Source organism: Paenibacillus thalictri (genome assembly GCF_004307995.1).
Classification (GTDB): domain Bacteria; phylum Bacillota; class Bacilli; order Paenibacillales; family NBRC-103111; genus Paenibacillus_AF; species Paenibacillus_AF thalictri.
In genome coordinates this window covers 57,672-389,996 of record NZ_SIRE01000006.1, presented here as the reverse complement: position 1 = coordinate 389,996, position 332,325 = coordinate 57,672, and the positions used below count along the sequence as shown (strand labels likewise).

The window sequence follows — 332,325 nt, the reverse complement described above, 5'->3', positions numbered from 1 at the left end:
ACCTGTGGGATGCGCAGCTGGCTGAGAAAATTACCGTAAAAGACCAATTTGCCGACGAATTTGTCGCAGAAAGCGCACCTGGAGCGAAAAACGAAGAAGGCAAATTGACCGACAACATGTTGGTAAGAGACAACGGCGCGGGCTACAACGACAACAATATCTTGAAACTGAGCTTCTACATCTCGGATATTGAAGGAACCAACCCGAAAGCCGTAACGATCAACGCCGATACAGGCAAAATTCAATACACCGGCGCTCAAGGTGACGTAACCAGCTTCAAAGTGAACGTCGTCGCACCAAGCGGAGTGATCTCCACATTTGACGTCAACGTAAAATAATGAGACATGATAGCGGGCGTAAGTAGCAGCTCGAACCCGCAGCACTGCGCGGCCCCGGTCAATTCGACCGGGGCTGTTTTTTATACCCTGCAGGAAACAATCGCAAAGAAAAGGACTAGCCAATAACAAAGGTTCCCCTGCGAGAAACAAACGTCAATAAAAAGGATCGGCTAAGTAGCCAAGGTTACACACAGTATTCATTAACCTAACTAAAGCACTTGATACGATGAGAGCCGAACTGAATAGGTGTGGATTCGGCCAATTCGACGGCACGTGCTATGCCGGGGCCTTCCTGCAAACACAACTGCTGGATGTCAAAGCGGTGCATTTTATCTTAAGGTTTTGCTACAGGTTTTTTTTACTGGGGTACATCTGCCGCGCGGGTCGCTGAACTACATCAGCAATCGAGATGCAAAAGTTCGACGACCCCGGCGCACAGCGCCAGTGGGGTTCATACTTTAAGTTGCAACTGAGCACGACAGCAGAGCCAAGGAATGAGCCTGGGGTGGAAAAGCGAAGCGGCCGCGTTTAAAATCATGGCCCGACCCTCTTCCAATTTCAATTCAAGGGCCATGATTTTAATTGGCGGTTGGAACCCCAGGCTCATTCCCACCCAACGCGCCTTAAGTCCCTCGAACCGCTTTATTTCAATCGCATAAACTGATGGCGGTCGCGTGAGAACGGCTGGCCCCCTACCGTTACAATAACCGGATTAAATGCGAATATACTGCCGATAAAATGATCGGAAACGCCTGATTTTTCTCTTACATATACAGTACAATGGGATAAGAAGGCCTGTTCGAATTGGCGGTCGGTGCTGAGCTTCGCAAAAGCCATAAGTTCACCTCGACGTTAATGTGCCCTGCAAGATGTTATTATTAATCGTTAGAAAAAGCCGGGATGAGGAACACTGATAACAGCGGAAGGAGGGATCAAACAATGGTGAAGCTTTATATCACCGAATTGTGGAAGCACTTTACAAAAGATGAAGCGTTAGGCATGGCGGCGCAATGTGCCTACTATTTTTTGTTCTCGATGTTTCCTTTTCTGTTGTTTGCGGTAAGTTTGCTGGGATATATGCCGTTTACGTCCAAAGACATATTGGAGCTGATCGAAGGGTACATACCGCTGGGCGCGGCAACCGGCATCGAGGCGCTGCTGCAAAATTTGCTTGATGTAAAAAGGGGGGGAGCCTTATCGTTCGGACTTATCTTTTCTCTTATCAGCGCCAGCGCCGCGATGGATGCCATTGTGCTGGCCATTAACAAGGCATACGGCCTCCCTAAACGCAAAAGCTTTATCCATTCACGATTTTTGGCGGTCCTGCTGACGGGCAGTATGCTGATCGTGATCATTTCGGCGCTGCTGCTCAGCGTGTTCGGGCGATTTATCGGCGATTGGATGCATGGGCATATTCACTTGCCGATGTATCAGGTCGAGCTTTGGAATGCGCTGAGATGGATTATTAATTTTATTATTTTGTTTCTGGTATTCACCGGATTGTATTACATAGCGCCGAATACATGCCTAAACTGCAAGGATGTTCTGGTAGGGGCTTTAATTGCCGCTCTGGGCTGGCAGCTCGTATCGTGGGGATTCTCCTATTACGTGAACAATTGGACGAACTACAGCGCTACTTACGGCAGTCTGGGAGGGGTCATCGTGCTGCTGACGTGGTTCTACTTGTGTGCGCTGATTATTATTGTAGGCGGAGAAATCAATGCAACGACCTATTTATTCAAAAAAAAGGGCCAGTAACACCCGTGCCAGAGAAAAACATTATTAAAATTGCATGCGGCATGGTATTGTTGTAGTAGGAGGTGATCGGATGAATTATATCGTTCTCGATCTGGAATTCAACGGACGAAAGCATTACGACATTTATCCGATGGAAATTATCGAAATCGGTGCGGTGAAACTGAATGAGCGTCACGAAGTAGTCGATACTTTCCAAAGTTATATTAAACCAAATTATCCCGTCAATCATTTTGCCCTGCAATTTTGCGGCATTTCCAAGGAACAGCTGCTGAAAAGCCCGGGTTTTACCGAAGTGATCGGCAAATTTATCGCATTCTGCGGGGATTCATACAAGCTGCTCGCATGGGGCGGCAGCGACTTCTTTAATTTATTCGTCGATTGCAAGGTTAACGAAATTGATCACGAATGGCTCGTGAATCTGCTCGATGTCACCCAGTTTTTTGAGGGCGGCTTGCAAAAAGCGCTGGAAGAACACCAGCTTGAACCGATCGGCCAGCACCATTCCGCTTTGGATGATGCGCTTAACGCGGCGCAGCTGCTGAAGCTGAAGCCGGAGATTTTCTCGTCGGAGCAGTACTTCAAACGCAATGTGTTCAAAATCTGCACAGGCGGCATTAAAAAATGGATCATACTTTGTCTGGACCAGGCTTTGGCCAAAGAAACGCTGTTAACATGGGAACAGTTTGCGTCTCTCGATCGGACCAAAACGTACTTTTCGGTCATGAAGCTGACGCCGGCGGAAATCAAAATGACGGAGTCGCTTTTCTATAAATTTCAAAAAATGAAGTTTGGCAGGAAACTGAAAAAGCTGCAGCCCGCTTGAGTTTAAGGGGCTGCAGCTTTTTTTTAACTATAGAGAGCGGAGCTGTTGAGTTATTTAAAGTCCCAGAAATGAAGAGCAATTTCAAAGCTTTGTAATGTTTTTGCAAAAATTCATTGTTTTTTGGCGAAATTTAAAGGTTTTCAAGGGCGGAATTTTCTGTTATTATTTCGTTTATGAATATTTTGTATGCGAAACATTAAATCCTAAAAGATTCGGAGGGATCTGGTATCACATAACTCAGGAGGGGTGCAACCTACATTATGATGGATTTTTATTATTTTGAAAAGTTGGAGCGAATGCAGCGGCGAATTCACCGTAAATTCTTATCCGAGTGGAATGCGATAAGTCCGATGAAGTTGACCATTCATCAAGCCATCGTGCTTCAGACGCTGGCCCGCGGAGGGCTGCACACGGTGACGGAATTGGCTGATATCGTCTGTATTTCCTGTGGAGGCCTTACGATCCTGTGCGATAAGCTTGAGGAGAAAGGGCTTGTTGTCCGGGTTCGCGACGAAACAGACCGCAGGCTGGTCAATATGCAGATTACGGACCAGGGCAGAAAACTCGTTCAGTCCATTGTGGGCTTAAAAGGAGAATTGGTGGAGAGGATGCTGGACGGCCTGTCTACACAGGACATGAGCACTCTTGATTCAATTTATACAAAGGTGCTGCGAAATTTAGGAGAACAGAACGGTCAAGCTTGACCTTTTTTTATTTTCTTTGTTTCGTGTGCGAAATACTATGGGGATGAGGAGAAATCATGAAGCGTAAAGCAGTATTATATGCCATTATCGCCGTTATCGTTGTGGCTGGCATAGGAATTGGCAGTTATTTTTGGTATCAAAGCACCAGTTATGTAAGCAGCGAGGACTCTCGTCTGGCAGGCGATATATATAAGGTGATGCCGCGGATTACAGGCAAAGTGACCTCGTTGCAGGTTGCTGAAGGCGATCACGTCTTGGCGGATCAGATCGTTGGCCAACAGGACAGCAACAACTTGACCACCAGCAATCTGGATCAGGCGGCGCTCCGCTCCCCCATTGAAGGTACTGTCATCAAAACGCTGGTTCGGGAAGGCGAAGTCGCTTCTCCGGGTCAAACCGTAGCTATGGTAGTTGACAACAGTCATTTGTACGTATCGGCGAATATCGAAGAAACGGAAATTCATCGGATCAAGGTTGGACAGATAGTTGATTTTACCGTCGATACGTTCTCCGGAGCTAAGCTGACCGGCAAAGTCACGGAGGTAAGCCAAGCGACAGCTTCGACTTTCTCGCTGCTGCCTGCGACCAATACAAGCGGCAACTTTACAAAGGTGACCCAACGGATACCGATCAAAATTTCCATTGACGATCAGCAAGGTCTCAATTTATCGCCGGGAATGAGCACCGTGATCAAAATACACGTAAAAGGTTAAGGAGAGAGAGTCAATCATGTCAAACAAAAAAAGCAAGTTATGGATCCCGGCGGTATTGATGCTTTCCCTCACCTCCATCGTTTCGGGCTGCGCAAGCGGAACAAGTAATGCAACAGGAGCGGCAGATGTTCCGGTGAAAGTGATCAAGCTCGGACAAATCGCAGATTCGGGGCTTAGCGGTAAGATCAATCCCGATCAAGAGGTTAAAATTACAAGCAAAATTTCCGGCAAAGTAGCCGGTATCCAAGTTGATGAAGGCGCCAAGGTGAAAAAAGGAGACGTGCTGCTGACGCTGGAAACCGACGACTTGATTCAGCAAGCGAAGCAAGCCGAATCGGCCTTGACTTCTGCCAAAGCCAAGCTCGCCGACACGCAAGCGGGGGCGCGGCCCCAAGAGCTGCAAGCGGCGGAAAGCGCGGTAAACGCAGCGCAAGGCGCTTATGAGCAGGCTGGGGCATCGGTCGAGCAGGCGAATGCCGCCTTTAATCTGGCGACCAGCACGTATAACCGGCTTAGAAATAATTACGACAGCAATGCATCTGTATCCAAGGAAGATTTGGACCGCGGCACGCTGGATTATGAAAAAGCAAGAACGGCCGTAGGCCAAGCGGAAGCGGCGCAAAAAGCGGCGGCCGCCCAAGTGGAAGCAGCGAAATCGAAACTTGATTTAACGCGTGCAGGAGCAACGGACAACACGATTGTCGCTTTGCAAGCTGAAGTTGACCGTTTGACCGCAGCCTTGGAGCTGTCAAATAACGCATTAAACAACGCAACGATTTCTTCGCCGACCGACGGGATTGTCGTCAAACGCAGCATTCAACCGGGTGAGCTTGCGCAAGCGGGAGTCGCTTTGTTCTCTGTTGTGAATATGAATCAGGTGCAAATTGAACTCAGCGTCGCCGACAGCCAAATCGGCAGCGTGAAGACGGGAACGCCGGTTGATGTCAAAGTGCCAAACGTGCCGGGCAAATCCTTCGCCGGCAACATCACTTATGTGAGCCCGGTTTCCAATGCCAACAGCAACACGTTCCCGGTTAAAGTGACGGTGGACAATAAAGACGGCCTGCTGTTTGCCGGTATGGTAGCTCAGGTATATACGAAAGAAACGGTCCAAGGCAAACTTGAAGTGCCGCAATCGGCGCTCATTAAGAAAGACGACAAGCAATTCGTGGTCCAGGTTGACAACGGTACGGCCCACCTGATCGAAGTGAAGACAACTGAGAAAAACAAAGATTGGGTCTATGTGGAGCCTAACGCGAGTTTGAAAACCGGCCAGCAAATCGCAGTAAATCCAAACAGCGGCATTACCGACGGCACCAAGTTGAAGACGGAATAGGAGGGGACGGAATATGACCGATTCCTCCGCTTTACAAGATAAATCGAATTCCAACAGCGGCATGTGGCTGGGGCTGATCGGAATTGTGCTGGGGACATTCGTAGCGGTGCTGAACAGCAGCTTGATGAACGTTGCACTGCCGAAATTCGTTGCCGTATTCGGCTCCGATGTCACTACGATGCAGTGGGTCATCACCGGTTATTCGCTTGCGAATGCGGTGGTCATCCCGATGAGCGGATTTTTAAGCGCAAGGTTTGGCAGTAAAAACGTATTTTTGTTTTCCGTAGCCGGGTTTACTCTCGGATCCGTCATATGCGGTTTGGCATGGAGCACTTCGTCCATGATCATTTTCCGGATTTTGCAAGGACTTGCAGGCGGATTTATTATGCCCGTCGGAATGCAGATTATTTATGCGACGTTTCCGCGGGAAAAAGTCGGTACGGCTATCGGTTTATGGGGCGTTGCGGCGATGGTTGCGCCGGCGCTTGGACCGACATTCGGCGGTTACATGATTCAATACTACAGCTGGAGATGGCTGTTTTATATCAACATTCCGATCGGCATATTGGCGATTATTATCGGCAAGATATTGCTCAAGAGTTCGCCTCAGCAGGTCGGGCGGAAGTTCGATACGGCAGGCGCGATATTATCCGTATTATTCTTCGGCAGTTTGCTGCTGGCGCTCACTAAAGGGCAAGCCGAAGGCTGGACTTCGCTTTTCATCGTCAGTCTACTCTTTGTTGCCTTCGCCAGCTTGCTGCTGCTGATCTGGGTAGAGACAACGGTGCCTGAACCGATGCTGGATTTGAAAATTTTTAAAAACCCGATATTTTCTCTGAGCGTTGCAGCATCCAGCCTTGTTATGATGGGGATGATGGGCGCCACGTTTCTGACGCCGCTGTATTTGCAGAATATCCAATCGTTGACAGCGATGCAGACAGGGCTTGTCATGATGCCGCAATCGATAGTGATGGCGCTGATGATGCCGATCAGCGGCAAGCTGGCAGACCGCTTCGGCATTCCGGCGATGGGTTCCATCGGGCTCGCGATATTGGGTATCATGACGGTAGAACTCCACCATCTGACGGTGGATACGCCGCATTTATGGCTGGAAGTTGTCCTGTCCATCCGGTCTATCGGCATCGGCTTATGTATGATGCCGCTGACGACGGCCGGCATGATGGCGTTAAAACCGCAGCAAATCGGGAATGCTTCGCCGCTTTCCAACGTGTTCCGGCAGGTTGCCGGATCGCTGGGCATTGCGATTTTTACGGCGCTGATGAATGGCCGGACCACCCAGCATTATTCGCATATCAACGATAGCGTTACGGTGGATTCCGTGGCCGCTTCGAGTTTCATCTCTTCGATGACGGGAGCCGTATATTCCTGGATGGTCGATACGGCGACGTCTCAAGGAACGGCGATGTCGTATTTGGCCGGAATCATTTCGCGTGAGGCGAGTACCCGGGCGATAGCGGACACGTTTTTCATATCGGCGATTCCGGCGTTTTTATGTATTCCATTCGTATTTTTCTTTCCGCGGAAGAAAAAAGCGCCGCCTGCTGCGGCCAAAGAAGGAGCGCCGCAAGCAGCTGGAGCATCTGACGCAGAGGCTGCGGTATCCAAGGAACAAAAGATTGATAATCCGACGCTAGTAAAAGCGTAATTAACCGTTTGGATCTATAACACAACTTAAGAATCGACATCATTTGTATCGGCGTGCCGGGGGAGTTTCTCCATATAGGGCTTTACACGACCCTCTGGGAGCGGAGCTTCTCCCGCGGCGGCGCCGCCAAACAAGCTTTCCACCGGTATTGCAGCGGAATGCTGATCCAACAGGAAAGACTTAAGGAGGATTAACCCATGAAAGTTCGTTTGAATCAAGTATTGTCTTCGGTCGCCATCGCTTCGTCCTTGCTGCTTAGCGCTTCGCCGCTGGTTATGCCTGCTAGTTCCGCGCTGGCCGCAAGCGATACGAAATCCTATGCGATTACAAATATTACGCAAGCGCAAATCAAAAGCGTCTTGCAGGAAAAAACAGCGACCGGCTGGAGAATCGGCTCCGTGTTTCAACTGACGAATACATCGGGTAGCATCGTGCGGATTCCGGACTTCGAGCTGCGCGCCAAAGCGGCCGACGGCACGGTCTTTACACTCCAGCCGAGCTCGTCCAACGCCAAATCGATTTCGCCGCAAAGCAGCGTTGATTTGAGCTATATGGTCGAAGCGGATGTGAAAGCGGACATTCAGCTGACCGATCTGTTATGGGTCGATGTTGATCTTGCCGTTTACCCTAAGAAAGAAACGGTTCTGGCGGACGCTCCGGTTTCCGGCCTCGTGTGGAAAGGCGGCGACGCTGTAATTGCCGATACGGCGCTGAAAAACTGGGGCGACGCCTTTACGCTTCCGCTGCTCCATTCTTCGCTTACGTATTCGGCGGTCAGCATGACAACGCAATATGACGGGCAATCTCCGGTATATGTATTGCAGATCAAGGCCGAGAATCCGGGCGGCTACACGGAAACCGTACCGGATTTCACAATCAGCGCCAAAACGGCAACGCAAGCTTTTATCGGTAAACGGCTGGAGACGGCGGCGGTTAGCTTAAATCCCGGCGAGCAGCAATATATTCATATCGCGATTAAAACCGATCCCGGCACACAGCCTTCGGCATTTTATGTGCTGACTCCGCAGACGTTCGCCAAAGCCGGTCAAGCCCAGCCGTTGACTTATTACACCGGGGAAGTCGGCTTCCACTTGCCGGCAGCCGGTGCTGTCGCCGAAGCGCTGCCGGCTTACACATTGGGCAGCCCGATTACTTTCGACTCCATCAGCAAAGCGGTAAGCCCGCAGCTGACGTCTTCGCTGTTAGGTATCGAATGGTTCGAGAATGAAGGCCAAAGCTACAAAACGGCGATTGCCAAGCTCAAATATACGAATTCCAGCGAAAGTCCGGTACCGGTGCCTCAGCTCGGCGCTGATCTGGTATCCGCTAATGGCGTTACGTTTAACGGCGGTATCACTTCAACCGCGGTGAAGGACGTGCTTCCGGGCGTGGGCTCCGTTGTAACCTATGCGTTTGCGGTACCAAACGATGAGGTGGATACGCAGCAGTTTACGTTGCGTTTGCTGGAGCAGCAGGATCAGGCGGGATTCAAGTCGCCGATCGCCCAGCTTCCGGTCGGCGTTGCGGCAGCGGCTCAACCGGAAACAAACGATTTGTTATTGTATCCGTATGAAGTGAAGATGAGTTCTTGGTCGCTGTCGATGTTCGTGAACTCCAATGCAACGACCCAAGGATACAACTACACCTTCCGCTTGAAGACGGATCTGGATATTACAACAACCGATCAAGTGATCACCGATCCGAACAATCCGAAGCTGCTGATCGAAATCATCGACGACAACGGCGTCCGTCAAGGCTCCAAGTCGTTGGCACTGACAGGCGACGGCCGGATTGTCAGCGGTACGCAGACAATCAATTTCACCAACTTGAGCGTGGACCAGCTGCAATCGCACCTGACGCTCAAAATCTATGAAACTCAAACAACGCCACTGGGCGACGCCAAACGTCTGCTGACAGTGCTCAAACAATAATTTTTGACATAATCTGATACGCGGCCGGATTCATACTTGGCTCACAAGCTATTTTTATGATATATTTTTGACACAAGCTAACGATACTCGCTTTCACACTCGAAAGCCGCCCAGGGAGGTTAGCCGGTGAACCGGTCGCTGCAGATTAGCCAGTCAATACAAACGTTATACAGGTCATACAGTTTAATTACGGAACGGCTGTTCTTTAATGAGTACAAGCTGACCAAACCGCAAATGTCGGTCATCGGTCAAATCTATAAAGCTCCTAAAACGATCGGTCAAATATCGGAGGCGCTGCAGCTGTCCTACAGCACTGTCTCCGGTATCATCGACCGGCTGGAGCGCGATGAATGGATTAAGCGTGTCAGAGACCAGTCCGACCGTCGTGTGATTTGGATTGAGAAGACCGAGAAGCTCTCCCAAATTCGTACTACGCTATCATTTTTTCAAGAAAACTTTTTTAACTCAGTGCTGGAAGGTTTGGACGATGAGGAGCTGGATAAGATCATCCGGTCCCTGAACTTGCTTAACTCACAGCTGGAGAAAAAGGCAGGAGAACGCGTTTAATCTGCCGAATAACAGTATCGCTTAAGCGATGGGGAATGGTGATAACTTATGATCGGCCGTGTCCGATTATTTATGCAGCTCGTCAAGTTTGAACATACGATTTTTGCGCTTCCTTATGCCTATTTGGGAACGGTATTGGCCGGGTTTTCAACAACCGGTGCGGTACCGTCCTTTCGCGTTTTTCTGTGGGTAACGCTAGCGATGGTCGGCGCCCGAAGCGCGGCAATGGCGCTCAACCGGGTCATCGACCAGAAGTTCGATGCCTTAAATCCGCGAACCGCCAACAGGGAAATCCCCAAAGGCATTATCAGCAGCCGGGACGCCGTTATGTTTATTGTGTTATCGCTGCTGCTGCTGGGAGTATCCGCTTGGATGCTCAACACGCTGTGCTTGGTGCTGCTTCCGGTGGCCGTCATCTTTCTGGTCGGCTATTCGTACACCAAGCGGTATACATGGTTATGCCATTTGATCCTTGGCATCACCGATGCACTCGCTCCTCTCGGCGGATGGATTGCCGTAACCGGACGGTTTGACGCTGCAGGCATTATTTTAGCGGCGGCGGTTGGCTTGTGGATTGCAGGATTCGACATTATTTACGCATGCCAGGATGTTGAAATCGACCGGCGTCTTGGGCTGCATTCGGTGCCGGCAAGATTCGGCGTGAAACGTGCGCTGATGATTTCCAAAGTGCTGCACATCGTTACCGTCCTTTTATTTCTCAGTCTGCCCTTATTTGTTCATCTTGGTATTTGGTATGTGCTTGGGACGGCGATTGTAGCGGTACTGCTGATTGTGGAGCATCGTCTGATTTCGCCTCACGATATGACGCGCATTAATGTGGCATTTTTTACGGTAAACAGCTACATCGCTTCCGTCGCTTTTGTATTCACGTGCCTGGACGTTGTGCTGCAGCTTTATACACGGTAACTTTTTACCTCGCCTTCAGCTTATTTTAATCCTGCTTTCATGAACGGGGAATAAGATCGGCAATGGAGGAGGATGGAGAAATGAACCATAAATCATGGATGGGGGCTGCTGCAATCGCTCTGTTGCTCTTAAGCGGCTGCGGCGAAAAACAGGCTGCTCCCAGCAGCGCAAACGCAAGTGCCGGGAGTTCGCAAGGACAAGCTCAAACACAGCAAAACGAAGGCCAGAAGGGCTCTGCGGCTGCGGAACAAGGCAAAGGCGAGCGTCCGGTTATGAACGAGAAGGAACGTCAGCAGTTCATGACCTTCCAATCGCTGCTGATGATGGACAAGCAGCAGAACCTGGCGATTACCAAAGAGGAAGCAACGTCCATGCTGCCGATCGTGCAAGACAGCATCGCCAAAAAAGAGCTCAGCGACGATCAGTCCGCCAAGCTGACAGGACTGCTGAACGCGGATCAGAAAAAGTTTCTGGACGACAACGCGTCCCGCATGCAGAACCGCGGACGCGGAGGCAGCGGAGCAGGCGAAGGCGGATCCAACGGCAACGGCAAGCCGCCAGCCGGCCAACAAGGCGGCAGTGCGGGGGCGGACAAATCCGCCGGCCAGAATAATAACCAAACCGACCATTCTCGTGCAGACAGACCGCAACGTCCGGCCGGAGGACAGCCCGGAAGCGGACAAGGACAAGGCGGACCCGGGGGCGGCGGCTTCAAAAGCCCCGGGGATCAATTGGTTGAGCTGCTTCAGAACAAAATCAAATCCTAACATCATTAGCTGTGATGAACGCGAAAAGGCTACCCTGATCTGATCGGGGTAGCCTTTGTTGTGGAATCTGGAAGGTATGAGCTGAAGAGTCAGTCATGAAATTTTTTGTGATACCTGCTGGTGTTCCGTGATGAGAAACCGTATGTACTGGATCGTTGTGTCTTTGGCTTTCTTAGCGTCTTCATAGCTGTCGAACGCATAGACGACCTTGTGAGTGGCGCCATACTTCTGCAGTTCGTCCATGTTCATGCCAAGCGCTGAATAGTTGTAAAATAGCTCTAACCGCGATAATTCTTCCACATGGTTCACAAAGATGTCTTTGGTGAAAAAGGATCCCTGATCGAGCACCTCAAACGCTAAGCAATAGCCTCTTGGTGTGACTTTAACGGTGGCTTCGATTTCCATCGTTTTGTAGCTTTCGGCTTGTGCAGGTATGCGCTGCTTGCTAAGTATTTTTTTGATAGTGTTCAACAACATCCGCTTGTCCCCCTTTAGCTTGGCTTAAATAAAACGAAGAAATCTCGCAATCTACCGGCCCGGGTCGTCCTATTAAAAATATGCATAATTAAATAGTACCCAATATTTGGCCATAACTCAATATAAAATTTTTTTAGATTCTTTAAAAAGGAGCCTTCGGCTTATGCGGGCAGCTGTATAAATCTTTAGTTTGCCGTTAATCCCAATATAGAGTACAATAAATGAAACGTTATAGTTGGCAAACGGACATAAAATGTCGCTATAAAACCCACAATTAATTTGGGAATCGCAAAATGCTGAAGGTTAGGTGAAGACGGATGGAAATCAATTCAACGAAAAAAACGGAGTCTTTGGCCGGGAATGACCGGAAAAAAGAAATTATAAGTTTGCTGGAGGACTTGGGCGTCGTCCGCGTGGCGGATATGAGCAAACGTTTTGGGGTAACCGAAGAAACGATCCGGCGTGATTTGGAGCGTCTTGAGAACGAAGGGCTGCTGCTGAGGACGCACGGAGGCGCTGTACTGAACCGCAAGGAAGGGCCGGAGCTTCCGATACTGCAGCGGGAAATGGTTCAGCTTGACGAAAAAAGACGGATCGGCGAATATGCGGCTGCGATGATTAAAGACGGCGAAGTGATCGCCATGGATGCCAGTACGACTTGCCTGCAAATGGCCAAGCTGCTGCCAAACAAAGAAATTACCGTTATTACCTATTCGCTTGCCATTGCTTATGAGCTGGTCAAAAAAACAAACATCCAAATCTTTTTGATCGGCGGATATTTGGACCGGCATTCGTTAGGCAATACCGGCACCCCGGCTGAGAAAATGATGGAAGGGTACCATGTCGACCGGTTTTTCTTTTCCTGCCAAGGATTTGATGTGCAGCGCGGGGTTAGTGAGCCTTACGAGGCCCACGTCCAATTGAAAAAATGCATCGCGGATATTGCCGACCAGCTTGTTTTGCTCGCGGATAATAGCAAGTTTCAAAGAAAATCGCTGGTCCGGTTAATGGCAATGGAGCGGATCAATACGCTGGTAACGGACAAACTATTGCCCTCCGATGAATTGCAGGAAATGGAATCGCACGGCATACATGTTGTGATTGCCGGTTAATAGATAAAGCGAGAGAAGGGGATCAGCTCAAAGCTGGTTCTTTTTTTGTTTTTTTGTAAAACAAAAAAAATATGTTGAAAACAAATATACATGGGTGTATACTCCTAACTATAAGTCCGAAACAAATATTTATACTTTTGAATAAAACATTTATTGTTTTGATTCAAACATGAGGAGGTGGAGAATGCCATATATAGGGCCTTCATTAATGTGCGCCGATCTAGGGCGCTTGAGTGAATCCGTTCAAGTATTGGATCAGGGCGGGGTCGATTATTTCCATTTTGATATTATGGACGGCAGGTTTGTACCGAATTTTAGTATGGGATCCGATATGCTGAAATCGCTGCGTTGCTGTTCGAGCAAACCTTTTGACGTACATTTGATGGTTGAGGAACCGGAGAGGTATATCGACGTATTTGCCAGTGCCGGCGCCGACATGATTTCGATTCACGCCGAGTCCCGGGTTCATCTGCAGAGGGCGCTGCAGGCCATTCGCGAACGGAATTTGAAAGCGGGCATCGCTTTGAACCCGTCCACGCCGCTATGCCATTTGGATTATGTCATGGATACGCTTGATTATGTTTGTGTCATGACGGTAAATCCCGGATTTGCCGGGCAGAAGTTCATTCCCAGCACATTGCAGAAAATAGCGGATTTGAAAGCAAAGATCGACGCCTCAGGATTGGATATTTCCATTCAAGTGGATGGCAATATCAGTTTTGAAACGATTCCGCTTGTTGTCGGCAAAGGAGCGTCCATGCTGGTGTGCGGCACGTCAAGTTTATTTCTTCCGGAGATGAATTTGGAGCTGGCCGCCGCGAGTTTGAAAAAATACTGCGACGATCAGCTTATCTGACTGATCGTTGGAAAGGGCGTTTTAATTGACGATTGCGGTGGTAGGAAGCATCAACATGGATATCGTCGCATTTGCGGATCAATACCCGAATCGGGGAGATACGGTGTTTGGCAAGGAGCTTCTTTTTTCGCCGGGAGGCAAAGGAGCGAACCAAGCGGCCGCATGCGCCAAATTGGGCAAGGAAGCTGTTATGATCGGCTGTGTTGGCGGCGATCCGTTCGGCGATCGTGTACTGGATGCGCTAAAGCTGAGCGGGGTCGATGTTCACGCGGTCCGCAGGTCCGCATCGGCGTCCACCGGCACGGTGCTTGTCACGTTGGACGGCTCCGCAGAAAATACGATGCTGGTCGTTAAAGGGGCCAACGAAGAGTTAAGCGACGGGGATATCGACGCATGCGGCGATGTGCTGCGAAGCAGCGAAGCGCTTCTGGTGCAGATGGAAGTGCCGGCAACAGCGGTTGTGCGCGCGATGGTCATTGCGCGTGAATGTGGAATACCGGTCATACTGGACCCGGCGCCCGTTCAAGGCATTGTGCCGGAAATGCTGCGTTATGCCGACATTGTTGTGCCCAACCGCCAGGAAACCGCTCATATAACCGGAATCAGCGTCACGGACGTGCCATCCGCGCTTGCAGCGGCCAGGTGGATGGAAGAAAAGGCCGGAGTGAGCCGGTCGGTCATCAAAATGGCGGAAAACGGGTCGCTGGTGTATGCACATGGCGAGTGGGAGCATGTTGCTGCTGTCCCTGTTCAGCCGGTCGACACGGTTGCGGCAGGAGATTGTTTTGCCGGAGCGCTGGCTTGCGCGCTTGCAGATGGACAAAGCCTTCCCGGCGCTGCGCGGTTTGCAGCCATTGTAAGCGCTTTAAAGGTGACGCGGCGAGGAGCCCAGTCGGGCATTCCGACTTTGGCGGAAGTGAGACAGTTTTGCGCCATGCGCGGTTTGAGGCACGAATATGTAGAGATAAAGGGGGGACGGGGATGAATCAAGCTGCGATGAAGGCGGCAGTGTTGGAAAAACCGCTATCTATCGAGGTCAAGCAGGTGGGCATGCCGGTACTAGGGCCGTATGATGCGCTTGTCAAAGTGTACTGCATCGGCATATGCGGGTCGGACATTCATTATTACGAACATGGAAAAATCGGCAGATATGTGGTGGACAAACCGATAATTTTGGGACATGAGCTTGCAGGGGAAGTCGTTCAGATCGGCGATCAAGTCCGCAACGTCGCTGTAGGCGACCGGGTGGCGGTTGAACCCGGCGTCACATGCGGACGCTGCACATATTGCAAGTCGGGACGGTATAATCTGTGTCCTGATGTAGTGTTTATGGCTACGCCCCCGGATGACGGAGCTTGGGCGGAATACGTATCCGTCCGCAGCCACTTTTTGTTCAAACTGCCTGACGGCATGAGTTATGAGGAAGGGGCGCTGCTGGAGCCGCTGTCGGTGGGTTTTCACGCGATGAACAGAGGCAAGGTGGGACCTTCCGACCGTCTGCTGATCGTGGGTCTCGGACCGATTGGTTTAATGGCGATTCAAGCGGCCAAGCTGTTTGGCGTCACCGAGATCTACGCCTCCGACGTTGTGCCGTTCAGACGGGAGTACGGACTGAAGCTGGGAGCGACCGCGGTGCTGAATCCGCTCGAAGGCGACTTTGCCAAGCAGCTTGCCCGGCTGACAGGGGGAGCCGGCATCGACGTCATCATCGAATCGTCGGGGAACGGCCGGGCGATAGAAGATACGGTCCGCTTGGTGAACCGCGGCGGCCGCATTGTGTATATCGGGCTGCCGACCGCGGAGCGCATCCCGATGGATATGAATTTGCTGATCGATTCGGAGCTCGACGTGTACGGCGTGTTCCGGTATGCCAATACGTATCCCGCAGCTATACAAGCGTTAAAAGGCAGCGGTATTGACCTGCGACAATCGATCACACACCGGTTCTCCCTCGACGATATCAAGATGGCCGTTGAACTGGCAAGAACGCAGAAAGATACAAGCGTGAAAATGATGATTTATCCCGACCCGCAGCAGCTGAATAACGGCGGCAACAGCTAGAGCTGTTGCTGCGCATGGAGAGTGAATGTTTTGGCATCCATAGAGTTCGTACAAGTGACGAAATCGTTCGACAAACATGATGTAATTAAAAATCTCGATTTAACAATAGAAGACGGAAAGTTCACCGTGCTTGTAGGCCCGTCCGGGTGCGGCAAAACGACGCTGCTGCGGATGATTGCAGGCATCGACCCGCAAACCTCGGGTTCCGTGCTGATCGGCGGCAAGGATGTGACGCGAATTCCTCCGGGCGAACGCGGGGTTGCCATGGTATTTCAAAACTATGCCATCTATCCTACGATGTCGGTTCGCGAAAACATCGAATTCGGATTAAAAAACAACAAGGTGGACAAAGCGGAACGAACCCGGCTGGTGGAAAGCATCAGCGAAACGGTAGGCCTCGGCGGTTACTTGGACCGTAAGCCATCGACCTTGTCGGGCGGACAAAGGCAACGTGTCGCTTTGGCCCGGGCTATGGTGAAGAAACCTTCGGTATTTCTGATGGACGAACCGCTTTCCAATCTGGATGCCAAACTCAGAGCCCAGATGCGGATCGAGCTGATCGAGCTGCACAAAAAGCTGGGTACCACCTTCGTGTTTGTTACCCACGATCAGGTGGAGGCCATGTCCATGGCGGACACGATTGTACTAATGAACCAAGGGCGGATTCAGCAGGAGGCAGCTCCGGAGGTCATCTACCGCAAGCCAAGCAACATGTTTACGGCGCAGTTTATCGGCGTGCCGCCAATGAATGTGGGGGACCTCATGAAAGACGGAGCAAGATTCGGCTTCCGGCCGGAGCATGCCATATTGTCACAGGAGCCCGGCGGCTTGCATTATTCCGTCCGCGGTACAATCGCCACAAGGGAGATGCTGGGCTCCGAAACGCTGTACCAGGTGAAGACCAGCGGCGGCCAATCGTCTTATATGGTCAAAAGCGTTCAGGATCTGTTCCGTGTCGATCAGGAAGTGTACTTGGGCGTTGACGCCGCCAAGCTGATCTTTTTTGACGCGGAAGGGCGGCGCATCGATGACAATCACGAAAACGTCCGGCATTATCTGGAGGCGTTGAGAGGTCACTCGTATGGGTAAGAAAACGTTGTGGACATGGCTCCGTCCGTATCTGCTCACATTGCCTGCTACCGTCGGCATCGGTTTGTTTGTCGTATACCCTGTGGTGTATTTGGTTTACTTAAGTTTGTTTAAATACAACCTGCTGAACAAAGCAAAAAGCAAATTTGTCGGGTTTGACAACTTCATACAAATTTTTTCCCGAGGGGATTTTTACCAAGCGCTGACGAACACCGTCATTTATACAATCGGCGTTGTCGCGTTAACGATGCTGTTGTCCTTGCTGATGGCGCTTTGGCTGAGCAAGCGGACCCGGTTTAACGCGCTTGTACAGGCGGGCATCTTTACGCCCCACATCATCTCGATCGTATCGATTGCGCTTGTCTGGATGTGGCTGATGGAACCGAGCCACGGTTTGTTGAATTATTTGTTCAAAGCGGTAGGGCTCCCGCCGTCTCCATGGCTGCAAAGCTCAAAAACGGCGCTGTTATCGGTCATCATCGTATCCGTATGGCACGGTATCGGTTATTACACGCTGATTATCGTAGCCGCGCTGCAGAGCATACCGCCTACGATCTACGAAGCCGCAGCGCTTGATAATGCAAGCCGGTTCAAAGTATTCTGGAAGATTACGATTCCGCTCATATCGCCGCAGCTGTTTTTTATCCTGATTATTATGACGATCGGCTCCTTTAAGGTGTTTGATACCGTACAGGTCATGACCGGCGGCGGGCCAAACAACGCCACAACAACGCTTGTTTATTACATCTACGAGTACCGCACTTCCAACATCGGCTTTTCGGCTGCAAGCGGCGTTGTGCTGATGGCGATTATCGGGATCCTGACGTTTGTTTACTTCCGGGTGCTGTCGAAAAAGGTGCATTATCAATAAAGGCTTATAAACTCAAGGAAAGAGGAGTCCCTACTTGAAGACTTATGATGTAAGCGCTATGAAATCGGCATTGGATATGCTGCTGAAGACGGCGGTGCTGCTGATCTTTATCGTCCCGTTTCTATGGATGATTTCAACTTCGCTTCAGACATTCGAAGAAACGATGAGATTTCCGCCCACGCTTTTTCCGGCATGGCCGCAATGGTCCAATTTTGCCGACGCGATGAAATCGGGACCGTTTCTGACGTACGGGAAAAATTCCGTCATTATTACCGTCTCCATCATTATGATTCAGATGCTTGTGATGATTCCGGCGTCTTACGCTTTCGCCAAATATAAATACGCCGGAAAAAATGTGCAGTTCGGTCTGGTGCTGCTGGCATTTATGATCCCCGGTCAAATTACGTTTATCCCCGTTTATTTAATGATGGCCGACTGGGGGCTCGGCAAGACGCTGCTGCCGCAAATTATTCCTTTTATGACCAACGCCTTCGGCATCTTCCTGCTGCGGCAATATTTTATGCAAATTACGGAAGAGATTATCGAAGCGGCCCGGCTGGACAATGCAAGCGAGTTTAAAATCGTCTGGAGCATCATGCTTCCCATGTCCAAATCGGCGCTGGCGACAATTGCGCTTTTCAGCTTCGTTAGCCACTGGAACGATTATTTCTGGCCGCTTATTATGACCGATTCGGCTTCCGTAAGGCCGCTGACGATCGGGATCTCCATGCTGCGTATGACCGAAGGGATCAGCAACTGGAGCATCATTATGGCCGGCAACGTCGTGCTTGTCGTTCCTATTCTTATCGTTTATTTGTTCTGCTCCAAGCAAATCGTCAAAGCGTTTGTTTATTCGGGGATTAAATAATACAGCCGTTTGGTCCCCTCAAATAATAACAATCACAAAGGGAGGCAACACATTTATGAACAAAAAAGGATCTATCATCATGGCGGTTTCCATGATGGCGAGTTTGCTGGCAGGCTGCGGAGGTTCACAGCAGGCGGCTACCGATACGCCATCCAAATCTTCCCCGGCATCAACGCCGGCTCCGGCGGCATCGACTTCCACTGCGAAAGCCCCGGCTTCCGGCGGCAAAGTGACCATCGATTATTGGCACTCCATGGGTGGCAAAAACGGGGAATACATCGATGCGATGATCAAGCGTTTTAACGATACTCACCCGAATATTGAAGTTGTCGGCACCTTCCAAGGCGGTTACGAAGATGTGGTAACCAAGCTGCAGCAATCCATCGCCGCCGGTACGGCCCCGGACGTCAGCATGCTGGAGCGCTCCTTTGTGCAGCTGTTTGCGGACGCCGACGTTTTGGAAGACCTGACCCCTTACATGAAAAAATCCAACCTAAGCACCGACGATTTTGTTGCCGGTCTGATGGGACACTCGACATTTGATAAAAAACTGGTCACGCTGCCGTTTAACCGCTCCACCCCGATCATGCACGTCAACAAGACGCTGCTGGACGAGAAAGGGCTGAAAGTACCGACCAATTGGGATGAGCTGAAGCAAGTCGCCAATGCGCTGGTCGTTAAAGAAAACGGCGAATACAAACGCCAAGGCTTGACGATGCCGTTTGACGATTGGTACCTGATCGCGATGATGACGCAATCCAAGGGCAAGTTTTTCAACGATGAAGGTACGTCAATCGGATTTTACGACAATGGCGTAGGCGCGAAAGTGTTCAGCTTCTTGAAGGATCTGCAAAATTCCGGAGCGTTGTATTATCCTCCCGTTAAAGACTCCGGCACGATTGCCGACCAATTGTTTATCGACGGCAAGGTCGGCATTTTGTTTGAATCCACCGGCATTATCGGGAAAGTGGGTCAAAGCGTGAAGTTTAATTATGTCACCTCGTACCTGCCGAAAAACGATGTATACGCCAATCCGACCGGCGGGGCCAACGTAACGATGCTTGCTTCCTCCAAGAAGAAAGACGCGGCTTGGGAATTCATGTATTGGCTGATGACCGATCCGAAAGGCGGCCAGCAATTTATAATTGATTCCGGTTATTTGCCATTTACGAAAAAGATGGTCGATTCTCCGGAAATGAAAGAGTTGTACGCCAAAGAGCCGAACCGCAAAGTCGCATACGATCAACTGCAGTATGCTGTCGATACGAACAAACACTTGGCATGGACGCCGATTGTCCAGGAATTCCGCAAAGGCATGCAGGCGATTATGTACGATAACAAGGACATTCAGTCGACGCTGACGACCTTCAAGAAAGAAGCCGACCGTTTGATGAGCGGCAAATAATGATGAAATCTTATCAAGGAGGGAGCGCCCGATGAGCGGAAGATGGCCGCGCCGGCTTGTACTTTTCGTACTCGTGATCGTATTGCTGCCGCTGCTCGCGTCTTGCGGCGCTCCGGCGCCTGATTCGAAAGCCCAGAGGTTTGTGTTGTCCGAACCGGCGGAAGATTTGCTGTTGGGCAAGGCGCTGTATAACCGGACGATCCATCAATCGTTTGCTTTTGACAACACGCACAAACAGATTTATTTCACGCAAGTTACGGCGGGAGGGCTGCAGCTTCCGGGCGAGAAAAGCCCGGTTGACTCGGCCGACCGGGCGGCGCATGGCGATTTGACGTTAACGAAGCTGGATTCGTCGGGAAACATATTGGGGTACATGTATTTGAAAGGTTTTGGCCATGGAGTAGGGTTCGGAGTGGAGCCTGCCGGCGATGACGCTTATATGTGGACAGAGACGGACTCCAACGCCAGTTACGGCACTCAGCTCGCCCGGTTTAAGTTTGAACATGAAAAAGTATTGACGGCAAGCTCGCCAGAGCTGGAGAAACATCAACTGATCGAAGGTTCCGACCGTACGACGCTGAACATTGATTCCGCCCACAACATACTGACGATGCGTTACCGCAAGGACGGCGTGTTCCAGTTCAGCACGTTTGATCTTGAAGAAGTAAAGAAAAAGCAGTATAAACCTATAGCCACAGTGCGGCAGCCGACGATGGGTACGGTGCAAGGGTTCGCGTCCTACGGGAATACGTTGTATTTGCTGGAGGGCGATTCGTATGAGAATAAAGCATCCAAACCTCCTGTCGGAAATACGTACATTGCCGCCGTGGATTGGGGAAGCGGGAAAACGGCCGACAAGCAGCTGATTACGGCAGGGGCGGACTTGTCATTCAGGGAACCGGAGGGCCTTGGCATTCGAGTTCCCGATATCAAGCAGCCATATAAAGCCGAACTGGTTGTCGGATTCGCATCGGGTGAAACCGGGGCAAGAATGGCCAATTTATTCGCGCTGAGAAAGCTGCTGCCGGTTCACAATGAGTCGGATAAGGGAGATTAGCCATGATAGAACGTTTGAAAGACCACCGGTCGATGCTTTTGGTCGGGCATAGGGGATATAAATCCGCATATCCGGAAAACACGCTGCTCGCCTTTCAGAAGTCGCTGGAGATGGGGATCGATGTGCTGGAGTTCGATCTTCGTTTTTCCAAGGATAAAACGATTGTTGTCATCCACGACGAAACGCTGGACCGCACGACCAGCGGCACAGGCCGGGTGAGCGATTATACGCTGGAGGAGCTTAAGGGACTGGATGCCGGGGGATGGCTCGGCAAATCGTTCGAAGGCCTCAAGATCCCAACCTTGCAGGAGCTCTGCGAGCTGCTAACGGCATATCCCGGCACTTTGCTGAATGTGGAAATCAAGCCAGACGAACATGCGCGTGAGGTTGCGGATGCGGCTATCGCGATGTTGGCGGACTACGATTTTCTGGGCCGCTGTATCTTTACCAGCTTCGATGCGGATATTGTCGCTTATATTCACGATGCGTATCAGCTAAAAACACAAGGGTTCCCCGGGGAGCTGATGTCCCATTTCGTAGAAGGCGCGGGCGGCACGTATTCGAAAATGTGGTCGGTCGGAATCAGCATGAAACTGCTGACTCCCGCATTGGCAGGGCAATTTCAGGAGATGGGCCTTGTGGTCGGCTGCTATTGTACGGATGACGCCAAGACGGTCTATTATGCGCTTGGCTGCGGCGTGCACTTGCTGACCTGCAACGATCCGCTTCCGGCGATGGACATCCGGCGGCATGCGCAAACAGGTAACTAACTAGACGCTGATGTCCGCGAAATCATTCGCGGAATTTGCAGGACAGAAGGGACAGAGAAAGATGAAGGCTTGGCCGCTTTATGGAATCGGAGATATTCGTTTGGAGACAAGAGTACGGCCGCTTGCCGGTCCGGGTGAGGTGCTGCTTAAGGTTCGGGCTTGCGGCATCTGCGGCTCCGATATTCCGCGTGTTTTTACCAAGGGCACCTATACGTTTCCGACGGTGCCGGGCCATGAATTTTCCGGCGAAATTACAGCCGTGGGCCAAGGCGTCGACGAATCGCTGATTGGCAGGGGGGCGGCGGTATTTCCGCTGCTTCCGTGCCGCAATTGCACGGCGTGCGAAGTCGGCCAATATGCGCAATGCCAGCATTACAGCTATATGGGCTCGCGCTGCGACGGGGCATTTGCCGAATACATTGCGGTGCCGTTATGGAACGTGCTGCTGATGCCCGAAGGTGTAACCTACGAAGAAGCGGCGATGACGGAACCTGCGGCTGTTGCCGTACATGCGCTTCGCCAGGCCGGAGTTGGCATCGGCGATACCGTGCTGATCTATGGAGCGGGGCCGATCGGCCTAATGCTGGCGCAATGGGCCGGTATATGGGGAGCGGGCCGCGTTATGTTAGTTGATCTCGACGAGCAGAAGCTGAATTTTGCGCGCGGGCTTGGCATTGCAGAAGTTTTTAACGCAGCGGCCGGCGATGTGACTGCATGGGTGCGAGAGCGGACTGAAGGACGCGGCGCCGATGTAACGGTAGAAGGCGCGGGCAGTCCGGCTTCTTTCGAGAATGCGATGCATACGACCCGTACTTTCGGCAAAATCGTGCTGATGGGCAATCCGGCCGGCGACATGACGTTGTCGCAAAAGGGATATTGGGAAATTCTCCGCAAAAGCTTAACGATCATCGGCACATGGAATTCTTATTATGCAAATACGCCGCTGAATGAATGGCGGCTTGTGCTTGATTGTATCTCGTCCGGCAAGCTGCGGCTCATGCCGCTCATTACGCATCGCGTTTCAATAGAAGGGATTGGCGATGCGTTAAGAATGCTTCGGGACCGCAGCGAACATGTCATTAAAGCGATGTATGTAAGCAACTGATCACTTAAACATCAAGCTCTCCGGGGGTATCGGTCGTAAGAGGAGTGTTTACATGAGAGCTGTTCATTTTGGCGCAGGCAACATTGGGAGGGGATTCATCGGACTGTTGTTATCCCGTTCGGGTTACCAAATTTGTTTTGTTGACGTCAACGACAACGTAGTGTCCCTGCTTCGGCAAAGGGGAAGGTATAACGTTTCGTTGGCTATTGAGACTCACGATATATTGGAAGTTAGCGGTGTTTCGGCCGTGAGCGGTCATGATACCGAGCAGATTATTTCGATGATCGAAAAAGCGGATCTGGTCACGACAGCCGTTGGAGTCAGCTTGCTGGAACAAATCGCGGACGTGCTCGCGCAAGGTATTGCCGCCAAGGGACGCAGCGCGCCAGGCCCGCTGCAGGTGATCGCCTGCGAAAATGCGATTAACGCCAGTTCCCGCTTGAAGCGGCATGTGTATGAGCGATTAAGCGAAGAAGAACGCATGCAAGCGGATCAATTTGTGTATTTTGCCGATACGGCCGTAGACCGGATCGTACCGATACAACATCATGCCGATCCGCTGGAGGTGACTGTCGAGCCTTTTTACGAGTGGGTGATCGACCGGTCGGGCAAGCCGCCGGGGATTGCCGAAATTAAAGGCGCCGATTATGTCGACCATCTGGACCGCTATATCGAACGTAAATTGTTTACTGTCAATACGGGACATTGCAGCGCCGCCTATTTCGGTTATTTAAGCGGTTATGCCACCATTCATGAGGCGATGGCCGATCCGCTCATTGCGGCCCAAGTAAGGCAGGTGCTGAATGAAACGGGCGCGCTGCTTGTGAAAAAGTACGGCTTAAGCAGGGCGGAGCATGAGCATTACATCGAAAAAATCATGAAACGATTTCACAATCCCTACTTGTCCGATGGGATAATGAGAGTAAGCCGGTCTCCGCTGCGCAAGCTTTCCCCTGAGGATCGACTGGTTCGGCCCGCTCTCCAGGCTTTTGATTTGGGCATTAAACCCCACCATTTAGCGAAAGCGATGGCGGCGGCGCTTATGTTCGATGATCAGCACGACGCGGAAGCAATCGAGCTGCAGAAGCTGATCCAATCCAAGGGAATTCGCGAGGCTGTCGCTCAAATTACCGGAATTGCCGTCGGTCATCCTGTTCATAGTCTCATCATTAGGCATTATGAAGCAATGACAAAATCAGTTTAGGCGATTCCCTTTCTCCATGTCACTCTGCTTATCTTGGCAGTTCTTTGGCGGGGCTTATATAGCAACATTTTTAAAGAAAAAGGAGCTGGCATTGTGAAAATTAGAGGTGTTGCACACCGGGGGTATCCGGTAAAACTTCCGGAGAACACGTTATCGTCATACCAAGCCGCCTGCGACATGAACTATACGCATCTGGAATTGGACGTTCATTTAAGCAAGGACGGTATTCCGGTACTTATGCACGATTATTCGGTGGAACGGATGACGGACGGCAAAGGTATGATTCGTGATCTTACCCTTGAAGAGCTCAAGCGGCTGCGCGTCAAAGATACTGAAGAAATTCCGACTTTGGAGGAAGCGTTAAACCTGCTGAAGGGCAAAATTTCCATTCTGGTCGAGCTCAAGCAAGCAGGGGATCTTTATCCCGGGCTGGAGGAAAAAACACTGGAAGTTATCCGTAAAACGGGTACTGTGGAGCAATCGAGAATGATCGGGTTTGACCATTTTTCGGTCGCCAGAATGCGGGAGCTCGATAAAAACATTCGTCTGGGCATGATTTGCAGCGGCAGCATGCCTTATGTGTTCCCGTTTATGAAAGAAATCGACTGCGACTTTCTGGGCGTGCAACTTCGTTTCTTGACGCCGGAGTACGAAAACATGATTGAAGAGCGCGGCATTATATCCGGACCTTGGCCGGTCGACACCCTGGCGGACATGGAGCTTATCGCTGCGAAGTATCCGAATGCGTTGATTACGACCAATGAATTGGGGCGCTGGGCGGACTTTTACCACAGCCATCCCGAACTGCACACCGACTAGGAGCAAATACATGCGAAAACGCTGCTCCCCGAATACTTCCCGAGGACGTGGCCGCTGTAAAAGTTGCGGAGGGAGCGAAATCATGCTGGAGAAGCGCCAGCGTTCGCTTTTGTCCCCGAATTTCACCTGCCGCAAGCAGGTAAATTCAAAGAAATCCGGGGACAATTGGTGATCGTAAGCATGATTCGCTCATGCAGCGTTCACTTTTTCAGCGGCCACCCCGAGGACAAGACTCTTTTTTCGGTTGAAGCAGCCAAAACCGCTTGATGATGGTATCATGTGGTTAGGCGGTCGTTTTCGGATACCTGAACATGCAGCGATCAAGCGAATACACCCCGGCAGACGCTTTCCGAAGCGCCGGCTGGAACGAGAATCAGTTGGTCTTTGACCTGCCTTAAACTTGGATCGACGGGAGAGTAGCGCATGTACCAAATCGATGATTATTTAAACCAGTTGTATCCGGCAGACAAGCCGAAGCTTTCATGGAACGCAGACGGATCTTCCGATTGGCAGGAGTGGCGCCATCAGCTTAAGGCCCGCTTCATTGAAGCGCTGGGCGGATTTCCGTCCGAACGCGCAGCTTTGGAACCCGCGCTGCTGGAACGAGTCGAGCTTGACGGCTATATCAGGGAGCGGATAGAGATAACGACGTATCCCGGTTTAAGAATGCCGGCTTACGTGCTGATCCCGAGTGGTTCCCCCGGACCTTTCCCGGTTGCCGTGGCAAGTCACGGTCACGGGTACGGCAGCCGCGAGGTGGTAGGGCTGAAGCCGGATGGCAGCGATCTTGCGGGAGAGCCGAATCTTCATAAAAATATGGCAGTGGAGCTTGTTGAGCGAGGTTTTCTGGTCATTGCGCCGGAGTTGATCGGTTTTGGCGACCGCAGGCTTGCGGAGGATATCGAAAAGGGACCAAATGAAAATTCATGCTTCCGCCTTGCGGCGGCTTTGTTAATGAGAGGCCGCACATTGGGCGGGCATCGCGTGTATGAGACGATGCGGGCCATCGATTATATTCTCGGAAGGGATGAAGCGCAAGCGGGACGGCTTGGCATGATGGGGTTGTCCGGCGGCGGGCTGGTAGCCGGATTTACGGCGGCATTGGACGAACGGATCGGCGCGACGGTTGTAAGCGGATACACCAATACGTTTAAAGACAGCATTTTGGCGATGAGCCACTGTATCGACAACTATATTCCGGGGATTCTGGAATGGGCGGAAATGCCTGATCTGATCGGGCTGATCGCCCCCCGGCCGCTTCTGGTCGAAGCCGGGAGCAGCGATCCGATCTTCCCGATCCATGGCACTTTGGACGCCATTGCCCAGCTTGAGCGGATTTACCGCGGAAGCGGAGCGGAAAGCGCAGTGGAGCATGATATTTTTGAAGGCAAACATGAGGTTTCCGGCCGACGGTCGTTTGATTGGTTGAAGGAGCGCGTTTAATTCGCGCTCCCGGCCTTCTTCCATTGTTCTCTGACGAATGCGGCTGAGGTGGCGATATGTCTTTCTTCAAGCCCTTCCAGCGATACGTCGATAAACGGTTTATGTTTTTTGAGCAAACTCATGAATAATGGATAGTTTAATATGCCCTGTCCGATGACCGGGGCGTATTTTTTTTGCCCGTTTGGATCCATCACGATGTCCTTGGCATGGATGAGCGCTGTCTTGTGTCCAAGTCTGCTGAACGCATCGATCATGACTTCATCTTGCCGCTCGATGTTGTATCCTTCCAGCAAATTGACGGGGTCGATGACGACGCCGATGTTGGAGGAAGGCACCTCTGCGAGCAAGCGGACCATGCCGTCGGTATCGTGGATGACAAGTGAGGTTGCCGGTTCTATGGCAAGCATAACGCCCCATTTTTCGGCTTCCTCGGCCAGTTCTTCCACCGTCTCGCGCAGCAGGTTCCAGGCTACCTGCTGGTAGCCGTCGGGGTTTTGCTCCTGATACGTCGTCAGCTTTCCGGTTTCCGTGGCTACCATGGAAGCGCCGAAATCGCGGGCATAACGCAGATGCTCCTTGAACCTGTCGATTTCGTACCTTCTGGCGGCTTGATCGGGATTAATCGGATTGATGTAGCAGCCAAGCACTGCAATGCGCACCCCACGGCGGTCAAACGATTCGGCGACGTAGTTCGCCAGTCCCGGGCTGAGCTGGCCGAGACCGGATTCGACATCGGCGAGCGCTTTGGCCAGCGCCAGCTGAACGGAATTGAAGCCCCCCGCACCGATTTTAACGGCCAATTCTTCCAGCGGAAGTTTCCCGTAGCAATGGGCTAAGATGCCAAGATTCATCGATATATCTCCTCTTTCTCCATGAGTTGTGAAATAAGCGGTTTATTCCCAAGGGAATGTCGTTGTCAAGTAATCGGCGAATTTTTTGCTGCCTTCTCTGCGGCTGCGCCGCATTTCGGCACGATGCAGAGCGGTTTCGTTTAACCTTTTTTCCTCTTCGGTTTCGGGAATGGCGTGAGGGACCGTTACAGGTTTCTTATTTTCATCCAATGCGACAAAAGTTAAAAAGGAAGTGGCGGCGATTTTCCGTTCCCCGGTTTTCAAATCTTCCGTAATGACTTTAACGAATACCTCCATGGAGCTTTTTCCGGTCCAGGTGACAAAAGATTCGAGACAGACCGAATCGGTCGGGCGAATCGGAAACAAAAAGTCGACCGAGTCGGTCGAAGCGGTAACAACCGATCTGCGGCAATGCTTCGAGGCCGATATTGAAGCGATGTCGTCGATATACGCCATCAGCTTGCCGCCAAACAGCGTATTGTGGTTGTTGACGTCGGTTGGGAATACGCGGGCCGTTTTGTAGCAGCGGGATAGTTTAATTGGACTTTGTTCCATTGGTGTGATGCCCCTTTTCGTAAAATAATCTCTGTGTGCAGCGATGGCGGAAAGAATGGTTAACGATCCCGATCCTGATCCCGATTCACGTCGGCATCGGCGTCTTGAATTTTCCGCTTCAGCTCGAAATAAGCTTCCTTGAGCCAAGGATGAACGACCTTAAGCCGGTCGCGCTGCTCCCACATGTACTCCAGATAAGAGAAAGCCCCATGCTCAAGAGAGATGTCGAGCGCTTGCGTCAAACGGGTAATATACGGCGGTGTTCCCGCCTGGTCCCATTCGATTTTATCGGCCACAAATACGATCATGTCCAGCCGCGAAGCGGATGCCTTCAGTGTCGTATGGCAGCCGATTGCGCTTAAGACGGAGCGGCTGCTTACTCCGAACAAAACGGACGCCATCGTCTCCGAAATTTTCTGATGCACGATCAGCGGGAACGCTTCTTCTTCGGGCAGCACATCCAGCGCTAGCTCTCTGGCTACCCGGATGCGCTCCGGGATGGGTACAACGGCGCTAATGTCATGCAAATAACCGGCATCCGCCGCATCAAGCGGATCCACTCCGCCAAAACGCGAGGCCAGCTGAGCCGCAACAACGGCTACCCGGACGCTGTGCTCGGCCGTTCGCGGACAGTGATGCAGCTTGAGAAACTGCTGCACATCCTGGGCCATATTCCCGCTCGGGCGGAAACGAGCGATCATTTCGGAAAGTACCGGATGAACCATAGAGGACCTCGTTTCTTTTTTGAATTGGGAGATCCCTGCATAGGAATGTTCTATGATATAATGCCATCATACCGGAAAAAGGGGGAGTTTTCCACCTGCCACCCGTCCTGATGCAATTGCCACGCATCTCCATAAAAAGCAAGAAGGAAATACGGATGCGGGCGTTGAACATCTAAATTATCTAAAATAAAACTTCTTTAAATATAAGTTTCGGGCAACACGGCAGCAGGAACGCAATTCACGCAGGCGGTGGAAGACATGACGGATTGGACGCAACGTGTTTCACAGTGGTACAGCAATTTCAAGATCAAGCAGAAGCTGTTTTTGCTGATGGTGTTTATCATGACGGTTGGCTTCTCGATTACGTATGCGGCGCTGCAATATGCATATTCGATCTATGACAAGGAGTTGTACGAAAAATCGTCGCAAGTGCTTAACCTTTCCTCAACCGGCATTGAGAATGAGCTGAAAAAAATCGAAGGCTTGTCTTATACCATCATGACCGACACCGGCATTCAAAGCTGGCTGCCCATCGTTAATGAAGAATCTTCCAGCTACGAAAAATTGAAAGCGCGTACCGACCTCGAAAGCAGGCTTGTGCAATACGCCGGATCCGAAAAATATGTTTATAGTATCAAAATAACCGATTTAAGAGGAAATCAATACCTCGCAGGGCTAAATACTCCCATTTCCCTCGACAAGCAAACCGAATTTATGAATGCTGCGGACGAAGGGCAAGGCAGTATCCGGTGGATGTATCCGGATGCCGATGACCGTGCCTTGACCGTTGTACGGCAAATCCGTTCTTATTACAATCTCACGCTGAACAAACTCGGCACGATCACGATCCGGATAAAGCTCAACAGCATCATTGACGATGTTTCTACCGGAAACGAGCTGAAAAACGGCGAGCTGCTGATCGCGCAGGATCGCAAAATTATTTATCCGCAAGAAGGCAATATCCCCACCCTTCCAACGAAAATTACCGGAAAATACGGCTACGATATCGAGCAGCTGAACGGCAAGCAATATTTCTTTTCGCACATTTTTTCAGGTTATACCGAGTGGACCTACTACAGCCTCATTCCGTTTGACAAAATTTTTGAACAGATTATATGGATGAAGCAGGTGCTGCTGGCTGCTTTTATTTTCGGCTTATTGTTTGTTGTCGTGCTTTCCATGCGGTTCGCGCGGCGCATTACGATGCCGATTGAAGATCTGATCGGCAAGATGAAGCAGGTGCAGAAAGGCGAATTCCATCTTGCGGAGACGGATTGGGGGAGTAACGCGCCAATCTCCCTGCCGATGGATGAAGTAGGGCAGCTGCATAGAACCTTTCGCGTGATGATCCAGCGTATTGAAGAACTGATCACTGAAAATTACGCCAAGCAGCTCATAATCAAGGAGACGGAATTTAAGGCATTGCAGGCGCAAATCAACCCCCATTTTATGTACAATACGCTCGAATCGATTAACTGGCTCGCGAAAGTAAACGGCCAGCCGCAAATTTCCAATATGGTGGAGGCGCTTGGCTTTCTGCTGCGAAGTTCGGTCCGGTTTGAGGAACCTCTACTGACGGTCGGTGAAGAATTGGAAATCGCCGCTCATTATATGACCATTCAAAATTATCGTTTCGAGGAACGGCTCGAATTCCAGATGAACGTTCCAGAATGGCTCTACGATTGTAAAATTCCTAAGCTGACCGTCCAACCCATATTGGAAAATGCCATTCAGCATGCATTGGAGCAGATGATCCGCTTATGCCGCATCACCGTGTCGGCCGTCGAGCAGCAAGGGGTGCTGCTGCTGACCGTGAAGGACAACGGACCCGGCATTCAGCCGGAGCTGCTGGATAAGATCAGCCGCGGCGAAGTTGTCACGCAAGGCAGAGGTATAGGACTTAAAAATATTCAGGAACGCATCCGGCTTTCCTTTGGGGATGCCTATGGCGTTGAAATCGACAGCGCTCCGGGTCAGGGCACAACGGTGACCGTCCGGCTGCCATATGAAATGAGGGATCGACATGTTAAAAGTGCTGCTCGTGGATGATGAACGGATTATTGTTGACGGCATCTCGCGGATCGTCGACTGGGCTTCGGCGGGAACGATGCTTGCAGGCACGGCCCGCAACGGTGAAGAAGCGTATGACCGTATATTGCAGGATCCGCCGGACATCGTGCTGAGCGACATCCGGATGCCCGGAATGGATGGGCTTGCGCTTGTCGCCAAAACAAGGGAGAGCCATCCGCATATCCGTTTTATTCTGATGTCCGGATTCAGTGAATTTGAATATGCAAGATCGGCTATGCAGCATGGCGTCAAACATTATTTGCTGAAGCCGTGCAATGAGAACAAAATTGTCGAAGCGCTGCGGGAACTGGCCGAGGAGTTGGATCAGACGAAGCGAAAAGAGCAGTTCGTTAGTCATCTTCGGGACGGAATGAATAAGGTGCTGCCGCATGTCAAGGAACAGTTTCTGAAGGAGTTTGTCACGAATAAAACGTACGGCTCCACGGACTGGGAATATTACCGCAAATTGTTCTGCCTTCCTTGGGAACGGCAAAAAATCAGACTTATCCTGTTTCAATTGGAGAAAAGCTTCGAATTCGAGCATATGTTTGCCGTGAAAAATATTGCCGAAGAATTGTTAGGCAGCTCCGTGCTCAGCACAACGGTCGGCAAGCACGTATTGATCGTGCTGGAGGACTGGGAACGGCCGGAAGAGCTGCACGAGCGGATCGCCGGGATCCGCAGAACGTTTTTGGAATATTACAAGGTCGATATTACGGCTGCTTTAAGCGAAGCCGACGAGATGGTTCAAGCCAGAAGTTTATACAAGCAGACGTTGGAATGCCTGAAGCACCGGTTTTATTTGGGCGAGGGAAGCCTCATTACCCAGCGTGATTTGCCGTCCGGTTATTTGTGGGAACCCAAGGAGTTCACATTCGACGAGGAATGCCTTATTTTGCATATGAAAAGCGGCTGCTGGGAAGAAGCGGAGAAGTGGATCGGGCAATTTTTCAAGCAGCTGGCGGCATTGCGTTCGGACATTCACACCGTGAAATCGTATGTGATCCAGCTGTTTATGTCGATCGTCCGCCTCAGCGAGCCTAGCGGCATGAATCGCAATATGGGCAAACTGGTTGAGCTCACTGAAATGGAAACATTGTCGTCGATCGAGTCGTTTTTCTGTTCCGTCGCTGAGGACATTACCCGCCGCATATATGAGAACAATGTCAGTAAACATTCGGCGATCGTCCGCAAGATGGAGGCTATTGTCACGGAGCAGCTCGGCAATTCCGAGCTTTCTTTGAACTGGGTTGCGCGGCAGATGCTTTATATGAACGCGGACTATTTGGGAAAGCTGTTTCGTAAAGAAACCGGCGAGAAGTTTTCGAACTACGTGATGAGAGAACGGGTCGCCAAAGCGACCAAATTGATTTCGCAAAATAACGATGTAAAAATATTCGAGCTCGCGGAGCAGCTCGGTTTTGGCGATAACCCCCAATATTTCAGCCAGGTGTTTAAGAGATATGCAGGCTGTACGCCTTCCGAATTTATGAAATTGCCGTCGTAACTCGGTTTTTTGAACAATGATGTCGGATATTTGGATTCATTATGACAGCGGTTTCAGAGATAATGTGGAGGAAGCGCAATATCTTAACGTATAGGGGGAAGGTAAAATTTGAAAAAGACACTCACATCTATACTATCGTTGGCACTGGTTCTTACGGCCGCAGGTTGCGGCGGCAATCAGCCTGCAGCGACTCCGGCAGCGGGAGACGGCAAAGCGGCGGCACCAGCAGCGCCTGCGGCAAGCGGGGACGCAAAAAAAGAAGCAAGCAAAGATCCGGTCAAACTCCGCGTTGCATGGTGGGGCGGGCAAGCGCGTCATGACTACACATTAAAAGTCATCGATATGTACATGAAGCTGCATCCGAACGTCAAGATAGAAACCGAATATTCGAGCTTTGACGACTATTGGAAAAAGCTTGCTCCGCAAGCTGCGGCTAACCAACTGCCTGACGTTATTCAGATGGACTACGCTTATATCACACAATATGCCGACAGGAACCAGCTTGTCGACCTGAACCCCTATACGAAAAACGGCCTGCTCGACATGAGTTCGGTCAGCAAAGACATTATTGACGTCGGCTCCATCAACGGCAAATATTATGCCGTAACGCTGGGAGTTAACGCGCTTGGTTCATTTGTCGATATGGACATGATGAAGAAAGCCGGAGTCGATTACAACAAAACCGGAGCGACTTGGGACGATTTGGAGTCTTACGCGCAAAAGCTGAAAAGCACAGGGAAGCTGCTTTCCCAAGGGTACGCCTACGACGTATATTTCAACTACTTCTTGAGAACCAACGGTCAATCGCTGTTTAAAGCTGATGGCACGGCGCTTGGTTATACCGACGACAAGCTGTTTGTCGATTATTTTAAGCGCTACCAAAAATGGTATGAAGCGGGTTACGTTCTTCCGCTGGACAAAGCGGCCCAGAAGAAAGGGGTACCTGAGGACGACGAGTTAGCATTTGGCAATTCGGCGACCGTTCAAGCTTGGTCCAACCAGTTCCTGGCACACGGCATGGCAGCCAAACGTCCGCTTGAGCTTGTTCCGCCACCTGGACCAAACATCAACAAAGGGTTGTTCATGAAGCCTAGCCAATATTTCTCGGTAACTTCCAATTCCAAACTGAAAGACGAAGCGGTTAAATTCATCGACTATTTCACCAACGACATCGAAGCGAACAAAATTATCAAAGGCGAGCGTGGCGTGCCGATTTCCTCCAAAGTGAAAGAAGCGCTCAAGCCGTTGCTGTCGCCGGAAGAAGCGAAGATCTTCGATTATGTCGCATGGGCCGAAAAGAACAGCAGCCCGAACGATCCTCCCGATCCTGTCGGCGCTTCGGAAGTAAGAACCGTGCTGCTCAAAGACTTGGGCGACCAAATTTTGTACAAAAAGATTTCCATCGAAGATGCGGCGGCTAAGTTCAGAAAAGACGCCAATGCGGTATTGGCTAAAAACAAAAAGTAAAAAAGCCTAAAGACGCCGGACCAGGTATCCGTATGGAACCTGGTCCGATTTATAGCCGCATGATGCAATATATGAGTCGCAGCTTGCGACTACAAAACATGAGGAGTGGGGGCCATGAAGCTGGGAAAGCTGAGAGATAACGATAATATGGTCGGTTACATTTTCACCTCCCCATTTATCATCGGATTTCTCGTATTTACTTTATATCCAATTATTTCATCCTTTTATTATTCCTTTACTCATTACGATCTGCTCAGTTCTCCCCGCTGGATAGGGTTTGAGAACTATGAAAAGATGTTTACGAATGACGATAAATTGATGAAATCGTTCCGAGTGACGTTCACTTACGTATTTGCCAGCGTACCGCTGCGGCTAGCTTTTGCGTTAGGTGTTGCCATGCTGCTGAAGGCAGCTGTCAGCGGTATCGGCATATACCGTTCCGCTTATTATATGCCTTCTCTGATCGGCGGCAGCGTGGCGGTGTCCGTCATGTGGACGCAGGTGTTTGGCGACAAGGGACTGTTCAACTCCGTGCTTGGGCTGATCGGCATCAAAACGGACATATCGTGGATCGGCAACCCGGATTCCGCCATCTGGACCTTAGTTGCTTTGTCGGTCTGGCAGTTCGGTTCTTCGATGCTCATTTTCCTCGCCGGACTAAAAAATATCCCGCAGTCGTATTACGAGGCGGCTAGTGTGGACGGTGCCCGCGGGTACCAGCGATTTTTCAGAATTACGCTGCCGCTGCTCAGCCCAATCATCTTATTTAATCTGATCATGCAGACGATATCCGCATTTATGGCATTTACGCCTGCATATATCATCTCCAAGGGACAAGGCGGCCCGCTCGACAATACGCTGCTGTATTCGCTTTATTTGTATCAGAAGGCGTTTTTGCTTTACGATATGGGCTACGCTGCGGCGATGGCCTGGATTATGCTGATCATTATCGGGCTTTTGACGTGGCTTATTTTTAAATCTTCCACTTTATGGGTGCATTACGAAGCGAAAGGGGAATGACGCATGCGAATCGGGAATGTCAAACTTAATCAATATGTCTACCACATTGTCGTCAGCGCTTTGGCTATCGTCATGCTTTACCCTATTCTATGGCTCGCCGCCAGCTCGCTTAAACCCAATAGCGAAATATTTATTAAGGCTTACAGCTTAATCCCCGGCGAAGTGCAATGGAGTAATTACGCCACAGGCTGGAAAGGATTCGGCAGCAACACGTTTGCTACTTTTTTTGCCAACTCGCTTTTTATTGTTGTGCTTTCAACGATTGGCGCAGTCGTGTCTTCGGCGCTAGTCGCGTACGGCTTCGCGCGGATTCCGTTCAAAGGAAAAAACATCTGGTTTACTTGTGCCATGGGGACCATGATGCTGCCGCATGACGTGACCGTCATCCCTCAGTACGTTATGTTTGCCAAACTCGAATGGCTGGGATCGTTTAAACCGATTATCGTTCCGAACTACTTCGGCACTCCGTTTTTTATATTCCTCATTATGCAGTTTATCCGGACAATCCCGCAGGAATTGGACGAGGCGGCTAAAATGGACGGTTGCAGCAGATTCGGCATATTTTTCCGCGTTGTCGTGCCGTTGATTGTGCCGGCTTTGATGACTTCGGCGATTTTCTCTTTCTATTGGCGCTGGGACGACTTCATCAATCCGCTGTTATATCTGAACAGACCGGAGCTGTACCCGGTTTCGCTGGCCTTAAAGCTGTTCCTTGACGGCGAAGCGGTCAACAACTGGGGCGGGATGTTTGCGATGTCGACGCTGTCGCTTGTGCCGATTTGTGTGGTGTTTTTCATTTTCCAAAGATTCATCGTGGAAGGCATCAGCACAAGCGGGTTGAAGGGGTAGGAGTCTGTGGGGCGGAGAAAAATCGTGAATATTTATTCATGCTGCGGTTATTACGGAAAAGGGATGGCACTCCACCGCTCGTGAAAACCGTGTTTATTTTGAATTTACCTTGCGGTAAAAACACGGTTTTCAAGGCGGACGCAAGCTTTCCGTACCATTCCCTTACCCTTCATAACCGAATGAATAAATATTCACAAAATGGATCCGCCCTACAGACTAGTAAAGGAACTATAAAATAGGTAAGTGCTGTTCGTTCGGCTCCGTTCGCGTTATAATGGGGGATGAAACGGAGGAGAACCCATTGAACGGAGTACATTTTGTAGCAGGGACACCAAACGCATACATCCAAGAACCCGGCTTATTGCGGACAGCGGGGGAATGGATCGCGCGTTACGGGAAACGGATTTTTATTGTAACCGGTACGAAATCGTGGAATCAGGCAGGAGAAGCTTTGAGCCAAAGTCTGGATGAGGCGGAAGTGGCCTACGAGGTAGCTCCTTATCGTGGAGAGTGTTCTTATGCGGAAGTCGCCAGACTGCAAGAGCTTGTTGGGCCTGGAGTGGAATTGATCGTTGGCGTTGGCGCCGGCAAGGTTATCGATACCGCCAAAAAATTAAGCAACGATATGAACATTCCGCTGGTCACGATACCGACACTGGCGGCGCAATGCGCTGCGGTGACGAATTTGTCGGTGATGTACACCGACGAAGGCGTATATGTCGATTTTCCGGTGTTTTACAGAAATTCGCTGCTGACGCTGGTTGATACGGAGCTGCTCGCTGCTGCGCCGGTCCGTTATCTCGTGGCCGGGATAGGCGATACGATCGCCAAGTGGTATGAGGCGACCGCTTCGGCAACGGGCAAACCGCATAATTTACCGACCATCGGCGGATTGCAAGCAGCGAAACTTTGTTTCGACACGTTAATTGCTCACAGCAAACAAGCGGTTGCAGACGCCCGCGAAGGCAAAGCGAGCGATGCGCTGGCACAAGTCATCGACGCCGTCATTTTGTTCAGCGGTATTGTCGGCGGGCTTGGCGAAGACAACTGCCGGTCGGCGGCGGCCCATGCGGTGCATAACGGTTTAACCGCGATTCCCGATACGCATCATGCTTATCATGGCGAGAAGGTCGCATACGGGATCCTTGTCCAGCTTGCGCTGGAGAATCGTCCAACAGCCGAAATTGCCGAGCTGCTCGATTTCTATAAAGAAATCGGCCTGCCGCTCAAACTGCGGGAGCTTGGCATCGAACGGGAGTTGACTCCGCAAGATTGGGACAACATGGCCAAGGTGGCTTTGTCCCCGGATGGGACAATGGGCAATATGCCGTTTGCAGTTACCGAGGAATCGGTTATTGAAGCGATTCGGCGTGTAGAGCTGTGGTAAGGAAAGCGGGGCCTAACGAAGCTGTAAATCATAAGGAGGACATATCGGATGAATTATCGTGATCTTGGAAAATCGGGCATTCAGGTTTCAGCACTGACTTTTGGCTGCTGGGAGCTTGGCGGCGGCCCGTGGGAATTTACGAGCGATGAAAACAATAAGCAGGTGCTGCGCGCCGCTTTTGATATGGGCATAACGACGTTTGATACGGCGGAAGGGTATGGCAACGGCCATTCCGAGGAAATCGTCGGGGCTGCTCTTGAAGGGATCCGCAAAGATTGCGTGATCTCAACCAAAGTCAGCCGCGCGAATCTGGCTCCCGCCGATGTGAGAAAATCTGCGGAAGCAAGTTTGCAGCGGCTCAAAACCGATTATATCGATATTTATTACATACATTGGCCAAGCTTTGAGGTGCCGGTGGCCGATACGTTAGCCGAGTTCAACAAGTTGAAAGAGGAAGGTTTGATCCGCGCCATCGGCGTGTCGAATTTCTCGATCGAGCAGTTGCGGGAAGCATCGCAGATCGCCCAAATCGACATCATCCAGCCCGAATTCAGCCTGCTGCACCGCGGCATTGAGCAAGAAGTGCTGCCTTACTGCCGGGACAACGGCATCGGCATCATGAGTTACAGCTCGATTGCCAAAGGCATTCTGACCGGCGCCTTCCATTTTGGCGACAAGCACATTGAGGAAAACGATTTCCGCCGCACCCGCCGGTTGTTCCTGCCGGAACATATCGAAGCGGAAAAAGCGCTGCTGGAGAAACTGAAAGAAATTGCCGACGCCAAGGGAGCGGCGATTTCCCAAATCGCCATCAGCTGGCTGCTGCACCGCGAAGGCTTGACTACCGCAATTGTCGGAACGCAAAGTGTCAAACATTTGCAAGAAAACGCCGATTCGGTGGGGATCAGCTTATCCGCGGACGAGCTGCAGGCTTTAAATGAAGTCAGCGGCCAAGTGCTCGCTATTATTGATGCACAGGCGTAAAACGGATATTTATTTAACCGAACATGGATGCTGGATTTACAAGGGGTGGCCTAAAAGGCCATCCTTTTTGCATTGCCAACATGTATGGTTTGCCTGCCCCGGCATGGTATACTCTGTTCATATGTTAAAGGGAAAGGAAGGCCCTTCATGAATCGAAATCTTTTATATATCGAAGACGATCCGGACATCGGCAAATGGCTGCAAGGCGATTTGAGCGATCGCGGTTACCAAGTCGTATGGCTGACATCCGGCGATCGGGCCGGCGAACATATGCCCCATACCGACCTTGTACTGATGGATGTCATGCTGCCGGGACTCGACGGATTTACGGTTGGGCAGCGGATGAAGAAGGAATATCCGCATGTCCCGATTTTGATGTTGTCCGCAAGGGCCTCGATAGAGGACAAGCTGCACGGGCTGCATTTCGCCGACGATTACGTGACCAAGCCGTTCCATCCCGATGAGCTGGCGGCACGGATTGAAGTACTGCTGAGGCGCGCTGAAAAATCGACTTCGGCGGTTGTTCAACTGCGCCATTTGCAGGTGTTTCCGGAAGAAAACCGGATGATTGATACGCGTAACGATGAAGAAATCATTTTAACGGGCAAGCAGTTTCAAATTTTCTCGTATTTGCTGCGCCACTCGAATCAAATTTTAACGAAAGAACAGATATTCGAAGCGGTGTGGGGCGAGCCCTACATCGAAGGCGATAAAACGCTTATGGTGCATATCCGCCATCTTCGTGAAAAAATCGAAAGCGATCCGGGAAATCCGGAAATTATCGAAACGATCCGCGGTATCGGATACCGGGTGAAGCCATGATATTCGGAAGGAAAATGAAATTCCGGACAGAAATGAAATTCCGTCATTCATTGCTGGCCAAATATTTATTGATTATTGTGATTGCGGTCATGATATGGCCGATCATTATGGTCTCTTCATTGGCCGTTTATTCTGTGCCCAGGATGTTTACCGGCATCCCAACCGAAAACAACATTTACGCAAATAGCGGCACGATCCAAACCATGTGGCATAATGAAGCGGAGAAGCTAAACGGAGCCGATGCAGAAACGATCGACAAGCAGCTCAAGTCGTTAAAGCAGCGTTATCCGCTGGCGTCGATGTTTTGGGTGGATGGAACCGGCGCAACAAAGCTGATGCTCCCCGAGCAGACGGCTTTGCCGCGGCAATGGACGGCAGCAGACAGCATTCAATTTATGAAAGCCAGCACCGACGGCGACCCGTTTACGGTGGTCGCTTTTATCGGCGAAAAGCCGGAGCAAGGGTTTATGACCATTCAAGTGGCCCGTTCGCTTATGAAGCCGGTCCGCTTCGAGCAATCGGACAGCCGGATTCTGATCGCCATTATTTTAAGCATTTTGGCCTTTTTTCTTTTTGCATCTTGGATGTTTTTTTATAAAATCCGCAAGCGGCTTGTGCATTTGCAGGAAGCGATGACGGAGACGGACGATACCGGCATTCCGGAGGCGGTTTCCGTGCATAAACAAGATGAGATCGGCCAATTGGAGCGGGCTTTTAATCATATGATCGATGAATTGACAAGCGGCAGACAACGGGAGAAAGAAGAAGAACATTTGCGCAAGCAGCTGATCGCCAATTTGTCGCACGACATCCGCACGCCGCTGACTACAATCCGCGGACACGCTTATTCTTTGCATAAAGAACCGTTAACGGACAAAGGCAAAGCTTCGCTTGAATTGATCGATCTGAAAATTGACGATTTGGCGCGCCTGATCGAAAATTTGATGTCGTATACGCTTTTGTCGGCGGGGAAATATCCATTGGAGCTGAAAGAAACGGATGTCATCCGGCTGCTGCGCACTTCCGTCGCTTCATGGTATCCCGTATTTGAGAAAGAAGGCATCGCGGCGGATGTGAGCTTGCCGGATCATGCCGTATATTGGCAGGTCGATCCGCAGTGGTTCTCGCGAATATTGGATAATATTTTTCAGAATATCGTCCGGCACGCCAAAACCGGGCGTTACGTGGGTGTTCGTATAGAGCAAGCGGAGGAGGGGAGCGCTGTTGTGATTCAAGACAAAGGACCGGGTATCGAGTCGCAATCTGCCGACAAAGGAGCCGGTATCGGCTTGTCGATCGTCTCGTTAATGGCACGGGAAATGAACCTGAATTGGGAGATTGTCAGTACGGTTCACGGCACCAGCATGTATATTTCCCCGAAAATCTTAAACAAAATTTAAACAAAACGCTCCTTTCTTTTTAACCTGCGGCCGCTACGATATATAGCGGGGTGATCAAAGATGAGCGAATACGTAGTTCAAACTTATCAATTGTCCAAACATTACCGCTCCCGCATAGCGGTGGACAAAGTGAATCTGGAAATCGGCAGAGGCGATATTTACGGTTTTCTGGGGCCCAACGGCGCCGGCAAAACAACGACGATCCGCATGCTGCTCGGATTAATCAAGCCGACCAAAGGATCGATCAGCATATTCGGAAAAGATTTGCAGAAAGAAAAGCTGGCGATTTTGCGCAAGGTGGGCTCGCTGGTCGAATATCCGTCGTATTACGGCCATTTGACGGCTTATGAAAATTTGGAGGCGATCCGCTGCATTCTCGGCGTGCCGAAATCGCGGATTGACGAGGTGCTTGGCATAGTCCGTCTGAGCAAAGAAGCGAAACGTCCGGTCAAAGGGTATTCGCTTGGCATGAAGCAGCGGCTGGGCATAGCGGCCGCGCTGCTGGGCAATCCGGAGCTGCTTGTGCTGGACGAGCCGACGAACGGACTGGATCCTTCCGGAATACTGGAAATCCGTGAGCTGATTAAGGAAATGCCGAAGCAGCACGGCATTACGGTGATGGTATCCAGCCATTTGCTCAGCGAGGTGGAACAAATGGCGACCAAAGTCGGTGTCATCCGCGACGGGGCGCTGGTGTTCCAAGCGCCGATCGAAACGCTCCGGCAGCGGTCCAACAGTAAAATTCGCCTCATTGTGTCTTCGCCCGACAATGCGCTGCAAACCGTACTGTCGATGGGGTGCCGCGCGGAACTTCGCGATGCTGAGCTGCTGCTAGATCATGTTTCCGATGATATCGTCTCCGATGTCGTGGAGCAGCTGGTTTATGCCCGTCATGCCATCTATCGCGTTGAAGAGGTGAAAAAATCACTCGAGGACATTTTCATCGAAATGGTGGGAGAGGGGACAAGCTTATGATCACACGTTTGCTGTCCGCCGATTTGCTGAAAATGCGCCGGAAGGCGATATGGTTTCTGATCTTTCTTGGACCCGTCGGTATCATAACGCTGGAAGCCGTCAATTTTGGCCTGCGTTACGATTATTTGACAGGGCGGTACGCTAACGATCTATGGCGCGGTTTGACCGGCGAGATTCAATTTCTTGTTCCGATCACGCTGCTGCTCGGGATAACGATTGTAGCCTCCATGATTGCCAATATTGAGCATCAGACCCATGCGTGGAAGCAATTGCTGGCGCTGCCGATTTCTCGGGCCGACGTATTTTTTGCCAAATTTGCGCTGTGTGTCATGCTGCTCTGCGTGTCATGTTTGCTGCTTGCGGTTGGTACGATCGGATTAGGAATTGCGCTGCGGTTTGGCGCGGATTTTTCGCTGTCCGGCATTTTGCAAATGAGTTTTTATCCGTTTATAGCCGCTTTGCCTATCGTGGCGCTGCAAATTTGGTTGTCGGTCACGATGAGGAATCAAGCCGTTCCGTTAACCTTCGGTATTGTCGGCGCGGTGTTCTCTCCGTTTTCCATGATGCTGCCGGACTGGCTGTTGTGGAAATGGCCTTTGTTAGCCGGCGGAGCCCTCCAGCCGGAACATTCGGTTTATGCCGGCGCAGCTGCCGGAGCTGTGATATTGGCCGTCGGCATCGTCCATTTCACAAGAAAGGATGTGGACTAACATGCGGACCTTTGCTAATGTCGTACGCTCCGAGTGGCTCAAGATGCGCAAATCGAACATTTGGCTGCTTGTTTTTGTCAGCCCGGTGCTTTCGGCTTTGGCGGGACTTGGCCAGACGTTAAACGAAACGCATGCATGGGAGCAGTTGCTCGCGTCTATGGCCGTACTGCACGCCATATTGTTTCTGCCTTTGCTGACAGGTGTCTTCGCCGCATTTGTATGCCGGTACGAGCACGCCGGAGGCGGCTGGAAGCAGTTGTTGTCGCTGCCGATGTCCCGCACGACGCTTTATGCGGCGAAGTTTGCGGTTGTGGTTGCGATCCTGGCGCTTACGCAGTTATTATTCCTTGCTTTCTTGCTGGCGGTCGGGTATGCAAGGGGCATTCACGAGGCCGTGCCGTGGGTTGTTTTATGGAAAAGCGTGCTGGGGGGATGGATTGCATCGCTGCCTTTGGCCGCTCTGCAATTGTTCGTTTCCGTTGCTTGGGCCAGCTTTGCAGCGCCGCTTGCGTTGAATGTCGTCCTCACGGTTCCGAACATGCTGATCGTGAACTCGTCCGACTACGGGCCTTATTATCCTTGGGCCCAACCGGTGTTGTCGATGATTCCGGCGGCGTCAAAAAACTTCGGCGCGTTTAACGTCTCATTCGAAACGCTGCTGTTTATTATAACCGGCAGTTTTGTGCTTTTTGCAGCCGCCGGCTTGACCTATTTTCAGCGGAAGGAAATATAGGCAGCGATCACCCGTCCATCAGTGGTCATAAGCTGGTGGCGGGTTTCGTTTTGTGCAAAAATGACTGTTTTGCAGTAAAATGTGTCTGAAACCGCTTCAAAGTTTGACCAAATTGTTAATTTTCAGAAAATTTAATCAATTATATTGACTGGCCTATGGTTCGTGTAATAATATTCCATTAGCACCTCCATCAACCTTATAGAGAGATTATAAAAAAGGAGCGGGTAGGAATGGAAGTTACTGCGAACAGCTGCAATGAGGAGTACAACGTATTCATCAAGATGACGCCTTATGAGTTAAATGCCAAGCAAAAACAATACTACGCAGAACTGCACACCCTGCAAAAAGAATTGGATCTCTTGTTGGATGAGTTAAGAGCAGCCGCCAACTTCGGGCAAACATCCGGCTCCGCTTCATTATCCTGCGCATCGTAATCGAACGGCAATGAACATTTGTATCCCGCCCGCCGCCTTATACGTATTCACCTCATCACGTCCATTCAGATGAAATCCTCTTACCAAGCGACACGCATCCGATGTAAACAAAAGGAGCGCTTCCCCGTTACAAGCGAGGCCACTGAAAAAAGTGAACGCTGCATGAGCGAATCATGCTTCCGATCGCCAATTGTCCCCGAATTTCTTGAATGTACCTGCTTGCGGCAGGTGAAATTCGGGGACAAAAGCGAACGCTGGCGCTTCTCCAGCATGATTTCGCTCACTTAAGCTGCTTTTTCAATGGCCCCGTTACAAGCAGGGAGGGCTCCTTTGTTTCTCGATACAACTACGGTTTGCTTAGTACCTTAATACGGACCGGTTTGGATTCGGCCAATACCGTTTCTTTCTCATCGATCACTTTCACTTGTACATCCAGGCTTCCCGGTGAAGCGTACGTCTCCTTAGGCAAAACGACCGTTAATGCGGATTCGCTCTGCCACGTCGTTGGCTGCGGCTTGCCGTCGATCAATACGGTACTGCCGAGTCCAAAAGGTCCGCCTCTCACGATCAGAGTGGAACGGCCCGCATCCGTGCGAAACGAATCGCCGGCGGTAATTTCCTTCGGTTCGTAATCGTTCAAGGCAGGGTCGCCGTACCCCATGGCGATCGACCGCGGACTTTGGTCCGTCAACTCGCCGGCCAGCATCGCCTGCTGCCGCTGTTCGTATTCCTGTAGGTCGGCTTCCTGGATGTGAAACTTCTCGTAGTATTCCTTGGGCGGAATAACGGGAATTTTACGCGATAAATCGTACAAATAATTCGTATAGTCGGTCCCCTGAAGCCCGGCCAAATGGAGAACGTAAGGGCTGAGAAACGAAGGACTGATATTCAAGTCATCACGAGGTTTACCGGCAAAATTGTTCCAGACGATCACCGGTGTACGATGAATTTTGGTCAGGAAATCGGGATCGCTTTCCCCGCTGATGTATTTGGCATCGACATAAACCATGTAGTCGTCTTCGAGAAAAGGCAGATGATCGCCGAAAAAGACGATGACGGTTGGCTCCCCGGACTGGCTGTAATGGCTGACAAGCTGTTCGAGCATCCGGTCGGCGTCGCTGATTCCTTGCGCGTATGTTTCCAGCAGACCGGCGTCGACACGGGGCAGATCTCCTTTGACATCAATCGTATTGTGTTTGAATTTACCGGGCCAGAAATGATAGTGGTTTTCCATCGTATTGGCGTAAATAAAATCGGGACCGTCCGTTTTCTGAGTTTCTTCGATGATCCGTTTGGCGACAGCCCGGTCGGCCAAATAAGGTCCTTCATATTCATTCGGATTAAAAAACTCCATGCTGATAAATCGCGAGAAGCCAAACCGCTGATACGTCTCGCGGCTGTTTGCGAACCAATTGTGGAACGGGCTGATCGCTTTGGCGGTGTAGCCTTGTCCGGACAAAATGCTTGCCAGCGAATCGATATTTGTTTTGACATGCTGCTCGTATGCCACGGTATCCGTCGACAAGAAGCGGACCGAGTTGCCTGTGAGCACCTCAAATTCGACATTGGCGGTGACCCCGCCGAATTGGGGAGAAAACAGCCACCCGCTTGAATATTGCCCAGCCAGCGCATGGAAAAAAGGAATCGGGTCGCGGCTGAACTTGACATTCTCCATTACGGTAGGATCCCAGAACGCTTCGCTGAGCACAACGATAATGTTTGGCTTTTTTTGCAACTGCTCGCCGGAAAGCTGGGAAACGGGGGTGAGCACGATCTTCCGGTTACCGCTTTCATAAAACGAAGAAGTGACGGATAACAGCAGAAGGGCCACTGCAAATAGGCCGCCTAGACGGAAAACGGTTATTCTCGTTCTTGCGTTGATCTTGGAGATTAACTTGAGGCTCATGATTTTCAGGCGATTTAAAATGGACATTCAGAAGCTCCTCGACATCGGTTAGACAAGACGTCCATATTATATCATGTACATGAATGAAAGCGATATATGACGAATAGAAAAGTCGAAAACTGACGTGCGAAAGCCCTCCATCTCCGCTGTGGAAGCGAAAATGGAGGGCTTGTACATGAAATTATTTATACATATAATTACAGCGCACTGCCGCCGAACACAAACCGGTATTCCCAGTGCTTCCCGGCTATCGAATCGATTTTCACACCACCCGACTCCTTGGAGTAGGTATGCAATATTTGTCCGTTGCCCAAATAGATGCCGCAATGGGAGATCGTCTGCTTCGATTTGTTGATGCCGGTATAGTTGGATGCGGCCGTTCCTTTATAATCCATAAAAAACATGATATCGCCGGGTTTCAAGTCCCGCCAGTTTGTTGTTGTGTTGCCCTTCCCTTTTACATAATCGGCTTGGGTGCGCGAGCTGGACGGAAGGGTTATACCCAGCGCATCTTTAAATGCCTGGCGCACAAAATCCGAGCAATCGAATGTTTTGGTGTTGGAACGGTCGGATCCATACTCGTATGGAGTGCCTAAATATTTCTTGCCCGCGGCGATGACTTTGGCTGCCGCGCTGGATGTGGTGCCTGAGCCCGAATTTCCGGAAGAGCCTGATCCGCCGGAGGAGCTGCCTCCTACGGTTATGTATTGCGACTGAGAGCTGACGTAACCGACGGTTCCGTCCGAAGCCTTCACTTTATACCAATAATTGTTGACTTTCTCGAGAATCTGTACTTTTTCCCCGCCTTTTAGATAGCGTATGACAGAGGAGCCGGTATCTGGTTGTGTGCGGAAACTGACGCTGTTGACGATGGTGCCGGTTGACCCGCTGGAAGAGCTTGATCCGCCGGAAGAAGAGCTGCCGCTGACGCTTATGTATTGCGCCTGGGAACTAACGTAGCCGGAAGCTCCGTCGGAAGCTTTTACTTTATACCAATAGCTGTTGACTTGTTCGAGAATTTGCACGGTTTCGCCGGCTTTCAAATAACGCATGACCGAAGAACCGGTATTTGGCTGGGTACGGAAGCTGACGCTGCTGACGATTTTGCCGGTTGAAGCAGCGTTCGCCGTTTGCGCTCCTCCTTGCAGAATTCCAAACGCTAGAGCAGGCAATAAAAGCATAGCTGTCCACTTTTTGTTCATTCTGGTACCTCCATGGGTGTATTGGATTTTTTGTTACTAGTTAACAATAACATGCAACTATGTAAACTTTAAAGTGTAATTATTACCAAATAGACTAGCGTATCTTTCCACCACATACACTTCGCAGGAAATTGGTGAAATTAATGGGGTCAAGTTTCCGGTAAATGTATCCAACTGGGGAGACGGCCCGCATGAAAAAAATGGTTGCCGATCCAATCGGCATATAATATAGTTAAATGTATAAAGATGCTATATTATCAAATAGAGTTTTATAGTATAGAACAAATTTCAGGAGTTTTTTATGCCGATCATTCAATCCGTGGAACGGGCTTTGCAAATACTCGATTTGTTTGACGAACAAAACAGCGAGCTGAAAATAACCGATATCAGCAAAAGAATGAATTTGCACAAAAGCACGGTTCATTCTTTGTTGAAAACGCTGCAGGTTCAGCGTTATATCGAACAGGATGGCGCGTCCGGCAAATACAGGCTGGGCATGAAGTTGTTTGAACGCGGCAATTTGCTGCTCCAGTCGATGGACATTCGCGGTATCGCCCGCAAATATTTGCTCGATTTGGCGGCAAATACCGGGCAAACGGCCAACTTGGTCCTGCTGGACGGTCAAGCCGGGGTTTACATCGATAAAGTGGAAGGACCGCGGGCGGCTATTCGTTATTCCCGCATAGGCCGGCGCATTCCGCTTCATTGCAGTGCCGTCGGCAAAGCGATGGCGGCTTTCATGGGGGAGGCCGAGTTGAAGGAGCTGCTGGCAGGTTACATCTATGAAAAGCAGACCGCCAAAACGATCGGCAGCGAGGTTGAATTCGTGCAGGAGCTTGCAGCCGTCCGGGCTGCCGGCGTAGCGATCGATCATGAGGAGAATGAACCCGGCGTGCGTTGCGCCGCCGTACCGCTGTACAATTATGAAGGGCGGGTTACCGCTGCGCTTAGCATTTCCACATTAACCTCCAGCGTAGATGAAGCGGAGCTGGATTCGTGCATTGCGCTGCTCAGGCAGGCGGCTGCCGACATATCCGCTCAGATGGGCTACAGGGCAAGGTAGCCGAACCCCTGCATCTGCTATACGAGTGCGATTCCCGTGTTTGAAATCGTTTTTAAAGAGCTTCTTACCGCATCGTTGTCACTTCTTCATGGAATCGAAGCTCTTCAACATATTAAGGAGGAATCATCGATGAGAATTATTCGTTTCGCAGGAGAAAGCGGACAGGCGACACTTGCCGCCGTTACGGATGAAGGCGTGGTGTATGCGCTTCCGCAGCAGCATTTTATGGAGTTGGTCACATTGGCCGACGAGCAGGGAACAGAACCGCTGGCGCTCGTGAGACAAACCATAGAGCAATCAAGTCCGCTCGCGGCAAAACTGGAGGAACTGGAGCTGCTTGTGCCGATTGAGGCCCCTGAAGTATGGGCGGCGGGAGTGACTTACGAGCGCAGCCGCGAAGCGCGCAATTATGAAGCCACCGGCGGCAAGCTCGATATCACGACGTTTTACGATAAAGTGTACGACGCCGAACGTCCGGAAATCTTCTTCAAGTCGACAGCGGCGCGTACCGTCGGACCTGAACAGCCGGTGCAGCTGCGCAGCGATTCGCAGTGGCAAATCCCCGAGCCGGAGCTGGGGCTTGTGCTGACAAGATCGGGCCGCATCGTCGGATACACGATTGGCAACGACATGAGCTGCCGCGACATTGAAGGCGAGAACCCGCTTTATTTGCCGCAAGCCAAAATGTGGCGCAATTCCTGTGCGATCGGCCCGGCGATCCGGCTTGCGGAAACTGTCGAAGATCCGTATCAGTTTCAGCTGGCATGCCGTATATTCCGCGGCGGCGTACTTGCTGTGGAGGGCACGGCTTCGACAGGACAACTCAAGCGCAGATTCGATGAGCTGGTATCGTTCTTGTGCCGCGATAATGTTTTGTTTGACGGCACCGTTTTGCTAACGGGAACGTGTATCGTGCCGCCTAACGAGTTCACATTGGCGGATGGGGACCGGATCGAAATCTCCATCTCCGATATCGGGGTTCTGGTGAATCCGGTGCGCGGGGGAGCGACGGCGGAGCATTCGGCTTAAAGCTTCGCGAGCGCTATAATGGGCTTAATGCCGTATGCCGCGGCAAAGATTATAATGGTGTTTCGGCAAGTATTTTTATGCGGAGATCAACAAATTTAAGCGGTATCATTTATTTTGAGGGAGGCCCGATTACATATGAGTACAACGGCAGAACCGAAGTTATGTTTAAACTATATCAACGGCGAATGGAGCGCATCGGCCACCGGACGCACTGAACCAAGCTTGAATCCGGCTAACCGCGGGGATATCGTCGGTTATGTGCAGCTATCGGACATCTCCGACTTGAATAGTGCCGTTGCTGCGGCGAAAGCGGCGGCTCCGGCCTGGAGAAAGCTGTCGGGTGCGGCAAGAGGCGATATTTTATTCAAAATCGCCAACGCAATCGAAGCGCGGCTTGACGATATCGCCAGCACAATGACCCGCGAGATGGGCAAGACATTCCCCGAAGCGAAGGGGGAGACAGCCCGCGGCGTCGCCATTCTGCGTTATTACGCGGGAGAAGGCATGCGCAAAATCGGCGATGTCATTCCGTCGAGCGACAGCGAAGCGCTGATGTTTTCGACCCGCGTTCCGCTGGGTGTGGTCGGCGTCATTACGCCGTGGAATTTTCCTGTAGCGATTCCGATTTGGAAAATGGCTCCCGCGCTTATTTATGGCAATACGGTTGTGTTTAAATCAGCTCAAGAAACGGCCGTCACCGCAGCCAAAATCGTGGAATGCATGCACGAGGCCGGTTTGCCGCGCGGCGTGGTCAATTACGTGATGGGCCGCGGTTCCGTGATTGGACAGGGGATCATCGATCATCCGGACACTAATGGCATCACATTTACCGGTTCGGATACGGTCGGCAAGCAGGTAGGACTTGGCGCGCTGCAGCGCGGGGCCAAATACCAGCTGGAAATGGGCGGCAAAAATCCTGTAATCGTTGCCGACGACGCCGATCTCGATTTGGCGGTGGAAGCGACGATCAGCGGCGCGTTCCGCTCGACCGGACAGAAATGCACGGCCACCAGCCGGGTCATTGTTCAGGCGGGGGTTTACGAAGCTTTTAAAGAAAAGCTGGTCGCCAAAACAAAGGCGATTTCGGTCGGAGACGGCCTTGCGGCCGGTATCTGGATGGGACCGTGCGCCAGCGAATCGCAGCTGAACACGGTGTTGTCGTATATTGATAAAGGCGTTGAAGAAGGGGCTAGCCTGCTGCTTGGAGGCAAACGGCTAACCGAAGGCGGTTTGGAAGCCGGATTTTACGTGGAGCCGACGATTTTTGAAGGCGTCAGCCGGGAAATGACGATTGCGCAAGAGGAAATTTTCGGTCCTGTCATTGGGCTGATGAAGGTGGATACGGTCGAGGAAGCACTGGATGTCGCTAACGATGTGAAGTTTGGTCTAAGCGCCTCAATTTTCACCCGCAACATCGGGCGCATGCTCGAGTTTATCCGCGAAATGGATGCGGGTCTCGTCAGAATTAATGCGGAATCGGCCGGAGTGGAGCTGCAGGCTCCGTTTGGCGGGATGAAAATGTCCAGCTCGCATTCGCGGGAGCAAGGGCAGGCTGCGATCGAATTTTTCACGTCGATTAAAACCGTGTTTGTGAAGCCCTGAGAGGTAAAAAGAGGAAATTCACGTTTCCGATTGCATGGTGCGGTTTGGAAAGTGTGACAATAAACGCCGGAAGAAAGATTACGGCAAGCAAAGCAGATGAGGGACGTGACTCGAGCGCGATCCTGTAAGAAAATATGAAAGAACGTATCACGCAAAAGAAGAGGGCGGCAACCGCTCTCTTCTTTTGTCGGTGGCAAGCGGCCGATAGACGGCGGCAAGCAGGAAACGATACGGATATGCCGAAATGTAATGATGACGGTCTGCCGAATGGCCTGAACCAGCGGATTGCTACTGGAACTACTACGAGAGCAAGGGACGCGGCGGCTATAGGCGGCATACGATAACTCCTGAGGGAGTGATGCTTATGCACCGCATTATCGTAGATCTGACGGACCGGAAACTGCACCTGCTTAACGACAATACCGTCATCCACACGTTTCCCGTGGCCATCGGGCGAATCGCGCTGCAGACCCCGCACGGGGAATTTGTTATTATGAACAAGGTGCCGAATCCGGGCGGCCCGTTCGGAGCTTATTGGATGGGTTTGTCAAAGCCTCATTACGGCATTCATGGGACAAACGACCCTTCTTCAATCGGGAAAATGGTGTCTCACGGGTGTATCCGGATGTTCAACGAACAGGTCGTTTATTTGGCCAGCCAGGTGTCCATCGGCACGAGGGTTACAATTAGATCGTAATCGACCAGAGTAAAAATCATAATCAACCAGTGACAAGTTAACCCATATCACCATCTTACGCACAAGCCGATGCTTCCGATGCCAGTTTTTGCTGGCGCAAAAACTTTTAGGAGTGACAGCAATGAACGCAATCGACAAAAAAATCAAGGAATGGACGGAATACCGGCCTGATTTGACGGCGCAGCCGGATCTAGGCGTATTTTGGGAAGAGAAGCTGCAGCATTTTAAACAAAAACCGCTGAACGTGGTCCGAGAACGGGTGGAGACGCCGTTTCCGCTGATGGAAACTTATCGTCTGACTTACGAAGGTTTTGACGATACGCCCATTCATGGTTGGTATTTGCTTCCCCCCGGCAAACGGGAACAAGTGCCGTGCGTAGTGTTGTTTCACGGCTATACGGGCGGCAAAGGGTTCCCTGAGAAATATGCCCAATGGCTGCTGGCGGGTATCGCCGTGCTTGCTGTCGATGTGAGGGGACAGAGCGGAGAAACGGGAAACCGGCTTGCCCAGTCGCATGGCATGTCGAAAGGCTGGATGACGCAAAATATTTTGGACAAACACAGCTGTTATTATATGGCGATCACGGTGGACGCGTTAAAGGCGGTTGAAGCCGCAGCGGCCCAACCGGAGGTGGACCAAGCCAAAATCGCCGTCGTCGGCGCAAGCCAAGGCGGCGGGTTGTCTTTGATCGCATCGGCGCTTGGCGGGACTCATTCGCTTGCGGTGGCCGATATTCCGAACATGTGCCATATGGATTTGGGCATATTTAATTCGGTCAGCTCGCTGAAAGAAGCTGCCGATTACGTGAGGCAGTTCCCCGAGCACCTGGAGCCGGTGCTGGAGACGCTGAGCTATTTTGATATGCTGAATTTGGCTGATCGCATCCGCATCCCCGTGCTTGTATCGGTAGGTCTAAAAGATCCTGTCTGCATGCCGGAAACGGTGTTTGCCGCTTACAACCGGATCGAATCCGAGAAACTGCTGTATACATACCCGTTCCATGGCCATGAAACGGGCGGCAGACAAAACCGCAGAATGTTCGAATTTATCCGCGGGCATTGGGCGTTGTAAAAAGGAGCTACAGCAGCTGGCGCAGCACGGAATCGACCTTGTCGATGTGCTGGGCCATCAGCTGCGCGGCCTGCGCTTCATCCTGCCGTTTAATCGCGGCGAAAATCGCCGTATGTTCTGCCAGCAGCCGCTGCGCAGAAGCCCGCTCGCCAAAAAACCACAGCCGCCGCGATTCCTTCATGCTGTCCTGCAGCCTTTGATGCAGCGATTCCATCGTCTGCAGCAGCAAGGAGTTACGGGCGCAGCGGGCGATTTGCAGGTGGAAGGCGATATCCGCCTGTTCCCCCAATGCTTCGTCTCCGATAGTTTCGGACATCGTACGCAGTATTCGCTCCAGCTCCTCCACGTCATCATCCGTTCTTCTTGCGGCGGCCAGCGATGCGCAGCCGGTTTCGATAAACTTCCGCATTTCCAGCACTTCACGGAAAGGTTCGCTTTGGTATAAATCCGCCGCGGACGATCTCTCTTTCGGCAGCTCCTTGCTGACGTAGGTTCCGCCGCCTTGCTGAATATCAAGCCATCCCATCGCTTTAAGCCCGCTTAACGCTTCGCGGATCGTCGATCTGCCCACGCCGAAACTGGCGGCAAGGTCTACCACGGAAGACAGCTTTGTTCCCGGCGGCAGCTCGCCGCTTTCTATTCTTGACTTGATTTGCTCCAAAACGATCTCCGACCCTTTCTTCGGCCGGACTTGCTCAAAATTCATGCCGTCAACCCCCTATACAATAATTTAATGATAACGTATAATCGGTGTAAAGTCATCAGATGACCTGATGAAATTTTGAAAAAGTTTTACATATCATGGAGGTGCGGTATGTTAACGGAAGTTACTGTGGGGCAGCTTCGCAAAATTGTAGGCGAAGCGAATTTTCGCAACGATCCGGAGTCGCTTATAGCGCATTCATATGATGCTACGCCGATGGTGCAAGCGCTGCCGGACGGTGTGATCTATCCGTCGTCGGCCGAGCAGGTGTCGGCAATTTTACGCTTATGCAACGAGCAGCGCATTCCGGTGATCGGCCGGGGGGCGGGCAGCAATTTGTGCGGCGGCACGGTGGCCGTTGAAGGCGGCATCATCATGGTGATGAACCGGATGAACAAGCTGATCGAGATCGATCAGAGCAATTTGACGGCCACCGTTCAGCCCGGCTTAAATACGAAAGAGCTGCATATGGCAGTGGAGGCGCTGGGCCTTTTTTATCCCCCTGATCCGGGTTCGATGGTGGTATCTACGATCGGCGGCAATATTATGGAAAATGCCGGTGGCCTGCGCGGCTTGAAATACGGCACAACCAAAGATTATGTCATCGGGCTGGAAGCGGTGCTGCCTTCAGGCGAGATCATCCGCACCGGCGGCAAGCTGTATAAAGACGTGGCGGGTTACGATCTAACAAAGCTGCTTGTCGGTTCGGAAGGTACGCTGGCTATCGTGACGGAAGCGATTCTGAAGCTGCTGCCTGCGCCTAAGTACAAAAAGACGATGCTGGCGATGTACAAAGACATCAATCAAGCGGCGCGCACCGTGTCGCAAATCGTGGGCAACCGGATCATTCCGTCCACGCTGGAGTTTTTGGACAACCCGACGATTCGGGTCGTGGAGGATTTTAACAAAATCGGGCTGCCGCTCGACATGGACGCGATTTTGCTGATCGAACAGGACGGCGGCGATGAAACAGTCGTTGCGAACGACATCGAGCAAATTATCCGCATTTGTTATGAAGAAGGGGCAGCCGAAGTGAAGGTGGCGCAGAACGCGCAAGAGGCCGATAAGCTGATGTTGGCCCGCCGCAGCGCCTTGTCGACACTCGCGCGGATCCGTCCGACAACGATTCTGGAGGATGCCACCGTGCCGCGTTCGCGGATTGCCGACATGGTCACGGAAATTAACCGGATCGCAAAAAAATACAATCTCGAAATCTGTACGTTTGGTCATGCTGGAGACGGCAATTTGCATCCGACATGTCCGACGGACGCCCGTAACGAAGATGAGATCCATCGCGTCGAAGAAGCGTTTGCGGAAATATTCGATGCTGCGATTCAACTGGGCGGGACGATTACCGGCGAACACGGAGTGGGCTTAGTCAAAGCGCCGTATTTGGAATGGAAGGTCGGTACTGCGGGTATTGAGCTGATGAAATCGGTGAAAAGGGCATTTGACCCTAATGGCATCATGAATCCCGGCAAAATGTTTGCCAAGCAATCCCGGAAAAGAGTGGTGGTACAGCGATGAGTTCACAACAGCAAACGATGCCAAAACAGGAGGTGTCCGGCGATTCCCGGCTGCTTGCCGAGCGGATGAAGCTGACGCTGAATTACGACGAGTTGACCAACTGCATGCGTTGCGGCTTTTGTCAGCCGGCCTGCCCCACGTTTAAGGAAACCGGACTGGAAGCGGCTTCGCCGCGCGGGCGGATTGCTTTGATGAAGGCGGTTGTTGACGGTTATATGGCGCCGGATCAGAAGTTCAAAGATCAGATGGATCTTTGTCTCGGCTGTCGCGCTTGCGAGCCGGTATGTCCGTCCGACGTCAAATACGGCCATCTGCTGGAGCAGACGCGGGACGCGATCGAAGAGCATACGGAGCATAGAGCGTGGATCAATGCATCGCGTTCGCTTGCTTTTAAACACTTGTTCCCGCACCCGAAACGGATGCGGATGCTCGGACTTGGCTTGAAGGTATACCAAAAAAGCGGCTTGCGTGCCGCAGTCCGCGGCTTAGGTGTGATGAAGCTGTTTCCGAAACATATGGAGCAGATGGAGCGCATCTTGCCTGATGCTTCGTCGCAAGGCGTCGTGCAGCAGCTTGGCCGCACGATCGTTCCAGCGGTCGGCGAGAAGATTGCCCGTGTCGGCATGTTCCGCGGCTGCATCATGGACGTGTTGTTTACGGAAACAAATGTGAATACGGTGAAGCTGCTGTCCGAATGCGGATTTGAAGTGGTCATTCCGGACAATCAGACGTGCTGCGGAGCGCTTCATGCGCACAGTGGCGAGACCGGACAAGCGAAAGAGCTGGCTAAAGCGAACATTCGCGCATTCCGCGAAGCGGGAGTCGATTACATCATCTCCAATGCAGGGGGCTGCGGCGCGCTGCTGGTCGAATACGACCATCTGCTGCACGACGATGAAACATGGGCTCAGGATGCGGCATGGTTTGCGCAGCGGGTGAAGGATATTAGCCAGATCATTTTGGAAAAAGGGCGCATACCGAAATTCGACGCGTCGGCGGAGCGGAGTCAGGGCACGGCTTTCGCGGAAGGCAGCGGATCAGCCGGAATGAATGGTGTTTCTCAAACGGCCGACAGCTCCGAACTCGTATTCACCTACCAGGATTCGTGCCATTTGCGCAACGTCATGCGTTCAGCGAACGCGCCGCGCAATTTGATGAGCCGGGTTGAACATGCGAAGTTTGTCGAGCTGAAGCAGTCCGACCGCTGCTGCGGATCGGCCGGCATTTATAATTTGATTCAAGCGGAGATGTCGGGGCAAATATTGGACCACAAGATGGAGCATGTGAAAGATACGCAAGCTTCGTATTTGCTGACCAGCAATCCAGGCTGCCTGCTGCAAATGAAGCTTGGCATCGAAAAAGAGCAAATGTCGGGACAGATGCAGGCCGTACACATTGTCGACTTCTTATATGAGCGGATCGCCAAGAAATAATACCAGGCGCCTTTTTTCAGGAATGCCTTACAGCTAATCTCTCCCAAAAATACTGCATCTCCATTTGTCGGCTAACGTCTGACAAGGGGATGCAGTTTTGTTTTTGTATAGTGGCTTTGCCGGATAGCCGCCGCCTATTGGCTTTGTATTTATGCCTGCTTCAAGCTTTGAAAATAAGTGCGATTGTGTAGAATCCGGCTGTCGCTTGGGATAAAAGCCGCTGCCAGTTCGTTGTAACGATTTGCCGTTTCGTTGTCGCCAATTCGGCTGTAGCAGACACAGAGCTGAATAAGGGGCAGCCACGTCCAGCAGGCATGCTGGATCAAAGCTTGGGGATTATCCGGCTTGCTTAGCGAGACGGCTGTTTTATACCAATATATGGCTCCCGGATAATCGTTTTCCATCATATGATAATATCCCAATCTGCAACAATTTTCCGCACGGGGCAGCGTGTAAGCGAAGGATTGCAGCGCTTTGGTTTTGGCCTCGAATATTCTCCCGAGCTTCTCCAAACAATCGCCTGCACGACCGCAGGCATTAATTCTGTCTTCGATCCACCCGTCTGCCCGATTCAGAAACTCCTCGTATTTATGCAATGACCGCTCCCAGAGCTCATGGTCGAACAGCTCGTTTGCATAATAGTACAAATCTCTTGTGGAAAAGTGCAGGTTCTCCTTTTCTTTTTGCTCGTAAACATGGAGATTTCGCGAAGATTGCGTATGTTTCCGGTCATGCGTAACGGCAATATCGGCGTATTCGATTTTTCCGTAAACCTGCAAATATTCATGAATAAAGCCGATCCAGCGAAATCCGTTGGATCGCTTCACCAGCCTGTTTCTGCGCAAGCTGGAGCTTACGTTGCCCGCTTCGTCGAAGGACAAATTGTAATGCATCGAAACGGCGTCGGTATCCCATACCAAAGCTTGCTTTAGAGCACGAAGTTTGACGGCATCCTGTTCCAATAATACGTCGTCGGCATCAAGCCATAAAATATACTCCTGTGTTGCCTGTGCAAAAGCATAATTGCGTGCGGCGGAAAAATCGTCGATCCATATGAAATCGTAGATGCAGTCGGTAAAACGGCTGGCAATTTCTTTGGTGCGGTCTGTAGAGCCGGTATCCACGATGACAATTTCATCGGCGATTCCTTGGACGCTTGAAAGGCAGCGCTCCAACGTATTTTCTTCGTTTTTAACGATCATGCAGAGACTTATCGTAATCGGTTTTTTCCAGGAGCTGAGCTCCCCGGATAAATCTAAACCCCATTTCTCAAAAGCTATCGCCCGGTTCCTAGTAAGCTGCTGACCATACGATGACAGATTGTCGGCATATTCGCCGAATTTCCGTTCGTAACGAACAAAGCAGTTTTCAGCCGCATAAAGCTCGAGACCTTCTTGTAATGCACGGTAGCACAAATCATCGTCTTCGTAAGTTTCCTTCTCAAATCTTTCGTCAAAGCCGCCCAAACGGTCAAAAGCTTCCTTCCGGATCATAATGAGATGGCTTAAGAGCCGCGGCACGCGCTTAAAACGGCCTTTGGTCATGCTCAAGCTGCTGGTGTAATAATGCACAACCTTCGGATTTTCCGTCATTAACGGATAATTTTGCGCGCCGCTGACGGAGTTGCTGACCGGCCCTACCATAGCCGCCTGCTTGTGCTGCTCAAAGCATTCGTTTAATTTGCTGAGCCAACCTTCGCTCACATACATATATTCGCGCATCAGTACAATGTGAGATGAGACGGCGGCAGCTGCCCCGAGATTGTATGCGGCAGCAACACCGGCTCCTTTTTTGGAGTGAACAATGCTGACATCCTTTTGCTGAGCCAACCATTGTTCGATTAACGGGGAAGATTCCTCAAACACTACAATAAGCCGGTATGGATCCTGGGTAGAAAGTCTTATATTTACGATGCATTCCTGAAGCGCTTCAATGTGCTGCGCAAATAATACGATATCCGTCATCGGAACAATCTCCATTCTGTATTGTAAAATCGAGAAGTTTGCAAGTAATCCGCAATTTCCCCCAAAGTATCAGTCGATTGATAATCCTATTGAACTAATCTTATCAAATATTTTGGGAAACTAATAGAACATCATTATGTGAATTATTATACAAAACGTCAAATTTAATCATTTTTTATATTTCATGCGACTAAATTTGTGATATTATTTTACACTGTAGTAAAGTTGCTGGTTCTTAAGGGGGATGAAGAGGGCTCTGAACAATGTGGACATGGAGCCGCTGCTTGGGAGGAATTAGGTCTTAAGTCTTATGATTCATGGCGATGTTATCTTTCTCTATCAATAATTTTTAGGAGGCATGAAATGCGATATCAAATCAAAAAATCGTCAGCAGCCATGGCACTGCTCGTCTCATTATCCCCGGCAACGCAAATCGCCTCGGCGGCGACACCCGACTTCAAAGATACCGATACAGCCCCTTGGGCTACGAAGTACATAACCAAATTGGCGCTGCTTGATATTATCGCCGGCGACAATGCGGGCATGTTTAATCCGCAAAGCGACGTGACTAAGCAAGAAACGGTGCTTATGCTTATCCGCCTATTGGGACTGGAAAAAGAAGCGGCTCAAGAAACTTCGGCAAATCCGGCATTAACAGCCGATGATTGGGCCAAATCCGCCGTTTCCTTGGCGATGAAAAAAGGTCTGCTTACCGTTCAAGATGAGTCGTCATCTTCCGGTATTTGGGGACAGCAGCCTGCCAGCAGAGAGTGGGCAACTAAGGTTATTATCCGTGCAATTGGTCGTCAGGCCGATGCGGAACGACTCGCAGGTAACACCGGGGTATTTAAAGATACTTCGGATATTACGCCTTCTCTGCGGGGATATGTCAATGCAGCGGCAAGCTTGAAGATCGTTGAAGGTTTTGCGGATAACAATTTTAAACCGAAGGATTTAATTACCCGGGCTCAGATGGCCGCGGTTTTAAGCAACGCGTTGCCTTACATTAGCAGCGGAAATACGGACACTTCCGTAAAGCTGTCCAATACGGTTATGAACGGCATTTTGTCCGCATTTGACAAGAATAGCGTGACTGTAACCGCAGGCGCCGATTCTCAAAAATTTGTACTTATTGCAAGCACTCAATATTACGATAAAAATTCGGCCCAACCTCAGAACTTCGACGCGCTTAAAGTAGGTCAACTTGTTTCCGTGGTGCATAAAGATGGCTTTGCTTACTTGATCGAACTGCCGGGCACTGCTGCAACCCAACCGCAAACCCAACCGCCTGCCGGGGTACAAGGCGAATCGACGTCAGTCGGACCAGCAGGTCCGCAAGGCCCGGCGGGACCAGCCGGAGCTCAAGGCGAAAAGGGCGAGAAGGGTGAAAAAGGAGACAAAGGGGATACCGGGCCGTCAGGACCGTCGGGATCCGGCGGTTCCATGGGGATTCAAGGTCCGGTCGGTCCGCAGGGTGAACCGGGAGTGACAGGTGCAACCGGAGCGACAGGAGCTGCGGGGGCCAATGGAGCAGTAGGTGCCACAGGAGCACAGGGTCTGCAAGGGATACAAGGTGTAACTGGAGCGACAGGTGTAGCTGGCCCGACTGGGGCAACGGGTATCACGGGAGCCACTGGTGCAACAGGAGCGGCAGGTGTCACCGGCCCTACGGGAGCCACTGGTGCCACCGGAGCGGACGGAGTAACTGGCCCAACCGGAGCGACAGGTGCCACCGGCCCTACTGGCGCAACCGGAGCCACGGGAGATATCGGTCCGACAGGCCCAACAGGTGCCACCGGAGCGACAGGGGATATCGGTCCAACTGGCCCAACAGGTGCCACCGGAGCGACAGGTGCAACCGGAGCCACGGGAGCTACTGGTGCCACCGGAGCCGGAGCGATTATTCCGTTTGCTTCCGGTTCTCCCATAACTATTTCAACAATAGCTGGCGGTTTGACTGGCAGTGTGGGCTTAATTGGATTCGGCAATAATAATGGCACCGATTCTGTCACCATATCGGGCGGGACTATTGACCTAAACAATGCATCCGGTAAACCGATATATTATGCTTTTACTGTTCCACGCAGTGGGACGATCACATCAGTTGCAGCATTCTTTAGCAATACTACTGCGTTGTCATTGGTAGGATCCACGATCACATTGACGGCACAATTATTTAGTGTTAGTTCAGGGGTTAGTAATAATAGTTTTACTGCGATTCCTGGCGCAATTGTAACGTTAGCTCCTCCATTTACAGGCGTACTGAGTATTGGTACGGTAACCAGCGGTTTAACTACAGGCTTGAGCATTCCCGTTACTGCAGGAGATCGCCTGCTTATGGTGTTTTCCGCAACTGCTACTGGATTATCTTTGGTCAATTCGCTAGCAGGTAATGCAAGCGCAGGTGTCAGTATCGACTAAATATTGTCTAGCGGAAAGGAGGATTGGCGCAATTGCGTAGACAAAATAAAGCGCTGTGGCTTTGCAGTACTGTAATGCTGCTGATGAACTCGTCTTTCGGTTACGGTGCGGATAGCTTGACCAGCAGTGAAAGTCAAGGCGGGATATCTACATACAATGCCCATATTTCGCATCTTTCGACCTCTTACGCTGCCAATGTGACTTCTTCGGTTTACGGAACGTCGCAATCGTACGATTCAATTTCTTCCGCTACCTACGGAACTGCGAATGAAGTGCCGGCAGTTTTCTTCGCGCCGCCTGTTCAACCGCAGATAAATCCTGCGGCGGTAACGACGGTAACGTATTCTACGTATAGCGGCCGCATCAGCATGGGGACGGATCGCAGCCTGTTTATTGACGGAGCAGGCGCTGTATGGTCCTGGGGCGGCAAAGCGGGTGACAAAGAAGCTTCCGTTCCGAAGCAGGTATATAGCCTTGAAACGGCATCTGCCATCGTGACCGGCAGCCATAACTTATTGCTTAGCCAAAGCGGAAACGTATGGGCTTGGGGAAGCAATCATTACGGGCAGCTTGGCGACGGCACGTCAGAAAATCGCAAGGAGCCCGTTCAAGTTCCCGCTTTGAGCGGCATTGCCGCCATTGCGGCAGGAGCGTCACATTCACTAGCATTAAAGCAAGACGGAACGGTCTGGTCCTGGGGGTTCAGCGCGTTCGGAGATAAGAGTTTCCGCGGAGACAAACGACCGTCCAAGCCAGGTCAGATTGCAGGTTTGCAAAACATTGCGGCGATTACTGCGGCGGCAAAACATAACTTGGCTCTTAGCAAAGACGGAAGTGTATGGTCTTGGGGGGAAAACGACAAAGGACAGCTTGGGGACGGGACCAAGACGCCGAGCGCAGCTCCGGTTAAGTTGAGCACCATTCATGGTGCCAAAGCGATATCTGCCGGGACTGACCACAGCCTGGCACTGCTGAACGATGGAACGGTCTGGTCTTGGGGACAGAACAGCATGGGGCAACTCGGCGACGGAACCAATGTGGAACGTCTTGCACCCGTTCAGGTTAAGGGACTTGCTGATGTGGTTGCCATCTCGGCAGGTGCTTATTACAGTTTGGCACTTAAGAGCGACGGGACCGTCTGGTCTTGGGGCTCCGACAGCTACGGACAGCTTGGAAACGAGCTTAAGCAGCACCGGAACGAGCCGGTACAGGTCACCGGTCTGAAAGCAAGCCAGATTGCCGCTGGAACTTATGCCAGCATCGCGCTGGGCATGGATGGAACCATCTATGCATGGGGGACCAACATGTATGGCCAATTGGGAAGCGAAGGTCAAGCGATCGAGCTGACTCCCAAGCCGGTGAAGGGAATTTCTGCTTCTCAGAAGTAAAAAAGGATTCATTATTATGTACAAACAGCCTCATTTGCCCTTAAAGCAAGTGAGGCTGCTTTTTATGAAAATTAGATTATGACGCAACTGGTTCAAATGGGTCAGCGGCACGTATAACATGACAACTTGCCATTTGTTTTTGGGGATGTATTTTTACTTCATTGCCTGCTACAATAAGCATGTCGCATTGGGCCAAGCAATTTAAAACATACGTAAATAGTTTCAACTAATCAACCGGAGGCATCATGTCCATCATAGCTATCTTTATTTTTATCGTAACCTTAACCTTCGTCATTTGGCAGCCGAAAGGACTTGGGATCGGCTGGTCCGCTTGTGGCGGCGCGGTTTTGGCGCTTACTTTTGGCGTGGTCAGCTTGGCCGATGTCGGTGCGGTAACCGGCATTGTCTGGAACGCAACGCTCGCGTTTGTCGGCATCATTCTCATATCGCTGATGCTGGATGAAATCGGCATGTTCGAATGGGCCGCGCTGCACGTGGCAAGGTTTGCCAAAGGAAACGGCAGGCTGATGTTTATTTATGCGGTCGTGCTTGGGGCGGTCGTTTCGGGGTTGTTTGCGAACGACGGGGCGGCGCTCATATTGACGCCGATTGTGCTTGCTATGGTGAGGGCGCTAAAGTTCGAGCAAAAAATGATCATGCCGTTTATTATGGCCGGCGGCTTTATTGCGGATACGACTTCGCTGCCGTTTGTCATCAGCAATCTGGTTAATATCGTCTCGGCGGACTATTTCGGCATCGGTTTTGCACAATATGCCAGCCGGATGATCATCCCCAACTTGTTTTCTTTGGCGGCGAGCCTGCTTGTATTGTATTGGTTTTATCGAAAAAGCATCCCGCGGTTGTACGAAATCGGCGATGTCAAAAAGCCGTCCGAGGCGATCAAGGACTGGAAGCTCTTTAAACTATCGTGGGTGATTTTGGCGATATTGATGATCGCTTATTTTACGAGTCCGCTTATTCATATTCCCGTATCGGTTGTAGCCGGAGCCGCGGCGATTATGCTTATTGCCGCCGCCCGGCGCAGTAAAAGTGTCGAGACAAACCGCGTGATCCAGGAAGCCCCTTGGTCGATTGTCATTTTTTCCATTGGGATGTACGTAGTGGTGTACGGGCTGAGGAACGCCGGATTGACCGATCTGTTGGGGCGAGTCATTCAAGCGGTGGCGGATCAAGGTTTGTTCGCTGCGTCCGTTGGCATGGGCTTTATCGCAGCAATCCTCTCTTCGGTAATGAACAATTTGCCGACCGTGATGATTGGTGCGCTGGCGGTTCAGGGAACCGATACGCAAGGCGTTATTCGGGAAGCTTTAATTTACGCCAATGTGATCGGGTGCGATTTGGGACCGAAAATTACGCCGATCGGTTCGCTGGCCACGCTGCTTTGGCTGCACGTACTTTCACGCAAAGGAGTGAAAATTACGTGGGGCGGCTACTTCAAAGCGGGAATTATGTTGACCGTGCCGACTTTATTTATTACCCTTGCCGGGTTGTATATTTGGCTTGAGTGGATCCGCACATCGGGGATGAATGTGTGGTTGTCGATGGGCATCATCACTGTCATTGTTGCTTGTGGGGGATGCCTATACAAACTGCTTCGCTATTCAATCGGCAATAAACGGAAACGGCAGGAGAGCATAGGAAGATATTCCCGTTAATAGCATTCCAAAGCTTATCCGCAGCACGCCGCATAAATGAAAAAACAGCCTCGCTTGCAGACCCAAGTCGTGCCTTTATGGCAGCGATTTGTTGAACCGCAAGTCGAGGCTTTTTTATACAAGGTGAGGATAGTTCTTTCCCGGCAGCTACTTCAGATTTTCCGGATTCAGCGCTTCCAGCTCGGGTATGACAAACCGCCCGTCCTTGCGGATCAGCCGGTCGTCAAAATAAATTTCGCCGCCGCCGTATTCCGGACGCTGAATGAGCACCATATCCCAGTGAATGCCGGAGACGTTGCCGTTGTACGCTTCGTCGTAGGCTTGGCCCGGCGTGAAGTGAATGGAGCCGTCGATTTTCTCGTCGAACAAAATATCCTTCATCGGTTCGCGGATAAAAGGATTAACCCCGATGGCGAATTCGCCGATATGTCTCGCGCCTTCGTCGGTGTCGAAAATTTTGTTAATGCGTTCCGTGTCGTTGGAGGTCGCTTCAATGATTTTGCCCTGTTCAAAACGCAACATCACATTTTCGAATACAAATCCGTTATAAGGGCTTGGCGTATTGTAGGAGATCACGCCGTTAACGCTGTCGCGCACAGGGGCGGTGTATACTTCCCCGTCCGGCAAATTCATTTCGCCGGCGCATTTGATGGCGGGAATGTCTTTGATCGAAAAGCTGAGATCCGTTCCCGGCGCAATCAAGCGCACTTTATCGGTTTTATTCATCAATTCGACCAGCGCATCCATGGCGCTGCTCATTTTCGAATAGTCCATTGTGCAGACGTCAAAATATAGTTTCTCAAATGCGTCCGTGCTCATGGACGCAAGCTGGGACATCGAAGGGCTAGGGTAACGCAGCACGACCCATTTGGTCTTTTTGACGCGGATGGAAGAGTGCACCTTATGATTGTACATCGTATTGTACATCCGCTGCTTCTCGTCCGGCACATCGGACAGCTCGTATATGTTATTGCCGCCGCGCACGCCGATATACGCCTGCATGTTCGTCATTTGGACCGCGTCAAACTCGGCCCATGTTTTGATTTGCTCTTCGGTGGAGTTCATCAGCAGCTCGCGGGTCACCTGATGGTCCCGCAGGTTGACGTAAGGCCGTCCACCGGCGTTATGTACTTTTTGCACGATGGCGCGAACTAACGCATTATCGATGCCAAATGCTTCGATAAGCACGTTTTCGCCCGGCTGCACCCTCGTTGAGTAATTCACCAATACATCGGCCAGACGTTCAAGTCGTGGATCTAACATAAGCAATCACCCTTTGTCGTTTATTCTCTTCTATTATATTCAACTTTTCCAAAGAATCCTAATTTGTTATTTCACCGAAATGGCTTCGATCAGAAGTTTTTGTTTAAATCTCAGAATTTATAAGTTTTGAGCGGAGCTCAAGAATTCTGAGATTGCAACAAAAACTTCCGCTAAGACACGAATGTACTTCATCGAAATGGCTTCGATCAGAAGTTTTTGTTATAATCAATCAAATTGCGGCCGTTTGTATAGGGTTAGGGGGAACATGCATTGGAATTGGAGTCTTTGTACCGGGATTACCGGAAGCCGCTGTTTGCCGTCGCGTATCGCATGCTTGGTTCGGCCAGCGATGCGGAGGATATTGTCCAGGATGTATTTGCCGGGTTGCCCGCCAAACCGGATTCCCAAGCGGTGGAAAGCTGGAGAGCGTACCTCATGAAAGCGGTGACGAACCGCTGCATTAATGTATTGCATTCATCGGCGAAAAAAAGAACGGAATATATCGGCCCATGGCTGCCGGAACCGTTGTACGACGGCGCTGACGCAGATCCGGCAAACTCGGCGATCCGTCACGAGTCCGTATCTTATGCATTTCTTGTCATGCTGGAAAAGCTGACACCGCCGGAACGCGCCGTGTTTGTGCTGCGGGAAGCGCTGTCGTATGAATATGCGGATATCGCCGATATTTTAGATAAAACGGAAACAAGCTGCCGCCAATTATTCAGCCGGGCTAAACGGAAGCTGCCTATGGGCGAATCGGACACGCTTCCGGAGTCAACCGTGTCATCGCAGCTTGCGGATACGTTTATGTCGGCGGTGAAGACCGGCCGGTTTGACGCATTCGTCAAATTGCTGGCCGAAGACGCAACGCTGGTATCCGATGGCGGGGGCAAAGTGCGCGCTGCGTTCCGGCCTATCTTGGGCAGCGAGCGGATCGCTGCTTTCTTCCAAGGCATCGAAGGCAAAGGAGCGCTTCAAGGCACGCTGCATAAACTTGTCGTGAACGGACAAATGGGGCTGCTCCTCCTGCGCGATGGCGAGCCGGTTAAGCTGATGTTGTTTGCATTTAACAGCGAGCATCATATTTCCGATGTATATATCATTTTGAATCCTGAAAAATTAATCAAGTTCACGTCACAAATCGGGGCACTCGATTGTCTTGATTAGTGAAAGATAAATTTTCAGGAGGAGAGATCCATATGAAAGTAAGAATCAATCATCAGAAAGCGAATCCCGAAGTATACCGCACAATGCTAAAGCTTGAACAATTTATCAAAAGCAGCGGATTGGATCCGGTTTTATACGAGCTGATTAAAATTCGCGCTTCACAAATCAACGGTTGCGCTTTTTGCTTGGATATGCATACGACCGATCTGCGGAAAATGGGGGAATCGGAACGGAGAATCAATCTGATATCCGTTTGGAGAGAAACGACATTTTTCACCGACAAGGAAAAAGCGGCGCTGGAGTTGACCGAAGCGGTGACGCTGATTTCGCAAGGCGGCGTTACCGACGCTCTGTACGATAAAGTGCGCAGCCATTATGACGAATCCGAATATGCCACGCTGATTATGGCGATCAACACGATCAACAACTGGAACCGGATTGCGATTTCAACCGGGATGTTCCCGGGCTGCTTCGACCAGGAATAAGCCGGCTGAAGCGGGGCTGAGTTTGGCCGGCGGTAGTGGTGCGGCGGCTCGGCGGTTAGCAAACAAGATCATATTATAGCAAAACAGGGCTGACCATTAGCTAATATGCTCAACCAAACAGTAACAGGTTTTTATAATCACCTGTCTACCGTAAGGGGAGCAGATCAAGCTATGGGCAGCCCTTTGTTTATGCGGGTTTATCCAAGCACAACGCGGTCGTCGGCCAATTTGCCGCCGCTGATTTTTTCGAATTCGCCAAGCAGCTCGGCAATCGTCAGGTCTTGTTTACGTTCTTCATTGACGTCTAGAATGATACGGCCTTTATCCATCATAATCAGGCGGTTGCCCAGCCGGATCGCTTGTTCCATGTTATGCGTCACCATCAAGGTAGTTAGCTTCATCTCGCGAACAATTTCCTCGGTAAGCCGGGTAATCAGCTCCGCCCGGGCAGGGTCAAGCGCTGCCGTATGCTCATCGAGCAGCAAGATTTGCGGTTTCGTAAACGTAGCCATAAGCAAGCTCAAAGCTTGCCGTTCACCCCCGGACAGAAAGCCGACCTTGGCCCGCAACCTATTCTCCAGGCCGATGCCCAGCCGCTGCAGCTGTTGATGAAAAAAGGAACGTTTGCCCACTGTCACTCCGAACCCTAAGCCGCGCCGTTTGCCGCGGGAGAACGCCATCGCCAAGTTTTCCTCGATTGTCATGCGGGGAGCGGTGCCGGCCATCGGGTCTTGAAATACCCGTCCGACCCAGCGGCTTCGCGTATGTTCGGACAGATGTTGAATCGGCTGCCCGTCAATTTTCACTTCGCCGGCATCCGGTGTCATAACCCCGGAGATGATGTTCATCAGCGTCGATTTGCCGGCGCCGTTGCTGCCGATCACGGTAATAAAGTCCCCGGGATTCAGCTTCAGATCGATGTTCACCAAAGCGATTTTCTCATCCGAGGTACCGGGATTAAACAGCTTGGATACTTTGGATAACTCCAGCATCAGCGCTCACCTCCGGTTTTTGGTTGCTTGATGAGGCCGATCAGCTCGGCGGAACGTTTCTTGGCCTGCGCTTTTTGTTTCCAATTGCGCCTCAACGACGGCAGCACCAAAGCGATGATGACGATGACGGCGGTAATCAATTTTAAGTCCGAGGTTTTCAGCCATTCCACTTGCAGCGCCAAAGCAACAACGATACGGTATACGATGGAACCCAGAACGGCGGCTAATGTGGCCCAAAATACGGTCCTTGCCCCGAATATCGCTTCGCCGATGATGACCGAGGCGAGGCCGATCACAATCATTCCGATGCCCATGGAAATATCGGCAAAGCCGGACTGCTGGGCGATAAGCCCGCCGGATAAAGCAACAAGCCCGTTGGACAAGCTGACGCCGAGAATCGTTGTTGTGTCCGTGTTGGCGCCAAGGCTGCGGATCATTCGCGCGTTATCGCCCGTAGCCCGCAGAGCAAGCCCCAGCTCGGTATGAAAAAACGCGTCAAGCAGCAGCTTAACGACAATCACAACAACAAACATAAGGGCAAACGGCGGAACGGTAGAAAAAACGGTGTCCGTGCCAAGCAGTGAAATGTTCGGTTTGCCCATGATCCGCATATTGATCGAATAAAGCGCGATCATCATCAAGATGCCGGATAACAAGCCGTTAATCCGGCCTTTTGTATGCAGCAGTCCGGTGCACGCTCCCGCAGCGAGACCGCCGAGAAAAGAGCAGAGGCAGGCAAGCAGCGGAGAATAGCCGTTTGAGATCAAAATCGCGGAGATGGCGCCGCCGGTTGTAAAGCTGCCGTCCACCGTCAGATCGGGAAAATCGAGAATCCGGAACGTAATATAAACGCCTAACGCCATTAGGGCATACAACAAGCCCAGCTCAACAGCGCCGTATAATGAATCAAGCATAATAGGTCCTCCTCAGAAAAAAAGAGTGAACGAAAGTGGCGTTCACTCTTTAAAGTAAGTGTTCCAAAAGCCGGCTTTTCAGCACCGAGAAGGTTACTGGATGATGTTCTTTTCTTTATCTTTGACGATTGCTTTCATCGCTTCCGTCACTTCAATGCCTTGATCTTTAGCGGCCTTCATATTAAGAATGAGATCCAGCTTGTCGGGAACGGTCACTTTCATATCCGCAGGTTTTTTGCCGTTTTTCAAAATATCTACAGCCATTTGACCGACTTGATAGCCGTGATCGTAATATTTGAACCCGAAAGTGGCAAATGCGCCTTTTTCAACGGTATCCCGGTCGCTTGAAAAGAAAGGAATATGCTTATCTTTTGCAATTTGCAGCAAAGTATCCACGCCGCTGACGACGGTGTTGTCTAGCGTGATGTACAATGCATCGACACGGCCGATCAACGATTGTCCGGCCTGCTTAACTTCCGAGGTGTTAGTTACCGGAGCTTTAATCAGCTTGATCCCGTGCTTAGCGAGCGCATCTTCGGCAATTTTGCCCATCACGACGGCATTCGGTTCGCCTTCGTTGATCACAAGCCCGACATTTTTCACTTTTGGGAAATTACTGGATATAAAATCCATCAGCTTGGTGATCGCTTCAGGGTTCGTATCGGAAGCGCCGGACACATTGCCGCCGGGCTTGTCCAAATTGCTTACGACTTTGGCGGAGAGCGGGTCGGTTACAGCTGCGAACAAAACGGGCGTTTTTTTCACTTGCTGCACAACCGCTTGAGCCGATGGGGTAGCGATCGCATAAATCAAATCGTTATCCGAAGATGCGAACTTCTGGGCAATCGATAAGTTGTTCGTTTGATCGCCTTGGGCGTTGTTGTAGTCGATTTTCAGATTTGTGCCTTCCGTGATCCCCGCGTCTTTCAGAGCGGCGATGAATCCTTGGCGGGTTGCGTCCAGCGATGGGTGCTCAACGATCTGCGAGATCCCGATTTTGTACATTTTTTGTTCCGTTTTTGCGGGCTGTGATGCGTCTGCGCCTTGCTTATCCGTGCTGTCAGCGCTGTTTTTTTGTCCGCAGCCGACAGCGGTAAGCAGAATTGCCGCCAATACAAACGATGTAATTGCTTTCCGTTTCAAGATGATGACCCCTCTCAGATGTTAGGTTTTGCCGCGCCGGCATGTCTCCGCTTTAAACAGTAAAAGTGTTAAAGCCGGAGGGCATACGGAAGGCAGCGCCAAAATGAATTAACCATAGTTTAATATTAAGCCGGCTTGACGTCAACATGTTCGATTTGCAGAAAAATTTGGAAATCTCATATTTACAGTTTTATTTCCGGTAACGGTACACCCGCTCAGGCCGCCCGACAACCCCGTAAGACAAGTCCGCAAACACGCTGCCGAGGCTGACTAAGTGCTCCAAATAGCGGCGCCCTGTCGAACGGCTTACCCCGATCAGCTTGGCTGCCTGTTCGGCGGTCATTCCGGCCGGGGTTGTGGAGATAGCTTGCACGACTTTGTCGAGCGTTAATTTATCGATGCCCTTTGGTAGGTAATTAGTGGAAAATGATTCCTTTTTTTCGCTTCCCGAAAGAAGGCGGTCGATGTCATCTTGACTGATATGGCCGCTTTCCCGTTCCAACCGATGAAGCTCGCGATGAAAATCGACGTAACGCAGCAGCGTTTCCTGCAGACGGTTGAAAACAAGCGGTTTGATAATATAATCAAACGCCCCGCCTCTCACGGCAGCCCGCACGACATCGATTTCTTTGGCCGCCGTAATCATGATGACATCGATTTTACGGTATTGACGGCGGATATATTGCAGCAGCTCCAAACCGCTAGTGTCCGGAAAGTAGACGTCGAGCAGCACAAGATCCGGTTCGAGCAGCTCCAGCTGTTCCTTCGCTTGGCTTTCATCGGTGGCGATGCCGACTACTTTAAATCCATCGACTTTCTCCACAAAACGCCGGTTGATTTCGGCGATTTTCGGGTCGTCTTCCACGATGAACACTTCAATTGTCTCCGTGTGCTGAACCGCGTTCACTCTAATACCTCCTATCAGACCGAGTTTTTCTTTGGAATCGCCGCGGTGAAGATCGTTCCGCCGCCGGGATTTTTCTGGAACGTAATGTAACCTCCAAGCTTGCGGGCCGCATGCTGAACAAGGGAAAGCCCGATGCCGCGCCGTTCGCCTTCTTTTGTGGAGAAACCCTTCTCAAAGACGATGCCGCCGATTTCTTCGGGAATGCCAATCCCGTTATCTTCGCATTCGATAATCAAATCTTCACCAAGGTCAGTCAAAAAAAGTTTGACATGGCGGTTTGTTTTATCGGCTACGGCGAGATTCGCTTCCAGCGCATTATCGATGAAATTGCCGATGATGGTAACCAGCAGGTTGCGGTCAATATGCTCCGGTATGTCGCGAAACGAGCTTTCGCGATCGATTTCAAGCCCGATTTTCAGCTCCTGGGAGCGATTGTATTTGCCGATCAGCAAACCGCCGATCATCGGATCGGGCACTTCGCGCATCAGAAAATGAATCAGATTCTGATGTACGTCCGACTCGCGTGAGATTAAATCGACCGCTTCCTGATACGATTCCAATTGGATCAGGCCGGAGATCACATACAGCTTGTTGGAGTATTCATGGGTTTGGGCACGCAACGCGTCGGCAAACCGCTTCACTTGCGACAATTCCTCAGCCAGCCGGTACAGCTCGGATTTGCTGCGGAAACTGGACACCGCCCCCGTTACCTGACCGTCCCAATTCATCATCGGCACACGGTTCACAATCACTTCATGATCGCCAATAAGCATTTCGCGGTCGAATTCGGCATTGCCTGTGCGCACGACTTCGTGCATCCGGGTATTGGGGATGACATCTTCGATGGGCTTGCCGGCAATATCCGCATGCTCCGGCAGTCCCAACAGCTGCAATGCGTAGCGATTGGCCTGCGTAACGGTACCGCTGCGGTCAACGGCGATGATCCCTTCGCGTATGGATTCGAGAATAGCTTGTTTCTCGGTGTATAACGATCCGATTTCCTGCGGCTCAAGCCCGTGCAAGGATTTGCGCACATTGCGGGCGATCAGAATGGCGCCGCCGACGCCGACGGCCAGCACCGCAAAGGTGATCAGTTCAATCTCCGCTTGATAGTTGTCGGTAAAATTGTCGATGTCCTCCGTCAGAAAGCCGACGGATACGATGCCGATGACCGAGCCGTTATCGTCAAAAACAGGAGCTTTGCCGCGCAATGACGGCCCTAAAGAGCCGATGGCGCTGGAGATGATCGATTTTCCTTCAAGCACGGGGCCGTTATCCCCGCCGACCATCTCTTTACCGATGCGGTCGGGCAGTGGATGGGAATAACGAATGCCTTCCCTGTTGCCGACAACGATATATTCGGCGTCGATTTTTTCGCGGACCGTTTCGGCGATCGGCTGAATCGCCGCTGAAGGGTCGGCGTCGTGAAACGCTTTCCTGATCTCCGGCATGGAGGCCACCGTTTCGGCCACTTTTAGCGCGCGTGTACCGATCTGCTCCTCCAGCGCGGAAGTGACCACATAATAGAAAATGCCCCCTAGGCTGACAATAACAAGCGCCAACAGCGAACAGATGATGAGAATCAGCTTGGTCTGCAATCGCATAACCTTGATCGGTCCCTCGCTTTTTTTTCTAGTATTGTATCACAGGAAATTATTATGCGGGCATGAAATGAAGCGTTTGCGCCGTAAACAAAATGAACAAAATGTCCGCAATGGTTTTAATACGACTAATTTCGTTAAACTTCCTCTAAACAAGGCGGCGGTGATATATTGAAAACGCTTCAAAGAAAGCGCAAACAAATATAGCTTCGTTCGCTTAAGCGGATTGTAAACATTTAGGGGAGGGTTCACATTGATTAAACAAATGTTGGAAAAATCGTGGAAAGTAGCTTCCATCATCGTACTTGCGGCAAGCCTTGCGGCATGCGGCAGCGGAGGAGGCGCCAAGCAAGCGGCAACCGGTGCGGATAAAGGCAAGGATACGGCGGCGCCAGCGGCAAGCAGCTCCAAATATCCGGAGAAACCGCTTGGCATCGTGGCTCCGTCCGGAGCAGGCGGCGGCTGGGACATGACGGCCAGAACGATCGCTAAAGTGCTGGGCGAAACGAAAATCTATGAAAAGCCGGTCAGCGTGGAAAATAAACCGGGCGGCGGCGGCACGGTGTTTATGGCCGAATACGCAACGAAGGATGTAAAAGACAATTATAAGTTGTTCGTCAGCTCGCCGCCGATCCTGATTAACAATATCAAAAAAGAAGGCAACACGCCTTACGGCTTCAAGGATACGACACCGCTGGCCCAATTGACTAAAGACTACGGCGCGATTGCAGTGGCCGCGAATTCCAAATATAACGATTTGAAATCGCTGCTCGCCGATATGAAAGCGGATCCAACCAAACTGACCGTAGCCGGCGGCTCCGCACCGGGCTCGATGGACCACGTGGTGGCGATTTTACCCGCCTTTAAGTACGGCATCGACCCGAAAAAAATCAAATACGTCTCCTACGACGGCGGCGGAGAAGCCGTTACAGCGTTGCTCGGAGGCAACGCGGATGTGCTTGGTACGGATGCATCTTCGCTTGACCAATATGTAAAAGCCGGCAAAATTAAAATTTTGGCCGTTGCCGCTCCGCAGCGCCTCGGCGGCAGTCTGAAGGATGTGCCAACGATGAAAGAGCAGGGCGTGGATGCCGAATTCCTGATCTGGCGCGGAATTTTCGGACCCAAAGAGATGAGTGCTGACGCCAAGAAATATTGGGACGATGCGCTGAAGAAGATGGTCGAATCCGATCAATGGAAGAAGGAAGTCCAAGCGAACAACTGGGAAACCGACTATAAGAAGTCGGACGATTTCAAGACCTATTTGACGCAGCAGGAAACGCAAATCAAAGATATTATGACCGCGCTTGGCATGCAGAAGTAAACAGGAACGAATCCAGGGGAGAAGAGAACATCTTCTCCCCGGTGCTTTAAAAGGAGAAGAGACATATGAACAGAACGTTTGACCGTTACGCCGGTATCGTCTTCCTTGCCGTAGGCACCGCGTTTATGATCGGCAGCCGGACGATATCGACAAGCGCTTACGGCAGCAATGTCGGAGCTAACATCTTCCCGATGATTTTGGGCGGTTTGCTTGCATTGCTCAGCCTACGCCTGATTTATGAAACGTTTCGTGCTCAAAAGACGGAAACAAAAAAGCAAAATCTCGATTATAAGCGGTTTGGGATCATTTTCGCCGCGGCTGTGCTTTACGCTTATTTTTTGGAGGAAATCGGCTTTGTCATTTCGACCTTTTTGTTTTTGCTGATCGGCTTTCAGACGATGCAAAAAGGCAAGCTGCTTACATCTATCGTCATTTCAGGCGCTTTTTCATACGGGGTGTATTATCTTTACGTCAATGTGCTGGACGGTTCGCTTCCCGGCTTTCCGGCTTGGCTTGGTTTAGGAGGTTAATACGATGAGCACAATTGATTATTTGCTTCACGGTTTATCTACGGCTATGCAGTGGCACAATGTGCTGTTCGTTTTTTTCGGCGTGCTGATCGGCACGGTTGTCGGCGTATTGCCGGGCATCGGGCCGATGAGCGGCGTGGCGCTGCTGATCCCGATCACGGCGACGATGACGGCGGGGCTTGGTCCGGAGGAAGCGGCGACAAGCTCGATCATTTTGCTTGCAGGCGTGTACTATGGTGCAATGTACGGAGGTTCCACGACTTCCATATTATTAAATACGCCGGGGGAATCTTCCTCCGTAGTTACCACGTTGGACGGCTATCAGATGGCCAAGCAGGGGCGTGCGGGAGCGGCGCTGGCGATTTCGGCGATTGGTTCGTTTGCGGCGGGTATCGTCGCTTTGCTCGGATTGATCTTTTTGGCCCAGCCTTTGTCCGCAGTGGCGATTAAATTCGGCCCGGCCGAATATTTTTCGTTAATGGTGCTTGGCCTGCTTGCGATCAGCGGTCTTGCGGGTAAATCGATGATCAAAGCGCTGATGATGACCGCGTTTGGCCTGCTGCTCGCTACGATTGGCATCGATAATGTATCCGGCGTATCGCGATTTACGTTCGACATTCCTGAGCTGTATCAAGGATTGGAATTTCTGACCGTCGCAGTAGGCACATTTGCCGTCGGCGAAGTGTTCAAGACGATACTGGAGCGGGAAGGTAACGACGGAGAGCTGGCGAAAATCAACCGCATTATGCCGACCAAAAAAGATTTGAAAGACAGCGCGGCGCCGATCGCCCGCGGTTCGGTTCTCGGTTTTTTCATCGGTCTGCTGCCCGGCGCGGGGGCCATCCTGGCTTCATTTTTCGCCTATATCGTGGAGAAAAAGCTAAGCAAAAATCCCGATAAATTCGGCAAAGGCGCGATCGAAGGCGTCGCTTCTCCGGAGTCGGCCAACAATGCCGCTGCCGGCGGCGCGATGATTCCGCTGCTGACGCTGGGCATCCCGTCTTCGGGTACAACGGCGATTATGATGGGCGCATTTATTATGTACAACGTGCAGCCGGGTCCTTTGCTGTTCTCGGATCATCCGCAGCTGGCTTGGGGTGTAATCGCCAGTATGTTTGTCGGCAACCTGATGCTGCTCATCCTGAACATGCCGCTGGTTAAAGTGTTTGCTAAAGTGATTGAAACGCCGACCAAATATTTGATTCCGCTCATTATCGTATTTTCCGTATTTGGCGTGTATGCGGTGCAGTACTCTACATTTGATCTGCTGCTTATTATGGGCTGCGGTTTGGCCGGCTATTTCCTGTCCAAAAACGACTTCCCGCTGGCGCCGCTGGTGCTGGGTCTGATCCTCGGACCGATGATGGAAAACAACATGCGCCGCGCACTGACGATCTCCAACGGCGACTTTGCGATTTTTGTACAGAAACCGGTTTCGTTAGTATTTCTCATTATCGGCTTGCTTTGGATTGTAATTCCGCTTATCTTAAAACTGAAAGGCAAAAAAGTGCTGGTAAACGAAGAAGGTTGACCGGATCAGCCCTGTGCAGCGCATGACCGTTGAGCGGTGCGTGCGTGCCGGGGCATTTTGCGTTTTTATCGTCTGGTTTCTATTTAGATAGCACGATTAGTAGCACGATTCGGAGGGACATCCGTCACCATGAATGTATTTATCCTCATTGTCGTTAATGTGATTGTGCCCGTCTTCACATTGATCGGAGCAGGCATTTTTCTGCAAAGAAAGTTCAAGCTCGACATGAATACGTTGTCCAAGCTGAACGCTTTTTTTCTGATGCCGGCTGTCAGTTTCCTCAATATATATGACAGCAAAATCGGCGGCATGCTGCTGTACATCCTCGGTTTTTTACTGCTGCAAAGCTCGGCGTTGATCGCCTTCAGCACGGTCGCCTCCAAGCTGGCCAAATTGGACAAGTCCACTTCATCGACGTTTAAAAACAGCGTTGTGCTGATTAATTCGGGAAACTTCGGATTGCCGGTCAGCCAGCTTGTCTTTCCGAACAATCCGCTTGGCGCTTCGGTTCAGGTGGTCGTCATGATCTACCAGAACCTGCTGACCAATACGTACGGACTGATCAATGCGGTGGCGGGCGGTAGCAGCGGGCTGAAGGAAGCGGTCCGCGAGCTGCTGAAAAATCCGGTGTTTTATGCCTTTCTTGCCGGACTGCTGCTTAATTTGCTGAAGGTACCGATGCCGGCTTTCTTAAGAAACCCTATCGAAAACACGTCAAACGCCTTCTTGGCGATCGCACTGCTTACCTTGGGAGCTCAAAGTGCCTATTTAAAAATCCGCGCCGTCTCGGCGCCGCTTCTGCTCAGCCTCGCCGGACGGCTGATCGTCTCGCCTGTGCTCGCTTATGCGGTCATTACGGTTATGGGTCTGGAAGGCACGGTTGCCCAAGCATTGTTTATCGCCAGCTCGTTCCCGACTTCACGCAACAGCGCGATATTTGCGCTGGAATACGGCAATCAGCCGGAATATGCGGCGCAAGCCGTGCTGCTCTCCACCTTGCTCAGCAGCGCGACGGTAGCTGCCGTCGTCTATTTGTCGAACATCTTATTTTGAGGGAATATGGGATACATTTCAGAGAAAATCGTCATTGATTCCTCCCTGACGCTGAAGTACACTTATGACAAGTGTGAAGCCTGCGGTTTTTGCCGCTGTTGCAAGTACTTTGCTTAAGGATAAACGCTTGGCGCTACTAACGGATGAACTGCAAATTGTGCGAATGTACAGGACGGGAGGCAACATATGAAAGCGTATATCGTCGCATTGGACCAAGGCACGACCAGCTGCCGGGCCATTGTGTTCGACAAGACCGGCAATATTGTGAAGATGGCGCAGAGGGAGTTTACGCAATTTTTCCCTCAGCCGGGATGGGTGGAGCACGACGCGGAAGAGATTTGGACCGTTCAGCTGGAGGTGCTCCGGCAGGCAACCGAAGGTATTGCCGCAGAAGCAATTGCAGCCATCGGTATCACGAATCAGCGGGAGACGACGGTTGTATGGGACCGCACTACGGGCAAACCGCTGCACCGCGCTATCGTTTGGCAATGCCGCAGATCCAGCTCGATCTGCGAGGAACTAAAGACCGGAGGTTTCGAGGAAACCGTGCGCAGCAAAACGGGACTTGTGCTTGATCCTTATTTCTCCGGCACCAAGCTGAAGTGGCTGCTATGCGAGCATCCGTCGATCCGCGAAAAGGCGGAGCGGGGCGAAGCGTTGTTTGGCACGATCGACAGCTGGCTGATTTGGAATTTAACCGGCGGGGCCGTTCACGCAACGGATATATCCAATGCGTCGCGGACGATGCTGTACAACATACATACGCTGGACTGGGACGACGACATTTTGGCCGAATTCGGCATTCCGCGCGCCATGCTGCCTGAAGTGAAGCCGTGCAGCGGCATTTTTGGTCATACGTCGCTGCTTGGCGGAGACGAAGCGGGCATTCCGATCGCCGGCAGCGCCGGAGACCAGCAGGCCGCTTTATTCGGCCAAGGCTGCTTCCGCGAAGGGATGGCCAAAAACACGTACGGCACCGGCTGTTTTATTTTGAAAAATACGGGCGGCAAACCGGTAGCTTCGCAAAAAGGCCTGCTCACCACGATCGCCTGGCAGGTGGGGGACGAGGTTACTTATGCGCTGGAAGGCAGCGTGTTTATCGCCGGTGCGGTCATTCAGTGGCTGCGCGACGGGCTTGGCTTGATCTCGCATGCGGGGGAGACCGAAGCGATCGCTTCGTCGGTGGAAGATACCGGCGGCGTCTACTTTGTCCCGGCATTCAGCGGACTGGGCACCCCGTATTGGGATCCGAACGCGCGTGGCCTCATCTCAGGTTTGACGCGGGCGACAAGAAAAGAGCACATCGTGCGCGCGGCGCTGGAAGCGATTGCTTACCAAAGCCAGGAGGTGCTGCAGGTGATGGAAGAAGAGTCGGGCATTCATCTGCCGGAACTTCGCGTCGACGGAGGCGCCGTCAAAAACGGCTTCCTGATGCAGTTCCAGGCCGACTTGCTGGGCGTTAACGTGACAAGGCCAAAAGTCAACGAAACGACGGCGCTGGGCGCGGCGTTTCTTGCCGGGTTGTCGGTCGGCTTTTGGAGCGGGCAAGAAGAAATTGAGCGGCTGTGGGAGCTTGATCAAACATTCGTACCTGAGCAAGACGAGCAGTTCCGGGAGCAAAAGTACGCGGGGTGGCAAAAAGCGGTTCATTTGCAGCTGTAACCCGTAAGCAGGGAAGAAGGTCCGTGCTGTGAAGCTGAAAACGTATGCGCTGCTGTTGACGTGTGTCCTGTTTTGGGGCAGCAATTTCGTCTTTGGCACGATACTGGTACAACAATTTTCGCCGATGGCCTTATCTGCGGTCAGATTATCGTTTACCGCCTTATTTTTTATCGTTGTTATGTTGTTCACCCGCAGATGGCCGACGCTGAAAATGCGCGACCTGCTGCTGTTTTTGCCGCTTGGCTTGATTGGTACGGTCGTCAACCAAACCGCCTTTTTTAACGGTATGCAGACGACCGACGCGACAACGGCGGCGCTTGTAATGTCGCTGGCTCCGATTACGACGGCGTATTTGGCCCGCTGGCTGCTGAAGGAGCCGCTGTCGAAGCCGATGATTACCGGTTCGGTCGCCGCGCTGGCCGGCGTTTTCCTGGTCGTGGGGCGCGGAGGAGGGTTCAGCCTCAGCTTAAGCTTAGGTGAGATCATGATTTTTATCGCCATGCTGTCGTTTGCGGTGTCGGTCATCCTTGTCCGCAAGCTGACGGAACGAATGGAGCCGCTGGCCATTACGATACACGCCTCCTGGATCGGAGCCGTGCTGCAGGTCCCTTGCGCGCTGCTGCTCGAACCGTCCATCCGGCTGAGCCATTCCGTCTGGATGTGGCTGCTTGCGGTGGGCAGCGCGCTAGGCAGCCAAGTGATCGCCACGCTCATTTGGAACCGCCAGCTCAAAGAGATCGGCGCCGGCAAATCGGCGGTGTTTCTCAACCTGCAGCCGTTTGTTGCGATGCTGGTCGGCTTCATATTGCTTGGTACCAAGGTGACCTTGGGCCAGCTTGGCGGTTCGCTGCTTATTATCGGCGGCGTGCTGATCGCTTCCGAGGTGCTGGTGAAAAAAGAACCGCCGCTGCCTGTTCCGAAACGGGGCAGCGATTTAAACGCATAACTTTAGGCGCATTAACGTCAACAGCCTGCCGTTCCATGTGAACGGCGGGTTTTTTGTCGTTAACGGACATGCTGTACAGCCGCTTTCTTTGCAATTCGCCACTTTGTTTATAATTTGCCGCAGCCTGCCGCTAATAATCGCCATAAGCTTTCGTACTTGCTGTTTACCCTTTGCCGGAAAAGGGTGAGAATGAGCCTCAACACCAATAGAAAGGATGTGAAGGCTCGTGAAAGCTTCTTCTCAAGCGGCCCGGCCCGCTGCGGCATCAAAGCCCGGAGGATTGTACAGAAGCATCGCCGCCATGCGCCGAAACGGCTGGCTGCTGTCCATGACGCTGCCCGGGGTATTGATATTGTTTTGCTTTGCTTATTTGCCGATGTTCGGCATCATCATCGCTTTCAAAGATTACAAGTTTGACAAAGGGATTGTCGGAAGCGAATGGGTCGGACTAAAAAATTTCAAGTATTTGTTCTCCTCGGAGGATGCCTGGCGAATTACGTTTAACACATTGTTTCTTAATGCGATGTTTATCGTGTTTGGTTTGATCGCCGCAGTAGGTATCGCTTTGCTGATGAACGAGGTAAAAGTCCGCTGGCTGAACAAGCTGTTTCAATCGGCGCTGTTTTTTCCGTATTTGCTGTCATGGGTCGTTATGGGCTATCTCGTATTTGCGCTGCTGAAAATGGAAAACGGGCTTGTCAACAGCGCGCTTGCCGCAGTCGGATTAGAGCCGGTACAGTGGTATGTGGACGCCGCCAAATGGCCTGCGCTGCTTGTGCTTATCATGTTGTGGAAGACGGCGGGGTATTACTCCGTCATCTATTTGGCGGGTATGCTGGGAATCAGCCAGGAGTATTACGAGGCGGCCAAAATCGACGGCGCCTCCAAATGGCAGCAAATCATCCATATTACGCTTCCGCTGCTTGTTCCGATTATGACGATCATGACGCTGCTGCAAATCGGCCGGATCTTTTATGCCGATTTCGGCTTGTTTTTTAACGTCACCCGTGATACGGGACTGCTGTACAGCACAACGGACGTAATCGATACGTACGTATTCCGTATGCTGCGAACGGTCGGCGATGTCGGAATGGCGTCCGCAGCCGGGTTTTATCAGGCGGTTGTCGGCTTTATTCTTGTGCTGCTCGCAAATTTAATCGTCCGCAAAATCGATAAAAACAATGCGTTGTTTTAAAACAGGAAAGGAGAGGCACCATGCACAACGGAAGATTAGATGTCCGGCGCCGCAGCAGCGGCGCAATGCTGTATGCCGTATTAACCTTGCTTTGTCTTGTCGTTTTGCTGCCGATTGCGGTGCTGGTATCGGCATCATTTTCCAGCGAAAATGCGCTTGTCCAACATGGCTATTCGTTACTTCCGCAGCAGTTTACAACGGCCGCTTACGGCTACATCCTGAGCAATCCGCGGCAAATTCTGGCTTCGTACGGAGTGACCGTTTTTGTGACGATGGTCGGTACGCCGGCCAGTCTGCTGATTACGGCGCTGCTCGCTTATCCGCTGTCGCGCAAAGATTTCTTTTATAACCGCCAACTGAGCTTTTACGTTTTTTTTACGATGCTGTTCAATGGGGGGCTTGTGCCATGGTATATTGTAGTTACCCAAATATTCCATTTGAAGGATACGTTATGGGTGCTGATCGTGCTGCACTTGGTGACTCCATGGTATGTGCTGCTGATGCGCACTTTTTTCTCCGCGCTGCCGCATGAAATCGTCGAATCCGCCAAAATCGACGGGGTGGGCGAATACCGACTGTTTCTGCAAATTATACTGCCGCTTTCGGCTCCCGTATTGGCGACCGTAGGTTTGTTCAGCGCTTTGATGTTTTGGAACGATTGGTGGCTGGGCCTGCTGTATATCGAAGACCGGGATCTGATCCCGCTGCAGTATTTGCTGTACACGACCGTAAAAAATATCGAGGTGCTTGACTCGCTGCCAACCTCAACCGGAACGGCCATTCCGTCCGAATCCGCCAGAATGGCGATGGCCGTCATCGCGATCGGACCGATCGCTTTGCTGTATGCTTTTTTCCAAAAATATTTTGTAAGGGGCCTTACTGTTGGAGCGATTAAAGGTTAGGGTGGCGAAAATGAGCCTGATTCCATTCATTTCCGTACCAAGGAGCATGCTTGCCAGGATGGTGTTGTCTTTTACGATCGTCCTGGTCGTGCTTTTATTTGCGTTGTCTTCCATCTTGTATGTGAGCTTCGAGAATATCCAGACCAAGACGGTTACGGAAAACAATGCGAAGATTTTATCTCAGATCAGCTACAGTGCGAATTATTTAAACGATAACGCGAGAAATTTTACGTTTTCCGTGTTCGGCGATGCGGTGACGACCCAGTTGATGTATCAAAATCGGATCGATTATATGGACTTGATCGCTCAAGCGGGACGCCTTCGGGATTTGGCGCAAAAAAACGCCTCCGTTCACACTTTATACGTATACAACAAACGATTGGGGCAATATTTCTCCACGACGGATGCGCCGCTAAATGACGAAAGCAGCTTTTTCGATCAGGAAATGAACGCGATTATTGTGCAGGCATCCGGAGAACCGCGAAGTTTTTCGCCGATTCCGCGCTTGATCAAGCTGAATCCAAACGACCCGAATTCGGCCTCTACAAAGGTATATACATACAGTTTATACGATTTTTCTTCGGAAAAAGGCGGTGTCGAAGGCGCCGTCATCGTGAATATGAAGATCGAATATTTGCAGAACATCATCAACTCCCTCAAGCTTAAAAATAACATGTTTGAAGGCGAAATTGTCATCATCGACCGGGATGGAAAGGTGATGAACGATTCCGAATCGCATCCGTTTCTTTCTAATCTAAGCGATCAGCCTTTTGTAAACCGGGTGCTGCGGGCGCAAGGCGATTCGGGGTATTTTCTGGATACGGACACGGGCCGGGACATGCTCGTTTCGTACGTCTATTCGGATATATTAGGCTGGAAGTTTATTCAGGTGCTGCCTTATGAATTAATTACAAACCAGTTTCAACAAATGAAACAAATCACGATTGGGGTCTGCACTGCTGTGCTGCTGCTGGGTTTGCTTATTTCTTTGCTGGTGTCCCGCCGTCTGTATTCTCCGATTCGCAGCTTGGTCAGAAGGGTCGCCATAATGACGGATGCTCCGGCATCCCGCGAACGGCGCATCGACGAAGTCCGTTTGCTGACGCAAGCGTTTGACGAGACGTTCGATAAAGCGAAGCTGCTGGACCAGACGAAACGCGACATGCTGAGAATCCGCAAAAACGATGCGCTCGCGGGTCTGCTTTCCAGCGAATTTAACGGGTTCGAGCCGCTTTGTGCGCTATTTGGCAAATACGATATTCCTCTCAACCCGCGCCGCAGCGTTGTACTTATCACCTTGCTGATCGACCGCCGGGCCCGTTTCGCCGCTGCTTATTCGGTACAGGATCAGGCGTTGTTCACCTATGCCGTCATCAACGCGGCTCGAGAGCTTTTCGCAGAAATTGGCGATAGCGATGCCGTTGAATTGGAAAACAACCGGATCGTATTTCTTGTGCAGTTGAAGGACCAAGCGCTGGACGAGTTTAAGCACAACATTGTTTCCGTGATCGAACATATTCAGATGTGGTCGCAAATGCACCTTAGTCTTTCATTATCCGCTTCCTTTGGTTATATAGCTCAAGATTTTTCCGAGCTGAAGCAGCTTTACCGGGAGTCGGTCAACTTGTCCAAATACCGGCTTATTTATGGCCATAATTCCGTGGTTACCCCCGATATGTTGAAAGATCAGTCAACGGATCCGTTTAAGCTGTCCAAGCAGTTTGAGAAAAACTTGCATGATGCGTTGTTTAACGGAAAGCTGGAGGATGCCCGCACGGTGTATGAAGAGACGCTGTCGGGCATTGCCGGTTATTCTTATGATTCGGTCATGTCGGCGATGCTGTACGTGACTTCCAGCATGTATAACATGCTGAACATCGTGGAAGGAAACAGCTTGAACAAATTTAACGTTGACTTCAATTCGTTTATGCAGCATGTGACAAACGCGGAGACGATCGATGAAATCAACGAGCTTTTTTACGATTTGTTCACCCGCATTGCGGGCGTCGTTCACGACCGCAAGCATAAACGGACCAACGTGGTCACCGGCACCATCGTCAAATTGATCGAAGCCAATTACCGGGACAGTTCGCTTTGTCTGGAAAGCATCGCAAGTACGATCAATATGTCGAAGGTATATGCAGGCAAGTTGTTCCGGGAGGAGTTCGGGAAGTCTGTGGCCGATTACATCACGGAGCTGCGCATTGCCAAGGCGATCGAGCTGCTTGACGAGGGATCCAAGCATTTCAGCGACATTGTGGACGAGATTGGCATCGAGAATAAAAATTACTTCTACAAGCAATTTAAAGCCAAGGTTGGCGTTTCTTTAAGCGAATATAAGCTGAAATACGTCAATGACAGTGCCGAACCGCAAAGCAAATAAGGACAATCAACTACTTTTTATGAAAATCGTTCAATTTTACCGTGCAGCAACTTATATTATTGGCCACTTTTCATCGTATTTGCTGTTTTTCTCCTCCGAAATCGGGTGCCATACTTGATTTGCTGCGGGAGACCTGCAGACGAATCTGATTGAGCCAGGGAGGTTACTTATCATGAAGGCTGCAAAACGGAAGCTGCCCGTTTGGTTTGGCATTCCGCTGTTATTGGCGGTTGCCGCCAGCGGATGTACCGGGGGCAATACGGGTGATGGGAGCAAAGCTGTGGAAAAACCGCAGGATAAACCGAAGGAAACGGCGGCTAAGGCGCCGGAGGCCGGATCCGGAGCGGGTGGCACCGATGCGTCAAAGCTGCCGCCGGTGGAGCTGACTTATTATTATCAGGGGGCGCCGCAGAAAGATCTTAAGCTTGTGGAAGAAGCGATGAACAAAATCTTGAAAGCCAAAATCAATACGACAATCAAGCTGAACCAAATCGACCTCGGCAGCTTTGAGCAGAAAATGAACGTGATGACGGCGGCCGGAGATCCGTACGATCTGGTATTCACTTCTACATGGAGCAACAATTATTTTCAGAACGTAGCAAAGGGCGCTTACCTGCCATTGGACGAATTGCTCGACAAATATGCGCCGACGCTGAAAAAGACGGTACCTGCCAAAATGTGGGATGCGGCACGAGTCAACGGCAAAATCTACGGAGCGCTCAATTACCAGATCGTAGCTATGCCGTATGGCGTGAACATCCGCAAAGATTTGGCTGAAAAATATCATTTTGACGTTGATAAAACAACGAAATATGAAGATTTGGAACCATTATTGGATCAGGTCGTTAAAAACGAAAAGGGGATATATCCGGTCAAATTTTATACGAAGTGGGACCATTTTAATGTAGCCGCTCCTTATTTCGGTATGGATACGATCGGAGAAGACTCCTCGCCGGGCTGGTATTATTTAAACGATCCGAAAATCAAGGTCGTCAACCAGTATGAAACCCCGGAGTATAAGCAATTCAGCGAGCTGATGCGCAAATGGTATCTCAAAGGTTATTTCCGCAAAGACGCTGCCTCGGTGACAGATGTCACGGCGGAAATCAAAGCAGGCAAATATGCTGCGCAAATCGCCAAGCCGACAGGGCCTGGATCGGATACGGTGGATATTCTCCGTTTCGGCTTTGACGGAATTCTCAAATCGTACAGCAAACCGCTGGTTACGACGTCACGCACGCTGGCTACGCTGACCGCGATCAGTAAAACGTCCAAAAATCCGGAGCGGGCCATGATGTTCCTGGAGCTGATCAACACGGACAAAGAGCTGTACAATTTGATCGCCCATGGCATTGAAGGCAAACATTACGTATTTACGGATAAAGAAAAAGGTGTCATCGGTTTGCCGCCGGGAGCAACGCCGGAATCGATCGGTTATGCGCCGGGCACGGATTGGATGTACGGCAATCAGTTCAACAGCTATTACATTGATAAGCGAGACGTCGGCAACTGGGAGAAAACGATCAAACTTAATAACGAAGCGGATACGGCACCACTGCTTGGATTCAGCTTTAACCCCGAAACGGTTAAAACCGAACTCGCACAAACCGGTTCGGTCATTCAACAGTATCATTTTGCGCTGATTTCGGGTACGATCGACCCTGCGACAGGGCTGCCGGAGTTTCTCGATAAACTGAAGAAGGCGGGAGTAGATAAAATTATCGCCGAGAAGCAAAAGCAGGTTGACGAGTGGGTAAAAACGAAGAAATAGCAGAGGGCAGGAAATTGGCTTCACCCAAGCCAAAGTAATACGAGCCTTGCGAAAATGTAATGTGATGGCAAATCGTCTGTTCCAAATAGAAAAATGAAGCTGCTGCAAAGAGTTGTTCCCCCGTTGTTATCATGTAACCATCATGGGGGCTTCTTCTTCGGAGCAGCTTCTTTAGTTGTTTTCCGGCAAACGTACATCTGCATATGGAGATAAGGCGCAACCCGTTCACACTCCGCTACGACTTCAGCTTCCCGAAGAAATTCCCGGCAGCAAGCGTGGATGCGCCAAGCACGGTCGAACGGCTGTCCAGCGCCGAAAACTGCACCTCCAGCGGTTTGCGCGGATAAGGGAGCAGCCGCTGCTCCATCGTTTGCCGGATCGGCTCGTCCAGCCATTCGGCTGCAGCCGTAAGCCGTCCGCCGATGATGATCAGCTCGGGATTAAAGCTGTTGACGATGTTGACGAGCCCGATGCCGAGATGACGGCCAAGCTGCGCGAACAAGCCGGATATTTCGGCGCTGCCGATCTGAGCCGCTTCCTGCAGCAGGCTGTCCACATCGGCAGCGCTCCGGCCCAGACTGCTTTTCGCCGACTCAAGCAGCGCTTGCTCCGAGGCGTACAACTCCCAACAGCCGTAATTGCCGCAGCGGCATTGCGGCCCGTTCAGATCAATCGATTGATGGCCGATTTCACCGGAGAAGCCGGTTGCGCCCCGGTACAACTCGTCTTTTATAATGATCCCGGTGCCGATCCCGCTGCCCAAGCTGACATAGATCAGGTGGGCGGCGTCTTGGCCCGCTCCGTAACGTTTCTCGCCAACCGCACCGGCGTTTGCTTCGTTTTCAATGACGACAGGGATGCCGAACTCTTTCTCGATCTCCTGCTGGAGCGGCACATTTTCCCAGCCCAGATTCGGCGCAAACAACACGTTGCCGTGGTCGTCGCTGATGCCGGGAATGCCGATCCCGATGCCAACGACGCCGTACGGGCTTGCCGGCGCCTGCCGGAGCAGCTCGCGGATACAAGCTTTGACGTCCTCCAGGACGGAGGCGACGGAAGCATTGGCATGCGTCATGTTGTGCTCGCAGGCGGCTTCGCCATCCAGATCGGTAAGCAAGGCGTGAATGTAATTCACACCGAGATCGATTCCGATCACAAATCCCGCTTTGGCATGAAACAGCAGCATTACCGGCTTGCGGCCGCCGCTGGATTCCCCCGTGCCAATCTCGTATACCATGTGGCTGTCGATCCATTCGCTGACCAGGGTGGACACTGTCGCTTTAGTCAGGCCGGTCTTGCTTGCGATGGTCGCACGCGAGACGGGCGCATGCTGCTGGATATATTCAAGAACAATCGCTTTGTTCATTCGTTTAACAAGATTCAAATCGCCGGTTTTCTTCATAAAGGCCCCCATGTAAACACTATTTCATGATTGTATCATGAACGAATTTATTTTTGCACATTTAGTTAGTTTAATCAATTTACAAAGTCGTTAGTTGATGTTATGATAAATTTGGAAACGCTGCAATCGATACACAGCAAGGATTCATTTATTATTTTCGGAGGGGATTTATTATGGCATATTTTGGTCAAGTTTCGAAAATCGCGTATGAGGGCAGACAGTCCGACAATCCGCTGGCCTACAAATTTTACAATCCGGAGCAAGTGATCTTGGGCAAAACGATGAGGGAGCATCTGCGGTTTGCCGTCGCTTATTGGCACTCCTTTACCGGCAACGGCTCCGACCCGTTCGGCAGCGGTACGGCGGTACGCGGCTGGGATCGTTTCTCCGGCATGGATTTGGCTAAAGCCCGCGTGGAAGCATGTTTTGAGCTGCTGAACGTGCTGGATGTAGATTATTTCTGTTTCCATGACCGGGATATCGCTCCGGAAGGAGACACACTTCAAGAAACAAATAAAAACTTGGACGTCATCGTTGCGGAAATTAAAGAAAACATGAAATCGAGCGGGAAAAAGCTGCTTTGGAATACGGCCAACATGTTTACGAACCCAAGGTTTGTGCATGGCGCGGCTACGACCAGCAATGCGGACGTGTTCGCTTATGCGGCGGCTCAAGTGAAGAAGGCGCTAGAACACGGCAAGGAGCTTGGCGCGGAAAACTACGTGTTCTGGGGCGGCCGCGAAGGTTACGAGACGCTGCTGAATACCGACCTGGGGCTGGAGCTCGACAATCTGGCCAGATTTATGCACTTGGCGGTTGCTTATGCCAAAGAAATCGGCTTTGACGCCCAGTTCCTGATTGAACCGAAGCCTAAGGAGCCTTCCAAGCATCAATACGACTTCGATGCGGCGACAACGCTGTCGTTCCTGCGCCAATATGATCTGCTGCCGCATTTTAAGCTGAACTTGGAAGCGAACCATGCTACGCTGGCGGGACATACGTTCGAGCATGAACTGCGTGTGGCGCGTGTCAGCGGCGCTCTGGGTTCGATTGACGCCAACCAGGGAGATTTGCTGCTTGGCTGGGATACCGATGAATTCCCGACCGACTTGTACTCGACAACTTTGGCGATGTACGAAATTTTGCTTAACGAAGGTGGTATCGGACGGGGCGGTGTCAATTTTGATGCTAAAGTGCGCCGCGGTTCGTTTGAACCGATCGACGTAGTGTATTCGCATATCGCCGGGATCGACAGCTTTGCCCGCGGACTTCAAGTGGCAGCCAAGCTGATCGAAGACCGCGTATTGGAAAACGTCGTAGCCGACCGTTACGCTTCCTTCCAATCCGGCATCGGCGCGGATATCGTTTCCGGCAAAGCGGATTTCCGCTCGCTTGAGGCTTATGCGCTGCAAAACAACCCGATTCAGAACAAATCGGGACGTCTTGAACTGATCAAAAGCACGATCAATCAATATTTGCTTAACGCATAATCCGCTTGAAAAAGCAAAAAGACGGTGTCCATTCGCGGCACCGTTTTTTTGTTTGGCAAACAAAATATTTTTCAGCGTGGCATTCGCCGCAGGAAAATCCGGGAAAACAGAGAATAACTGTAATTGTACGCACCCTAATATAAAGAAGGATTGCCTTTATGAGTTTAAAAACAAAGTTATATCTCGGATCAGGCGTTGTGATTCTTCTTATGTCCGTGTTGTGCTGGTTTGTGCTGCAAATCCAATCCGTGCTGCAGCATAATATGAATGGGATCGTGGACAGATACGAGAAAGCCAGGCTTGCGGATACCAGCCGCTTTGAAATTAGCGAGATGGAGCGCAGGCTCTCATTAATGCTGCTGAACAAAGACAGCACGCAAATGCAAAAAGCGTTGGGGAAAATTCAAACGAACAAGGATAATGCCGTCGATGCGCTGAAAACGCTGGAAAACAAACAGTTGGACCCGATCGTAAAGGATCGCCTGCAGCAAGTTTATTTGGCTTTGGAAACCCATGACGAAATGGAGAGCCAGATTACGGCCGCGTTTGCGGCAAACAAGATGCCTGAAGCGACAAAGCTGCTGGAGCAGGATGTCAAACATATTAACGAATTGTTGTATCCGGCGATTGAACAAATGAGCAAATATCAGGACGATGAAATCGCTACGGCATCGGAAGAATCGACCAGGTTGAAACGGATCGCTTTGTGGACCGGTGTATTGCTTACTTTGTTTACCGTTCTGATGAGCATCAGTATTACATTTTGGATGACTCGCACCATCACACGCCGGTTAGGCCGCATGGTGCGCGTGATGAACGATATTTCCGACGGCCCTTATCAAGATTTGCCGCGTGTGGAGACGGAGGCTAGCGATGAATTGGGGCTTATGGCGGCATCGCTTAACCATATGTCGACGGCTTTGGAGGAACATGCCCTGCGGGAGCAGCAGTATCAGAAAGAGATGGAGGATGAAAGCTGGCTGCAGAGCAACTCGGCCGAGATTATGAATTTGCTGAGGGGCATACACGATGTCTCTGAGCTTGCCCAAGTTTTTATCTCGCATACGGCCAAAGCGATCGGATCTCCGTATGCCGTCTTTTATATTAAACAAAGTGAAAAGGACAGCGCGATCTTCGAAAGAGCCGGAGCTTATGCTTACGCCGGGTCTGCACTCGGCAAAAAAGCGTTCCGTGTAGGCGAAGGGCTTGTCGGCCAATGCGCTATGTCCGGCGAAGCCATCTCGTTGTCGCACGTACCTGAGAAATATGCCCCCGTTCAATCGGGACTGGGCCAAGCTCCGCCCTCTTATGTGCTGTTAATTCCGGTTTTGTATCACGGAACGGTCACCGCAGTGCTCGAATTTGCCGGTTTCACGGAAATTGGAGAGCTGGAGCGGAAATTGATCTCCGAGGTAACCGAACTGCTTGGGGTTGTCATCGACAGCGTGCAAAGCCATGTGCGAATTGAGCGCCTCTTATTTGAAGCGCATCAGCATCAGTCGGAACTTCAGTCGCAGGCGGAGGAACTGCAGAGCCAAGCCGAGGAATTGCTGCTTCAGCAGGAGGAATTACGCACCTCCAACGAGCAGTTGGAGAAGCAGCATAAGCAGTCCCAGCTCAGAGCCGACGAGCTGGAGCTGATTCGGGCGGAGCTGGAGCAGAAAGCACGCGAAGTGGAGATGGCCTCCGGCTATAAATCCGAATTTTTGGCCAATATGTCCCATGAGCTGCGGACACCGCTGAACAGCCTGCTTATTTTGGCCCAACTGCTGCTGGAAAATAAAGAGGGCACGCTGCTGCCCAAACAGCTTGAATTCGTCCGCACGATCCACCAGTCGGGCCATGAGCTGCTCCACTTAATTAACGATATTTTGGATATTTCCAAGGTTGAATCGGGCAAGATGGCGGTGGTGCCCGAGGAGTGTGTGTTAGAGGAACTAGTGGAAGGGCTGGAGAAGCGATTCCGGCCTATCGTGCAAAAGAAAGGGCTTGAATTTAACCTCAGTATCGATTCCGATGTGCCCAGAACGCTGTTTACGGACGGGCAGCGGCTGCAGCAAATTGTAACGAATTTGCTGTCCAACGCCGCCAAGTTCACGGAATACGGCGAAGTCAGGCTTGATATTTACATGCCCGGGGAAGAAGAGCGGAAGCGTGTCCGCAATGCCGGACAGGCCTCTTCCGTGGCAGCTTTTGCCGTTTCCGACACGGGGATCGGGATTTCAACGGAAAAACATCGGCTTATTTTCGAAGCGTTTCAGCAAGCTGACGGCTCCACCAGCCGCAGTTACGGCGGCACGGGACTGGGGCTTTCCATCAGCCGTCAGCTCGCCCAATTGCTGGGCGGCTCGATTTATGTGGACAGCGAACAGGGCAAAGGAAGCCGCTTTACATTATTCGTACCTGTAGCTCTCGAATCAAGCGGCAAGGAGAAAGATGGCGTGGTGCCGCTCGCGGCGCCGGCGGCAGCTGCGCCTAACGTTGCGAACGAAGCCGGACCTGTTGCGGCTCTGGCGGAGGCGGTGTCCGGATCGCGGGAAGCGGCTCCGGGACTTGAGCAGGCGCCAAGCGCAATGCCCGTTTCGGCGATAGGCGAATCTCTTCTGGACGGCAAACGCGTGCTGATTGTCGATGATGATATGAGAAATGTATTCGCCCTGACGACTGCGCTGGAAAGCCATGGAATGAAAGTCGCGTTTGCCGAGAACGGCGGAGATGCGATTGAACTGCTATGCAAAGGAGAGCCTGTTGACATTGTGTTGATGGATATTATGATGCCTAAGATCGACGGTTATGAGGCGATGCGGGCGATCCGGCGGATGCCGGAGCGGGCCGAGCTGCCGATTATTGCGCTGACCGCTAAAGCGATGAAGCAGGACCGCGAACGCTGCCTCGAAGCCGGGGCGTCCGACTATATCGGCAAACCTGTACAATTAAACCAATTGCTTTCACTTATCCGTGTTTGGCTCTATAGGTAGGTGACCACATGAGCCCTGATGTATTTGAACGTTCCGTCAAGGAGACTGCTCGCGAAGATGTTGAAGATATTGAGATCAAGCTGCTTCTGGAAGGCATATATCGAGCGTATGGATACGATTTCCGTGATTACTCCATGTCCACGATTCGCAGGCGTATTTGGCATAGGGTGAGGCTCGAGGGCATGTCCAGCATCACGGCATTGCTGGAGCGGGTGCTTCATCAGCCGTTGATGATGGAACGATTGTTTAGAGATTTCACGATTCATGTGACCGAGATGTTTCGTGATCCTTCATTTTTTTTGTCGCTGCGTCAAAATGTCATCCCTTGGCTGAAAACGCTGCCTTTTATTCGAATTTGGCACGCCGGCTGCTCGACCGGCGAAGAACCTTTCTCTATGGCCATCTTGCTGCATGAGGAAGGATTGCTTGATAAAGCGCGCATATATGCCACCGATCTCAACGACGCGTTGCTGAAACAAGCAATGACCGGGACCTATCCGCTCAACCGGATGAAGATGTATACACGAAATTATTTGCATGCCGGCGGCAATCGGCCGTTTTCGGAATATTACGCGGCGGAAGATAACAAGGCGCGATTCCATTCTTTTTTATCCGAGCATATCGTCTTCGCCCAACATAACCTTGCGACCGATCATTCTTTTAACGAATTTCACGTCATTATTTGCAGAAATGTACTGATCTATTTTAATAGGGACCTGCAGACCCGCGTCCATAAGCTGTTTTATGAAAGCCTGGGGCAGGGCGGCATATTGGGTCTTGGCAACAGGGAGACGATCTCATTTACTGTTTGCGAAAGCAGCTACAGCGGAATGGATGCTGCCGAAAGGCTGTACCGTAAAGTAAAATAATCCCGCTAGCATCCTATTCAGGTAAGGAATGAACATTTTATGGATGAAGCTCATGTACGTATTTTATTAGTGGATGACCGGCCGGAAAATATTATGGCGATGTCTTCGCTGCTCGAATCTCCCGATTATCTCGTCGTTACCGCAAGTTCAGGGAAAGAAGCGCTGCGCTGCGTTCTGAAGGATGACTTTGCATTGATTTTGCTTGATGTGCAAATGCCTGAGATGAACGGGTTTGAAACCGCCCGTTTAATTAAATCCAGGGACAAATCGAAGCATATCCCGATTATCTTTATTACAGCGCTCAGCCAAGCGAAGGAAAACGTCATTCAAGGTTATGAAACCGGTGCCATCGATTTTATTTTTAAGCCGTTTCATGCGGAAGCATTAAGGCATAAGGTCGAGGCGTTCGTCAATTTCTACCGTCATCAAAGAACATTAAACGAACAAAACGAGCTAATCAAAATAAGGAGCGCCGAACTGGAGGAAATGAACCTCAAGTTACTGCGGACTGCGGAAGAGTTGCATCAAACGGAGGCGCTGGCTAGGGTCATCGGTGAAACCTCCTCCGATACGATATTAACTCTGGATGCCGAAGGCAGGATCATTGCCGCCAATCCCGCCTTAAAGGCGATGTTTGGCATCTCCGAAGAAGACGCTTTTGGCTGCTTGGTGACGAAACTGCTGCCGAAGTGTAAGGAAACGCCCGAGGCTTATTTTACGACAGCCGAGAACGGGCAGCACATCGTTGAAACCATGGCGCGCCATATGGGAGGTCACGACTTTCCCGTTGAAGTGCACAGAGGAAAAGCTTCGCTCGGAGGACGGAGCATCTATGTGTATTCCATCCGCGACATCACCGTCCGCAGGCAGCTTGAGCTGGAGCGGGACATGCGGTTCCATGAACTGGAGCATCAAGTGGCTGAAAGAACGGAGGAGCTCCAGGAATCCAACGATTCGCTGAGAGACATTCTGGAGAGCATCACGGACGGTTTTTTCACCGTAGACAACTCATGGCGGTTTTTATATGTCAACCGCGAGGCTGAAAAAATGCTGCGCATCCGCCAAGACGATGTCATTGGGCACAGCATGTGGGATGTTCTGCTCGAATCCGACAGCATGACATTCCGTCAGCTGCATCAGGCGGCGTTACAAGGTACACCAACTCATTACGAGGTGTATTCGCAGCTTACCGGCTGTTGGCTGGAGGTTCGCGTTTATCCGAAAAAGCAAGGGCTTTCCGTCTATTTCACCGATACCTCTGTAAAAAAACGGATGGAAGAGGACCTGCGGAATTCCCAAGCCAGGTTTCATAAAATATTTCAGGCGAGTCCCAGCCTGATTTCCATTCATTCTACCAAAGACGGCCGCATTCTGGATGTGAACGACAGCTGGACGAGTTATACCGGCTATACTCACGAAGAAGCTGTCATGAAAAGCGTCGATTTAAACATAAAAACCGGAGCCGACGATGAGGCGGAGTTGTGGACAGCAAGTTCGGACAAGGTTGTGCATGGGATCAAAATTTCTTACTCTACGCGTTCTGGCGTTGTCCGCACCGGATTGCTGTCGACGGAACGGATTGAAATTCAAGGGGAGCATTGTGTGCTCACCGTGATTACCGATATTACGGAACGAGTAGAGCTAGAACTGGAGATGTCCAGATTGGACCGCTTGCATCTGGTAGGTGAGATGGCCGCCGGTCTGGCGCATGAGATCCGCAATCCGATGACAACGGTTCGCGGTTTTTTGCAGATCGCAAAAACAAGCACACAAAGAACATCAGGGGAAATTATCAATCTGATGGTGGAGGAATTGGACCGCGCCAATACGATTATTACCGAATTTCTTTCATTGGCCAAAAACAAAACGGCCGACCGCAAAGCGCAATCTCTAAACAGTATCGTGGAGGCGATGTTTCCGCTTATCCAAGCGGAGGCCATGCTGACGGGAAAAGCGGTTCAACTGCAGCTCGGCAAGGCGATGCCGCTTTATTTGGACGAGAAGGAAATTCGCCAGATGCTGCTCAATTTAGCCTTAAACGGCCTTGAAGCGATGCAGCCCGGCGGACAGCTCATTATTCGCACGAACACCAACGGCACGGAAAGCCATCCTGTCATCCTGGAGGTGGAGGATCAAGGCACCGGCATCCAAAAGGAAGTGCTGGATAAGCTGGGCACTCCGTTTTTTACGACCAAGGAGAAAGGGACCGGCCTGGGCCTTGCCGTCTGTTACACGATTGCCGCCCGTCATAACGCCAAGCTGGAGGTCACAACAGGACCGGCGGGAACCGTGTTTTCGATCCGCTTTGCGCTCCATCCGCTGATTGAAAATTTCGCCTGATAACACCGGGGGCTGCCTTTCATCCGGCTGCCGCCCGTTCTTATTGCTTATGCAGCTTGCGGTACTGCAGCGGGGCGACGCCGGTAATCGTTTTGAACACACGTCCGAAGTGGGTGCTGTTCTCGAAGCCGACTTTCTCCGTAATGGCCGTAATATTAAACTTGGTCGATTTCAACAGTTTTTGCGATTCTTTAATGCGCACTTGATTGACGTAATCGACAAAGGTAAATCCGGTTACTTCCTTGTAGATGCGGCTCAAATAAAATTGGCTCATATGAAAGCGGTCGGCGAGCAGCTTAAGGCTGATCGGCTCGTGATAATGCTCATTAATAAATTTGGCGATATCCGACACGCGTTGATGAAGCGTATTCGGGTATTCGGGCTGTTTGACCGTCGTTAGCCGCGCATACCGGCGTGTGACCAGCAGCAGCTCGGCCAACATGATGCGGATGTACTGCGGGGAGTCCTCGTCGTCGAGTTTGTACTCAAGCAGCATTTTATCAAGCATGGCTGCAATTTGCATTTGTTCCTTGCTGCCAAGCCGCAGCAGCGGATAAGAACCGAACAGCTCGGTCAGTTCCCCGTGTCTGTCCTGAATGAAGTTTTCCGCGAATTCCGTTTTGAAGTTAATCAAAATACGTTCGTGATTGGAAGAATAAGCCTCCGTTGTGCGGTGCAGCACATTGGGTTCAATCAGCACAAGGTCGCCCGGGCGCACATGATACGTTCTGTCTTTAATAAAATAAAACCGTTCACCCGAGCACATATAGTAAATTTCGTATGAGTCGTGAGCGTGATTGTTGGTCATGCTGTAGGTGCCGGTTCGTTTGACATGGTCAATTAAAAACGGACCCAGCCGGGGTTTCGAAAATTCCACGATGGTTCACAACCTTTCCTTCTGTCCATTATAACAAAAATTGTTGAAAAAAACTTATGAAAGCAAAAATCGTAATGTTTTCATATTTTTTTTGCATTACAATAAGGGCAAGTTAACCACTTATTACTCAGGAGGAATCATACTATGTCTCGCACAAGATATGCGCAAGTCGGAGCCGGGGGCCGCGCTCAATTTTTTTACGTAGCCGTTGCCCGTGACTTTAAAGATTCGGCGGAGATGGTCGCTTTTTGCGATGTAAACCAAACCCGGATGGATTATGCCAACAGACGGCTGCAGGAGCATGGGGCGGAAGCGGTTCCGACCTATAAATCCGAGCAGTTCGACCAAATGATCGCCGACACGAAACCGGATGTTGTCATTGTTACTTCGATCGACCGCACGCATCACAAATATATTATCCGCGCTATGGAGCTGGGCTGCGACGTATTGTCGGAGAAACCGATGACCGTGGACGAAACGAAATGCCAGGAAATTCTCGATGCGATCAAGCGGACCGGACGTAATCTGCGTGTTGCGTTTAACTACCGCTATTCGCCGCACAATACCAAAATTCGCGAGTTGATCAGCGACGGCGTGATTGGCGATGTGACGTCGGTGCACTTCGAATGGCTGCTCAATACCAAACACGGCGCCGATTACTTCCGCCGCTGGCACCGCAACAAGCGCAACAGCGGGGGGCTTCTCGTACACAAGTCCACTCACCATTTCGATTTGGTGAATTTCTGGATCGCCTCGCAGCCTAAGCTTGTTTTTGCGCAGGGGGATCTGATGTTCTACGGACGCGAAAATGCCGAAAAACGCGGGGTCACGGAGTTCTACTCGCGCGCCCGCGGCAGCGAAGCGGCTAAGGACGACCACTACGCTTTGCACCTGGAAGAAAATCCACAACTTAAGGCGCTGTACGCCGATGCCGAACATGAGGACGGATATTACCGCGATCAGAGCGTATTTGGCGACGGAATCGATATCGAAGATACGATGAGCGTGCTTGTCCGCTACAAAAACAACGTGATGCTGACATACTCCTTGTACGCGTATTCCCCTTGGGAAGGCTTCCGCGTTGCCTTTAACGGCACAAAGGGCCGGATCGAGATGGAAATTGTGGAACAATCGTATGTGAACTCCGGCGGCGACCAAGGTCTTGAAGGCGCGGTAGTCGGCAAGAAAATTTTGGTTCATCCGATTTTCGAGAAGCCGTACGAAGTCAAAGTCGAAGAGAAAAAAGGCGGCCACGGAGGCGGCGATCCTGTGCTGCTTAACGATCTGTTTGCCGCGGAGAAGACGCCGGACCGCTTTAATCGGGCTGCGTCCCATATCGATGGCGCAATGTCGATATTGACCGGCATCGCCGGAAATATTTCGATTCGCACCGGGATGCCCGTCAAGGTGGACGACCTGGTTAAATTTTAATAAATATCTAACTGACAGCTGCCTGAACAGGCGGCTGTTTTTCGTTGAATTTAAGCAAATTTTATCTTTTGGGGATTAGCGGAAAGCTGGCATAAGGGATGAGTAGCGAGCGGATAAGTGAAAGCGGCCGTTTTTAACATCGTGGTCTAACCACAACATTTAATCCTGAGGGCACGATGTTAACGAGCGGGCGGACAATGTTGTCAGGTTAGCGATAATGGCTGATAATCGGATCTCGATCGTATTGGCTGCATTAGCGCAATCTACCGGGTTCATGGAGTAAACCGGAATCATAAAATGCTTGAATATGCTTGAATACAGCAAATGGAAAGATTTCGATTCGTTCGACCTTGATTAAAGCTGATTGTTGCTGGCTGTCAGTAGCGGACATCTTCGTCTCCATGGTTGGCGTTGCCTTATGCCTGCGAACGTCATGCCCAACGCTTACGGACAGGAGCGCGCTTATTTGGCAAAAAAATCGGAGTTTGTTTTTTTACGGACACCGGCGCCTTTATTTGTCCAAAAAAGTCAAGGAAACCGTGATAGAAGGCAAAATAAGAGCGGCGGTGTCCGTTACATGTAGTAAACCTCAAATTTGGTTTACATTGCAGCGCTCACGTCCGTTGGAGCGGAGGCTTCTCTAACTTCGGGGGATGCACGATGAATCGACAGTTTCACTCTACTCAGTTCGCTATCCACATCGTCAAGTTGTCCGGCCGCGGCGACAAGGAGGTCGAGCAACTGTTCCATCCCATTGGGTTCTATGTCCAGAACGAGTCGCGACGCATAAAAGAAGCTTGATCATCCGCGTGACGACATTGGTCCGTCGACTTCTTATCCTAGCAACATTGCATACTCATCCCTGCCCCAACGCGCTAAACGTAACTCATCGCATCAAAATAGAGCGTCCAGAGATTTTTACCGGACGTTTTTATTCTTATGAGCAAGCGCTCCACTCAATTTTTCGTGAGGATTGTATAGGCAGCACCTGTCGAATGAGATACAATGGACATGTCGAATTGGCAGGAGTTGGATCGATTTGTGCGCTCGCCCGGGAAATAAAACAAGCTTTGCCTGCGCAAAACTCAGCAGCGCTTACGAAACAACTTGTTTACACAAAGCTTAGGCAGCGCTTACGAAGTGAGCTTTACTTCGCAAAGCTTTTAGGAGATGATAACATGCGGCTGTTGGAAACCGTGCTGGTCACGTGCGCGGGAGGCGTATTGTTTACGCTGCTGCACATTCCGCTGGGCTGGATGTTAGGTCCGCTTGCTGCGGCGATGTTCTGGATTGCGTATATGAAACGCCCTCTGGTCTGGACCGTGAAAGCGCGGGACGCAGGCCTTGTGATCCTCGGTTATATGATGGGGATTACGTTTACGAAAGACACGGGCAGGCAGATTGCGATGCAGCTGCCGTCGATGATAACCGCCACGCTGCTTACGGTTGCATTTAGCTTGCTCACGGCGTATTGGGTCGCCAAAAAAACAAAAATTACGATGGCTAGCAGCGTAATCGGCAGCATCCCCGGCGGGCTGTCACAGATGGTCGTGCTGGCAGAGGAAGTCAAAGGCGCGGATGAAACCCAGGTCGCTTTTATGCAGACGCTCCGGGTGCTTGCGGTTATCTTTATCGTGCCGTTTATGGCGGTTCACGGCTTGGCCGAGCAAGCGGACGGGATTGCGGCCGCCGCCCCGCAAGGAAGTTATGCCGATTGGTTCTCGCAGCCTTATAGCTCGCCGCTCATTATCGCCGCCGTGCTGGCCAGCTGCTGGTTCGCCGTCAAGCTGCGTTTTCCGACACCGTATATGGTTGGCCCGATTATCGCCGGAGCGGTGCTGGCCGTGGCCGGGGCGCATACGCCACAACTGCCGCAGCTGCCCATTATCATCGCGCAATGGATGATCGGCACTTACATGGGAGTGACGACACAACTCAGCAGCCTGACGAATTGGAAAAAGCTGCTTCCTTACACCATACTCAGCGGGATTGGTGTCGTGTTGTTTTCGCTTGCTTTTGCTTATGGGCTTAGCTGCCTGTATCCGGTCACGCTGCTTTCGGCGTTCTTAAGCACGGCGCCCGGCGGCATGACCGAAATGGGTGTCACCGCGGCGATTACCCATGCCGACATCACGATGATCGTCGCTTATCAAATGTTCCGCATTTTATTTATTTTGTTTGTGGTGCCGCCGCTGCTCAAGTGGGGCCTGCGCAGGTTTGAGCGGGCATGATTGCAAGCTGCACCTAACAATTCGTATGTTTGGGCATCCGCTTTCGCTAGAACGACAACCGCAATAGACGAGATTTCTCCGGGGCACCGGGAACACGCGATGCACGGGCCGGATGGCCGCCGCCGGCGCGGCGGCATTGTCCCGTATTGCATCCGGATGATGGCCAATCCGATCCTCATCTTTATGTATTACAAGAACCAATTTTTAATATAATCGATCCCCATTTCTATATAATACAATAGTCCGCCCAGCTTTTTACCCCACTTAATCAATTCAATGAGCCATTGCCAATTGCTTAAAAATTTAACAACAGTGACTACCAGTATAACCACCGACAAGAAAAGACCTGCTATTTGCAATGTTTGCATTCGGAAATACTGTAACAGTTTCAGGTTCATTTGCAATAATGAAGCGTCATCCGGGCGATCAGGCATCTCATTTATTTGCTTGGCAAGACGAATCAATACGGCGAAAATGATAATTTGGACGATACCTACGACGGTCCCAAAGCCAAATTGGACAAAACCTATAAATACTTGAAATACACCAAAAGCCAAATAAAGGAATGCTGTGATTTTCATCCAAAACGCCAGTTTTATCCAAACCTCATTTATACCTAATGGCCGGCTTGATGAAATGCTTTTTGAAACGCCTGTCTCGTTAAAGTTCTTTGTTTGACTGAGGTCCGTTTGTGTTTGACTTTCCATTCAAGTCACCCCCTGACATTTTTTTATAAACAAACTACAGCTTCAGCTTGCGGTATTCGAGCGGGGCCAGCTTCGTCTGCTTTTTAAACACACGTCCGAAATGGGCGATATTCTCAAAGCCGACCTGCTGGGCGACCTCGATAATCTTATCGTTGGTTTCCCGGAGCAGCTTCTGAGCTTCCTTAATCCGCGTGAAGTTCAAATATTCGATAAACGAAAAGCTCGTAATGTCTTTAAACGCGCGGCTCAAATAATAGGGACTTATAAAAAACTGCTCCGACAATGTAGTCAGCGTCATCTGCTCGGCGTAATGCCGGTTGATATGCTGCACGATGTCGGATATTTTTTTGTGCAGCGGGCTGGCGTGCTCAAACGGCGCGGTTTCGTGTTTCTCCAAATAACGGGCGGAGAAGAGCAGCAGCTCCACGAGCAAATGTTTGGTATACATGTGAAATCCCCGCGACTGCTCCTTAAGTTCTTTCTCCAGCTTGCCGAAAATGGCCTGTACCGCAATTTGATCCTGAAGTTTCAAGCTGATGACGCTGCTGTTATGGTGGAACGGCGTAAACAAAAACGGATCGTGCAAATAATGATCGGGACCGATGAACTGGTCGCTGAAATTAATGACAATCCGCTCATGAAGCGGGTCGCCGGTACCGGATGTTTTGTGCACGTCGTTTTTATTAATAAACACCAGATCTCCGGCGGATATGGCATAGGAACGGTCCTTGATAAAATACATTCGGTGCCCGGAAAACAAATAATAGATTTCATAATTGCTGTGAAAATGGTTATTTCGTTCGAAAGGTTCGGTCCGTTTGATATGATCGATATAAAATTCGTCGTCTTCGGCGCCATAACTGAACGAAGTTGTGTCTTTCATGAGAGCACCCCCACCTTATTGTAGCAAATTGTTGTCACCGTAACAGCAAAATATGCATGGTTTCTTCTATATTCAGCAAAAATAGCAGAGAACCTGATATATGTTTGCGATATGATGGTGGCATGTAGTGATTACAATGCGTTTAAGGAGGCTTATTTTTAAAAATGAGCAAATACGAATCGATTGTACAGGCTATTCAATCAGGCAGCGTAAGCGCATCCGCAGGGGGCGAAGTTAAAGTATACCCGCAATCGCTTGACGAAGCGGGCGGCACCAAGCTGCTCATGATTAAAGACGGATATACAAAGCTGCTGCTTGCCGTAGGCGCAGGCGACTTGTTCAACGAACTTCAAGGGGAAGCGGAGGATGGCTACAAAGTATGCCCGCTGACGCATGCCAACCGGCTTGTTTTGAATAAATATTTTGACTATACGGCGCCGCGCGCATTCGGTACACAAATCGCCACGATTGGACTCGGCGACCGCTTGGGCGTAGCTTCTCCGGGACACATTCGCACGGTGAATGGCAAAAACGTCCGTCCGATTTTGGCTCAGCAAAGCATCCGCGAGTTGAACCTGACGGGACGCAATTATAAAGAAGTGGTGGACGCGGCGGCATATGCCGTATTCCAAGAAGGCTACAAAGACGGCTGGGGCGCCGACGGCGACCACTTGAAAGTGGAATCCGACATTCAGATGTCGCTGGATCTGGGATTCACGATGCTGACGCTCGACTGCTCGGAGAAAATCGACAATACCGTGGACGGTTCGTCCGCTGAAGCCAAAGCGGATAAATACGCCCAGCTTCCTGAAGCGGTGCGCAGCCACTACGAAAACCGTTACCTCGATAAAACGTTTGAGGCGGCCGGCACGACATTTACGTTCGACAAGGCCACGCTCATCGATAATGTGCTGATTTACGGCGCTGCGATCGACTTTATGGAGCATGTATACGTCACTTACATTAAACCTGCGCCGCGCGCTGTCGATTTTGAAATCTCCATTGACGAGACGGCAACACCGACCGCTCCAGAATCCCATTTCTTCGTAGCCAAAGAGCTGTACAGCAGAGGCCTGGAGATTTACAGTATGGCGCCAAGATTTTGCGGCGAGTTCCAAAAAGGCATCGATTACATCGGCGATATCGCGCAATTCGAAGCGGAACTCAAAATCCACGCCGGCCTTGCCGACGATTTCGGCTACAAGCTGAGCATCCATTCGGGCAGCGACAAGTTCAGCGTGTTCCAACTGATCGGCGAATACACCAAAGGCCGTTTCCATGTCAAAACAGCCGGCACAAACTGGCTGGAAGCCGTTCGCACGGTTGCCAAAGTCAACCCGTCCTTATACCGCCGTATGCATCAATACGCGATGGATCATTATGTGGAAGCGACGGCTTATTATCATGTCAACGGCACACCGGACAAAGTGAAGCCGCTGGACCAAGTGTCCGACGCCGATCTGCCAAGTTACATGGATGAAGAGAATGCGCGCCAGGTTGTCCATATCACCTACGGTATTCTGCTGCAGGCCAAAGACGCTGCAGGAAACTCGCTGTTCAAGGATGAATTCTTCAAGACGCTGAGCGATCAGGAAGACGCCTACGCCGATTCGCTGATTGCACACATCGGCAAACATTTGCAGCTGCTTGGCAAATAAGGAGAATGCAGGAGTCTGTAGGGCGAAATAAGGTGACTATTTATTCATTTGATATTCAATTCCGGAAAAGAGATGGCATTCCACCGCCAATGAAAACCGTATTTTCTGAATTTATTTTTGCGGATAAAACACGGTTTTCAAAGCGGACGTAAACTTTACATGCCATTCCCTTTACCTCCATTCATCAAATGAATAAATATCCACACCAACCAAGCGCCCTACAGACTCTGGCGCAAAAAATAATTTTTTGGGGAAAGCCATCGGTTTTCCCTTTCCTTGTAGTATAATGTTAACGTGAACAATTAAAAAAATTAAAAGGTGGATGCTGCAATGGCCAAAAAGTTTTTGGATGAAAATTTTCTGCTTAACAACAAAACGGCGGAAACGTTGTATCACGATTACGCAAAGGCGATGCCAATCATCGACTATCACTGTCATTTAAGCCCGCAAGAAATTTACGAGAATAAGACGTTCAAAAATTTGACCGAAGCTTGGCTGTACGGCGACCATTACAAGTGGAGATTGATGAGAGCCAACGGCGCGGAAGAGAAATACGTGACCGGCGGCGAAGGCGCTACCGATTACGACCGTTTCCTCGCTTGGGCGAAAACGGTGCCGCAAACGATCGGCAACCCGCTGTACCATTGGTCCCATCTGGAACTGCAGCGCTTTTTTGGCGTGTACGATCTGATTAACGAGAAAAACGCTCCGGCGATCTGGGAGAAAGTTAACGCTCAACTGACAAGCCCGGGTTATGGCGCCCGAGATTTGATCACCAAATCCAATGTTACCGTTGTGTGCACAACGGACGATCCGATCGATTCGCTGGAATATCATATTAAGCTAAAGGAAGACACTTCGTTTGACGTGAAGGTGCTCCCGGCTTGGCGTCCGGATAAAGGGCTTGAAATCAGCAGAGCTACGTTTGTGCCGTGGGTGAACAAGCTGTCGGAAGCCGCAGGCCAAGCGATCGACAACTATGACCAGTACTTGTCCGCGCTGGACAACAGACTGCGGTTTTTCCATTCGGTGGACTGCCGTGTATCCGACCATGCGCTTGATTATGTCGCGTATGCGGACACAACTAAAGAAGAGGCTGCTGCGGTTTTTGCCAAAGGGCTGAACGGAGAGTCCATTTCGCTTGAAGAAGAGAAGCAGTTCAAAACCTACACGCTCATTTATATGTGCAAAATTTACGCCGAGCTTGGCTGGGTTATGCAATTCCACATCAACGCAGCCCGCAACAACAACAGCCGGATGTTCGCCAAGCTCGGTCCGGATACCGGTTATGACGCGATCAACGACAGCCCTGTCGTTTACGGCTTGGCCCGCTTGCTCGACTCGCTGGAGAAAGAAGACGCGCTCGCCAAGACGATTTTGTATTCGCTGAACCCGAACGACAACATCTTGCTTGCGGTATTGATGGGCAACTTCCAAGGCGGGGGGGTTCCGGGGAAAATCCAATTCGGCTCCGCATGGTGGTTTAACGATACGAAAGACGGCATGCTCGACCAAATGAAGATTTTGGCCAATACGGGCCTGCTCAGCCGTTTTGTGGGCATGCTGACGGACTCCAGAAGTTTCTTGTCTTATACGCGTCATGAATATTTCCGCAGACTGCTGTGCAACCTGCTTGGCGAATGGGTGGAGAACGGCGAAGCTCCTGACGACATGGAACTGCTCGGCAACATCGTGCAAAATATTAGCTACAATAACGCCAAACAATATTTCGATTTCGGACTGTAAGTCGGCAATAAAAATGGCCGGTCCGCCAATAAGAGGGACCGGCCTTCTATTTAATTACATTAATTAATAAAGAAATCACAGATGGAATCGATCGCTTCCTTCTCATCCGAACCTTTGGTCACAATGGTGATGTGTGTTCCTTCTTCAATGGGCATCAGCAGCATGCCAAGCAAACTTTTGACATCGACTTCGACTTGATGCGAATTCTCCTGATCGTACCTAATCGTTACGTTCGAACTGAACTTGCTTGCGTGCCGGGATAATTCCTGCAGGTCCAGCGAATTCAAATGTTTCGGAACCGTTATGTCGTGAACTCTCATTATGGTTATTCCTCCGCCCTTGCTATCCGCATTCATGTAATCGCTTTATATTAGTATATTATAGCAGATTTGAAAAGAGGATCGATATAGTTAACCGTCTTATCGGTAAAAGACATAAGAAAAAGTCATTGACTGATGAACAGGTCTGTGATTACCTTAAGGTATCTTGAGTAGAGAAGAGAGTGATGGTTGTGGCACCCCGTTTTTGTATGGAATGCGGTCATCCACTGGAGCTGCGTGAGATTGGCGGAGAGGAGAGACATGCTTGTACGGCATGCAGTTTCGTGCACTGGGGCAATTACAGTATCGGCGTAGGCGCATTGGTGCTGCGTGAGGAAAAAGTACTGCTCGTCCGCAGGGCGATTCAGCCCGGCAAGGGCAACTGGACGAATCCGGGCGGATACATCGAGCAGCATGAGCCGATCGAAAAGACGATCGTTCGCGAGGTCATGGAAGAGACCGGAGTGACGGCAACCGTTCGGGGGATTGTGGCGCTGCGCGACCAGCCGCGGGACATTCACAACGTATATGTCGCATTTGCGATGGATTATGTGGATGGCGAGCCTGTTCCCGATGGCGTTGAAGTGGATGCGGCAGGTTTTTTCAGTTTGGAGGAAATGAAGCAAATGCAGGTGGCGGGCTTTACGCAGTGGCTTGTCGATATTGCCATTCATGGCGATATGCAAGGACTGCTTCCGGATAAGGAGCCTAATGCTCCGTTCCAAGGCTCCGGTTTTTCCAACCTGAGGAGATGAGCCAACATGACCATCACACAGCCCATTAAACGGGTGCTTCTTATGAATGCGGCTTCAATGATTATTTTTAACTATATTGGCATTTTTGTAAATTTGTACATATGGGAGCAGGGCAAGAGAATCATGGATGTCACATGGTTCAATCTTGTCCTGTTTGTTGTGTGGAGTTTGGCGTTTGCGCTTGGGGCCAGGCTGTTGTCGGTGTTTACGACGCGTTTTCTGATTCGTACGGTCGCGATCAGCGGCTGCTTAACGTTTCTTCTGCTTTCGTTCTTGCATTTGGACAGCAGGATGTTATGGATCGCGATCATTGCTGTGCCGGTTGGGCTGATGTGGGGATTTTACGCGTCCACGCAAAATATTACGCTTTGCATTTTCGGCAAAGGCAAAGATTTTGAAGGTTATTTTTCCGTAGCGACCATTATCGGTCAGGTTGTGTCCATCGTTAATCCCGTTGCCTTCGCTTTTGTCATTAAGTGGATCGGTTATTCAGGCTCATTTCTGCTGATGTTTGTGTTTGTCATCGGCCTGCTTATCGTATCGTTTACGATACCGCCGATTACATTGGCCAAGGAACCGGAACCGCTGTTTAACCAAAAAATGAAGTTCTCGCACGTGTTCTCCTACCCGGGGCTGCGCTGGATGGTGCCGTCCTGCCTTTCGGCCGGAGTGTTTTTGCAGTTTCAGGGGTTGTTTGCCATTATCTTTACGTTTTCCGTATCCGGGGATAAGCTTGTTATCGCGCTGCTGAACGTGCTGTATGCGCTCTCGTCGATCGGGAGCATGATCTTGTACCGCAAGCTGCAGCAAGTGCGCAGCGGCGTCTGGCTTGCCGTCGGGATGACGGCGATTTGCGGCGGATTTTTGTTTGCGCTGCTGCAATACCCGCTGTTCCTGGTTGTGTCCAACATTTTGACGACCATCGGGTTGTTTTATTTCGGCACAGTCTGGAATACCGGACAATTCCGCGTCATGAGCAAACATACGGCGATGGAGCAGACCCGCATCCTGCTGTGGCGGGAATGGTTTCTGAACATTCCCAGAATTGTTGTGCTCATTTTGGCCATGTTTGTTGAGGATTTCCACACCTTTCCGTTTTATGCCCTGATGGGATTTGCCATTCTATGCGCTTTAGCCGTCCCGCTGTTTTCGGCAAGAAATGTCGATGCACCCGAGAAAATGACGGAAAGCGCTTGAACCTAAGTTACCTGGAGTTAAGCTAGGCACCTCATTTTCAGTCATGTTCAAACCGTCTGCAGACGATTATACTGAATTACGGGTTCAGCTTGCGAGATTCGGCATTCTGCGCAAAGCTTAAGAGGAGGCGTTCAATTATTATGGTATACGAAGCAAATGCTCAGCGTTACGGCTCAATGAAATACAACCGGTGCGGCCGTTCGGGTTTGCTGCTGCCGGCGATTTCGCTTGGCTTGTGGCATAATTTCGGAGGGGTGGACACTTACGAGAACGGCAGGGCGATGGTGTTAAAATCATTTGACCTTGGCATCACGCATTTTGATTTGGCGAATAATTACGGACCGCCGCCAGGGTCGGCCGAGGAAATGTTCGGACGTATGCTGAAAACCGACCTTGCTCCTTATCGGGATGAACTGGTCATCTCCAGCAAAGCGGGTTACAGAATGTGGCCTGGTCCTTACGGCGAATGGGGCTCCAAAAAATATATTACGGCCAGCCTTGATCAAAGCTTGAAGCGAATGGGATTGGAGTATGTGGACATCTTTTATTCCCATCGTCCGGATCCAAATACGCCGCTGGAGGAAACGATGGCCGCTTTGGACCTGATCGTACGCCAAGGCAAAGCTTTGTACGTTGGCATATCCAGCTACAGCGCAGAGCAGACCGCTCAAGCGGCAGCGATATTGCAAAGGCTCGGAACGCCTGCGCTGATCCATCAGCCATCTTATTCGATGCTGAACCGTTGGATCGAAGACGGTTTGCAGGATGTGCTCGATGAGAACGGCATCGGCAGCATTGCTTTTTGCCCGCTGGCGCAAGGATTGTTGACCAATAAGTATGTAAAAGGCATTCCGACGGACTCGCGTGCCGCCAGCACAACCGGCTCGTTGAAGGAAAAAGACGTGACTCCGGAGAAAATAGACAAAATCATCCGTTTGAACCATATTGCTGCAGAACGCGGCCAATCGCTTGCGCAAATGGCGCTGGCATGGGTGCTGCGCGGCGGTCGTGTCACTTCGGCGCTGATTGGCGCAAGCCGCGTCAGCCAGGTCGAGGAGAACGTCGCCGCCCTGAACCGGCTCGATTTCTCAAACGAAGAGCTGACCGCGATCGAATCCGTGCTGCGGGGCTAACGAATTGAAAAACTCTCCGACCGGAGAGTTTTTTCAGCCGCATATTGTTCACGTGAAACTTCTTGCCCGGTAAGGCTTCTTCTTGTGCTACAATGAGATGGCGGCGGCGATGTTGCCGCTCCAGTCAACCAACAAAAGAGAGGTACGCTTATATGTATATAGCGCTCAGCAAGCTGAACAAGAAGCTGGAAAAAGTAATGCCTGTGCTCACACCGATCGGCGTTGTGTTAGGAGTGCTGTTGGCGACCTGGCTGAAGCCGTACGCCTTTTTGGTGCCGTGGATTTTTGCGGGAATGACGTTTGCCGGCAGCCTTGGCTCCAGCTTCAAAGATTTGGCTCGCGTTATTCTTCATCCTTATCCGCTACTTGTCTGCCTGACGGTGCTTCACGTGGTGATGCCGATCGTTGCGCTCACCGCCGGAAACATCATTTTTCCCGGCGATGCGTACACCATTACGGGAGTTCTGCTTGCTTTTACGATTCCGACCGGCGTTATCAGTCTGATGTGGGTGTCGATCTATAAAGGCAATGTGGCGTTAACGATATCGCTCATATTGATCGATACGTTCCTGTCGCCGTTCCTCGTTCCTTATACGCTTCATTTGCTGGTTGGGGCGGAAGTGGTGTTCAATACCTTCGATTTAATGAAGGGGTTGTTCTGGATGGTGGTATTGCCTTCGATAGCCGGGATGGTGCTTAATAAGTGGAGCGGCGGTACGGCCAAAGAAAAGCTGGGTGCGCCGCTGGCGCCTTTTTCCAAACTTGCGCTTGGTGTTGTTGTTGCGATCAACAGCTCGGTAGTTGCTCCATATTTAAAGCAGTTTGACCGTAAACTTCTCGTTATTTTCATCGCCGTTTTATGTATGGCCGCTTCCGCATACGCCATTGGCTGGTTGGTTGCGAGGCTGATGAAATGGGACCGCGGGATTATCGTCGCCCTTACGTTTAATAGCGGCATGCGCAACATCAGTGCGGGAGCTGTGCTGGCAACGACGTATTTTCCCGCTCCGGTGGCGATGCCCGTCATTATCGGCATGTTGTTCCAGCAAATATTAGCTTCGTTTTACGCCTTTTTGCTGCGTTCCAGGTACGGCAGCGGCAGTGACGCTCAGGCGGCCAAACCTGCGGCTGCAGGCGAACGGAACATCACGGCGTAATGCCGTCGTAATCCAGTCAACACGCGAAAAGCCCCCGCAAGGCCTCAAAGAAGGCCACACGGGGGCTTGTTTTCTGTTATACGTGATCCTGATAACCGGGCGTTGCCAGTGCTTTAACGACCGCAGCTTCGGCTTTTGTTTTTAAATCCGCAGCTTGTTCATCTGAGATCGTTTCGTTATTGACCGCACTTTGGATGTTTTGGGTGGCGTAATCAAGCAATTGGCTTTTGAGGAAGGAGTCGCTTTTCCCGGCGGATTGAGCGATATCGTCCAAACTTTTCCCGTCTTTCAGAGCGTCCTCCACATCGATATACTCCATGTTCAAATAAATCGTCGACAAAGCTACGATTTTGTCCAGACCCAGATCGACCGACTGGGCTGGATCAACGACCGGTGCCTGGGGGACGGAGGGAACCGGGTCCTGGTAGCCGGCCTGATTGATGGCGCTGCTGATCCGTTGCCGCACCTCGCTGATTAATTGCGCGGATTGATCGCCGCTCAGAAGCCCGTTGTTTATTGCGTTGTCAATCCCTTGCAAGGATATGGATATTATCGAACTCTCAAAATCTTGTTGATTGCTCTCCGAATATTGGGCAATCTCCATCAGGCTTTTGCCGGAAGCCAGCAAATCTTTCAAATCCGCGTAGTCCATGTCGAGAATCGTGGCGCTGTTGTCGACAATATGATCGAGGTCCAGCTGAATTCCGGCCTGGTTGGCTGCATCGATCGGGTCCTGGGTGCTTGCTTGCGAAGCGGCTGCGGAAACTGCGGCGTCTTCTGCAAATGCTTTGGGGATCAATGCGCCCGACCAAGCCCCGCCAAATAAGAATGCAGCGGTTACGGTCGTGATGAAAAATTTGTTTGATTGGGTCATGATTCTCTCCACCTTTCCCGAATAAAGGGTTAACTGCTCTTTTCGTTCCTTATCGTATTGCACAGTTATGAAGAGAACGTGACGGTAAACTTAGGCCAGCATAAAAAGCAGCTTAAATTGAGCTTAATGCCTAATCTTTTTCTCCTTCGCAAATCTTAACAAAAACGTCATAATTATATGATATGATGAAAACAATAGCTGACGGAATAATTTGTCAGATGTACATAGGCGGTCGGAGGGATTTTTACATGTTCAAGCAAAAATGGATGATTGCCGGATTAGCCGGCGTTTTGTTATTAGCCGGCGCTGGTATCGCAACTGCAGCGAACACGGCCACAACGGCCAATACGGGGACCGGAGCGGCTCACGTCAAAAAAACACTCACCCCTGAGGAAAAGGCGGCAAAGCTGAAAGCGGAAGCGGAAAAGCTGGGCATCAGCACGGCGGGGAAATCCGATAAACAGCTGGAAAGCGAAGTGCTTGCCAAACGCAAAGTGCTGGCCGAACAAAAAAAGCAAGAAGTTATGAAGCAGCTGCAGGCAGAAGCAGCCAAGCTGGGCATCGATACCAACGGCAAGTCGGCCAAGGAGTTGTCTGCGGCAATTCATGAGAAACGCAAAGCGGTCATCGCCCAGAAGAAAACCGAGCAGCTTCAGAAGCTGCAGGCGCAGGCGGCAAACCTGGGTATTGACACTGCCGGCAAAACAAGCAAGCAGCTGAGTCAGGAGATCCACGCAAAACAGAAAAAACATAAGAACTAACCGGATGGTTGGCGGCGGCGCGTATTTGACTTCGCCGGGGAACTATTTTATAGTGGGGCTAGGAGCCGGTTTCGTGCAATCGGCTCAGCCGATTACGGCGAAGAGGAGTCCCGCATATGAAAAAACTTCTGTCCGGTTCCGTCCGGTTTTACCGGAAGTTCATATCGCCGCTGAAGCCGCCGACCTGCCGTTTTTATCCGACCTGTTCGGCTTATGCGCTTGAGGCTTTGGAGCTTCACGGCGCGACTAAAGGTTCGTGGCTTGCTGTGAAACGTATTTGCAAATGCCATCCGTTTCATCCCGGAGGTTTCGATCCGGTGCCTCGTGCGGGGAATGGACAAGCTGAGGATGCGCATCCAGGCCCAAAAGCAGCCCGTTAACTTGACAATCGTTTGCAATCTAGCTATATTGCTAGTTATAAACATTTTTTCCCATGAACGGATGAGTACCTTGCAATAACCTATAACAGAGAGCCGGGACAGGTGAAAGCCGGTATAGGGGAGACAGGGGAATATGGTCCGGGAGGAAGCCGCCGCGAGCCGGATGCTTTGATCACATGAGCATCGATGGTTAGCCGCAGCCGCGTTCCAGCGTTAACGGAAAGTCGCAAGACTGAACAAGAGCCTCTGCCGGCGCAAGCCGCATTGGAAATTGGGTGGTACCGCGGAGCTGCCAGCTTCCGTCCCAAAGGGATGGGGCTTTTTTGCATTTTCAGCCAAAATGAAGAAAGGGTGTCGATTTCGTATGTCCAATGAAAAAACGTTTTATATCACTACACCGATTTATTACCCGAGCGATAAGCTGCACATCGGCCATGCATATTCCACGGTGGCCGGAGATGTGACCGCCCGCTACAAGCGCTTGCGCGGCTTCGATGTCATGTATTTGACCGGTACCGACGAGCATGGGCAAAAAATTGAGCGCAAAGCGCAAGAGAAAGGCAAATCGCCACAGCAATTCGTCGACGATATTGTCAGCGGCATCAAGGAGCTGTGGAACAAACTCGATATTTCCTATGACGACTTTATCCGCACAACCGAAGACCGCCACAAGCGGGTCGTCGAAAGCATTTTTAAGCAGTTGATGGACCAAGGCGATATTTATTTGGGCGAATATAAAGGCTGGTATTGTACGCCATGCGAGTCGTTTTTCCTGGAAAGCAAGCTGGTGGATGGCAAATGTCCCGATTGCGGCCGGCCGGTCGAATGGCTGACGGAGGAAATTTATTACTTCCGGATGAGCCAGTATGCCGACCGTTTGCTGCAGTATTACGAGGAAAACCCGGGTTTTATCCAGCCGGAATCACGTAAAAACGAAATGATCAACAACTTCATTAAGCCGGGTTTGGAGGATTTGGCGGTTTCCCGGACGACGTTTGACTGGGGCGTCAAAGTTCCCGGCAATCCCAAACATGTCATTTACGTCTGGATCGATGCGTTGTCCAACTACATTACCGCGCTTGGTTATGGAAGCGACGACGACAGCAAATTCAAGAAATATTGGCCTGCCGACGTGCACCTGATGTCCAAAGAGATCGTCCGCTTCCATACGATTTATTGGCCGATTATGCTGATGGCGCTTGGGCTGCCGCTGCCGAAGAAAGTGTTTGCCCACGGCTGGTTGCTGATGAAGGACGGTAAAATGTCCAAATCCAAGGGCAACGTAGTGGATCCGCTGACGCTGATCGACCGCTACGGACTGGACGCGCTGCGTTATTATTTAATGAGGGAAGTGCCGTTTGGCTCGGATGGCACGTTTACGCCGGAAAGCTTTGTGGAGCGGGTGAATTTCGACTTGGCCAACGACCTCGGCAATTTGCTCAGCAGAACCGTGGTCATGATCGACAAATATTTCAACGGCGTCATTCCGCGTTATATTCCGGACGCAACGGAGTTTGACCGCGTTCTGATCGAAACGATTCAGTCTTCCGTCGCGCAAGCGGAGGCAGCTATGGATCAGATGGAGTTCTCCACAGCACTTGCGGCGATTTGGCAGGGAATTAGCCGCACCAATAAATACATCGACGAAACGCAGCCATGGGCAATGGTTAAAGACGAGTCCAAGCGGGATACTTTAGGTTCGGTTATGTATTGTTTGGCCGAAAGCCTGCGTATTGCCGCGGTTGCGCTGCAGCCGTTCATGACCGGAACGCCGGGGAAAATATGGCAGCAGTTGGGCATAACGTCCGAACAGCTTAGCGAATTGGCTTCATGGGACAGCATCCGTACATTCGGGCAGCTGCCTTCCGGCATTCGTGTACAGAAGGGCGAGAACCTGTTCCCGCGGCTTGATGTGGAGAAAGAAGTGGCTTATATCGTCAGCGAAATGGGCGGCGGACAGCCGGCCGCTGCCGAACCGGCGAAACCGGCTGCAGAAAAAGCTGCGGCCGCTCCGGCTGCCGATCCGAAGGAAGAAATCGCTATCGACGATTTTGCCAAGGTGGAATTGCGTGTTGCGCAAGTCATTTCCGCCGAACGGATAGAGAAGGCAGATAAGCTGCTGAAGCTGCAGCTGGACCTGGGAACGGAGCAACGTCAAGTTGTATCCGGCATTGCCAAATATTATACGCCCGAGCAAATGGTTGGACGCAAAGTGATCCTGGTTGCCAACCTGAAACCGGTCAAACTGCGCGGCGAGCTGTCCCAAGGCATGATTTTGGCAGCTTCTCATGGAGATCAATTAACTTTAGCAACGGTTGCTGATGACATCCCGGTAGGATCAGTGGTAAAATAGATATTGTTAACGTGAACAATAATCGATTTTCCATTCATGGGAGGCCTTTAGAACATGGTGCAAAAAAGTGACGGTATGAACTATGCCCCGCAGGGCAAGCCGAATCCGGTCGTATCGCAAGGAGAGTTTGCTTTCGCCGCTGTAGCTCTCGATCATGGGCATATTTACGGCATGTGCAACGGCTTGGTTGAAGCCGGAGCCGATCTTGTCAAGGTGTACGATCCGGATCCCGAGAAAGTCGCGGCATTTGTGGCGAAGTTTCCGCAAGCTCAAGCTGCCGCCTCGCTGGACGAAATCTTAAACGATCCATCCATCAAGCTGGTCGCAGCCGCAGCCGTTCCAAGCGAACGGGGGCCGCTTGGCGTTCAGGTGATGAAGGCGGGCAAGGACTACTTTACCGACAAGACGCCGTTTACCAAGCTGGAGCAGCTCGAGGAAGCCCGTGCTGTCGTAAATGAGACGGGACGCAAGTACATGGTGTATTACAGCGAAAGACTTCACGTGGAAAGCGCGGTATTCGCGGGTCAGCTCATCCAGGACGGAGCGATCGGCAGGGTCGTGCAAGTAATCGGAACCGGACCGCACCGTTTAAACGCGCCTTCCCGCCCGGAATGGTTTTTCCAGCATGATAAATACGGCGGTATCCTTTGCGATATCGGGAGCCACCAGATCGAACAATTTTTGTTCTTCACGGGAGCCAAAGACGCAAAGGTAACTTCCAGCCGAATCGCCAATTACAACAACAAAGATTATCCGGAGCTTGAGGACTTTGGCGACGCATCGCTAACCGCGGACAACGGCGCGACCAGCTATTTCCGTGTCGACTGGCTGACGCCAAAAGGCCTAGGCACATGGGGAGACGGCAGGACGATTATTTTGGGTACGGACGGTTATATCGAGCTGCGCAAATATATCGATGTTGCCCGGGATCCGAAAGGCGACCAGCTGTACCTCGTTAACCACGAAGGCGAGAAGCATTATACCCTCGGTGGACAAGTCGGCTTCCCGTTCTTTGGCCAGCTGATTCTCGATTGCATCAACCGTACTGAAAATGCAATGACTCAAGAGCATGCGTTTAAAGCGGCTGAGCTTTGTCTGATCGCCCAGCAGCAAGCGGTTCGCGTCGAGTAACATAACATCTCACCATAACCGGCAGGAAAGAAGCGTTCTGACACTGGAGACAGCGTTGGGACGCTTTTTTGTGCATGAAAAAGCGGAGAAATCGCCTTGACAACCGGACAGCAGCCCTTTATAATTCCAATGTACAATTAATAAAAAAAATTACGATTAAGAGTTAACCAAAGGAGTGCTAGTATGATTCGAAAACCGGTCCTAATTCTTCTTATATTGCTGCTGACGGGGGCTTTGACATTAACGGCTTGCGGGGCGCCAAAGCAAGGAATCGTAGCGGGCAAGGTGAATGTCATTGTCAGCTTTTATCCTTTATATGACTTTACGCAAAAAATCGGCGGCGATCACGTCAATGTGATGAATTTGGTGCCTGCCGGTGTGGAACCGCACGATTGGTCACCGAAAAGCAGAGATATGAAAAATTTGACCCAAGCGGACCTGTTTGTATATCTTGGAGCTGGTTTTGAAGGTTGGGTTAACGATTTCTTGGGCAGCTTGAAGCCGGATGCGAAGGTGAAGCCGGTAGAAACAAGCAAAGGCCTGAATTTGATCCGCGCGGCGGAAGAAGATCATGAGCATGGCCATAAGGACGATGCGCATGAAGGCGAATGGGATCCCCATGCATGGTTAAGTCCCGTTAACGCGCAAAAGATGGCGCTTGTCATTAAAGATGCGCTGGTGAAGGCCGATCCGGCGAATCAGGCCGATTACGAGAAAAATTATGCCGCATATGCCGAGCAGCTTGCCAAGCTGCATGAAGAATACAAGCAGGCGCTTGCGCCGCTGCCAAAAAAAGAAATCGTCGTATCGCACAGTGCATTCGGGTATTTGTGCAAAGAATACGGATTAACGCAGCGGGCGATTATGGGACTTTCTCCGGATGCGGAGCCGACGTCCAAAGATATTCAGCAAATTAATGCATTCATTAAAGAACACGGCGTTAAATATATATTTTTTGAGGAGCTTGTATCCGATAAGCTGGCCAAAACGCTGGCCAAAGATGCGGGAATCGAGACGCTTGTGCTTAATCCGCTGGAAGGTTTAAACGAAGATCAGCTGAAATCCGGTGAAGATTATGTGTCAGTTATGAAAACCAATTTGAAATATTTAATAAAAGCGCTACAATAGGAATATATTTTTGAGAAAAGGGCCGGGAGCGATATATGAACGGTAAAAATGCAGGCTGTCATCAGAGCGTCGTCTCCATCGATGGCGTCTTTTTTTTCTACGAGCAAAAAAAAGTCATAGACGACTTATGTTTTGACATTTTGGAGCGGGATTTTGTGGGGCTTGTCGGCTCCAACGGGGCCGGCAAAACGACCCTGCTGCGAATGATGGTCGGCCTGTTGAAGCCGTCCCAAGGACAGATCAAGTTGTTTGGAGAGCCGGTCGGCGGATTCCGCGACTGGGACCTCGTCGGTTATGTGCCGCAAAAAAATTCGCTCAACCCGTTGTTTCCCGCAACCGTGAAGGAAGTTGTCTTATCCGGGTTGTACGGGAAGAAGAAAATGTTCCGCAGATTGACCAAAGCCGACTATCAGAAATGCGAAGACGCGATGCGTTCGATGAGCATCGAGGATTTAGCCGACCGGCGGATCGGACAGCTGTCGGGCGGGCAGCAGCAGCGCGTATTTTTGGCGCGGGCGCTGATCAATAACCCGCGGCTGCTCATATTGGATGAGCCGACGGTGGGCATCGATGCGAGAACGCAAGCAGATTTTTTTCAGCTGATACGTCATATGCACCAGCATCATCATATTACGTTTGTTATGGTCACCCATGATTTGGACATGCTCCAAAGCTATTTAGGGAATGAGCCTGTACAAGCGTGCGGCGGCTTGAAATTTTTCGTCAAGCATACACATGAGCCAGAGGATTGTCTGGAGACAAATCTGACTCATTCGCTGCAGCTGTAAGGAGAGAGCGGATTGGATATTTTTCAGGAGTACTTTTTTCAACGGGCGCTGCTGGGCGGGGCGCTGATCGGTTTAACCGCGCCGCTAATGGGCGTATTTCTTGTGCTGCGCAGACTTTCGATGATTGGCGACACGCTGGCTCACGTATCGATTGCGGGGGTAGCTCTTGGCTTTCTGCTGGGTGTATATCCGGTTGCCGTCGGTCTGCTGTTTGCGCTGCTTGCTTCGTTTGCCATTGAAAGGCTTCGCAAAGCCTACCGCACTTACGCGGAGTTATCCATAGCCATCATCATGTCGGGGGGAGTAGCCCTGGCGACACTGCTTTTCACGTTTGGCAAAGGATTTAATATGAACGTGATGAGTTATTTCTTCGGCAGCGTGTATACGCTGGATTCTACCGATTTGTGGGTCGTAGCGGGCGTCGCTTGTCTTGTGTTAGTTGTCGTGCTGACCAATTTCAAAGAGATGTTCCTGCTTTTTTTCGATGAAGACGCCGCAGGCGTAAGCGGGCTGCCGCTGCGCGGCTACAACATTTTGATTACGATGCTGACGGCTCTGGTCATCAGCGTATCGATTAAAATCGTTGGCGCGCTCCTTGTTTCTTCGCTGCTTACAATTCCGGTCGCCTGCAGCCTTATCGTATCCAGAAGCTTCAAAAATACGGTGGTTCTTGCCGTTATTTTCTCGGAGCTATGCGTGCTCGGCGGCTTGATCGCCGCAGGCGTATGGAACTGGGCTCCCGGCGCGACGGTTGTGCTGCTGTTGATCGCTGTGCTGATTTGTACGCTTGTCGGCAAATGGGCGCTCAGACGCTGACGTTTACGTGAATGCTTACGTAGTGAACTTTGCTTACAGCAAAGTTCTTAGGAGGGCCTAACCAGTGGAACACATGAACATATGGATTGCTTTATGGGCAGGGGTGGCGTCGTTTATTTCGCCATGCTGCCTGCCTTTGTACCCTTCTTATTTATCTTACATAACGGGAATTTCCGTCAGTCAACTGAAAGAAGGCAACAGCAGCCAAGTACGGGTGCGGACGATCACGCACACGTTATGTTTTATCGCCGGGTTCTCGATTATTTTTTATAGTCTTGGCTGGGGTGCGGGGCTGCTGGCGAATTTATTCATCGACTATAAAGATTTGATCAGACAGATTGCCGCTATATTGATCTTGGTCATGGGGTTGTTCCTGCTGGGCATCTTCCAGCCGCAATGGCTGCTGAAAGAACGCAAGCTGCAGTGGAAGCTGCGCCCCGCGGGTTATGTCGGCTCCGTGCTGATCGGCATGGGTTTTGCAGCCGGCTGGTCGCCTTGCGTAGGCCCTATTTTATCGGCGATTTTGGCGCTGGCGACGACGGAGCCGGGTTCTTGGTTTAAACTGATCACGGCGTATTCGTTAGGTTTTGCCATTCCGTTTTTTGTGCTGGCTTTTTTCATCGGCTCCACCAAATGGATTTTGCGTTATTCCTCCAGGCTGATGAAAATCGGGGGAGTGCTGATGATTATTGTGGCAATCCTGCTGTACACGGACCGTATGACACGAATCACCATTTGGCTCAATCAAATCACTCCCGATTGGCTGAAGTTTTAAAAGCAGCTATAACGAATCTGTTAGCGTGTCAGGTGAAGTAGTCGATCGTTGCATTCGGGAAGTTTTCGAAGATCCGTTCCGTAATGAATTCGCGAAGCGCGTCCGCCTGATCGTCGGGGTACACGTATTTGCCTTGTCCCCACCGGCCCCACTTGTACTTGCGTTTTGTTTCGTCCAGCTCCAGCTTTGTTTTCGGATAACGCTGCTCGATTACCCGTTTGGCCGTTTTCGTGAACCTGTGCTGGATCAGCTCAAATGTCAGATCGGACGTCGCTTCCTCGGGAACGGCGTCTTTTAATTTGCGCAGCAGCTCGGCATAGCCGTTCTCCCAGCCTTCGTGCCAGATGATAGGGGCAATGATGAAACCAAGCGGATAACCGCTGCGGGCTACCTTTCCGGCGGCCTCAATGCGTTCAGCGAAGCTGGATGTGGACGGCTCGAAGTTTTTGATCACATAATCGGCATTGACACTAAAGCGAAACCGCGTATGTTTGTTGTGCTTTGCGTCAAGCAGCGGTTCGACATGATGGAACTTGGTCACAAACCGCAGCCTGCCCAGCGGCTGTTTGCCCATAAATTCAATCAGATCTTTCAGCGAACCGCCGATATGCTCCAAGCCGACGGGGTCGGAGGTGCAAGCCGCTTCGAAACGGGTAATTTCCGGCGCACGTTCCACGATATACTTCTCGGCCGCATGCAAAATATCGTCCATGTTGACGTAAATCCGAATATAAGGTTTGGCGCCCAGCGTAGTCTGCAGGTAACAATAATGGCAGTGGCCCATACAGCCTGTGGCGATCGGAATGGCGTATTCCGCGGAGGGCTTGGACTGATCGAAAGTCAGCGTTTTGCGCAGCCCGACCACCAGCGTTCGTTTGGCAATTTTATATTTCTCCAAGTCGCTGTCGCCGGGGAGATTCATAATCCGGTTGTGAGAAGGGGTAATATGCACCGGCAACCCTTGTTGTTTGGCCCATTCCCATATTCTTTGCCCTTTCGGGTAATCCAGCGCTTGCGGCTCAAAATATACAAGTTCAGGAACAAAAATCGGCGTGGAACGCACCTTGGGTTGAAGCTCGACAGTCACATGAGCACCTCGATCCTTGGATATTATTTTTGAATTATGGTAAAATAGGTTTTCGTACGCGTTTGATTATTTTTTGATACGGTCATCGGTGTTACTCTTGGGAAAATCTAGGAGCGCGGTTACTTGCGTTTTTAAGCAAAAACAAGTTATCATTACATATGTGTAGTGTGCCAAAAGATCAGGGGGAACAAGAATGGCAACGCCCAGCATGGAGGATTATCTCGAAAAAATATACAAGCTCATCGACGAGAAAGGATACGCCCGCGTATCCGACATCGCGGAAGGACTTGAGGTCCATCCTTCTTCCGTTACGAAGATGATTCAGAAGCTGGACAAGGACAAATATCTCGTTTACGAGAAATACCGCGGTCTTGTGCTTACTTCCAAAGGGAAAAAGATGGGCAAGCGGCTTGTCGACCGTCACCAGCTGCTTGAGGAATTTCTTGTGCTGATCGGTGTTTCGGACGACACCGTATACAAGGATGTGGAAGGTATTGAGCATCACTTAAGCTGGGATTCCATCACATGTATCGAAACGTTGATCGAATATTTTCGGCGCGATCCTTCGCGGGCGACCGAATTGCACAAGCTTAAAGCGGAACTTGACGCCGAATAATTCGATAAGAAAAATAGAAGCTGCCGGACATGCCGGCAGCTTTTCGTCGTTCTAGGACAATTTTCGCCGCGCATACATACAACTAGAATCTGTGTGCGAAGAGGTGGCGGCGAAGATGAAGGTAAATGCCGTATTTGAAGGCGGGGGAGTGAAAGGGATTGCACTGGCGGGGGCCGTGTCGGCGGCGGAAAAGCAAGGAATCGAGTTTCATCAGGTCGCCGGCACCTCATCCGGGTCGATTATCGCCTCTTTGATCGCGGCGGGATATTCGGGAGAGGAAACAAGGAAGCTGGTGGAGCAAACGCCTTTTTCCTCTTTTCTGAAGCGGTCGTGGATATTTGAAAGGCCGAAAATTATCGGTCCGGCGGCGCGATTGTTTATCAAGAAAGGGCTTTATTCGGGAGAAGCGCTTGAATATTGGATATACCAGCTGCTGGAGCAGAAAGGGATCCGCACCTTCGGCGATTTAAAGCCAAACCAGCTGCGTATTATCGCATCGGACATCACGTTGGGCCGGCTGCTGGTGCTTCCCGACGATATCGCCAATTATGGCATTGATCCGCAAAAATTTCTTGTAGCCAGAGCGATCCGGATGAGCACAAGCATCCCTTATTTTTTCGACCCTGTCATTATTCGCAAGCCGGTCTCGATGCGTAAAAAAAACGAAACGTTCCAAAGCATGTCCATCTATATCGTTGACGGCGCGCTGCTCAGCAACTTTCCGCTGTGGCTGTTCGACAAGCAATATGAAAATAACATGGAGAAAATGATTCCAACCCTCGGCTTCCAACTGGTCGGGAAAACGCAGGCAATGCCCAATGAAATATACGGGCCGCTCAGCATGTTTCGGGCGATGTTCTCGACGATGCTAGAAGCCCACGATGAAAGATATATCGAAGAGCATAACCGGTTCAGAACGATCAAAATCCCTACGCTTGGCGTGCGTGCGACCCAGTTTGAAATAACCCCGGAAGAAAGCGGCAAGTTGTATCAATCCGGCTACACCTCGGCTGAAGTGTTCTTTAATAAATGGAAGCTGTCCGATTACGAAAATAACTTCAAGCAGTACATGTCCCGCAAAAAATAATTGCCAACAAAAAAACAGCGGGTTTCTCCGCTGTTTCGCTGTTTTCATCAGTGGTATTTCGGCATATCGTCATCGTCCGGTTTGTTGCCGTTGATAACTTTGAACGGAACTTGCTTGCGTTTCTCCTTGGCTTTCGCATAACGCGGCGTCGGTTTCTGCTGGCGCCGCCATCTGCTGGGAGGGAACTTGTAAAGGAAAAATACGATGCCGAATACGGCGACCGGAATAATCATGCCGGCCGGATCCGAGACGAACCGCGAAAGGATGCCGATCGCGATTAACGCCAAAATAATATAAGCGAAAACGGGCAACCGTCTGTACATGTGCGTCCCCCTTTACTTGTTTCTCAAATCGGCTTCTCTCATCCGATTAAAAGAAGCGATCGAAACTTCCACCATGTCATCGCTCGGCTGTTTTGTGGTCAGTTTTTGCAGCCACAGCCCGGGATATCCTAAATAACGCAATACCGGCACTTCCCGCAAATTATTCGTAAACCGCAGCACTTCATAGGATACGCCGATCACAACAGGCAGCAGCACGATACGCTGTACAATTCGCTCTACAAACGAATCATATGTGAAGAAGGAGTATAAAATGACGCCGACGAGCACGGTAAAAACGATAAAGCTGCTGCCGCAGCGGTAATGGAGCGTGCTGAATTTCTGCACGTTCTCGACGGTCAAGTCGACGCCGGCTTCATAAGCGCTAATGACTTTGTGTTCGGCGCCATGGTATTGAAACAGCCGCTTAATCATCGGGGTGAGAGAGATGAAATAAATGTAGCCGATCAGCAGGATGATTTTGATCAAGCCTTCAAGCAAATTGTGTCCGATCTGATTTTTAAACATGCCGCTAAAAATTAACTGCTCGATCGCCGGCGGAACCAGCGTAAAAACAAACTTGCCAAACAAGAAAGATATTACGCCGATAACGGCTACGCCCAAAATCATCGTCAGCGAAAAACCGGATTCTTTCTTTTCTTCTTTCTTCGTGTCGTCTTCTCCTTCGGCAAACGTTTCGGCCGAAAAGTTGAGGTGCTGCGCCCCTTTGGCACTGGCCTCGACAATGCCGACAATGCCGCGGATAAAGGGGATCTTTTTCAAAGCCTGAACCCAAGGAATTTCAGTTTTCGGCACTTCCAAATATTCGATCGATTCGTCTTTCCGGCGTACCGCCGTAACATGAACCGTTTGGCCTGCGAACATCACACCTTCAATAACGGCCTGTCCTCCATAAATAGCGGGTTGATTTTGCGACAACTTCTTCACCTTCTCCTAACTGGTTGTATGGGCTATGGCCCTTGTCTCTTTTGAAAAATGGCCTCAATAAGATGAAGCTTATTTTATTTTAACGAATTCGGGATGCAAATGCTACCGTTTATTGAATCCGGTTTTGCATATACTATACATATCCCAGCTTTACACCTTAATAACGAAAGGATGCTTTCACACCATGAAAACCCAGAAGGAGACGGTGAAGCCGACAAATAAGTGGTGGTTTGCTATTTATATCGGTTTCTATGCCGGGTTAATATGGGGAGCGCTGAAAATTGTCGAGCATTATTTTCAATTTACCGAGCTGACTCCCGGATTCCTGATCGAACCCTTTTTCAAGCATGCATTTTTGCTTACATGGCAAGGTTTGCTGGTCGGATGGCTGTTTTTTATTATATTTTCAATCATAGCGTCTTTGATTTATGCCGTGGCGATGGCGAAAGCCAAAGGTCCTTGGCCGGGAGCGGTTTACGGGATCGCTTGGTGGGCGCTGCTTTATTTGATCCTGGGTCCGGCTTCGGGTATGATGAGCTCAATTGGGCGGATTGAGTGGAATACGCTGATCACCGACGGCTGTTTGTTTGTGCTGTGGGGGCTGTTTATCGGTTATTCCATCACGTTGGAATTCACGGATGAGCGTGTTCGCGAACCCGGCAAAAAAGGCATTAGGTCGAGGCCGGTTCGGTAAGGATGCCATGCACTATCCCGATATTTGTAACAAATACGCTTAACAAATAGGGGAAGGTTATGGTAAAATGGCTACGGTGTAAATCTTGCTGTCGCAGCCGGAGGAAGTTATGAAACGCATTTTGGTATTAAACGGCCCGAATTTGAACTTTTTGGGCATCCGGGAACCGGGAGTATACGGTACAGTTACGCTTGATGTCATCGAGCAAAATATCAGGCGGCTTGCAGAAGAATTGTCCGTCAGCGTCGAGTTTTTTCAATCGAACCATGAAGGCGCGCTGATTGACCGGATTCAACAAGCCTATGGTACGACGGACGGCATACTGATTAACCCAGGTGCATTTACTCATTACAGCTACGCGTTGCGCGATGCCTTCGGTGGAATCCATATTCCTACCGTCGAGGTGCACTTGTCTAATATACATAAGCGCGAGGCGTTCCGTCATGTGTCCGTCATCGCTCCTGTAGCGGTCGGGCAAATCGCGGGCTTCGGCGCAATGAGCTATGAATTGGGATTGCGTGCCTTGGTAAACTATTTACAAGATCAAGCGGGGTGAGCCGAATGCAGCAACCAAGAATTGCGAAATTAAGAGCGCTTATGCAAGCTCGTGAACTGGAAGCGCTGCTTGTAACGAACAGTTTTAACCGTCAATATATGACCGGCTTTACAGGTTCGGCAGGATATGTGCTGATTACGCAAAACCGTGCCTTGCTGCTGACGGATTTCCGCTATATGACCCAAGCGCCTCAGCAAGCCGTTCACTACGAAGTGGTGGAGCACACGGCCAAACCAATGGATACGGTCAGAGAACTGCTTGCGGGTTTTGGCATCGCCAAGCTTGGATTCGAGCAGCGCGACGTGACCTACGGCAGCTATTTGAGCATCAAGGACCAATTAAGCGGTGTTGAGCTTGTTGCAACCGACGGGCTTATTGAACAGCTGCGCATCGTTAAAGACGAGCATGAGATTGCGGTTATCCAGGAAGCGGCCGATCTGGCCGACCGGACCTTCTCCCATATTCAGTCTTTTATTAAGTCCGGCGTCTCCGAGGTGGAGCTTGCCGCAGAGCTGGAGATGTTCATGCGGCGCGGCGGCGCAACCGCTCCTTCCTTCGAAACGATTGTCGCATCGGGCGAACGTTCTGCGCTGCCGCATGGCAAAGCCAGCGAGCGTATCCTGCAAAACAACGAATTTGTCAAGTTTGATTTTGGCGCCTACTACAAAGGTTACTGTTCCGACATTACGCGGACGGTCGTATTAGGCAAACCTACCGACAAACATAAAGAAATTTACGGCATCGTGCGTGAAGCGCAGGCTTTTGCTCTGGAGCACATCAAGCCGGGCATGAAGGGTACCGAAGCGCATGAGCTTGCCCGGGGCATTATCGCTAAATACGGGTATGCCGATTATTTCGGCCATGGCTTAGGGCACGGCTTAGGGTTGGAAATTCATGAGGAGCCACGGTTATCCAAAACGGGCGATACGGTGCTGGAACCCGGCATGGTCGTTACAGTGGAGCCGGGCATTTATTTGCCGGGTTTTGGCGGGGTACGGATTGAAGACGACATCGTCATTACCGAAACCGGCATTCGTATTTTGACGCACTCAAGCAAAGACTTGATTGTGATAGATTAATTCATTTTGTTATAGTTGCCAAATTATAGGAGGCCAAAACAGTGATCTCAGTAAACGATTTTAAAACAGGACTTACCATCGAAGTAGAAGGCGACATTTTTACAGTCCTGGACTTCCAACACGTTAAACCAGGTAAAGGCGCAGCGTTTGTTCGTTCCAAGCTGAAAAATATCCGCAACGGCAATACCGTGGAGCGCACTTTCCGTGCAGGTGAAAACGTAGGCCGCGCACATATCGAAAACCGTCAAATGCAATATTTGTACGCTTCGGGCACCGAACATACATTTATGGATACGGAAACTTACGATCAAGTCAGCCTCACATCCAAACAACTGGAGTGGGAACTGAATTTCCTCAAGGAAAACATGAACATCAACATCATGAGTTACCAAGGTGAAATTACCGGTATCAGCTTGCCAAACAGCGTTGAGCTGAAGGTTGTTGAAACCGAACCGGGCATTAAAGGAAATACCGCTACGGGCGCAACGAAAAGCGCCAAAGTGGAAACCGGCCTTAACGTTCAAGTTCCATTGTTTATCAATGAAGGCGACGTGCTGCTGATCGATACACGCGAAGGCAAATACATCTCCCGCGCGTAAGTTAGGAACAAGCTGCATCTTAAGTTATAACATCAGGTGGAAAATCCTGTTCCCGCTTTGGCGGGAGCGGGATTTTTTTAAATTTCCGCTTGGGTAGCGGTCGCTCATCTTTGAAGGGCTTTGATCATTCGATCAGAAGTTTTTCTTATAATTGATAGAGAGTGTGGAGTGATTTCGATTGGACATTAAACTCGATGATTTAACCGGGTCGGAAATAGCTGCATTAATCGGGGAACATCTTCAGGGAATGGCGCTTCATTCCCCGCCGGAAAGTGTACATGCCTTGAATCTGGAAGGTTTAAGAAAACCGGAAATTTCATTCTGGAGCGCTTGGGAACAAGGGGAATTAGTCGGCTGCGGGGCGCTCAAACAGCTTGACGGACAGCACGGAGAGATCAAATCGATGAGAACGGCCTCAGCACATGTAAGGAAAGGTATCGCCCGGAGGATGCTTGCCCACATTATGGAAGAAGCCAAGCGGCGCGGCTACAAGCGGCTAAGCCTGGAAACAGGCTCCATGGAAGCTTTTGTCCCCGCCAAAAAGCTGTATGAAAGTTTCGGGTTTCAATATTGCCAGCCGTTTGCGGATTATAAGGAAGACCCGAACAGTGTATTTATGACGAAGGAATTATAAGTTCAGGCTGCTGAAACTCAGACGCTAACTCGATGACTTTTACCGAACAGGAAGGCAAGACAACAATCATTAGCCGCGCTGAATACGTATCGGCCGAGGCTCATAAAACCGTCCTTGATATGGGGCTGGTTCAGGGAATATCCGAAACTTTGGATAACTTGGGACGCCGTTTGAATGACGTCCAAAAGGGATAATAAGAGAAAGTTCGCTTGGCTTTAAAGCCGGCTAATGAAAAATCCGATAGGTGCAAAAAAGCATGTTGACCCCAACCCAACGACTATCGGAAAGCTTGTTGTTAGGAAAACGTTAGCTTAATTCTATGAATTTGTTAGCTCGCCGTGTTATAATTGCATGCGATAACTTCAACGGAAGCTGGCTGGTGGCGCGATGTCTAAGAAAGTAACAATGCAGCAAATTGCCGAATATTTGGGCGTATCTAAGTTTGTCGTCTCCAAGGCGCTGTCGGGCCAAGGCGGCGTTAGCGAAACGACGCGGGAGAAAGTAATGCAGGCCGCTTCGCAGCTCGGTTATTTCTCTCAAGCCAAAGCGTTTGCGAACAAACAAAATGTTTCCGCGGGGCGCAAGGAGCCGGACAAACAAGCCGTGCTGGTGTTGATGCCCAATATCCGGTTTCAAACAAAAGAGTCGTTATATTGGGGCAGAATTTTGAATGGAATTTCGCTCAAACTTGAAGAGCTCGGGCACGGCATGATACTCGTATCGGAGCAAAGCAATGAGCGCTTCTTGCAATCGCTGAATCCGAAGGCGATCATGGGGATGATCGGCGTGGGGGAAATTTCCAGCCCGATCCTGCTGGAAGTGCATCGGGCAGGCATGCCGTTTGTGTTAGTGGATCACGAGGACCTGCTCATTCCTTCCGATACGGTATTCGCAAGCAATTACGACAGCATGCTGCGGCTTACGAGGCATCTGATCGGCTTGGGGCATAAACGCCTGATGTTTGTCGGCGATATTCGTTATTCCCGCAGCTTTTACGACCGCTGGCTCGGGTTCCGCAGCGCATTGGAGGAATACGGGCTCGACTTTGCAACAAAGGAATCGATGCTGCTGCATTTGCACGGTGCGGAAGCGAAGAAGGAACAGATGAAAGCGGATGTGGCCCGCTGTATGCAGGGGAAGGAACCGCCGACGGCTTTTGTATGCGCCAACGATGTCATTGCAATCGATCTGCTGGACTCGCTTGGCGCGCTTGGCATCCGGGTGCCCGAAGACGTATCCGTGAGCGGTTTTGACAATATCGAGAATTCGTACCGTTCGCTTCCGACGTTAACTACGGTTCACGTGCCCAAGGAGATTTTAGGCCAAAGAGCGGTGGAGCGGCTAAACGAACGGATCGGGCAAATGAAAGAACCTGCGGAAAAGCTGCTGATTGCGGGCGAAGTTATCTATAGGGATTCAACGGGACGACCGCCGGATAGCAAACAGGACGTTCCTCTCTGAAGTTGAAATGGAGAGAGCGTTCTTTTTTTGTTTTAATATGACGTCTTTGTTGGTTTTGAATATTTGTTATTGAAAAATGATATATTTGATGATAATTTTATGCTAACAAATATAAAATGTTAGTTATGCGAGAGGATGATAGCGATGAGCCGTATTGTCGTATTTTATGATCCAAGTTTCCCTTATGCCGGCGAGCGGCCCAACGACAGCGTGCTGGAAGCGTTAAGCAAGCGCTGCGCGTTGGCGAACGCCGATGAGCTTGCAGGCGCGCTCGAGAAAGCGGATGTGTTGGTTCATCTGCATGGCTCCTATTTTCCGAAAACGGCATGGCCTGCCGTCCTTTCCCATTTGCGCAGCGGCAAGGGATTGGTGACGTTAGGCGGAGCGCCCTTCAAAACACCTGTCTATTCGGATAACGGGAGTTGGGTGTGCGAGCCCGATCAAACCGGCTATCACCAGCAGCTGCACATTCACGAAGCGCTGCCCGTAGACCCGGCGCCAATCCGTACGCTTGAATGCAATCGGGACATTCCTTTGTTCCGAGGCCGGGAAGCGCTGTTTACGATAAAGCCGACCTGCGGCCTCGTGTTGCATGTCACCCGGGCGGACGATCAGCCGGGCCAGCTCGGTTCGGCCGGACCGATGGACGCTCACATCTATCCGCTGCTTAAAGGCATCGGCAGCGGGCCGCTGAAACGCGAGCTTGCTGCACCGGCCGTCCTGCTGGAAAACACCAAGGGGGATTACGCAGGAGGCCGCTGGATTTTCATCAACCAGCAGATCGAAGCGCTTTTCTGGCAGGGCGGCGGAGCCGAGGCGCTGGTGCAATGGGCGGTATTTGCAAGCCGTGGCGTAACGGAGCTGTGGTTTAAACCGAACTACGCTTCTTACGAGCCCGGAGATAAAGCGTCTCTGACGGTGCAAGCACAACGTATATGCGGCGACAGCAAGCTAAACGCCGAATGGACGTTTCGCCTTCGCGTGCTGAAAGCGAAAGCGCCGGTTTGCGGCGAGCCGCAGCCAACGTTTGTTTATGACGGCGAAGCTTTTGAACAGGTCTATGCAGCCGAGCTGAATCTGGCAGTTGGCAGAGAGTTGAAATTTACCAAAATACAAATGGCTGCTGCCGTAGAAGCCGGGTTTTACGCCGCTGAATGTGAAGCCGTCTCGGCTGAAGGGGAAATCCGTATTTTGCGCCAAGGCTTCTGGGGATTTGACGGCGGACTGCTGCGGGAAGGCGAACTGCTCACCTGCGACCGCGATTATTTCCGCAAAGAAGGCAAGCCGTTCCCGATTGTCGGCATGACATATATGACAAGCGACGTGGCACGCAAATATTTGTTTTTGCCGAATGCGGCCGTCTGGGACCGGGATATGGCCCAGATGAAACGGGCCGGCATTAATTTGATCCGCACCGGCATTTGGACCGGATGGCGTCATGTGATGTTTGTCGACGGGCATGCCTACGAGGAAGTGCTGCGCGCGGTCGATGCGTTTATTTTGACGGCGAAACGGCACGGTCTTGAAGTCACTTTCAATTTTTTCGCTTTTACGCCGGAGGCATGGGAAGGGACAAATCCTTATTTGGACCCGCGCAGCGTGGAGGCGCAGAAGCGTTTTATCGCGGCCGTCGTTTCGCGTCATGCGGAAACGACCAATGTGCATTGGGACCTGATTAACGAACCTTCGATGTTTGATCCGCAGCGTATTTTCAAAAAAGGACCGCGTTCGAGCCATGACCACTTTGAACGTGAGGCGTTTATTGAATTTTTGCGGCAGCGACACCGCTCCATTCGCGTATTGCAGGAGCGTTGGAACATGACGCCGGATGAACTGCCGGGTTTCGCGGCGGCAAAGCTGCCCGAACCGGAAGACATCGGGTTTAATACGACCGAATCGCTCGCCAAGAAAAGCGGCATGTGGCTGGACTACACGTTGTTTTCCATGGAGATGCACAACCGGTGGGCCTCGCAGCTGATCGAGACGATCCGCGATATTCAACCCGCGCAGCTCGTAACCGTCGGTCAAGACGAAGGGCTCGGCGCGCAGCGTCCGTCGCCGTTTTTTTACGCCGAAGCGGTGGATTATACAACGGTGCATTCATGGTGGAAAATGGACGACCTCGTATGGGACGGCGTATTCGCCAAAACCCCGGACAAACCAAATGTGATTCAGGAAACGGGCATCATGTATGTGGAAACGCCGGACGGCCGGGCGAAGCGGAGCGAGCATGAGCTGCGCAATATTTTGGAGCGCAAATACGCTTATGCTTTCTCGACCGGCGGAGCGGGAGCTGTACAGTGGATTTGGAACACCAACTTTTACATGAACAATGTCAACGAATCCAATATCGGCGCGCTTCGCGCTGACGGTACCGAGAAACCGGAAGCGGATGTATCGTACGACTTCGGGATGTTTATGGAGAGTATCCGCGATTTGTTTACAGGCAGGCGGCTGGAAGAGACGGTTGTTATATTCCCGTATTCAAACGATTTTTCCAGCCGTCCGCTAGCCTGGGATGGGACCACCCGCGCCGTTCGGACGCTGGCGTACGAGATGAACGCGCATCCGAGAGGGCTCGGCGAATACCATCTGGATTCGCTGGCCACCGACAAGCCACGGCTTATGATCGTGCCAAGCGCCCACAACTTTAGCGAAGCTGCGCTGCAGCGGCTGCTGGAGCACCTTAAAGAGCACGGCGGAACCTTGCTGTTTACCGGTCCGGTCGGCCTGGACGAGTATTGGCGCCCGGCGGGCAGGCTCTCACGGGAACTGCAGGCCGGGCCGGTAACGAATCTGCTGCGCGAGGAACTACTCGAAGTGTCCGGCAAGCTGCTGCCCTTATCGTTTGGCGGCTCCCGGATTGCCGATGCGTGCAAGCAGCTTGTCCTTGGCAGCGATGCCGCCCTCCCGGACCGACTGGCAGAGGCGCAAATCGGCCAAGGCAAGCTGATCTGGTGCCCTCTGCCCGTAGAGCTGAACGGCAGGACGGAAACGATCCGCGCCGTTTACGAGTATGCCTTGCAAGCGGCGGGTGCTGCCGGCGAGCTGGAATGGCTGCAAGGCGGCGAGCTGGCCGGCGTTTACGGCCGAAAGTTGGCGTTCGCTCACGGCTCGCTGTTTGTTTTTGTTTCGGAAGCCGGATATCCGGCGGCCATCTCAGTGCGCGATCCGCAAACCGGGAGGACGTATTTGTTCCAGTTGGAAAGCGAACGTTCGGTTTTGTTTGCGACGGAAGCGGACGGCGCCATCCGAGCTGTATATCGCCCGCATGAAGTGGAGATCAGGATAGAGAAATAGCCCGGGGAAATAGTCTGGAGGAATTACCGGCGGAGTCGCTTCACAGCAAGCGCCTTGGGTTTGTTTGGAGTGTTCCATATCATTTCGGCCCTGTTGCCTGAACCGGCATCGGGGCCGATTTGTTTTGCCGCCGCCGTGTATCGAGCGGTTATTATAGATGCAGCCAACGGATTTTATTGCCGGCTCCGCTTGATTTCGAATGAGACTTTTATTGTCCTCATCGTCTGATTATGTATAATGATGAAGAGAAGAAGCCGCCATTAGCGGAGGGGAGCTTATAAGGACATGAGATATCTCAGCAGGATTCCGTTCAAATCGATCCGGGTTAAACTTGTTATCGGATTTCTCGTTATTATCGTGCCTCTGATCGGTCTATTAATCTATAACAACTATTATGCAATCAAAGTAGTCCGCAATCAGGTAGCTCACTCCTACAAAAGTCTGGTCACCTTATACATGGATCAGATCGACCGGAATTTGGAGGAAGTCGATAAATATTTGTATAATTTGGCGGCGCTGGAAAGCGATTTGCTCAGTCTAGAGCTTTCCGAAAACGATAACTACGACCAGTATTTTTTTGCGAAAATACGGTTGGCCAACAAACTGGAAACGGACATGAACAATTACAAGTCCATCGACATGTTTTTCTTTTATTCAGCCGTTAATGACGAGTTTGTGTCGACCAGAATACCGGGTGAAACTTACGATCAGCGGAGAAGCATCCAAGACGGCATCGTGAGGCTGCTGCGCGACACGCCGGATATGCATTTTGACGACAACTGGTTTGTATATAAGCTGAACGGCGATTATTACTTGTGCCATATTATGAAGACCGGGAATGTGTATATCGGCGGTTGGGTTCGGCCGTCGAAACTAATGATCCCGCTGAATTTAATCGAGTTGGGCCAAGCGGGGAAATCGGTGCTTGTCACGGACCAGGCCGAGCCGATGGATAAGTTGGACATTCTCAACCCGACAGAGAAAACAAACGAATATTTGCACGTCAGCGAAAAATCTCGCAAGGGCGATTTTTCACTGCTCGTTCTTGTTCCGGACAGCACCATTTTGGAGCGGCTTCCGGATCTTCAAAGGGTGACGACGCTCATTATTATCGGAGCTTTTCTCGTATTGCCTGCTTTCTACACTTTTTTAAGAAAGGTGATCCTGCTTCCGATCAATCGTATTGTCGTGGTGATGAGAAGAATTCGCGACGGTTATTTAGAGGACAGGATAACGCAGTACCCGACCTCATACGAATTTGAGCTGATGAACGATACGTTCAACAACATGGTCGCACAAATCAGGCAGTTGAAAATAAGCGTTTACGAGGAGCAATTAACGAGCCAGAAGGCGGAGCTCAAGCATTTGCAGCTGCAGATCAATCCCCACTTCTTTTTAAATTCGTTGAACATTATATACAGCCTCGCCCAGCTGAAAAATTTCGAGCTGATTCAGGAAATGTCGCTAAGTCTGGTTCAATACATCCGGTTCATGTTTCAAAGCAATCTTAAATTCGTTACGTTAAAAGATGAATACGCGCACACCCGCAATTATTTACGCATTCAGGCGATGAGGTTTCCGCAGAACTTCACCTTCGAATTGAATGCGGCCGAGCCGCTGCTGGACGTTTTGGTACCGCCGTTGATGATCCAAACCTTTGTGGAAAATACGATCAAACATGCGGTCAGCATGGAGGAGCAAATTGAGCTTAAAGTGGATATGCAGCTGATGGAGACCGACCCGGAGACGGTAAGGATCGTCATTTCGGACACGGGGGAAGGATTTCCCGAGCACGTGCTGCAAGCCCTGCAGCGTGAGAACGGGATGCTCGGCGAAAGCGGAGAACATATCGGCATTTGGAATGCCAGACACAGATTGCGATTGTTGTATCAGGATAAAGCGAAGCTGTTGATTTCCAACGGCCCGGCTGGAGGAGCCACGGTGGAAATTCAGTTGCCTTTATGTTATGAAGAAAGTGAGCAGGGGGAGAATGCGCCATGTATCGATTACTGATTGTCGACGACGAAATTCATGCGGTCAGCGCAGTTCAATCCGGTGTCGATTGGGCGAAGCTGTCCATTTCCGAGGTTTATGTGGCTTACAGCGCCAAGCAGGCGAAAGAAGTGTTCGCCAATCACGAGATCGATTTGATGATATGCGATATTGAGATGCCCCAGGGGAACGGGCTGGATTTGTTAACTTGGGTGAGGGAGCAATTTCGCTCGACGGAAACCGTATTTTTAACTTGTCATTCCGATTTTTCCTATGCCAAGAAAGCGCTCCAGTTAGGCAGCGTGGATTACATGTTAAAACCCGTAAGGTACAGCGAGTTGGAGGACGTGCTGCAAAAAGCGATCGACCGAATCCGGGAAAAACGGGAGCAGCTTGCGTTTAACGAAACGTACAGCCATTATTTCAAGTTATGGTCGATGCACCAGCCGATCCTGATCGAGCGGTTTTGGCAGGACCTGCTGAACCAAACGATCCCTTCCAAGATGCAGCAAATCCGTGAAGCTTTGCTGCAGCAAAACATTCCTTACCGGGAGGACGATCCGTTTTTGCCGATTTTGATCAACGTGCAGCGCTGGCACAAAGAGTTCACCTTACGCGATGAGAAAATTATGGAATACGCCCTGCGGAACGCCGCCGAAGATCTAATTTTAAAACATTACCCGCATGGTCAGATTGTGCAGACGAGAAAAGGCGCTCTGATCGTTCAACTGGCAGCCGGCGGCCCAAATGCCATTGACATAGAGCAATTGCAGCGGCACTGCGAATCGTATATCGCCTCATGCCACCGATATTTTTATTGCGATCTTTCCTGTTATATCGGCACTCCGGGATTTTTGTGGGAAATGGTTGACCGGTATGAAGCTTTGCTTGGGATGGAAAAAAATAACGTCACGCAAAACAACAAGGTGTTATTCTTAAAAGCGAATGCCCGCAGTTACGGGCATATCGATCTGATCCAAATGAACGGATGGTTGGAGTTGTTAAAGCAAGGCGCCGAACAAGCGATTTTTACCGAAACGGAAAACTATTTGAACTCCTGGAAGCAGCTGGAGGGATTGGACGCCCGAATGCTGCAGGAATTTTGCCAGAGCTTTTTGCAAATTTTGTATCATTTTATCCAAATCAAAGGTTTGCAGGCCCATCAAGTTTTAGCCGAGAACATGTCCCCTGAACGCATCGCTGCCGCGATCCGGTCCGTTACCGAGCTGCAAGGCTGGGTACAGGATTCGCTGCAAAAAACGTTCGCCCATACCCGCTCGGCGGAAGAAACGCAATCAGTGGTCGATAAAGTCAAGTTGTATATCAAACAGAACCTGGATCAAAATGTGTCGCGGGACGATATCGTCAAGCATATCCATCTGCACCCGGACTACTTGTCCCGAATGTTTAAGAAGGAAACGGGAAAGTCGATCGTCGATTATATTTTCGAAGAAAGAATCGAAATCGCCAAACAACTGCTGGCCAAAACAAACATGTCGGTGAGCGAAGTGGCGGTCAGCGTAGGATACACGAACTTTTCCTATTTCGCGAAAATGTTTAAAAAAGCGACCCAAAAAAGCCCGCAGGCGTTCCGGGAAACGCCCCAATAACCCGCTTCACCTGTAAACGTTCCGTTTTGTCACGGAACGTTTTTTTGTTTGCGTAAACGCAAAGATACGGTGAAGTAAGAGCCTGAGGTACAAGGTCCGCTGTACGGCATCTACGGCATCACGCCGTAGTAAAGCGTGCCGCGCTGAGCTTAAGCGAAGCGAAAAGCAGGCGGGACAAACGTGAGTTCGAGGCACTTAAGGCTGCACTCCAATATTGCCAGGTTACCATTAATGATGAAAATGGCTCGGGTATGGCGGCTTAATAGGAATTAGTTGCTGGAACGCAATTAATTCGGGCAGATGGAGCGATTGGAGCCATTTAAGTGCGTGAAAGCAACTAATAGCGCGATTTTACCGGATTTCCTGAGAAACAGCTCATTTAGTTGCTTGAGCGCAATTAATTCCAGAAAAACAAGCTGGAAACCGAGTTTAGTTGCGGAAATGCAATTAAATGTTGCTTCCGAGCCTATCCGGCTTTTCTCGCAAGGTCATACCCGCTTAACTTGACAATATTGGGCCGCCCCCCGCGTCCTCGCGCCGCAGTAAGCCGCAGCACGCCAAAGCCAAGCGCAGCGATGGCAAGGCGTGCAGTGCGCGAGCCTGAGGCAAGCAGTCGCTCCCCGCGTCTCCGCGCCGCAGTAAGCCCGCAGCATGCCAAAGCCAAGCGCAGCGATGGCAAGGCGTGCAATGCGCGAGCCCGAGGCAAGCAGTCGCCCCCCGCGTCATCGCGCCGCAGTAAGCCGCAGCACGCCAAAGCCAAGCGCAGCGATGGCAAGGCGTGCAATGCGCGGGCCCGAGGCAAGCAGTCGCTCCCCGCGTCCCCGCGCCGCAGTAAGCCGCAGCACGCCAAAGCCAAGCGCAGCGATGGCGGGGCGTGCAATGCGCGAGCCCGAGGCACAAAGCCGCTCCGAAGCTGGCGGGGTCCCGGGGTGCCAACGCCCGGGGGTCCCCCGGTGGGGGATTGAGGGGGCGATTTATGTCAGAATAGTATCATCAAGAGGTCAGAATTATAGTGGGTGCGGCGATGCGGATCCTTTACACTAGGGTTAACACATACGGAAAGGAGAAACGCCATGGCATCACAGATCAACAGGACAAGCTGGCATAAGCTGAAAAGATACAAAACACTGTATCTTATGGTATTGCCCGGCGTCATCTATTTGCTTATCAACAATTACTTGCCAATGCTGGGTTTGGTCATTGCTTTCAAGGACATCAATTTTTCCAAGGGGATTATCGCCAGCGATTGGATCGGGCTGAAAAACTTCGAATATTTGTTTAAAACCGATGATGCCTATATCATCACAAGAAATACAATCCTGTATAATATCGCTTTTATCGCGCTGAATTTGGTGATTGCCGTAGCGCTCGCCATTTTGCTCAATGAGCTGAAAAGCAGATTATATTCCAGATTTTATCAAAGCGTCATATTGCTGCCGTATTTGATCTCCTCGGTTATTGTCGGTTACCTGGTGTTTTCGCTGCTCAGCATGGAACACGGTTTCATTAACAAAAGCATTCTGCCTTTGCTTGGTTTGGACGAAATGATGTGGTACAACGAGCCGAAGTATTGGCCTTATATCCTGACAGTGGTGCAAATCTGGAAGCATGTCGGATATTTATGCGTCATCTATTTGGCCGCCGTTCTCGGCATCGATCACGAATATTATGAGGCAGCCACAATTGACGGGGCCGGCAAAATACAGCAGATTTTCAGCGTGACGATTCCGCTTATCACTCCCGTTATTGTCATTATGACTTTGCTGCAGATCGGCCGCATTTTTCATTCGGACTTCGGTTTGTTTTATCAGGTGCCGCTTGATTCGGGGATGCTGCAGCCTACGACCAATGTCATCGATACGTACGTGTACCGCGCGTTGCTGAAAAACGGCGATATCGGCATGTCCTCCGCAGCAGGGCTTTATCAATCCGTCGTTGGTTTTATTCTGGTGCTCCTGTCCAATTTTGTGGTAAGAAAAATAAATCGGGATAACGCTTTGTTTTAAGGAGAGAAGACAATGAAAACAAATCGTTCGGCGCAGCTGTTCATTCATCTGATTTTCGTGCTTATTACGTGTTTATGTCTGATCCCGTTCCTGATTTTGTTTACATCTTCCATTACGGACGAACAATCGATTATACAGCACGGATATTCGTTATTTCCGAGCAAAATCAGCATGGAAGCGTATCAATATTTGTTCAGGGATTCGATGAAAATCGTTCACGCTTATGGCGTATCCGTTCTGGTTACGATTATAGGGACCCTGGTCAGCCTGACGATCATTTCGTTGCTGGCTTATCCGATTTCAAGAAAAGATATGCCGCTTCGCAACCTGTTATCGTTTTTCGTTTTTTTCACCATGCTGTTTAACGGGGGGTTGGTGCCGACCTACTTGGTGTACACGCATATTTTCGATATTAAAAATTCATTGTTTGCGCTTATTATACCGAGCTTGCTGTTAAATGCATTTTACGTCATCTTGATGCGAACGTTTTTTGCCACCTCGATCCCGGTTCCTGTCATTGAATCGGCTTATATGGACGGGGCCGGAGAATTCCGGATTTTTTATCAGATCGTGCTGCCTTTATCGCTGCCCGTGCTGGCGACCGTCGGTTTGTTTCAAACGATCGCTTATTGGAACGATTGGTTTAACGGTTTGATTTATATTACCGATAGCAAATATTACAGCATTCAAAACTTGCTGAACCGGATTTTGCTGGACATTCAATATTTGAAAAACAACGCCAACGATTCGAACCAGATGGAGCAGGCCGCTGCGCTTCCGAGCGAAGGAGTCCGCATGGCCATTGCGGTAATGGGTGTTGTGCCGATCCTGCTCACCTATCCGTTTTTTCAGAAATATTTTGTCAAGGGTCTTACGGTTGGAGCCGTTAAAGGGTAAGCTATGTTCAGTCCCCCTACTGATTTAGCATAAAAAAATATGCAGGAGGTCCTATCATGAACTACAAAAGGAACTTGAAAATGGCGCTGGCGCCCGTACTGGCAGCAAGTCTGCTGCTGGCAGGCTGCGGTAAGACAGCGGACAATGCACCGGTCAAGCAAAATAGCGCTGAAAAAAGCGGCAGCGAGCTGCAGCCATATGAAATTTCGTGGGTATTTAGAGGAGCAAGCCAAAAGGATTTAAACTTGATCGCTGAAGAAATGAGCAAAATTACGAAGCAAAAAATCAATGCAACCGTCAAACTGACGGCGATTGATTCGGCGGCGTGGGATCAGCAAGCGACCCTTCTGCTGTCGGGCAATGAAAAAGTGGACCTGATTTACACCAAAGCGGCCACCTACAGCTCGCAGGTCGCCAAAGGGCAGGTGTTGCCGCTTGACGATTTATTAAAAAAATACGGACAAGACATTCTCAAGTCCATTGAACCGGATATTCTTTCCGCCACCAAAATCAAAGGGCAAACTTACGGCGTGCCGACGGTCAGGGATTTCGCTTCGTTTGCCGGCATCGTGCTGCGCACGGACCTGCTTGAGAAATACAAAATCGACGTCAGCAAAATCAAGACGTTAAACGATCTCGATCCCGTATTCAAAACCATTAAGGAAAACGAGCCCAATCTGACATTGGTCGGCCCGCAAGTGGCGGGAACTTCAACATTGGACTTGCAAGTCAATGCATCTGTCGATTCATTGGGCGAAGGATTAGGCGTGCTTGTCGACGTTGACGACTTAAAGGTTGTCAATTTGTATGAAACACCGCTGTATGCCGATTATTTAAAAACGGTAAGAAGATGGTATCAAGCCGGATACATCTCCAAGGATGCCGCAACCAGCAAAGAAGGCGGATACGATTTAATCAAGGCGAACAAAGGATTTGCGGCGATGATCAAAGGCAAGCCGGGCAACGACGTCATTATCAGCCAACTGACAGGCAAACCGATGACCCTGATTCAGCTGTCGCCTACTTTATCCAACACGTACAGCATTACGAATACGATGTTCTCCATTCCGAAAAATTCGAAAAATCCCGAGCGCGCCATGATGCTGATGAACTTGATGTATTCGGATAAGCAGCTCATCAACTTGATCGATTGGGGTATTGAAGGCAAGCATTATGTGAAGAAATCGGAAAATACGATTGACTTCCCGTCGGGAGTGGATGCCGCCAGCAGCGGGTACAACTTGCGGCAGGGCTGGATGCTCGGAAATCAGTCGTTATCTTATCTGTGGGCCAACGAAGATCCGGAAACTTGGACAAAAATGACCAAATTTAATAAGGAAGCCAAAAAGTCGAAAGCATTAGGTTTCACTTTCAACACAGATCCGGTAAAAACGGAAATTGCCGCTTTAACAAATGTCGTCAACCAATATAAGATGGGACTCGAAACAGGCACGGTGGACCCTGACGTCAATTTGCCTAAATTTATTGCAGCGTTGAAGTCTGCGGGCATCGATAAGGTTGTTGGCGAGAAGCAAAAACAGCTGGATGAATGGGCGAAAAGCGCCAAATAAAAACGGGGAGACAATGTTATGAAAATCGTTGATGTCAAAACGGAAAATTACGCTTGGCCCCGGCCAAGACCGATTACGAACGGCAAGCACACATATTCCAATGTCAGGCTGGCTATGGTTAAAATAGAAACGGATGAGGGCATCACAGGTATAGGACTTGGCGAAGCGATTGGCAACGACCACGATATTTTCAAGGCCATCGCCGAATATTTGAAGCCGCAGCTGATTGGGGAGGACCCGATCAATGTGGAACGGCTGTGGCATAAAATGTGGGTGCCCAAGCTGGTCGGCCGCAGGGGGCTGACGACCCGTGTCATCAGCGCTATCGATATCGGTTTATGGGATTTGAAAGGCAAAGTAACGGGAATACCGCTGTATAAGCTGCTTGGCGGTTACCGCGACAGCGTGCCGGCCTACATTGCGGGCGGATATTATGAAGAAGGCAAAGGGCTTAAGGAGCTGCAGGACGAAATGCTGCAGTATGTTTCCTGGGGAGCGAGAGCCGTCAAGATGAAAGTCGGCGCTTTGTCGCTCCATGAAGACGCGAAGCGGGTGAAAGCGGTCCGTGAAGCGGTCGGACCGGAAATCAAAATTTTACTGGATGCCAATTGCGCTTACCGTTATTATGATGCCGTCCGTTTTGCCAGGCTGGTCGAGGAATATGATCCGTTCTGGTTTGAAGAGCCAGTGGCCGCAGAAGATTACGAAGGTCTGGCCAAACTGGCTGCGAAAACCTCCATACCGCTTGCAACGGGAGAAAATGAATACACCCGCTACGGCTTCAGAGACTTGATTGCTCAGAAGGCGGTGCCGATTCTGAATGCGGACCCGAAAATATTGGGCGGTTTTACCGAATTCATGAAGGTGGCGGCGCTCGCCCAAGCGCATGATCTGGATATCGCGCCTCATGGGCTTCAAGATGTGAACATTCACGTGGTGCCCGCTATTGCCAACGGGCTGCTGCTGGAATATTATCCGGTACAACTCGACCCGATGTGGGAGAAAGTGTACAACTACACGTTAAAGCTGAGCAGCGACGGGACGGTGAGCCCTCCCGATTTGCCGGGTCTTGGCGTGGAGCCGAATTACGAGGAGCTTGCCAAATACAGAATAGGTTAGAATAGGAACGGCCAGAAGGGCGTTAGAAGGGTGGGCTATGCCCGCCCTTTGCGTATTCGCGGTTATTATCATATTTTCATTCGCAAGGAGATGACCAGTTATGGGGAATATTAAAGTCGGTTTAATCGGATACGGGCTTTCCGGTTCCGTATTTCATGCGCCTATTATCCGTTCGCTGAAAGGTTTTGAACTCGTTAAGGTGGTTTCCTCCGACCCTGACAAAGTTCATAAAGACTTGGCCCACGTTGAAGTTGTTGCCAACGAGGAACAATTGCTGAATGACGCCGGCATCGAGTTGGTCGTTATTGCAGCGCCGAATCTGCAGCATTATGATTTGGCTAAACGCTCCCTGGAAGCCGGTAAACATACGATTGTCGAAAAGCCGTTTGTCATTGAAAGCGCGGAAGGCGAAGAGCTCATCCGGCTTGCCAAGCAAAAAAACAAAATCATTAGCGTCTACCATAACAGGCGATGGGACAACGATTTTTTGACGATAAGGAGCTTGATCGAGCATGGTAAGCTCGGTGACATTTATACATATGAAGCGCATTATGACCGGTACCGTCCGGAAGTGAGAGATCGCTGGCGGGAACAAAGCTTGCAAGGATCGGGCGTGCTTTACGATCTGGGTTCCCATTTGATCGATCAGGCGCTTTGTTTGTTCGGTTTCCCGGAATTTGTGACCGCCGATGTGTTGTCCCAACGGCATGAGGCCAGCATTGACGATTATTTTCATATCGTGCTGGGCTACGGACGGATGCGGGTTATTTTGCATTCCGGCTCGATTGTGAAAAATCCCGGTCCGCATTTTCAAATACACGGCAGCAAAGGAAGCTTCGTCAAATACGGATTGGACTCGCAGGAGGATGCGTTAAAGAGCGGCTTGAAGCCTGGCGCCCCGCTTTGGGGAATGGACCGTGAAGAATGGTACGGCGAGCTGACGTTTGGCGAAGGCGACACCGCCGTAAAAACAAAAGTGGAGACGATTCCGGGTTCTTATGAAGCGTATTACACCGGTATGTATGAAGCCATCCGCAATCGGCAGCCGGCCCCGGTGACGGCGGAAGAAGCGCTGCATGTCATACGGGTCATTGAAGCGGCCATGAAAAGCAGCAAAGAACATAACACGGTTTATTTTTGAAAAACGTCAGAAGAGAGACTTACCTCATTGTTACTAACACAACTTTTTTTCATTTCTTGTTGGGATGGGCATGGTCTTCTATAATTAAATAGATACGTAAATGTGATAAAGAGGAGTTGTTGGCCATGAAATATCGCAGACTCGGAAAAACGGAATTGAAAGTGTCTGTCGTTGGCGTCGGAACGTGGCAATTAGGCGGGGCGTGGGGCAAAGATTACACTCAGGACGAAGTGGATGCCATCCTCGACAAAGCGCATGAGCTGGGCATCAATTTGCTGGATACGGCCGAATGTTATGGGCACCATCTATCGGAGAGCTTTATAGGCAGCTACGTCGAGCGCAGAAAAAACAGGGCGGATTGGGTCATCGCCACCAAGTTCGGCCACAATCACGACGACCGCCAAAATCCTTCGAAAAACTATTGGTCGGCGGAAGAAGTGCTGAAACAGCTGGACTCGTCGCTAAAGTCTTTGCGAACGGATTACGTCGACTTGTATCAATTCCATTCGGGGCCGGATGAGGTATTCGATAACGACGATTTATGGACGGCTTTGGATAAGCAGGTTCAAGCCGGCAAGGTGAGAAATCTCGGGATCTCCATCGGCAGCAACGATAACGTGCATCAGACGGACGCTTCCACCAAGATTAACGCCAAGGCGATTCAGGTCATCTACAACCGGCTGGATCAAACTCCGGAGACACGGGTATTTCCTTCTTGTCAAAAGCAGGATCTCGGCGTGCTGGCGCGTGTCCCGCTGGCCAGCGGTTTCTTGAGCGGCAAATATAAACCGGGAGCGGTATTCCCGGACAACGACGTCCGGTCGTCCCGCGATAAAGAGCAATCCGAGCAAAGATTGCGGGCTGTGCAGGACATCATGCAAAACGAGGTGCCGGCCGGCGTCGGCATGGCGGAATGGGCATTGGCCTGGTGCTTGAAGCATCCTGCGGTGACCTGCGTCATTCCCGGCTGCAAAAGTCCGGAGCAGGTGGAGATGAACGCCAAGGCGATTGAGCTTGATCTTGTGAGCGACGATCACCCGCAGGCCTGGAAGCAATAAAGGGATTGCAGCAACGGCGGCTGCCGTTCATGGATTGCTTGGAGATAAGGAGGATTGCGGATGAATACCATATCCAAGTTAGGCTTGGGAGGCCATTCATTTATCGAGCAGTTGGGAAACGACCCGAAGGCTTCGTTCGAGGAGCAATGCGCGATCGTGTCCGCTTGCCTTGACCGGGGGATCAGTCTAATCGACACAACCTATTATCAGGAGCGCGTTGCATTGGGAAACGTGTTGCGGCAGCTGAACCGGCGGGGCGAAGCGCGGATTGTCGCCTGGAATTTTTTTAAGCAGCCCGGGAAAGAACGCGACTTGGTGGAACCAACCCGTTACGAACCGCATCATATTGATACGATGCTGGCCGAATTGCAGACGGATTATATCGATATATTGGTCGTTCACACGCATGAAGATGCGGACAAACTGCGATACGAGCTGGGGCTGGCAAAGCAATGGATGGCGGAAGGAAAAGTAAAGCAAGCCGCGCTGGGAATGGTTAAGCCGGAGCATTTGCAGCTGCTTCCCGAGGGACATCCGGTTTCTTGCATATTGGCGCCCTATAATGCTTTTAACCAGGCCGCTATGGAAACGTTCGAGCAGGCGCGGAGCATGAATATGGAAGTTATTGCGCTGTCGCCTTTTATACGCGGATACAAGCTGGATGAAATCGGCGAAAATACGGCGGAGGTTTCCGAAATTTTGCTCAGGTGGGTTGCTTCACAGGAACTGGTCGGACATGTCATCGTTTCGATGCGTAAAAAGGACTGGGTTCTGGCCAACTTGGAAGCGGAACGTCACGGCGCGCTTTCCGAAGAAGATCAGCGCAGATTAAACAGTTGGATCGATCGTTTGGCTTGAGAGCAGGTTGCCCGGATAAATTGCGGGTCATGTTTATAGTGGAGGATGATAGGATGCCAAAAATGCCGCAAATACGCAAAATCATAGATTTATCTCAGCCTGTATATCATAATTGTCCGGGTTGGCCGACTTATGAGATGGTTCATGTGCGGTATGAAGCGATTTATCCGAATGACGGGTATACGGCGGAACGGCTCCAGATGAACGTTCATACGGCTACTCATCTGGATGCTCCATTTCACTTTTATCCGGATGGCAAAACCATTGAGCAAATTCCGGTTGAACGGTTTCAGGGAGAGGCGGTGCCGATCGACCTGTTTGGCATCGCTGCCGATTCTCCGATTGGCGTGGAGCACCTGGAGCCTTACAAAGACAAAATTCGTCCCGACGATATCGTCTTGCTCTGCACGGGATGGGGCAAAATAAGAGGTTATTCCAAGCAATATTACAACCAGTGGCCTTACTTGTCCGGCGAAGGAGCGCAATGGCTTGTCGACCGCAAGGTCAAGGGAGTCGGAATTGACGGATTAAGCATAGGGGGCTGGGGCGCGCCGGAAAAGGCGGTCCCGCCTCATGAAATTTTGCTGTCCAATGAAATTTGGCCTTTGGAAGAGCTGTATTTGACCGAAGAGCTGCTTTCCGAGCCAAGGTGGTATTTGTGCGCATTCCCGTTAAAATTGCAGGGCTTCGGCGGTGCGCCGGTAAGAGCCGTTGCGATGGCGTTTGACTGATATGGACTGATAGGCATAAGGAAGGGGCTGTCGCGGGAGCAGAGACATTTGCTCCCGCGACAGCCCCGGTTTATTTTTAGGACAATGATTGGATGACGCGGTTGCTTAAGGAACCGATTCCCGCAATCGAGCATTCGATTGTATCGCCCGCCCGCATCTCGCCTGCCCCTTCCGGCGTTCCGGTCAAAATCACATCGCCCGGCTGCAGCGTCAACAATTGGGATAAATAAGAGATAATACCGGCAATAGGGTATATGATCCGTTCCGTCGGACTGTTCTGCTTTAATTCGGAGTTAAGCTTCGATTGAATCGTCAGCCTGTACGGATCCAGCTCCGTTTCGATATAAGGTCCCAGCGGAGTGAACGTATCCCCGGATTTGACCAGCATCCAGTGGCCGCCGGGATGAGTCAGCTGAACGGCGGACACATCGTTGGCGATCGTGTACCCGAATATATGTTCCTGCGCTTTTTCCACCGGGATATATTTCCCTTGTTTGCCGATCACGACGGCCAGCTCGCATTCGAAATTGAGCTTGTCCAAACCGCGGGGAATCAGAATCTCGTCATTCGGGCCGTTCAGGGAAGATATCGGCTTATGAAAGAACAGCGGGATTTCGGGCAGCCGCGCGGGCCTCGTTTGTCCGGCGGCAATATAATTGGCCCCGATGCCGATAATGCTGTTCGGCCGCAGCGGAGGCAGCAGCGTTACTTCCGAAAAGGGAAATATGGCTCCGGCTTCCGTCCAACTGCCGAATATATCGCCTTGAATGACATGCAGTCCTTCTTCTGTCACGAAGGCGGCTGCTTCAGTTCCCGTTAAGTTATGTTTGAATCTTGCGAATTTCATCATATGCCTCCTCGTACAAACGCAATAAGTTTAATCCATTTCCGGGAAATCGAGCTAACGGTTGGCAGCCCGGTAATCGCTAGGCGACATTTTCAAGATACGCTGAAAAATCCGGTTAAAGTTACGGTGCGTATAACCTACCGTGTAAGCGATATCGTTAATGTTGCGGTCGGTTTCAATCAGCAATATTTTAGCTTCGTTAATTTTGCATTCGGTTACAAAATCCAAAAAGGTCATGCCGACTTCTTTTTTAAACAAACGGCTTAAATAAGATGGGGTTGTTTGAAACATTTCTGCACATTCCGACAGCGAGATGTCTTTGGAAACATGATTTTGAATATAAGCCTGCACCTCCTTAATAATCAGTTTTCCTCTGGTATTGTAGTTTTCGTCGATGATTTTCTCGTAAAGCGGGAACATCGATTGTGCAAACCATTCGTACATCTCCTCGGCCGTTTCCTTTCCTCTCAACTGCTCAAACAGATCGTATTCGAGAATTTCCGGGATGCCTTCGCCTTTGCGGTCGACGGACGAAATAATGGAGGACAGCAGTACAAAATGTCCCTGAAACATAATATTGTAAGAGTCAGAGGATTTTAACGATTGGTTGAACTCGTGTAACGCCTCGCAGGCCAACCGGCTGTCGCGTTTTTTCAGCGCCTCCAAGATGTGCAGCTCCGTCTGCCGCGGATAGGTGAAGGCATCGGGTTTCTGGCGTCCTTCCAGATCGGCGATATAAAATATCGTCGCTTTATCTTTGTACAATCGATACTGCAGCGCTTGCCTGGACTCCCGGTAAGAAATGCGAATATCGGCGATATGGGTATACGGCCGGCCAATGCCGATCGATACGCGCAGCTTCAAGTAGGTCAACAACGAATGGCTTACCGTTTCCGCGTAACGTGTCGTGTCGGCAATCGCTTTTTCCGGGGGCACGCTGCGGTCGAAATGAAAGATAGCGACGCCATGGCCGTCCGCGTCATGAAGCACGTATCCTTCCAAGGCGTGCCGTTCCCGAAGCAGCTCGGTCATCACATTGGTGATCACAAACGTAATGACCGACTTGTCTTCACTGCGGAAACGCTGGTCCTTCAACCGGTTTTCCGCCCTGACGAGTATCACCGCGTAGTTGCGGTCCAGCGGGATGCCGTACTTGGCAAACTCATCGTACAATGCACTGCTTTGGATGAAATTGCCGCCCAGCCATTGCTGCAAAAAACGTTCCATAAGCGGAGGAATCGATTGCGCCAGCTCCGCGCTTAACGTTTCGGCCCGGATGCTCAGACTTCTCGCTTTGGCATCCAGACTGTCCATCAGTTTGACAATCGGATTGTAGGCCCATTTCAAGTTAACTATCGTTAGCAGCACGCCGACGCCGATGAAAATGAGCACCGCCGCCACGGAAACCCAGCGGATCCAGCTTAATTCGCCGATAATGGCCTGATAAGGAACGGTAAACACATAAATGTTGCCGGACATCGATTTGAGGTAAGAGTAATAATTGTTTTGTTGATCCGGGCCTTCGATCTGAAAATAGTTGTTTCGGCTTTCTTCGGACATGATGCGGCTGACGACGCTTTCGCTGATACCCGCAGACTCATGGCCGTCCGGCTTGCGCGATTGCAGCAGCAGCCGCTTTTGGTCGTCGATCACATAGATCGACTGGTTTTTGGTTAGCGATAGCAGACTGTCGTAATATTTGGTCAGTTGGCCAGCTTCCAGCTGAATCATCAATAGGCCCTGACTTGCTTCCGTCGTCAGAGAAGGCATTTTTAGAGCAAACGACAGGTATCCGCTTTTTTGCGATTCCGGCAAATACACCCATTGGCCTTCGAGGTGTAATTTGCGCAGCGCTTCGATATCGCTTTTATATTTGAAGGTGTCGAATTTTTGAAAGCCCATGGAATGGGATAAAATGATGTTGGCGTTTTCACTATAATAGTAGATATCGCCGATCAGGCTGTTTTTTGATTTCTGGATCGCCATTTTATTCAGCACGTCCGCTTGAGATATATAATTTTTACCGTAATTCGGCATGGCGAACGTGTCGAGGATGACCGGTTCGAGAGCCAACTGCAGCAGATCATCTTCGACCTCGTGCATCGATTTTTCGGTAAATTGCTCGATCATATTTAACGAAACGAGACTGTTTTCCTGAAACCGAGAAATACCTTGCTGCATGGCATAATGATAATAAACGACCCCACCTAAAATGATGGGCAAACATACGGAAAGACAGCCGAACCAGATTAGACGATAGAAATAGTTGCTGTTCATTCGCAGGCAACCCCCGACATGCGCAGTATAACTAACAGATAGAGACAACACCATCTTAACAAATTATCCGAAAGCAGCACAGTGGCGTGTCATGGTCAATTTTAAACCTGCCGGAAAAGCGCTGTCGGGACAACGCGTACAGGCCCGTCGGATGGTGTGGCTGTTTATCATCCGCCGGTTCGCGGCAGGTTAAGATCGGACTAATTAGTCCGGAGTCGGTATGTTTCAGGGGAACGCGGGTGGAACGCCGCCGGGATAATTATTGCCTATTGAGTGCCTGTGTTCCGCCATTTAAGCTTGGAGCAAGCAAGACCAATCCGTTAAAAAGGGGATGTTGGATGATGATGAAGTTATCGACGCGCATCAAGCGTAAACCGCTTCAAGCGACCGCATGTGTGAGCGCTGCGGCCGTTCTGCTGGCTGCATGCGGAGGAGGCGCTCCGGCGGCCAATTCGGGCGGAGCCGCTGCAGGCGGTTCGGGCAAACCGCTGGAAATTCAAATGACGGTCCGCTTGTTCGATCAAGTGCCGGACATGAACAACGCTTATTGGAAGGAATATCAGAAGCGAACCAACACCAAGCTGAACGTAGAATGGATTCCCGACGGCGACTACACGACCAAGCTGAACTTGATTCTCGCTTCGGGAAATATTCCGGAAGTGCTGGTGGCTAACAACTTAAAAAGCCCGGCACTTGTCAATGCGATCAAAAACGGCGCATTTTGGGATTTGACGCCGCTGCTCGGCGATTTCAGCAAATACCCGAACTTGAAAAACAACTCGGCTCCGGGCGCCTGGGAAACAAGCCGGATTCTCGGCAAAATTTACGGCATACCGCAAAATGTCGCCCAAGTGTCCAACGGGCCGAAAATCCGCAAAGACTGGCTGACCAAATTAGGGCTGCCGATGCCCAAAACCGTCGACGAATTCCGCGACGCGCTGAAAAAAATCGTCGCCGCCGATCTGAGCGGAGGCGGGAAACACGACACGCTGGGCATTATCGCCAAAACCGATCTGCTCAGCACGAGCACGGGCGGTTTCTCCAGCGCTTTCGGTGCGGATAAACCTACGTACAATGAAGAAGGCGGGCTGATCTACAACAAGCTGACGCCGCAGTTTACCGATACGGTCAACTATTTCCGGCAGCTTTACGCCGACGGCAGCCTCGCTCAAGAGTTTTCCGTCATGAAATCAACTCAGGCCCAAGAGCTGTTCCAAACCGGCAAAGCGGCCGCTTATTTAAACGAAAGCATGCGTTGGGACTATCCGTTTACCCAATCGGTCAAAAAAGTGCAGCCTGACGCGGAAGTGGAAACGATTATGCTGCAGGGGCCGGGCGGCTACACGATCAGCAGGGGAACCGGCGTGGTTGACATCATGCTGATCTCGAAAAAGGTGCCGGAAGAAAAAGTGAAACAAATTTTGGACTATATGGAAAAAACGACAACCAAGGAATATTACGATCTGACGGTGTACGGGGTGGAGGGCATCCATTACAACAAAGTCGACGGTAAGATTCAGCTGACGGAACAACGCGACAAAGATCTTGGCTCCAGCGCTCCTTGGCAGGTGCTCGCCTTGTATTACGACAAGTACATGAAGACGGTCAGCTGGGCGGCTCCGCAGGAATATAACGATGCCAAAATCAACTATTTGGACTCCATCGGTTATTTTGAAAAAGGCACGTTGGATCCGTTCTCCGTCATCAACTCGGACACGTTCCTGAACGTATGGCCGAAGGTGCAGCAGGAATGGCAGTCGATGGGAGTTAAAGCGATTGTCGGCCAAATTTCGATGGATGAATACAAAGCTTATGTCGACAAGCTGAACAGCAACCCCGACTTCAAAAAAGCTTATAAAGAGTTTGCTGATAGCTACAAGGAATTTTTTGGAAAATAAAAGCGGGGACTCTAGTATTCAAGCCGAAAGGAGGCTTACAAGTGCTGCAATCCAAGGAACAGCTTGAGCTCGGAGTCCCGGCTGCCCCTTATGCGGATAAACATCGGCTGCTGAAACAAATTGTTGCAGGCCGGTACATTTACTTGCTAATTTTGCCGGGTTTCCTTTACTTCTGCGTGTTTAAAATTTTTCCGATGTGGATGCTCGTCATCGCCTTTCAGAAGTACAGCCCGTTTGCCGGGATCACAGGCAGCGAGTGGGTGGGACTGGCCAATTTCGCCGGTTTACTGAAAGACCCCCACTTTTATGTGTTGCTGCGGAATACGCTGGCGATCAATTTGATCAATCTCGTCTTTTTCTTTCCGATCCCGATCGTGCTGGCGCTGATGCTTAACGAGGTCAGGCATGAACTGTTTAAGAAGCTCAACCAGTCGATCATATATATGCCGCATTTTTTGTCTTGGGTCGTAATCGCAAGTATGACGTTTTTTGTGTTGTCCGTTGATGTGGGGCTGCTCAACAAGCTGCTTGTGAAGCTGGGATTTAAAGCCGTCTCGTTTTTGTCTGCGCCGCATTATTTCTGGGGCATATTGACCGTACAAAATGTTTGGAAGGAAGCGGGCTGGGGCACGATCATATTTCTCGCTTCCATCGCCGGGGTCGATCCGCAGCGTTACGAAGCGGCCGTTGTGGATGGAGCGACGCGTTTTCAGCAAATATGGAACATCACGCTTCCCGCGATTCGTCCGACGATTGTCATTTTGCTGATTTTGAGGCTTGGCAACATGGCCGACGTCGGCTTCGAGCAGGTGCTGCTGATGATGAATCCGCTGGTTAATAACGTCGCCGACGTATTTGACACGTATTCGTATACGTTGGGGATTTTGCAAGGAGATGTCAGCGTCGGCACCGCGGTTGGTCTGTTTAAAGGCATCATCGGTCTTGTGCTTGTGTGGAGCTCCAATTACGTAGTCAAAAAACTGGGGCATGAGGGGATTTATTGACTTTGCGTAAAGTCATTGTAAAGGAGGACACCCATGAGTTTCGTGCATACGAAAAAAATGACCGCGGGTGACTATGTAAACTACAGCTTGCTCGGAATCATCGCTTTATTCAGCTTGTTTCCGTTTTTTTACGTGCTCAGCATTTCGTTTACCGATCCGAGCTCGTACGTGCCGTTTAAGTTTTATATTTTTCCCGACAAATGGTCGCTGTACTCTTACCGTTACATTTTATCGACAAACAGCTTTATCAACTCGTTTAACAGCACGGTATTCGTTACCGTGGTGGGTACTGTGCTCAACGTGTTGTTTACGTTTACAATGGCTTACGGCTTAACGAAGAAAAAGATTCCGGGCCGCAACCTGTTCCTGGGTGTCGTCATTGTCACGTTGTTTTTTAACGCCGGAGTCATTCCCAATTATTTGGTCGTCAAAAACGTCGGGCTGCTCAATTCCTACTGGTCGTTAATATGGCCAAGTCTGACGAATGCCTGGAGTCTGGTCGTCGTCAAAAGTTTTATGGACTCCATTCACCCGGAATTGGAAGAGGCGGCGAAAATCGACGGCTGCTCCGACCTAGCGGTATTTTGGCGGATCGTTGTTCCGCTGTCGCTGCCCGCCATTGCCGCTTTTACATTGTTTTTTGCGGTGGGGCATTGGAATACGTATTTCAGCGCGCTGATCTATATTTCCGATACGAAAAAATGGACGCTGCAGCTGCTCATTAAACAGCTGGTCATTGAAGGCGACGCCTCCGGCGTGGCCCAGACGCTGGATAACGATGCCGCTCCTCCGGTCGAAACGATCCGGATGGCTTCGATTGTGCTGGCGATGCTGCCGATTTTGATCGTCTACCCGTTCCTGCAAAAGTATTTTGCCAAAGGCGTCATGTTGGGTTCCATTAAAGGTTAGCATTTTTCATCATACATCATATATGAAACGAGGAGATAGGAATATGAGCAACGCAAACACCATTCGTACGGTGCTAGCTACGGTGCCGTATACGGGCTGGCATTTGGAGAAGCTGAGGAACGCATTTGGACCCGAGGTCCATTTCATTCACCTCAGCAAAGACGACACGGCCGGCATCGCCGAGGCGCTGGAGGAAGCAGACGTCGCTATTTTGCAAAGCGATCTGGATGAGCGGTACCTTGCTGCGCCTAAGCTGCGCTGGATTCATTGCGATCACTCCGGGCTGAACAAGTCGGCCCGCCCCGAAGTGTTCGAGAGAGGGCTGCAAGTGACGGGATCGGCGGGACGTTCCGGCCCCGTGTTGGCCGAGCATATTTTCTTTCTGACGTTATCGCTCATTTACGACGCGCATGGGCTGCATGACGCGCAAAAGGAACACCGCTGGAGAGGCATCCCGGGTTATGAAGAGCGCAGAGGGCTGTACGGCAAAACGATGGGCATTATCGGCATGGGTTTTACCGGCAAAGAGCTGGCCGTCCGCGCCAAAGCGTTTGGCATGCGTGTGCTGGGTTACCGCAGAAGCGTTACGGAGCCGCCGGCCGGGGTTGACAAGCTGTTTTGCGCCGACCGCGGAGAGACGATCGACGAACTGCTGCGTGAAAGCGACGTCGTTGTACTCGCGGTGCGCTTGTCCGACGAGACCCATCATCTGATCGGCGAAGCCGAACTTCAAGCGATGAAAAATACCGCCTACTTGATCAATATGGCACGCGGCCTCGTAATCGACGAACAAGCGCTTATTCACGCGCTGCATCAAGGCATCATCGGCGGCGCGGGGCTGGACACATTTGCGCAGGAGCCGCTGCCCGCGGACAATCCGCTGTGGGACGCGCCGAATCTGGTCATCACGCCGCACTGCACGCCGGAGATGCCCGACCTTACAGCCCGTTCGCTGGATATCATTTGCGACAATATCGTGCGGTACCGGGAAGGCAGGCCGCTGCTCAACGAGCTGGTGCCAAACGACGTATACACGAAATAACGTATGAACCGATATCGGATACACCATTTAACGGGGAGGATGAAATCAACGTGAAAACAGAAGCGATTGTCGATTTAACCGGAAGCTGGCGATTGGCGAAAGTTCAAGGGGCTGATTTAAGCGAAGGCGGAAGTGCGCCCGCTGCGGAAGGTCTGGAATGGATGGATGCAGCGGTGCCCGGTGCGGTACATTACGAGTTGGTGAAACACGGCAAGCTGACGAATCCGTTTGAGAGTACGGAAGCGGCGTTTGCGGCGGAATGGGTTGCGCAGTCGGATTGGGTGTATGTCAAAACGTTTTCTTTTCACGCCGGCGACTCCGCGGATCAATATTTGTATGCGCTGAAGTTTGACGGGATCGATACGTTCTCGGACATTTGGCTGAACGGGCAGCGGATCGGCCAGACCGCTAACGCCTACCGTTCCTACCAGTTTGAAGTGCCGTCCGCCATGCTGAAACCGGAAGGCAATGAGTTGCTCGTCCATGTGAAAAGCCACTACCGGATGATTGAAGGCAAAATTCCGGCTGCGGAGCAGATGGCCCGCACGGGTTCGCCGAGCGGTCTGCTCGGCAAGTCCTTGATCCGCCGTTACCAGCGCAGCTTTTTTACCAATTCCAGCCTGCTTAATTTGGGCACCGGGGTGCTTGGTATCGGCGTGCATAAACCGGTAAGCTTGCTGCGTTATCCAAAGACGCGGATTGCTGAAAGTTATTTTGCCGCAGAAACGATGACGGAGCAGGAAGCGTCCGCATTTGTGGAGATTAAGCTGGTTAAAGAGGCGGGCGCATCTCAAGCCTTAAAAGTAGAGGCGACGCTGTGGGAAGCGGAAGCCGGAGCCGGTAAACCGGCAGCCTCTGCGGTAGAGACGGTCTACGGCGACTCCGTTACTTTGCCGCTGCGCATCGGGCAGCCGAAGTTGTGGTGGCCGCGGGGATACGGCAGGCAAAATCTGTACCGCCTGATGATTCGCGTCTACGACGGCGATACGCTGCTGCACGAAACGGAGAAAAAAGTCGGCCTGAAGCGGGTCGAAGTCGTCCGCGAGCTGCCGAATGGCCGCAAAACGTTTTTTATCCGGGTGAATGGCCGGAAAATCCACGCCCGCGGTTCAAATCTTATTCCCGTCGATTATTTGAAGGTGCACGATACTTGGGACGCATACGAGCGGTTGTTCTGGATTATGCACAACAGCAATCACAACATGCTTCGGATTTGGGGCGGGGGCGCGGTGGAAACCGATGCGTTCTACGACCGCTGCGACGAGCTGGGGATTATGATCTGGCAGGACTTCTTCCTGCACAGCAACGTGTACCCCGACTATGATCCGGAATTTGTCGAGGAGTTCCGGCTGGAGTCGGTGGAACTCGTGAAACGGATTCGCGACCGCGCCAGTCTGGGCATTTTGTGCGGCGGCAACGAGCAGATGGAAGGCTGGGACGAATGGAACTGGAAAGCCGAGATGGACCGCTTTTACGGCGAGCCGTTGATTGCCGGGCTGCTGCCGGACATTGCGCAGAAGCTTTGCCCCGAAATTCCTTATGTGATCAATTCGCCGCATGGAGGCAAAATGGCGCAATCCGCGGTGGAAGGGGATATGCACAATTGGGGCAACTTTTACAATGCGACCAAAGATCCGCAGTTTGTCACGGAAACGTGCTGGAACCTGGAAAGCTATTCTCGGCCAGAAACGCTGAAAGCAAGCATGGGGCTTGATGTCGAGGAGTTTACCGAGCGGGGATGGCACAAGCAATGGAAGGAACGCACCTCGATTGCGCTGCTGACCAAATTTCCGTACAGCGCTTACCATAACGTGGCGACGCTGAGAGACTATTTGCGCGCTTTGGAAATCGAGCAATCGCAGGCCGATTACCATGCGCTGTCGATGCTGCGGCTGCGCAGCAGCTCCTGCAGCGGCATCTTGTATTGGTCGCTCAACAAAGGCGGCCCGCTGTTCGGCTTCGGCTGCGTCGATTATAAGGGATATCCGTTAATGAGCTATTATGCGGTGAAAAAAGTGTTTTCGGACACGCTCATCGGCGTTTACCGCGATGTCGACGACATTCGGATCGTCGCTTCCAATCTGACGGCGGAGCCGCTGCACGGGGAAATCCGTATTACCCACATGAATGCGGACGGAGCTGATCTGAAGCGGTGGCAGATCCCGGTTTCCGTGCAGCCGGACTTCACCGGCAACGTATTCGACATTGCCTCGTATTACAGCGAAATCGCCGATAGAACCCGGGAAATCGTTCACGTGGAGTGGCTTGTCGACGGCAGCGTCATTTCCGACGATACGTTATATTTCTGCACGATTGCGGAATTTGCGGCTGCTTCGGAACCGGTTTCGGCAACCGCCGCTCCTTCCGGGCCCGCTTCGTGGACGCTGGAGCTGGAAACGGCTTCGGTCAGCAAGATGGTGCTGCTGGAAAGCAATCAGAAGCTGCTATTCAGCGACAACTATTTCACGCTTGTACCCGGCGTGAAAAAGCGGATTGACGTGACGTTGCTGGAACAAACCGGCGGCGACGAGGTGCTGCTGACGGCCGCTTCGCTGGACGCTGAGCAGTATAGTCAACGGCTTGTTCTTCAAATGTAACATGGCCGATATATATGTATTTGAAGCGGGTTGGACTCACAACCCGCTTTTTAATACGTATTCACTTTAACGAGTTAATTCTCGAAAGCGACAATCGTTCGACACAATCATTTGCCCGGCGTGAGTTTCGTATAACTTTCTAGTTCCTAAGATAAGGGCGTTATGGTATAATAATTTATTGTATTAGAATCTGAAAATGCTTCCAATGAGAAGCTTTTCTTATGTAAATGTGACGGTTAGGAGTGAACCAGCTTTGTCTCTGATTGTGATGAAATTTGGCGGCAGCTCCGTTGGCGACCCGGAGAGAATGAAGCGTGTAGCGAAGCGGATCTCAGAAAGAAAACAGGAAGGCCATCAGTGCGTTGTCGTCGTATCTGCGATGGGCGACACCACCGATGATTTGATCGATTTAACCAAACAAATATGTACGACTACGCCGCCGGCACGTGAAATGGATATGCTGCTTTCCACTGGCGAGCAGGTATCGGTCGCATTGCTGTCTATGGCGATACATAGCTTGGGATGTTCGGCCGTATCCTTCACCGGCTGGCAAGCGGGAATGTACACGGAAGACGTTCATGGCAAGGCGCGTATTACCGACATTCAGCCGGAACGTATTTTGAAAGCGCTGGATAACGACAAGATCGTAATTGTTGCAGGTTTCCAGGGCATGACCGGCGAAGGCGAGATTACGACGCTTGGCCGCGGCGGTTCCGATACGACTGCGGTCGCGCTCGCTGCGGCAATTAAAGCCGACGTGTGCGAAATTTTTACCGATGTCGACGGCGTTTACTCGACGGACCCGCGGATTGTCCGCGTGGCTCGCAAGCTGAACGAAATCTCGTACGACGAGATGCTGGAGCTTGCCAACTTGGGCGCAGCCGTGCTGCATCCAAGAGCGGTGGAGTATGCGAAAAATTACAACGTACCGCTCGTCGTCAGATCCAGCTTTAATCATAATGAGGGTACGAAAGTGAAGGAGGAAGCAGTCATGGAACAAGGCCTCGCGGTGCGCGGCATTGCTTATGATAAGAACGTGGCAAGAATCAGCATCTTGGGCGTTGAAGAAAAGGTCGGCCAATTGGCCAAAGTATTTACCGCTCTGGCAAAGGAGCAAATCGATGTGGACATTATCGTGCAAAGCGGCGTGATGAACGGCGCTGCCGATTTCTCCTTCACCGTATCGCTCAGCGATAAAGACAAGGCTCTGCAAGTGATTGAGGGCATTCGTTCCACAGTTGGTTTCCGGGAAGTGACTTCCCAGGAAAATCTTGTGAAAGTATCGATCGTTGGTGCCGGTATGGTCAGCACGCCGGGCGTTGCGGCTAAGATGTTCGAAGTGATCTCCGAGCTTGGCCTCAGCATCAACATGGTCAGCACCTCCGAAATCAAGACGTCCTGTGTCATTGACGGCTCGCGTTTGATTGAGGTTATTCAAGCGCTGCATACCGCATACGGCCTGGATACCGATTCGCAAGTGTTTGTCGGCGGCCCGTCGGAAAGACGTTAATCACGCGTATTTTTTCGTCGCTGCTTCCGGGTTTTCCTGGTTTTTTGCTGGTTTGCGCCGGAATAACCGGGCGATCTGCAAGCGCGGCTTCAGCCTTTGCCAAACAGCATCCTGAACACGGCCAGCAGGAACGCGGTGATTCCCGCAGCCATCAGCGGCCCTACAGGTATGCCTCGCAAAAAAATAATGCCGAATATGGAACCAATGACTAGACCCACAATTAATTGTGGGTCTAGTTTGAGTAGTTCCAATCCTTTTCCGTTCATATAGGTAGCGATAGCTCCGCCGATCAGCGCCAATATGCCGGGCCACGACGTAAATACCGAGACGACGTCCTTGTAATTAATCCGCTCGCTGGCAAAAGGCACTAACACGCCCATGGTCAGAAAGAGCAGCCCTAGCTCCAGCCCCCTCCGTTCAATTGTAGGCAGAAACCTCTCCAGACTGATCAGTTTGACCACCAGCAGCACGCAAGCCGCGGTTGTGATGATCGGGGAGCGCCCAATCAACCCGATAATAATGAGTAAAACGAGCAAAATGTCTCCGTTCATCATCGGTAAAGACTCCTTGTCTCATAGTTTCGTGAAGAGAAAACCCCGTCTTCAGGCTTGGCCCGGAAGTTGATTCTACATCATTCTATGAGAGGACAACCGTTTTAGAACGAACCTGTGTTAGTGTTGCTTCATAACACCCATACAAAACTCGGGTACGACTGCAAGCCGGTTGACCTGGGAACAGTAGACGATATCTTGGGAGAAGCCAAGGCGGGACAACCGTTTCCCGTTCGAACAGCCGAATATCGCTTCCGTCAGATTATCCCGAATCCGCTCAAACGTGTACATCATGGCCAAACCTACGTCGTTGAAATCAGGAGGGACGGAGGCCAGACGCGACAATTCCGCCGCCAGCAAACCTGCGCAAAGCCCATCCTCCAGACTAAACACATCGTTTGTGCCTGAACATAAAATAACGATATCACGCTCCGATTCCAGCGCTTTGGCCGCACAAGCGGCTCCGTTCAGCAAGGAGCCTGCCAGAATGGTCTCGGCTTGCAGCGATGTTTGAATCGCCCGGGTTCCGTTGGTTGTTGTCATGACAACGATTTTATCGCCTACAATATCGCGGCGGTATTCCAATGGGGAGTTGCCGAGATCAAATCCCGGTATTTTCTGGCAAAATCTTTCGCCGCCAAGTAGATCGCCCGGAGCTTGGGCTTTTTTGGCCTGCTCAATCGTTTCTACCGGAACAATGCCTTTGCATCCTGCGGCCAGAGCGGCAACCATTGTGCTGGTCGCCCTCAGCACGTCGATCACGATGGCCGTTTTGCCGGCAAATTGGTCAGCCACAGCTTCATGAATGCTTGGAATCACTTCAACTTTCATGCTTCTGCCTCCTTGATTCAGCAGGTAGAACTTAAGGCTTCAAGCGGTTACAACTGTTTGGCGGCGACCTGCTGCTCCGTACGGCCCAGTTTTAACGTATCCGAACGCAGCCCGCGGCGCAGCGCTTCCAGCGAAATGATGTCCTGGGGGGCGATATTGCCCAGATTGATTTGTGTGCCAAGCAGCGTCAGCAGATGCACCTGCTGATCTTTGTGCGGCGCTTCCCAAAGCAGTCTGCCGCTGTCTGCAACGCCTTGCAGGACAAGCGAAATCTCCTCATCTTTGCAGTCGCCGTTTTCGTCGTAAATCCCGACGCCTTTGCCCGATTCTCTTCCCTCAATGGTGACAAGACTGGCTCCCTTGCTGCAATCGATAGCCACCGTTTCGATCAACTCTCCTATTTCAATGGACGAACCCCAGCACTTTTTGCCATATTCGGTTATGACCGTTAATCCTGCGTCGACGCCGCGTTCGATCAACTCGCTTCTAAGTTCGCGGCTTAGCTCGATGGTGCCGTCCGACACTTCCAGACCGTTGAAACCTAAAAAAGCGACCATATCGAAAAAAGCGTCGATATTATTTTGCCTGATAGCCACCTCCAGAAAAGTGCCGCCAGGGTAAACGATAATATCGTTTGCTTTGGCATGGTCGATTTTGTTTTTTAATAGTTTGATCTTATACAGAGGGGAGGTGCCGAAGCCGATTTTCAAAAAATCAATATGATCTGCTGCCGTTTCCATCAGATCAAGCATTGCGTTCAGTCCTAAGCCTTTGTCGATGACCATTGTTTTCCCCAAGGCACGTGGCTTGGCGGTGCGGCTTGCGGTCGGATCGCTTAGCAGCGGATGCCAATCCAGACGGGACGAAACTTCCATTGCGTAAATCTCCTCTTCTCGTGTGTAGAGTAGTTTTTTTTCTGTGTCATCATATGCATTTTTATTTAGGGGTGTGCCCACGATGCCTAAAAAGAGACAAGCACGCATAGAGTAAATAGTAGCGCTTCAATACGGGAAAGGGGGAGACAAAGCGTGTGGGATATGTTCAATAAGGTGGTTCTAAGTATGGCGGCCCTTCGCATCTTTTCGGGCAGCGTCGAAATTGCCGCGGCTGTGCTGATGCTCAGGTTCAATCAGATCGATAAGGCGCTGATCGTCAATTCGGGTCTAGCTTTGGTGGGACCGTTTGTCCTGCTTACGACAACGACGATCGGTTTTGTCGGACTGGCGGACAAACTATCATTTAGCAAATTGGCCTTTGTATTGTGCGGCGTTTCTTTCATTTTAATCGGAATCTTAAAAAAGTAAGTTGTCATATTCGGTTCAAATAGGCATACATATGTTGTAAAGATGGACAGCTTGGGGGTGCATTTCGTGCTGGATACCATTCTATCGATTCTACCAACGTCGCTCAAAGCCATCATGCAAAATCTACCAAATGCTACCAAGGATATTTTGGAAGAAATCCGCATCCGCGAAAAACGTCCGCTGGAGATCATTTTCCGGGGAGGTTACGCATTCGTCGGGGCCAAATCGCAGCTATATCGGGAGCCGGGTTCCGCCTACGTGACAAGCCGCGAAGAATGCGCCGCTGTGCTGGAATTGGCTACGCATCATTCGGTGTACACCTTTGACGAGGAGCTGCGCCGGGGGTATATCACGATTAGCGGCGGCCATCGCGTCGGACTAGCCGGCCGCACGGTGCTTGAGCAGGGGAAGGTTAAGCAGATTAAAGAAGTCAGCGGTTTTAATATCCGCATCGCCCGCGAAGCTGCCGGATCGGGCTCGAAGGTGCTGCCGCTGATTACAGATCACGAAGCGCATTCGGTGTTGCCGACATTAATCATTTCGCCTCCACAGCAGGGGAAAACAACGCTGCTTCGCGATTTGACGCGGCTGATCAGCAGTGGAATATGGCCGAGCCCGTTATGGGCAGGTTTGGGGCTAAAAGTCGGCATTGTCGATGAACGTTCGGAGCTGGCCGCCTGTTCGCATGGGGTTCCGACGTTTGATGTCGGCCCGAGAACGGACGTGCTGGACGGCTGTCCGAAAGCGGAAGGGATGATGATGATGATCCGTTCCATGTCACCGGATATTATCGCTGTCGATGAAATCGGCAGGCCGGAGGATGCGGAAGCGATCCATGAGGCGGTAAGGGCCGGCATTCGCGTGATGGCTACGGCGCACGGGCGCGATCTAGCCGATGTGAGCCGGCGTCCGATATTAAAGCAGCTGATCCAAGACGGCGTGTTTCAAAGATACGTGGTGCTAAGCCGCAGAGCAGGGCCGGGAACAGTGGAGTTCGTGTGCGGCGGGAATGGAGAGCCGATCCAGCAACGCGGCGGAGCCGCCGTCCGGATCGGGGGGACGGATCGATGCTGAAGCTGATCGGTGCGGTACTGATTCTTTTTGCCGGGGCGATGTTTGGCTTCTATCAAGCGTCGCAGCTGTCCCGCAGGCCAAAGCAGATCAGGCATATCATTCAGGCGCTGGGGCGGCTGGAAACGGAAATTGTTTACGGGCTAACCCCGCTGGCGTCGGCGTTCAGCAAAATGGCGGCGCAATTGCCTGAGCCGGCTGCCGGTTTATTCCGCAGAGCGGGAGAAGGGTTAGCGGCGTCAACGGACAGATCGGCCGCGGAGATATGGCAAGAAGCTGCAGAGGAGCAGTGGAAGTATACGGCGATGAAAAGCGGCGAAAAGCAGATCGTGCTGCAGCTCGGAAATTCGCTGGGGCGCTCCGACCGCGAGGATCAGATCAAGCATCTGCGGCTTGCCGCAAGCCAGCTGCAAGCGGAAGAAACGCATGCGCTGGAAGAGCAGAAACGTTACGAAAGCATGTGGAAAAGCTTGGGGGTGCTGATGGGGGCGCTCGTGGTTATTTTAATGTATTAGGAAATTAGGAAGGTGCCGCCGATGAACGTGGATGTGAACGCGATATTTCAAATAGCCGGCATTGGGATCATCGTCGCCATGATACATACGGTGCTCAAGCAGATGGGCAAAGAGGACATGGCGCATTGGGTAACGGTCATCGGATTTGTGGTCGTGCTCTTTATGGTCGTCAGCTTACTTGACAGCTTGTTTAAAGAAATTAAAACGATTTTTTTATTTCAGTAAGGTGAATCGCGATGGAAATCATTCAGGTTGTAGGTGTCGGTCTAATTGCTGCGATCCTGATCCTCATTGTCCGGGAACAGAAGCCGATGTTTGCTTTTCTGCTCACGGCTTTTACAGGCATTGCGTTGTTTCTGATGCTGATCGGCAAAATCTCTTCGGTCATCCAGGTTCTGGAGGATTTGGCCGTAAAATCGGGCATCAACATGATTTTTCTTAAGACGATTTTGAAAATTATCGGAATCGCCTATATCGCTGAATTCGGCGCGCAAATCGTGCGTGACGCGGGTCAGGAATCGATCGCCTCGAAAATCGAACTCTCCGGCAAAATATTGATTATGGTGATGGCGATACCGATCGTTTCGGTCATTATCGAGACGGTTGTCAAAATGATTCCGGCTTAATGTGCGCAAAAAGGAGAGGGATTTCAGGTGGTGCGGCATTGGATCAAGCGAATACGGCTGCCCGGGCTTGTTCTCGCACTGCTGATGCAGATTGGCGGACGCGCGGCGGCGTCACCGGTCGAGCAAGTGATCAAAGAACAAGCGGAGCATCTTCCGACAGATCAAGTCGAGCAGTTCTGGAGCAAGCTGGTGCAGGATTATGGCGGTTTTTTTCCGGAAGGCCGGACTCCGGGGTTTATGGAACTGCTGACGGGGGCCAAGCAGTTCAGCATCAAAGCGGCGATGCAGGGCGGACTAAACTATTTCTTTCACGAGATTTTGTACAACGGCAAGCTGCTGGCGGCGATCGTTATTCTGACCATCTTCAGTATGCTGCTGGAAACGGTGCAAAGTTCTTTCGAAAAAAATGCCGTCAGTAAAATTGCCTACTCGATCTGTTTTCTCGTACTGATGATTATAGCGATCAACAGCTTCAGCGTAGCGATTCAATATGCGAAGGACGCGATCACCCAGATGATTCAGTTTATGATCGCGGTTGTACCGCTGCTGCTGATTCTGCTGGCTTCGATGGGGAATGTCGTCACGGTCTCGGTGCTGCATCCGCTGATCATCTTTATGATCCACTCGATCGGTACAGCCATTTACGTTGTGGTGTTCCCGCTATTGTTTTTCTCGGCGATCCTGCATATCGTCAGCTCGCTCAGCGATAAATACAAAGTGACGCAGCTGGCCGACTTGCTGCGAAATATCAGCGTTGGCAGCCTCGGCGTATTCATCACCGTATTTCTCGGCGTCATCTCCGTTCAGGGGGCGGGCAGCGCGATCACGGACGGGGTAACCATCCGGACTGCCAAGTACATCACCGGCAACTTCGTACCGGTGGTCGGCCGCCTGTTCGCAGATGCTTCCGAGACGGTCATCGGAGCATCGCTGCTGGTTAAAAATGCAGTAGGCCTCGCCGGTGTAGTTATCATCATCATGATTTGCGCGTTCCCGGCCATTAAGATTATGACCTTGGCTTTGATTTACAACATTTGCGCCGCGGTTATGCAGCCGCTGGGAGACAATCCGATGATATCCTGCCTGCAGACCATCGGCAAAAGCATGATTTATGTATTTGCCGCTTTGGCGGTTGTCGGTCTGATGTTTTTTCTAGCCATTACGATCCTCATTGCCGCCGGCAATGTCTCGGTTATGGTGAGGTAAGCGAGGTAAGGAAAGGCAAACAAGCGGCCGCAATAACACGAAGTTAGGTTGTTTCTTCAAAATGACTCACGTGAACAGTTGTGAAGGAGGGTGTCATGGAATGGCTCGGAGGATGGTTGCGTTCGGTCGTACTGGTTATTATGCTCGCGACGTTTATCGATTTGCTGCTGCCCAATCAGTCGATGCAAAGATATGTGAAGACGGTGGTCAGCTTGTTCATACTGCTTACGCTGATGAATCCGATATTCACGCTTTTTCAGAAGCAGTGGAACGCGGACCAAATGTTTGCCGAGGCGTCCGCCGTACAGGATCGTCTGGCCTCCGGGGGCACCCGCAGCGATGTCACCTTATCCGATATCGAGCGGCAGTCGGAGCAACTTCAGCAACTGCAAAAAAAGCAATCCAAACGACTTGCCGAAACGCAGATCGCCCAGCAGATACGCGATTCGATTGAGAAGCAATCCGGTTATGCCGTGAAAACAATTCGGGTGGATACAACCGAAAATACAACCGGACAAACCGTTATCGGAAACGTCAGTATCGCTTTGCAGGATAAGGAAACCGGCCAGCCGGCGGCAAGCTCTGGCAGCACGCCGAATGGCGCCGCCTTGGGCAAGCCGATCCAGCCTGTAACTATAGATGTGCAAAGCACGATGCCGGCTTATGCCCCGGCCAAAAGGGAGGAGCAGCCGCTGACGCCGGAAGAACGGCAAGGCAAAACCGCAGTGCAGCAGCTGCTTGAAAAAGATTGGCAGCTAAAGCCGGAGCAGCTCCAGCTCACATTTGTTTCGCGGGAGAAGTTATAAGCAGGCTTTCCAGCGGAAAGCTCAGTAACGCTTACGAAGTAGGCTTTCCTTCGGAAAGCCCTCAGGAGGTGAACCAATGGGCAAATTCACGCAATGGACGGAAAAATGGCTTGGAGGAGGGCCGGGCGGACCGAAGCGGGCGCAGACGTTCCGCTGGCTGATCCTGGTCGGGCTGGTCGGAGCAGCATTTATGATCCTGAATTCTTTTATCTCGGTAAAAGCAATCGACCCCATTGGCGGCGAAAGCCGGGCCTCCCCCGAGCAGCAGCCGAACAAGCCCGCTTTTTCCGGCTCAAGCGCAAACAAAGAGCAATCGAAGTTCAAAGAATATGAGGAAGCCTACGAATCGCAGCTGCGGGAGCTGTTGACTAAAGTCGTTGGCGTCGGCGATGTGGAGGTTATGGTGACCATCGATTCTACGGAGGAAATATCCGTCGAGCACAATTCGAAGGAATCGCAGCAGACGACAAACGAGAAGGATCAGCACGGCGCCACCCGCCATGTGACGGATGTGACACGCAGCGGAGAAGTTGTTTTGTACGAGGTTTCGGGCGGTAAACAGCCCTTGATTTTAAAGACGATCAAGCCGAAAATTCGCGGCGTTGTGGTTGTTGCCCGCGGCGCGGAAAATTTAACCGTAAAAAAGATGATTAGCGAGGCGGTCGAGCGGGGGCTTGAAGTTCCCGCGCACCGGATATCCATTTTACCGCGCAAACAGTAGCTGCATTGTACAGAAATCCCGTTTCGCAACGCGCATAGCGCCTAAATTTAAGGAGGAATAAACAATGAATCCAAAAAGACAAACGGTTTGGTTAGTATCCATGTTAAGTTTGATGGTTGTACTCTCGGCATATTATTTATTTACGGAAGATGTCAATCAGCTTGATTTTGCGTCCACAGGCACAAAACAGACCAATGAGATCAAAGTTTCTACCACCGAGCATAGCGCCATGGATCCTAAATCAATCGACAGTAAAGCCGATCCAAAGGCTGATGCCAAACAAGACGTTAAAACCGATGCCAAAGTGACCGCTCCTGCTGCCCCATCCGCCACTTCGGCCAAAACCGACACAAGCGCCAAGCAAGATACGGCGGCAAAAACGGATGCAAAAACCGGAAGTGCGCCGGCAAGCGCAAGTACTGACTCGAAAGCGGCTGCCGCTGGGGCTGCAAAAACTTCTTCGGCTCAAACCAAGGACAGCGCTCAGGCAGCCGATGCCAAAGTGCTTGAAAAGATGCAGGCGCAGGCGGTATCCGGGGGCGACTTCTTTGTCAGCCAACAGCTGAAACGCAATGAGGACATGGGCAAACAAACGGAGAAGCTGATGACGATCATTACAGATGCCAAGCAAAGCTCCGACACGGTTTCCAAAGCATATGAAGATTTGAGAAAGCTGGAAGATAAGGAAGCCAAAATTACGAATTTGGAAGAAAGCTTGATGAAAGACTTCCCGCAGGTCATCGTTAATGAAGATTTGAATAAATGGAAAGTCACGGTGCAAAGCAACAAGCTGGAAAGAAGCCAAGCGGTCAGCATCGTTGACAGCGTAATGAAAGAAATGAATGTCGGAGCCGACGGCGTCATCGTTCAATATGTACCGTAAGATACTGAGTTAAAACCGGGCGGCCTGCACGCCTTCCCGTTTCAAAACCTTGGTTTCAAATCATTGTTTGCTGAAAGGACCGGATTCTCTGCGTGGCAGGGACCGGTCTTTTTCTGCTTGAAGCTAAAGTGTTTATATCTTTTGGGGCAATCCTTGCTTGCAACATTTCATAGAGTCGTTTGCTGATGGAAGATGGATCTGCTTCAAGTGAGTTATCGTCGTGTGGTGCAAAAATATTTTGAGAAAAACGGGAAGGGGCGCCGAGGACTGGATACGCAAGGGCCGAAGCGGGCCCGCAACGCCCCGCGCATGCTCGCCGCCCGGCGCAGCTTGACGCATCGCCGCCCGAGGCTGCACGCCGTCCCCGCCAACGCAGCTTGCCGCCTGACGTATGCTGGATGCCTAGCGCTGCTTCACGTACCGCGGAAAATAATTTCTGTCATAGCGTAGCGAATTTTCCCGTCGAAGCTGATAATTGAGCTATGTTTAAGGAAGGAAAGACAATTTTGGCCGTTCTAAGTCATTTTGTTTCCTTCCGACGGAAAAAATTCTCTTTATCCTCCGCTATACCTCGAATTTGCGCCAACAGTAAAGAAATTCGCTTCTTTGGCGAAGAAAATAATCTCCTTGCGCGATGGAGAGTGCGTGCAGGGGAACAGAAGCGATATCGCCAACCGGTTGATGAGGAGTAGCGGGGCTGGCATTGGCGGCAAGGGATGAGTACGGGGCGCAATACGGCTGTTTTTCGGCAAAAGTAGTGCTGTTTCACGGGAGGAATCGACAAGATAAAAGTGGAATCATAGACTGGTAGGTGAAAAGTTGCTCAAAAGCGGGTTATAATAATGTTTATGTGCACAACCAGGTTGTGATATAATACACTAGTCGCAGGGGCTTGTATTGTTTCATAGATGATCTCTTGCACCCGTTTTTCTGGCGAAAAACTCTAAGCCCATGCTTACGAAGCCAGTTTTTCTGGCGAAAAACTCTAAGGAGTGAATGTATTGTTTAAGTTAAGCGAGATTAAAGAACTTATCAAATTGATTGACCAATCCTCATTGCAGGAGTTGGAGATTGAAAGCGAGGGTTCGCGTCTTTCCATTCGCAAGCCCAATAAAACGGAATCGGTCATTGTCGCTCCGGCGGCGGTTCAGCATTCGTTTTCTCCGGTAACGGCCCATCCTCGCGTAGAGCTGCCAGGAGCTGATTACACTCAGCCTGCTGCTCAACCTGCAGCGGTCAAACAGCCTGTAGAGGATGCTAGTTTACATAAAATCGTATCGCCGATGGTAGGCACGTTTTATCAGGCGCCGTCACCGACTGCACCTGCTTTTGTAACTAAGGGCGCTCGCGTGAACAGCAAATCCGTTGTTTGTATTGTGGAAGCTATGAAGTTGATGAACGAAATCGAAGCAGAAATCAACGGTGAAATTGTCGAAATTCTCGTTGAGAACGGCCAGTTGGTTGAATACGGCCAGCCGCTGTTTCTTGTTAAAACCGAGTAGCCAATAGTCGTTTCTGCTCACTGCGGCGGGAACGCAAACATTTTGCTTATGCTTACGAGGTGAACTTTCTCACGAAAGTTCAGCCAGCTCTTACGAAGTCAGCTTTTCCTGTCGGAAAAGCTCCGCTTATGCTTACGAGGTGAACTTTCTCACGAAAGTTCAGCCAGCTCTTACGAAGTCAGCTTTTCCTGTCGGAAAAGCTCTCAGGAGGAATCCCAGTGAAGTTTCAAAAAATATTGATCGCTAACCGCGGAGAAATTGCGGTACGCATCATTCGCGCTTGCCGCGAGCTCGGCATCTATACCGTTGCGGTATATTCCGAAGCCGACCGTGAGGCGCTTCATGTCCGTTTGGCGGACGAGGCCTATTGTATCGGCCCCTTCTTATCCAAAGACAGCTACCTCAACCTGACCAATATTATGAGCGTAGCCACCTTGACGGAAACCGACGCGATCCATCCGGGTTACGGCTTCTTGGCCGAAAACGCCGATTTCGCGGAAATCTGCGAAAGCTGCAATGTGACGTTTATCGGTCCGTCGCCCGAAGCGATCAGCAAAATGGGCGATAAGGCCGTTGCCAAGCAAACGATGAAAGACGCGGGCGTGCCGGTTATTCCCGGCTCCGACGGCCTTGTAGAAAACTTGGACGACGCCATACGTCTCGGCCGTGAGATTGGCTACCCGATTATTATAAAAGCGACTGCCGGCGGTGGCGGCAAAGGTATCCGTATCGCCGACAACGAAGACATGCTGATATCGCAAATTACGACGGCGCAGCAGGAAGCCCAGAAAGCATTCGGCAATGCAGGCGTTTATTTGGAGAAGTATTTGACGGGCATGAAGCACGTCGAAATTCAAATTTTGGCCGACAAACACGGCAACGTCGTCCATTTGGGCGAACGTGATTGCTCTGTGCAGCGCCGCCGCCAGAAGCTGGTTGAAGAAGCTCCATGTCCTATTCTGACCCCGGAAACACGCCGGCAGATGGGTGAGGCAGCTGTTCGCGCCGCTCAAGCGGTTCAATATTCCGGTGCGGGCACGCTTGAATTTTTGCTTGGACAAGACGGCCATTTCTACTTCATGGAGATGAACACACGGATCCAAGTAGAACATCCCGTTACCGAGATGATTACAGGCATCGACATTATCAAGGAAATGATCCGCGTTGCCGAAGGAGAACCGCTTTCCTTCCGTCAAGAAGACGTGCAGATTAACGGCTGGGCGATCGAATGCCGCGTAAATGCGGAAGATCCGAACCGTAATTTCATGCCGTCCGCCGGACAAATTCAATTTTATTTGCCGCCGGGTGGGTTTGGCGTACGTGTAGACAGCGCGGCTTACCCAGGGTATACGATACCTCCGCATTATGATTCGATGATTGCCAAGCTGATTGTTTGGGGTACAGACCGCAATGACGCGATCGCACGTATGAAACGGGCATTGTCCGAATTTACGGTCGAAGGCGTTCAAACAACAATTCCGTTCCATTTGAAGCTGATGGATCATCATAAATTCATTGAAGGCGATCACGATATCAAGTTCCTTGAGGAGCATGATGTTAACGATCCTAGATCATGAGATTATTTGTCAACTATTTTATATAATGGTATAATTATTGGGATAAGACATGCTCCTATCCTATGAATTCCGCTGAGGAACAGCGGCCATTCTTTCCCGCACACGGTAATTTTACGGTGAAAAACTTATTAGGAGGGCGTTTACATGAACACAGCTCTTACGGATTACGAGAAAACCGACATTGGCACTATTCAGATTGCTCCTGAGGTGATTGAAGTGATTGCCGGACTCGCTACGGTTGAGGTTCCGGGAGTTGCTGGAATGAGCGGAGGTTTTGCAGGAGGCATCGCCGAACTGCTGGGCCGCAAAAATTTGTCCAAGGGCGTGAAGGTCGAAGTCGGGCAAAGAGAGGCGGCGGTAGACGTTTCCGTCGTTATCGAATACGGCAACCGCATTCCGGAAGTGGCTGGCGGCATTCAGCAGAATGTCAAGCATGCCATCGAATCGATGACAGGGCTCACGGTCGTTCAGGTTAATGTCCACATCCATGATGTGCTTTTTAAAGCAAGCGAGAAAGTTGAAGAAGCGGAACCGGCTGCTCAGCGAGTAAGATAATGCGCCAGTCCCCCTGACCTCATGTCAGGGGGTTTGCTTTAAACCGGACTGTACGGTATCAAATCCGATCCGCAAGGAAAACGGAAGGAGACAGCTGTAGTGGTTAAAGTACTTGATAGGCTGCTGCTTTTTATCTATACATTAGCGATCATCGTCATTTCTTGCGCTGCGCTTGCGGGCGCATTCGGCTGGATTTCCGCGGAGAAGACGGCCGATTTTTTGCATAACGTTTATTATGAGAAGCGGGTAGCTTATATGTTTATTGTTTGCGCTATCGTGATTCTGCTGATCAGCTTGCGTTTTTTCTACATAGCGGTAAGACGGGCACGCACGCAGGTGCCTTCCATCGATCAAAGAACCGAATTCGGAGATATCCGCATTTCACTTGATACGGTCGAGAATTTGGCGCTTAAGGCGGCTAACCGTACCCGCGGCATTAAAGATTTGAAGGCCAGGGTGAAAGTCAGCCATTCCGGTCTGGATATCATTCTCCGGGCGGTAGTCGACGGAGAAAACATCATTCCGCAGCTGACGGAAGAAATGCAAGGAGCCGTCAAGCGGCATGTGGAAGAGATTACGGGAATTCCCGTTGCCGGCGTATCCGTGTTTGTGGCGAACGTTCAGTCGTCGTCGGCTCCGACATTTAAAAGCAGGGTGGAATAGAGGTGGATGGGCCTTATGTGGAAACAACTGTGGGAACGGCGCCCCGGAGCGGTGGCCGGTACGGCTATAGGCATTTTTTTGGGCGTCATCTATCTGTTCTTCGGTTTTTGGGACATGCTCATCTTTGCTTTTATCGCGTTTTTAGGGTATTATTTTGGAGCGAAAACAGACCGCAAAGAGCCATTATTTCCTTTTGAAGATACGAAGGATTGGCTTTCGGACCGATGGAAGATGTTCAGATAATGACATTGATTGGGTCTTTCCGTTTGGAAACGGCCCATTTTGCTGTAATTTATAGAAGAAACGAGGGTCAATGAATGAAACGCAGAGTGGCCAGAGAGCTGGCCTTGCAGGTGCTGTATCAGATGGAAATGAACGAAGTGGACTCGCATGAAGCGATCCGGATCGCAGTCGAGGAAGCTGAAAACGATAATGAGGCGAATTTGGATGTCACAGCGGAGAAAATCTCGCCGCAGTACATTAAAGAATTAGTGGAAGGCACACGTCAGCATATTTTAACGATCGACGAATTATTGCTCGAATATTTGAAGGGCTGGCAGCCGGAACGTTTGTCGAGAGTGGACAGGCAAGTGCTGCGGCTTGCGGTATACGAGATGGTGTATCGCAGCGACGTGCCTCCGAAAGTTGTCGTGAACGAGGCCATTGATCTGGCCAAACATTTTGGCACCGAAGAGTCCGGCAAGTTTGTCAACGGCGTGTTAGGGAAAATCATTAAAGAGTTGGAATCTATCAAAACCAACATGCTGCAGCAACACGAACAATAATTCATGTAATTTATATAAAAACGACGAATGTGGAGGGACTCATCGTGCCAGCGCAAATCATTAACGGAAAAGAAATCGTAAGTTCATACCGCGCCGAGATTAAGGAACAAGTTCAAGCGTTAACTTCAAGCGGTACGCAGCCTGGACTGGCGGTCGTTATCGTGGGCGAAGACCCGGCGTCTCAAGTCTATGTGCGCAATAAAGCGAAGTCTTGCGAAGAAGCGGGCATCTACTCCGAGGTACACCGTTTGCCGGTGCAAACAAGCGAAGCGGAATTGCTGCAATTGATTCGCCAGCTGAACGATAATCCGCGCATTCATGGCATTTTGGTCCAATCTCCGCTGCCGAAGCATATTTCGGAGGAACGTGTTGTTGAAGAAATCGCAGTAACCAAAGACGTGGATTGCTTTCATCCGACGAATGTCGGCAATGTGTCGATCGGCAAAGATGCACCGCTGCCTTGTACGCCGGCCGGCGTCATTCAGATTTTGAAAAAGATCAATGTCCCGATCGCCGGCAAACATGCGGTTGTGATCGGACGCAGCAATATCGTCGGTAAACCGATGGCGATGCTGCTGCTTCGGGAAAACGCAACGGTTACGATCTGCCATTCGCGCACGGCCAATCTCGAAGAAATCACACGCCAAGCGGATATTCTTGTCGCAGCCGTAGGCAAAGCGAAGCTCGTTCGCAAAGAACACGTGAAGCCAGGCGCCGTCGTCATCGACGTAGGGATGAACCGTCTGGATACGGGGAAATTGGCCGGCGACGTGGATTTCGACGATGTGCTTGATACGGCCGGATATGTAACGCCGGTTCCAGGCTGCGTCGGACCGATGACTATTACGATTTTGCTGCAAAACACGCTGGAGGCAGCCAGAAAATTTGCTGAGCGCCAAACCGCTGCGGGCGTGTAACGATGAGCGCACGCGAGAAAAACATCCTGTCTATTAAGGATTTAAACAAATATATCAAGATGCGCCTGGAAGGCGACTCCCATCTTCAAAACGTATGGATTCGCGGAGAAATCTCCAATTTCACGCACCACTCCCGCGGGCACATGTATTTTACGTTGAAGGATGCCGAAAGCAGGCTGAAATGCGTAATGTTTCAATCGCAAAATCAGCGGCTTCCTTTTATCCCTAAAGAAGGGGCGAAGGTGATTGCCTGCGGCAACGTGTCCGTATTCGAGCGGGATGGCCAATACCAGTTTTATGTCTCGCTGATGCAGCCGGACGGCATCGGCAGTCTGTATCTCGCTTTCGAGCAGCTGAAAGCGCGCCTGGAGGCGGAAGGTTTATTTTCACCGCAGCGCAAAAAAACGATTCCCCGTTTTCCGAAGGCGATTGGCGTTATTACGTCGCCGACGGGGGCGGCGGTGCGGGATATTATGATTACGCTGCAGCGGAGATACCCCGCGGCTTCCGTGCTGTTGTACCCGGTACTTGTGCAAGGGACGCAAGCGGCGCCTTCCATCGTGAAGGCGATCGAAGCGATGAATGCGCGGCGCGAGGTCGATGTGCTGATTGTCGGACGCGGAGGCGGATCGCTGGAGGAGCTGTGGGCATTTAACGAGGAGATCGTTGCCCGCAGCATTTTTGCATCCGAAATCCCGATTATTTCTGCGGTTGGTCATGAAACCGATTTTACGATCGCCGATTTTGTCGCCGATTTGCGGGCAGCGACGCCTACAGCCGCCGCCGAGCTGGCCGTGCCGCATCATCTTGAACTGCGGCAGCAGCTTGGTTATATGCAGCAAAGTCTGCAAGCGGCGCTTTTCAGACAGGTTCAGAAAAAGAAAGACAAGCTGAATGTGCTGAGGCGTTCGCCTTATCTGATGTATCCAAAACGCCAGCTGGCACAGCCGGCTGAGCGGCTCGACCGGTTGACGGAGCAGCTTGCTTACAAAATAAAATCGCGCCTGAATAAAGCCGGCGATAAGCTTGTCCGATTGGAGAAAGGGCTGGCTGCCTTTAATCCGAAAACGCAAGCTGTGTTTGCGCGTCAGCGTCTGACCGCATCGCGGCGCCAGCTGGAGCAGTCGATGCAGATGATAACCAGGCGCAGCAAGCAGGAATGGCTGTCGCATGTACGACAGCTGGATGCGCTCAGCCCGCTTAAAGTCATGCAGCGCGGCTACAGCCTCGTATATGATGAGAAAGAAAAGCGGATTATTAATTCAATCAATCAGGTTCAAATTGGGGATATGTTAAAATTACGGCTTAAGGACGGCAGTGTAGACGCCCACGTCTGGTCGATGGAGGAGAAACCGGATGACAACAAATCAGGAACCGACGCTTAGCTTTGAGCAGGCGATGGAGAAGCTGGAGCAGATTGTAACCCAGCTGGAAAATGGGGACGTTCCGTTGGAGAAAGCAATCGAGCTGTTTCAGGAAGGCATGAAGCTGTCGCAGTTGTGCGGCCAAAAGCTGGAGCAGGTAGAGCGCAAAATCGAAGTGCTGCTGGAGGATGAAGGCAGCCTGACCAAGAAACCGTTTAACCCGGATGGCGAGAAAGGTGAAGCACGTTGAACAACGATTTGAACATTCAACAATATATCGAGCACTACGCGCACTTGGTGGAACAAGAGTTGCCTGAAGCTTTTCCTTCCGAGTGGTACATTCCCGATCCGTTAAAACAATCGATGCTGTATTCGTTGATGGCTGGCGGCAAGAGGCTGCGCCCGATTCTGCTTATATCCGCTGCCGAAGCGCTTGGCGGCAATGCGGAAGCAGCCTTGAAGATGAGCTGCGCAGTAGAGATGATCCACACCTATTCGTTGATCCACGACGATTTGCCGGCGATGGATAACGATGATTACCGCAGGGGAAAACTAACAAATCATAAAGTATTTGGCGAAGCGCTGGCCATTTTGGCCGGTGACGGGCTGCTTACCCACGCCTTTCATTCCATTGCTCAAGTGGCGCGAGAATTTCGCCTTGATGCGGAGCAGGCGTTGTCGATCGTTGAGGAGTTATCCGCATTTTCCGGAGCAAGAGGCATGGTAGGCGGACAAGCCGCCGATATTCAGGGCGAGCAAGGTTTAACTCAGCTGTCGGAGCTTGAATATATTCATGTTCGCAAAACAAGCGATCTGATCGTATTCAGCTTGCGTGCCGGCGGACGTATCGCCGGGGCGAACGAGCGCCAATTGGCCGCGCTGGAAACATTCGGGCATCACATCGGGCTCGCTTTTCAGATACAAGACGATATTTTGGATCTAATCGGCGATGAACATAAATTGGGCAAGCCGGTCAAAAGCGACGAAAAGCAGCACAAGGTGACGTATCCTTACTTTATCGGAATTGACGAGTCCCGGCGGAAGATGCTTGAGCTGACCGAGGCGGGGAAAGAGGCGATCAGAACCGAGATCCCCGACCCGAGACGGCTGCTGCAAATCGCCGATTATTTGCTGCTGCGCGACCACTAGCGGTAAGAGCGATCGAGGTCTTTTCGATGTATTCCATTGAGGTGCATGGCATCGCATGGTATAATAACGATGTTTAACATACGTGAACCGCGAATTTGGGTACAGTTCGCTCTATGAAATGAGTTCATTCATCGAAAGGCTGTTCATCTTACGGATCTCCGGCTTGCATCGCATGGTTTACAGCGCAATAAAGCACATACATCAATACGGAAAGAGGGGAATCAAACGTGCTGCTCGATCAAATCAATCAGCCGGATGACCTGAAGAAGCTTTCGGTGGAACAACTAGGGCAGTTGGCGGAAGAATCCCGGCAATTTCTCATCAAAAATCTTTCCGTCACAGGCGGCCATCTCTCATCCAATTTGGGGGTCGTCGAGTTGACGATCGCTCTTCATTACTTATTCAACAGCCCTGAAGACAAGTTTATTTTTGATGTGGGTCATCAATCGTACGTTCATAAGATGTATACCGGACGCATGGAGCGTTTTCAAACGCTGCGTAAATATAAAGGCATGAGCGGATTTATTAAACGGTCGGAAAGCGAACATGATGTCTGGGAAGCCGGGCACAGCAGCACCTCCTTATCGGCAGCGATGGGCATGGCCGCTGGACGCGATTTGCGGGGCGAGAATAACCGCGTGATCGCGATTATCGGCGATGGCGCGTTAACCGGCGGCATGGCATTCGAAGCGCTGAACCACATCGGCCATGATAAGAAAAAGCTGATGGTCATCTTAAACGATAATGAAATGTCGATCGCTCCCAATGTCGGTGCGCTTCATAATTATCTCGGGAAAATCCGGTCTGACAAACATTATGTGAAGGCCAAGGAAGAACTCGAATTTTTACTTAAGAAAATTCCCGCCGTGGGCAATACGCTTGCCAAAACGGTGGATAAAATAAGAGAAAGCCTTAAATATTTGCTTGTATCGGGCGTTTTGTTCGAAGAGCTCGGACTCACTTATTTGGGACCGGTCGACGGCCACAATATTCCGCTGCTGCTGGATACGTTAAAGCAAGCGGATAAGGTGAACGGACCGGTGCTTGTTCATGTCATTACGCTGAAAGGCAAAGGGTATTCGCCTGCCGAAGAAGATTCTTATGCATGGCACGGAGCAAGCCCGTACAAAATCGAATCCGGCAAAATGGTGAAATCGGCGGGTCCGCCCATGTACACCGAGGTGTTCGGCAGCACGTTAATCGAGCTGGCCGAGCAGGATCCACGGGTTGTAGCCATTACGCCGGCTATGCCCGGAGGATCGGGATTGATGAAATTCGCAGAGCAGTTCCCGGGCCGGATGTTCGACGTCGGTATTGCGGAGCAGCATGCGGCTACGTTCTGCGCAGGACTCGCCTGCGAGCGGGTGAAGCCGGTGTTCGCCGTGTATTCGACCTTTTTGCAAAGGGCATACGATCAGGTTGTACACGACATTTGCCGTCCCAACTTAAATGTTGCTTTTGCGATCGACCGTGCGGGTTTTGTCGGTCCTGACGGCGAGACGCATCAGGGTGTTTACGATATTCCGTTTTTGCGCAGCTTGCCGAATATGGTATTGATGATGCCGAAGGATGAAAATGAACTGCGGCATATGCTGAAAACGGCGGTTGAATACAATGACGGTCCGATTGCGGTCCGTTACCCGAGAATTAACGGCATTGGCGTGCCGATGGACGATCAGCTCGCACCGATTCCCATCGGCTCGTGGGAAGTGCATCGTGAAGGCGAAGGCATCGCCGTATTAGCCGTCGGACCTATGGTGCAAGTTGCGGAAGAGGCGGCCGAGCTGCTTGCCAAGGAAGGGCTCCATATCCGCATCATCAATGCGCGCTTCATTAAGCCGTTGGACGAAAACATGCTGCTGCAGCTCGCTTCCGAGCGAACCAAGCTGATTACGATGGAAGAAGGCGCCGTGCTTGGCGGCTTCGGAAGTTCCGTGCTGGAATTTTATTCCTTGCATGGCATCACTGACATGAATGTCCGGCTGCTTGGCATCGGCGATTACTTTGTCGAGCATGGCTCGGTTAAAGAGCAGCGGCAGGAAGTCGGTTTAACGGCTGAGCGGCTTATGACGGAAGTGCGGGCTTTGCTGCCGCGGAAGCGCCAAAGGGCATAAATGATAACAGGAGAATGTACAGGTGGCGTCAGATAAAGAACGTCTTGACATATTGCTCGTAGAGCAAGGTTATTTTGAATCCAGGGAAAAAGCGAAAAGCTCGATTATGGCGGGGCTTGTATTTGTCGATGAGGAACGTATCGATAAGGCGGGCACCAAAATCCCGCGTACAGCAAAGCTGCTTGTAAAAGGTGCCGTTCATCCGTATGTCAGCCGCGGAGGTTTGAAGCTGAAGAAAGCGCTCGATACGTTTTCGATTGCGCTGACCGGGGCGGTCATGCTTGATATCGGCTCATCGACCGGCGGTTTTACCGACTGTGCGCTGCAGCACGGTGCAGCTTACGTTTATGCGATTGATGTCGGCTACAACCAGCTGGACTGGTCGATCCGCAGCGATCCGCGGGTCAATGTGATGGAACGGGTCAATTTTCGCTACATGAAGCCGGAGGAGCTCAACGGTCCTCAGCCCACTTTTGCGACCATCGACGTTTCGTTTATTTCGCTGAAGCTGATTCTTCCCCCGCTCAAAGCCATGTTAGGCGAGGACGGGGAAGTGGTTGCGCTGATTAAGCCGCAATTCGAGGCCGGCCGCGAGCAGGTAGGCAAATCCGGAGTGGTGCGGGAGCCTGCCGTACATCGACAGGTGCTGGATTCCGTGTTGTCCTTTGCGAGGGAAACCGGTTTTTTCCTAAAAGGCTTGACCTTTTCGCCAATTAAGGGCGGAGAAGGCAACGTCGAATTTTTGGCTTATTTAACTTGCGGACGCGAAGATGAACAAATAACGCCCGAGCAAGAGGGCGAACGGATTCAACAAGTGGTGCTGCAGGCTCAGACGATGGAGAAGAACTCATCATAAGTGATGGGTTTTTTTGTTCGCGAAAAAGGATATTGCCGGCCGATCCTCGAATAATAAGGGGAGAATTGAGGTGATCGCTTGCGAAGCGGAGACGGATTTGTCATATTGCTCATTTTGATCGGATTTGCCGCCTGGCTGTTTGTCAGATCAAAAAGCTGGGTACACGACAAAGTTCAGAATATCACGCCGGAAATTCCCGTCGACGAGGCGGTGCCGGAAGATGATGTAGTGCGCCTGCTCGTTGAAGCCGGGTACGAAGTGCTCTCCGGCAAGAAGCGGATCCCCATTCATATTACGTTAAATGAGACGGAACAGCTGCAAAGCCGTTTGTTTATCGATTATTTTGCACAAAAAGAAGACGATGTATTTATTGTGAAGTTGGCCCGCGACAGAAAACCGATGGATATGACCGGAAGCGGCATCCGCGATGCATTGTTATGTTACCAGCTGCTTTATCCGCAATCCTCAGGAATTTTATATGTGGAACCTGACACCCAATCCATACGCACCATTACGTTTGAAACGGAAGTTTAAGGCCGTATACTATTAACAACCATACAGGGGGTACCTCATGAAGGGCCAACGTCATATTAAAATTCGCGAACTGATTACCAATATGGAAATCGAAACTCAAGACGAACTTGTCGAGCAGCTTCGCTCGGCAGGTTTTCACGTCACTCAAGCGACGATCTCTCGGGATATCAAGGAGCTTCATTTGATTAAGGTCCCGCTGGACGACGGAAGATACAAATACTCCGTACCAGCGGAGCAACGTTTTAATCCGCTGCTGCGTCTCAAACGGGCGTTAAACGACCATTTCGTACATATTGACCATACCGATAACTTGGTCGTATTAAAGAGCCTTCCGGGTACTGCGAGCGCTATAGCGGCGCTGATCGACAGTTTGGAATGGGTGGAGATTATGGGCACCATATCCGGCGACGATACCATCTTGATTATATGCCGGACGAAAGAGCAAAGCGGTGACGTCGTCAATCAAATATTGTCGATGTTAAGTTAAAAATAAAGAAGGTGAACCTATGCTGCAGGAGCTGTCGATCAAAAATTTAGCCGTTGTCGAGTCTGTTCAGCTGCATTTCCATCAAGGCTTTCACGTGCTTACGGGTGAGACGGGAGCGGGTAAATCGATCATCATCGACGCGTTGAGTCTGATTGCGGGGAGCCGGGGATCGGCGGATTTGGTTCGCTATGGTGAAAGCAAAGCCGAAATCGAAGCGTTGTTTCATATCGAGCCGGATCATCCTGTATGGGAGGCGCTGGGACGCTTCGGGATTGAGCCCGACGACGAGTTCAGCCTTATTGTGCGCCGCGACATTACTGCCCAAGGCAAAAGCGTCAGCCGTATCAACGGACAGATGGTCAATTTGTCAGCGCTTAAAGAGATTGGCGATCATCTGGTTAATATTCACGGACAGCACGAACATCAATCCTTATTTAAGGTTGAACAGCATATGAAATGGCTCGATTTATACGGGGAAAAAGAAATCGGGCCGATTAAGCGCGAATACGAGACCGCTTACGATGCTTATATGGGAGTTCGGAAGAGCTTGATTGAGCTCTCCGAAACGTCAAAGCAAGCGCTGCAAATGCAGGATTTGTACCGCTTCCAGTGCGAGGAGATTTCCGCCGCCGCACTGAAAGTAGGCGAGGACGAAACGCTTGCTGAGGAACGCCGGAAGCTGGCAAACAGCGAGAAGTTGTACCAATCGGCGGCTGAATCGTACGATTTATTGTACGGCGGCAAAGGCCTCGATACGATCGGTAAGGCGCTGCATAAGCTTCAAGATATTGTCGTGTTGGATCCCGCGGCTTTAAACCCGATTCTAGAGCAGGTGCAATCGGCTTTTTACCAGTTGGAGGATGCCGCATTCCAGATGCGCAATTACCGTGAGGATATCGAGTTTAATCCGGCCCGGCTTGATGAAATCGAAGAGCGGTTCGACGTGCTTTCCGCGCTCAAGCGCAAATATGGCAACTCCATACGTGAAATTTTGGATTATTACGCTAAAATTCAAGCCGAGCTTAACATTATTGAGAACAAGGACGATCTGCTCAGAGAACTGCAGGAGCGTGAGATGCGGCTTAAAGATCAACTGCTGGCGATTGCCCGGCGACTGACTTCCGCCCGGATGAGAATGGCGGATTCGCTTGCGTCGGAGATCGTGACAGAGCTGAGGGACTTGCATATGGAAAGAACTCAGTTCAAAACGCTGATCATACCGGATGAAACCAAGCTAACCCGGGCCGGAACCGACCAGGTGGAGTTTATGATTTCCGCGAACCCTGGGGAACCGCTGCGCAGCTTAAATAAAATTGCCTCCGGCGGGGAAATTTCCCGCGTCATGCTTGCTTTAAAAGCGATATTTGCCCGGATGGACCAAATCCCGGTGCTTGTGTTTGACGAGGTGGACACCGGTGTCAGCGGCCGCGCCGCCCAGGCGATTGCCGAGAAGCTTTCGGCGCTTGCCCGCGGCTGCCAAGTATTCTCGATTACCCATTTGCCGCAGGTGGCTTGCATGGCCGATGCGCAATACTACATACATAAACAAACCAATGGTGACAGGACTTTTACGATGGTGGAGGATTTGAGCGAGCAAGGCCGAATCCACGAATTGGCCCGTATGCTGGGCGGCGTCGAGGTGACGGGCAAGACGCTTGAACATGCGACCGAGATGCTTTCTTTAGCCGGGAAAAAGAAAGCAAGTATATGATTACCAAGGAGTGGGAATTTTTAATAACCTAAGGCATCATTTTCAGTTATAAAACAAAAGGAGTGGGGTTAACTTAAAGGTACGAAAACGGCGCTGCAGTTTTTCGTCAATCCAGCCAGCATGGGAGCGTGAGCAGCTTGAATTCCAGCCAGAGAAAAAGATTGATCGGATTTATGCTCGTCCTCTTCGTAGTTTTAAGTTCATTATCCACGCCATTTCAAAGTTTTGCCTCGTTTCCCGAAGAACTTCGGTTATTTGAAGGGCAGCAGAAGCAATTGCAGCTCGCGATGCCTGTAAATGCTCAGGTGACGCTTAAAAATCCGGATATTGTCAAAGTAAACGGAGTGGCTCAGCACTCATTCCAAGTCAACTTAAAACAGCCTATACAGTTATCCTCCCAGCAATCCGGCCAGACGGAGATGAAATTAAAGCTGTTTGGCGCTATCCCGCTCAAAACGGTCAAAGTCAACGTGGTGCCGGATTTGAAAATCATCCCCGGCGGGCAAACGATCGGTGTTAAATTGAAGGCGGCAGGGATTCTAGTGGTCGGACACCACTTGGTTTCGGTCACGGACGATAAGAAAATTTCCCCGGGCGAAGATGCCAAAATTCAGATCGGCGATCTTATTGTTAAGATTAACGGCAAATCCACAAATGATGTAACGAAAATTTCCGAGCTTGTGAATGAAGCAGGCACAAATAAAAAAACGCTTCATTTGACGATTAATCGCAACAATGAAACAGTAGAAGTGGAGCTGCTACCCGCCTATGATATTGCCGACAAATCATACCGTTTAGGACTGTATATCCGCGATTCCGCCGCGGGTGTCGGTACATTGACCTTCTACGCGCCCGATCAAGGCGTATACGGCGCATTAGGCCATGTGATAACGGATATGGATACCCAAACGCCAATCGTCGTTGGGAACGGCGAAATCGTACATTCTAACGTGACTTCCATCGCCAAAAGCCAAAACGGCGAGCCCGGCGAAAAACGAGCGCAATTTTCCAAAGAAAGCAAAGTGATCGGCAATATCGAAAAAAACACTTCATTTGGCATCTTCGGCAAGATGTTTGATGCGCCGGATCATAGTCTGACTAAAGAAGCATTGCCCGTCGCTTTTGCCGAAGAGGTGAAAGAAGGACCGGCTCAAATCTATACCGTCGTTAACGGACAAAAAGTGGAGAAGTTTGATATCGAAATCGTCCATGTGGCCAAACAAGATTTTCCGGCAACCAAAGGGCTTGTCATCAAAATTACGGATCCTAAGCTGCTCGAGAAAACGGGGGGTATCGTTCAAGGCATGAGCGGCAGCCCGATTATCCAGAATGGCAAAATGGTAGGTGCCGTCACCCATGTTTTTGTAAATGATCCTTCGTCCGGTTATGGTTGTTTTATTGAATGGATGCTGCAGGATGCGGGAATTGTGCTTCGACCGACTACTGAACTAAAGGCTAGCTAAATGGCCTTTAGTTTTTTATTATGAGGAATTGAAGGCGTAATGCGAAGGGTTTTGTCGAATTATTGTGCATTTTGAAGGTAAATATTCATTATAGATGAAATCGCAAAAAAAATAAAGAAAAATAATTTTCGACAGAAGGACTTTTTCTATTCATGTCGAAATCATTAAAACAGGTCAAAAATAAGAAAAATAACCATACTTGGCTCAAAATCGAAGGAGGATTACTACGTTGCAAAAAATTGAAGTTTTATTAGCAGACGACAACAGAGAATTCACACACCTGCTTTCCGAATTTATTGATGAGCAGTCTGATATGAGAGTTGCCGGGATTGCTTACAACGGAAATGACGTACTTCGATTTATTGAACAACAGCCCAAAGTGCCAGACGTTTTGATACTCGATATTATTATGCCGCATTTGGACGGGCTCGGCGTTCTGGAGAAACTTCGGGAAATGGATTTGGATCCCCAACCTAAAATAATTATGTTGACCGCGTTTGGTCAAGAAAGCATAACCCAGAAAGCTGTGCAATTGGGAGCATCTTATTACATACTTAAGCCATTTGATATGGAAGTACTTACGAACCGCATTCGCCAGCTTGTTACGAGCAACAGCTCATCCGAGTCGACATCGACGACTTCTTTCAAAACCAAAGTAGTCCAAATGCCAAAAAGCAAAAATTTGGACGCCAACATCACCAGCATCATACATGAAATCGGCGTTCCTGCGCATATTAAAGGATATCAGTATCTGCGCGAAGCGATCACGATGGTGTACAACAATATTGAAATTCTCGGGGCCATCACCAAGACGCTGTACCCGGCCATCGCCGAAAAATACAAAACAACCCCGAGCCGCGTCGAACGAGCCATCCGTCACGCGATTGAGGTCGCTTGGACGCGCGGCAACATCGACAGCATCTCGCATTTGTTCGGGTACACGATCAATATTAGTAAGGCGAAGCCGACTAATAGCGAGTTCATCGCGATGGTGGCGGATAAGCTGCGGATTGAGCATAAGGTGAGTTGAGGCTAGGCAGGGTAAGGTTTTTTAGCCGTCAAGGGCTATTGCAGTTTTGGCCATAAATATCCAAAAACGGGTGTTTTAAGCCGATAAATATCGAATGAGTAAGCCAACAAATACCACTTGTTTATTGGGTTCCTTACAACCCCATAAAGGAGTGGTATTTCTTATGACGAACAAGGAATTTTACATCGACAACTTAAGGCTTTAATGCATTTCCGAGAATTTATCGCGAAAGACTTTGGCGTCTTATGAACCCCTTAAGTTGTTTACGCAGTTCTTGAAACAACGTTCTGGGATTGAAGATCTGAAGAAAGTTCAGTCAGGACACAATTGCCAATACATCCACGCGTAGTAAACGAAAATAGAGTTTGAAGCGACAATGGCTATCTGTAAAAACGACGCCATCCTGCGTTCAACGTGCCATCCGCCAGGCGATCGAAGTCATCTGGGCTCGCGACAACATCGATAGCATCTAGCATTTGTTCGAGTATACGATCAACATTTGCAAGGCGAAGCCGACGAATAGCGAATTATCAGAATGGTGGCTGGCAAGCTGTGAGAATTTGGAAACCACATCCAGGTAATATTTAAAAGCAAATAAACGTGATTTGAAACCTATAACTTTTCCCGTCTCACCCAATGAATCTTTGTGATTCATTGGGCTTTTATTTTGCCAGTTGTTCCTTTTTAAAAATTTACATAAAACTTCAATTTTATATAAGCTATCGTGGAAGGGAATTTTTACATAAATGGTATGAAGTTCAGAGATGATTCACTGGGCTTCTTTATGATGGCTTGAAGTTTATTTAAGTTTATTAGAAGAGTGGTGTTTTAAGAAAAAATAAAATACAACCCCGACCGCGTCGAATGCGCGATCTGGCGATTGAGGTCGCTTGGACGCGCGGCAACATTGACAGCATCAGTCACCTGCTTGACTATACGATCAATATCAGCAAGGCAAAGCCTACAACTCCGAATTTATCGCGATGGTAACGGACAAGTTGCATATCGAGCATAAGAGAACTGAAAGCACGAGGAGCATCGGTACGGCAAGGGATTTCTGTTTTCTGAAATGGGTCGAGCTGTTGCAGCCCCATATGTGTAGATTCTTTCAGAAATCTTTCATAGGATTCCATTACACTTCGTAGGAGTGAACTCATCTATACATTCTATGGTTGAATCGTTGATGCTTGTCCATGAGTTGACCCCATTGATTTAGGGGAGGTACGGACGGTCGACGCATGGAGTGTGTGGAGTAATTGACGCCTAAAGGAGCAGAAATGGGGATGGATTTGGAATGAAAAAGAGGTTGACGCTTTTTTTGGTTGCTGTGCTTGCAATAGGGCCTTTGCTGGGATTGTGGCCGTTGAAGGCTCAGGCGTACACGTTTAGTGGCACGGGAGACGGTACCTCAGGAAATCCATATATCATTAAAACAGCAGAGGATTTGGATCATGTCCGGGATAACTTGTCGGCAAGCTACAAGCTCCAGGCAGATATTGATTTATCAGCCTATGGCAACTGGCAGCCGATCGGTACATATTACAACAGGTTCTCAGGCAATTTTGATGGAGCCGATTATACGATTAGCGGAATGAAAATCAATTTGAATGATGATGATGTTGATGATAGTATTGTTGATGTTTATCTCGGTTTATTTGGTGTTATAAGCCAGCCTGCAACGATCACAAATGTGCGAGTGGAGAATGTGGATATTAGAACTGGTTATGCGCATGTCCAAGTTGGGGGGCTTGTTGGAGCTGTTGGTGCTTCTACTAATTATAAAGCCTTAGACCGTATTTCAGTGACGGGTGAAATATACGGTAATGGTAGCACGGCTGGCGGAGTAGTCGGTCAATTATCGATTGCTGAATTGTCAAACAGCGATGCACACGTTCGGATAGACGGAGGTTATGCTTATGCCGGAGGAGCAGTCGGCAGTAACAGCAACGGTATCATCGAACAAAGCTATGCAACAGGCGATATTACCGGTAAGCTGTATATAGGTGGGCTGGTTGGTTATCATCAAGGCGCTGGCCAACTCAATACCTATGCAACCGGTGATGTGACGGGAGCCGATAATACCAGTAATGTCAGTATCGGCGGGTTAACAGGTAAGATGTATGCTGGTAAATCCATTGTGAACAGTTATGCTGCGGGATTTGTGAGAAAAGGCTCCGGCAGCCAGACTGGCAGCAAAGCAGGCGGTTTGATTGGCAGCTTGGATGGCTTCGGGAACGCCACCGTCACTAAATCTTATTGGAACAGCGACGAGGATAATTCCGGCCTCCAAACCAAGGGCTGGGAATCAGGAACGGACGGAGCCATGAGCCGGGAGGATATGAAACAAATAGACATTGCTGGCGTGGGTTGGGATCCGGCAATCTGGGGTATTCAAACTGGAGCGAGCTACCCCTATCTGAAATCTTTTTCTCCCGTATTAAGGGTAGATCCGCTTCCGATTGCAGCGATCTATGCGACCGAACCGGGGTATAACCAGCTTACGTTCTCCGGTTATGTCCGGGATGGCAGCATAGGCGAACCTTGGGAAGTCAGTTATACGATTAAAGATGCTTCGAATCATACAGTAACCCAAGATGTTTATGCGGGTATCGCTACTGCGCATAACCAGACCTTTAGCTTTTCGGAGATATTGGATGCAAACAGTTATCCGTTGGGCACTTACTCCATCTCCATAACTGCGAAAGATACGGTAGTACGTCCGGAGCAGCCGCAAACCTTAACATTCGATGTAGTGGATAAAAAAGCCCCGCCAGCGACAGTCCTCGCGAGCCCAAGCAACGGCCAACTGACGAACGACGCGACGCCGACGGTTAGCGGTACGGCGGAAGCGGGCGCTACAGTGACGATCGTGCTGGACGGCAGCGCAGCGGGAACGGTTACGGCAGGAGAAGATGGAAGCTGGAGTTGGACGGTAGGCTCCACGCTGGCAGAAGGGACGCATACGCTGAAAGCGCGGGCCACCGACGGAGCGGGCAATGTGAGCGCAGATTCGGCTCTCCTTACGTTTACCGTGGACCGGACGCCGCCGCTTATTACGCTGAACGGCAGCGCTATGATGCAGGTCGAAGCGGGCAGCAGTTTTACCGATCCGGGTGCGACAGCCGCAGATCGTGTCGAGGGCGATATCACGTCACGAATTTCCGTAACCGGAAGTGTCTACCCGAATCAATTGGGAACATACAATCTCGAATACCGCGTTTCGAATCAGATGGGTATTCCGGCGCCAACCGTGATACGTTCCGTTTACGTCGTAGATACGCGACCTCCGGTTATTACGATCCTGGGTGACGATTCCATTCTCCTCACAACAGGTGATGTATATGTTGATCCTGGCGCGACGGCTGTCGATAGCTTTGAGGGGAATGTACCGGTTACGGTGACAGGTAGTGTATATAACCAGAGCCCGGGAAATTACGAATTACGATACAACTCGCAAGATAGCTCTGGCAATGCGGCTGTGGAAGCGACACGAACAGTCCGTGTGGAAGCCAGAAAATATTTCTCTTATAGCAGTTCCGGCAGTTCGTATGCATCAGGAAATGCGGATCTCAAGCGGCTCAAGGTGCTGGCGGGAGGCAATGAACTGACGTTAATCCCGGCATTTGCTGCGGATACGACTAGCTATATGGTTGAAACCACAGCGGAACAGGTGGACATACAAATCATTTCATCCGATGCTAATGCTGTGGTAACCCTGCGGGAAGTTGTACATACCGGAGCGGAAACAATCGCTCTTGCCGAAGGGGACAATACGTTTGAAATTACCATTAAAGCAGAGAATGGCACAATCAAGACATACAGCTTGACAGTTCACCGCGAGATAGAAAAAGTGATGCAGCCCGTTCCAGGCGAGAGCTTGGCATGTGCGTTTAGCGACATCCGCGGACATTGGGCTGAACTGCAAATTTGTGAAGCGACGGAGAAAGGCATTGTAGAAGGTGATTCCGCGACATTATTCCGTCCGCAAGGGCTGGTTACACGTGTGGAATTTGCGGCTATGCTGCTGCGCACTATAGGGACCTCTACGGGATGGGGAGAGGATAAGCTTTCTTTTACAGATAAAGATACGATCCCGGTGTGGGCACGTTATACGGTAAGAGATGCAGTGGAGTTTGGCCTGCTGGAAGGGTACCCGGACGGTACACTCCGGCCGAATCAGACGGTGAGCCGAGCGGAGATGGCTGTCATGATGGCAAGGTCCATGAAGTGGGACATTGAACGCACGCAGACAACCGCATTCGCCGATGATGCCGCTATTCCGGATTGGGCGAAAGGGTACATTCAAGCTGCTTTTCAGCGTGAATTGGTGGAAGGACGAGAAGGGAATCGATATATGCCTTACGGAGAAGCCACAAGAGCGGAATCGGCAGTTGTCCTCCTCCGTTTGCTGAGAACCTTACAGTAAGCGGCTAGCCGATTCTTTACCCTTGCGTATCCAAATACCGTGCGAATGTTGGAGAAAAACATGTGATTGAAGAAATTGTTGTAACATTAATGATTTCGCATTGTTTTGACAATAATATCATTCCAGTTCATCTCAGATTTGTTGGAGTAAGAGAGCCGTCGACCCTTTCGACGGCTTTCTTACATGTCAGACTTCAGTGCCGCTACACGGCACCCTTGAACACATCGCGTTATGGATGATTTGCTCGCGTCACTCCCAATGTTATGGCGAATATTAAAATTCAACCTTGGCTACATTTTTAATTCTCAGATCTTCTAGAGGTCGATTTTTTACAACCATGAATTCGAGTTCGCACATATCCGGACGAATGTAATGACTGGTGTGTTCTAGCGGCAGCCCCTCGTTATTGTAACTCACCTCGTTTAATACTAAAATGGGAGCTCCTTTATGAGACGAAAAAATGATGCTTTGATAATCAGACGCTTTGGCAGCTGTTATGTGATACCGAGCCCGCATGGGTTCGGTATTCATTTTTTCGATCAACAAACCGTATACCAAAATAGAATCAGCTTCTTCTTCTGTCACCTCAAAGTCTTGATTAAAGTGTGTAGTCGTTATCGCTATAGGTTGTTCATTAACTAAAAAAAGCCGCTCAATTTTCCTTACAATGGTATCCTCTGGAATTTTTAACGCCTCAGCAATGTCTTTTGGGGGCTTTACAGATGAGTTGTTTTGTATAAGTGGCTGAACCTTTGCGCCGCTTTTGACAAGAATGCTATAAAATCCTTGAACGGAATTCATGGAGAACGTCTTTTTTGTATCACTTACAAATGTACCTACGCCTTGATGTTTGACTATGACGCCTTCGTCCGCGAGCAGCTTTAGTGCTGCACGAAGCGTAATACGGCTTGTATTAAACATCTCAACCAGAGATGCTTCCTTAGGAAGCTTGCTTCCAGGCAAATAAATACCCGAATCGATTTGTTCCCGGATAGAATCAGCAATTTGAACATACATAGGAGCAGGGCCGCCTTTGACCTCTTTGGTTTCCATGTTGAAGAACCTCGCTTTAAGATATTTGAGATAAGTCGCTCTAATTGAGATATCTTATTGTAGATATTTTAATACATCATGCTATATAAACAAATATATCACAAAAATTTGTTTTTTAAAGTCCGACCATTTGTTTTTGTTGATTGATCTTGGGATCGAGATAGAGTTTAATATCATCGTTATATATTCCGTACGCGGCGGCGAACCGGTATTTTATTAGCTGTGTGTAAACCGCGATTGAAGTGAGTTGTAATAAAAAACACGACTTATTAATAATATATCTTAATACATCATATAATAAAAGTGTTTTTTAAGATTGTTCATCAAGCTAATGCTCAGAGTCGCGAAATAATAAAGGACGTTTTTCTTAACCAGGTGGCCGGTTTATTAGGCTTGATGATAAGCTTTTTCGTGCTTTTTATGTAGTTGAAAGCAGATGAACCTTGTATCGAACATATAAATTTTGAATATTGACAACTATATAGATATCTTATAACATTATATACGAAAGAGGGGTTGTTGTTCCTTTAAAGAAGGTGAGGTGAAAGACGCTTATGAGATAAGTTAGACATGCCGCGGCCAATCGGCGGCAACGAAATATTTTGTAATATTTAAAGTATAGGGGTTGAGTACAGATGGAGTTAACGCAGTTCGAGCATTCAATTCTTAATGGGGAACGAGGAGAGACTGCGCGGAACGCATTGGAGTACCAAATTCGCGTAGGCGAGTATTATGGGGCGAAGCGATTCGTTCCAATCACGCAAGCTCACATTACTGCGGACATTGAAGTGATGGGGGACCCGGGATTATCGTTTTTGGAGGCGAATAAGAACGATGCCCGCTTTCTGGTTCCTACTACAACAAATGCTCGCTGTGTGGATTTTGAGCAATGTGTAAAGCTGGGACAAAGTGCTGACGGAGTGGCGAAAGAACGTCGAGTGGTTGATGCGGTGCAACGAATGGGAGCAATGACGATCGATTCGTGCGTCAACTATCAGGTGGCTTACCAGCCTCGTCTGGGCGAACATGTCGCTTGGGGCGACACAGGTACTGTCATTTATGCGAATTCAGTGTTTGGGGCGCGAACTAATTTTGAAAGCGGCCCGGCCGCTATGTCTGCTGCTTTGACAGGACGTGTACCGGCATATGGATTTCATCTTGATGAAAATCGCACAGCAAATGTTATAGTAAATGTAGATACTCCAATTCACGATGTGGCCGATTGGGGGATTCTAGGTCGTCTAGTCGGTTCTGCCGTCTTTGATTACAAAGGAGTGCCAGTGCTCGCGAATGTGGAGCGGTTTGCTCCCACATCGGATGATTTAAAGCATCTTGGTGCGAGTATGGCGACATGGTCGCTTGGCATGTTTCATGCAGTAGGGGTAACGCCGGAGGCGCGAACGCTGGAAGATGCGACCAAAGGCAGAAGCGAATTGGATCACATCACAATTTCGCAGAAAGATTTGGAAGCCGGGTATGAGGCTTTTGAATATGATGATCCGCGTGTCGGTTTGGTTGTCTTTTCAGGCCCGCAATTGTCTCTGCTTGAAGTGGGCAAGATTGCAAACCTCCTTGACGGGAAAAAGATCCATTCGGATACGACGTTGATCATCACTGCTGCATCGTCTACATATAAGCAGGCGGAGCAGGCTGGTTTTGTGGACATCATACAACGTGCCGGCGGATCCTTTCTTACTGGTGTTTGTTTCTACATTCTTGACGGCCTTTCTGAAATACGCACATCGCATGGCTGGAAAACAATGGTGACAAACTCGGCCAAACTGGCTAATAATGTAAAAGCTCACCGTTTTGTACCCGTTGTCCGCCGTACGGAAGACTGTATTAATATAGCCGTTAGGGGGTGTCTAGAATAAGCATCATTCCCTTGACTTCTACATACGGCACAACAGTTGAAGGAGAAGCGGTAGTGATCCGAGGGGGATTTAGTCCTCGTTATCATTTAAACCGTGAAACAGGCAATTTTTCCTTTCCCGGCCATCCATTGGACGGCCAAAAAGTGACTGGGAAAATCCTATTGTGTGACTTCGCGAGAGGAGGAGTGGCTGCAGGCTGGGCTTTGAATGCGTTAAAAGAGATGGACATAGCGCCAATTGCCCTCATCTTTATTCGCGCAAACCCGGTTATGGTACAAGGAGCCATTTTCGCGAATTTGACTATCGCAGAAGGGTTAAGTCAGAGCGATTATCATGCTATCCGTACTTTAGATTGGGTGAAGGTGGACCCTTCACAACGCCAATTAATAGTCGATACAAGGGGTTAACATAAAGGTCTCCAAGACCAAGGGAAAAACACATAACAAAGTCAAAAATTATTGTTTTATGGAAACGCTTACTGAGGCTCGGCGGAACGTTCTAATGGCATGATGTTCATAAACTGTAAAATGGAATATCATCTTTTCCAGCTCGGCGCATGCCGCGAGACTATATAATTACAAGGAGAGGATTTTATGGAATTGAAAAATAAAGTTGTACTTATTACCGGTGCGGGTGGAGGTTTGGGTGGCGCTACAGCGCTTCGATTTGCCAAAGAAGGTGCAAAACTCGTATTAGTTGACTTAACCGAGAGTGCTGCTAATAAGACACTTAAGGAAGTAAGCGATGTTGCTTCCGATGTTCATTTTGTAGCGGCAAATGTCACCAAATCCGAGGATGTGCAAAAATATGTAAATGAAGCAGTAGCTAGATTTGGGCGAATTGATGTGTTTTTTAACAATGCGGGTATTGATGCCGCGGTTACACCGACAAGCGAATATGATGAAGCCATGTTTGACAGTGTCATGTCTGTGAATACAAAGGGAGTTTTTCTTGGGTTAAAGTATGTTCTTCAAGTCATGCAGAAACAAAAGTCCGGCAGCATAATTAATACGGCTTCTGTTCATGGATTGAGAGGGTTCAGCAATCGAAGCGCCTACGTTGCCAGCAAACATGCCGTTGTCGGTTTAACACGTACGGCAGCAGCTGAGAATGCCGAGCTGAATATCCGTGTAAATGCGATCTGTCCGGCAACCGTTGTAACGGAAATAACAAAAGAAGTGGCCAGGAAACTCAATCCTGAAAATCCGCAGCAGCATTTCGATATCATGACAAGCAAAATTCCTGCAAAACGTCTCGGTAAACCGGAGGAAGTGGCGAGTTTGGTCAGGTTTCTTGCATCCGATGAATCCGGCTTCATTACCGGAGCTATGATTCCCATTGACGGAGGCATGTCTGCGGCCTATTAAAGCAGCATAAGTCACCATTATTCCAACGAACAGCCGGTTATCCAACCTGTACCACTGAATTTTGGATCTTGAATCGAACTGCAAACAGGCATTGGTTTTGTATTTAACAATCGAAGGTGGTACAGACGTTGGAAACTTACTGACGAACAAAACATCAATGTATTGGCTCTATAACTCCGTATAAGTTTCAACATCGCAGCTCCTTCATATAATAAGAGGCTATTTTAATTCAAGGGAGTGACATATTTTGATACGTTGGTTTGTACTGGCTGTTCTGTTTGTTTCGCTTATCGTTAACTTTGTTGATAAATCGATTTTAGGGTTAGCTGCCGAGCCGATCATGAAGGATTTGGGGATTTCATTTACACAATTGGGCTTGATTGGCAGCGGGTTTTATTGGTCTTTTCCTATTGCCGCGATTTTAATAGGGGCCTTTACAGACAAATTAGGATCCCATAGAGCTATATCCTATATGCTGCTGGCATGGTCTATTATACAAATAGCCGGAGGATTTTTCGTTTCTGGATTTACGACACTTTTTCTGTACCGGTCCCTTCTTGGCATTTCTGAAGGAGGATTTGGCCCGGCAGCGTTTAAAGAGATGTTTGTCTGGTTCCCCCAAAATATGCGCGGGAAAGCCGCAACGATTTTTAATTCCGGTGCCTGGATTGGAGCTTTTGCGCTGACTCCGCTGATCGTGATGTTTATTCAAATGGCTGGATGGAAACACACGTTTATTTATTCCGGACTTATCGGTTTGGTCGTGTTTTTCGTTTGGACTGTATTTGTACCCAAACAAAATTCAAATTTGGAAAGTGACAGGCAAGCCGGTACCCCGGAAACTAAATTCAAGTGGTCGGAATTTTACCCGATTTTGCTGTCGCGTACATGCATCCTGACTTTATTGGCATCCTTCGGATACTTTTTCCTCCTGACATGGATGTCTGTCTGGATGCCCTTATATCTGGTGAAAATAGCGGGATTGTCGGCAACACAAATGGGATGGGCCTCAGCAAGTATCGGCGGAGTCATGGTGATTACCGGCTTGGTATTTGGTGTGATCTCCGACCGGATATACAAGAAAACCCACAATCTTCGAACAGCACGTGTATTAATCGTAGGATCAGGGATGTCAGTTGGAGCTCTGATCATTACAACTCTTTATTTGGCTCACTCGCCGGTATGGGCAGTGATAGCGTTTGGGGTGGGGACAGGTTTGGCGTCAGTCATTGCTTCCATGTCCCATATCGTCATGAGCCATCAGCTTCCTGAACGTACAGCTGTTTTCTCCGGTATCATTGTAGCTGTTCAGAATATGGCGGGCATTATTAGTCCGGCTATAACCGGTTATATTATTGACATTGCGGGTAAAGGCAATGTTGAGCAAGGTTTTGGCAATTCGCTTATAACGGTAGGTTCCGTCTTGTTATTCACTTCGTTATTGTATTTGTTCGTTAACCCGGATAAGTCGCTTAAGTCCAAAGAGAAAATCGAACCGGCAATGTCAAACGTTTGATGAGAGGAGTGGGATAAAGTGATAAATAAAAAGGTGGGAAATTTGGAAGAGGCGATGGCGGGTGTTTCGGATGGAGCGTCCATCTTAGTTGGAGGACAGACCGGTGCGGGTGTTCCTGTACATTTGCTTGACAAATTGCTGGAGATGAATGTAAAGAACTTAACCTTAATTACAAATCATACCGGACTTGGGTATGACGGCATCGCAAAATTAATTGAAAATCGTCAAGTCGATAAAGTAATCTGCTCTTTCCCCAAAACCAATACAAGCCAATCTTTTAAAGAAATGTACGAAAAAGGAGAAATTGAGCTGGAAGTGGTTCCTCAAGGTACGTTAACAGAAAGGATCCGAGCCGGCGGAGCAGGCATCGGAGGGTTTTATACAAGGACGGGAACCGATACTCTTCTTGCTGAAGGGAAAGAAGTGAAAGAATGGAATAGCGTTAAATATGTGCTGGAATATCCGATAACAGCGGATTTTGCCTTCATCAAAGGATATAAAGCGGATCGGTGGGGCAATACGATTTACCGTAAGGCGGCCCGCAACTACAATCCAGGCATGGCCACAGCGGGCAATATCACTATTGCAGAGGTTGATGAATTAACGGATGAACCTCTGGATCCGGAAGTGATTGTTACGCCTGGCATCTTTGTCGACCGAATTATTGAGGTGAAGAAGGGGGCGAATTAAATGATGGCGGCAAGGCTAACGAACGAGCAAATGAGTAAACGATGTTCAATGGATATTCCAAACGGGGCTTATGTGAATTTGGGAATTGGCATCCCGACATTAGTCGGCAACTATATTAGCGGCGATAAAGAAGTGATGTTTCAAAATGAAAACGGTATCTTAGGGGTAGGTCCGCTCGCTGCCGCCGGTGAAGAAGACTATGATCTCATGAATGTTAGCGCCCAGCCTGTAACTCTTGTTCCGGGCGGATCTTTTGTCAATCACGCGGACTCCTTTGTCATGATAAGAGGAGGGCATATTGATTATTCGATTATAGGCGCCCTGCAGGTTTCGCAAGATGGCGATCTGGCGAACTGGATCACCGATCCGAATGCAATACCCGGTGTTGGGGGGGCCATGGATCTGGCTGTTGGGGCTAAAAATGTGTTTGTTGTCATGACTCACACCACAAAAAATGGGGAGCCCAAAATTAAAGAAAAGTGCACATTTCCTCTAACCGCGCCTCACGTTGTAAAAAGAATATACACCGATTTGGCGGTAATCGATGTAACCGAAGAAGGGTTGATTTTGAAAGAATTAGTGCCAGGCCTGACAATTGCCCAATTACAGGAAAAGACGGAAGCGAAACTTATCATCAAAGAAGATCCAAAGCCCTTAGTAGTTTAGTTGCAAAATAAAGAAAGAGGTGTTTTTGTATGGCTTTAAATGAAAAGCAAATCATCAATATTTTGAACCTGGTCAATGATTCGGATTATGGATATTTGAATTTGGCGGTTGATGGCGTTGAATTAACGTTAATTAAGCGTGATATGGATGTTCGATTATTAAAAGAAAATTTCATGATCGATGATCGTTCGAACTTAAAATATGCCGCTAATTCCGTGGCTGAAACAAAAGAAATCTCAGAACAAGAAAAACAAAGTGAGCGAAAGCAGATCATTAATAAGGCAGAAGATAAACAAAAAAATGAAAGCCTTTCCCAAAATAATTATACAGAAGATCACATCATCGTAAAAGCTCCGATGTTGGGAACCTTTTTCAGAAAGCCGTCGCCCGATGAGCCTGTTTATGCGGAAGTTGGCGATGTGGTTGAAGCCGCCGATACCGTTTGTCTAATTGAAGTAATGAAACTGTTTAATTCGATTTCTGCCGGAAAAAAAGGACGGATTGCAGACATTCTTGTTTCCGATGGAGAAATGGTGGAGTATGATCAACCGTTATTTGTTTTAGAACCCATTTGAGACAACAGTAAAGGGAGGAGAACATGAGAGAAGTCAAAATCATCGATCAAACATTACGTGATGCCCATCAGAGCTTGTGGGCGACAAGAATGACAACGGCTATGATGTATCCGGTACTGGACCAAATCAATCAGGCGGGATATGAAGCAATAGACTTAATGGCTATGGCTCATTTTGATTCGTGCGTCAGATATTTAAGGGAAGACCCATGGGAAAGAGTACGTCTGGTAAGCAAGAGATTGGATGCTCCCATCGGCGGCTGGATGAGGAGCAATAACTTAATAGGTTTTGACGCAGCTCCTGATGATGTGGTCGAGTTATTCGTGGAAAAAATGGTCGAGAACGGGTTTCGGAGAATTACAGCTTATGATGGGCTGCTGGATAATCATAATATCGTCGACACCTTAATTCAAACTAAAAAGCTGGGAGTATCCGCAGTAGCGGCTTTTGTTTATTGCGACAGCCCGATTCATACCGATAAACTTTATGTAAACCGGGTAACGGAGCTTTTGAAAAAAGTGCAAGTGGATGCCGTTATGTTAAAAGATGCAGGCGGGTTGTTAACGCCTGACCGGATCAGGACATTGATCCCTGCATTAAAAAAGGCCTTGGGTGAGATCCCCCTTGAAGTGCATAGCCACTGCTCCACCGGGCTCGCGCCCCTCGTTTATTTGGAAGCCGTAAAATGTGGGGCTGATGCAATACATACCGGAGTTGCGCCCCTGGCCAACGGGTGCGCTATGCCAGCGATTCAAACTCTCTCGAGAAATTTAAGAGATATGAATTATAAAGTGAATATTAATGACCGGTTTATTCGTGAAATTGAACAACATTTTAAAGAAGTAGCCGACAGAGAAGGGTTTCCGGAAGGGGTACCAATGGAGTATGATGCCTTTCATTACAAACATCAAATTCCAGGCGGAATGCTAACCAATCTAATATACCAATTGGAACAAGCGGGTATTAAAGATCGATATCATGAGGTATTGCACGAAATATCGATCATCAGAGAAGAGCTTGCATGGCCGATTATGGTTACTCCTTTCTCCCAATTGGTAGGAACCCAAGCGGTGTTGAACGTTTTACACGGAGAGCGCTATAAAATCATCCCGGATGAAGTGAAAAAATATGTTTTGGGTCATTACGGCAAATTGATTGCTCCGATTGACGGCAATATTCTCGATAAAATCGTTGAAAATGGTTCCAAAACGATCCCTCTTACACGGGAGCCGCTGCCCAATGCGTTGCCGCAATTAAGAAAGCAATATTCGAATGCAACGGATGAGGAAAGGCTGCTCCGATTCATGATTAAAGGCTCGCACGTGGATGAGATGAAAAAGGCAGGACCGATGAACACCCAATATCATCTTCTGAATGATCCAATTACGAAAATATTCGAATCATTGACTAAATCCAAAGACCTCGGTTATGTCAACATCAGATCCGGGTCGATGAAAATAAAACTAGGAGCAGGAAAATGAGGAAGATACGAAAGATTTTAATCGCGAACCGAGGAGAAATTGCTGTAAGGATCATCCGAACCTGCAAAGAAATGGGCATAGAAACCGTTGCGGTTTATTCCAAGGAAGACAGCCAGTCACAGCATGCGCTCCTTGCAGACAAAGCCGTATGTATCGGCCCGGCTCCCGCCCAATTAAGTTATTTGAATATCGATACGTTAATCGCCGCAGCTCTGTCTCACAAGGCAGATGCCATTCATCCGGGGTATGGATTCCTGGCCGAAAATGCAAAATTTGTTGAAAGATGCCGCGAGGAAGGAATCACTTTTATCGGTCCGTCTGCTGAAAATATGAAATTAATGGGGAACAAAATTGAAGCCCGCAATACAGCCAAAAGCTTAGGGATCCCTGTCATTGAAGGTACGGAGGGCTCGCTTGAAAAGACAGATGATGTGCTTGCCGGCTCATTGGATTTTCCTCTCTTAATCAAAGCTTCTGCCGGCGGCGGAGGCAAAGGGATGAGAATTGTCAACAATGCCCAAGAAATGGAGTTAGCCTTAAAAGAGGCTAAAAAAGAAGCAGGGTCAGCGTTTGGCGACAGTTCGGTTTACATTGAAAGGTATATCAACAATGCGAGACATGTGGAAGTACAAGTTCTGGCAGATCATTATGGCAATATATTGCATTTGGGGGAACGAGATTGTTCCGTACAAAGGCGTCATCAGAAACTCATAGAAGAAACGCCTTGCCACTTTGTCTCGGGTGAAATGAAAAATAAATTATATGAAGATGCAATCAAAATCTGTAAGGGAACCGGTTATACAAATGCCGGAACGATTGAGTTTCTCGTAGATATGGATAGGAATTGTTATTATTTTATTGAAATGAATACACGGATTCAAGTAGAGCATCCGGTAACGGAGATGGTAACGGGAATCGATATCGTACGGGAGCAAATAAGGGTAAGCGAAGGCAAGGAATTGCGCATTAAACAAAGTGATATTTCTTTCTCGGGCCACAGCATCGAAAGTCGAGTTAATGCCGAAGATCCGGAAAAATCCTTTGCCCCTTCTCCAGGCTTAATCGATACATTCATTGTTCCTGGCGGATTGGGTATTCGTGTAGATACGTTTTGTTATAGCGGCTATAAAGTTCCGCCATATTATGATTCGTTAATCGGGAAAGTGATAGTCAAAGGCGATAATAGGGAGCAGGCCATTGATAAACTGCGGGCAGCACTCAGCACCTTTATCATCTCGGGAATAAAGACGACGATTCCGCTTCACTTGGAAATATTGGCGAATCCTGATTTCATTAAAGGCAACTATAACACGAAATGGCTGGAGGCTAAAAAATGAAGATGAAAGATATGACAGCCATTGTTGGCGTCGGTGACGTTGAACTGGAGAATGGCAAAGTAAAAAACGGAATGTCTGTCCTTCAGATCCAGGCTTTGGCAGCAAAAAGCGCACTTGAAGATGCCGGGTTGGAAAAAAAGGATGTGGACGGGATATTTGTGGCTGGCAACTGGGGGACTCCGGGCGTCGGAGCACACCCCTCCGCCGTAGTGGCTGAATATTTAGGCATTACGCCTAAATACTTAGATTCGACGAATATTGGAGGTTCTTCCTTTGAAGCGCACGTTGGACATGCGGCTGCGGCGATTCAAGCTGGAAAATGTGAAGTAGCTTTAATCGTATTTGGAAGTACGCAGCGTTCTCAAAAGTCGCGCAGCTTGGATGGAAGGCCGCCTTTTTTGACTATGCAATATGAAACGCCGTTTGGGCTGCCATTTCCTGCAGGCGCTTATGCGATGGCCACACATCGGCATATGCATCAATACGGTACAACCCCGGAACAACTGGCGGAGGTAGCTGTTTCGGCAAGAAAATGGGCCCAATTGAATCCTCAGGCTACCCTGCGCGACCCTTTAACGGTCGATGAGGTCCTCAATTCTCCGATGATCTGCGACCCGCTGCGTAAACTTGATTGCTGTCTAGTGACAGACGGGGCGGGGGCCGTTGTTATTGTATCGGCTGAACGCGCAGGAGACTGCAGGAAAGCTCCCGTATGGGTGCTGGGACAAGGAGAGTCTCAGTCGCATTGGTCCATACAGGCGATGCCTGATCTGACAACGTCTTCCGCCGCTCAATCAGGAAAGACCGCATTTGAAATGGCTGGAGTTACACATGATGATATAGATGTGTTGGAAATATACGACTCCTTTACGATCACTCCCCTTATTACCCTGGAGGCGCTTGGATTCTGCAAGCCAGGCGAAAGCGGGCCATTGGTAGCGAATCAAAGAACAGCTCCGGGCGGGGATTTGCCTATGAATACAAATGGCGGAGGGTTATCCTATGCCCACCCCGGGATGTATGGCATCTTCCTTCTGATCGAAGCCGTAAGGCAGCTGCGCGGAGAATGCGATCTGCGGCAGGTCGTAGATGCAAAAATCGCACTTGTAAACGGTACAGGCGGACAGCTATCCGCGACATCCGTTTGTATATTGGGGAGGGACTAATCATGATGGAATCAAACAAACCAATTCCGATTGCTGACGGCGATTCAGTAGCCTTCTGGAAGGGATGTAACGAAGGAAAGCTGCTCATCCAGCACTGCCAAGACTGTGGGAGCTACATCTTCTATCCGCGGATCGTCTGCCCCGGGTGTATGAGCGACCATGTTGAATGGATAGAATCCAAAGGAAAAGGAAAAGTGTACTCTTACACCGTGGTAAGACGTTCTCCCCTGGCATTTTCCGATGATGTACCTTATGTTGTAGCAATGGTCGAATTGGAAGAAGGCGTAAGAATGTTGTCCAACATTATTCATTGCAGCGTTGATGAAGTGTGTTGCGACATGCCGGTTGAAGTCGTATTTGAAAAAAGAGGCGAGACTGCGTTACCCATGTTTCAGCTTGCTGCCACCTTACCGACTGAATAAATCGAAATGAAGTTGCCGTAATACAGTGAAATGAACGAAAGATCAGGAGGAAGCGGTGCTGCCGTTTCCTCTTGCTCGGATAAGGGGAGTTGAAAATGAAAGAAGTAAAAATCATTGACCAAACCTTGCGCGACGGACACCAGAGCTTGTGGGCGACAAGAATGACAACCTCCATGATGTTTCCTGTATTAAATAAGATCAATGAGGCCGGGTATGAAGCGGTTGATCTCATGGCGATGGCTCATTTTGATGCATGTATAAGATATTTAAGAGAAGATCCCTGGGAAAGAGCCCGTATCATCAGCAAAAAGCTGACAGTACCTACCGGCGGCTGGATGCGAAGCAATAACCTAATTGGTTTTGAAGCAGCTCCTCGGGATGTGGTTGAACTATTTGTTGAAAAGCTGGTGGAGAACGGATTTGGCAGAATAGCGGCTTTTGAGGGATTGCTTGATATTGATAATATTACAGACACGTTAATTCAAACAAAAAAGCTCGGAGCATCGGCGGTGGCCGCCTTTGTTTTTTGCGAGAGCCCGATTCATACGGATGAGCTCTATGTAAATAGGGTGACTGAACTTCTTACAAGAACCAAAGTGGATGCAATTATGATCAAAGATGCAGGAGGCGTGCTGACACCTGATCGTGTAAGAACATTAGTACCTGCCTTGAAAAAGGCCATGGGCGATATTCCTCTTGAACTGCATACGCACTGTACGACGGGGTTAGGCCCGCTGGTGTATTTGGAAGGCGTCAAGTACGGCGCCGACTGCATCCACACCGCCGTCTCTCCCCTTGCCAACGGATGTGCCAATCCGTCGATTGAAAATCTCTCAAGAAGTTTACGGGATATGAATTATAAAGTGAATTTGAATGACCGGTTTATCTATGAAATAGGGGAACATTTCCAAGCTGTAGCTGAGCAGGAAGGATTTCCGGTAGGCTTGCCTATGGAGTATAATGCGTTTCATTACAAACACCAAATACCGGGCGGCATGCTGACCAATCTTTTTTATCAATTGGAGCAGGCGGGCTTAAGAAACCGATTTGATGAAGTATTAAATGAAATTGCATTAATCAGAGAAGAACTTGCCTGGCCGATTATGGTCACTCCTTTTTCACAATTGGTAGCAACCCAAGCAGTTTTAAATGTTGTACATGGGCAACGCTACAACATTGTACCGGATGAAGTGAAAAAATACGTATTAGGTCACTATGGTAAATTGATAGCGCCTATCGACGGCAATATACTCGACAAGATTGTTGAAAACGGTTCAAAAATGATTCCTCTTAAGCGGAAGCCACTGCCGGATATGCTGCCGCAACTCAGAAAGCAATATCCGAATGCAACCGATGAAGAAAGATTGCTTCGATTTATGATCAAAGGATCACACGTCGATGAAATGAAAAAGGCCGGACCGATCAACACCTGCTACAATCTCTTGAAAGACCCGATTACCAAGATCATCAAAACGTTGACTGAATCCAAACAATTCGGCTATGTACAAATCAGCAACGGGTCAACAAAGCTTAAATTAGGATGAGGTGAAGATCATGAGTTCAAAACCTATGAATGTGTTGTATATTTTCTCGGATGAACATAATAAGGAGATGTTGGGCTGTTACGGTCATCCCGTAGTAAAAACCCCGAATCTAGACAAATTGGCTGATAATGGCGTAAGATTTACTAACGCTTATTGCAACTCGCCCGTGTGTGTACCATCAAGAGCAAGCCTGGCTACCGGAAGGTATATTCATCAAATTGGGAATTGGGATAATGCGGCCCCTTATATCGGGAAGGATGAGAGCTGGGGACATCGACTGGTTGAACAAGGCCATAAAGTGACGACAATCGGCAAGCTGCACTATCGAAAAACGGAAGATGAAACAGGCTTCCCTGATCAGCGCATTCCCATGCATGTGTATGAAGGGCTGGGAGATATTTATTCCTTGATTAGGGATAACCTGGAGCCCAGAAAAATAAACCGTGGCAAGATACTCGAAGCGGGTTTTGGCGAGACTTCTTATATTCGTTATGACCGGGGGATTACAGAGGAAGCCAAACGATTTCTAAGAGATGAAGCTATGCAGCAAGATAAACCTTGGGTTCTGTTTTTAGGTTACGTAACCCCTCATTTTCCTTTGATTGCCCCCAAAGAATATTTCGATCAGTATCCATTAGAACATGTCGTATTCCCGAAACAATACAAATTAGACGAACGTCCTAAGCACCCGGTATTGGAAGCGTATCGGCGAATTTGGGCAACTGATGATGAATTTGATGAAATGACGATACGTAGAGCTGTCGCCGCTTATTATGGATTGTGCACGTTTCTGGATGACCAAATCGGACAAGTCTTAAAAACGTTGGAAGAAACGGGTTTGTGCGGAAATACGAGGATAATCTATACCTCAGATCATGGTGACACTTTAGGCGATCATGGGGTTTGGTTTAAATCAACTATGTATGAAGGGGCTGTAGCGGTGCCGTTTATTATGTCCGGGCCGGATCTGCCGCAAGGGAAAATATGCGATACTCCGATATCCTTGGTTGACAGCTTTCCTACAATTGTAGAAGCTGTCGGAGCTAAACTCGTAAAGAAGGATGAGGATTTGCCGGGAGTAGATCTTCTGCCTGTGGCAAAAGGGGAAACTGATCCGAAAAGAACGATGTTTAGTGAATATCACGCCATGGGAGCCATTACGGCAACTTATATGATCAGAAAAGATCAATATAAATACATCCATTATTGCGGTTATAGTCCCCAATTATTCAACCTTGAGCTTGATCCAAACGAATTGAATGACCTTGCTGATCACCCGGAGTATCGGCATATTCGGGGAAAATGCGAAAAAGAGCTGCGTTCTATCGTCGATCCGGAAAAAACAGATCGCTTGGCAAGGGGAGATCAAGCCAAAATGATGGATGAGCACGGCGGGAAAGAGGCCATTTTACAAGAAGGATTTAAAATTGTTTATTCCCCGGTTCCAGAACAGTTTAAGTGAAAATTGTCGGAATTATCTGACTAATAAAATGATGGGATGAATGGCAACTCTCTTCCTTCTTTGAAGATTCCAACAGATATACCCCGCCGCAGCAACATGAGTTGATCACATAGTGATAGTGATAGATTTCTATGTTCTAGACCGGCATATACCGTTACTCATAGAGCTTGCAAAACTCTATGGATTAACGGTATTTGTTGTTTATGCTTGAAAATTTTACTTCTACCAACTATCATTGTATATGGTTTAACAAAATTATACATACAAATCAATGATAGATTAATAACGGTTGGACAGAGCAGGAGGCATGGCGATCTTGGCTTAAGGTTATCGTCCATGAGCAAGCGGCTGCAAAAGCACATTTCGGTCTAACCCCATAACGTCGGGTCAAGAAGGAATGCTGCGGCTTCCTTCTTGTTTGCTGTTTTAACATGGTCAATAGACATCACCTAGATTAGAAATGTATCTTTTTTGACGATACGCCGTAGAACAGGTATACATGTTTTGGTAAAGGAGGTGTACATAGGTATGCTGAAGGACTACACAAAGCTTGCATTAACCATCGTTGTTGTAGTCATTGTGGATATAGTTATGCTTTCGCCGGGGCTCATAGGGGTGGACGTAACGAGCTCGAATAAGTTGGAATCTTCGCTTGGCTTAACCATACTTATCTTAAGTGCCGCCGCTGTGGGATATGTGGCATGGGGGGCTTTGGCCAAACGATCCCCGCAGCCTGAAGAACAGAAGCCCATTAAGCGGGAACTTAAGACACATGAGGATTACGTTGAGGCGCTGAAGCCATACACGGGCATTCCGTTGTTTACCGAAGAAGTCGCCGTTTCTTTAGATCAGCTGGAGAGGTTGAAAAAGAAGAAAGATACCCTTACAAATATTCTGGGTCAACGTTTCGATGCAACGGAATTGAGCTACAAAAAGTTCCTCTCGGTCATAATTGAGGTTGAAAAGCTTTTGTTCCTCAATGTAAGGGGGATCATTAACAAGCTGAGCGTTTTTGATCCATCTGAATTCGCTTTCTTAACCAATCAGAAGAAAGATCGCCGATCGGCGGTGATGTCAGATAACATCCTCCGGGGAAAAATGGAGGTGTTTCAACAGTACGCTTCGTATATCCGCGGCGCTATAGATACAAGCGAAGAAATACTGTTGAAGTTAGACAAGTTGACTTTGGAAATCACGCGTTTGGATACACTGGACATCGCGGACATTGAGAACATGGACTGCATGAAAGAAATCGACGATTTGATTAAGCAAACTAAATTTTATAAGCAGCAGTCCATTTAGGTGGTGATCCAACTAAATTCCCAAAGGAAAGGGGTCAATCATATTGAAGAAATTAGGAACATTGCTCGGCGTCATCGTTATTGTTTTTATACTGGTATATCTTGGGGTCACCTTCACTTCGGGTTGGGGGAAGACGCCAACGCAAGTTTCTTTGGCGGAAGCGGATAAAAAGCTGGAGAAGTTCTATGCGGATGTGAACCCGCAAGTTGTGCCTCCTGTGAAGGGGCAAATTGATCTGGATCCGGTCGATATAGCGGCCACGCTGCCGGATATTGCCAAGTTCCCCGTTTCGGTGAACAACGCTTCGGATAACTTCATCGAAATTTTTTCATCGACTGAGAAATCGGGTACGGGAGTTGACGGCTGGCTGAACGAGGTAGCCGCCGAATTTAACAAAGCAGGCGTGGCTGTTAACGGAAAACCGGCATCTGTGAAAATCCGCAATATTGCTTCCGGTACCGCGGCGGATTACATCACTTCGGGCAAGTATATCCCTGATGCGTATACCCCTTCCAACGAGTTGTGGGGCGAGATGGTCAAAGCCAAAGGCATCAAAGCCGAGATGGTCACAAACCACCTTGTGGGTAACGTTCCCGGCGTGGTGATTTCCAAAGCTAAATACGATGCTTTAGTAGCAAAATATGGCTCCATCACGGTAAAAACGGTAACGGACGCCATTTCCAATGGCGATCTCGCGATGGGGTACACGGATCCTTTTGCGAGTTCAACAGGGCTGAATTTCCTGCTCGCTTCATTAAACACATTTGACAGCGAAAATCTGCTGGGCGAAAAAGCGGTTCAAAGCTTCGAAAAATTCCAAGCGAATGTGCCTTTTATAGCTTCTACTACGATTCAAATGAGGGACGCGGCCAAAACAGGGGCCTTGGACGCATTTGTCTTGGAGTATCAGACCTATGTCAACGCTGCCGATTTGAAAGGCGGTTATGTTTTCACACCTTTTGGCGCTAGGCATGACAGCCCGCTTTATGCTTTAGGCGATATACCGCAAGCCAAACTCGATATCGTCAAGAAGTTTGCCGAGTTTGTCGCGCAAGACAAATATCAGAAGATGGCTGTTGATAAGGGCTTCAACGGACTTGCCGATTATAAGTCCGATCTGCCGCAGTTGGATGGAAGTCTTATCACTTCGGCGCAAAAGGTTTGGAAAGAGAAGAAAAACGGAGGTGCTCCGATTGCGGCTGTTTTCGTGGCGGACATTTCAGGTAGCATGAACGGGGCGCCTCTGAATAAGTTAAAAGAATCCTTAATTCGCGGTCAGAAATTTTTGGGCCGGGATAACAGCATTGGTTTTGTTTCGTACTCAAGCAAAGTAGCAATCAACTTGCCTATCGCCAAATTCGACACCAATCAGCAATCGCTTTTTGTCGGTACGGTAAACAGCCTTCAAGCGGGGGGCGGCACGGCCACCTTTAATGCAGTTGTTGTCGCTTTGAAAATGTTAAAAACGGAAATGGCGGCTCACCCTAACGTAAGGCCGTTGATCTTTGTATTAAGTGACGGTGAAACCAACGAGGGTTACTCCTTGGGCAAGGTGGAAGATTTGATCAAAGCTTATAAAATCCCGATCTATACCGTGGGCTACAACGCCAATATCAAGGCCCTCCAAAGCATCTCCAGTCTCAACGAAGCGGCCAGCATCAATGCGGACACCGACGACGTGGTTTACAAGCTTGGCAACCTGTTTAACGTTCAGATGTAAGAGCTAATCAAAACTATTCTCAGGAGGGTACCTATGTCTTTTTCGATGGAAATAGCAAGTCCCGAAGAGTTGAAGCAAGTTGTCGAGGAGCAAATCAAGCCGGTTCCCGAAGAAGTAAGAAAAATTCAAGAACAGGCGAAAAATAACGTCGACTCGATTATGTCCATGGATTTCGATGCCTTGGATCGCCGGCGGGAAGTGATGTCGACAGTTGAAAAATTCGGTATGTCGACCATGAAAGCTTCGACGGAGAAAAACTCCTTAATGCAAATAACTTTAGGGCAGTTATCGAAGACGGGCGATGAAGGAAGTGTTATCGCAACCGGTTTGGCTGAGCTGCAAGCACAGTTGAAAGATTTGGATCCCAGTCTTATCGACTTTACCAAAACGGGTTTCCTTGGCAAATTCTTTAACCCGCTGCGGGCTTACTTTCAGCGGTATGAGAAAGCCGATGCGGTTATCGCCGGTGTGATTGAGACCTTAAATAAAGGCCGGATCACGTTGAAAAACGATAACACCACATTGGAAATCGAACAGCAGAAACTGCGTGATTTGACCAAAAAGCTGGTGAAGGAAATTCAGCTGGCCACTTTCATGGATGAGTCGCTGGAGAAGGAAATAGCTGAGGCGAAACTTCGCGGTGATGATGCGGATCGCATTCGTTTTATCTCGGAAGAAGTATTGTTCCCGCTGCGTCAACGGGTTATGGATATGCAAGCGATGCTTGCAACCAACCAGCAAGGATTCATTTCTTTCGAACTGGTCATGCGGAATAATAAAGAGCTGATCCGCGGCGTCGATCGGACGAATACCGTTACGGTTGCTGCGCTTCGCAATGCGGTCATTGTAGCAGGGGCCTTATACCGTCAAAATGTTGTATTAAAACAAATCACTGCAACGCAGCAAGCGACGGACAGCTTGATTGCCGGCACATCAAAGATGCTGAAAGATCAGGGCGCAGCCATTTACAAGCAGGCTGTGGAGTCGACCGTTTCGGTGGAAACTTTGAAGCAGTCTTTTGCCGATTCGTTTGCCGCTTTGGATGCGATCAGCAATTACAAGCAAGAAGCGCTGCCGAAGCTTCGCGAGACCATCAATCAGTTCTCCCAGCTGTCGGATATGGCGGAGCAAGCCATTCAGCGGCTTGAAGGCGGCAGTAAGTTGTCTTTCTAGGTTCTTACCTTACCGTTTTACCGTTATTTATCGAGTTTACATAACTCAATGAATAGCGGTATTTTTTTACCCCTGCAGAATCCGAGCCGGCCGCTGCGAGGCCGCTGAACAAGTGAACGCTGCATGAGCGAATCATGCCGGGCGGGACGGTTTGTTCAATTTCCGTCCGCAGCCCGTTTGCGAAACCGCACAAATGCAAGCAAAGCACCGAATATAAGGAAAAATATGCTGTATATATTGATGGAAGATACACCCAGCGTCCAGAACGTCTGGGCTTCCATTTCCGTCGAAAACATCGTTAACGATAAAAAGATCATAAGCAAAGTCAGCGGGTAAATCACCGCTCGCGGATCCTTCAGGTTCAGCAGATGGGACAACCCCGTGCTGAGCGCCAGCAGCGCAATCGTCGATTTGATATAAGATCCGGTAATCAGCGTAATGCCGGCCACCGCTTCGACCCGTTCAATGAACCCCGGCAGCTCGATCACCCGGGCAAGTTCATACAACGAAAACTTGCGTTCCCCCGCGCCTAAGCCAAACACCATAATGGAGCACAAAATGACTGCGAGAAATGTCGCAACGTTGACAAGATAAGCGGTATACATCAGTTTTCCGAGCGGTTCACTTTTTAAGGGACGAACGAAACCAAGCAGCGCCGCGAACACAAACAATTCCGAGTAAGGAAACCCGTACATAATGATCATCCCGTGAATAATGGGCTTGACGCCCTTTGCGAATTGGGGCAGCAAATCTCCGGCGTGATAATTGGTCATGTTGCAAATAAGAATAATGACAATCGTGGCAAGCATCACAATCAGGAAAAAGCTGAACATCCGCGCCATGACTTCAACGCCTGCTCTTGCCGTGAGGGCGGAGACGATCAAAATCAGCGTGTTGAACACATAAATGGGAGTGTCCACCATCATGGTGCTTGTAAAAAAAGCCCCGACACCCACGGTAATGTTGGCGATCATAACGACCAGCACGAGTAAAATGAAGGCTCCGAGCACGGTTCCGACCCAGCGGCCAAAGACGATGTTGAAATATTGGATAAACGACATATCCGGAAACAAGCGATGCAAATACAACACGCTGGCTAAGCCCAACATGCCCAGTGCGCCCGACAGAAGCAATGACAGCCAAGTATCGTTGCCGGCCGCGGCAATGGCGGGACTGGGTATAAATACGATCGACGAGCCCAACATGAAGGCGCATAACATCAGCGCCATTTGCGACGGGCTGATCCTTTCTTTCGGTCTCATCGGGCTCACATCCCTTTTGTCAAAATCATCGCCGCAGGCGCTCCTAAAGCGTCTAAAACCCACCTTAGCTGCCGGGCAAACATCATATTGATCAAATCGTCGACATTAGGCCAATTCTCTTTCAAAATAAAACTGACCGCGCAATATGCCGAGCAGATGAGAATAATGGCACAGACCGTTTTTTCCTTGCGGTTGTTTTGCCGCATATTGCCGATAGAGCTGCCGATAATGGAGCCGTACAGCAGCAAAACAACAAAAATCCGAATAAGCATCGTTATCCTCCTTCGACTTGAAGTACGGGCTTGCCATTTTCCAGACCGGAATTCGTGATGACGACATTCACTTCAAAGGAATAGACGGACCGGCTGAACTTGTCATCCCAGTCCACCTTCAACTCTTCCCATAAATGGGGATCCTTTTTGTACAATTTGTTCCCGATCCCGAACATATCTGCTTTCATCTGTCGCATGCCGCGCACCGATTCGGCCAGCTGTTTTTTGATTTCGGAGGCAATTTTTTTCTGAAAAGCGGCGGCGGATTCATAAGACGACATTTGAGCGCAGACAAGCTCGCGCACGGTGCCTGTCAGCTTCATTTGCACATGAACATGGGGTACGCCGTCGCGCATCCTGGCGGACAGCTTTGTCTCCAGCTCCACAACCTCGAAGGAATCGTTTTTCTTTGTATCGTTGCAGGGGATCGGTATGACTCCTTCTTTAAATTGCCCCGTAAGCATGAGGTATGTCTGCACTTGCCGCGGGGTCAGCGTTGCAATCAAGTTGCCTTTATGGACGAGGATAGCCCCGCTAATATAAGCGCCATCCAGCGCATCGGTGCTTTTTTTCATATAAGGCAAAATCGTGGTCTCCACCTCAGATTTGAGCTGCCGTCTCATATTCAGCAAATTTGTTTGCACGCTTTTACCGGAAAACTTGGAAGCGGAACGTTGTGCTTCATGGGTTTGGCGGCTGATGCTGGTTTCCATTAACGGTTGTATGGATAAATAAGGCCTTGCCTTTCCTTCGGTAACGACGATTTGGGTAGTGAGTCTAGGTTCGTCGTCGCGGTAAAAAAAATCAAGCACTTCTTTGCAGCGCTCTGATTTGGCTATCTGTTCTCCGATCAGGATGGTCTGCATGTGGCTCCATTGCGATTTTCGGCCTAACTTCATCGTAATGTCGCGGATAGCGTCGAACAAAGTGATTCCTTCGGTATGAATATTGACAACCGTGCCCGTACCGGTCAGAGACGGCCTATAAAACTGCGAGGTCAGTTCAATGTTGCCGTTTTTGCCCAAATCCAGCGCCACCCCCAATATGAAACCCCGCTGGTTTAACTCGAGGCCCGAGCAGCTTGTGAGCAGGCAAAGGCAAACCAGCAGACAAACTGTTTTCATGAGCGTCATCCTTGTCATATTAAGATTTGTCGCCTGTTTTGCTGCGGGCGGCCGTTTTGATTCTCAGCTTGAGCGGAAGACGCACGACCACATCCAGCAGCTGAAACAGCTTTAACGGCGCGATAGGTGAGAAAAACGGCTGCCCAAGTGAACGAAGGATCGTTAGATGCAGGAAAATGACGATGTATCCGATCATCAATCCGAATCCCCCCCAGAAAAACGCGAGCAGCATCAACGGAAATACAAGCACCCGCAGTGAGCTGGCCAGCTCGTAATGCGGGATGGAGAATGAAGCAATGCCTGTCAGAGCGATGACAACAATCATAATCGGTGAAGCGATTCCCGCACGGATGGCAGCTTCGCCGATAATTAAAGCGCCGACGATGCTGACGGCAGGCCCGATGGGCCGGGGCAGCCGGATTCCCGCCTCACGCAGCAGCTCGAAAAAAAACTGCATCAGCACAGCTTCGATGAGCGCGGGAAACGGTATGCCTTCCCGCATGTCAAGTATTTTGAGCAGCAGCGTCGTCGGAATCATTTCGGGATGAAAATCCGACAAAGCGATGTACAGGCTGGGAAGGGTAAAAGCCATGAAGAAAGCGATGATTCGAATTACCCGGATAAGCGATGCAATCATCGTTCGTTGATAATAATCTTCAGCGGCTTGGAACAGCTCGTTGAAAAAAGTCGGGCATATCATCACACTGCTGCTGCCCTCAACCATAAGGATAATTTTTCCTTCAATCAATGCGCTGACCGCTACATCTGGCCGTTCCGTCACACGAAACTGCGGAAAAGGAGAGTAAACGGAGTCTTCGATAAATTCGCGAATATAACTCGTATCCAGCACTTCGACCTTGTCGATGCCATTAAACCGCCGCCGCAGCTCCGACAGCGCCTCGGGATTCACCACGCCGTCGACATACCCGACGACAAACCGGGACTTCAGCATTTGACCGGCCTCGTAAAATTCCAATTTCAGTTTCGGCGTCTGTAAACGCAGCCGGATAAGCCCGATATTTTTATCCAGCTGTTCGACCATGCCCTCCCGCGGACCGTTAATAACCGCTTCGCTGGAAGGTTCGTCGACTTTGCGCCGCTCAACGGAATAAGCGTTAAACCCCGCCGCTTTATCCCATGTATCAAGCAGCAGCACCACTTGCCCGGAGAGCACGGATTCGACAAGCTGATCCATGGATTCCAGCAGATGATATTGCTTGGAGAAGGTGCCCCGATGTTCGAAGAAAAGCCGGACGTCCGCTTCGGTAATCCGGTTGATGGAGCTGGAGATCTGCTGTGCCAGATCATGAAATACCGTGTTTAATATATTAAAGTTCAGGTCTTGAGTCAGCGTCGTACAATAAACGACAAGCGCAGCTTGGCTGAGCTCGGGGCCAAAATGATAAAATGAAACACTGATGTCGTTGCTGTTCTCAAAAATAGCTTCGATGTTTTGTTTGTTGTCATCCAAGCTGCGGGAGAGCGAAGAGGCGCCGCCGCATTCACCGGACTTCGTGTTCATCTTGCCAATCACCGCGATTCATGAAATATGCCAATAAAGGTATTATTTGTAGACATCCTTGATTTATGCAGTAATTGGAAAACGGACGCCGGGCGCGCATTTTCCATATTGTGCTTGGCAGCAACATGCGCTATTATTAACTTAATGTTTAAGACAATTAAGGAGGAGAAATCGTGACTTCTAAAATCAGATGGGGAATATTAGGACCCGGCGGAATTGCCAACACGTTTGCCAATGATTTGGTGCATCTTCCCGATGCGCAGCTCGTTGCCGTCGGTTCCAGATCTTTGGATAGAGCCCGCGAGTTTGCGGCCAAGCACAACATGCCAAATGCTTATGGAAGCTACGAGGAGCTTGCGCAGGACCCCAACGTAGATATCGTGTATGTGGCTACGCCGCACCAGGCGCATAAGGAGAATGTGCTGGCCTGCCTGCAGGCCGGGAAAGCCGTCCTCTGCGAAAAGCCGTTTACTGTGAGCGCTTCCGAGCTGGAGGAACTGGTCGCGGTTGCACGTAAAAACAACGTATTTCTGATGGAGGCGATGTGGACGCGATATTTGCCGGCAATTGTGAAGGTACAGGAATGGCTGGCCGGCGGATTGATCGGGGATGTTCGCATGGTGGATGTCAAATTCGGCAACCGCGCGGAGTGGAGGCCGGAGAGCAGGTTGTTTAATCCGGAGCTGGCCGGAGGCGCTTTATTGGATGTCGGCGTATATTGCATATCTTTTGTTTCGATGATTATGGGTCAACAACCTTCTGCGGTACATAGCGTGGCGCGTATCGGAACAACCGGTGTGGACGAAGAATTTGCCGCATTGTTTGGCTATGAGGGAGGGCGTATGGCGAGCCTGATGGCGGGGCTGCGGTTAAAAACGAAACACCAGGCCGTCATATCTGGTACGGAAGGCGAAATTCGAATTCCGATTTTCTGGAATGCGAAGTCGGCGGAGCTGTCCGTCTACGGAAAAGAAGACGAGCATTTCGAGGACAGCGGAGCGGCCAAAGGATATGTGTACGAAGCGGCGGAGGCGATGCGCTGCCTGAGAGAGGGCAAAATTGAAAGCGATAGGATGACGCTTGATGAATCCTTAGCGATCATGAGGACGATGGATAAGCTTCGCGCCGATTGGAATATGAAATATCCGTTTGAGTAACGGGTTGCAAATGCGATAAAAAGATATGCGAATTTCCCGGCTTTAGCGGGAGCCCTTGGCGATGGCCGGGGGCTCTTTTTACTTGCCAGATGTAGTCGTAGAATTTTTGAACTTATCGAAGTTTTATCGTAAGCGGAAAATGAGAGTCTCACCTTCCGAATATCAGAAGTTGGGACCGGTTGCTCCCGAATCCGAGAAAAATTAAACCGGCTTACTTATGTTGAGAAACCATAGAAAAATGAGTAAAATAAAAATATAAACAAGGAGGCGATAAAAAGATGGCCGATCTGGCAAACATCATGGAAATAGGAATCAGCACTTTTTTGGAAGCTACACCGGATCCGGTCACAGGTGAGGTCATCAGCCATGCCGTACGGCTGCGCGATGCGGTAGAAGAGATTGTATTGGCCGATCAGGTCGGACTGGACGTATACGGTATCGGGGAGCATCATCGGGCCGATTATGCGGGCACAGCGCCTGCTGTAGTGTTAGCGGCGGCCGCACCCATGACCAAACGGATCCGGCTGACAAGCGCGGTCACCGTGCTTTCCTCGGACGATCCGGTGCGGGTATATCAGGCTTTTTCGACGCTTGACGGGATATCCAACGGGCGGGCCGAAATTATGGCGGGTCGCGGGTCGTTTATCGAGTCGTTTCCGTTATTCGGGTACAGCCTGGACGATTATGATGAATTGTTTGAGGAAAAACTTGATCTGCTGCTTGCGATCAGAGCTTCGGAGAAAGTAACGTGGAGCGGCGTCCACCGTCCGGCGATCGATAATCTTGGCATTTATCCCAGATCCGTGCAGGACCCGCTGCCCGTATGGATCGCCAGCGGCGGCAACACGCAATCGGCTATTCGCGCGGGCATGCTGGGGCTGCCGATCGCATTTGCCATTATCGGCGGTATGCCCGAAAGCTTCGCTCCGCTTGTATCGCTGTATAAGCAAGCTGCGGCGAAGGCGGGGCATGATCCGAATCAACTCAAGATCGCCACGCATTCGCACGGATTTGTGGCCGATACGACGGAACAGGCGGCCGAGTTGTTTTTTCCGTCGACGCAAGCTCAGATGAATGTGATCGGCCGCGAGAGAGGCTGGGGACAACATTACAGCCGCGCTACGTATGATGCCGCACGCAGTATGCGGGGAGCGCTTTATGTGGGAGATCCTGAGTACGTGGCGGAAAAAATCCTGTTATTGCGCAAAAACTTGGGGATAACCCGTTTCTTCTTGCATATCAATGTCGGCACGATGCCGCATCGCGAAGTCATGCGCGCCATTGAACTGCTTGGCACCAAAGTGGCGCCAATCGTTCGCAAAGAGCTTGCGCGAACCTAAAGGGTAACCGCTGCTTCACATTTTCGCATAACATGAACAGATTGAATATGCAGCCAATACATCAAAACCCTTGAGGAGCTTTCCGGCTCTTCAAGGGTTTGTTCTTAATAACTGAATTTGATTTTCCAGCCGGTTGATCATTTCCTTCTCTTGTTTGCTGTCGGCTCCTTCCTTCTGGCAAACACGAAAAAAGAGCAGCCAACGGCTGCTCCCGCTTCGACTGCTCTTACTCGTGAATTCCCGCTTTTTGCAGCGCATGTTCCCAGCTGGGGGAATAATACAGCGCATTTTTCATCAAGTCCGGGTACGCTTTTTTAACTTGTTTTTTGCCTAGAGATTCGCCGTTGTTGTGAAGTTGGTACAGTTGTTCATTCACTTGCTCCAAGCTCATACTCAGCTCCATCTTCGTCGCTTCCTCCAATATCCGAATGATTAAATCGTATTAGCAGTTTAACCTTATTGTGGAAAAATAATTCGAAGTTCAAAAATTGTATGAAATTGGAGCGATGCTGCCAAAATAATGGCAAATGGACTGGACATAGCTGGAGATGACGATAATGGAATATAGCGAAGTCATAACAGAGAACAGGGCATGGATCGAAGGCCCGGTGAAAATGGGACGGAAAACGAAGCAGCTGCTAAAAACGGCGGAACCCGGCTGCATTGTGGTGATCGATCATGAGGATGTCGATGAGCTGGCTGCGGAAGAGCTGATTCGCGCCAAAGTGAAAATCATCATTAATGCCGGAAAAACGATGAGCGGCCGGATCATGACCAAAGGACCGCTGCTGCTGCTGGACAAAGCGGTTCCGATCATTGAGATCAATCGATTGTGGTATACGTTTTTTCAAGACGGGATGACGATCAGAATCGATGAATCCGGGATTTGGACCGACCAAGTGAGAATTCCTTATACGCGGTTTACGATGGCAAGCTGGGATCAGTTGTACCGCCAGGCGCATCGTTGTTTTCATGTGGAATTGGGCAAATTCATTGACAACACGCTGCAGCACGCTCTTCAGGAAAGCCGCATGGTGGTTCAACCGCTGCATTGTCCGAAGCTGCGCACCCAAGTTGAAGGGCGCCACGTGCTTGTGGTGACAAGAGGCAGTAAATATCGCGAGGATTTGGCTGCTGTCCGCGCCTATATCAAGGCGTACAAGCCCGTGCTGCTTGGAGTGGACGGGGGCGCTGACGCGCTGCTGGAACTTGGATACACGCCCGACCTGATCGTCGGCGACATGGACAGCGTATCGGACCGGGCGCTGGGCAGCGGCGCCGAGCTGGTCGTTCAGTCCTATGTGGAAGGCGCGGCGCCGGGGCTCGAACGTATTCGGCGGCTCGGACTTACGGCCAACGTCCTGCCTTGCATGGGCACCAGCGAAGATGCAGCTCTGCTCATGGCGTATGAACTGAAAGCGAGCTTGATTATCGCCATAGGATCGCATAACCATATGAATGAATATCTTGAGAAAGGCAGAAACGGTATGGGCAGCAGCATGCTCGTACGTATGAAAATCGGCGATAAGCTGATCGACGCCAAAGGCTTCAGCATGCTGCTGAGCGCCCAGAAGACAAGATCATGGCTGAGAAATGGGGCTGCCGGTTTGGCGCTGCTGAGCGGCTTCCTTGCGGCGCAGCTGCTCGGCAAATGGATGTTTCCCGCAGCATTGCCCGGCTGGTCGGTACTGAAAGGATGGCTGCACTAAAGTCCGTGTCCAAAAGCCGACTTTTGGAACAACCTCTTACAAAAGGAGTGAAGAAATATGGGAGTCCAAACGGACACCGTGTCTATCGTAATCCCGGCTTGGAACGAAGAGGCGTATATCACGGATACGTTATCGAGCCTGAATAAAGTAAAGTCGGAGCTGGGACGGCGCTGCGCCCTGGAACTGATTGTGGTGGACGACGGAAGCACGGACGGGACCGCCGATTCGGCTTACCGCTTTGCGGATCAAGTGGTAAGACATCCTTCCAAATACGGCAAGGGCTGTTCGTTGATGTCCGGTCTGGAACGGGCCAAAGGGGACTACATCGTATTTCTGGATGCCGACTTGGGTTCGAGCGCATCTTATTTGCCGCTGCTGCTGGAGCCCGTGTTAAGCGGCGGTGCGGATATGACAGTGGCCAAACTTCCCGCTCCGCAGCGCAAAGGGGGACTTGGCTTGGTCAAGGGGTTAGCGGTATCCGGCATCCACCGGCTGTCCGGCTTCCGCTCATTAGCGCCGTTATCCGGACAACGGGCTTTGCGCACGTCGGTTGTACGCCAGATCGGAACGTTGGCCGGCGGTTTTGGCGTTGAGGTAGGGCTTACAATCGATGCGGTCCGTCTTGGGTACAAGGTGGTCGAACTGGAAGTGCCGTTTGCCCATCGTGAAACAGGCAGAGACTTGCGCAGCTGGCTTCACCGCGGACGGCAGCTGATTTCCGTCTCCGGCGTGTTGTGCAGCAGGTGGTGGCGTTCCTAATGCTGACCGCGAGTCTCGGGTGGCTGCTTGCCGCATTTGTCCTATCGGTTGGCCTCAGAAAATCGCTCCTCGTTTTTTTAAGGCAAAATAATGTGACTGCTGACAATTATGCAGGTCGCGCCATTCCGACGGCGGCCGGGCTTTATGTAGGGGCGGTCGTTTTGGCGTACGCTTTCATATGGAGCGGGCTGCATTATGCAGAAATTCGCTGGATGCGAACTTCGCCGTTTACTATCGGGCTTCACCTGGATACGATCTATTTGTTTGCCTTGACAGCCGTGCTGGTTGCAGGGCTGCTCGATGATTTGGCCGGGGACAAGGCGGTCAAGGGGATATTGGGGCATTGGAGGACATGGCGGAAAGAGGGCCGGCTGACGACAGGGCTGGTCAAAGCAATCGTGATTTCGGCTGCCGCATCGATCGTGACGTGGGCCAGCGAGCGGCCATTAGCGGAGTGCGCTGCCGGCTGTTTGCTGATCGCCTTGATGAGCAATGCGCTGAATTTGCTGGATCTGCGCCCCGGACGCGCGCTGAAGCTGTTTTTGCCGGCGGCGCTACTGCTTGTGGGAGCGGCTACGCTTCCCCTGTTTGTCACCGCTATGGCGCCTGTCATTGCGGCTGCGGCCGTGCTGTTCCCGGAAGATGTGCGGGGCGAAGCGATGCTTGGCGATGCGGGGGCCAATACGCTGGGCTTCGCTTTGGGCGTCTGGCTGTTTCAGACGGCGGGGTTCCTGCCGCAGCTGGCGGTTCTGGCGGTCCTGGCCGCTTTGCATATATGGTCGTGCAAGCATTCGTTGACCGCCCGGATCGAACGCAGTCCGCTATTGCGCTGGATCGATCGGCTGGGCAGAGACACATAAACCGCGATTATCTTCTTCTTTTTTTGCGGAAGCGAGGGGCTACATAATTCCGTTTGCGGTCCCTGAAAAAAGTCCAACCCCCGATAAAAGCTACCCCGGCGGCAAAACAAACCAACCCTAAAGTAAACTTGCCCCATAAGATGTGCGGGTTTGTTTCTTCCGGCCCGAACTGGGCGAACAAGGCGTCTTTCATCGCCAAAAACCCGTATGTCGCAAGCACTCCCGGAATGACCAGCAGCAAGATGGCAATAAGACGGTATAACACGAGTTTCATATCGTACTCCTTTTGACGTGGATAGGCTATCTACTTAAAATATCATAAACGGAGCAACTTTTCATGCCGTTTTCATTTTTGACACTATATTTATAGGGGCAAATAGGGGTAAAATAGAAGCTAGATTTTTTATTTTTCCGCAGATTGCCGCACTTCTTATGAGGTTGAACGGACTTACACGCAGTAATAATGATGAGGAGGACCATATGACACATACATACGATATCGTAGTGCTTGGAGGAGGCACCGGCGGATATGTCGCTGCAATCCGTGCCGCTCAGTTAGGCAAAAAGGTCGCTGTGGTAGAAAGAAATAAGCTGGGAGGCACCTGCCTGCATAAGGGCTGCATTCCGAGCAAATCGTTTCTGCGCAGCGCCGAGGTATACGCCACGATCAAAGATAGCGAAAGTTACGGCGTCACGGCAGCGGATGTGGCTTTGAATTTCGCCAAGGTTCAGGAGCGCAAAGGAAAGATTGTAGGGCAGATCCACCAAGGCGTGAACTATTTGATGAAAAAAAATAAAATCGACGTGTTTGCGGGCAACGGGCGGATTATCGGACCGTCGATTTTCTCGCCGCGCAGCGGCTCCGTTTCGGTGGAGCAGCCCGATGGAGAAATTGTAACGCTCGTGCCGGACAAGCTGATTATTGCCACCGGCTCGCGGCCAAGGTCGCTGCCGGGACTAAGCATCGACGGCGTGTATGTGCTGACCAGCGACGAAGCGCTGGAGCTGGAGCAGCTGCCGCAATCGATCATCATTATCGGCGGCGGCGTCATCGGCGTCGAATGGGCGTCGATGCTCAGTGATTTTGGCGTGCAGGTAACGATCGTAGAGTACGCCGACCAGCTCGTTCCAACGGAAGACGCCGATGTATCGAAGGAACTGCGCCGTCTTTTTGCTAAACGGGGCATTAAAGTATTAACCGGCGCCAAAGTGCTGGCGGAGACGGTGGTTGCGGACGGCGGCGCGGTGAGCCTGCAGGTGGAGCATAAAGGGGAAACCGTCTCTTTAACCGCGGAGAAAGCGTTAGTTTCCGTAGGACGCCAAGCGAACGTGGAAAACATCGGGCTGGAAAATACGGATGTGAAGATTGATAAAGGGGTTATTCGCGTAAATGAGCATCTGCAAACAGGCGAATCGCATATTTACGCCATCGGCGATGTGATCGGCGGCTTGCAGCTCGCGCACGTGGCCAGCCACGAAGGCGTTGCGGCGGTCGAGCATATATGCGGACTGAAGCCGGAACACCGGGGTTCGCATCTCATTCCGCGGTGCGTGTATACACGGCCGGAAATCGCCAGCGTTGGCTGGACGGAAGAGCAGGCCAAATCGCGCGGCCACGAGGTAAAGGTCGGCAAGGTGCCGTTTAAGCCGCTGGGCAAAGCGCTGGTTTACGGCGAAAACGACGGCTTTGTGAAAGTGATTGCCGACAAAAAAACAAACGATATTTTGGGTGTGCATATGATCGGGCCGCATGTGACCGACCATATCGGCGCCGCTGCGCTGGCGCAACTGCTGGATGCGACGCCATGGGAGATCGGGCAGCTTGCTTTTCCGCATCCGACCTTGTCGGAGATTCTCGGCGAAGCGATGCTGGCCGTCGACGGACATGCCATCAATATGTAATTTCGCATCATTTTGCAAAAAAACCGCATTGTGTTCATCAACAAAACGGATTATAATACAAATATAGCGTCAAGTATTAGGACCAGGTATCAAAAAAGCATTCGAGTTGAATCTAGGAGGGATTTGCGATGTCCATCGGCCAGTTGATGAAACACCGTACGCTTGGCTTATCCGATCAGCAGGCGCTTGATATGTATGAAAACATGGTCAAAGCCCGCAAGTTTGACGAACGCGGCCATGTGCTGCAGCGTTCGGGCAAAATCGCATTCCACGTTTCGGGTATCGGCCAGGAGCCGGCGCAAGTCGGCGCGGCATTCGCCTTGGAGCGCGGAACGGACTATTTTTTACCCTACTACCGGGACTACGCTTTTGTACTTTCAGTGGGCATGACTTTTAAAGAGCTGATGTTGTCCGTATTCGCCAAAGCGGAAGATCCTAACAGCGGCGGACGGCAAATGCCGGGACATTTCAGCCATAAAAAACTAAACATCGTGACCGGTTCTTCCCCGGTGACTACACAGGTTCCCCATGCCGTCGGGTTTGCTTTGGCGGCCAAGATGAAAAAGCAGCCGTTTGTCTCTTTTGCGACCTTCGGCGAAGGCTCGAGCAACCAAGGCGACTTCCACGAGGGCTGCAACTTTGCCGGTGTCCATAAGCTCCCGGTGATTTTAATGTGCGAAAACAATCAATATGCGATTTCCGTACCGCTTCATAAGCAGATATCCGGCAGCATCGCGGAGCGGGCGATCGGTTACGGATTTCCCGGCGTCAAGGTCGACGGCAACGATGTGCTCGAAGTGTACCGCGTGGTGAAAGAAGCTCGGGAGCGCGCCTTGCGTGGCGAAGGACCCACGCTGATTGAAGCGGTCACCTACCGGATTTCTCCTCATTCCACCTCGGACGACGATATGTTGTACCGGACGAAAGAAGAGGTCGATGCGAACAAGCAGAAGGACGGCATTCCCAAATTCAAGCAGTATTTGATCGATTGCGGATTGTGGAGCGAGCTGCAGGAACAGGAACTGCTGGACCGGTTGAAGCTGGAAATCAACGAAGCGACCAATTATGCCGACAAGGCGCCATATCCGCTGCCGGAAGATACGCTGCGGCATGTGTATGCCGAGCCGGACGGGAGGGAATAAGATGGCCGTAATCACTTACTTGGAAGCGATCCGCTCTGCGATGAGAGAAGAAATGGAGCGGGACGAAAACGTATTTGTGCTTGGCGAGGACGTGGGCAAAGGCGGCGTTCTGAACGCGACCAAAGGGCTGCGCGATCTGTTCGGAGAAGAACGTGTGATGGATACTCCGTTGGCCGAATCCGCCATTACCGGCGTAGCGATCGGAGCCGCCATGTACGGCATGAAGCCGATTGCGGAAATGCAGTTTGCCGATTTTATTTTCCCGGCAACCAACCAGATTATCAGCGAAGCGGCAAAAATCCGTTACCGTTCCAATAACGACTGGAATTGCCCGGTTGTCATCAGAGCTCCTTACGGAGCTACCGGAGGCGGCGCGTTGTACCACTCGCAGTGTCCGGAATCGGTGTTTTTCGGTACGCCGGGCTTGAAAATCGTCGCTCCGTCGAATCCATACGACGCCAAGGGGCTCTTGAAGGCAGCGATTCGCGATGCCGACCCGGTCGTCTATTTTGAACATAAAAAATGTTATTTGGCTTATTCCGCCGAAGTGCCGGACGAAGATTACATCGTGCCGATCGGCAAGGCGAACGTTGTGCGTGACGGCACGGACCTTACCGTCATTTCTTACGGCATTACGGTGCAATATGCGCTGCAGGCAGCCGAGGAGCTGGCGAAAGAAGGCATCAACGCGCTGATCCTCGATCTTCGCACGATCCAACCGCTCGACACGGAGGCAATCCTGCAGGCGGCGGCAAAAACCGGCAAGGTGCTGATCGTGCACGAAGACAATAAAACCGGAGGCGTAGGGGCCGAAGTATCGGCGATTATCGCCGAGGAACTGCTTTATGATCTGGATGCGCCGATCATGCGTTTGTGCGCGCCGGATGTGCCTGCCGTCGGGATGAATTCGCCGATGGAGAAGTTTTACCTGCTCAGCCCGGATAAATTAAAAGAAGCGATGAAAAAGCTTGCGATCTATTGACCGCTTAAACTTGTAGGATGGAGGTCCTGACATGGCCCAAACAAAGCAGGGGACGGGAGTTACCGTCCCCCATCTGGCGGAAAGCCTCGTATCTGCAACAATCGGAAAATGGCTTGTAAAGCCCGGTGATGTAATCGAGCAATATGATGTCTTATGCGAGTTGTTCACGGACAAGGTGAACACGGAAATGCCTTCGCCGGTATCCGGCAAGGTGGTGGAAATCGTCGTTGCCGAAGGCGAAACGGCAGCGGTTGGCGAGGTCATCTGCGTAATCGCCGAAGAAGGAAGCGGCGACGTGTCCGAAGCTGGCCGCATCTCCCCAGCTGCCGAGGTACCTGCGGGCAGCGCAGTTGCAGGCGGAGACGATGCGTCGATGCGCAGCCGCTATTCGCCTGCCGTTCTGCGCCTGGCGGCAGACCATGGCGTCAATCTGGAGCACATCGCGGGAAGCGGCCTGGGCGGCCGGATTACACGTAAAGATGTGGAAGCGTGGGTGGCTGAAGGCCGTCATAAGACGGCAGCTGCGGCAACGCCGGCCCAAAGCGCCGCGCCGTCACCGGTGGCGGCACCGATCGTTCAAGATCAGGCGCCGTCTAAAGTGGAAGTCCGCTCGACCGGCCTGCATTTATCGAACCCTCCGCAGCCGAACATTGAAGTGGAAGGGCAGACGCTTGAAGGGCGCGGCGAATATTTGATCGACGTCACGCCGATGCGCAATGCGATTGCCAGCCATACCCGGCAAAGCGTAACGGAAATTCCCCATGCGTGGACGATGATTGAAGTGGATGTGACCAATTTGGTGCTGCTGCGCAATAAGTTGAAGGATGAATTTGTCCGCAACGAAGGTGTCAAGCTGACCTATTTGCCGTTTGTGCTGAAAGCTGTAGTCAGCGCGATCAAGGACTACCCGATCATGAATTCCGTATGGGCGGTCAATAAAATCATTGTCAAACGCGATATCAACGTTTCGCTGCTAGTCGGAACGGAGGATTTTGTCGTATCGCCCGTCATCAAAAAAGCCGATCAGAAAAGCATCGCCGGTCTCGCCCAGGAAATCGACAGCCTGACGAAAAAAGCGAGAGCCGGAAAGCTCTCGCACAACGACATTCAAGGCGGCACGTTTACAGTAAACAATACCGGCTCATTTGGTTCCATCTTGTCTTATCCGATCATTAATTATCCGCAGGCGGCCATCTTGACCTTCGAATCGATCGTCAAAAAACCGGTCGTCATTCAAGATATGATTGCCGTGCGTTCGATGGCCAACATGTGCTTGTCCCTCGACCACCGCATACTGGACGGCGTCATTTGCGGCCGGTTCCTGCAGCGGGTGAAGGAGAACCTGGAAGGCTTTAATCTGGAGTCGAAATTGTACTAAGCGCCGGAGGTCGTACATCCGGCTTCTCGAACTTTTCTTCTAGAGGAAAAGATTGAGCGTAAACAGCAGCGTGGATAACAGCATGGACGCGATCATGAGATAAATGATAACTTTGAACACCATTTTATTGCGAAACATGGAAACGAACTCCTTTTCGTGGATATACTTAAATAAGCTATGAATAACATGCCTGTATGAACATTTTACTCTACCCGGGCACTGGAGGAAAGAGCATGATTCAGCAAAAAAGGATTGTCGACCATTTTCTCGAGCTTGTGCAAATTGACAGCGAGACCAAACACGAGCAGCAAATCAGCGCGTACTTGAAAAAAGCGTTCGCGGAGCTGGGGCTGACGGTCGACGAAGACGATACGGCCGCCAAAACCGGCCATGGTTCGGGAAACTTGATTTGCAAGCTGGCGGCAACCGATCCGAATCCGGCGCTGCCTACCGTATTTTTTACCAGCCACATGGATACCGTGCTGCCCGGAAAGGGCGTCAAACCGACGGTTCACGAGGACGGCTATATCCGCAGCGACGGCACGACGATACTTGGCAGCGACGATAAGGCCGGACTTGCCGCGATGTTCGAAGCCATCCGTGTGCTGAAGGAGCAAAATATCAAGCATGGTCCGCTGCTGTTCATCATTACGGCAGGCGAAGAGTCCGGGTTAATCGGATCGCGGGCAATGGACGCCAAATGGGTCAAAGCCGATTACGGTTACGCGCTTGACTCCAACGGCCAAATCGGCGATATCGCTGTTGCTGCGCCGACTCAGGCGAAAATTCATATTACGTTCACCGGAAAGTCGGCTCACGCCGGTGTCAACCCGGAGGACGGGCTGAGCGCCATTCAGGTGGCCAGCAAGGCGGTAGCGCGGATGCCGCTCGGACGTATCGATAAAGAAACGACGGCCAATATCGGCCGGTTTGCGGGTGGGATTTCGGGTTCGACCAACATTGTTGTCGAGACAGCCGAGCTGGAAGCCGAGGCGCGCAGCATCGTACAGAGCAAGCTGGACGCCCAGGTGGAAGCGATGCGCAAGGCGTGCCTGGATGTAGGCCAAGAGACGGGGGCTAAAGTCCAATTTATCAGCGATGTCGTATATCCCGCTTATATGCACGACGAATCTTCCCCGGTGGTCAAGCTGGCGTTCCGAGCGCTGGAGAGCTGCGGCTGCAAGCCGCGGACGTTTCACACGGGAGGCGGCAGTGACGCCAATGTGTTTAACGGGCTGGGGGTTCCGACGGTCAACCTGGCGGTAGGATATGAGCATATTCATACGACCAAAGAGCAAATCGCAGTGAAGGATTTGGTCAAAACGGCCGAGGTGGTCGTGGCGATTGTGAAGGAAGCTGCGAAATCCGGCAGCTGAGGCACTGCTTGTCGAAGAAAAGCGGCCGGCATAGTTACATAGGTGGACGAAGAACGGAGCGGGGATCCTACCGCTCCGTTTTTGCATTTCCGGGTTTCCTTGTGCGGACCTGCGCCGTCCTCTAGACCACACCCTCCACAGCCAGCATATACATGGTGACAGCCTGCGCGTCGCGGGCGGACCATTCCCGGTATTCCTCCTCAGCGGCGAGATATTCGGCTTTGGTAATATAACCGTCCCGCTCCATTTGCGGCCCCCTGCTGGAGGCTGTGTCCGCCCAAATGCGAATTCGGCTGTGGAAGTCAGGGTCCGTCCGCCGGATCACTTCATGCTGCGGAGTTACTTTGATCCCGCCGATGCCGGCCTGTTCAAACAGTTCCGGCAAGCGGTCGGCAATGGCGTTGTCCATCCCTGCATCTGCGCGCCATCGCAAATAAGCGGAATAAAACAACAACATGCTGGCGGGAGGGGCGGGGTCCCATTTAATCTTGGTATGGTTGTAATCGGAGATGACGATCCGTCCGCCTTTTTTGGCCGCGGATTTTACTGCATTTAAGGCTTTAAGCGGTTCTGACAGCCAAATCAATACACGTGAGGCGGTAACGATATCAAATTGCTCCTTATAAGGAATAACATACATATCGCCAACGGTAAAAGTCAGGTTCGGAATATCGCTGTAAGCTTGAAGGGCCTTGCCGATCAAGTGCGGGTCATTGTCCATCCCGACGACGTTTCCCCCTGGATTCACCGCTTCCGCAATACCTCGTGTGATAGCCCCTGTACCGCAGCCGATATCAAGCACACTTAATCCGGGGACAAGCATGTCCGCCAACCGTTTGTGGGATTGACGGAGCGACCGCGAATCCAGGACTTGCATCAGTTTGCCGGACAGCCGCGCCCGCTCTTGAGATGTTTGTTCATTCATAATATCCGCTCCCATTTCGTGAAATCGCTTACCGCAAAAATTGTGTTGAACCTATTGTACAGTCCATAAGTCTATTGATCTAATATATGGATTTTATGATTTTTATAGATTTTTCCTATAACGGATGTTGTGGCAAACTTGTGACTGAAACAATTCATCCATTAAGTGGAACTATGAACTTTTTATGTCTGTGTATTGAAAGCAATTCTCAGTTGTGCTATTTTAGACTGAGAATTATTTTCATTTATCGGCTAAAGGGGATGTAGTCTTTGAAATCGTTCCATGTCATTTCTTCCGTAATTATCAGCGGTTCGCTTCTGCTCGCTGCCGGCTGTTCCTCTAACCAGAACGCGGCTGCTCCGGCGAAACCGGCTGCAGCTCAAGACAGCAAGCCTGCCGCAACCCAAGAAACAAAACCTGCGGTTCAAGACAGCAAACCGGCAACACAGGAAACGAAACCGGCGGTTCAGGAAACTAAGCCTGCGGCTTCCGCCAATCCGTTAAAAGATGCCACGGAGAACTACCGCAAATTTGTGATCGCGCAAACGGACCTTTTTGTGAAAGCGACCGGAGACTTTGTCGGTGCGATCAAAGCGGGAGATTTGGATAAAAGCAAACAGTTATACGCGACGACCCGGATGTTTTACGAGCGTATTGAACCGATTGCCGAAGCGTTAGGCGATTTGGATCCGAATATCGACGGCAGGGAAGACGATATCGACGAGAAGGACTGGAGAGGTTTCCACCGCTTGGAGAAAACGCTCTGGCAGGATAAAACAACTAAAGACCTGGGATCTATCGCAGATCAATTGTTAAGCGACAGCAAGCTGCTGCGTGGTAAAGTGGAGACGGTGGAGATTACGCCGGAGATGATGGTCACCGGAGCCGTCGAACTGCTGAACGAAGTTTCGACATCAAAAGTTACCGGCGAAGAAGACCGTTACTCGCATACGGATCTGTACGATTTTGCCGCGAATGTGGAAGGTGCCCAAAAAATTTACGAAGTGCTGAAACCGGAACTGCAGAAAAAAGATGCGGCGTTGTCCAAAAAAATCGAGGACAAACTGTCGGAACTGAACAAAGAGTTGGGCCAATTTAAAAAAGGCGAAGGATACGCGTTGTACGACGAATTGTCCAAGGAGCAAGTGAAAAAGCTGAGCCAGGCTATCGACGCATTGGCGGAGCCGCTTTCCAATATGGGGAAAGTATTGGAGGTATAAGCAAGTGACACACGAACGGCAAGCTGACGAGACAAGCCGGAATTCCGCAGACGTGATGCCGGAAAAACAGCCGGGACGTACTAAAGTAAGCCGCCGCGAAGTGCTCAAGATGGCCGGTGTCGGCGGACTCGGACTGCTCGTCGGCTCTGTCGGAGTCGGCGAGGTACTGACGCGTACCGGGATGTTATCCAGTAAAACGGCTTCGGTGGTTACTCCCCGGCAAGCGGATCAACATATTCCTTTCTACGGCGACTATCAGGCGGGAATCGTAACGCCGTCGCAAAACTTCGTCTGTTTTGCCGCATTTGACGTCACGTCCGCGAAGCTGTCCGACATCGCCGAGATGTTTCGCGCTTGGACTGAAGCTGCAGCCGCTATGACGGAAGGCCAGCTGATCGGAACCGTAAACGATAAAACAACCATGCCTCCGTCGGATACGGGCGAGGCGGCAGGGCTTACGCCTTCCAAGCTGACGATTACGTTTGGCGTTGGGCCGTCTATGTTCGACCAGCGATTTGGCCTCGCCGCCAAACGCCCTGCGGCGCTTGCGGATTTGCCGCGTTTTGCCGGAGAAAATCTGCGGCCCGAGTGGTGCGGCGGGGATATCGGCGTACAGGTGTGCGCCGACGATATGCAGGTTGCCTTCCATGCGGTGCGCAATTTGGCGCGAATCGCCAGAGGCACGGCGGTGCTTCGTTGGACGCAGGAAGGGTTCCAGCGAACCAGCGCGGCAAGCAGTACGGCGGGCGATACGCCGAGGAACCTGCTTGGGTTTAAAGACGGCACCGGGAATCCGGATGTGAACGACAACAAATTGATGAATGACGTCGTTTGGGCCCAAGCAGCCGACGGCGCCGGATGGATGAACAACGGCAGCTATATGGTGGTTCGGCGCATTCGGATGCGGATCGAGATTTGGGACAGAACCAAGCTCGGAGAGCAGGAGAATACGTTTGGCCGCTATCGCGAAAACGGCGCGCCGATTGGCGCCAAAAACGAATTTGACACATTAAAGCTTGAGGAAAAAGACGCCTCCGGCGCTTTTGTCATTCCGGCCAATTCGCATGTCCGGCTGGCGCATGGGGACGGCAGCATGAAAATTTTACGCCGTTCTTATTCATATTCCAGCGGGCTGGACAGCAAAACGGGGCAGCTTGACGCCGGTTTGCTGTTTATCGCTTATCAACGAGACCCGCGGAGCCAGTTTGTCCCGATGCAGCAGCGTCTGGCCAAAGCGGATGCGCTGAATGAATACATTTCTCATTTGGGAAGCGCGTTGTTCGCATGTTTTCCGGGCGTGAAGCGCGGTGGCTTCATCGGAGAGCAGCTGTTCTCATAAGCAAACGGAACAAAGGAGAACGTATGGGATGAGCGGATGGAAAAAGAGCGGCTGGAAGCCGCAGTTATTCATTTTGGCGGCTGCGGTTTTTTTGATGCAGTGGACGGGAGCGGCCTGGGCCGACTCCAAGGATAATAAGACGGATGCGCTGTTCCCGCTTGTCGGCGGGGCGCTGGTGGAAGCGGGCGAGCATCACTGGCCGAACGCGGCCGGCGATATTGAGAAGTTCGAAGCGGCATGGAAGCAGCTGCAGCTGCCTTCGTCCGCTGCAGTCGACCAGGTGACCGCAGCGCTGGCTGCCGCCAAAAAGGCGCTAGTGGAAGCGGAAGCGAAACCCGACGCGGCTTATCAGGCGATTTCGAACTTGGCGAAAGCGACAGAGACCGCTTCGCGCAGCTTGGATACCGGGGCGTCCGACAAGGACGGGAAAGCTGCGGCGAAGACGCTGCTCCCCTTGCTGCAGAAAAGCATGGACGACGTCGAGCATAAAAACTGGAGCCAAGCTAACCTGCATTTCAAGCAGTTCGTTAACCAATGGTTTAAGATCGAATCTGCGATCCGCTCGGATAATAATCAAGTTTACAGCGGCATTGAAACTAAAGTAAGTTTGGCGCGCATCGCGCTGCAGGCGGAGCCGCCTCGGGAAGAGGAGGCGGCCGCGCAGATTGCCGAGCTAAAAAAGCTCATTGACGGTTATATCAGCGGAAACATGCAAATGTCCGCCGGGAACGGGAGCGGCAATCACTCCATGACGGAGCTGCTGGCGCTGCTGCAATCGGCTCAAAGCGAAATTCAGAACAACAATGCCGCGAAAGCGGCCGGACATATTCAAGCGTTTATCGCGTTATGGCCGTCGGTAGAAGGTGTCGTGCAAACCCGCTCGCCGCAAATGTATACGCAAACGGAAAACCAGATGACCGAAGCGGCAAGCGATCTGATGTCATCGCCGCCTAAAGCGGGAGAGGCATCGGCCATTATCGCCCAGATGCAGGCGGGGCTTGCTCCGTTTGTGGAACAGACCGCCTACACGGCGGTTGACGCGGGACTTATTTTGCTGCGCGAAGGGGTTGAAGCGCTGCTCGTTTTGACGGCGCTGCTGGCGTTTTTGCATCGGACGGGACAGTCGGCTAAACAATCGTGGATATGGAGCGGCGCCGGCGTGGGGATTGTATTAAGCGTCGTATTGGCCGTCGTGCTGACGTACACCTTATCGTCGGTGGCGACAGGCAGCGCGCGGGAAATGCTTGAAGGCGTGATCGGGCTTGTGTCGGTTGTGCTGATGCTGACGGTAGGCGCATGGCTGCACAGCAAATCGCAAGCCAAAGCTTGGAACGAATACATCAAGCAGCAAGTCGGATCTGCGCTGGCCAGCGGCAATCTGTGGTCGCTGTTTACGATTTCGCTGCTCGCTATATTGCGTGAAGGGGCGGAGACGACGATTTTCTACATCGGTATGGCGCCTTCCATCGAACCGCTGAAGTTAATCGAAGGCATCGCCGCCGCTTTGCTCATTCTGATCGTGCTGGGTTATGCCATTATTAAAGGAAGTATGCGAATTCCGATCCGCCCGTTTTTCACCTGCGCGACGTTGTTCATCTATTATCTGGTCGTTAAATTCCTTGGCCAAAGCGTACATGCGCTGCAAGTATCCGGCAAGCTCGGCGCGCATGTGCCCGGTTATCTGCCGCAGGCCAGCTGGCTTGGCATGTATCCGACCTGGGAAACATTTATCCCGCAAATGCTCGTGGTATTATTTATTTTGTTCCAGTTCGTTCGGATGGAATGGAAAAGGCGGCACTTTGGCAATAGCGCCGGCAAGCTGGCGTAGCAGCAGCCAACGTTCCGATTACAAGTATGCAATTGACCGGTTTTATCGGAGACGATCCGAGAGACCGGTTTTTTTCATGGATTCGTATTGTGACGGCGGTGCGGGAATACATATAACCCGACGAGAGGTAACCGGAGGTGGAGGGTATGATATTTTGGGAAACGGCGGTTGTGACGGACATTGTGGAGGAAACTGAAGCGGTTCAGCGTGTGCTGGTGAGGCTGGATAAGGGATCCGAGTCTGAAGCTGTGCATTATTTGCATATGCAGCCGCAGCTGCGCATCGGCGACCGGGTGCTGCTGAACACAACCGCCGGCGAGCTGGGCCTGGGCACGGGGGGCGTGCATTTTGTGCACAGCATTTGCGGTGCCGAAGGGCGTTACCGGGAATGGACTGAGGAACGCAGAAAGGAACCAGCCGCAGGCGGGCATATCGTAAAACTTCGGTACACCCCGCTGCAGATGACGGTGCTCGCAGCCGAAGAGACGGCAAGTCCGCATCATAACTTGTTCGATCGCAGCCATACGCTTGCCGGTATGCCGGTACTGATTGGCGAGCTGCACAGCATGCTGCCGATTGCGGGAGCTTGGCTGCATCATAACAGCAAATCTAGCGGGCGTCCTGCGCGCATCGTTTACGTGATGTCGGATGGGGGCGCTTTGCCCATCGCTTTCAGCGAGCATGTCCAGCGGTTGAAACAGCTCGGCTGGTTGGCGGGAACGGTGACCTACGGCCATGCCTTCGGCGGCGATTTGGAGGCGGTCAACAAGTTTACAGCGCTGCAGGCCGCCAAATATGCGCTGCAGGCCGACATAACGATTGTTGCGATGGGACCCGGAATGGTAGGGACCGGAACGGAAATGGGGCATACGGGACTGGAAACCGGTGAACTGATCAACGCGGTCAGCGTGCTGCAAGGACTGCCCGTGCTGATTCCGAGAGTCGGCTTTACCGATACGCGTTTGCGCCACAAGGGGTTAAGCCACCATACATTGACCGCTTTGGCCCATGTGGCGCTTGGGGAAGCGGCCGTGCCGTTACCGGCCTTATTGCCGCAGGAGCTATGGGATCTATTGGCGGCTCAGCTTGCCCGCTACGGTTTGCTGGACCGGCATCGGATCATTTTGCATGAAGGCCCGGATTTGACTGCCGTCGAGATGTGCCTTCAAGGGTACGGACTGCCGGTTACAACAATGGGAATGGGATTACGCCGGAATGGGCCTTTTTTTCTCGCGGCCGCCGCGGCTGCCGATTATGCGTGGAACTGCCTTCGGATGCAATGAAACGGGCGGTTTCCTGCAAATATTGCTTGAGCGTCAAATGGGGCGTGGCCGATTGCATCAGCAATTGCAGCTGCTCGCGGATTTCCGACGGTTTTCCGGCAATGCGCAGGTACGATGGGGTCATATACAAGTTCATAAGCTCCCTCATTTCGGCAAAATGGAATAAAGTTTGTTATAATTGCACCATATGCAAAAGAGGGACAAGTTATGCCGGAAGACAAGAGACGAATACGGAGAAACAACGTTATACCAGATGAACAAAGAAACCATGGAGGTTATACACGATGGACAATACAGATCAGCAAAAATTTTCCGAAACAACGCTGCACACCGAACCGGTTTATCAAGGCAGGGTGATCTCGCTGCAAGTTGAAACCGTACGTCTGCCAAACGGGGAAACTGCCAAAAGGGAGATTGTAAAGCATCCCGGAGCCGTGGCCGTGCTGGCGCTGCTTAACGATAAAATGCTCGTTGTGGAGCAGTACCGCAAGCCGCTCGGAAAAAGCCAAGTCGAGATTCCGGCAGGCAAGCTGGAACCGGGGGAAGATTTGCTGGAAGCGGCCGCCCGCGAGCTGGAGGAGGAAACCGGCTATCGCTGCGATTCGCTGCGGCATCTCAGTTCCTTCTATACGTCGCCCGGGTTTTGCGATGAGATCCTGCATTTGTACGTGGCGGAGCAGCTCAGTAAAGGCACGGTGCATTTGGACGACGACGAGTTTCTGGAATGCGAGGCGATTACGCTGGAAGAGGCGCAGCAGCTCATTAAGCAGCAGAAAATCAGCGACGCCAAAACGATTGCAGCCGTATACGCCTGGCAAATTTACAAGCTGACGGGGTCGTTTCCGGCATGAATACGTATTATGTTGATCTGCATATTCACATTGGGCGCACGGAAGCCGGAGAACCGGTCAAAATCAGCGGTTCCAAGGATTTGACCTTCTACAATATCGCAAAGGAAGCGTCTGTGCGCAAAGGCATCGAAATGATCGGCATCATCGATTGCCACTCGCCGGCAGTGCAGGCGGAAATCGACGGTTATTTGGCGAGCGGCGACATGCGGGAGCAGCCGGGCGGCGGCATTGGATATCAAGATACGACGATCATCCTCGGCAGCGAAATCGAAGTGAAGGACCCCGGCATGGGGGCGGTTCATCTGCTTGCTTATTTGCCGACACTGGACGAGATGAAAGATTTTACCCGGTGGATGGCGAAACATATGAAAAATGTGAGCTTAAGCTCGCAGCGCATTTATGTGCCGGCCCGCACGTTGCAGGAGGAAGTGCTTGGACGCGGGGGCATTCTCATCCCGGCGCATATTTTTACGCCACATAAAAGCGTCTACGGCAGCGGATCTACGCGAATGGAGCACATGCTGGATCTAAGCGGCATTGCAGCGGTGGAGTTAGGCCTCAGCTCGGATTCCGAGATGGCTGGATTGATCTCCGAACTGGATCCGTTCACCTATGTCACCGATTCGGATGCGCATTCGCTGGCCAAAATCGGCCGCGAGTACAATCGGATGGCGATGGAAGCGCCAAACTTTGCGGAGTTGGTCAAAGCGCTGCGGCGGGAGGAAGGCCGCAGCGTCGTCGCAAATTATGGGCTGAATCCCCGGTTAGGCAAATATCACCGGACGTTTTGCTGGAGCTGCGAATCGATTTTGGATGAAAGCGAAATGACGGTAGAGCGGTGTATGTACTGCGGCAGCACCAAAATCGTACGTGGCGTCATGGACCGGATTAATGCGATCAGCGACCGCGAAAAACCGGTGATTCCCGACTACCGGCCGCCTTATCATTATCAGGTTCCGCTTGAATTTATCCCCGGCCTCGGCCGCAAAAAGCTGGAGACGCTGCTGGAGCGCTTCGGCACGGAAATGAACATCATCCATAATGCCCCGCAGGAAGCGCTGGCGGAAGCGGCCGGAGCTGAAATCGCCGCTTATATTATGGCCGCCCGGGAAGGCGAACTGACGCTGCAAGCAGGCGGCGGCGGGCACTACGGCAAGGTGGAAAAAGCGGAACCGCCGAAGTAACGACCTGTTTATCGACGGGGGCCGCCTGAGCCAGGGGACCGCTTGGCTGTTTGGCAGCATGCAAAAAAATCAAAATGGTGGAGGCGGTGAACGCGATGGCCAGCATGGCAAACGGGGAAGGCATAGGAGCTTTCGGATTTCATCCGGTGCTTGCCGCTTGGTTCGAGCAGACGATTGGTGAGCCAACCGATGTGCAAACTCAGGTATGGCGCGAGCTAACGGACGGCGAACACATGCTTATAGCCGCTCCTACGGGATCGGGAAAAACGCTTGCCGCTTTAATGCCTTGTTTGCACCGGATTGTCATCGAAAAAGAAGCGGAGACAAGCGAGGGGACGGCCGCGCAGCGGACTGCCGGCGTGCGGCTGCTTTATGCGACGCCGCTGAAAGCGCTGAACAACGATGTGCACCATCATTTGCTGCATTTTGCCGATGAAATGGACCGCACGGCGGAAGCCGGGCGGATGCCTTGGCCGGGTCTAACCGCCGCCGTGCGCACCGGCGATACGCCTCAGAGCACAAGAGCTTCGATGCTGCGCCAGCCGCCGGATGTGCTGATTACGACGCCGGAGTCGCTGTATTTGCTGCTGACCTCAGGCAAAGCCAGAGATATGCTGAAAACCGTGCGGCAGGTGATAGTCGACGAAATTCACGATTTGGCGGCAGACCGCCGAGGGATCCATTTATCGTTATCGCTCGAGCGGCTTGCCGAATGGTGCGGCCATAATCCGCAGCGTATCGGTGTTTCTGCGACGCAAAAACCGCTCTCGCGGGTAGCCCGTTATTTGGGCGGCTGGGAGCCGGGGCCGGAGGCGGCCGATCCGGACGAGACATCCGCTGAACTGCAGCGGGCGGCGGATTCGGGTTTGTCCGGTTTCCCCGAAACGGGCGGACAAGACGCCGATGATATGCCGGGAAAAACACCAACATCCGAATCCGCCGATCAAACGCTTGGCGCGGGTTACCGCCCCCGTCCGGTTCGCATCATCGAAAGCGCGATGAACAAGACATTCGAGCTGCTTGTCACGATGCCCGCGCAGCAGGTGCTTACCGGCGACAAGGAAGCCGTATGGACGCCGCTGGCGGAGAAGATATTGCAGCTGATGGAAGGCGGCCGTTCCACGATTATTTTCGTCAACAACCGCAGGTTGTGCGAGCGGCTGACGTTAAGATTGAACGATCATGTCGGCTACGAGCTGGCCCGCTCGCACCACGGCAGCGTCGCCCGCGAGCAGCGGCTGCTCGTTGAGCGCGCGCTGAAGTCCGGCGAGCTGCGCTGCCTGGTGGCGACGTCGTCGCTGGAGCTCGGGATCGACGTTGGCCACGTCGATCTCGTGCTGCAAATCGACGCGCCGCCAAGCGCCGCCGCCGGCATCCAGCGCATCGGCCGCGCCGGCCACGCCGTCGGCGCCGCCAGCCGCGGCGCGATCATCGCGCGCTCGCGCGGCGTGCTGGCCGAGTGCGCCGTCATCGCGCGGCTCGTGCGGCGGCGCGACATCGAGGACATCCGCGTGCCGCGCGATGCCCTCGATGTGCTGTGCCAGCACGTCGTGGCGATGACCGCCACCGACGACTGGCCGCTGGCGCAGCTCGCCGGCGTGCTTGCGCGCAGCGACAGCTTCCGCGGCCTCAGCTTCGCCCGGCTGTCGGCCGCACTGACGGTGCTGGCCGGCTACTACCCGTTCGTCCGGCCGCTGATTGAATGGGACCGCGCGGCAGGCATGCTGCGCCGCAGCAAACGCGCCGCCATGGCTGCGATCATGGGCGCCGGCACGATTCCGCAAAGCACGGCATATCCCGTGCACCACGCCGAGACACGCGCGCATCTGGGCGAGCTGGACGAGGAATTTATTCATGAAAGCCGGATCGGCGACGTATTTCAGCTGGGCACGTCATCGTGGAGAATCCAATCGATTCAAAACGATAGAGTGTACGTAGTGGAAACGGCTAATGCTTACAGCGAAATTCCGTTTTGGCGCGCCGAAGCGCCCGGACGCTCTTATGAATTATCGCTTGAGCTGGGCCGCTTCCTCGGGCAGCTCAGCGACAACATGGAACGCCAATCCGCCGTCGAACGGATCGGCTGGCTGGAGCGGGAGCATCATCTCGACGCCCGCGCCGCGGAGCAGTTAAGCGGATTGATTCAGGCGCAGCGCGCGGCAAGCGCAGTCCCCACCGATAAGCTCATCGTGATCGAGCGTTACATCGACGAGTTGGGCCAGCATCATATGGTGTTCCACAGCTTGCTAGGCCGCAGGCTGAACCGGACGTGGCAGCTCGCGCTGCAAATGAGGCTTGAATCGCTTGCAGGCCACAAGGTCTACGCCAATGCCAAAGATAATGGCATTGAATTTGTGCTGCCGGCCTGGGAACCCGCTTGGCTGTACAGCCTGCTGGCCATCGGCGCGGAAGAAGCGGAGCGGCTCATTCAGGAAGCGCTCCCGGCATCGCCGCTGTTTGGCATGGCGTTCCGCCGCCTTGCGGAGACGTCGCTGCTGCTGCCCCGCAGCTTTACGCGGATGCCGGCTTGGAAGCAGCGCTTGCGCTGCGAAGAGCTGCTGCGGGAAGCGCTGCCCCATGGCGCGGGGTTCCCGTTTATCGCCGAAGCGCTGCGTATTTGCTTATACGAATATTTGGACGTTTTGCAGTTGAAGCTGCTGCTTGCTGATATTGCGGACGGGGCCGTGCAGATCGAGCTGCGGGACAGCCGTTTTCCTTCGCCGCTTGCCGCCCAGTTTGCGATGGATTACACGGCTGCGCAGCTGTACGATTCGGATGCGGTCAGCCACGATGTGCAGCTTCAATTGCTCAGTGTCAGCCGAGAGCTGGCCGGAGAGCTGTTTGGCAAAGCTGAGCTGAGCAAAATGGTCGAGCCGCTGTTAGAAGATACGGAAGGCACTTCGCTCGCAGACGATGACGAGTTGTGGCAGCTGCTGAAGCGGCAAGGCGATATGTCGGAGGACGAGCTGGCACGCACGACCGGAACCAACCCGGATGTAGTCAGCGAGCTGCTTGCCCGGCTGCTCGGGCGGAATCAAGCCGTATCCCTCATGCTGGGCGGGGAAAAGCGCTGGATTTGCGCGGACGAAACGGCGGTTTACGCGCGTTTTCCGCACGATGCCGAAGCGGCGGCATTTATTATGCGCCGCTACATCGACCGGCAGCTTTATTTTACGGCGTCCCAGCTCAGCGGTTCGTACGGTGTTGAGGAACCGATCGTGCACAATTGGATGGATTCATGGCAGCGTGACGGTTTGATTGAGCCGTCCCCGTTTGCCGAAGGCGGCGCCGAGCCGCTATGGACAAGCAGCAAAGCGGCAAGCCGGATCATTCGCAAGACGATGCAATATGTACGGCAAAAAACGGCGGCCGTGGACGGCGAGCGGTATTGCCTGCATTTGCAGCAGCTGCAGCATGCAGCTCCCGGTTTCCGCCTGAGCGGGATGGAAGGTCTGAAGCAGGCGCTCGAAAAACTGCAAGGTTTGTTTTTGCCGCTGCCGCTGTGGGAGTCGGTTGTGCTGCCGTCGCGTGTGAGCGATTACCGGAAAGAATGGCTTGATTTGTTGTGCGCCTCCGGGGAGATCATCTGGATCGGCAGCAAAGAACCCGGCGAAAAAGAAGGGAAAATCGCCTTTTTCTTAACCGAAGCCAAAGAATTGTACGCGACCCATCTGGATGACCCGTCGTCGGCTGTCGAGCGGCATGCCGAGCTGTACGGACTGCTGAAGCAAAAAGGCGCGAGTTTCCTCACCTTGCTTAGCCGGGAAATGGGGCAGCCTCCCTCACAAGTGATGGAAGGGCTGCTGGAGCTGGTTTGGCTCGGAAAAGTGTCTAACGACCAGTTTGCCCCGCTTCGTTTGCACGGCTCCAAGTCCGCAGGAAATAGCAAGCCGTTCCAATCGGGGCTGGGCCGCTGGTACACGCTGGATTCCATTGCCGACCGCAGCGTGACTCCGGAGCAGTCGGCTTTAAGCTGGGTGAACCAGCTGCTGAAAACACATGCCGTGTTGAGCAAAGAAGTCGCCGCCTTACAGCCGTATTTTGCATGGGAGAAACTGCTTGACGTGCTGAAGCAGCTCGAGCATTGGGGCATGGTTACACGTGGGTTGTGGCTGAAGGGCTCCGCTTCGCTGCAATTTGCCGCACCCGAAACGTTAACCGCCTTCAGGCAGTCCGTTGTGGAAACCGGCGAGAACGTCACGCTGCTGTGCGCAGCCGATCCGGCCAATCCTTATGGGGTGTCGATCGATTGGCCGAAAACAAGCGGGATTTCGTTTGCCCGCAAGCCCGGCAATTACCTCGTATTCGCAGGAGGACGCAGCGTGCTGTGGATCGAAAATAACGGCCGGCGGTTCTATACGCTAAACAGAGGCTCCTCCGAGCTGTGGAGGAATCCGGCCGTATTCAAACAAATGTTGAAAACGCTGCTGCAGATGGGCTCCCTGCGAAAGCTGGTGATCGATTCGTGGGACGGCCAGAAGCTGGAGCATGAAACGGATGCCAAATGGCTGCTGCAGTTCGGAGGCGAGCGGGACCGCTCTTCCGTTGTCATCTGGCCAAGCAGCCTGAAGACGTAACATCCATGCGCACGCCGATGCAAAGCGGAGCCGCCCGAACCGATGCGGCCGCCGTCCTAACCGGCATACCGTGCAGTTGCCCGTGCCGATCCAGCAGCGGTCCTAACCGGCATCCCGCGCAGTTGCCAGTGCAATGCGGCCGTCGTCCTAATCGCTGAACCGCGCAGCCGCCTATGCTGTTCACACGGCCGCTTCTTTTTGCATCATCTCCTGCGGTACACTCAGATGTCCGCTTTCCCCGCATATTTGGATTGCAGGAAACGAATCCATTCCTTGGCGGCAAACGATAAATATCGGTCCTTGCGCCAGATGAAGCCAAGCCGCCAAGGAATAATCGGGTTCACCAACGGTACGGAAGTCACGGCCGCCGGATTCATTTTTTTGCAAATATGCTCAGGCATTAAAGATATGCCCAGCTTGACCCCCACCAGACTGCCGATCAAATCCCACTGCGAGCTTTCACATACGATGCGCGGCTGAAAGCCCGCGCTGATGCATGCGGCGGGAATCCGTTCATTTAAAGCAAAATCTTCGCGGAATAAAATAAACGACTCCTCGGAAAGCTCTTCCATGGGCACCTCTGCGCGGGAGGCCAACGGATGTTCCGGGTGTACGATCAACATCAGCCGTTCTTCCGCGATCAGGATGGAATGGTACAAATCGCGATTGACCGGCAGCAGCACGGCGCCAAAGTCAAGGGCACCGCTTTCGATGTCGGCAGCCAGCCTTTTGGCTCCATATTCCACAAGCTCCAGCATGATGCCCGGATATTGCTCATGAAATTTGCCGATCAATTCAGGGAAAAATCCGGCCCCCGCCATCGGCGGCAAACCGATCCGCAGTTTTCCTTTATGCAAATGCGCGGCCTGGTTTACTTCGGAAGTCAGGCTGTTGAAGGAACCTACAATATCTCTGGCTTGGCTGACGATCCGGTACCCCTCGCTGGTCAGCTCGGCTTTTTTGCCGGTGCGGTCAAATAAAATGACGCCAAGCTCATCTTCGATTTCTTTCACCGCTTTGCTGATCGTCGGCTGACTGATATGCAGCGATTCCGCCGCTTTCGTAAAACTTCCAGTCATAGCCACTTCGATCACATATTGAAGATGCCGAATATCCACTTCGTTCTCTCCCATTCACAAATCGAATAACTGACATGCTACATATGTATTTTACCTATGAAAACAACCGCAGTATACTTTTTTCATTCAAATGTTTGGAAAGAAGGCATACGGCGATGGAAGTGCTGAAAAAAGGATTTGCCGCTGCGGTGCAGGTCATTTTTATCTACGCCCTGTATGTGCTGCTGGATGCGGCCGTGAACGCGCTGCATGTTCCCGTTCCCGCAAGTATTATCGGGCTCGCGCTGCTGTTTGTGCTGCTCAAACTCGGCATACTGAAGTTGCGCTGGATCGAAAAAGGCGCCAACTGGCTGATTGCGGAAATGCTGCTGTTTTTTATTCCCGCTGCCGCAGGGATTATCCAATTCAAGGATTTAATGCTGGAGAACGGTATCGGCATTGTCTTGGTCTTAATGCTCAGTACGCTGGCGGTAATGGTGACCGGAGGCATGCTGGCACAGCGAATGGACAACCGGAAGGAGCGAATCGAAAGATGATTTCCGCCGCTGCTTATATTGTGTTAACCGTGCTGATTTATTGGACCGTTAAGCGGGTGTACCGCTGGAAAAAGCTGTTTGTCTTATCGCCGCTGCTCATCGTGCCTGTCGTCATTATTTGCATCTTGGCGTTTGGGCACATTTCGTTTGATACCTACAATGAAGGGGGGCGCTGGCTGACCGGCATGATCGGCCCGGCGACACTGGCATTGGCGGTGCCGCTGTACAAAAATTTCAGCATGCTGAAAAAACATGCGCTTGAAATCGTAACGGCCGTCGCGGCCGGTTCGGGTGCCGGATTTCTGACGGCGCTGGGCATCGCCCACTTGTTTCATTTAAGCAAACCGCTTGTTGCCGGGCTGCTGCTCCGTTCGACAACAACGCCGATTGCGATTGCGGTATCCGACCGTATCGGCGGCATTTCCTCCGTCACCGCAGTCATTGTGCTTCTGACGGGACTGCTTGGCATGTCGGTCGGTCCGGTTATGATTCGCAAGCTGCACATTCGCAGCGAGATCGCCCAAGGGGTGATGATGGGAACCAGCGCCCATACGGCGGGCACATACAAAGCTTTTGAACTGAGCGGCTTATCCGGTGCGATCTCTACGATCTGCATGATTTTGTCGGCTTTTATCACGCTGCTCTGCATGCCGCTTTTCGTGATGTAACTCCTTGCTATCAAATCAAATAGTTGTCATAGAGAGTACCTTATTTTCATATGATTTAATGAACCGGACAAGCGGGCGCTTTGCTGTCGGCACGCTCGGATGAGGCACAGCTTCGTCTTGTCTAAATGGCATGGGTTCCAGTAAACCCGCTCAGAAAAATCATTGAGACTGCTGAAAAAAAACGCTGCATGGAAATTTCAGGAGGTACTCCCTATGAACAAAAACGCAAAGCTGGCTCTTTATATGAAAGAGCATGTATCGCTGTATATTTTTGTGGCGGTGATTCTTGTTACCGGCGTCATTTTCGGCGCGGTCATGGTGAATGCGCTCACGTTGGAGCAAAAACAGGAGTTGACCCGCTATCTCGGCAATTTTTTTCTAACCGTGGATCAGAACGCGCTTGGCGACGCTCAGGCATCGCTGCAGCAATCGTTTGCCATGCATATCAAGTGGGTGCTGATCATATGGATTTTGGGTTTATCGGTGATCGGACTGCCGCTGATTCTTATCCTTGATTTTTTAAAAGGCGTGCTTGTCGGTTTCACGGTCGGCTATTTGGCGCAGCAGCTTTCATGGAAAGGGATGATGTTTGCTCTGGTCGCTGTGGTCCCGCAAAACATTGTCGTCATACCGGTTATCGTCATCTCCAGCGTAACGGCGATGGCCTTTTCGATCTACTTGGTAAAAAATCGGTTTATGCAGCGGAAAGGGGCTATTTCCGGGCAACTGGTCCGATATACGGCGACGGTATTGTCGCTTGGCGCGGTGCTGTTCGGCATCTCGCTCTTCGAGACGTACGTATCCCCCGTAATGATGAAATGGGTCACGCCGGCGCTTGTTTCTTTGGCCTCGTAGGCGTCAGCGGGACGAAGATAACCTTCACGTAAATCCATTTGCCGGACAGACTCTAAGAGCTTTGTTCAGCAAATATATACAATCAAACGTTTGACTTTCTGCTTATATCCCCCCTATAATGGGTAGAGGTACGAACGTATGTAGTGAAGGCTGGTTGGGTAGGGGGAGGAACATGGAAGAATCTAAAATCGATAAGATCAAGCAGCAATTGCAATCCCAAGGCTACAAGTTGACCCCCCAACGCGAAGCGACTGTTCGTGTGTTACTTGAGAACGAAGAGGATCATCTGAGCGCCGAAGATGTATTTATGCTCGTCAAAGACAAGGCTCCTGAAATCGGGCTTGCTACCGTATATCGAACCTTAGAATTGCTCAGTGAGCTTCACGTTGTGGAAAAAATGAATTTTGGCGACGGGGTTGCCCGTTATGACTTGCGCAATGACAATACTCGCCATCATCATCATCATCTCATTTGCGTACAGTGCGGAGCCGTTGACGAGATATTGGAGGATTGGCTTACACCGCTTGAAGACCGGGTGGAGAAGGAATTCCGCTTCCGGGTGCTGGATCACCGGCTTGATTTCCAAGGGATTTGCCACCGGTGCACCGACAAAAACAATAGCGAATAACATGCAATAACGATTCCATTGCTGCTGATAAGCCTTCGACGGGAAACCCGCCGGAAGGCTTTTTAATTTGCACATAATCGGTCGGCACAGGCACATAATAATCGCATACCCTGCAAGTAACGAGGGAGTTGAGATGATGATTATCGGGGTGCCAAAAGAGCTTAAAAACAACGAAAACAGGGTGGCGCTGACACCCGGCGGAGCCGGTATGCTGTTGTCCGGCGGACATCGCGTGCTGGTTGAAGCGGGGGCCGGGGAAGGCAGCGGTTTTACCGACGCCGATTATGCCAAAGCCGGCGCGGAGATTGTGAAGCATGCCGCCAACGTATGGGCTTCGGCCGATATGGTGATGAAGGTGAAGGAGCCGCTGGCCGAAGAATTCGCTTATTTTCGCGAAGGGCTTGTGTTGTTTACGTACCTTCATTTGGCGGCGGCTGCCGAATTAACTCGCCACTTGGTGGAGCGAAAGGTGACTGCAATCGCGTATGAAACAATCCAGCTGCCGGGCGGTTCGCTGCCGCTGCTTACGCCGATGAGTGAAGTGGCGGGCCGTATGTCCGTACAGGTAGGCGCGCAGTTTTTGGAGAAGTTTTACGGGGGCAGGGGGATTCTGCTTGGCGGGGTACCCGGAGTGCCGCCCGCTGATGTCATCGTGTTAGGCGGAGGCATCGTCGGAACCAATGCGGCCAAGATGGCGCTTGGGCTGGGCGCAAACGTCGTGGTGATCGAACGCAGCGGCGAACGGATGCGTTACTTGGATGACGTATTCCAAGGCCGGCTGCGCACGCTGATGTCTACACCGTACAATATCGCTTCCGCCGTCCAAAAGGCCGATCTGCTGATCGGCGCCGTACTTATACCGGGGGCCCGCGCTCCTAAGCTGGTGTCCGAGTCTATGGTGCAAACGATGAAACCGGGTTCGGTCATCGTTGATGTTGCGGTTGATCAGGGAGGAACAATCGAAACAATCGACAGGGCGACGACGCACAGCGATCCGACCTACGTAAAACACGGGGTTATTCATTATGCGGTGGCCAATATGCCGGGGGCCGTACCGCGCACCTCTACGCTCGCGCTTACCAATGTGACGGTTTCGTACGCTGTGGAGCTGGCTAACAAAGGGCTGGAGAGGGCGCTGAAGGACAACGCGCCGCTGCAGCTGGGCGTCAATACGTATAAGGGATACGTGACACATTCCGCCGTGGCGGGATCGCTTGGTTTTGCTTATACGACACTTGCAGAGCTGCTTTAGAAGAAAACCGGACGAATCGTTACGCAGGGGCTTTAGTCTTTGCAGGTTTGTCCGGTTATTTATTGTTTGTTGCCTTACGAAACCTATGATACTATCAAAGGGTAAGCACTAAATGGATCCGATTGGAGTGATAACGATGATACAACTATATCCCGCCGCGTCCCGCTTCTCTCACGATCAAGGCTGGCTGCGCGGAAGCTTCGGCCTGTCGTTCGGCGGCTATTACGATCAAGACAACACAGAGTTCGGCCCTCTGCGGGTATTTAACGACGATGTTATCGCCGCTGGCCGCGGTTTTGGAGCCCATCCGCACAACGATATGGAAATCGTCTCGATTGTGCTGTACGGGAAGCTGAAGCATGAAGACAATCTAGGCCATTCGGTAGTTACGGGGTTTGGCGAAGTGCAGCGGATGTCCGCCGGCAGCGGCGTCGTACATACGGAGGGCAATCCTTCCGAGACCGAAGAGTTGAATCTGCTGCAATTGTGGTTTATGCCCGAAAAGCGAGGGCTTGAACCAAGCTATGAAGCGTCCCGCTTCGACACAAGCCAGCTGGAAGGCCGCCTGCTGCCTGTGGTGTCCCGGGAGCCGGTTCACGGAGCCGCACGGATCCACCAGGATCTGACGATTTATTTAAGCAAGCTGGAAGCGTTAGAGACGCTGAGCTTCACACAGCCAAAGGGGCGGCGGATGTATTTGTTCGTCATCGAAGGTAAGCTTGAAGCAGCTGGAGAAGAACGGGTGCAGCTTGCAACCAGAGACGCTGCCAGAATAACCGATACGGAACGTTTGGAGCTGACCGCGCAAACCGACAGCTTTTTTATGCTGATCGATCTGCCTTAAGAAAGGGGACATGGGCCATGGAACACAAGACTCAATTGCTTGTCAAACATGCGGTGGGCGGCAGAACGTTTGTTGATTCCATCGCGGAAGGGCTGCATTTCGAAGTGACCCTTCAAGAAGATGGCGGCTGGATCATTGCGGCGGCGGTTCCACACAGCGATAAGATCGCTGAAGTTCTGCGTTTGAGACATGAATTAAACGTATTTGTTTTCGAGAAAACAGCCAGCCGCGGCACAAAAAAGACGTGGTATTATGTCAATGAGGGCAAAGTTGCTTATGAGGAGAGCTCGGGCAAGCTGATCCTTCGTGCCGCATCCAAGCTCGAATATTATCCTTCCGAATACAGTTATTCCTAATGAAATATTCATAAAACGAAGTATTGGCTCATAACCTGTCTATAGAAAGCGAGGTACAGGCTATGGTCTTATACATTCGCAAATGGATTGACCGGATTAAATTTATATTTATGTTCAGTCTACTTACATTTGTGCTTTATCATATTTTTATGATGATTACCGCTTGGATCGAACCTACGCAAAAATACAAAGAACCTGCAGGGCGCGCTGTCAAAGCATTTCAGCACCAGCATGTCTCGATTTCGGACACCGGATCGATGAAGGCCAGGCTGAAGTTGTTTTATTGGTACGGCGAATAAACCAATTGCCACAAGCAGGAAATTCGGTTTCGATGTGGAATGTGTTAAGGACTTAACATCGAAGGGACCGAAATCACCATGAAAAACGAGGTGCAGAGCTTTATCCGTCATCTGGCGGAAGAGCGGGGGCTGGCTAAAAATACCGTCGAATCGTACGAGCGGGATCTGCTTCAATTTGTTCATTATTTGGGGGAGCAAGGGCTGGATCGGCTTGCAGATACGAAAAAAATGCATATCCTCAGCTATTTGAACCATTTGAAGCAGCTGGGGAGGGCTTCGGCGACCGTATCGCGCTGTATCGTATCGGTTCGGGCATTATATCAGCATCAACTGCGGGAACGGCTGATTGACAGCGATCCTTCCACCGATCTGGAAGCACCGAAGCTGGAGAAGAGGTTGCCCAAGGTGCTGTCGGTCGAAGAAGTAGGGACATTGCTTGAAGCTCCGCAGACGGCTTCGCCCGGAGGTATGCGGGATAAAGCGATGCTGGAGCTGCTGTATGCGACCGGCATTCGGGTATCCGAGCTGATTTCGCTGGATGTCGGCGATGTGAACCCCGAATTGGGTTTTATCCGCTGTACAGGCAAAAGCTCGCGCGAACGTATTGTGCCGCTTGGGAAAATCGCCGCCCGCTGCCTTGATGCTTATATCCAAACAATGCGGCCCAAGCTGCTTAAGCAATCGGCGCCGGAAGAGGCATTGTTCGTGAATCATCTCGGTACCCGGATTACCCGACAAGGCTTCTGGAAAATCATTAAGCGTTATGCGCTTGAAGCAAACATACATAATGAGATTACACCACATACGTTGAGGCATTCGTTTGCCGCGCATCTGCTGGAGAACGGCGCCGATCTGCGCGCCGTCCAGGAAATGCTCGGCCATGCGGACATATCAACGACGCAAATCTACATACAGCTTGCCAAACACAAAATGAAAGACGTGTATGACCGCGCCCACCCGCGCGCAAAATTGGAATAACCGCAGCCGGCTCGCCTAAGAAGCAGCCGGCTGTTTTCATAAGCAATTGCTGTGTCGGGGGATTGCTTTGCAAACCTATATGCTTTTTGAGATAATCAATAATACAACTCGCAAAAATGGAGGATATTCCCTATGTCTTTTAAACGAATTGCCTTAATTGTTCTGGACAGCGTTGGTATCGGAGAACAGCCGGATGCGCCGCAGTTTGGCGATGCCGGAGCCCATACGCTAGGACATATTGCCGAAAGAATGCTGGGTTTCGCCATTCCGAACATGACCTCGCTGGGTTTGGCCAACATCGCTCCGCTCCCGGGTATTGCTTCGGCCTCTCATCCGAAAGGGTATTACGGCAAAATGACCGAAGTTTCCGCGGGGAAAGATACGATGACCGGCCATTGGGAAATCATGGGCTTGAAAGTGCAGGTTCCGTTTAATGTATTCCCGAACGGCTTCCCGGAAGAGCTGATATCCCGCTTCGAACAGGAGACCGGCCGCAAGGTCATTGGAAACAAGGCTGCCTCCGGAACTGAGATATTGGACGAGCTTGGCGCCGAGCAGATGAAAACGGGAGCTTGGATTGTGTATACATCGGCCGACAGCGTATTTCAATTGGCCGCGCATGAAGATATTATTCCGCTTGAAGAATTGTACCGCGCCTGCGAAATCGCCCGCAAGCTGACGCTGGACGATCCGTACGCATTAGGCCGGGTAATCGCCCGCCCGTACGTAGGGCAACCCGGGGCTTTCAGCCGCACGCCAAACCGGCATGATTATGCGGTGAAGCCGCCTGCGCCGACCGTGATGAACTATTTGCAGGAAGCCGGGCTGGACTGTATCGCCATCGGTAAAATCAACGATATTTACGATGGCGAAGGTGTCACCGAAGCGATTCATACGAAAAGCAATCTCGACGGCATCGATAAAACGGTCGCCACGTTAAAGCGGGACTTCCACGGGATCTCCTTCACCAATTTGGTCGAATTCGATTCCTTATACGGACACCGCCGCGATCCGCTCGGATACGGCCGCGCGCTGGAGGAATTCGACAGCCGTTTGCCTGAAATTATCGCCGAGATCGGCAGCGAGGATTTGCTGATTATTACTGCAGACCACGGCAACGATCCGGTTCATGCCGGCACCGATCATACACGCGAATATGTGCCGCTTCTCGTGTACAGCCCGGCGCTGCAGCAGCCGGAAACGCTGGGTGTGTTAAGTACTTTTTCCGATCTCGGAGCGACCATCGCCGACAACTTCGGAGTGCAATCCACCGGAAATGGAACGAGCTTTTTACACAAGCTGAAATAATGCTGTCATGGAAAGGTGATGCCCATGGAAACCGTGTCGATGCTTAAACAAATAAACGAAGCCGCCGCTTACATTCGAAGCAAGTGCCAAGCGGCGCCGGAAATCGGGCTTATTTTGGGATCGGGGCACGGCGTGCTGGCCGAGATGATTGAGCATGGGACGGTTATTCCATATGACGACATTCCGCACTTTCCAGTGTCCACCGTGGAAGGACATTCCAGCGAGCTGCTTATCGGTGAAGTGAACGGCAAAACCGTGATGATGATGAAAGGCCGGTTTCATCTGTACGAGGGGTATGGGGTCGAGGTGGTATCCTTTCCCGTACGCGTGATGAAAGAGCTGGGCGTTCACACGTTAATTGTGACTAATGCGGCCGGAGGCATCAATACGGATTACGAAGCCGGCGATCTGATGCTGATTAAGGATCATATCAACTTGATGTTCCGCAATCCGCTGATCGGGCCTAACGATAAGAGACTGGGCGTGCGGTTCCCCGATATGTCGGAAGCATATAATGCAAAGCTTCGCGAGCAGGCCCGCGAGGTGGCAGCCGGCATGGGACTGACGCTTCGGGAAGGTGTCTATGTCGGCCTGCTGGGACCGTCCTACGAAACGCCTGCGGAGATTCGCATGATGCGTACGTTGGGAGCCGATGCAGTCGGCATGTCTACCGTGCCGGAAGTTATCGTGGCGCGCCATGCGGGCATTCGGGTGTTGGGCTTCTCCTGTATCAGCAATATGGCCTCGGGCATTCTCGACCAGCCCTTATCCCATGAAGAAGTGATGGAAACGACCGAAAGGGTAAAGCCGAAGTTTTTGCAGCTTGTGCTGAATATGATTTCAAAGCTTTAGGCATAAGTGCTGCATTTTTCGGTGTCTACTGCAGCAGGACATGTTGAAAGATGACCGGATAACCGTGAAATCGGCGAAACTCGCGAAACCGCCATTTTTATGTTCGGTTAAACGAGCGAACCGGCCGAGCATAGCAAGCCGTCCCTTATTTTCATTGCAATGCCGCTTGGTGTGGGAAGCGATTGCCGCTTCGACATCAAGCGGCATTTTTTGCGCGCCTTCCGCGCCCATAACCGGGAATCCATGTTATAATTGAGCTGCGAGGAATGAAGGGAAAGAGGGGATAGCGATGGATCAAGCATGGTTAATAGGCGGTTTGCTTGGGCTGATCGTCGTAGTGGGCCTCATTTTCTGGCGAGCGGCTGCACGCAAAAAGCAAGAAGGGAAAGTAACAAGTTTGAAGAAATACCGGCGGCATGCAGCCAAACTGCAGCCATGCTCCTACTGCCGCAAGAAATCGGCTCCGCTGGCGTTTTATGCGGATCAGCAGGGGAAAGTCATCGGCGTTTGCCGCAACTGCAAACCGATTGCGGAACGGCAGGAGCTCATGAGAATGTAACGCAAATCACGCCATTTTTTTCGCGGGACGGCCGCATAAGCCAACTGCGTATTTAATAGACCGCACATAATGAAACCCTGTTTTGAATACGACTTCATCCGGGTTTCCGGTTATTTGATGCACTGTACCGCAGCTCAAACAAAAATACATAAAGAACCTCCTCGTCACATATCATGTCATTTTTTTGAAATCCTTAAGTTGGGCTTAATCTAACGTATGAGCTTGACTGTCACGATATTCCGCATTTTGCAACAAAAAAGCACCCCTTTCGGGATGCGTGCGACTTATTTCGATTTTTTGGCGCCTTTGTCGCTGTTTTTGGTCGTCGTATTTTGATTGGCGTGGCCTTGCTGTTTGTCCGACATGAACCTTCCCACCTTCCGTCAATTTCACAAGCATGCTTATTATGAGATAATGCGGGAGGAAACATACGGTTCATCGTCACCCCATGCCCTTCAGAGGTCGAAAAATATTTATCGATCATGGGTAATTCGGTCTGTCGGTTCAAATTTAATCGTGTTATACTGAGTAGGAACAGGGACTATTATCCTAGTTTTTAAGGACTAGTTAGTGAAATAGATTTCGATTGAAGGACGTGGTTGCGCATGACGGCTTTAATGGTTGAGAATTGCCCTCGATGCGGCAGAGTATATCAGAAAAATGTGCGGAACATGTGCCAGGATTGCATGCGCCAGGTGGATGACGAGTTCCAGAAATGCTACTCCTTTTTGCGTTTGAACCGCAAAGCGACGACGGAGGAGTTATGCAGCGCCACGGGAGTTGGCATCAAACAGATTACTTTATTTATTAAAGATAACCGTCTGCCGGTCATCGATTATCCAAACCTGACTTATGCATGTAATTCATGCGGCGCGCCGATTCGCAGGCACCAGATTTGTGTACCGTGCGGCATGAGAATTACCGCGGAAGTGAATGAACTTAAAGAGAAGGAAGCCAAGAAACCCAAAGGCACAGGGTATTACTCAAGAAGATGAGCTGCAGCGGACACCTGTTAAAAACGTCGAGAGGCGTTTTTATTTTTGACTCTTATTGTGGTACAATGCAAAGTGTTAGGGTTCGCTGGAATATATTTCACGATTTCGCCACAAATTTTTCACCTGATTGTCATGAAAATGTTGGCGTAGACCCTTCCTGTTTCATGTAAAATAAACTTATCTGTCCTTAAAGGCAATCACACTATGGGGGGAAATTTCTCGTGCAAAGATGGATTATGTTTGGTTTGTTTTTGGTAGCATGCATTCTGGGAGTCGGCGTGTTGTTCCAAAATATTTCAACCCGCCAGGCGGAAATGGCGTCTGAGAAAGCGGAAGCCGGTAAATCGCTGAAAATTATGGCGTCCAACTTCCAGTTCGATAAGCCGGAATATACAGTTAAAGCTGGCGACAAGCTGACTGTATCGTTTAACAACAAAGAAGGCGTGCATGCGATGGAGATTGTGGGGCTGAATGTCAAACTTGACGGTACAACCAAATCTCAAGAAGTGACTTTCGACAAACCGGGTACATATGAAATCCACTGCGTGCTTCCGTGCGGTACAGGACATGCCAACATGAAGTCGACGTTAATCGTCCAATAAGAAAATGCAACAACCGGAACTGCCGGTTCCCAGTGCGGGAACGGCGGTTCTTTTCTTTTTGCGGAGGCCGCTATATAATCAGGTTACTTGTATATTATGGAAGGTGGTTGCAATCGTGCGAACAGTGGATCTGATACAGCGAAAACGCGATGGACTCGAGCTGAGCCGGGAGGAAATCGAGTTTCTCATAAATGGGTTTACGAATGGAGACATACCGGATTACCAGATGTCGGCGTGGGCCATGGCGGTATTTTACCGTGGGATGAATGCACGGGAAACGGCCGATTTAACGATGGCGATGGCCCGCTCCGGCGATCAAATGGATTTGTCGGCGATCCCCGGAGTGAAAGTGGACAAGCACAGCACCGGAGGAGTCGGCGATACGACTACGATTGTGCTCGGACCGCTTGTTGCGGCGCTTGGCGTGCCTGTAGCGAAGATGTCGGGACGCGGACTTGGCCATACCGGGGGCACAATCGATAAGCTGGAGGCGATTCAAGGTTTTACCGTGGAGCGCACGAGGGAGCAATTTGTACGCCAGGTCAGTGACATCGGGGTGGCCGTTATCAGCCAATCCGGCAACATTACCCCTGCGGATAAAAAGCTTTACGCGCTCCGCGATGTCACGGCGACGGTGGATTCGATACCGCTTATCGCCAGCTCGATCATGAGCAAAAAAATCGCCTCCGGCGCGGATCGGATCGTGCTTGATGTCAAAACGGGCAGCGGCGCGTTTATGAAGACGCTGGACGAATCGATTCATTTGGCACAGGCCATGGTCGACATTGGAGAGCAGGTCGGGCGTGAAACCGTTGCGGTCATAACGAATATGGACGAACCGCTGGGTCTTGCGATCGGCAATGCGCTTGAAATTCGCGAGGCGGTCGATACGCTGCGCGGGGAAGGGCCTGCCGACCTGGAGGCGCTCTGCATCCAGTTTGCCGCTTATATGACGGTGCTGGGCGGCCAGGCAGCGAGCTTCGAAGAAGCCAAAGACCGTGCGGAGCAAGCGATTCGCGACGGCAGCGCGATCGCCAAGCTCAAGCAGTTTATCCACGCGCAGGGCGGTAATGCCTCGATTGTTGACGATCCGGCTCATCTGCCGTCAGCTCCTTATATCGTCGAAGTTCCATCCGAATCGGACGGATACATCAAGGCCATGGACGCCGAATCGCTGGGCATTACGGCGATGATGCTGGGCGCGGGAAGGGCCACGAAAGAAGATGTGATTGACATGGCCGTCGGCGTGCTGCTGAAGAAAAAGGTCGGCGATCCGGTTCAAGCCGGCGAAGCGCTGCTTGAGCTGCATATGAACCGGGATGAGAAGGTATTTGTCCAGGAAATGAGCGACAGAGCGCGGCAGGCGATTACGGTTTCGCAGGAACGTGCGGAACGCACTCCGTTGATTCAAGCCGTGGTGACCAAACAGGGCGTTCAACGATTCTAAGCTGATTTAGTTATTAAGCATGCCTTCAGGCACCCCATCGAAGCATCCCAACCCCAGGGATGCTTTTTTATTTTGCTCAGTTCCCTGATATGGAATATTTTGATGGGAAACAGTCAACACTGATTACCAGTATCTATCCTGCGAATTCGTTGAATTTGCAGTTATTCCGTGGAGTCAACACACGGACATAAGTTTTTGCACAACATTTAGGAGGGGTAGAGCACACGATGATGTGGAAGAAATGTTTGAAAATACTGCTCGTTGTCCAATTATTGGCGTTGATGGCCGTTCCGGCCGCGCTGGCGGAGGAGAAGAAGCCGGCTAACCCGCAGCCGCAGCTGGATTTGGCTCCAAATGCGCAATCGGCGGTGCTGCTCGACGTCGATACCGGTACGATTATGCTGGATAAAAATAAAGACGCCAAGCTTCCTCCTGCCAGCATAACCAAAATTATGACGATGCTGCTTGTCATGGAGGCGCTTGACCAAGGCAAAATCAAGATGGACGACAAGGTGCGCACCAGCGAATATGCCGCTTCGATGGGCGGATCGCAAATTTTTCTGGAACCCGGCGAAGAAATGACGGTACAAGATATGTTAAAAGGTATCGCCATGGCTTCCGGTAACGACGCATCTGTGGCGATGGCCGAAAAAATCGCCGGCTCCGAGCAAGCTTTCGTGCAGATGATGAACGACCGGGCCAAGCAGCTTGGCATGAAAAACACCCATTTTGTCAATTGCAACGGTTTGCCTGCGGAAAATCATTATTCTTCGGCCTACGATATCGCGCTTATGTCCAAAGAGCTGCTGAAGCATGAGGAAATCACTCAATTCACCGGGCAATATCAAGACTATTTGCGCAAGGATTCGGCTAAGCCGTTTTGGCTTGTCAACACCAACAAGCTGGTGCGTTTTTACCCTGGCGCCGACGGTCTCAAAACGGGCTATACAAGCGAAGCTAAATTTTGCTTAACCGCTACGGCCAAAAAAGATAACTTCCGCGTCATCTCGGTGGTTATGGGCGAACCCGACACCAAAACGCGCAATGCGGAAGTGACCAAGCTGTTTGATTACGCTTTTTCGCAGTATACGAACCATCCGATTTTCAAGGCGGGAGACACACTTGGCTCGTTTAAAGTAAGCAAAGGGATGGACCCGGTTGTGCCGCTTGTAGCCAAACACCAATACAGCGTGCTGCTGAAAAAAGGCGAAGTCGACCCGGCGCAAATCCGTCATGAAGTCGTGCTGATGGACGACTTGAAGGCACCGATTGCATACGGTCAAAACGTAGGCAAAATTATCGTTTATAAAGGCGATCAAATGTTAACGGAATTTCCGCTCGAGTCTCCGGTCGAGGTGAATAAAGCCGGCTGGTGGACGCTTACCAAACGTACCGTGAAGAAGATGCTTTTCTTGAATTAACGGTTCGCGTGACGGTTACGAAGGCCCCTGCGTTTCCTTGAGGCTGCGGGGAAGGGACGCTTTCACAACCGGAATGCAGGTGAATAAATTGTCGCATTTCTTCTTAATCTAGCGCTTTTCTTCTAGTTTTGTCGGCAGGCAGGAAATGCCAAATGAAACGTAGAATGATTATCGCAAGAACGGGAAGGAGTGAGCAGCTTGAGTTTACAAATCGATTTGGAGCATGGCCGCTACAAGTCGCTGATCGTCCGCTTAAAGGGCGAGCTCGATCATCATACGGCGGAAGTCGTCAAGTCGCGAATGGAAGAAGCAATAAGTAAAGGTGACAGCAGGCACGTTATTTTGAGCTTAAAGGGACTCACGTTTATGGACAGCTCCGGACTTGGGGTTATCCTTGGCCGCTACAAGCAGATTACGGCTATCGGCGGCAAAATGATCGTCTGCGACGTCAATCCTTCCGTTCATCGGCTGTTTGAGATGTCGGGCATGTTCAAAATTGTTTCGATTCAAGATAATGAGAGATCTGCGATCTCCAGTTTGGAGGTCGTATCATGAGCAGTAATTTTATGACATTGCAGTTTGCCAGTCGTTCGGAGAACGAATCGTTCGCCCGGGTTGCCGTCGCCGCCTTCGTATCGCAGCTTGATCCCACCTTGGATGAGCTGACGGATATCAAAACCGTCGTTTCGGAGGCGGTGACCAACAGCATCATTCACGGATATGACAACCGCCCCGACGGTGTCATTATCATCAGCGCGCTGATTGACGATGACACGGTTACGGTCAGCATCGAAGACCGCGGAGCCGGGATTGCCGATTTGGAGCAGGCGAGACAGCCGATGTTTACAAGCAAGCCGGAGCTGGAACGTTCGGGTATGGGATTTACGATTATGGAAAATTTTATGGATCACGTGGAGATCACGACCGCCATTGGCGTCGGCACCAAAATTACAATGAAAAAGCGGCTGGAAATACAAAAAGCTTTATTCAATTAGGGGTCTGATCTTATGGATGTCGATTTGAAACATGCCTCCCACAGTTATTTGGATGATGCCGAGGTCAAACGACTGATTGCACTCAGTCAATCAGGTGACAATTTGGCCAGGGAAACGCTGGTCAACTGTAATATCCGCTTAGTATGGTCCGTCGTTCAGCGTTTCTTGAACCGCGGTTACGAAGCGGAAGACTTGTTCCAAATCGGATGTATCGGTCTGCTCAAGTCGGTCGATAAGTTTGATTTATCTTACGATGTCAAGTTTTCCACGTACGCCGTACCGATGATTATCGGTGAAATCCAGCGGTTTTTGCGTGACGACGGTACGTTGAAGGTAAGCCGCTCGCTCAAAGAGCTGGCCAACAAAATCCGCAAAACAAAAGATGAGCTGTCCAAGCGAAACGGGCGGCTGCCGACGGTGAAAGAGGTGGCGGAGGAGCTAGGCATCACGCCGGAAGATGTCGTGTTTGCGCAGGAAGCGAATAAACCGCTTTCTTCGATTCACGAAACGGTGTTTGAGAATGACGGCGACCCGATTACCCTAATGGATCAAATTGCCGACGAAGGCCAGGAGAAGTGGTTTGAAAAACTGGCTCTGAACGAGGCGATTGGGGCTTTAAACGAAAGAGAGCGGCTGATCGTGTATCTTCGCTATTTTCGCGATCAGACCCAGTCGGAAGTTGCCCACCGGCTTGGCATCTCGCAGGTGCAGGTATCCAGGCTGGAGAAAAAAATATTGCAGTCTATCAAAGACCAGATCGCTCAATAGCGTCTGGTCTTTTTTCCAATGCCGCCGGATTACTGCCTTGCCTTTTCGTCTTCGCGAAAGAAAAATTTGATGCAGTACAGTCCGGCAAGTCCTACCACCGAATAAATCACCCGGCTGAGTACTGCCGAGTTCCTGACGGAATCCCCTCCGAAAATTGCCGCCACAAGATCCCATTCAAACATGCCGACCAACAGCCAATTGACCGAACCGATGATTACCAAGGTCAGAATTAAGTAACTCATGAGTCATCACCTTTTTGCTGAATTTTGCTGCCAGTTTATTTATTTGCAGGATCAGGGAATTTATTCGCCAATAGGCTGGCTTTCCATTTCCAGTCCAGCGGATGATTATTCCTTCCAACATGTTCGCATACTATGACATAATTCATACATTTTGCCAAATGCGGGAGGGAGTGTTAGCGATGCAGGAACGTATCGGCCCTACGCTGTACATCCGCTTGCGAAAAAGAATCAGGGTTCCCCGCGGGAAGCCGGTGATGCTGGGACATGTGGCCCAAATGTTTGTAGATCCGGCTTATGAGGAACGGCTTCGCCACTTGCCGCTCATCCACCCCGATGAACAAGACGGCAACCGGCTGTTGATCGATATGCTGATGATTGCGAAGCAGGTAAAAAGCCAATTCCCGCAGCTGCAAATTGAGCATTTCGGCGAGCCGCATTCGCTGATCGAGGTATATTCGCCGAGCAAAACGCCTAATATTGTGCTAGTTCTGCTTGTCTGGCTGCTGCTGTTTATCGGGTCCGGACTTGCGATTATGAACTTTCATGCCGACGTCAGCATGCTGGCGGTGCATAAACGATTGTACCAGCTGCTTACCGGCGTCAAGCAGGAGCATCCGCTGCTTCTGCAAATTCCGTATTCCATTGGTATCGGCATCGGTATGACGATTTTTTTCAACCGGCTGTTTAAAAAGAAATTCAATGAAGAACCAAGCCCGCTGGAAGTCGAAATGTATATGTATCAGGAAAGCGTGAATCAATACGTCATCACCGAGGAATATTCCAAAATGCCGGATCAAGACAGTACCGCTGCAAAAAGCGGGAAGGACAGAGCATGACGGATTGGCTTTCATCGCTGCTGCTGATTTTCATCGGGCTTTCCGGCGGGGTGGCCGTTGGCAGCGGAATGGTTGCCTTTCTGATTGTGCTCGACATCATCCCGCGTTTAGTTCAATTAACGCGAAGCTACCGCTATATTCGCTGGTACGAAGGTGCCGTAGTGGCAGGATCGATGTTTTGGACGGCGACGGACTTTTTTGATTGGGAGATGGCGTTTTTTGCGTTATCTACGGCGTTTGTCGGGCTGTTTGCCGGCTGTTTTGTCGGTATGCTGGCTGCAGCGCTGACGGAAGTGATCAACGTGCTGCCCATATTAGCCAAACGGATCGGCATGGAGCAGGTTATGGTCTGGCTGCTGACGGCCATGATTTTAGGCAAAGTGCTCGGCTCGTTATTCGACTGGTTGATTTATTATACATACTAATGGGATGCCGGATTAACATCGCACATCGAGGAGGAAACATACATGAGAAAATTGGCCAAGCGCGCCCGATTGATCAAGGGCGAACCGCAGACACAATCGCAAGATCGACCGCAAGAAGACGCGCTGCACGCAAGCCATAAGCCGCAGGAAGACGCGCTGCAAGCGGACGGTAAACATGCGGAAGAAGACACGCCGCATTCGGAGCATAAGCAGCTGGAAGAAGACGAACAAGACGAACTGCATGCAAGCGATAAACTGCAGGAAGACACGCTGCACGCGCGCGGCAAACAGTTGCGAGAAGAAAACATGCAGCAGGGTAGGGAACCGGCGCAGCAAGGCAAACTGCGGATTGGCGGTGAACCGCAAGAAGCGAAGCTTCACATAGACAAGGAGGGGAATGTGATTCAGCCGGAGGGCCGCAAGCAGGCCAATCCAGCGAAGACGCTGACCAACGAGGAACAACGCTTGCAAAGGGAAGAACGCATTCCCGATAACCTTGAAGATGTGAAGCGAATTCTGGAAGAGCAGGTCGGCCTCAATAAATGCTTTGACGTCGTATTTCGCGAAATGGTGTTTGGTGGGACAAAAACAGGGCTTTATTATATCAACGGCTTTGCCAAAGACGTGATATTAGTCGAGGTGCTTGACCGGCTCAGTTACGCCCAGGCCACTAAGCAATCCGACGAAACTTTCGAGTTGTTCCTTGAAAAGCTGATACCGCACATTCAAGTAGCGACCGTCTCCAAAATGACGGAGGTAGTGGCCAACGTCAATATGGGCATGTCGGCTTTCTTTTTTGAAGGTGAAACGCAGGCGATTACGATTGATGCCAAAACGTATCCGGTACGCTCAACCGCCGAGCCGGATTTGGAGAAGGTCGTGCGCGGCTCGCGCGACGGCTTTGTCGAAACGCTGTTGACCAACGTGACGCTGATCCGGCGCCGGCTTCGGGATCCGCGTTTGATGTTCGAACTGACAAAAGTAGGAAGAAGAACGCATACGGATGTGTGCATCTCGTATATCCAAGACATTGTCGATCTGGATTTGGTTAAAGCGGTTAAGGATAAGATAGATAAGGTGGAGGTCGACGGAATTCCGCTTGCGGAGAAGCAGCTGGAGGAGGCGATTTTCGGCAAAGGGTGGAATCCGTATCCCATGGTACGCTTTACGGAGCGGCCAGACGTCGTCGCCGCGCATTTGCTGGAAGGCCATGTGGTGGTGCTGGTCGATACCTCACCGTCTGCGATCATATTGCCGACCACGTTTTTCCATCATGTGCAGCACGCCGAAGAATACCGCCAAACGCCGATGGTCGGCACTTATTTACGGTGGGTCCGGTTTGCGGGCATTGCGGCATCGATCTTTTTGCTGCCTTTATGGTTTCTGCTTGTGACGGAACCGCAGCTGAAGCCTCCGGGGATGGACTTTATCGGGCCGGATAAGCAAGGTCATCTGCCGCTGCTGCTGCAGTTTTTCATCGCCGAGGTCGGCACCGATCTCATGCGTATGGCCGCCGTTCATACGCCCACTCCGCTGGCGACGGCTATGGGTCTCGTCGCGGCGATTCTCGTGGGTGAAATCGCCGTCAAGACAGGCTTGTTTGTCAATGAGGTTATTTTGTATTTGGCGGTGGCCGCGATGGGGACTTTCGCCACGCCAAGTTATGAGTTAAGTTTGGCGAACCGGCTGGCCCGGCTGGGACTGCTTGCCGCAACGGCGATATTTAAGGTACCCGGGTTTGTTGTCGGATCGACGTTTCTCATTGTATTTCTGACGGTGCAAAGAGCTTACAACGCCCCGTACATGTGGCCGTTTATTCCGTTTAATGCGCAGGCGGCTTTGGGCATTTGGCTCCGCCGACCGTTTTTATCGATGAAGCAGCGGCTCAGCATTACGAAAACGGTGGACGGCACCAGACAGCCGAAACGCCGTTCCTAAGACAATTAAGGCGATTTCCCGGCAAGCTGGGCAATCGCCTTTTTAAGTTAACGGATTGTGCATATATATAAGTTCGGGGGACTCGGAGCGCCAAGAGCTGATCCGGATGAGCAAATTCCTCCTTTATCCCGCCGGAAAGTTGTCGCCAGGCAGGGATGTGATGGGCCGTGAAAAGTTTTGAACGGCGTCTTTGTTCTGTCTGTTGTAAGTGGAAACGGGTTATGGTACCTTAATATTAATGTTTAAGGCCTTTTTAACGTCAAGGAAGAGGAGATCCGGTAATGTATTTGCATGGTACGAGCAAAATAAACGATAAAGGTCATCTGGAGATCGGGGGCTGCGACGCGACATGGCTTGCGCAAACGCACGGCACCCCTCTCTATGTTATGGATGAAGAGCTGATCCGCCGCCGCTGCCGCGAGTTTGTCGGCGCTTTTCGCGCATCGGGACTGCAGTTTCAAGTAGCTTATGCAAGCAAAGCGTTCTGCACGATGGCAATGTGCCGTATTGTGGAAGAGGAAGGCATGTCGCTTGACGTCGTTTCCGACGGGGAGCTGCATACGGCGCTGCTTGCGGGTTTTCCCGCGGAGCGGATTCATTTTCACGGCAATAACAAAACCCCTCAAGAAATCGAAATGGCGCTGGATGCGGGCATCGGCTGTTTTGTCGTCGATAATTTCATCGAGCTGCATATGCTGAACGCCATTGCCGGAGAGAAGCGGAAAAAAGCGAAGATGCTGTATCGCATCACGCCGGGAGTCGAAGCCCATACGCATGAGTTTATCTCAACGGGGCAGACCGATTCCAAATTTGGCTTCGATTTGCAGAACGGATCGGCTTACCGTGCGGTGGAAGAAGCGATGCATCTTGACCATGTGGAATTGCTGGGTATCCATTCACATATAGGTTCACAAATCTTTGAAGTCGAAGGCTTCCGGATGGCAGCCGAAAAAGTGGCGCAATTCGCCGTTAAAGTGCGCGAAGAGCTGAAGCTGACTTTTAAAGTGATCAATCTTGGCGGAGGTTTCGGCATTCGTTATGTCGAGGGCGATACGCCGCTGCCGGTATCCGATTATGTCGGGGCGATCGTGCAAGCGGTCAAGAGCGAATTCGGGCGTCAAGGTTTCCCTGTGCCGGAAATATGGATCGAACCGGGCCGCAGCATCGTGGGTGATGCCGGTACGACATTGTACACAGTGGGTACGTATAAAGACATCCCCGGCGTCCGCAAGTATGTTGCCGTAGACGGCGGTATGACCGATAACCCGCGTCCTGCCCTGTATGAGGCGCAATACGAGGCGATGCTGGCCAACCGCGCAACCGAACCTGCGGAAGAAGTCGTATCGATTGCCGGCAAATGCTGCGAAAGCGGCGATATGCTGATTTGGGACGTTTCTTTGCCTAAAGTAAATTCCGGCGATGTGCTGGCCGTCGCTTGCACCGGCGCTTACAACTACGCGATGGCGAGCAACTACAACCGTATCCGCAAACCGGCGGTTGTCTTCGTCCAAGACGGCAAAGCCGACGTCGTGGTTCAGCGCGAATCGTTCGACAATATTATCGGCAACGATGTAATTCCGGAGCGTTTGAAGCAAGTAACGAAGACCGTGTAGGTATCGATAGCTAAACTCATATGTGTATGGATGCAAATGCCTTGTTCCTCGCTGGAGGAGCAGGGCATTTTTTGCGACTTGGCTGTTCCGCGGCAGGCCCGTTTGAGCCGCGCTCCCGGAAACCGCGAAATTCCGACAAAGTTAGTCATGTTCTTGATACGTTCTTTTATGATAATATTTTAATAGATTCGTAAAATAAATAGGAGAGTGAATGCCATGATGACCAAGCAGTATGCGATCGACACGGCCAAAAAATTGTTCAGAGAAAACAATAAATCCTATTACGTCGTTCATTTGCCTGATACAAACGAGTACATCATGGTCGATAAAGACGAGTATTCGAAAAACTTTTCCGAATGGAACAAGATGACCGTATTCAGCATCGAAGAGTAATTTTCTCGATTCATATTTCCTTTTTGTGCTTCAATGTAGTAAAATGATGAGGATATTGAGATGAAACCAACTGAAGGAGTGTACATAATTCATGGCAAAAAAAGGTAAGATAACTCTTGAAAAAGGCGGAGAAGTGCTGATCGACTTTTTCCCGGAAGAAGCTCCTAACACGGTTGCCAACTTTGAGAAGCTGGCTAACGAAGGTTTTTATAACGGACTTACGTTCCACCGCGTCATTCCGGGATTTGTCGCGCAAGGCGGCTGCCCGAATGGAACGGGCACAGGCGGCCCTGGCTACACGATCAAATGCGAGACGGCTACCAATACAAGCAAACATGAACGCGGCACACTCGCTATGGCTCATGCCGGACGCGACACAGGCGGAAGCCAATTCTACATCTGCTACCAGCCGCAGCCGCATCTTGACAAGCAGCATACGGTATTTGGCAAAGTATCCAAAGGGTTGGAATTTGTCGATGCGCTTAAAGGCGGAGACAAAATGACCGAAGTTAAAGTGTGGGACGAGCAATAAATTATAAATAGGATCGTTACAGATCCATTCCTTCGGGGCGGGGTGAAATTCCCCACCGGCGGTGATAGCAAGGCATGCGGGAGGCACGAAGCTACTGCACGAATGCCGACGCTTCAGTCCGTGACCCGTGCGGCTTAACGCCTCACGGCTGACTTGGTGAGAATCCGAGACCGACAGTATAGTCTGGATGGGAGAAGGAAAATTCGCGAAAAGAGTTGCTGTTTTTTTCATGTGCCTTTTTTCACATTTACGGGCGTTATTCGCTTTGTATTTGTGTTGTTAGCGCATGGGTTTCGGCTAGCTTTATTTACGTGTTTTTTCAACCTGTCAACAGGCCCCTTCCATTTTTGGAGAGGGGTCTTTTTTGTAAATAGATAAAGACGAAGGTGAGAGATGGAACTGCTGAATGATGAATACTACATGAACCTGGCGCTGCAATTGGCCGAAGGTCCCGCCGGCCAAACGGGCATCAACCCGGCAGTGGGCTGTGTCGTGGTCAAGGACGGACGGATTGTGGGTATGGGAGCGCATCTGCAGAGAGGTACTCCTCATGCGGAAGTGCATGCGCTGAATATGGCGGGCGCCTCTGCCGAAGGAAGCACCGTCTACGTGACGCTGGAGCCATGCAGCCATCACGGCCGTACGCCGCCTTGCAGCGACCGGCTGATCCATGAAAAAGTGCAACGTGTCGTTGTCGCTTGCACCGATCCGAATCCGCTTGTAGCCGGTACCGGCATTGCCAAGCTGCGTTCCCATGGCATCGAAGTCGAGGTCGGATTGCTTGAGATGAGGGCGCTGCGCTTGAACGAAATGTTTAACAAATACATTGCGACCAAGCTGCCTTTTGTCACATTAAAAACCGCCAGCACGTTGGACGGAAAAATCGCCGCCAAAACCGGCGACAGCAAATGGATCACCGGTGAATCGGCGAGAGCGTACGTTCATACCTTAAGGCACCGGCATCAGGGCATTATGGTCGGCGTTGAGACGGTCCTTCAGGACAACCCTCAGCTGACAACCCGTTTACCGGTCCCTGCGCTTCAGCCGATCCGTATTGTCGTTGATTCGCGGCTGCGAATTCCGTTAACGGCGCAGGTGGTTACAGACCGTACGGCGGATACGATCGTTTTGACGACAGAGCTAGCGGATGAGAGAAAATCCGTACAACTCGAGGAGGCGGGTGTTTCGGTCATCCGTTGCGGAGCCGGTCCGCAGGTCGATTTGGCTGAAGCTATGAGGCTCTTAGGGGAAAGAGAGATTGGCTCGATCCTGCTGGAAGGCGGAGGCCGCTTAAACGGTGCGATGCTGACTCAAGGTCTGATTGACAAAATCATTTTATTTTTCGCTCCAAAAATCATCGGCGGAGCGGATGCTCCCGGGAATTTCCGCTTTGAAGGAATAGAACGAATGGAGCAAGCGTTTGTTCTTGAAAGGCTTGAACTGCAGCAGTTCGATTCGGATATTTGCATATCCGGGTACCCGCGCTGCGGAAATGAGGTGCCAAAGTAATGTTTACCGGAATTATTGAGGAATTGGGTTCGATCAAGGCAATTACAAAACGCGGGCAAGCGATGGTTTTGACCATCGGGGCGCAGCGTATACTCGATGATGTCCATCTTGGCGACAGCATCGCCGTAAATGGGGTATGCTTGACCGTTGTCAAATTCGATGCGGGCTCCATCTCCGTAGATGTCATGCCGGAAACGTTCCGGCGTTCGAATTTAAGCCGTCTTTCGATCGGCGAACCGGTTAATTTGGAGCGGGCGATGGCGGCCGGGGGGCGGTTTGGCGGTCATATTGTCCAAGGCCATGTCGATACGACCGGGACGATCCGGTCGCGGGAGCCCGAAGAAAATGCCGTTGTATTCACGGTGGAGCCAAGCGATTCATCCATTCTCAAATATGTTATCCCGCACGGCTCGATTACGATCGACGGCATCAGTTTGACCGTTGTGTTTGTCTCGAATACGTCGTTTACCGTATCGATTATTCCGCACACGCTGGCGGAGACGGTGCTGAAATGGAAGCAGCCGGGTGCTGAAGTGAACCTGGAGTGCGATGTGCTCGGCAAATATATCGAGAAGCTGCTTTTTTCCAGACAAGAAAGCTCAAACGGCAGAAGCGCAAGCCGCATCACGGAGTCCTTTTTGGCGGATCACGGCTTCATGTGAGCGGGGGGCCGCCCGCATGTGACAAAGCAAGCTTTCCTACGGAAAGCTCAGCAATGCTTACGATGAAAAGTTTTGCTACGCAAAACTAGGTAACAGCTTACGAAGCAAGCTTTCCTGCGGAAAGCTCAGCAACGCTTACGATGAAAAGTTTTGCTACGCAAAACTTCTTAGGAGGAAACTGAAATGAACGACATCCGGTTTCACACAATCGAAGAAGCCATTTACGATCTGATGCTCGGCAAAGTAATTATTGTGGTGGATGACGAAGACCGCGAGAATGAAGGCGACTTCGTTGCGCTTGCGGAGAAAGCGACACCCGAGGTCATTAATTTTATGATTAAAGAAGGCCGGGGACTCGTCTGTGTGCCGATTACGGAGGAAAGGGCGCAGGAGCTGGATTTGCCGCCGATGGTTGTGAAAAACACCGATTATCACGGCACTGCGTTTACCGTATCCGTCGACCATATCGATACGCATACCGGCATATCCGCCTTCGAACGCGCCGCAACGGTACAAGGCTTGATTGATCCGGCCGCCAAACCGCATCAATTCCGCAGGCCGGGGCACATTTTCCCGCTTGTCGCCAAAAATGGCGGTGTGCTGCGCAGATCGGGCCATACCGAAGCATCGGTGGATTTGGCGAGAATGTGCGGCGCGTATCCGGCCGCGGTGATTTGCGAGGTGATCAAAGAAAACGGCGAAATGGCCCGTGTTCCGGAATTGATGGAAATCAGCCGCCAGCATGATCTGAAAATCATCACGATCCAAGAGATGATCCACTATCGCAATGAGAAGGAAAAACTGGTCTCCCGTGAGGTTGAAGTAAACATGCCGACCGATTTCGGCCAATTTCATGCCATCGCTTATACAAATCAGGTAGACAGCAAAGAGCATGTCGCGTTGGTTAAAGGTAAAATCGACCCGGAAAAACCGATTTTGGTCAGAGTTCATTCCGAGTGTTTGACCGGCGATGTGTTCCATTCGCACCGCTGCGATTGCGGTCCGCAATTGGCCGCCGCATTAAAACAGATTGATGAAGCGGGTTCCGGTGTGTTACTCTACATGAGGCAGGAAGGTCGCGGAATCGGGCTGATCAACAAATTAAAGGCGTATAAGCTGCAGGAGCAGGGATTGGATACGGTCGACGCGAATATTAAACTTGGCTTCGCTCCCGACCTGCGCGATTACGGCATCGGCGCACAAATCTTAAAAGATCTCGGCGTCCGCAAAATGAAGCTGATGACGAACAACCCGCGCAAAATCAGAGGGCTTGAAGGTTACGGCTTGCAGGTTGTCGACCGGGTGCCTATCCAAATGGACGAAAATGAAGACAACAGCAGCTATTTGCGCACCAAAAAACAAAAGCTCGGTCATTTGTTACAGTTTGATATATAATTTTTAGACACAGAGAGGATGTTCAAACATGGTAAAAGTATATGAGGGTCAATTAGTTTCGTCGAATTATAAATACGGCATTGTGGTAGGCCGTTTTAATGAATTTATTACAAGCAAACTGCTGGGCGGCGCGATTGACGCACTGAAACGCCACGGCGTAAGCGAAGATGAAATTGAGCTGGCCTGGGTGCCGGGAGCTTTTGAAATCCCGCTGATCGCGCAAAAAATGGCTGAGAGCAAAAAATACGATGCCGTCATCACGTTGGGCACGGTCATTCGCGGATCTACTCCCCATTTCGATTACGTGTGCAACGAAGTGGCTAAAGGTGTTGCCGCAGTCAGCTTGAAAACCGGCATTCCGACGATTTTTGGCGTACTTACAACCGATTCCATCGAGCAGGCCGTTGAACGCGCAGGCACCAAAGCCGGCAATAAGGGCTGGGATGCCGCTGTAACGGCGATCGAGATGGTGAATTTGTCCAAGCAGTTCTTATGATTTTGCAAATGCTTGAGTATTTCCATACGGACACCCTGCTGTTTCGGGTGATCGCTTTTGTGATTGCGGCTGTTTTCCATGATGCCGTCCACGCCGCCGCCTTGCGTATGCTGGGCGGGCGGCTTACCGGCGTCGCCGGAGGCGGATTCCAGCCTTCGGCGCGCATGGATCCGCTGGGGCTTGCGGTGCTGTTGTTTGGTCCGTACGGCTGGACCCGCAAAATGGATGTCGAGCTGCCGGGTAAGGGCAAAAAGATCGTAGTATATGCTGTGGCGCCGATCGCCAACTTATTGCTGGGCGTGCTTTTCTGGTGGCTGTATTTCAAGCTTCATTTGGAAGCGGACAGCGTGTCTCCTTGGATCGTATTGGCGAGGGGTGTGCTTCAATACAGCATCATTGTTAATTTTATGTATTTCCTGGTTCATATTTTGCCGCTGTATCCGCTTGACGGATGGTATATTCTCAAGACAGCCGTTTCCGACAAATGGCGGGATTTATTAAGCAAATACGAGAAATACGGACTTATTCTAGTGTTGGTTTTGTTGATTAGCCCGCCGGGACAATCGTTTCTTGAATGGCTGTACCAATACTGCGCGCAGGCGGTCATGAACTTTTTTTATTAATTGCCACAGAAGGGGGTGGGCCGAGCATTGAAAGTGACATACAAGCTTCAAATATTTGAAGGCCCCCTTGATTTGCTGCTGCATCTGATCGATAAATCGGAAATCGATATTTACAACATCCCGGTCAAAGAAATTACCGACCAATACATGGAATATTTGCATTCGATGCAAGAGCTGGAATTGGAAATTACCAGTGAATTTCTTGTGATGGCAGCCACGCTGCTGGCGATCAAAAGCAAGATGCTGCTGCCGAAACCGCCTATCTTCGAAGATGATTTGGACGCTTTTTACGACGATGAAGATTACGACCCCCGCTCCGAGCTCGTGCAGAAGCTGATCGAATACCGCAAATATAAAATGATTGCGGATCAGCTGCGGGAAAAAGAGATCGAGCGAAGTTTGATCTATACCCGGGAGCCCGAGGATTTGACCCCGTATATGCCTGTTGTGCCGCCAAATCCGGTGCAAGGCCTGCAGGTAGCCGATCTGATATACGCCTTTCAAAAAGCGTTGAGACGGATGGCTGTCCGCAACATGGTCACAAAAATCCGCAGAGACGAAATTTCGGTGAAAGACCGAATGCGTCAGGTCGTTGATTATATTAGACAAAAGGGCGGGACAGCTTTTTTTTCCAAGCTGCTTGGCCAGGACAACAGCCGGGAAGGCATTGTGGTCACTTTTTTGGCGCTGCTAGAGCTCATGAAAATAAAAAAAATCGTATGCCATCAGCACAAGCTGTTTGATGATATCGTAATTCAGGCTAATGAAGGAGATGAATTCGGTGAACTATCAACAGACGAAATCAGCTATTGAGGGACTTCTGTTTGTTGCCGGCGATGAAGGATTGGAAGCAAAGCAGCTGGCGGACGTACTGGAGGTCAGCACCGAATTTGTTGTCAAGCTTGTTGGCGATATGCAGGAGGAATTCCGCGAAGCCGAGCGGGGGATTCAAATCGTGGAGCTGGCCGGCACTTATCAATTAACGACGATTCCTGAACACGCTCCGTTGTTTGAACGTCTCGCTTACTCCCCTTCGCGTACTTCCTTGTCTCAAGCCGCACTTGAAACATTATCGATTGTTGCTTATAAGCAGCCGATCACACGGGTGGAAATCGAAGAAATCCGCGGCGTCAAGTCGGATCGGGCTTTACAAACGCTGGTTGCTAAAGACTTAATTCAGGAGGTCGACCGGGCGGATGCGCCGGGCAGGCCGATTTTATATGGAACGACCAAACCGTTCCTCGATTATTTTGCTTTGGGTTCCATTGCGGAGCTGCCTGATGTTTCGCTGTTTGAAAATGACAGCAGCCTTGAGGAAGAAACAAGAATGCTGTTTGAACGGCTTGACGCCAAGCAAATTACAATGGAGGAATTCTCCTCCGTTCCCAAAAACGAATAATGGCGGTTTTATCGCATTTTTGCATGGACTTCCAAAGATAGGCCCATAATAAATTCCGTATATAAGGATGTGATCCTTGCGTACGGAATTTTTTTGTTCCAAGCGAACTTTGAACTTTGTCATGCGGGAGAGGTGTGAGCGGTGTGGATTTGGATTGTGCTTGGCGTCGTCGTCATCGTTTGTCTGATTGCCGCAAGTCCCATTACGATCCAATTTTACTTTTCAAGAATGAAAGACAACGATAAAGCCTGGATTGATGTAAAGTGGCTGTACGGCCTTGTGAAGCTGCACTACAAAATTCCGCTGCTCCGGTTCGAAGGGCTGCTCAAGGGTTTGGAGATGCGGGCGCAAAAGAAAGGCGTCGGCGCGGCGGAAACAAAAGACGAAAATATCACTCCCCATAAAATCGAGCAAATGATTGAAAATATTAAGCTGCTGCTGAAAAGCACGGAGCGGATGAACGATTGGTGGAAAGAAACGCTTGCGCACCTGAAATGCGGCAAATTACGGTGGGAGACCCGTGTAGGGATAGGTGATGCGGCCGGAACAGCGGTGACAGCCGGCATGCTGTGGGGCGTGAAATCATCGCTGCTCGGCTATTTGTTCCAGTTCATCCAATTAAATGCGAAACCGCAAATTGCTGTGTCGCCGCAGTTTAATGCGATGCATTTTTCGACAGAGATATTGTGTCAGACGAGCCTGCGAACGGGTTATGCGATGTATGCAGGTGTGGTGCTGCTGCTTCGTATCGTTAAAGTCAAAGGCGGCATCCGCACGTGGCGCCGTATCTTGTTTAAGCCCTCATGAATTCGCTGATAAGAAAAAACAGTTTAGGACATACTCATAACGGACGAATCAATTCAATCATTTGAACAAGTGGGAGGAATCCAATATGTCAGATCACCCGATTCAAGGTTTGATGAAAACTGCGATGGAAAATATCAAAGAGATGGTGGACGTCAACACGATTGTTGGCGACCCGGTTGAAACGCCGGACGGTACGGTCATACTTCCTATCTCCAAGGTCGGATTTGGTTTTGCTGCAGGCGGCAGCGAATTTGTGAAGGAGGAGCTGTCGAACCAATCCGGAGCCGGCAAAGACGACTCGAAAAACGCCAATGTCTCGCTTCCGTTCGGCGGCGGCAGCGGCGGCGGCGTGTCAATTACGCCAATCGCGTTTCTGGTAGTCGGCAAGCAAGGAGTTAAGGTAGTGCCTCTGGACAACCAAACGCATCTGTTCGAGCGGTTGATCGATTCAGCACCGCAGGTGTTTGACCGGATACAATCGATGATGAAAACGAACAAACATGAGGCGGATGAACTGGAAAGAGAATCTCATCGCGCGATAAGCGACGATAATGTGAATTTTATCGTATAGCAATGAAACCCGCTGCTCTTGCAAGAGCAGCTTTTTTTTGTCTTCGGCAGCTTGGAGGTTCCGCTGTTTTTTGCCTGGACGTGGACATAACCCGGTAGGATAAGCATATACTTGTACAAATTGAATGGACCGTAAACAATTCAGTTTTTGATCGCTAGGAGGATCCCATGAAAACGTTTGGTTATATTCTTGCCGCCTTGATCGCATCCATGTCGATGATGCTGCCTCAGCAGGCAGAGGCGGCCGCGGTGCCTCAGACTTCAACGCATGCGGAAGCGGCAGCTCTGATTGATGTGCAGTCGGGCCGCATTTTGTACAGCCAGCAGGGGGATAAGCCGCTGCGTATCGCCAGTTTGACGAAAATTATGACCGCCATTGTTGCTATAGAAAACGGAAAGCTGGAGGATAAAGTCAAGGTCGGACAAAATGCATACGCCAAAGAAGGCTCGTCCATTTATTTGCGCCTCGGCGAAGAAATGACTTTGCACAATATGCTGTACGGTTTAATGCTGCGTTCCGGCAACGATGCCGCAACGGCGATTGCCGAAGATGTCGGGGGCTCGCTTGACGGATTTGTATTTATGATGAATCAGAAGGCGCAAGAACTCGGCATGAAAAACACCGTTTTCCGCAATCCGCACGGTCTTGAAGCGGAAGATCACCGTTCCAGCGCCAACGATATGGCCAGATTAACCGCTTATGCGCTTAAAAATCCGGTGTTTGCCGAAATCGTCAAAACCAAAATGAAAAAAGCCCCCAACCCCAACGAGAAGTGGGATTACACTTGGATGAATAAAAACAAAATGCTGAGTTTATACGAAGGAGCCGACGGCGTCAAAACGGGTTATACCAAGATGGCTAAACGTTGTCTTGTATCTTCGGCCACGCGAAACGGGCAGCAGCTGGCGGTTGTGACGTTAAATGACGGCGACGACTGGGCGGATCACTCGCGTCTGCTCGATTACGGTTTTAAATATTACGGTATTGACGAAATTATCAATAAAGGCGACGCCGTTCAGGGAACGCCGTATGTAGCGGGTTCGAGTTTTAAATATCCTGCTGCGGACGCGGAGCGGGCCAATATTACAATGAATCCGGTGCTGCTGGATGCGAATTCGCTTCCTTACCGGCTTGGCGAGCGGGGGAGCCTGCAATTTACATTGAACGGCAATTCGATCGGCTCGATCCCTTTGTACGACAAAGACAGCCCTAGGCTGAAATGGCCGGAGAAATCGGCTTTTGGCACGCAGGAAACGGATTTTTACCATTCTTCGTATTCACGGTTTTTGGCGTTTGTGCAAACCCTTGTGAAGGCGCTGTTTACCGGAACGCCTGATATGTAGACCATTTGGGGAGGTGCTGGCCATGGTGAATTTTATATGGTTGTTTTTTATCGCAGCGGGATTTGTGGCTGCCGCATTACAGGGGAAAATTGAAGTGGTGACGGAAGCGATTTTTGACGGCGCCAAAACCGGCGTGACCGTTTGCTTCGGGCTTGTCAGCATCATGGTATTTTGGCTTGGACTGATGCGGATTGCAGAAGATGCCGGCTTGCTGAAGAAGCTTGCTCATACGCTCAGGCCGATTATCCGTTTCCTGTTTCCGTCCGTTCCGAAGGATCATCCGGCGCTCGGCTACATCATGTCGAATATGAGCGCAAACATATTAGGTCTGGGGAATGCGGCGACGCCGATGGGCATTAAGGCGATGCAGGAGCTGCAAAAACTGAATCCAAGCAAAGATACGGCAAGTCCCGCCATGTGCACGCTGCTGGCAATCAATACCGCGAGTATCACGCTCATACCGACCACGCTGATCGCTATCCGGCTGAGCTTCGATTCTTTAAATCCGGCGGAAATTGTTGGCACTACGCTAATAGCAACGGTGATTTCCACGATTGCGGCGATTTCGGTCGACAGGTGGTACAGGAGACGAAGCACGCTTCCTATTCCGCCGAAGAAAGGATGATGTGGTGTGTACTCCTTCGTCAACCTGATTTCTGAATGGGCGATCCCAATATTTGTCGTATTTATCCCTTTATATGCGGTCTACCGAAAAGTGCCCGTCTACGAATCGTTTGTCGAAGGAGCGAAAGACGGCTTTGACACGGCCATCCGGATCATTCCTCATCTGGTCGGTATGATGGTGGCCATTCAAGTGTTTCGCGCGTCCGGGGCGATGAATTTATTGATTTCATGGATTCGGCCGTTTTTCGAAGCTATCGGCATACCTGGAGAAATATTGCCGCTGGCTATCCTGCGCCCGATATCCGGCGCAGGTTCGCTCGCTTTTACGACCGATTTGATCCAGCAGTTCGGACCGGATTCGATGATCGGCAGGATTGCCTCGACCATTCAAGGCAGCACGGATACGACTTTATATGTGATTACGGTGTATTTCGGCGCTATCGGCATCCGTAAGGCGGGATATGCTTTAAAAGTAGGTTTAATATCCGACGTTGTCGGATTTATCGCTTCAATTCTGATTTGTTTTCTCGTATTTGGAGATTAATTCCGAGCACGCACTTATTATGCTTATACGATTCTTATATCGGTTAACTTCGTCTTTTCATACTGCAAGCAGCTTATGGTACCCGTGAGCTGCTGCAGTTTTTTTGGCGTTGTCGGCATTTATCACCAATCAAACTTGTGATTTCATCCGCGGATGAGTATCATTAGCTTGAGGTGAAATCAAATTATGGAAAGACTGCAAAAAGTGCTCGCCGAGGCAGGGGTTGCCTCCAGGCGCAAATGCGAAGAAATTATTACGGCGGGAAGGGTGCAAGTTAACGGGGAAACGGTAAAGGAGCTTGGCGTCAAGGTCGATGCTGCGCAAGACGAAATTACCGTCGACGGCCGTTCCATCCGTATGGAACAAAAAGTGTATCTGCTGCTTAACAAACCGAAAGGGGTCATCACAAGCGCATCCGACCCGGCCGGGCGAAAAGTGGTTAGCGACTTCTTGCCTGGCGTCAAAGAGAGAGTATACCCGGTCGGACGTCTTGATTACGATACGGAAGGTCTGCTGCTGCTGACCAACGACGGCGAATTCGCCAATCTGCTGACTCATCCGAAACATCACGTGCCCCGCACGTATTTGGCGACGGTGAAAGGAACGCCTCACGGCTCGCAGCTGGAGTTACTGCAAAAAGGAGTTAAGCTGGAGGACGGCATGACGGCGCCTGCGGAAGTGGACTATCATGACGTGAATCCGGACAAAAATGAAACAACGGTTAAAATCACGATTTACGAAGGGCGCAACCGCCAAGTGCGGCGGATGTTCGAATCGATCTCATTTCCGGTTATCAAGCTGCGGCGCATTCAGTTCGGGCCGATCGCGCTGCTCGGAGTCCCGCGCGGCAAATACCGCCACCTTTCCCCTCAGGAAATCAAGGAATTGCGCAGCAGCGCCATGATGGCCGGAGGCGTGAAGGTGGAGGAGGCTGAGGAAGCGGATGCAGCATCCCGTCCCGCATGGGCAGTGACCGCGCAGCCGGGCCGAAAAGGCAAAACGGCGGGAGGCCGAACTGCAGCCAAGCCGGAGCGCCATGCCGCCGCAAGAGACGGCTCGCGCCGTGGCAGCGAAAGCCCGGAGCGCCAAACTGCCGCAAGAGGCGGCTCGCGTCGTGGCAGCGAAAGCCCGGAGCGCCAAACTGCTGCAAGAGGCGGCTCGCGCCGGAGCAGCGAAGGCACGGAGAGCGCTTATCCGGCTAGATCCGCCGGCGCGGCAAAAGGCGGACGCCGCTCATCGGCGGATTCGCGCGAGACCGGCCGCACGCGCAGCCTGTCCGGCGGCGACACGCGCCGTTCGCGTTCGGAAGAGAATGCGCCGTTTGGCGCCAAGCCGAGAGCGGGTGCCCGCCGTTCCGGGCCGAAAGCCGGCGGCCGTACTGCCGCAACGGGCTCCGGACGCTCCGGACGCAGGGAAAATACTTCCGCCGCGCCGCGTTCCCATGGAGGAAAGGCGCCGTTTTCCAAAGCGCCAAAGACACATAAAATTCAAAAAGGCCGCTGATTGCCTGGAGTTTATTTCGATATAATGGGGTTATGCTGGACCTAGAGGTGGGGTAGTAATGGGCAAACATAAAAAGTGGGTACAACTGGTCATCTTTGCCGCCGTTCTGCTCATCGGCGGGCTGACGCTTGCCGGTAATTTGTTTCAAGACAACAAAAAACCGGTGCAAGGAGATAAAGCTCCCGATTTTACGCTCGTGGGCATGGACGGCAAAACGCACAAGCTGTCGGATTATAAAGGGAAAACGGTGCTGCTTAACTTCTGGGGTACGTTTTGTCCGCCTTGCAAGGACGAGATGCCGGCGATGCAGCAGCAATACGAGCAGTCCAAAAGGGAAGATATCGAATTCCTTGCTGTCAACCTTGCGGAAAGCCCGATCACGGTGCAAAATTTCGTCACCCAGTATAAGTTGAGTTTTCCAATCCTGCTCGACGACAAGGAAGAAATCCGCAAAAGGTACGGGGTTATCAATTACCCGACTACTTTCTTCATTGGGCCTGACGGCCGGATCGCCTCCGTTAAGGTAGGCCAGATGACAGAGGACTTTTTAGAGCATACGGTAGCTCTGGCCACCAAGAAACCATGATGACAGAAGAGGTCGCTTATGATTGAAAACACCAAATGCGAATGCGGCCATCAAAATCATATCGGCACTGTGCTTTGTGAGTCATGCGGCAAGCCGCTGTTTGACGAGGAGGGTCAGGAGCCGCTTGAAATGCGTTATGACGGTGTCGCTAGGCGTTCGCAAAAGCAAAATCCGGGGATTATCGACCAGGTGTGGAACTTTTTCTCCTCGGTCAAAATCGCCATTTATTTAATTGTCATTACGCTGATTGGCGCCATGTTCGGAACGGTATATCCGCAGGAAAACACATTTATCAATTTGGATCCTTCCACCTATTACAAGGATACATACGGCACGCTGGGCAACATCTATTATTTGCTGGGACTTTCCCATACGTACGAATCCTGGTGGTTTATTACGCTGCTTTTCATGATCGGGACCTCGCTGGTCGTTTGCAGTCTCGATCGCGTGCTGCCGTTATACCGGGCGTTAAGCAAACAGCAAATCCGCAAGCACTTGAGTTTTATTCTCAGGCAGAAGGTTTCATACAGCGGAGATATTCCAGCGCAAGTTGAGCCTGAACAATGGGTGGAACAAGCCAAGAAGCAGCTGGAGAAAAAAAATTACCGGGTGTATACCGAAGGAACGGCGCTTTTTGCCGAGAAGTATCGTTTCAGCCGCTGGGGGCCTTATATCAACCATATCGGTCTCATTATTTTTCTGATCGCGGTGCTGATGCGCAGCATTCCGGGTTGGCATATGGACCAATATATCGGCTTTCCCGAAGGACAGATCAAGAAAATTCCCGACTCGCCGTATTATTTGAAAAACGAGAAGTTTACGCTGGAGTTTTACGACGAGAATGAAATGTCGGCCGAATTCAAAGCGCGCGACCAAGCGGTTCCGAAGCTTTACGAGACGGAAGCGGTGCTGTACAAGTGCACCTCCGATTGCGATACGCCGGCGAAAGAGCCTGTTCTGGAGGAAGTCCACCGGCAGAAGATCATCGTGAACGAGCCGCTTTCGTATAATGGGTTTATGGCGTATCAATTTGATTACAAAGAATCGCCGATGCTGCTCTCCGTAAAGCCGACATTAAAAAATAAGATGACTGGACAAGCTTATGGCACGCTTTCGTTGTCGATGACCAGGCCAGCGGAAAGCTACCAAGCGGGGCCATACACGCTGAAGCTGAAAGCGTATTTCCCGGATTTCGCGCTGGATAGCAAAGGTTTGCCGATGACCAGCTCGAATGAACCGAAAGTGCCGGGATTTATATTTACCATCACCGGTCCGGATTTGCCGCCGCAAGGCGAGCCGTACGTTTATTTCCCGAAACAAATCGATAAGCAAACGTTCCGCCAGGATGAAATTAACGGCGCAATCAGCAACAAGTTCGATTTATCCGTAGGATCCATGCAGGACGTCGAGGTTTCCAATTATACCAGCTACCTGAATATTCGCGTGGATCGCGCCATGCCTTATGTATGGGTCGGGGCGGCCATTTCTATGATCGGGCTTGTGATGGGCTTTTATTGGCATCATCGCCGCATTTGGCTGCGTATTGACGGAAGAACGCTTTCGCTTGGCGGCCACACGAATAAAAACTGGTTTGGTATCCGCAAGGAAGCGGCGGCCATGTTAAACAAAACGGGCGTCGCCGTAGACCCGAGACAGATGGAAACAGGGGGTAAACCGCTTTGAGCACAAGTTCGCTTAGCAGCACATTTTTATTGATTGCGTTTTTTGTTTATTGCATCGCATTCCTGCTGTTTGTTGTCTCGATTGCAGGAAAAAGATGGGGTCACAACGACCCGGAACGGCATGTGAAAAAATGGGGCAATATCGCTTTCTCGTTTGCAGTGATCGGCTTTTTGTCCCATGTCACGTTTTTCTTCACGCGGTGGTATGAGGGCGGGCATATTCCGACAAGCAACATGTACGAATTTATGACCTTTCTCGGGATGATGATCTCCTTGGCGTTCATCATTGTGTATCTGCTGTACCGCACGCCGGTGCTTGGGATGTTCGCCACGCCGGTTTCGATTATTATCGTCGCTTACGCATCCGTTTTTCCGCATGATATTCAGCCGCTGATTCCGGCGCTGCAAAGCTACTGGCTGAAAATTCACGTAACGACGGCGGCGGCGGGTGAAGCTTTCTTCGGTGTAGGTTTCGCCGCAGGATTGATGTATTTGCTGCGCACCGTCAATTATCAAGGCACTTCCGATAAGGACCGCAAAGAGCAGCGGGGCATCGAATTCACATTGTTTGTGCTGCTGATTATCGTTGGTTTTGTGACGGCAATTTTCAGCTTTAACGCAAGCGGATATCACGCGCAATTTTCGGAGAAGGTGACCTTCACCGATAAATCCGGCCAAGAGCAGACGATTGACCAGAAGGTGGATTATGTGCTGCCGCCGCTTTTTAAGCCGTACCAAGCGGAGCAGATTGAAATGAAGCCGTTTCTTGGCATGAGCACGGCGCCGTTAGAAGCGCCTTATTGGATGAAAGGCGCGAACGCGGGAAGAAAGCTGAACACGACCGTCTGGTCGCTGTTAAGCGGCATTATTTTGTACGCCTTATTGCGGCTGATTGCACGCAAGCCGCTTGGCGCGGTAATCAGTCCGTTAATGGGCGGCATCGACGCCGAAGACATCGATGAGATCAGCTACAGAGCTATTGCGATCGGATACCCGATCTTTACGTTAGGGGCGCTTATTTTTGCCATGATTTGGGCGGCCGAGGCGTGGGGAAGATTCTGGGGATGGGATCCGAAAGAAGTGTGGGCGCTTATTACATGGCTCTTCTACGCCGCTTATCTGCACTTGCGCTTATCGCGCGGCTGGCAGGGCAAAAAGTCGTCCTGGCTTGCGGTGCTCGGGTTTATTGTCGTTATGTTTACGCTTGTCGGCGTGAATCTGGTGATTGCGGGACTTCACTCGTACGCGGGAGTCTAAAAAAATGGGATGGAAAGAGGGAGTGCAATGTCGGAATTGAAAGCGACAATCCTCGTTGTGGATGACGAGGAACGGATTCGCCGGCTGCTGCGGATGTATCTGGAGAAGGAAAATTATGTAATCGATGAAGCTGACGACGGCGAATCCGCGTTAAACAAAGCGATGGAGAAAGATTACGATCTGATCTTGCTTGATGTGATGCTGCCGGGTATCGACGGCATCGAAGTATGCGCGAGACTGCGGCAGGTGAAATCCACTCCGATCATCATGTTGACCGCCAAAGGCGAAGAGACGAATCGTGTGCAGGGCTTCGAGGTCGGAGCAGACGATTACGTTGTGAAGCCGTTTAGCCCACGCGAAGTGATTTACCGGGTGAAGGCGATATTGCGCCGTTCGTCGGCGACTGCCTATTTGTCCAAGGAAGTCAATTCCAGCAATAACATTGTGTTCCCGCATCTCGTTATTGAGCATGATGCGCACCGTGTCACCGCAGGCGGACAAGAAGTGGCGCTGACGCCTAAAGAATACGAACTGCTTCATTATTTGGCGGTTTCGCCGGATAAAGTGTTCTCCCGCGAGGAACTGCTGAAGGATGTTTGGAACTACGAATTTTTCGGCGACTTGCGCACGGTGGATACCCACGTCAAGCGGCTGAGAGAAAAGCTCAATAAAGTATCGTCAGAGGCGGCTGCGATGATTACGACCGTGTGGGGCGTCGGGTATAAGCTAGAGGTGCCGAAATAAGTGTTCATACTTAAAAGCGTTGTCGGAAAGCTATGGATGACCATCATTGGTCTCGTAGCTTTCGTTTTGCTCATTTTGAGCCTTTTTTGGGGTCAATATATTCAGACCTATTTCGCCAAAACACAGGATCAGACCCAGACGCTGCTCCGGCTCTCCACCCGGGTCGCCGCCGAAGTGATTCCGCATCTGAACGAGCCTAAATATTTGCAAACGATCAATGAGCTGCTCAGCGCACAAGATGCCAAAATCATCCTGCTGGATACGAAGCTCAACCTGCTGCCGATGGAGCAGAAAGAGGCGGTCAAAGTCGACAGCCTCTTCCCAAAAAGCGATCTGCAGTCGGTGTTAGCCGGGCAAAGCATCGACAATCACGAGCAGGTGAAGATGGGTTCGAAAGACCGGCTGGAAAGCGAATATTTGGCCGTGGCCGTTCCGCTGAAAGCGGAGGGTCAGAGCGGTTCGCTGGGGGCCTTGGTCCTTTACCAGACCGTCCAGTCGCTGGAATCGACCCAAGCCTATGTCAAGCGGCTATTTGCGTATGTCGGCGTCATGGGCTTTTTGCTGACGACGTTTTTCGCTTTCTTTTTGTCGACGCGGATTACACAACCTCTGCTTCAATTGAAGAAAGCTGCGGATTTGATTACATTAGGCGAATACGGAACGCGGGTGCCGATCACCTCGTCGGACGAACTCGGCGAGCTTGCCAAAACGTTCAATCATATGGGTGAAGAGCTGGAGGATACGATCAAAGCGCTGAACCATGAGAAAGAACATTTGGCCAGCGTGCTGCGAAGCATGATCGATGCCGTCATCACCTTTGATGCCGAGGGACATGTGATTTTGACGAATCCGCAAGGCGAGAAAATCGTCCAGGAATGGAGCCTGATCGGCCTTCAGGAGGGCGAAACGCCACCTGTCAACCGGCAGACGATTCCGAAGCCGATGCAGCAGCTGTTTGAAGCCGTCGTGGCGGAGGCCAGCGAGATGAATTCCAAGCTGCACGTTCGCAACGAGGTGTGGTCGATTGTTATGGCCCCGCTGTACTCTCGCGATGTTGTCCGCGGCGCGGTCGCCGTATTGCGGGACGTCACGGAAGAACACCGGATGGATAAATTGCGCAAAGATTTCGTCGCTAATGTATCACATGAGCTCAGAACCCCGCTTTCCATGCTGCAAGGCTACAGCGAGGCGCTGCTGGACGATATTGCCGCTTCGCCCGAAGAACGCAAGGAGCTGGCTCAGGTGATCCATGACGAATCGCTTCGCATGGGACGGCTCGTTAACGACCTGCTTGATCTGGCGCGGATGGAAAACGGCAATATGGTGCTTAACTTCCGGGAAGTTGAAGTCGGGACATTTATTAAGCGGATTTACCGTAAATTCGCCGTTCTGGCCAAAGAACAGGAAATCGCGCTTGCTTACGAGCTGCCGGAGCTTCCGCTGGTGCTTGAACAAGCCGATGAGGACAGGTTGGAGCAGGTCATGACCAATCTGCTGGATAACGCATTCCGCCACACATCGGGCGGGGCTGCGATTTCGATTAAAGCAGAGCAGGTGCTGCATAAAGATGCGGACGCCATTCAGATCGATATTTCCGACCAAGGGCACGGTATCCCGCCGGAGGATCTGCCTTATGTGTTCGAACGGTTCTACAAAGCGGATAAAGCGCGGACGAGGGGCGTAACCGGAGGTACGGGACTGGGCCTCGCCATCGTTAAAAACATCGTCGACGCCCACCAAGGAAATGTCGTCGTACGCAGCACGCTTGGGCAAGGAACGACATTTTCCATCATACTCCCCTGCAAAAAGCTATAGTTTAAAGCAAAGAGCTTCCGATTCTAGATCGGAAGCTCTCTTTTTTTGGTGAATCGACGGGAGAAATCTTGTTGTTCGTGGAACAACAAGCCCTTTGTACGGTTCATGACGATTTGTGTAAAAAAGCGTTATGACTTAAATCGTCAATTGCTTCACATTTGTCAAATCAGGCAGTTTGGCGAGTTGTTCCATGACGTCTTGCGAAGCCGGTTTGTCGGTAGTCAGGATCATAACCGCCGATCCGCCGATCACTTTGCGGCCAACCTGCATGGTTGCAATGTTCACGTCGTTGGTGCCAAGCAATGTACCGACTTTGCCGACAATACCCGGCTTATCGTTGTGGGAGATCAGCAGCAGATTGCCTTCCGGCGGGATATCAACCGGATATTGGTCGAGCTGTACGATACGCTCTCCGTAACCGGTCAGCAGCGTGCCGGCAACCGTTTTTTCTTCTTTTTGCGTTTTGACCGTCACGCTTACGAGATTCGTGAAGCTTTTGGAAGCCGACGATTTTTGTACCGTAATGTTGATGCCGCGGGTTTTGGCGAAATGCATGGCGTTGATGATATTGACGCCTTCCAGCTTGTTCGTAAAGATGCCCTTGACAATATAACGGGTAAGCGGGCTAATGTCGACATCCATCAGTTCCCCTGAGAAGTTGATCACAATTTCTTGCACCGCGCCGTCGACGATTTGGCCAAGGAACAGGCCGATTTTGTCGCCAAGGTTGAAATACGGCTGCAGCTTGTGCATAACGCTTGCCGGTACCGGCGGGATGTTTACCGCGTTTTTGAACGGCTCGTCGCGGAGAATGTGCAGCACTTCTTCGGAAACGTCGATAGCGACATTTTCCTGCGCTTCTATAGTAGATGCCCCAAGGTGAGGGGTAACGATAATTTTCGGATTGTTCAGGAATGGATGATCGGAAGTAGGCGGTTCCTGCTCGTACACGTCAAACGCGGCTCCGGCTACGATCCCTTCGGCGATCGCTTCAACCAGCGCTTTTTCGTCGATGATGCCGCCGCGGGCGCAGTTGATGATACGCACGCCTTTTCTCATGATTTCGAATTGCGGGCGGGCGATCATATGGCGCGTTTCGTTGGTAAGCGGCGTGTGCACCGTAATGAAATCGGCATTGCGGCAAATATCTTCAACGGAACCCAGTTTCACGCCGATTTTTTCAGCGCGGTCTTCTGTCAGGAACGGATCGTATCCGATTACGTCCATGCCGAACACTTTGGCGCGTTTGGCAACTTCGGAACCGATACGGCCCATGCCGACAACGCCAAGCACTTTATTGCGGAGTTCCACGCCAACAAACGTTTTGCGGTCCCATTCGCCGGAAACTGTCTTTTTATAAGCTTGAGGAATAGAGCGGGCTACAGCCATCATCATGGCGAAAGTCAGCTCGCAGGTAGCGATGGTGTTGCCGTCCGGTGCGTTGATAACAACGATACCGCGTTTTGTGGCTGCTTCGAGGTCGATGTTATCGACGCCAACGCCGGCGCGGCCAACCACTTTCAGTTTGCTGGAAGCGCTCATGATGCGGTCGGTTACTTTCGTTTGGCTGCGCACAAGCAATGCGTCATATTCGCCGATAATGGCCACCAGTTCGTCTTCGGACAAGCCGTTCTTTTTCTCTACGGCTACATCATCCGCATCGTAAAGCATTTGGATCCCCATGTCGCTAATGCCGTCCATGACTAATACTTTAAACATGTTTTCTGCCTCCATTTTTGAAAATAGAAAAACTCCCAATCCCCATACGACTGCCGTATGCAAGGGACGAGAGTTTGACTTCGTGGTGCCACCCTAATTCGCGGCCTGTTCACACCTGCCGCCTTCAATGGTCATACTATCCGTATGACACGGAGCCGTAACGGGTTCCAACCGGCCTACCTACACAAGCGGTCCGCTTGATTCAATAAGGCAACTCAGGAGTGCTGAGAACCGCCGCTTCACGTCCGATTTTCACCTTCCATCGGCTCTCTGAGCGTTCATGCGACGACTGTCTCCGTCATTGTTTATAGTCAATATAACAAATTCGGATTTAATGTAACATGGCTATGGAAAGGTGTCAATAGGTGTAGACCGTTTTTTCACCTGAATGTCATAATTGCGCATTCCCTGTAAGCCGATTTGTCAAATTCAGTATGCGCAGGGGAGCCGGTTTTTATCTGCGTTTCTCAGACAGATCGTTTTTTCTTGATTGAAGGCCCGTTTTTCAGTATTCTTCAATAGACAGAACAATTCATTATTCAAAACTAAAAGGTGGCTTTGAAACATATGACGGATTTTATGAGCATAGAACCTTCCGATTTCATTCGTAAATACGACGCGGGTGAATTAAAACAAAGTCTCGTTATCGATGTAAGGGAACCGGTCGAGTGGGAATACTATCACCTTGAGCATACCGAACATATGCCGATGCAGACGATCCCTGCGCGGTTGTCGGAGCTTCCTGACGATATCGACATATACATCGTTTGCGCTCATGGGGTCAGAAGTGCGGCGGTATGCGATTATTTAGCCAGAAACGGGTTCGGCAATGCGGTGAACGTAGAAGGCGGAATGGCGGCGGTATCGGGGCTGCGGGGTTTTCAATACGATTAAAAAAAGCGCCGTACGGCGGACCGCACAGCGCAGATGTAACGTTAGTTGTTAAAGAAGAAAGGGACCTGAGGCAAATTCTCATTTCCGTACAATTTGTTTTTCGAACGAATAAAATCGCCGGGCCGCACCGCGTCGGTTGCGTTGAGTACATCGATCAGCTGTGCCACCTCGGTATAATTCATCTTCTTAGCCTGGCCGCTGACGATTAAATCGTCGACTCGGGCGGTTAGATCCTGAGGCGTGTACGGCTTGTACAGTCTTCCATTAAGCAGGGCGGCGGCTATGTAGTCGTTTTTCATATTCAGACTAATCTGGCTCCAGTCCTTAACGGCAAGCTTTTGATTGATATCGATCGGCTTGAACTGGCCATCTATATTTTCGTTCCATTTGATAATCGAGTCAAAATACGACTTTTGCGCCTTCAAGGCGTAGTTTTCCGCTTCGATGAAAAAAGCGTCTTTGTTAATTTCAGCGATCAGGTCGCTGCCGCGCATGGAGTTGGCTTTGCCTTCAAAGTTTTTGGACGCTTCGCTGAACAGCTTTAAGCTGCGGGTGTAGCTTTGCAAGCCGTCTTTCAGCAGCGGCGAGGAATCCGGCATCGTCTTTGTCGACAATGCTTCATACTTGTCCGAAGCTAATCTGTTCAGCTCCTTCATGATGCTGGAAGAATCGGCCGAACCTCTCATTTCGATTTCATACATCTGTTCGAACCACTTTTTCTGGAATTCCATATAGGGCTGGTAGACGGTATGATAGAATGAGACCAGATGTTGCTGATGGTAAGCGGTCAACTCTTGAGATACTTCATTTTGTTTGGCGATTTGCTCTTCGTACTTGAGTGCGGATTTTTCTTTGCCCACTTTAAGCCCGTAAAAAAACGCGCCCAGCGCGAAAACGAGCATAAAAATAAACATGAGGGCAAAAACATAATCCGAACGAGTAAGCCGCTTTTCCATAATCTATGATGCTCCTCATCTTATATTTTTTGTTTATAGTATAGGTGAAATGAATGGAAAAGGGAATAGTTAGCAGTTCCTAATCAGGAGAGGAAATCGATGAAAAAATTTAATTTCAACCAATTTAAGCTGAAAAAAGTCAATATCGACGATCTTGACGACCGTTTGCTGCTAATTAATTTATATGGAACACAAGGTTTTATCCTGCTGGTCGCACTTATTATATTTCTGTTTCAAAAACGAAACCCGCTGCAATTGCTGGCGCCTCACTCCTGGGGAGCGATCGCAGGCTGGTCGATTCTGTTCGCGGCGGCCGTGCTTATTGTGGATATGGCCATTACCCGGTGGGTACCGGAGGAAGTGACGGATGACGGCGGGATTAACGATAAACTGTTCGGCAATCGGCCTCTGTGGCATATTGCGGTTATCTCTTTGTTTGTTTCGATTTGCGAGGAAATGCTGTTCCGCGGCGCCATTCAGGAAGCTTGGGGGGCCTATTGGACCAGTATATTATTTGCGGCGATCCATATCAGGTATTTGCAGCACTGGCTGATGACCGGTCTGGTATTTGGGATCAGCTACGGGCTGGGCTGGATTTATGTCCATACCGGGACCATCTGGACGCCGATAGCGGCGCATTTTATTATTGATTTAACGATGGGATGTATACTTCGATTCAGGAGGGAGAAGTAATGGCAGGCCGGAAGAGAGCATTGACAGGTGACGCGCAGCAGGCGGCCGAGCAAGACGAGCGGGATGAGCATTTTCTGCCGCCCCGGAAAATGGTCCACAAAGCGGAAAAAGAACGTTGGGTTAAATGGTTTTACCGTACGCTGCTGGCGCTGTTTTTTGCATTGGTGGTGGGGCTATTGATTTGGGGGGCCAAATTCGCTTTGAAGTGACCCCCAATACCCCTTAAGCTTAAGGGGTTTCGATGGCTCCGGGATCGACGAATGCGTATTGTTTTTCTTCCAGCCGGGTTAGCAGTGTATCCAGCGCTTTTCCCGTCCAGGGAAGCTCATGCATTAAAATATTGCTGCCCGGGCGGAGCTGGTCCAGCACATTTTGCACAACCTCGTCGGGGTTGTTTTTTTTCGTGCTCATTTCCCAATCTTTGGAGCCGTTGGACCAGGTCATGTAAAGCAGATGTTCGTCCAAGGCTTTTTGCCTTACATAGTCGCTTCCCGAACCGAAAGGCGGCCGAAAGAAAACGGGAGGTTTGCCGATGAGGTCCTTTACGATCGTCTGCACATCCGTAATCTGTTGGGTGACTTTTTCATTATTTTCCTTTTTTAGATCGATATGATCCCACGAATGGTTGCCGATATATTGGCCGCGTTCATGAATCTGTTTAAGCAACTCCGGGTTCCGCTTAACCAAATAACCATTGACAAAAAATATCGCTTTGGCTTTATGTTTATCCAGCGTATCCAGCAGCGGCTCCAATGTTTCTTTATTTTTAGGCCCGTCGTCGAACGTAAGCAGCACCACTTTTTTGTTGCCGTCCGGGCTGATGGGCACAATATCTACCGTTTTCGGATTCAGCCGGTACGTCTTGGTCTGTTCTGCCGGAGTTGGGGCTGTAACTTGCGCGGACGTGCCGCCTGCGGTGCCGGATGAGACAGGTTCCGTTGGTGCGGGAGGTTTGCCGGGTGACGTTTCCACTGCCGGCTTGATCGGCTCCGGTGACGCTTGCGCGGCAGGCGGCGACTGAACTACGGGTGTCGGAGCTGTTTGAGCCGGAACAGATTGTGTGGGAGCAGCGATGCCGCAAGCGCTAAGCGTACATAGAAGAGCGGCGCCAAGCCCCGTTAATTTGATATGCGATTTCATCCGTATTCTACTCCATTCCGCTTTTTTGGCTGCTTGACTCCCTTATTTTATCATGCATGCGCCGGCACCCGGTAGTGAAAAATAACTATTGCTCGGACAAATCTAATTGGGAGGGATTATTGATGAAGATGGGCGCATTTGTAGTTGGCGGGCTTCTAGGTGCTACCGCCGTCGTCGCTTTCCAGAAATATCGCGGATCCATGATGGCGATGAGTTCGACATCGGACTCGTTTGGCAAAATCGTTGAAAAAGGCATGCATATGGTTAGCAAAAACAAAGCGGAGAACTATAAGTCCGCGGCGGCCTCCGGCGATGCCAAAACAAATTTCTCTTCAGCCGATTCCAAATCGTCTAAATCGGGCGGTTCGGACTTCAGTGAGGTCGAGAAAATCGTCAAGCAGGACCCCAGCGTGAAGCAGCAAGTTGACGAAATTTTAAGTGAAAATGCTCATTCCTCCAGCTCTTATCAAAGCCACTAATCCGCATCAACAAGCGTCTTGTCCCGTTCCCTCAGGAACGGGATTTTTACTTTATCAGCCGTTTACATAGTGCAGGGGCAGGAATTTTCGGCTATATTCAAGCATTCTATAAAATACTGTGCTATAATATATTATGGATACAAGCCATTTTTTTTCACCATTCAGATGGTTTGCTCATAAGCTATTATTATACCTGTCGACAGGGAGGGATCCTGTGTGAAAATTGAGCGTTTAAGTCAGGATAAAATCCGGATATTCCTCACATTCGACGACTTATCCGAGCGCGGAATCCAGAAGGACGACATGTGGCGGGAAATACCGAAGGTTCACGAGTTATTCAGCGAAATGATGGATCAGGCCTATTCGGAGCTTGGTTTTGATGCCACAGGCCCGCTTGCCGTCGAGGTCTTTGCCATGCCTGCTCAAGGGATGGTTGTCATCGTAACTCGCGGCAAAATGGACTTTCAGCGTGGTATAGACGATGCGGACGACGCAGATGAAATATATGAAATGGAAGTTACGCTGGAACAAAGCGATCTGATTTCCTATGCATTCCACGATTTCGAAGATCTGCTTAGAGCTTCCCGTGTGCTCAATCCTTTGCTCATAGAGGGCGGTACGTTATTTTCGTATAAGAACAAGTGGATCTTGCAGCTTGAACCGGTAGAGATGGAAGAAGACCGCTACCAGACGATCATTGCCATATTGTCCGAGTTTGGCGAAGCGACGTCTGTCACAAGAGCGGTTCTTGAGGAGTACGGCAACACCGTGATTTCGGATGACGCCGTCAAAGTGCTTTGTTCCCATTTTAAGTGAGAGTTCAAAAAGTCGGCTTTTCATGATCGATCAGAAAGCATCTTCATCAGCGGCGGCGCTGCTTGCGCTGCATTGATGACAGATGCTTTTTTGAATTTTGCCATAATAGGCGGAAAGAGGTCATGGAAAAAGAAATCGAAAACGTCTATAATATGTTTTATTTACGTACGCTGGATCGAAGGGAGCGCACGCGATGCAATTTTTTTCTATACTTATGGCAGCCGTTGCGCCGGGTGTCGCTCTATTGGCTTATTTCTATTTGAAGGACCGTTACGATACCGAACCGATTCATCTGGTCATGAAAATGTTTCTGTTCGGCGTCTTGATCGTATTTCCGACGATGGTGCTGCAGCGGGCTTTGGTTCATGCGACATCCGACGATCCGTTTTCCTTTGCGTTTATTATTTCCGGCGGTCTTGAGGAATTTTTAAAATGGTTTTTGCTGTATTATATCATTTACCGCCATACTTCTTTTGACGAGCCTTATGACGGCATCGTTTATGCCGTAGCCGTTTCGCTAGGATTCGCCACTTTGGAAAACGTCATTTACGCGTTTTTTAACTACTCCAGCTTTTCATTGCTTCTTCTGCGGGCTTTTCTTCCGGTTTCCGGCCATGCCATATTTGGCGTGCTGATGGGATATCATTTGGGGCAAGCCAAATTTCATAAAGAAGTGGAAACCAAACACCTGCTGATGTCGTATTTTGTTCCGATGTTTTGGCACGGCATGTTTGATTTCATCCTGATCCAATTCCCGTCGAATTGGGCTTGGTTGATGGTTCCGTTTATGATTTATTTATGGGTTCGCAGCATTAAAAAAGTAAACCGCGCCAACAGCACGTCGCCTCTCCGGCTAATTACCCGCGAAGATGAGGTTAAAATATAGTCATCTAGTTAATAATGGAAGATGAGGTAATGAAGAACCCGGATATTTTAGGTTTTGCGGAGGGAGTCCATGACAGAGACGCGGGTGAAAGTAACGATTCGCTGCCGGCGGTGCGGCGAGAGGTTTATTTTGCGTGGCAGAAGAAACAAAGGCAAGATAGATACTGGATTTAAACAATGCATCTGCAGCAACGAGTACGATTTTGACATTGAAACGCAAGATTTCTAAACAAAACACGAATGAAACGCAAACGAGAGGAGCCCTTTTCCAGGGCTTCTTTTTGCATATTAGGATGCATAATCCAGATTCGGGGGGCTAACACTAACCACAAAGGAAAGTTATTGAAAGGAGCATGCAATCCGATGTACAAAAGATTAAGTATGGTTCTGTTTCCGGTTTTTCTGCTTGCGCTCGTCGGAGTCGGATTCTGGGGGTATCAGGAGCATCAGGAGAAAAACTCGGTGCTGATCAAAGCGGAAAATCAGTATCAGCGGGCGTTTCACGATTTGTCCTTCCACGTAGAGCGGCTGCAAACCGAACTTGGCAACACGCTTGCCGTCAACTCAAGTTCACCCGACGCCTACAAAAAAGGATTAATCAACGTCTGGAGAATTACGAGCCAAGCGCAGGGCGAAATCAACCAGCTGCCGCTGACGCTGCTTCCTTTTAACAAAACGGAAGAGATGCTGTCGAATACCTCGAAATTCGCTTATCAGGCAGCCGTGCGCGATTTAAGCAAGCAGCCGCTGAGCGAAGACGAGAAGTCGACGCTAACCGCGCTTTACGAGCATTCCAAAGAGATCTCCAAGCAGCTTCGGGAAACGCAAGATAAAGTTCTCAGCAACAATTTGCGGTGGATGGATGTAGAGATGGCGCTGGCCACTCAAAAAGAGCCGCAGGACAATACGATTATCGACGGCTTCACAACCGTGGATAAAAAAGTATCGGAATATTCGGATCTGAAATTCAGTCCTTCTTCGCTCAACTCGAACAAAAACCGCAACACGAAAATAATCGGAGGCCAAGAGGCGTCGCCTGAGGAAGTGAAAGACAAAGCGGGCAAGCTGCTTGGTATCGCAGACACTTCGCAGTTTACGGTTGTCGAGAACGGGGCCAACACCGACTATAACACGTACAGCGTTACAGGTCCGATGCCCAATACCACCGACGGGGTGCACATGGATTTCTCGAAAAACGGAGGGGAACTCCTATGGTTTTCCGCATCCCGCGACGTTCCCGAGAAGAAGCTGGATATGCGGCAGGCCAGAGATGCAGCGGCGCAATTTCTGGATACGCGCGGATATCCGGGCATGACGGCGACCAGCTACCAGGAATACAACAACGTGGCCAATATTAATTTTGCGACGAAAAAAGGCGACGTCATCAACTATCTGGAGAAGCTGACGGTGAATGTGGCGCTGGACAATGGCGATATGATCGGCATGCAGGCTAACGATTTTGCGATGGAGCATCATGCCGAGCGGACAATGCCTAAACCTACAGTCTCAGCAGAGGAAGCGAAAAAGTCGCTGAATCCGAATTTTGTCATCACCGGCGAAGCGCTGGCGCTGATCCGCAATGAGCTGGAGCAGGAGGTGCTGTGCCATCAGTTCACCGGCAAAATTAACGGATCGGCTTACCGCTTCTATATTAACGCGGAGACGGGCGCACAGGAGCGTGTCGATAATTTGTATTCGGAACAAGCCCAGCCCCAACCTCAACCTCAAGCCTGACTTGAAATTCCGAAGGAGCGCAAACCGCTCCTTTTTTTGTTTTTCTGTACGCCCCTTTCGGTATTGACTAATCATGTTATAATAGCAAATATAGGTAGTTCAAAAGTACTGGTTTTTGACAAAGCGCAGGGGGTGCTGTGAAATGCTTCCAAAAGTAAATCAGATTTTATATATACAAGTAAACTCTGTAGATCCGGATGAAGCGAGCAAACAGTTCAAATCGCGGATAGCCGACGTTTCCGAAACGGCCATCGGCATGGAAATCCCGATCGACGAGAAGACGGGCAAGCTGAAACGTCTCTATCCAGGGGACGAGATGAACGCATATTTCATTACGGACGGCGGTGTGAAAAATTATTTCAACACCACGGTGCTCGGATTTACCGACGATGTCATCAGGCTGGTGCTTATTAAACGTCCGGATCCGGAGACGATTACGAAAGTGCAGCGGCGCAATTTTTTGCGGGTTCCCGCAGAGCTTGAAATTGCGGTGAAATATTCGGACCAGCTGAAATTTGTGACATTAACCGACGATGTCGGCGGCGGCGGCATTTCGTTTCTATGCGACGGTTATATTCCGCTTCATAACCAGCAGATTGTCTCCTGTTGGGTGCTTATCCATTATAAAAACAATCAAATCGAACATGTTCCCTTCAACGGCGAAATCGTTCGCGTGAAGCAGCTGGAGTCGGGCAAGCAGCAGGTGATGATGCGTTATTCGGAAATTACGGACAGAGACAGGCAGAAGATTATCCGGTATTGCTTCGAGCGCCAGCTTGATTTCCGCAAGAAATGATCGTGTTCATGGAAGGCGTATAGCTGCCATCCTTTGTTACCGCTCTTATAAATCGTGGATAAACAGGGTATACTAGCCACCGACTCTGCTTACGGACAGGTGGTTTATTTGTGAAGTCGAATCGGGAGCAAAAGAAATACGCGAGGTTGTTTAAGCTGCTTTCGGGCAAAGTGGAGAAAACGCTGATTCGCATTGTTATCGGTCTGGCGGCGGCATTGCTGATAAGCCAGCTGCTGCTGCAATTTGATGCGGTCAGAAGTGCTGTCGTGAAGGTCGAACAGTTGGAAGGAACGTTTTACAAACATCCTTAAAACGCGAACTTTGGCGAAAGCCTTTTGCTTAACCACATGAGGTGTGGTATAATTTTCTACGTTCGTTTTATGAAGTCAGGAGGCCCGTAGGATTGAAAAAATTCAACATTGCTATAGATGGTCCGGCGGGGGCTGGCAAGAGCACCATTGCCCGGCTTGTCGCTGAACGTCTCGGGTTTATTTATGTAGATACCGGGGCCATGTATAGAGCAGTTACGTGGAAAATTTTGCGGACGGATACCAGCTTGGAGCAAGACGATCAGATGATTCGCTTGGTGCAGCATACGGATATTCAGTTGCTGCCTGGCGAAAAAGGACAACTTGTTTATGTCGATGGTGACGATGTTACGTTGAACATCAGATATCCGGAAGTGACAAGCAATGTTTCGCGTGTGGCGAGTGTTGCGGAAATTCGCAAAATACTGGTTGCCAAGCAGAAGGAAATGGCCGCCTCCAAAGGCGTAGTTATGGACGGCCGGGATATCGGCAGCACCGTATTGCCGGATGCGGAAGTCAAGGTCTTTTTAACCGCTAGCGTACGCGTGAGGGCCGACCGCAGATTCAAAGAACTTCAAGCGGCGGGACAAGCCGACGGCATTACGCTGGAGCGTTTGGAAGCGGATATTGCGGCACGCGACAAGATGGATCAGGAACGTGAAACGTCCCCGCTGGTCAGGGCGGAAGGTGCGGTTCTGCTGGATACGACAGAGATGTCGATTCCCGAGGTGGTGGAGAGCATTTTATCGCTTTGCCGGGAGCACGCGGTCGGAGGGAAGTAAGCCATGTTGTACCGATTTTTTAAAGCTATTTTCCATGTCCTTTTTAAAATTTTGTACCGGTATGAAGCAGTTGGCTTAAATCACATTCCCGCGTCAGGCCCAGTTGTGCTGTGCGCCAATCATACAAGCAATCTTGACCCTCCTTTTCTAGGCACACCGCTGGATCGCGATGTTCATTATATGGCAAAAGCCGAATTGTTTGCCGTCCCCGTCCTTGGTTGGGTGCTTCCGAGAATTAAAGCATTTCCCGTTAAAAGGGGTGGTGTCAGCAAGGAGTCAATCCGGTTGTCGCTTGGGCTGCTGAAGGACGGAAATGTCATCGGCATTTTTCCTGAGGGCTCGCGCAGCAATGCCGGCGGTATGGGGAAGAAGGGGGCTGCCAGTCTCGCTTTGAGAGGCGACGCTGAGGTCATCCCTGCAGCGATTATCGGGACTTATGCGCCGTTTCGCAAAATGAAAATCGTTTACGGTCAAGCGATCGATTTATCCGAATTTAAAGAAGCGGGATCGGAAGGACTTGAGTTGGCAACGGACAAAATCATGTCGACGATTCGTGCGATGAAAGCTGAACATGAGAAAAAGTGAAAACTTTTTAGAATGGAATTACGCAATTGGATTCATACTATCTTTAAAATAATATTTTTAACTGCGACCTTGTGCCGCAGATTAATTTATATGTAAGATAATACAAGCAATTGTAGCTATATCAATGGTGCAGGTTGCATATCGAGGAGGAATTAACAATGTCTGAAGAAATCAAAGTGGAACAAACCGAGCAAGCTACGCAAGAGCAAACGATGGGTGACGTTACTGTGCTCAAGAGAGGCGACGTGGTCAAGGGAAAAATCATCAAAGTTGACAACGACCAAGCCTTTGTTGACATTGGTTACAAATACGACGGTGTGATCCCGCTTCGTGAGCTTTCGTCCGTTCAACTTGACGATGCTACGCAAGGGGTTCAAGTAGGTCAAGAAGTTGAACTGCGTATCGTGAAATTAAACGATGCAAGAGAAGAACTGATTCTCTCCAAACGTTCGATCGATTCCGAGAAAGCTTGGGAACAACTTTCCGCACATATGGAAAGCAAAACGATTCTCGAAGCTGTTGTTGCCGAAGTTGTAAAAGGCGGTTTGGTCGTTGACGTTGGCTTGCGCGGTTTCGTACCGGCTTCCATGGTTGAACGCGGCTTCGTTGAAGATTTCAGCGATTACAAAGGACGTACGTTGCGTCTGCGCGTCAAAGAAATGGACCGTGAGAAAAACAAAGTCATCCTTTCGCAAAAAGACGTTCTTGACGAAGAATACGAAGCAGGCAAAAAAGAGATCATCTCCGGCTTGACGGTTGGACAGCAATTAAGCGGCACCGTTCAACGCCTCACTCAATTCGGCGCTTTCATCGATATCGGCGGCGTAGACGGGCTTGTACATATTTCCGAGATGGCTTGGCATCACGTCGAGTCTCCTTCCGAAGTTGTTAAAGAAGGCGATCAAGTGCAAGTGCAAGTATTAAAAGTAGATCCGGCCAACGAGCGGATCAGCCTCAGCATCAAGGCAACTCAACCGGGACCTTGGCAGCAAGCTGCGAATCAGTTTAAAACCGGCGAAATCGTTACAGGTACGGTAAAACGTCTTGTCGCATTCGGCGCATTTGTTGAAGTGGCACCAGGCGTAGAAGGGCTTGTGCACATTTCCCAAATCGCACACCGCCATATCGGCACTCCTCATGAAGTGCTGAAGGAAGGCCAAGAAGTGAATGTGAAGATTTTGGAAATCAACGCCGATGAAAAGCGGATCAGCCTTAGCATCAAAGAAACGGAAGAAGCTCCTGCCGCTGAAGCAAAACCGGAAAGAGAAAGACCGTCACGCAACCGCGAGCCTAGAGAACATGTGGATATCCCGCCGGCTCAAAGCTTGACATTAAACTTGGGCGAGCGTTTTGGCGACAAACTCAGCAAATTTAAATGAGGCGCAGCGCTGTAAGCGCGAAGCTAATCAAATAAAGAAGCAGCAAAAAGGCGCACTCAGAAGAGTGTGCCTTTTTGCTAATGGTGCTTACTTCGGATTACCGGTTGTGGATCTGCTTGTGGAGGACATCTCGAGTTGAAACGAGTAAAAGCACCCGATAAAGCCATACTAAGGTAAATGAAAGCAGGAAACAAAAGCAGGCCAAACTGAACGCTCAGGTGATCGTATGAATCCAGGGTACTTATCGCTTTTGTTAATCAGCATCACGGTTATTTTATTAGCCAGCGGGTGGAAAGAGGTTCTGGTCAGAGGTATTTCTCACAAAGTGATACTTCTTTTTTTTATGCTGTGGTTGGGTTCGCTCGGGATCGTCGTCCATTGGCAAGGATGGAGCGTGTACTGCTGTTTTTTGCTTGTTGCGCTTATGTCCGTGGCGATTGTGCTGCGTACGGAAGGTTTTTTGCAAAAATGCCATCTGCTCTCATCCGGTCTGCTGATGGGTTCGATTTATTTTTTTCTAAGGGAAGCCGCTTATGTATTGCCCGTCCTGATGTCGCATGATGAATTGCAAAGCGGCATGATTTTGGGATTCTCGGCTTTTTTGCTGACAAGACAGCCATTGCCCCAAACGGCATGTATTTGCCTCGGATTGATCGTAGGAGATATTTATTTTGCATATGTTCACCAAGCGCAAGGATATCATGCGGCTTTGGGAGATCCGCAATTTCAGGACCGCTGGTGGATGGCGATCTGGACAGCCAGAGGTTGCTCTCTGGTGTGGCTTGGGATGTTATCCGGCGGCAAGCAGGCAGTAAAGGTGTGGCAGAACAGGGGGAAAGGCAACCGGGGATGACTGTATGGGACCGTATGGATAATTAAAATGCGCCGAAATTTCGGATAAACTGCGCGCGCGTGGAAAAACGATGGTAAAATGAACTTGTAAAGTTAGCTGGAAAAAGTGGGTCTTAATCGGCTTTCATTTACTTCGAACTTTATTTTTGATATGATGTAAGTTGTGAATTTTTTCATGCTGTGAAGCAGCATATGGTTAAGGAGTTGAAAAATCATGGCCAGACCGATCATTGCGATTGTGGGAAGGCCCAATGTCGGAAAATCCACTATATTCAACCGGGTCATCGGCGAACGGTTAGCAATAGTGGAAGACAAACCCGGCGTTACCCGGGATCGTCTCTATGGCATAGGCAGTTGGCTGGACAGAGAGTTCAGCGTAGTGGATACAGGCGGTATTGAGATTGAAGGAGAAGACCAGATTTTACGCTCGGTCAGGCTGCAGGCTGAGCTGGCTATCGAAGAAGCGGATGTCATTATATTTATGGTTGATGCCAAAGCTGGCGTGACTCCAGCTGACGACGAAGTGGCGCAAATGCTGTTCCGCGCCAAGAAGCCCGTTGTGCTCGCGGTGAATAAAGTGGACAATTTACAGCGTCAGGACGATATTTACGAATTTTACAGCCTCGGATTCGGCGATCCGATCGGCATATCGGGTTCCCATGGGCTTGGCATCGGCGATTTGATGGATGTCGTAATCGGACATTTGCCCGATCCGCTTGATGAGGAATACGGCGAAGAAGTGATCAAGGTGGCCGTGATCGGCCGGCCGAATGTCGGTAAATCCTCTCTTGTCAACGCCATTTTGGGCGAAGAGCGGGTGATTGTCAGCGATATTGCGGGAACGACCCGGGACGCTATTGATACGCCGTTTGAAAAAGACGGCCAGAAATACGTCATTATCGATACGGCCGGTATGCGCAAACGCGGCAAAGTATATGAAACGACGGAGAAATACAGCGTCATGCGCGCGATGAAGGCGATTGAACGGGCAGATGTCGTTCTGGTGGTCATTAACGGCGAAGAAGGCATCATCGAGCAGGACAAGCATATTGCCGGTTACGCTCATGAGGCGGGGAAAGCTTCCATATTTGTAGTGAACAAATGGGATATCGTGGAGAAAGACGACAAGACGATGCATCAATTCACCCAAAAAATTCGCGATCATTTCTTGTTTATGACTTACGCTCCGGTCCTGTTTGTATCTGCAAAAACGACGCAAAGATTGCATAAGCTGCTGCCGGTCGTCGTGAATGTTGCGGAACAACACGCAATGCGCGTCCCTACACATATGCTTAACGATGTCGTATCCGACGCCGTTGCGATTAATCCGCCTCCTACGGATAAAGGCAGAAGGCTGAGAATCAATTATGTCACGCAGGTAGCGGTTAAACCTCCGGCCATTGTCGTATTTGTCAACGATCCGGAGATCATGCATTTCTCCTATGAACGCTATTTGGACAATAAGATTCGCGCCGCCTTCGGTTTTGAAGGGACGCCGATCCGGATCTTTACAAGAAAAAAATCTGATGACGAATAGGGGAACGGCATCATGACGTTAAATATCGTTTCTATTATTGTCGGTTATTTATTGGGTTCGATCAGCTTCAGTTATTTGGCCGGACGCCTGCTTAAGGGCATCGATATCCGCAACCACGGCAGCGGCAACGCAGGAGCGACCAATACGCTCCGGGTGCTTGGCAAAGGTCCGGCCGTTGTCGTCCTGCTGCTGGACGCTGTCAAAGGCGCCGCCGCCGTAGGGATCGGATACGCAATAAGCGGCGGAGATCCGCTCATCCAGGTGTTGTGCGGGCTCGCCGCCATTGCCGGCCACAACTGGCCGGTGTACTTCGGCTTCCGCGGCGGCAAAGGTATTGCAACGACGATCGGCGCGATGGCTTCGCTTGCTTTTGTGCCGACGCTGATCGCCGGGATCATTGCCATCGTGGTGATCGCCTTGACCAAATACGTTTCTTTAGGTTCGCTGCTGCTTACAGCCGTATTGCCCTTTCTACTTTATTTCACCGGCAAGCCGATGGAAATGTTCTGGTTCAGCATCCTTCTAGCTTTATTTGCTTTTGTTCGGCACCGCTCGAATATTGTCCGGCTTGTTCAGGGCAACGAAAACAAGCTGGGTACGAAAAAAGCATAACCTTCAGGTTCACATATTCAACCCGGGAGGAATCTTATGGCAAAGACTGATAAGGTAGCCGTGCTGGTCGCAGGAAGCTGGGGCACCGCGCTGGCTTCCGTATTGGCCGACAACGATAAAGACATCTCCATATGGTCGCGCAATGCTCAGCAGGTTGAAGAAATGAACACACTGCATACGAATGAACGCTTTCTGCCGGGGGTTCAACTCTCGCCGCGCATACACGCCACTGCTTCGATGGAGGAAGCGTTATCGGGTGCAAATGCCGTGCTGCTGGTAGCGCCTTCTTCCGCGATGAGAAGTGTCGCTGCGGCGATGAAGCCGTATATTCAACCGGACATGACGGTCATTCACGCAACAAAAGGGTTTGAAACCGGCACACTCGAACGGATGAGCCAGGTTATTGCAGATGAACTGCCGCAGCTTGAACCGGGGAGGATCGCCGTGCTTTCCGGCCCAAGCCACGCGGAGGAGGTAATCCGCAGATGTCCGACAACCGTTGTGGTCGCATCCGAATCGCAGGAAACGGCCGAGCTTGCGCAGGATTTATTTATCAATTCGTATTTTCGCGTCTACACCAATGCGGATATTATCGGCGTTGAGGTCGGCGGCGCGCTCAAAAATATCATTGCCCTCGGCGCAGGGCTGACGGATGGGCTGGAATTCGGAGACAACGCGAAAGCGGCGTTGTTGACAAGGGGCCTCGCCGAAATCAGCCGTTTAGGGACCGCTATGGGAGCAAGTCCTCTGACTTTTGCCGGTTTAGCCGGAGTCGGCGACCTTGTCGTTACTTGCACAAGCAAACACAGCCGGAATTGGCGGGCCGGATATATGCTCGCTCAAGGCAACACGCTGGAACAGGTGCTGCAGCAAATGGGCATGGTTGTGGAGGGCGTCAAAACAACGCAAGCGGCCTTTGTGCTGGCGCAGCGGTACGATGTGACGATGCCGATCACCGAACAGCTCCATCAGGTGTTGTTTTCCGGGAAATCGCCGCGAGCCGCCGTAGAGGACCTGATGGGCCGCGGCCGGACGCACGAAATCGAAGAAACGGCAAATTTTCGCGAATATGAATGATTGTGCCGGGTCAAGAGCCTAATCCAATTATCATCTGCCCTCATATTATAGCTTAGACCGATTCATTGTCTAATCTATATACCTGGGAGGGTGCGGAAATGGCCGGCAAAGATTTATCCAAAGACGTGCTGAATGTCGTGAAAAAGAAAACCGGAAAAAATATCTCTGCACAGGATATCAATAAGCTTGCGAGCGGCGTGAAGCCGTCGACGATGAGCAGCGAAGCTCAACTGAAGCAGCTGATCAAGCAAGTATCCAACATGGTTAAAGTTCCGGTTAGCGATGCTACCGTCAATGAAATCATTCAAGCAGTGAAATCCAGCAAGCTGAATCCGGGCAATATGGAGCAGCTGATGAAAATGATGATGAAAAAATGAACAAATTAAGGCATAAGCGCCTGAAATCGGCGTTTATGCTTTTTTTGTGTTATAATCAGTGTTAGTTTTTTGGCACGCCATATTACTCTGTTTAGGAGACCAAACCTATGTCAAGCATGGATAAGATGTGGGCTTCCTTCATCGCCATCGGTTTAATGCTGGTTGCATCGGGAATCATTACGGTTGCGCGCAGCAAAACAAAAGGATGGCTGCGTGTTGTGTTATCCATCATCGCTTTTTTGCTATTTTTGCCTATTGTGGTGTATATGATGTTGTCTATGATTTAAGGGAGGACGTTAGGGAATGATGGATTTAAAGGGTCGCAGAGTCCAGAAGTCGTTTGAACCGGAAACGGGGCTGACGATACTGGATTTGGCTTTAAAACACGATGTCGACTGGGGATTCTCTTGTTCCCGAGGCACGTGCGCGCGCTGCCGCTGCCTGGTAACCGAAGGCATGGACTATTTGGCTGCCCCTACGGACGAAGAGCTGGACCGTCTGGAACCGGAAGAACTGGACCAGGGCTTCAGATTGGGCTGCCAAGCGAAGGTTAAACAAGCTGGACACATCGCGGTTGCTTATAAGCCGTACTTTTGAGAATATGACGATCCCATTACATATACATGATGCCATAATCGACATTACGCTCAGGCTGAAGAATGTGCCGGCCAATTGGCTGATCGGCGGCAGCTGCGGGCTGCTGCTGCAAGGGGTTGAGACCGGGAAAGCGCCCCGCGATCTCGACATGTACGCCGATACGGAGGATGCTTCGGCGATTGCCGCGGCATTGGCTTACACCGCTGAAGACAAGCCGCAATACAGTGAAACGGAAATATACCGTTCCATATTAAGCCATTACAAATACGACGATATTGTGCTTGAGCTGGTCGGTGGCTTCCAAATTATATCCAGCGGCAGCATTTATACGGTGGAAACGGGTTTTCTGCGCAGCCGGCTGCCGGTGACGGTTCAGCTCGGAGACGTTAGCGTGCCGCTGATGCCGCTCTCTCATGAGCTTATTTTCAACTTGCTGCGCGGCCGTGAGGACCGCTATACGGCGATTGCCGGCGCGATGCGCGCCGATATGGAGCAGCACCGCGAGGCGCTGCAGACGCTTGTGAAACGCAACAAGCTGAGCCCGCAGCTTACCCTTCGAATCAAGGAACTGCTGGGTAACGGCGATTGGTTCTAAGCGCGATTTTACTGGAGAAAGGAACACGTGTAACGATGCCTCCGGAAATTACTTTTTTGCCGGATAATAAAAAGATTGGGGTGCGGCCCGGAACAACGGTTTTGGATGCAGGTAAAAAGGCCCGGGTCCATATACGCACCCGATGCGGAGCGAAGGCGGCTTGTTTGATGTGTAAAGTGATCGCCGCGGATCCGGCGGGACTTTCGCCCTTGTCGCTTAATGAAAAGCTCAAGCTCGGCGGGTTGGAGGAGATGGGTTACCGGCTGGCTTGCCAAGCCAAAATCGTCGGCAACGCGACGGTCACCATTCCGGAGGATCCGCTTAAGGCCGCTGTTCGCGAGCAATTGGCGCGAATGAAGGAGGAGGAGTTATGAAGACGCGTTTAGCTATAGCGCTGTTATTGGTTGTGGCGTCAATAGGTCTTTCGGGCTGTATGTATTCCAAGGAAATGAGTCAAGGGAACGTACTTGCCTCTCAAGAATTTATACTGGTCGTGCAAAACGCCATCGATCAATATCATGTCAAAACCGGCGTGCTGCCGATTAAAAATAGCGAGGAAACGACGCCGATTTACGAGAAATATATGATCGATTTCAAGAAGCTGAAAGAACGCGGGTTTATCAGCACGATACCGACCAACTCGTTCGAGAACGGCGGCAGCAACATTTATGTGCTGGTTGACCCGGAAACCAAACCGACAGTGAAGCTGATGGATCTTGCCGCTTTTCAAAAAACCGTCGAGCTGCAAAAGCTGGTGGATGATTATAAAATGAAGCATAACGGCGAGCTTCCGTCGGGACAGCGAATTGCGCCGCATTTTTTCGATATGGACTACGGCAAGCTGAATGTCTCGCCGATGCAGGTTCCCAGCGTCTACACGCGCCAGTCGCTGCTATATTTCATATTGAATGAGTCAGGGACGGTTGCTGTGGATTATACACCCGAGATTATGAAAGTGATCGAGAAAAAATCGCTTCAAGGAAAACTCGACCCGAAACAAGACTTGCGCCAATTGCTTGTGGATGAGGCGTATTACGTCCCGGCCCGCTCTTATCCTTACCGTTGGACGGACGGGAAGCCAACGCCCGATATGTAGCTCAGAAACCTCTATTTTACCGATTTTGGTAGAATGGAGGTTTTTTTATGAATATCGATATCATCCGAAACATATATATCTTGACAGTGAGCAAGGAAAGCTTCTTCCCGCCGGCGAGGGGATGATATACGTGGAGCTCTTTCGATAAATAAAATATAGAGTCAAGTAGCATAATGCCGTTTCTAGCACATATATTTTTACTAGTCCGAAAGAATGTACAAGGTTCCGCCGTATACGGTCAAATGGTAATAGCCGGTTGATCGAACACGTCGCTCTTGCTTCATTTAACAACCTTTAGGAGGGATTGTCTTGGAAAAAGTGGATATCTTTAAGGACATTGCAGAACGGACGGGAGGGGACATATACCTGGGGGTCGTAGGAGCGGTCCGTACGGGCAAATCGACTTTTATTAAACGCTTCATGGAATCGGTCGTGCTGCCGAACATTCAGAATGAAGCGGACCGTGTACGGGCGACGGATGAGCTGCCGCAAAGCGCAGCAGGACGGACAATTATGACAACGGAGCCCAAATTCGTACCGAATAATGCGGTTCAGCTTCGCGTGGCCGAAGGACTCAGCGTCAATATCCGCTTGGTCGACTGCGTAGGGTATGTCGTTGAAGGGGCGAAGGGCTATGAAGACGAGAACGGCCCGCGGATGATCAACACGCCCTGGTTTGAAGAAGCGATTCCTTTTCAAGAAGCGGCAGAGATCGGCACACGCAAGGTCATTCAGGAGCATGCGACTTTAGGCGTAGTGATTACGACGGATGGCAGCATCGCGGAAATTCCGCGTGCGTCTTATGTGGATGCGGAAGACCGGATTATCGCCGAGCTGAAGGAAGTCGGTAAGCCGTTTATCGTGATCGTCAATTCGACCAAACCGAACAGCGAAGCGGCGATGGAACTGCGCAACGAGCTGCAGGCCAAACACGACATTCCGGTCGTAACGGCCAGCGTAGCGAATATGAACGAAGACGACATGACCTCCGTGCTGCGCGAGGTGCTGTATGAATTCCCGGTACACGAAGTTAACGTGAATCTCCCCAGCTGGGTGATGGTGCTTGACGAGAATCATTGGCTGCGCTCGCACTTTGAAAATTCGGTTCGCGAAACGGTGCAGGATATTCGCCGTCTGCGGGATGTGGACCGGGTTGTCAGCAATTTCGAAGGCTACGATTTTATCGAACGTGCGGCGCTTGCCGGTATGAATATGGGCCAGGGTGTTGCCGAAATCGACTTGTACGCACCCGATGAGCTGTACGATAAAATATTGATGGAAGTGGTCGGCGTCGAAATTCGCGGCAAAGATCATCTGCTTCAGCTGATGCAGGAATTCAGCCATGCGAAACGGGAGTACGATCATTTTGCGGAATCGCTGGAAATGGTCAAAACGACCGGTTACGGCATTGCGCCGCCATCGCTGGCGGAAATGAACCTCGACGAACCGGAACTCATTCGTCAGGGCTCCAGATTCGGTGTACGTTTGAAAGCGACAGCCCCATCCATTCACATGATTCGTGTCGATGTGGAATCCGAATTCTCGCCGATTATCGGAACCGAAAAGCAAAGCGAAGAGCTGGTCCGCTATCTGATGCAGGATTTCGAGGAAAATCCGCTGAAAATATGGGAGTCGGATATATTCGGCCGCAGCCTCCACTCCATTGTGCGTGAAGGCATTCAAGGCAAATTGGCGATGATGCCGGACAATGCGCGATACAAGCTGCAGGAGACGTTGGGACGCATTATCAACGAAGGTTCCGGAGGCTTAATTGCCATCATTCTTTAATCATTACGGAAAAAGCGCACTCGCCCGAGTGCCTTTTTTGCGTTTACCCCTTGAAAAAGCATGGCGGCTGTATTACTATAGGTTTGTCGTTTGTTAGAAAAACCCTCTGTTTTCCGGCGATTACGCGAAATTTCAGGTATATTTTGTAAAGAATCGGTGAACAAAGAGAATATAGCAGTCCTTATTTTGGAGGGAGGTGAAAGGCATGAACAAAACGGATTTGATCGCAAAAGTAGCTGAAGGCACCGAGCTTTCCAAAAAAGACGCAACCAAAGCAGTTGAAGCTGTTTTTGAAGCAATCTCTGATGCGCTGCAAAGCGGCGATAAAGTACAGTTGGTCGGTTTCGGAAATTTTGAGGTTCGCGAGCGCTCTGCGCGTAAAGGCCGCAACCCGCAAACCGGAGAAGAAATTGAAATCCCGGCGAGCAAAATTCCCGCTTTCAAGCCTGGTAAAGCATTGAGAGACGGAATTCAGTAATCTTGAGCGTACATACATTTTAGTCATAGCTTACCGTAAAGCCGCAGGGCGTTTTAACGCTTTGCGGTTTTTCATTTTTATCATCCGGGCAAACAAATCCGCACCTGAATCGAACAAAATTACGATTGAGTTCGCTTCACGGGGGCAAAAGCACTCGTTTCGTAAAAGATTGCACTTATTCCAAACAGCCGGCTGTTGAAACCCTTTTCAAATATGGTAGCATAAAAATGAATTACCATTTTAACGACTAGGGGCGAATAACGTGGTTCGTATCGAAACATATTGGGAAGACCTGACGGTCCTGCAAGTAAACAGAGAAGCCCCCCGGGCTTATTACATACCTTATCGGGAGGCGGAAAACGCGCTTGCCAAAAAGCGGGGCAAATCGCCTTATTACCAAACATTAAACGGCAGCTGGAAGTTCCAATACCACCGGACGGTTCAAGACGTGCAGGATGGCTTCTACAGCGAGTCCGCGGACGTCAGCGGCTGGGACGATCTGATTGTGCCTTCCTGCTGGCAGGTCAACGGCTACGACCAGTGTCATTATACGAATGTCAATTATCCTTTTCCATGCGATCCGCCGTTTGTGCCTAACGACAATCCGGCCGGCTTGTATGTCAGAGAGTTTAATATAAAAGACGAATGGGAAGCGAAAGAAAAATACGTCGTATTCGAAGGCGTTAATTCTTGCTTTTATCTTTGGGTGAACGGCGCTTTTGTCGGCTATAGTCAAGGAAGCCGAATTCCCGCCGAATTTAACTTGTCCCCGTATTTGCGCAGCGGCCGCAATAAAATGGCGGTGATGGTGCTGAAATGGTGTGACGGCACGTATATCGAAGATCAGGACTTGTGGCGGTTTTCCGGTATTTTCAGAGATGTGTATTTGCTTGCCCGCGACCCGCAGCATATCCGCGACGTATTTAACCGTCAGGAGCTGTCTGAGGACTACAGCAAGGCGCTGCTGCGCTGTGAGGTGGAGACGTCGGGGCGGCTTGAGGTGCGGGCGGAATTAAGAAACGCGGTTCAGGAGCTGGCAGCAAGCGCCACAGCGCTCGTGGACGGCCAAGGAAGCCTGGAGCTTGAAGTCGCTTCTCCGGTGCTGTGGAACGCGGAAAACCCGTATTTGTACTCGTTAGTCATCTATAGTGGCGAGGAAGTGCTGTCGTTCCAGACCGGTTTCCGCAAGATTGAGATTGTGGACGGCGTATTCCAAATCAACGGCCAAGCGGTCAAGCTCAAAGGGGTGAACCGCCATGACTCCCATCCGGAGCTGGGCCAAACGGTGCCGGTAAACCACATGATCAAAGACCTGGTGCTGATGAAACAGCATAACATCAACACAGTCCGCACCTCGCATTACCCGAATGATCCGCGGTTTCTGGAGTTGTGCAACGAGTTCGGTTTTTATGTGATCGACGAATCGGATTTGGAATGCCACGGGGTATTCCATGCCGGAGATTATCATATGCTGACCAAAAATCCCGATTGGGAAAAGGCGTTCCTCGACCGGGTGATCCGGATGGTGGAGCGGGATAAAAATCATCCTTCGATTGTGCTCTGGTCGATGGGCAACGAATCCGGCTACGACCGCAACCATATGGCGATGGCCCGATGGACCAAAAGCAGAGACGCGTCCAGACCGGTGCACTATGAAGGTTCGGACCCGAGGCATAAGGGCAGCACGGATACCGAAGTGCTCGACTTGGAAAGCCGGATGTACGCCTCCGTCCAGTATATCGAGGATTACGCGAGCAACCCGGACAGCACAAAACCGATGTTTTTATGCGAATACAGCCATGCGATGGGCAACGGGCCCGGGGACCTGAAGGATTATTGGGATGTGATTTACCAGTATCCGAAGCTCATGGGCGGATGCGTCTGGGAATGGTCGGACCATGGGATTAAAACGCAAACGGCGGACGGGACCGAATTTTTCGCTTACGGCGGCGACTTCGGCGAAGCTCCGCATGACGGCAACTTCTGCATAGACGGTCTTGTGGATCCTGACCGTGTTCCTCATACCGGGCTTCTGGAATTAAAAAAGGTAATTGCACCGATCCGGATCGAGGCTGCCGATGTGCAGACGGGCCGGTTTACCATAACCAACCTTTACGATTTTATCGGGCTGTCGCATTTGTCGTTTATTTGGAAGGTGGAGCAGGACGGAGAGGTCATCCAACAGGGCGTATTGGAAAATGTAACGGCGGCACCGCATGCCGGAGCCTCCGTTCACGCTCCATACACGCTGCCGGAAACCGGGCGCTGCTTCGTCACCTTCTCCGTCAAGCTGTTGCAGGATTGCCGCTGGGCTGAAGCGGGGCATGAAATTACGTTTGAGCAGTTTGAGCTTCCGGTAACGGCGGCGAAAGCCAGCGCGATGCAGAAGATCCCGGAGATCCGGCTGGGTGAGCGTGAGCAGTTGCTTGTGATCGAAGGTTTCGATTTCCGCCATGAGTTTGACCTGCATGGAGGAATGTTCCGTAAAATCTCCAAGCATGGCGTTGACATGCTCGCGGCTCCGCCAAAGTTCAACATTTGGCGGGCTCCAACGGATAATGACCGGAAAATCAAACGTGTCTGGGCCGAGGAAGGCTACGAAAGAGCCGTTTTGCACGTGTACGGCTCGGAGATCGTCAGCAGGTCGGAGACGGCTGTAGACATCGAAGTGAAGTTCTCGCTTGGCGGCTACATCCATATTCCGTATATCCGCGGCACTGCCTGTTGGCATGTGGATGGTACCGGCGAAATCAAACTGAACGTTCAAGTGAACGTTCGCGAAGGCCTGTCGTTCCTGCCGCGGTTCGGGCTGCAGCTGGTGATGCCGCGCGGTACGGAAGAAGTCGAATATTTCGGCTTCGGTCCGCACGAAAGTTATATCGATAAACGGCAAAGCGTGAAAAAAGGCAAGTATTTGCTGACCGTAGACGATATGTTCGAGAATTACATTATGCCGCAGGAAAACGGCGCGCGTTTCGGCACCGAATGGGCGGTCGTATCCAGCGAGCAAGGCATGGGCCTGAAGTTTACGGCGCCGCAGCCGTTTTCCTTCAGCGCTTCGCATTTTACACCGGAGGATTTGACCGGTGCGACCCACGACTATGAGCTTTCGAAGCTGAAACGCAAAGAAACGATCGTGCATCTCGATTATAAAATGAGCGGAGTGGGCTCCAACTCCTGCGGTCCTGAGCTTCTTGAGCAATATCGCCTGAATGAAACGCAGTTTGCTTTTGAAATCAGCATGATGCCTTTATTTAAAGAGGATGAATAGGTCGGCCCCCGGGTGTCCCCTTTAGCGCAGATGCGCTTTGGGGGTTTCCCTATTTATGGGAGATACGCGCCGAACTGGCCTTTTTTTGCGCAGATGGCCTCACTGCCATCCGGGTGGAAGCATTTGGCCGTCCGGGTGTCTTCATGCATCCGGTATAATTTATATCATTAGCTAGAAAAGGGAGTTGCCGTTCATGCGATCGTGGGCCAAGCTGCCATCTTTCATTCACATTACCCAAAGCGTCCGCGCCAAGCTTGTTTTGTTTCTGCTGGCTATGGCCATACTGCCGCTTGTGGCGCTTGGCTATTTCTCGTATCATAAATCCGCACAAATCGTCAACACCCAATTCGGCAGCTACGGTTTGTATGCGGTGGAACAGCTGAAGCAGCATTTGGACACAAGTCTCAAGCAGATGGACAGCATCACAGGAAACATTCTGACTTATTTAATTTCGTCACCGATTGTCATCGAAGACCAGGAGCCGCGTACGTACAACCAATATGCCGAGGAAAAAAACTTCAAGCGCTTTCTGGCTTCGTTTGAAAATATGAGCATTTTAAGCGTCAACGTGATTACGCCGTCCGGGAAACTGATCGGCAATGATGCGATCAATGCGGACAAGCTGTTTCAATCTCCGTTCTGGGCGGGGGTGCTGCAAAAAAACGGCAAACGCATCGTGATTCAGAAGCCGAACTATTACAGCTCGACATCGGTCGATTATGTGATCAGCTTGATCGTACCGATTAAAAACAGCTTTGGCATTCCGACCGGCAGCAACATATTAATCGACATGAGAGCGGACGCGATATTGGGGCTGTTCCGCACATTCGAATACGATACGAAGGCCCACCTGCAAATCAGAGACATGGACGGGCATGTTGTATTGCAGACATCGAGCGACGACACTCCCAAGGACAACGATATCGTGTGGTCCAAGAAACTCGAGACGGAGCAGTGGGTGGTCGAGGCCCGGATGCCATACAGCCGGTTCTACGAGTCTTCGGGCATTATTTTAAAATATACGCTGCTGGCCGCGGTTGTCACTGTGGTCATCGGCGCAGCGATGGCGGCTTTCTTCTCCTACCGTTTCACCAGGCCGATCAAAAACTTAAGCCATTCGATGAAACGGTTCGGCCAAGGCGAGTTGTCCATTCAAACGCCGGTTCATACAAGCGACGAATTCGGGTATTTAAGCGAAGCGTTTAACCGGATGACCGGCCAAATCAAAGACTTGATCGAAGAGATCAGCTTGAAGGAAAAGCAAAAAAGCGATGCCGAATTAAAGGCGCTGCATTATCAGATCAATCCGCATCTGCTGTTTAATACGCTGAATTCTATCCAATGGAAAGCCCGGCTGGCGCATCAAACCGACATTCAAAAGATGCTGCAGCATCTCGTTGTGGTGCTGGAGGGGAGCTTTAACGTGTCGCAGGTTTTAGTCCCGCTCCATAAAGAGCTGGATATTGCGCTGCATTATTTGGAGATTCAGAAGTACCGCTTCGGTGACGAATTTACTTTTCATTTCGACGTGCAGCCCGGCCTGGAGGAATGTCTCATTCCGCGTATGGTGCTGCAGCCGCTGCTGGAAAATATTTTTTTCCACGGCTTTGTGGACGGGAAAGGCCATATCGGCATGAATATCGTCTCCACGGGGAATTGGCTGGAGATTGAGCTGACCGACAACGGCATGGGCATCCGCCCCGAGCATTTAAGCTATATTACAAGCGGACGGAAAATTCCCGGCAAAAAAGGCGGCCTCGGGATGCGCAATGTGGATGAGCGTTTTAAGCTGCATTTTGGAGAAAACTGCGGGCTGCATGTGGAATCGCAGCGAAATCAGGGAACAAAGGTGGTTATGAAATGGCCGAAAACCGTATAGACAACGAACCGATTAGGGTATTAATTATAGATGACGAGCAGCTTGTCCGAAAAGGGCTGATGATGACGGTCGACTGGAACAAACATCAAATGGCTGTAGTCGCCGATGCGGCAAACGGCAGCTTGGGCTGGGACGCTTTCCTGCTGCACCGCCCCCATGTTGTCATCACCGATATCGTCATGCCCGAGATGGATGGCATCGAGCTGGCGCAAAAAATTAGAAAAGAGCAGCCCGATACGATCATTTTGTTTTTAAGCTGCCATAGAGATTTTGCTTACGCCCAGCAAGGCATCCAAATCGGCATATCCGATTATATCGTCAAGACCAGCCTTGATGACGATCAAATGGACGAGTGCTTAGCCAAAATCAGCGGCGAAATTAGGGAAAAGCAGCGCAAAGCGGCTATGAAACCGGTGTCCGCATCCAGAGAAGAAGATACGATTCTGCAGCAATGGCTGGCTGAAAATAAGCCGGTGGCGGAAACCGAACTTCATCTCCGCCTGCAGCATATATGGAAGTGGATGACCGAACAGAGCTATATATTTCACCTTTATGTCGGAACGCCGGAGAGCGGGGAAGAGCAGGAACGGGGACCGCTCCGGGAATGGATGCATTCCGTTGCGTTGGCGGGACCGAATATGCAGCTGCTGACTGCGGGTGAAGACGAGGCGTTTCTTGTGTGCCGCAGCGAGCATTTGGAATATTGCGATTTGGAGCTGACATGCCTGAAATTAAAGCATCATTCGTTTGCGTGGCGGCAGGCCGGCCCGGTAACGGATTCGGGCAAATGGCTGGAGACCGTGCGCAGGCTGCATCGTTACCGCGGCATCGAGCTGAAATACGAGCTGCAAGGCGGCATTCACAAGGAAGAAATACTGCATGCCGTCGACTATATCGACCAGCATCTGCATATGGACCTCAGAGCCGCGGATATTGCCTCCAAAATCGGCGTAAGCCGCAGTTATTTCAGCACGATTTTTAAAGAAGCGACCGGTTCGAGCCTGATTTCGTTTATTTCCGACCGCAAGCTGGAGAGAGCGAAGGAACTGCTGAAAGTGACGTCTTTCCGTTCCGAGGAAATCGCCGAAAAAGTGGGTATCGCCGACGCCAAATATTTTTCCAAGTGGTTCAAAAAATGCGTATCCCTAACGCCCGGACAATTCCGGAATCAGACAAAATAACGAAACGATCGGACAAAAATACAAATTCGCCCCTCCCGGTCCGGGCGTTTTTTTGTTTTCGGAAAAGATTGCACCAATTCCAAACAGCAGTCGGTGTGAAACCCCTTTCAACCGGATTATGATAAATAGGTACAAACAACAGGGAGGTAAGGTTTCAATGAAAATGAAAGGTTGGCCACTTGCACTAGCTTCGTGTATGGTGGTCTCACTCGTCGCCAGCGCATGCTCTAACGGTAAACAAGAGGCGGCAGCACCGGGAGAAGCTCCGAAAGCCGCAGCGTCTACGGACAAAGTAAAACTTGTCGTATGGATTTGGGAATCCGCCAAGGTAGGTCTTGACCTCAACATGGAGGAATTCAAAAAACAATACCCAAACATCGACGTCGAATACCAATTGATGAAATCTGCGGATTTGTATCAAAAATATTTGGTTTCGTCCAATACGGGAGACGCCGTACCGGATATCGTTGCGCTGGAGTCGACAAACCTGTCGCAGATGGTGCAAATCGATTCCTTGCTGGACATCACATCCCGCGTTCAGCCTTACAAAGATAAAATGAACGCCTACAAATGGGAAGACGCCACCAAAGACGGCAAAGTATACGCTATGCCGTGGGACAGCGGCCCTGTCGTGATGTTCTACCGCAACGATTTGTTCGCCAAGGCGGGACTGCCGACCGATCCGAAGGAAGTATCCCAGAAAATTCAAACCTGGGACGACTATTATCAAGCGGCCAAGTTAATTAAAGAAAAAACCGGCGTGATGATGTACGGCGATTCGAAAACAAATTCGAGCAACCGGATGTTTGAATCGATGATGTGGCAGCGCGGCGTATGGTATTTTGACAAGCAAGGCAACGTCTCCGTGGACAAGCCGGAAGTCAAAGAAATCACCGACTATTTGGTCAAAATGCAGAAGGAAGGCCTTGTATTCGACGCCAGAGCGAACACCGATCCATGGGGCAACGCCATCAAGGACGGCAAAGTGGCGACAGTGGTGGGCGGCTCGTGGCACGATGCGCTGATCGAAACGCAATATTCGCCTAACGACAAAGGCAAATGGTCGGTAGCGATGATGCCGAAATGGTCGAAGGACGATAAATACGTCAGCGCCAACCAAGGCGGCTCCAACATGGCGATCAACAAAAACTCCAAACATGCGGAAGAGGCGTGGAAGTTTATCGAGTTTATGCTCGGCAAAGAATCTTCCCAGGCGAAGATGATGTCGAAGGTCGGTTTGTTCCCGTCTTTAAGTACGGTATATAGCGACCCGTCCGTCGACGAGCCGTCTCCGTACTTCAATGGCCAAGCGATTCGCAGAGTATACGCAGATTCTTTGAAACAAACGTACCCACTGGCTTATACGAGCGATTTCCCGCTGGCCAATAAGCTGATGACCGACGTATGGGCGCAAATATTCCTGAACAACGTGGAGTCCGATAAAGCGCTGAAAGCGATGGCGGACGAACTGCGGCAAAAAACAAAAAGAAAGTAACATCACGACTAGGTTCCCTTGAACGGAAAAACGCGGGCATCGTGTTCATCGAAACGATCGCCCCTTTTTTCTGTTTATTAAGCTGAAGAGGAGGAGCGCGGTTGAAAACGGCAAGTTGGAAGTGGCAGCTTAAAGTTGCTCCTTATGTCTATATTTCGCCTTATTTTATATTGTTTTTGATATTTTCGCTGTACCCGATTCTTTATTCCGTCTATATCAGTTTTACCGATTGGAACGGATCGCGGGCCAAATCGTTTATCGGTTTGCAGAACTACACGGATTTATTTAAAGACCATACGTTTTGGCTGTCCTTATGGAACAGCGTCGTTATTTTTGCAATGTACGTTCCACTCATGCTGCTGCTGGGACTGATTTTCGCCAGCATGCTGAACGCCAATTGGATGGTCGGCAAAGGTTTCTTTCGGATGGCGTTATTTGTGCCAAACTTCGTCTCCGTTGTTGCCGTTTCGTTTGTATTTGTGCTGTTGTTTAACACTCAGGACGGACTCGTCAACACGTTGCTCAAAAACGCCGGCTGGATCGACAAGCCGATTCCTTGGTTTGAATCGCCGTGGTGGGCCCGTACTTCCGTCGCATTGATGGTGCTGTACCGCTGGCTTGGCTACAACATGCTGCTGCTTATGACCGGATTGCAAAGCATTCCGAAAGATTTGTACGAGGCGGCATATGTCGACGGCGCAACCAAGGTGAAAAGCTTTTTCTACATCACCATCCCGCTTGTCAAACGCATCCTGCTGTTCTGCACCGTCTTATCCACGATAGGCACATTTTCGCTGTTTACCGAACCGTTTATTTTAACAAAGGGCGGGCCGCTGAACTCGACGATCACGCCGGTTCTCATGCTGTACAACGAAAGCTTCCAAAACTTTAACTTCGGTTACGCTTCATCGATCGCCGTTTGTTTCTTTATTTTGATGATGCTGATCTCGCTGCTGCAAATGCGGATGTTTGACGGAAAAAATTAATTGGCAAGGAGGGGCACGCTTGAATCGCTCTGCACATATCCGGCCAGCGGCCGGTTTGGATACCAAAAACGTCTGGACAACCGTCATCTCTTTTGCTTGCATGGCCTTGTTGTCCGTCATCATGCTGTTTCCGCTGTTTTGGCTGTTCAGCTCGTCGCTGAAAGACATCAGCGAAATTTTCAACAATCCGCCGATTTGGGTGCCTGAACGGCTGCACTGGGAAAATTTCGGCGAGTTGTTCGGGAACCGGGGATTCGGCCGGATCGCCTGGAACAGCCTGCTGCTCTCCACCGTATTTACCGCAGCGGCGCTGCTGCTGTGCGGCTTAGGCGGCTACGCTTTCGCCAAATATTCGTTTGGCGGTAAAAAGGTCCTGTTTATATTTGTGCTCGCTTCCTTGATGATTCCGCACGAAGCGACGATGGTGCCGCTGTTTGTTATTTATAAGCAGCTGCATTTGATCGACAACATCTGGGGTGTCATTTTACCCGATTTGGCCAACGCCTTCGGTATTTTCTTCATGCGCCAATATTGCATGGCGCTGCCGGACGAGATGATGGAGGCTGCACGCATCGACGGCTGCACCGAATTCGGGCTGTTCCGCAAAATCATATTGCCGAACCTGAAGTCGGCCTTTGCCGCGCTGGGCATTATTTTGTTCGTCAAACAGTGGAACAATTTCTTGTGGCCGGTTGTCGTGCTGCGTTCCAAGGAGAATATGACGTTGGCCGTGGCGCTGAAGGCGCTTGAGGACAACAATGCCACCCCGTATCACCTGATTATGGCGGGATCCGTCATCAGCGTGCTGCCGCTGCTGATCATCGTGCTTATTTTCCAAAAGCAGCTGATTTCCGGTTTGGTCGAAGGTTCGGTCAAAGGATAACCAGGGCCCTGCATATTGTGCAGGGCTTATTTGGAAATCCCGTCTTTACAATTGGCGGTGTTCGCTATATAATAGCTCTTGCACGCTTGTTTTGCGCATCGGGGTATGGCGCAGCCTGGTAGCGCGCACCCTTGGGGTGGGTGAGGTCGCACGTTCGAATCGTGTTACTCCGATTACTATTTCAGCTACGTTACTAGATAAGACCACTTTCTTCAGTGTATTTCAATGTACACTGAGGAGAGTGGTTTTTTCATGTTGTTCCGCCCCAAACCGGACCCATGATCGAATCAGGTTTAGGAGCGTGTTGGCTCCTGGGCGCGTTGAGATTATTATTGGATTTTTTTATTGCGCATACCTTGGGTCGGAACTATAATGGAATTTAACCTGAAGACATAGGAATATATGGAAATATATGATAGAGGAGCTGTTTTTTTGAGAGGACTACGGCTCATACAACCTTCAATGGAATATCGCGATGCGTATTTGCTATTTTATGAGGATTGGATTCGGAGCGGGGAAGATATTGTGCCTTGGGTGGTGGAAAAGGATCCGCGGGATTTCCAGAGTTTTCTGGATTTCCTTTTTTCTCAAGACAGCGAAGATAAGCTGACTGATTCGGAGTGGGTGCCGCATTCAACGTATTGGTTGCTGGACGAAGAGGATCAACTGGTAGGAGCGGTCAACATTCGCCATCGGCTTAACCAGCATCTGTTGAACCGCGGCGGCCATATCGGTTACGGAATAAGGCCGGCCTTTCGCCGCAGGGGATATGCGAGTACACTATTGGATCAGGCTTTGCAGATTACTAGAGCAATGGGCCTGAAAGAGGTTTTGGTAGTTTGCGACAAAGGGAATATAGGCTCCGAGAAAACGATTTTGAAAAACGGGGGCATATTGGATTCCGAATATATAGAAGAAAACGGGAACGTTGTGAAGCGGTTCTGGATTTATCTGTAGCAGCAAAAACATCGTTTAAGCGGGAGATCTTCCATCCCGAATAGGAGTGTGACCACAAATCAGATGAGATTGATTCGCACAATTACGGACGGCGACTTTGACGGCGGCGTTCCTGTGTTATTGGACTTTACGTCCAGACAGGCGTCCAGAGGCGTGTTGTTGGATGATAAGGGGAATGTCGGCATGATGTCAATGGCGGCGATTGGTCTTTATAAACTTCCCGGAGGCGGAATCGAGGCGGGAGAAAGCAAAGAGGCGGCGTTTTTGCGGGAAATCAAAGAGGAGACGGGTTTCGATGCCCGGATCGTTCATGAGTTAGGGGTTATTGAAGAACATAAATTCAGGAACGACTTTATGCAGCTTTCCTACTGCTTTATCTCTCAAACATGCGGAGCCGGCACAGATGCGCAGCTTTCGGAGAGCGAAATCGAGCTGGGTATGCATGTAACGTGGATGGGTCTGCACGAAGCGATTGAGCAAATGCGTATTTCGGCTCAGAGGTGCGGCGACTATTCGGATCATTTTATGCTGCTGCGCGACCACATTATCCTTGAGGAAACCGCCGATTGGCTGACGGGGAATAACCTGTGAATGCGCAAGACAGCAACTTTGTTTGGACAATATTTGTGGTTGATAATTCAGGGCGCTTTCCGAATTTCTACCCAGTCGGTTTATTTACGACGCGTGAAAAAGCACTTGAAGAAATGCAGCTTTTGCCGAAGGATATGAACTATCAGCTATTACGTTTTCCAATAAATCGTCTGTTTGCGTACTATCATAAAAAGACCGGTAAGCTGATTGGCATGGACGATATTTATCATGAGCATGTTCATTTCAAAGATGATATTCAGTAGAAACGTACGAAAATACAGGTACTCAATAAGAAAGGAAACCGCTCAATGATGAGATTGGAAACAACTCGTCTGATGATCAGAGAGCTTACGGCCGAAGATGCCGCAGACGTTCATGAGTATGCCTCGAATGCCGACGTTGCCCGGTATATGATCTGGGGACCTAATACGGAGGAAGAAACTGCACAATTTATAGACCGAGCTATCGAGATGCAGCGGCAGCAGCCACGAACGGGATATGAGATGGCGGTCGTGTCAAAAGAAAACGGCAAGCTGCTTGGCGGCTGTGGAATTTATATTTATGCACATTTGCAGGGAGAGATCGGCTACTGTTTTAACCCGTTGTACTGGGGGCAAGGTTTCGCATCGGAAGCGGCCAAGGCGCTGCTCCAATTTGGTTTCAAAGACCTTGGCCTGCATCGTATTTACGCGACATGCCGGCCGGAGAACAAGGGTTCCGCCAAAGTCATGGAGAAAATCGGAATGACGTACGAAGGTCATTTGCGCGGACATATGCGGCATAAAGACAGGTGGCTTGATTCTTTTCAATATTCCATCCTTGAACATGAATTTTCAGGCAAGGTTTTATAAACGAAAGCCCTATAAACGCAAGCCTTTGTACTTAAGGATGCGCTTATAGGGTTTTTTGCTTCACTCATCCGGAATGCCGGAAAGGTGCGGCGACTAACCGGCATGTTCATCCGTGGCGATGTTGACGGACACTTTGTTGCCCATCTGAAAGCAATTAGGGGAGATGACTTCCCACTGGCCGTCTGCGGTCCGTATGTCGTAATGGAACTCTCTGCCTTGAAATTGTACGTTTACGACTTCGCCAACGATACCTGGGCGGTCCGAGGGAGCCAGTATCAATTGATCCGGTCTGACCGGGTACATACCGTGCTCCTTGAAGTAACCGGCGATTTGTCCGCCTTGCCAGACAATCGTGCCTTCGGAGCCGTCCGGCGCAAAGCCGGCCTCGCTCCAGCGTCCCCGCATCAAATTGGCTTTGGAAACGAATTTGGCGACAAATTCCGTTTGCGGGCAAAGGTAAATGTCCTGCGGTGTGCCGACCTGCTCGATCTGTCCGTCTTTCATCACGACAACGCGGTCGGCCATCGCTAATGCTTCGCTCTGATCGTGCGTCACGTAAACGACGGCGGTTCCCGTCTGCCGATGCACGGCTTGGATCTCCCGGCGCATGTCCATGCGCAGCATGGCGTCCAGGCTGCTGAGCGGCTCGTCCATCAGCAGCAGCGCCGGTTCGAATGCGATCGCCCGCGCCAGCGCGACCCGCTGCTTTTGGCCACCGGATAGCTCATGCGGCATCCGTAAGGCGTGCTGCGACAAACCGACCATCCGCAGCACATCGTCGATGCGCTCCCGCTCCTGCTGCTTGATGCGTAGGGGGGTTTCCTTATGGTGGCGGATCGGAAAACGTACATGCTCCGTCACATTCATATGCGGCCATAAAGCAAATGCTTGGAATACCATGCCGATTTTGCGTTTTTCCGGAGGTAGGCTGAAGCCGGGTTTCGCTACGACGGCATCATTCATGCGGATTTCTCCGGCGGAAGGCTGCTCGAAGCCGGCAAGCATGCGCAGCAGCGTTGTTTTGCCGCAGCCGGAGGGGCCCAATATGGCGATAAACTCGCCTGCCGCTATCGATAAACTCAACGATTTAAGCGCTTGAAAATGTCCGAACGTCTTGCTGACGTTTGCGATTTGAATGCTCATGGCTGCCTGACTCCTTTTTTGGTTTGAAGCTTTTGTACCCAATGCAAAACTACCATTCCCGCCACGATCAAAAGCACGATCAAGCTGGATAGAGCGGTGGAATACAGCGTATTGCCGGCCTGCTCGAAGCTGAATATCGTCACCCCGATCGTTTGCGAGCCGCTCGACCAGAGCAGCGCCGATACGGTGAGTTCGGTAAACGCGGTCAGGAAGACAAGAAATGCCCCGCTCAAAAGTCCGGGCAGCAGCAGCGGCAGCAAAATGGATATCCATTTTCGCCAAAAGCCCGCGCCGAAAATATGGGCCGCTTCCTCCATCGACACGTCGACTTGCATAAAAGCCGTAACGCCCGTCCTCACCTGGAGAATTAAAAAGCGGCATACATAAGCGATAAACAAGATGCTTGTTGAGCCGTAAATGCCGGGATTCCACCCGGGAACCGGCTCCATCCAGGCGAAAATCATCGATAAAGCAAACACAACTCCGGGCAGCGTATACGGGAGAGCGACAGCCAACTCCGCCGCTTTGGTCAGCAGTGAAGGCCGGCGTACGCGGACATAAGCCAGCAGCGAACCTGCCGCCAAGCAGATGACCAGCGTGACAACAGATAAGGTAAAGCTGTTTTGAATGGCCTGCCATACCTTCGGATTTTCAAGCAAAATGTAACGGTAATTGGCAAACGTAATATTCGCGGCTTGAAAGGGCAGGCCAAACGCCTTCTTTAAGGAGAGCGCGGTCATTGAGAGCAGCGGCACGGCTGTAATCAGCGCGAGAAAACCCCAGATCGTCACCGTAATCCATCGGCGGTGTGCGCCGAGCAGATGGCGCGGGCTGTCGTCAACGATGACCGTGTCCGCCGTTTTGATTTTTTTGACGGACAGCCATTGCAGCAGTGTGCCGGCGATGGCAACCACGCCAAGCATGACGGATAAAGCCGCTCCTCTGGCAAAAGCGGTGGGCCCAAAACCGATAATTTCCTCATAAATCAAGGTGCTTAGAACGGAAATGTTTTTAGGAATGCCAAGAAACGCGGGAATGCCGAAATTGTCCAGCGAAGCCAAAAACACAAGCAATCCGCCGGCCGTCAAACCGGGCAAGGAGAGCGGCAGCGTAATCAAGCGAAACGTTTTCCATTTGCCAGCGCCGCTTGCTCTTGTCGCCCATTCCAGGTCGCGGGGAATCTTTTTCAGCACATCGACCGTCAGCATATAAACAAGCGGAAAGTGATGGATGCCCATGACAAAAATAATGCCGCCGTAGCTGTACATGCTCCATGGTTTGGCTTCAGGCTGAAACCAATGCAAAATGCCGGCGGCGATCCCTTGCGTGCCCATAAAGGAGGACCAGGACAAGGTCAAGACGTACGAAGGCAATATAAAGGAAAGCAGGATGGCCACATGCAATATTTTTTTGTGCGCAAGGTCGGTATAAGCCATAAACCACGCAAAAACCGCTCCCAGCAAAATCGACAGCAATGACGATCCGGCGACGATCACAAAGGTGTCTTTTAACGTTTTCCACAGCCTCTTCTGCCGCAGCATTTCCGTGTAGTGGTCTAATGTTAATCCGCTGCTGCCCTGTAAACTTAAGATAACCAGCTTTGCCACAGGAACGATAAAAAACACGACTAGCAGAACAGCGATTGCAGCAAGCGCCGCCCGTTTCATAAAAAAAGGGAGGAGTGCGGGTTTCAGCCCGACGTCCTCCCCGGCAATTGGAGTTGTGGATGATCTGCTCATAGTGTGCGACGACCCCGTTTTTTTATTGTCCGAAAAGCTGGGTGAACTGTTTTTTGTCCGCTTCCCGGGCTTCTGTCAGTTTGCCGATATCGGAAGAAATCACTTTGAACTCGGAGATGCTTTTTAAACCTTTAGGAGCCGGGACGCCTTCGCGAATCGGCGTGTAACCGATCTCGGAAGCCAATTTTTGGCCGTCTTCGGAGAGCACGAAATCGACAAAAGCCTTGGCCGCTTTTTCGTTGGCTGCATTTTTCATAATGCCGATCGGTTCGGTGATGACAGGTACCCCTTCAGCGGGATAAATCAATTCTACGGGAGTGCCTTTTGCTTTCTCGCGGGCTACGAGGTAGTCTACGACCATGCTGTACGATTTCTCTCCGCTGGCTACGGCGTTAAGCACGGCCCCGTTGCCTTTGACCACCGATATATTGTTGGTTTTCATGCCTTTGAAGTAATCCCAGCCGAAGCCGTCCGTACGGGTCAAGACGCCTACATTATACGCGGCGGCGCCGGAGTAGAGCGGACTTGGCATAATTGCCGCATCTTTGCTTTCGGCGGCGGCGAGAGCTTTCCAGGAAGTCGGCGGCGTTTTGACCTTTTGCGTATTGATCGCCAACACGGTCGCCATGACTTTGGTGCCGCTGTACATGCCGTCCGGATCGACGAGATCTTTCGGAATTTTTGACAATTCCGGCGACTTGTACGAAGCCAGCAGATTTTGCTTCTTAAGCCCTTCGAAAGTTACGGCATCGGCGAGCAGCAGCACATCGGCCTGGACTTTGCCGGCCTGGTTTTCCGCCTGGATTTTGGCGGTCACTTCCTCCGTTCCGGAACGGAAGTTGTCCACCTTTACATCAGGGTATTTTTTGTTGAACGCGGCAACAAGCTTGGTGACGTCTTCTTCCGGTTGGGACGTGTAAAAGCTCAGCTTTCCGGAAACGGAAGCGGCGGTTTCTTTGGCTGGCGCGGGTTGCGGAGCGGGCTGGGCGCTTTGAACCGCTGCGGGCTGGTTGTTGGTGCCGCAGCCGCCGGCTAACAGCAATACGGCCAAACTGGTGGTCATAAGGGATGTTTTTTTCATCGGAATCAAACTCTCCTATCGTCTATTTGATTATTATTATAGAAAGCAATTGTCAGCAGGCTGTTAACTTCAGATTCTCGCTTTGTAAACAATAGAGCGGTCGCCGATTTTTAAATCCGGTATGTCGTTTCCGTATCGGGCAGCAAAACGGGGCCGTGAAACACAGAACAAGCCAACCGCTTCATCTCGTCGGGACGTGCGTCGCAAGGCAGATGCACGAGCAGCAGTTTCTTGGCATTTGCTTTGTGCGCAACGGTCGCCGCTTCGACGGCATTCATATGGCCTTGACCCGTCGTATGGCCGCTGCCTTCGAGTATGGTTGCTTCGCAGAGCAGCAAGTCCGCATCCCGAGCCAGCTCAACCAGCGTTTCGCAATAAGCCGTGTCCCCGGAATATACGATAGTGCGGCCTTGGCAGGTAATTTTGACGGCATAACAGGGAACGGTGTGCTCTACAGGGGCAAATTGAATGTCCGCACCGGCCAGCCGGGTGCGAAACCCCGGTTCGATCGCCGTCATTTCGGTATGCGGGTCGTCGAGCATATGCCGCATTGCGGCCGGTTCATCGGGCGCGAAGATGCTCAGCTTGCGGCTCATCCGCTTGTTTCTGATCGCCCCGGCGGCAGCATACTGCAAGACGCCGATGTCAGCCATATGATCATAATGCAGATGGGATAAAATAACTCCGTCCAACTGTTCCACAGTCGTATGCGCGGCAAGCCGGCTCATCACGCCGCTGCCGCAATCGAGCAAAATCCGGCCTTCATCGGTCGTTATCAAATAACCCGCCGTTGCGCCGCCTGCAGAAGGATATCCCCCCCAATATCCGAGTATGGTCAATTCCATATGCTCACCTCTCATTGCTGCGTGCCACAATTATACATTCGTTCTTACCTGGCACATTTGTCATAAATATATTTTCAAGTGCCGCCAGGGTCAAGTTAAGTTACTGTAAAGGGGCGTGTTCCAATCGCATTCCGCAGCTGGGAAATCGGCCAAAAAGGCGCTGGAAATGACAACGCGCCGAGGGAAGAAAGAGCAGCTAGCAGCCTTATCCTCCGGCGAATTGGAACCGCTTATAATTGTAAAAAAATTATTAAGCAAACGTTCAGGAATTTTGATATACTAATTTTGATTTGCAGCTATGTTTACGAACTGTAAGGGGGAGCAGTTTTTGAAAGACACTATGAACAAATGGATAAAGGGCCAAGATTGGACGATGTACGGCATTATACTGTCGATTTTCCTCGTATGGCGAATCGGCGTAGTCGGAGGATGGACATCTTCCTGCTGGGTACTGCTGCTCGTCTGTCTGTTGGGAGTCCGTAAAGACCAGATTGACGTGGAATGGAAGCGGTTTTTCATATTCGGGATTCCGCTGCTCGGCATCTTCTATTATTTTTACGGTACGGGGAACGGATTTTGGTGGGATATTGCCAACTGGATGTTTGAGAACAACAAACATCCGTGGAATTGGGACAGCATGATGAACAGCATTCCGTTTAACGACGGGGCTTGGGCGCGCGCCATTCATTTTAATAGATTGGACAAGCTGATGGTCTGGATATATAATTACGGCTTCGTATTATCGCTCTGGATCTGCATCGTGCGCAGCTATTGGACACGGAGCATCAAAAAAATGCTGTCCTACGCGCTTTCCGGGCATTTGCTGCAGTTTCCGCTGATTCTGCCGTTTTACAATCTCATCTTGCTGCGCGAAGTATGGTGGGTGAAACATCAGCCCGATTTGCTCGGCCGCTCGTTTGCGACGGAGAACGATCTGCTCGTGAATGTAATGAACTGCTTTCCCAGCATGCATACTTCGATTTCATTTGCGATGCTGCTGCTTGCGCTTAGAGAAAAGGACCGGATTTTCAAATATATGATGGTCATTTATTGCGCTTCGATTATTTTCTCCACAATGTATTTACAAATACACTGGGTGCTGGACGTGATCGCGGGCATGCTGTTTGCATACGGTACTGTCAAACTGGCCGATCTGCTGATTAATCTGTGCTCCAAGTTATTGCCGGCCCGGTTTAAGTCGTTTTATGAACAAAAGAAAAAACGGTTTTCTTCGGATTCCGTGGCTGCCTGAGATCAGGCGGCTTTTTTTTCGCTAATGAACACGGATTGCGTTTCGTCGCGTCTTGCAGGACGGCTTGACAGCCGGATTGTTTTCTAGCATCATAAGGAAAAGCACAAGTTCGGGAGGAGGGGTCGTATGGAAGGGAATCAGAACGAATATTTTATCGTCAAAGCAAAAGACAACGGAGTTCATGTTATCGGTTTAACGCGCGGAACGGATACCCGTTTTCATCATACGGAGAAATTGGACAAAGGCGAAGTGATGATCGCTCAATTTACGGAACATACTTCAGCGGTCAAAATTAGAGGCAAAGCGGTTATTATGACCAAATACGGCGTAATTGATACAACGGAATAAATTTCTCCCGGCAGGCATAGCCTGCTTTTTTTCGTTGTACAATGATAAGAGTACGAGCTGCGGGCTGTTGTCCGCTGTGGGAGGTTGCTTAATGAACTGGACCAGACGTATTCTTGCCGCATTGCTGTTGTCCGTCGCCATTACCGCCGGTCTGACGCTTTTGCCTCATCTGGATAGCGCTCAGCAAGGAGGGCTGCAGCCGGCTTTTCTGAACAAAGGGGAAGATCTTACCGACCGGAATATTGTCGATTTCATGACCAAAATGCAGATGCATATGAGAATCCGCAAGGTGGAATTGAACCGCTCGATCGTATCGATCGATTTAAGCGCCAATGCGGGAGTGGCCAAAGCGGATGCGTTGCAGGACTTATATGAGCTGCCGCAATATATTTTTGCGCATACGACTAACATTAACCAAATTTTCGTGAGGGTGCTGGACATGAATCCGGATCCTGCCAAATCGGCGGGCGGCTCGCTGGTCGCAGCGCTTGACGCGAAGCGGGACAGCTGGATGCCGGGTACCCCTCGGATGGCACCGGTCAGCGCCGACGAGCTGTCGCAATACATACAATCCCACTACCATGTTACATTCACGGCAAAGTGGGATCAGAGGTTTAAAGCAGCAGAATAAGGTGCGATATTACGGATATTGTGCTATAATTATTTGGATTCAAGACACGGGTATTTTGTAGTTCGGAGGCAAAACATGAGTTCTTACCGCATCACGGAAATGGCAAGGCCATATATCGAATACGACATGATTCAAACCTATACGGAACTACCGGATTTTCCTGAATTTCGCGTCAAGCTGCTCCATGCCGTATTAAGCAGCCATCCGGCTGTTTCGGCGAACAGCGAGCTGTATTCGCTGGTTACATCGCTTGTCCAGCTCGGTATGGACACCCATGATATGATCAGCAACCACAGCATGGACAAGGAATTTAAGGCGGCAAGGGCAAGACAGCTGAAAGTGCTCGCCGGAGATTATTACAGCAGCAGGTTCTATCATCTGCTTGCCCAGTCGGGACAGATTGAAATCGTATCCAGACTATCCGAGGCGATTTGCGAAACCAACCGTTTGAAGATGAATCTTTATTTAGCTATGAAGCAGCACAATCTGACTGCAGAGCAATATATCCATCAATCGGTCGAGATCAGGGCTCAGCTTTTTTTGTCATTTAAGGGGTATGCTCAGGAGATTCTGGGTGACCGCTGGCCTGATCTGTTAAACCGTTTCACGCTGCTTGAGCTGCTGCTTGACGAGATTTCCCGCTCCGAGACTTTGAAAGAGGTCGGCGGCAGCTGGGGATTTTGGCATGTGCTTGAGCGCTGCACGAATGATGAGAAAAAGCTGCTGCAAGAAGGCGAGCTTGATGACGCTAAGCTGAAAAACCTGTGGCATAAATATAAAGTAACTTTCGAGCTGTACCAATTGTTGGCGCAGCAGTCGAAGGAACTGCGAGCCGATCTAGCGGCGCTTGGCTCGGACAAGCTTGCTCGCGAGCTGCTGATTATTTGCGAACCGGTGCAGCGTTATCTGGAAACTCCGAAGGTGAGCGAGGAAATTTGAGGTGAAAGACATGCAGAGCAAATCCAAGGAGCAATTCGTTCATTCCGTATTCGAAAGCATTGCGCCTAAATATGACCTGATGAACGATATTTTAAGCTTTAGAAGGCATAAAGCATGGCGCAAGTTTACAATGAAACATATGCATGTGAAAAAAGGCACGACCGCCATCGACTTGTGCTGCGGCACTTGCGACTGGACGATCGATCTGGCGCATGCCAGCGGGTCAGGCCGTATTGTGGGGCTTGATTTTAGCCAGAACATGCTTGAAGTCGGAGCGGCCAAGGTGCGCCAGGGCGGCTTGGACAAGCAGGTTGAGCTGGTTCAAGGCAATGCGATGAGCCTGCCTTACGAAGACAATACGTTTGATTACGCGACAATCGGTTTTGCTTTGCGTAATGTACCCGACTTGGTTAAAGTGATCGAAGAGATGAAACGTGTGGTAAAACCCGGCGGTATGGTCGTTTCGCTGGAATTGTCCAAACCGACGTGGCAGCCGTTTAAATCGATTTATTATTTTTACTTTCAACAAGTTCTGCCTCTGCTTGGCAAGCTGATCGTCAAACGATACGAGCAGTACAAGTGGCTGCCGGAATCGCTTGTCCATTTTCCGGATCATAAGCAATTGGCCAAAATATTCGCCGATACCGGCTTGACTGAAGTCAAGGCTTATCCGCTTACGGGCGGAATTGCTGCGCTTCATATCGGCATTAAGGGGCCAGCCGGCGAGGCGGTGAAGCGTTAGTGGAAAAACAAAGGCCTTGGGTGATCGGCTTTACGGGAGCCAGCGGCGCCCTATACGGGGTTCGGCTGTGCCAATGTCTGCTGGACCAGGGGCACCATATTCATCTATTGATAACCGACGCGGGATGGCGTGTACTGAAGGAAGAGCTGGGCTGGGACGTGACGCGCAGAAGCGAAGCGCTGTCAGTGCATTTTGCCGGACGCGCCGGGACGTACGACTACCATCCGATCCAAGACATTGGCGGGCCGACGGCGAGTGGTTCTTTCCGCTCCCAAGGGCTGGTCGTCATACCTTGCTCGATGGGCACATTATCGGCGATTTCGCATGGAGCCTCGGATAATTTGCTGGAACGTACCGCGGATGTGATGCTTAAAGAGGGCCGGCCGATCATCCTGGTGCCAAGGGAAACTCCGCTGCACGCGATTCATTTGGAGAATATGCTGAAGCTGGCCCAATTGGGGGTAAAGATTATACCTGCCATGCCGGCCTTTTATCATGGCCCCAAAACGCTTGACGATATCGTTGATTTTTTGGTCGGCAAAGTGCTGGATAGTATGGGGCTGGATCATCAACTGTACAAAAGATGGGGAGAGACCGATGAACATGATGGAGCGGCCGGTTCGAATCGGACAAATTGACTATACCAACGTATGGCCTGTGTTTTATTATTTTCCGCTGGCGGAATTTCAAGGCACGGTGGAACTTGTGCATCAAGTGCCGACTTCGCTGAACAAAGCGATGGCGGAAGGCGATGTCGCGATGGGACCGATATCGGCTTTTTCGTACGGCGAGCATTTTAAGGATTATGTGTTGTATCCCGATCTTTCCGTCAGCGCGCTGCGCGATGTGAAGTCGCTGCTGTTTTTCCACCGCAAGCCGCTGGATGAGCTGGACGGCGCACATATCGCTTTGCCGACAACTTCTGCGACGACGGTCAACCTGCTGAAAATCATATTGCAAAAATTTTATGGGCTGAAGCCGCGATACACGTATGCGGCCCCGTCTTTATCGGCAATGATGGAAAGCATGGACGCTGCGCTGCTGATCGGCGACGATGCGATTCGCGCAAGCTGGACCGATCACGGATATATGGTGACCGATTTGGGCGCGGAATGGGAGAAGCATACCGGCTTATGGATGACTTTTGCCGTATGGGCGATTCGTAAAGACACTCTGCAGGCGAAGCCGGAGCTGGTAAGCCGCATTCATGAAGCGTTCGTGCAAAGCAAAGTCAAATCGCTGGCCGAACCTGAAGGTATGGTCCACGAGGCAAAAGAAAGAATCGGCGGCACGGAAGACTACTGGCGGAGCTATTTTGCAAATTTATGTTATGATTTTGGGCCGCAGCAGTGGGAAGGTTTGTCCGCGTATTACCAATATGCTTGGGAGCTCGGGCTGCTCGACAATAAGGTGCCGCTACAAATATGGTCCAAAGACTCTGTTGTGCAGGTGAAATGAATGAAACTCATTGATATATATGTCAAGCTGAAAAAAGATATAAGTTTTATCGAAAAAGAGCTTGAGCTCAGCTTATATACCGATCACCAAGTATTGAGGGAAGCGTCGGTACATCTGCTGAAGGCAGGCGGCAAACGGATCCGTCCGGTTTTTGTGCTGCTTGCCGCGCAATACGGCAAATACGACCTGCAGGTGATCAAACATGTGGCTGTGCCGCTGGAATTGATCCACATGTCATCTCTTGTGCATGACGACGTCATTGACGATGCGGAAACGCGCCGCGGCCAGCTGACCGTGAAGTCCAAGTGGGACAACAAGATCGCGATGTACACGGGGGATTATATTTTTGCCAAAGCGCTGGGCGTATTGACCAAACTGGAAAATCCGCTGGTTCATCAAATCATGTCCAAAGCGATTCTGCAAATGACCATCGGCGAAATGGAACAAATTCGCTTTTTTTATCATGCGGAGCAAACCGTTCGCGATTATTTGCTGCGCATTAAGCGGAAAACGGCGCTGCTTATTGCAATCAGCTGCCAGCTTGGCGCAATTGCCGCGGGAGCACCCGAGAAGGTGGCCAACCGCATGTATTCGTTTGGTTTCAACGTGGGGATGGCGTTTCAGATCCGTGACGATATCTTGGATTTGTGCGGGACTGAAGAAGAATTGGGCAAGCCGCCGGGAAGCGACATCAAGCAAGGCAACATCACGATTCCGGTTATTTTTGCGCTGCGGGAGGGCCGTTTGAAAGATGAGCTGCTGAGCGAACTCAAGCGGATCCAGGAGGAGGACGGACAAACCGACGTCAGCCGGTTTATTTCGATGGTGCGCGGCAGCGAAGGGATTAAGCAAGCGGAGCAGTTGGCTTCACAATACATAGACAAGGCAATCCGGGCGCTGGACCCGCTGCCGAAGAGCTCGACGAAAAAGGATTTGATTAGTATAGCTCATTTTATCGGAAATCGTTCATATTAATGTGTTTCAATTGTCCTAATAGTATGTTATTTTGTTATACAGACAATACTGCATAAATAGCAAAAGATGGCAGCTATGGAGGCTTCATAGGCTCTAAACTCGCAAACACGTTAGGAGGAGCAGCATTATGGAAAGAACATTTCTGATGGTTAAACCGGATGGAGTGCAGCGCGCACTGATTGGGGAAGTAGTAAGAAGATTTGAGCAAAAAGGCTTTCAGCTGGTAGGCGCCAAGCTGATGCAGATCACCCGCGAGCAAGCGGAATATCATTATGCGGAGCATGTGGGCAAGCCATTTTACGAAGGACTCGTTCAATTTATTACATCCGGTCCGGTATTTGCCATGGTATGGCAAGGGGATCGGGTCATTGCAATCTCGCGTACGATGATGGGCAAAACGGATACGCTGGAAGCCGGCCCAGGCACCATCCGCGGTGATTTCGCAGTACATACGAACCGCAACATTATCCACGGTTCCGATTCGCCGGAAAGCGCGGAACGTGAAATCAATAACTTCTTCAGCTCATCCGAGCTGGTTGATTACAGCCAAGTCATTCAACAATGGATTTAATGGTTGGCACAGCCAAAAGCTAAATGGATGGCTATGAAGCCGTTTAATAAACCGATAAAAAGATACAGGGCTTACGGAAAGCCATTGAAAAAGTAAACGCTGTATAAGCGAAATCATGCTTACGATGATCGCCAATTGTTCTCGAATTTCTTGGATTTACCTGCTTTCGGCAGGTGAATTCAGGGACAAAAGCGAAGGCTGGCGCTTCTCCAGCATGATTTCTCTCACCTAGCTACTTTTCAGGGGCCTCTTTGGGCTCCTGTATCTTTTTTTATAGGTTAAAGCCGTTTGGCGAAGCGGGTGTAATAAGAAATATATCAGGGATGGACACGGGGCAAAAAAGCGATAGCGGCCGCTTTATCTGTTCGTTACGATGTTAACTGGCGGTTGGAGTCCCATACCCATCCAATGTTGTCGGGATAAGAAGTCGATGGATCAAAGTATCGTCACGCGAATGATCAAGCTTCTTTTATGCGTCGCGACCCTTTCTGGACATAGAACCCAATGGGATGGATCACGGACTGAGTAAGACCGGACTGAGTGAAACTGTCGATTCATCGTTCATCCCCCGAAGTTAGAGAAGCCTCCGCTCTAACGGACGCCAGCGCCGCAATGTAAACCAAATTTGAGGTTTGCTACATGTAACGGACACCGCCGCTCTTATTTGGCCTTCTATCGCGGTTTCCCCGACTTTTTTGGCAAATAGAGGCGCTCATGTCTGTTAAAAATGATAACCTCGATTTTTTGACCAAATAAAGGCGCGCCTGTCCGTTAGCGTTGGAGCATGCCATTCACTTGCATAAGGCTAACCATAGCGACGAGGAAATCCGTTACAGACAGTTAGCCAAGATCAACTTTAATCAAGTTGAATCGCTTTATTTGCTGCCTTCAAGCATTTTTTGGTTCCGGTTCACTCCATAACCCCGGTATGATTGCGCTAATGCAACAAATATGCGATCCGAATGCCAGCCATTTATCGCTAACCTGACAACATTGCATACCCATTCCCTCACACCCGCAAAACGTAACTCACTCGCGCAAAACGTAACTCACCGCACTAAAACCAAAGGACCGTCCGGTACAATACCGGATTCACACCCTTAAGGTAGCCCAACATAGTATTTGTCTAACTTTTGGGGTCACTTCAATTTTTACCGTCTGGTTTGTTTCATTTTTTTGCCGCACGCAGGAGTTTGGCGACGAGTGAATGCTGTGAATTTTTATTCAGCGTTTCGTTTAGGAAGAGGGTTGTTATGTAGAGTTTACGTCCGCTTTTAAAACCCTTGTTTTACCGAAGATAAATTCAAAAAAATAAGGGTTTCATTGGCGGTGGAATAACAACACCCTTCCGTTTATCATATGGCAGCTGAATAAAAATTCGTATTTTCACTGCTTCGCCACGACTCCAAGAAGGATTTTCCTTCCGGACATGGAATTATTGTTCTCGTGAGTATCATACTTTTCGGGGGTGAGGCAGCATGGAGGACATGGATTTTCTGACGTTTGTCAAAAAAGTAAAGGACTACACGTCCATTGATTTATCCCAATATAAAGAAGCGCAAATGAAGCGCCGTTTGACCACGCTGCGGATGAAAAAGGGGTATTCCACCTTTGTAGCTTTTTTTGACGCGATGACCAAAGATAAGGCGTTATTCTATGAATTTTTGGACCGGATGACGATCAATGTTTCGGAGTTTTGGCGCAATGCGAACCGTTGGGAGGTACTGGAACGCAAATTTCTGCCGGAGATGCTGAAAACGTCGGGAAGATTGAAGGTGTGGAGCGCGGCTTGCTCAACCGGCGAGGAGCCTTATACGCTGGCGATGATTTTAAGCGAGCTTAAGGCGCTGCGGGAAACTTATCTGCTGGCGACGGACATCGACGAAGGGGCGCTTGAAAAAGCCCGCCAGGCGGTCTATTTGGACCGTTCCGTACGAGAGGTGCCGCCGGCCTATCTGCAGAAATACTATAAAGCCGAAGGCATCCATTATCGGATTGCCGACGAGTTGAAGAAATCCATCAAGTTTCAGAAGCAAAACCTGCTGATCGACACGTTTGAAACGGGCTTTGATCTGATTGTTTGCCGCAATGTCATGATTTATTTCACCGAAGAAGCCAAACATCAGCTGTATCACAAGTTTGCCAAAGCGCTTAAGCCGGGAGGGGTGCTGTTTGTAGGCAGCACGGAACAAATTTTTTCCCCGGGACAATACGAGCTGGAGCCTGCGGAAACGTTCTTTTACCGGAAAAAAGTGTAAGGGCTTGGGGTTCTGCCATGTATATCCGGTTTCATTTCATCCTATACTAGGTTTATAGAAAACATACGTTTGCGAGCCGAAGTGGAGGACATAATGGATAAACGAAAGGTCATTACCGCTTATCGAAGAGGTTTTATTACGATGCAGGAGTGCGCGCAAATACTTGGTGTCGATTCTCTGCACATCATGGGTCTTGTGAGCGATCCCGAACTTCAGGACGGGGCAAGGGTTTTGCAGCAGCAAACAGGCAGGTAACGGGTACGGGGGGACGTAAACACGCTGTAGGAACTGACTGCAGCGTGTTTTTTCTTTGCCTATGAAAGTGCTGACCATTTCTTGTCAAACCGGACGACCTATACTATAATGAACCCATGTAATTAGTGCATAAAAGCGTTAAAGTGCCGGGAAAGCAGCATTTTCCATGCGCCGGACGCAGCGGTACAGGACTGAAAGGGGAAACGAACGGTGAGATATTTAACGGCAGGAGAAACACATGGTCCTCAATTGACAGGTATTATCGAGGGCTTTCCAAGCAATGTAACGATTGATTTTGAAGAGGTTAACTTTCAGCTGGGTCGCCGCCAAAAGGGGTACGGCCGCGGACGCCGCATGCAGATAGAGAAAGATACCGCGCAAATCGTAGGAGGCGTTCGCCACGGCAAAACGACCGGAGCGCCGATTGCGCTTGTTGTTGAGAACAACGACTGGAAGCATTGGACGTCGGTCATGAATATCGAGCCGATCGAAGGCAGCGACGAATCGAAGCGGCGGGTGAACCGCCCGCGTCCGGGACATGCGGACTTAAACGGCGGTTTGAAGTACAATCAGAAAGATTTGCGCAACATTTTGGAGCGTTCGAGCGCGCGGGAAACAACGATGCGTGTAGCGGTCGGAGGCGTAGCCAGACAACTGCTGAAAGAATTCGGAATCAAGGTGGCCGGACAAGTGATCCGGATCGGCGAGGTAGAAGTCAAACGTACCGAAATGCCGATTGACGAACTGATTGCCATCACTGAGGAATCCCCGGTGCGTGTGGTCGATAAAGACGCGGAAGCGCAAATGATCGCAGCGATCGACGCGGCCAAAGAAGATGGAGATACGCTGGGCGGTATTATAGAATGCATCATCGAAGGCGTACCGGTTGGTCTTGGCAGCCACGTGCAGTGGGACCGCAAGCTGGACGGCCGGATCGCGCAGGCGGTTTTGTCGATCCAAGCGTTCAAAGGCGTAGAATTCGGCATCGGCTTTGAGGCGGCCCGCTTAAGAGGCTCCAAAGTGCATGACGAAATAAAATATAACGAAGAGCAAGGTTTTTACCGCGCCAGCAACCGCGCAGGGGGCTTTGAGGGCGGTATGACGACCGGTGAGCAAATTGTTGTGCGCGCGGTTATGAAACCGATCTCGACGCTCTATAAAGCGCTGCAAAGCGTGGATATCGATACGAAAGAAGCGTTTACGGCTCAAGTGGAGCGCTCCGACACCTGTGCGGTGCCAGCAGCGGGCGTCATCCTGGAGAACATCGTAGCGTGGGAAGTAGCTAATGCTTTTATGGAAAAGTTCGGCGGCGACTCCGTAGAGGAAATCCGCAGAAACTATGAAAGCTACTTGAAACAAGTGGAGAGCTACTAATATGAGCGACATGATGGAGCTTACCGTTGATTTGGGCGCACGTTCGTATCCGATCTACATCGGCCAAGGCATCATCGACAATATCGGCGCTTTTTTTGAGAAACACGGTTTGGGCAAAAATTCGCCGCATCTGGTCGTAACGGACGAACATGTGGCGGAGCATCATTTGCCGCGTGTGCTCGGGCTGCTTGGGGAAGCCGGATACAAGGTCTCTCCCTACACCGTCAATGCGGGGGAGAAATCAAAGTCGCTGGCTGTGCTGGAAGACGTCGTTGGCGTCGCCCTTGATGCCGGATTGGACCGCAAATCTTCGATTATCGCGCTTGGCGGCGGCGTCGTAGGCGACTTGGCCGGTTTTGTTGCGGCCAGCTACATGCGGGGCATTCGTTTCGTGCAGATCCCAACGACGATCTTGGCCCACGACAGCAGTGTCGGCGGAAAGGTCGCTGTCAATCATCCGAAGGCGAAAAATATTATCGGCGCTTTTCACCAGCCGGAGATGGTGCTTTACGATACTTCGACGCTGCAGACATTGCCTCCGCGCGATGTCCGCGCCGGTCTTTCGGAAATGATCAAGCACGGCCTGATTTGGGATTCGGAATTTACCGCCTGGTGCGAGGACAACGCCGACAAATTGGTCGGACTTGACCCTGAAGCTTTGCAGTATGGCCTCTACCAAGGCTGCAAGGTGAAATCGATCGTAGTTTCGCAGGATGAGAAAGAGAACGACCTGCGCGCCATTTTGAACCTTGGTCATACGATTGGCCATGCCTTGGAGGCCGTTGCGGGATATAACGAGCTGGTGCATGGCGAAGCGATCTCGATTGGCATGGTGGGAGCGGCGAAGCTTGCCGTTCAGCTCGGTTATTCCGAAGATATCTACACAGTAACCAAGCGCATTTTACAGAAGTTCGGCCTGCCGACACGTTGTCCGGAGCATCTTGATACCGACCGGATCATGGAAGCGATGATGCATGACAAAAAGTTCAGCGGCGGCAACATGGTGTATATCGTACCGACGGCAATCGGCAAAGTGGAAATCCGCAAGGATGTTAAGCCGGAGTGGGTAAGAAACATCGTGGAACAGTTAAAACGGGAGGATTAAACATATGATGGTCAGGGGAATTCGCGGCGCTACCACGGTTGAACAAAACGATAAGGCGGAAATTTTGGCGGCGTCCGTCGAGCTGCTTAAAACAATTATCGCGGAAAACGGGATTCAACCGGAAGAAGTTGCCTGCATTTATATTACCGTTACGCAAGATCTGACCGCCGCGTTCCCGGCGCAAGCGCTGCGTCAAATTGCCGGCTGGGAGCTCGTACCGTTGATGTGTTCTTTGGAGATTGCCGTCGAGGGCAGTCTGGAGAAGTGCATCCGGTTTATGGTGATGGTCAATACGACAAAAAATCAAGATGAGATCATCCACGTTTATTTGAAGGAAGCGATGAGGCTTCGCCCCGATTTGTCCAAATCGGCAAAATAAATTGCCGGTTGACAGCTTTCAGATACGTGTGTATAGTAAATTTAAGTTATGGATGAGTTGAGTCCGAGTAGAGCGCAAGTTGAGATGAGTCGAGTAGAGTTCAGTACAGATCAGATCAGGAGAGTTAACATAAGAATATCCGGCCGCTTGCCGTTTATGGCTTTATTTTGTGTTGTTCAAGCGCGGATAATTCACCCGATCTAGGTACTGATACGATATTTGCAGCCAACAGCCTCTACCGTGCCGGTAGAGGTTTTTTTGTTCTTATTGCTCGACATTCGTCCCCATTAAAAGGAGCTGAAGCTAAATGTACACACCGGAACTGAAAGAAGTGATTCGTTTATCCCAGGAGTACAACCTGATTCCCGTTGTACGGGATCTGCTAGCCGACACGGAAACGCCGATTCGCGTGTTCCAGCATTTTTACCAGGAACAGCAGGCATTTCTGCTGGAGAGCGTTGAGGGCGGGCTGAAGTGGGCCAGATATTCTTTTATCGGGACGGATCCTTTCCTGCAAATTCACGCCAAAAACGGCGTCACATATGTTACGCATGAAGAAGAGCGGAAGGAATTCCGCGAAAAGCCGATCGACGTGCTCAAAGGTTATTTGCGCAACTACAAGAGCCCGTCCTTGCCGGATTTGCCGCGATTCACCGGCGGAGCCGTCGGATTTTTCGGCTACGATCTGCTGCAGTATTACGAAAAGCTGCCGGCTCACCGGGTGGACGATCTTCACATGAACGATATCCAGTTTATGTTCTGCGATCAAATTATTGTGTTTGACCATTTCAAGCAGCAGCTGAAAATTATCGCTAACGTACACGTGCCTGCGTTTGCCACGGACGAAGCGATTGCCGAAGAATACCGCAAAGCATGCCAGCGGATTGACGACACGATTGAAAAGCTGAAGCGGCCGACGCCGACTTATGCGACAAATCCGATTCCGGACGATATTCCGCTTGGTGAAGTGAAGTCGAACTTGACCAAAGAGCAGTTCATCTCCAATGTGGAGCAAGCCAAGGAGTACATCCGCTCGGGCGACATTTTCCAAGTGGTGCTTTCCCAGCGGTTTGAAATCGAAACCGACATTTTACCGCTTCACGTGTATCGCGTGCTGCGGACGATGAATCCGTCGCCGTACATGTATTATTTAAAAATGGGCGAAGACGTCATCGTTGGCACATCGCCGGAACTACTCGTCCGCGTTGAAGACGAGAGAGTGGAGACGCGGCCGATTGCCGGAACCCGGCCCCGCGGGAAGACAACGGAAGAGGATGACGCTTTGGAACGGGAGCTGCTTGCCGACGAGAAGGAGCGGGCGGAGCATCTGATGTTGGTCGATTTGGGCCGCAACGATCTGGGCCGCGTGTCCGAATTCGGCACGGTGAAATGCGATACGTTCATGCAGGTGGAGCGATACTCCCATGTCATGCACATCGTCTCCAACGTGAACGGCAAAATCGCCAAAGATAAAGATTTCTTCGACGCTTTCCTCTCCTGCCTGCCGGCGGGAACCGTATCCGGCGCTCCGAAGCTGAGAGCGATGGAAATTATCGCCGAGCTGGAGAAAGAAGCGCGTGGTACTTATGCGGGAGCGATCGGTTATCTTGGCTTCTCGGGTAATCTCGATACTTGCATTACGATCCGGACCATCGTGTTCAAAAAAGGAAAAGCTTACGTGCAGGCGGGAGCGGGCATCGTCTGGGATTCCGTGCCGGAGAACGAATATATCGAAACGGTCAACAAGGCCAAAGCGATGTTGAAGTCGATCCGCATGGCGGAAGCGATTTTCCATACCAAAACAAAAGAATATGCCGTCATCAACCAGGATTATCACAACTAAAGCGCTGGCGGAGTGCAAATATACGGGTTCACAAGAACGGGCTAGTCATTAAGGCGTAAAAGCCGATGGGGAGGACATGGGAGATGGAAAAATTGACGATTCAGCAGGCGATCGCCAAGGTTGTCGACCGGCAGCACTTGGAGCGGTACGAAGCACGCGGCGTGATGGACGATATTATGGAAGGATTGGCGACGCCGTCGCAAATCGGCAGTCTCATCACGGCGCTGCGGATGAAAGGCGAAACGGCGCACGAAATTACCGGCTTTGCGGAAACGATGAGAGCTAAGGCGAGCCGCGTGCGCGCAGAGCAAAACAACTTGCTCGACACATGTGGAACCGGGGGAGACGGTGCCGATACGTTCAACATTTCCACGACGGCCGCCATCGTGGCGGCAGCGGGAGGCGTGCGGGTCGCCAAGCACGGCAACCGCGCGATGTCCAGTAAAAGCGGCAGCGCCGATGTGCTGGAAGCGCTTGGCGTGCAGATTACGCTGACCAGCGAGCAGGCGGCACGCTGTTTGGACCAAGTGGGCATCTGCTTTATGTTCGCGCAGCTGTTCCATCAGTCGATGAAACATGCGGCCGTACCGCGCCGGGAAATCGGAATCCGCAACATCTTTAATCTGCTCGGTCCGCTTACGAATCCGGCAGGCGCCGACCGTCAAGTGCTCGGTTTATACGACCGCAGCAAAACCGAGCTGGTCGCCGAAGTTATGAGGGCGCTGGAGTTGAAACGGGGATTGGTTGTAGGCAGCTTGGACGGATTGGATGAAATCAGCATTTCCGCTGCGACCAAAATCACCGAGCTGAAAGACGGCGAAGTAACCACTTACGAAATAACGCCGGACGATCTCGGGCTTCGTTCATACAGCTTAAGCGATGTGAAGGGCGGAGACGCGCGTGAGAACGCGGAAATTATCCGCGCCGTATTCGCCGGCGGCAGCGGCGCCCATCGCGATATTGTCCTTGCGAATGCGGGAGCGTGCTTTTATGTGACAGGGCGCTGTGCTACACTACAAGAAGGCGTGAAGTATGCGGCAAGCGTCATCGACGCCGGCAAGGCGTCCGATAAGCTGCAGCAGTTAGTTCAATTTACGGGAGAAATCAGCCATGTTTCTTGATAAAATCGTCGTTACCAAACGTGAAGAAGTTGCTCAGCTGAAACAATCAACCAGCATTGCCGAGATGGAAAAAACAATTGCCGCGCTGCCGGCATGCCTGGGCTTCGAGAAAGCGTTGACCGAAGGCAGAAAACGCAAGACGGGGCTGATCGCCGAAGTAAAGAAGGCCTCTCCGTCCAAAGGGCTCATCCGCGCCGATTTTGATCCGGTGCTGCTGGCCCGTGCTTATGAGCAAGCCGGAACGGATTGTATATCGGTATTAACCGATGTACAATATTTTCAAGGCGCTAATGAATATTTAAGCCGTATCCGTGAAGCGGTCCGCGTGCCGCTGCTGCGCAAAGACTTTACGATCGACGAGCATCAAATCTATGAAGCTCGGATGATCGGGGCGGACGCAATCCTGCTGATCGCCGCGATATTGACTACGGAGCAAATCCGGGATTTCATGGCATTATCCCGCGATTTGGGGATGGATACGCTGGTTGAAGTCCATGACGCCGAGGAATTGGAGCGCGTGCTAACGTTGGATGCGACGCTGATCGGCATCAACAACCGCAATTTGCACACGTTTGTTACCGATCTTCGGACGACGGAGCAGCTGATTGGACAAATTCCCGCCGGCAAAACGATTGTCAGCGAAAGCGGCATATCCGGTGTGGAAGATATCGCGTATTTACAGCAAGTCGGTGCGGATGCCGTATTGATCGGCGAGCATTTTATGCGCAAACCGTCGGTCACGGAAGCGGTTCGTGAGCTGATGGGGCCGCTTGCAGCTGCAGTAAAGGAGTAGAAGCGTCGCCATGGCTATTGTAAAAATATGCGGCCTCCTGAGAGAGGATACGATTTCATCGATTGCCCATTTGCCGATAGATCATATCGGTTTTGTTTTTGCCAAAAGCCGCCGCCAGGTTACACCGGGCCAGGCCGGCACGCTGATCCGCAAGCTGGGCGCCGAAAGAGGGGGGCAGAGCCTGCCGTTGTTCTTCGGCGTATTTGTCAATCCCGGAATGGATCAGCTTGCGGAGACGCTGCGTGAAGCCCCTCTCGACGTGATTCAATTGCACGGTCAGGAGGACGCGGCATTTTGCCGGGAAGTGAAGCGGCGTTTTGGCGTTCAGGTGTACAAGGTGTTTTCCGTTCGTGAAGAGGACGATACGGCGGCGCTTGAACAGCTTGCCGCCTTTCGCGGCGCGATCGACGGGTTTCTACTCGATACGGCCGGAGGCGGCACCGGCAAAACATTTGATTGGAGCCGGATTCCTCCATTTCAATTGTGGGCCAAAGAAGCGGGCATTCCGCTGCTGATCGCCGGCGGGCTTGATCCGGACAATGTGACGGATCTCATTACCCGGTACAACCCGGACGGAGTGGACGTATCCAGCGGTGTGGAAACAGACGGGCAAAAGGACACTGACAAAATCACAGCATTTGTTGAAAGGGTGAAAGCTTGTGTTTAACGCGAACGTACCGGACGAGCAGGGACGATTCGGAAAATTCGGCGGACGTTATGTGCCGGAAACGCTGATGAACGCTTTGATCGAGCTGGAGGAAGCTTACAAGAAGTATTCGCAAGAGGAAAGCTTTAAGCAGGAAGTTCATTATTTGCTGCACCGCTACTCCGGAAGACCGACCTCGCTGTATTATGCGGAGCGGCTTTCGCAGCATTTGGGCGGGGCCAAAATTTACTTGAAGCGGGAAGACCTGAACCATACCGGAGCGCACAAAATCAACAACGCCATCGGGCAAGGCATTCTTGCCAAACGGATGGGCAAGAAGAAAATTATCGCCGAAACCGGCGCCGGACAACATGGCGTTGCAACGGCCACGGTAGCCGCCTTGCTTGGTTTTGAGTGCAAGGTGTTCATGGGCGAAGAGGATATGAAACGCCAGCAGCTTAACGTATTCCGCATGAACCTGCTGGGCACCGAAGTTGTACCGGTGTTGTCGGGTACCCGGACTCTTAAGGACGCTTGCAACGAAACGCTTCGTTACTGGGTCAGCCATGTGCAGGATACATTTTACATTCTCGGTTCGGCGACGGGGCCTCACCCTTACCCGATGATGGTCCGCGACTTTCAGCGCATCATTGGCGACGAAGCGCGCAAGCAAATCATCGAGCAGGAAGGCAAACTGCCTGACGTCATCGTCGCTGCGGTCGGCGGGGGCAGCAACGCGATGGGGATTTTCTACCCGTTTGTTAACGACGAAAGCGTTCGTTTGGTCGGCGCGGAAGCGGCCGGCAAAGGGATCGACACCAAGGAGCATGCGGCTACGATGACACTTGGAAGCCATGGCGTGTTCCAAGGTTCGTTCAGCTATTTGCTGCAGGATCAATTCGGACAAGTACAGGAGGCACACTCCATATCGGCAGGCCTCGATTATCCGGGGATCGGCCCTGAGCATTCTTACCTGAAAGATTCCGGCCGCGCGCAATATTTCCCGATTACCGATAAAGAAGCATTGGACGCTCTGCAGCTGCTCAGCCGTACGGAAGGTATCATTCCCGCGCTGGAAAGCGCGCACGCGGTCGCACAAGCGGCGAAAATCGCTCCAACCTTGTCTAAAGATCAAATCGTCGTGGTCAGCTTGTCCGGCCGCGGAGATAAAGACGTAGACGCGATCATGAATTATTTGGGGGTAGCCAAACAATGAGCGCGATAAACAACCGAATCGACAACAAATTTGCCGAACTGAAACAGCTCGGCGAACCGGCCTTTATTCCTTTTATCACGATTGGCGATCCCGATTTAAAAACTTCGGTGGATATCATCTTGACGCTTGAAGAGGCTGGCGCGGCTGTCGTCGAGCTTGGCGTTCCATATTCCGATCCGCTGGCCGACGGTCCGGTCATTCAGCGTTCTTCCATGCGGGCGTTAGGCCGTCACCAGGTCAGCATCTTGGACTGCATTGAGGCGGCTCGTTTGGCCAGAGAGCAGGGCAGCAAACTTCCGTTTATTTTGTTCACGTATTATAATCCGGTGCTGCAGCTTGGGCTGGAGAAGCTGTTTGGCCTGCTGGCCGAAAACGACATCAGCGGCGTGATCATTCCCGATTTGCCGATGGAAGAAGACGGCGAAGCCCGTGTCCAAGCGGAACGCTTTGGCATTCATATCATTCCGCTGGTAGCGCCTACCTCAAATGAGCGGGTTAAAAAAATAGTTTCCCGTTCCAGCGGCTTCATCTACTGCGTATCGTCGCTTGGCGTCACGGGTACGCGCAGCGAGTTCCACAGCGGCATCGACGAGTTTTTGGATACGGTCAAATCATCCACCGATTTGCCGATCGCGATCGGTTTCGGTATTTCGAACAACGAGCAATTTGCCCGGTTTTCCAAGTCGTGCGACGGTATCGTCGTGGGCAGCGCGCTGGTCCGGCAAATCGAAGAAGCGCTCCCGCAGTTGGAGAACGAATCGACATACAGACAAGGACTATTGCAAATTTCCGATTTTGTGAGAAAATTGTTAGGAAAGTAGCCTGTACAGAATAAAAGTAAGAGGTGATCTCAAGTTGCAACCAAAACAACAAATTATGAACCTGCCGGTGTATCAGCCCGGTAAACCGATCGAAGAAGTGAAACGCGAGCTCGGGCTCACCGAAGTGATTAAACTGGCTTCGAACGAAAATCCGTTCGGCTGCTCGCCGAAGGCCAAAGAAGCCATCGTTTCCATGGTCGATCAAGTCAGCTTGTATCCGGACGGAGGCGCTGTCGAACTGACGGAAGCCGTTGCTAACTATTTTAGCGTCAACAACGATCAAGTGATTTTCGGAGCAGGCTCCGACGAAATTATTCTCATGATCGCGCGCGCCTTCCTTGTTCCCGGCGACGAAACGATCATGGCGACTCATACATTCCCGCAATACAAGCATAACTGCCAAATCGAAGGCGCAGTCAGCATCGAAGTGCCGCTGAAAGACGGATATCAGGATCTGGACGGCATGGCGGCCAAAATCACCGACAAAACAAAGGTGCTGTGGATCTGTAACCCGAACAACCCGACGGGTACGATGCATACGCATGACGAAATCAAACAACTGCTCGCCAAGGTGCCTAGCCACGTGCTTGTCGTGTTGGACGAAGCTTATGCCGAATACAATACCTCCGGCGCATACCCGGACGGCTTTGCGCTGCTTAAAGAACATAAAAACGTGATTTTGCTGCGCACGTTCTCCAAAATTTACGGACTTGCCTCCTTGCGTATCGGTTATGGCATCGGGCATCCCGAAGTGATCCGCTCGATCAATCAGGTGCGCGAGCCGTTTAACACGACCAGCTTTGCGCAAAAAGCGGCTATCGCGTCGCTTCAGGACGAGCAGTTCCTGAATTATTGCCGCGATGTGAACAGTACGGGCATCCGTTACCTGACCGGCGAGTTTAACCGTTTGGGGCTGCCTTACTACGAAGCGCACGGCAATTTCATTATGGTTGACGTCAAACGTCCAGCCGCAGACGTATTTAACGGACTGCTGCGCAGAGGATTTATTATCCGCGGCGGACATCAGCTTGGATTCCCTACGAAGATCAGAGTTACAGTAGGAAGCCAAGAGCAGAACGAAAAATTTATCGCTGCACTGGAAAGCGTATTGCAAGAAGTCGCCGTCCAAGTGTAGGATGCTAAAAAGGTTGGTTACATGACGAACATCGTTATTTTTGGTGTCGGATTGATCGGCGGTTCGCTGGCCCTTTGTTTTAAAGACAAACCGGGCCTGCGGGTTGTTGGTCATTCCAATAACCCCAAATCAGTTGAAAAATACTTGCAACGCGGCGTAGTCGACCATGCGACAACCTCAAT

At 50.8% G+C, this 332,325-nt stretch carries 315 protein-coding genes, 1 tRNA gene, 3 pseudogenes and 1 riboswitch (1 of these 320 cut by a window edge); of the genes and pseudogenes, 269 read left to right on the top strand and 50 right to left on the bottom strand.

Going from position 1 to position 332,325, the window contains the following annotated elements; all coding sequences use genetic code 11:
• A partial coding sequence (locus EYB31_RS40155; protein ID WP_165452326.1) for a hypothetical protein occupies window positions 1-338 on the top strand: 338 nt, incomplete at its 5' end.
• 642 nt (window positions 339-980) lie between these two features.
• On the opposite strand, the gene EYB31_RS10515 is transcribed toward EYB31_RS40155, so the two are convergent.
• A complete protein-coding gene (locus EYB31_RS10515; RefSeq protein ID WP_131013248.1) occupies window positions 981-1,175 on the bottom strand; it encodes a hypothetical protein in 195 nt (64 codons plus the stop codon).
• 102 nt (window positions 1,176-1,277) lie between these two features.
• Here EYB31_RS10515 and EYB31_RS10510 point away from each other — a divergent pair, with 102 nt between their 5' ends.
• From EYB31_RS10510 to EYB31_RS10465, 10 genes are all read left to right on the top strand, one after another.
• Entirely contained in the window at window positions 1,278-2,096 is an 819-nt protein-coding gene (locus EYB31_RS10510; protein WP_240762278.1) for a YihY/virulence factor BrkB family protein, read from the top strand.
• Window positions 2,097-2,166: 70 nt separating this feature from the next.
• Window positions 2,167-2,919, top strand: coding sequence for a 3'-5' exonuclease (locus EYB31_RS10505; RefSeq protein WP_165452325.1), 753 nt, complete (start codon window positions 2,167-2,169; stop codon window positions 2,917-2,919).
• A gap of 260 nt (window positions 2,920-3,179) precedes the next feature.
• Entirely contained in the window at window positions 3,180-3,623 is a 444-nt protein-coding gene (locus EYB31_RS10500) for a MarR family winged helix-turn-helix transcriptional regulator (protein ID WP_131013246.1), read from the top strand.
• Between the two features lie 56 nt (window positions 3,624-3,679).
• The gene (locus EYB31_RS10495) at window positions 3,680-4,336 is read left to right on the top strand and encodes an HlyD family secretion protein (protein WP_131013245.1); all 657 of its coding nucleotides are present in this window, start codon (window positions 3,680-3,682) and stop codon (window positions 4,334-4,336) included.
• A gap of 16 nt (window positions 4,337-4,352) precedes the next feature.
• The gene (locus tag EYB31_RS10490; protein ID WP_131013244.1) at window positions 4,353-5,672 is read left to right on the top strand and encodes an efflux RND transporter periplasmic adaptor subunit; all 1,320 of its coding nucleotides are present in this window, start codon (window positions 4,353-4,355) and stop codon (window positions 5,670-5,672) included.
• A gap of 13 nt (window positions 5,673-5,685) precedes the next feature.
• The gene (locus tag EYB31_RS10485) at window positions 5,686-7,338 is read left to right on the top strand and encodes a DHA2 family efflux MFS transporter permease subunit (RefSeq protein ID WP_131013243.1); all 1,653 of its coding nucleotides are present in this window, start codon (window positions 5,686-5,688) and stop codon (window positions 7,336-7,338) included.
• 197 nt (window positions 7,339-7,535) lie between these two features.
• Window positions 7,536-9,269, top strand: coding sequence for a hypothetical protein (locus EYB31_RS10480; protein ID WP_131013242.1), 1,734 nt, complete (start codon window positions 7,536-7,538; stop codon window positions 9,267-9,269).
• A gap of 126 nt (window positions 9,270-9,395) precedes the next feature.
• Window positions 9,396-9,836 carry a MarR family winged helix-turn-helix transcriptional regulator gene (locus EYB31_RS10475; RefSeq protein WP_240762276.1) on the top strand — a complete coding sequence of 147 codons (441 nt, stop codon included), beginning with the start codon at window positions 9,396-9,398 and terminating at the stop codon, window positions 9,834-9,836.
• A gap of 48 nt (window positions 9,837-9,884) precedes the next feature.
• On the top strand, window positions 9,885-10,763 hold the full coding sequence (locus EYB31_RS10470) for a UbiA-like polyprenyltransferase (protein ID WP_131013241.1): 879 nt from the start codon (window positions 9,885-9,887) through the stop codon (window positions 10,761-10,763).
• Window positions 10,764-10,843: 80 nt separating this feature from the next.
• Window positions 10,844-11,530, top strand: coding sequence for a hypothetical protein (locus EYB31_RS10465; protein ID WP_131013240.1), 687 nt, complete (start codon window positions 10,844-10,846; stop codon window positions 11,528-11,530).
• 93 nt (window positions 11,531-11,623) lie between these two features.
• On the opposite strand, the gene EYB31_RS10460 is transcribed toward EYB31_RS10465, so the two are convergent.
• Window positions 11,624-12,007: a hypothetical protein gene (locus tag EYB31_RS10460; RefSeq protein ID WP_131013239.1), complete on the bottom strand. Its 384-nt coding sequence runs from the start codon at window positions 12,005-12,007 to the stop codon at window positions 11,624-11,626.
• 317 nt (window positions 12,008-12,324) lie between these two features.
• Between EYB31_RS10460 and EYB31_RS10455 the strand changes: the two genes are divergently transcribed.
• The 14 genes from EYB31_RS10455 (at window position 12,325) to EYB31_RS10390 (ending at window position 26,667) form a co-directional block, all read left to right on the top strand.
• Window positions 12,325-13,119: a DeoR/GlpR family DNA-binding transcription regulator gene (locus tag EYB31_RS10455; RefSeq protein WP_131013238.1), complete on the top strand. Its 795-nt coding sequence runs from the start codon at window positions 12,325-12,327 to the stop codon at window positions 13,117-13,119.
• Window positions 13,120-13,303: 184 nt separating this feature from the next.
• A complete protein-coding gene (rpe, locus tag EYB31_RS10450; protein WP_131013237.1) occupies window positions 13,304-13,975 on the top strand; it encodes a ribulose-phosphate 3-epimerase in 672 nt (223 codons plus the stop codon).
• A gap of 37 nt (window positions 13,976-14,012) precedes the next feature.
• The gene (locus EYB31_RS10445; RefSeq protein ID WP_276322039.1) at window positions 14,013-14,960 is read left to right on the top strand and encodes a ribokinase; all 948 of its coding nucleotides are present in this window, start codon (window positions 14,013-14,015) and stop codon (window positions 14,958-14,960) included.
• The gene (locus EYB31_RS10440; protein ID WP_131013235.1) at window positions 14,957-16,036 is read left to right on the top strand and encodes an NAD(P)-dependent alcohol dehydrogenase; all 1,080 of its coding nucleotides are present in this window, start codon (window positions 14,957-14,959) and stop codon (window positions 16,034-16,036) included. The genes EYB31_RS10445 and EYB31_RS10440 overlap by 4 nt, the downstream gene beginning before the upstream one ends.
• A gap of 30 nt (window positions 16,037-16,066) precedes the next feature.
• A complete protein-coding gene (locus tag EYB31_RS10435) occupies window positions 16,067-17,125 on the top strand; it encodes an ABC transporter ATP-binding protein (protein ID WP_131013234.1) in 1,059 nt (352 codons plus the stop codon).
• A complete protein-coding gene (locus EYB31_RS10430) occupies window positions 17,118-17,996 on the top strand; it encodes a carbohydrate ABC transporter permease (protein ID WP_131013233.1) in 879 nt (292 codons plus the stop codon). Before EYB31_RS10435 ends, EYB31_RS10430 begins: the two co-directional genes overlap by 8 nt.
• 58 nt (window positions 17,997-18,054) lie before the next feature.
• The gene (locus EYB31_RS10425; protein WP_420819433.1) at window positions 18,055-18,864 is read left to right on the top strand and encodes a carbohydrate ABC transporter permease; all 810 of its coding nucleotides are present in this window, start codon (window positions 18,055-18,057) and stop codon (window positions 18,862-18,864) included.
• 55 nt (window positions 18,865-18,919) lie between these two features.
• Window positions 18,920-20,269 (top strand): ABC transporter substrate-binding protein, encoded by a 1,350-nt coding sequence (locus EYB31_RS10420; RefSeq protein ID WP_131013231.1) that lies wholly within the window; start codon window positions 18,920-18,922, stop codon window positions 20,267-20,269.
• A gap of 31 nt (window positions 20,270-20,300) precedes the next feature.
• Window positions 20,301-21,326 carry a phage baseplate protein gene (locus EYB31_RS10415; protein WP_131013230.1) on the top strand — a complete coding sequence of 342 codons (1,026 nt, stop codon included), beginning with the start codon at window positions 20,301-20,303 and terminating at the stop codon, window positions 21,324-21,326.
• A 2-nt stretch (window positions 21,327-21,328) separates the two neighbouring features.
• Entirely contained in the window at window positions 21,329-22,096 is a 768-nt protein-coding gene (locus EYB31_RS10410) for a glycerophosphodiester phosphodiesterase family protein (protein ID WP_131013229.1), read from the top strand.
• A gap of 100 nt (window positions 22,097-22,196) precedes the next feature.
• Window positions 22,197-23,201 (top strand): galactitol-1-phosphate 5-dehydrogenase, encoded by a 1,005-nt coding sequence (locus tag EYB31_RS10405; RefSeq protein ID WP_206105450.1) that lies wholly within the window; start codon window positions 22,197-22,199, stop codon window positions 23,199-23,201.
• A gap of 52 nt (window positions 23,202-23,253) precedes the next feature.
• A complete protein-coding gene (locus EYB31_RS10400) occupies window positions 23,254-24,405 on the top strand; it encodes a mannitol-1-phosphate 5-dehydrogenase (RefSeq protein ID WP_131013227.1) in 1,152 nt (383 codons plus the stop codon).
• Between the two features lie 93 nt (window positions 24,406-24,498).
• Complete coding sequence (locus EYB31_RS10395) at window positions 24,499-25,224, top strand: glycerophosphodiester phosphodiesterase (protein WP_131013226.1); 726 nt, start codon at window positions 24,499-24,501, stop codon at window positions 25,222-25,224.
• 423 nt (window positions 25,225-25,647) lie between these two features.
• Entirely contained in the window at window positions 25,648-26,667 is a 1,020-nt protein-coding gene (locus tag EYB31_RS10390; RefSeq protein WP_131013225.1) for an alpha/beta hydrolase family protein, read from the top strand.
• On the opposite strand, the gene EYB31_RS10385 is transcribed toward EYB31_RS10390, so the two are convergent.
• The 3 genes from EYB31_RS10385 to yqeK are packed head-to-tail and all read right to left on the bottom strand — an operon-like array spanning window position 26,664 to window position 28,798.
• The gene (locus tag EYB31_RS10385; RefSeq protein WP_131013224.1) at window positions 26,664-27,518 is read right to left on the bottom strand and encodes a sugar phosphate isomerase/epimerase family protein; all 855 of its coding nucleotides are present in this window, start codon (window positions 27,516-27,518) and stop codon (window positions 26,664-26,666) included. The genes EYB31_RS10390 and EYB31_RS10385 overlap by 4 nt on opposite strands.
• A gap of 42 nt (window positions 27,519-27,560) precedes the next feature.
• On the bottom strand, window positions 27,561-28,073 hold the full coding sequence (locus tag EYB31_RS10380; protein WP_131013223.1) for an acyl-CoA thioesterase: 513 nt from the start codon (window positions 28,071-28,073) through the stop codon (window positions 27,561-27,563).
• A gap of 59 nt (window positions 28,074-28,132) precedes the next feature.
• A complete protein-coding gene (yqeK, locus tag EYB31_RS10375) occupies window positions 28,133-28,798 on the bottom strand; it encodes a bis(5'-nucleosyl)-tetraphosphatase (symmetrical) YqeK (protein ID WP_170318218.1) in 666 nt (221 codons plus the stop codon).
• Window positions 28,799-29,056: 258 nt separating this feature from the next.
• Between yqeK and EYB31_RS10370 the strand changes: the two genes are divergently transcribed.
• From EYB31_RS10370 to EYB31_RS10310, 13 genes are all read left to right on the top strand, one after another.
• Window positions 29,057-30,847: a sensor histidine kinase gene (locus EYB31_RS10370; protein WP_131013222.1), complete on the top strand. Its 1,791-nt coding sequence runs from the start codon at window positions 29,057-29,059 to the stop codon at window positions 30,845-30,847.
• Window positions 30,822-32,375, top strand: a complete 1,554-nt coding sequence (locus EYB31_RS10365; protein ID WP_131013221.1) for a response regulator transcription factor — start codon at window positions 30,822-30,824, stop codon at window positions 32,373-32,375. The genes EYB31_RS10370 and EYB31_RS10365 overlap by 26 nt, the downstream gene beginning before the upstream one ends.
• 108 nt (window positions 32,376-32,483) lie before the next feature.
• Window positions 32,484-33,842 carry an ABC transporter substrate-binding protein gene (locus EYB31_RS10360; RefSeq protein WP_131013220.1) on the top strand — a complete coding sequence of 453 codons (1,359 nt, stop codon included), beginning with the start codon at window positions 32,484-32,486 and terminating at the stop codon, window positions 33,840-33,842.
• 114 nt (window positions 33,843-33,956) lie between these two features.
• On the top strand, window positions 33,957-34,862 hold the full coding sequence (locus tag EYB31_RS10355; RefSeq protein WP_131013219.1) for a carbohydrate ABC transporter permease: 906 nt from the start codon (window positions 33,957-33,959) through the stop codon (window positions 34,860-34,862).
• Window positions 34,863-34,865: 3 nt separating this feature from the next.
• Window positions 34,866-35,711 carry a carbohydrate ABC transporter permease gene (locus tag EYB31_RS10350; RefSeq protein WP_131013218.1) on the top strand — a complete coding sequence of 282 codons (846 nt, stop codon included), beginning with the start codon at window positions 34,866-34,868 and terminating at the stop codon, window positions 35,709-35,711.
• A 301-nt stretch (window positions 35,712-36,012) separates the two neighbouring features.
• The gene (locus tag EYB31_RS10345; RefSeq protein WP_165452324.1) at window positions 36,013-37,098 is read left to right on the top strand and encodes an iron-containing alcohol dehydrogenase family protein; all 1,086 of its coding nucleotides are present in this window, start codon (window positions 36,013-36,015) and stop codon (window positions 37,096-37,098) included.
• Between the two features lie 48 nt (window positions 37,099-37,146).
• The gene (locus tag EYB31_RS10340; RefSeq protein WP_131013216.1) at window positions 37,147-38,082 is read left to right on the top strand and encodes an aldo/keto reductase; all 936 of its coding nucleotides are present in this window, start codon (window positions 37,147-37,149) and stop codon (window positions 38,080-38,082) included.
• Between the two features lie 147 nt (window positions 38,083-38,229).
• Complete coding sequence (locus EYB31_RS10335; protein WP_131013215.1) at window positions 38,230-38,904, top strand: response regulator transcription factor; 675 nt, start codon at window positions 38,230-38,232, stop codon at window positions 38,902-38,904.
• Window positions 38,905-38,918: 14 nt separating this feature from the next.
• Window positions 38,919-40,304, top strand: a complete 1,386-nt coding sequence (locus tag EYB31_RS10330; protein ID WP_240762272.1) for a HAMP domain-containing sensor histidine kinase — start codon at window positions 38,919-38,921, stop codon at window positions 40,302-40,304.
• A 60-nt stretch (window positions 40,305-40,364) separates the two neighbouring features.
• Window positions 40,365-41,279: an ABC transporter ATP-binding protein gene (locus tag EYB31_RS10325; RefSeq protein ID WP_131013213.1), complete on the top strand. Its 915-nt coding sequence runs from the start codon at window positions 40,365-40,367 to the stop codon at window positions 41,277-41,279.
• Window positions 41,276-41,989 carry an ABC transporter permease gene (locus EYB31_RS10320; protein ID WP_131013212.1) on the top strand — a complete coding sequence of 238 codons (714 nt, stop codon included), beginning with the start codon at window positions 41,276-41,278 and terminating at the stop codon, window positions 41,987-41,989. The genes EYB31_RS10325 and EYB31_RS10320 overlap by 4 nt, the downstream gene beginning before the upstream one ends.
• A gap of 1 nt (window position 41,990) precedes the next feature.
• Window positions 41,991-42,722: an ABC transporter permease gene (locus tag EYB31_RS10315; RefSeq protein ID WP_131013211.1), complete on the top strand. Its 732-nt coding sequence runs from the start codon at window positions 41,991-41,993 to the stop codon at window positions 42,720-42,722.
• A gap of 230 nt (window positions 42,723-42,952) precedes the next feature.
• Complete coding sequence (locus EYB31_RS10310) at window positions 42,953-43,156, top strand: hypothetical protein (protein ID WP_131013210.1); 204 nt, start codon at window positions 42,953-42,955, stop codon at window positions 43,154-43,156.
• Window positions 43,157-43,236: 80 nt separating this feature from the next.
• On the opposite strand, the gene EYB31_RS40150 is transcribed toward EYB31_RS10310, so the two are convergent.
• The 3 genes from EYB31_RS40150 to EYB31_RS10300 all read right to left on the bottom strand — a co-directional run bounded on the left by EYB31_RS40150 (window position 43,237) and on the right by EYB31_RS10300 (window position 46,264).
• A complete protein-coding gene (locus EYB31_RS40150; RefSeq protein ID WP_165452323.1) occupies window positions 43,237-43,440 on the bottom strand; it encodes a hypothetical protein in 204 nt (67 codons plus the stop codon).
• A gap of 62 nt (window positions 43,441-43,502) precedes the next feature.
• A complete protein-coding gene (locus tag EYB31_RS10305; protein ID WP_240762270.1) occupies window positions 43,503-45,089 on the bottom strand; it encodes an LTA synthase family protein in 1,587 nt (528 codons plus the stop codon).
• A gap of 170 nt (window positions 45,090-45,259) precedes the next feature.
• Window positions 45,260-46,264, bottom strand: coding sequence for a C40 family peptidase (locus EYB31_RS10300; RefSeq protein WP_131013209.1), 1,005 nt, complete (start codon window positions 46,262-46,264; stop codon window positions 45,260-45,262).
• Between the two features lie 301 nt (window positions 46,265-46,565).
• On the opposite strand from EYB31_RS10300, the gene EYB31_RS10295 reads away from it, so the two are divergent.
• The 5 genes from EYB31_RS10295 (at window position 46,566) to EYB31_RS10275 (ending at window position 51,727) form a co-directional block, all read left to right on the top strand.
• Window positions 46,566-47,327 carry an IclR family transcriptional regulator gene (locus EYB31_RS10295; protein WP_131013208.1) on the top strand — a complete coding sequence of 254 codons (762 nt, stop codon included), beginning with the start codon at window positions 46,566-46,568 and terminating at the stop codon, window positions 47,325-47,327.
• 129 nt (window positions 47,328-47,456) lie between these two features.
• Window positions 47,457-48,356 carry a fumarylacetoacetate hydrolase family protein gene (locus EYB31_RS10290; protein WP_131013207.1) on the top strand — a complete coding sequence of 300 codons (900 nt, stop codon included), beginning with the start codon at window positions 47,457-47,459 and terminating at the stop codon, window positions 48,354-48,356.
• Between the two features lie 135 nt (window positions 48,357-48,491).
• A complete protein-coding gene (gene gucD / locus EYB31_RS10285) occupies window positions 48,492-49,958 on the top strand; it encodes an alpha-ketoglutaric semialdehyde dehydrogenase GucD (protein ID WP_131013206.1) in 1,467 nt (488 codons plus the stop codon).
• Between the two features lie 358 nt (window positions 49,959-50,316).
• The gene (locus EYB31_RS10280; protein ID WP_131013279.1) at window positions 50,317-50,655 is read left to right on the top strand and encodes a L,D-transpeptidase; all 339 of its coding nucleotides are present in this window, start codon (window positions 50,317-50,319) and stop codon (window positions 50,653-50,655) included.
• 121 nt (window positions 50,656-50,776) lie between these two features.
• On the top strand, window positions 50,777-51,727 hold the full coding sequence (locus EYB31_RS10275) for an acetylxylan esterase (protein ID WP_131013205.1): 951 nt from the start codon (window positions 50,777-50,779) through the stop codon (window positions 51,725-51,727).
• Window positions 51,728-51,734: 7 nt separating this feature from the next.
• Here the strand turns inward: EYB31_RS10275 and EYB31_RS10270 are convergent, their stop codons facing one another.
• Window positions 51,735-52,433, bottom strand: a complete 699-nt coding sequence (locus tag EYB31_RS10270; protein ID WP_131013204.1) for a FadR/GntR family transcriptional regulator — start codon at window positions 52,431-52,433, stop codon at window positions 51,735-51,737.
• 108 nt (window positions 52,434-52,541) lie between these two features.
• Between EYB31_RS10270 and EYB31_RS10265 the strand changes: the two genes are divergently transcribed.
• Window positions 52,542-53,957, top strand: coding sequence for an FAD-binding oxidoreductase (locus tag EYB31_RS10265; RefSeq protein WP_131013203.1), 1,416 nt, complete (start codon window positions 52,542-52,544; stop codon window positions 53,955-53,957).
• A complete protein-coding gene (locus tag EYB31_RS10260; protein WP_131013202.1) occupies window positions 53,954-55,390 on the top strand; it encodes a (Fe-S)-binding protein in 1,437 nt (478 codons plus the stop codon). Before EYB31_RS10265 ends, EYB31_RS10260 begins: the two co-directional genes overlap by 4 nt.
• A 149-nt stretch (window positions 55,391-55,539) precedes the next feature.
• Here EYB31_RS10260 and EYB31_RS41410 read toward each other — a convergent pair whose 3' ends face one another.
• On the bottom strand, window positions 55,540-57,354 hold the full coding sequence (locus EYB31_RS41410; RefSeq protein WP_165452322.1) for a glycosyltransferase: 1,815 nt from the start codon (window positions 57,352-57,354) through the stop codon (window positions 55,540-55,542).
• A 363-nt stretch (window positions 57,355-57,717) separates the two neighbouring features.
• On the opposite strand from EYB31_RS41410, the gene EYB31_RS41240 reads away from it, so the two are divergent.
• From EYB31_RS41240 to EYB31_RS10240, 3 genes are all read left to right on the top strand, one after another.
• Window positions 57,718-59,775 (top strand): exosporium glycoprotein BclB-related protein, encoded by a 2,058-nt coding sequence (locus tag EYB31_RS41240; RefSeq protein ID WP_131013200.1) that lies wholly within the window; start codon window positions 57,718-57,720, stop codon window positions 59,773-59,775.
• Window positions 59,776-59,807: 32 nt separating this feature from the next.
• Window positions 59,808-61,163: an RCC1 domain-containing protein gene (locus EYB31_RS10245; protein WP_131013199.1), complete on the top strand. Its 1,356-nt coding sequence runs from the start codon at window positions 59,808-59,810 to the stop codon at window positions 61,161-61,163.
• A 245-nt stretch (window positions 61,164-61,408) separates the two neighbouring features.
• Window positions 61,409-62,839 (top strand): arsenic transporter, encoded by a 1,431-nt coding sequence (locus EYB31_RS10240; RefSeq protein WP_131013198.1) that lies wholly within the window; start codon window positions 61,409-61,411, stop codon window positions 62,837-62,839.
• A 147-nt stretch (window positions 62,840-62,986) separates the two neighbouring features.
• On the opposite strand, the gene EYB31_RS10235 is transcribed toward EYB31_RS10240, so the two are convergent.
• Complete coding sequence (locus EYB31_RS10235) at window positions 62,987-64,102, bottom strand: aminopeptidase (protein WP_131013197.1); 1,116 nt, start codon at window positions 64,100-64,102, stop codon at window positions 62,987-62,989.
• Window positions 64,103-64,372: 270 nt separating this feature from the next.
• Between EYB31_RS10235 and EYB31_RS10230 the strand changes: the two genes are divergently transcribed.
• Window positions 64,373-65,269: an RNA polymerase sigma-70 factor gene (locus tag EYB31_RS10230; protein WP_131013196.1), complete on the top strand. Its 897-nt coding sequence runs from the start codon at window positions 64,373-64,375 to the stop codon at window positions 65,267-65,269.
• Window positions 65,270-65,301: 32 nt separating this feature from the next.
• Complete coding sequence (locus EYB31_RS10225; RefSeq protein WP_131013195.1) at window positions 65,302-65,754, top strand: carboxymuconolactone decarboxylase family protein; 453 nt, start codon at window positions 65,302-65,304, stop codon at window positions 65,752-65,754.
• 197 nt (window positions 65,755-65,951) lie between these two features.
• Here EYB31_RS10225 and EYB31_RS10220 read toward each other — a convergent pair whose 3' ends face one another.
• The 5 genes from EYB31_RS10220 to EYB31_RS10200 form a co-directional block, all read right to left on the bottom strand.
• Window positions 65,952-66,746 carry an ABC transporter ATP-binding protein gene (locus EYB31_RS10220; RefSeq protein ID WP_131013194.1) on the bottom strand — a complete coding sequence of 265 codons (795 nt, stop codon included), beginning with the start codon at window positions 66,744-66,746 and terminating at the stop codon, window positions 65,952-65,954.
• Complete coding sequence (locus EYB31_RS10215; RefSeq protein WP_131013193.1) at window positions 66,746-67,660, bottom strand: ABC transporter permease; 915 nt, start codon at window positions 67,658-67,660, stop codon at window positions 66,746-66,748. Before EYB31_RS10215 ends, EYB31_RS10220 begins: the two co-directional genes overlap by 1 nt.
• 93 nt (window positions 67,661-67,753) lie before the next feature.
• Window positions 67,754-68,806 (bottom strand): ABC transporter substrate-binding protein, encoded by a 1,053-nt coding sequence (locus EYB31_RS10210; protein ID WP_131013192.1) that lies wholly within the window; start codon window positions 68,804-68,806, stop codon window positions 67,754-67,756.
• 187 nt (window positions 68,807-68,993) lie between these two features.
• The gene (locus tag EYB31_RS10205; RefSeq protein WP_420819432.1) at window positions 68,994-69,716 is read right to left on the bottom strand and encodes a response regulator; all 723 of its coding nucleotides are present in this window, start codon (window positions 69,714-69,716) and stop codon (window positions 68,994-68,996) included.
• A gap of 8 nt (window positions 69,717-69,724) precedes the next feature.
• Window positions 69,725-71,314: an ATP-binding protein gene (locus EYB31_RS10200; RefSeq protein WP_131013191.1), complete on the bottom strand. Its 1,590-nt coding sequence runs from the start codon at window positions 71,312-71,314 to the stop codon at window positions 69,725-69,727.
• 262 nt (window positions 71,315-71,576) lie between these two features.
• Between EYB31_RS10200 and EYB31_RS10195 the strand changes: the two genes are divergently transcribed.
• The 10 genes from EYB31_RS10195 (at window position 71,577) to EYB31_RS10150 (ending at window position 84,608) form a co-directional block, all read left to right on the top strand.
• A complete protein-coding gene (locus EYB31_RS10195) occupies window positions 71,577-72,635 on the top strand; it encodes a Bug family tripartite tricarboxylate transporter substrate binding protein (protein ID WP_170318223.1) in 1,059 nt (352 codons plus the stop codon).
• A 65-nt stretch (window positions 72,636-72,700) separates the two neighbouring features.
• Complete coding sequence (locus tag EYB31_RS10190) at window positions 72,701-73,165, top strand: tripartite tricarboxylate transporter TctB family protein (protein WP_131013189.1); 465 nt, start codon at window positions 72,701-72,703, stop codon at window positions 73,163-73,165.
• A gap of 4 nt (window positions 73,166-73,169) precedes the next feature.
• A complete protein-coding gene (locus tag EYB31_RS10185; protein WP_131013188.1) occupies window positions 73,170-74,696 on the top strand; it encodes a tripartite tricarboxylate transporter permease in 1,527 nt (508 codons plus the stop codon).
• A 129-nt stretch (window positions 74,697-74,825) separates the two neighbouring features.
• Window positions 74,826-75,749 (top strand): AEC family transporter, encoded by a 924-nt coding sequence (locus EYB31_RS10180; RefSeq protein ID WP_131013187.1) that lies wholly within the window; start codon window positions 74,826-74,828, stop codon window positions 75,747-75,749.
• Window positions 75,750-75,935: 186 nt separating this feature from the next.
• Window positions 75,936-77,411 (top strand): glycerol kinase GlpK, encoded by a 1,476-nt coding sequence (glpK, locus tag EYB31_RS10175; RefSeq protein WP_131013186.1) that lies wholly within the window; start codon window positions 75,936-75,938, stop codon window positions 77,409-77,411.
• A gap of 28 nt (window positions 77,412-77,439) precedes the next feature.
• On the top strand, window positions 77,440-78,357 hold the full coding sequence (locus EYB31_RS10170) for a DMT family transporter (RefSeq protein ID WP_240762266.1): 918 nt from the start codon (window positions 77,440-77,442) through the stop codon (window positions 78,355-78,357).
• Window positions 78,358-78,658: 301 nt separating this feature from the next.
• A complete protein-coding gene (locus EYB31_RS10165) occupies window positions 78,659-79,552 on the top strand; it encodes an ABC transporter permease (protein WP_240762288.1) in 894 nt (297 codons plus the stop codon).
• Between the two features lie 20 nt (window positions 79,553-79,572).
• Window positions 79,573-80,454: a carbohydrate ABC transporter permease gene (locus EYB31_RS10160; RefSeq protein WP_206105449.1), complete on the top strand. Its 882-nt coding sequence runs from the start codon at window positions 79,573-79,575 to the stop codon at window positions 80,452-80,454.
• A 46-nt stretch (window positions 80,455-80,500) separates the two neighbouring features.
• Window positions 80,501-82,837 carry an AraC family transcriptional regulator gene (locus tag EYB31_RS10155; RefSeq protein ID WP_165452321.1) on the top strand — a complete coding sequence of 779 codons (2,337 nt, stop codon included), beginning with the start codon at window positions 80,501-80,503 and terminating at the stop codon, window positions 82,835-82,837.
• A 172-nt stretch (window positions 82,838-83,009) separates the two neighbouring features.
• Complete coding sequence (locus EYB31_RS10150) at window positions 83,010-84,608, top strand: ABC transporter substrate-binding protein (RefSeq protein ID WP_131013184.1); 1,599 nt, start codon at window positions 83,010-83,012, stop codon at window positions 84,606-84,608.
• 235 nt (window positions 84,609-84,843) lie between these two features.
• Here EYB31_RS10150 and EYB31_RS10145 read toward each other — a convergent pair whose 3' ends face one another.
• Window positions 84,844-86,010 (bottom strand): ROK family transcriptional regulator, encoded by a 1,167-nt coding sequence (locus tag EYB31_RS10145; protein ID WP_131013183.1) that lies wholly within the window; start codon window positions 86,008-86,010, stop codon window positions 84,844-84,846.
• A gap of 173 nt (window positions 86,011-86,183) precedes the next feature.
• On the opposite strand from EYB31_RS10145, the gene xylA reads away from it, so the two are divergent.
• The 4 genes from xylA (at window position 86,184) to EYB31_RS10125 (ending at window position 93,687) form a co-directional block, all read left to right on the top strand.
• Window positions 86,184-87,500 (top strand): xylose isomerase, encoded by a 1,317-nt coding sequence (xylA, locus tag EYB31_RS10140; protein WP_131013182.1) that lies wholly within the window; start codon window positions 86,184-86,186, stop codon window positions 87,498-87,500.
• A gap of 158 nt (window positions 87,501-87,658) precedes the next feature.
• Window positions 87,659-90,478 (top strand): response regulator, encoded by a 2,820-nt coding sequence (locus EYB31_RS10135; RefSeq protein WP_131013181.1) that lies wholly within the window; start codon window positions 87,659-87,661, stop codon window positions 90,476-90,478.
• Window positions 90,479-90,486: 8 nt separating this feature from the next.
• Entirely contained in the window at window positions 90,487-91,347 is an 861-nt protein-coding gene (locus EYB31_RS10130; protein WP_131013180.1) for a CheR family methyltransferase, read from the top strand.
• A 39-nt stretch (window positions 91,348-91,386) separates the two neighbouring features.
• Complete coding sequence (locus EYB31_RS10125; RefSeq protein ID WP_131013179.1) at window positions 91,387-93,687, top strand: PAS domain S-box protein; 2,301 nt, start codon at window positions 91,387-91,389, stop codon at window positions 93,685-93,687.
• Between the two features lie 40 nt (window positions 93,688-93,727).
• Here the strand turns inward: EYB31_RS10125 and EYB31_RS10120 are convergent, their stop codons facing one another.
• On the bottom strand, window positions 93,728-94,564 hold the full coding sequence (locus EYB31_RS10120) for a helix-turn-helix domain-containing protein (protein WP_240762264.1): 837 nt from the start codon (window positions 94,562-94,564) through the stop codon (window positions 93,728-93,730).
• A gap of 144 nt (window positions 94,565-94,708) precedes the next feature.
• Between EYB31_RS10120 and EYB31_RS10115 the strand changes: the two genes are divergently transcribed.
• Together EYB31_RS10115 and EYB31_RS10110 are read left to right on the top strand one after the other, a co-directional pair.
• Window positions 94,709-95,995 (top strand): Gfo/Idh/MocA family oxidoreductase, encoded by a 1,287-nt coding sequence (locus tag EYB31_RS10115; protein WP_131013178.1) that lies wholly within the window; start codon window positions 94,709-94,711, stop codon window positions 95,993-95,995.
• Window positions 95,996-97,173: 1,178 nt separating this feature from the next.
• Window positions 97,174-98,226: an AbrB family transcriptional regulator gene (locus EYB31_RS10110; protein WP_131013177.1), complete on the top strand. Its 1,053-nt coding sequence runs from the start codon at window positions 97,174-97,176 to the stop codon at window positions 98,224-98,226.
• A 188-nt stretch (window positions 98,227-98,414) separates the two neighbouring features.
• Here the strand turns inward: EYB31_RS10110 and EYB31_RS10105 are convergent, their stop codons facing one another.
• Window positions 98,415-98,933 carry a hypothetical protein gene (locus tag EYB31_RS10105; RefSeq protein ID WP_131013176.1) on the bottom strand — a complete coding sequence of 173 codons (519 nt, stop codon included), beginning with the start codon at window positions 98,931-98,933 and terminating at the stop codon, window positions 98,415-98,417.
• A gap of 34 nt (window positions 98,934-98,967) precedes the next feature.
• Window positions 98,968-99,816, bottom strand: coding sequence for a helix-turn-helix transcriptional regulator (locus tag EYB31_RS10100; protein WP_131013175.1), 849 nt, complete (start codon window positions 99,814-99,816; stop codon window positions 98,968-98,970).
• A 164-nt stretch (window positions 99,817-99,980) separates the two neighbouring features.
• Between EYB31_RS10100 and EYB31_RS10095 the strand changes: the two genes are divergently transcribed.
• On the top strand, window positions 99,981-101,474 hold the full coding sequence (locus EYB31_RS10095) for a tagaturonate epimerase family protein (RefSeq protein ID WP_131013174.1): 1,494 nt from the start codon (window positions 99,981-99,983) through the stop codon (window positions 101,472-101,474).
• Between the two features lie 330 nt (window positions 101,475-101,804).
• Window positions 101,805-103,220: a glucuronate isomerase gene (uxaC, locus tag EYB31_RS10090; protein ID WP_131013173.1), complete on the top strand. Its 1,416-nt coding sequence runs from the start codon at window positions 101,805-101,807 to the stop codon at window positions 103,218-103,220.
• 59 nt (window positions 103,221-103,279) lie between these two features.
• On the opposite strand, the gene EYB31_RS10085 is transcribed toward uxaC, so the two are convergent.
• Entirely contained in the window at window positions 103,280-103,540 is a 261-nt protein-coding gene (locus EYB31_RS10085) for an HPr family phosphocarrier protein (RefSeq protein ID WP_131013172.1), read from the bottom strand.
• Window positions 103,541-103,749: 209 nt separating this feature from the next.
• On the opposite strand from EYB31_RS10085, the gene EYB31_RS10080 reads away from it, so the two are divergent.
• From EYB31_RS10080 to EYB31_RS10065, 4 genes are all read left to right on the top strand, one after another.
• Entirely contained in the window at window positions 103,750-104,295 is a 546-nt protein-coding gene (locus tag EYB31_RS10080) for an NUDIX hydrolase (RefSeq protein ID WP_240762262.1), read from the top strand.
• 6 nt (window positions 104,296-104,301) lie between these two features.
• Window positions 104,302-105,492, top strand: coding sequence for an MFS transporter (locus tag EYB31_RS10075; RefSeq protein WP_131013170.1), 1,191 nt, complete (start codon window positions 104,302-104,304; stop codon window positions 105,490-105,492).
• A 140-nt stretch (window positions 105,493-105,632) separates the two neighbouring features.
• The gene (mgrA, locus tag EYB31_RS10070) at window positions 105,633-106,625 is read left to right on the top strand and encodes an L-glyceraldehyde 3-phosphate reductase (RefSeq protein ID WP_131013169.1); all 993 of its coding nucleotides are present in this window, start codon (window positions 105,633-105,635) and stop codon (window positions 106,623-106,625) included.
• A 152-nt stretch (window positions 106,626-106,777) separates the two neighbouring features.
• Complete coding sequence (locus EYB31_RS10065; RefSeq protein WP_131013168.1) at window positions 106,778-107,782, top strand: bile acid:sodium symporter family protein; 1,005 nt, start codon at window positions 106,778-106,780, stop codon at window positions 107,780-107,782.
• A gap of 76 nt (window positions 107,783-107,858) precedes the next feature.
• Here EYB31_RS10065 and EYB31_RS10060 read toward each other — a convergent pair whose 3' ends face one another.
• Complete coding sequence (locus tag EYB31_RS10060; RefSeq protein WP_131013167.1) at window positions 107,859-108,656, bottom strand: hypothetical protein; 798 nt, start codon at window positions 108,654-108,656, stop codon at window positions 107,859-107,861.
• 248 nt (window positions 108,657-108,904) lie between these two features.
• On the opposite strand from EYB31_RS10060, the gene EYB31_RS10055 reads away from it, so the two are divergent.
• From EYB31_RS10055 to EYB31_RS10020, 8 genes are all read left to right on the top strand, one after another.
• Complete coding sequence (locus EYB31_RS10055) at window positions 108,905-109,417, top strand: hypothetical protein (RefSeq protein ID WP_131013166.1); 513 nt, start codon at window positions 108,905-108,907, stop codon at window positions 109,415-109,417.
• 116 nt (window positions 109,418-109,533) lie between these two features.
• A complete protein-coding gene (gene yidD, locus EYB31_RS10050) occupies window positions 109,534-109,797 on the top strand; it encodes a membrane protein insertion efficiency factor YidD (RefSeq protein WP_131013165.1) in 264 nt (87 codons plus the stop codon).
• 364 nt (window positions 109,798-110,161) lie between these two features.
• Window positions 110,162-112,150 carry a methionine--tRNA ligase gene (gene metG / locus EYB31_RS10045; RefSeq protein ID WP_131013164.1) on the top strand — a complete coding sequence of 663 codons (1,989 nt, stop codon included), beginning with the start codon at window positions 110,162-110,164 and terminating at the stop codon, window positions 112,148-112,150.
• A 57-nt stretch (window positions 112,151-112,207) separates the two neighbouring features.
• Window positions 112,208-113,281 carry a Gfo/Idh/MocA family protein gene (locus tag EYB31_RS10040; RefSeq protein WP_131013273.1) on the top strand — a complete coding sequence of 358 codons (1,074 nt, stop codon included), beginning with the start codon at window positions 112,208-112,210 and terminating at the stop codon, window positions 113,279-113,281.
• Window positions 113,282-113,464: 183 nt separating this feature from the next.
• Complete coding sequence (locus EYB31_RS10035; RefSeq protein ID WP_131013163.1) at window positions 113,465-114,409, top strand: metal ABC transporter substrate-binding protein; 945 nt, start codon at window positions 113,465-113,467, stop codon at window positions 114,407-114,409.
• Between the two features lie 35 nt (window positions 114,410-114,444).
• On the top strand, window positions 114,445-115,197 hold the full coding sequence (locus EYB31_RS10030) for a metal ABC transporter ATP-binding protein (protein ID WP_131013162.1): 753 nt from the start codon (window positions 114,445-114,447) through the stop codon (window positions 115,195-115,197).
• Window positions 115,198-115,209: 12 nt separating this feature from the next.
• Window positions 115,210-116,013, top strand: a complete 804-nt coding sequence (locus EYB31_RS10025; protein WP_131013161.1) for a metal ABC transporter permease — start codon at window positions 115,210-115,212, stop codon at window positions 116,011-116,013.
• Window positions 116,014-116,086: 73 nt separating this feature from the next.
• Window positions 116,087-116,788: a cytochrome c biogenesis CcdA family protein gene (locus EYB31_RS10020; protein ID WP_420819431.1), complete on the top strand. Its 702-nt coding sequence runs from the start codon at window positions 116,087-116,089 to the stop codon at window positions 116,786-116,788.
• 28 nt (window positions 116,789-116,816) lie between these two features.
• On the opposite strand, the gene splB is transcribed toward EYB31_RS10020, so the two are convergent.
• Window positions 116,817-117,875, bottom strand: coding sequence for a spore photoproduct lyase (gene splB, locus EYB31_RS10015; protein WP_131013159.1), 1,059 nt, complete (start codon window positions 117,873-117,875; stop codon window positions 116,817-116,819).
• Between the two features lie 193 nt (window positions 117,876-118,068).
• Here splB and mntR point away from each other — a divergent pair, with 193 nt between their 5' ends.
• Window positions 118,069-118,491 carry a transcriptional regulator MntR gene (mntR, locus tag EYB31_RS10010; protein ID WP_131013158.1) on the top strand — a complete coding sequence of 141 codons (423 nt, stop codon included), beginning with the start codon at window positions 118,069-118,071 and terminating at the stop codon, window positions 118,489-118,491.
• A gap of 115 nt (window positions 118,492-118,606) precedes the next feature.
• Window positions 118,607-119,578, top strand: a complete 972-nt coding sequence (locus tag EYB31_RS10005; RefSeq protein WP_131013157.1) for a patatin-like phospholipase family protein — start codon at window positions 118,607-118,609, stop codon at window positions 119,576-119,578.
• Between the two features lie 47 nt (window positions 119,579-119,625).
• Here EYB31_RS10005 and EYB31_RS10000 read toward each other — a convergent pair whose 3' ends face one another.
• A complete protein-coding gene (locus EYB31_RS10000) occupies window positions 119,626-119,901 on the bottom strand; it encodes a hypothetical protein (protein WP_131013156.1) in 276 nt (91 codons plus the stop codon).
• A gap of 12 nt (window positions 119,902-119,913) precedes the next feature.
• On the bottom strand, window positions 119,914-120,783 hold the full coding sequence (locus EYB31_RS09995) for a DUF1385 domain-containing protein (RefSeq protein ID WP_131013272.1): 870 nt from the start codon (window positions 120,781-120,783) through the stop codon (window positions 119,914-119,916).
• Window positions 120,784-121,030: 247 nt separating this feature from the next.
• Between EYB31_RS09995 and EYB31_RS09990 the strand changes: the two genes are divergently transcribed.
• The 10 genes from EYB31_RS09990 (at window position 121,031) to EYB31_RS09950 (ending at window position 132,771) form a co-directional block, all read left to right on the top strand.
• Window positions 121,031-121,540: a YqhR family membrane protein gene (locus EYB31_RS09990; protein ID WP_131013155.1), complete on the top strand. Its 510-nt coding sequence runs from the start codon at window positions 121,031-121,033 to the stop codon at window positions 121,538-121,540.
• A gap of 109 nt (window positions 121,541-121,649) precedes the next feature.
• Window positions 121,650-122,096: a type II 3-dehydroquinate dehydratase gene (gene aroQ, locus EYB31_RS09985; RefSeq protein ID WP_131013154.1), complete on the top strand. Its 447-nt coding sequence runs from the start codon at window positions 121,650-121,652 to the stop codon at window positions 122,094-122,096.
• Between the two features lie 5 nt (window positions 122,097-122,101).
• Complete coding sequence (locus tag EYB31_RS09980; protein WP_131013153.1) at window positions 122,102-123,175, top strand: M24 family metallopeptidase; 1,074 nt, start codon at window positions 122,102-122,104, stop codon at window positions 123,173-123,175.
• 41 nt (window positions 123,176-123,216) lie between these two features.
• A complete protein-coding gene (efp, locus tag EYB31_RS09975; RefSeq protein WP_131013152.1) occupies window positions 123,217-123,774 on the top strand; it encodes an elongation factor P in 558 nt (185 codons plus the stop codon).
• A gap of 178 nt (window positions 123,775-123,952) precedes the next feature.
• Window positions 123,953-124,408 carry a GNAT family N-acetyltransferase gene (locus EYB31_RS09970; RefSeq protein WP_131013151.1) on the top strand — a complete coding sequence of 152 codons (456 nt, stop codon included), beginning with the start codon at window positions 123,953-123,955 and terminating at the stop codon, window positions 124,406-124,408.
• A gap of 32 nt (window positions 124,409-124,440) precedes the next feature.
• Entirely contained in the window at window positions 124,441-124,602 is a 162-nt protein-coding gene (locus EYB31_RS40145) for an SRPBCC family protein (RefSeq protein ID WP_165452320.1), read from the top strand.
• A gap of 193 nt (window positions 124,603-124,795) precedes the next feature.
• Window positions 124,796-125,869: a LacI family DNA-binding transcriptional regulator gene (locus EYB31_RS09965; protein ID WP_131013150.1), complete on the top strand. Its 1,074-nt coding sequence runs from the start codon at window positions 124,796-124,798 to the stop codon at window positions 125,867-125,869.
• Window positions 125,870-126,013: 144 nt separating this feature from the next.
• On the top strand, window positions 126,014-129,169 hold the full coding sequence (locus EYB31_RS09960) for a beta-galactosidase (protein WP_131013149.1): 3,156 nt from the start codon (window positions 126,014-126,016) through the stop codon (window positions 129,167-129,169).
• 285 nt (window positions 129,170-129,454) lie between these two features.
• Window positions 129,455-131,182, top strand: a complete 1,728-nt coding sequence (locus EYB31_RS09955; protein ID WP_131013148.1) for a sensor histidine kinase — start codon at window positions 129,455-129,457, stop codon at window positions 131,180-131,182.
• Window positions 131,167-132,771: a response regulator gene (locus tag EYB31_RS09950; RefSeq protein WP_131013147.1), complete on the top strand. Its 1,605-nt coding sequence runs from the start codon at window positions 131,167-131,169 to the stop codon at window positions 132,769-132,771. The genes EYB31_RS09955 and EYB31_RS09950 overlap by 16 nt, the downstream gene beginning before the upstream one ends.
• Before the next feature lie 466 nt (window positions 132,772-133,237).
• Here the strand turns inward: EYB31_RS09950 and EYB31_RS09945 are convergent, their stop codons facing one another.
• On the bottom strand, window positions 133,238-133,477 hold the full coding sequence (locus EYB31_RS09945) for a hypothetical protein (protein WP_131013146.1): 240 nt from the start codon (window positions 133,475-133,477) through the stop codon (window positions 133,238-133,240).
• 367 nt (window positions 133,478-133,844) lie between these two features.
• On the opposite strand from EYB31_RS09945, the gene EYB31_RS09940 reads away from it, so the two are divergent.
• From EYB31_RS09940 to EYB31_RS09905, 8 genes are all read left to right on the top strand, one after another.
• Entirely contained in the window at window positions 133,845-134,777 is a 933-nt protein-coding gene (locus EYB31_RS09940; RefSeq protein ID WP_240762258.1) for an ABC transporter permease, read from the top strand.
• Window positions 134,778-134,789: 12 nt separating this feature from the next.
• Entirely contained in the window at window positions 134,790-135,674 is an 885-nt protein-coding gene (locus EYB31_RS09935; RefSeq protein WP_131013145.1) for a carbohydrate ABC transporter permease, read from the top strand.
• A 56-nt stretch (window positions 135,675-135,730) separates the two neighbouring features.
• Window positions 135,731-137,245: an ABC transporter substrate-binding protein gene (locus tag EYB31_RS09930; protein ID WP_131013144.1), complete on the top strand. Its 1,515-nt coding sequence runs from the start codon at window positions 135,731-135,733 to the stop codon at window positions 137,243-137,245.
• Between the two features lie 18 nt (window positions 137,246-137,263).
• Entirely contained in the window at window positions 137,264-138,364 is a 1,101-nt protein-coding gene (locus tag EYB31_RS09925) for a mandelate racemase/muconate lactonizing enzyme family protein (RefSeq protein ID WP_131013143.1), read from the top strand.
• A gap of 100 nt (window positions 138,365-138,464) precedes the next feature.
• Window positions 138,465-139,505: an oxidoreductase gene (locus tag EYB31_RS09920; RefSeq protein WP_131013142.1), complete on the top strand. Its 1,041-nt coding sequence runs from the start codon at window positions 138,465-138,467 to the stop codon at window positions 139,503-139,505.
• A gap of 125 nt (window positions 139,506-139,630) precedes the next feature.
• A complete protein-coding gene (locus tag EYB31_RS09915; RefSeq protein ID WP_131013141.1) occupies window positions 139,631-140,563 on the top strand; it encodes an aldo/keto reductase in 933 nt (310 codons plus the stop codon).
• A gap of 60 nt (window positions 140,564-140,623) precedes the next feature.
• Window positions 140,624-141,421: an aldo/keto reductase gene (locus EYB31_RS09910; RefSeq protein WP_131013140.1), complete on the top strand. Its 798-nt coding sequence runs from the start codon at window positions 140,624-140,626 to the stop codon at window positions 141,419-141,421.
• 53 nt (window positions 141,422-141,474) lie between these two features.
• Window positions 141,475-142,152: a cyclase family protein gene (locus EYB31_RS09905; RefSeq protein WP_206105448.1), complete on the top strand. Its 678-nt coding sequence runs from the start codon at window positions 141,475-141,477 to the stop codon at window positions 142,150-142,152.
• A gap of 76 nt (window positions 142,153-142,228) precedes the next feature.
• Here EYB31_RS09905 and EYB31_RS09900 read toward each other — a convergent pair whose 3' ends face one another.
• Window positions 142,229-143,002 carry a fumarylacetoacetate hydrolase family protein gene (locus EYB31_RS09900; protein WP_338119926.1) on the bottom strand — a complete coding sequence of 258 codons (774 nt, stop codon included), beginning with the start codon at window positions 143,000-143,002 and terminating at the stop codon, window positions 142,229-142,231.
• Window positions 143,003-143,053: 51 nt separating this feature from the next.
• Complete coding sequence (locus EYB31_RS09895; protein WP_165452319.1) at window positions 143,054-145,276, bottom strand: helix-turn-helix domain-containing protein; 2,223 nt, start codon at window positions 145,274-145,276, stop codon at window positions 143,054-143,056.
• A 338-nt stretch (window positions 145,277-145,614) separates the two neighbouring features.
• Here EYB31_RS09895 and EYB31_RS09890 point away from each other — a divergent pair, with 338 nt between their 5' ends.
• From EYB31_RS09890 to EYB31_RS09865, 6 genes are all read left to right on the top strand, one after another.
• The gene (locus tag EYB31_RS09890) at window positions 145,615-147,174 is read left to right on the top strand and encodes an extracellular solute-binding protein (protein ID WP_131013138.1); all 1,560 of its coding nucleotides are present in this window, start codon (window positions 145,615-145,617) and stop codon (window positions 147,172-147,174) included.
• Between the two features lie 41 nt (window positions 147,175-147,215).
• Entirely contained in the window at window positions 147,216-148,178 is a 963-nt protein-coding gene (locus EYB31_RS09885) for an ABC transporter permease (protein WP_276322037.1), read from the top strand.
• 33 nt (window positions 148,179-148,211) lie between these two features.
• Complete coding sequence (locus tag EYB31_RS09880; RefSeq protein ID WP_131013137.1) at window positions 148,212-149,087, top strand: carbohydrate ABC transporter permease; 876 nt, start codon at window positions 148,212-148,214, stop codon at window positions 149,085-149,087.
• A 43-nt stretch (window positions 149,088-149,130) separates the two neighbouring features.
• Window positions 149,131-150,129, top strand: coding sequence for a D-2-hydroxyacid dehydrogenase (locus tag EYB31_RS09875; protein ID WP_131013136.1), 999 nt, complete (start codon window positions 149,131-149,133; stop codon window positions 150,127-150,129).
• A 50-nt stretch (window positions 150,130-150,179) separates the two neighbouring features.
• The gene (locus tag EYB31_RS09870) at window positions 150,180-152,726 is read left to right on the top strand and encodes a beta-mannosidase (protein WP_131013135.1); all 2,547 of its coding nucleotides are present in this window, start codon (window positions 150,180-150,182) and stop codon (window positions 152,724-152,726) included.
• Window positions 152,727-152,979: 253 nt separating this feature from the next.
• Window positions 152,980-154,236, top strand: coding sequence for an aspartate kinase (locus tag EYB31_RS09865; RefSeq protein ID WP_131013134.1), 1,257 nt, complete (start codon window positions 152,980-152,982; stop codon window positions 154,234-154,236).
• An 89-nt stretch (window positions 154,237-154,325) separates the two neighbouring features.
• Here EYB31_RS09865 and EYB31_RS09860 read toward each other — a convergent pair whose 3' ends face one another.
• The 3 genes from EYB31_RS09860 to comA form a co-directional block, all read right to left on the bottom strand.
• Complete coding sequence (locus EYB31_RS09860) at window positions 154,326-154,787, bottom strand: DUF441 domain-containing protein (protein WP_131013267.1); 462 nt, start codon at window positions 154,785-154,787, stop codon at window positions 154,326-154,328.
• 120 nt (window positions 154,788-154,907) lie between these two features.
• The gene (locus EYB31_RS09855) at window positions 154,908-155,618 is read right to left on the bottom strand and encodes a 2-phosphosulfolactate phosphatase (RefSeq protein ID WP_131013133.1); all 711 of its coding nucleotides are present in this window, start codon (window positions 155,616-155,618) and stop codon (window positions 154,908-154,910) included.
• A 47-nt stretch (window positions 155,619-155,665) separates the two neighbouring features.
• Window positions 155,666-156,493, bottom strand: a complete 828-nt coding sequence (gene comA, locus EYB31_RS09850; RefSeq protein ID WP_131013132.1) for a phosphosulfolactate synthase — start codon at window positions 156,491-156,493, stop codon at window positions 155,666-155,668.
• Window positions 156,494-156,655: 162 nt separating this feature from the next.
• Here comA and EYB31_RS09845 point away from each other — a divergent pair, with 162 nt between their 5' ends.
• The 29 genes and pseudogenes from EYB31_RS09845 to EYB31_RS09705 all read left to right on the top strand — a co-directional run bounded on the left by EYB31_RS09845 (window position 156,656) and on the right by EYB31_RS09705 (window position 183,883).
• On the top strand, window positions 156,656-156,922 hold the full coding sequence (locus tag EYB31_RS09845) for a YqhV family protein (RefSeq protein WP_131013266.1): 267 nt from the start codon (window positions 156,656-156,658) through the stop codon (window positions 156,920-156,922).
• A gap of 69 nt (window positions 156,923-156,991) precedes the next feature.
• Window positions 156,992-157,996, top strand: coding sequence for a stage III sporulation protein AA (gene spoIIIAA / locus EYB31_RS09840; RefSeq protein WP_276322038.1), 1,005 nt, complete (start codon window positions 156,992-156,994; stop codon window positions 157,994-157,996).
• On the top strand, window positions 157,990-158,508 hold the full coding sequence (gene spoIIIAB / locus EYB31_RS09835) for a stage III sporulation protein SpoIIIAB (protein WP_131013130.1): 519 nt from the start codon (window positions 157,990-157,992) through the stop codon (window positions 158,506-158,508). The genes spoIIIAA and spoIIIAB overlap by 7 nt, the downstream gene beginning before the upstream one ends.
• Window positions 158,509-158,529: 21 nt before the next feature.
• The gene (gene spoIIIAC / locus EYB31_RS09830; protein ID WP_131013129.1) at window positions 158,530-158,733 is read left to right on the top strand and encodes a stage III sporulation protein AC; all 204 of its coding nucleotides are present in this window, start codon (window positions 158,530-158,532) and stop codon (window positions 158,731-158,733) included.
• Between the two features lie 11 nt (window positions 158,734-158,744).
• Window positions 158,745-159,134: a stage III sporulation protein AD gene (spoIIIAD, locus tag EYB31_RS09825; RefSeq protein WP_131013128.1), complete on the top strand. Its 390-nt coding sequence runs from the start codon at window positions 158,745-158,747 to the stop codon at window positions 159,132-159,134.
• Between the two features lie 84 nt (window positions 159,135-159,218).
• Window positions 159,219-160,340, top strand: a complete 1,122-nt coding sequence (gene spoIIIAE / locus EYB31_RS09820) for a stage III sporulation protein AE (RefSeq protein ID WP_131013265.1) — start codon at window positions 159,219-159,221, stop codon at window positions 160,338-160,340.
• Between the two features lie 95 nt (window positions 160,341-160,435).
• Window positions 160,436-161,146: a stage III sporulation protein AF gene (gene spoIIIAF / locus EYB31_RS09815; protein ID WP_131013127.1), complete on the top strand. Its 711-nt coding sequence runs from the start codon at window positions 160,436-160,438 to the stop codon at window positions 161,144-161,146.
• 76 nt (window positions 161,147-161,222) lie between these two features.
• The gene (gene spoIIIAG, locus EYB31_RS09810; RefSeq protein ID WP_131013126.1) at window positions 161,223-161,867 is read left to right on the top strand and encodes a stage III sporulation protein AG; all 645 of its coding nucleotides are present in this window, start codon (window positions 161,223-161,225) and stop codon (window positions 161,865-161,867) included.
• A gap of 64 nt (window positions 161,868-161,931) precedes the next feature.
• Window positions 161,932-162,750 carry a SpoIIIAH-like family protein gene (locus tag EYB31_RS09805; RefSeq protein WP_131013125.1) on the top strand — a complete coding sequence of 273 codons (819 nt, stop codon included), beginning with the start codon at window positions 161,932-161,934 and terminating at the stop codon, window positions 162,748-162,750.
• Window positions 162,751-163,751: 1,001 nt separating this feature from the next.
• The gene (accB, locus tag EYB31_RS09800; protein ID WP_131013124.1) at window positions 163,752-164,252 is read left to right on the top strand and encodes an acetyl-CoA carboxylase biotin carboxyl carrier protein; all 501 of its coding nucleotides are present in this window, start codon (window positions 163,752-163,754) and stop codon (window positions 164,250-164,252) included.
• Window positions 164,253-164,470: 218 nt separating this feature from the next.
• Complete coding sequence (gene accC / locus EYB31_RS09795; protein WP_131013123.1) at window positions 164,471-165,829, top strand: acetyl-CoA carboxylase biotin carboxylase subunit; 1,359 nt, start codon at window positions 164,471-164,473, stop codon at window positions 165,827-165,829.
• Between the two features lie 144 nt (window positions 165,830-165,973).
• Window positions 165,974-166,384, top strand: coding sequence for an Asp23/Gls24 family envelope stress response protein (locus EYB31_RS09790; protein WP_131013122.1), 411 nt, complete (start codon window positions 165,974-165,976; stop codon window positions 166,382-166,384).
• A 99-nt stretch (window positions 166,385-166,483) separates the two neighbouring features.
• Entirely contained in the window at window positions 166,484-167,047 is a 564-nt protein-coding gene (amaP, locus tag EYB31_RS09785; protein WP_131013121.1) for an alkaline shock response membrane anchor protein AmaP, read from the top strand.
• 15 nt (window positions 167,048-167,062) lie between these two features.
• A complete protein-coding gene (locus tag EYB31_RS09780; RefSeq protein ID WP_131013120.1) occupies window positions 167,063-167,290 on the top strand; it encodes a DUF2273 domain-containing protein in 228 nt (75 codons plus the stop codon).
• Window positions 167,291-167,364: 74 nt separating this feature from the next.
• Window positions 167,365-167,832, top strand: coding sequence for a transcription antitermination factor NusB (gene nusB / locus EYB31_RS09775; RefSeq protein ID WP_131013119.1), 468 nt, complete (start codon window positions 167,365-167,367; stop codon window positions 167,830-167,832).
• 44 nt (window positions 167,833-167,876) lie between these two features.
• The gene (gene folD / locus EYB31_RS09770; RefSeq protein ID WP_131013118.1) at window positions 167,877-168,749 is read left to right on the top strand and encodes a bifunctional methylenetetrahydrofolate dehydrogenase/methenyltetrahydrofolate cyclohydrolase FolD; all 873 of its coding nucleotides are present in this window, start codon (window positions 167,877-167,879) and stop codon (window positions 168,747-168,749) included.
• A gap of 2 nt (window positions 168,750-168,751) precedes the next feature.
• Complete coding sequence (gene xseA, locus EYB31_RS09765; RefSeq protein ID WP_131013117.1) at window positions 168,752-170,134, top strand: exodeoxyribonuclease VII large subunit; 1,383 nt, start codon at window positions 168,752-168,754, stop codon at window positions 170,132-170,134.
• Window positions 170,106-170,363: an exodeoxyribonuclease VII small subunit gene (gene xseB / locus EYB31_RS09760; protein ID WP_131013116.1), complete on the top strand. Its 258-nt coding sequence runs from the start codon at window positions 170,106-170,108 to the stop codon at window positions 170,361-170,363. The genes xseA and xseB overlap by 29 nt, the downstream gene beginning before the upstream one ends.
• Window positions 170,360-171,262 (top strand): polyprenyl synthetase family protein, encoded by a 903-nt coding sequence (locus EYB31_RS09755; RefSeq protein ID WP_131013115.1) that lies wholly within the window; start codon window positions 170,360-170,362, stop codon window positions 171,260-171,262. The genes xseB and EYB31_RS09755 overlap by 4 nt, the downstream gene beginning before the upstream one ends.
• A gap of 227 nt (window positions 171,263-171,489) precedes the next feature.
• A complete protein-coding gene (gene dxs, locus EYB31_RS09750; RefSeq protein ID WP_131013114.1) occupies window positions 171,490-173,376 on the top strand; it encodes a 1-deoxy-D-xylulose-5-phosphate synthase in 1,887 nt (628 codons plus the stop codon).
• 22 nt (window positions 173,377-173,398) lie between these two features.
• Window positions 173,399-174,232: a TlyA family RNA methyltransferase gene (locus tag EYB31_RS09745; protein ID WP_131013113.1), complete on the top strand. Its 834-nt coding sequence runs from the start codon at window positions 173,399-173,401 to the stop codon at window positions 174,230-174,232.
• A gap of 78 nt (window positions 174,233-174,310) precedes the next feature.
• Complete coding sequence (locus tag EYB31_RS09740; RefSeq protein ID WP_131013112.1) at window positions 174,311-174,766, top strand: hypothetical protein; 456 nt, start codon at window positions 174,311-174,313, stop codon at window positions 174,764-174,766.
• A 37-nt stretch (window positions 174,767-174,803) separates the two neighbouring features.
• Window positions 174,804-175,253, top strand: a complete 450-nt coding sequence (ahrC, locus tag EYB31_RS09735) for a transcriptional regulator AhrC/ArgR (RefSeq protein ID WP_131013111.1) — start codon at window positions 174,804-174,806, stop codon at window positions 175,251-175,253.
• Window positions 175,254-175,272: 19 nt separating this feature from the next.
• Complete coding sequence (recN, locus tag EYB31_RS09730; RefSeq protein WP_131013110.1) at window positions 175,273-176,964, top strand: DNA repair protein RecN; 1,692 nt, start codon at window positions 175,273-175,275, stop codon at window positions 176,962-176,964.
• A gap of 137 nt (window positions 176,965-177,101) precedes the next feature.
• On the top strand, window positions 177,102-178,427 hold the full coding sequence (spoIVB, locus tag EYB31_RS09725) for a SpoIVB peptidase (protein ID WP_170318222.1): 1,326 nt from the start codon (window positions 177,102-177,104) through the stop codon (window positions 178,425-178,427).
• A gap of 229 nt (window positions 178,428-178,656) precedes the next feature.
• Window positions 178,657-179,457, top strand: a complete 801-nt coding sequence (spo0A, locus tag EYB31_RS09720) for a sporulation transcription factor Spo0A (protein ID WP_131013108.1) — start codon at window positions 178,657-178,659, stop codon at window positions 179,455-179,457.
• Window positions 179,458-179,846: 389 nt separating this feature from the next.
• A pseudogene (locus EYB31_RS41500) lies at window positions 179,847-180,013 on the top strand (sporulation initiation factor Spo0A C-terminal domain-containing protein); the annotation flags it as partial.
• Window positions 180,014-180,289: 276 nt separating this feature from the next.
• Window positions 180,290-180,473: pseudogene (locus EYB31_RS40875) on the top strand (sporulation initiation factor Spo0A C-terminal domain-containing protein); the annotation flags it as partial.
• A 278-nt stretch (window positions 180,474-180,751) separates the two neighbouring features.
• Window positions 180,752-183,883: an immunoglobulin-like domain-containing protein gene (locus EYB31_RS09705; RefSeq protein ID WP_131013106.1), complete on the top strand. Its 3,132-nt coding sequence runs from the start codon at window positions 180,752-180,754 to the stop codon at window positions 183,881-183,883.
• Between the two features lie 273 nt (window positions 183,884-184,156).
• Here EYB31_RS09705 and EYB31_RS09700 read toward each other — a convergent pair whose 3' ends face one another.
• Complete coding sequence (locus tag EYB31_RS09700; RefSeq protein ID WP_131013105.1) at window positions 184,157-184,936, bottom strand: GntR family transcriptional regulator; 780 nt, start codon at window positions 184,934-184,936, stop codon at window positions 184,157-184,159.
• Window positions 184,937-185,571: 635 nt separating this feature from the next.
• Here EYB31_RS09700 and EYB31_RS09695 point away from each other — a divergent pair.
• The 16 genes from EYB31_RS09695 (at window position 185,572) to EYB31_RS09620 (ending at window position 203,231) form a co-directional block, all read left to right on the top strand.
• On the top strand, window positions 185,572-186,810 hold the full coding sequence (locus EYB31_RS09695) for an aconitase X (protein ID WP_131013104.1): 1,239 nt from the start codon (window positions 185,572-185,574) through the stop codon (window positions 186,808-186,810).
• 11 nt (window positions 186,811-186,821) lie between these two features.
• On the top strand, window positions 186,822-187,217 hold the full coding sequence (locus tag EYB31_RS09690) for an aconitase X swivel domain-containing protein (protein WP_165452318.1): 396 nt from the start codon (window positions 186,822-186,824) through the stop codon (window positions 187,215-187,217).
• Between the two features lie 186 nt (window positions 187,218-187,403).
• On the top strand, window positions 187,404-188,177 hold the full coding sequence (locus EYB31_RS09685) for a glucose 1-dehydrogenase (RefSeq protein WP_131013102.1): 774 nt from the start codon (window positions 187,404-187,406) through the stop codon (window positions 188,175-188,177).
• Between the two features lie 247 nt (window positions 188,178-188,424).
• Window positions 188,425-189,693, top strand: a complete 1,269-nt coding sequence (locus EYB31_RS09680) for an MFS transporter (protein WP_165452317.1) — start codon at window positions 188,425-188,427, stop codon at window positions 189,691-189,693.
• An 18-nt stretch (window positions 189,694-189,711) separates the two neighbouring features.
• Complete coding sequence (locus EYB31_RS09675) at window positions 189,712-190,383, top strand: 3-oxoacid CoA-transferase subunit A (RefSeq protein ID WP_131013100.1); 672 nt, start codon at window positions 189,712-189,714, stop codon at window positions 190,381-190,383.
• Window positions 190,384-191,049: a 3-oxoacid CoA-transferase subunit B gene (locus EYB31_RS09670; protein WP_206105447.1), complete on the top strand. Its 666-nt coding sequence runs from the start codon at window positions 190,384-190,386 to the stop codon at window positions 191,047-191,049. It abuts the gene before it with no gap.
• Between the two features lie 29 nt (window positions 191,050-191,078).
• Window positions 191,079-191,624: an acetyl-CoA carboxylase biotin carboxyl carrier protein gene (locus EYB31_RS09665; protein ID WP_206105446.1), complete on the top strand. Its 546-nt coding sequence runs from the start codon at window positions 191,079-191,081 to the stop codon at window positions 191,622-191,624.
• A gap of 23 nt (window positions 191,625-191,647) precedes the next feature.
• Window positions 191,648-193,105 (top strand): pyruvate carboxylase subunit B, encoded by a 1,458-nt coding sequence (locus EYB31_RS09660; protein ID WP_131013099.1) that lies wholly within the window; start codon window positions 191,648-191,650, stop codon window positions 193,103-193,105.
• Window positions 193,102-194,442: an acetyl-CoA carboxylase biotin carboxylase subunit gene (gene accC, locus EYB31_RS09655; RefSeq protein ID WP_131013098.1), complete on the top strand. Its 1,341-nt coding sequence runs from the start codon at window positions 193,102-193,104 to the stop codon at window positions 194,440-194,442. The genes EYB31_RS09660 and accC (EYB31_RS09655) overlap by 4 nt, the downstream gene beginning before the upstream one ends.
• Window positions 194,439-195,608, top strand: a complete 1,170-nt coding sequence (locus EYB31_RS09650) for an acetyl-CoA acetyltransferase (protein WP_131013097.1) — start codon at window positions 194,439-194,441, stop codon at window positions 195,606-195,608. The genes accC (EYB31_RS09655) and EYB31_RS09650 overlap by 4 nt, the downstream gene beginning before the upstream one ends.
• Window positions 195,609-195,610: 2 nt before the next feature.
• Window positions 195,611-196,030 (top strand): Zn-ribbon domain-containing OB-fold protein, encoded by a 420-nt coding sequence (locus tag EYB31_RS09645; protein WP_131013096.1) that lies wholly within the window; start codon window positions 195,611-195,613, stop codon window positions 196,028-196,030.
• A 95-nt stretch (window positions 196,031-196,125) separates the two neighbouring features.
• On the top strand, window positions 196,126-197,574 hold the full coding sequence (locus EYB31_RS09640) for a pyruvate carboxylase subunit B (protein WP_131013095.1): 1,449 nt from the start codon (window positions 196,126-196,128) through the stop codon (window positions 197,572-197,574).
• 10 nt (window positions 197,575-197,584) lie between these two features.
• On the top strand, window positions 197,585-199,036 hold the full coding sequence (locus EYB31_RS09635; protein ID WP_131013094.1) for a sulfatase family protein: 1,452 nt from the start codon (window positions 197,585-197,587) through the stop codon (window positions 199,034-199,036).
• Window positions 199,037-199,564: 528 nt separating this feature from the next.
• On the top strand, window positions 199,565-200,338 hold the full coding sequence (locus EYB31_RS09630) for a hypothetical protein (RefSeq protein WP_131013093.1): 774 nt from the start codon (window positions 199,565-199,567) through the stop codon (window positions 200,336-200,338).
• A 43-nt stretch (window positions 200,339-200,381) separates the two neighbouring features.
• Window positions 200,382-202,058 (top strand): vWA domain-containing protein, encoded by a 1,677-nt coding sequence (locus tag EYB31_RS09625; protein ID WP_240762255.1) that lies wholly within the window; start codon window positions 200,382-200,384, stop codon window positions 202,056-202,058.
• 33 nt (window positions 202,059-202,091) lie between these two features.
• The gene (locus EYB31_RS09620) at window positions 202,092-203,231 is read left to right on the top strand and encodes a toxic anion resistance protein (protein WP_131013091.1); all 1,140 of its coding nucleotides are present in this window, start codon (window positions 202,092-202,094) and stop codon (window positions 203,229-203,231) included.
• A gap of 155 nt (window positions 203,232-203,386) precedes the next feature.
• Here the strand turns inward: EYB31_RS09620 and EYB31_RS09615 are convergent, their stop codons facing one another.
• Genes EYB31_RS09615 through EYB31_RS09600 form a run of 4 tightly spaced genes read right to left on the bottom strand, consistent with a single transcriptional unit; the run spans window position 203,387 to window position 207,411 of the window.
• Window positions 203,387-204,493, bottom strand: a complete 1,107-nt coding sequence (locus EYB31_RS09615) for a GerAB/ArcD/ProY family transporter (RefSeq protein WP_131013090.1) — start codon at window positions 204,491-204,493, stop codon at window positions 203,387-203,389.
• Window positions 204,494-204,498: 5 nt separating this feature from the next.
• Entirely contained in the window at window positions 204,499-204,765 is a 267-nt protein-coding gene (locus EYB31_RS09610) for a hypothetical protein (RefSeq protein ID WP_131013089.1), read from the bottom strand.
• A gap of 2 nt (window positions 204,766-204,767) precedes the next feature.
• Window positions 204,768-205,889 (bottom strand): Ger(x)C family spore germination protein, encoded by a 1,122-nt coding sequence (locus EYB31_RS09605; RefSeq protein WP_165452316.1) that lies wholly within the window; start codon window positions 205,887-205,889, stop codon window positions 204,768-204,770.
• A gap of 19 nt (window positions 205,890-205,908) precedes the next feature.
• Window positions 205,909-207,411: a spore germination protein gene (locus EYB31_RS09600; protein ID WP_131013087.1), complete on the bottom strand. Its 1,503-nt coding sequence runs from the start codon at window positions 207,409-207,411 to the stop codon at window positions 205,909-205,911.
• A 173-nt stretch (window positions 207,412-207,584) separates the two neighbouring features.
• On the opposite strand from EYB31_RS09600, the gene EYB31_RS09595 reads away from it, so the two are divergent.
• Both EYB31_RS09595 and EYB31_RS09590 read left to right on the top strand, forming a co-directional pair.
• A complete protein-coding gene (locus EYB31_RS09595; RefSeq protein ID WP_170318217.1) occupies window positions 207,585-208,568 on the top strand; it encodes a Gfo/Idh/MocA family protein in 984 nt (327 codons plus the stop codon).
• 278 nt (window positions 208,569-208,846) lie between these two features.
• Window positions 208,847-209,908 carry an LLM class flavin-dependent oxidoreductase gene (locus tag EYB31_RS09590; RefSeq protein WP_240762253.1) on the top strand — a complete coding sequence of 354 codons (1,062 nt, stop codon included), beginning with the start codon at window positions 208,847-208,849 and terminating at the stop codon, window positions 209,906-209,908.
• A 226-nt stretch (window positions 209,909-210,134) separates the two neighbouring features.
• On the opposite strand, the gene EYB31_RS40140 is transcribed toward EYB31_RS09590, so the two are convergent.
• Complete coding sequence (locus EYB31_RS40140; protein WP_165452315.1) at window positions 210,135-210,311, bottom strand: hypothetical protein; 177 nt, start codon at window positions 210,309-210,311, stop codon at window positions 210,135-210,137.
• A 154-nt stretch (window positions 210,312-210,465) separates the two neighbouring features.
• Between EYB31_RS40140 and steA the strand changes: the two genes are divergently transcribed.
• From steA to EYB31_RS09575, 3 genes are read left to right on the top strand one after another with little or no spacing between them, the layout of a single operon-like run.
• Window positions 210,466-211,617, top strand: coding sequence for a putative cytokinetic ring protein SteA (gene steA / locus EYB31_RS09585; RefSeq protein WP_131013085.1), 1,152 nt, complete (start codon window positions 210,466-210,468; stop codon window positions 211,615-211,617).
• 57 nt (window positions 211,618-211,674) lie between these two features.
• Window positions 211,675-212,376: a glycosyltransferase family 2 protein gene (locus EYB31_RS09580; protein ID WP_131013084.1), complete on the top strand. Its 702-nt coding sequence runs from the start codon at window positions 211,675-211,677 to the stop codon at window positions 212,374-212,376.
• Window positions 212,352-213,236 carry a hypothetical protein gene (locus EYB31_RS09575; RefSeq protein WP_165452314.1) on the top strand — a complete coding sequence of 295 codons (885 nt, stop codon included), beginning with the start codon at window positions 212,352-212,354 and terminating at the stop codon, window positions 213,234-213,236. The genes EYB31_RS09580 and EYB31_RS09575 overlap by 25 nt, the downstream gene beginning before the upstream one ends.
• 7 nt (window positions 213,237-213,243) lie before the next feature.
• Here EYB31_RS09575 and EYB31_RS09570 read toward each other — a convergent pair whose 3' ends face one another.
• The gene (locus tag EYB31_RS09570) at window positions 213,244-213,510 is read right to left on the bottom strand and encodes a DUF2627 domain-containing protein (RefSeq protein WP_131013082.1); all 267 of its coding nucleotides are present in this window, start codon (window positions 213,508-213,510) and stop codon (window positions 213,244-213,246) included.
• 206 nt (window positions 213,511-213,716) lie between these two features.
• On the opposite strand from EYB31_RS09570, the gene lpdA reads away from it, so the two are divergent.
• The 4 genes from lpdA to EYB31_RS09550 all read left to right on the top strand — a co-directional run bounded on the left by lpdA (window position 213,717) and on the right by EYB31_RS09550 (window position 218,640).
• Window positions 213,717-215,138 (top strand): dihydrolipoyl dehydrogenase, encoded by a 1,422-nt coding sequence (gene lpdA, locus EYB31_RS09565; protein WP_131013081.1) that lies wholly within the window; start codon window positions 213,717-213,719, stop codon window positions 215,136-215,138.
• Window positions 215,139-215,266: 128 nt separating this feature from the next.
• On the top strand, window positions 215,267-216,280 hold the full coding sequence (locus tag EYB31_RS09560) for a thiamine pyrophosphate-dependent dehydrogenase E1 component subunit alpha (protein ID WP_131013080.1): 1,014 nt from the start codon (window positions 215,267-215,269) through the stop codon (window positions 216,278-216,280).
• 1 nt (window position 216,281) lies between these two features.
• Window positions 216,282-217,262: an alpha-ketoacid dehydrogenase subunit beta gene (locus EYB31_RS09555; protein ID WP_131013079.1), complete on the top strand. Its 981-nt coding sequence runs from the start codon at window positions 216,282-216,284 to the stop codon at window positions 217,260-217,262.
• A gap of 31 nt (window positions 217,263-217,293) precedes the next feature.
• The gene (locus EYB31_RS09550) at window positions 217,294-218,640 is read left to right on the top strand and encodes a dihydrolipoamide acetyltransferase family protein (RefSeq protein WP_131013078.1); all 1,347 of its coding nucleotides are present in this window, start codon (window positions 217,294-217,296) and stop codon (window positions 218,638-218,640) included.
• A 39-nt stretch (window positions 218,641-218,679) separates the two neighbouring features.
• Here EYB31_RS09550 and prli42 read toward each other — a convergent pair whose 3' ends face one another.
• A complete protein-coding gene (gene prli42, locus EYB31_RS40135; protein WP_165452313.1) occupies window positions 218,680-218,778 on the bottom strand; it encodes a stressosome-associated protein Prli42 in 99 nt (32 codons plus the stop codon).
• Window positions 218,779-218,873: 95 nt separating this feature from the next.
• On the opposite strand from prli42, the gene EYB31_RS09545 reads away from it, so the two are divergent.
• Window positions 218,874-220,016, top strand: coding sequence for a M20/M25/M40 family metallo-hydrolase (locus tag EYB31_RS09545; protein ID WP_131013077.1), 1,143 nt, complete (start codon window positions 218,874-218,876; stop codon window positions 220,014-220,016).
• A gap of 121 nt (window positions 220,017-220,137) precedes the next feature.
• On the opposite strand, the gene EYB31_RS09540 is transcribed toward EYB31_RS09545, so the two are convergent.
• Window positions 220,138-220,941 (bottom strand): class I SAM-dependent methyltransferase, encoded by an 804-nt coding sequence (locus EYB31_RS09540; protein ID WP_131013076.1) that lies wholly within the window; start codon window positions 220,939-220,941, stop codon window positions 220,138-220,140.
• Window positions 220,942-221,210: 269 nt separating this feature from the next.
• On the opposite strand from EYB31_RS09540, the gene efeO reads away from it, so the two are divergent.
• The 7 genes from efeO to EYB31_RS09505 all read left to right on the top strand — a co-directional run bounded on the left by efeO (window position 221,211) and on the right by EYB31_RS09505 (window position 233,223).
• Window positions 221,211-222,161, top strand: coding sequence for an iron uptake system protein EfeO (efeO, locus tag EYB31_RS09535; RefSeq protein WP_240762251.1), 951 nt, complete (start codon window positions 221,211-221,213; stop codon window positions 222,159-222,161).
• Window positions 222,162-222,216: 55 nt separating this feature from the next.
• Window positions 222,217-223,500, top strand: coding sequence for an iron uptake transporter deferrochelatase/peroxidase subunit (gene efeB, locus EYB31_RS09530; RefSeq protein WP_131013260.1), 1,284 nt, complete (start codon window positions 222,217-222,219; stop codon window positions 223,498-223,500).
• Between the two features lie 28 nt (window positions 223,501-223,528).
• Window positions 223,529-225,328, top strand: coding sequence for an FTR1 family iron permease (locus tag EYB31_RS09525; RefSeq protein WP_131013075.1), 1,800 nt, complete (start codon window positions 223,529-223,531; stop codon window positions 225,326-225,328).
• A gap of 146 nt (window positions 225,329-225,474) precedes the next feature.
• Window positions 225,475-226,611, top strand: coding sequence for a DUF3866 family protein (locus EYB31_RS09520; RefSeq protein ID WP_131013074.1), 1,137 nt, complete (start codon window positions 225,475-225,477; stop codon window positions 226,609-226,611).
• 284 nt (window positions 226,612-226,895) lie between these two features.
• Window positions 226,896-227,462: an NUDIX hydrolase gene (locus tag EYB31_RS09515; RefSeq protein WP_131013073.1), complete on the top strand. Its 567-nt coding sequence runs from the start codon at window positions 226,896-226,898 to the stop codon at window positions 227,460-227,462.
• Window positions 227,459-228,646, top strand: a complete 1,188-nt coding sequence (locus EYB31_RS09510; protein WP_131013072.1) for an endonuclease Q family protein — start codon at window positions 227,459-227,461, stop codon at window positions 228,644-228,646. Before EYB31_RS09515 ends, EYB31_RS09510 begins: the two co-directional genes overlap by 4 nt.
• 50 nt (window positions 228,647-228,696) lie before the next feature.
• Complete coding sequence (locus EYB31_RS09505; protein WP_338119923.1) at window positions 228,697-233,223, top strand: DEAD/DEAH box helicase; 4,527 nt, start codon at window positions 228,697-228,699, stop codon at window positions 233,221-233,223.
• Here the strand turns inward: EYB31_RS09505 and EYB31_RS09500 are convergent.
• On the bottom strand, window positions 233,195-233,407 hold the full coding sequence (locus EYB31_RS09500; protein WP_131013071.1) for a hypothetical protein: 213 nt from the start codon (window positions 233,405-233,407) through the stop codon (window positions 233,195-233,197). The two genes, EYB31_RS09505 and EYB31_RS09500, sit on opposite strands and share 29 nt — an antisense overlap.
• A gap of 37 nt (window positions 233,408-233,444) precedes the next feature.
• Window positions 233,445-234,341, bottom strand: coding sequence for a LysR substrate-binding domain-containing protein (locus EYB31_RS09495; RefSeq protein WP_170318220.1), 897 nt, complete (start codon window positions 234,339-234,341; stop codon window positions 233,445-233,447).
• Between the two features lie 116 nt (window positions 234,342-234,457).
• Between EYB31_RS09495 and EYB31_RS09490 the strand changes: the two genes are divergently transcribed.
• The 19 genes from EYB31_RS09490 (at window position 234,458) to sigF (ending at window position 249,665) form a co-directional block, all read left to right on the top strand.
• Entirely contained in the window at window positions 234,458-234,838 is a 381-nt protein-coding gene (locus EYB31_RS09490) for a CidA/LrgA family protein (RefSeq protein WP_131013069.1), read from the top strand.
• A complete protein-coding gene (locus EYB31_RS09485; protein WP_131013068.1) occupies window positions 234,835-235,506 on the top strand; it encodes an LrgB family protein in 672 nt (223 codons plus the stop codon). The genes EYB31_RS09490 and EYB31_RS09485 overlap by 4 nt, the downstream gene beginning before the upstream one ends.
• 213 nt (window positions 235,507-235,719) lie before the next feature.
• A complete protein-coding gene (gene spoIIM / locus EYB31_RS09480; protein ID WP_131013067.1) occupies window positions 235,720-236,361 on the top strand; it encodes a stage II sporulation protein M in 642 nt (213 codons plus the stop codon).
• Window positions 236,362-236,533: 172 nt separating this feature from the next.
• Window positions 236,534-236,989, top strand: coding sequence for a ferric iron uptake transcriptional regulator (fur, locus tag EYB31_RS09475; protein WP_131013066.1), 456 nt, complete (start codon window positions 236,534-236,536; stop codon window positions 236,987-236,989).
• Between the two features lie 136 nt (window positions 236,990-237,125).
• Window positions 237,126-238,241 (top strand): alanine dehydrogenase, encoded by a 1,116-nt coding sequence (gene ald / locus EYB31_RS09470; RefSeq protein WP_131013258.1) that lies wholly within the window; start codon window positions 237,126-237,128, stop codon window positions 238,239-238,241.
• A gap of 136 nt (window positions 238,242-238,377) precedes the next feature.
• Window positions 238,378-239,085: a pirin family protein gene (locus tag EYB31_RS09465; RefSeq protein WP_131013065.1), complete on the top strand. Its 708-nt coding sequence runs from the start codon at window positions 238,378-238,380 to the stop codon at window positions 239,083-239,085.
• A 17-nt stretch (window positions 239,086-239,102) separates the two neighbouring features.
• Window positions 239,103-239,441, top strand: a complete 339-nt coding sequence (locus EYB31_RS09460; protein WP_131013064.1) for a hypothetical protein — start codon at window positions 239,103-239,105, stop codon at window positions 239,439-239,441.
• Between the two features lie 62 nt (window positions 239,442-239,503).
• Window positions 239,504-239,740, top strand: coding sequence for a DUF4227 family protein (locus EYB31_RS09455; RefSeq protein ID WP_131013063.1), 237 nt, complete (start codon window positions 239,504-239,506; stop codon window positions 239,738-239,740).
• Window positions 239,741-239,818: 78 nt separating this feature from the next.
• Window positions 239,819-240,718 (top strand): site-specific tyrosine recombinase XerD, encoded by a 900-nt coding sequence (gene xerD / locus EYB31_RS09450; protein ID WP_131013062.1) that lies wholly within the window; start codon window positions 239,819-239,821, stop codon window positions 240,716-240,718.
• A 132-nt stretch (window positions 240,719-240,850) separates the two neighbouring features.
• Window positions 240,851-242,026: a phosphopentomutase gene (gene deoB, locus EYB31_RS09445; RefSeq protein WP_131013061.1), complete on the top strand. Its 1,176-nt coding sequence runs from the start codon at window positions 240,851-240,853 to the stop codon at window positions 242,024-242,026.
• A gap of 39 nt (window positions 242,027-242,065) precedes the next feature.
• Entirely contained in the window at window positions 242,066-242,878 is an 813-nt protein-coding gene (locus EYB31_RS09440) for a purine-nucleoside phosphorylase (RefSeq protein WP_420819429.1), read from the top strand.
• A 289-nt stretch (window positions 242,879-243,167) separates the two neighbouring features.
• Window positions 243,168-243,437 (top strand): hypothetical protein, encoded by a 270-nt coding sequence (locus tag EYB31_RS09435; protein ID WP_131013059.1) that lies wholly within the window; start codon window positions 243,168-243,170, stop codon window positions 243,435-243,437.
• 686 nt (window positions 243,438-244,123) lie between these two features.
• Window positions 244,124-244,432, top strand: coding sequence for a flagellar protein (locus EYB31_RS09430; RefSeq protein ID WP_240762249.1), 309 nt, complete (start codon window positions 244,124-244,126; stop codon window positions 244,430-244,432).
• Window positions 244,433-244,653: 221 nt separating this feature from the next.
• The gene (locus EYB31_RS09425) at window positions 244,654-245,034 is read left to right on the top strand and encodes a cupredoxin domain-containing protein (protein WP_131013057.1); all 381 of its coding nucleotides are present in this window, start codon (window positions 244,654-244,656) and stop codon (window positions 245,032-245,034) included.
• A gap of 115 nt (window positions 245,035-245,149) precedes the next feature.
• Entirely contained in the window at window positions 245,150-246,481 is a 1,332-nt protein-coding gene (locus EYB31_RS09420) for a pyrimidine-nucleoside phosphorylase (RefSeq protein WP_131013056.1), read from the top strand.
• A gap of 230 nt (window positions 246,482-246,711) precedes the next feature.
• The gene (locus EYB31_RS09415; RefSeq protein WP_131013257.1) at window positions 246,712-247,902 is read left to right on the top strand and encodes a D-alanyl-D-alanine carboxypeptidase family protein; all 1,191 of its coding nucleotides are present in this window, start codon (window positions 246,712-246,714) and stop codon (window positions 247,900-247,902) included.
• Between the two features lie 198 nt (window positions 247,903-248,100).
• The gene (gene spoIIAA, locus EYB31_RS09410) at window positions 248,101-248,457 is read left to right on the top strand and encodes an anti-sigma F factor antagonist (RefSeq protein WP_131013055.1); all 357 of its coding nucleotides are present in this window, start codon (window positions 248,101-248,103) and stop codon (window positions 248,455-248,457) included.
• On the top strand, window positions 248,454-248,897 hold the full coding sequence (gene spoIIAB / locus EYB31_RS09405) for an anti-sigma F factor (protein WP_131013054.1): 444 nt from the start codon (window positions 248,454-248,456) through the stop codon (window positions 248,895-248,897). Before spoIIAA ends, spoIIAB begins: the two co-directional genes overlap by 4 nt.
• Before the next feature lie 12 nt (window positions 248,898-248,909).
• Window positions 248,910-249,665, top strand: coding sequence for an RNA polymerase sporulation sigma factor SigF (gene sigF / locus EYB31_RS09400; RefSeq protein ID WP_131013053.1), 756 nt, complete (start codon window positions 248,910-248,912; stop codon window positions 249,663-249,665).
• 29 nt (window positions 249,666-249,694) lie between these two features.
• Here sigF and EYB31_RS09395 read toward each other — a convergent pair whose 3' ends face one another.
• Window positions 249,695-249,907 carry a DUF378 domain-containing protein gene (locus EYB31_RS09395; protein WP_131013052.1) on the bottom strand — a complete coding sequence of 71 codons (213 nt, stop codon included), beginning with the start codon at window positions 249,905-249,907 and terminating at the stop codon, window positions 249,695-249,697.
• 179 nt (window positions 249,908-250,086) lie between these two features.
• Between EYB31_RS09395 and EYB31_RS09390 the strand changes: the two genes are divergently transcribed.
• The 24 genes and pseudogenes from EYB31_RS09390 to EYB31_RS09280 all read left to right on the top strand — a co-directional run bounded on the left by EYB31_RS09390 (window position 250,087) and on the right by EYB31_RS09280 (window position 273,204).
• Entirely contained in the window at window positions 250,087-250,743 is a 657-nt protein-coding gene (locus EYB31_RS09390; RefSeq protein WP_131013051.1) for a stage V sporulation protein AA, read from the top strand.
• Complete coding sequence (locus EYB31_RS09385) at window positions 250,740-251,168, top strand: stage V sporulation protein AB (RefSeq protein WP_131013050.1); 429 nt, start codon at window positions 250,740-250,742, stop codon at window positions 251,166-251,168. Before EYB31_RS09390 ends, EYB31_RS09385 begins: the two co-directional genes overlap by 4 nt.
• Window positions 251,169-251,210: 42 nt before the next feature.
• Window positions 251,211-253,106 (top strand): spore germination protein, encoded by a 1,896-nt coding sequence (locus EYB31_RS09380; protein WP_131013049.1) that lies wholly within the window; start codon window positions 251,211-251,213, stop codon window positions 253,104-253,106.
• 281 nt (window positions 253,107-253,387) lie between these two features.
• The gene (gene lysA / locus EYB31_RS09375) at window positions 253,388-254,719 is read left to right on the top strand and encodes a diaminopimelate decarboxylase (protein WP_131013048.1); all 1,332 of its coding nucleotides are present in this window, start codon (window positions 253,388-253,390) and stop codon (window positions 254,717-254,719) included.
• 216 nt (window positions 254,720-254,935) lie between these two features.
• Window positions 254,936-255,112: a hypothetical protein gene (locus tag EYB31_RS40125; RefSeq protein WP_165452311.1), complete on the top strand. Its 177-nt coding sequence runs from the start codon at window positions 254,936-254,938 to the stop codon at window positions 255,110-255,112.
• A 91-nt stretch (window positions 255,113-255,203) separates the two neighbouring features.
• On the top strand, window positions 255,204-255,644 hold the full coding sequence (locus tag EYB31_RS09370; protein WP_131013047.1) for a peptidylprolyl isomerase: 441 nt from the start codon (window positions 255,204-255,206) through the stop codon (window positions 255,642-255,644).
• Between the two features lie 24 nt (window positions 255,645-255,668).
• Window positions 255,669-255,847: riboswitch (FMN riboswitch) on the top strand.
• A gap of 190 nt (window positions 255,848-256,037) precedes the next feature.
• Complete coding sequence (ribD, locus tag EYB31_RS09365; RefSeq protein ID WP_131013046.1) at window positions 256,038-257,153, top strand: bifunctional diaminohydroxyphosphoribosylaminopyrimidine deaminase/5-amino-6-(5-phosphoribosylamino)uracil reductase RibD; 1,116 nt, start codon at window positions 256,038-256,040, stop codon at window positions 257,151-257,153.
• On the top strand, window positions 257,153-257,815 hold the full coding sequence (ribE, locus tag EYB31_RS09360) for a riboflavin synthase (protein ID WP_131013045.1): 663 nt from the start codon (window positions 257,153-257,155) through the stop codon (window positions 257,813-257,815). The genes ribD and ribE overlap by 1 nt, the downstream gene beginning before the upstream one ends.
• Window positions 257,816-257,998: 183 nt before the next feature.
• Complete coding sequence (locus EYB31_RS09355) at window positions 257,999-259,210, top strand: bifunctional 3,4-dihydroxy-2-butanone-4-phosphate synthase/GTP cyclohydrolase II (RefSeq protein WP_131013044.1); 1,212 nt, start codon at window positions 257,999-258,001, stop codon at window positions 259,208-259,210.
• Between the two features lie 28 nt (window positions 259,211-259,238).
• A complete protein-coding gene (gene ribH, locus EYB31_RS09350) occupies window positions 259,239-259,706 on the top strand; it encodes a 6,7-dimethyl-8-ribityllumazine synthase (protein WP_131013043.1) in 468 nt (155 codons plus the stop codon).
• Complete coding sequence (locus tag EYB31_RS09345; RefSeq protein ID WP_131013042.1) at window positions 259,703-260,329, top strand: zinc metalloprotease; 627 nt, start codon at window positions 259,703-259,705, stop codon at window positions 260,327-260,329. The genes ribH and EYB31_RS09345 overlap by 4 nt, the downstream gene beginning before the upstream one ends.
• Before the next feature lie 27 nt (window positions 260,330-260,356).
• Window positions 260,357-261,142: a segregation and condensation protein A gene (locus EYB31_RS09340; RefSeq protein WP_131013041.1), complete on the top strand. Its 786-nt coding sequence runs from the start codon at window positions 260,357-260,359 to the stop codon at window positions 261,140-261,142.
• The gene (gene scpB / locus EYB31_RS09335) at window positions 261,102-261,728 is read left to right on the top strand and encodes an SMC-Scp complex subunit ScpB (protein ID WP_420819430.1); all 627 of its coding nucleotides are present in this window, start codon (window positions 261,102-261,104) and stop codon (window positions 261,726-261,728) included. The genes EYB31_RS09340 and scpB overlap by 41 nt, the downstream gene beginning before the upstream one ends.
• 141 nt (window positions 261,729-261,869) lie before the next feature.
• On the top strand, window positions 261,870-262,535 hold the full coding sequence (locus EYB31_RS09330; RefSeq protein WP_131013039.1) for a DUF2953 domain-containing protein: 666 nt from the start codon (window positions 261,870-261,872) through the stop codon (window positions 262,533-262,535).
• Between the two features lie 85 nt (window positions 262,536-262,620).
• The gene (ytfJ, locus tag EYB31_RS09325) at window positions 262,621-263,106 is read left to right on the top strand and encodes a GerW family sporulation protein (protein ID WP_131013038.1); all 486 of its coding nucleotides are present in this window, start codon (window positions 262,621-262,623) and stop codon (window positions 263,104-263,106) included.
• Window positions 263,107-263,273: 167 nt separating this feature from the next.
• Window positions 263,274-264,449: a D-alanyl-D-alanine carboxypeptidase family protein gene (locus tag EYB31_RS09320; RefSeq protein ID WP_131013037.1), complete on the top strand. Its 1,176-nt coding sequence runs from the start codon at window positions 263,274-263,276 to the stop codon at window positions 264,447-264,449.
• 22 nt (window positions 264,450-264,471) lie between these two features.
• Window positions 264,472-265,074: a nucleoside recognition domain-containing protein gene (locus tag EYB31_RS09315; RefSeq protein WP_131013036.1), complete on the top strand. Its 603-nt coding sequence runs from the start codon at window positions 264,472-264,474 to the stop codon at window positions 265,072-265,074.
• Between the two features lie 6 nt (window positions 265,075-265,080).
• Entirely contained in the window at window positions 265,081-265,617 is a 537-nt protein-coding gene (locus EYB31_RS09310) for a spore maturation protein (RefSeq protein WP_131013035.1), read from the top strand.
• 186 nt (window positions 265,618-265,803) lie between these two features.
• Window positions 265,804-266,526: pseudogene (locus EYB31_RS40870) on the top strand (pseudouridine synthase); the annotation flags it as partial.
• 652 nt (window positions 266,527-267,178) lie between these two features.
• Window positions 267,179-267,706, top strand: coding sequence for a thiol-disulfide oxidoreductase ResA (gene resA, locus EYB31_RS09300; protein WP_131013033.1), 528 nt, complete (start codon window positions 267,179-267,181; stop codon window positions 267,704-267,706).
• Window positions 267,707-267,724: 18 nt separating this feature from the next.
• Entirely contained in the window at window positions 267,725-269,389 is a 1,665-nt protein-coding gene (resB, locus tag EYB31_RS09295) for a cytochrome c biogenesis protein ResB (RefSeq protein WP_131013032.1), read from the top strand.
• Window positions 269,386-270,645: a cytochrome c biogenesis protein CcsA gene (ccsA, locus tag EYB31_RS09290; RefSeq protein WP_131013031.1), complete on the top strand. Its 1,260-nt coding sequence runs from the start codon at window positions 269,386-269,388 to the stop codon at window positions 270,643-270,645. Before resB ends, ccsA begins: the two co-directional genes overlap by 4 nt.
• A 27-nt stretch (window positions 270,646-270,672) precedes the next feature.
• On the top strand, window positions 270,673-271,389 hold the full coding sequence (locus EYB31_RS09285) for a response regulator transcription factor (RefSeq protein ID WP_131013030.1): 717 nt from the start codon (window positions 270,673-270,675) through the stop codon (window positions 271,387-271,389).
• A complete protein-coding gene (locus EYB31_RS09280; RefSeq protein ID WP_131013029.1) occupies window positions 271,390-273,204 on the top strand; it encodes an ATP-binding protein in 1,815 nt (604 codons plus the stop codon). It abuts the gene before it with no gap.
• A 135-nt stretch (window positions 273,205-273,339) separates the two neighbouring features.
• Here the strand turns inward: EYB31_RS09280 and serA are convergent, their stop codons facing one another.
• Entirely contained in the window at window positions 273,340-274,923 is a 1,584-nt protein-coding gene (gene serA / locus EYB31_RS09275) for a phosphoglycerate dehydrogenase (protein ID WP_131013028.1), read from the bottom strand.
• Window positions 274,924-275,490: 567 nt separating this feature from the next.
• On the opposite strand from serA, the gene EYB31_RS09270 reads away from it, so the two are divergent.
• Complete coding sequence (locus EYB31_RS09270) at window positions 275,491-275,817, top strand: rhodanese-like domain-containing protein (RefSeq protein ID WP_131013027.1); 327 nt, start codon at window positions 275,491-275,493, stop codon at window positions 275,815-275,817.
• 41 nt (window positions 275,818-275,858) lie between these two features.
• On the opposite strand, the gene EYB31_RS09265 is transcribed toward EYB31_RS09270, so the two are convergent.
• Entirely contained in the window at window positions 275,859-276,731 is an 873-nt protein-coding gene (locus tag EYB31_RS09265; protein WP_240762247.1) for a hypothetical protein, read from the bottom strand.
• A 141-nt stretch (window positions 276,732-276,872) separates the two neighbouring features.
• Between EYB31_RS09265 and EYB31_RS09260 the strand changes: the two genes are divergently transcribed.
• Together EYB31_RS09260 and EYB31_RS09255 are read left to right on the top strand one after the other, a co-directional pair.
• Entirely contained in the window at window positions 276,873-277,466 is a 594-nt protein-coding gene (locus EYB31_RS09260) for a CPBP family intramembrane glutamic endopeptidase (protein WP_131013025.1), read from the top strand.
• Window positions 277,466-277,675 (top strand): hypothetical protein, encoded by a 210-nt coding sequence (locus EYB31_RS09255; RefSeq protein ID WP_131013024.1) that lies wholly within the window; start codon window positions 277,466-277,468, stop codon window positions 277,673-277,675. Before EYB31_RS09260 ends, EYB31_RS09255 begins: the two co-directional genes overlap by 1 nt.
• A 19-nt stretch (window positions 277,676-277,694) precedes the next feature.
• On the opposite strand, the gene EYB31_RS09250 is transcribed toward EYB31_RS09255, so the two are convergent.
• Entirely contained in the window at window positions 277,695-278,606 is a 912-nt protein-coding gene (locus EYB31_RS09250) for a polysaccharide deacetylase family protein (protein WP_131013023.1), read from the bottom strand.
• A 122-nt stretch (window positions 278,607-278,728) separates the two neighbouring features.
• Here EYB31_RS09250 and EYB31_RS09245 point away from each other — a divergent pair, with 122 nt between their 5' ends.
• The 33 genes from EYB31_RS09245 (at window position 278,729) to EYB31_RS09090 (ending at window position 307,473) form a co-directional block, all read left to right on the top strand.
• Window positions 278,729-279,085, top strand: coding sequence for a hypothetical protein (locus EYB31_RS09245; protein ID WP_131013022.1), 357 nt, complete (start codon window positions 278,729-278,731; stop codon window positions 279,083-279,085).
• Between the two features lie 216 nt (window positions 279,086-279,301).
• The gene (locus tag EYB31_RS09240; RefSeq protein WP_131013021.1) at window positions 279,302-279,901 is read left to right on the top strand and encodes a genetic competence negative regulator; all 600 of its coding nucleotides are present in this window, start codon (window positions 279,302-279,304) and stop codon (window positions 279,899-279,901) included.
• A 193-nt stretch (window positions 279,902-280,094) separates the two neighbouring features.
• Window positions 280,095-280,787 carry a glutamic-type intramembrane protease PrsW gene (gene prsW, locus EYB31_RS09235; RefSeq protein WP_131013020.1) on the top strand — a complete coding sequence of 231 codons (693 nt, stop codon included), beginning with the start codon at window positions 280,095-280,097 and terminating at the stop codon, window positions 280,785-280,787.
• Between the two features lie 14 nt (window positions 280,788-280,801).
• Window positions 280,802-280,960: a hypothetical protein gene (locus EYB31_RS40120; RefSeq protein WP_165452308.1), complete on the top strand. Its 159-nt coding sequence runs from the start codon at window positions 280,802-280,804 to the stop codon at window positions 280,958-280,960.
• 189 nt (window positions 280,961-281,149) lie between these two features.
• Window positions 281,150-282,520: a germination protein YpeB gene (ypeB, locus tag EYB31_RS09230; RefSeq protein ID WP_131013019.1), complete on the top strand. Its 1,371-nt coding sequence runs from the start codon at window positions 281,150-281,152 to the stop codon at window positions 282,518-282,520.
• Window positions 282,521-282,662: 142 nt separating this feature from the next.
• On the top strand, window positions 282,663-283,316 hold the full coding sequence (locus EYB31_RS09225; protein WP_131013018.1) for a flagellar brake protein: 654 nt from the start codon (window positions 282,663-282,665) through the stop codon (window positions 283,314-283,316).
• Between the two features lie 110 nt (window positions 283,317-283,426).
• Complete coding sequence (locus EYB31_RS09220) at window positions 283,427-283,627, top strand: hypothetical protein (protein ID WP_131013017.1); 201 nt, start codon at window positions 283,427-283,429, stop codon at window positions 283,625-283,627.
• A 92-nt stretch (window positions 283,628-283,719) separates the two neighbouring features.
• A complete protein-coding gene (gene cmk / locus EYB31_RS09215) occupies window positions 283,720-284,406 on the top strand; it encodes a (d)CMP kinase (protein WP_131013016.1) in 687 nt (228 codons plus the stop codon).
• 3 nt (window positions 284,407-284,409) lie between these two features.
• Entirely contained in the window at window positions 284,410-284,991 is a 582-nt protein-coding gene (locus tag EYB31_RS09210) for a lysophospholipid acyltransferase family protein (protein ID WP_131013015.1), read from the top strand.
• A gap of 158 nt (window positions 284,992-285,149) precedes the next feature.
• Window positions 285,150-286,370, top strand: coding sequence for a 30S ribosomal protein S1 (gene rpsA, locus EYB31_RS09205; protein WP_131013014.1), 1,221 nt, complete (start codon window positions 285,150-285,152; stop codon window positions 286,368-286,370).
• A gap of 226 nt (window positions 286,371-286,596) precedes the next feature.
• Window positions 286,597-287,223, top strand: coding sequence for a YphA family membrane protein (locus EYB31_RS09200; protein WP_131013013.1), 627 nt, complete (start codon window positions 286,597-286,599; stop codon window positions 287,221-287,223).
• Window positions 287,224-287,436: 213 nt separating this feature from the next.
• The gene (der, locus tag EYB31_RS09195) at window positions 287,437-288,759 is read left to right on the top strand and encodes a ribosome biogenesis GTPase Der (RefSeq protein WP_131013012.1); all 1,323 of its coding nucleotides are present in this window, start codon (window positions 287,437-287,439) and stop codon (window positions 288,757-288,759) included.
• Between the two features lie 12 nt (window positions 288,760-288,771).
• Window positions 288,772-289,371, top strand: coding sequence for a glycerol-3-phosphate 1-O-acyltransferase PlsY (gene plsY / locus EYB31_RS09190; RefSeq protein WP_131013011.1), 600 nt, complete (start codon window positions 288,772-288,774; stop codon window positions 289,369-289,371).
• Between the two features lie 36 nt (window positions 289,372-289,407).
• Complete coding sequence (locus EYB31_RS09185; RefSeq protein WP_131013010.1) at window positions 289,408-290,448, top strand: NAD(P)H-dependent glycerol-3-phosphate dehydrogenase; 1,041 nt, start codon at window positions 289,408-289,410, stop codon at window positions 290,446-290,448.
• 98 nt (window positions 290,449-290,546) lie between these two features.
• Window positions 290,547-290,825 (top strand): stage VI sporulation protein F, encoded by a 279-nt coding sequence (locus tag EYB31_RS09180; protein ID WP_131013009.1) that lies wholly within the window; start codon window positions 290,547-290,549, stop codon window positions 290,823-290,825.
• Window positions 290,826-290,932: 107 nt separating this feature from the next.
• Entirely contained in the window at window positions 290,933-291,112 is a 180-nt protein-coding gene (locus EYB31_RS09175; RefSeq protein WP_131013008.1) for a DUF2768 family protein, read from the top strand.
• A gap of 16 nt (window positions 291,113-291,128) precedes the next feature.
• Entirely contained in the window at window positions 291,129-291,422 is a 294-nt protein-coding gene (locus EYB31_RS09170; protein ID WP_131013007.1) for a 2Fe-2S iron-sulfur cluster-binding protein, read from the top strand.
• Between the two features lie 4 nt (window positions 291,423-291,426).
• Window positions 291,427-292,017 (top strand): nucleotidyltransferase domain-containing protein, encoded by a 591-nt coding sequence (locus EYB31_RS09165; RefSeq protein WP_131013006.1) that lies wholly within the window; start codon window positions 291,427-291,429, stop codon window positions 292,015-292,017.
• 35 nt (window positions 292,018-292,052) lie between these two features.
• Window positions 292,053-292,391, top strand: coding sequence for a 2Fe-2S iron-sulfur cluster-binding protein (locus EYB31_RS09160; RefSeq protein WP_131013256.1), 339 nt, complete (start codon window positions 292,053-292,055; stop codon window positions 292,389-292,391).
• Entirely contained in the window at window positions 292,388-293,113 is a 726-nt protein-coding gene (locus EYB31_RS09155) for a hypothetical protein (protein WP_131013005.1), read from the top strand. Before EYB31_RS09160 ends, EYB31_RS09155 begins: the two co-directional genes overlap by 4 nt.
• Before the next feature lie 309 nt (window positions 293,114-293,422).
• Complete coding sequence (spoIVA, locus tag EYB31_RS09150) at window positions 293,423-294,901, top strand: stage IV sporulation protein A (RefSeq protein ID WP_131013004.1); 1,479 nt, start codon at window positions 293,423-293,425, stop codon at window positions 294,899-294,901.
• Between the two features lie 205 nt (window positions 294,902-295,106).
• Window positions 295,107-295,379 carry an HU family DNA-binding protein gene (locus tag EYB31_RS09145; protein ID WP_131013003.1) on the top strand — a complete coding sequence of 91 codons (273 nt, stop codon included), beginning with the start codon at window positions 295,107-295,109 and terminating at the stop codon, window positions 295,377-295,379.
• Between the two features lie 262 nt (window positions 295,380-295,641).
• A complete protein-coding gene (locus EYB31_RS09140) occupies window positions 295,642-298,650 on the top strand; it encodes a glycoside hydrolase family 2 TIM barrel-domain containing protein (RefSeq protein ID WP_131013002.1) in 3,009 nt (1,002 codons plus the stop codon).
• A 193-nt stretch (window positions 298,651-298,843) separates the two neighbouring features.
• Window positions 298,844-300,529, top strand: coding sequence for a sensor histidine kinase (locus tag EYB31_RS09135; protein WP_131013001.1), 1,686 nt, complete (start codon window positions 298,844-298,846; stop codon window positions 300,527-300,529).
• Window positions 300,511-301,710, top strand: a complete 1,200-nt coding sequence (locus EYB31_RS09130) for a response regulator transcription factor (RefSeq protein ID WP_131013000.1) — start codon at window positions 300,511-300,513, stop codon at window positions 301,708-301,710. The genes EYB31_RS09135 and EYB31_RS09130 overlap by 19 nt, the downstream gene beginning before the upstream one ends.
• A 157-nt stretch (window positions 301,711-301,867) precedes the next feature.
• Window positions 301,868-303,205, top strand: a complete 1,338-nt coding sequence (locus EYB31_RS09125; protein WP_131012999.1) for an ABC transporter substrate-binding protein — start codon at window positions 301,868-301,870, stop codon at window positions 303,203-303,205.
• A gap of 101 nt (window positions 303,206-303,306) precedes the next feature.
• Complete coding sequence (locus EYB31_RS09120; protein WP_131012998.1) at window positions 303,307-304,191, top strand: carbohydrate ABC transporter permease; 885 nt, start codon at window positions 303,307-303,309, stop codon at window positions 304,189-304,191.
• A 19-nt stretch (window positions 304,192-304,210) separates the two neighbouring features.
• Window positions 304,211-305,074, top strand: coding sequence for a carbohydrate ABC transporter permease (locus EYB31_RS09115; RefSeq protein WP_240762245.1), 864 nt, complete (start codon window positions 304,211-304,213; stop codon window positions 305,072-305,074).
• Window positions 305,075-305,173: 99 nt separating this feature from the next.
• Window positions 305,174-305,247, top strand: a tRNA-Pro gene (locus EYB31_RS09110).
• 229 nt (window positions 305,248-305,476) lie between these two features.
• Entirely contained in the window at window positions 305,477-306,031 is a 555-nt protein-coding gene (locus EYB31_RS09105; RefSeq protein ID WP_131012997.1) for a GNAT family N-acetyltransferase, read from the top strand.
• Window positions 306,032-306,094: 63 nt separating this feature from the next.
• Entirely contained in the window at window positions 306,095-306,622 is a 528-nt protein-coding gene (locus EYB31_RS09100; RefSeq protein ID WP_131013254.1) for an NUDIX hydrolase, read from the top strand.
• Window positions 306,619-306,885 (top strand): hypothetical protein, encoded by a 267-nt coding sequence (locus tag EYB31_RS09095; protein WP_131012996.1) that lies wholly within the window; start codon window positions 306,619-306,621, stop codon window positions 306,883-306,885. Before EYB31_RS09100 ends, EYB31_RS09095 begins: the two co-directional genes overlap by 4 nt.
• Before the next feature lie 45 nt (window positions 306,886-306,930).
• On the top strand, window positions 306,931-307,473 hold the full coding sequence (locus EYB31_RS09090) for a GNAT family N-acetyltransferase (protein ID WP_338119922.1): 543 nt from the start codon (window positions 306,931-306,933) through the stop codon (window positions 307,471-307,473).
• A gap of 93 nt (window positions 307,474-307,566) precedes the next feature.
• Here the strand turns inward: EYB31_RS09090 and EYB31_RS09085 are convergent, their stop codons facing one another.
• The 4 genes from EYB31_RS09085 to EYB31_RS09070 all read right to left on the bottom strand — a co-directional run bounded on the left by EYB31_RS09085 (window position 307,567) and on the right by EYB31_RS09070 (window position 312,281).
• Complete coding sequence (locus EYB31_RS09085) at window positions 307,567-308,616, bottom strand: ABC transporter ATP-binding protein (RefSeq protein WP_131012995.1); 1,050 nt, start codon at window positions 308,614-308,616, stop codon at window positions 307,567-307,569.
• On the bottom strand, window positions 308,613-310,355 hold the full coding sequence (locus tag EYB31_RS09080; RefSeq protein ID WP_131012994.1) for an ABC transporter permease: 1,743 nt from the start codon (window positions 310,353-310,355) through the stop codon (window positions 308,613-308,615). The genes EYB31_RS09085 and EYB31_RS09080 overlap by 4 nt, the downstream gene beginning before the upstream one ends.
• Before the next feature lie 22 nt (window positions 310,356-310,377).
• Window positions 310,378-311,436 carry an ABC transporter substrate-binding protein gene (locus EYB31_RS09075; RefSeq protein WP_131012993.1) on the bottom strand — a complete coding sequence of 353 codons (1,059 nt, stop codon included), beginning with the start codon at window positions 311,434-311,436 and terminating at the stop codon, window positions 310,378-310,380.
• Window positions 311,437-311,546: 110 nt separating this feature from the next.
• A complete protein-coding gene (locus EYB31_RS09070; RefSeq protein ID WP_131012992.1) occupies window positions 311,547-312,281 on the bottom strand; it encodes an MBL fold metallo-hydrolase in 735 nt (244 codons plus the stop codon).
• A 340-nt stretch (window positions 312,282-312,621) separates the two neighbouring features.
• On the opposite strand from EYB31_RS09070, the gene EYB31_RS09065 reads away from it, so the two are divergent.
• From EYB31_RS09065 to EYB31_RS08965, 22 genes are all read left to right on the top strand, one after another.
• Window positions 312,622-313,533: a phosphatase PAP2 family protein gene (locus EYB31_RS09065; RefSeq protein WP_240762243.1), complete on the top strand. Its 912-nt coding sequence runs from the start codon at window positions 312,622-312,624 to the stop codon at window positions 313,531-313,533.
• 126 nt (window positions 313,534-313,659) lie between these two features.
• Window positions 313,660-313,881 carry a trp RNA-binding attenuation protein MtrB gene (mtrB, locus tag EYB31_RS09060; RefSeq protein WP_131012991.1) on the top strand — a complete coding sequence of 74 codons (222 nt, stop codon included), beginning with the start codon at window positions 313,660-313,662 and terminating at the stop codon, window positions 313,879-313,881.
• Window positions 313,882-313,972: 91 nt separating this feature from the next.
• Window positions 313,973-314,512 carry a hypothetical protein gene (locus EYB31_RS09055; RefSeq protein WP_131012990.1) on the top strand — a complete coding sequence of 180 codons (540 nt, stop codon included), beginning with the start codon at window positions 313,973-313,975 and terminating at the stop codon, window positions 314,510-314,512.
• Window positions 314,513-314,587: 75 nt separating this feature from the next.
• Window positions 314,588-315,451, top strand: a complete 864-nt coding sequence (locus tag EYB31_RS09050; RefSeq protein ID WP_131012989.1) for a heptaprenyl diphosphate synthase component 1 — start codon at window positions 314,588-314,590, stop codon at window positions 315,449-315,451.
• A gap of 10 nt (window positions 315,452-315,461) precedes the next feature.
• The gene (locus tag EYB31_RS09045) at window positions 315,462-316,193 is read left to right on the top strand and encodes a demethylmenaquinone methyltransferase (protein WP_131012988.1); all 732 of its coding nucleotides are present in this window, start codon (window positions 315,462-315,464) and stop codon (window positions 316,191-316,193) included.
• Complete coding sequence (locus EYB31_RS09040) at window positions 316,193-316,831, top strand: UbiX family flavin prenyltransferase (RefSeq protein WP_131012987.1); 639 nt, start codon at window positions 316,193-316,195, stop codon at window positions 316,829-316,831. Before EYB31_RS09045 ends, EYB31_RS09040 begins: the two co-directional genes overlap by 1 nt.
• Window positions 316,791-317,651 (top strand): menaquinone biosynthesis protein, encoded by an 861-nt coding sequence (locus EYB31_RS09035; RefSeq protein ID WP_131012986.1) that lies wholly within the window; start codon window positions 316,791-316,793, stop codon window positions 317,649-317,651. Before EYB31_RS09040 ends, EYB31_RS09035 begins: the two co-directional genes overlap by 41 nt.
• Window positions 317,652-318,626, top strand: a complete 975-nt coding sequence (locus tag EYB31_RS09030) for a polyprenyl synthetase family protein (protein ID WP_131012985.1) — start codon at window positions 317,652-317,654, stop codon at window positions 318,624-318,626.
• 127 nt (window positions 318,627-318,753) lie between these two features.
• Window positions 318,754-319,197, top strand: coding sequence for a nucleoside-diphosphate kinase (gene ndk / locus EYB31_RS09025; protein WP_131012984.1), 444 nt, complete (start codon window positions 318,754-318,756; stop codon window positions 319,195-319,197).
• Between the two features lie 1,478 nt (window positions 319,198-320,675).
• Window positions 320,676-321,455, top strand: coding sequence for a CheR family methyltransferase (locus tag EYB31_RS09020; protein WP_131012983.1), 780 nt, complete (start codon window positions 320,676-320,678; stop codon window positions 321,453-321,455).
• A gap of 93 nt (window positions 321,456-321,548) precedes the next feature.
• A complete protein-coding gene (locus EYB31_RS40115; protein ID WP_165452310.1) occupies window positions 321,549-321,710 on the top strand; it encodes a hypothetical protein in 162 nt (53 codons plus the stop codon).
• Between the two features lie 210 nt (window positions 321,711-321,920).
• The gene (gene aroC / locus EYB31_RS09015; protein ID WP_131012982.1) at window positions 321,921-323,084 is read left to right on the top strand and encodes a chorismate synthase; all 1,164 of its coding nucleotides are present in this window, start codon (window positions 321,921-321,923) and stop codon (window positions 323,082-323,084) included.
• 10 nt (window positions 323,085-323,094) lie between these two features.
• Window positions 323,095-324,189, top strand: coding sequence for a 3-dehydroquinate synthase (aroB, locus tag EYB31_RS09010; protein WP_131013251.1), 1,095 nt, complete (start codon window positions 323,095-323,097; stop codon window positions 324,187-324,189).
• A gap of 4 nt (window positions 324,190-324,193) precedes the next feature.
• On the top strand, window positions 324,194-324,568 hold the full coding sequence (gene aroH / locus EYB31_RS09005; protein WP_131012981.1) for a chorismate mutase: 375 nt from the start codon (window positions 324,194-324,196) through the stop codon (window positions 324,566-324,568).
• Between the two features lie 307 nt (window positions 324,569-324,875).
• Window positions 324,876-326,411, top strand: a complete 1,536-nt coding sequence (trpE, locus tag EYB31_RS09000) for an anthranilate synthase component I (RefSeq protein WP_131012980.1) — start codon at window positions 324,876-324,878, stop codon at window positions 326,409-326,411.
• Window positions 326,412-326,494: 83 nt separating this feature from the next.
• Window positions 326,495-327,532 (top strand): anthranilate phosphoribosyltransferase, encoded by a 1,038-nt coding sequence (gene trpD, locus EYB31_RS08995; protein ID WP_131012979.1) that lies wholly within the window; start codon window positions 326,495-326,497, stop codon window positions 327,530-327,532.
• Window positions 327,522-328,325, top strand: a complete 804-nt coding sequence (gene trpC, locus EYB31_RS08990) for an indole-3-glycerol phosphate synthase TrpC (RefSeq protein ID WP_131012978.1) — start codon at window positions 327,522-327,524, stop codon at window positions 328,323-328,325. Before trpD ends, trpC begins: the two co-directional genes overlap by 11 nt.
• Before the next feature lie 10 nt (window positions 328,326-328,335).
• Window positions 328,336-328,992 carry a phosphoribosylanthranilate isomerase gene (locus EYB31_RS08985; RefSeq protein ID WP_131012977.1) on the top strand — a complete coding sequence of 219 codons (657 nt, stop codon included), beginning with the start codon at window positions 328,336-328,338 and terminating at the stop codon, window positions 328,990-328,992.
• Window positions 328,985-330,187, top strand: coding sequence for a tryptophan synthase subunit beta (trpB, locus tag EYB31_RS08980; RefSeq protein WP_131012976.1), 1,203 nt, complete (start codon window positions 328,985-328,987; stop codon window positions 330,185-330,187). The genes EYB31_RS08985 and trpB overlap by 8 nt, the downstream gene beginning before the upstream one ends.
• Window positions 330,184-331,008: a tryptophan synthase subunit alpha gene (trpA, locus tag EYB31_RS08975; protein WP_131012975.1), complete on the top strand. Its 825-nt coding sequence runs from the start codon at window positions 330,184-330,186 to the stop codon at window positions 331,006-331,008. The genes trpB and trpA overlap by 4 nt, the downstream gene beginning before the upstream one ends.
• Window positions 331,009-331,042: 34 nt before the next feature.
• Complete coding sequence (gene hisC / locus EYB31_RS08970; protein WP_131012974.1) at window positions 331,043-332,143, top strand: histidinol-phosphate transaminase; 1,101 nt, start codon at window positions 331,043-331,045, stop codon at window positions 332,141-332,143.
• A gap of 21 nt (window positions 332,144-332,164) precedes the next feature.
• Window positions 332,165-332,325: the 5' end (the start) of a prephenate dehydrogenase gene (locus EYB31_RS08965; protein ID WP_131012973.1), read on the top strand. Its footprint extends 931 nt past the window's final position; 161 of the gene's 1,092 nt are visible here — the first part of the coding sequence; it begins with the start codon at window positions 332,165-332,167; its stop codon lies beyond the right edge, outside the window.

Bases quoted from the DNA above. Each gene is read 5' to 3' on its own strand.
- EYB31_RS10515 (WP_131013248.1), bottom strand. From the start codon at position 1,175: ATGGCTTTTGCGAAGCTCAGCACCGACCGCCAATTCGAACAGGCCTTC.
- EYB31_RS10510 (WP_240762278.1), top strand. From the start codon at position 1,278: ATGGTGAAGCTTTATATCACCGAATTGTGGAAGCACTTTACAAAAGAT.
- EYB31_RS10505 (WP_165452325.1), top strand. From the start codon at position 2,167: ATGAATTATATCGTTCTCGATCTGGAATTCAACGGACGAAAGCATTAC.
- EYB31_RS10500 (WP_131013246.1), top strand. From the start codon at position 3,180: ATGATGGATTTTTATTATTTTGAAAAGTTGGAGCGAATGCAGCGGCGA.
- EYB31_RS10495 (WP_131013245.1), top strand. From the start codon at position 3,680: ATGAAGCGTAAAGCAGTATTATATGCCATTATCGCCGTTATCGTTGTG.
- EYB31_RS10490 (WP_131013244.1), top strand. From the start codon at position 4,353: ATGTCAAACAAAAAAAGCAAGTTATGGATCCCGGCGGTATTGATGCTT.
- EYB31_RS10485 (WP_131013243.1), top strand. From the start codon at position 5,686: ATGACCGATTCCTCCGCTTTACAAGATAAATCGAATTCCAACAGCGGC.
- EYB31_RS10480 (WP_131013242.1), top strand. From the start codon at position 7,536: ATGAAAGTTCGTTTGAATCAAGTATTGTCTTCGGTCGCCATCGCTTCG.
- EYB31_RS10470 (WP_131013241.1), top strand. From the start codon at position 9,885: ATGATCGGCCGTGTCCGATTATTTATGCAGCTCGTCAAGTTTGAACAT.
- EYB31_RS10465 (WP_131013240.1), top strand. From the start codon at position 10,844: ATGAACCATAAATCATGGATGGGGGCTGCTGCAATCGCTCTGTTGCTC.
- EYB31_RS10460 (WP_131013239.1), bottom strand. From the start codon at position 12,007: ATGTTGTTGAACACTATCAAAAAAATACTTAGCAAGCAGCGCATACCT.
- EYB31_RS10455 (WP_131013238.1), top strand. From the start codon at position 12,325: ATGGAAATCAATTCAACGAAAAAAACGGAGTCTTTGGCCGGGAATGAC.
- rpe (WP_131013237.1), top strand. From the start codon at position 13,304: ATGCCATATATAGGGCCTTCATTAATGTGCGCCGATCTAGGGCGCTTG.
- EYB31_RS10440 (WP_131013235.1), top strand. From the start codon at position 14,957: ATGAATCAAGCTGCGATGAAGGCGGCAGTGTTGGAAAAACCGCTATCT.
- EYB31_RS10430 (WP_131013233.1), top strand. From the start codon at position 17,118: ATGGGTAAGAAAACGTTGTGGACATGGCTCCGTCCGTATCTGCTCACA.
- EYB31_RS10425 (WP_420819433.1), top strand. From the start codon at position 18,055: ATGAAATCGGCATTGGATATGCTGCTGAAGACGGCGGTGCTGCTGATC.
- EYB31_RS10420 (WP_131013231.1), top strand. From the start codon at position 18,920: ATGAACAAAAAAGGATCTATCATCATGGCGGTTTCCATGATGGCGAGT.
- EYB31_RS10415 (WP_131013230.1), top strand. From the start codon at position 20,301: ATGAGCGGAAGATGGCCGCGCCGGCTTGTACTTTTCGTACTCGTGATC.
- EYB31_RS10410 (WP_131013229.1), top strand. From the start codon at position 21,329: ATGATAGAACGTTTGAAAGACCACCGGTCGATGCTTTTGGTCGGGCAT.
- EYB31_RS10400 (WP_131013227.1), top strand. From the start codon at position 23,254: ATGAGAGCTGTTCATTTTGGCGCAGGCAACATTGGGAGGGGATTCATC.
- EYB31_RS10390 (WP_131013225.1), top strand. From the start codon at position 25,648: ATGTACCAAATCGATGATTATTTAAACCAGTTGTATCCGGCAGACAAG.
- EYB31_RS10385 (WP_131013224.1), bottom strand. From the start codon at position 27,518: ATGAATCTTGGCATCTTAGCCCATTGCTACGGGAAACTTCCGCTGGAA.
- EYB31_RS10380 (WP_131013223.1), bottom strand. From the start codon at position 28,073: ATGGAACAAAGTCCAATTAAACTATCCCGCTGCTACAAAACGGCCCGC.
- yqeK (WP_170318218.1), bottom strand. From the start codon at position 28,798: ATGGTTCATCCGGTACTTTCCGAAATGATCGCTCGTTTCCGCCCGAGC.
- EYB31_RS10370 (WP_131013222.1), top strand. From the start codon at position 29,057: ATGACGGATTGGACGCAACGTGTTTCACAGTGGTACAGCAATTTCAAG.
- EYB31_RS10365 (WP_131013221.1), top strand. From the start codon at position 30,822: ATGTTAAAAGTGCTGCTCGTGGATGATGAACGGATTATTGTTGACGGC.
- EYB31_RS10355 (WP_131013219.1), top strand. From the start codon at position 33,957: ATGAAGCTGGGAAAGCTGAGAGATAACGATAATATGGTCGGTTACATT.
- EYB31_RS10350 (WP_131013218.1), top strand. From the start codon at position 34,866: ATGCGAATCGGGAATGTCAAACTTAATCAATATGTCTACCACATTGTC.
- EYB31_RS10340 (WP_131013216.1), top strand. From the start codon at position 37,147: ATGAATTATCGTGATCTTGGAAAATCGGGCATTCAGGTTTCAGCACTG.
- EYB31_RS10335 (WP_131013215.1), top strand. From the start codon at position 38,230: ATGAATCGAAATCTTTTATATATCGAAGACGATCCGGACATCGGCAAA.
- EYB31_RS10330 (WP_240762272.1), top strand. From the start codon at position 38,919: ATGAAATTCCGGACAGAAATGAAATTCCGTCATTCATTGCTGGCCAAA.
- EYB31_RS10325 (WP_131013213.1), top strand. From the start codon at position 40,365: ATGAGCGAATACGTAGTTCAAACTTATCAATTGTCCAAACATTACCGC.
- EYB31_RS10320 (WP_131013212.1), top strand. From the start codon at position 41,276: ATGATCACACGTTTGCTGTCCGCCGATTTGCTGAAAATGCGCCGGAAG.
- EYB31_RS10315 (WP_131013211.1), top strand. From the start codon at position 41,991: ATGCGGACCTTTGCTAATGTCGTACGCTCCGAGTGGCTCAAGATGCGC.
- EYB31_RS10310 (WP_131013210.1), top strand. From the start codon at position 42,953: ATGGAAGTTACTGCGAACAGCTGCAATGAGGAGTACAACGTATTCATC.
- EYB31_RS10305 (WP_240762270.1), bottom strand. From the start codon at position 45,089: ATGTCCATTTTAAATCGCCTGAAAATCATGAGCCTCAAGTTAATCTCC.
- EYB31_RS10300 (WP_131013209.1), bottom strand. From the start codon at position 46,264: ATGAACAAAAAGTGGACAGCTATGCTTTTATTGCCTGCTCTAGCGTTT.
- EYB31_RS10295 (WP_131013208.1), top strand. From the start codon at position 46,566: ATGCCGATCATTCAATCCGTGGAACGGGCTTTGCAAATACTCGATTTG.
- EYB31_RS10290 (WP_131013207.1), top strand. From the start codon at position 47,457: ATGAGAATTATTCGTTTCGCAGGAGAAAGCGGACAGGCGACACTTGCC.
- gucD (WP_131013206.1), top strand. From the start codon at position 48,492: ATGAGTACAACGGCAGAACCGAAGTTATGTTTAAACTATATCAACGGC.
- EYB31_RS10280 (WP_131013279.1), top strand. From the start codon at position 50,317: ATGCTTATGCACCGCATTATCGTAGATCTGACGGACCGGAAACTGCAC.
- EYB31_RS10275 (WP_131013205.1), top strand. From the start codon at position 50,777: ATGAACGCAATCGACAAAAAAATCAAGGAATGGACGGAATACCGGCCT.
- EYB31_RS10270 (WP_131013204.1), bottom strand. From the start codon at position 52,433: ATGAATTTTGAGCAAGTCCGGCCGAAGAAAGGGTCGGAGATCGTTTTG.
- EYB31_RS10265 (WP_131013203.1), top strand. From the start codon at position 52,542: ATGTTAACGGAAGTTACTGTGGGGCAGCTTCGCAAAATTGTAGGCGAA.
- EYB31_RS10260 (WP_131013202.1), top strand. From the start codon at position 53,954: ATGAGTTCACAACAGCAAACGATGCCAAAACAGGAGGTGTCCGGCGAT.
- EYB31_RS41410 (WP_165452322.1), bottom strand. From the start codon at position 57,354: ATGACGGATATCGTATTATTTGCGCAGCACATTGAAGCGCTTCAGGAA.
- EYB31_RS41240 (WP_131013200.1), top strand. From the start codon at position 57,718: ATGCGATATCAAATCAAAAAATCGTCAGCAGCCATGGCACTGCTCGTC.
- EYB31_RS10240 (WP_131013198.1), top strand. From the start codon at position 61,409: ATGTCCATCATAGCTATCTTTATTTTTATCGTAACCTTAACCTTCGTC.
- EYB31_RS10235 (WP_131013197.1), bottom strand. From the start codon at position 64,102: ATGTTAGATCCACGACTTGAACGTCTGGCCGATGTATTGGTGAATTAC.
- EYB31_RS10225 (WP_131013195.1), top strand. From the start codon at position 65,302: ATGAAAGTAAGAATCAATCATCAGAAAGCGAATCCCGAAGTATACCGC.
- EYB31_RS10220 (WP_131013194.1), bottom strand. From the start codon at position 66,746: ATGCTGGAGTTATCCAAAGTATCCAAGCTGTTTAATCCCGGTACCTCG.
- EYB31_RS10215 (WP_131013193.1), bottom strand. From the start codon at position 67,660: ATGCTTGATTCATTATACGGCGCTGTTGAGCTGGGCTTGTTGTATGCC.
- EYB31_RS10200 (WP_131013191.1), bottom strand. From the start codon at position 71,314: ATGCGATTGCAGACCAAGCTGATTCTCATCATCTGTTCGCTGTTGGCG.
- EYB31_RS10195 (WP_170318223.1), top strand. From the start codon at position 71,577: ATGTTGGAAAAATCGTGGAAAGTAGCTTCCATCATCGTACTTGCGGCA.
- EYB31_RS10190 (WP_131013189.1), top strand. From the start codon at position 72,701: ATGAACAGAACGTTTGACCGTTACGCCGGTATCGTCTTCCTTGCCGTA.
- EYB31_RS10185 (WP_131013188.1), top strand. From the start codon at position 73,170: ATGAGCACAATTGATTATTTGCTTCACGGTTTATCTACGGCTATGCAG.
- EYB31_RS10180 (WP_131013187.1), top strand. From the start codon at position 74,826: ATGAATGTATTTATCCTCATTGTCGTTAATGTGATTGTGCCCGTCTTC.
- glpK (WP_131013186.1), top strand. From the start codon at position 75,936: ATGAAAGCGTATATCGTCGCATTGGACCAAGGCACGACCAGCTGCCGG.
- EYB31_RS10165 (WP_240762288.1), top strand. From the start codon at position 78,659: ATGCGCCGAAACGGCTGGCTGCTGTCCATGACGCTGCCCGGGGTATTG.
- EYB31_RS10160 (WP_206105449.1), top strand. From the start codon at position 79,573: ATGCACAACGGAAGATTAGATGTCCGGCGCCGCAGCAGCGGCGCAATG.
- EYB31_RS10155 (WP_165452321.1), top strand. From the start codon at position 80,501: ATGCTTGCCAGGATGGTGTTGTCTTTTACGATCGTCCTGGTCGTGCTT.
- EYB31_RS10150 (WP_131013184.1), top strand. From the start codon at position 83,010: ATGAAGGCTGCAAAACGGAAGCTGCCCGTTTGGTTTGGCATTCCGCTG.
- EYB31_RS10145 (WP_131013183.1), bottom strand. From the start codon at position 86,010: ATGAAGAAAACCGGCGATTTGAATCTTGTTAAACGAATGAACAAAGCG.
- xylA (WP_131013182.1), top strand. From the start codon at position 86,184: ATGGCATATTTTGGTCAAGTTTCGAAAATCGCGTATGAGGGCAGACAG.
- EYB31_RS10135 (WP_131013181.1), top strand. From the start codon at position 87,659: ATGAGTTTAAAAACAAAGTTATATCTCGGATCAGGCGTTGTGATTCTT.
- EYB31_RS10130 (WP_131013180.1), top strand. From the start codon at position 90,487: ATGAGCCCTGATGTATTTGAACGTTCCGTCAAGGAGACTGCTCGCGAA.
- EYB31_RS10125 (WP_131013179.1), top strand. From the start codon at position 91,387: ATGGATGAAGCTCATGTACGTATTTTATTAGTGGATGACCGGCCGGAA.
- EYB31_RS10115 (WP_131013178.1), top strand. From the start codon at position 94,709: ATGTCTCGCACAAGATATGCGCAAGTCGGAGCCGGGGGCCGCGCTCAA.
- EYB31_RS10110 (WP_131013177.1), top strand. From the start codon at position 97,174: ATGCGGCTGTTGGAAACCGTGCTGGTCACGTGCGCGGGAGGCGTATTG.
- EYB31_RS10105 (WP_131013176.1), bottom strand. From the start codon at position 98,933: ATGGAAAGTCAAACACAAACGGACCTCAGTCAAACAAAGAACTTTAAC.
- EYB31_RS10100 (WP_131013175.1), bottom strand. From the start codon at position 99,816: ATGAAAGACACAACTTCGTTCAGTTATGGCGCCGAAGACGACGAATTT.
- EYB31_RS10095 (WP_131013174.1), top strand. From the start codon at position 99,981: ATGAGCAAATACGAATCGATTGTACAGGCTATTCAATCAGGCAGCGTA.
- uxaC (WP_131013173.1), top strand. From the start codon at position 101,805: ATGGCCAAAAAGTTTTTGGATGAAAATTTTCTGCTTAACAACAAAACG.
- EYB31_RS10085 (WP_131013172.1), bottom strand. From the start codon at position 103,540: ATGAGAGTTCACGACATAACGGTTCCGAAACATTTGAATTCGCTGGAC.
- EYB31_RS10080 (WP_240762262.1), top strand. From the start codon at position 103,750: ATGGAATGCGGTCATCCACTGGAGCTGCGTGAGATTGGCGGAGAGGAG.
- EYB31_RS10075 (WP_131013170.1), top strand. From the start codon at position 104,302: ATGACCATCACACAGCCCATTAAACGGGTGCTTCTTATGAATGCGGCT.
- mgrA (WP_131013169.1), top strand. From the start codon at position 105,633: ATGGTATACGAAGCAAATGCTCAGCGTTACGGCTCAATGAAATACAAC.
- EYB31_RS10065 (WP_131013168.1), top strand. From the start codon at position 106,778: ATGTATATAGCGCTCAGCAAGCTGAACAAGAAGCTGGAAAAAGTAATG.
- EYB31_RS10060 (WP_131013167.1), bottom strand. From the start codon at position 108,656: ATGACCCAATCAAACAAATTTTTCATCACGACCGTAACCGCTGCATTC.
- EYB31_RS10055 (WP_131013166.1), top strand. From the start codon at position 108,905: ATGTTCAAGCAAAAATGGATGATTGCCGGATTAGCCGGCGTTTTGTTA.
- yidD (WP_131013165.1), top strand. From the start codon at position 109,534: ATGAAAAAACTTCTGTCCGGTTCCGTCCGGTTTTACCGGAAGTTCATA.
- metG (WP_131013164.1), top strand. From the start codon at position 110,162: ATGTCCAATGAAAAAACGTTTTATATCACTACACCGATTTATTACCCG.
- EYB31_RS10035 (WP_131013163.1), top strand. From the start codon at position 113,465: ATGATTCGAAAACCGGTCCTAATTCTTCTTATATTGCTGCTGACGGGG.
- EYB31_RS10030 (WP_131013162.1), top strand. From the start codon at position 114,445: ATGAACGGTAAAAATGCAGGCTGTCATCAGAGCGTCGTCTCCATCGAT.
- EYB31_RS10020 (WP_420819431.1), top strand. From the start codon at position 116,087: ATGAACATATGGATTGCTTTATGGGCAGGGGTGGCGTCGTTTATTTCG.
- mntR (WP_131013158.1), top strand. From the start codon at position 118,069: ATGGCAACGCCCAGCATGGAGGATTATCTCGAAAAAATATACAAGCTC.
- EYB31_RS10005 (WP_131013157.1), top strand. From the start codon at position 118,607: ATGAAGGTAAATGCCGTATTTGAAGGCGGGGGAGTGAAAGGGATTGCA.
- EYB31_RS10000 (WP_131013156.1), bottom strand. From the start codon at position 119,901: ATGTACAGACGGTTGCCCGTTTTCGCTTATATTATTTTGGCGTTAATC.
- EYB31_RS09995 (WP_131013272.1), bottom strand. From the start codon at position 120,783: ATGTTCGCAGGCCAAACGGTTCATGTTACGGCGGTACGCCGGAAAGAC.
- EYB31_RS09990 (WP_131013155.1), top strand. From the start codon at position 121,031: ATGAAAACCCAGAAGGAGACGGTGAAGCCGACAAATAAGTGGTGGTTT.
- aroQ (WP_131013154.1), top strand. From the start codon at position 121,650: ATGAAACGCATTTTGGTATTAAACGGCCCGAATTTGAACTTTTTGGGC.
- EYB31_RS09980 (WP_131013153.1), top strand. From the start codon at position 122,102: ATGCAGCAACCAAGAATTGCGAAATTAAGAGCGCTTATGCAAGCTCGT.
- EYB31_RS40145 (WP_165452320.1), top strand. From the start codon at position 124,441: ATGACTTTTACCGAACAGGAAGGCAAGACAACAATCATTAGCCGCGCT.
- EYB31_RS09965 (WP_131013150.1), top strand. From the start codon at position 124,796: ATGTCTAAGAAAGTAACAATGCAGCAAATTGCCGAATATTTGGGCGTA.
- EYB31_RS09960 (WP_131013149.1), top strand. From the start codon at position 126,014: ATGAGCCGTATTGTCGTATTTTATGATCCAAGTTTCCCTTATGCCGGC.
- EYB31_RS09955 (WP_131013148.1), top strand. From the start codon at position 129,455: ATGAGATATCTCAGCAGGATTCCGTTCAAATCGATCCGGGTTAAACTT.
- EYB31_RS09950 (WP_131013147.1), top strand. From the start codon at position 131,167: ATGTATCGATTACTGATTGTCGACGACGAAATTCATGCGGTCAGCGCA.
- EYB31_RS09940 (WP_240762258.1), top strand. From the start codon at position 133,845: ATGGCATCACAGATCAACAGGACAAGCTGGCATAAGCTGAAAAGATAC.
- EYB31_RS09935 (WP_131013145.1), top strand. From the start codon at position 134,790: ATGAAAACAAATCGTTCGGCGCAGCTGTTCATTCATCTGATTTTCGTG.
- EYB31_RS09930 (WP_131013144.1), top strand. From the start codon at position 135,731: ATGAACTACAAAAGGAACTTGAAAATGGCGCTGGCGCCCGTACTGGCA.
- EYB31_RS09925 (WP_131013143.1), top strand. From the start codon at position 137,264: ATGAAAATCGTTGATGTCAAAACGGAAAATTACGCTTGGCCCCGGCCA.
- EYB31_RS09920 (WP_131013142.1), top strand. From the start codon at position 138,465: ATGGGGAATATTAAAGTCGGTTTAATCGGATACGGGCTTTCCGGTTCC.
- EYB31_RS09915 (WP_131013141.1), top strand. From the start codon at position 139,631: ATGAAATATCGCAGACTCGGAAAAACGGAATTGAAAGTGTCTGTCGTT.
- EYB31_RS09910 (WP_131013140.1), top strand. From the start codon at position 140,624: ATGAATACCATATCCAAGTTAGGCTTGGGAGGCCATTCATTTATCGAG.
- EYB31_RS09905 (WP_206105448.1), top strand. From the start codon at position 141,475: ATGCCAAAAATGCCGCAAATACGCAAAATCATAGATTTATCTCAGCCT.
- EYB31_RS09900 (WP_338119926.1), bottom strand. From the start codon at position 143,002: ATGATGAAATTCGCAAGATTCAAACATAACTTAACGGGAACTGAAGCA.
- EYB31_RS09895 (WP_165452319.1), bottom strand. From the start codon at position 145,276: ATGAACAGCAACTATTTCTATCGTCTAATCTGGTTCGGCTGTCTTTCC.
- EYB31_RS09890 (WP_131013138.1), top strand. From the start codon at position 145,615: ATGATGATGAAGTTATCGACGCGCATCAAGCGTAAACCGCTTCAAGCG.
- EYB31_RS09880 (WP_131013137.1), top strand. From the start codon at position 148,212: ATGAGTTTCGTGCATACGAAAAAAATGACCGCGGGTGACTATGTAAAC.
- EYB31_RS09875 (WP_131013136.1), top strand. From the start codon at position 149,131: ATGAGCAACGCAAACACCATTCGTACGGTGCTAGCTACGGTGCCGTAT.
- EYB31_RS09860 (WP_131013267.1), bottom strand. From the start codon at position 154,787: ATGAACGGAGACATTTTGCTCGTTTTACTCATTATTATCGGGTTGATT.
- EYB31_RS09855 (WP_131013133.1), bottom strand. From the start codon at position 155,618: ATGAAAGTTGAAGTGATTCCAAGCATTCATGAAGCTGTGGCTGACCAA.
- comA (WP_131013132.1), bottom strand. From the start codon at position 156,493: ATGGAAGTTTCGTCCCGTCTGGATTGGCATCCGCTGCTAAGCGATCCG.
- EYB31_RS09845 (WP_131013266.1), top strand. From the start codon at position 156,656: ATGTTCAATAAGGTGGTTCTAAGTATGGCGGCCCTTCGCATCTTTTCG.
- spoIIIAB (WP_131013130.1), top strand. From the start codon at position 157,990: ATGCTGAAGCTGATCGGTGCGGTACTGATTCTTTTTGCCGGGGCGATG.
- spoIIIAC (WP_131013129.1), top strand. From the start codon at position 158,530: ATGAACGTGGATGTGAACGCGATATTTCAAATAGCCGGCATTGGGATC.
- spoIIIAD (WP_131013128.1), top strand. From the start codon at position 158,745: ATGGAAATCATTCAGGTTGTAGGTGTCGGTCTAATTGCTGCGATCCTG.
- spoIIIAE (WP_131013265.1), top strand. From the start codon at position 159,219: ATGCAGATTGGCGGACGCGCGGCGGCGTCACCGGTCGAGCAAGTGATC.
- spoIIIAF (WP_131013127.1), top strand. From the start codon at position 160,436: ATGGAATGGCTCGGAGGATGGTTGCGTTCGGTCGTACTGGTTATTATG.
- spoIIIAG (WP_131013126.1), top strand. From the start codon at position 161,223: ATGGGCAAATTCACGCAATGGACGGAAAAATGGCTTGGAGGAGGGCCG.
- EYB31_RS09805 (WP_131013125.1), top strand. From the start codon at position 161,932: ATGAATCCAAAAAGACAAACGGTTTGGTTAGTATCCATGTTAAGTTTG.
- EYB31_RS09790 (WP_131013122.1), top strand. From the start codon at position 165,974: ATGAACACAGCTCTTACGGATTACGAGAAAACCGACATTGGCACTATT.
- EYB31_RS09780 (WP_131013120.1), top strand. From the start codon at position 167,063: ATGTGGAAACAACTGTGGGAACGGCGCCCCGGAGCGGTGGCCGGTACG.
- nusB (WP_131013119.1), top strand. From the start codon at position 167,365: ATGAAACGCAGAGTGGCCAGAGAGCTGGCCTTGCAGGTGCTGTATCAG.
- xseA (WP_131013117.1), top strand. From the start codon at position 168,752: ATGAGCGCACGCGAGAAAAACATCCTGTCTATTAAGGATTTAAACAAA.
- xseB (WP_131013116.1), top strand. From the start codon at position 170,106: ATGACAACAAATCAGGAACCGACGCTTAGCTTTGAGCAGGCGATGGAG.
- ahrC (WP_131013111.1), top strand. From the start codon at position 174,804: ATGAAGGGCCAACGTCATATTAAAATTCGCGAACTGATTACCAATATG.
- recN (WP_131013110.1), top strand. From the start codon at position 175,273: ATGCTGCAGGAGCTGTCGATCAAAAATTTAGCCGTTGTCGAGTCTGTT.
- EYB31_RS09705 (WP_131013106.1), top strand. From the start codon at position 180,752: ATGAAAAAGAGGTTGACGCTTTTTTTGGTTGCTGTGCTTGCAATAGGG.
- EYB31_RS09700 (WP_131013105.1), bottom strand. From the start codon at position 184,936: ATGGAAACCAAAGAGGTCAAAGGCGGCCCTGCTCCTATGTATGTTCAA.
- EYB31_RS09695 (WP_131013104.1), top strand. From the start codon at position 185,572: ATGGAGTTAACGCAGTTCGAGCATTCAATTCTTAATGGGGAACGAGGA.
- EYB31_RS09685 (WP_131013102.1), top strand. From the start codon at position 187,404: ATGGAATTGAAAAATAAAGTTGTACTTATTACCGGTGCGGGTGGAGGT.
- EYB31_RS09670 (WP_206105447.1), top strand. From the start codon at position 190,384: ATGATGGCGGCAAGGCTAACGAACGAGCAAATGAGTAAACGATGTTCA.
- EYB31_RS09665 (WP_206105446.1), top strand. From the start codon at position 191,079: ATGGCTTTAAATGAAAAGCAAATCATCAATATTTTGAACCTGGTCAAT.
- EYB31_RS09660 (WP_131013099.1), top strand. From the start codon at position 191,648: ATGAGAGAAGTCAAAATCATCGATCAAACATTACGTGATGCCCATCAG.
- accC (WP_131013098.1), top strand. From the start codon at position 193,102: ATGAGGAAGATACGAAAGATTTTAATCGCGAACCGAGGAGAAATTGCT.
- EYB31_RS09650 (WP_131013097.1), top strand. From the start codon at position 194,439: ATGAAGATGAAAGATATGACAGCCATTGTTGGCGTCGGTGACGTTGAA.
- EYB31_RS09645 (WP_131013096.1), top strand. From the start codon at position 195,611: ATGATGGAATCAAACAAACCAATTCCGATTGCTGACGGCGATTCAGTA.
- EYB31_RS09640 (WP_131013095.1), top strand. From the start codon at position 196,126: ATGAAAGAAGTAAAAATCATTGACCAAACCTTGCGCGACGGACACCAG.
- EYB31_RS09635 (WP_131013094.1), top strand. From the start codon at position 197,585: ATGAGTTCAAAACCTATGAATGTGTTGTATATTTTCTCGGATGAACAT.
- EYB31_RS09630 (WP_131013093.1), top strand. From the start codon at position 199,565: ATGCTGAAGGACTACACAAAGCTTGCATTAACCATCGTTGTTGTAGTC.
- EYB31_RS09620 (WP_131013091.1), top strand. From the start codon at position 202,092: ATGTCTTTTTCGATGGAAATAGCAAGTCCCGAAGAGTTGAAGCAAGTT.
- EYB31_RS09615 (WP_131013090.1), bottom strand. From the start codon at position 204,493: ATGAGACCGAAAGAAAGGATCAGCCCGTCGCAAATGGCGCTGATGTTA.
- EYB31_RS09610 (WP_131013089.1), bottom strand. From the start codon at position 204,765: ATGCTTATTCGGATTTTTGTTGTTTTGCTGCTGTACGGCTCCATTATC.
- EYB31_RS09605 (WP_165452316.1), bottom strand. From the start codon at position 205,889: ATGAAAACAGTTTGTCTGCTGGTTTGCCTTTGCCTGCTCACAAGCTGC.
- EYB31_RS09600 (WP_131013087.1), bottom strand. From the start codon at position 207,411: ATGAACACGAAGTCCGGTGAATGCGGCGGCGCCTCTTCGCTCTCCCGC.
- EYB31_RS09590 (WP_240762253.1), top strand. From the start codon at position 208,847: ATGGCCGATCTGGCAAACATCATGGAAATAGGAATCAGCACTTTTTTG.
- EYB31_RS40140 (WP_165452315.1), bottom strand. From the start codon at position 210,311: ATGGAGCTGAGTATGAGCTTGGAGCAAGTGAATGAACAACTGTACCAA.
- steA (WP_131013085.1), top strand. From the start codon at position 210,466: ATGGAATATAGCGAAGTCATAACAGAGAACAGGGCATGGATCGAAGGC.
- EYB31_RS09580 (WP_131013084.1), top strand. From the start codon at position 211,675: ATGGGAGTCCAAACGGACACCGTGTCTATCGTAATCCCGGCTTGGAAC.
- EYB31_RS09570 (WP_131013082.1), bottom strand. From the start codon at position 213,510: ATGAAACTCGTGTTATACCGTCTTATTGCCATCTTGCTGCTGGTCATT.
- lpdA (WP_131013081.1), top strand. From the start codon at position 213,717: ATGACACATACATACGATATCGTAGTGCTTGGAGGAGGCACCGGCGGA.
- EYB31_RS09560 (WP_131013080.1), top strand. From the start codon at position 215,267: ATGTCCATCGGCCAGTTGATGAAACACCGTACGCTTGGCTTATCCGAT.
- EYB31_RS09555 (WP_131013079.1), top strand. From the start codon at position 216,282: ATGGCCGTAATCACTTACTTGGAAGCGATCCGCTCTGCGATGAGAGAA.
- EYB31_RS09550 (WP_131013078.1), top strand. From the start codon at position 217,294: ATGGCCCAAACAAAGCAGGGGACGGGAGTTACCGTCCCCCATCTGGCG.
- prli42 (WP_165452313.1), bottom strand. From the start codon at position 218,778: ATGTTTCGCAATAAAATGGTGTTCAAAGTTATCATTTATCTCATGATC.
- EYB31_RS09545 (WP_131013077.1), top strand. From the start codon at position 218,874: ATGATTCAGCAAAAAAGGATTGTCGACCATTTTCTCGAGCTTGTGCAA.
- EYB31_RS09540 (WP_131013076.1), bottom strand. From the start codon at position 220,941: ATGAATGAACAAACATCTCAAGAGCGGGCGCGGCTGTCCGGCAAACTG.
- efeB (WP_131013260.1), top strand. From the start codon at position 222,217: ATGCCGGAAAAACAGCCGGGACGTACTAAAGTAAGCCGCCGCGAAGTG.
- EYB31_RS09525 (WP_131013075.1), top strand. From the start codon at position 223,529: ATGAGCGGATGGAAAAAGAGCGGCTGGAAGCCGCAGTTATTCATTTTG.
- EYB31_RS09520 (WP_131013074.1), top strand. From the start codon at position 225,475: ATGATATTTTGGGAAACGGCGGTTGTGACGGACATTGTGGAGGAAACT.
- EYB31_RS09515 (WP_131013073.1), top strand. From the start codon at position 226,896: ATGGACAATACAGATCAGCAAAAATTTTCCGAAACAACGCTGCACACC.
- EYB31_RS09510 (WP_131013072.1), top strand. From the start codon at position 227,459: ATGAATACGTATTATGTTGATCTGCATATTCACATTGGGCGCACGGAA.
- EYB31_RS09490 (WP_131013069.1), top strand. From the start codon at position 234,458: ATGGAAGTGCTGAAAAAAGGATTTGCCGCTGCGGTGCAGGTCATTTTT.
- EYB31_RS09485 (WP_131013068.1), top strand. From the start codon at position 234,835: ATGATTTCCGCCGCTGCTTATATTGTGTTAACCGTGCTGATTTATTGG.
- spoIIM (WP_131013067.1), top strand. From the start codon at position 235,720: ATGAACAAAAACGCAAAGCTGGCTCTTTATATGAAAGAGCATGTATCG.
- fur (WP_131013066.1), top strand. From the start codon at position 236,534: ATGGAAGAATCTAAAATCGATAAGATCAAGCAGCAATTGCAATCCCAA.
- ald (WP_131013258.1), top strand. From the start codon at position 237,126: ATGATTATCGGGGTGCCAAAAGAGCTTAAAAACAACGAAAACAGGGTG.
- EYB31_RS09465 (WP_131013065.1), top strand. From the start codon at position 238,378: ATGATACAACTATATCCCGCCGCGTCCCGCTTCTCTCACGATCAAGGC.
- EYB31_RS09460 (WP_131013064.1), top strand. From the start codon at position 239,103: ATGGAACACAAGACTCAATTGCTTGTCAAACATGCGGTGGGCGGCAGA.
- EYB31_RS09455 (WP_131013063.1), top strand. From the start codon at position 239,504: ATGGTCTTATACATTCGCAAATGGATTGACCGGATTAAATTTATATTT.
- xerD (WP_131013062.1), top strand. From the start codon at position 239,819: ATGAAAAACGAGGTGCAGAGCTTTATCCGTCATCTGGCGGAAGAGCGG.
- deoB (WP_131013061.1), top strand. From the start codon at position 240,851: ATGTCTTTTAAACGAATTGCCTTAATTGTTCTGGACAGCGTTGGTATC.
- EYB31_RS09440 (WP_420819429.1), top strand. From the start codon at position 242,066: ATGCTTAAACAAATAAACGAAGCCGCCGCTTACATTCGAAGCAAGTGC.
- EYB31_RS09435 (WP_131013059.1), top strand. From the start codon at position 243,168: ATGGATCAAGCATGGTTAATAGGCGGTTTGCTTGGGCTGATCGTCGTA.
- EYB31_RS09430 (WP_240762249.1), top strand. From the start codon at position 244,124: ATGCGCCAGGTGGATGACGAGTTCCAGAAATGCTACTCCTTTTTGCGT.
- EYB31_RS09415 (WP_131013257.1), top strand. From the start codon at position 246,712: ATGTGGAAGAAATGTTTGAAAATACTGCTCGTTGTCCAATTATTGGCG.
- spoIIAB (WP_131013054.1), top strand. From the start codon at position 248,454: ATGAGCAGTAATTTTATGACATTGCAGTTTGCCAGTCGTTCGGAGAAC.
- sigF (WP_131013053.1), top strand. From the start codon at position 248,910: ATGGATGTCGATTTGAAACATGCCTCCCACAGTTATTTGGATGATGCC.
- EYB31_RS09395 (WP_131013052.1), bottom strand. From the start codon at position 249,907: ATGAGTTACTTAATTCTGACCTTGGTAATCATCGGTTCGGTCAATTGG.
- EYB31_RS09390 (WP_131013051.1), top strand. From the start codon at position 250,087: ATGCAGGAACGTATCGGCCCTACGCTGTACATCCGCTTGCGAAAAAGA.
- EYB31_RS09385 (WP_131013050.1), top strand. From the start codon at position 250,740: ATGACGGATTGGCTTTCATCGCTGCTGCTGATTTTCATCGGGCTTTCC.
- EYB31_RS09380 (WP_131013049.1), top strand. From the start codon at position 251,211: ATGAGAAAATTGGCCAAGCGCGCCCGATTGATCAAGGGCGAACCGCAG.
- lysA (WP_131013048.1), top strand. From the start codon at position 253,388: ATGTATTTGCATGGTACGAGCAAAATAAACGATAAAGGTCATCTGGAG.
- EYB31_RS40125 (WP_165452311.1), top strand. From the start codon at position 254,936: ATGATGACCAAGCAGTATGCGATCGACACGGCCAAAAAATTGTTCAGA.
- EYB31_RS09370 (WP_131013047.1), top strand. From the start codon at position 255,204: ATGGCAAAAAAAGGTAAGATAACTCTTGAAAAAGGCGGAGAAGTGCTG.
- ribD (WP_131013046.1), top strand. From the start codon at position 256,038: ATGGAACTGCTGAATGATGAATACTACATGAACCTGGCGCTGCAATTG.
- ribE (WP_131013045.1), top strand. From the start codon at position 257,153: ATGTTTACCGGAATTATTGAGGAATTGGGTTCGATCAAGGCAATTACA.
- EYB31_RS09355 (WP_131013044.1), top strand. From the start codon at position 257,999: ATGAACGACATCCGGTTTCACACAATCGAAGAAGCCATTTACGATCTG.
- ribH (WP_131013043.1), top strand. From the start codon at position 259,239: ATGGTAAAAGTATATGAGGGTCAATTAGTTTCGTCGAATTATAAATAC.
- EYB31_RS09345 (WP_131013042.1), top strand. From the start codon at position 259,703: ATGATTTTGCAAATGCTTGAGTATTTCCATACGGACACCCTGCTGTTT.
- scpB (WP_420819430.1), top strand. From the start codon at position 261,102: ATGAATTCGGTGAACTATCAACAGACGAAATCAGCTATTGAGGGACTT.
- ytfJ (WP_131013038.1), top strand. From the start codon at position 262,621: ATGTCAGATCACCCGATTCAAGGTTTGATGAAAACTGCGATGGAAAAT.
- EYB31_RS09320 (WP_131013037.1), top strand. From the start codon at position 263,274: ATGAAAACGTTTGGTTATATTCTTGCCGCCTTGATCGCATCCATGTCG.
- EYB31_RS09315 (WP_131013036.1), top strand. From the start codon at position 264,472: ATGGTGAATTTTATATGGTTGTTTTTTATCGCAGCGGGATTTGTGGCT.
- resA (WP_131013033.1), top strand. From the start codon at position 267,179: ATGGGCAAACATAAAAAGTGGGTACAACTGGTCATCTTTGCCGCCGTT.
- resB (WP_131013032.1), top strand. From the start codon at position 267,725: ATGATTGAAAACACCAAATGCGAATGCGGCCATCAAAATCATATCGGC.
- EYB31_RS09285 (WP_131013030.1), top strand. From the start codon at position 270,673: ATGTCGGAATTGAAAGCGACAATCCTCGTTGTGGATGACGAGGAACGG.
- serA (WP_131013028.1), bottom strand. From the start codon at position 274,923: ATGTTTAAAGTATTAGTCATGGACGGCATTAGCGACATGGGGATCCAA.
- EYB31_RS09270 (WP_131013027.1), top strand. From the start codon at position 275,491: ATGACGGATTTTATGAGCATAGAACCTTCCGATTTCATTCGTAAATAC.
- EYB31_RS09265 (WP_240762247.1), bottom strand. From the start codon at position 276,731: ATGTTTATTTTTATGCTCGTTTTCGCGCTGGGCGCGTTTTTTTACGGG.
- EYB31_RS09260 (WP_131013025.1), top strand. From the start codon at position 276,873: ATGAAAAAATTTAATTTCAACCAATTTAAGCTGAAAAAAGTCAATATC.
- EYB31_RS09255 (WP_131013024.1), top strand. From the start codon at position 277,466: ATGGCAGGCCGGAAGAGAGCATTGACAGGTGACGCGCAGCAGGCGGCC.
- EYB31_RS09250 (WP_131013023.1), bottom strand. From the start codon at position 278,606: ATGAAATCGCATATCAAATTAACGGGGCTTGGCGCCGCTCTTCTATGT.
- EYB31_RS09245 (WP_131013022.1), top strand. From the start codon at position 278,729: ATGAAGATGGGCGCATTTGTAGTTGGCGGGCTTCTAGGTGCTACCGCC.
- prsW (WP_131013020.1), top strand. From the start codon at position 280,095: ATGCAATTTTTTTCTATACTTATGGCAGCCGTTGCGCCGGGTGTCGCT.
- EYB31_RS40120 (WP_165452308.1), top strand. From the start codon at position 280,802: ATGGAAGATGAGGTAATGAAGAACCCGGATATTTTAGGTTTTGCGGAG.
- ypeB (WP_131013019.1), top strand. From the start codon at position 281,150: ATGTACAAAAGATTAAGTATGGTTCTGTTTCCGGTTTTTCTGCTTGCG.
- EYB31_RS09225 (WP_131013018.1), top strand. From the start codon at position 282,663: ATGCTTCCAAAAGTAAATCAGATTTTATATATACAAGTAAACTCTGTA.
- EYB31_RS09210 (WP_131013015.1), top strand. From the start codon at position 284,410: ATGTTGTACCGATTTTTTAAAGCTATTTTCCATGTCCTTTTTAAAATT.
- rpsA (WP_131013014.1), top strand. From the start codon at position 285,150: ATGTCTGAAGAAATCAAAGTGGAACAAACCGAGCAAGCTACGCAAGAG.
- EYB31_RS09200 (WP_131013013.1), top strand. From the start codon at position 286,597: ATGAATCCAGGGTACTTATCGCTTTTGTTAATCAGCATCACGGTTATT.
- der (WP_131013012.1), top strand. From the start codon at position 287,437: ATGGCCAGACCGATCATTGCGATTGTGGGAAGGCCCAATGTCGGAAAA.
- plsY (WP_131013011.1), top strand. From the start codon at position 288,772: ATGACGTTAAATATCGTTTCTATTATTGTCGGTTATTTATTGGGTTCG.
- EYB31_RS09185 (WP_131013010.1), top strand. From the start codon at position 289,408: ATGGCAAAGACTGATAAGGTAGCCGTGCTGGTCGCAGGAAGCTGGGGC.
- EYB31_RS09180 (WP_131013009.1), top strand. From the start codon at position 290,547: ATGGCCGGCAAAGATTTATCCAAAGACGTGCTGAATGTCGTGAAAAAG.
- EYB31_RS09175 (WP_131013008.1), top strand. From the start codon at position 290,933: ATGTCAAGCATGGATAAGATGTGGGCTTCCTTCATCGCCATCGGTTTA.
- EYB31_RS09170 (WP_131013007.1), top strand. From the start codon at position 291,129: ATGATGGATTTAAAGGGTCGCAGAGTCCAGAAGTCGTTTGAACCGGAA.
- EYB31_RS09165 (WP_131013006.1), top strand. From the start codon at position 291,427: ATGACGATCCCATTACATATACATGATGCCATAATCGACATTACGCTC.
- EYB31_RS09160 (WP_131013256.1), top strand. From the start codon at position 292,053: ATGCCTCCGGAAATTACTTTTTTGCCGGATAATAAAAAGATTGGGGTG.
- EYB31_RS09155 (WP_131013005.1), top strand. From the start codon at position 292,388: ATGAAGACGCGTTTAGCTATAGCGCTGTTATTGGTTGTGGCGTCAATA.
- EYB31_RS09145 (WP_131013003.1), top strand. From the start codon at position 295,107: ATGAACAAAACGGATTTGATCGCAAAAGTAGCTGAAGGCACCGAGCTT.
- EYB31_RS09135 (WP_131013001.1), top strand. From the start codon at position 298,844: ATGCGATCGTGGGCCAAGCTGCCATCTTTCATTCACATTACCCAAAGC.
- EYB31_RS09130 (WP_131013000.1), top strand. From the start codon at position 300,511: ATGGCCGAAAACCGTATAGACAACGAACCGATTAGGGTATTAATTATA.
- EYB31_RS09125 (WP_131012999.1), top strand. From the start codon at position 301,868: ATGAAAATGAAAGGTTGGCCACTTGCACTAGCTTCGTGTATGGTGGTC.
- EYB31_RS09105 (WP_131012997.1), top strand. From the start codon at position 305,477: ATGGAAATATATGATAGAGGAGCTGTTTTTTTGAGAGGACTACGGCTC.
- EYB31_RS09100 (WP_131013254.1), top strand. From the start codon at position 306,095: ATGAGATTGATTCGCACAATTACGGACGGCGACTTTGACGGCGGCGTT.
- EYB31_RS09090 (WP_338119922.1), top strand. From the start codon at position 306,931: ATGATGAGATTGGAAACAACTCGTCTGATGATCAGAGAGCTTACGGCC.
- EYB31_RS09085 (WP_131012995.1), bottom strand. From the start codon at position 308,616: ATGAGCATTCAAATCGCAAACGTCAGCAAGACGTTCGGACATTTTCAA.
- EYB31_RS09080 (WP_131012994.1), bottom strand. From the start codon at position 310,355: ATGAGCAGATCATCCACAACTCCAATTGCCGGGGAGGACGTCGGGCTG.
- EYB31_RS09075 (WP_131012993.1), bottom strand. From the start codon at position 311,436: ATGAAAAAAACATCCCTTATGACCACCAGTTTGGCCGTATTGCTGTTA.
- EYB31_RS09070 (WP_131012992.1), bottom strand. From the start codon at position 312,281: ATGGAATTGACCATACTCGGATATTGGGGGGGATATCCTTCTGCAGGC.
- EYB31_RS09065 (WP_240762243.1), top strand. From the start codon at position 312,622: ATGAACAAATGGATAAAGGGCCAAGATTGGACGATGTACGGCATTATA.
- mtrB (WP_131012991.1), top strand. From the start codon at position 313,660: ATGGAAGGGAATCAGAACGAATATTTTATCGTCAAAGCAAAAGACAAC.
- EYB31_RS09055 (WP_131012990.1), top strand. From the start codon at position 313,973: ATGAACTGGACCAGACGTATTCTTGCCGCATTGCTGTTGTCCGTCGCC.
- EYB31_RS09050 (WP_131012989.1), top strand. From the start codon at position 314,588: ATGAGTTCTTACCGCATCACGGAAATGGCAAGGCCATATATCGAATAC.
- EYB31_RS09045 (WP_131012988.1), top strand. From the start codon at position 315,462: ATGCAGAGCAAATCCAAGGAGCAATTCGTTCATTCCGTATTCGAAAGC.
- EYB31_RS09035 (WP_131012986.1), top strand. From the start codon at position 316,791: ATGAACATGATGGAGCGGCCGGTTCGAATCGGACAAATTGACTATACC.
- EYB31_RS09030 (WP_131012985.1), top strand. From the start codon at position 317,652: ATGAAACTCATTGATATATATGTCAAGCTGAAAAAAGATATAAGTTTT.
- ndk (WP_131012984.1), top strand. From the start codon at position 318,754: ATGGAAAGAACATTTCTGATGGTTAAACCGGATGGAGTGCAGCGCGCA.
- EYB31_RS09020 (WP_131012983.1), top strand. From the start codon at position 320,676: ATGGAGGACATGGATTTTCTGACGTTTGTCAAAAAAGTAAAGGACTAC.
- EYB31_RS40115 (WP_165452310.1), top strand. From the start codon at position 321,549: ATGGATAAACGAAAGGTCATTACCGCTTATCGAAGAGGTTTTATTACG.
- aroB (WP_131013251.1), top strand. From the start codon at position 323,095: ATGATGGAGCTTACCGTTGATTTGGGCGCACGTTCGTATCCGATCTAC.
- aroH (WP_131012981.1), top strand. From the start codon at position 324,194: ATGATGGTCAGGGGAATTCGCGGCGCTACCACGGTTGAACAAAACGAT.
- trpE (WP_131012980.1), top strand. From the start codon at position 324,876: ATGTACACACCGGAACTGAAAGAAGTGATTCGTTTATCCCAGGAGTAC.
- trpD (WP_131012979.1), top strand. From the start codon at position 326,495: ATGGAAAAATTGACGATTCAGCAGGCGATCGCCAAGGTTGTCGACCGG.
- trpC (WP_131012978.1), top strand. From the start codon at position 327,522: ATGTTTCTTGATAAAATCGTCGTTACCAAACGTGAAGAAGTTGCTCAG.
- EYB31_RS08985 (WP_131012977.1), top strand. From the start codon at position 328,336: ATGGCTATTGTAAAAATATGCGGCCTCCTGAGAGAGGATACGATTTCA.
- trpA (WP_131012975.1), top strand. From the start codon at position 330,184: ATGAGCGCGATAAACAACCGAATCGACAACAAATTTGCCGAACTGAAA.